Source organism: Phycisphaeraceae bacterium (assembly GCA_019636795.1).
In the GTDB taxonomy this organism is placed as follows: Bacteria; Planctomycetota; Phycisphaerae; order Phycisphaerales; family UBA1924; genus JAHBWW01.
Genome location: JAHBWW010000001.1, coordinates 288358 through 749730, shown reverse-complemented (window position 1 = coordinate 749730; position 461373 = coordinate 288358). Strand labels below are relative to the sequence as shown.

Below are 461373 nucleotides of genomic sequence, written 5' to 3'. Positions count from 1 at the left end.
CCGCGACGCAGCGATTTCATCGATGCCTTCGGGAGACGAATTGCGCCGGATTCTTGACCTGTCCGATCGCCCACTCATACTCAAGGATGCTGCGACCGACGAGTACCGCTCGCTCGACAGCAGCCGAAAGCGAGCACTCGATCGCTTTCAGGAGTTGCATGCACAGCGTCTGGGCAGCGATCTGACCAACGCACTTGCAGCCCACGATACATATATCCGCAACCGCACTTCGCTCGACGATCCATCGGACCTGATCCGCCTGCTGCGTGGTGCTGGTGTGCTCAGTTTCCGCATCACCGTGGACCCGCAGGGTTCCGGGACAACCAACACCCACCCCGAAGAATTCCGCCTTCGCGAGGAACTGCGCGAAAAAGGCCCGCTCAATGTTCGCTCGCGCGACGCACGCTGGGTCAAGATCAATCGCATCGAAGCCTGGATCGACACGATCCAGCAACTCGAGATGCTCGACCTCGACCCGGGTTCGTTCTTCCGGAATCAGCAGCTTGTCGTCGAACCCTACGACGGCGCGTACTGGGTTCTGGCGTGGGATACATCGGACCGGCGCCTGACGCAAGCCGATGATCCTGACTGGTCGGTCGCCGCGGCGTTCAACACTGCCGACTCTTCGGGCCGCCCCGCCATCGGGTTCCGCATGAACACGCGCGGGTCGCGCATGATGGGCGACCTGACAGGCAACAACCTCGGCAACAAGATGGCCGTGCTGCTTGATGACGAGGTCTACACCGCGCCCAACATTCAAGGACGTATCACACGCAACGGCCAGATCACCGGCAACTTTTCGACGCCCGAACGCGAGTACATCATCCGCGTTCTCAATGCGGGTTCGCTTCAGGCCAAGCTCTCCAGTCAGCCTCTGAGCGAAAACACCATCGCCCCCGAACTCGGGCTCGACAACCTTCGGGCGGGCCTCGTGGCCGGCCTCATCGCGCTCGTGATCGTCAGCGCGTTCATGGTCTTCTACTACTTCGGCTACGGCCTCATCGCGGTGCTTGCGCTCCTCTGCAATGCAGTGCTCATTCTCGCCGCCATGTCACTTGCCAAAGCCGCTTTCAGCCTCCCGGGCATCGCAGGCGTCATCCTCACCTTCGGCATGGCGGTCGACGCCAACGTGCTGATTTTTGAACGCATCCGCGAAGAACTCCGCGCCGGCAAGGATCTTAAAGCCGCCGTTCGACTCGGATATCAGAAAGCGCTCTCGTCAATCGTCGACGGCAACGTCACCAACCTCATCGTCTGCGTCGTGCTCGGGCAACTCGGCACCCAGGAAATCCGGGGGTTTGCCATCACTCTGGGTATCGGCGTCTGCACCACACTCTTCTCCGCACTCTTCATCAGCCGCATGCTGATGACCTTCATCACCGATGTGGCCCAACTCAAACGCATGAGCATGCTCGCGCTGGCCTTCCCGGTCATCGACCGCGTCCTTGAACCGAAAATCAACTGGGTCGGCCTCCGGCATATCTCCATTGTCATCTCGACCATCTTCGTCGGCATCGGCGTCGCCATGGTCGTCTTCCAAGGCGAAAAGATGCTCGACATGGAGTTCCGAGGCGGCGTGCAGGTCACACTCCGTTTCGGCAGCGATGAACAGGGCAATCCGATCATCATGGAGCGTGCGCAAGTCCTCGAACGGGTTCGCAACATCGGCCAGGACCGTGCCGCGCTCGATCCACTTCGCGCCTTCACCCTCGCCGAAGCCATCCCCGTCAATCCCGAGGCGGGAGGAATCTCCTCCAACACCTTCCTGATCAAAGCGTTTCTTCTCGATGATCAGGCCGTCGCCGCGCCAACTTCGCTCGGTGCCCGCGGACAGGATGAAGTCCAATCTCCGATCGACGTGATGGTCCGTGCCATCATTTCCGCATTTGAACAGGAAATTGACACCCGCTCGCCCGTTGCGTTCGTTGGCGATCGGTTCGATTCTATCGATGGCGCGCCAGTCTACTCAGTCTTATCGCCAATATTGGGCGAGAACATCCGACGCAGCGAGTACCGCGAGAACGTTACGCCGTTCATCGGTGGCGTCGCCATTGTGATCGATGTCGATGCTTCTCGAGTCGAGCGTCTTCCCACCCTTGATGGCCTGGCAGACCGCATCGACACCATGCGCTCCAAGCCCGATTTCTCCGATTCTCTGCGTCACGAGACGCGATTGATCATTCTTCGCGGCAGTCCCGACGCGGTCGAGACGTTTGTGCTTCTGGCTCGCGATTCGAATCTCAGTTTCTTCGACAACGAAGATGTCTGGCGTGTAGCGCTGGCCGAGCGCGAGTGGGATCTGGTTCGAAGCGCGCTAGGCGATGTGACAACCCTTGCCAGTGTGCAGACCTTCAGTCCCGTCATCGCCGAACGCTTCAAGCAGACCGCAATCGTCTCGGTCCTCATGAGTTTCCTGCTGATCTTGATCTATATCTGGGTGCGCTTCGGCTCGGTCCGCTACTCGCTGTCAACCGTCGTCGCCCTCACGCACGACGTCCTCGTCGTCATCGGGCTCATTGCCCTGGCCGAGATCGCCTACGACCACCCCGCTACTGCGAGCATCGCTCAGTCCATTGGTGTCGCGCCGTTCAAGATCGACCTCACTCTTGTCGCCGCCATCCTCACGATCATCGGCTACTCGCTCAATGACACCATCATCATCATGGACCGCATCCGCGAAAACCGCGGAAAACTCCCCTATGCGTCGGCTAGCGTCATCAATCTTTCCATCAATCAGACCATGAGCCGAACCGCAATCACATCAGGCACAACCCTCCTGGCAGTCATCATCCTGTACATCTGGGGGGGCGATGGCGTGCGGGCCTTCTCATACGCTCTGCTTACCGGCATCATCGTCGGAACATATTCAACCGTCGCTGTTGCTGCACCGCTCGTCTGGTCGAAGAAAACTGGAGGCCCGTCCAACCCCAGCACCTGACCCCCCGTTCGAGTCCGCTGACTGAGCGCTCGACCATCCACGGGAGCGAGCCATGGAACATCGAGGCAACAGAACCATTCTCGCACTGACGCTGCTCGTCGTCGTCTGGATTGTGACGTACTGGATCTGGCAACCCCGCTCAGAACGCGACCTCAGAGTCACCTTCCCCGAGCCTCTGACGAACACAGGTGTACAAGTTTCCCCAGATACCCCTTCGCTCACTCCGATCCAACCTTCGCCCGATCGGCCTGAGCCTGTCAACCCCGAACCTCCCAAGCCCCAAACCCCGCCACAGGATCCCGACTTCGGTCAGCCCCCGTTTCGCTGGTACACCGTGCAGAAAGACGACACAGCCGAACGCATCGCCGCTCGCGAACTCGGCTCTACTCAACACTGGCGCGCCATCGCGCGCGCCAACCCGATCAAGGACATCTCGCGCCTCATCCCTGGCGACCAGATCAAGATCCCACTCGATCCAGAAAATCCGCAGGGCCGCCCCGACAACCGCACGACGCAGACACCCGCAGCACCAAAGAATATCGAATACGTCGTTCGTTCCGGCGACACCCTCTCGGGCATCGCAAAGCAGTTCTATGGCAGCGCAAGTCCACAGTTCATCGACTTCATATTCGCTGCCAATCGCGACCGCCTCCGCAACAAGAATGATCTTCGAGTTGGGCAGACCCTGATCATTCCACCCAAGCCGACCGCTGCGGACTGATCAACCCTACCATCACGCTTCATGAGCACTTCGACCTACATTGTGACCGGAGGCGCGGGTTTCATAGGCTCAAATCTTGTCGCCGAACTCCTACGCCGCGAGCCCGGCGCCCACATCATGGTCATCGACGACTTCCGTTCCGGCTCGTTCGCGAACATCGTCGAAGCATGCCAGCGCAAGGGCATTGCTCCGTTCACCGGTGAAGTCTTCGCAGAAGCCGTTGCCGACCTCAACCTCCAGCCCGCGATCGAGGGCCTCGCGCCAAACGCCGTCTTCCACCTCGCCGCCATTACCGACACCACAGTCGCCGACGAGAAGAAGATGATCCACGACAACACCGAGTCCTTCGGCGACATGATTCAGGCCTGCGCTGCCGCACGCATTCCCCTCGTCTACGCCTCCTCCGCTGCGACCTACGGCTCGCCCCGACACAACCACAAACCCTTCCCACTCTCATTGGCCGGCTCACCCAACAACGTCTACGGCTTCAGCAAATGGCTCATGGAACTCGAGCACGCACGCATCGCCGCCGATGTCGCCGAGGAGTCCGGCTCGCAGCCGCATGTCGTCGGTCTGCGCTACTTCAACGTCTTCGGCCCCGGCGAACATCGCAAGGGTCGCATGGCCAGCATGGTTCACCAACTCGCGATTCAAGTCCTGCGCGGAGGCTCGCCAAGACTCTTCCGCGATGGCTCGCAGTCTCGCGATCAGATCTACGTCGATGATGTCGTCGATTGCACCATCGCCGCCGCTGCGCCCCGCGCCATCCCCGGCGTCTACAACCTCGGCTCCGGACGCGCCACTTCGTTTAACGACATCGCTGGCGCCATCCTCGCAACCCTCGCTGCCAGTCGCACGATCGAGTACTTCGACATGCCCACGCACATCCGCCAGTTCTATCAGGATTTCACATGCGCGGACCTGACCGAAACTTCCCGAGGCCTGCAATGGACGCCCGCACACGAGCCTCTCGCAGCCATGCGTTCCTATGTCCAATACCTCGCCGAACACCAGCACACATGGAATGATGGAGCCGCATCGTGAGTCTCAAACGCATCCTCGTGACCGGCGGCGCGGGTTTTCTCGGCTCGCACCTCTGCGACCGGCTCGTGCAGCAGGGACACGACGTCATCTGCCTCGACAACTTCTTCACAAGCCAGAAATCGAACGTTGAACACCTGCTCGATCACTCAAACTTCGAACTCATCCGCCATGACGTCACACACCCGCTCTGGCTCGAAGTCGACGAGATCTACAACCTCGCATGCCCCGCCGCACCAGGGCACTATCAATACAACCCCATCAAAACCATGAAAACCTCTGTCATGGGCGCAATCAATATCCTCGGCATGGCCAAACGCTGTCGCGCCAAAGTTCTCCAGGCATCCACCAGTGAGGTCTATGGCGATCCCGATATTCATCCCCAGCCCGAGTCCTATCGCGGCAATGTCAACCCCATCGGCCCACGCGCCTGCTACGACGAAGGAAAGCGCGCCGCCGAAACTCTCTTCTTCGACTATCACCGCGCCAACCGCGTCAACATCCGCGTCGTGCGCATCTTCAACACCTACGGCCCACGCATGCACCCGTTCGACGGCCGCGTCGTCTCAAACTTCATCCGTCAGGCACTTCACTCTTCCAAACTCACCATGTTCGGCGACGGATCACAAAGCCGTTCATTCTGCTATGTTGACGACATGATCGAAGGCCTCATCCGCATGATGAACGGCCCCGACGACTTCCCCGGACCCGTCAACATCGGCAATCCCAACGAATTCACCATCCTCCAACTCGCGCAACTCATCCTCAAACTCACCGGCCGCGAAGACCTCCCGCTCGAACACCTCGCCCTTCCCGCGGATGATCCACGCCAGCGTCAGCCCGATATCACGCTGGCGCGCTCACGCCTGAACTGGGAGCCGAAGATCCAACTCAATGAAGGGCTCGCCAGGACCATCGACTACTTCAAGTCCATTCGCTTCGACGACTTCCGCGCGCCAACGCCCAACTATTGAACATCCGACAGTGCGTTGCCCGCAGGCGCAACGCCGCAAGATCGTCATGACCTTTCTCGTCGCACCCATCACCGTCGCCGATCAGCCCGCCTGGATCCGCATGCGCCGCGCCATGGGACCCTCATGGTTCACGGATGATATCGAGTCATTCACACGCACCTACTTTGACTCTGGCACCATCCAGGGCCTGCCCCACCAGGTTCTCGTCGCACGCGAACACAACGGCAGCGAGCCCATCGGTTTTGCTGAAGTCTCGCTTCGTGACTATGCCGAAGGTTGCCATTCCTCTCCGGTCGCATATCTGGAGGGCTGGTATGTCGAGCCTGCATGGCACCACAGAGGCGTAGGCCGCGCGCTGCTCATTGAGGCCGAACGCTGGGCCGTCTCGCAAGGATGCACCGAGTTCGCCTCGGACTCGGAAATCGACAATGCCCAGAGCATCGCCGCGCACCAGGCGCTCGGCTTCACCGCCGTCTGTTCCATCACGTGCTTCCACAAACGCATCGCACCTGAAACCCAATCCTGATCCTGCTTCGAGGCTCGCATCAACCAGGTTCAGGCCCCACTGCACAATAAAACGGGCCCGGAGTGCTTCCGGGCCCGATGGCGAACTTTGGTCATATCGATCGACGGCTTACGTCAGCCCGATCAACCCGCCGATCACCGGCCCATACGCCACGATCAGCCCCGCAAACACCACCGACACAATCGAGATCAATTTGATCAGGATGTTGAGCGAAGGCCCCGAAGTGTCCTTGAACGGATCGCCCACCGTGTCACCAACAACAGTCGCCTTGTGGTCATCCGATCCCTTGCCATAGACGTACTTCGAGCCGTTACCCGCTGCCTTGTACTCGGCCGCACGCGCTGCAACCGCCCCACGCACTGCCTCGGGAATCTTCGACCTGATTTCCGCGTGCTCGAGGAACTGATCCGCCGTGATGCGCCCGTACGACTCAAGCAGCTTCTTCGCGTTATCCCACGCGCCGCCCGCGTTGGCCATGAACACCGCCACTGCAAAGCCGCTCGTCAGCCCGCCCGCAAGCAGACCCATCACCCCCGGCACGCTCAAGACCAAACCCACCGCGATCGGCACAAAGATCGCCAGCGCTGCCGGCACGATCATTTCCTTCTGCGCACCAGCTGTCGAAATCGACACGCAACGGGCATAGTCCGGATACTGCTGCCCCTCAAACTCAACCTGCTTGGGCCAGGCCTCGGGGTTCGAGATCTGCTCTTCGCTCATGCCCTTGGCCCTGAAGGCAGCACGCATCTTCCCAAACTGCCTGCGGCACTCGCCCATCATCGCATACGCCGCACGGCCCACCGCACTCATCGTCAGGGCACAGAACAGGAACGCCAGCAGCACCCCGATGAAGATTCCGCCGAGCAGCCTCGGATTGGCAATCGTCACGTCGTAAAACCTCAGCACATCCTTGATCGAACCATTTCGCGACGAGGCAAGGTGCATCGTCCATGCTTCGACTTGATCGTCCAGGTTCATCGCCGTGCCGTGGATCTGATACGCATCGCGCCCATCACGTTCGATCGGGAAGGTCTTGCCCTTCTCAAAGTTCGGCCGACGCGAAGCACCCTTGATGTCCAGTACCATCGCGCCGTCCACCTCACGCCCTGCGCCGCTCTCCGAGACCACCGCAAACTTGCCGTAGCCTTCATACACCGCGAACAAGCCGTCGGTCGCACCCGCAGGAGCCACATACGAACCCTTGTCGATGAACGCCACCGATTGCGTCGTGATCTGTGTCTGAACGATCTGGATGTACGCCGCGAACAGCGCCAAAGCCGTCAAGGCCGCAGAACCAATCGCAAAGCCCTTGCCCGTCGCTGCGGTCGTGTTGCCCAGCGAGTCGAGCATGTCCGTCCGCTCACGCACATGCGGGGGCTGACTGGTCATCTCGGCGTTCCCGCCCGCGTTGTCCGCGATCGGGCCATACGCATCCGTCGCCAGCGTGATGCCAAGCGTGCTCAGCATGCCCACCGCCGCAATGCCCACGCCATACAGACCCATCAGGAAACTCTCGTTGCCGCCCGCCAGCACGAACGCCGCGATGATCGCCGCGACCACCGTCACCAGCGATGCCCAGGTCGACTTCATCCCTTCAGCAATGCCCGCGATAATCACTGTCGCCGGCCCGGTCAGTGCCTGCTCAGCAATCCGCTGCGTCGGACGGTGCTCATAGCTCGTGTAATACTCCGTCGCCACTGCGATCACATTACCCGCAACCAGACCGACCACAATCGCCAGCCACACGCGCCACCACGTCGTAATGCCTTCGAGCGCACCACCGTCAGCCCCTGCCTTGCCCAGCACGAAGTAGAACAGCGCGCCCGCAGCCACGATGATCAGCGCCGAAGCAATCCACACGCCCTTGTGCAGACTCTTGAGCAGCTCAGCAAACGAGGCGTTCTCTTTCGCCTTCACTGTGAACACGCCAAGAATCGAGCAGAAGATCCCGACGCCCGCAAGCCCGAGCGGGGCAGCAGCAAGCGCCATTCCAAGGCCCATCGATTCCGACCCGGTAATCCCGAACAGGCTCATCGCAGCCGCAGCACCAAGTGCCATGGTCGCCAGAATCGAACCGTAATACGACTCATACAAGTCCGCACCCATGCCCGCCACGTCGCCCACGTTGTCGCCGACATTGTCCGCGATCGTCGCCGGGTTGCGCGCGTCGTCTTCCGGAATACCCGCCTCGACCTTGCCCACCAGGTCCGCCCCCACGTCCGCAGCCTTGGTATAAATGCCGCCGCCCACGCGAGCAAACAACGCCTGTGTCGAAGCCCCCATCCCGTAACTAAGCATCACGGTCGTGATGATCTCGATCCTCATCTCAGTAAAACCGTTGAGAATGAAGAACCACGCACTCACGTCCAGAATCGCAAACCCCACCACCACCAGACCCATCACCGCTCCCGATCGGAACGCAACCGTCAGCCCGTCATTGAGCGATGTCTTGGCAGCGTGCGCCGTCCGGGCACTGGCGTTGGTCGCCATCTTCATCCCGAACCACCCGCACAACCCCGAGAGCAGCCCCGCGACCGGAACGCCGATCAGCGTCAGCCCATCCTGAAGTTTCAGAGCCCACATGCCCGCCAGGAACGCGACCAGCAGCACAAACACGATCGCAACAACCCGGTACTGCCGTTTCAGGTACGCCATCGCACCGTCACGCACCGCCTGCGCAATCCGGATCATCTCGTCGTCGCCCTCGCTCCGGCCCATCACCGTCCGCGAGAACATGAATGCCATGATCAAAGCCGCAATGCCCCCCGCCGGCGCAAGCCAGAACGTCGGTGGCATGTCCGCGATCGATCCAAACGTCGGAATGAGTGAGCAAACCATCGTCATCGATCCTTCCTCTTGATTTGTCCCTTGTTTCCCGCCGACCTGCACCGGCCGGCCCCTCCCCCAACAGTCGCCAGAATATGCAGCACGAGGAGGGTCGATACAATAGCACACCAAGTGAGCACCCGCTCACTTTCCACCGCCAAATCGTCTCAATCATTTATCGGTACGTCTGCTGCAGGCGCAAGAGCCCGCGCACGCAACCGCCAAGAAGTCGGTGATCGCTCGCGCACCAGATTCAGAAGCCTACTCGTCGAAACGGATCCGACGGTTGTCGCTCTTGCGACGCGCACGCCGCTTGCGCTCCGAAGGCTTCTCGTAGTACTCTTTGCGCTTGATGTCCTTCGTCAGGCCTTCCTTCTCGCACAACTTCTTGAATCGACGCATCATCTGCTCGACGCTCTCCCCGCCCCGAGACTTGATCCGAATCGCCATGCTTCCACTTCCTCTGACCAGTCAATGCCCACCGCTCAAGAGCGACCCGCGCTCCCTCCCGATCCTCCGGGACCGGGCGTAAGTAAAGGGCACCAAAGTCCGCCGATCAACCCGCCATACGCTTTCCCGCCCCATGCTCATCATCGACGCCTACAACGTCCTCAACGTCCAAGGCGTCCTCCCGCCTCACTTGGCCGCTCCCGAACTCCTCGACCTGGTCCGACTCCTCAAGACCAGCAGGTATCGCAACGAGTCAACCGTCCTTGTCTGCGATGGCCCCCTCGCCTCGCAGACCCGCCCCAATCAAGCCATCGCCGCCTCAGGCCGCACCACCTCCATCAGCCTCGACTCTGTCCGTCTCGTCTTTTCCCGCCCCGGGCAGGAAGCCGACGACCTGATCGAAGAACTCCTCCTCCACCATCAGGGATCTTCCTCGATCACCATGGTGAGTTCAGACCGCCGCCTGATCCGATCTGCCCGAAAATGGGGGGGACGCCCGCTCCAAGCCTCCACCTTTCTAAGGCACCTCACTGCGGACCACGATCGGGCCCGTAAGCCGGAACTCCCAGCGTTTGCGCAAAGTACTCCCCTGAACAGGTCAGATTTGGCCTACTGGATGAAGCACTTCGGCCTCGGCGCACCGGTCGATCACCCACCTTCGCCGCCACCGCCACCCCCGCCCATTCCAACTCCAGAGCCCGCAAAAGTCCACAAACCCGCGCAACCTTCGCCGATGCTCGACCCTTCTCTCCCACCGCTCATCAAAGAGTCAGGACTTGACATCGATTTGGCCGAACTCGATATGCACCGATGGCTCTCCGACATACAACCATTCCCGCCGCCCTCGTCCTGATCCTGATCAGTGGCTGCACCACGCAACAGCGCCATCCCACCTACGCCTGGCATGGTCAGGAACCCGTTCTTGCCGTCTACGCGGTCGAGACGCTGCACTCCGAACTCCCACAGTCCATCCCGCCTCAATCGATTCGTGCAGCAGCCGAACGCACGCTCCGACACCGCGGCTACACCATCACCACCTCCGAAGCCACCAACGACCGCACCCGCATCGTCGCACGCCCGCCCGACTCAAGACTCTTCAAGCGCATCATTGTCGGATCATCTCTTTCACCCAATGGCACGCGCATCAGCGTGCGCATCGAACCCGGCGGCAATGAAACCACCAGCCGCGACATGCTCGAATCAATCCTGACACTGCTCGGGCGCTAAACAACCGCCCTACCTCGGCAAGACAGGCTTGGACCAGTTCCAGTCCGGGTCCTTGTGCAGCTTGCCCGCCGAGCGGTTCACGCATGTGCGACACACCTTGGCCTCTTCCAGAACCGGGCTCTGCCACATGCCCTCAGCCTTCGCTTCGAGGCACATCACGCACGTCGATTCCTCATTTGTCTCATTCCTTTGCGCAACATCACCCAGCACGATATCGGTATAGGCCACAGTCAGACATCGCCCGCAGATTAAACTGCCCCGGTGCCCCTCGACCATCGCAAACGTGCCGTCCCACGCGATCCCGCAGAAATCACAGATAAAGTCCTCGGGCTGCATGTCCGCAGGATTGGAGCCCGGCCTGTGCATTACTGAATCTCCGCTGCTGAGGCGTGCAACATCGCAATCAACTCGTCATGCACCAGCCCGTTCGACATCAGCGCTGTCGGCCGATGAATCGACCCATCTCCCGACCAGTCTGAATACCGACCGCCCGCTTCTTCGATAATCGGCTTGATGGCTGCGACATCCCACGGATGAATCAACGGCTCGACCACCGCTTCGGCCCGCCCGGTCGCCACCAGAAGCGCTGCATAGCAATCGCTCCACCCGCGATTATGCCCGAACTTCCCCGCCAGTTCGGGCAGCAGGCCCGCGATTCCCGCCTTGCGAAAGTAATCGCTCGAGGTCGTGCACATCAGCGCCTCATCAAGCGATGCAACGCTCGAAACCCGCGCTCGAGTCTCTGTCACACGTCCCACGCGATGCCAGGCGCCAAGCCCTCGGGCTGCATACACCAGCTCATCAAGCGCCGGCATGTACAACACACCGAGAACCATCTCGCCATCGCGCTCAAGCCCTACGAGCGTGCCATACAGCGGCACACCACGTACAAACGAAAATGTCCCGTCCACCGGATCCAGAATCCACCGCGTGCTCGAGTGGCCGCTCTGCCCCTGCTCTTCGCCCATGATGCTGTGCGAGGGAAACCGCGTTTCGATCAGGCTTCGCAACTGCGATTCGGCTTCGCGATCAGCGCGAGTCACGGACGTGCCGTCCGCCTTGCCCGTCACTTCCAGCGCATCGTGTCGAAAATATCGCAGCGTCACCTCGCCGGCCTGCCTGGCGGCGTCCACAGCGAAATCAAGCATCGATCTCAGATCGGTGTCGCGCATGGACAGAGGGTACGCTCAAATCTTCACCCGCACTCAGCGCCCGCTGCAGTGCCCGGGCCAGAGTGTCGATGTGGTGCGCCTCGTGCTCGCTTGTCACGCTCAACCGAAAGTACACCGGCGATGGCCCACTCGGGTACGTCACCACAGGCACAAACACGCCCTCGGCTTCGAGTACTTGCTCAATCCGCTCCATGCGCTGGGCCGACCCGATCGTGAACGCGAAAATCGGTGTCGGTTCACGCCTCACCGTGATGCCCAGCCCGCGCAGCACGCTCTCGACGTGCTCAATATTCGTCCGAAGCCGCTCATGACGGGCATCATCAACGCGCGCGATGCTCAGCGCCACGATCGCCCCGGCAATCAGCACCGGCGAGGCCGGCGTCGTGCAGACGTACGCACTGGCCCTGACCCGCGCCACATCAATCAGCGACGCCCGCGCCGCCACGAACCCCCCCGCACACCCGATTCCCTTGGCCAGCGTCGATGTCACCACCACCCGCTCGCGCAATCCCAACCCCTGATGCGCCAAAGTGCCCGCACCGCCCGGCCCCAGCACGCCAAACGCATGGCAGTCGTCCACCACCAGATAGAGCCCGCTCTCGTGAAACGCCCGCAGCATCGCCATGCGCCCATCGCTGGCAAACACGCCATCAGTCAGAATCGCAATATCCCCGGTCGTCGTGGCTTGAATCTCGCGCTGCGCTTCTTCGAACCTGTCGCCGCGAAACATCCGCACGTCCATTCCCGCGCACCGCGCTGCATCAAGCAGACTTCGGTGCGATCGCTCATCAACCAGGGCCGTCCGAACACCCACTGCAGCGAGCATCTGCATCGCAGCCAGATTGGCGGTATATCCATCAGGCACCAGCAGCGCGCGCTCAGCCCCGAGCACTGCACAGATCAGGTCTTCCATCTGTTCGTGCAGCGCTGTATTCCCGCTCGTCTCGCGCGATGCGCTTGTGCTCAGGCCAAAGTGTCCCATGGCTTCGCTTGCCGCCCGCAAGACACGCGGCTCGTGCGCCAGCCCAAGGTAGTTGCACCCCGCGAATGCGATCAACTCGCGCTGCCCGCGCCTGACCATCGTCGCACTGACCGCATCAAACGCCGGAGCACTCATCAGCCGCTTCCTCCCGCTCTCTCCTGGAGCACCCGCCACTCAGGGCGTCGGATCGCCGATGTCGTACACGCGCATCCGCGCGATGCGCGACCGCCAGCGATCAACCAACTCCACATGCAACGGATGCTCCACATACCGCGCATAATCCTCGACCGAGTCAAACCCGATATACAAACCCACGTCATAATCACTCTGCACCGTCGCCCGCCCGGTATCGAGGTGTTGTCCACTCGCATACGACCTGACCTCTTTGATATCGGTCAGATGCCGGTCGCAATCGGCAATCAATGCGCCAGCCAGCGACGGATCGCTCAGTTCGATGAGCACCACATGCGAGATCATGGCCGGTCTGGCGGGCCCCGATGACGAGCACCCACCGACAGCCAGCGCCCCGATCAGTGCCACGAGTCCGGTCCATCGCATTCGTTCGGTCTTCATCAGCGCCCCCTTTCGGCTCACGCTCACAAGTGCAGAAATTTGAGCGGGATTCTTGTCAGCACCTCACGCCCAGAACGGTATTCAATTGCTCAACCGTGCGCGTGGCGTACGCGCTCGCCGGTCGCTAGGATCGATCCGCTGGGGTTTTGCAAGCCATATGCACCGCATCGGCTTGCAACCACAATCGAACAAGGAGGATGCCTCATGATCGCACGAACGCACACCGCATGGCTGTTGACATGCCTGGCTGTCGCATTGGCATTGTTCGCGCCGCATGCCCACGCCCAGGAGAAGGTCATCCGCATTCCGATGACCACCAATGGCCCGGGCACGCTCGACCCGATCATGGGTTCCACCACCTACGAAAACCGCGCGGCTTCAGCCCTCTACGAAACTCTGCTCCAGTACAAGTACCTCAAGCGTCCTCTCGAACTCGAACCACTGCTCCTGACGCAAATGCCCGAAGTCACCGAAGGCGGTCGGCTGTGGAAGTTCGAACTCCTTCCCGGCGTTCTTTTCCACGATGACCCCTGCTTCCCTGGTGGCAAGGGCCGCGAGATGGTGGCCGACGACGTTATCTACTCATGGAAGCGACTGGCCGATCCGGCAAACACATACAAGAGCTGGTGGCTCGTCGAAGGCATGATCAAGGGGTTCGACGACTACAAGGACAAGCAGGCCGAGCGGGTCAAGAACAAGGAGCGTTTCGACTATGAGGCCAATGTCGAAGGCCTGCGCAAAACCGGCACCTACACCTTCGAAGTTGAACTCAACGAACCAAACCAGCAGTTCGTCTGGCGCCTGGCCATGTTCCAGTTCTCCATCGTCCCGCGCGAAGCGGTCGAGCGCTATGGCTCGACATTCGCCGGTCGCCCCGTCGGAACCGGACCATTCATTCTCCGCAACGAATCAGACTGGCGCCGCAATGTCAGCCTGACCATGCACCGCAACCCGAACTATCGCGAAGCCTACTACCCGAGCGAGTGGATGCCCGAGGATGAACGCTTGGGCCTGCATCAGCCCGCCGGACAACGCATCCCGTTCATCGACAAACTCGAGTTCACGTTCTTCGTCGAGAGCCAACCCATGTGGCTCGAGTTCAAGTCGGGCCTCAAGGAGTTCACAACCGTTCCCCAATCGGGCTTTGAAGAGGCCTTCAGCCGCCGCACCAAGGAACTTCGCCGCGAGTGGGATCGACAGGGCATTCGGGCTGTTCAGGTGCCGCTGCTCGACTTCATCTTCCGTTCATTCAACATGGATGACAAACTCGTCGGCGGACTGACCGATCAGAAACGCGCCCTGCGCCAGGCGATCAATCTCGCCATGGACTGGGACGAAATGAACGAGACGTTCTACTTCGGCATGGCGCTGCCCTATGACGGGCCGATCCCTCCAGGTCTCGATGGCTTCCCCAGCACCGAAGGCAACCGTGCGCCCTTCTCGACACGCGGACCCAACTACGAGCTCGCTCGCCAGAAACTGCGCGAAGCAGGGTACACCGTTGTCAATGGGAAAGTCACCGATCTTCCCGTCATCGAGTTCTACACGAGTTCAGGTGCCGAGAGCCAGCGCATAGTCGAACTCATGCAGCGAAACCTCGACCTCGTCGGCATCCGACTCAACCCGCGATATCTCAACTTCACCGACCTGATGTCAACCGTCGATCTGCGGCAGGCACCCATGTTCAGTTTCGCGTGGGGATCGGACTATCCCGACGCTGAGAACAACCTCGCGCTCTTCTACAGCCCCAACGCCTCGCCGGGCTCGAACCACTCCAACTACTCGCGCCCCGAGTACGACGCACTCTACGAACAAATCCGCACGATGCCTCCCGGCCCCGAGCGGACCAAGGTGTACGAGCAGATGCGCGATATGCTGATTCACGACGCCCCGTTCTGCGGCTCGCTCGCTCGAACTCGCGTGTACCTCATCCAACCCTGGTGCAAGAACTTCAAGCCCACCGAAGACTTCTACACCTACGTCAAATATCTCGATGTCGATATGGCGCACCCCGCCCGACGGTAAAGATCGGCAGGAAACTCGAATCAACCCCGATCGCTTCCTTCGGCTCGGAGTACATCGCGTATGTGGGCTTTTATCGTTCGCAAGATCTTGTACAACATCCCCGTCTATCTCAGCATCGTTCTGCTGCTGATGATCGGGCTGCGCTATGCACGCGATCCGGTTCGGTCGCAGTTGAGCAAGAATCCAACTCCGGCCGAGATCGACGCCATCCGCGAAAAAATGAGGCTCAATGACCCGCTGCTGGTGCAGTATGTTCGCTTCCTCGGCAAGACCTTCACGCTGAACTTCACCGAGGAAAGTTGGAGCCAGAAAGGTCGGTCCGTCGGCGACATCATCCGCAAGGCGATCCCGCCGAGTCTCTCGATCACGCTCCCGACACTTGTCGTCAGCGCGTCGGTCTCGATTGTCGTCTCACTGATATCCGCGTACTTTCGAGGGAGGTTGATCGATCGAACACTTGTCGTGATCGCCGTGCTCGGCATGAGCATCAGTTTCCTGGTGTACATCATCTTCGGGCAGTTCTTTGGTGCATATTGGCCGAACCTCGATCCTGGAGGGTTCAACACCCCGTTCGCAATCACGGGATACGCGCCATGGGTGCCCTTCCTGAGCGAAGGCGCATCACTGGGCAACTGGGTCAAGTACTGCATGCTGCCGGTCATCATTGGCGTTATTGTCTCTATGGGGTACGATGTCCGCTTCTATCGCGCCGTCATGGTCGAGGAGACGACCAAGGACTACATCGTGACCGCCGTGGCCAAGGGTGCCAGCAAACCCAAGGTGATCTTCGTTCACATGCTCAAGAACGCGATGATCCCGATCATCACGCGCATCATGGCGACACTGCCGTTCCTCATCACAGGCTCGATCCTGCTCGAAATGTACTTCAAGATCCCCGGCATGGGTGCCGAACTCATCAACGCGATCAACGCCGACGACTTCCCGGTCATTCAGGCCTTCGTCGCTGTCTTCGCCGGCATCTTCATCCTTTCGATCATCCTGACCGACGTGCTGTACGCGCTGGTCGATCCGAGAGTGAGGCTCTCATGATGGTCAAACTCTTCAAAAGCCGCGGCGCTCGAAAGTTTCGCCGCAACAAACTCGCCATGGTCGCGCTCGGGGTGATCGGTCTGTACTTCTTCGTCGCAGTTGCAGTGTTCTTCGGCGTGCTCGACCTGCGCGATTGCAACCAGCGCGTCCTGCCCGGGAGATCCTACGGCTTCCTCCAGAAACCCGATCAGGAAAAACGCTTCGACGAACTGACGTGGTACGTTCGCCAGCATCTACAACCATCGCTCAATGCGCCAGGCGGGCTTGCGCAAGCTCCCGACGCCTCGCAACGGATCGAAGCCGTGGCCCTGGCCGAACGCACCATCGTCAACGCATCACCCGCCGATGTTGACCGCCTCTGGCAGCAGCTGCGCGAGCACTTTGACACGCTCGATGACGCCTGGCTCGAGCGCGAGGACATCCGTTACGAGATCAACGACATCGAGGTCGTGCTCGACGACGAGTTAGACCCCGACGAGCGTGCCTCACTCGAAGCCGAGCTGGCCGATCTTCAACTCGAGAATGCCGAAGTCTACAAGATCATCGCCCAAGCCATGCCCCGTGTCGAGGCCGCGCTTCTCGATCTCATGCCCATGCCCACAGGCTGGGGCGGCCTTGTCTACTCATTCCGCACGTTTCTCGGCTCCGATGAATCGGGCCGCTCGGTCGCGGTCCGATCCTTCTACAGCATCAAGATTGCGTTTCAGGTCGGACTCATCGCCTCGCTGATGTCGGTCACCATCGGCACCATCCTCGGCGGCCTCGCCGGTTTCTATGGCCGATGGGTTGACCATCTGGTCATGTGGCTCGTCTCCACCCTCAGTTCTGTTCCATACCTCGTGCTCCTCGCGGTGCTCATCTACATCGTCCGAGGCAACGCACTCTTTGCCGAACTCTTCGACAACCCGACCGAACGCCCGGGCCTGGCCCTCGTGCCTGTCTATGCCGCCTTCGGGCTCACGTTCTGGATCGGGACCTGCCGCGTCATTCGAGGCGAAGTCATGAAGATCAAGCAACTCGAGTACGTGCAAGCCGCCACCGCCATCGGGCTCGGCCGCTTCCGCATTCTCATCAAGCACGTCATCCCCAACACCTCGCACATCATGTTCATCAACTTCAGCCTGATCTTCATCGGTGCGATCAAGAGCGAGGTGATCCTCTCGTTCCTCGGCCTCGGTGTCAAGGGCCAGCCCAGCTGGGGCATCCTGATCAGCCTCGGTCGCGAAGACGTCCAGAACTTCTTCTTCTGGACGGTCCTGACCGCCACTGTCCTGATGTTCGGCCTTGTCCTCGCCTTCAACATCGTTTCCGACGCACTCCAGGATGCCTTCGACCCCAAACACGTCTGATGCCCGCGACTATTGCAACCCCATCATGGTGACACCAGCCACACAACCCCCGATTCTTCAGGTCCGCAACCTGACCACAAGTTTCCGCACCGACGACGGCCTCGTGACCGCTGTTGATGACGTGTCGTTCGACGTCTTCGCCGGCGAAACACTCGGCATCGTCGGCGAATCAGGCTGCGGCAAAACCGTCACCAGCAAGTCCATCATGCGACTGCTCCCCGAACACCTCACAATCTACGGCCAAAACAGCAAAGTCCTGTACAACAACATCAACCTTGTCACAGCGCCCGAGCGCGTCATGCGCACAGTTCGCGGCGACAAGATCGCGATGATCTTCCAGGAGCCGATGACCAGCCTCAACCCGGTCTTCACCGTCGGCTGGCAACTCGACGAAGCACTCAAATATCACACCACGCTCAACCGCTCCGAGCGACGCGACCGCGCGATCGAGATGCTCCGCCTGGTCGACATCCCCAATCCCGAGCGACGGATTCACGAATACCCGCACCAGCTCTCGGGCGGCATGCGACAGCGTGTCATGATCGCCATTGCCCTGTGCTGCGAACCCGATGTGCTCATCGCCGACGAACCCACCACCGCGCTCGACGTGACAATCCAGGCACAGATTCTCGACCTCATGAACTCGCTCAAGGAGAAACTCTCGACCGCTGTCATCCTCATCACGCACAACCTCGGCGTGGTGGCGCAGGTCTGCGACCGCGTTCTGGTCATGTACGCCGGACGGGCGATCGAAATCGCAACCACGCGCGAGATCTTCCATTCGCCCCAGCATCCATACACAAAAGCGCTCCTCGAATCCATCCCCAAACGCGGCACCCGCGCTCAGCGCTCGCGCCACCTCCCCACCATTCCAGGCATCGTCCCGAGCCTGCGCAACCTGCCCAAGGGCTGCCGATTCAGCGATCGCTGCCCTTACAAACAACAGCAGTGCGTGGATGTCGAACCCTTGTTGGTTGACCACGCCGGCGTCGGTCGTCCTGTGCGATGCCACTTCCCACTGCCAAGCACCGCGCCACTCACTACCGAGGCTCAGCACTGATGTCGCTTCTCGAAGTCCACGATCTGCACAAACTCTTCCCCGTCCGTGGCGGCGTGCTCAACCGCATCCAGGGCCATGTCCACGCTGTCAATGGCGTCACATTCAACATCGAGCAGGGACAGGTTCTCGGTGTCGTCGGCGAATCCGGCTGCGGCAAAAGCACGCTCGGCAAGACAATCCTGCGACTCTACGAACCCACTCAGGGACGGATCCTGCTCTTTGGCCAGGAGATCACCACGCTCGGCCCGGCAGACATGATGCCATTCCGCCGCGCGATGCAGATCATCTTTCAGGATCCGTACTCATCGCTCAACCCCAAGATCACCATCGCAGGGCACCTGCGCGAGGCGATACGGTTTCACAGAATCGCCGATGCCGGCTCACCGACCGAAGACCTCATCGATGACCTGATGAAGAAAGTCGGCCTCCGCCCCGAAGCCAAAACCAAGTACCCGCACGAGTTCTCAGGCGGGCAGCGGCAGCGCATCGGCATCGCCCGCGCGCTCTGCGTCAAACCCCGCTTCATCGTCGCCGACGAACCCGTCAGCGCGCTCGACGTCTCGATCCAGGCACAGGTGCTCAACCTCCTGGCAGACCTCAAGGACGAGTTCGGCCTGACCATGATGTTCATCAGCCACGATCTGAAAGTCATCGCGCACTTCTGCGATCGCGTGCTGGTGATGTATCTCGGCCATGTCGTCGAAGAACTCGAATCCGAAGACCTCGACGCCCAGGCCCAGCACCCGTACACCAAAGCCCTGCTCGGCGCCAACCCGATCGACGACCCCGATGACCGCCGCCCGCTCACCGTGCTTCAGGGCGATGTGCCCAGCCCGTTCGATCCGCCGCCCGGCTGTCCGTTCGTCTCGCGCTGTCCGATCGCGGTCGAGCGTTGCAAGCGCGAGCGCCCGCCGCTCGAGATCAAGTCCAAGGGCCACCGCGTCGCGTGCTGGGAAGTGGAGTGACCTTCACCCTGCATCGGCACCGTCTGGCTTTCCCCAACTTCACAGGCTCTGCACACACCGATCAATGCGCGCCAGTGCGCCAGCGCGCCCGACCAACGCCAGTGTCTGCCCAAGCCCGGGGCTGACAGTCCCGCCCGTGATCGCCACGCGCAGCGGCTGGGCCACCTTGCCCATCCCGATGCCCTCAGCCTCCCGCGCCAGCGCCGCCTCGATCGCCGCCGGTTCGAACGGCTCAATCACCGCGATCACCGCGCGCAGGCGCGCCAGCATCGCCCGGCCCTCTTCGGTGAGCACCTTGGCCACCGCCTTGGGGTCGTACACAATCGCATCGTCGGGCGCAAGCGCAAACGCGATCGCATCCGCCGCGTCGCCCAGCGTTCGCGCACGCGGACGGGCGGCGCTGGCCGCAAGACTCCACCGGCTTCCATCGGCGCGCGCCCACACCGCCAACGTCGGTTCAAACCGATCGGCCCACGCGAGCCACTCGGCCGCGAACGCCTCGTCGCTCAGTTCGTGCTGGATCGTGTGCGCGTTGAACGAAAGCAACTTCTCACGGTCGAATTTCGCGCTCGAGCGCCCGATGCCCTCGATGTCGAAGTGTTCTTCGAGAAACCGCACGTCAAAACGCTCCAGATCCTTGCCGTCCTCGGTCTTGGTCTTCGGGTTCCAGCCGAGCAGCGCGAGATAGTTGCACAACACTCCCGGCAGGTAGCCCGCAGCGCGAAAGTCCTCGACGTCGATCTCCGGCAGCCGCAGCCCCAGCGCCCGCGCCACCGCGCCGACCTGCTCGCGCGACAACTGCCGCTGCTTGTCCTTGAGCCATGTTGCAAACGTGTTCTCGTCGAGTGCTGCCAACGACGCCCGCACTGCCTCGCCGCGCCCCGTCGAGACCTCGTTCAGCCCCGCCACCGTCGTAATACCCGCATCGCGCACCGCCTTCTTGGCCGCCTTGTCCTTGTCGCGCTTGCTCATCTTCGTGTTGTCAGGATTGAAGATCAGCGGCATGTGCGCGTACTGCGGCGTCGCGAACCCCAGCGCCCGCTGAATCGCAATGTGCCGCGGCGTGTTGTTCAGGTGCTCCTGCCCGCGCAGCACGTGCGTCACGCCCATGAGCGCATCATCGACCACAACCGCAAAGTGATATGTCGGAAAGCCGTCCTGCTTGCGGATCACTACATCGTCGAGTTCCGCCGCCGGGAACGTCACCTCGCCCAGCACGCGATCATGCACCACGATGTCCTCGCCGCTCATCGCCAGCCGCAGGACATGCGCCTCGCCGCTGCGCAGGCGCGCGACCGCCGCCTCGCGGTCATAGCCCGCCGCCGGGCGATACACAAACGTGCGCTTCGCGGCTTCGGCCTCGGCCCGCATCGCCGCGAGCTGCTCGGGCGTGTCAAAAGCCGGATACGCACGCCCCGAAGCGAGCAACTGCTCGAAGTACGTCGCGTAGATCGCGTGCCGATCGCTCTGATGAAACGGTCCGATGCTTCTCGGGTCGCCGCCGATGGTGTGGCCGCACTCGATGACAAACTCCGGCCCCTCGTCCCACGCGATGCCCAGCCACGCGAGATCTTCGAGAATGCCACGCGCCGCATCCGCGCTCGAGCGGGCCTGGTCGGTGTCTTCGATGCGGAGGATAAAGCGGCCGCCGTGCCGCCGGGCGTAGGCCAGGCAGAACAAGGCCGTGCGCGCCCCGCCGATGTGCAGGTGCCCGGTGGGCGAGGGGGCGAAGCGGGTGAGAACAGGTGGCTCGGTCATGGCCAAGCGTAGGGTCATGCAGCGCGAGTGGGGCCCTCAACGGCGACGGCGGAGAACTCCGCGAGGACCGGTCTCAGACCCTCACCCCCAGGCACACCGACACGATCGACGCAGATCGCCGCACGATCAGCGGGGATGTCACCGTTTGTGATCGCAGATTTCACGTCTCCGTGCCACCCGCCTCGCCTTGACGTACAGCGACCGGTTCAGTACTCTGAGCTAATGATCGCGACCGATCGGCATCACGGACCGTCACTTCGCCCCGCAACGCACACCGAAGTCTCAAAGCAGACTTCGGTGCCACGGGAGAAGGCAGACTTCGATGCCGCCCCGCCTGAAAGTTGCTAAGAGCAGCATGAGTTTGCTGCCCGCCCCATGACCACGGCTTTGAGAAGTTTTATTGTATTGGGTGCAAGGTTAAGGGCTGTGGCCTGTATAGTCTGTGGAGCGGGGTCGTTGGCAGGGGTGACTATCTGTTGACGGCCGGTCGGTCAGGCAGAAGGAAGACACAGGAGACAAGACATGGACAGGAGCGCGTTGGGGGACGAGTGTGCGGGAGGCTTGGGAGCGTGGCGTGCGGTGTGTGGCGGGCTTGCGGGGTTGGTGGTGGCGAGCGGACTTTGTGCTGCCGGGCCTGTGACGCAACGTGCGGGGTTTGTGTCGCTGTATGCGGGGTGGTCGGGTGGAGAGCCCATCTTCAGCACTACTTCATGGTGGGATTCGACAAGCACCGCTGAAACTGGCTCGACGGGATACCATCTGCTCGCCCACTCGCGTGTTTCAGTCGCGACGAACACGGTGGTGACCCAGACGGCGACATCAACGATGATGGTGGACGCGACGAGTTATGCCTACGACGGGAATTGGTCGGCGGGCGGGGTGGATACGAGTCTTCGCACGTTTGAGGTGGGGATCGAAAAGTGGCATGTATTCACGAATCGGCGCGAGATTCGGCTGTGGAATCTGAACGCGGCGACGACGGGGCTGGGCTCATGGGAATATGCGTTTCTTGAGACGGGAGCGTGGTCTCAGGGCGTGTTCACGCCGGATGGGGGACAGATTGATCTATTGACGCATCCGCTGGGCTTCCCCGGGGAAATCACGCTGGTGCCAGGGGCGTATCGGTACCAGAGCAAGTTTGATGCGGTGTTTGAGGCGGACGAAGGGTTCTTTTTGACGCAGACGACGAACTGGATCAACTACGCGGATATTCCTGCGCCGGGCACGATGTTTGTTGCAGTTGGCGGGTTGTTCTTGCGGCGAAGGCGTGTTGCTGGGTGAGGACGTTTGTTTTCGATCGGCGTGGTTGTAGTGGTGCCGGGTGCCATGGCCATGGCTCTGCATGGCCATGATGAACAATCGGACAATCGCTCTGATCGTGGCGGGATCCCGGCCGGATCGATGCCGGATGTCCAAGCCTCGGCTTTGCCCAGCGAGGCGGAGTGTGCTGTAGGCGGTCCGGGCCAGTGATCGTGGCCATGCAAAGCCATGGCCACGGCATCCGCGCGGTGCAACGCATCACTTGCCGTGATACACTACCGCGATGGATGTGTCTGGCCCCACCACGGTCCGCAAGCGGGTGGTTCGGACCGCCGGCAGGGTGGTTCGGTTGGAAAGGAACCAAGACACACCGACCACTCAAAGCCGTGGTCGGTGGCACGGGTTCATGCATCAATGGTTGCGGTCAGTGCCACCCGCCGGGCCCAGATGCACCAATAACGGGGGATTGCCGGCCTTGACGCTCGCGTAAACGCGGTTGGGACGGCCCGAAGGTCCCATATGGCGCGCCGAATTGTCATTGCGCCGCGCGTTGACACGACAATTCGGCGCGTCAACATCATCTATCGGCGCGTTGACACGACAATTCGGCGCGTCAACATCGTGTATCGGCGCGTTGACACGACAATTCGGCGCGCCGACACGACAATTCGGCGCGCCAACATGATCTATCGGCGCGTCAAAACCATTGATCGGCGCGTCACCATCGTCGCTCCGCGCAACACCGGGCCGGATCGGTGCCCGCGCACCGCCGCCCCAGCACCCGCTCACGGCATGGCGCGCGGCACATACTCCAGCGGGCCCGTCTCGAACGGAATCCCCAGCGGGATGCCCAGCAGCAGCCACAGCCCCAGCATCGCGCACCACGCGATCGTGAACGTGAACGTATACGGCAGCATCGTCGCGATCAGCGTGCCCATGCCCGCGCTGCGATCGTGCTTCTGCATGAACACGAGGATGATGATCAGGTACGCATTGAGCGGCGTGATGATGTTCGTCACCGAGTCGCCGATGCGGTAAGCCGCCTGCGTCAGTTCCGGGCTGATGCCGACAAGCATCAGCATCGGGATGAAGATCGGCGCGAACAGCGCATACTTGGCGCTCATCGACCCGACGAACAGGTTGAACACCGCCGTGAGCAGGATAAACGCCAGCAGCAGCAGAAACATCGGCAGCCCCAGCGTCGAGAGATATTCCCCGCCCGTGATCGCCAGCATCGCGCCCAGGTTCGAGTACTGGAAGTACGCGACGAACTGCGCCGCAAAGAACGCCAGCACGATGATCGGCGACATCGCCGCCATCGATTCGGTCATGAGGCGCGCCAGATCCTTGGTCGAACGGATCGTGCCGTTGGTCATGCCGAAGGCCAGCCCGGGGAGCAGAAACAGAATGAACAGCAGCGGCACGATCGCCTCGGCCCAGCGATCAAAGATCACGCCCTTGCCATTGAGCGGAAAGCCCGGCACCACCACGTTGACGACCACCAGCGCCAGCCCCACGACGAGCACCGCTGTCGCCCGCCCCAGCCCGCGCTTTTCCTGCGCCGTCAGCCGATGCTGGGCCAGTTCGGCCTCATCGACCGGCGACGGGCCGCCCTCGTCGGGGCTCTTGCGCGCGAAGCGCGGCTCGACGATCCACGCTGTCGTCGCCCAGCCCACCAGCGTCGCCATAATCGTCGACGCAATCATGAACAGCCAGTTGCACGCCGGATTGACGGCATACTCAGGATCCACGAACTGCGCCCCGGTCTGCGAAAGACCCGCCAGCATCGGATCGAGCCCCGTCACCACCAGGTTGGCGTTGAACCCCGCCGACACGCCCGCAAACACCGCCGCGATGCCGACGATCGGACTCCGCCCCACCGCCTTGTACAGCAGTGCCGCCAGCGGCGGGAGCACCACATACCCCGCATCCGACGCCAGCGAACTCATCACCCCGAGGAACACCATCGCGGGCGTCAGCAACTTTTCGGGCGTGATGAGCATGAAGATCTTGAGGAGCGCCGCGATCAGGCCTGTCCGCTCGGCCACGCCGATGCCCAGCATCCCCACCAGCACAATCCCCAGCGGCGGGAAGTCCATGAAGTTGCGCACCATCGTCCGCAGGGCCCAGTAGATCCCGTCGCTCGTGAGCAGATTCACCGCCCGCAACACCTCGGGCTCCTGCGACACGATCGTCTCGCCCGCGTCCGTCACCGTCGTGACCGACTTCATCGCCGGCACCAGTTCGAGCGACACGACCCCCGCCGCATCGGTCACCTGCATCGGCACCTTCTTGACGACCTCCCACCCGCCGAGGCTCGCCGCCGCCGACGCCACCATCACCAGCAGCGCGCCGATCAGAAACAGAATCGAAGGATCGGGCAGCCGATTCCCCGCGATCTCGACCACGTCAAGCAGGCGGAACTTCTTCTTGCCCTCTGTCGGTGCCGATTGGGGCGTATCGGGTGTGCTGCTCATGGATCTCTCTGCCTTATGCTGGCCATCGCGCTCAGCCGGTCACGGCCGCCCGAACACGCGAAGGAACGCATCTTACAGCATTCCGTGACGCCAGAGCACCCACGCCCAGTTGATCCCCAGCAAGACCAGCAACCCCGCCGCCAGCAGCGTCCACTCGCGCCCGCTCGCCTCAAGCCGCACCTGCCGCCCAAACCCCACGCGCAGGCCCAGCACCACCCCGACGCATGCCAGCGCCACAACAGTCAGCGGGTTGTACGCCAGCGCCCCCGAAACATCACCGCGCACCATCGCCATCACCGCGCGCGTGCTCCCACACGTCGGGCACGGCACACCCGTCAGCCGCCGCGTCGTGCACACAATCGACGACCCCCGCGACAGCACATGCAACAGCGCAATCCCGGCGCCGATCGCAACGATCACCAGCACCGGCCACATCGGAAGCACGCGCCGCGACCGTTCTGCGCCCAGTCGCATTCCGCCTCATCTTTCTGATCAGGGCGCGCCCGCCACCATCCCCGCGCCCAGTATCAGCACGAACACCACCCACAACAGCGAGAGCACCACCGAGAGTGCCAGCAGCACCGTCCCGATGATGCCGCAGATCATCCCGACCTTCGTCAGGTCGCGACCGGTCGGATCCATCTGCCCCGCATTGATCTTCGCAAGATCGCCCTTGCCCATGATCCAGGCGATAGGCCCGAGAATCTGACAAAACACAATGCTCAGAATCCCCAGCACCAGCAACATGACGCCGCGATGCGGAGCGTACCCCCCGCCCGATTGAGGCATGTCCATCGACGCTTCCTTCCTGGGCCTGCTCAGCCCGTTCTCAGGCCCCAGTGTACCACAACCGCCCCGCCCTGCAAGTTGCCTAGCGGAACCGCCTGTCCTCACGCCGGATCGCCAGCCCAGTCCATGTCTCCAGCCCCGCCGATTCCACAACCAGGCTCACGTTCTTCTTGTCCACACGATGCTTCACCGGCAAATCACCGACCGAGGAAGTAAAACTCACCTCGACATCGACCGGATCAAGCAACGGCACCCCCTTGAAGGGCCCGAACGATTCGGTCGAATCCGGCGCAATCCGCGCCGACCCCAGCGTCCGATCCCCGCTCAAAAACGCATCATGCACCACCCGCACCTCGATCGACTTGCTCGTCGCGTTGCGCACCGTGACCGATCGGCCCCCGCACCCGCTCGCCGCCAGCGCGACCGCCGTCAACGCTGCCACTCCAATGTTCTTCCTAATGTTTTGCCCAGCCTTCTGCATCGCCGATTCTCCACACTCACCCACACGCTTCAGCGGTCCAGTTCCGCCGCCACAATATTCAAACTCCCAAGCACCGCAACGATGTCCGCAAGCATGTGCCCCTCGATCAGCAACGCCATCACCTGATAGTTGATAAAACTCGGAGGCCGAGTCCGCGCACGCCACGATCGCGGCGAACCATCCGACACGATGTAGTACCCAAGCTCCCCGTTCGCAGTCTCGTTCGCCCCATACGCCTCGGCCACCGGCGGCTTCCACCCCCGGTTGCTCATGATCAACTCGAAGTGCTGAATCAACCCCTCAATCGACCCGTACACATCCTTCTTGGCCGGCTTGACCATCTTCGAATCGCTGAACACATCCATCGGACCCTGCGGGATGCGATCAATCAACTGATCGATGATCGCAATCGCCTGTTTGGCCTCTTCAAGCCGAACCTGGAACCGCGCGTACACATCGCCCTCGCTCGCCAGAGGCACGCTGAACTTCACCGCCTCGGCACCCTGCCCATCCCAGTTGTTCGCATAGCACAGATACGGCTCATCCTTACGCAGATCCCGACGCACCCCGCTCGCCCGCGCGATCGGTCCCGAAGTGCTCCACGCCAGCGCCTCATCGTGCGTCAGCACGCCAACACCCTGCGTCCGGTCGATGAAGATCCGGTTCCGACTCACCAGCCCGTCCAGATCCTTCAGCGCCGTCGACAAATCATCGTGTATGAAGTTCTTGACCAGCCTCTTGAACGTCTCTTCATCCGGCAGATCCTGACTCGCCCCGCCTACGCGCGACCAGTCCGGGTGAAACCGCTGGCCTGAAATGAAATCGCAGATGTCGTAGATCTTCTCGCGCGGATTGAACGCATACAGAAACCCCGTAAACGCCCCAAGATCCAGCGCCGCAGCCCCCAGACACAACAGATGGTCCTGAATCCGCCCCAGTTCGGCCATGATCGTCCGCACCGCCTTGCACCGAGGCGTGATCTCGATCCCGAAGAGCGTCTCCACCGCGTGGTGCCAGCAGATGTCGTTGCTGATCGGGCTCAGATAATTCATCCGGCTCACGATCGTCACGTACTGGTTGTAATCCAGATGTTCGCCCAGCTTCTCAAAGCCCGAGTGCAGATACCCGATGTGCGGCGTACACCGCGCGATGCGCTCGCCATCAAGTTCCAGCACCAGCCGCAGCGTCGTATGCGTCGCCGGGTGCTGAGGCCCGAAGTTCAGCACCCACCGATCGCCCGTATCCACGTGCTGATTGATGTAGTTGATCGTGTCGGCATCGACCGTCAGCCCGTCCTCGGGCCGCAGCGTATAGGGCATGCGTAAAACCTCCCGTCAGTCCCCGATCGTAGACGCCCGCCCACCAGACCGCCCACCAGACCGAACACACCCCACAATCTCCAGCGAACGCTTCGCCATCGCGCGAATTGACACCCGCCCCTCATCGCCCAGCCCCGTCTCCAAGGCATCGCAAAGCCGCCCGGACATGTGCCCCGGCACGCCCGACGCCCCCACCATCGCCCCCACGATCGAGCCTGCCGTCGCCCCGTTGCAATCCGTGTCCCGCCCTGCACCAACCGCGATCGACAGCACACGCATCGCATCGCTTCCCCCACGCACCAGCGCCGCCGCCACGATCACCGCATGCACAATCGCGTGCGCCGCGTCAAGCCCAGCAACGATCCTGTCCACCGCGTCTAGCGCCGCCTCATCATCAGCCGCACTGGCACACGCCCGCACCGACTCGCGCACAGCCCGCGCAAGCCTTGAATCGCCCGGCACACACGCCAGCCCCGCCTCCACCACCTCGCACGCATCACTCAGCACCAAGGCCGCCGCCACAATTCCTGCAACAAACATCGCGCCATAGATGCCGTTGCCCGTATGGCTGATGCGCGCGTCACGATAAGCCAGCCTCGCCGCCCGCTTCGGCTCTCCCGGGCACGCATACCCATATGCATCGGCCCGAATCGCCGCCCCCACCCATTCCCGATACGGGTTCTGCCGCGTGCGCACCCACGCCCAATCCACCGCCTGCCGCTCCCGCGACCAGTCTGAACCGAGATGAAACTCGCACCGCTCCACAAGATTCCTGTACGCCTGCGTCTCAGCAGTACACACCGACATGTATGGCAAGTGCCGCATCCACGCCCGCGCCACATCCCACGATTCAAACTCCGCCCCCGACTCTTCGAGCACCCTGGTCGCCAGCACTGTGTAGCGCATGTCATCGTCCGGCTCCATGCACACGACGCCCTCGCGCGTCGACCGCGGGCAGCATGAATTGCCCGTACGCGCCTCGCTCGCCGACCGCAGGCGCACAAAATCGCGAATCGGATACTCGCCCGGCCCTGTCCCTTCGACATACACCCGCACACGCTCGCGACTCGTCAATCCCCCAGCCGGATGCATGAACTCTTCCAGTGGCTTGCCCAGCGCACAACCCACGCACCGGCCAAGCCACGCCCCATGCAGGCGATCGAACAACGCCTCATCATTCAGCTCGCACCCCGGATCCACAGCACCCGCCGCCAGCGCTTCGATGCCCTCTATCTCGCTCGGCTCGCCCGGAGGATCCTCAATTCCTGCCGCCGCCATCGCATCCAACGCCGCCAGCAACGCATTCGCATCGCCCGCTTCACGCGCCCTGACCGCTTCAATCAGCCGTGACGCATCCTGCCCCGCCTCGGCACACTGCCGCAATTCGGCTTCCAGCAATTCCTCCGCCCGTGTCCATCCTGGCATGCCTCATCCTTCCCTCTCGCCCAGCGAACGTACAGTCCTTGCATGACCTTTCTCGCAGCATGGTGGCAATCCTTCTGGGCCCTGATCCACGAATCGGGCCTCTGGCTTATCGTCGGCTTCGCCATGGCCGGAGCCGTTCACGCCCTCGTCCCAAAGTCCTTCCTCACCCGCCACCTCGCCGGCTCAGGCCCCTGGCCAATCCTCAAAGCCAGCCTCCTGGGAATCCCCCTCCCCCTCTGCTCATGCAGCGTCATCCCCGTCGCCGCAAGCCTCCGCAAAGACGGCGCCTCCAAAGGCTCCGCTGCCGCATTTGCCATCTCCACCCCGCAAACCGGCGAAGAATCCATCCCGCTCACCTGGGCACTCTTCGGCCCGTTCTACGCCTTCACACGCCCCGTCATCGCCATCATCACCGCTTTCACCGCGGGCCTGCTCATCGAACTCACAAACCGAAAAAACCCCGAGCCCCGCACTATCACCATCGGAGAACAAAAGATCGAGCCAACGTCGTGTTGCCAGACACACGCCACGCCCGCGCCAAAAGCCTGCTGCCACTCCGCGCCCGCAGCCGCGCCCACTCTCGCTCAGCGCCTCCGCTCCGCATTTCGCCACGGCTTTGTCACCATGCCCATGGATCTCGCCCCGTGGCTCGCCATCGGCTTCATCGCCGCAGCCGCTGTGACCGCAGCACTTCCTCTCGGCTGGATCGAGTCCAACATCGGCACCGGCCTCGCGCCCATGCTTCTCATGCTCCTCGTCGGCATCCCCCTCTACATCTGCGCCACCAGCTCAACGCCCCTCGCCTTCACCCTCGTCGCCGCAGGCCTCAGCCCCGGTGCCGCACTCGTCCTCCTCCTCGCCGGACCCGCCACCAACGTCGCAACCATCACCTGGGCGCTCAAAGACCTCGGCCTGCGCGCGACCGCAATCTACCTCGCCGTCATCGCAACCGTCGCCGTCATCGCAGGCCTGGCATTCGACGCATTCTTTGCCCAAACCATTCGACTCGCCGACACGCTCGGCTCGCACGAACACGCCGCTCTCAGCCTCCTCTTCGCAATCGGCAGCATCCTCTTCACGATGCTGCTGGCATGGTGTCTGACCATGCGCATCTGGGATGCAACCGTCGCAGGTCGAGCCTGTCACATCGAACCCGCTCCGTCCAAATCCTGTTGTTCATCGCACGAGAAGCATGCGTCATGATCGTCCCCAGACGCCGGATCTTTGAGCGCCTCGCTCACAGATCCGGGTAGGGAAACGCCCATCACACCCCATCATCCCCCTCAAGCAACGACGCAAGCAACCGCACTCCAAACCCCGTCGGACCCGCCACGAATGGTCCCGTATCCGACTCCACAACATGCGTCCCCGCAATATCCACGTGCGCCCACGCAAACGCTTTCTCCCCGTTTTTCTGCGGATAATCAACAAAGTACCGCAAGAACGCCGCACCCTGAATCGGATGCGCCTCACGCACCGGTGCCGAGTTCACAATATCCGCCACCGGCGACTTCATCATCTTCTGATACGCCTCATCGTGCGGCAGCCTCCACACCCGATCACCACTCGCCGCACCCGCAGCCTCAACACGCGCCCGCAGCGCCTCATCCTCACACCAATACCCCGCAAACGCCTTGCCCAGCGCCACCACAACCCCGCCAGTCAGCGTCGCAATGTCCACCACATACGCCGGCTTCTCCTTCTCCATCGCCCAGCACAAACCATCAGCAAGCACCAGACGCCCCTCCGCATCAGTGTTCGTCACTTCCACCGTCACCCCATTGCGATAGGTGATAATGTCGTCGGGCCGATACGCCTCATCGCTGATCGAATTCTCAGCCGCAACCAGAATCCCCACCACAGGCCTGTTCGGCTTGATCACCGTCGCGATCGCATGCATCGCACCAAACACCGCGCACCCGCCGTCCTTGTCGCGCTTCATCCCTTTCATGCCGTTGTTGATCTTCAGGCTCAGCCCGCCTGTGTCATACGTGATCGTCTTGCCGACAAGCACCGCAGGCTTCATGCCCTTCTTCGCCCGCGCAGGCTGATACTCCATCCGAATCAGGCACGGCTCATTCTCGCTCGCCTGCCCAACCGTAATCAGCCCCGTCATGCGCTCTTCGCGCAACTTCGCCCCGGACATCACCGAAACCTTCAACCCCAGTTTCCGCCCCATCGCCTTGGCACGCCGTGCAATCTCCATCGGTGTCGCGATATTCGGCGGCGTCTGGCTCAGCGTCCGCGCAATGTTCACGCCCTCCGCAATCCCAAGCCCCCGCTTGAGCCCACGCACAAACTCCGCATCATCACTCCGCAGCGACAGTTTCTCCCGCTTGCTCGCGCTCGACGCCGAACCCCGAAACTCATCGCACACCCACCCCGCAATGCCCACCGTCTCGCCCACAATCGCGCCGGCATCCGCCGCTTTCATGCGCGCGCTCTTGATCGATGCACCAAAATCAATCTCGACATTCGCCGCCTTCACACTCGCCAACCGGCGTGCAATGCTCGCCGACACTGTCCGGAGCGCCTCAGCCCCAAATCGATCCTTCGCCCCAAGCCCGATCACAAGCACCCGCGAAACTCCCTCGCGCGGATTGCCCTCCACGATCGATCCAATCTCACCAGCAAACCCCCCGCGTTCCATCGCAGCACGCGCAGCCCCGTCCGTGTCTCGTCGCGCCGAAGCCCGATCCAACTTCTCACCCGAAAAACACCCCAGAACAAGCGTGTCCACATTCCCACGCGACCCGACGCGAACTGATTCAAACATGGCAACTCCCTGTCAATCTGTTCAATTCCTGCAAACTCTCGCGACCCTGACGCAAGCAGGGTAGACGCCCAAACCTCGCCCGGACCGATAAACACCCACTACGCACACCCACCACGCCACCTTTTCCCACGTCTCGCGCCCACGCAAAGTCAAGCCGACTCCGCATCACGCCGATCAACGCAGTACAGGAGTGTGGCACTTCGCGATGCCCTCGAATATGGCATCTCGAACCCATCCTCCCTATGGTTCGTACCTCGCAGCAAGAGGCCTGATGCCCCAAATTCCACCCGAACCCAAGGCATCCGGACACAACGCAAACACCAGGGCGCAGGAGCCCCAAAATTCAGGTCAGGCCGCCAAGGATCGGCATTTCTAATCTCGGCCCAAACCACGGGCCTCAGTCGCGGAGAAGATCAATGAGTGGAAAGTTGGCGGTCATCGGAGGCGGCGGCGGATTCATCGGCGGACACCTCGCACGACGCATGCTCGATCGCGGATTCCGCGTTCGATCTGTAGACATCAAGCCCCTCGAAGAGTGGTATCAGGTCCACCCGGAGGCTGAGAATGTCGTCGCCGACCTCAAGGACAAAGACAACTGCTACCGCGCATGCCAGGGCGCAGACGAAGTCTTCCAGCTCGCCGCCGACATGGGAGGCATGGGATTCATCGAAAACAACAAAGCACTCTGCATGCTCTCCGTCCTCACCAACACACACATGCTCATGGCTGCCAAGGACTGCAACATCTCCCGCTTCTTCTACGCCTCCTCCGCCTGCGTCTACAACGCCGACAAACAGACCAACGCCGATGTCACAGCACTCAAAGAAGCAGACGCATACCCCGCCATGCCCGAGGACGGTTACGGCTGGGAAAAACTCTTCTCCGAACGCATGTGCCGACACTTCCGCGAAGACTTCGGACTCCACACCCGCGTCGCACGCTTCCACAATGTCTACGGCCCATTCGGCACATGGGATGGCGGACGCGAAAAGGCCCCCGCAGCCGTCTGCCGCAAAGTCATTCAAGCCAAACTCACCGGCAATCACTCCATCGAAATCTGGGGCGACGGCGAGCAGACCCGCTCGTTCATGTACATCGACGACTGCCTCAAAGGCATCGACTCCATCACCCACTCCGATATCCTCGAACCGATCAACCTCGGCTCGAGCGAACTCGTCAGCATCAACCAACTCGTCGATATCGTCGAAGATTTCGCAGGCCTCAAACTCAAGCGAAACTACAACCTCGACGCACCCAAGGGCGTCCGAGGCCGCAACAGCGACAACGCCCTCATTCGCAAGTACCTCAACTGGGAGCCTTCCGTCTCCCTCCGCGAAGGCATGAAGAAAACCTACGACTGGATCCTCGGCGAATATCAGGCCACATACGGCAACAAACCCGCAACCGCAACCGTCTGAACGCCGCCCTCTCGCAGGAGAAACCAGATGCCCCATAACAGCGCGGCCGGTTCGCCAGCCGCGCTGTTTCGTTCTACAAATCAACACATGAACGCTCACCCTTCCAACCAAAACAACTCACGCGGGACCATCCTCATCATCACCCAGGTCTACGTCCCCGATCCCGCAAGCGTCGGCCAGCACATGCACGACGCCGCCGAGGAACTCGTTCACCGCGGATATCGCGTCCTCGTCTTCGCCAGCGCACGCGGCTACGACGACCCCACGATGAAATACGACCTCCGCGAGACTCGTGACGGCGTCGAAATCCGACGCATGCCCCTCTCCAGCTTCGGAAAAAAATCAATCCCCCTCCGCGTCCTGGCTCAACTCATCTTCCTCGTCCAATGCGCCGCCCGAGGCCTCTTTACACGCAACCTTCAAGGTATTCTCGTCAGCACCTCACCCCCCATGGCCTCGGTCGCCGCTCTCATCGTCCGCTTCTTCCGCCGCGTACCGCTCGTCTACTGGGTCATGGATCTCAACCCCGACCAGATGGTCGAACTCGGCAAGCTCAAACCCTCAAGCCCAATCGTCAAACTCTTCGACACCTTCAACCGCTACATCCTCCGCCGCGCCAAAGCCGTCGTCGCGCTCGATCGCTTCATGGCCGACCGACTCAACAAAAAACTCGACATCAACGCCAAACTCGACATCATGCCCCCGTGGCCGCACGACGACGCCCTCGAAGTCGTCCCGCATGAAACCAACCCATTCCGCCAGGAGCACCATCTCGGCTCCGGAGAATCCGGCAAGTTCGTCGTCATGTACTCCGGAAACCACGGGTTCTCCACTCCAGTCCTCACCGTCCTTCAAGCCGCCGTCAAAATGCAGCATAATGACCAGCTCCGCTTCTTCTTCATCGGTGGCGGCGTCGGCAAAAAAGATGTCAAGGACACCATCGCACAACACAAACCAACCAACATCACCGACCTCCCATACCAACCCTTCGATCGCATCAAATACTCCCTCTCCGCCGCCGACGTTCACCTCGTCAGTGTCGGCGACGATGTTGTCGGCGTCGTCCACCCATGCAAGGTCTACGGCGCAATGGCCGTCGCACGACCAATCCTCCTCCTCGGGCCCGACCCATGCCACGTCTCCGACCTCATCCGCGATCACCGCATCGGCTGGACCATCACTCACAACGACATCGACGGCGCCATCAAGACTATCGAAGAAATCATCGCAACCCCGCGCGAAGAACTCGTCGCTATGGGTCAGCGCGCCAAGAAAGTCATCGACGATCAACTCAGCATGAAAGCCCTCCGAGGCCGATTCTGCGATGTTGTCGAACGCGCAATCCCCGGCCGCCGGACCCAGCCCTCTCCTCAAACAAGCAACTCATGACCACCTCCGCCCCATCTCCCTCCGCCACCGGGCCGATCCTCGTCGCCTCACACGAGCGCAGCGGCACACATCTCCTCATGGATCTTCTGCGCCGGCAATTCCCCGAATGCCGGGGCCGCGCCGGACGATTCGTCAACCCCCACGACTCGCTCTACTACTCCATCGACCGCCTCAATGCCAATCATCATCGCCCAGGTTCGCCCGCCGAGTGCGACCGAGTTCTCCGCGCCATCAAGCGCCCATGCCTCAAGACTCACAACACCCCAGGCATGGAACGCACCGCGCCCCAGCACCGTGCCTACATCAACGCACTTCTCGCACAATCCACCTGGTGCTACTGCTACCGCGACGGCCGCAGCGTCCTCTGCTCACTCCAGCGCTTCCGACAGGGATTCGACACCACCGCATCCGAATCCATCAGCGCATTTATTCGCGAAGACTTCGGCGACGGCCGCTCCCGCGCACGCGCATGGGCCGATCATGTCCGAGCATGGCTCGCTACCCCCAATGTCGTTCCCATTCGTTTCGAAGACACCGTCAAGAAAACCCGCGAGCAGATTCAACAAATCGCCGCTGCCCTCTCCATGAACCCCGACTTCCTCGAACCACTCCTCCCAAAACCAACCAAGTCACGCCTCGAACACTGGTTCAGCCGACTCACCGGACGCGACGAAAGCACCAACATCAGCGGCCGCGGCAACGGACTCGAACCCGTCAAATGGAACAATGCCTTCACACGCCAGGACCGCCAGTTCTTCCATGAACAGGCCGGAGACATGCTCATCGAACTCGGATACGAAACCTCCGACGCATGGATCGGCGCGTCGGAATCGGCTGCAAGGAGCGCATCGTGACCGCTGCAACACTCGCTCAACCTTCCCCAGCGATCGACGGTAACCTCGACCCTATGCCACGAATGGATCCGCCCGGCCGCCCACTCACCAAATACGTCTTCATCCAGAACGATCCCTTCTACCTCCCCAAAGTTCTCGACAAGTATCTCCGCGAATTCGCCGACTCAACCGCCGGCATCAACATCCAGTCCGTCGCACAAGGCAAACGCACAGTCGTCCAAACCGCGATGGACCTCCTCAACATGTATGGCCCGTGGTACTTCCAGTGGAAGTTCCGTAACTACCTCTGGAAAAAACTCCAGGCCAAACTCTTCAACGACATCCTCGGCTCCACCAGCCGCTGCTACTCCGTCCGCGCTGTCGCACGCCGATACAACATCCCGGTTCACGACGCGCCCGATGTCAACAGCGAATCCTTCCTCTCCATGCTCCGCCAGAACAACGTCGAGTTCATCGTCTCCATCTCCGGCACGCAGATGTACCGCCGCCCGCTTCGCGAGCAAACGCCCTGGGGTATCGTCAACTGCCACGGCGCACTCCTCCCCAAATACCGCGGGCTCATGCCCAGTTTCTGGACCCTCGCCAACGACGAAAAACTCGGAGGCGTCAGCGTCCACTATGTCGACAAGAAGCTCGACAACGGCCCAATCCTCGTCCAGAAGTCGTACCGCATCCACCCCCACGACACCCTCGAAGATGTCATGGCACGCTCAAAAGATCTCGCCGCCGAAGCCATCATCGAGTGCGTCCGCAAGATCGAAGCCGGCAACCCTGCCCTCATTCCCAACCCCGCCTCCGAACTCTCGCACTTCTCCATGCCCACCAAGGCCGACGTCAAACGCTTCCGAGCCGCAGGACACAAGTTCTTCTGACCATGACGCCACAATCGTCAAACCTCGTGCACGCTCTCTCCTTCGACATCGAAGATTGGTTTCACATCGTCGAAGTCAAAGCCGTCGAAAACCCCGACCTCTGGCCCGACCTCCACGCCAAATCATCCCTCGTCGAACGCTACACCGATCTCATCCTCGAAATCTGCGCACGCCACAACACCCGCGCCACCTTCTTCATCCTCGGCTGGGTGGCCGAGCGCCATCCCGCAATGGTCGCACGCATCGCCGCCGCCGGACACGAAATCGGAACACACTCCTACTGGCACCGCAAGGTCTACGAACTCACGCCACAAACCTTCCGCGAAGACATGCAGCGCTCCATCGATGTCATCGAAGCCGCCTCCGGCACTCGCATCGCCGGATTCCGCGCACCTTCCTTCAGCATCACCGCCGGCACCGAATGGGCCTTTGACGTCATTGCCGACCTCGGCCTCCTCTACGACGCCAGCCTCTTCCCCGCAAAACGAGGCCATGGCGGATACGCCTGCCCGCAAGGACCACACCACCACGCCGCACCCTCAGGCCGCAGAATCCCCGAACTCCCTATGTCCATCGCGCCCGTCGGCTACGGACCTCTCAAAAAACGAATGTGTTTCTCCGGCGGTGGATACATGCGACTCCTCCCACTCTCGCTCATCGAGCAAGGCATCGCAGCCGAGGCCGCCGAATCACGCCCAACCGTCATCTACCTCCACCCACGCGACTTCGCCCCCGATTGCCCCAAAGTCTCCATGCCGCCTCATCGCTACTTCAAGTGCTACGTCGGCACCTCCACCACCGCGCGCAAACTCGATGCACTTCTCGAACGCCATCGCTTTGACACCTGCCGCACCGTCCTCGAAAACCACTTCGGCACCCTCGCCCCGCTCATCGAGGAACACGCCGCGTGACCGCCGAACCAATCATCCTCATCGGCACACACCGCTCCGGTACCACCTGGCTCGGCGAAGTCTTCTCCCAGCATCCTCGTCTCGCCTACGCCGTCGAGCCACGCCACATCTGGACCTTTGGCAACTCCTACACCCCCGACGATCTGCTCACCGAACAACACGCCACCCCGCGCGTCGTCAGCCACATCAAAAACGCGTTCGCAGACTTCGTCCGTGATCACGGCAAAGACCGACTCTGCGAAAAAACACCCTCCAACTGCCTTCGGCTCCGATTCATTCACGCAATCTATCCAAACGCCAGGATCCTCCTCGTCATCCGCGATGGCCGCAGCGTCCTCCGCTCCACCGACGAAATCCTCGCATCAGGCGTCCCCATGTCGCGCATCATCTCGCGCGCACGCCAGACTCCGCTCCGCGAGTGGCCCGCATACGCCGGCCAAACCGCAAGCACCATCTACCGCAAAGTCACCGGCCAGAAACTCAACTACTGGGGACCACGCCCGCCCGGTTGGCGCGATTGGCTCAAAACCGACCCCCCCGATGTCGTCATGGCAAAACAATGGGCCGCCACAATCTCCCGTGCACTCGACGACGCCGACTTTCTCACCGCCCAAGGCCAGCCCGTTTTCAAGTTCCGCTACGAAGATCTCATGCAAGACCCCCGCCGCATCGTCACCGAAATCTGCGCCTTCGCCCAGCTCGACAAGCCCCAGCCCGTCATCGACTTCGCCGCACACACCGCCGACCCCGCCCGCGCCGACAAATGGCGCGACGAACTCGACGACGAACTCCTCGCACTCGTACGTCCGCACATGCAACCAACCCTCACTCGCCTCGGATACGCTTGGTAACTCCCTCGACCGATCCAGGAACTCCACCCGTGACCACAGATCCCGCAACACAACCCATCGAGTCGATCGACGATCTCTCCCCCGACAAAGCGCTCACGCGCAAAACCCCATGGACACTCAAGCAGAACATCGCACGCACCATCTGGATGACCTTTGGACGCGTCGCATGGGCTTTCCTCCCGCCATTTCGCACCGCACTCATCCGCATCTTCGGCGGTAAAGTCGGTAAAAACTGCGTCTTCTCCAGCTCCGTCGAAGTCACCATCCCCTGGAACGTGACCATCGGCAACAACGTCCGCGTCCGACAAGGCTCCATCATCTACTCCCTCGGCCCCATCGCCATCGGCGACAACTGCGTCCTCGACGCACGCTCCCACCTCTGCGCAGGCACGCACGACATGTCCGATCCCTCATTCCCACTCGTCCGCATGCCCATCACTCTCGGCGACCGCTGCTTCGTCGGCATCGACTCCTACATCGCACCCGGCGTCGAACTCGGCGACGATTGCCGCGTCTGGCCACGCGCAAGCGTCTATAAAAGTTTCCCCAAAGGCACCGCAATCGCCGGAAACCCCGCACGCCCATTCGACCCCACACAACTGCGCGATCAAGAGCAACAAGCCGTCATTCACGAGATCGAGCGCCAACGCGAAATCCGTCTCGGCGTCACCGAAGGCTAATCCATGCAGATTGAAAGCCCAAACGCTCCACTCCGCCACCCACGCGCCGAACTCCCCAGCCACCGCCCAGGAGATCCATACTTCCGCGCACTCTTCTGGCGACTCCTCGGCCAATGGATCTTCCGCTTCAGTTTCCACAACTGGTACGCTCTCCGCTGCATCATCCTCCGCCTCTGCGGCGCACGCCTCCACCCTTCCGTCAAAATCCGCGCCAGCGCCCGCATCGATCGCCCATGGAACCTCACCATGGGCAAACTCTCCGCCGTCGGCGACAAAGCAACCCTCAACTGCCGCTCACGCATCAACGTCGGCGACTTCTGCACCATCAGCCAGCACAGCAAGGTCTACACGCAAGCCGACGACCCCCTCGATCCCGACTCCCGCCTCTACACCGCACCCGTCAACATCCTCAAGGATGCATGGGTCGCTGCCGATGTCATGATTATGCCCGGCGTCACCATCGGCGAAGGTGTCGTCGTCGGCGCGCGAGGCATGGTCGATCGAAACCTCCCCCCATGGACCATCTGCACCGGCCAACCTTCCGAACCTCGACGCGAACGACCCATGCTCCGCAGGCCCGAAGACGACAACACACCCCGCTGGAAAGGCGCGTTGTGAACCCCGCCGTCGACATCTCAAACAAACCAAGCCCTCACTCAACTCGCAACAAACTCGCGCGACTCCTCTGGAACCTCACTCAAGCCACAATCTTCCGTCTCATCCCGCGCCCGCTCCACTCCGTCCGCGCACGCATCCTCCGCCTCTTCGGTGCGCGCGTCTCCCTTAAAGCCCGCGTCTGCCCGCGCGTCCGCATCTGGGGCCCATGGAACCTCACCATGGGCGACTACGCAACCCTCGCCGACGATGTCGATTGCTACTGCGTCGCACCAATCTCCATCGGCGCTCACACCACCATCAGCCAGTACACCTACCTCTGCGCCGCAACCCACGACTACCAACACAAAAACTTCCCCCTTCAGCCAAAACCAATCACCATCGGCCCGCACTGCTGGATCGCCGCCGACTGCTTCGTCGGCCCAGGGCTCACCATCGGCCAAGGCACCGTCGTCGGCGCACGCTCCAGCGTCTTTACCGACCTCCCGCCATGGAAGGTCTGCGTCGGCTCACCCGCCAAACCCGTCAAAGACCGCATCATCAAGGAGGGCTGATCGTGCTCGACAGCCCGATGCCTATCCGCCGCACTTCGCCCAATGACGGGTGGCACTACTGGTTCGGCTACTACGACAAAAACCCATGGTCCGCCGACAACACCCGCCTCCTCGCCCATCGCGTTTCATACTGCGATCGCTTCCCACGCCCCGGCGAATCCGCCGAGATCGGCTGGATCGAAGACTCGCACACTGACGCCCCACGCTTCATCAAACTCGCCGAAACTCGCGCCTGGAACTGGCAGCAAGGCGCCATGCTCCAGTGGACACACTTTCCTTCCTCCGATCCCCACGCTCCCCAGCGCATCATCTTCAACGATTCCGCGCCCGACGGCTCGCTCATCACCCGCATCCTCAACCCTGATGGCTCGCCCTTCCTCACTCTCCCTCATCCACACGTCGCAGTCGCCGCTGGCCGTCTCCTTTCCCTCTCCTTCGGCCGCCTCTCACGCCTGCGCCCTGAATACGGCTACCCCATCGCCTCCGATCCAAACCCCGACAATCCATCCCCCGCCGACGACGGCATCGACCGCATCGACCCCGATGGCTCACGCACCCTCATCATCTCCATCGACCAACTCGACCAGATCACCGCCGACAACTCACCGCGCGCCGGCAGCCGCCTCCACCAGCATGTCAATCACCTGATGTTCAACCCTTCCGGCACGCGCTTCTGCTTCATGCACCGCTTCGAACGCGACGACGGCATCCTTCATTCTCGACTCTTCACCGCCGACCCGCAAGGCAACGACATCCGCCTCCTCTTCGAAGGCATGTGCAGCCACTACGACTGGAAAGACAACCACACCATCCTCGCATGGGCCGGCAAACGCTCCCTTCTCGGCTCGGCCACCGCCCGCAAAACTCCAAAACAACAACTGATGACCCTCGCCCGCCGAGGCCTCAAACCCGTGTACTACGCCCTCGGCAAGCCCCGCTTCCTCATGAACAAAATCATGAAGGACTCCTATCTCCTCATCAACGACACCGACCTCCGCTCGCCCGCCGCCCAACCGCCGCAACCATTCGCCGCCGGCCAACTCATCTGCGACGGCCACTGCACCTTCAATCGCGCCGGTCGCGACCCCGGTCGCTGGGTCCTCACCGATGGCTACCCCGACATGAAATCACGCCAGCCCCTCTTCCTCTGGGATTGCTTCAACAACACAGGCTACGAAATCGGCCGCTTCCACACGCCCCGCAGCCTCGACGGCGACATCCGCGTCGATCTCCACCCACGCTTCAACCACGACGCAACCAAAGTCTGCATCGACTCGGCCATGGACGGCTCACGCGCCATGTACATCCTCGACATCAGCGCAATCACAAACACATAACCAAAAGAGGCCCGAGCGCAAGCGAGGACTCCGCACCACGACTCTACACCCCGGCTCTCACCCGAAGCTGATCACACGCCGCCCGAAATCAAGCCGCATCGCCTTCTTCGCAAGGTGCAACGTCTCTTCCGCAGCCGCGTTCGCCTTCGCCGCGTGCTCGCGCAAAAGCGACAAAATCTTCTCATCCCCCGCCGCTCCCTCATACGCCTTGCGCCGCTCGCGCATCGGCCCGATCAACCGATCAATCGCCTCCGCAACCTCGACCTTGATATGCCCATCCCCGATGTTGTCGCCCGCCGCATACCGCCGCTCGAGTTCCGCTACGCGCTCCGCATCCGTAACAAACGCACGCACATATTGAAACAGCGCGTTGTTCACATCCCCCGGCTCATCCATCGTCTGCCGCCCGGTATACAACCCGCCCAGCTTCTTCTTGATCTGCTTGAACTCATCAGTCAAAAAGATCGCATTCCCCAGGCTCTTGCTCATCTTGTTCACGCCGTCCGTCCCGATCAGCCTCGCCACACGCCCCACCTTCGCCTTCGGAATCGGAAACAGCCCGCCCGCACTCACATACTCCTCATCATCCGTCTGCGGATCAACCCCGCAGTACACCTGATTGAACCGCCTGGCCACCTCACGGCAAGGCTCCATGTGCGCCAGCTGATCCTCGCCCACCGGCACCAGTTCAGGCCGAAAGATCAAAATATCCGCACACTGCCCCACCGAATACATCGGAAACCCGAAACTGTAATTCTCCCCCAGTCCCTTCGTCTCCAATTCAGTCTTCAGCGTCGGATTCCGCATCACCCGATTGAACGGCAGCAGCATCGCCAGAAACCACGTCAACTCCGCAATCCCCGGCACCTCCGTCTGCAAAACAAAAGTCGATCGCTCCGGATCAATCCCCGCCGCAAGCCAATCCTTCACAATCTCCAGCGTCGAAGCGCGAATCTCGTCCGGCTTGTCCGCGCGCGTCGTGAACGCATGCATGTTCGCAATCAGAAAAAAGCACTCAAACTCATCCTGCAGCGCAACCCGGTTCTCCAGGCTCCCCACCCAGTGCCCAAGATGCAACTGCCCCGTCGGCGTATCACCCGTCAGAATTCGTGATTTTGAACTCATAAGGCGTAGCGTAGTCGCCGCAACCCCACCTCGCAGATCCCCCACATCAAGTACCGGAACCTCCTCCAGATTATCCTTGACCCGAGGGGGGGGGGGGGTAGAATAGAGCCATGGGGATTCCCACCATGCCTTTGCGCCGACAGCATAAGCATCGCAGCGCGTTTTCAATTATTGAACTCATCGTCACAATTGGCATCGTGATGATCCTGATCGGCCTCCTGCTCCCCGCCATCAGCCAGGCGCGCGAACAAGCAAAGCGAACGCACAACCTCTCCTCCATCCGCGGGGCCATGATGATGCTCACGCAATACACCTCAGATCATCAGGAGTATTACCCGCTCGGATGGACTGATGTCGTGAACGCAGCCATGTACTGGCATCTACCACTGCAGATCTCCGGGCACATCGATTCATGGCAGGACTTGGGCATCATCAACCGCGATCAGAATCGCACCCTGATCGCCATGACACAAACTGCGATCCTGAACCAGAACACATTTGTTCCCGGCGCGGGCCTTCACCTGCACGAGCAACCGCTTCGATCACAGCAGACCAGCACCATCCGGTATTCATCTCATAAGGGCATTCTGTTTCAATATTACGTCGAAGCCTCTGGCAAAATACCCGCCACTGAGTGGTGCTGTGGCCGTGACGCGCCAGTCGCGCCAATCGCCTTTGCCGACGGCAGCGCACTTCTCGCCACATACAAACAGTTCGATGTCCAGCCGCTTCCCGCCCTTCACCTGCGCGTTGGAACACCCGTCGCAACCACCTGGCACGGATTGGCCGGCCGGGATGTTCTCGTTCCGTGAAATGATTCCCACCGTTACCCTCAAAGGGAGATGCCATGGTGTACACAAAAACCTCGAATCTTTTCATGGCATTGTCGATGAGCGCAGTATGCGCTACGTTCGCTCTCGCCGCTTGTTATGTTTGTGGCGAAACTAACTGCAGTTGGTCCGGATCGGCGTGTGCAGCAACGTCTGTGTTAACCATCTGTGAAAAGGCCCCGCGCGATGCCAATGTGGGAGAATCTGGAAAACCTTCACTCACAGTTCTTACCCGGGATGCTCTGTGCTGGACTATATCAAGCGGTCAATCGACCGACTGGTATCAAGGTCCATGCTCAGAACCGCCGACTGGAATCTCGTGGAACTTGCTCGGAACATGCGGACTTGAAAATGGCCAATGCTGCTGGACCAAGCTTAAATACACAGAAGGGGTTGAATCAAATGCGGGATTTCAGATCAAGGATTGTTTTGGCTTCGCTTGCGTCGGCATGGGTCCGATCAGTTAACATCGCATGACTTCAGTGCTACTTGGATTCACCCACCGTGCTTGCTCCCCTCATTTCAATTCTGATCGGACTTTCGTCCAGTGGCAGCAACCCTGGCGATCCCATTGCCGCAATTGAGCGGTCAATGCCGCCGCACGGTGTCCTGCATCTCGTCTACGAGGCTGAGGCCCTGAATGGTACCTTTGAGTTCTGGCTGGATTTTTCATCTCAATGTGTTCTTCACATCCATCGCAGCCGGGTTTTCCTCCGCGACAAGAATGGCAGATATTCACGCGGCACAGGTGCCGACACCCGAACCGGCGAATTGCGAGGCTGGGACGATGACATCGAAAGTTATGTCAATTCTTTTTTTGACATTCCGCATCCTGTTTCACAAGCACTTCTCCTTCTGGCAGAACGAGACAACCTCACCAGTATCGAGGAGACCGCGAATGGCTGGCTTGTGATCTGGAACGCGCCAGATAGCGTTGCCCTGCGTTCAAGCCCGGACGGCCCCGTTGAAGTACCAAGTGCAAGCCACAAACGCTTCGAAGTCTCGAAGGCCGGACAAATTCTTTCATGGCAACACTTCGAAACACTTCCTACCCCGCGATCCGGGGCTGTTCGATCTCATAACTTCTCTGACACTGTTGACGTTGCAGGCATAGTAATCCCTCGATATGTCGATTCATTTTTAGACCGGACGCGCCGCCCGCCACATCCGCAGATATGGCAACTCTCCTCCGCCGAACTGATCGACTCGCCGCCACCGGATTTGTTTACTCGAAACGGCGCGATCGTCCGAGCAGCCCAAGCCGCAAAGCCTTTGGTACAAGCGTTTGCAGATAGTTACTACTGGCACACCTCCCCAAGAGCCGCAGAACAGGAAGCTATGCCTCTCGTTGATCCGACATCCAAACCCCTCGGTGCCACCTGGAGTCGTGCATTTCTCGTTGGAGGATCAATTGTTATGGCTCTCGGAGTTTTTGCATGGTGGCGGTCAAAAAAATAATCGTACGCTTGGCTCAAGGCAGTGTGCTGGCTGCTGCGATCGTGCTCGTCACCGCTGCCACACTCAAAGTCCAAAACCCGGCTACCTTTCGCGACACGCTCGCCGCCCATCAGGTCTTACCGCCGCCAACATGGGATGCAGCGCCGTGGATCATCATCGCGCTTGAACTCGTAATCGGCACATGGTCTCTCTGGGCCACTACTAGAGGCTTCTGGCGGCACGCCGCACGAACTACCTCCGCCTTGTTCATTTGCTTTGCAGTCTATGCAACCGCACTTGCTCTCAAACCCCCTCCTACTCCAGTCCCCTGCGGCTGTGCGTTCAGCGCTGCCCCAGTTGACAACTGGGTGCCCATTGCACTCCAGAACGGCCTGATCGCCATAGCCTTGCTCTTTTGCTCGTTTGCATTGCCGCAATCAAACTCCCCTCAACGCCACAACCAAACTCTCCTCGCAGCGAACTAGTCCGCCTACAAACTCTGCTTCGACGCCAGCAGCACATTGGCCAGCAAAAGCCCCGTCACAATCGCCGTCGCAACCATCACCATCAGAAACGCCGTCTCCACCCCCGCCAGCACATCGTCCGCCAGAAACGACGACACGCTCCGAAACCCGATCGACCCCGGCACCAGCATCATCAACCCCGGAACCATCGTGATCGCCGTAGGCCTCCGGCTCACCCGCGAATATCCGTTCGCATACAGCCCCACCGCAATCGCACCCACAAACGCCCCGATCTCAGGCCCCGCCCACGTCGCCCCAAGCCGCGACACGTAATACCCGATCGCCGCCGCTGGCACAATCACCACAATGTCCCGAGGCCGCGCCCGAAACAACACCGTGAGCGCGAACGGCACCACCGCAATCGCCAGCGCCTGCGACCACGCCGGCATCGGCACATCCGCCTCCCCCGCCGCCGCCAGCCCCGCTGTGAGCGCCTGCCCGATCCCCACGCCAAACCCGATCGACAGAAAGATCATCAGCGCGCCCATCAGCCGCGATGTCCCCGCCACCAGGTTCCGCGTCGCCAGTTCATTGATCGCCACCGTCAGCGTCAACCCCGGCACCAGCACAATCACGCTCGCGATCGTCACCACGCTTGGCGTCAATCCCCCGTCCACCCGTGTCAGCAGGTTCGCCAGCGCCGCCGCCACAAACCCCGACGCAAAATCCGTCACCCGCGATACCTGCCGTCGCCGCGACGCGATCATCGCAAAAACGCCCACGATCAACCCGATCGCGCTCGCCGCTGCCGCATCCACCCACGCCCCGCCGAAGAACCGCGCCGCACACGCCGCCGCAATCCCGCACGACACCACCGTCATCCACCCCGCATACCGCACCGGCGCAGCCCGAATCTCCCTCACCTCCGCCAGCGCTTCCGCCGCCGTCACCCGCCGCCGAAACACCTTCCCCAGCACATCATCCACCCGATCAAGTTTCTCAAGATTCACATCGCCCGGCATCACACGCACAATGTGCGTCCGCATCGCCTCCCCCGACCCGATCGAACACAACACCGCCGTCGGCATCGAGAAAAACTCCGCCTGCACCCCCATCTTCGCCGCGCACAGCCCCATCGCCTCTTCAAGCCGATGCGAAGGCGTCCCATACGTCGACAGCGCCTGAGGCATCTCCGTGAGCAACTGCTCAACAGCGTCCTGCGATCCCCCGATCTCCGCCGCGCCATGGCTCACGCTTCGACTGTAGCATTCCACCACCCGGAGCACGCCCATGCCAAACCTCTACCACGCCCTGCCCCGCTTCGCAGCATTCCCCCGCGTCCTCTCCTCCATCATCGCAGGCCTCGACGATGCCGATCTTCGCTACACCTCGAACCCCAACGACTGGTCCATCCTCGACATCCTCTGCCACCTGCTCGACGAAGAAACCCGCGACTTCCGCCCACGCCTCGAACGCACCTTCACCGCAAAACCCTGGGATCCCATCGATCCCCAATCATGGCCCGCGCTGCATCACTACGCCGATCAAGCCGCACCCGAAACCCTCGCCCGCTTCACCGTCCAGCGCGAACACTCCGTCACCTGGCTCCTCAGTCTCACCAACCCCGACTGGGACGCAACCCACTCCCACCCATCCCTAGGCCCCATCCGCGCCGGCGATCTCATGGGCGCATGGCTCGACCACGACACCCTCCACCTCCGCCAGATCGCAAAACGCCTCCACGAACTCGCTCAGCGCGACGCCGCCCCCTACATCACCACCTACGCCGGCGCCTGGTAACCTCACCCAGCCCACGCCCGAGCCCAATTCCGCTTGAAGCCCGGGTGTTCCCAAGCCCGCTTGTCCTATGGACGCCGGAGATTTGACCGTCCTCGGGCACATCTCCGGGTGTCTTCGATCACTCAAAACAAAACCACTCTCACCACCACCCGCGCGCAATCGGCATCCGCCGCCCCGAGCCAAACGCCACCCCCGTCACCTTCAGCCCCGTCGCCGCCTGCTTCCTCTTGTACTCATTGCGATCCATCAGCCGCACCAATCGCTCCACCAACTCCGCCCCAAACCCCGTCCTCTCCACAATCTCCGCCGCATTCAGCCGCTGCTCCACATGCATCTCCACGATCGCATCAAGCACCTCATACGCCGGCAGCGAATCCGCATCCACCTGCCCCGGCGCCAGCTCCGCGCTCGGAGGCTTGTCGATCGACCGCTGCGGTATCGGCTCGCCCCCAAACCCGCACTCCCTCCACCGCTCATTCATCCACCGCGCGATCCGATAGACCATCGTCTTGGGCACATCGCTCAGCACCGCCAGCCCGCCGTTCATATCCCCATACAGCGTGCAGTACCCCACCGCCAGTTCGCTCTTGTTCCCCGTCGTCAGCACCATCGCCCCCGTCCGGTTCGACACCGTCATCAGCATCGTCCCGCGCACACGCGACTGCAGATTCTCATCCGCCACATCCGGCAGCCGCTCGCCCAGCTTCCGCTCACCAATCGCCCCAAACACCGGATCCACCGCCGCCCGCAGCGCCGCATGCCCCCCTTCGATCGCCGCCACCTCGCACCGCATCCCCAGCCGCGCCGCCAACTCCAACGCATCCTCCACCGAGTGCCCCGACGAATACACGCTCGGCATCGCCACCCCCAGCACGTTCTCCGCCCCCAGCGCCTTCACCGCAATCGCCGCCGTCACCGCCGAATCGATCCCGCCCGAAAGCCCGATCACCGCCTTCCTGAATCCCGTCTTGCGCAGGTAATCGCGCACCCCCAGCGTCAGCGCCTCAACCACATTCCCCTCAGGCCCAAGGTCCGCAGGCAGCGATGCCGCCTCCGCAACCGACCCGCCCACCTCCACCACCAGCACATCCTCATCAAACGCCTTCGCCTGCGCCACCACCGCGCCCCGCGCATCCACAACGCACGCGCGCCCATCAAAGATCAACTCGTCGTTCCCCCCCACCTGATTGACCGAGCACACGCTCAACCCATGCCGCATCGCGTGCATGCGCAGAATCGCCACATGCCGGTCATGCTTGCCCAGCACATACGGGCTCGCCGAAGGCACCACCAGCACCTCGGCCCCCGCGCGCGCCGCCTCCTCCACCGGATCGGCCGCGCCGCGATACCGCGAAGCAAACCCCGCGTCCTCGCCGCGCCACAGATCCTCGCAGATCGCCAGCCCCACCTTCACGCCCGCAATGTCCACCACCACCGCCCGATCGCCCGCTGCAAAGTACCGATCCTCATCAAACACGTCATACGTCGGCAAAAGCCGCTTGTCGTAGTAGTCCACCATCGCCCCATCGCGATACACCACCACGCTGTTGGCGATTCCCCCCGCCCGATCCCCATCGCCTTCCACAGGCAAAGGCGTTCCGATCACCGCCGCAATCCCCGCCGTACATCTCTCGCCGATCCGCTTGACCTCCGCTGCGCAAGCCGCCACAAACCCACGCTGCAACAGCAGATCCTTCGGCGGATACCCGCTCACCGCCAACTCCGGCACCACCACCACATCCGCACCCATCCCCCGCCCCGCCGCGATCGCCCCCTCGATCAACCGCCCGTTGCCCGCGATATCCCCCACCGTCGGATTGACCTGCACCAGCGCAATCTTCATCGCCGATCATATCGATCGTTCAAACACTGCGTGCATTGACCATCAGTCGAATGCAGACCCCTCAACGCAGGGTTCTCGACGCAGAGCATGCTCGCATCGGCAGCGTTGTGCACAACCTCGCCTCTCGACGCCTCCGCCAGGCAACAAGAATCACCAAACTGAGATAAGCACTCGGCGCAGGAATCACGCGGATGGTGGCGGTGGTGGTGATGAGTGACACATCCGAGTCTGTTGTGATGACCCAGTAGAATGGGTCAGCAAATGGATAGAACCAACTCAAGTGTGGGATGGATTCGTCAGTAAACGGCCGCAGGTCAATATGCAGGTGACCTGTTGTATTCGGAGTGGTTTCAATTTCAAACATGAGAATTGGAAGCGGATTGCGCTCGTCGATAATGACGCCCGGAACGCCGTATGGTTGAACCGTCATGAAATCGCGCAGCCACGACCCGTCGGGCGTGCCGCGATCCAAGATCAGAGCCAGGCCATCGCGCAACGGTAAAATGTTTGTGAAAGCACCAAGATCGCCAGAGACCTCGATGCTTCCCACGACAGAATGTATGTTGCCATCTACTTCCGGCACGCCATCCACTTCATAAGTCGCCCACATCCAGACTTGGAATGTGTCGCCGGCCATGACGGCCTGAGGGGCTTCGAACCATGCGCGAAACACCTTGTCCTGAGCAAGAGCAAGGGATGGGAGCGTGGAGGTGAGTAATGCTGCGAGGATGACGATGGGTCTCGCCATGGCTGAAGTCTCCGAAATGTGAGAATTCTTTGTATGGTTAGTCCGAATTCCGATTGCGTGCTCCGTATCCACTCAGTATGATGCATCCGCCCTGTGTCGTCAACCGAAATGCACGAGTTCAATGGCGTTTTGCGTCAGATTGTTTCGGCGGAGACTCTTGGCGACTGAATTTCGGGCAAGTGAAGCAGCAGCCTGGGCTCTATCGGCGTCGCCGCGAGAGCGAGAATACGGCGAGACCGAGGAGTGCGGCGGAGGCTGGCGCGGGGATGACGCGGATGGTGGCGGTTGAAGTCATCAGGCCAACACCTGAATCCAAGGTGTTGATCCAATCTGATGTACGGTCATCCCACCATGAGAGCCAAGGCAGATTCTGGTCTGACGCGGGCCGTAAATCAATATGTAACCAGCCTGTTGTACTGCTCCGAGTTGTTACTTCAACCATTAGAACTGGCAGGGGTACTGAATCATTGAAGGGTGACCCAGGAACAGGCGCCTGAAACACCAGAAAATCACGGAGCCAAGGCCCATCCGGGGTTCCCGGTGGAAGGCGAAACGGAAGTCCGTCCCTCACATTGCTGATCGTATCAAACGCCGCGAGGGTGCCGGATACTTCGATGCTTGCCTGGACACCGGAGTACCAACCGTCAGAAGCCGGCGTTCCATCTTCCTCGTATGTTGCCCACATCCAAACTTGGAATGTCTCGCCAGCCACGACGGTCTGGGGGGCTTCGAACCATGCGCGGAACTCGCGGGTCTGGGCGAGGGCAAGCGACGGGAGCGTGAAAGTGAGAAATGCTGCGAGGATGACGACGAGTCTCGCCATGGCTGAAGCCTCCGAAAAGTGAGAATTCTTGTACGGATTAGTCCGAATTCCGATTGCGTGCTTCGTATCTACTCAGCATGATGCATCCGCCCTGTGTCGTCAACCAGAATTGGAGGATTTTATGGCATATTTTCATCGAATGATCGGCGTGATCGCGGCTTTGTTCGGCTGGATTTTGCTGCCTGTGGGGGGGGGCGTTCGGTCAGTTGGGTGGCGGGTTCGAAAACATCGAGCCGACATTGCTTGTCAATGATCCGCTGTTCCAATCGTCCACGCTGGCACCGCACGGCCAGCACTGGCTGCACTCGACCAAGGTGACGTATGCGTGGACACTGGTCGGCTACAACACGCTCGACTACCCGTATGCGATCGACCACAACGACCCCAACACCACGATCGCGATCATCGACTCAGGCATCGATATGAATCATCCTGAGTTTGAGGGGAAGATTCATCCGGCGAGCGCGACGATTGTGTACGGAGGCGTGCGACTGTTTGATCAGAGTTGTCCTTGTGAACCATCCTCGTATGAACCTCCATCGAATGACGGGCCTACCAATGTCGAAGACGTGCTGTGGACATTCAGTCAAGGGGCGATACCACACGGAACGGTTGTGGCGGGTATTGCTGGCGCTCTCACAGAAAACGAAATCGGAATCGCTGGAGTATGCTGGGATTGCAGCATTATGACGATTCGCATAACGACAATGCAATTGTCGACTCAACAGGAATGTCAGGCGACATATGAATCGTGCCGTGCATCCGATCAATCACTTGCCGCATCGATTCGCTATGCCGCTGGCTGGAGCCCGGGTGATGATGAGGAAGATCCGGAAGAATGGGGTCCAGTGCGTGCCCGCGTAATCTGCACTGCACTCGAGGCAATTAATGGGTACAACTCCGCGGCGTTTTTCTGCGACGAAGAGAACCCTCTCAACATCGCCATCGACCAAGCCTACGAACGCGGCTGCATCATCATCGCCATTACCGGCAACAGCGCGTCGACCCCGCAAGCACCGTGCTGGACTGATGACTACCCCGACGAACCGGCATGTACAGCCGGGACTGGTGGCACGACCACAATTCACCCGCTTGCGTGGTATCCGAAAACCATCACCGTCGGCGGTGCGTGCCGGACAGGGCAGGGATGGCATTGTCATTCGCGCATCAACCCTCATATCAACGATCTCGGTTCGTGCGGCTCGGGCTACTACCCGCTGCGGCCGATCGAAAACACCGCGCCGTTGCTCACTGTCGTTGCGCCGATCGAGGATATTGTAACAACATTTGCGTATGATGAGGCAACGCAACAAGGTGCTGAGTACGGCTTCCTGGATTCGTATTCTGCCGGAACATCATGGTCCTCGCCACAGGTTGCGGGTGTTGTGGCACTGATGCTCAAAATGAATCCATCTCTGACCTTTGAACAGGTGAAGTTTATATTGGGAACGACTGCCACCGATATCGGGCCGCAGGGCTATGACAAGTGGACAGGCTATGGCCTCTTGAACGCGCAGGAAGCAGTGAAGTGTGCCATGATCCTCGCTATGCCCGCAAACTTCAACGGCGACGAGAACATCGACACGCTCGACCCCATCGACTTTCTCATCGCCTACGGCCAGGGGGACGTGACGGCTGACCTTGATCTCGATGGAGAGCACACCAAGGCGGACCTTGCGATCTTTCTGAGCAGTTATCTTGAAGAATAAATTCAACCCGCGCACCAGCCCTCACGACCCGCACCCGCAAGACACAACATCATTCACCGACCCCCCCTCACCCACCGATCCACCCGAAGCCACGCCGCCCCAAGCGCCCCGCCCGCCAGATTCACGACCGCTTCCGACGCCGTCACCAGCAGGCTGATCGTCACCACCGCCTCCACACCGCTCGCCCCGCTCAAGCCCGCCAGCGTCGCCACCCCCGCAGCCCCCGCCTCGCGCGTCCCCAGCATCCCGAACGGACTGATCATCCCGATCGCGAAGTACACGCTCGCCAGCACCATCGCGTCGCCCCAGTCCAGCTCAATCCCCAGGATCCGCGCCGCAACGCCCATCCGCACCGCCTGCACCATGATGTCGCCCACGCGCAGCACCGCGCCCGCAGCCGACGCCCGCCCGTGCGCCAGCATATCGACCCCCGCATGCACCTTCCGCCCCGCCTCGCCCCCCAGCCACCGCAGCAACCACCCAAACCCAACCGCCCGCACAAACGCAAGCAACCGCGCCCACCCGCGCTCGCCGCCAAACACACGCGCCAGCCCCACCATCACCGCCGTCGCCGCCGCCGCGCCCCCCAGCCACCCGGCCCACCACAACCCGCTCCCCCCCGGCAGCACCAGGCTCGCCCCGAACGCAGGCCCCACCGCAACCGCCGCCAAAACCGCAACCGCCCCGAACCACCCGATCACCGTCAGCAGCGGCACACGATCGCGCTTCACGTGATACACCACCCGAAACGCCAACGCCAGTTTGAACGGCGCATACGACAAAACCGTCGCCACCGAATTAACCGCCAGCACATCCAGCACCGCAAGCCTCTTCACCGGCCACAACGCCGCCAGAAACACCAGCCCATTGAGCATCAGCGTCCCCGCCGAACACGCCGCCAGCGCCACCACCAGCCCCCAGTCCGCATCGATCAACTTGCCCAACTGCTCGCGATTGGCCTCGCTCAACGCAACACGCACACACCACCCGAGCAACCCCAGCCCGATCAGAAAGCCGACCACCTGCACCGCGATGCGCCACCTGCTCCGCTCGCCCCTCATGCTCTACTCCCGCACTCGAAACAGCGCCTGCCCCGGCCACGACGCCACCATCTCGCACTCCGCCTCGAGCTGCGCCATCACCCGCTCCAGCCCAAGCGCCTCATCAAGCCACCCCGACCGTTCCAGCCTCACCAACTCCCCCGCATCGACCAGCACGAACCCGATCCCACGCTCGCGCAGCCCCGCCGCTACCGCGCGACCCGCGCCCTCGCCCGCTCGCTCATGTTCACGCATCAACCGCGCCAGCAACGACTCATCCCACGTCGTCGCCCACGTCACCTCTGCCTTGAAATACAACGGCGTCGAACCCCCCACCAGCAGCACCCCCGCCGCCTCGCCGCGCTCGCGTGCCATCTTCACTGCCCGGTTCGTCGACGCGATCGGCATCTCATCGTGCAGCATCGGTTCATACGGCTCACCGATGAACACCCCCACTCCACCCACCAGCAGCGCCCCAGGTGCCCCACCACGCTCGCCGCCAAACACCGCAACCGTCGCAACCGCGTGCCCCAGCACGATCACCGCCCCCGCCGCAACCCCCGCCGCACGACGCTGCAACGCAACCGCCACCGCGATCAGCGGCACCGCCGTCACGATCGTCGGCATCAGGAACCGCGCCTGCACATGCGTCAGCATCATCCACGCCATCACCTGCACCACCAGCCCCGCTCCCAGCGCCCCCGCGATCACGCGCCCCGCCTTCCCGATCGCCGCACGCCGCACCGCAATCGCCGCGCCAGCCGCTGCCGCCAGCGGAAACAGCAACCCCCATTGCGGATTGGTCAATCCTCGCCACCGCATCACGCCCCCCGCGCCCGCCGCACCATTCGGGTCGCTCCACAGCGCCACACGCACGCGCTCCATCATCGACCCCTCAAACTGATGCGCCGCCGCAAACCGCGACACCTGTTCCGCCGTCCAGTGCCCGCTGCCAAACACGCCGCTCAATGCCGGAAACACCGGATTCCCGCACGCCAGCGCGTTGCGCACCAGCCACGGCATCAGCATCGCCGCTCCCGCGATCGCCCCCCCCGACACCAGCACCATCCACTCCCGCTTCGGAGCCGCCGCCAGCATCATCACGCCCGCCGCAGGCCCGATCATAAAGAGCGCCGTCGGCTTGGCGCAGCACGCTCCTCCGACCAGCACGCCGACCAGCATTCCGCGCACGCCCGCCGCTGCCCCGCGCTCACACGCCGCGAGCATCGCACCAGCCCCGAAGAGCACCATCGCCATCTCGTTGTACGCCAGACTCCCCACCACCACCACCCACGGCAGCGCCAGCGTCAATCCGCCCGCCACCGCCGCCGCAAGCCCCGCCGCACGCGCGTCCGCCCCGCACTCGCGCGCCACACCGCGCGCAACGCCCGCAACAACCCACGCCGCCACCACCGCAAGCCCCGCGTGCAGCCACTGCGCCCCAAGCAATCGCCAGCCCTCGCCATCGATCATCGCGTGCGCCCCGCCAGCCCCGCTCAGCAGCGCCACATGCATGAACCCCGCCTCCACAAAGCCCGGCAGGAACGAATACACGTTGTGCTCCATCGGCCACACCCGCCCCGCCGCGATCCACTCGCCCGGCAGCGTCAGGTGATAACTCAGCGCATCAAAACCCCCGAACTCCGACCCCCAAAGCCAGCCCGGCGCGCTCGACGACGCGATGGCAAGCACCACACCCGCAGGCAGCGCCGCCAGCCACACCAGCGAGCCGCCCGCGCCCGCAGCCCCAGCCGCCCCACCGCGCACCCGCCGCACAATGTCCACCACCAGCACCGCAACGCCCAACCCCACCGTGACCGACGCCGTGCTCCGATTCAACAGTCCAAGCACGCCCAGCGCATGCGTCACGCTCAGCAGCAGCGCGAGGCCCGCCGCCGCTTCGATCTCGCGCCGCGCTTCGAGCCGCTTTCCGATCGCGCGCCCGATCAGCAATCCGTACCCCATTCCCCCCGCGATGTACAGCCCCGCCGGAACGCCCCCAAGCACCGCCGCCATCACCACCCATCCCACGCGCTCGATCGCCGTGCCGTCCGCATCGCCCACGCTCACCAGCCCGATCAGGCACATCAGCCCCGCGACCACCGCCGCCAGCGCGCGACGCAGCGCCGGCGACATCGGCCTGCCTCGGGTGCTCAATGCCACGCGTCTCATGACCCGGCAGTGTACGGCCCCCACCGCTCACAGCCACCCCTACGATCCCATCATGCCCCCGCCCGAACTTGACCACATCGAAATCATCGAGCCCCTCTGCGCCGTCTTTCGCCGCACACTCAAGGCCGAAGGTCTCAAGTACACCCCCGAACGCGCCGCAATCCTCAACGCCATCATCGAATACGACGGCATCTTCGAAGCCGAAACCCTCCTGGCACACCTCGTCGCCAGCGGCCACCGCGCCAGCAAGGCCACCGTCTACCGCACCCTGCGCCTCCTCGAAGACGCCGGCATCATCCAGGCCGTCCTCTTCGACCGCGATCAGTCGCACTTCCAACTCATCTACGGCCGCACCCCGCGCACCATCCTCATCCGCGTCGACACCGGCCAGATCGAAGCCATCGACACCCCCGAGGTCATCGCGCTGCGCGACCGACTCTGCCGCGAGCGCGGGCTCGTGCCCGAAGGCCACCGCCTCCAGATCTTCGCGCGCGCCCAGCCGCGCTCAGGCTGAAGGCTCGCCATGACTGCCCCCGCGCCCGTCATCATCATCACCGAGCCCCTCGACGCCGAACCCACCGCGTGGCTCACTCAGCGCGCCAGCGTCATCATCGCGCCGCCCACCGATCCGGCCTTCGCCGCCGCCGCGCCCGTCGCGCGTGCCCTCATCGTCCGCACGCACACCCGTGTCGATGCCGCACTACTGGCTCGCCTGCCCGCACTGGCCGTCATCGGCCGCGCCGGTGTCGGCCTCGACACCATCGACGCCGCCGCCGCCGCCGCCCGCTCCATCGCCGTCCTCAACACCCCCCAGGCCAACAGCGCCGCCGTCGCCGAGTTCGTCTTCGCCTCGCTCCTGCGCGCGCTGCGCCCCATCGAGCCCCTCACCACCGCGCTCGATCTCAACGCATGGGAGGCCCGCCGCCGCGCGTTCACCAGCCCGCTCGAACTATCCGGTCTCACCCTTTCCATCCTCGGCCTCGGGCGCATCGGCACCCGCGTCGCCAACATCGCCCGCGCCTTCGACATGAGCGTCCTCTACAACGACATCGCACCGGTCCCAGCCCCCCAAGGCTGCACCCGCGTGTCCTTCGATGAACTCCTCACCCGCGCCGACATCCTCTCGCTCCACATCGACGGCCGCGCAACCAACCACAACCTCATCGACGCCGCAGCACTCGCACTCCTCAAGCCGGACGCCATCCTCATCAACACCAGCCGCGGATCAGTCATCGACGAACCCGCACTCGCCACTCACCTCAGCACCAACCCCGCCGCGCTGGCCATCCTCGACGTACACGCCCAGGAACCCATCCCCGCCGCCAGCCCGCTGCTGCACCATCCCCGCGCAATCCTCACCGCCCACGAAGCCTCCTGCACCGCCGCCGCCCGACGCCGCATGAGCATGGTGGTAAGGCAAGTCTGGGAGTGCCTCCAGGCCAATCAAAACAAGCACTCTGACTAGTCATGGCCGCCACAGCAGTATCGCATTTCTGTGATCGGCTAGCCCGCCGAGACAATTCAGGTAGACTCTACATCATGCGACACATCCTGATTCTCGCACGTGCTGCATTGCTCCTTACACTCGTCGGGTTACAAGGCTGCGCTATTGGATGGCCGTTGATCCCATATCGCTCGTCTTTTCGAGACGCGCAAGAGGATCAACCGTGGATCGGGCCCGACCGGCGCGCAACCGCCACCATAAAAGTACGTGCCGATTTCACAAGAATTACCGAGTCCATCGAGTGGCGCGGACCCGGCGGGGCGCCCGTCGATGCCTGGTCCACCGTGCTCAAGTGCGAGGAATTTCTCACGTTGGGCGGCATGCCTCGCATTGTGTATCTCGAAGCCGAAGATGGCTCACGAATTCTGCTCAACCCGCCGCACCCGCCCGGAGAGACGCAACGCTACAACCTCACGGTATACCCCGACACACCCACCATTGTCTGCGTTCGTCCTCTCATCGTCCTTGTGTGCCCGCAGCCGCAGACATTTTCGCAGTTCCCCACTCCGTCAATTCTTGATCACTCCGGCGGCCCGCGACCTAAGAAACTCGAAAAGCAGCTGCGTTATGGCTACCACCGAGGATCGGTCGGCTCTTGCTCAGATGGACTCACATGGTACTCGCCAGACTTGAATATCCCCCCACAGCCCCTGCTCTTCGACGATCAAGGCGTCGCTCTCATCCCCACACATTGGGGGAACTTGAAGATTCAAAAAGGTGATTCCGGTGCCTGGAGCACAGCAGCCATTCGCTACATTCCTGAGCGCTGATCTCGAATCCGAATGCATTGAGTCCGCTGTCTCTGGCTCAGCACGTCATGCAATTCGCTGTGCGACACATTCTGCCCTCCAACAATCCCCCAATGCCTGACTCCATCCCCACCGACCGCAACCACATCGACGCTGCCCTGACCGCCGCCTGCGCCGCCGTCCGCCTCTCTCCCGCCCTCGAGCGCTCCGCCTCGATCGCCCAAACCTGCCGCGACGCCCACTTCGACCAGGCCGCCGCCCTCATCAGCGCCATGAGCCTCGCAGAGATCGAAAACCTCGTCCGCGTCGGCGCCGCCCGCTTCCACCTGCTCAACAAGGCCGAACAACTCGCCATCATCCGCGTCAACCGTCAGCGCCAGCGCGACGCCGCAGGCCCACGCCCCGAATCCATCGACGCCGCCTTCGCACACCTCAACAGCATCGACCACGCCAAGAGCGTCCTGAGCCGCCTGGACATCGGCCCCACCCTCACCGCTCACCCCACCGAAGCCCGCCGACGCACCGTGCTCGAAAAACAAACCGATGTCGCCCACTGCCTCCTGCGCCTCCGCGAACCCGACCTCACCGCCCGCGAACGCGCCGACACCGAGGCCAAACTCAGCCGCATCATCTCCATGCTCCTCGTCACCGACGATGTCCGCGTCAAACGCCTCAACGTCCCCGACGAAGTCCGCAGCGGCATCCACTTCCTCTCGACCACCATCTGGCAGACCGTCCCACGTCTCATGCGCGATGTCGTCTGGGCCGCGCGACAGCGCTTCGGCCCCGACGCAGCTGCCATCGTCGCCGCCGACCTCCCGCCCCTCCTCACCTACCGCACATGGATCGGTGGCGACCGCGACGGCAACCCCAACGTCACCGCCGACGTCACCGCCAGCACCATCGCCATGATGCACCAGGCCGCCACCGAACTCTGGGATGATGAACTCTCGCGCCTGCGCCACGTCCTGTCCGTCTCCACCCGCCGCGTCGATCTCGGCACCGAGATCCACGACGCCATCGACGCAAACGCCGCATGGAACGACGACGACACCAACCTCGAGCAACGCAAGCACGAGCCCATCCGCGTCCGCCTCGCCCAGATGCGCCGGCGCCTCGCACGCGACCACGCCTACACCTCGGCCAACCTGCTCGATGACCTCCTCCTCCTCCGCCGCGCCCTGCACTGCGCCGGCTTGACCGACATCGCCGAAGAAGGCGTCCTCTCCGACGCCATCGTCCGTGCCCGCGTCTTTGGCCTCTGCCTCGCCACCATCGACATCCGCCAGCACGCCGCCGTCCACACCCGCGCCGTCAGCAACCTGCTCGCCCTGGCCGGCCTCACCACCGAATACGCCACCCTCGACGAACCCGCACGCTGCGCCCTGCTCCGCCGCGAACTGGCCAGCCCCCGCCCGCTTTGCCCTGCCGACGCCCCGCTCGAAGCCCAGACCGCCGAGACTCTCGCAACCCTCCGCGTCGTCGCCGCTGCCATCGCCCGCGAACCCGCTGCCATCCGCTCCTACGTCATCAGCATGACCAGCACCGTCAGCGACATGCTCGCCCTGCTGCTCCTGTTCAAGGAAGTCGGCCTCTATCGCCCGGCCTCGGGGGCCAGCAGCGTCGTCAGCCGCCTCCACCTCGTGCCCCTCTTCGAGACCATCGACGACCTCGAGCGCGCCCCCGCCCTCATGCACGAAATCTTCAACGACCCCGCCTACCGCGCTCACCTGGCCGCCATCGCCCCCCAGCCCGAGCAGGAAATCATGCTCGGCTACTCCGACTCCAACAAAGACGGCGGCTTTCTCATGGCCAACGTCGCCCTCCACATCGCACAGCGCGACATCGCACAGGTCTTCAAAACCCACAACGTCGCCCTCCGCTACTTCCACGGCCGCGGCGGCACCATCGGTCGCGGTGGCGGACGCGCAGGACGCGCCATCCTCGCCGCACCGCCCGCCGCCCGCTCCGGCCGCCTCCGCTTCACCGAACAGGGCGAAGTCATCACCTTCCGCTACGCCCTGCCCGATATGGCCCGACGACACCTCGAACAGATCGTCCACGCCGCAATCGGCGCCGAAGCCTCACCCCCCGCAGCCACCGACGACCGCGAACTCATCGCCCTGCTCGCAGGCCTGGCCAACTCCGCCCGACAGACCTACCGCGACCTCATCGACCAAAGCGACTTCTGGCCATGGTTCGTCGCCGTCAGCCCCGTCGAACACATCGGCGCACTCCCCATCGCCTCCCGCCCCGTCAGCCGCGCCACCGGCTCGGCCCTCACCTTCCAGAGCCTCCGCGCAATCCCATGGGTCTTTGCATGGGTCCAGATGCGCGCCCTCGTCCCCGGCTTCTTCGGCCTCGGCACCGCCCTCTCCAACGCAACCAACGAACAACGCGCCGCCCTCCGCAGCGCCGCCGCATCACACCCATTCCTCTCCACCGTCCTCGAAAACGCCGCACAGGAACTCGCACGCGCCCGCATGCCAATCTTCGCCCGCTACGCTGCCGCCTCAACCGCCGGCCCCGCCGGAGCCGCAATGTTCCAGCGCATCGAACGCGAACACACCCTCGCCCGCGACGCAATCCTCGACCTCACCGGCAACACCGACCTCATGGCCCACAGCCCCGTCATCGGCCGCTCCATCGCCGACCGCAACCCATGGACGGACGTGCTCAACCTCGCCCAGATCGAACTGCTCACCCGCGCCGCCAGCGCCGATGACCAACAGCGCACCGCCCTCCGCCCCGTCATCCAGGCCAGCATCAACGCCATCGCCGCCGCCATGCAATCAACCGGCTAAACGCGCTCAGCGCCCCTTGCAGCACTCGTCATCATCACTGAACGCCCGCAAAGGCCGAGGCCCGCAGCACCCAAGCGCCCGCCCATCATCCGCCGCACGCTTCGCCTTCCGCTTCACCACCGGCTCGCCCGATCCCAGCACCGTCCCCACCACAATCACCACAAATCCCAGCAGCGGAATCATCGGCGGCACATAAATGCCCCGCGACGGCAGCACCACAAAACAAACCACCGCCACCGCCGCCAGCAGCACAAACGACACCACCAGCCGACGCAGCAACCCCCCGCTGTCGGCCGCACGCTCCTCAGCCGCCGCCAGCCGCGCACGCGCGTCATCAAGCAGCGCCGGCTCACCCTCGCACGGCTGACTGGGCAGCAACGGCATCTCATGCTCTTCGGACATGCATGATTCTAGTGCCCACCTGCACCCCAGCCCGCTGCGCCACAAAACAAACGCCCGCGCTCTCGCGCGGACGTCTGATCAATCCCTGTTGCCTTCATCCAATCCTTAGCGGCGACGACGCCCCGCAACCAGCCCGCCCAGCGCCAGCAGCACCGCCGCGCCCGGAGCCGGAACAAACACGCCGGGGTTGGCAATGTCCCCGCCGCTCGAAGCGTACGAGCCCCACACATCACCAACGAACGACCCCGACCATGAGATAACATCGTTCGCCCCGATTGCGCCCGGGTTGGCGCTGATGTTCTGCGTGCGGAACGACCCCGGAAAGTTCTGGTCTCCGTACGTCAGCCTGTCCACCAGATTCCCGCCCCCGTCATAGATATTGATCTCGTCGTTGCGTCCGAGGTTGTTGGTCAGGTCGCCCAGCACCTGCACGCTCGCCGCAAGACCCCACGCCGCACGGAACGCCGCAGCCGTGCTCTCCGTAATGACCAGGCTCTCGCCCGCCCCAAGGTTCCCCGAAAGCATGAACGACCCGGGCGTGCGGCTGTCATCGTCAAAACTCCAGCCGCTCAGGTCCACCGACGCGTTCCCCAGATTCGTGATCTCGATGAACTCGCCGTCGGCCCCCTGATACATCCATTCCGTAATGCGCACATCCGCACCCGCAACCGCCGCCGCGCCCGCAACCACAACCATCATCATTGCCTTCTTCATCGCTCTCTCTTCCTTTCTTCTCAAGTTGCTCTCTCTCAAATGCGCCTGCACGAAGCGCACTCGGCTCTCCTGCGAGCGACCAGAGATTAGATTCTGCCGCCCAATCCCGGATTGCGAACCCGTCAAGAAAGCATGAAGAAAGCGCTAAGCCTCCGTCGACCAGCCCATTTGTTAGAAACTCATGAAGAACACCCTGCTGCTGCGCGAAGAAACCGTAAAACTTCCATGAACCACACCGCGCCGGCTCCCACGAACTCTTAGTCTGACTACGCACCTGCTCCATCGCCGCAACCAAGGACCGCCGCATGCCCTCTGCACGCAACGCATTCACCCTCATCGAACTCCTCGTCGTCATCGCCATCATCGCGCTGCTCATCGGCATCCTCCTGCCATCCCTCGCCAGCGCCCGCGACACCGCACGACAGGTCGCATGCATGTCCAACCTCCGACAGATCGGCATCGGAACCAGCACCTACAGCGTCAGCAACAACGGCTTCCTCTCCTCAGGCCCCCTCGACAACCGCATCCGCAAGCACGCAAACGGCAACTCAATCGCCGCAAAGTTCACTGCCGACACCTCCGACACCCGAGGCGGCATCGAACGCATCGGATGGATCGCCGATCAGGTCAATGGCCAGTACTCAATCCCAAACGACATGCTCTGCGCCACCGCCCCCGCACGCTACAACCAGAACCTCCACACCGCACGCCTCAACGACGTCGGATTCAACACCTACACCACCGAATCCCGCGACCGCGCCATCGCCGCCGGATTCAACTCCAACTACACCCAATCCTGGTACATGGCATACACACAGTGGAAACTCACCCGCGTCGGACAGCAGTCACAACCCGCAGACCCCGTCTACGGCGTCATCGGACCACTCCGCGAAGACCGCATGGGAGCCGTAAGCCCTACCCGAGTCCCCCTCATGGCCGACGCTCGCGTCGACGCCGCATCCAACAACACCAACGACATCATCGACCTCACCACCGGCACCGAGCCCGCATGCAAATCCGTCACCGACGGTCCAACATGGCGCGTCGGACTCAACTGGGCTAATCACGACCTGGCAGACTTCGGACCCGCACACGGAGGACGCAAACGCATCGGCATGCGCGGCCACGACCGCACCATCGGAAACTTCCTCTTCGCCGACGGACACGTCAAAGCATTCACCGACATCAACGGCGACCAGACCTTCAACTACGACCCCGCCTCACCACCACGCGACGGGGGACTCGCCGTCTACCCCGACTTCGAACCCTCAGACATCTTCACCGGCGAACTCATCAGCGGACGCTACCAATAGCCAGAACCATGTCCCAATATCACATCGTGCAACCTTAGATACCACAAGAGGAGATCAACAGTGAAATTCACGCTCGCAACCATCGTCGCCGCAATCGCCGGCTCCACCGCAACCGCACAGGTCGTCATCAACGAAGTCTACGAAAACCCCCCAGGAGGCAGCGCCCAGAACGACGCCGTCCTCGAATATATCGAACTCTACGGCTTCCCCGGCATGGACCTCACCGGATACGCTGTCGTCCTCTTCAAAGGAGGCTCCGACACCAACGGCGACAACATCCCCGAAGAAACCCCCGAAATCGACGAAGCATTCAGCCTCGACGGCCTCTCCATCGGCACCAACGGCTTCCTCATCCTCTACAACGGCACACCCGCCCAGTCCCTCATCCCCCTCTTCCTTCCCAATCAGGGCGAGACCGCCGCATCCTTCTTCCAGACACACATCCCCTCCCCATTCGATATCAACGGCAACCTCGGCAACGACTTCTCCTCCACCTACTCCCTCATCCGCCGACGCCCCCACCACTCCATCGTCAACGACCAGTCCGTATACGCCCCCGGCTACGCCGTCTGGAAAGACGCCGATCAGGATGTTACATTCTCCGGCCGCTTCGACTTCGGCTTCGAAGCCCCCACCGCTTCCCGCATCGACCCCCTTCAAGTCATCGACGACATCGCATGGTCTAACGAAGGCGGAAAGGAATACGTCCGCTCCTCACAACAGGAAATCTCCGACACCCCAGGATTCAACCCCGACGGCATCTCACGCCTCGCCTTCTACGGCTCAAACCCAAACCGCGGACTCCGCATCAACTCCCAGGGCCAGACCGTCCCCACTCGCATGGCCGACGAAGAATGGATCTACGGCGACCTCATCGGGCCCTCCACCGACTTCCGCTACGACCCCATCCGCTACGGCGCACCCACCGACCCAGGCGGCGACGGATTCCAGGACATCTCCATCGGCGCCGGCTCGCAATCCTTCCGCCTCACCCCCGGCACATTCAACGACTACGCACCACTCAACATCACTCAGTTCCGCTTCATCCTCGGCGATCTCAACTTCGACGGCCTCGTCAACGCCGCAGACCTCGCACTCTTCGATGCACAACTCCTCGGAGCCGACTTCGACGCAACCCACGACTACATCCACCCCGACACCGGCAACCCGATCCCCGATCCCAACAACCCCGGACAAAACCTCCAGTCCTACATCTTCCAGTCACGCCTCGCAAACTCCTTCCTCGCCGCAACCAACCTCGACACCACCGACGGCCCCGGCGGCACCAACGCCCCATCGCCAACCCTCGCCGACCGCGCAGTCCTCGCCGCTCTCGTAGGCCCAGTCCCATGCTCGCCCGCCGACTTCTCAACTCCCTACGGCACGCTCGACTTCTTCGATGTCTCCGCATTCCTCGCCGCATTCAGCGCACAAAACCCCGCAGCCGATCTCAACAACGACGGCAACTTCGACTTCTTCGACGTCCAGATCTACCTCGCCGCATTCGCCGCAGGCTGCCCATAACACCCTCGCCCCTCAGCCGGCGACTCCTCAGTCGCCAACCAATATCACAAAGGCCCGGAGCAACTCGCCCCGGGCCTTTCCTCTTTTGTAATATCACATTCTCCCCGCACCTTACCCCAGCATCCCGCGACGCCTCAGTTCCCCCAGCATCATCCGGTTCAGGTCCGTATCACTCGGCGCCAGCACAGGCCTCATCTGCCTCGCCTTGCAATCCCGCTCAAACGATTCCCGCAAAACCCCAAGCCGCTTCCGATACGACTCAAGCAACCCCCGCGTCAGCGTCACCTCCGAAGCACGCCCCGTCTCCACATCCGTCAGCCGAAGATCCCCCACCAGCCCCCGCTCCACCGCACGCGATGGATCCAGCTCCTCCGGCGACAAAATCTGCACGCACGTCACGTCATACCCACCGCCCGCATGCGCAAGATAGTTCAGCCCCTTCGCCCACCCATCACGAAACAGAAAGTCCGACAGCACCACCACCACCCCACGCCCGCCCTGCCCCGCCGCCACCTGCCTGATCGACTGCCCGAACGACGCCTCCCCAGCGCCCCCCGCAGGCGCAGCCAAACTCCCAAGCACAAAATGCGTCAACCGCGCCATCGCCGGACGCCCACGAATCGGCCTCAACTGCTCCACCCGCCCACTCTGGTCAAACCGCGCAACCGACACCCGATTCTGCTTCACCAGCCCAACATACCCGATCGCAAGCGCCAGCCGATGCGCAAAAACCAACTTGCTCGGCGAACCCGCATCCATCGACCCCGAACAATCCAGCACAATCACCACCGACAAATCCTCATCCTGCCGGAACAACTTGATGAAAAACTTGTCCAGCCTCGCAAAAACATTCCAGTCAATGTGCCGCAGGTCATCCCCCGCGATGTAGTGCCGATAGTCGTCAAACTCCACCGAATGCCCACGCTTCTTCGAACGCCGCTCACCGGGCAACTTCCCCGCAAACACCTTCCGACTCAGCACGTCCAGACGGTCAAGCCGACTGCGCAACTCCGGGCTGAGCAGTTCATCCAGATGTGTCGGCCGAGTTGCCCGTTGCCCGATGATCATGGGAATGTGGTACAGTAGGGGACAAACAGGAGAATCCGCCATGACTCTTCACCGCTGTCTGTGGCTCGCTGCAACGCTCACCCTCTTGGCATCTCTCGCCCACGCACAAGATGCCAGCCCCGCCGAACTCCGCCGCGAGATCGAAGCACTCCGAGCCCAGATCGACCTCCTCACCGAGGAACGCGAGGAAATCCTCGCCAACTCCCGACGCCTCCAGGACGAAACCAATCACCTCCGCGACGCCCTCGCCATCAGCCAGGCACTCGTCACCTCCCTCACCGAGCAACTCAACGAAGCCCGCCGCACCGCCAGACCCGTCGAAGAATCACCCCCACCAGCCCAAACCCCCGCCCAATCTCCCGACCAATCAACCCCCCAGCCCCCGCAGGCCCAAACTCCCATTCAGCCCCTCAGTTCCCCCGAATCCATGCGCCTCGCACTCGAACGCAGCCACCGCGAAACCTTCCCCGCTCTCGACCTCTCCAGCCAAGCCGCAACCCTCGAATACCGCCGAAAACTCGACCAGTGGATCACCTCCGTCAAACGCTCCATGCGAGGCCAGACCCGCTGGCGCATCATCGTCAGCGACGTCGCCCCCAAACCCACCGACCGCACCCTCTCCGCCCGCATCCAGGTCGTCCAGTCCGACTCGCTCATCCCCATCGGCCCATCCTTCATCACCACCATCCCATCGCGCCTGGCCACCCGCTTCACCCCCGGCAACCCATCCGAACTCTGGGAACTCACCCTCGCCGTCGCCCCAGACCCAATCATCAACGAACGCCGCCTCGAACCCGGACCCTTCAACCACCCCGAATGGATCGGCCCCATGATCGAGTTCGGCTTCACCATGGACTGGATAGGCCTCCGCAAACTCAACCCCCAAAACCCCTCCGCCCCAACCCCCGAAGAACCAACCCCCTGACATCCGACCGCCCAAGTCGCCGCGAACACCAAGGACGCCGGATCTTTGGGCGCACCCCAACCACCCAAACTCACCCATCGCTCCCCCCGCCCAAAGGTCCGGGTACAAACGCCCAATCTCCCATGCAACCGGACGCCGGATCTTTGGGCGCACCCCAACCCCCAAACCCACCCATCGCTCCCCCGGCGGGTGGCACCGACCAAAACCATCGATCCTCAACCATGTCCCCGATCGGAACACAAAACCGCGGTCGGTGGCACAAAGAAGTCAATCCAAGTCGACGGCCGGTGCCACCTGCCAAGTTGATCCAAAAAACAGGAAGCGTCATGTCTCGCACATACAATAACAATAGCCGCTCATTTTCGAGACAAGATTTTTCTCACTTACATGGAAACATGAGGCCACATCAGCACTCACAGCAATTTGACGTTCAGGGACGCCCAATTACATCGCGCGAAGTAAAACCATTGCCTTCCAGATATGGCAATAAACCGAACAGTTAACTATGGGGGCTCAATGAGCTATTTTGTATTTGGGACTATTTTTTCAAAAGAAAGATTTCTTGGCGCTTGCGAGAGATCTGAAATAGAGCAGATCGCCATCAAATGTGGAGTATTCGTTGCCTTAGGCCGCGAAACCCCAAACAGTCAACATCTATATACAATTTTGCAAGACGCAGGACTTGCAAACAGTTCGATCGACCAATTGTTTCTAGTAACATCTTCTCCTGAACAGGATCAAACTCATGATCTTATCGATCCTTATGGATCAAATATGGCAGAGTCTGTCGGTAAAATATCAAGATTTTGTCGCAAAATCGTTTTTCTCGGACTTGGTTCACGGGTTGATTTATATATAGTAGATGGATATGATACAGAGTTTGTGGAGATGCCTTATGCCAATGGCATGTGGACTAGATCGTTTCTGGCAATGGTGCTTGAAGATGGAGATATTCCATCCGTGCATGTACGATTTGAATAACTTGTTGGTAACACACGGCGGGGGCCACCGACCAAAACCGTCGATCACCCGTGCCACCGACCGCGGCTCTGAGCGGTCGGTGTGCCTTCTCCGACTTCAACCCGAACTCCCAAAAATCTCCCCCCATCCCCCACCCGCGCGCAAGTTCTCGACCCAACCCCAAAGCCCAGGGATCCCAATCCCTGGGGGGCGGGTGCCACCGACCAAAACCGTCGATCCTCAACCATGTCCCCGATCGGAATACAAAGCCGCGGTCGGAAACACGAAGATGTCAATCCAAGTCGACGGCCGGTGCCACCTGCCGACCAAACCAAAGATGCTCCGGGCATCCAACTTCATGGGCCGTCCACCGCCCGAGAAACGCCTCACTACAATGCGACCCAAGTTCAGAGACTTGCCGGAGGCGGCACTTACAGTGCGGAACGAAGGATTGCATACCGGTCGCTGCTTCGTGCCGGCGTTCCTCCTCATATTGCCCGAAGGGCAATTGGCGAGGCTGACCAGTACTTCTATGGACTTGGTGTCAATTCGACCACCCCGACAAGAATGCGAGGGAACCGACCTCCATGCCGATAGACTCGCTCGATAGCCTGCGTCGTGCGGTTCGCCGCATCGTCAGCCTCGTTTCGGCACGCAACTATGCTGCCGTTGAAGAATTCACAGGAGGGCAGCGGCTGAGCGCAACCGACATCGAGCGTGTCGTTAACGAGTACGGGCGCACAATCGTGGATGCACCACCATGTGCCTTTGAACTCCACCCTTTTGTGCATGTACAAAACTCAGACCCGCCTGAATGGGTCATCGATTTTGACCTCTGGACGCAGGAGCAAGGGAGGTCCGATCTAACTCTAACGCTGCGTCTTTATGAGATGAAAGACGGCACTGTGAAAACCGAGATTGATGATCTGCATACCATGTAAAGGTGGGTGGCTCCGAAGTCCCGAGCCCCCCTCTACGTGCCACCTCTATGAAGGGCAGGTGGCACCAACCAAAACCGTCGATCCCCACCCCGTGCCACCGACCGCAGCTCCGCAGCCGATCTCCGATTGTCCTTCAACAACGTCATCAACATCAAATTCCCAACCATGCTCTAGACGCCGGATCTTTGGGCGCACCCCAACCCCCAAACCTACCCATCGCTCCCCCGCCCAAAGATCCGGGTCACGTTCACACAGGTTGTAACATCACACCAAAAGCGCAGCCGGGTTCTCAAGATACCCCTTCACCGTCCCCAGGTATCCCGCAGCCATCGCGCCATCGACGATCCGATGATCACTCGACATCGTCATCGACATCTCGTGCCCCACCACCAGTTCCGCCTCGCCATCCTCGTCATACTGCACGAAAGGCCTCTCGATCGCCTGCCCCACCGCCAGAATCGCCGCATTGGGCGGGTTGATAATCGCCGTGAAGTGATCCACGCCGAACATCCCCAGGTTCGAGATCGTGAACGTCGAATCGCTCATCTCCTCGATCGTCAGCCCCTTCTCGCGCGCCTTCTTGGCCAGCCTCTTCGTCTCAGCCGAAATCTGCCGAAGCCCCATCCGGTCCGCATCGCGCAGCGTCGCCACCACCAGCCCGCCCCCGCGCTCCTCAGGCAGCGCAATCGCCACCCCGACATTCACCCGCCCGTGCAGCGCGATCGCAGGCCCCTTCTCGACCCACGAACTGTTCACATACGGATGCTCATGCATCGCCAGCGCACACGCCCGCACCAGAAAATCATTGACGCTCAGCTTCACGCCCTGCGATTCCAACTGTTCATTGAGTTGCTCGCGCAGCGACAACAGCGCATCAAGCCGCGCCGACACGGTCACCTGATAATGCGGAATCGTCGTCTTGCTCTCGACCAATCGCTTGGCAATCGTCGCCCGCATGTTCGAGAGCGCCACGGTCTTGCTTTCAAGGCTCGCCCCCGCAGCCGGCATCGTCAGCCCCGCGCCGCGCCCGCTCGCGCTCGAACCGATCGCCGACTCCACATCCTTGCGCACAATCCGCCCGCTCGGCCCGCTACCCTTGAGCCTCGACAGATCCACGCCCTCATCCGCCGCGATCTTCCGCGCCAGCGGACTGGCAAACACCCGCCCGCCGTCGCTGTGATTCCCATTGCTCGACGCCCCAGCCGATGCCGCTTCCTTCTTATTTTCCTTCGGCGATTCCTTCGCTGTCGGCTTGTCATTGGGCGCCAATTTCGTCGCTGTGCTCGAAGAGCTTGACTCCTTCGCGCCGCCGCCTTGCGCCGACATGCTCTCCTTCTTCGCGCTGCCTGCAGCCTTGGCCACATCCTCGCCCTTCTCGGCCAGCACCGCAATCACCGAACCCACAGCCGCAGCCTCTCCTTCAGCCACCGCCAGCCGCGCAACCGTGCCGTCATCAAACGACTCGAGCTCCATCGTCGCCTTGTCGGTCTCGATGTCAGCAATCACCGAGCCCGATGTGACAGCATCGCCTTCCTTGACGTGCCACTTGATGATCGTCCCGCGCTCCATGGTGTCTGACAGGCGGGGCATGGTAATTTCGATCGACATGGGCTGGTTCTCCGACTAATAGGCAGTGATCAAAATCGATCAGGCGCGCACAACACTCCGGACGGCTGCGGCAATCCGCTCGGCGTTGGGCAGGTACGCTGCTTCGAGGTTCTTGGCGTATGGCGTCGGGACATCGACTGTGTTGACGCGGACGGGCTGATGGTCGAGATGGTCGAATGCTCGTTCGACGACCTGGGTGCAGACTTCGCTCGCCACGCCGCCGAAGGGCCAGGACTGATCGACGACGACGATGCGGTTGGTCTTTTTGAGACTTTCGATGATCGAGTCGATGTCGAGCGGGCGGATGGTGCGCATATCGAGGACGTCGCACTCGATGCCTTCGGCGGCGAGTTTCTCGGCGGCGTCCATGCAGAAGTGGACCGGACGGCCCCAACTGGCGAGGGTGACCGCGTCGCCTTCGCGGGCGAGGCGGGCTTGGCCGAAGGGAATGTAATATTCCTCTTCGGGGACGTGGGCCTTGTCGCCGAGCATGCGTTCGGATTCGAGGAAGAAGACGGGGTCGGGGTCGCGGATGGCGGTTTTGAGCAGGCCCTTGGCGTCGTAGGGGTTGGAGGGGATGGCCATCTTGAGGCCTGGGACGTTGGCGTAGAGGCCTTCGACGCACCAGGAGTGGGTGGAACCGAGCTGGCCTCCGGCGCCGTCGTTGCCGCGGAAGACGATGGGGCAGCCCCACTGCCCGCCGGACATGTAGAGCATCTTGGGGGCGTTGTTGAGGATGGGGTCGGCGGCGACGAGGCTGAACGACCACGACATGAACTCGACGATCGGGCGCAGGCCATACATCGCGGCACCGATCATGGCACCGGCGAAGCCGTTTTCGCTGATGGGGCTGTCGATGATGCGTTTTGGGCCGAACTCTTCGAGCATGCCCTGGCTGACTTTGTAGGCGCCGGAGTATTCGGCGACTTCTTCGCCGAGGAGGAAGACGCGGGGGTCGCGTCGCATTTCCTCACTCATGGCTTCGCGGAGGGCCTCGCGGTACTGGATGATGCGGTCGCCCTCGCGGCTGGGGAGGGGCTTGGTGAAGTCGGGCAGTTCCCACTCGCCGAGGGCGGGGTGAATTTCGGTTTCGATGAGGCGCATGGGGGGATTCCGGGGCCTGGAAAGGGCTGTTTTTGGCTGAACCTGGGCAAGGCGATCGCGCCGGTGCGGTCGCAAGGGGCATTCTAGGCGGGCAGGGGAGTGGGCTTGGGCTTGGGGTGCCTGCGGTTGTGGGGTGAGTTTGTGGGAGCGGGAGTTGGGGGGCGCTTTGGGCGGGAACGCCCGCGCTTGCGCTTGGGCCTCTTTTGGGGTGGGCGGCGCGGAGGACGGTGGAGGCGGCGCGGCGGATGGTTTCGAGGTCGCGCGGGGTGCGGGCGAACGAGCGGAGCATGGTGGTTTCGAGGGCTGAGAGGGCGACGAGTTGGAGTTCGGCGGCTCGGAGGGCGGCGCGGCGGTGGGCGAGACGCTCGATGCGGTCGAGATGCTGCTGAATATCAGGTTGCTCGATCCATTCGGCGAGATCGGAAACTTTCATGTTGGCCTGGTGCGCGATCTCGGGGAGGGTGAGTGCGGGATCGAAGATAAGATTGATGAGGGTGCGGTCGGATGCGGAGAGTGTGGGCGGAGCGCCCAGGGATTGGGATCCCTGGGCGTTGGGGAGGGTGGTTGGAGAACCCAGGGATTGGGATCCCTGGGCGTTGGGGTTGGGCAAGTTGGTGTTGAGCATCATGGATGTTCATGATGGGCCTTGGGCGACGGATTGCAAGGGGTTTTGGAGGTTGGGTCGGGATCTTGCGCGCGCGGGTGGGGGATGGGGGGAGATTTTTGGGTTGGTGAGGTCGTGGATGTGTGAGATGGATGTGTGAGAGCCCAGGGATTTGGATCCCTGGGCTTTGAGGTATCGGAGGGATGATTGCAAACAAGGGTGGGGTGATGGGACGGGTGGAAGAAAGGCAGCACCGATCACGCAGAGCCGTGATCGGTGGCACGGGGAGGTGAAGCACGGATTGCGATCGGTGCCACGCCGCCCCGAATCACGGTAGGTGCTGCCCCGCCTATAGCTACGGTACCCCGCCTCATTCGGGGGACGGCGTCGCCCGAGGCGCTGACAGAATTTCACTCAAACGGCGCTTTACATCGTCGTCGCGAGGCTGCCCAACAAATAAATAGGTTGAACGGTTCGTCCGCTGTAACGAGCCATTTTGCACCCATTTCTTTAACAATAAGCTCGCCTGAGTTTTGGCTGAGGGAGCGTCGCCAATCGATGCCCAGGTGCGCAGATCGCAATTAGTTATAAAACCTTTATTGAACGTCCGCGCCATAGACGCGGCAAACTCAAATAACTGCTCTTCCTCCGCAGAGGACAGCCTTTTCGAATCAACACCCTCATCTAGAATCAGCTGTGCCCACCGAGATAAATAGACGCGATCGTCTTCTGCTCTGTACCAAGTCGCGCCTCTCATATCGCTAAGCAGCTCGAGAAGCAGGTCATTGTACTCCGGACCAAAGAACTCTCTCAATTCGCCAACTGGCTTGTCTCTCCAAAGTACAAGGGAAAGGCCGACGATCGCTCTTTGCTCATCTTTATAATAATCCCTAAGACGAGTGAGAAGCTTTACAAGTTTTTCATCGGCAAAGCCGCCAAAAATGGAAAGGGACCAACGATTATTCTTGCCTGCTCGGCCAATTTTCACGTTTGGCGGCAAGTGACCATATTTTATCGACTCGCGATAAATGACCCTCTTGCCTCTGCCAAGCTCTTCTACAAATTCGCAAAGTCTAAGAAATTCCACCAGCGACCTGTTATAGGTGTAGTGTTCTGAGGAAAGCCAGCGATTGGCCAAGGCGGCCGCGCCAGCCGCACATAAATTGCTAATTATAACCCTATCCTTGTAGACTTCAACGAGAATGTCGCCACCACTGTCAAAGTAATGGGCATGTGCAACCGCATTCGCAAAAGATTCGTGCAATGCTTCGTCGTTGTAAATCTTATCGGCTACTCCGAGTATTTCTTGAGTATATAGCTGAATCTCATGGCGGAAGTCCGGAAGGAGAAGTAGTCCAAGTGGTTCGCGGCTTCGATTTTCTATGGGGTCGCCGTCCTGGTTATACTTGACCACCCGAAACTTAGTTGGACCGAAGAGGATTCGGGAAACATTGGTATCAGCAATTCTCAGACTTTGGAGCGCTTGACTCGGAGTTAGGCTTGCAAGATGGTCCATATCATCGTTGTGTGAAATAAACTTCTTTAAAAATAATGACGCAACTCCATCGTTGATATCACCTGACCACGGCTGGGCGGAGTAGTCATGTAGACCGGGCATCTCTAGCGAAATGTGCATTACATCTTCCGATGTGAGCCTCTTTGTAGTCGTGCCAATCACTCTATATGCTGAATCATTCCATTTGGTTACTACGCCAGGGCAAGAAACGGAAGCAACTACAACCCATCGCCCTTTACAAGAAACGGCTTGTATAGAAGTGCATGCCTGCGGAGGATCGAGATACTGGCCGATATGACTGGCCATCCGATGCTCGGTTTCCTTTGCCCAATTATCGGACGGACCCACGACCTCGCCTGTGTCGTTAACACCGATGACGATAAAGGCGGAGTCCGACATCCGCGCATTCGCCTGGCCGCTCAGGTCCTTCCCCACATCCTGTGACCAATTTTGCTTGAGTTCCACGTTAGGATAGCGGTGCTCGACGAGTTGGCCACCATTGAGTAGTTGCATCAGTTGGGAGAAGTCGTCGACCATCGAAAATAGCTGTCCTTCTTACCCCATGTGCTTAATGATGTCATCCCCGAATTCGGAGCACTTGCGGAGGGTGGCGCCGGGCATGAGGCGTTCGAAGTCGTAGGTTACGGTTTTGGCGGTGATGGCGCCTTCGATGCCTTTGATGATGAGGTCTGCGGCCTGGGTCCAGCCGAGGAAGCGGAGCATCATTTCGCCTGAGAGGATGACGGAGCCGGGGTTGACCTGGTCTTTGCCGGCGTATTTGGGGGCGGTGCCGTGGGTGGCTTCGAAGATGGCGTGGCCGGTGTCGTAGTTGATGTTGGCGCCGGGGGCGATGCCGATGCCTCCGACGCATGCTGCGAGGGCGTCGGAGATGTAGTCGCCGTTGAGGTTCATGGTGGCGACGACGTCGTATTCGGCGGGGCGGGTGAGGATCTGCTGGAGGAAGGCGTCGGCGATGACGTCTTTGATGATGATTTTGGATGGGTCGGCTTTGGCCTTGCCGTTGAGGGTGGGGATGTGGGTGATGGAGCGGGAAGCGGGCGGCTGGAAGCCTCCTCCCCGGAGTTGATCGGAAGTGGGTGGCTGGAAGCCTCCTCCCTGGAGTTGATCGGAAGTGGGCGGCTGGAAGCCGCCCCCCCGTTGGAAGTCGCCCCCCCGCTGGAAGCCGCCCCCTCGGAGTTGATCGTTATTCAGATCGATGACATGCCATGGGCCGCCGTCGAGTTCGGTGGCGCCGTAGTGGTCTTTGGCGACCTGATAGCCCCACTTCATGAAGGCACCTTCGGTGTACTTCATGATGTTGCCCTTGTGGACGAGGGTGACGGAGGTGCGGCCATTGGCGATGGCGTAGTCGATGGCGGCTTTGACGAGGCGCTCGGTGCCCTTCTGGCTGATGGGTTTGATGCCGAAGCCGGAGGTCTTGGGGAAGCGGAATTTTTCGTAGCGGGATTCGAAGTGCTTTTTGAAGAGTTTGCGGAATTCTTCGCAGTCGTCGGTGCCTTGTTCGAACTCGACGCCGGCGTAGATGTCTTCGGTGTTTTCGCGGAAGATGACCATGTCGGTGAGTTCGGGGTGTTTGACGGGGGATGGGACGCCGGTGAAGTAGCGGACGGGGCGGAGGCAGGTGTAGAGGTCGAGGATCTGTCGGAGTGCGACGTTGAGGGAGCGGATGCCGCCGCCGGTGGGTGTGGTGAGTGGGCCTTTGATGCCGACGAGGAAGGTGCGGAAGTCTTCGAGGGTTTGCTCGGGGAGCCATTGGCCGGTTTTGTTGAATGCTTTTTCGCCGGCGAGGGTTTCGTGCCAGGTGATTTTTCGTTCGCCGTGGTAGGCTTTTGCGACGGCTGCGTCGAAGACTTTGACGGATGCGTTCCAGATGTCGGGCCCGGTGCCGTCGCCCTCGATGAAGGGGATGATGGGGTGGTTGGGGACGTGGAGGCCGGTGTCGGAGTTGGTGATTGGGGAGGCGGCTGCGGTGGTCATGTCTCGTGCTCTCCTTGGCAGGTTGTTTGTGGAGAGGATGATAGCGGGCGGGCGGGGTGAATTGCAGGGTTGTGGTGTGGGGCGGGGGGTGTTTGCGGGTTTTGATTGGGGTTGGATGCTGAGGAGTGAAAGTTGGGGAGATCGGAACCTTGGGGGAGTGATCCACGAATCGTCCAGAGCCTGTTCGCTTGGCGGGTCAGAATGTCGTAGACTGTGGACTGTGCCGGGCGCGTGTGGACCCTTTGCGGGGTTTGGGTGAAGCGGGCTTCTGGCCGATTGGATGAAGAGTGCCGCGGTGATGCGGCGTGTTCGGCGGACGCTGTCAGAAGATGGGGCAGAACATGAACGGAATCAATGGAGTGAATCGCATGAAGACGACGGTGCTGATGGCGATTGCCGGCGCGGCGATTGGGTTGTGCGGGGTTGCGCATGGGCAGCAGGCTGGGCGCGTCGGGGGTGGCGTTGCTCCGGCGGAGGCTGTGAGGCTTGATGTGCCGCTGAACAAGGTGCGTGATTCATATCTGGTTTCGCGGGCTGATGGTGCTTCGAGTGTTGCGACGAAGGTTTTTGATGCTGCTCCGGGGATTGAGATTCCGGGGTTTGTGCTGTACAACCAGGTGGTGGTGCGGGCCGGGAGTGCGGACGAGGTGCGCAAGGCATTGGCGTCGAGGCCGGGCAGCGTTGCGACGGGTGCGACGGCGGTCGTGAGTGCGCTGGAGTTGCCGGGGTGGTTCCTGATTGACACTGGGACTGTGCGGCAGGCGGTGGAGATTGCGACGCATCTGCAGGGGCAGTTCGACTCGGTGACGGTGGAGCACAGGGCGCCGGCGGTGAACATGAACATTCCGTTCAACGATCCGCTGCTTGGTGACCAGTGGCACCTGTTCAACGATGTGAATGTTGGCCATGACCTTGGTGTTGCGTCGGTGTATGGGATGGGGATTACGGGTCGCGGCGTGACGGTGGGCGTGATCGAGGCGGGAGAGGACAACTTCCTGATCGATCACCCGGACCTTGCGGGGAACTTCAACGCGGCGCGGTCGATGGGGATGACGCTGTTCCCGGTGGATCAATCGCACGGGACTGCTGTTGCGGGGCTGATCGCGGCGGTTGCGAACAACGGCGAAGGCGGCGCGGGAGTTGCGCACGGCGCGACATTGGCAGCGATTCGCAATGGGAGCACGCTTCAGACGATGCAGGCGTTCAACTGGCAATCGCCGACGATTGCGATCAAGAATAATTCGTGGGGTTTTTCGAATTTTCCTGCTCCGCTGATCATGCACTTTACGAGCCCGGACTATGTGATGGACGCGATCGAACGCGCGGGGAAGTTTGGGCGTGGCGGGAAGGGATCGATCATCGTGTGGTCGTCGGGCAATGAAGGGCAGTATCTGAGCTTCTTTGGCGCGCGGTCGGACTACACACAGATGACGGCGTCGCGCTGGCCGATTGTGGTAGGTGCGGTGGGCGAGGATAACAATCTGGCGTCGTACAGCAATGCGGGTTCGAGCGTGTTTGTTTCGGCGTATTCGGCTGGCGATGCGGGCCGGGGGATGACGACGACCAATGCGCCGAGTTTCCTGAATCCGGGCCTGTATACGGATATGTTCGGCGGGACGAGCGCGGCGGCGCCGGTGGCATCGGGCGTGATTGCACTGATGCTTGAAGCGAACTCGGGATTGACGCTTCGGGATGTGAAGCACATTCTTGCGGACACGAGCCTGCCGGTGAATTTCGCGAACGATGGAGTGTATTTTTTCACTCCGGCATCCCCGCATCCGTTTGGGAACACGTACTGGCAGGTGAATGGCGGCTTCAAGCGTCACAGTGATGCGTATGGGTTTGGGCTGATCAATGCCGAGGCTGCGGTGAATGCGGCGATGAGTTGGGTGAGCGTGAAGAAGCCGGAGATGTTTGATACTGGGATCGTGATTGTGGGCGATTCACCGCCTGATGCGGAGTTTGTGGAGTTTCCGCCGGAGAGCGGAGAGTTCTACATCAATCATGCACTCAATGGGCCACAGAGTTCGGTGCAGAGTTTCTGCGTGCGTCCGGACGCGGTGCTTGAGGAGATTGAGGTGACGCTGACGATCGAGGGGGCCTGGACTGGCGACCTGATGATCACGCTGCAAAGCCCGTACGACACGCTTTCGACGCTGGCGGTGCCGAGGCCGGACCCTGTGGGTTCGTACACGGAGTGGACGTTTACGACGTACAAGCACTGGGGCGAATTGACGAGCGGCAACTGGACGATCACGATCACGGACTGGATTCCGGCCGAGCCGTTTGATGACAATGACGGCGAGTACACGGTGGACCTGGCGCCGTTTGGATGGGACGGGATTCCTGGGGCGGCGGAGAAGACGTGGGTGAGTTATCGCGTGCGGATGTACGGGAAGCGTGTGAGCGATGGAGAGTTCTTCCTGTGTCCGCCGCTGAATCAACGTTGTCCGGGCGATATGAATGGTGACGGGATCGTGACGGTTGAAGACCTGATGATTTTCCTTGATTTGTGGTACGCGGGCGATCCGTGGGCGGATTTGAACAATGACGGTCTGATCACGTACGCGGACTTGCAGATTTTCCTGACCAACTGGTCTCCTGGGTATTGCGATCCGGGGCCTGGGCCGGGCGGGCAGAACGGCCGTCCGATGCCTGGCGGGGGCGATGTTGGCACGCCGATCGGACCTCCCGGGTCGTAAGGTTTTCGAGAAGATGGAATGAACTCAGAGCGGCGCATGGGCGCCGCTCTTTTTATTGGAGTGCGCAGGAATTGCGCGATGAGTGTTTGCGTGGGGCGTGTGTTGAACCGGATTGCGCGGAGGGGGTCGATAGTTGTGAGATGAACACGTGTGAGATGAAATCGAGAGCTCCGACGGCTGCGGATTTTGAGACTGGGCGTGGGCTTGCGTTTGTGCTCGGTGCGTTTCGGAGCGGGACGACGCTGCTGCGGAAGATGCTTGATTCGCATTCGCGGGTGTACAGCCCGGCGGAGACGTGGTTTCTGCTGCCTCTGCTGAACATGTGGGAGGGGACTGGGGAGAGCCCGGTGTACAAGCCTGGGCAGGCGGCGGCGGCGATCAAGAGCCATTTGTCGCGGGAGCAGTTTGTTGCGTGCTGCCGTGCGTTTGCGGGGCGGTTTTATGCGGCGAACATGCCTGATGGGGCGTTGGTGTTTGTGGACAAGACTCCGCCATACCTGCCGATGGCTGGGGCGCTGCGGGTTTTGTTTCCGGAGGCGAAGTTTGTGGTGCTGGCGCGCGACCCTCGCGGGATTCTGTGGTCGCGGCATACATGGAGGCACGCAGAGGGCGCGATGCTTGAATCGCAGATCGGTGGTGTGGCGGGCGATGTGCGGCGGCTGGGGGGATTCGTGCGTGAGCAGGGCTGCTGCGTGGTGCGATATGAAGAGTTATGCACGAGCGCGGAGGACGAATTGCGGCGAGTGTGTGCGCACCTTGGGCTGGAGTTTGAGCCGGGGATGGTGGCGTATGGCGGGCGCGAGCACCACGAGGGGTATGGAGATGAGAACACGCGGAGGTTCGGACGGCCTCATGAAGGGTCGGTGCGCCGATGGGAGATACCTGAGGCGGTGGAAGCGGAGTTGATGAAGATGTGCGGGGAAGAGTCGCTGGAGTCGCTGGGGTATGGAGGCACGGTGAAGGTGTGAGGCAGAGTGGGCGCGGATCAATCTTCGGATGGGCGCGTCATGGTCATTGGATCGAGGAGGCGTGCGAGTTCGGCTTCGGGGAGAAGTTTCTGTTCGAGGGCGAGTTGACGAACGGTCTTGCCTTCGCGGTATGCCTGATAGGCGAGTGCGGCGGATTTGTCGTAGCCGATGACGGGAACGAGGCTGGTGCACATGGCGAGGCTGCCTTCGATGAGGGAAGCGCAGCGTGCCTGGTCGGGTTCGAGGCCTTCGAGCAGGTTTGAGGTGAAGACGTTTGCGGTGTTTGCGAGGAGGGAGATGGAGTCGAGGAGGTTTGCGATCATCATTGGCATTGCGACGTTGAGGTCGAGGAGTGATCCGACGCCTCCGAGGCCTCCGACCATGATTGCGGTGTCGTTGCCGATGACCTGGCAACAAGCCATGATGGCGGCTTCGCAGATGACGGGGTTGACCTTGCCGGGCATGATGGACGAGCCGGGCTGGACGGCGGGGATTTTGAGTTCTCCGATGCCGCAGCGTGGCCCGGACCCGAGCCAGCGGATGTCGTTTGCGATTTTGGTGATGCTGACGGCGATGGTGCGGAGGTTTGCGCTTGCGCCGACGATGGCGTCGCGGGTGTGTTGTGCTTCGAAGTGGTTGGTTGCTTCGCGGAAGTGAACGCCGGTGACGCGGGTGAGTTCTGCGGCGACGAGGCCTGCGAAGCGTGGGTGGGTGTTGATGCCGGTGCCGACGGCGGTGCCTCCGATTGCGAGTTCGCCGATGACGTGGAGGACGCGGTGGAGTCGTTCTTCGGCGTGTGCCATTTGTGCGGCGTAGCCTGAGAATTCCTGCCCGAGGCGGATTGGGGTTGCGTCCTGTAGGTGTGTGCGGCCGATCTTGACGATGTGATCCCACGCGGCGGCTTTGCGTTCGAGATCGTTTTTCATGCGGGTGATGGCGGGGAGGAGTTGATTCTTGATTGCGATGCCGGCGGCGAGGTTCATTGCGGTCGGGAAGGTGTCGTTGGAGGACTGACCCATGTTGACGTGATCGTTTGGGTGGACGCCGCCTGCGGTGAGGTATGCGGCGTCTTTGGAGGAGCCGATTGGTTTGTTGCGTGCGATGCAGACGAGGTTTGCGATGACCTCGTTGAGGTTCATGTTGGTGCTTGTGCCGGAACCGGTCTGGAAGATGTCGATGGGGAAGTGCATTGCGAGGCCGCCATGATCGGGGAGGGCGTTGTGGATCTGATTGCATGCCTGGGCGATGGCATTTGTGCGATCAGGATCGAGTTTGCCGAGTTTTTCGTTGGCGTGTGCGCATGCGGACTTGAGGATCGCGTATGCCTGAATGAGTTGTGGCGGAACGGGGCGGCCTGAGATTGGGAAGTTGAGGACTGCGCGTTGTGTGGATGCGCCGTAGAGGACGTCGGCGGGGACGGGCATTTCGCCCATTGAGTCTTTTTCGATGCGGGTTTTTGCGGAGATTGTCACGAAACGCTCCTTTTGTACGGCTTAACTGTAGGAGGTGCGGGTGTTGGTTCGAGGGTTGTCGAGGCGATATGCTTTTGGCACAGCGGGAACCCGAGCCATGGACCAAGCGAAGAGTTGAGCACTGCTCGCTCGGTTTGAAGGCGCTGACCGTGGCGGCTGGCCCGATGGAGACCATCGAATGAGGCGTACAAGGGTGCTTGGTGTGATGGGCGTTGTGGCGTCGATGACGATGATGGCCAGTGCGCAGGAAGTGTGGTGGGACGTTCACAGCGTTTTGACGCTGACGAGGCCGAAGGAATGGAAGTTCGCTACGCGACTTGGCGTGGGGAACTTTGACGATACAAGCCCGAGTTCGGATCGTGTGTATACCGCGACAAAGTCGTTTGACGCGATGAGCGGGAATGTTTTTTTTCCGCTTGCGCCGTCGTCGAGTCATGCGCAGGTGTTTCTGGATCATCTGGATGTGAAGTTGTTCATCAACGATCAGTTGGTGGATGATGAGCCGCGGGTTTTTGTGAATCGATCGGAGGGGGTGCCTCTGCCTGGTGGGACGTTTCTGGTGGAGATGAACTTCGGCGAGATTGCGAAGGTGCGCCAGATGACGTTGCAGATGACGACGTATGGGCGGAGTTGGCGTACGGAGTATGACGAGGCGAAGGCGCGGACAATCGGGTGGCCGACGGACTGGCCAGCGGTGTGCAAGTCGACGTTTGAGCCGGAGATGTTTATCGATTATGGTCCTGATGGGCCTTATGACCTGACGCAGGTGCGCGAGAAGGTGCAGGAATGGACGGAGGGGAACCCGCAGGCGTTGGCGCCGGCGTTGACAGCCAAGTGGCTGGCGATGAAGGTTGCGCAGTCGTATAGGGTGAGCGGGCGTGGAGTGGATGGTCCGGCGGGGCCGCTAGGTGGGCTTGGGGCTGCGACGACGGCGTTTGGCGCGTTTCATGTGGAGGGTCCTGAGCGTGCGCTGCGTGAAGGGCGTGGGTCGAAGTTTGATCTGGTGACGCTGCTGGTTGCGACGTATCGGGCTGCGGGGATTCCGGCGCGTGTGGTGATCGGGTATGACTATCGCAGGCCTTTGAACAGGCCGAGGCCGGGCGATGCGGATTCGTTGCGGGCGTGGGTGGAGTTTGCGTTGTATGACGAATCGGAGGCAGATGAGAAGCGTCGGCTGGCGTGGATTCCGGTGGACATTGTGAAGTTGCAGGCGAGTTCGGCGTGGACGCAGCAGTTTGAGCGGCCGCTGAAGTATTTTGGGACGCATGATGAGCTTGATGAGGTGATACCGATTTCGTATCACTTCACGGCGCATTGGGTTCCGGGGTTTTCGTATGGATCGTTTGTGAGCGTGCTTGATCGCAGGTCGAGGAAGTTCGGGCCTTCGTTGTGGTCGTGGAACGTGATGCCGGCGATGCCTGCGATTGCGGGGCAGTTTCTGACGTTTCAGCGTGATGCGCCGATGGCGCAGTTTGTGGATGCGATGCCTGAGGGTGTGCGCAAGCAGCAGCGGCGGCCTTGAGGCGCGGGCGGAGAGTCAGGCGCGGGTGAGCCGGGCGGTGAGTGTGAGCAGGCACTTTTGTGACTTGATGATCTTGCGTTTGAATCGCAGGGCGTGGTAGGCGAGGACGAGGGGGCCCTTCATGTAGCCTGTTGGGCCTTCGGATTCGAGGAAGGCGTACTGGCATGTGCTGTAGCCGGCGCGGGTTGCGGCGGCGGTGATCTGCCGGGGCGAGTTGCACTTGTATTGAACGGGGTAGTGGTACGACTCTTCTTCGCCTCGCTTGAGGAGGCGGAGGACGAGTTCGTCGATTTTGAGCTTGTGCATGAGCGAAGCGCTGATGGTGAAGTAGTGTCCGGCGTTGGGGGTCATGAAGATGTGGACGCCTCCGGGCTTGAGGCAGCGTGCGGAGGCGGCGAGGAATTTTTCGGGCTCAGCGACGTGCTCCATGACCATGAAGCTGTAGATGACGTCGAAGTAGGATTCGGGAAGCGTTGCGGTTTCCATGAGTGCGTGCTGGAAGTGATCGAAGAGACCTTCGCGCGGGGTGACCTGATCGTCGGGCTCGATGCCCCAGAACTCGTCGATGTATGCGCGCATGGCTTCGGTGTAGACGGTCTGTCGTCCGATGCCTCGGCCGCAGCCGATGTCGAGCACGCGGACGGGGCCTGCGGATTCGCGGCGGACGCGTTCGCATTCCTTGATGACGAGGCGTGAGAAGACGCGGCGGCGGTCGGAGGTGAGGAGGAAGTTGTACTGTTGAGCGAGTTTATCGAAGGGATCGTCGTCGTAGGGTCGCTGGGGGGCGATGGTTTGAGCAAGCTGAGCCGAGAGGGTTCGGCCGGCGGGCGTGATGATGTCGCTGGTGGCGGAGGGCGAGTGGGTTGCGTTTGTCATCGAGGAAGCCTCGCTCATGGGCGGGAGGATATGGAGTCGGGGGGACTGCGACAAGGGTAATAACCGGTTTCGACGGGCAGATACCAAACAGACAGAGGGTTGCGGGGTGTTGAGAGGAGATAAGGGGCCTGTGTCCGTTCCCCATCGGCTGGGTCTTGACCAATCGTTTACAATCGGGCATCATGTCTGAACCGGCCCGGAGTTTCGGGTCGAGCATCTTTTGCTGGGAGGCTTCACACTATGGCTGTACACAAACCCGAAGACATCCGCAATCTGTGCCTTGTGGGTCAGGCGAGCAGCGGCAAGACGACACTGGCCGAGCGGCTGCTGTTCACGAAGGGCGTGATTCAGCGGATGGGGACTGTGGAGGATGGGAACACGGTCAGTGACTTTACGGAAGAGGAGAAGCACCACAAGCATTCGTTGCGGCCTTCGATGCTGCATTTTGATCATGAAGGGCACATGGTGAACATGATTGATGCGCCGGGGATGCCTGATTTTCTGGCGCATGCGATCAGTGTGTTTCCTGCGGTGGAGACGGTGTGCGTGGTGATTGATGCGGCGCGCGGGATTGACACGGTGACCCGGCGGATGATGAGCGTTGCGGCGGAGCGGAATCTGCCGCGGATGATCATCATCAACAAGATCGACGATGGAAACGCGGATATCGAGTCGCTGGTGGAGGCGCTGCGTGAGGAGTTCGGCGCGGTGTGCCTGCCGATCAATCTGCCGACGCCGGATCGGACGGATGTGGTGGGCGTGTTTGATCCTGTGGTGAAAGGTCCGACGCTGTTTTCGAGTGCGGAGGATGCGCACCAGCAGATTGTCGAGCAGATTGTGGAGATGCAGGACGAGTTGCTGAATCAGTATCTGGAGGAGGGGGACGACGCGAACCTCGACAAGTCGAAGTTGCATGACGCGTTCGAGGCGGCACTGCGCGAGGCGCACCTGATTCCGATCTGTTTTGTGTCGGCCAAGACGGGGGCTGGTGTTGATTCGCTGTTGCACATTTTTGCATCGCTGCTGCCGAATCCGCTGGAGGGAAATCCGAGGCCTTTCATGAAGCGTGATTCGGATGAGGGCGAGGAGTACGAGTTCCATGCCGAGCCGATGATCGACAGGCCGCTGATTGCCAACATTTTCAAGATCACGACGGACCCGTTTGTGGGCAAGTTGGGTGTGTTTCGGGTGCATCAGGGTTCGATCCGGGCCAAGACTGAGGTGCTGATCGGGCATAACAAGAAGGCGGTGCGGATCGGGCATCTGCTCAAGCGGCAGGGGAAGGAATCGCATGAAGTGGAGGCGATTGGTCCTGGGGATATCGGGGCTGTGAGCAAGATTGAAGAGGTGTTTTACGATGCGGTGCTGCACACGGGGCATGAGCTTGACAGTCTGCATCTTCGGCCGCTGCCGCTGCCCAAGCCGATGTTCGGGCTTGCGATCGAACTGAAGAATCACGCGGATGAATCGAAGTTTTCGGGAGCGATGGCGAAGTTGCTTGCGGAGGATCCGAGCCTGAGGATGGAACGGATCGCGGCGACGAAGCAGACGGTGCTGCGTGGGCTGGGCGAGTTGCATCTGCGCATTGTGATTGAGCGGATGAAGGAGCACTTCGGGATTGAACTGGTGACAAGCCCGCCGAAGATTGCGTACAAGGAGACGATCACTGCCAAGGCCGACGGGCATCATCGGCATAAGAAGCAGACTGGCGGAGCGGGGCAGTTTGGGGAGGTGTATTTGCGTGTGGAGCCGCTGCCGCACGATCATGAGTCGGGGTTTGAGTTTGTGAATGCGACGGTGGGCGGCTCGATCCCGAAGCAGTACATGCCTGCGATTGAGAAGGGGATTCGTTCGACGCTTTCAGACGGTGCGGTGGCGGGGTATCCGTTCACGGGTGTGCGTGTGGAGGTGTATGACGGGAAGTATCACGCGGTGGACTCGAAGGAAATCGCGTTCATTACTGCGGGTCGCAAGGCGTTCATCGATGCGGTGCACAAGGCCAAGCCGGTGCTGCTTGAACCGATCGTGACGCTGGAGGTGACGTGTCCGAGCCAATACATGGGCGATATCGCGGGCGACCTGTCGACGAAGCGTGGGCGTGTGCAGGATACGCGGGTGCTGGCGGGGGGCATGTGCTGCGTGGTGGCACAGGCGCCGCTGGGTGAGTTGCAGAACTATTCGAATGAACTCAAGAGCATCACAGGCGGCTCGGGTTCGTACACGATGGACTACTCGCACGACGAGAACACGCCGGCGCACATTCAGCAGGAAGTGATTGCTGCGTTCGCGGGGCACAAGGACGAGGACTGAGTTTGCCAGCCGATTTTTACCACGGATAGCGTGCGACCCAGTCGGGGCTTGGAAGGAAAGAGTAGTTGTCGGTGGAGTGCGGCGGTGTTTTGCCGCCGGGGTTTGGCATGCGCACGCCGACGTTGACGTGGAGATCGAGGAAGAGCATGTTGGCGATTGCGTCCTGCCCGTCGCGCCTGCCGTACCAGTTCATCTGTCGATCGGCACCGGAGTCGAAGTTGTAGATGGGGTGGGAGCCGATGACGACGGTGCGTGTGTGGTCGAAGACGTTGGGCATGCGTCCGCCCTGTGGCGGGACGAGTGTGCGAATGTCTTCGCCGAATGGGTTGGCGTCGGGGGCGTGGTCGTTGAGTGTGTATGAGCAGCCGATGAGGCGGTACATGGATTCGGTGGAGTTGAGGCCGGGAATGGGGACGCCGGTGTCGCCTGCGCCGCGGTCTGCGGGCGATTCGAATGCTGCGAGCTCGACGGTGTTGTCGGCAGAGTCGTCGGGGACCGAGAAGTCGATGACGTATGAGTTGAGCGGGCGTCGGGAGGCGCCGATTTCGTTGATGCCATAGAAGGGGAGTTGTCCTTTGGTGCCTGCGAAGAGTGCTCCGATGATTCCTTCGCCGCCGCCGGGAATGGGGCCTCGGATTTGGGGGAGTCGATCGGGGAAGTCGGAGAGGTAGAGCCCGAGGCCGATGCCGATTTGCTGGAGGCGCGAGCCGCAGGTGACGGAGAGGGCGGCCACGCGGGCTTTTGAGAGTGCGGGGAGGAGAATCGCGATAAGCAGAGCGATGATGGCGATGACGACAAGGAGCTCGATGAGCGTGAAGGCGCGGCGCATGAGCGAAGGGTAGGAGCGCGTGCGTTCAGGTGGGCGAGCCATCGACGGGGTTGGAGAAGTGTGTTTCCTGGACGGGGACGACTTCGCCGAGGACGTGCTGGAGGACGGCTGCGGGGGAACCCATCGCATCGACTTCGCGGATGATGCTGGCGGGGTAGCAATCGAGGACGGGGCGCGTCTCGCGTTCGTAGACCTCCCAGCGGCGTCGGATGACGTCTTCTTTTGCGTCGTCGTGACGGTTTTCCTTGAGTGCGCGACGCTGAAGGCGTTCGACCATTTTTTCCTTGTCGCGGCAGACAAGATGGATGATCTGGAGCACGTTGATGTGCTGCTTCATGAGTTCGGCCTGGCGGACGCTGCGTGGGATGCCGTCGAGGATCAGGAGGTCGATGTGTGGTTTGTAGAGGCTGAGGATGGTCTGGGCTTTGATGTTCTGGGCCCACATGCGGACGGTGACATCGTCGGGGACGAGTTCGCCGCGTGAGGAGAATTCGCGGAAGATGCGTCCGAGTTCGCTGGTGATATCCATGTTGCGGAAGATTTCGCCACAGGAGAGGTGGAAGAAGCCGGGGATCTGGCCGAGGATCTTGCCCTGTGTGCCCTTGCCTGCGCCGGGGGCTCCAAAGAGCAGGACGGTCTGGTAGCGGTCGGACATTGGAGAACCTCCAGAACGGCGAAATGCCGGAACCACGGTATTCGGCCAGATCGTTGCGGGCAAACCAGAAAGCGGGGATGTGGGCGCAGAGCGGGCGGCGGGTGCTATAGATTGCGTTGATTCAACACCCCCCCACCCATGCTTCACCACCTTCCAGGATTGTTTGTGCTGCTCGCTGTCGGGGGGTTGGGCTATTTTCTGCTTCTGGTGTGGGTCATTGGGTGGAAGTTATCGCATCCTCCGAGGCGGACGTATGTGTCGGCGGTGGTGCGCAACATTGCGGGGGAGCCGGGTGAACTTTCGCCGCCACTGGGGTGGAGCGAGTGGCGGCTTGGGTCGGGGGGGCTAGAGCTGCCGGTGTGGGATATCGCGGGGCTTGAGGCACGCGGGCCTGTGGTGATTCTGACGCATGGGTGGGGTGACTCGCGGATAGGGGCGCTGGCGCGGATCGGCCACATGAGCCGGTTTGCGTCGCGGCTGATTGCGTGGGATATGCCTGGGCATGGGGAGGCACCGGGGCGGTCGCGCCTGGGCCGGCGCGAGGTGGCGGATCTGGTTGCGTTGATTGATCGCGTGGGTGCGGAGGGTGTGGTGCTGTATGGGTGGTCGTTGGGGGCGGGGGTATCGATTGCTGCGGCGGTTGAGCGGCGTTCGGTGGTTGGGGTGATTGCTGAGGCTCCGTATCGGCTGCCGATGACTCCGGCCCGCAATGTGATGCGGGCGTCGGATCTGCCGTCGGGGTTGGCGCTGCGTGCGGCGATGCTCGGGCTTGGGTTTTCGCCGAAGGTTGTGGAGCGGTTTGATCGGGCGTTGATTGCGGCGCGGGTTGAGTGTCCGTTGCTTGTGCTGCATGGAGAGGATGATCGGATCTGTCCGGAGGCTGATGGGCGGGCGATTGCGGAGGCGGCGCGGTTGGGTTGTTTTGTGTCGATTGCGCAGGGGACGCACAATGGCCTGTGGGTGAGGGCGGAGTCGGTGGAGCGGTGCGTTGCGGCGGTGGCGCGGTTTGGGCCTCTGCGGTCATACGATTCGACCGATGCCGAGTGTTCCTCCCAGCCCGACGGTTGATCCTGTTGCTGCGTCGCAGCGTGCGGCGTCGTTTGCGACGCGATCGATCAAGGCCGAGTCGAAGGCGATGGCGCTGCGGCTGGCGATCTCGATGACGGATCTGACAACGCTGGAGGGGAAGGACTCGCCCGAGAAGGTGCGTTCGCTGTGTCGCAAGGCGGTGCGGCCGTTTGAGCGTGATGAGGCGGAGCTCGGTGAGCGTGTGCCGAGTGTTGCGGCGGTGTGTGTGTATCCGAATCTGGTGCCGGTTGCGCGTGAGTTGCTTGAAGGAACGAGCGTGAAGGTGGCGAGCGTGGCGACTGGATTTCCGAGCGGGCAGTATCCGCTTGAGGTGCGGCTTCGCGACACGAAGCAGGCGATTGTTGCTGGAGCTGATGAGATTGATATGGTGATCAATCGCGGGGCGTTTCTGTCGGGGCGGTACGACGAGGTTGCGGAAGAGATTGGCGAGGTGGCGGCGTTGTGCGAAGCGGAGAGCGGCCGCAATGGGCATAGGGGCGGTGTGCATCTGAAGGTGATTCTGGAGACGGGAGAGTTGGAGACGCTCGACAACGTGCGGCGTGCGAGCGACATTGCGATTGCGTGCATTCGGGATGGGGATTTCATCAAGACGAGTACGGGCAAGGTGCAGCCTGCGGCGACGATGCCGGTGTGCCTGGTGATGCTCGAGGCGATCCGCGATGAGTATCTGCGATCGGGGCGGCTGATTGGGCTGAAGCCGGCTGGAGGCATCAGGACTGCCAAGCAGGCGTGGCACTACCTGTGCATGGTGAGTGAGACGGTTGGGCCTCTGACGGCCCCCCGCGCCTGCCCGTGGCTGAGTCCGGCGTTGTTCCGGTTCGGGGCTTCGACGCTGCTGAATGATCTGCTGCGGTCGTATGTGAAACTGCGGCGGGGTTCGTATCCGGCGGATGATGAGTTCTCGGACGCGTAAAATCAGCCTTTTATGGCTTATTTGTTGATATTAGCCATTTTTGATTGATTATGGTGTATCAGCCTATTTTGGACGATATACTTGAATCATGCACTACGCGCTGATTGCTGACCTGATTGATTCGCGCCTGGTCAAGAACCGTGCTGCGCTTGCGGAGCGGCTGGGGCAGGCCTTGGAAGAGCTGCGTGTGGGGTTTGCGTCGGAATGGACGGCGGCGCTGACGAGCACGAAGGGGATTGACGAACTCTCGGCGGCGTTGGTCAGGCCTGATCGGGCGTTTGAGATTGCGGTCGCGCTGAATGAACGGGTGTGGCCCCACCGGTTTCGGTGGGCGCTGGGGTGCGGTGCGATTGACATCGGGCTGGACTCGGGCGATGCGGGGGCGCTGGATGGGTCGGCGTTTCATCGTGCGGCGGATGCGCTGGCGCGGGCGAAGCGGGAGAAGATGCCGTTTGCGGTGATGGTGCCTGAGGCGCCAGAGTCGCTGGTGATGCTGACCGAAGCGGCGGCGGCGGCGCATGGGCGACTGATGCACGAATGGAGCGCGCGGCAGCGGGAGTTTGTGATCGCGGCGCGGGTGCATGAGACGCAACTGGGGGCGGCGGAGGCGCTGGGAGTTTCGGCGCAGACGATTTCGCGATCGCTGAGCCGAGCGGGTTTTGATTTGATGCAACGGATCGAGAATGCGGTACACTGCGGGCTGAGCGAGATGGGAAGCGCTGGGAGCGAAGGCGGATGATTGATTTCTGGACATTTGTGTTGCGTGCTTTGATCCTTGCAGCGGCGTATGCGCTGGCGATTGGGCTGAGCGGATATATGGTGCGCTATTTTGTGTTGCCGCCGGGTGTGAAGAGTTCGTGGCCACCGATGGATGGGCGTGAGATGCCTGCGGGTGGGTGGCCGAGGTTTGATCCGAGCGTGGTGATCGGGAAGTGCGAGAACATCATTACGCTGACGTTTGTGCTGACGGGGAACTATGCGGGGCTTGCGTTGATTTTTGCGGCCAAGTCGCTGGTGCGGACGGAGGCGATCAAGCAGAATCCTGGGTTTTTTCTGGGCGGGACGCTGGTGAATCTGGTGTGGGGTCTGGCGGTGGGGCTTGGGGCGCGCGGGCTGCTGATGCTGACGTGAAGCGTGGCTGATCGAAGTGCGGAACCCAAAAAACAACCCCAAAAAAACAACCCGCCGGCGCTCGATGTGCCGGCGGGTGAACGTGTGAGAACGAAGGTTTTGTGGGGCGCGGGTCAGGCGCCGGCTTCGATGACTTCCTTCTGAAGGTTGGTGGGCATGGGGGCGTACTTCATGAATTCCATGACGCTTGAGGCGCGACCCTGGCTGAGGCCTCGGAGGGTGGTGGTGTAGCCGAACATTTCGGAGAGGGGGACTTCGGCGGTGACGATCTTGACGGGTCCGCGGTCTTCGGAGTCGAGGATCATGCCGCGGCGGCTGGAGAGGTCGCCGGTGACGTTGCCGAGGTAGTCTTCGGGCGTTGTGATGACGACCTTCATGATGGGTTCGAGGAGGATGCTGCGGGCCTTGGAGACGGCATCGCGAAGGGCGAGGCGTCCGGCCTGTTCGAAGGCGATCTGGCTGGAGTCGACGTCGTGGTATGAGCCATCGACGAGTTCGACCTTGATGTTGATGAGGGGGTAACCGGCGGTGACGCCGCCGATGGCGGTCTGGCGAACACCGGCCTCGACTGAGGGGATGAATTCCTTGGGGATTGAGCCGCCGACGACTTTGTTGACGAAGGCGATGTTGTTCTTGAAGTTGACGCCGTCGGCCTTGGCCTGCTCTTCGGTGTAGGGCATGAGGTTGATGGTGACGTCGCCGAACTGACCGCGGCCGCCGGACTGCTTCTTGAAGAGGCCACGGACGTTGTTTGCGGTGCCGGAGATGGCTTCGCGGTATGAGACGCGGGGCTTGCCGACTTCGACGTTGACCTTCATGTCGCGGACGATCTTGTTCTTGATGATTTCGAGGTGGAGTTCGCCCATGCCGGAGATGATGGTCTGTCCGGTTTCGTCGTTGAACTCGGAGCGGAATGAAGGATCTTCGCGGCGGATGGTGACGAGCGCGTCGGAGAGTTTCTTTTTGTCGTCGGCGGTCTTGGGCTCGATGGACATGCTGATGACGGGCTCGGGGAAGGTCATGCGTTCGAGGACGATCGGGGTGTCGGAATCGCAGAGGGTGTCGCCGGTGATTGAGTCTTTGATGCCGACGAGGGCGACGATGTTTCCGGCGCTGACTTCATCGAGGGCCAAGCGATCCTTGGCGTGCATTTCGAAGATTCGGCTGGCGATTTCGCGGCGTCCGTTGACGGGGTTGAGGACGCGGGTGCCTTTTGCGAGTTTGCCGGAGTAGATGCGTGCGTAGGTGAGATCGCCATGGGTATCGGCGACGACCTTGAAGACGAGCGCGCTGAATGGTGCGGACTCGTCGTGAGGGCGGCTGAGTTTCTTCTCGGGATCCTTGGGGTCGAGCCCTTGAACGGGCGGGACTTCCTGAGGGTTTGGGAGGTAGTCGATGACGCCATCGAGGAGGCGCTGGACGCCGATGTTTCGGAGAGCGGCACCACAGAAGACGGGGTTGCACTCGCGAGCGATGGTTCCCTTGCGGAGAGCGGCGCGGAGTTCGTCGACGGTGATGGAGTTTTCGTCTTCGAGGTAACGTTCGAGGAGGTTGTCGTCGAGTTCGACGGCTTTTTCGATGAGGGTGTGTCGCCACTCGGCGGCTTTGTCGGCGTATTCGGCGGGGATTTCGCCTTCGGTGACGGTTGCGCCGTTGTCTTCTTTGGAGAAGAAGTAGGCCTTCATGGCGAGGAGGTCGATGATGCCCTGAAGTTCGTTGCCGTGTCCGATGGGGTACTGGACGGCGATGGGGTTGGCACCGAGGCGTTTGATGATGGAGAAGAAGGAGAACTCGAAGTCGGCTCCGAGTTTGTCCATTTTGTTGATGAAGCAGAGGCGGGGGACTTTGTAACGGTCGGCCTGGCGCCAGACGGTTTCGGACTGGGCTTCGACGCCTTCCTTGCCGTCGAAGACGGCGACGGCGCCGTCGAGGACGCGGAGGGAGCGTTCGACTTCGATGGTGAAGTCGACGTGTCCGGGGGTGTCGATGAGGTTGATTTTGTATTCTCTGCCGCTGCGTGTCCATGGGCAGGTGGTTGCGGCGGACTGGATGGTGATGCCGCGCTCCTGTTCTTCCTGGAGGAAGTCCATGGTGGCGGTACCCTCGTGAACTTCACCGAGTTTGTAGTTTTTGCCGGTGTAGAAGAGGATGCGTTCGGTGACGGTTGTTTTGCCTGCGTCGATGTGAGCGCAGATGCCGATGTTGCGGATGTTTGAGAGGTCGGAGGACATAGGTGATACTTCCTTGTGTGTGAATCGGGGTGGTGGAGTCGGCGGAATGCGCGGGCGAACTGGGCCGCACTGATCCTCCGAGTGGTATTCTGAACAATGGCGTGCGTGGGGAAGAACGAACCCGCATAAGCAAATCGGCATGCGGGCGGAGAAACTTCTGAATATCGGCGTGCGGGGTGATGTGCTGGCCGAGCGCCTGGTGATGGCGTCGGGGGAAGTTACTGCAAACGGATTTCTTCTTCCTCGTCCATGGTGCACACTCCGGCCGTGATCGAAGAGGCTGGTCGGCCCGACGCCACCAGTTTTGGGGGTGCTCTGCGTCGTGACGCATCGACAGCCTCTGCAGGAAATGGTAGGCGTGATGCGGCGCGGATCAAGTGTCGGGCTGGGAGAGCGAGGGCAAATGCGAGCGGATCGTCCGAGAATTCACGGGGTGTTTGCGCGGACGATGGCGGAGAGGTGGGCGTACTCGGTTGGCGTGAGTTGGCGGAGGGGGTCGAGGCGGAGTTTCTCGTGGTTTTGTAGGGCGATGCGGGCGTAATGGGCGGCTTGATCGGGGTTGCCGGCTCGCTGGTGGAGGCTGACGAGGCGGAGGGGGTAGGTGAGGCCGTGGGGGTCGAGGGTTGCGGCGCGTTCCATTGCTGCGATGGCGGGTGCAAGCCCGGAATCGGGGGTGAGATCGGAGCGATTGGCGAGGGCTTCGTGGATGCTGGAGAGGGTTGCCAGGGCTGCGGGGGAATGCGGGTTGAGGTTGACGGCTTCTTGAGCGTGGCGGATGGCTTCGGCGGCGTGCGATGGGGAACCGGCGAGGAGGGCGTATTGGAGGTTGAGGCGGGCGGCGGTTTGTCGCGTTGGGATGTGGTCGGGGCGGCCGGCGGCGTTGGTGAAGAGGGATGCGGCGGTGCGGAGATTATCGCGTCGGATGATGTCGAGCTGGTGGGCGAGTTCGAGGCTGGTTTTGGCGCGTGGGGTGCCGGCCCATGCGGCGATGTGGTCGATGGCGGCGGGGCCTTCGGGCGGGGGAGATTGGATGGCGGATTCGAGGTGGGCGAGGCGGCCGATTGGCTGGGCGGCGCGGTGGAGGGTTGCTTGCCACGGTGAGGAGAAGGTGATGCTGGAGGCGAGGCTGAAGGCGCAGGCGGGGATGAAGAGTGATGCGATGGTTGCGGAGCGGAGGCGCGAGTGTCGTGGTGTTGGGGCGGCGGGAGAGCATGCGAGGCCGAGGAAGATGGCGGCGAGAGGGGCTGAGGATGCCCAGGTTGCGGTGACTTCGATCTGAGCGTGGGCGAGGAGGACGAGTGCGGCTGCTGCGGAGGCGATGGGGAGGGCGCGCGGGTCGCGTGCGGCGATGCGGGCGATTGCGGCGGTGATGGTGAGAGCGAGGAGGAGGGCGGTGATGCGGGCGATGGCCATGGGGATGGTGATGAGTTGGGATTCGATGAGGGCTGAGGTTGCGATGGAGAGGCCGAGGAAGGCGAAGGCGGAGAGGGTGATGAGGCGGGTCTGGTCTGTTGATTGATGGGAGTCTTTGAGTGATGCGGGAGAGTGTGCGGGAGTGAGTGCGGAGTGAGCGATGGAGCGGCAGGCTGCGGCGAGGAGTGCGATCCATGCGAGGGCGAAGAGGCCGAGGGTTGCGAGGTATTCGAAGAAGATGGAGTGCGGGGATTGGACTTCTTCGGGGCTGAGGGGCGGTTTTGCGAGCATGTATGCGTCTTTGAAGCCTGCGGGCCCGACGCCTATGAGGGGATGATCGAGGAAGATTGCGGTGGCACCCTGGAGGTAGAACCATCGGAAGAGGAGTGAGAGTTCGGCGATGCGTTCGCCGATGAGGCCTCGAGCGATGATTGCGGCGAGTGCGGCGATAGGGACGAGTGCGATGAGGATGCGTGCGCGGGGGCCGAGGCGGAGGAAGATGAGGAAGGCGGGGAGTGCGAGGAGAAGTGCGCCGAGTGCGCCTTTGGAGCCTGCGAGATAGAGCGAGGCGAGGGCGCATGCGGCGGCGGCGAGCATGACCAAAGGCATGCGTCGGTCGTCGCGGAGGGCGAAGGCTCGCCATGCGAGGATGGCGAATGCGGCGAGATATGCGGCGGCGAAGGAGGCGTAGACGTTTGCGAGGCCGAACCAGCCGGTGGCTTCGGGCTGGTAGAGGCGTCGCTCGTAGTTGCGTGCCATCATGGAGTCGGGGGACCAGCCTCGTGATTCGAGGAAGGTTTCGCGCTGGAGTTCGTAGTCGGCGATTGTGTGTGGGTGTTCGATGAAGACCTGAACGACGCCTCGCGCGGTGAACATGACGAGGAGGGATGCAAGGGCTGCGAAGATGATGGTGCGTGCGGTGGATGCGCGTGGGAGATGGGCGATGGCGATTGCGGCGGCGGCGGCGGCGATCCACGGCATGCCGAGTTCGAAGTTGGTGTCGTGGCGCAGGCCATGGATGAAGATGGGGATGCTGCCGAGGACGAGGAGGGTGGTTGCGGCGAGTGGTCGGCCTGTGCGGGCGGTGGCGAGGATGAGGGCTGCGCCGAGGATGGTGAGGAAGTTGAGCACCATGATGGCTGCGGGACCGATGGCGGTGTGTGGCAACCAGAGGATGAAGGGATCGGTGCTCCAGTATGGCATGGGGTCGAAGGGGGCGATCGCGCGGATGAGTGTCGGGGCGATGACGAGTGCGATGCCGAGGGTGGTTGCTGCGGCGTGCAGGCGTGAGGCGGGTGCGTTGAGTGTGGAGGTGATCATGGGGAGGGGGATGAACGAGAGGCGGAGCCTTCGAGGAGGGCGAGGACGAGGAGGACGAGGAGGGTTTGTGAGCCGATGAGTGTGGCTTGCCAGGGCGCGAGGGTGGGAAGGGCGACGCCGCCGAGTGCGGTGACGACGGTGCAGCCATAGATGACGAGGACTGCTGATCGCGGTGAGAGGCCTCGCTGGACGAGGCGGTGGGAGAAGTGCTGGAGGTCGCCGATGAAGGGGTTCCTGCCTTGGCGAAGGCGGATGAAGACGACGGAGATGAAGTCATAGAGAGGTACGGCGAGGATGACGAGGGGGGTGAGGAAGGCGTGTGGCTGTGGGGAGATGAGGCCTTGGGGGATGTAGGTGGCGCGGACGGAGAGGAATGCAAGGAGGAAGCCGAGGACGAGTGAGCCGCCGTCGCCCATGAAGATGCGTGCGGGTGGGAAGTTGAGGCAGAGAAAGCCGAGTGCGCTGCCGAGGGTGAGTGCGAGAAGTGCTGCGACGAACCACTGTCCGGCGATGAGAGCGGATGCGAGGAGGCATGCGGCGGCGATTGCAGCGACGCCGGCGGCCAGGCCGTCCATGTTGTCGATGAAGTTGATTGCGTTGATGATGACGACGAACCAGAGGACGGTGAGTGCGATGGAGAGCCAGGAGCCTCCGACGTGGGAGTCGAACATGGTGAGCAGGCGTGTCTGTGTGAAGATGATGACAGCGGCTGCGACAGCGAGCATGACGGCGAGTTTGAGGATTGGGCCGAGGGGTTTTCGATCGTCGATGAGGCCGAGGATATGAAGGATGGTGAGGCCTGCGAGGACGGCGATGGCGACGGGGAGGCGTTCGATCATGCCTTCGAGGTGAACGCGTGTGGAGGGGGCGATTGAGGTGATGAAGTCGGGGGCAAGGGAGAGGGCGAGGATTGCGGCGGCGAGGGGGATGGCGAGGCCCAGGAAGATACCGATGCCGCCGGTGTTTGGGATGCGGCGTGGTGGGGCCTTGATCTGTCCTGGGCGTGGTGCGGAGTCGAGGGCGCCGAGGCGGGTGCTGACACGGCGTGCGAGCGCGGCGGCGGCCAGTGCGATGATGAAGGCAGGCAGGATGAGCGCGAGAACGATCGCGTGCATGAAGAGGCAGTGTATCGGGGATTGGCGAGGCGAGTGTAGGGGAAGGATCACTCGTGGCGATTGATCGGAGGGCGAGAGAGAGCGAGGAGTTGGGAGGCTTGGATGTGGGCGAGGGAGGGAACGACAAGGGAGGCGTGGGCGAGGCGTTGAGGATCTCCGACGCCGAGGACGGGCATGTTTGCGGCGTTGGCGGCGTCGACACCGGACTCGGCATCCTCGACGACAACGCACTGGGCGGGAGCGAGGGCGAGTTGGTGTGCGGCGAGGAGGAAGACCTGGGGATCGGGTTTGGAGCGTGTGATGTCGTTGCCATCGACGACGGTGTGCATGCGCGAGCGGAGTCCGACGCGATCGAGGATGAGTCGAGCGTTGCGGCTTGAGGACGCGACGGCGCATGGGACATTCATGGCGCAGAGTTGGTCGAGCAGGGCGAGGACGCCGGGGAGGATGGCTTGCGCGTCGAGAGTCTGGAGGGATTCGACGAAGCGGGTGTTTTTGCGGTGGGCGAGTTGTTCTTTTTCGGATTGGGTGAAGGAGCGTGATGCGGCGCTGAGGACGACTTCGAGGGAAGCCATGCGACTGACGCCTCGGAGTTGGTGGTTGGTGTGGCGTGAGAAGGGGATGCCGAGTTCGTCGGCGATTGATTTCCATGCGGCGTAGTGGAGTTCGTCGGTGGTGACGAGGACGCCATCGAGATCGAAGATGACTGCCGAGGCGCGGTGGAGCATGGAGAGTCTTTCAGGAGCGCCAGGTGTGGGTCTGGCCGGGGGTGAGGGTGTGCTGCTTGGCGTGAACGGTGACGCTGAGTGCGGGGCCTGCGAGGTGCTGGACGCTGAGTGCGGCGTGATCGAGATTGACCATGACGCGAGTGTTGCGCCATGCAAGCGGGAAGCGCAGGCGTGTCCAATGTTTGGGGAGGCGAGGGGTGAAGGTGAGGGATGTGGTTTCGATTGCGGTTTTGAGGCCTGCGAAACCGAGGACGATCATCTGCCAGATGGCGCCGGCGCCGGCGATGTGAATGCCTTCGGCGGCTCCGCCGTGTTCAACGTCGAGATCGAGCCGACTGCCCATGTTCCAGAAGTTCCATGCGTGGTCGGCCAGGCCGAGCCTTGAGGCGACGAGCATGTGTGCGCCTGCGGAGAGAGAAGAGTCGTGAGTGGTGCAGGGGAGGTACTCGTTCCATGCGGCGAGGACCTGGGCGTCGGTGAACTCGTGGGGAAGGAGGGCCATGAGCATGAGCACGTCGGCCTGCTTGAGGCAGCGTGTGCGGTAGAGTTTTTCCTGTGGGACCTGGGAGGCGAAGGTGCGGGAACGGTCGGGCCAGGAGGTGTCGAAGTGTGGCTGGGCCAGGAGGGGCCACTCGTCGCACTGGAGGATCAGATCGCCATCGGAGGGGATTGGGAGTTGGGTTGCGATTGAATGGAGGTGTTGAGCATCGAGGTCGGGCGGCGTGTGCTGGGCTGCGGCGGCTGCGGCCTGAGTGAGGGCGCGGCTGACGAGGCGATTGGTGAAGGCGTTGTTTGAAGAGATGGGGGTGTATTCGTCGGGGCCCATGACGCCCAGGAGATGGGGGCGGTTGTCTCCGGCGCGGAAGTCGACACGATCGAGAAAGTATCTCGCGATATCGAGGATCGTGTCTCGGGCGTGTGTGTTGAGGAAGTCGTCGTCGGCAGCAGCGAGGGCGTAATGCTGGAAGCCGAAGACAACATCGGCGGTGACGTGGATCTCGTGATCGGCGTACTGCCAGTTGGGGCAGCACTCGATGCCTTTGCAGTCGGATTCCCAAGCGAAGCGGGCGCCGGGTTGACCTTTGCGGGTTGCGTTGTGGCGCGCGCCGGGGAGCGTGCGGACGCGGAACATGACGAGGTCGCGTGCGTGCTGTGGCTGGGTGTAGAGGAAGAATGGAAGGAGGTACATCTCGGTATCCCAGAAGAAGCGTCCCCAGTAGGCTTCGCCGGCGTAGCCCTTGGCGTCGATGGCGGCGGCGTCGGTGTGAGGGTGGGTGCGGAGGAGATGAAAGATGGCGGCGCGTGCAGCCTGTTGGGCGTGGGGATCGCCTTCGATGTGGACATCGCAGGTGTTCCATGCTTCGGCCCAGGCTGCAGCGTGCTCGGCGAACAGGTCATCGAATGATGTATCGAGCGTGTCGCGGGCGGGCGCGGGATGGGGGGTGCTGCTGGCGTGGATGATGGTGAGTTTTTCGATGACAGCGGGTTGATCGGGCGCGACGTGGATGTTGGCGGTGATTGAACCGAGGCGGTCTGCTGCGCTGGCGCGCGTCGGTTGCGCTTGCGTGCGGAGCACGGAGGTGTAGTGAACGGATTGGCCGGAGTCGAGGGTGAGGTTGAGGGCGAGCGTGGTGGCGTTTGAGGGGTTGGTGGTGGTGGTCCAGTCGAGGGCGGAGAAGTGGTCGTAGCCGTTGGTGGTGACGCGGGCGTCGATGGTGGCGGCGAGTTGGAGGTCGATGGGGTGATCGGATTCGATGGAGAGGCGTTGGGCGATGAGGCCGGGGCGTGTGCGGCTGACGAAGCGTTCGAACGTGAGGCGGAGTTGGGTTTGGCCGATGTGCCAATGGGTATGGCGTGTGAGGAGAGCGTGGCGAAGGTCGAGCGTGCGGGTGTCGCGGGAAATGGCGGGCGAGCCGGGGTGGAGGGTGTTGTTGTTGCAGCAGATATCAAGGCCGAGGGGGCTGGGGAGGTTGACGAGTTGGGCGTTGAGGGTTGGGTGATCGGCGTAGACGGTGGGAACGTAGGTGCCGAGTTTGGTGACGTTGTGGCGGAACTTTTCGCTGGTGACGTTTGCGGCGCGTCGTTCGTAGAGGGTGTCCTGAGGGTGGTTGTGGATGAGTTGTTCGAGGGAGCCTCGGAGGTGGAGTGCTGGGGAGCCGAGGGTGAAGAGCCCTTCGTAGGCTTTGAAGGTTTCGGGGTTGAAGTTGGGTTGTTCGATGAGCCAGGATTGGTCGTGCATCATCGGCACGGTAGGAGGGCTGGGGCGGATCTTCATATGGCGGTGTGGTCGCGTAGGCTTGTGTGTGAAACACCCAGAGGGACATGTGTTCGAGTTCACGCCTGAGACCTTGTCGGCGTGGTGTGAGGAGAGGGGGATGCCCCGATTCCGTGCGGCGCAGATTCTGGACTGGGTGTATCGCAAGGGGGTGGTGGATCCGCGATTGATGAGCAATCTGGCGGCGCGGGAACGGGAGATTCTGGCGCAGGAGATGGTGTTTTTGTCGGGGGTGAGTGTTGCGCACCAGATGGCGACGGATGGAACGCAGAAGTTGCTGATCGAGTGGCCCGATGATGTGCGTGGGGCGATTCCGGCGGGTGATGCGGAGATCAAGCCGGAACTGCGCTTGCCGATCGTGGGCGGGGCGATGCCATATTCGGCGACTGCGCGGCAGACGGAGTGCGTGATGATTCCGGCGTTGCCGACGGAGAGCGATCCGTCGCCGAAGCGGAATACGGCGTGCATATCGAGCCAGGTGGGGTGCCCGGTGGGGTGCCGATTCTGTGCGAGCGGGCTTGGGGGGCTGGACGGGAATTTGTCGGCGGGGCGGATTGTGGAGCAGGTGTGGAGGCTGAATCGGCTGGAGGGTGTGGAGCGGATCAGCAATGTGGTGTTCATGGGAATGGGCGAGCCGCTGGCGAATTTTCGGCCGGTGGTAGCGGCGGTGCGGACGCTGGCGGCGGAGTGGGGCATGGGGATCGGTGCGCGGCGCATCACGATCTCGACGGTGGGAATGCACAAGGCGATCGAGAAGTTGGCGGCGGAGCTCGAGCTGCCGGTGACGCTGGCGCTGTCGTTGCATGCGCCGAACGACGAGTTGAGGCGTGAGTTGATTCCGTGGGCGGAGTTCACGACGATCGAGCAGTTGCTGACGGCGTGTCAGGCGTGGTTTGAGAAGACGGGGCGGGAGATCACGCTGGAGTACATTCTGCTTGGGGGGGTGAACGATCGGCCGGAGCATGCGGCAGAGCTGGCGGCGCTTGCGCGAAGTTTGCGGGCGAATGTGAATTTAATTCGGTACAACCAGGTCAAGGGGCTGGGGTATCGGCGACCGAGCACGGAGGATGTGCTGGCGTTTCAGGAGATTTTGAGGGCGAAACGTGTGAACACGCATATCCGGAGGAGCCGGGGCCGGGACATTGCGGCGGCGTGCGGGCAGTTGCGTCATGAACATGTTGCGTGAGCCATGCTGAGCGAAACGATACCATTGCTGGCGCAGATGGCGTGGATCGATGAGATACGGCCGCGCACGAATGCGTATCGGGTGCTGATGGTGATCTGTGCGGTAGTGATTGCGGTGGCGATCGTTGCCGGCAGGAGGCTTGCGGATAGGCCGGGGCAGCGAGTGCTGGAGCACGCGATCGGGTGGAGCACGATCGGGGTGCAGTTGTTTGCGTTGGTGTGGCGAAATCTGCCTGGGAATTTTGACATGCAGGAGGCGCTGCCGTTGCAGTTGTGCAGGGTGGTGGCGTGGGCGTGCGCGATTGCGATGATCACGCGGGCACGGTGGGCGCTGTCGCTGACGTTTTTCTGGGGGCTTGGGCTTTCGAGCATGGGGTTCATCACGCCGGTGGTGAGGACGGGTCCGGTGTCGGTGAGTTTCTGGCTGTTCTGGGCAGCGCATGTGCAGATCGTCGGGATTGCGCTGTATCAGATCATTGTGCATGGATATGGGCCTTGGCCTAGAGATTTGCGTTTTGCGGTGATTGCGAGCGTGGTGTATGTGGCGGTGGTGGTGCCGGTGAACCTGATGCTGAATGTCGACTATGGGTATCTGGGCGCGAGTGCGTATGACCGCACGACACTGGCGGGGCGGATGGGCGCGTTCCCGCTGCGTGCGGTGAAGATGGTGGCGATGGGGATGGTGTGGATGTTGTTGCTGTACCTGATCGCGCGCATGGTGGGCACGATCAAGGAGCGACGGACGGCGCAGGTGGCGTAGATGGCGATGCATGCGATGAGTGCTGATACTGGTCCCCCACTCTTGCCAGCGTGGGCGACTGAGTTTTCGTCGTTTGGGCTGCTGCACGCGCTGACGGCGGGAGCGTTGATCGGGGCGATGGTGGTGTCGATCGTACTGGGGCGGCGATGGCTTGGGACATGGCGCGAGCGGGCGCTGCGCGGCGTGTGGATCGGGTGGACGGTGGTGTGGCAGGCGTGGGCGGTGGTGTGGTATCTGCTGCCGGCGCAGTTTGATGTGGCGGAGAGCCTGCCGCTGCATTTGTGCGATCTTGCGGCGTGGGTTGCACCGCTGGCGCTGCTGACGCAGAAGCGGTTTTTGCGGACGCTGTTGTTCTTCTGGGGGCTTGGTCTTTCGACGCAGGCGTTTGTGACGCCGGTGCTGAGCGAGGGCGTGACGGATGTTCGGTTCTGGCTGTTCTGGATCGGGCACACGCAGATCGTGGGTTCGGCGGCGTATGACCTGCTGGTGTTGCGATATCGGCCGACGTGGCGGGATTATGTTTTGGTGACGATTGTGAATGTGGTCATCATCGGCGTGATGATTCCGCTGAATCTGTTGCTGGATGCGAACTACTGGTATGTGGGGAATCTGAAGCCGGAGCATCCGACGTTGATTGACCGGCTTGGGCCTTGGCCTTTGCGGGTGGTGTGGATGCTGTTGATCGGGCAGGGGGCGTTAGCGGTTTTGTGGGGCATCGGGGCGTGGGTGGGGCGCGAGGTGCAGGCTGCAGCGGCGGAGGAAGGTGTCGCAACGGAGATCGACGCACGTGATGGTGGGTGAAGTTTGGCAGAGTTGTGTCAGGCCATCGTCTGTGGTACGGTACTCAGTTATGAAGTTCCTGAAATTGATCAGGCCAGCAGAGCAGCGGCGTGTGGTGACGGTGCTGGTGCTGCTGGTACTGCTGGCGTCGGTCGTGAATGTGCCGTTTGCGGTGACGCGGCTGCCGGCTGAGGGTGAGCGTCCTCCGAACCAGACGTACCTTGACCGCGACCAATCGAGCAAACGTGGCTGGCCATCGAGCACGCCGCATGCGCAGCGGTGGCCGGCACCGACGGTGTGGATCCGCCATGGACACCTCGGTTATGCCGAACTCGATGTTCGCTCGCAGACGGAGGACGAAGAATCTATCTCCATGACTGTCAAGCACGCGGGCTGGCCGCTGCCGGTAGTTGAATGGAAGACCATGCGATGGGATGACTCGAACGCGCAGTGGCAAGGTGCCGAGAAGCTCCCGCGTCCGCGGTTGCTGCTTCGCGGGCTGATTGGCAATCCGTTGATCGTGGGCGTGTCGATCTGGCTTGTGTTTTTCGCGATTCCGCTGGTGGGGCGGCTGCGCGAGCGAGCCGAGCATGCTAGCCGGGATTCGGAGCGTGCAACATGAGCGCGTCGGTGCTGGTGCGGACTGGTGAGGTCCGACGGCTGGTGCTGGCGCTGGTGGTGACGATTCTGGTGCTGGCCTCGATTAACAACACGTATGCGCTGTGGCAGTTTCGCGTCCTGCGTGTGCCGCGACCGCCGATGATCGCGCATCTGGTCGATGATGCGGCGCGCGCACGCGGGTGGCCGGTGCGCTCGCCGCACGCTGAGCCGTGGCCCGAGCCCAACTATGCCTACATAGTCGGGACGTTCGGCTATCGCCATTATGATGTGCGCTTCGTGGTGGACAACTGGAGCATGCTGATGATGATTGTCAAGCGTTCCGGCTGGCCATTGCCGGTGATCGAAGAAGTGGAGGCCAGTTGGGCCGATGGAGTCCTGAGTATTGAGGGGGATGGTCAACACTTGCGGATTGGGTTCGTGCCTTTGGGTTTGATCCTCAATCCGCTGATGTTCGGCGTGCCGTTGTGGGCGCTGGTGTTTGTGTTGCCGATGATGCTCACGGTGCGGCGACGGCGCGTGCGGCTGGGTCGTGGGGACTGCGTGTGGTGCGGGTACGCGATGGGGCCGCTTGAGGTGTGTCCTGAGTGCGGACGCCCCAAGGCGACGGCGGGCGCGGCGGGCGGATAGTGTTCAAACATGGAGCCGTTCGAATCCATGTCGCTGCCTGATGAGGGAATGGCGGAAGCGTTTGCGTGGGCGGGCAAGCGTGTGCTGCTGGTGATCAACTGCGGTTCGGGCAAAGGTGCGCGGTGCGGCGAGGTGGCGGAGGCTCTGCGCGAGGCGCTTGAGCGGCGCGGGGCCGAGGTTTCGGGCGATGCGGGGGCGATGGGCGAGCAGATCGCGGCGATGCAGCGCGAGCCTGCGCTTGATGTGATCGTTGCGATTGGAGGCGACGGGACGGTGAGTGCTGCGGGCGCGGCGGCGGAGGCGAGCGGGGCGGCGCTGCTGGTGCTGGCGATGGGGACGATGAACCTGGTCGCGCGCGATCTGGATCTGCCCGAGCCTGACGCGCTCATCGAGAGCCTCGATCGCCTGTGCGTGCGGCGGATCGATACGGCCGAGGTTGGCGGGCATGTGTATCTGCATTCGGCGCTGATCGGGGTGGTGCCGACGATGGCTGAGCATCGCGAGGGTTTGCGGACTGAGCCGACGGCGGGCGGGCGGCTGGCGAGTCTGGTGCGCTTCGTGCGGGCGGCGTTTGATTCGCCGGCGTTGCGGCTGAAGATCGCATCGGATCGCGGGTCGGCGCGGGTGCGGACGCGGTGCCTGGCGGTGACGTGCAACCCGATGGCGGTGGGCGGCTTTGGCGAGCATCGGCGGGCAACGCTCGAGGGCGGGGTGCTGGGCGTGTATGCCTCGCGGCACGCGGGGGCGCTGGCACCGCTCGAACTGCTCACGACGCTGGCGACGGGAACCATCGCGCGCGACGGGGGCATGGATGCAGCGTGCGCGGGCCGGCTTGAGGTGCGTGCGGCGCGCCGGTCGCTGGCGGTGTCGATCGACGGCGAGGTTCGGTCGCTGGCGGTGCCGCTGCGGTTTGCGATCAGGCCGCGGGCGCTGGTGGTGCTGGTGCCGCGCGCGGTTGGCGAGGGGGCGTAGATGCGCATCGCGCACGTGTCGGACATTCACTTCGGCGCGGCCGACGAGGATCTGATCGAAGCGGTGATCGCGGCGGTGCGCGGCATCGAGCCGGATCTGGTCGTCATCAGCGGCGATCTGACCATGGCGGCCAGAGCGCGCGAGTTTCGGCGGGCGGCGGCGTTCATCGCGGCGCTGGGGGCGCCGGTGCTCTCGACCCCGGGCAATCACGATCTGCCGGTGTTTGATCTGGTTGAGCGGTTCACGGCTCCGCTGCGGCGGTATCGGCGGCACATCGAGCCGATCACGATGAGCGCGCTAACGACCGACAAGGTGGCGATCCTGTCGCTCAACTCGGCGCGGCCTTGGGACTTATCGTGGAACTGGTCGCATGGGCGGCTGAGCCGGGCGCAGATTGCCGAAGCCGATGCGTTCTTTGCGGCGGCGAGCGCGGCGCGGTTTCGCGCGCTGGTGGTGCATCATCCGTTCTATGTGCCTGAGGATCTGCCAGGGTTTCGGGTGATCGGCAATGGCGAGGCGATGATGGCGGTGCTGGCGCGGCGGCGGGTGCACGCGGTGCTCAGCGGGCACCTGCATCAGCAGGCGATGGTGAGCCGGGAGATCGAGCTCGACGAGTATGTTGAGCAGGCCGGGGCAGGGGCGGGAGCGGGGGCGCACACGGTGATGCTGCTGCAGGTCGCAAGCGCCACGACGACGCGGCGGCGGAACCAGCCCAATGCGTTCGCGGTGCTCGAGATCGGCAGCGGGGCAGGCGGGGCGATGGATGCAGGCGCGGTGGTGCGGACCGAGTGGGTGGCTGAGGGCGACAGGTTCGTCGCGGGCGAGGGCGAGGTGGTGGTGCGGCTGGATGGGTGAACGAGGTTCCGCCCGCGCGGGTGCTGGTCCAGCGCAGGACGATGGTGCCGTTGACGGCCCGATCGGTACGCAGTAATGCCGGTCCGGATATTGGTCAGGGTGCATCGTCTTTCGTCAACCGATTGCGAAGTTCGATGATATATTTTACTCCGCCCAGTGACTGATCAGCGAAGGCCGCTTCCATCAGTTCAATATCTCGAGTTGACACACCAGATTTACTGAGCAGCATCCGAACAGAGTTTCCCGTACGATCTCGAGCATCAAATGTGTTCTTCGGCGGTTTGTAATTGAATGCGGAATCGTCTTGCCGTGGAGGAAAACCGCGGTTGAACTCCATCATCAGGTTGTTCGGATTGATGATGCGTTCTTCCATGTCCTCGGCTATGGCGATCAGCGCGAGCATATAGAGCGCCAGCCGGGTCATGTCGTACGACTCGCCAGTGCCCGACTCGGGCAGCCACTCAAGTGTCGCATCCGCTCTGGCGAACGCGTGGCTTTGCACGTACTGCTCGGCCGGGCGCGACACAGCGATACGCTGAACTTCGGTCGCCGCGCGGGCGACAATGAATGCGACATCCATGTCATCGGCAATGTCGCTAGCCATCGCGAGTAGAGATGCGCGAATGAGAAGCGCCTGCGCATCGACGACGAGCCTTTGAGAGATGTCCTCCGCTGTCGGAGTCGGCAAGTCAAATCTGGACCGCTCCTCCTGCGTCATTCTTTCGGGCAGCATCCAGAAGACATACTGGAGTTGATCGACAGAAGGTCTGCCGGGTTGTCCGGACCCCACCACTGCAACCGCGAAAAGTGCAAAGAAGCCAGAAGCACAAGGCGTGAAAGTCGACATGGCATGAACTCCCGGTCTCTCGGTCTTTCGGTCGGTTCAAATCAATCTGTAGGCCGGGTGCCGCGGTCATGGCTTTGCTTGGCCACGATCAAAAGCCCTGACCGCCCACCGCACATTCCGTGACACTGCGCAATGCCGAGTTTCGGACGCCCGGCCTTGATCCGGCCGCGATCCCGTCGCGACTAGAGCGTTGGTTCATCATGGCATCAACATGGCTTCATCATGGCCATGCAAAGCCATGGCCATGGCACCCAGCCGCCCGCATCGCTGCGCGGGGAGGGAGAATAAGGAAGAGGAGAAGAAGGAGGGCCGCGAGCGATGGCACCCGTGGTGATGTGCGGCACAGGGACGGCGGCTTGGGGGGGCGATCCGAGGGGCCAACCGGGGGGCGGCGCGGGGGGCGGCGATCGGGTAGGATGCGCTGATGAGTTCAGAGCCCCAGAAGACGACCAGCGCGACACGCATGATCGACACCCGCACCAGCCCGCGCTTTGCCGGGGTGTGTACGTTCTGCCGCTATCCGCGGCTCGAGGATGTGCTCGCGGCCGAGCCCGGCGCCCCCATCGACTGGGCCCTCTACGGCGTGCCCTATGACAGCGGCGTGACCTACCGGCCCGGGGCACGCTTCGGGCCGCGGGCGATTCGCGATGCGTCGGCGTATGTCAAGCGGTATTCGATCGAGCACGGGGTCGATGTGCCCGGCGTGCTGAGCCTGGCCGATGCGGGCGATGCGCCGGTGCGGCCGTTTCATCCTGTCGAGACGCTCGAAGGGGTCGTAGCGTGGGCGGCGGCGCTGGGCGATGCGAGCACGCGGCTGCTGGCGGTCGGCGGCGATCACTCGGTGGCCTACGCGAACATCGAGGCGACGTGGAGAAAGTTCGGCGGGGGCGCCGGGGGCGGGCTGGCGCTGGTCCACTTCGACAGCCACCTCGACACCGTCGAGAGCGTGTGGGGCGAGCGGTGGAGCCACGCCTCGCCGTTCATCCGCGCGATCGAGAGCGGGCTGATCGACCCCAAGGCGATGATCTCGATCGGGATCAAGGGGCCGCTCAACAGCGCGAGCGATCTCGAGTATGCCCGCGAGCACGGCGTGACGATCATCACGCGCGGCGAGTGGGACGCACGCGGGGCGGCGGCGCTGGCTGCGTTCGTGCGCGCGGCGGCTGATCGCCCGACGTATGTGACGTTCGACATCGACGTGGTCGATCCGGCGTTCGCGCCGGGCACGGGGACGCCGAGCATCGGAGGCTTCAGTTCGAGCCAGGTGCTCTCGATTCTGCGATCGCTGGCGGGGCTCAACATCGTCGGGGCCGATGTGGTCGAGGTGCTGCCTGATCGGGATATCGCGCAGAACACGGCGCTGCTGGCGGGGCATGTGATCTTTGAGATCCTGGCCCTTGACGCTGTGCGGCGGGCGGGGCGGGCGGGGCGGGCTGGGGGCGGCGGGGGCCGCTAGGATCGGGGCGTGTATCAATCCCTGCTGACGCGACGCTACCTGACGAGCAAGATCATGCCGCTGCTGTCGCTGGTGGCGGTGATGCTCTCGACGACGACGATCCTGGTGACGTGGTCGGTGATGGGCGGGTTTCTCGAGACGCTCAAGGAATCGGGACGGACGCTGATCGGCGATGTGGCGATCTCGTGGCCCAACGTGGGCTTTGCGCACTATGAGGATCTAATCGCGCGGCTTGAGGCGCACGAGGCGGTCGCGGCGGCGGCTCCGCTGATCGAGACGTTCGGCATGGTCAAACTGCCCGACGATCAGCTGCAGGCGGTGTCGATCCGCGGGATCGATGGGCCGAGTTTCGACCGGGTGACGGGGTTTGCGGGGACGCTGTACTGGAAGCCGATCGACAGGCCGACGCCCAAGGACCGTGAGCGGCTCGACCCGAGACTGCCCGAGAAGACCGACGCGGATTTTCTGCGGCAGGTGCAGCGCAACGGGTTGAACCTGGTCAGGCCCGAACTGGGGCTCGACGAACCGGCGGTGGTGCCGGGGATCGAACTGACGGGGCTGAATCAGCGGCAGTCCTGGGGCGGGTACATCCCGATGGCGACGACGCGGCCGCTGGCCGACGGCGGGATCGCCAGCGAGAACATCTTCATGCCGCGCAACGGGTGGCTGACGATGACGCTGCTGAGCCTGGATTCGAACGGGCGGTTTGCCAAGGCGGTGACGCGACGGTTTCCGGTGGCCAACGAGTTTCAGAGCGGGATTTTCGACGCCGACAGCCAGATCGTGCTGGTGGAGTTGAGCGCGCTGCAGTCGATGCTGAACATGGCGCGGGCCGATCGCGTGGAGCCGGCGGGACCGTTTGACACAGAGGTGGACCCGGAGACCGGAGAGGTTGTGCCGGCCAAGGCCAGGGTTGTGGGGACGGATCCGGCGCGGGTGACGAGCGTGCTGGTGCGCGGGGCGGCGGGGGTGGAGTCGGACCGGCTGGCGCAGGTGGCTGAAGGGGTGTACCGGGCCTTTGCGCTGGCGCACCGCGACGAGGTGCCCAATGGCGATGTGATTCTCATCCGGACGTGGCAGCAGAAGAACTCGACGCTGATTGCGGCGGTGGAGAAGGAGACGGCGCTGGTGCTGTTCGTGTTCGGGATCGTGTGCTTCACGAACGTGTTTCTGGTGCTGTCGATCTTCTGGTCGATGGTGAGCGAGAAGACCAAGGACATCGGGATCCTGCGGGCACTGGGCGGCTCGATGCTGGGGATTGCGTGGCTGTGGCTGCGGTACGGGCTGGTGATCGGCTCGGTGGGGGCGGCGGCGGGCGTGGCGCTGGCGGCGGTGATCGTGCACAACATCAATCCGATTCATGACTGGCTGGGCGGGGCGTTCGGGATCGTGGTGTGGGACCCGCGGGTGTACTACTTCATCGAGGTGCCCAACAAGGTGGACTGGTGGCACGCGGGGGTGGTGTTCATCGCGGGGCTGGGCACGTGCGTGCTGGGCGCGGCGATCCCGGCGATGCGCGCGGCGACGATGGACCCGGTCAAGGCGTTGCGGTTCGAATAAGGGGCGAAGCGGATGACGCTGCTGGCGGCAAGGAATGTGCACAAGACGTATCGCCTCGGGCATGTGCGGGTGCCGGTGCTTCATGGGGTGAGCCTGAATGTCTCGCGCGGCGAGTCGGTGGCGGTGCTGGGCAGTTCGGGCTCGGGCAAGAGCACGCTGCTGCACCTGCTGGGAGGCCTGGACAGGCCCGATGCCGACACGGGCAGCACGATCGAATATGACGGGAAAGCGCTGCAGGAGATGAGCGCGCGGGAACTGGATCGGTACCGGAGTAGCCAGGTGGGGTTCGTGTTTCAGTTCTATCACCTGCTGCCGGAGCTGTCGGTGATCGAGAATGTGGCGATCGGGGCGATGGTGCGGCTGGGCAAGATCGGCTATCTGCGTGAGCGCGGCGTGGTGCTTGAACGGGCCAAAGCGTTGCTCGACTCTTTCGGGCTCGAACACCGGCTCAAGCATCGGCCGCGGGAGCTTTCGGGCGGTGAGCGGCAGCGGGTTGCGATTGCGCGGGCACTGATCAACGAGCCGCAGGTGCTGCTGGCCGACGAGCCGACGGGCAATCTGGATCGCGCGACGGGGCAGGGGATTCTGGATGTGCTGACCGAACTGCGCACGTCGAGCGGGCTCACGATGGTGATGGTGACGCATGATCCGACGATCGCCGAGCGTGCCGACCGGGTGGTGCATCTGCTCGACGGCGTGGTGGTGGAACGAGCAAAGAGCGGCGCGGCGGTGTCACGGGTGTGAAGAGGCTCAGCTTGAGCGAGAGGAAGTGAAGATGCGACACTCGATTCTTGCGGCCGTGCTGATGGTGTTGATGATCGCGTGCTGCGGCTGCGGGAAGACACTGCCGGATCGGACCGGGTTTCTCTCGTCGTATGAGGGGCTGACGAAACGCAACAACCTGAGCCTGGGGATGGCCACGGGCGCTGAAGGCCTGGGGCGGTATGAGCGGTTCATGGTCGATGAGGTCGAGCTGCGGCTTGAGAACACGAGGGGCCTGCCGGAGGGAGAGGGCGAGCGTCTTGCGGCGTATCTGCGCGATCAAGTGGTCAAGGAACTGGGCGAAGACTACACGATTGTTACGGGCGCGGGCCAGGGGGTGGCGCGTGTGCGCATGGCGCTGACGCAGATCACGCGTTCGACGATGATCATGAATCTTCATCCGGGGATGAAGATCACCGGCGCGGGGCTTGGCGGAGCCGCGATCGAAGCCGAGATCGTGGACAGCCTGACGGGCGTGCGCGTGTGGGCCCTGGTGGAATCGAGAAAGGGCAACCAGATGGAGTTGGACGCGTTCGATCCCTACGACGACGCGGAGGACGCGGCCGAGATGTGGGCGGCGCTGATGCGGCTGGCGGTTGACAAGGCGCGGAATGAGGCGCGGGCGACGCTGGAGGCGCAGGCGGGCTACCAGACACCTTGATCGAGCATGGCGTCTGCGACGCGGATGAAGCCTCCGACATTGGCCCCGTGGAGATAGTTCGGGCGGGCTTTGGGGAGCTGGGGCGCGGATGCGGCGTGCTGGAGGCAGGTGTCGTGGATTGAGGCCATGATTTTGTAGAGGTGTGATTCGACGGTTGCGGAGGGCCATTGGAGGCGTCCAGCGTTTTGCGCCATTTCGAGGCCCGAGCATCCGACACCGCCTGCGTTTGAGGCCTTGCCGGGCGCGAAGAGGACACCGCCGGCGTGAAGAACCTTGATGGCGTCGGGGTGAGTTGGCATGTTGGCGCCCTCGACGACGGCGAGGGTCTTGTTTTTGACGAGCGTTTCGGCTTCGGATTTCGAGATTTCGTTCTGTGTGGCGCATGGGAAGGCGAGATCGCAGGGGATGTCCCATGGCTCGGCGTGTTCGCGGTAGGTGACGCCTTTGAAGTGGTTGGCATACTCGGCGATACGGCCTCGGCGATTGTTCTTGAGATCCTTGATCCATTCGAGGCGTTCGTGCGTGATGCCTTGTTCGTCGAAGATGACGCCGCCGGAGTCGGACATCGCGAGGACTTTGGCGCCGAGGGCGATGAGTCGCTGTGCGGCGAACTGCGCGACGTTGCCTGAGCCGGAGACGACGCAGCGTTTTCCTTCGATGGAGTGTCCTGCGCTTTCGATCATGAGTCGGCAGAACTCGACGCAGCCGTAGCCGGTGGCTTCGGTGCGGATATGGCTGCCGCCCCACGGGGTGCCCTTGCCGGTGAAGACGCCGGTGTGTGCGTTGCGAAGTCGGCGGTATTGGCCGAACATGAATCCGACTTCGCGTGCTCCGACGCCGATATCGCCAGCGGGGACATCGGTGTCTTCGCCGACGTGGCGGAAGAGTTCGAGCATGAAAGCTTCGCAGAAGCGGCGGACCTCTGCGTCGGACTTGCCCTTTGGATCGAAGTCGGAGCCGCCCTTGCCGCCGCCCATCATGAGACCGGTGAGGCTGTTCTTGAAGATCTGTTCAAAGCCGAGGAACTTGAGAATGCTTTCGTTGACTGTGGGATGGAAGCGGAGGCCTCCTTTGTATGGACCGAGGGCATTGGTGAACTGCACACGCCATCCCCGGTTGACACGGAGTCGATGCTGATCGTCTTCCCATGTGACGCGGAAGCGGATGGTGCGATCGGGCTCGGTGAGTCGTTCGAGGATGGCCGCGTCGCGATAACGCGGCGTGTCGAGGACAAGGGGCATGACGGATTCGAGCACTTCGTGAACGGCTTGAAGGAACTCGGGTTGATTTGGGTTTCGTTGTTCGAGCTGTGCAAGGAAGGTGTCGACATGCGTGGACATAAGGAACCTCGACAAAGGCGCGACGACCGCTCGACCGGGAGGGGAAGGGGATGGTCGAGAGGTCGCACGCGCAGACCAAGGGAGTGTATTCGATCGGATCAGTTGGAAAAATCGCGGAGGAAGTGAAGGATATCGAAGAAGTCGAGAATCCAGTCGCCGTTGTGGTCGGCAGCGAGGTCGCGCGCCTGCCATGCGATGACGATCGCCTGGACATCGGCGACGTCGAGAGTGCCCGAGCCATCGAAGTCGGCGCGGTGGGCGGGGGTGTGGATGAGGAGGTGCTGATTTGCGGGGATGTTGGTGTAGGTGCGGATGGAGCCATCGGGATAGCGGATGCGGAGGATGTCGATAGTGGTTGCGGTCCCGAGACCGACGTGAGCGCCGATTTCGCTTTGGGAGGCGTGTGAGAAACTGCTGGTGATATGGACGGTCTGAGTGAGTCCGCCTGCGGTGATTTGAAGGACGGTGCCGATGCCGTGCGGCGGAACAGTGGCGCGCTGTCGGGTGTCGAACTTGATGTTGATCCAGTTTGCGTTAGTGGGAGTTGGGCCTCCGGGGGTGATGAGGTGATTCTCGAAAAACGCGAGAGGCTCGCCGCAACTGAAGATGACGAGGTCCTGATCGCCGTCGTTGTCGGCGTCGAAGCGGATGAGGCCGCGGCCTTGACCGTGGTGCTCGAATCCAACTTGAAGTGCGACCTCCTGGAACTGAAGTCCGCCGAGGTTTCGAAGGAGGTATGACTGCTCGCCAAGGTACTCGCCAAGCCAGCCGTTGGTTTCGACGAGGTCGGGCCTGGTGTCGTGATCAAGGTCGACGATCAGGACGCCCCAGCCCCAGCCGCCATTCTGGACGGGCGTGCCGGGTGCGATGTTGACGAAGTCGCCATGCGGGGATGCGACCATGAGGACGTTGCCGGGGCCTTGAAGGAAGTCATACCAACTGCCGGAGACGTACCAGTCGAGGCGTCCGTCGGCGTTGATGTCGCCGATTGCCGAACCCATGCCGTTGGCACTTTCGATGCCGTTGCAGAGGTGAGTGGCAACGGTGAAGGTTCCGTTTCGATTGTTGATGTAGTACTTGCTGGTGCCGGAGTCGGCGACGAGGAGGAGTTCGGGGTATCCATCGCCATTCATATCGACGAAGCCCGGGATGAAGCCGGCGATTTGTGTGTGGTGGAGGCCTGCGACGTTGGTGACATCGGTGAAGATCCAGACGCCTTGGGCGTTGAGGCCATCGTTGCGGAAGAGTCGGTTGCCGGGTTGGCCGCGTTGGTAGGAGGCGACGAAGAGGTCGAGGTCGCCATCGAGGTCGTAGTCTCCCCATGCCGAACCGGTGCCATCGACGAGACCTGGGCGCAGGAGATGGACGCCGGCAGCGAGGGCGATATCGGTAAAGGACCAGTTTCCCTCGGCGTCTGGGCCGTTGTTACGAAGGAGTTTGTGTCGTCCTGCGATTGGGTTTCCGGGGACGGGGCCGTAGGACGTGATGTAAAGATCGACGAATCCGTCGTTGTTGAAGTCGACAGCGGAGACGCCGAAGGAATGGTGGCGGAAGTTGACGCCCCACTGCTGGGCCTGGTCGGTGAAGGTGACATGGCCTTGCTGATTGATGCCGTTGTTGATGAAGAGTGCGTCGGGGTCGCCGCCGCCGCCGAGGACGAATAGGTCGATGTAGCCATCGTTGTTGAAATCGGCTGCGACACCGCCTGCACCGAGGAACCCGTAGCGTGGGCCCTGCGTATGGGTGAAGGTGAGTCCGGCGCGAACCGTCTCGTTGGTAAAGGCGAGGGTTTGTGCGGCTGCGGGTTGTGTAAAGGCGCTACAGAGGGCGAGGATTACTGCAACAAGGCAATAGACAACCCCAGCGCCTGAGCGCGTTGAACAAGTCGACATGCGACCCTCCCTATTCAATGTTCGTCGGCGAAGTACACAACCGACCGCTGTCTACAACTTGTAGAACAACGAACCTGTCATCATGACACAACGAACTTTTTGCCCACGGTCTCGAATGAGGGTGGGTGTCCTTTCCAGATGGCGAGAACTCGCCTCAGTTCTTATACCCGAAACCGCGCACCAAAAGCAAGAGTCCACAATGACAATTTTGCGATCTGCTTGATTGTGCGAACGGAAGCCTCGCCCTGGTGGCTCATTGTGGGGTGAGCGGTGTCGGCTACGCTTGGGGAATGAGCATTCCGCCACATATGAGCCCCGATGAGTTTCGTCGACTAGGCCATTTTCTGATTGACTGGATCGCAGACTATCACGCCGGGCTGGAGGGGCGTGCGGTGCAATCGTTTGGCCCGCCGGGGACGGTGCTCGCAGCCATGCCTCAACGATTGGCAGAGGAAGCGGGTACGGGAGACACTTGGAAGGAGATGCTGGCTTTTGTTGATGGAACTGTGACCAGCAACCTCTTGCACTGGCAAAGCCCGAGGTTCTTCGGGTACTTTCCGTGCAATGCGTCCTTCCCGGGAATACTCGGGGAAATTTTGGCGGCGGGGCTGAATGTCAACGGCATGCTCTGGGCGACAAGCCCGGCCGCTACGGAAGTGGAGATGAGATGCACGGACTGGATGGCCGACCTGATCGGGCTGCCAGGAGAGTTTACTTTTGAGAACCCGGGCGCGAACGGGCAGGGTGGCGGGTGCATCGCGGGAACAGCATCGGAATCGACGTTGGTGTCGCTGCTGGCTGCGAGGGGGCGACTGCGCGAAAGAGGAAGCGATGTCCATGCGATGACGGTGTATGCGTCGAGGCATGCGCACAGTTCGATCGTCAAGGCGGCGATGATTGCAGGGCTTGCCGATGGGCCTGAGGATCGCAGGCGGGTGAGGCTGATCGAGTGCGATGATGTGCACCGGATGGACGCTGATGCGCTCGGGCGGGCGATTCGGGCAGATGTGGCGGCCGGGCTGGTGCCGGGCTGGGTGTGCGCGACGATCGGGATGACGAGTTCAGAGTCGGTCGATTCGCTCGTGGAGATTAGGCGCGTGGTGCCCGAGGAGGTGTGGCTGCATGCTGATGCTGCGTTTACTGGTGCGGCGCTGGTGTGCGAGGAGCATCGGTGGATGATTGAGGGAGTGGAACGGGCGGATTCGGTGTGTTTCAATCCGCACAAGTGGCTGCTGACGAACTTTGACTGCGATTGCTTCTGGACGCGGGATCGGGCGTCGCTGGTGAGAGCGCTGTCGGTGCTGCCGGAGTATCTGAGGAACAGTGCGACCGAAGCGGGCGCGGTAGTGGATTATCGCGACTGGCAGATTCCGCTCGGGCGCCGGTTTCGAGCGCTCAAACTGATGTTTGTGCTGCGGCACTATGGTCGCGAGGGGCTGCGGGCGCATGTGCGGGCGCACATCGCAGCGGCGGCGTGGCTGGAGCAGCAGGTGCACGCGAGTGAGTATTTTGAGATGGCGTCGCCTCGGGTGACGAGTCTGGTGTGTCTGTGCTGCGCGGAGGGCGATGATGCGACGCGCCGCGTGATGGAGGCGATCAACTCGTCGGGCAGAGCGTTTGTTTCGCACACGATGCTGCCCGACGAGTCTGGGCGGGAAAGGTTCGTGATGCGCGTCGCGATCGGAGGCACTGCGACACGGCTGGAGCATGTGAAAGAGTTATGGGCGTTGATGTGCGAGTGCGCGAGGTGAGGGCGGGAGTCATGAGACGGTGAAGCGGGCGAGTGTGCGAGCGCGGGCGGCTGCGTGGTCGACGATCGGCGGCGGGTAGTCGAGAGCGGCTGCGGCGAGGCCGAGGCTTGATGGATCGTGGATGGCGTGATCGTCGAGGTGCGCGATTTCGTGGACGTATCGGCGGATGTAGTGGCCTTGGGGGTCGAAGCGCTGGCTCTGAGTGATTGGGTTGAAGATGCGGAAGTATGGCTGGGCGTCGGTGCCGGTGGAGGCGGACCACTGCCATCCACCGTTGTTGTTGGCCAGATCGCCATCGACGAGGTGCTGCATGAAGTGTTGTTCGCCGAGGCGCCAATCGAGGCCGAGGTCTTTGGTGAGGAACATAGCGGCGATCATGCGTGCCCGGTTGTGCATCCATCCTGTGGCGAGGAGTTGGCGCATGGCAGCATCGACGATTGGGTAGCCGGTGCGGCCTGCCTTCCATGCGGCGAGGTGATCGGGGTTGTGATCCCAGTTGATGTGCTGTGTGTCGAGTCGGAATGGGAGGCCTTTGCTGACTCGAGGGAAGTTAAAAAGGACGTGGGTGTAGAACTCGCGCCAGAGGAGTTCGCTCAGCCATGTTGTCGGGCCTGGTGGGCCTTTGTCGATGTCGGGTCCAATCATGTCAAGCGCAACGGCTGCACAACGTCGGATTGAAATTGCACCGATGGCGAGATACGGCGACAAGGTGCTGGTGCCGGGTTCGGCAAGCAGGTCGCGTCTGGCGTGATAGTGAGACAGAGCGTCTTGTGCGAATCGGTCGAGCCGCGCGCGGACGTGGGCTTCGCCCTCGGGCCAGAGCGCGTCGTGAGGTTGGGCGGCGGCCAGATCGTGCGGGTTTGGCACGGGATCAGGAGTTGAAACCATTTCAGCGCGTTTTTTGGGTGTGCTGCGGAGTGTTGGCAAGCCCTCGGCGAGCAAGGTATGCGCGGCTCGCTTGAACGGCGAGTAGACGGTGTAGTGTGTGCCGGACTTGGTGCGGATCTGGCCCGGCTCGAAGAGCGTGCGATCGGTGAAGGAGTGGGCTGCGAGACCTGCGTCGAGAAACGCTTTCGAAACCAGAGCATCGCGCTGTCGCTCGTTCCATTCATACTCGCGATTGAAGAACAGGGCGTCGCACTCGGTTGATCGGGCCAGATCGAGGAGTGCCTTCGGGAGCGCGGCGAAATCGGGTTGAGTGATAATGCGCAGGGCGATGTTGCGGGTTGCGAGTTGCTCCGACAGATCGCTGACGCTGCGAAGGACGAGGCTGAGTTTGGAAGCGGACCAATGGTGCAGATCCAGCCATTGGCGCGGGGTGACGGCGAAGGCGGCGACGACGCCACGGGTGGAGCGACGTGCGGCTTCGTCCAGGGCGGTGTTGTCGTTGCAGCGCAGGTCGCTGCGGAACCAGATGAGCGAGCGCATGGGGGAATCTCCCACAGTGAAGATAGGACTTCGTTCGCGGGCGGGAGAGTGTTGGATGCCGATTGGGCTCGGGGATGTTGGCAGCAGGCTTGCTATCGTCACTGTATGAAGAAAAAGGGCGGCAAGGTAGCAACGCGGCGGGCGGATGGTTCGGTGTCGCTGCGTGTGTGCAAAGAGCCTACGGGCGAGCGCAAGGCTGTCAAGGCATCGACGATGGGGTGGCGTCGGTTCTGGGTGCTGGCGGCGGTGCATGTCGTGATGATCGGACACATCGTGCAGTGGGTTGTCACAGGAAGCACGCTGAGCCCGATTGAACCTTCAGAATCGATGCACACGCTGGAACGAGGTGCGATCAACGCCGGGTTTGTGTTTTTTTCGCTGGCGATACTTTCGACGTTGGTGTTTGGACGTTTTGTGTGTGGGTGGGGTTGCCACATTATCGCGCTTCAGGATGCGTGTCGGTGGTTGATGCTGAAGGTGGGTGTTCGTCCCAAGCCGTTCCGTTCGAGGTTGCTGATCTTCGTGCCGCTGGGACTTGCGCTGTACATGTTTGTTTGGCCGAACTTCAAGCGGTGGGTCCTGTTTCCGATGCTGGACTGGATGGATGTGGCGGCCCCGGTGTGGCTCAAGCCGGTGGCGCCGTTTGGTGGGTTCGAGACTGAGTTCATTGTGGAGGATTTCTGGGCGACGTTTGCAGCGTGGCCTGTGGCGATTCCGTTCCTGCTCGTGGTTGGATTTGCCAGTGTGTACTTTCTCGGGGCGAAGGGTTTCTGCACATATGGGTGCCCGTATGGTGGGTTCTTTGCGCCCGTGGAACAGTGGAGCCCGATGCGGATTCGAGTGACGGACGCGTGCGAAGGGTGCGGGCACTGCACCGCGGCGTGTTCTTCGAACGTGCGGGTGCACGAGGAAGTGCGCGACTATGGCATGGTGATCGACCCCGGGTGCATGAAGTGTCTGGATTGCGTGAGCGTGTGTCCGAATGACGCGCTGTATGTGGGGTTTGGGCGTCCGGCGAAGTTTGCCAAGCCTCGCGATGCGGAGGCTGCGGAGCGGTGGGAGATGGTGCGCGAGCGGCGTGGCCGCATGCTCGATGCGTCGTGGGCCGAAGAGATCGTAGTGATTGTTTCGTTTGTGATGTTGTTCTGGGCCTTCCGCGGGATGATGGGGCTTGTGCCGATGCTGATGGCGGTGGGAATCGCGGGGATTGGCGCGTTTGCGGTGTTAATGGGGCTAAAGATGCTGCGCGAGCCAAACGTGCGGATTCAGCAGGTGCAGTTGAAAATCAAGGGCAAGGTGCGGCCTGGGGGGTGGGTTTTTACGGCAATGCTTGTGGCGCTGTTGGGCGCTGGGACTTGGAGTGGGATTGTGCGGGGGCACCGGTGGCATGCGGAGATGATGCACGCATCGATTCTGGTTCCATCGGGAGCACTCTTGCAGGTGGAGTTTCAGCCGGCGGCGAGTGATGTAGCGAGAGCGCAGCGAGGGCTCCGGTCGTGGGCGAAGGCGGACGCGAGGCATGCGGGGGGGTTTGGTTGGGCGCTGACGCCTGATGACCTGGTGCAACGGGCGTTTCTGGAGTTGGTCGCGGGGGAGCGTGCGACTGCGGAGGCAACGTTGAGGCTGGTGATCGAGAAGGGCAGACCTACTGATGGGCTTGTGTTCGAGGTGGTCGGAGTGATGCTTGCGCGCGGCGCGACGGATGATGAAGTCATGAACCTGCTGGATGATGCGCTCACGCGGCACCCGTCGCTTCATGTTGTGCGGCGGGAGATTGCACAACGTGCGGCTTCGGTTGCGGGAATTGAGTCTGCGCTGGAGGTGTGGGAAACGGCGCCGACGAACGTGAAAGAAAGTCCGCGTTACTGGCTTGAACGCGCGCGGTTTCATGCGATAGTCGGGCAAGGTGAAGAAGCGCGAGACGCTCTTGATCGCGCGGACGAGCATGCAGGGAAGCACAAGGATGCGTCGTTGATTCTGGATCGGATGGAGCTGGGGATGGCGCTGGGTGTTTCGCAGGCGGAGAATCTGGAAACACTCCGGAACACGCGGGTGCGCGATGCGGCTCTTTTGCTCCGGCGTGCGACGCTGGAGTTTCAGATGCAGCAGGAAGGGGCTGCGCGTGAATCGCTGGAAGCAGCACTTGAGCACCGGACCGCGACGGCTAGTGTGCTTATGAACGGCGCTCACGGGCTGTGGCAACAGGAGCCCGAACGGGCACTTGGCTACGCGAGAGAAGCGCTGCGGCGGGTACGCCACAGCCCATACGAGACGATGCAGATGGCTGGCGGATTCCTTTCGATCGCGATGGCGAGCGGGCGGCCTGAGCTTGTGCAGGAAGCGCTCGATCACGTCCGGAGTGCTGTCGAGATGAAGCCTGATGATTCGTACCTGATGACGATGGAGGCGATCATCTTTGCGACGGCTGGGCGGCTCGACGAAGCGAGCCAAGCCATGGCACGAGCAGCAACAATTGGCGACCGCAATGCTGTGCTTGCGCAGCGAGCAGCGGAGTTGTTTGCGTATATCGGCAAGGACGCCGAGTCACAGGAATGGTCGAGACGAGCCGCAGAGCGAGCGCCTTGAGGCCGGATGTTGATCCGGGGTATCGCGTGCGATCATTACTCCGGTTCAGTGATTGAGACGAGGCCAACGTCTATGAATTGCCCGCCTCGGGTCTGGCGACAGTGAACGGCGATGACGTTGTTGGTACCATAGCGAAGCAGCGAAGCATCCACAGGCCCGAAGTCTCGGTAACTGGTGGTGTAGCCTTCGACCTTGAGCAGGAGTTTGCCATTGAGGTAGACGGTGGCGTCTTCGTCGTGGTGCATGCGCACATAGAGGTTGGGAGCTGGATCGCCTGCGGGGAGCGTGAATGTGCGACGAAGCCAGATGTCGGCGAACTTCCATTCGGTGCCTATGCGCGCTCCTGGGGTGATGTGAGTGCCGAAGCCACCGATGTCCTCGCTCCACGAGTGATCGCGGAATTCGATGGCGTACCAGCCTTGTCCGGGATCGCGTGAGGCGGTTCGCCAGGGCTGCGGGTTCTTCTCGCTTGTGGGAAGAATGGTGGTCACGATCGGCGGCGGGGCGAAGGCGAGCGCGTTGATGCGACGCATGTCTTCAGGTTCGATCTTGATGACGCGACGGTCGTAGGTCATCAGGCCATTGACTTCGCCTTCGACGTCGGTGGTCTGCGTATAGACCGCTGCAGCGAGACCTTGGCCGATGAGCGGACGCATGGCTTGGATGAGAGCTTCGTACTGAGTCTTGAGTTCATCGCGCGTGGAGTATGTGCGGTATCCCCAGTTGTCTTTCTGCTGCCAGAGGTGACCTTCGACGGGCAGTCCGAGGCCTCCGAACTCGCCGAGCACACTTGCGCGGCCGGTGGAGAGCGGCGCCATGCCGGGGCCTGGGTATACGTGAACATCGAAGAAGTCGCCGGTGCCGCGATCGGTCCAGCCGCTGGGTCCGCCGACGAGACGTGTAGGGTCAAGAGACTTGGTCCAGTTGATGATTTCATTGGTCTTGAACTGCCCCCAGCCTTCGTTGAATGGAATCCACGCGACGATCGAAGGATGGTGGGCGAGATGGTCGATGATGGATTGCCACTCGGTGCGGAATGCTGTCTCAGATTCTGGCGTACGCTCGATATCGGGGTCACTCGGACCGATGTACTTGTCGCCACTGGGCATGTCCTGCCAGACGAGGACGCCGAGCTGGTCGCACCAGAAATAGAAGCGTGCGGGCTCGACCTTGACATGCTTGCGGAGCATGTTGAACCCGAGGGCCCTGGTCATCTGCACGTCGAACTTGAGTGCTTCGTCGGTGGGTGCGGTGTAGAGGCCGTCGGGCCACCAACCCTGGTCGAGAAGTCCGAGCATGAATAGTGGCTGGCCATTGAGGTGAATGCGTTCGATGCCTTCGGCGTCTGGTTTGACCTCGACCGTGCGGAAGGCGAAGTAGCTCTGGACGCGGTCGATGATCTCGCCGGCTGGGGCATGGCGCAGTGCGACTTCGACTTCGTACAAGGCTGGGGAATCGGGGGACCACTCGTCTGGGACGCCGAGGTAGAGCGTGATGGGGCGGGTCGAGACGGTTATGCCTGAGGCCACGCCACGGCCCGAACGTCGGACGCGCGCTTCGATGACGAAATCACCATCGAGGCCGGCGATGACAGGATGGATCTTGACCGTTCCATCTTCGCTGTGAGTGACCATATCGAGTCGCTCTATGCGGGTTTCAGGAACAGCTTCGAGCCAGACGGTCTGCCAGATGCCGCTGACTGCGGTGTACCAGATGCCGTGGGGATTGAGCACCTGCTTGCCGCGTGCCTGATGGCTCGTGTCGGTCGGATCGGTGACGCGAACGATGATTTCATGGACGCCTTGGCCAGAGAGCGCGTCGGTGATGTCAAACGTGAACGGGGTGTAGCCGCCCTCGTGGGTGCCGATGAGCGTTGAGTTGATCCAGACGGTGGCCGAGTGATCGACGGCTCCAAAATGGAGCAGGAAACGAGCACCCTGTGGGATTGATGTGGCGATGAGTTCGCGGCGATACCAGAGGGCTTCGTCGGGCGCGAGCGAGCGCGTAACGCCACTGAGCGTGCTCTCCAGCGGAAATGGCACGTTGATCTTGCCTTGCCATTGGGATGGCTGCGCTGATTCGGAAGCCGGAGTGATGGCGTAGTCCCACTGACCATTGAGCGGCACCCATCGGTCGCGAACGAGACTTGGACGCGGATGTTCGGCCAGAGGAAGCGCGAAATCCGGTGTCCAGCGTGTGGCGATCGGAGCCTGAGGCTGGGCTGTGGCGACGGTCGCAGCGAGAGCAACGGTGATAAGTGTTTTGAGCATAAATGAAATATAGATGGGGATCGGGAACGGTGGCGAAAGCATGATGAGAGAAGAATCCGAATACTTCGGTCGATCGGCAGCCCAGTTTTCAAAGGAACGATTCGTGATGAGCATGGCGAGAACCATGGATTGAGTGGTCGTCCCCTGGATCTCCTTTTCTGCAAACGCATAAGGCGGTGCAGGTGATCAATGTAGCGTGCTTTGGAACCATTTCGGGCCCCAAACATTGGCGAGAGTACGGTGTTTGTGCGTTGGCCGAAGGATGAGCATGAAAAAAGATTGTGATTGGCGCGCCTCGATTGTGTTTCGGTGGCGTTTCTTCTGAAACAAGGAGGCTTTCACATGCGGAAGAGTCGTTTGGTGCTCGGGTGTGTTCTGGGGACGTTGGCTCTTAGTCCGGTCGGAACGGCGCTCTCGCAGCAGGGTTCGACAGCGCAAGCCGCCGAGGTCGAATGGGACGGCTTGGTGAATGTGACGTTTGGCGGGGGCACGCTCGCCGAGTTCGTGCGTGTAATTCAAAAGTCTGCGGACCCGGTTGCGGTGAATGTGGTCCTCCGTGGAAACGCCGGGCAGGTCGAGTTGCCGTCGGTGACGCTGCGTCGTGTCACGGTGGAGGCCGCATTCGAGGCGATTTGTTCGGACTTGGTTTTCTCACTGCATGTGGTGCACTCGGGCGGCGAACCGATCATTGTGATCGAAGAAAGGCTTCAGCCTACATCGACGCCGGCCCAGGCACAGATGCGTGCGGTCGAGATGGCCGCAGCGAGGAATGGGCAGGATCAACGCGCGTTGCTTCGGGTGTATCCGGTGCGTGAACTTGTCGAAAGCGGGACTGTGACGTATCCGACGATTCTCGATGCCTTGCGGGTGGCGCTCGAAGCCGAAGGAAGCGAGCCCAAAGCAGAGATCATGCACCACGAGGCGAGCGGGGTCTTGATTGTGCGAGGGACTCCCCAGCACGAAGTGGTCACCCGACTGGTGCTCGATGCCATTCGAACAGACCTGGTCGGAGCCAGGCACTCGCAAGAGACGCTGATGAAACAGCGGGCGAGTACGGAACAGGCTCTTCGGGCTGCGGAGATTCAGGTGCGGCGCGCTGAGATCAATGAGAACGCTGCGACCAGGCGCATGATGATGGTGCAGGATGTCCAGGAGCAGGGCTTTGCGACTGATCAGGAAATCTTCGACGCGGAGTTGAGTCTGGAGCATGCACGGCTGGCACGTCTGGAGGCAGAGGGGATGCTGCGTGCAGAGCAGGTCAAGCTCGAGCGGATTCAAAGTCAGACCCAGGAGAAAGGGCACCCGATCGGCGGCGCGGGCAATCCTTCGGTCACGACCGAGTGGGAGATTCAGTTCAAGACCCGGCATCCTGACACCATCGCGGGGTTGTTTACTGCACTGAACCAGTTTCTGGCAGCTACCGGCGGGCGCGGGACTATCGACGTGATCGAGGTTAAGCGCAGTAACGATGCTGCAGGGCGTTCGGCGACGGTACGATTCCGTGGCGACGCTGGGGCAATGAAGGTGTTTCCCGAGTTGTGCAAGCATGTACGCGAACTGGACCAGTCTGGCCAATGAACACGTGACGAACGTGGCATCCGCACACCGAGATTGCCCGGGTGAGAGCGCCGAAGATGCGCGAGCGAGAGTTCTCTCGCTCGGCGTCGCGCGCGGGGAGAGAGAGCGGGTCGGAGAGTTTTATGAAGCGTGGTTCGAATGGGTCCTTGCTGCAGCTAGCCGGGCAACGACGCGCGATGAAGCTTTTTGCCTCGATGTTGTGCAGGATGTCATGTTGCGAGTCGCAGCAAAGATGCCCGCAATGTCAACCCACGCACAACTCGAACGCTGGATGTGGCGCGTGACGTTCAACGCGGCGATGGACGCATTACGAAGCGAACAACGGCGCCGGAAGCGCGAGCAGGCGCGAGCGGGCGTGACAGCGCAAGCCGTGGAGAACGATGCGGGTGCCATTGAGGAACGATGCGATTGGCTACGCAAAGAGCTGTCACGACTGGACAGCGAGGAGCATGTGCTTGTAAGAGCACGATTCGCGGGAAATATGTCACTCAAGGAAATTGGATCGGGACTAGGACGAACGACCGGGGCTGTGCACGGGAAGTTGCGCACTGCAATCGCGCGGCTGAAAAGAAGGGCTGAGGAGACAGGACATGACGAATGACAACTCAAGACTCGATGCGAGCGAGCGCAAGATGCCCAACGCGCGACGCGCTGAGATCCGCGATGTGATGCTCGCCCGGGCGGACCGGAGGCGCCGTACGCGGCGGATCCGCGAGGCTTCGATGATGGCCGCGTGTGTTGGAGCAGCGATCGGCGTGGGATGGCTCGCGCTGCGCCCGACTGCTTCTCCGGCACCGATCGAACGCCGCCTGGCCAATGATGCCCAAGTCGAACGGCACATTGTCATGGATCCACCCGCGGAAGCAGGGCCTGCCATTGTGCGCACGAGTACGGTCGTTTCGCGCGCGATCAGCGACGATGAACTTCTTGAACTGCTGCACGAAGCGGGCGAAGAAGCAGGCTTGGCAATCATCGGAGGCGAGGTGAAACTTGTTCACTGGCACTCCCGCGATGAACGTAAAGGCGAAGCCGGTTAAACTGCCGTTGGGCGCCAAAGGCAGGCGCTAGCCAAAGATTTCTCCCAATCGCAGCAACACATCGACCCCCGCAATCGCGAGTCCGCCTGCGAGGATTGCCATGACAGCACCACGCGCGCGGCGAGCGGCACAAACTGCGGGCAACTCGCGATAGATCTGTCCGATCGAGCCTGCCAGGAACTGTTGGCGTCGAGCGATCGAGCCGTGGCGGAGCGTTGGGCGTTCGACGGGCATGCCGTGCGCCTCCGCCACGCGCGCCAGGGCCGAAGCCATGGCCAGTGCGGAATGCTGCTCAATTCTGATTGTGGATGTCGGAGTGCTCTCAGCCAGATCGAGCGCCGTGACTCTGGCGGTTGCCCATGCATCGGCTTCGCGCTCGAAACGACGGCTGGCAAACGCGAGCACGCTAACCGCCGCGACGAGTGTTGCGGCCAGCCCCGCTGCGAGCAGGGCTTTCTCGATCAAAGAATCAGGTGCTGCAAGCAGAGTGAGCCACCCAAGGGGCGTTCCGACGAGCAGGACGGTGCCGATGACTCCGGTCCCAAGCCAGAGCATGTGTCGGCAACGCATGTGCGCGAGTTCATGGGCAGCGACGGATTGGATCTCGATGGGCTCGAGCGCGTCGAGCAGGCCATCGGTCAGGACAACATAGCGCAGCGGACGGATCAGGCCGATCGCAGCACCGTTGAGCATCGCGCCGCCGGTGCGCCACACGAGAATGGCGCGAAGGCCCACGCCGCTGTCTCGTGCGAGTCGCTCGAGGTCGTCGCGCAGTGGCCCGGGTCCGAGTCGGACTGTGTCCCAAACGCTGACGAGCAACGGTGGGATCAGCGTAAAAACCAGTATCACGCCAACGATTTGCATTCCGGCGCCGACAAACGAACCTGCAGCATCGCGCGGGAGGAATCGAGCAGTCGCCTCCATCCATGCGGCAAGCAACACCAGCGGGACGAGCATGAAGAACACATTGTGCCGCGCCCAGAGCCATGTGTATCGCATGCGCTGCGGGAAGGCATGGATGGGGCGACCGAGATCCAGATTGCGAATCGTCATCGCGTCACGGATCCGACGCTCCATCGGATACACAACGAATTCGGTGGCTACCAAGGCAGCAAGAAATGGAAGGGCTGTGAGCAGTTCGTCCAGCACCACAATGTCGCCGACCCGATCACGGACGGCGGTCGTCATGCCGAATAGAACCACACCGACCAGGTGCAGCCCGAGCAGAATCCAGCGCACGCTGGTCGTGGCGAACTCGAGACGATGAAGATGGCGGATGCGACCAAAACGAGATAGGCGGCGAATTTGAAGAGCCGCAAAAGCCCAGAATGCGAGTAGCAGTGCAATTGTCGTTGCGATGAATGATGCAAAGGCGACTTGCTCGAACCCTGGTATAAGGGGCGCACCGACCTCGGGAGCAAGAATGATGGCAGCGAACGCAGCAAGCACAAAGCCATGCATGTCATGAACCCGGGCGCACGATCGTGCCCATGTCGATCACCGCGCCACCGGGCTGATAGAAGTCGACGTTGAGGCGGTCGGCATTGATGCTCGTGAACACCACGCACGAGCGACCTGATGTGGCGGCATACTCAAGGTCGGCCTGACTCGGCCCGGCGTACTCGGCATTCGCAACACGCTGCACGTGCAGGTGATAATGCAACAGGGCGCGGTCGGAAGCGAGGATCATGTCCTCGCTGGCGACAAATTCCGTATCGCTCTTGCGGTCTCGAGCACGCGGGCGAAAGAGCAACGACCGGAACGTCTCTCCCTCGCCGGCTTCGATGATGCCGCCATACTCGGTGGTGCGATCGATCCGATCGATCTCGACATACTCGAACAGGCGAGCGCGCAAGGCATCGTTGGTCAAGGCTTCATCGACCACAAGCATGGCAAGAAGATCGCCCCAGACGAGATACGACTGCCAATCGCTGAGTTTTTCCTTGCGTGGCGCGTTCATGACCATTTTTTCTGCGGAGCGCCGGTAGTGTTCCCGGCCTTCGAGGCTTGCCGAAAGTTTGGCCAAAAGTTCGCTCCGTGAGAGAGCAAGCAACCCGGGGCGATGAATACCTGCCCAGCGTACCGCTTCGATATGGCGGATTTCCAGCCCGGTGCGCTGATCGTCGCGCAGACGCCCCACCGCTGATGTCGATTCGGACCACCATTTCTGGTTCTCGGCACTGCCCGACCTCAATGACTCGACCCAGCGCAGTTCGTCACCGGTGCGAGGAATGATGCCCAGATCGTTGAAGGCACGTTCCAGAGCATCGACGGCGAGTCTCGCATCGGCTGGAACCGAAGTCGAGGATGAATGCGCGATGAGCGATCGTCGCATCTGGCCGGTGTCGTCCACGCGGCTCAGAAGATTCCAGACATCGGCGCGGGTGCGCTGATTCAGGCGAAGTTCGGCGGGCGTGTCGTCATACCCGGGTTCGAGGAAGACCTCGAAAATCGTTTGGCCGATGCTATGGCCGGGGTACAACTGTTCGAGAGCGATGCGTTCGGCACGTTCGAGGTCGGGGACTTCATCGACGGGCTTCGAATAACTGCGGACCAGAGCGCTGGTCATGTCGCGCCATTGATTCTGGCCCGCACGCGACGCAATGACCGCAACAACCGAGCGCGTGCGCTCTGTGGGCAGCATGAGGCGGGCCATGGTGCGGGCGTCCTCCTGCCCGGCCGAATCGGGGTCATCGAGAAGCATGGCGATGCAGGACACGCGCACGTCGATTGGGGTGGCGGTGGACCAGGCCAGATCCTTCATCGCGCGGCGGGTCAGGTCTCGCTCGCGTTCACCGGCGAGCATTTCGGACCACAAGATCTCGGCTGCTGCGACGCGATCGCGCACGCGCAGGTCGGGGTTGCGCATATCGAGCAGGACATCGCCCGTGGGCTTGTAGCGTTGGGATGCGCAGCCCGGGAACCAGAGAGCGGGAAGGAACAGGAGCACAACAACCAGACCATGGCGTTTCATGATCGCGTACAGTAGGGTTCGCCGCGCGGACCGGGAGCCCGATATAGTCACACTCAACCATGCCCAACGAGAGTGAACATCTGGCGGATCGGTTGCATGAACGCGTGCACCGAGTGATCGAGTTGATCAGGCCTGCGGTACAGGCCGACGGCGGCGATCTGGAATTTGTCGGCATCACCACAGGTGGGGTGGTGCAGATCCGGTTTCATGGGGCGTGCGTAGGGTGCCCGTCGAGCGAAATGACCCTGCAGCTCGGAGTGGAACGCAACGTCAGGCAGCATGTTCCCGAGATCAAGAGCGTGGAGGCGGTCCCCTGAGGGCGGAGGGGCGGGGGTGTGGTCCCCGGAAGCGGGAGAAAATCGGGCCTGGAAGTGCGGATTTTTCTCTACGAGATTGGACCGGTTTCGGTATACTGGCGGCTGGTGAGGCAGTTCATTGGGAGCGAGATATGCTCGTCATCACGCGTCGTGAAGGTGAAGAGGTTGTCATCGGTGATCCGAAGAACCCGATCGGGATCGTGCGCATTGCGTCCGTAAAGGGCGAACGTGTACGCATCGCGTTCGAGTTTCCGCGCGAGGTGGAGATCCACCGCCGCGAGATTGCCAATCAGATTCTTGACGAAGGGCTGGAGATCGGGACCGATGTGATCGGTGAGATCAAGCCAGCTGTCGCGGCGGGGGTACGGTAACGCACGCCTTTTCCCCGGTTCATACACAGAGATTCAACGAAGACGCCGATCCCCTTTTTCGGGAGATCGGCGTTTCCTGTTTTATCCATTGTTCCCAAAGCCCCACCGATCACTCAGGCTTGGGGCCTGACATGTCGTAGATCCAGGATTCGATACGACGATCGAATGTGAGAACTTCGCCGGGAGCGAAGAAGAGGCCGAGCTCGCGTACTGCCGCTTCTGTGCTATCGGACCCGTGAATGAGGTTGAAACTGTTGGAGACGCCGAAGTCGCCTCGGATGGTCCCGGCTTCGGCGTTGGATCCAAACGTGGCGCCCATCATTTTGCGACAGATCGCGATGGCGTTGTTTCCTCGAACGGCCATGACGAGGACGGGGCTGGAAGTCATGAAGGCGACGAGGCCTGGGTAAAAGGGGCGGGCTTTGTGTGCTTCGTAGTGCGTCTCGGCGAGGGTACGCGAGATCTGCATGAGTTTCATACCGACGATCTGAAGGCCTTTGTCTTCGAAGCGGCCGACGATGCGTCCCATGAGTCCCCGTTGAACGGCGTCGGGTTTGAGGATGATGAGCGTGGTTTCCATGTGCATACTCCGTGTGATGATTTGGTGGGGAGAAGCATAGACCTGCGTGGTGCTTCGATTGGTCTGTGTGCCTCGAAGGGGAACTGATGAGGGAAAAAAAGCGACGTTCCCCAGATGGAGAACGTCGCGTCGGGACAAGACGACAGAGTGCAGAGAACTGTCAAAGAGCGAATCAGCGGCGACGACGGGTGGCAACCAGACCACCAAGCCCGAGGAGGGCGAGGGAGGCCGGAGCCGGGACGACCTTGCCGGTGAAGCGCATTTCGGTGAAGGTGCCATTGCCGTCAAGGTGGTCGCCAGCGCGGAAGGTACCGCCCGAGCCGACTGCTCCGCCGTTGGCGGCGATGTCGGCCGCCATTTTGAGGCGGAACTCGACGGTGCCGGTCAGGCCGGAGAGAGCGGAGAGGTTAACGATGGTGTTGACGAAGTTGGCTCCGGGAGCCATGTTGAAGGTGCTCAGTGCGGTCGAGAAGCCGTCACCGCTGTAGTAGAGGCCCATCAAGCCGGGCCCGGTGCCTGAGGAGCGAATGCCCATCCAGAGCTCGGAGAGGTCGACCGAGTACCCGCTGTCGACGGTGAAGCCGAAAGCGAAGTAGTCGTTGGCGTCGGCGAACGACCACCCTGAGGCCGAGAGGGAGTTGGCCGCTGCGGACGGGGTGAGGCCACTGCCACGGGTGAGGTTTGCACCAGTGACGTTTGAGGCCTCGGTGCCGACGGCGCTGAACGCCTGGTTGCCGGGCTGCCCGAAGTTGACCCAACTGGTGATGACTTCGTTGCTGGCGGCAGCGCTGCCAGCGGCCGCGACGAGCGCGGCAAGAACTACGGTGATCTTCATTCTGTCTCTCCTATTCCTCGATGCACGGACGATCAATACACCTGCACAGCGCTGGTGTCTGCGGAAACAATGCTTCACCGTTGCAAGCGGCCGTCTCTCCACGACCGTGGGCCTTGCGTGGCTGGGGAAAGTGTATCGAAGACGGGAGCGTCATGCCAGCCCGAGAGAGCACAATGGCTGTATCTTGTCGGTACCTTTACAGAATTGGCAAAATGGGAAGTGTTAGAGAATCGAGACGGGGAAAGCGAGAGTCGAGCGCAAGTCCTATTGTGAGGTGACGTTGGCGCCGAACCCGATCAGTGTCCTTACTTTTTGCGCCAAGGAGGGCGAGAAGTCATGGCGACAGGGCAAAAGCGAGCCGCAGGCGCGGGTCGGACCAAAAACACCGCAGAGACGATGGCTGCCAAGCAGCGCGAGATCTCGGTGTCAGAGTTCTTCGCGAAAAACCGGCACCTGCTCGGCTTCGACAATCCGCGCAAGGCGCTCCTGACAACGGTCAAGGAAGCGGTTGACAACGCGCTCGATGCCTGTGAAGAGGCCGAGATTCTTGCTGATGTCACCGTGGTCATCGAAGATCTGCAACCCGATCGCCCTGCGTCGGCCAAGAGTTCAAAGTATCGCGTGACGGTCATTGACAACGGCCCGGGTATTGTGCGCAAGCAGGTCGAACACATCTTCGGACGGTTGCTTTATGGCTCGAAGTTTCACCGCCTGAAGATGAGTCGCGGGCAGCAAGGCATCGGGATCTCGGCGGCTGGGATGTATGGCCTGATGACCACCGGCAAGCCGATGATCATTCACACCCGGCCCAAGGCGAGTCAGGACGCGCACCACATCGAACTGGCGATGAACACGAAGACCAATCGCGCCGAAGTGACGCGCGATGACGAGACCAAGGACTTTCCGCCGCGGCGTTTGTGCGAGGTCAGTGCGGGCACGCGCGAGTTGACCGCCAGCGGCGAGTTTCTGCCCGAGTCGATCTACGCGACGGGCACAAGCGTCAGCGTCGAACTCGAAGGCCGATATCAGCGCGGGCGTGGGTCGGTCGATGAGTTTCTTGAACTGACCGCCATTGCCAACCCGCACGCGCGCATTGTGTTCGTCCCCCCGAGCAGAATTGCGAGCGCTGAGGAAAACGAAAGCCCGACACTCAAGCCCGAATCCGGCGAGTCGCGGCCGGAAACGGCACAGGCACCAACGCATCTCGAAGCACTGGCGGCGGTGAACACGACCGAACACAAGGGCGTGATTATTTATCCGCGCGGAACAACGGAACTGCCGCCCGAGACCAAGGAGATTCAGCCGCACCCGAAGGGCGTCGAACTGGGCATGCTGATCCAGATGCTCAAGGACGCTGAGCACGAGCAGAAGAACCCGACGGTCGTGAGTTTCCTGAGCGATCGGTTCAGCCGCGTCTCGCCGAGCATGGCAAGCAAGTTGTGCGATGAAGCGAAAGTGAAGGTGCGGACTCGTGTGGGCGATATCGACCACGCGCAGGCTGAGAAGTTGTTTGCAGCGATGCAGGATGCGAAACTGCCCAATCCGCCGACCGACTGCCTCGCGCCGATCGGCGTCAAGCAGTTGCTGGCGGGGATGCTCAAGGGGGTGGAGGCCGAGTTCTACACGGCGTCGAGCCGGGTGGCGACGGTGTATCGAGGCAGGCCTTTTCTGATTGAGGCGGCGATTGCGTTCGGCGGGAAGCTTCCGGGTGATGACGCAGCCCGCGTGATTCGGTTCGCCAATCGCGTGCCGCTGTTATATCAGCAGAGTGCGTGCAGCGCGTTCAAGGCGATCGTGGAGACGGGCTGGCGGAACTACAACCTCTCGCAGCCGCGAGGCAGCGCGCCGCAGGGGCCGCTGGTGATCCTGATTCATATGGCCAGCGTGTGGGTGCCGTTCACGAGCGAGAGCAAGGAAGCCATTGCCGACTACGACGAAATCCGCAAGGAGATGAAACTCGCACTGCAGGAATGCGGGCGCAAACTCGGGATCTATCTGCGGCGTCGGCAGCAGATGAAGCGCGAGGCTGAGAAACGCGACGTCTTCGAGCGGTACATCGGCGAGATCGCCAAGGCGTGTGAAGCGCTGACAGGAACCGAGGCCAAACGCGTGTACGACGCGCTGCTCGAACAGGCGCGGCGGAAGACCGAGTTTGCCGATGTGGAACTCGATGAAGAAGGCAAGGTCATCAAGGAACAGAACAACGGGCGGCTGGATGATGATGAGGGCGTGGTGATCCTGCGCGGTCAGGGGCCGGCGGGGCCGGGCGGGATGAATTCGGCTCACACGTCGGCGGCTGGCGCGGACGCCGAGCAGGACACAGCGAACTCTGCTTCAAACAAACCCGCAGCGCGCGGCCCGAAGTCTTCGCGACAAGAGACATCGCGGCCGAGCAAGCCTGCTTCGCGGGGTCGAGCATCCAAGGGTGCCAAGCAACCCCCCACTTCTGTCAGCACGCCGGAGATCAAGCCCGCGTCGCCCGCGATCAAGAACAAGGGCAAGCCCAAGCCTCGCGTGAGGCTCGGGCAGTCGCAGGAGAGCGGGCTGTTCGGCTAATTCACCCGGAGAAGTGCGTGTACTTGATGTATGTCGACGAAAGCGGTGATACGGGAACTTCGGAGGCCTCACCGACGCGGTACTTTTGCCTAACGGGTCTGGTCGTTCATGAACTGCGTTGGACAGAAACCATGCGCAGCCTTCTTCAGTTTCGACATTGGCTCAAGACAGAGTATCGAGTTTATCTCGATGACGAACTGCACGCGGGTGATATGATTAACAAGCCCCGCCGATGCCCAGCGTCGCTCCAATCGCTGCGCAAGCATGAGCGGCTGGCCATCGTCCGACATCATGCCGATCAACTGGCACGCATACCTGACATACGGCTCATCAACGTCGTGTTCGACAAGCGGCAAAGCAGAGAACTGACGGCTGACGAAGTCTTCCGCAGAGCGTGGTACGCCCTGTTTCAGCGCTTTGAGAACACTATGCTGCGCCGCAATTTTCCGGGGTCGAGCAATGAACAGGAACGCGGCATCGTGTTCACTGATCAGACTGATGCTCAAGTGCTCAAACGCCATCTTGAACACATGCGGGTTCGTAATCCTCTTTTCATCCGCAAGAACAGCGGCTCATATACCACCGTTGATGAACCGATCCGGCTGCTGATTGAGGATCCCGTCAGCCGCGACTCTAAACACTCTTACTTCATCCAAGCGGTAGATTGTGCAGCTTTTTTGTTCAAGCAACACATTGAACCGAATTCGTTCATGAAAAAACACGGCGCAAATGCCTATTTCCGAACGCGGCTCAAGCCGGTCCTGTGCCTTGCTGCTTCCAGAACAAATGATCTCGGGATCGTACACTTGTAATAAAAAAAATGGGGCCCGAAGGCCCTGGGGGATCCTACTCCCCGGACTTCCCGGGTTTCAGATCCATAATAAGTATATCGACTATCCCGGTGCTTGACCACATCATCCTGCCGAATGCCGATACAACTGACTCCCCGTCGACCGATAACACCCTATTCCACAGAGACCACACATGGCCAAGAAAGCACCCGGCAAGAAAGTTTCACCCAAGCCCGATGCCCGCATCGCCTCGCCCGCGCGGCAATCGAGTGCAAGCGCCAAGAAGCGCGATCAGGTCACGGCCAAATCGCTCCAGACGCTGGCTGACGGCGTGGTCAAGGCGTCGCTGACTGGTGTCGAGCCTTCGCTGGCGGTGCCGACGCGGGCCAAGAGCAATACGAAGTGGGACAAGAAGCGCGGCATCCTGCGCATGGGCGACGCCCGAAGCGAGCGGCAGCTGTTCAACCTTGGCATGGCGCGCAGTTTCATGCAGACGCTGCTGCACGGCCAGAGCATTCAGAGCCTCATCGAGGCCGACAAGACGCTCAGCCTCCGCGGCATGTTCTATCGCAGCCTGCACACGATTCAGGGCACGAAAGAAAAGACGTTTGACGACCAGACCGAGTCGGACGGCATCCTCGAAGACCTCGAGGTCACGCTCGGGGCACTGCGCGAGGAGCTGCACATCTTCGCCAAGAAGCGCGGCACCATGGTCGGCAATATCACCGTCATCGACAGCGGCGACGAGATCAACTGCCGCAAGATGGGCACCGGCGGCTACGCCATCCCGAGCATCTGCGAGCCGGATGTGATCCAGTTCAAGAATGTCAACGCCAAGTTCGTGCTGCACGTCGAGAAGGACACGGTGTGGCAGCGGTTCAACGAAGACCGCTTCTGGGAGACGCACAACTGCATTCTGACCGAGGGCAGCGGCCAGCCGCCGCGCGGCGTGCGGAGGCTGCTGCACCGGCTCAACAAGGAGCACGGGCTGCCGATTATCTGCCTGCTCGATTGCGACCCGTGGGGGCACTACATCTACAGCGTCATCAAGCAGGGATCGATCAGTCTGGCGTTCGAGAGCGAGCGGCTGGCGATCCCCGAAGCCAAGTTCCTGGGCATTCGCGCCAAGGACTACGAAGCGTGCGAGCTCTCAGACGATGTGCAGATCGCGCTCAACGACCGCGACACGCAGCGGGCCAGGCAGATCATGGAGTATCCGTGGTTCGCCGATCACAAGGGGTGGCAGCGCGAGATTCAGAAGATGCTCGACAACGGCTTCAAGATGGAAGTCGAATCGCTGATCACCAAGGACATCAGTTATGTGACCGAGGTCTACGTGCCCCAGCGACTCAAGGCGCAGGACTGGTTGAGTTGAGCGGGTTGATGTGCTGGCGGGTCAAGCCGGCGGGTGCAGTGCCACAGGACGCCGGATCTTTGGGCAGACGCCTGCATCTCGAACACCCTTGAGCGCCGTCGCCCAAAGGTCCGGGTCGAGGGTCACGAAAGATCCGATAGCAACCCCGTCCCAGTCCGCTCGCGCGCTCGCCCTTGGGGCCACCACCCGGAGGTGTGCACCTGCGGTGCAGACCTCCGGCGTCCAAGGCATCCCCCACGAAGTGAGGGGGGTGGTACTCAGGGGTCGTTTTAGGGGAAGTTCAGAGGACTCAATGCCACAGCGGGCCGATCAGCCGCCCGGCGGAATGTCGTCGTTGCCTTCGGGACGAGCGTCACCGCCGCCACTCGATCGGCGGAAGATGATCACATCGTCGCGACCTTCTTGAGTATTTCGTACAGTCGAGGCGTGTCCGTCAGCGTAGCCGACGTTGAGAGTGTTGTTGTGTCGATCGAACTCAAACTGGGCGGTTGTGGTGTCCTGTCGCATCCAACCGTAATACTCTGAGAGTTTCCAGACACGATCTGGCGCGTGGTGCCACACCGTGTATAACTGGTCTCCCCAGGCGTTGCGTGGTTCGGAATCAACAAGGAGCATCGTCTCGCTCGGGAAGAGGGCCCGGTCAAGAGCTCCGAGCAACGGGTCATTGACAGTTCCCTGGTTTCCGCCACTGTGACCGAGCAGATATTCGTTGAACGCATACGAGATCATTTCAGGAACGGTTGAGACACCACCCCACCATGCGGAGGTATTGCCGCCGAAAATGAGAGTCGAGCCTGCGGATGACTGTTCACCGGGGCTGAAGGTCGAGTCAGACGGACAGCGGTAATACTCGGTGAGAGGGGAGTAATACGGAGTCAGTGGATTCGTCCCTGCCGCTGTGGTCATCCCGGCGCGGGTCTGCGTATCGAACTGCACACCCGAGTGACTCGCCAGTGCAAGATAGAACGGCATTGCGTAATGCCTGCGCACCCGCTCATTGTACCACTGCGGGGCTCGGTCAACAGCGGCTTTTGCCATGCGCGTGACCAACGGCGCCCCGGCAGGAATCGTTCCTTCTTTCGCGCCCGTAGCGTCGGTCAGTCCATACATCTGGCCAGCCACAGGGGCGTAGCCCTGATTGTCTGCTCGATAGATGGCGACTGATTTGTTCGTCTGATCAATCGCAGCCAGACATGCCACCCCTCGTGCTGCCTCGCGTGCCGAGCCGAGGGCCGGCAGGAGGATGCCGATGAGCAGCGCGATGATCGCGATGACGACCAGCAGTTCGATCAGGGTGAAGGCCCGTGCGGTTCGCGAGTTCCTGCGTTCAAGTCGGGTATTCATCGTGTCGGCCTCATACCTTCTGAATGTCACGGAGACTCAGCGTGTGAAAGGGACACACCAAGACATGGTGCGGCTGAGAACTCCTGATGTTGCGCCCCTGCCACAGCGGGACAATGCGTTCGAGCAACCCGGGCGCGGGGTGCTCGAATCCCGACGAATGCTACAGGAATATCGGTTCGATGCCGGTTGTGGCATGCGGCCGAAGTCCTGCGTCAATCCTCGTGCGGGGCCGATTGAGCCCCGCACGAAGGGTTGTTCCTCAGACATTCCTCGCAGCACTCACGCACGCGAGGAAAGGAAACGGATTACGGACAGCCGGCGCTGAAGATGTTCAGGTATGCCTGAACGTCGAAGAAGTCGAAGATGCCATCGTTGTTGATGTCGGCTGAGGGATTCTGAGCCGAGAAGGCAGCCAGGAAGTTCTGAACGTCGAAGAAGTCGCAGATATCGTCACCATTGCGGTCGCAGGGGCACGGGGGCGCGCCTGCGGGGCTGAACTTGTAGACCTGTCCATTGGCCCCGGCGGTGGCGCTGGGACTGCCGCCTGCGACGTAGACGTTGCCGTCTTCGTCGACTGCAGCAGTGCTGTTGCCAAAGCGGGTCGGGATCATGGTGTTGTTGAGCGTGGTGCGGAAGAGTTCGGTCGCGGTGGAGCCCTCGTCGCGGACGACGATGAACTGGGCGGTGAAGGGGTCAGAGCCGAGACCGGGGTCCTGGTTCTGCTGCTGCATGACCGCGTAGATGAGGCGTTCGCTGGCGCCGCCACGACCGACGACGTCGACGACCGTGTAGGCGGTGATTTCGCCGGCGTTGAAGAAGTCCTGCTCGGTTGCCCATGCGGCGCGGGTGTTGGTCGGCGCGGCGAACGCATCCGGGTTGTTCGGGTCCGGGATCGCGGTCGGGCGGAGAACCCACGGCTGGGTGTAGCTGCCGCCGTGGTCATCGAACGCGGTGATGACGCCTGCGCCGCCGCATGCGTAGACGCGGTTGCCCTTGACGCTTGCGCGTGCGAAGAAGTTGAGTTCGTGGATGGTTCCACGACGGCCGGGGACTGACCAGTTCTGCGCCCCGGTGGCGGCGTTGACAGCCCACATGGATGGGGTGTCGCCGTCGTTGAATGTGGTGACGTACATGGTGGTGCTGCTGTCGTTCATAGCACCGGTGCCCATCCAGTTGAAGTTGTCGGGCCCGCCGAACCAGACTTCGGTCCATGTGCCGTCGGCGTTGTCGCGGACGCACACGCCGCCGGAGACAGCCTGATTGCCGAAGTGAGCGATGTGGTAGCGACCGCCGGAGACCCACCCTGGCCCGATGAAGCCGAAGAAGGTGGTGTTGCCGAGCAACGGGTCGTATGACCAGTCGACGTCGCCAGTGACGGAGTCAACAGCGTGAATGAGGCCGCCGGGGAAGCTGCCTGCACCGCGCATATGGACATAGAGGTTGACGTTGCCGCGCTGGTTGTTGACGGTGCCGATGAGCGGCGCGCCGCGGAGGCCTGCGGTGTCGGGATTCGGGTCGAGCGCGGGATCAGTGATGGTCTGTGCGATGGAAAGGTCGGAATAGTTGAGGCGGATGATGGAACTCTCCCACGGTCCGCTCGGGTTCTGGGAGACAGCGGTCCACAGGCCGTTGACAGCGTGCGCCGGTGAGGCGTAGGTGCCGGTGTTGCCGGGGAGGAAGGGGGAGACAGCCAGAACGTTGCCGTTGGCGGGGTCGACTTTGTAGACGCGGGGCTGCTCGACGGTTGAGCGGGTCTGGAAGTAGAGCATGCCGTCGGAGCCGATGGTGATGCCGCCGGCAGCGACGGGCTGAACGCCATTGAGCGTCCACTCGAGGTTGGTCGCGGGGCCAGCAGCCGCGTCGACAGAACCTTGCATGAGTTGACCAGCCTTGTAGGAACCCCAACGTGCGTTGGAGTCGGGCTGGGCGATTGCAGAGGCAGCAAGCCCCGCAACAGCGGTGACGGAAATAGCGAGAACACGATTGGACATAACTGATCTCCCTCTGAAAAAAGGAACTGCACTCTTCCTGGCTCGCCGACGAAGCACGAGCCAACCACGACGATGGGATCAACCGAGCGTTTCGAGCGCAACGCGCAAAGGTCTCACCCACCAAGCAGGGTAACAGAAAAGAGAGATGCTGCCAAGCGCGAACACTGCCAAAATCGCAGGAATTCGGCAGTATTCTGTGTAGGATTGTTCCTCAGATTTTTCATGATGACATAACGAATGAATATGCGTTCACATCGGTTCGAGTTCGAAGGTCAACATTGCGTATCCATTGATCTCGAAGTGATGAATACGGAAGACAACGAGATCGCCGTCATTCTCGACGGTGAATGTTCCTTCGTTCGGAGTTGGGCCGTGGTGTGTCCAGTTGTCGATGATGCGTTGTTCTTCGCTGCTGCCGACTGTGGTATAAACCCTGACTCCGTCGTCACTTACTGTGCGCACTCGCCACTTGCCAGCGGGCATGCGGATGCGTCCGATGGCTTCGATGCCGAAGTAATCACCGGAGACATCGAGATCCATCAGGGTGCCTGATGTGTCGTCCATGAACTTGTCCCGAACCATGTCCTTTGGTCCGCCCCATCCGTACTTGAAGTCGATGGTGGAAGCGCCGAAGGGGCGTGAGTCGGGGCCGCGGGCGAGTTTCAGCCAACCTTCGTAGTCCTCCATCGGGTTGACCTTGTCCTTCCAACTGAAGACGCGACCGAGCCAGCGTGCGGAGATGAGTGTGCCGTTGATGGTGTGATCAAAGCCGTCGGCTGTGATGTGAACGTTGTAGGTGGTGACACCTTCGCCGCCACGAATCACGACGCGGCGTGAGTTGGGCAGCGTGCCATCGGTGACATCGACATTGAGGTTGTTACCTTCGGACTTGACCTTGAGATCGCCCTTGACACCAAGCACGTCGTAGACGGCCTGTCCACCGGCGGCGGAAACGCGGCGGAGGAGCGGGCTTTCGTGATCCCAGGGGCCCCACTCGTCCATGATGATCTTGTCGCGCCCCTGTAGGTGTGCGCGGGCGCTGTAGGCGATGCCATCCTTAAGGACGACCGGGCGGGTCTGGCCGATGACTTCGTAGACGGGGTGCGAGTAAGCCGGGACTGCGCCAGTCTCGACGACTTCGCACTCGCCCTGAATGGAGATTTTCTGGCCTGGGCCGGAGATCTCGTATGAGTTGTTGAAGATCTGGAGGTTTTTGAACTCGCCGCCGCCGTCGTTGCGGAGGTGGTAGGCAAGGCGTTTCTCGTTCTCGCCGAAGCGGTGGAAGGAGCGGGGCTCATCGTTGATGACGAAGGTGTTGTCGGCGATGATGTTGTCGACAACGCCGCGATAGTTGGTCTTTGCCCAGGGGAGAGATTCGAAGTCGCCCAGGCCATCCCACCAGTAATGGATGCCTGCACGATTGTTGATGAACTTATTGGCGACGACAACGTTGCCTGCGCCGTGCTCGATGTTGATACCACCTCGCTCGAGGCCGTAGGTCATGCCGCCGTTGCCATCAAAGAGATTCTCGTAGATGAATGTGTCCTGGCTGAATCCGCCCCAGATGCCGCAGATGGCATTCTCGACGAAGCGATTGCGGAAGACGATGTTGCCGAAACTGAAGGTCATCTCGAGCCCGTGTGCGGGGGCGTAGGAGAGATCGTTTTCGGCGAAAATGTTGTCGTTGCATCCCTTGCGGGTGCTGGCTTCGAGGATTGCTTCGGAGAAGGTGATGCGGCCATCGACGTTCTGCTCACCCGTTTCGCGGCGGAGGCGATTGCGTGCGCGGTCGCGGGCGTTTTGTCCGAGGGCATCGAGCCCGCCGAACCCGAAGATGCCGTCGCCGCCGTGGGTGACGGAGTTCTGGGCGATGATGTTCTCGTTGCACTGCTCGAACATGAGGATGCCGGCCGAGTCCTGCCCACGGTTGTAGACGCCTTCAACGTGTCCTCGAACGCAGAAATCGAGGGCGTTGCGGGTGACTGTGTTGCGGCTTGACCGCCAGAGTCCCACGCCCCATCCGGAGAGGAATGATGCGTCGTTGTCATAGATCTTCGAGTCGTTGACGTTACTCAGAAGGATGCCATTCTGTCCGCGGCGGATGTGGACATTGCGGACAGTGATATTGTCGGAGTTCTGGATGTAGAGGGCTCCGCCGTAACGCGTGATCCATTCGTTGTTGTCGTTGTTGTGCGGGCTCATCCAGTCGGACGAGTCTTCGCGTTCGGGTGTGGAGCCGAGGCGTTTGCGATAGTTGTCGGAGAGGTCGCCTCCAACGTAGTTGAGCCCATCGGCATCGGAAACCCAGACGCCGACTTTGAAACCATGAACGTTGAGACCGGTGAGCGTGACGTTCTTGTGGCCGTCGAGGCGGACGCCGACACCGACGAGTTGATCCCATGGCGTTCCCGGTGCCGCGCCGCGGAGGACAGAGCCCTCGAAGGCGACGGTGATGTTGTCGGCGGCGATATGTATGACGCCGTTGCCGTCGGTGTCAGCAATGGCGAGCCCATCAGGAATTCTGATGATGCAAGACTCGGTAATGACGACGTTGTCGCGATCAACCGTGACCTGAGGAAGTGACCCGGATTGCAGTCCGACGCTTGCAGAAATAATGAGTGTGTTGAGCATGAATGCAGTATAGTGAATCGGGGGGAGAACGCAAGAACGGACAAACTCATGAAAAGACCTTTGTACTACACGTTTGGCAACCACATGCACTGGGTGGATATGCAGTGGCTATGGGGCTACGACGTGCTGCCTGGTTCGGTCGCAGACATGCGATCGCTCGTAAAGAGCACTGGCGCTCGAGGAAATGTGAACTTTGACGCTGTCGGGTACGAGAAAATGGCAGCGGAGTGTCCGGGCGCACTGGCAGACCTTCGCGCGATGATCGAGGATGGATCGGTCGAACCGGTGGGCTGTTCGTATGGTCAGCCGTATGGTTTGTTCCTGCCCGGCGAGTCCAATTTGAGGCAACTGACCTACGGAATTCGTGCGACAACACGACTGCTCGGTGTTCGTCCACGCACGTTCTGGGAAGAAGAGTTCTATATGTTTCCGCAACTGCCGCAAGTGCTGCGACGATGCGGGTACACGGGTGCGTGTCTGTTCTTTCAGTGGACGTGGCACACTCCGGAACTTCCCCGAGAAAGCGCGAGTCTTATTCATTGGGAGGGGATTGACGGATCGAGGATTGCCACGATGCCTCGCAATGCGCTCAATGTGCATCAGTGGCCCGAAGATTTTGATGGTCTGCTTGAGCAGGGCTTGGTCCGTGAGTTGCCGCTGCCCGCGATTGCGCAGTGGATCGAGCTGATGCCGAGTCGAGATTGGATGTGTCGTTCCGAGTTGCTGTCGCCCAGGCTGAAGGAACTGCTCACCGACGAGCGGTTCGACGTTCGTCCTCGGACGTGCTCTCAACTGATTGCAGAACTGATTGAGCACACGCCGGCGGACATGGTCGTAGCCAGAGAGTACAAGCCGGATGAGATGTGGCACGGCCTGACACTGGGCAAGAACGCCGATCGGCACCCGCGCACGATGCGGCGGGTCGAGAATCGGCTTCTTGCAGCCGAAGCTCTGGCATCGCTGGCAAGCATCTTTGGTCGGCCGTACCAGTCGTGGGATGTGTATCCGACGTGGGAACTGGACGAAGCGTGGCGGGAACTGCTTGCGGCCCAGCATCACGACAACCATGAATGCGAAGGGCTTTGCGGTTTTGTGGCGTATCACCAGATGCACAAGTCGCTGAGCCATGCGTCGGAGGTGTTCGATCGGACGCTGAGCCTGCTGTCGGATCGCGCGGGGACGCCCTTGCTGCACAATGGACTGGGTTGGAGCCGATCGTTGATTCGGCTGGATCCGCTGACTGGACTCACCAACTGCGGGCGAGTGCCACCGTTCGGGTTTGTGGACCTGAGCCAGACTCGGCCTGCTCGCGCACCCCAACTGACAGAAGAGAGCGAGCGGATGGTGCTGTCGTTCGGGGACAGCAAGGCGATCATCAATACAGGCAGGCGGACGCCGACTGTGCAACTGACTTCGCCCATTTTCGTTGAAGGGGTATTGACGCCGGAATGGGCGCCGCGGCTCGAGTGCCGTGTCGAGAACGAATCAGTTGCGCTGACGCCGCGCGAGGTGTCGCTGTCGAGTGCCGGGTGCGGAATTGTGGATATCGACATTACAGCAGCAATGCGACACAGGATGAGGCCTACGACGTTGGAACTGGCGATGCGCGGCGAGGGGCTTGAAATCTCAATTAGCGATATCGGCATGCTCGCTAAGCCTGACGCGGGGCTCAATGCGGCATGGAAGTTCCCGATCGATGTGTCGTTTGCGGTGTCGTCGATTCGGGCTGACAATCCGATGTCCGTCAGCGAGGTGCGCGGGTCAGGGCGGGTCAAACGCAAGTATCCAAGTGGCGACTGGATGACGTCGTCGCAATGGTTCGAGGATCTGGAAGGCTCGATCACAGCCCATTCGTTTGTGGATCTGCTGGACAAGGACGGTTCAGGGCTGCTCATCGTGCATGACGGGAGCCAGCAGTTCTTCCGCACGCAACGAGGCGTAGAAGTGGTGATTTCGGCGTACGACTCCTGGGACGAAGGGCGCTTCGAGAAGCGTGGTGGTATAGACGCCAGAGTGTTGTTGCTCCCGCATGGTCCGATGCGCGATGTTGACCGCATCAAGATTGCGCGCGAGTTTGAACTCGAGTCGTCGATCAAGATCGAGCCGATCCGCGCGACACAGTCAGGGCTTGCGGTGGGTGGCGGGATGAGACCCGAGCAGCATCCGATCCCCACGGTCTTTGCGCCCATGGAGGTGGCTGGCGACGACACCATCCTGTGTCACGCGCTGTATCGTGAGTCACCCAAGAGCGGAGAGCACCTGCCAGATTGGGTCGGACACGAAATGGCCAGAAGGTCTGACGGTGCGTGCACGCACCCGTTTGTCGTACGACTGATCGAATGGGAAGGTGCGAGCGGGACGGCGATTCTGCGCTTCCCCGGCGCGATCGCGGCGGCGGCCAAGACAAACGTCATGGGCGAAATTGGCAAGCATGTCGGCGGCGGCGAAGAGACGTGCTGGCTCGAGCCTGTAGCATGCCCTGCGCCCGAGTGGGCCAATGGGTTTGATATTCCTGGCGGGTGGAACGAAGTCCACGTGCCACTCAAGCCACGCGAGATTGCAACGGTTATGCTCGATCTGGTCCTCGGTCGCAAAGAGTGGCGCGATCTCGACGCCAAGCGCAAGGAGTGGGCGACGATCCACCGTGTTGAAGGCGAGGATGGCCACCATGCCTGAGCCTGATGCCCGCACGGATGTCTTTGTCGTCGGTTCGCTGAATATGGATCTGGTTGTACGCACACCTCGTATGCCTCGACCGGGCGAAACCATCCTCGGCGGGCCCTTGTCGCGATTTGCGGGCGGCAAAGGAAATAATCAGGCGGTGGCGGCAGCGCGTGCAGGGGCGAAGGCGCACATGCTCGGATGCATCGGTAACGACGCGCATGGCGAGGAACTGCGCGCGACACAGAATGCCAGCGGAGTAGACACATCGCTGGTGTGGACAATCGAGAACGAGCACTCGGGTGTGGCGATCATCACGGTCGATGACGCGGGCGAGAACACGATTGTTGTTGCACCTGGTGCCAACGCGCATGTCGACGCCGCGATGGTCGAGCGAGCCAGGCCTGTGCTGGTGCGCTCGCGTGTTCTGCTTATGCAGTTGGAAGTCCCGCTCGAAACGGTCGCAGCGGCTGCGGGCATCGCACGGACGGCTGGTGTGCATGTTGTGCTCAACGCGGCACCAGCCTCGGCGCTGCCCGAAGGCTTGCTTGCGAACGTCGATACGCTGATCGTGAACGCCGGCGAGGCCGCACTGCTGGCGGGGGCAGCGGCCGAGAACTCGATCGAAGAAACCGCCCGCGTACTGACAGACCTTGGCCCGCGCACTGTCATCATTACGCTTGGTGCGATCGGTGTGCTCGCGATTGAGAACGGTCAGGTGCTGAGGCAGCCGTCATTCCGCGTCGACACGATCGACACTGTTGGTGCGGGCGACGCCTTCTGTGGTGCGTGGGCGGCTGCGACGGCGGCGGGCGCGGATCTGGCCATTGCCCTGCGCTTTGCTGCAGCGGCCGGGGCGCTGGCAACGACCGTCGCGGGCGCGATACCCTCACTCCCGATGCGGGCTGCCATCGACGCGCTGGTGCGCGAACAAAGCCCGCAGCCAACCGCCGCAGACCGCTGACGGAGACGCACATGGGCTTCATAACACACATTCCCGGCACGCAGCCGGTCGAGACACCAATCAAGCACGAGCGTGCCCTGGGGGTGGGCGTGCTGGGGCTGCACGAAGGGCGAACGCTGCTGCTCGCGCTCGAAAGCCGATGTCGCTACGCCCGTGCGGTTGCGGGCTGTGACCTTTCTGAAGAAAAGCGGCACGCCAGCGCGAGCGAATTGCCGCATCTGTTCCTGACTGCGGACTACGACAAGATGCTTGCGCGGCCGGAGGTCGACATCGTCGCCATCTATACACCCGACGCGCTTCACGCTGACCACATCGAGCAGGCGTTCGAAGCGGGCAAGGATGTGATCTGCACCAAGCCACTGATCGCGAGCCTCGATGATGCGCGGCGAATCCTGGCAGCGGGGCGCAAGACGGGGAGGAAACTGCTCGTCGGACAGAGTTCTCGCTTCTTTGAGCCATTCCGGCGGCAGCGAGCGGCGCTCGAGCGCGGCGAGTTTGGCGGGCTGGAGGGGGTCGAGTTGATCGACGCGCACTACATCCACCGGATGGACTGGTACTACCGCAAGAGCCCATGGGTTGCGAGAGATGCGGACTGGATCTTCCTGGGCATGAGCCACCCGATCGATCTGGTGCGGTGGTATCTCGGGCGGATCAAGCAGGTTTCAGCGTACGGGTTCAAGAGCGCGATGGGGCGGGAGTTCGGGGTCACGAGCAACGATGTTGTCATTGCCAACTTCGTGGCCCAGGACGGACGCATCGGGCGCGCGATGGGACATTACGGCTGTCACGAACTGCCGACGGCCCGCAACTGCATTGAACTGATGGTCTACGGCACCGATGGCACCAGTCTTGCGCAATATCACGACATGAAATATGTGCACACGGGGCTCGGAGGCTCGGGGGTGCCGGGGGCCTTCGAGGCGGGAGAGATGGAACAAGTGACCGAGGACTGCCTGTACGCGGGGCGACACTACTACTTCGGCAGCGAGGTGCACGGGATGCACTACGGCGAGTTCGCCAACTACGCCGACCACTTCGCCCGGTCGCTGATCGAAGGCAAGCCCGCGTCGCCGGGGCTTGAAGAAGGAGTCGAGACGTTCTGCGTGATGGAAGCGGTGCGGCGGTCGTCGGTCGAAGGACGGCCCGTTGAGGTCGGGCCCCTGCTGACCCAGGTGGGGATCGGGGAATAGTCCTGTGTAAAAGTCGAGGGGCGGCGGCGGGGCCACTGGTCCTCCGGGTATGAATCACGGCACGGCCGATTGGCTGGCGCGGCGGCGCGGGTGCTGCCGATACGATATGATGGGCCCGAGTCCATTCCTGCCACGAGGGGTGGGAGTGTGAAGGGGCGTTGAGACGGGCTATGGACAGCGAGCACACCGAATCCTTGGCCGAGAGCACCGAGACACTCGGCGATGCGTGCATCGCAGCAGCCGAGCCCATCATGCTCGCCCCGGGCCTGCGACTGACGCGATTGACTTTGGCGGGGTTCAAGTCGTTCGCTGACCGCACCGAGTTCACCTTTGACGACCCGATCACGGGAATCGTGGGCCCCAATGGCTGCGGCAAGAGCAATCTGGTTGATGCCATCAAATGGGTGCTCGGCGAGCGGTCGAGCAAAAGCCTGCGCGGCAAGGAGATGATCGACGTCATTTTTGCCGGCTCTGTCGGGCGCAAGCCCGGAGGCCTGGCGAGTGTGACGCTGTCGTTCGAGAACCCGCCGCTGCCTCCCGAGATTCTGGATCTGGTGCGAGCGCGCGAGATCGAACCCACCGAACCTGAGCGCGAGGGGGAGAGCGACCAGGTTGAGGGCAGCATTGATGAGAGCGAAATTGGAGCGACCGAAGCGCTCGACATTCCGGCCCAACCCTCGCTCAGCGCAGAGTCAACGAATCCGCAAGGCGTCCGGCCCGCTCTGAGCGAGCATGAGGCCGAGGCCATTGAAGAGGGCGAGAGCGAAGCCCGCGCGATTATCAGCCAGCGTGGGCGTATCGGGCGTTCGCTTCCGATTGACTCTGACACGGTGGAAGTCGAACGGCGGCTGTATCGCGACGGCAAGAGTCAATATCTCATCAACGGCCGCCTGGCGCGACTGCGCGACATCCGCGATCTGTTCCTGGACACGGGCGTCGGGGCCGACGCGTACTCGATCATCGAACAGGGCAAGGTTGACGCGATGTTGCTGGCCAGCCCACAGGAGCGTCGGACGATCTTTGAAGAAGCTGCGGGCGTGGCCAAGTACAAGCAGCGTCGCATCGAGGCCCAGCGCAAACTCGAGCGCACCGAAGCCAATCTGGTGCGCACGCGCGAGCAGCTCGACTCGACCGAACGCCGGCTGCGTTTTGTGCGTGGGCAGGCGGCCAAGGCACGGCGGTTCATGGAACTCGACAGCGAACACCGGGCTTTGCGGCTCGCGCTGGCGTTCCATCAGTACCACGAGGTGCGCGGTTCGCTGGGCGAAGTCGAGGATCGGCTCGATGAAGCCGAACGGGCACGCGCTGTCGCAGCAGAAGAACTGCGCACCGTCGAAGCAGAAAAGCAGGAGGCCGAACTCGCGCGACACGACGTGCTGAGTGAACAACGGCGCGTCGATGACCTTGTGCGGTCGAGTGAGCACGCGATCGCGTCGGCCGAACAGCGGCGTGCCATGGCCGAGCGTTCGATTGAAGAATCGCAGCGCCAAGTCGAGATCGATCAGCAGAGACTGGCCGAAGCGGCCTCGCAGTTGCACGGCATGGCCAGCGCGATCGAGACGCGGCGCGAAGATCTGGCGGCGCTGGCCGAAGCACTCTCGGATGCCGAAGGGCATCTCGATGCAGCCTCGAAGCGCCGGGCCGAGGCTTCGGCCGCTATGGCTGAAGAACGCAACGAACTGGCCGAGCAGCGCTCGCAACTGGCGGAAATGGAGCGGAATCTTGCGGGTCTGGCCGCTTCGATCGAAGCCGACGGGCGGCGTGTCGAGTCTCTGGCCGAGCAGGAACGAACGCTGAGCGCCAAGCGCGAGGCGCGGTCGCGCGAGGTTGACGCCTTGCGCGAGCAGCACAAGGGCACCAATGACAATGTTCACATGCTCGATCGAGCCATCGGTTCGCTCGAAGCGGATCTTGCGCAGGTGCGTGCAGCTGGGGAATCGCTGTCGAGCGATCGGCAGGCGCGGGCGACTTCGGTGGCTCATCTGGATCAGCAGGTTGTTCGGCTCGACAGCCGACGTGCAACACTCGACGACATGGCCAGAGGGCGCGTGGGGCTCGGGTCCGCGGTCAAGGCGGTGTTTGACGAGCGAGCGAGCGGGGCAGGATTTTCCCAGGCCATCGCGCCTTTGGCCGACTTGATCGAGACTGATCAGGATCACGCTCCGTTTGTGGAGATCGCGCTGGGCGACCTGGTGCAGGCGGTGCTGGTGCCGACGCTCACGATGCTGCCGACTGATGAAGAACTCGGGCGCTTGCCGGGGCGCGTCACGTTCCTTTCTTTGCAGGCTGAGGTTGGCGATGCGCTCACGCCGCTGGGCGATCTGATGATGGTCGCGGGCGCACGGCTGGTTGAACTGCGCCACGTTGTTCGTGTGCGTGAGAGCGTCGACGCAACGCTTGCCGGGTTCGTCAGCACCCTGCTCGATCGGCTTCTGGATTCGGCCGTGTTGGTTGAGGATGTCGATGCGGCCTTGCTGCTCGGGGCTGGCCCGATGCCGGGGCGGCGTTTTGTGACGCGCGATGGCACGCTTGTCGAGCCCGATGGCCGCGTCACCGCCGGGCCGGCGGGCTCGGTCGATGAAGGCGCAGGCATCCTGCAACGGCACAGCGAACTGCGGCAGTTGCAAACCGAACTTGAGACACTCTCGGCCTCGCTTGACGCCGAGCGGGTCGTGCTCTCTCGCCTTGACAGCGAAGTTGCAGCCATCGAACAGCAGCGATCAACGCTCGATTCCCAACTCGCCGAGACCCGGCGAACACTTGTTTCGAAGCAGACGCTCGCCGAACGCCTGCTGTCCGACCTTGATCGCGCGACGCGCGATACCGCTGCCCTAGATGACGAGCGCTCGCAGATCGCGGATCGTGCGTCGGCAGCCAGGCAGCACCAGAGCGAACTGCGCGAACGCGCCGCCAAACTTGAACGCCTGCTCGCCGAACACACCGAAACGGTCGAGAAACTCGAAGTCGCGCTCGATGCCCACGAAAAGATCGTCCATGAGGCCAGCGAAGTCATGGCGGCACAGCGGGCCGAGGTGAGCAAGCGAGGCGAGCAACTCGCGTCGACACGCCGCGAGATCAGTCGGCTCGAATCGGAGTGCGACGCGCTCGAGCGCCGCCGCGACGAGTTCGAACGCCACCTCGAACAGGCCACCGAGCGGGCCGAGCACTACCGGGTGATGATCGCCGAGGCTTCGGACACACTGGCTCAAAGCCGAGCGGAGGTTGAGAGACTGCGCGCTTCGGCCTCAACACTTGCCGAGCGGGCCACAGCCGCAACGCAGCACGTCGTAGGGCTGGCGATGCGTCTTGCGGGAGTGCGACAGACAGCTTCGACCGCCGATCAGGCGTGGCATGAGCTCGAAGCCCGCCGCCGCGAACTTGAAGTCAAGCGGGAATCGATCGAGGATCGCACACGCGAAGAGCTGACAGTCAGCGTCGCCAACGAGTATGACGACTACCGGTCACTCATGGCCGAGCCGGATGTCGAACCGATCGACACCCGCGAGTCGGCCGCCCGCGCCAATGTCCTGCGCGACGAAATCAAGCGACTTGGCAATGTCAATCTCGACTCGATCGAGGAAGAAACCCAACTGGAAGAGAAAAACGAAGAGCTGATCGCGCAAGTCGCCGACATCGACGACGCCCGTATTCGCCTGGCGACGCTCATCGAGAAACTCAACATCGCCAGCCGCGAGCAGTTCGGAGATGTGTTCGAGAAAATCCGCGAGAACTTCGGCGGGCGCGACGGGATGTTCCGCCTGCTCTTCGGCGGCGGGCGTGCAGAAGTGCGACTCATGGGCCTGACCAAAGAGGTCGATGGTCAGAAGATCCGCACCGACGACGTCGATCTGCTCGAAAGCGGCATCGAAGTCATCGCCAAGCCCCCAGGCAAGGAACCCCGCTCGATCAGCCAGCTCTCGGGTGGCGAGAAGACGCTGACAGCGGTCGCGCTGCTCATGTCGATCTTCCGCTCCAAGCCGAGCTGTTTCTGCGTGCTCGACGAAGTGGACGCGGCACTCGACGAAGCCAACGTCGGCAGGTTCTGCCAGGCGGTGCGTCAGTTTACCGACAAGAGCCGCTTCATCGTCATCACGCACAACAAGCGAACGATGCAGGTCGCAGATCGCCTCTATGGCGTCACGCAGCAGGAACGCGGCGTGTCGAAGCGCGTCGCGGTCAAGTTCGATCAGGTCGATGAGCAGGGCCGCATCAAGGCCGAAGATGAAACCCCCGCAACCAAGCCGAGCGGTTCGCTGCGCAAGGCGCTGGCAGAGATGCGTGGCGAGCAGGCCGAAGCCGCCACCTGAGATCGATTCAGCATCGCACCGCGCCCGTGAGTTCTGCAATGTTCGCCGCACCCTGCGAAGCTGCCCAGTGTTCGAGATCGCGAGCGATGCGCACCGGCCGCTTCGTATCAACAAACATGGCTGTTCCAACCCCCACAGCCGAGGCGCCTGCAAGAATGAACTCGGCTGCGTCACGCCAGGTCATCACGCCACCGAGCCCGATGATCGGCACTCCTGCATCGCGCGCAACGCCCCTGTAGACAAGGTGGACCAGACGCACCACCACAGCGTGAACCGCCGGCCCCGACAACCCCCCCGTCACGTTGCCAAGCCCAGGCTCGCGCGTCCGAACGTCAATTGCCATCGCAGGCATCGTGTTGCACAGCGTCAAGGCCCCCGCCCCGCTCTCGATTGCTGCTCGCGCAAGATCCACCACGCTCGTCGGAGCCGCAACAGCAACCGGAGGCAGTTTGACGATCAGCGGCTTACCGGCGGCGACTTTTCGCGCAGCCTGTACCAGTTCGCCAAGGGCCTTGACGTCGGCTCCGAACTCGGTCGCCCCGTGCACATTCGGACACGAAACATTGAGTTCAATCGCCGCGATGCCCGCGCACTCAGCCAAACCTTCAACCACACAGACATAGTCCGCGATCGAAAAGCCGGCAGCCGATGCGATGACCGGACAACGCACGCTCGCTGCTCGTGGTGCAAACTCCACTATGAAGCGTTCGATGCCAGGGTTCGCCAGCCCAATCGCGTTAAGCATGCCCGTGCGCTCGGGAAGGACACGCCAGAGCGCGTTCCCCTCGCGCGGCAGCGGCGTGATCGACTTGGTCACCACGGCACCAATGCGCGAAAGATCCATCACATCGGACGCCTCGTCGATCACCCCTGCCGTTCCGGCTGCAAGAACAACGGGGCTGGCCAGATTTAGCCCCGCGAGGCGAACACCCATATCGACCCTTGCCTGGCTGCGCATGGCCAGAGTCTAAGGTCGCGACAGCGGGTCGGCACGCCCGCCGCCCTATCGTTGTGTGAATCCGGAGGACGCACATGGATCTCGACGAACGCATTGCACGCTTTGAAGCACTCGTGGCCCAGGACCCGACCAACGACATGGCCTACTTCTCGCTCGGCGGAGCCTACAACCAGGGCGGTTTCTATGACAAGGCCGCTGCGGCCTACATCCGTTGCACCGAACTCAACCCATCGATGAGCAAGGCCTATCAACTCGCTGGCACCGCTCTCATGGCCGATCAAAACATCGAACAGGCAGCAACGGTGCTGACCGAAGGCTACATCGTCGCAGCCGAACGCGGCGATCTGATGCCTCAAAAAGCGATGGGAGAACTGCTCGAAAAACTTGGTCGCCCTGTGCCCGCGGCGGCCAAGAAAGTTGCCCCAACCGCAGCGACGCCCGGGTTCATCTGCCGTAAGTCCGGCAAGCCCGGCTCGCAAATGGCCACGCCCCCCTATCGCGGACCGATCGGCGAGTGGATCCGCGAGCACATCTCGCGCGAGTCCTTCCACGAAGGTTGGCTGCCGATGGGAACCAAAGTCATCAACGAGCTTCGGCTCGATCTGACACGCGACGCCGACTCGGCCGTGTATGACCACGCCATGCGAGCGTATCTCGGCATCGATTCTGCCCTCTTCACCAAGCTCACCGGGCATGAGCCACCAAAAGTCGATCAGCAGACACGCGAAATGGTGCTTCGAATGTTCGGCGACCCCGACGAAATCGCAAAGTTCAAAGGCGGGCTCAAGGAAATCGTCGAGCACGGCCACTGAAACTCGTGATTCAGCCCTGAAGCGCGCGCGAGTCCTGCACACCCAGAGTGCGGTAAATCTCCCGCGTCGCGGTCGACTTGTTGAGCGTGTACAAGTGGATGCCCGCAACGTCGTGGTCCAGTAGATCGCGGCACTGCTCGGTCGCCCAGTGCACCCCCACGCGGCGAACGTTCTCGTTCGAGCCATCGGTGCGTGCAATGGACCGAAGCAGCGGTGCCGGATAGCGCGCCCCGAGCGCAAGCTCCGCCATGCGCCCCATGCCCGCCTTGGAGGTGATCGGCATCACCCCCGCGATGATCGGGACATGAATCCCCGCAAGCGTGCATCGATCGCGAAAATCGTAGAAATCACGATTGTCGAAGAACAACTGCGTGATGATGCAATCCGCGCCCGCATCGACCTTGGCCTTGAGATAGTCGATCTCGAGCAGCCGGTTCGGCGTGGAATGATGGCCCTCAGGAAAGCCCGCGACCGCGATGCCAAACCCACGCTTGTCGGCATGCCCATGACGATCGCCAAATTCCCGAATGAAGCGCACCAGCTCTGCAGCCTGTTTGAATGTGTCCCGCTGCGGGTCGTAGTCTGCCATGCCTCGCGGCGGATCGCCCCGCAGGGCCAGAATGTTGCTGATCCCGTGCTGGGCGTAACGCTCCAGAACTTCCGTGATCTCGCCTTCCTGCTGACAGACGCATGTCAGGTGAGGCACCGGGTCGAGGGCTGTCTCCTTGCGAATTCGGACAACAAGGTTGTTCGTCAGTTCGCGGGTCGAGCCGCCAGCCCCGTAGGTCACCGAGACGAACGTCGGCCGCAACTGCTCGAGCTCGCTGATCGAAACAAACAAATCATCCGCAGCCTGCTCATCCCTTGGGGGGAAGAACTCAAACGAGAACGTGGTGCGATGCTTGGTAAAAATGTCCTTGAGGTGCATGACAGTCTGATTTCTCGGACGATCGCCGCCCTTGGCGGGCAGTATAGTCGGGTCACGGCGAACCCTCACGCTGAACGTGCGTATCGTTGCCCAATCATGACCCGACCGCAAACCCGAGCATTCACTCTGATCGAACTCCTTGTGGTCATTGCGATCATCGCGATGCTGATTGCCATCCTGCTGCCCGCCCTGGCCTCGGCCCGCGATACCGCCCGCACCACGATCTGTGCCTCGAACATGCGGCAGGTCGCACTCGGATGGCAGATGTACGCCGACTCGAACCAGGAGATCTCAGCCCCCGCGCAGCCCGGGCGATACGCCGACGAATCGCGCAATGTTTACGCACTCGGCAACGGCTTTCAATACCGCCCGCGCTGGTTTGCTGTCATCGGCGCAGCAGCAGGGTTCGACGCCTACTCCAGGCCTTCGCCGGAACGCGACGATGAACATCCGATTCAGGTCGATGGGTCCGATGTCTTCCTGTGCCCCAATGCTGTCGATTGGATCAGTTCACGAAACTATTGCTACGGCTACAACTATCAGTTCCTCGGCAACGCGCGCTTCAAGAACGACAGCGCCTTGCAAGGCTTCATCCGCTTCCCGATTCGCGCCAGCAGCATCGACGCTTCGACCACAGTCCTCGCAGCCGACAGCCTTGGCACCGCTGCCGGAAAACCAACTGCCCTCCGCACATCCAATCGTCCCGACGGCTCGCGCGACCCCGACGGCTTGGCCGAAGGCGGGCACGGATACGTCATCGACCCGCCTCGCATGATCCCCAACGGCGACTTTGCCGATCCACGCGCCAGGTTACCCGATCACCGCTCAGCCCCGCACGAACGCCACCGCGGGCGCGCCAACTTCTCGTTCTGCGATGGACACGTTGAAACCGCAACCGCCGAAGATATGGGGTATGTCAAAGCCGCGGATGGATCATTTCTCGCCTTTAGCGATCAGGCCACAAACCGGCGTTTCAGCGGCCGAGGAACGGACGAGGATCCGCCGAAACTGTTTGAATGACGGACGACCCGGTTCAAAAAGGTGTGTTCGCAGTCTCGGTTCGGTCTTGAGTAACTACAGCGCGTAGCCGCGCTGAGCATACTCGCGCACCATGCGCTCGGTCGTGAAGTGCGAGCCGTTGATCTCAATGCACGAGTACATCATGTCGATCCACGACGCACGGTCCTTGTAATACGTCGGCAGCACCGAGTGCTCGAGCTGATGATACAGATCGTCCGCGTGTCGCCGATCCATTTCCTCCGCCGGTTGCGAGCGGATGTCGTCCTGAAGCGTGCCGATGCGCCACCCGGTGACTCCTTCGATCCATCCTTCGAGCCACCAGCCATCAAGCGTGCTCAGCGATGGAATGCCATTGATCGCAGCCTTCATGCCGCTGGTTCCCGATGCTTCGAGCGGAGGCCTCGGCGTATTGAGCCAGACATCGCTGCCCGCAACAAGTTTGCGAGCCAGATCAATGCTGTAGTTTGGTAGAAAAACCGCTTTGACATCGCCGCGAAGCGATTCGATTGCCTGATGCACCTGGTGCATGATCTCGCGCCCGATCCCGTCATGCGGGTGCGCCTTGCCAGCGTACAGAATCTGGATTGGGCCATTCTTGCGGACAATCTCGCGCAGGCGATCCGGATTGTTCAGGAGCAGTTTCATGCGCTTGTATTCCGTCGCGCGCCGGGCAAAGGTGATGATGAACGCCTCCGGGTCGAGTTGCACGTCGCCATGCGTCGTGTGCGCAACATGGTTCGTCAGATCGCGCTTCGCGCTCATGTGCCCGAGCCAGAGTCGATCAGCGGGGATACGCCGGGCCAGTCGCAGCTCGGTGTTGTTCCACCGCCACTGGGGAATAAACTCGTCGAAGAGTTGTCGCATCTGCGGGCACGCCCACGTCGCCGCATGCACGCCATTGGTGATTGCACTGATGTCGTAGCCCGCAAACATCTCCCGAGAAACTTCGCCATGCTTGCGCGCAACACCATTGGCAAACTTGCTCAGGTTAAGCGCGAGCACCGTGGTGTTCAGAACGTCTCCGCCGCCGTAGAGATCTGGACGGTGAAACACCGGATGGTCGCCGATGATCGCACGCACACGGTCGATGCGGAACCGATCGTGCCCAGCAGGAATCGGCGTGTGCGTGGTAAAAACACACTTGCGACGGACATCGGCCAGCGCATCAGAATGGATCTCCTGTGTTTGTGTCCGACACAGATACTCACTGAGGAGATCGACCGTAAGAAAACACGCGTGCCCCTCATTCATGTGAAAACACCCGACATCGTGCCCGATCGCTCGAATCATCCGACGCCCGCCGATGCCAAGAATGGCCTCCTGACGCAATCGGTGATCCGTATCCCCGGCGTACAGACGGGCCGCGATTTTTCGTGCATCCGGATCGTTCTCCGGTAGGTCCGTGTCAAGGTAATACACCGGTACAACATGCCCCGTCACGCCCACAACGTTCTGTCGGAACGCACGAATCTGCACCTGACGCCCTTCGACCGGCACGCTCACACGAGGCGACATCAGCGTGAACATGCTCTCTGGATTCCACTCGGCGGGATGCTCTGTTTGCGTCCCGTTCGCGTCGAGTTCCTGCCGAAAGTACCCCTCCCGATACAGGAGAGTGACCCCGACCATGGGGAGTTCGAGGTCGGCAGCAGCCTTGATGGTGTCCCCTGCAAGGATCCCGAGGCCCCCAGAATAAGTAGGGATATCCCCTTCGAGTCCGATTTCCAGGGAAAAGTACGCGATGTCGAACGGTGTGCGCATCATGGCCGAAACTCCTTGGCCTGTCATCATCGGCTGAAACTTCCCGCGATCAAAGACCAATCGTTATTCTGGTGGGTATGAGCGCGTCGAACTTGAGGGCGTGTCATTGTTGCGGGCTTGTGCATGCGGTGCCGACGCTTTCTGCCCGGGAAGAAGCCCGCTGCGTGCGTTGCCGGTCGCGGCTGAATATGACGGGGCATCCCCGGAACAGGTCGCGGGCGGCAGCATTTGCGTGCGCCGCGCTGATTCTGTATCCACTTGGAGTCGGGCTCCCGATCATGAAGATCGAAAGGCTCGGGCACGAGCACACCACCAATATCTGGAATGGCGTGGCCGAGTTGTTTGCCGACGGCGAGTGGATCGTGGCGGTCGTGGTGTTGGTATGTTCGATCATTGCCCCCATCGCGAAACTATCGGCCATGCTGGCGCTGTCGATGCCTCGCATCATCGCCCGACCCGAGCATCGCGCACAGGTGTATCGACTCGTGGAGTGGATCGGGCGCTGGGGCATGGTGGACGTGCTGCTGGTAACGCTGCTTGTGGCTGCGGTGAAACTGGGCAGTTGGGTCGAGGTTTCGCCGGGTCCGGGGTTGATCGCGTTTGCAAGCGTGGTTGTGCTGAGCCTGATATCGACAGCTGTGTTTGACCCGCACGCCATCTGGGAGATAGAAACATGAGCCAAGACGCAATGACACCGATCATTCAGGTCCGTCGGCGGCGCGTGAGCCTTGCGTGGCTTGTTCCAATTTTTGCGCTCATCGGTGCAGGTTTGCTCGCTCATTCTGCGTGGCAGCAACGCGGGGTGCGTGTGAGCATTACCTTCGAGGACGCGGGCGGGCTGCGCCCCGGCGATGCTGTGATGTATCGCGGGATTCGCGTCGGTGACATTCGTGATGTGCGTCTGGCTGAGGATCTGCGTGCAGTGGTTGTCGAAGCCGAGTTGCGCCCGGAGGCTGGGGCCCTTGCGCGTGAACATTCACGGTTCTGGGTAGCAAAACCGGAAGTCAGCCTTGCGGGTGTCTCGGGGCTTGAGACACTGATGGGCCCGACATATCTCAATGTGCTGCCGCGAGCGGGTGATGCGGTGTTTCGTGCGAAGTTTGACGGGCTGCGCGACACGCCGAAGGGTGCTGCCGAGGTGGGCGATGGGCTTCGGGTCGTGCTGATGATGCCCAGGCGTGGGACGGTGTCTGTAGGTTCGCCGATTCTGTACCGCGATATTCCGGTGGGGCATGTGCAGGATGTTCGATTGTCACCCAATGCTCGGCAAGTGGAGGTGGAAGCGATCATCGTGGCTGAGCATGCTGCGTTGGTGCGCGAGCGCACGCGTTTTTACAAGGCCAGCGGGATCGGAGTTGACTTTGGCTGGTTCCGAGGTTTGACGGTGCGAGCCGATTCGCTCGAATCACTCGTGAGCGGGGCCATTGCGTTTGCAACACCTTCGCGCGCAGGCGCGGTGGTTGAGCCGGGGCATGTGTTCGACGTTGCTGGCGAACCTGACGCGGAATGGCTGAAGTGGGAGCCGGACTTGGCACTGGAACCAAAGCCCGGAACAGGGATGCGCTTCTTTTCGCGGTGGACTGGTGCACGTCAAGACTGAGGAACGCCGCTCGCGTGGAGTGCCTGATCGTGAACATCGGCGGGAAGCTGCTCGTCAAGATAGTGCCCTGCGCGCCACAGGTGATAGGCTACGCCGTCGAGCCATAAAAGGGCTTCAATGCGTGCAACAGCGACATCAGGATCGAGCCGCCCTGAAGCAGCAAGTTTGAGTGCAGCACGGCGCTCGGACTTTCGGCGCCCGGCGATGGCTGCTGAAAGTTGTTCAAGTGCCTGAACTTCGGCCGAGAATGAAGGGCATGGCTTGCCTTCGGTCGCGATGGATGCTGCACGTTGAGAGAGGTTGTCGCTGCATGCGATAAGCCTTGGGGTCAGTTCCTGGAGCACCGCATCGGTGAAGACAGACAGTTGTGTATGCGATTGAGGAACCTCGCGCATGTTCTCGATGAGGCGTGAGAGGTGATCGCTGGCGTGCATCAGGGCTGCATGGCGATCGGCTTCCTCTTCATTCTGGGCTGATCCGGCGAGCGTGTGAATGAATCGACGTGTTTCATCGACTCCTCGATCGGCTTCGTCGAGCAGTTCTTCAGCGCGTGGTGCAAGATTTCCACTCGCCAGAACGCGATGAAGGATGACGCCGGACTCGGAAAGAATGAGTGCAAGCGAACGACGTGCTGCCTCGAGTGCAATGGGACCGACCTGCGCAACTGCAGGCGCCAGGAAACGCGTAGGCTTTGGAGCGCGATCGGGGAGAATCCGCTCGATCGCTCTCGAGAACGGGCGCACGACAGGCAGGAGCAAGAGCACCCCAAGGGTCTTGACCGTCGTGTGAAAGAGCGCGAGGCGCGTCGGGGCATCATCGCCCCCGAACATGTGTGCTGCCCAATCGATGCCAGAGAGAATTAGAGGAAGAAAGACAAAGGCAACGCCTCCAATCAGCAGGTTAAACAACACATGCGCCATCGCAGTGCGCTTCGCGGCAACTGGGGCCCCGATTGAGGCCGCGATTGCGGTCGGTGTCGTGCCGATGTTGTGGCCGATGATCAATGCTGCAGCCTGTTCGTACCCGATCGCTCCGGAGAAGACGGCCGCTAGGGTTGTCGCCATGGACGCGCTGGATGACTGCATGATCAACGTCATGGCGAAACCGAACCCGACGAGAATGAGCCTCGACAGCATTCCTGCGCTCGAAAACCCCGGAAACTGCGCGGGATCAAAACGAGTGGCCATGTCGGACATGCCGAGTTGAAGCATGTCGATACCGATGAAGAGCAACCCGAAGCCGGCGAGCGCCTGACCGATGTGTTTTGTGCGTGTCCTGCCGAGCAGATACATGAGAACACCCACGAGAAGAATCGGCGGGGCGAATTTGCCGAGTGACACTTTGAAACCAAGTTGCGAGACGATCCACCCGGTGCTCGTGGTGCCGAGGTTGGCGCCGAAAATGACACCGACTGCTTGCGTGAAGGTCAGGAGGCCTGCACTGACGAATCCGACGGTTGCGACGGTGGTTGCGGTCGAGGATTGCACGAGAGCGGTGACAAGCGCACCCCACCCGACGCCGGAAACGGGTCCGGAGACAAATCGCGTGAGAATCTGGCGCAGAGCCCGACCGGCGAGGGCTTTGAGCCCGTCGGTCATCAGAATCATGCCCAAGAGAAACAGGCCGAGGCCGCCTGCGAGCGCCATGAACATGGTCAAGCGTAGGAATCGAACATGCGATCAGGACACTGTTGCAGGTTTGACTCCTGAGGCACTGAGTTCGGCTGCGAGCGTCGCGAGTGCTGTCTGGAGAACGCGGACGGAGCGGAGGAACTCGTCGATGTTGAGCCGTTCGTGCGGTGTGTGATCGAGGCCGGAATCTCCCGGGCCGTAGGCCGCGATCGGGCATTGCCAGACTGGCGCGACGATGTTGAGGTCGGCGGTACCCGTCTTAAGTTTGGGCCTGGGAGTTGCGCCGCTGGCGCGGATCGCGCCCGAGAGGGCACGCACGACCGGGTCATTTCGATCGGTGGCATACGCCGACTCGCGGCCAGCGCAAGTCAGGGAGACCTCATCGCCCGCGATATCGAAGAGATCGGCCTGCAACTGCGCGGGCACGACACTCGGGGGAAGCCTGAACCCGGCGCGGATCGACGCGACATCTTCGAGGCCATCCGATGATGAGGTCATATCGAGAATTGTACATTGCAGGCGGTCAAAGTCTCGAGTCGCGCCCGCACTGAGCCTCGCAGCATGATCGAGCACGCGCTGCCACCACGCAAAGAGAACGTCGGGTGGCGAGCCGGTTGGCCCTCCGCTGTGTGCGCTCGGTCGGCGCGAGGCCGCCTCGACAAGCACGCGGCCTTTATACCCGAGTGTGACGCCATCCCATCCGCTGGGTTCACCGATGATGCACGCCGACGGGCTCAACTCTCGCGTCAGGTGGCGTGCGCCGAGCGAGGCGGTCGTTTCCTCCCCCACGGCTGCGACAACGAGCAATTCTGTGTCATCGGGGATTGATGCCTGCGCACCGGCCAGGAGCATCGCGGCGAGCGGACCTTTGGCATCGACCGAGCCGCGGCCCCAGAGTTCGCGGTTCTCGATGCGAACGGGAATATGGCCTGGGACTGTATCGATGTGACCAAGCAGAACAATCTGCACGCGTGACTTGGTGACAGCGCGCCGGCGCGCGACGCCATTACCCGCTTCGTCGATCTCAAACTCCAGATCGAGCGACCGAGCAGCCTGAATGAAGCGCGAAACCGCTGGCCCTTCATGGTCAGACACGCTGGGTGTGGAGACAAGGTCATACAGAATCTCGACTGCGCGGCGGTCGTTGGGTGGCAAACCAAGCAGATCGAGTGTTGCGTCGTCGGGAATCACGCGCGAACTCCTTCAAAGAGAGTGCCTCGACCGGCCAGTGCGTCGGCCAGCGCGGTGGGGCCGTTGGCGCACCCGATGACCACACGGGCCACTCCGCCCTCGGTTGCTTCCTCGGCTGCGAGCACTTTGTTCTTCATGCGTCCCTTGGCGGCTTCGCGCACAGCGTCAAGACCGGCCTCGGCAGTCGACACGATCAGGCTCGAACGATCGGCCGGATCACGCAGCACACCGGGCACGTTGGACAGCAGCAGCAGTTCGTCGGCCCGCAGCGCGACCGCGGTCAGTGCGGCTGCGCGATCGGCATCGACGTTGATCGCCACGCCATCGGCAGTTACGGCTGGCGGAGTCAGCACCGGAGTGCGTCCAGCGCCAAGAAGCAGATCGAGCAATGCCGCATCGACCGACGTCACACGCCCCGAAAGATCGTCGCGAATGATAACGGTCGCGCCGTCTTCGACCGCGCGAATCGCCGTCTTGCGTTCACCGGTCCACAGCCCGCCGTCGATGCCCGAGAGCCCGATTGCATCGATGCCTTTGGCGCGAAGTTGCTCCACGATGCCCTTGTTGACCTTGCCGCAGTAGACCATCTCGAAGATTTCGAGCGTTGCTCGATCGGTCCTCCGGCTGGTATGCCCTGATGGACTGGTGATGGTGCGTGGTGGATGGCCCAGCTTTTCGGACAGTACGTTGGTCTCGTGCGAGCCGCCATGAACCAGTACGGCCCGAACGCCGGAACGAACGAGTGCTGCGAACTGATCGGCGAACGCGCCGAGATCGATGCCTTCTCCTCCGCCGACCTTGATGACCACTGTGCGTGTTTGTGAAACTGTCATTTCGCTTTCTCCAGACCTCTCGCGATCAGACGGGATGCACGCCTGGCGCGCCAAGCCCGAGCGATTCATCAAGCCCGAGCGCCACGTTCATAGCCTGCACCGCCGAACCCGCTGCGCCCTTCATCAGATTGTCAATGGCGCACAAGGCGATGATGCGTCCAGACCCCTCGTCAATGGCAAACCCGACATCCGCATCGTTACACCCTGCGAGAATCTTCGGGTCCGGCAGACGGAATGCCCCCGTGCGATCGCTGACGATGCGAACGAAAGGCTCCTTCGCGTACGCCTCGCGATAGAGGCTCCAGAGTTCCTTCTGCTCGACCTTGCGTGTCGGCAGAACGTGTATCGTTGCAAGCACGCCGCGCACCATTTCGATGGCGGTGATCGTCGCGTCGATGTCGATCGGGCCGAGTGCCTGCTGAACTTCGGCCAGATGGCGATGGCCGGATGGGCTGTATGTGCGTACGGCGCGCGAGCGGGTCGGATGGTGAGAGCCTGGGCCCGGTTCGGCGCCGGCTTCGGACGAACCAACCTTGACATCCGCGATCGCGCGCTCGATAAGCCCGGCACGCGCCAACGGCAGGAGTGCGAGATTCATAGCGGTGGCATTGCAGCCGACCCCACTGATGAGCGTCGCGCCCGGGAGCGCGGCACGCGACAACTCCGGCAGGCCATAGACAGCCTCGGCAAGCATCTCTGGCTTTGTGTGCGCCTGGCCGTACCAGTGTTCATACGCCTTGGCATCGCGCAGGCGAAAGTCGGACGACAGATCGACGACAATGCGAGCCATTGCGCGATAGCGTTCGATTGCGCCTGCCGCCACGCCGTGAGGCAGGCACAGGAACAACACATCGCATGGCTCCAGATCCGCTTCGAGCGAGAAACTCTGGCGCATATGCCCCCGCAGGTGCGGGTGAACCACATGCACAGGCTTGTCGGCGAGCGAGCGCGACGTGATCTGCCCGATTTCGACCTCCGGGTGCATCGTCAACAGACGCATGATCTCGCCGCCTGTATACCCGCTCGCGCCGACGATGGAGGCCCGCAGACTCACGCTGGCACCCCCGCGGGTCGGGCTGCCTCGATGATGCGCACGACATGCTCAGCAACCTTGCGTGGAATGTCGATCCCCGTCGTGTCGATGCTGTTGCGAAACTCCATCGAGTGATTGAGTTCATTGATCAGTGGCCCGCGCTTCGGGCACTCGAGCACATCGACCGCAGCGACGTCGGCTCCGACCGCCGCCGCCGAAGCCTCGCACATCGCGCGAATCTCGGGCGTGAGTTCGAACTTCGACGCGACTGCTCCACGCGCCGTGTTGGTCACCCAATGCCCGCTCGAACGCACAATCGCAGCGATTGTCTGTCCGCCCACGACAAACACACGCAGATCGCGTCCGGGCTTGTCGATGAACTCCTGCACGTAGTAGACGCTGTGATTGACCGAGCCGAGCGTGTCGCGATGTTCGACGATGGCCTCGGCTGAATCGCGATCGTTGACCCGCGCGACCAGCCTTCCCCACGAACCCACCGTGGGCTTGAGCACGCACGGGTAGCCGAGTGATTCGATTGCTTCGAGCGCCGCTTCGGGCGACGACGCAACGCGAATCTCCGGCGTCGGCACGCCCGCGACATGCAAGGCAAGCGTGGTGCGCATCTTGTCCGAACACACCTCGATCGCGTCGCCGCGGTTGATGCACCGCACGCCCATCGATTCGAGCACGCGCACTGTCGTGAGCGATGTCGTCAGACTCACCGACCGATCGACAAAGGCGTCGAACTCGGCAAATCGGCCGAGCGCCGGCGGCGCGAACACCACTGTCCGAAGGTCGATCGGAGTCACCTCGACTCCAATGGCTTCGAATGCATCGAGCAGCAGACGCTCCTCGACCCGAAGCCTTGTGTATCCAAGAGCAATCTTCATCGCACACACTCCATGGTTCGTCGATCCGCCCCGATCACTCGCCCCAGTCTTCTTCGACTTCGGGCGCGACTTCCAGCTTCAGAGGCTCGACGCTCGTCACCTCAAGTTCGACGCCACACTGGCTGCACGTCGTGACCTGCCCGGCAAGCGGGGCGCGACTGAACGTGACCTCTCCATCACACTCTGGACAACTTGTGGAGACAACCGCTTGACCCATGACTTGACTCCTTGCTTTGACTGCAACTCTGCTGTGCTGACTATCAAACGAAAAAAGCCCCCGGACACGCGTCCGAGGGCTTGAACTGGTCTGCCTGAATCGTTGATCTGGCTCAACGCGTTCCGCAGCAACCCGCACCAAGACCCGGACGCCCGAAAGCGCCTGCCGGTTTTTCGGATTTGCTTTTATGGAACTTTGCGAGCATGGTGCCTGTACAAAATCTTCGCCAGCAGCAGAAGTCAAGCCCCAGCGACCCTCGATTTGACGAATGACCCGCTCGGCCCGCTGCAACCGCGAGGCGGGCCCAAAAGCCTCAGTTGCAACCCCCTGAAAAACTTGTGAGGAATGCCTGGACATCAAAAAAGTTGAGCACTCCGTCTGGAACAAAGTCGGCCAGCAGATCGCCAGCCGCGAACGAAGACAGGAACAACTGCACATCGAAGAAGTCGAGCGCACAATCGCGGTTGATGTTGGCAGGCACATCGCAGTCGGGCGTGAACCCTCGTACCACGATTACGCCGCTGGCACCGCCAAAGGTCGAGAACAGAAAGTCGCCGGTCAGGGGATCGCGCGTTCCGCCCTCGGCTCCGCTCAACCCACTGATGAACACACGCCGCGTCGCCGCGATCGGGTCGCCATTGCTGTCGACCTCATAGGACACGACCAAGCCACTGCTGTACTCGCTGATGAGCACGCTGGCAAACGGAAACAGCGAAGCACCGGCCTCGACATACACAATTCCCTCAGGTCCCCCGCCAAGAAAGTAATCCGTCAGCGGGGCTGAGACGTCAAAAGTCCCATTGCCATCGGGCGTCAACACTGCATCATGCCACCTGCCCGAGTTGTATGGAAGCACTTTCAACCGCCCCGCACCGGGGAAACCCTGCGGCACAACCATCAACGCTCCGACTGAACTCGTAAAGCCCAGCGGCGTCAAATCGATGTTGCGGTCGGGAGCGACCGACCCGGGCTTGATCTGCCCCAGGGCGTTCATGCTGTATCGTGAGAAGAACAGCACATCATCGGGCCCATAGCACAGGCCTCCGTCGATGTTCGGAGCGGATGCAAAGACTGTCGCCGTCCCACCCCAGCCGGTGATCTGGTTCTCAGCGTCGCGCACCACTTGCACTGCATAAATGTTCGCCCCAGCCTGATTTGCCGCTCCGCCAATGAGCAGGGTGTTCGGATCATCGTGCTTGAACACCAAGCCGCCGAAATTTGCCGGGACACCAGGAACCAAGCCCAGACTCGAATAGGTGTAGGCGCAGTTGTAGTACGGATCGATCGTTTGGCCGAACGCACCGCCAGAGCACACACCAACAGCCGCAATCAACAGAAAGTGCTTCATCTCTTCTTCTCCCTCTGCCTGGAATTTTGCAGACCTTGAGCGATAATTACCCAAGGCCGGGCAACGCGAGTTTAAACTCCCAAGCCTCGGGACGCCAAGGATTTGTCTCCACAACTCAAGATTTTTGCTCGATCTTGGCCAGGAAGTGGTTATCAGTCGTCCACAGGCACAACCCGAGCAGCATGAGCGGCATTGGCGTCGATCGCATGAGGCAATGGAGCGCAGGGGACTCGAACCCCTAACTTCCAGCTTGCAAAGCTGGCACTCTACCAATTGAGTTAGCGCCCCTCCCCCTGTGGGTGTGGGGCGGTGAGGCGAACCGGACCGCCGCACCGCAGAACAGGAGCGATTATTGCCGCGCTGAGGGCTCAAGGCGCGTTGGCATTGCCAAGAGTAGACTCAGGGGTCGCCGCGCCTTCGGGTGCCTGTATTTCACCCCCAGTCAGGAGCGTGCCATGTCGATGAACTTCTCGTTCGATCACCTGCGCTCAACTCTGCGAGGCGAGCGGCCCGGCCGCCCCGAGCCCGAGCAACCTTTCCGCGTGCTGGTCATCGGCGATCTCTCGGGGCGTGCCAGTCGCGGGCAGGTCGAGCCACTGAGCGGCCGCAAAGTTCACGCACTGGACATCGACACGATGGACACGGTGATGTCGTCGCTAAATGTGCGGCTTGCGATTGGAGCGAGCACGCCTCGCGCGCTCGGCATGGGTTTCAGAGAAATCGACGACTTCCACCCCGACACCCTCCTGGTCCGTGTTGAAGTCTTCGGCGCGCTGCGGTCGCTCCGCGCCAGGTTGCTCAATCCCGCATCGAGTGCGGCTGCGGCTGCGGAGATCCGCGCGTGGGCTTCGCCTGCGAGTTCGATCATCGAGCCCAAGCCAGCCGAAGCCCCGGCCACTCCTCAATCTGAGTTTGAAGCCCTGCTCGGCACCGGCAGCCGTAGCGGTGCGACAAATCCGCAGCGCAGTCAGCTCGACGCACTGATCCGCGATCTGGTCGGACCTTCTATCGTGCCAGGAGCCGAACCGGACTTTGCCCACCTGGCTGCAACAATCGACGGTGCGATCAGCGACCTTATGCGAGGTATTCTGCACGACCCCGCGTTCCAATCGCTCGAAGCCGCGTGGCGAAGCGTCCACGAACTCATCACACGTCTGGAACTCTCCGAGGATCTGACGCTCTCTGTGCTCGATGCCTCGCGCGCTGAACTCGCTGACGATCTCGTGGCGCACCGCGGGGCGGGTCTGATGGACCTACTTGTCGAGCGACCTAGACGCACCGCCGGCGCGAATCCATGGAGCGTGATCTGCCTGCTCGAATCATTCGACGCGACGGTCGAGGATGCTCACCTTGCAGGCGGACTGGCGCTCGCGGCGCACGCTGCTGGCGCCCCGCTGCTAGCTGGTGCGTCGGCGGGGATGATCGGGTCGGCCTCGATCGCCGAACAGCCCAGACCCGAAAACTGGACACAGCAGACAAGTGCCGATGCCGGGCGCGCGTGGGATCTGGTGCAGTCGATGCCCGAAGCCGCCGCCCTGGGGCTGGCGTTGCCACGCGTCCTACTCAGGCAGCCTTACAGCCCGCGCACAAACCCGATCGATGCATTCGAGTTTGATGAGTGTCCGCCAAGCTCTCCGCACGAGTCATACCTGTGGGGTAATGCGGCGATGTGCCCAACGTTGATCCTCGCTCGAGGGTTTGCCGAACGTGGGTGGATGCTCGACGTCGAATCGGGTGGGGACATCGAAAGCCTGCCTGTAGTCGTGCGTGGCTCGGGTTCGGATGCTATCGCGCTCCCTTGCGCCGAAGCGTGGTTGACGGACACTGCATCGCAGCGGTTGCTGGAGCGAGGGGTCATTCCGATCCTGAGCGTGCAGCACCGTGATGCTGTGCGGGTGCCGCGGCTGTGCTCGATCGTGGGCGACCGACTCGCTGCTCGATGGGCATAGGTTCGATTCAGGGCTTGCGCATCATCCCCGATTCTCGCTGAATCGCAAGCCACGCCAGCAACACCGCCACACGCTCCTCGCGTTCGAGATCGAGAAAGAGTTCCGTCACGAAGCGTTCCTTCTGCTCCTGCGTCGGGTTCAGTTCAGCCGCCAGAAAGAACTCCTCAGCCCGAACGCGGATCATCTGCTCGGTCTCGGGCTTGAGCCGGGCAAGCTGAAGCAGGCGTTCGAACTCTGCCCCCTCAGCGCCCAGCGAACGCTCGATCGAGCGTTCGATCGCTCGTTCCAGTTCTTCGCCACGCAGCCGCGCCAGTGTCTCGATCGCATTAAACGCTTGACCCGCGCGGCGAGCCGCCTGCCGCTCATCCCGCATCAGTGCCTGACGGTACTCGATGACCAATCCTTCAAGTCGATTGGCGTTTTCCGCACTCAGGAACTCTCGCAACTCATTGAGCAGCGAGCCCCGCGCGACGAGTGGATAGATTTTTCCCGCGATCTCGCCAAGAAGTTTCCCAACAGCGCGGCTGTCGCCTTCGACTCGCGCACCGTCGAGCCGCTGAAGCGGGCCGATGCTGGCCAGAACGATGCGGTCAAACTCTGCCGTGCGCCTGGCGAGCACACTTTCGACAGCCGATCGCTCCGCACTGGACAGGCTCAGCAGTCCGAGGGCTGCTTCTTCGATCGACCCATCGAGCCGGACCAGCCGACCGTCATACCCCCAGCGGACCAGTGTCGGGGCAGCCGAATCAGACAGCGTGACCGTTGGCCCTGCCAGAGGTTCGACAGTTGGCGGACCTGCAGGTGGGACCGATGCGCAGGCTTGCCCAGCAACAATCAGGACTGCACCCACGACAAGACCAGTGATTCGGGCAGGCATGGCGATCCTCCATCGTTCAAGCGAATGTCGGCTCCGCAGACTCTTTGGCGGTCCGGCCTTTGTCCTTTCGCGAACTCAACCGCCCGAAGCGAGCCGGAGCGCCAACCGGACCGATCTTCGGACGATACATCGGCGTAGTGAGCGTATCGTCGATGATCTTGGCCCGGGGATCAACCCTTTTCTGTGACCCGGACCGATGAACCAGAGTACACCCGGGCCCTGGAGGCCCTAGAGGAAGCCGAACATGTGTGGAATCGTTGCGTATCTGGGCTCGAAGCAGGCAGCTCCGATCCTGATCGAAGGCCTCAAGCGAATGGAATACCGCGGCTACGACTCGGCAGGGCTTGCCATCATGGGCGAGCGCCTTACCGTGCTGCGCTCCGTCGGGCGCGTGGCCAACCTTGAGGCCAAGGTCGAAAGCAGCGGCGTCCTCATGGGTACCCTCGGCCTTGCCCACACACGATGGGCAACCCACGGCGGCGTGACCGAATCCAACGCCCACCCCCACCGCGACGATCGCCACGGCATCGCCATCGTTCACAACGGCATCATCGAGAACTATGCAGCACTGCGGCAATATCTGGCTGAACGCGGGCACACCTTCGTCAGCGAAACCGACACCGAAGTTCTGGCCATGCTCATCGGGGAGCTGTACAGCCCCGATGAAGGCATCGACCTCGAAGCGGCTGTGCAAGCGGCTTTGCGCGAAGTCACCGGGGCCTATGCCATTGCAGCAATTTGTGCACACGAACCCGACACCATCGTCTGCGCCCGCAAAGGCTCGCCACTGATCGTCGGTATCGGCAGCGGCGAGTTCGTCGTCGCGTCGGACCCCTCGGCCATTGTCGCACACACAACACAGGTGTTCTATATCAACGACTATAACGTCGTGCGCATCACACGCGACGGGTTCCGCACATCGACGCTCGACAACGTCGAAGTTCTGCCCAAGATGCAGCAACTCGAGATCGAACTCGACCAGATCGAACTCGGAACATTCGACCACTACATGAAAAAGGAGATCCACGAACAGCCTGCGTGCATCCGAACAGCCATGCGCGGGCGCGTGGATCACAAGGAATCCAAGATCGTTCTGGGCGGACTCTCGGTGCTGAGCAAGGAACTCGTGCGGGCCCGGCGCTTCATCATGACCGCGCAGGGCACCGCCCTCCATGCTGCGATGATCGGTGAATACCTGTTCGAGGATTTCGCCCGCGTGCCGACCGAATGCGAATACGCCAGCGAGTTCCGCTACCGCAATCCCATCATCGAAGAGGGCACGGTCATCATCGCGGTAAGCCAGTCGGGCGAAACTGCCGACACGCTTGCGGCATTGACCGAAGCCAAAGAGCGTGGTGCGCTGGCTCTGGGCGTCATCAATGTCGTGGGCTCGACGATCGCACGAGAAACCGATGCGGGCGTGTATCTGCGTGTGGGGCCTGAGATCGGCGTCGCGTCGACCAAAGCCTTTACTGGGCAGGTCGCGGCACTGACCATGATCTCGATCTATCTCGCGCGGCGTCGGCACATGTCCGAAGCCGCCTGCTCGGCGCTCCTGGCCGAGCTCGAGCAGATCCCCGACAAGATGGAACGAGTTCTCGAGCATGACGAACTCATCCGCACCATCGCCCAGAAGTATGCCCACCGCGAAAACTGGCTCTTCCTCGGGCGTGGGTACAACTATCCCACCGCTCTCGAAGGCGCACTCAAACTCAAGGAAATTTCGTACATCCACGCTGAAGGCATGCCCGCGGCCGAAATGAAGCACGGCCCGATCGCCCTCATCGACGATGGCATGCCCGTCGTCTTTATCGCCACACAAGGCAGCCAGTACGAAAAGGTCATGATCAACATCGAAGAGGTCCGCTCGCGTGGGGGCCACGTCATCGCTGTGGCCACCGAGGGCGACCGCAACATCCAGTCCCTGGCCGAGGATGTCGTCTTCGTTCCCCCCTGCCCCGAGCCGCTGAGCCCCTTGCTCACTGTGGTCCCATTGCAGTTATTGGCGTATCACGCGGCTGTGATTCGAGGACATGACGTCGATAAGCCGAGAAACTTGGCAAAGAGTGTCACTGTGGAGTGACCCGGAGTCCGAGTCTTTGTCCAAGAAGCGCGCGAGATCGGCCGAAGGTTGTGCTGGCCCCATAGGCCTGGGGGTGTCGCTGGTTCGCGGCCTAGACGCTGTGTCACCAACGCGCCCGATCAGCGTATTGCCAGCATGGGAGACCCCCGAAGCCGAAACTCGCGCGATCACGCTTCGGCCCCTGTGCCAGGAGGATCGCAGCGCCTATGTCGCCCTAGTCAACGCCAGCATGAATGAGCTGCGCCAGTTCCTTCCCGCCTTCTCGCTTGGCCAATCCGCTGACAGCCACTTTGAAGATGAACTCGAACGCACGATCCGCGGCGACGAGACCCGCTCGGCGTGGCGACGCGTCATCCTCTATCAGCAGCGACTTGTGGGTATGGCCAGCCTTATCAACATCTCGCGCGGGTTGACCCTCTCAGCCGACACTTCATGGTGGATCGGCACGCCATTCACCGGACGAGGTTTGGCGAAAAGCGCCCTTCGGCTCATGGTGCGACAGGCTTTCGCACCTTTGGCTGAAGGCCTCGGACTTCATCGCCTGTACGCAACCATCGCGCCCGAAAACACTGCCAGCATTCGCCTCGCCCTCGGCCTTGGGTTCGTGCGCTTCCCCGCCGAGGACCATCATCTCCACATGAGCCACGGATGGAAACGACATCAGTGCTACCTCGCCGAAGTCCATGCGACAACACTGCCCGAACTCAAACCCGGCTTACCTCGCGCCAGTGAGTTACTCTGATCGCGTGGAACTCAATCACTTTGAGATCGGGCACGCAGACCCAACATCGCTTGAAGGTGTGCCGCCCTCTCCGGGCGCAGTCGCGATGTTCGCAGCCGATGGCAGCTGCCTGCTCGTCGCCGTGACGGGCGATGCGCGCGAGTTCTGTAAGAAGAGGCTGAATCCCGAACGCGGCGGCTCGCTCGCCGAAGTTGTGCACCACATCGAATGTGCCCGCTGCGATTCGATGTTCGAAGCCCAGTGGGCGTACCTCACGCTCGCTCGCGACAGGCTCGGCGAGGCTGCCGCAGCGGTCGTCGATCGCATGCGGTGCTGGTTTCTTCGTCTCGACCACGTCGCGTGCACATGGGACATTACACAACTGGAGCAAGGGTGGGAACCAGATGAAAGGTTCACTGTTGTCGGACCGATGCCCGACAAGCACGCCGCCGAGCGACTCGGACAGATGCTCGACGCCGGCTTCGATCTGTGTCGATTCCCGAACGAAGTGCGTCGAGCACCCCACGGCCGCGCATGTGTCTACCACGAAATGGGTCGCTGCCCTGCACCGTGCGATGGATCTGAACCCTGGCTCAATTTTGCTGCACGATTCAATCACGCGTCTCTCAGCCTTCAGAGTTCCGACACTCTCTCAGCGACTCTTGAAACCCACATGAATGCCGCGGCCCGAGCCCAGGAGTTCGAGCGCGCTGGCGAAATGCAACGGCTCGTGGACGCACTTGGCACGCGTCGAGGCCGTGCGCTGGCCCATTTCGGACGCCTCGAGAATTGGGAGCGAATCGTCGTCTCACCAATCGGGAGTGCAAGGGTCCGCATCTGGTCATGGCGTGCGAGCGGCCTGACTGCACTCTGCGAGACTCCCCGGCAAGCCACGGCTGCTGAACGAATCGACCTTGCTCATCACATTGAAACTCGCACTTGTCCCCCTTGCCGCGCACTAACCCGCCAGGACATCGAACTGTTCTGGGTGATGAGCCAGCGCTTGTTTCTCGCACGGCGGGCCGAGCAGATCCTGCTCCCTGCTGAAGCCATCGACCCCAAACGTCTCAAGTCTGCCTTGTTAAAGCACGCAAAGATCACTGATGAAACCGAAGAGTTCACCCTGCTCTGATCGAGGGCCACAACGATGACCGATCCTTACCCGCTGACGTTCATTCCGATCCTCAAAGCCAAGGTCTGGGGCGGACGTCGCCTGATGCGCTATGGCAAACCAATGCCCGAGGACGCTGCGGTGCTCATCGGCGAGAGTTGGGAATTGGCGGACCTGGCGTCAACCTCTGCGAGCGGCGGCGGCGGGGACGCAGCCCACTCTGTCATTGCAAACGGACCTCTCACTGGCTCGACTATCACTAACGCCATGCGCCTCTGGGGCCCCCGCTTGCTCGGAGACGTCCCCTTTCAAGCCGAGACCCGTGCGCAGCAGACGCCCCACCCGGCGTTTCCGCTCCTCCTCAAGTTTCTCGATGCTCGCGAGCATCTTTCGGTACAGGTCCACCCGAGTCCGCACTACGCCGCTGCCCATCCGCAGGCTCATCTGAAGACTGAATCGTGGTATGTGCTCGACGCCGAGCCCGTCGATGGCAAGCCGCCAATGATCTTCCGCGATCTCAAGCCGGGAACGACGCGCGAGGACTTTGTTCGCAGCATCGAATCTGGAGAGGTTGCATCGGCGCTCGCCACTCAGCCCGCCGTGCCTGGCCAGTGTCACACGTTGCCGAGCGGCACGCTCCACGCGCTTGGCGCAGGCGTGCTGGTGGCCGAAGTCCAGACCGCCAGCGACACCACCTTTCGCGTTTATGACTGGACGAGTGAGTACAGCCGCCCTCAGCGCGCGCTGCACATCGACGCCGCGCTCGAGTGCATCGACTTCAGCCAGGATCATGACACTCTGCCGACACAGGCCTCGCCAGGATCGCTCACCTCGCGACTTGCCGCCACAGCGTTCTACACCATCGATGAAGTCGCGCCAACAGCTGCGGGCATGATTTTCCCGAGCGATGTCTGTGTCGCGATCATGGGCATTGCAGGGCGAGGCCGGATTTCGAGCGTGCGAGGACACTGGCCGGATGTCGCAATTTCAGCGGGCACGACGGTCCTGATCCCCGCTGCCGCCGCGGGCGATGCACGCTTGTGCGATGTCGAACATTGCCGTGTGCTGACCATCGGGCTTGGCCAATTCAACTGAGGCTCATCCCAGCGCCCGAGACGATTGCGCTGCTGCTACAAGAGCCTCAAAGAGACGACTGCCCAGCGCCGGCTCGCTCGTGCGCTCCGGATGCCATTGCACCCCGAGGCAAAACCTTCGCTCGGGGTCGCCAACTGCCTCGATGATGCCATCCGGAGCGCGCGCCAGCACATGCAATACACCAGCATCGCTCACCGCCTGCCGATGGCGGCTCAGCACCTTCCCCGCACAGAGTGAAGCCCCGGCTTCAGGTTGTACCGCGTGCTCCTGCTCCCAGTGGTTGGCCGCCACGGGCTCTCCGAGTCGTTGGTCAAGCATCCCGCGCGATACCAAAGCCAGCAACTGCATGCCCAGACACACACCCAGAACCGGCTTGTCTCGCACCAGAACCTGCCGCAGCAACTCGACCTCGAACCTCTGCCGATCAGGGTGCAGCAGCGTCGCGCGCGGGTCGGTCGCCACGCCAAATTCTTCCATACGTGGGTCGTCGCCACCCGTAAATACAAAGCCGTCGCATCGCTCGACAAACTCCCCGATATTGCCCTGCTCGTGCGGAAGAAGCACCGGCAACCCCCCAGCCTGCGCAACCGAACGGGCATAACTGGGGTACATTGCTGTACGCTCCCGACTCGCGACCTCGACGATGTCTGTCGTAATGGCGATCAACGGCCTCTGCACAACCATGCCCTCCAGCCCGCGACGACCGAGCCATACAGGTTAGAATCTCCGCAATGTCCGAGCGCAGCGTCATCATCAGCGTTTTGATCGCCCTTCTCTTGCTGGGCGCATACCTCCTCGTCGATCACTTCCGCAAGCCGGTCGCCGCCGACCCGATCGCCCTGATGACCTTTGACTCCGCCGCGGTCGAACGCATCGAACTCGTCGGCTCCACCGCGATCCAGCGCGAGGAAGTCCTCGGCTCGCCGCGCTGGATGGTGCACTGGACCACACCGGCGGGCGACAAGGCAACATGGCCAGCCGATGAATCGCGCGTCCGCGCCGGGCTGCGTGTGCTGATCTCGGCCCCCATCGTGCCGACCGATCTTCCGATTCAACGCAGTGCGAGCCTGCGCATCGTCCTCATGGATGGCTCATCCGAACTCATCCACTTCGATCAGCAACCGATGGCAGGACGAATCGTGATCGAAAAGGAGCCCGATGAAGGTCGCCCCGTGCGCGGCTATGTCGATGCTGCGATCTTCAGTGCATTCGTCGAAACCGGTCTCGGTGCGTGGCGATCACCCGCTGCGCTCGCCCCATTTGCCACGGGCCCTTCACTCATCGAACTCTCTTCGGGCACTGGCTCCCTCACACTGACAAGACGGGACGCACGCTGGGCACTGGCCGAGCCAATCAATGTTCCCGCTGACGCAGATGCCTCTCGCTCGCTGGCGCTCACCTTGGCAGGAGTTGAAGTCCTCGCCTTCCGCGACGATCTCACCCGCGCCGACGATCGAACGGGTCTCGATACGCCGCTCGCTACCATCATCACCGAAACCGAAGTTCGCCGAGGCGACGGTTCACTCTTGCGACAGAGCATCGTGGTCGGTGGCGCAACGAACCTCGGCGGAAAGTCGGTCTTTGCTGAACTCGCCTGGTCACTCGTCGAAGGCAACGAACGAGCCAGATTTCTAGCAGGGCCTGTCATCGCAGAACTCGCAACCGAATCGCTCAATGCCCTCTCCACCAGAGTCGAGCCCTATGTGTCAAGGCGCGGCGCGACATTCGCCAACAACACAGTCGAACGCATCATCATCCGACAGAATACTCGATCACTCGCACTCGAACGCAGCGGCCTCGGCTGGACAACGCGACAAGCCGCCCTCCTCCCCGGCGATGCTGCCATCGTCACCACCCTGCTCGAAACGCTCACAGTCACCACAGCCGATCAGGTACGTCTGACTTCAGCCTTGGCAACCGACTCCATGACCGTCTCCCTGCACATGGGCATCGGGCCTGCAGCCGCCACATTCTCCATCGTCCCCCTCACCGATCCGCCGGGAATATTGGCTCTCGACGGGCGTGTCGCGCGAGGCTACGCCACCGATGCAAATTTCCTCTCAAGCCTCAGCGACCTTCTCGCACGCGAAGGACAGAACGAACCGGGAGCAGATCCGCAAGAACCAACGCTCGACGACGAGGGCAACTCCGACTCCGATCTGCCCCGCGGAGCCTGACGTTCGCAACCCACAGTGCCAGTGCGTCAAGGCATCCCTTCTCGCAACTGCTGGAGCACCACTCGCAATTGCGCGAGTTCTGTATCCACCCGGATGATCTCGGCCAGTGTCTGGTTGCGCAACTCGATGAGTTGCTGCTTGCGTTCCGGATCGCCCGCAAGATCGGCATGACGCTCGAAGTTCACTGCTCTCTCTTCGAGCAGCGTGCGCTGGAGCATCAGCGCACGCGTCCGGTCCACGATCGCTGCAACCTCGGTAATGCGCGTGCGCTCCGGGTCGCGTTCAAAAAAACCGGCCTGCCCCATATCATGACCGCCCACGCGCAGTATCGTGCTTGACCGTGGTTGCCCCCCCAGCCCAACCATGCGCGACGCATTCTCACGCGTCATCGGCCACCGATCCTCCCCAACACCCGCAGCCTCCACACGCGCCCAGTCTTCGATCGAGATCTCAGCCCCCACCGGCATGCGTGGCGGCGGCAACGCCCGACGCTGCCATCGCTTGTAAAACGCATACGCGAGATCCGTCTGCGAAGGCCGCTGCGCATCGGGCAGATCCGCAAACGCCCCCAGCAAGACCCGCAGCGTCACCACCGAACCCCCGCGCAGCACACGCATTTCGATTTCCTGCCCCGGATCGAGCGACAGGATCGTCCACCGCAGTTCGTCCTGTGTATGCATCGTCTGCCCATTGGCAGCTTGCACCATGTCCCCGGGCACCAGGTGATTGGCAGCATCAAACCCCTCGATGGTCTGCCCGATCACCACGCCCTGAGGCCCGAACCCGCTGAACTGCACACCCAGACCCGCCAGGCGCCGCATTTCGAACAACCGCCGGGCCACCTGCCGCACACGGATCTCCTGCTCGGGCGATAGTTCCCCCGAACGCGCCAATTGTTCCAGATCTTCCAACTTGGCCGCCCGATCCTCCAGCATCCGACGCATCGCCTCATCGCGCTGCGCCCAGACCGGCGCGTCGAGCGCAGCCAGCAACTCTGCCGAAACCTGCGCGCCCGCACATGCACACAAGCCGCTCGCCAGCACAAGCCCCAATCGAACTTGGTTGACCATTGATCGATACGCCATGTCATGATTCTACCGCAAGCACCCCCGCCAGTGCGCCAGCATTTTCACAAAGCCATTGGCACTTTCTCGCGACCAGCCGAAGGCACGTCAATGCGTCCAGATGTCCGAACCGGCCGGTCTCGATGATCGGCCTGAGCCCCTCGGCAATCAGCAACTCGATCATCAGATACGGCACCAGCGGTGCATCGGCCGGCAACCCACCTCGATACCCCCGCCAGAACATCCTCACTTTCCGCTCGTCGGGTTCTAGTGGCCAGCGCAGCGGGTCCGCCCCCTGCCTCGTCATCGAAAACTGAAGCAGCCCGTTGGCCACCTCGACAATCGGCGGCGCGTACCGCGCAGAATCAAAATCGAGCACCGCAGCAACCTCGGCATCCCGAAAAATCATGTTCCCGGGGTGCCAGTCACCATGCACGATCAGGACATCACGCCGCGACAGATCGCTCCGATTCAGCTCTTCATCGGCCGCCAAAGCCGCCGCTTTGATCCGCGCCATCGCCGATGCAAAAGACTTATCCATGCGCTCCACCACCGCGCAACTTCCGATCAAGTCCATCCCGACGCGGCCCGATGCCTGGGGCATCACGCGATCCGGTCGATGATCCGCAATCAGCGCGTGCAACCGTGCCAGTTGCCGCCCCGCATCGGCAACCTCACTGTCACGCCCCGTGTACATCTCCCCATCAACATATGAAAAGAGTTCATACACGAACCCGTCACGCTGGAGCATCGAGTTGTTGTCGTCGCGGGTGCCGATAATGCGAGGCGTCGCGAATCCCCGTGCCGCCAGAAACAACTGCACCCCGTGCACAAACGCCACGCGGAATGGATCTCCCGTGCGCGGACTTCGCCGCTTGAGCAAGAACCGCCCTCGCGCCGCCTCGATCACGACTTTGGGAGACTGTGGCGAACCCCTGCGAAACTCCCGAATCGCCGTGATTTTCCCCAGTTCATACCGCGCGCATACGTCCTGTAACTCACGCGGCGAAAATCGCTCCAGTTCGACTCGAGGCGTTCGCGCAAGGTCAACAGGTTCGGGGTCCGGAGGTACACTGGCAGGTTCGACCATGAGGCTCGCTCCTTCGCGATCACTCCACGTTCTGCACCTGCTCCTTCACACGGTCGATCGCACCCTTGATTTCCACGATCAGGCGCGCCAATTCTGCGTTCGGGCTTTTGCTCGCCATCGTGTTCGCCTCGCGCAGCAACTCCTGACTCAGAAAATCCAGCGTCCGCCCCACAGGCACCTCGCTGGCAATCAGATCACGGAAATGCCGGATGTGCTCGCGCAAACGCGTCACTTCCTCATGAATATCAGTCTTCTCAGCATACACCGCAATCTCGCGGATCAGATCCGACGGATCGGTCGTCATCTCCGCATCCTGAAGCAGCACCTCGACACGCGCCTTGAGCCGCTTTTCATAATCGGCGACCACATCGGGCGCACGTTCGTGGATCTTCTCCAGTCGATCACTCATCAAGTCGAGTTGTGATTCCAGTTCGCGCGCCAGCGACATCCCCTCGCGCGCTCGACGTTCGATCAGCACCCCGCACGCTTCCTCCGTCAGCGCGACCAGCACATCGCGCGTCCGGTGCAGCCTCTCCTCCTCGTCGCTCGGAGGCTGAAGCACACCAGGCAGCGTCAGCAGCGCCGCCAGGTCCATCCTGACCTTTCCCTGAGCAAACGCCGGAGCCTTCTCAAGTTGATCCACATATTTCTGAAGCGCGTCGTGGTTGATTTCCATCGCCGCGCTGGCCGATTGATCCGAGATGCTCGCTGTCAGCGTCACCGTGCCGCGCCCGAGTCGATGCCGGAGAACAGACTCCAGCTCAGGCTCAAGCGATTGCAGCGACTCGGGCAGCCGAATGACAGCCTTGAGATACTTGTTGTTCAGCGACCGGACCTCGACAAAAAAGTGCGCGCCGTCGCGCTGGGCCGATGCGTCTCCAAATCCGGTCATGCTCCGAATCAAAGTTGCCCTTCCGACCTTCTAGAACCCATCGTCCGCCTGACTCGAGTCTTGAGAACCCTCAGAGCCCGGCGATGGTGCGCCCGACTCATCATCAACCGCACTCGGCACCGCAGGCGGCACAGGCGTGTCCTCGACCGGCGCAGGCACTTGCCCGGCAGGAGGCGCAAAGTCCTCCGGAAACCGATCGCTCGACTCAATCACAGCAGGACCCCTTGCAGGCGCCTCAGGACGAGCTGCAAACTGCAGCCCCACCGCCAGAAGCAAGTACGTCACGAAAATACCGATCGTCGCGAATGTCAGAGCATCACCCGTCTTGGTCCCGAACGCCGTTTGACCAGACCCGCCGCTCCCAGACCCGAACGCCCCACTCAGTCCGCCTCCCTGAGGCCTCTGAATCAGCACGATCAGAATCATCAGCACGCAGATCACCAGAAACAGCGCAATCAGGATCGACGCAATCCATGGACTCAAGCCCAGTGTCAAAACCATGTCAAAATACTCCCACCGACGCGAGCTCCGCGCCGCACCCATCGTAGGTCGACCCATCAACCCCGGGAATCGTGCTGCATCCTTCGCGACGCGACCGCTGCGCGCACAATTCGGACGAAATCGGCCGATACCAGCGATGCACCCCCGATCAGCCCCCCATCAACATCAGGTTGCGAAAACAACTCGGCCGCGTTCGCTGGCTTGGCAGACCCACCATAAATAATCCGAGTCTCTTGTGCCACCTGATCGTTGAAAGTCGCGCTCAGCCACGCTCTGATCTTCTCGTGCGCGTCCTGAGCATCAGCCGGAGTCGCGGTCCGCCCGGTCCCGATCGCCCAAACCGGCTCGTACGCAATCACCACCTTGCTCATCCGCTCGAAACCCAAATCAGATAATCCCGCCTCGAGTTGTCGCACATTCACCAGGTCAGTTTCACCCGCATTGCGCTGTTCGAGCGTCTCACCGATGCAAAGCACGACCTCCAACCCCGCATCAAGCCCCGCGATCAACTTCTGCCGGATCAGCCCATCGGACTCTCCGATGACATGTCGCCTTTCGCTGTGACCAACCAGCACGGACCGAACACCACAGTCGATGAGCATCTCGGCGGAAACTTCGCCCGTAAAGGCTCCGTTAGGCTGGTGGTAGACATCCTGCGAACCAAGCCGCAACCCAACCCCGCGTTCTCTGAGAATCGAGTTGACGCTCAACAGGTACGGAAACGGTGGAAAAATCGTGACATCACACGGCGGCTGATCGACAAGGTCGCCCGCAATGCCCCGTGCCAGCGCCCCGGCCGAGAGCACGCCAGTGTTCATTTTCCAGTTTCCGCCAACGTAGGGCCTTCGCGTCATGCCAATCTGCCTCTGAGACCATTGAAAGCAGACAGTAGACACCCTCGCTGCGAACCGCTCGCTTCACGGCTTGGAGAATCTCGGACATCGAGGTGGTATACCTGATAACTCGAGGGTATCCCTAAATCCAAAAATTGCTTCCAAATACGGAGCAATTGTGGTAGTGTGTGTAACGGAAATCCGGTCACATCGATTGCAAGCCGCATGACGGCAAGGGTGTGGTTGCGATTTTTCCCGCTCGCAATGATGGAGGGAGAAATGGAACTCTTAGGCTACGCGAATCAACTGAGAACAGTTGCAGCATTTCTTGTTCCTGCGACGTTTGCCAGTCTGTCTCAGGCGCAGAACACATTCGTCAACCAGGCCCTGGCCAGGGGCGTCAATTACACCGTTGGATCAAACAACTCGTTTATCGGTCAAGGCGTCGCATTGGCAGACCTCAACGGCAACGGACACCTTGACATAATCGCTCTCGGAGCAAACTCGGGCGTCGTCGGCATCTTCCAGAACAACGGCTCTGGGCAGTTCACCAACCGCTCTGCACAGAGCGGAATCCCGCCAACGACGTGGGTGACAAGCGTTACTGCAATCGATTTCGACGGGGACGGAGACCTTGACCTCCATCTTGTCCGTGCTGGCCATCCAGATCGCCTGTACCGCAACGATGGCAACTTCAGCTTCACCGATGTCTCAGTTGCCTCAGGCCTCAACAGCGGTGGCTATGGCATCGGTGCCAATTGGGCCGACTACGACGGCGACGGATGGCTCGACGTATACCTCTGCAACCGCACCGGCACCGAAGGCAACTTCATTGAGAATCAACTCTTCCGCAACAATGGCAACGGCACTTTCACCGATGTCTCTGTTCAGCTCGGCGTACAAGCGACCGGCGACCCAACTCTTCTCGCCTTGTGGTTCGACTTCGACAACGACGGCGACCCCGACCTCTACCTCGGCACTGACAAAGGATTCGATAGCCCCTTCACCAACCGTCTCTACCGTAACAACGGTGATGGCACATTCACCGAAATCACCCAGCAGGCCAACATGGAAGCAAACCTTGACTGCATGGGCTTTGCTGTTGGCGATATCTCCGGCAACGGCTTTCAGGATGTCTACATGACCAACTTGCCGCCGGGCAATCTGCTCATGCTCAACAACGGCGACGGCACATTCTCCGATGCCACCGCAGCAGCCGAACTCGAAGTCTTCGCCCTCGGCTGGGCCACCGGATTCTTCGACTACGACAACGACACCGACCTCGATCTGTTCGTCTGCAATGAGATGGCGCCCAATCGACTCTTTCGCAACAACGGCTCATTCCCATTTACCGATGTCACCCCCACGAGCGGCCTGGGCGAACTCGCAACCTCATACACCTTCGCCTACGGCGACATTGACGGTGACGGCGATCTCGACATGATCGTCTCGAATATCAACCAACCGCTACGAGTCTTCATCAATACTGTCGGACAGGACAATCACTGGATCAAACTCAACGTCGTCGGCTACGGCCCCAACACCAAGGCCATCGGCGCAGTCGTCCGACTCACCGCCAACAACATCTCTCAGATGCGAGAAGTCTTCTCAGGGGGCAACTATCTAAGCCAGAATCAGACCGTCCTTCACTTCGGACTCGGCCCATTCACACTCGCCACACAAACCATCGAAGTACGCTGGCCAAACAGCAATGTCCGCCGCACACTCACCGGGTATCCCGCGAACCACACTTGGAACATCTACCCGCCCTCACGCCTCGGAGACGTCAACAACGACGGCGTCATCTCCACCAGCGAGATCGAGCAGGCCATTCATGTCATGCAAGCACTCGGCGGCGGCGAACTTCAACCCGGTCACGAGATCTTTGATATCAACGGCGACTGCCGCGTCACCTTGATCGACATCCTCGCCATGACCAAACGCCTTCAGAGCGCCTCGGGCAGCAATTCCCCGGCAGTACGCACGCCTTGATCAGTGCGTCATTCAGACAGGATCGACGACTCGAGCTCGCACATCTCGATTGAACTGCAAATGAGGAATCTCAGCCTCTAGGCCCCGCCGCGATAATCTCCGCAGACAAGTCATACTTGCTCGCGTTCTCGCGGAAGAGTTGTGCCAGATGCCGTGCCTTGGCGTCATACGCCGTCCCGTCCGCCCACGTGTTCCGAGGGCGAAGCACGCTGTCCGGCACCCCCGCCACTCGAGTCGGAATCGACAGACCAAACACCGGGTCGGCCTCGAACGAGCCTCGAGCCAGTTCCCCGCTCAAGATTTGCGACACCATCTGCCGCGTGTACTTGAGTTCGAAACGATGCCCCTTGCCGTAGCCGCCGCCAGTCCACCCTGTGTTCAGCAGCCACACGTTCGCATTGTGCTTGCGAATCCGCTCGGCCAGCATCGCCGCATACTCCCCGGGAGGACGCGGCAGGAACGGGCCGCCAAAACACGGGCTGAAGTTCGGCACAGGCTCCGTCACGCCCGCTTCGGTTCCCGCAAGTTTCGATGTGTACCCATTGATGAAGTAGTACATCGCTTGTTCAGGCGACAAACGACTCACAGGCGGCACCACCCCAAACGCATCGGCAGTCAGAAAAATCACGTTCTTTGCGTGTCCCGCCACTGAAGGTATTTTCGCGCCCGGGATGAAGTCCACCGGATAGGTCACACGTGAGTTCTCCGTCATCGACCCATCGTCATAATCCGGCCGACGAGTTTTCGCATCGATCATCACGTTTTCGAGCACGCTCCCGAACCGAATCGCATTCCAGATCTGCGGCTCGCCCTCTTCGCTCAGACGAATGCACTTCGCGTAGCACCCGCCCTCGAAGTTGAAAATCCCGCTCGGGCCCCACCCATGCTCGTCGTCGCCGACAAGAGCCCGGTTCGGATCGGCCGAGAGCGTCGTCTTGCCCGTGCCCGAAAGTCCGAAGAACAGCGCAACATTCGAAGGATCCTTCGCATCGACATTGCACGAACAGTGCATCGGAAACACGCCGGCTTCGGGCATGTCAAAGTTCATCGCGTAGAAAATACTCTTCTTGATCTCGCCCGCGTACTGCGTCCCCAGAATCACAACAGTCTTGCGCTCGAGCGACTGGGCAATCAGCACCGGTGACGCATGACCAAGTTCCTGTTGCTCATCACGAGTCAGTTCGTGCGCTCCAGCAGCCAGAATCGTCCAGTCCTGCTTCCACGAACCGTCGCCCGCGTCGGCTGGAGAACCCGGCTCGATAAAGAGCGTTTGCGCAAACAGAGAGTGCCACGCATACCCGCTGACCACGCGAACACCCAGCCGATGCTTCGCCTCCGCGCCCGCGAACCCATCAAACACAAAAACGCGATCAAGGCTGTTGAGATACCGCGTCGCGATCTCAACCGCACGATCGAACTTCTCCGGGCTTATGGCAACGTTGACATTGCCCCACCAGATCTTGTCGTGGATGCCTGCTGTATCTTCGAGAAACTTGTCCTTCGGGCTCCGCCCGGTGCGGGCACCGGTCGAGCAGACGAGGGCACCATTAGACGCAAGCCGACCCTCGCCGGCCCGCAGTGCATATTCCACCAACTCCGCAGAAGACAGGTTCGTCAATGCCCGACCCGCTGACAGGTCCAGGCTCGGTCCATATTTCACAGGCATCGTGTCACAACTCCAGACAGCCTATTGGGTCGGGATCCTAGGCATTGCCCCCCGACGTGTCGCGTTCAGATTGACCCGGACCCTGTTACGCTCGTACTCTAGAGGTGCCCCACTCGGCCTCATTTGGCCCAGATGGTGATCGTAGCTCAGCAGGTTAGAGCACCTGGTTGTGGTCCAGGAGGCCGCGGGTTCGAGCCCCGTCGATCACCCTTCCTTTTTTGGCCTTTATGCGCCTGCCGCATCAAGCGCCTCGGCCACCGCGCCGACATACCCCCCACCAAACAAATGCACATGCACCAGCAGCGGGTATAACTGGTAGATTCGCCGCCGTCGCTCCCAGAATCCGGGCTGAATTGGAAACAGCTCTTCATAGCGCCCCCAGAACGCGCTCCCGAACGATCCCATCAAGTCCATGAACGCCAGTTCCACCTCCCGCTCGGCGTGATAGATCGCCGGATCGATGACACCCGCAAATCGCCCGCTGTGCCACAGGACATTCCCCGACCAGCAATCACCGTGGATCAGCACTGGCCCCTCTGTCGCTTCGAGTTCGTCCGCAAGCCGATCCGCCAATTCCAAACACCGCCTGTGAAGTTCGTCCGGAAGCCGAGCACTGCGTCTCGCTTCGTCCGAGAACCTCCTTAATCGATACTCCGCAAAAAAAGACGCCCATTCGTTCGAGTCCACGTTCGGCTGGGTCATCGGCCCAATCAACGTGTCGCGCCCAAACCCATACTTCTCAGTTCGCACTCGATGCAATGCAGCCATCGCATCGGCAAACTCTTCCCGCCCCCCATCGCTGACCACGCCGTCCGATTCGATGAACTCCATGAGCAGAAGGCCAGGCTCCGACACGATCACATGAGGCACACGCAGACTCGTTCGCCTCGCCAACTCCGCCAGCATCAGCCCCTCGACATCCAACCGAGGCGTTGGGCCGCGATCAACCTTCGCAACCAGTCGCTGACCATCGACAAAATCAAGCCGATGAACCTCGGCTATGCACCCCCCAGCAAGCGCGCGCGTGCCGCTCGCTCGCACACCGACAACCTCTTCAATCTGGTTCAGCACAGCCCGCTCGACACTCACGCCTTTTCTCCCGAGTCCACCGGCCTTGCCGATGCCTCTCAGGATACGGGCCGAAATGATCGGCAACTTGTGATCAGGCTGCGCACCTGCCGCACCACGGCCGACAAAGGTTGCTTCCGTCCCAGCCGATCCGCAACCTCGCCCGACATCGCGCCTAAAGACCCAAACCCCAGCGACAACGCCGTCCCACGGATCTGCTGCGCAATCTGCAGTACCCCCTCGGAACTTTGCTCGCTCAGTGCAGATTCAAGACGATCGGCATACGCCACCAGATCTTTGCTGAACAGCGCAGCCAACTCCTTCATCGCCTCCGAATCGCTCCCACTCTGCTCCCGCGCCCTGCCCGTCGGAAGCAGAAACTCCGCAATCGCGCTCATCAATCGATCCGGATCGATCGGCTTGGGCAGAAACACTTCCACCGCACTGCGCCGAATCATCTCCGCAGCCTCGGGCGTTGTGTTGCTGCTCACCATGATCACAGGGTGCATCTGTCCCTCACACCGCAGCGACGAGGTCAACACCGCTCCGTCTGTATCCGTCAGCCCATACTCCATGATGATCAGGTCGCACCCCTTCTCGATCAGCTCCCTCGCTTCGGCCGCAGTCTCGCACCCACGAATCGACAGCGACGTGTCGCGCAGAAAGTGCCTGACGATCTTGCGATCAATCTCCGACGGATCCAGATGCACCACCAGGCCCTTCAGGTCGCTCGGTTTCACGTTCTCGTACGAAAACTCCATTCCGAACGGATCTGACCGCTGAAAGTCTCTCAGGTTGATCTGCTCACCAAACCTCACGCCTACCTCGTGGATCATCCCCCGCACATGTGCGCATCGAACAATCTTGCCCTTGATCATCCTCGTTCCACCCACCGCCAGGGGCAGGTTCACCACGACGCTGGTGCCTGGATGCAGATACGCGCTGTGCAACAGGCTTATCCCTCCGATCGAAAGATTGCGGCACGCAAGGCGCAAATGCACTTCGCCGCCGTCCGCCTGACGAATCGTCGTCGCAATCGCCTGCGCACGAAATGGTGACCGCGCGTGGTTTCGCTTCGACGATCGTGTACCGGGCGCGCGGTCCAGATCATCGAGCAGGTCATTGAGGTTCTTCGCCTGGCTGCCAAGCGTATTGACCCGGCTCGTGTCAAGCCTGCTGCTGCGAGAAGGCTTTGCGTTCTTGTTCATGCGGTGGTCGCCTCGTCGATAAGTCCCCCAGAACTATCGACTTGCCAGCCGTCGCAGTTTCGCCATGTAAAGCCGATTGCCGACGGGAAAGACTGACTGCACCGCCTGATTCAACCCTCTCCATCGCATAAACAACACAACCCACCCGAACGGTACGTTCGGATGGGTCAGTTTGTGAATCGCTCCTTCGAGAGTCTCACACGTCCAGATTCTTGACCTCAAGTGCGTGATCCTCGATGAACTTCCGCCGAGGCTCGACAAGTTTGCCCATCAGGATACTGAACAGCGAATCCGCATCCCCAGCCTGTTCCCACGTCACCCGCAAGAGCGTCCGGCGCGAAACGTCCATCGTGGTTTCCCACAACTGCTCAGCGTCCATTTCACCCAGACCCTTGAACCGCTTGATCTCCATCCCACGCCGTCCGATATCGTGCAGCGTCCGCAAAATCTCGGGCAGGTTAGCCGCTTCGACGACGCGCAATGCCGTCTCCGGCTCAACAGCTGCACCTTCCGCCGATTCCTCAGAATCACGCACACTGGCCTTGGTCGCCCTGCTCGTCACCCAGGCATACTTCGTAGGCAGCTTTGCACCCGTCACCGACTCTTCCTGCACCAGTCCATAGTCCGAGATATCCAGCGAAAACTGCCCCAGTTCCGTAATCAACTTCTCAAGCTCGCGGTTTTCGTGCAGTTCACGAATGGTCGCAATCGGCTTGCCGACCTGCTCACGCTGCGCCGCATTACGCGAACGTTCCGGATCAATCTCTTCAACTTCCGACTCTGCATCGATAATCGCCGTGTCTTCCAGCGACCACCCACGTTCGTTCACAAGGCTGTTGGCGTCCTGCTCGCTCCACGCGTACAGGTTCAGAGCGCGACAACTCACCTTGTGCGTCGGCAGTCGCCCGTCCTGACGCACACTCAGCAGGTCTGCAAACCGAACCCCTCGACGCTCGGCAATCTCCACCAGTTCCTTGAGCCGCCGCAAAAGATGCACCACACGCCGCGCATCCGAACCCTCGATGCGTCTGACAACCACCGGCTCGGCGTCGTCATCCTCTCTCAGCGTGTCGCGCACAATCAAAACCGCGTCCTCAAGCCCGATCTCCGTCAGCACATCGCCCAGCAACTTGTCATTGAGCACATACCGCGACTTGCGCCCCTTGAGAATCTGATACAGCGGAGGCTGCGCGATGTACACATGCCCACGCCGAATCAAGTCGGGCATGTGCCGGAACAGAAACGTCAAGAGCAACGTGCGAATGTGGCTGCCGTCGACATCGGCGTCCGTCATGATGATGACTCTGCCATACCGCAGGCGTGAGATATCAAACTCCGGCCCGATGCCGCAGCGCAGCGCCTGAATCAACGTCCTGATTTCCTCGTGCTGCAGCATCTTGTCGATGCGCGCCTTTTCGACATTGAGCAACTTGCCCCGCAGCGGCAGAATCGCCTGCGTATCCGTATCGCGCCCCTGCGTCGCCGACCCACCCGCAGAATCGCCTTCCACCAGAAACAACTCGCTCCGATCGACATCCTTGGTTTTGCAGTCTCGCAGCTTGTGAGGCATCGAGCCCGAGTCCAGCGCCGTCTTGCGCCGTGTCAACTCGCGCGCCTTGCGCGCCGCCTCGCGCGCCTGTGCCGCCACGATCCCTTTCAGACACAGCCTCTTGGCTTCCGAAGGATGCTCCTCAAGCCACGCCTCGAGCGCCTCTCCCACCGCCGAACTCACAAAACCCTCGATCTCCGGATTGAGCAGCCTTTCCTTCGGCTGATTGTTGAACGTCGGATCCGGGAGTTTCACCGACACAATCGCCACAATCCCCTCACGCAGATCCTCGCCCGTCGGCACCGGATCCTTTTCCTTGATGATCCCGATACGCCGGGAATATCCATTGAGCGTGCGCGTCAGCGCGACCTTGAAACCCTGCGCATGCGTGCCACCATCGACATTGTTGATGTTGTTGGCAAACGAGAACAACAACTCGTTGTACCCGTCGTGATACTGCAGCGCCACCTCGCACACCTGATCGCCTTCAGCCTTGCGCAGAAACACCGGGCTCGAGACCGCGTTCTTCCCGATCATCAGGTGCTGCACATACTCCAGAAGTCCGTGATCCGCCCGATACACCTCGGCCCGAGGCTTGCCGTCGGCGCCCACGCGCTCGTCCTTCAGCCTGATCGTCACTCCCGGATTGAGATACGACAACTCCCGAAGCCGCGCCGCAAGAGTCGTGAAGTTGAACTCCACATCCGGAAAGATTGTCGAATCAGGCTTGAATGTCACCGTCGTACCGGTCCGCCGCCACGCCCCCTCGGGGATCGGGCCATCCACATGCAAAGGCGTCGTCACGCGCCCGCGTTCAAACACGATCACATACCGCTGTCCATCCCGATACACCTCGGTGTGCAGATATTCCGACAGCGCGTTGACGCAGCTCACACCCACGCCATGCAACCCGCCCGAAACCTTGTACGCGCTTCCTTCCTGCCCGAACTTCCCGCCCGCGTGCAGCTTGGTCATCACGACTTCGATCGCAGATTTACCGTTGAGATTCGGGTCTTCGTGCTTGACCGGGTCGACCGGGATACCGCGTCCATCGTCCGAAACGCTCACCGAACCATCAGCCAGAATCGACACATTGACCGCCGTCGCGTACCCCGCCATCGCTTCGTCGATCGAGTTGTCCACCGTCTCGTAGACAAGATGATGCAGCGCGTTGATGCCCGTGCCACCGATATACATCCCGGGGCGCTTGCGGACCGCTTCGAGCCCTTCAAGCACCTTGATCTGGTCCGCGCCGTACCCGTTGTGGCTCGCGCTCGGAGGAACCGGTTCAACTCTGGTCATGCGAAATTTGTCTCCACGGGCTCACGCCATACGCATGCCCGATTCAAGCATCCCCGACGCGTTGCCTGGGCTGCGGCAGAGTCAAACTCCTGCCGCAAAAAGCCCGCGCTCGAACCTCTCAAGTCGCCTGGAAACGCTGCCCCGGATTATAGCGCAACCACCGCGCGAAAACGACCCGCAGCGACCGCCCAAATTCGCTCTAACCCCCAATTTTCAAGGCACAATTCGGACGATGCTGATCCCCTCTTCGAGCATCTCATACACCATCGCAATGTCCTCAGCCCCAAGCCTCACACACCCCAGCGACGCTTCCGTCCCAATCGTCTCAGGCTCAATCGTCCCGTGCAACCCAAAGCCCACATAGCCCGCCGAATCGCCCAGCCCTTCGATCCCAACCCAGAACTTCCCGAGCGGATTCTTCGGGTCCTTCGACGCATAACGCTCCGACGGGTTGGTCGGGTTCACCCACGATGGATCCTCCACCTTCGAACCCCGCATCACTACAAAGTTCCCCACCGGCGTCCCGTCGTCTTTGCCCAGACCAACCGCAAAAGACCGGATATACACCCACGACTCCGGCGCGTTCGGCTGCCCGTGATACAAATCCAACCGAAAATCACTCTTGTCCACCACCGCGTGGAACGGCCCGCGAACCAGCTTCAACTTCTGCCCAAGTCGAATCTGATTCGGATTCGCCAGCCCATTGACCCGTTGAATCAGTTTCCAGTGAACCGCCAACTCTCGCCTCTGCGCAATGCGCGCCAGACTGTCGCCCGACTTCACTTCATACGACTCAGTCAGCGGATCGCCCGCATACACCTTCGGGCTGAACACCAGATCCGCGTTGATCGCGCCAAGTCGCCGACGCACCGCTGTCTTCTCAGCCTCCGAAATCGTGCGATCCCGCAGCAACTCGCTCATCACCTGCCTGGCCTGCACCAGCTCATTCCGCTGCACCATGCGCTCGGCATCGGCAAACCGCGTCGAGTAGTTTGGCGCAGGTGGATTCGAAATCGGCACCTGCGCTGGCGGCGGAGTACCCTTCTCTGCTTCCCTCGGCTGCCCGCCAGTGTTCGTCGCCAGCACTTCGCCCTCTGGCCTCGTTCCGTTCGTCCCTTGCTGCTCCAGACCCTCTCGCAGCAGGTTCCGCCTGGGCCTCTCGTCCGCTTGCTCGATCCCCACCGGAGGTGGAGGCGGGCTCGTCTGATCATCACTCGCCCGCGCGCCTGAACCCTGCTCGATAATTTTCGGATGCGTCCCCATCGGATCGCGGATCGCTCGAGGCAGCACCTCTTCATGATTCCCTTCCACCAGCCTCGTTTCCGAAGGCGTTCGCTCGTCGCTCGAGCCAACAACCCCAAACGCCCAGAGCAGCCCATACACCAGGAGCCCACAAAGCACCACGCCGCCCCCAATCACCATCAACCCGGTAGGGCTGCGCCGACGGCGCCTGCGCGATGAAAAACTGCGCCCGGCTGAACTCGACGTTCGTGCTGACTGCGAGGGAAGCGCCATGAATCAACTCACCTTTCCAATGCTCCGCGAACAACCGCAACACCACGTTCGGTCACGATCCGCTCGACTTTCTCGTCCCACGGGTCGCGAGGCACACAGGCCACCACCCGATTCTCGAACACCACCCCGACACGCCGGACCTCAGGCCCCAGACGTGACAAAAACCGGTCATAAAACCCCCCACCACGCCCAAGACGATATCCATCACGATCAAACCCAACCCCCGGCACAAGCACAGTCCCAATCTCAAGAATCGGCACAACCTCGCTCCCGCCTTCAGGCTCTCGCACACCATACCGCCCCGTCACCAGCGAATCCAGATTGCCCACACGCCCCGGTGCCATCTCCCCAGCACTCCAATCCACCATCGGCACACAAACACAACGCCCCCGCGACAGCAACCACTGCATCAAATCATCAATCCGAGGCTCATCACCCAGCCACAAGTACGCCAGAACCCCCTTTTCATCCTCCGAGCACACCTCGCGCAGTGACTCCACGATCGCCGCCTCTGCCTGCGCCCGATCCGCCGGAGGCTCGATGGCACGCAACGACGCCCGAACCTCAGCCTTCGTCGGTCTGTTCTGGCTCATCCTGCTGCCGCCTCTCCCTCAGTTGACGAATCTCGATCAGCCGCTGCTTCAGGATTCTCTCAGCCCCCTCTTCGGTGGGCTCAAAATATCTCTTCGCCACGCCCAGGTAATCCTGCCCCGTCACCTTCCCAGCCACTTTGTGGCTGTACTCATACTTCTCGCCCTCGCGCTTGCGCATCTTCACGCCTTTGCCCGATTCATCCGCGATCGGCGACGAGTTCGGATCCCGCAAGTGCATCGGCACCGGCAGCACCCGCCCCTCGCGCACATCCGCGATGGCTGCCTCAATTGCTACATACGACGCGTTGCTCTTGGGCGCAAGTGCCAGATACACCGCTGTCTGCCCCAGAGTGATGCGACACTCGGGCATGCCGATCCGCTCGCACAGGCTCCAGCACGCCTCGGCAATCACAATCGCCCTGGGGTCCGCATTGCCGATGTCTTCGCTCGCCAGAATCGCCAGCCGCCTCGCAATAAATCGAGGATCCTCGCCCGCCTCGAGCATGCGCGCAATCCAGTACAACGCCGCATCCGGATCCGACCCGCGAACACTCTTGATCATCGCGCTCGCAGCGTCATAGTGCCCGTCATCGCCATAGACCGCCACCTTTTCCTGGATCGACTCTTCCGCGATCTGCTTGTCAATCACGATCGCCGCATCTGAAGCCCGACCCTGCTTCTGGCAACTGAGCACCGCCACCTCAAGAGCCGTCAGCGCACGCCGTGCATCGCCTTCGCTTTTGATCGCCCAGACCTCGACCGCCTCATCCGTCACCGTCAGGTCCAACGACCCATATCCCCGCTCCCGGTCCGCAATCGCCAGCCTCACAACCCGCGCAATTTCCTCAGTACCCAGAGACTCAAGCCGAAACAGCGTGCTCCGACTGATGAGCGCGCTGTTGACCGCAAACAGGGGATTTTCCGTCGTCGCGCCGATCAGGGTAATCAGCCCCCGCTCCACATCCCCGAGCAGCACATCCTGTTGCGCTTTCGAAAATCGGTGAATTTCATCAAGGAACAGAATCGTGCGCACACCAGTCGACTCAAGCGCCCCGGTCGCTTCGTCGATCACCTCGCGCACACGCTTGACCCCCACCGAAGCCGCGTTCTCGCGCACGAAGCGCCGTCGCGTCGCCCCCGCGATCACCTCAGCCAGCGTGGTCTTCCCTGTCCCCGCAGGGCCATGCAGAATCAGCGATGTAATCGCATCGGCCTGAATCATCCGGCGCAGCAGTTTCCCCTCTCCAAGAATCTGACCCTGCCCCACAAACTCGTCAATCGTTCTAGGGCGCATCCGCACCGCAAGGGGTTCAACCCCCCGCCGAACCTTCTCACGCGATGATGCCCACAGATCGCTCATTCAACATCCCAGAGTTTGCAAACTCTTGCATTCACAAAGATGCCCGCTCGATTGGCACCCGCTAACATGCCTGACCCATGGAGCTCGTCGTCTGGGCAATTCTGGTGCTCATATCCCTGCTTTTGGTGGGTCTGCTCTCCCGTTGGATTCACGATAACCCCAGCGGCGACTTCGAGTCCGGCGTGCTCTACCGCGTGGGGCGCCTGTACGTTCGCCTCGTCCACCGCCTCAAGGTCAATGGACAAGATCATATCCCAAACACACGCGCGCCAGGCCCGTTGATCGTCATTGCCAACCACACCGCCGGCATCGACCCGATTCTGATCCAGTCCGTCTGCCCCTTCGAGATCCGTTGGATCATGGCTCACGACATGCGCGAGCCACGCCTCGAGTGGTTCTGGCGCTGGAAAAAAATCATCTTCGTCAGCCGCGGCGAGCAGCAAAGCATGGGGCTGCGTCGCGCGCTCGATCACCTCAAGCTCGGTGGCGTGCTCGGGATCTTTCCCGAAGGTGGGCTCGAACGACCGCCACAACAAATTCTCCCGTTCTATCCAGGCCTCGGGCTTCTGGTTCGTAAATCGGGCGCGCGCGTCTTGCCCGTGTTCATCGATGGCACGCCACAGGTCGATCCCGCCTGGGCCAGTCTCTGGCACCCGAGCCATTCATCGGTCACCTTCAGCCCACCAACAACGCTCTGCCACCTGCCCGCAGCCGAAATCTCAACAACCCTGCGACAGCAGTTCCTCGATCTCTCGGGCTGGCCCGCGAACGACACCCCGGCCCAAGTGGACGGCGACACCCAGAAGGTTCCCGGGTGCATGGGCAAGACCGCATCAACAAGCAAGCACCGTTCAGTCGCCTGAACCCGAAGCCGCCCGTAATGTGCGCACCTGTTCGAGCAGCCTCCTGTTGCGCTCGCGGTCAGGCTCGATGCGCGTCATCGCTTCGATATGCCGCTCCGCCGTCTCATAGTCTTTGAGCAGCAGAGCGATCCTGGCAGCCAGTTCGCGCTGATTCGGATCGAAGGGTGCAATCTGAGTCGACCGCTCAGCCTTGGCGGTCGCACGTTCCAAGTCGTCGGCTTCAAAGTACAGCCTCGCCAATTCGGCTGCGAATACTGCCGAATCCGTCGTGCGCACATCCAGAAACTCCAGGTGCTCGATCGCGCGGAAATACTCCTCGGGCTCCGACCTGCCCAAGTACCAACGTGCCAGCAACCGATGCGGCAGATCGTCGATCGGACGCAGACTCGCGTAACGCTCAAGGTGCGGCACCAGCGCTTCGGTCGGATTCCCTCCCGCCAGCTCAACCTCGGCCAGAATCAGCGATTCGAGAACATCCGGATGATCCGAGTGCTCGCGCGCCAGCGACCGCAGCGCCTCGAGTCGCTCCGCAGCCGAAGGCGGCACTTCTCGCTGCGACCACTCGGTCATCAGTTCTTCGAGCAGGTCATCCAGACTGGGCGTGCCGACGGGCTGCCTAAGCCCGACACTCGTCAGCTCCTCGCCTGCCCAATCCTTGAACCGCGCGAGAAACTGCTCATAATCAAGCCCAAGCACGCGTCGGAACGCTTCTTCCTCGGGAACGCCCGTGGCGGCTTCGTCCATCAGCGTCAAGGGCGCCTTGGGCCCCCAACCTTCGATGATGAACTCGTACATCCAGTGTCCCTGCGCATAGGCCTGCGCACGATCTGTCGGTTTGCGCGGTCGAACAAACGCGAAGTTGATCTCGCGCATATCAAAGAGCATCCCACCGTCATACGCCGATGCGAGCAACTTCCAGGTCGAAGCTGCGCGCGGCGCATCCTCAACATACACCGCCGCTGCTTCGGTCAACCAATGAGCAATGCGATTCTTGGTGCGCGAGAGCGAAACTGTGTGCGCGTACTCGTGCTGCAGCACCCGAGGCCAGTCATACGGCCCGGCCATCGAACCCACGCCACCCTTGGGCGCTTCCATTGCGATGACAGGTCCGGTCGAGGCCGCCATCGTATGAATGCTCGGCATGCCGGTGATGCGCACGCTGAACCATTCATGGTTGGGCATCAGTTCAATAACCGTCCGCCCCTCAGGCTCGTGATTCATCCCCCCCGGTCCATCACCACACACCCTTGCATGGATGCGCTCCAGAACCGGCAGCATCTCGTGAGCCAGAATCTCATCCACACCCGGGCGATAGCGCACGATGAAGTGTTCGCTCTCCACACGCCCGTACGACGCCAGTTGTTCGATGAGTTTGAGGCTGTTGGAGGCTCGCGCGTTGAACGGGTCGAGTTCCATCGCATGCTTGAGCGCTTCGAGCGCCTGCTGGTCATCACCCGATTGCATCGCCAGCAGCCCGAGTTCGATGTGCGGTGCAGACCACTTGGGCATGCGGCGAATCGCCTCAGTCAGACTCACCGAAGCCGCGCCATATTGCCGCGTCTCGGCCTGCACCCGCCCGACCTCGTAGAGTGCAAGTGGATGGCCGGGGCTCAGCAAATCGAACAGCCGGAGCAACTCGCTCGTGCGCTCGAAGTCATACACCCCCGCCGCAGCAGCGGCCGCAAGCGCAAGCCCCCGACGATGCTGCGGAAACGATCCCAGCAACTGCTCGATCGGTTCATCCGCTTCGTGCGCCTCACGCTGCCGCAGCAGAGCGCGAGCGCGAATCTCCATGGCCTGCGGCGAGATCGAATCGAACTCGCTGGCGAGTTCATCAAGCGCCTGGGCAATCTGCTCGGCAGCCTCGAAATTGAACCCGTCGACCTGCAACTGCCCGATGATCGCCAGCGCCCCCGCACAGCGCGGATTGAGGCTGAGCGCTTCGCCCGCTGCCTGGAGCGCCTGCGCTCGATTGTGCCTCGAATAGAGCAATTCGGCCTCGGCCAACCGCACCGGCCACGCCAGACGATCGAGTTCGTCTCTGGCCTTGTTCAGCAGCGAGAGAACCTGGCGATACTCGGTCCCGCCTGCACGCAACGAGCCGCGAATCTGCATCCGCAGCAGGAGGCCGCGCACGCCATCAACCAGTTCCTCAGCCCCGAGCACCTCACCGGCCATCAGCGTCACGAGACTGCCGAGCACTTCATCCGCTTCTTCGAACCTCCCCAGCCCCGCGAGCGCATCGGCTCGCAGACGCAGGCCACGCACCGAACCATCGCTCGCGAGCAGCTGAACCGCCTCCTCGAGTTCACCTCGCTCGACCATGCCTTCAGCCCGATCGAGAAACGGCGCATCTTCACCAAGCACGTCGTGACCAATCGCCCCGACCATCAATGCCGCCCGCGCACGCCGGGTCGGTGTATCAAGGTCGTCTTGCATCCACACGCCGTGATACACACGCAGGTCGCGGCGCTCTTCGGGCGTCAGATACTCGGCCTCGATGCGCTGCGTCACAGCTGGCGACAACGGCGGAAGACCCTGTGCAAGCCCAGGACTGCTGACCAGCCCCAGGAATCCCAGCACGCCAACGAGATGGATCGACCAGCGCTTCATCGACGCGTCTCGTCCATGACTTCGACGTGGTACCCCTCGCCCGCTCCGGGTGTTTCGACGCTGAACACGTCGGCCCCGATCTTCTCCCTGGTTTCATTCACATCGACTCTGAACAGTTCAAACACATCGATATCACCCAGCGGGTCGATCGACATCGACGCCCGAGGCAGCAGCGTGCGCGCGTCGTACCACACCCGGATCAACGCAAAATCCTGCACCTGCCGCAAGCCCGGCTTAGGAGTCAGCATCAGCTGCACCGTGCCTTCGAGGTTGCGCCCCAGCGCCCGCAGCATCGCATCGCGCGATTCGTCGTACGCATCGCTCAAGCCGTCGGACACTTCGCGCAGTTCGGCTGTGAAGTACACCTCCATGTCTTCGCGCTTCTGACCGACCGGGACGAAGAAAGGCCCCTCGCCGACGCGCAACGGGTCGTACGTCTCGCCCGATCGCACCATGCGGCGTTTGATGAACTGCCGCTCGGTCGGGTTCTTTTCGACGAGCCATTCCCCGTCGAACACCCACACCTGCTCCTGCTTGTCTCTGCGGCCGCCCACGATCATTTCCGTGAATCGCACAGCAACCCATCGCCGGCGTGCAGGTACCATGCCCGAATCATTTGCTGCCGCGCTCGTCTCTCGTGGCGGATCCGTCTTGAAGTACAACTTTCCGATGCGCGTTTGCACATCACCCTGAATCTCGAACAACCGTGTGTACCGAATCTCGGATGCAAAAGTGCGAATATCGCGGTCCGCGATCTCGAGCGCTGTGAGCAGCTCCGCCGCGTCCTTGAACGTTCTGGGTTCGCTCGCCCGAGGCAGCACCGTCTCGTCATCGCGTTCTGCCCCGCCCGCAGCCGGCGCAGCGCCACCGCCGCCCGAAAGCAGCCCAACGAAAAACAGCACGACCTGAATCCATATCAACACGACTCAGCCCACCCTTTCATACTCGCTCCATCACTAGCCGTCAGTACCAACGCTGTCCCTGACACGTTATTCGGCCCGCTCGCTCAGGAAACTGCGAAGAATACCCGCAGCCGCGATGGCATCCCGCCGACGCTTCTTCTGATCCCGCGTCAACCCCGAACGCGACATGCGTTCATCCGCATCGGCGGTGCTCAGTCTCTCGTCATGCACATGCACCACCCGCAGCGTCCTGCGGGCCACTCGTTCGGCAAACAATCGTATCTTCGTCGCGGCCGGGCCTTCCGATCCATCCATGTTCAGCGGCAGCCCCATCACCAGTTCGCCCGCCGAGCCTGCCGGACCAAGCTCGCGCAGCGCAGCCTTCTCGATCGCCAGGAGCAGGTCTTCGCCTCCGTTTCTTTCGAGCGGGACTTCGATCAGACCGCACGGGCTGGCGATGCCCGTCACACTGTCGCCCAGCGCGAGCCCCGTTCGCCGGTCTCCAAGATCAATCGCCAGATATCGCATGCCCCATTTGGCCTTTCGCTCACCAGCCTACACCAGATCAGTTTCGACATCCAACGCATCATCGCGCCGGCTTCGGCCCTGCTTGGCGCCCGCTGTCAGTCGCTCGCGCAGCGTGCTCCGATTCCACCAATCGCGCGAGCCCACCGCGACCACCCTTTGATCCTCCATCACAATCGCGCTCGTGGCCCATGGCATGCCCGAGCGATAGTCCGGCGCGACTATCAGCACCGCACGATGCGCCAGCACGTCCATCACCCGGTCGGCGTCGGCCCGCTCCAGTGCCGTCAGGAGCGCCATGTCAAACGCGATCAGTTGTGCCTCGCTCCTCAGGATCGGACCGATCTGCAACAGCACACGCGCCACTTCGCTCAGCCCGTTCCACGTCTCATCGTCAACAATGCCATCAAGCGCAGCACGCACTTCGCTCGCACATTCAAGCCTCTCTGCGATTTCACAGACCCACGCGTCCTGGCCCGGCTCGCCTGCCGCGAGCGTACCGTAGCGATCCCCGCGCGGGCGATAGCGCCTGCCGACAAATGCGGTTGCTCGCACCACTTGAGCCCCGCTTTCTGACGCAGCCGCCAGCGCGTCGAGCACATCGCCCGCGGTCAACCGCGACAGAGTATGCCCCGAGTAAATCTGCACCGCAGAGCCCGGCGCGATCTCAACGCGCTCGCCATCGCACTGCACGACAATCGGAAACTCGGCCCTCTTCGCAACGGCCGCGCCAGAAAGTTCCGCGCCGCGCTCGATGAACCTCATATACGCTGCCACCTGCGTGTACAACCGGTTCAGCACCGAAAACGTCGCAATGACTCCCTCAGCACGCCCCAATATCTGCACAAGCACCACGACAAACGCGATGATCTGTGCCCAGTCCATCGCGCCACTCAAAGCCCGCGACCCGAGCACCACCAGCACATATCCCAGCACAAGCGGTCGGAACGATGATGTAATCAGCACCGCGCGATCGGCGGTGAGCGACATGTCGTCATACGCGCGAAAATAGTCGGCCACCGCCGGGCTCGCGCGATACTGGCTGATGGCCGCTTCGCACAAGGTCTTGTTGGTCACGCTCGTCTGATCAACTGTATCAATCGCCGAACCGGCCGCACGCCCAAACCCGGCAGCTGCGGACTCATAAAAAAGCCTCGCCGATCGACGCACGCTCTTGTTGAACTTCCACAGCACAGGCAACGGCAGAAGCATCGCCGGCACAAGCCACAGTGTCGCTCCAAAATCTATGTACACAAGCGCGCCGAGCAACACCACAATCTGCACCAGCGGGTGAAACAGTTTGATCGCGCTCTCCGCCGACAACCCCATCAAACGCGAGCCACGCACCGCCAGTGTGCGGGGGCTTTCCAGGTCTCCACGATTCGCCCCCACCGGCATCTCGGCTACGACTCGAATCAGTCTCTCCACGCTGCGCTCTGTGCACGCACGCCCGATCGCTCGCGCACGCCGCGCCGACAGATAACTCGCACCCGTCGCGACCAGGAGCATCCCCGCAAGCACCGCGCTGACCACGATCAGCCCCGACATGCCCCGCTCGACATCGAACCACGCCCAATGGACCGAACCACCAGACTCACTCTTGCTCATCACGTTCAAAAACGACAACAGCGCGCCGATCGCCCCTGCCTGCGCCAGCGCGCCCACTAGCCCAAGCCCGATCACTGCCGCCGTATCCGCCTTGCGCATGCGCACCGCATCGAGCAGCAATACGCTGTATCGCCCGATCGCTGCCCTCGTGCCCAGGCGCGATGACCGTTCGATGACCGCGCTCTGCGCATCGCGCTTCACACCGTGTGCTCGGACGTCGCGGCCGAACCACGTTCAATCGGAACCTGCACCACAGGCCTGACCGATCGCAGGCCCGGATCGGGCACCAACGCCGGGCCGTCGGCAAAGTGCCTCTGGATCCACTCGAAACTCAACAAAGACCAGATCAGCAATCGATGGTTCTGCCGACCCTCGAAGTGCTCGCTCAACCGATCCTGCACAAACCGCGCCTCAAACCAGGGCCTCGTCGTCGTCTGCGTGTCCAGCAGAATCGACTTGATGTAATCCATCGAAGGCCCACGATACCAGTTCTCATCCGGCGGGCTGAACCCCTGCTTGCGGTTGTACACAAACTCGCGCGGCAGGTACCGCTCCATCGCCCGGCGCAGAACATGCTTGCCATCCGCCGAATCGATGAACTTCCCGCTGCTCTCGCCGCGCAGCCCATCCATCTTCAACTTCACCGCTGGCGAAATACGCCACGCAAGCTCCGCCAGCGCGTTGTCAAGGAACGGCACCCGCGTCTCAAGACTGTGCGCCATCGAAATATGATCGTCCGTCACCAGCAAACCATGAAGAAACGTTGCCGCTTCAAAGTACAGTGCTCGATGCGTCAGGTTCTCCGCCCGGCCGAACGCACCGCTCCATTGCGGCGCATCCTGCATCACGGTCTCGAAGCGCCGCCGAGGTTCATCAAGGTGCATGTGCAGATCACCGGCAAACAACCCCGCCATCTGGTCGGGAGGCAGCAGTCGATGCCACGACCGCAAGATTGCATCATCAAACTCTTGCACTCCCGCTGTGGCAAATGCTGCCCGATACCGCCACGGATATCCCGCAAACAATTCGTCTCCGCCGGTCCCCGCGAGGCAGACCTTCACAAACCGACTCGCAAGCTTCGCAACATACCAATTCTGATGGCACATCCCCACGCGAGGATCGTCCATGTGCCACGTCAATCTCTCCATCGCGGCCGGCATGTCGCCCGCGTGCAACACCACGTCATAGTGCTCGGTCTGCAACAGGTGGCTCAGTTGCTCAGCCATCCGCCGCTCGTCAAACCCCTGTTCGATCCCATTCACATTCGTCAGATCGAACCCGCCCGTAAACGTGTGCAACCGATCGATCGTTTTGCCAGCGACCGCAACAATCGAGCCCGAATCCATCCCGCCCGAGAGATACGACCCCACCGGCACATCGCTGATCAACTGCTGCTGCACCGCCCGCCCGAAGTGCTCAGCCACGAGCCCGACACAACGATCCTCGTCTTCCATTGCGCCGTCCAGCGCCGTCGCCATCGAGTGATACTGCACAAGCTTCGGCTGGCGCCCCGAGCCGGGCTCAACACGCAACATCTCCCCAGGCTGCAGAATCGAAACATTGCGCCAGATCGTCTGCCGCGTAAACGTATTCTGAAATGTCATGTACTCGACCAGCGTCGCCGGGTCTATTTCCGGCTTGAGAATGCGGCTGCCAAAGAGCGCCTTGGCTTCGCTCGCAAACAGCAGCGTGTCGCCGACCATTGCGTAATACACCGGCTTGACGCCGAAGCGATCGCGCACCAGCGTCATCGAGTTATCACGCCGATCATAAATGGCAAATGCGAACATGCCATCGAGCATCTTCACACATTCGGGGCCGTACTCTTCCCAGAGCGACAGAATGACTTCCGTGTCTGTCCCGCTGCGAAAGCGATATCCGCGCGCCTCAAGATCCGCTCTCAGTTGCGGAAAGTTGTAGACCTCCCCGTTGTGCACGATCCACAGCATGCGGTCAGACGTGCACATCGGCTGATGACCCGCCGGCGAAAGGTCCAGGATCGCAAGACGCCTGTGCCCGAACCCAACCGTAAACTCGCGCTCCGCCAGTTCGGTCCGCGAATAGTCACCGCCAAAAATCGGCAGATGCTCGTTGATGTGCCTGAACTCGGCATCCGCAAATCGCGCCCACGACGAGCCTCGCCCCGTGTCGCTGCTGCCATGATGAAAAAAAACATACCCCGCGTCATCAGGCCCGCGATGCGCAATCAGGTCGCACATCCGCTTAGGCGTATTCGGGTCAATCGGTCGGCCGCTCAGGCTCACGATCCCTGCGATGCCACACATGCGAGCGCACCCCTTATCTCAAATCAATCGTTGTCCGGCCCGTCCGTTCGATCACGACGCCAGCACGCCCCCTGAAGCACGCTGCTTGTTCGACAGCGCTTCTTCATTGTTGCGCCGCCACTCGATCAGACTCTGCATCCCGTCACGCAGATCGACCCCCCACTTGAAACCCAGGTCCGCCTCCGCAGCCTTCGGACACCCGATCCGGTTCGTCACAAAGGTCAACCCGGCCTTTTCATACTCGATCTCGAGCTCGCTGCCCGTCAGATCAAGCAACAGTTGCGTCAAGTCCTTGATGCTCGTCCCGATGCCGCGCCCGACGTTGTAGTTCTTCCCGTTCACATCCGACTGCATCGCCAGCACGTTGGCCCGCGCAACATCCGTCACATGCACAAAGTCGTACTGCTGGCTCCCGTCGCCATAGACCACCGGCGAGCGCCCGCTCTCGATCCGATCAAGAATTTTGTGCATCACCGCGATGTACGCGCCCTTGTAGTCCTGCCGCGGGCCATAGACATTCATATACCGAAGACCGGTCCAGTTGAGCCCGTATCGCTTGCCCAGACTCTTGAAAAAGTGCTCACCCGCAATCTTCGTCGCGCCATAAAACGTGTCGTTGTTGTACGGGTGATCCTCCGTCATCGGAAGTTCGACCGCATCGCCATACACCGACGCCGATGACGAGTACACCACGCGCTCGACCTTGTTGCGAATCGCTGCCATGATGACGTTGAACGTGCCGCGCACATTCACATCGAACGCTGTCTGCGGATACTCGTGGCACTGAAGAATCCACAACGCTGCAAGGTGAAACACCCCGTGGCACCCTTCCATGGCGCGGTTCAGGATGTCTTCGTGCAGAACATCCCCCCCGTGTGGCGAGATGGTCACACGCGGGTCCGTCAGCGCCTCAGCCAAGTTGTCATACGACCCCCGAAAGAAGTTGTCGTACACGACCACTTCCCCCACGTCGGTTTTGAGCAACTCATCAACCACGTGGCTGCCGATCAACCCGGCACCACCGATCACCATGACCTTTTTTCCCGAAATGTTCACAGATGAATCTCCAGTAGGAGCGTGCGCTTCAGGATCGAGGCTACGACCAAGCCGTCAAGTTGTCAATTGCGCAAGACTTCCGCGCCCACGCTGCACCGGCCCGGTAGAGTCCTCGCTCATGTGCGGCCTGGTCACCATTCTTGCCCCCTCCCCACAACCCGATCTGGGTGATCTCGCAGCCCAGATGCTCACCCGCATCGCCCACCGCGGCCCCGATGGAACCGGAATCCAGACCTTTACCCAGCACTCCCGGGTCGCCCGCGGGCAGCCCGCGACCCTTGCCCTTGCGCACGCGCGACTGGCGATCCAGGACACCACTCCATCGGGCCTCCAGCCCATGTCCACCCCCAGTGACCGCCAACATCTCTCCTTCAACGGCGAAATCTACAACTTCCACGAACTTCGCACCCAACTCAAGCACTCGGGCGTGCGCTTCCGCACCCGTACCGACACCGAAGTCGCACTCCACCAACTTACGAAACTCGGACCCGACGCGCTTAACAATTTTGATGGCATGTTCGCCCTTTTCTTTCTCGACCTCGACCGCAACTCCCTCCTGATCGCGCGCGACCAGTTTGGAATCAAGCCTCTTTATTCCTGGCGCGCCCCTGGCGGCCATCTCTGCCTCGCCAGTGAAATCAAAGCCTTTACGGCACACCCTGAATGGGTGGGCACGCTTCATGTCAATCGCAGCCTCGACTACCTTAATCGGGGACTCATTGATCACAGTTCCTCTACCCTTTTTGAGGGTGTAACCCAACTCCCCCCCGGATCGTTCGTCCAACTCGATCTGAGCCAGCCAGCCGCCCAGCCAGCCGCATGGAATGTTCGCGACTGGTACTCGCTCCCAGACCGCCCCCGCCGCAACGGCTCGGTGATCGACGAGCTGCGCACCAGTGTCGAACGACGGCTTCGCTCGGATGTACTCGTCGGCTCATGCCTCAGTGGCGGGATCGATTCGTCGGCTGTCGTCGCGCTGGCCAGCACTGCCCTGCATGCAACCGATACTTCAAACTCTCTCATCGCCGTCCACGCCCGCACCCGCAACGCGGGTCTGGACGAGAGCGCCTTTGCCACGCTTGTCAGTGAACAGTCGGGCTGTCAACTTCACGTCATCGAGCCGCAGGGCAGCGAACTTTTCGACCGACTCGACGAACTCGTCTGGGCGCAGGACGAGCCATTCGGGTCGCCATCGATCTTCGCACAGTTCAAGGTCTTCGAGCATGCACGCCGACTCGGCATCAAGGTCATGCTTGATGGTCAAGGTGCCGACGAAACATTCGGCGGGTACCACGCCTTCTTCAAAGCCGCGCTCGCTGAACATCTCCTCGCCCTTCGCCCAGTCGCAGCATGGTCGCACGCACGCGCGGTCGCACGCCTGCACAGCACCCCGATGTTCCGACAGCTTGCCCAAGCCATCGCCTCGCTCCTTCCGTCCGGCATGCGGGCTTTGGGCCGCCCGTCGCCGATTGCTCGCCTCGACCAGTGGCGCGATCCGTTCGACACTGCACCGCACGGCTGGCGCAGCGTGCGCGCGTTGTCCCTTGACCAAATCTCGCACAGCAGCCTGCCCATGCTCCTGCATTTCGAGGACCGCAACTCCATGCATTTCGGCATCGAGGCACGCGTTCCCTTTCTCGCTCCGAGTCTTGTCGAACTCGCGCTGAGCCTTGATGCCACCGACAAGATCGACGCAGGTCTGACCAAGGTCGCTCTGCGCGGCGCACTGCGTTCCATTGTGCCCGATGCCATCCTCGATCGCACAGACAAGGTGGCTTTTGCCACTCCCGAAGCGCTCTGGATGCAGCGCGACCCACGCACACCCCAACTCCTCGAACGCGGGCTCGACGCCACTCGTTCGTGGCTGAGCGATGCAACCCGCCATCGACTCCGGGCGCAAGCTTCTGGCGCACTTCCCTACGACAACGCGGTGTGGCGCGTGATCTGCTTCGGCGCGTGGCGAGAACGATTCAACGTGGGCGAGCCATGAGCCTCACTTGAGCGCGCTCGGCACATGCTCGTGCAGTTTTTTCAGATCCTGTGCCCGATCCCGCGGCATCACCAGTGTTGCGTCCGGCGTCTGGATCACAATCAGATCATCACACCCGAGCAACGAAACCGTGTGCCCGATGCGGCCTGACGTCACCACGAGATTTCCTCGACTGTCCTCAAAAATCGCATGCCCAGGCCCCGAAACGCGGTTCAGATTTTCATCCGGTTCAATCGTCTCGCCATAGGCCGGCCAACTCCCGACATCGAGCCATTGCACATCCATCCGCACGCCACAAATACTCACGCTCGAGTCGTTCGAAGCCGGCTCCATAATCGCATAGTCAACGCTGATCTTCGGCAGCGTCGGGTACACAGCCTCAAGCACCGCCCTTTGCCGATCCGTCCCCCAAGCCTCGGCGATCTTCATCAGCCCCGCATGGCTCTCGGGTCGGTGTCTGGCCAGAAGATCCAGAAATGTGCGCGCATGAAATACAAACATGCCCGCATTCCAGAAAAACCTTCCGCTCTCGACATAGCGCGTCGCGTCGGACAGCGCCGGTTTCTCGACAAACCTCGCCACGCGAAACCCGAGCCCTTGCGTTCCATTTATCGCCTCAGCCTGCTCGATGTACCCAAACCCAGTCGCTGCAAACGTCGGTTTGATGCCAAACGTCACAAGTCGCGACGCGTCCCCTTCCACCAGTTCAAAGCCAGTCTCGACCGCGCGATGAAACACTTCGATCGGCTCGATCAGATGATCGGCTGTCAGCACCGCAAACACCGCGTCCGGGTCGCGCTTGGCCAGCACCGCAGCTGTGAGACCGACCGCGTTGACCGTATCGCGCCCCATGGGTTCGCCGAGGATCTGCTCATCGCTGAATCCCGGAACCGTGGCGAGAATGGCCGTCCGATAGGCTTCGCCCGTGCAGATGAAGCGATGTTCGCGATCGACAAGCCCTTCAAGGCGTTCGGCTGCCAGTTCGAGAAGCGAGGCTGCCACGATTCGGCCCGGGCGATCAATGAACTGAATAAGTTGCTTGGGAAGTCCCTGCCGAGACACCGGCCAAAGCCTCGTGCCCGAACCGCCAGCCATGATCATCGCGTAGCGCATAGAGCCACTATACCCACCACACCCTGCACCGGCCGCACATTATCACCCCCGCGCACTGATGAACTGGGAAAGTACGCACACCTCGGAGGCGCGTGCCCAACACGCTCTCATTAGATCGCGGGCCAAACCCACGAATGCGGCGCATCTTTGTCTCGGAGGGCACACCGATGCGTCCCGACGACACCACTCAGAACCGCGTCAATCACGTTCAAGGCACCACACAACCCGACGCTCGACGTCCGTGGCTGCGTGGTCGCCCCATCGAGTCCTTCCGCGCCGATCTGCGCGCACACTTCGATCGCTGGCGCAACATCGAGCGTCAGACGTCGACAACGCCGCACACTTCCTGACGTGCCTCAATTCTTGGCGTTCTTGGGCAGACTCGCCAGAATCTGATCCACAAGCCCGTAGGACTTCATTTCGCCGTCATCAAGCCAGAGATTGCGGTCGCAGTCCGTCTCGATTTTTGAGGTCGGCTGCCCCGTCGCGTCCGAGTAAATCTTGTACAATCGGTCGCGCAGGCGCAGCATCTCGCGCGCCTCGATCTCGATGTCGGTTGCCTGCCCTTCCATCACGCCCGAGATCAGTGGCTGGTGCAGCAGGTTTCGGCTGTTCTTGAGCGCGTAGCGCTTACCCCTGGTTCCGGCCGCCGCAATGACCGAGCCCATGCTCGCCGCCTGCCCGATGATGTATGTACACACATCCGGAGCGATGTACTGCATCGTGTCGACGATCGCCAGACCCGCCGTCACCGAGCCGCCCGGCGAGTTGACATACACGTGGATGTCCGCCTCGGCATCTTCGTTCTGCAAGAACAGCAGCTGCGCCACCACCAGATTGGCCATGTCGTCCATCACCGGACCAGTGACGAACACGATGCGGTCCTTGAGCAACCGGCTGAAGATGTCGTACGCTCGCTCCCCGCGACCGGTCTGCTCCACCACGATCGGGACCAGCGTGTTTGACCTTGAATGCATGAGTGTTCCTTTGCTCCTGACTCCAACTGACTCTTGTCCGTGTCACGCACTACGACTGGGCTGCTGCCTTCGGCGGCGACGACAGCACCTCGTCCACCAGCCCGTACGCCTTGGCCTCGGTCGCACTGAAGTACTTATCGCGCTCCGAGTCCTTCGTCACCTGATCGATCGTCTGCCCCGTGTGCTCCGCGATGATCTGGTTCAGAATCTTCTTGCTCTTGATGATCTGCTCGGCCTGCAACCGAATGTCCTCGGCCTGCCCCGTCACCCCGCCATAAGGCTGATGGATCATCACCTTGGCGTGCGGCAGAATAAACCGGCGCCCCTTCTGCCCCGAAGTCAGAAGCAACGCTGCCCCCGAATACGCCCGCCCGATGCAGTATGTCGCGATATCGCTCGACAGGAACCGCATCGTGTCATAAATCGCCAGCGTGTCATCCACAGCCCCCCCAGGCGAGTTGATATACAGGCTGATCTCCTGACTGCGACGCTGATTCTCCAGGTAGAGCATCTGCATCATCACACGGGCCGCGGACGCATGGTTGATTTCCCCGATCAGGAAGACGATCCGGTTTTCGAGGAGCAACTCGTCGATCGTCATCTCGCGGGTTCGCTGATAGTTGATGTTTGCTGCTGGCATGGTCTCCCTCGTGTACCCGAGACACCCTTTTTCAGGGAGTGCCTTCCGGCGGGGTCAAAACGCTTGACGCCGGAGCCACTCCCCGGCGAAACTCTCGATCGGCTCTCCGACCCCTATGGCATGATAGGGAAACCCAAAGAAGAAAGACTGTGAGGCCGACGCGCAGGTCTCGCTCTTGAGGCGTTCGGCCCGCGTTGCCCTACCCGGTGCGGCGCACTAGCATGCACGTTCAATAAGTCGATGTGTCGCGGCCTCGCAGTTCTCGGTCCATACTTCGGGCCAAAAGGGGGATTCTGGCTTTGCCAACAGCGGTAATCAGTGACATTCATGGCAACGCCGAAGCTTTGCGCAGGGTCCTCGAAGACATCCACGACAAAGGGATCGAGCGCATCATCAACCTCGGCGATGTCGTGGGCTACGGCCCCGACCCCCTCGAAGTTGTCGATCTCGTCCGCCAACACTGCCAGTGGACCCTCATGGGCAATCACGACTTCGGGGTCCTTTACGAACCAACCAACTTCAACCCGGTCGCCGAATCCAGCGCCTTCTGGACGCGCCGACAGTTCGACGCCGAGACCAACCACGAACTTCGTGCTGCTCGCTACGACTTTCTCGGCCGATTGCGGGTGCGCGTCGTCGAAACCCCACCCGATGGAACTATTCCCGTGCTCGCGGTCCACGCCTCCCCGCGCCGACCGATCAACGAGTACATTTTTCCTGACGATGCGACCGACGCGCCTGACAAGCTCGAATCGATCTTCGAGCGTGTCGATCGCATCGCACTGGTCGGGCATACGCATGTGCCGGGCGTTTTTACGAGCGAGCCGGACTTTTACTCGCCGGATGAACTGGGCGAAAATCGCACCTACCAGTTCTCGCCCAGCGAGAAATGCGTCATCAATGTCGGATCGGTCGGGCAGCCTCGGGATCAGGATCCTCGTGCCAGTTACGCGATCCTCCACCCCGATCGGGTCGAGTTCCGGCGCGTTGAATACAACGTCAAAGTGACGGCAGACAAGATCAAGTCGGTCGCTGATCTGCATGATTGGCTGGGCGATCGCCTGTTCGAAGGCCGGTAGTTGGCCGGTCGTCAGCCAGATCCATGAGAAAGTTTCGGCGTCAAAACGCGAATCAGGGGCTATCGTTGTCCCCGGCTCCACCCGCCGGCTGGATCCACACCATGGCGAGGAAGAACAACTCACCCATTCGCATCATTCTCCCGATCGCGGTCCTCGCGCTTGGGCTGTTCATCGCCATCATCGTCACGATCGGCCGCAAACCCGCAACGCCTCAGACGCCGGCACAAGCCCAGACCGGGAGCCAGACCGGGAGCCAGGTCGAGAATCAAGGCGAAAGCCCGCTTGCAACTCGGCAGCCAGATTCTGATCAGACGACCGACGCACAGCCAACTCCCATCACGACTGTCAGGCCAACCAACGCACCGATCGAAGGCCTTGCTGCACGGGTCTTCACCCAGCCACTGGGCACTGTTGTCATCGGCAGCGACGACCCCAATACCGGGTACGCGCTCGAAGTCCGTATTTCGGAACTGGGTGTCGGCATTGAAACGCTCACGTTGAGTGAGCACCGCCAGAACTTGACCGGGCAAGAGAAGATCGTTCTTCAGAGTCTTCACGAAATCGACACGGGGGCGGTCGGCATCGCGGTGCCTTATGCCCTGACATCGCTCATCGTCAATGGCACACGAGTGGACCTGACCAGTGGCCCGGCGGGCGAACCGGTCTGGCGCTTGCGCGAGGGTGCTCCGGCTGGTTCGTTCGAAGCGTTCATTGACGATGCCGCTGGCAATCCGGTCGTGCGCGTCGAACGCACCATCGACCTCGCGCTCGGTTCGCACGATCTGGCGATCCGTCAGCGAGCATTCAACCTGACTGACAAGCCTCTGGACATTCGCTGGATTCACACCGGCCCGATCAGCATGGACTCCGAAACCGGAGGCTACGGCGGAGACAAACGCCGCGTTCGCTTCGGGTTCTGGCTCAAGCCTCAATCGCAGGCTGGCGACCTTGCGGTGCTGAGCAACAACCACACCACCGATTTCGCGTCACTTGTCGGCGTGAAGAAGTCCAACGGTTCGTTCAGCGTTCCCGTCTCTGAACAAGTCTGGCCGAACGCCCTGAGCATCAAAGATGAGCATCGCCTCGTCTGGGTCGGCATGACCGGGCGGTACTTTGGCGTCTCACTGCATCCGCTGATCGACCCGGCTTCGACGGACAAAGTCTTTCGCGTGCAGAACGTCAAGCGCATCGCGGGCCTCGTGCCCGGCATGCCTGGCGGACTCAAGAAAAACGAGATTCTGAACAACACGGTTGTGGTCCTGCTCGTCGAGAGTGAGCCCGCAGTGGTAGCCCCTGGTACGAGTGCTCCCTTTGACCTTGGTGTGTACGCCGGCCCGCTGTCTCGCGCGAGCATCAGCAAAGAGACTGTCGCGCGCGTGATGGGTCTCGACGGGATGGTGCTCTACAACTTCGGCGGGCCGTGCGCTGTATGCACATTTCAATGGCTCGCGCGGGTGCTGCTCGATGTCCTGACATTCATCCATGGTCTGACGGGCGACTGGGCACTGGCCATTATTCTGCTCGTCGTGATCGTGCGCACCTGTTTGCATCCGGTCACGCGCTGGAGCCAGATCCGCCTTCAGAAGTTCGGCGTGCAGATGCAGGGCATCGCACCCAAGCAGCAGAAACTCCGGGAGAAGTTCAAAGACGATCCGAAGCGCATGCAGGCGGAAATGGGCAAACTGTGGAAGGAAGAAGGCATCAATCCGGCCGGCATGCTCGGGTGCCTTCCGATGTTCCTTCAGACTCCCGTCTGGATCGCGCTGTACGCCACGCTGTTCTTCGCTGTCGAACTTCGCCATCAGCCTGCGTTCTTCGGCGTGTTTCAGCAGCTCGGCGGCTGGACGTTCATGGCTGACCTCTCGCGATCGGACAACGCCATTCCGCTCGGGCGAACGTTCGATTTCGGACTGATGCAGATCGACGCGATCAATCTGATGCCGTTGCTGCTTGGTCTGGTGTTTTACTTCCACCAGAAGTTCCTGACCCCGCCGACGAGTGCGACGCTTACGCCCGAGCAGGAGTCGACACAGCGCATGGTCAAGATCATGAGCGTGGTCCTGTTCCCCGTGTTCATGTATGCCGCGCCGTCGGGGCTTGCGCTGTATTTCATCACGAACTCGACGCTGGCGATCGCAGAAAGCAAGTGGATTCGTGCGCACATGAACAAGCATGGCCTGCTCGATGCCGACAAGATCCGCGAACAGGCCAAGGCAAAGAAGTCGACGGGATTGCTTGCCAAACTTCAGAAGATGGCTGAAGAGCGTCAGTCGCAACAGCAGGCGAGCCAGCGCATGATGAAGCGTGTGCGCAATGTCGCGCCCGACCGCCCCGAGCGCACAGACCCGAAGTTCAAGCGTCGGAAGTGAGCGATGTTCACCGGCGACACCATTGTCGCGCGAGCGAGTGCTGCCGGAATCGGACGGCGAGCGATCGTGCGCCTCGCGGGACCTGCGACACCAGTTGCTCTTCGCGCCATCGGGATCGACGATCCTGGCCGACGCGGGGCCTGGCGCGTGCGGGCCAGATGCGACGCCTTACCCGACCTGCCGATGCTCCTTGTTCGCTACGTCGCGCCTGCGTCGTACACCGGCGAGGAAGCAGCCGAACTCGTTCTTGTGAACAGTGACACCCTGATCGAACGTCTCATGACTGTGCTGAGCACCGTGCAAGGCGTGCGCCATGCCGAGCCTGGCGAGTTCACAGCACGGGCGTATCTTGCAGGCAGACTCACGCTCGCGCAGGCAGAGGGGGTCGCGGCCAAGGTTGCTGCGCAGACCTCGGAGCATGTTGCAGCGGCCGAGCGAGTGCTCAGCGGGCGTGCGGGCGAAGAATACCGCTTGTGGGCTGACGAAATCGCATCGCTGCTGGCGCTGGTCGAGAGCGGCATTGACTTTGCGGAGGAAGAAGACGTTGTCGCGATCGGCGCCGGCGCATTGCGTGAGCGACTCGAAGCGCTCGCGGGCACCATCGAGGTAGCGACCGGAAGCGTCGCACCCGAGCCATGGAACGGGCCCGAGCCTCTCGTGGTGATTGTGGGCAAACCCAACGCGGGAAAGTCGAGCCTGTTCAATGCTCTGCTGGGGCACACGCGCGTGGTGGCGTCGCCGATCTCCGGCACGACGCGCGATGTCATCGTCGAACGATGGGTGCTCGACGCGCAGCACGCCGTGCTGCTGGCCGATTTACCGGGCCTGGATCTTGATGCGTGCGATGACCTCTCACTCGCAGCACAAGCCGGCGCGCGGCGCGCAATCGAACACGCGGATCTCCTCATCGCGTGCGATCCCGAAGGGGCGTTCGACTGGATTGATCCGACATGGCCCGAGAGGGTGCGTGTTCGCACCAAAGTTGACTCGCATGTCATATTCTCGCCCGAAATCCTGAGTGTGTGCAGCCTCGACGGGTGGCACCTCGAACGCCTGACCCACAAGATCGCGCTTTGTGCACACGGAAGTGTGCGAGCGGCCGATTCGACCCTGATTCCGCGTCATCGCGAGGTCGCGCGACGCGCGCACAGCAGCCTGCTCGCAGCGGCCGGCGTGTTGCAAGATCAGCCGGAACATGGACTTACAAATGCTGACCTGGTTGCTTCAAGTTTGCGGCGTGCCCTCGATCTCATTGGCGAACTTGCCGGGCGCATCACTCCGGACGACGTGATTGGTCGGATCTTTGCGCAATTCTGCATAGGAAAGTAATGCAAAAGCGCTCGCATTTGCCGAATCTATCTGGTACGCTGTGAGGCGCAGGAGACGGAATTTGAGCAGCGACTCCCCGACATCAACGGTCAAGCCACCCGACATCAAGCCGGAGGTGGCTCCTCCCGCGACGAATATTCTTCCGCCTTTTCACGTCATCTTGCACAACGATGATGTCAATGACTTCGGGTATGTTGTGATGTCTCTGATCTCTGTAACGCCTGTACGTGAAAAGCATGCTGTGCAGATCACGCAGGTTGCGCACGCCCGTGGGCGTTCGCTCGTCATGACGACCCACAAGGAGCGAGCGGAACTCTACCGCGATCGGCTCCGCAGTCGGCACCTGACGGCCACGATCGAGCCAGCGCTCTGAACTGCCCCTCCGTCGTCAAGGAAGTTTTCAAATTTTCGACGACTTTCATCGCATCGGGCCATCGTGCGCGGCTCTGGTTTCCCAGTGCATGTAAACGGGCGCAATCATTGCGCGATCACGGTCGAACCTGAACCGGCCTGGCACCCACAGCCGATGACCCTTGCTGCCGACCTGCCCCGCGCCGGTCGGAACCGAAAGGGCCGATCATGACGATGCGTCTGGGTGAACTGCTGGTCGAGCAAGGCTTGCTCACCGATGAACAACGTCGCCAGATCCTGCTCGCTCAGGAAGAGCATGGCCGACCATTCGGTGTGGTGGCTGAAGAGATGTTCGGCATCGACGCCCGCAGCGTCGAACAGGCCTGGGCGGTTCAGTTCTCACAGATGGCCGAGTGGATGGATCCAACCGTCGAAGCGGCATCGCCCGACGCATTGGCAGCAATCGACCGGCGCCAGGCATGGCAGTTCCGTATCGTGCCTTTGCGCTTCGAAGGGCGCGAACTGGTGGTCGCAACCGATACCCCGGGCCTGCCGCGTGCCATGCGGTTCGTCGGGTGGCGCATCCCCCACCCCTGCCGATTCGTTTTGTCCAATCCCGAGACCCTCGACGCTGCAATCCGGATGTACTACCCGATGGGAAACCTCGATCCATCGTCACTGGCCAAATTGGCCAAGGACGCCTTCGCGTCAGGCCGAGCGATACCATTGAGCGATGCACCATGAATCCCAGACTTTGCCTCCGGCTGACAGCGAGATCCGCACGGTCTCGTTTGTGAGTCTGGGTTGCCCGAAGAACCTGATCGATTCGGAGAAGATGCTCGGCCTGCTGGCTGAGGACGGGATTTTGCCCGTCTCTGCAGACGCATCGACGGATAACGAACACGACGATCTCTCGCTGGCGGGTTCGGAACAGGACTCCAGCGCGACCACAGGCCGCATCACGCCCGCCGACGCCGTCGTCATCAACACCTGCGGCTTCCTCGAAGCCTCGAAGCAGGAATCTCTAGGCGTGATCCACGATGCGATCGCTGCCAAGGAACGCGGCGAGGTCAAGCGCGTCGTCGTGGCCGGATGTCTGGTTCAGCGGCATCGGGCCAAGATGCTCGAATGGGCGCCCGGCATTGATGCCATGATCGGGGTGTTCGATCGGGAAAAGGTGCTTGAAGCGGTGCGCGGCATGAGCGGGGCCGATGTTCGAGTCGGCTCGGAACCAACCGCCGAGACTGCACCGAAGTACTGGATCCACGCCAACGCGCTGGTCAAAGCCCGCGACCAAGGCATGGCAACCACGGGCCTGACTGTCAACGGCAAAGATGGCAAGGGCATCGGATACTTCGAGGATGATTCTGCCCGTCTGCGCCTCACGCCGAGGCACTATGCATATCTGCGCATCAGCGAAGGCTGCAACCAGAACTGCGCGTTCTGCACGATCCCGTCCATCCGAGGCAAGATGCGTTCAAAGGGCGTCGACCGCATCGTCGATGAAGCCCGCGAACTCCTGCGCGACGGAGCCTACGAACTTCTGCTCATCGGGCAGGACACGACCAGTTATGGCGACGACATCGGAGTCGGACTGGGCGGACCAGCCCGTGGGGCACTTGCTAATGCGGACCTCTTTGGTGCCGGCCTGCCTCGCGTGCTCAAAGCCTTGTCCGACACCGTTTCGCAGGAAATCGGGCGTGGTTGGCTCCGGCTCATGTACGCCTACCCGTCTAACTTCTCCGACGAGATCATCGACGCCTTTGCTGCCCTGGTCAGCGATGGGCACTTGTTGCCTTATATCGACATCCCGCTTCAGCACGCATCGGACCGCGTCCTCACCGCCATGCGGCGCAACGTGCTGGCAAGCCAGCAGCACGAACTGATGCACAAGCTGCGTGATCGCATTCCAGGCATGGCGATTCGGACAACGTTCATCACCGGGTTCCCCAGCGAAACCGAGGAAGACCACGAGCAATTACTGGCCTTCATCGAAGATGTCGGGTTCGACGCGGTCGGTTGCTTTCAGTACAGCCGCGAGGAAGGAACTGTCGCTGGCTCGATGGAAGATGACCCGGCGCTGGCGGTCCCGGCTGAGATCAAGCAGCGTCGCCACGATGAAATCATGGCCTTGCAGCAGGGCATCGCGCACGAGCAGGCAACATTTCTCGCTGAGCAGTTCGACCCCTCGCGCCCGACCGAGTCGGGGTGCCAGTTCGATGTGCTGATCGATCGATCGATCGGGCTTGACCCCGGCTCGCCGCAGGTCAGGGTGTATGCGGGGCGGACCTATTTTCAGGCCCCGCAAATCGACGCCACGACCATCGTGCGCTCGCGTGAAACCTTGTCGCCGGGCGAACTGGTCCGATGCACCATCGTCGGCTCGGACGGGTACGACCTGATCGCCCGGCCCGTGGTTGAACTCGAAAAACGCATCGGCCTGCCGCTGATCTGACGCCTGATATGCACCCCTGCTTCGACAAACTGAAGATGACTCTCGGGCCCGAAGAGTTGCCTGCACGAACTGGCGTCCGGGTGCCGATAATGTTGGCATGATCCGCCCCGGTCACATGGTGATCTTGTGCGCGCTGGCGCTGCTGGCCATCGGAGTGGTGATGGTCAACTCCGCGTCGATGCATGTGGCCAAGATCGAAATCCGCGAAGACAGCGCGACCAGGGGCATCGCGGCCAATGGCGTGACATTCAAGTCCATTCTGATGAGCCCCGCAACCATGCACATGGTGCTCGCCCTGGGGGCCCTGACCTGTGCTGCCCTGCTCCCGATCGGCGCGGTCGCAGGGGTGATCGAAGACTTCGGCCGACTGAAGCGGCCCGCGATCCTCACCGCCCTTGGCGCGGGCGTGCTGCTGGTCATTCTCTCGACGGTTTACTGGCCGGGAATCGCCAGGCCCAGGAACGGATCGCACCGCTGGATCAATCTCGGACCGCTGGATTCTTTTCAGCCCAGCGAAGTCGCCAAGTGGGCGCTCGTCTGGCTCGTCGCTGCGTATTGCGTCTGGGTCGGGCGCGAGCGTCTGCGTACGTTCTGGTTCGGATTCCTGCCCATCATCGCCTGCGTTGGCGCGGTCTCAGCTCTCGTTGTCAAGGAGGACCTCGGCACGGGAGCCTTGATGGCCATGGCTGCGGGACTGATGCTGCTCGCAGCCGGCGCACGATGGCGACACTTCGCCCTGTTTCTGGGTGTGGGGATAGCGGGCGTCGCTGCTGCCATCGTTCAGAACCCCTACCGCATTGACCGCATCGTCGCGTTCCTCGATCCGTACGCCGACCCGCAGGGCACGGGTTTCCACATGATCCAGTCACTAGCCACGGTCTCCGGCGGCGGACTCACGGGGCGTGGACTCGGGCACGGCCTCCAGAAATTCGGCTATCTGCCTGAAGACCAGACCGACTTTCTCTTCGCTGTCATCTGCGAAGAACTCGGCATCGGGGGGGCAGCACTGATCCTCGGCCTGTACGCTGTCCTTGCGTGGACCATCGTCGGGATCCTGAGCCGCGAGCCCAACGCGCTGCTTCGGCTCGGGGGGTTTGGTGTGCTGGCCACGCTCTTGATTCAGGCCACGATCAATCTCCTCGTGGTCACCGGGCTTGGTCCGACCAAGGGCATCGCCCTGCCGCTGCTCAGTGCCGGGGGCACGGGCTGGGTGCTCACCGCCGGTTGCCTCGGGCTTCTGGTCGCGATGGATCGTCGGCACGCACGAACGATGCCCGACAACGACTTGGCCGAGCCGGTGCCCTTGTGAGCGCAAAAGGCGTGATCTTCGCTGGAGGCGGAACCGGGGGACACATCTATCCCTCGATCGCCATCGCTGAGCATCTGCAGCATCATCAACCGGGAATGCACATCAGCGTCATCTGTTCGACGCGCTCGATCGACCAGCGTGTGCTCGATGGAAGCGGACTCGATTTTGACACCGTGCCCGCACAGCCATTTGGCGTTTCACCGAAGGTGCTCGTGCGCTTCGCTGCAACGTGGCCTGGCGTGGTGCGCGCGTGCAGGCGCGCTATGCGGGCCTGCTTCGATGAGTGGTCGATCGGAGCGGATGAATGCGTGCTGGTGGCTATGGGAGGGTTCGTCTCGCCGCCAGCAGTATGGGCTGCACGATCGCTCGGAGTCCGGCGTGTGCTGGTGAATCTGGACGCTGTACCTGGACGCGCGAATCGGTTTCTCGCGCCGCGCGTCGACCGGGTGTTTTCGACATACGCATTTGCAGGTGCGACGCGGGTCGGGCCCATTGTGCGAAGTGCGGCCCGGGTCGCTGCGAGCGCGGCTGAGTGTCGCGAGCGACTGGGTCTGGATCCTGCGATGCGCACGCTGCTGGTCACTGGCGCGAGCCAGGGCGCGCGCTCGATCAACGAGTTTGTGCTCGGTTTGTGTGCACAGCACCCTGAGATGTTCGAGGGCTGGCAGATTCTGCATCAGGCCGGGGAAGATCAGCATGAAGAAGTCGAAGGCCGTTATCGTGCGCTGTCTGTGAGTGCGCGGGTAGTTGGGCTTGTGGATGAGGTCGGACTCATGTGGGGTGCGTGCGATGCGGCGCTTTCGCGGGCCGGCGCGGGAAGTGTCGCAGAAGTCTGGATCAATCGCATTCCGACCATATTCATGCCTTATCCGTATCATCGCGACGCGCACCAGAAGCACAACGTGCAGCCACTGGTGGACTCCGAGGGGGCGATTCTGATCGAGGATCTCATCGACGCCGATGCGAATGTGCGCGCGCACGGGGCGATCGTGGGCCGATTGCTTTCGGATGATGCGTTGCGTCAGGGACTGCGTCAGCAGCTCGCGCAGGTCGGGGCGGGGGATGGGGCCGACGAGATTGCAATCGCCCTGCAAAACCTGTGAGCAGGAATCACGTATCACGCTTATAGAAGTGCGGGCAATTGCTCAGGGGGAAGACCCAGAGCGGCAGACACGCCGGGCGTAACCGTGGCGTAACGTGCCTACGACTACCCGCGAATCAGGGAGGCTAGACTCGATCTATGAGTTCTGTTTCGGGTGATAACCCCTACCGCCCGCATGCACGGTGTGTGCTGTGGCACCCTTCGCGTGCGGAGGTTCCTGCCGATCTGCGGCTTGCGCTTTCGCAGCGTGGCGTGTGGTTTGTTGAATGCGATACGGCAAGTTGGGCGACAGCCGAGCTGTGCAGGTTGTATCAGCATGATGCGCACACGCCGCTGATCCTGCTGCTGATGGAGCCTGGGCGCTTGCGTTCGGTTTCGGACGTGCTGGAGGTAGCCGAGCGTTATGCCCCTCAGGCGACGCACTGGGTGTATGACGCTGAGCGCGAGCCGAAACTGCGTGCGATGGCAAGTACGAACATCATGGCCTCGGCAAGCCACCGGGATCCGATGGATGAGGACGGGCTCAAGATCTCTGAGGAAGTTGTCGCTGAGGCTGAAGAGTCCGATAACGTAGAACAAAATTGTGAAGGTGGGGAAACTCAGCCCTCCATTTTGACCAGTCGAGAGCTTGCTTCTTTGAAACACCCTGATCAGGCGGGGAATTCTGAGGCATGATGTGTGTAGACATCGTACTCGATCGAGAGAAATCAGTGGACTACGCAGGCGTCACAACTGGCGGCCCCCCACTGCGCGGACTTCGTGTCCTCGTGGTAGGGAGCGATGGAAATGTGGATGAACTGCTCCGGGACCCGGCAGTGGAAGTGGCCCGTCTGCGCTCGCTGATCGAGGTGGTGGCGGTCGTCAGTTCCACCCCCCCGGTGCCGGGGGTTCCGGTGGTCGTGGCGCTTTCTGCGGGCTCGTCTCCTGTACCGGCTACGAAAGATTTTATCGAAGCGATGAGTTTCGTCGATCGGACACTGTGCATTGTGCACATTGGTCCGTGTGAGCCGACACTTCGAGACATGATCCACGGGGTGGTGACAAGCGACATGAAGCCCGACGAACTGAGATCAATCGTCGAGATGCGCCTTGGGGGCGAGTTTCTAGTTCCGGCGATCGAGGTGTTTGCCGGCCGAAGCGATGTTCCGAGCAGTGCCCGCGCAGTGGGCGATCTGGAACTGATCGAGCGGGTGCTGGGCGGCGGCGAGGTGTTGAATGTCGCGCTGAAGTTGATCCGCGAACGTCTCGAACATGATGCGGTGTCGTTCGCGGGGCATCAGGCAGAAGGCGATGGATCGATTGCGTCGGAGGTGCTGGTCGAGGGCCGACGGGTCGGATATCTGATCGCTCAGCCGCCGGCGACTCAAGCGAATCTGGATGCGCATGCGGTGTGGCTGGGCGCGTGGCTGACGCTCGAACAGCAGAATCGGTATCAGAGGCTTGAAGCGTTGACTGACCCGCTGACGGGGGCGTGGAATCGCCGATACTTCGAACGGTACCTGTCGAATGCAATTGATCAGGCCAAGCGTGCCCGGCACAGCGTGACGGTGATGGTGTTCGACCTTGACGGTTTCAAGCAGTTTAACGATCAGCACGGGCATGCCGCTGGTGACGAGATTCTGCGCGAGACGGTGCGGCTGTTGCGGAGCGTGATTCGGCCTTCGGACCGGGTGTGCCGCATCGGGGGCGATGAGTTTGCGGTGATTTTTTATGAACCGCGTGGCCCGCGTGTACCGACGAGCAAGCCGCCGGATTCGATCTACCGGATCGCGCGGCGGTTTCAGTCACAGATCTGCGGGGCAGCGTTCCCGAAACTTGGCCAGGACGCACCTGGATCGCTGACGATTTCGGGTGGACTGGCAACGTATCCGTGGGACGGGCAGGATCCGCAGTCGCTGCTGGAGCGGGCCGATCAGTTGGCGATCGAGAGCAAGAAGCAGGGGAAGAACGCGCTGAAGTTGGGTCCGGGCGCGATGCGCGAGTGCGTGGACGAAGCCGACGCCTGATCGCGGGTGAGCGCAGACAATGACAGCGGGCGCAGTCGCGTGTTGCGGCGGTGCGCCCGTTGTGGTTTGTGATGCTGCGTGCGACGTGTGAAGTCGAGCGTGTTATGGGCAACCGGCTGAGAAGTTTGCCAGGAAGATCTGGACATCGAAGAAGTCGTGCGCGCCGTCGAGGTTGAGGTCTGCGCGGGGGTGCTGGCTGGCGAAGTCGGCGAGGAATGCCTGAACATCGAAGAAGTTGACCACTCCATCGTTGTTGTAATCGGCAATACAGAGGCGTTCGAATGCGCCGATGTCGGGCTGGTACCACGGGCGAGGGTGGTGGCGTTGATCTTCGATGATTGTGTTTCCGTTGGGATCGACGCTGAAGTTGATGTTGCCGGCGTCGATGCATGGGCTGCCTGGCATGAGACGTTGGGTAAGAGTCGGTCCGCCGTGGAGTCCGAGTGGGCTGATGAGGGGGTCGATGGGCATGGCGAGTGTGCCGTTGATATCGCCGGGGCCTGCGAAACCTGCGGTGCCGTCGGCGTCGAAGTTGAAGCCGAGGGAGATGAGCGGGAGCGATGTGCCTGTGACGCCTGGGTTGATCGATCCTGGAATGTTCACGAAGATGGTGTGCGTTGAGCGAAGGGTTGCACCCCCCGAGGGCGTGCCGTTGTGGATGGTGTCGGCGGTGCCTGGGAGCATGGCGGTGTTGTAGCCGAGGGTGACATGGACGAGGTTGATATCGCCGCCGGTGAGGTTGAGGATTGCGCCTCCGAGGCCGTTGGGGGTGGTGTTGTGGCTGATTGTGGAGTTGATGATTGTGAGGTTGCGGAAGTTGTAGATAGCGCCGCCACCGAGTTCGTTGAGTTGATCGCCGTGAGCGATGTTGCCCGCGAGTGTTGAGTTGTGGATAGTGCATGAGTTGGAGTTGGTGATCGCGCCGCCACTGGTGTGGGCGAAGTTGGCTTCGAGCATGGAGTCGCGGATGGTTGCGACAGCGAGGCCTGCGACGTTGAGGGCTCCGCCGCCGGATTGGCTGGCGTTGCCGAAGAGTCGGGTGCTGGTGATGTCGAGAGTTGAGAAGGTGTTGATGGCGCCTCCGACACCGACGCTGGTATTTCCCTCGAAGTCGCAGGCATCGACGGAGGTTGGACCACGGACGTTGATGGCTCCACCGGCTGCTGAGGAATCATTACGGAAGAAGCGTGTGCTGATGATGCGGAGGTTGGGACTGGCGACGGTGGTACGGATTGCGCCTCCATCGCGATCGGCGCGATTGTGGTCGAAGTAAGCCCCGACGATGCTGCCAGTTCCCGCGAGATGGACTGCCCCGCCGAAACCGGTTGCTCGGTTGTTGTGAAACTGGTTCCAGTTGGTGAGTATGAGATCTCCAAGTGTGTCGATGGCTCCGCCGTGTGCCGTGATGCCACCGGTAGCGGAACAGCCGCTGACTTCGGTATTGCTCAATTCGATGGTGCTGCCAGCAACGGCTCGAATTGCACCGCCAGACTCGACACCGACCACACCGGGAACCGCCGTGCCGCTGTAGAGCCCAAGATCGGCGAGCGAGAGTCGAACTGCGGCACGGACGTCGAAGATGCGATCGCCGAGGACTGAAGCGTCGATGAATGTTGCGCCCAGTCCGCCCCCGCGGATGGCGATGTTGCGATGGACATCGAGATCGCCGGTCACGCCAGCGTCTTCTGCATGCCCTGTGTGGCTGAGCAGAAAGTATCCAACGGGCATCGTGATGGTGTAGTTTCCGGGCGGGAGTGTATTGATGTGCTGAATCACGGAGCGCAGTGTGCACTGGTCGCCGGGGATCGATGCATCGGCATCACACCCGAGAACAGGATTGACCGCTGGCGCGTCGAAGAAAGCGTTGACGGTAAACTGGGCTTGTGCCACGCTGCACAACATGACAAGCCCGGTGCAGGCGAGGACACGTGACATGCGAGGCAGCGAAATAATGTGACCGAGCAAGATCTGCATGGACCGGTTTGCGTTCATCGCGACGACTCCGTTGCGGCGGGGCACATGGCGAGCTTTGGGGCCGCACACCCGGCTCGTCGGCGCCAGCATCGAGATGCAGGCTCCATGAGTCTTCTGCACTTTGGAAGGAGTTTCTCTCAGGAAGGGGAGGGCGAATCGGCAGAAAATGTGCCATTTCTTACTTGTTCCGGGGTACAAAAACGACGAGCACCCCGTTTCCAGGGTGCTCGTGCAGGTGTCAGAGGGAAGTTGATTCAGCAACCGGCCGAGACGATGCCCAGATAGATCTGGACGTCGAAGAAGTCGAAGTTGCCGTCGCCGTTGAGATCAGCATCAGGATTCTGAGCGCTGAAGTCGGCGAGGAAAGCCTGGACATCGAAGAAGTCGAGCACTCCGTCGCCGTTCCAGTCGGCGGGGCATGCGGGAGCGCAAATCATTTCAGAGATGCGAAGGGCATCGATAGCGGCTTCGAGCACAGAGTTGTTGGGGTTGTCAGAGGTTACGAATCGTACACGGAACTGGTTGTTGAGCGAGACGTAGTTTGAGATCTGGAACGTGACGAGGTTCCACCCACTCACTGAACCGGTGACACTGTTGGCAACAACCCATGTTGAGCCGCCGTTGTCAGAGACTTCGATGGAGAAGGTGTCATCGTTGGTGGTGGCCAGTTGGAACCACCGTGCGACCCTGAGCGTGGGATTGATGGTCATTGAGAGGTCGAAGATAGGGCTGTTGAGAATGGTGGGTCCACCGTCGAGGTCGCTGTTGCCTGGGCGGTTGCCGGTAAGCCAGCACTGCCCGGAACCGTCATAGTCAGAGGTGGGGTCCTGACGTGAGCCGTCGCCAGCGGGAATGCCTCGCTCCCAACCGCCATCGGTGACTGCGATGTTCTGAACGGACCACCCGCCAGCGATTTCAAAGTTCAGATCGATATACGTTGCGACGGAGGTGGCGACCGGGACAGTGTTGGAGCCATTGGACGGGCTGTAGTAGGTGTTGCCGTCAGATGCCATGGCGGAGACGAAGTACTCGATGTTTCCGCCGCAAGCCGTTGCGGGGAGATTGACGGAGTATGAGTTGGGAGAGTTTTCGGTCATCGCCACAGCGGTGAAGCCGGACCCGTTGTCATAGTGCAGCATGCCAGTGCCGGGAACTGGCTGGTCAACCGCACCGACTGCATCGACAAGCAGAACGGTCGAACCGTTGGGCTGAGCGAACGCCGGGAGACCGTTGGGGAAGACGAAGGCGATGCCGGAGCATGCGGTCTGAAGGCCGCAGTTGGAGTCGTTGAGGGTGGGCATGATGCTCGCGCCGGGTCCGCCGCCGTTGTCGATGGTGAGGGGGTGGAACTCCATGCGGACGTTGGACATTCCGCCGGGGCAAGTGTGGCAGTAGGACATGATGGTGCCGTTCTGCCCGACGTTACAGTTGCCGTTGCCGCAGCCGTCGATGACGGGGGTTGCCTGGTGGGTGTGGGGCGCTCCGACGTTATGGCCGATTTCGTGGGAAACGACCATGAGGTCCCAGTTCTGCGAACTGTTGTTCTGGATTGGGTATGGGAAGAAGCCGTTCATGTTGGCGCTGAGGCCGTAGGCGAATTGTCCGCCGCAGATTCCTGGGAGCCATGCGACGCCGCCGCCGAGGCCGCGGCCGGAGATGAAGTGTCCGAGGTCGCGTTGGACGGAGCCCATGTTGGCCTGCCAGTAGTCGCGGTACTGGAAGAGCTGGTCAGTGGTGTTGCCCGAGTTCCAGGGGTCGGTTGTGGTCCAGAGGCGTGTCCAGACGACGGTGAGCGTGGTGTTGACGTCTCGGGTGTAGATTTCGGTCATTGCGCCCCAGAGTGTGGCGAGGTAGGTGTTGGCTGCGGTCTGGTTGCCGCTGAAGATGCCGAGGTATTCCTGATCGGTTTCGATCGCGAAGTCGATGTTGAAGCAGCCGCCGACGCCGCGGGGTGACTGGCCGCCTTGGGGATCGATCGGTCGCATGTTCTGATCGAGTTGGTCGGCGTTGCACTGAAACTCGGCCCAGTTGATGATGCCTTCGGGAAGAGCGGTGAGATTGAAGATCGCGATGGGCAGCTCGTCGGCGTAGGCACCGGAGGAGATGATCCAGGTCTGGCCCATGGCATCGATGAACCCTTCGACGCCGAAGGGCGAGAAGGAGAGGAAGACGGTTGAATCGGGGTCGCCGTCGATGTATCCACCGAACATGGCCATCTCGGGCTGTTCGAGGCGGACCTCGCCGTCATCGGTCATGAGGAGCAGTTCGGCACCCGGTGCGAAAACATTGCGACGTGAGAGGCGCAGTGTGGCCTCGACACCATCGGCCAGTACGAAATCAGTCATGACCACAGACTGCACCCCGAGCAATGCCTGATAACCTTCTTGATCGAGCGTGAAGGTCGTGGCGTGCGGAGTGGTCTGCTCGGCTTGAGGGATGAGAGGTGAACTGAGATCGGAGGCTGCAAAGGCCACCGAGCCCGACAGCGCGAGGCAGGCTAGAAACTTTTTCATTTTGGACTCCCCTTCAGGTCTACATGAACCACAACAGGGCCCCTTCGCCCTGTAGTCGATTAGAGCATAACAGATCCTGCGGACCGAATACAGCAGTTTTCCATTTTTTGCTATGGGGTGATGCCCCCCTGCTGGGGAAGTGGGGAAGCCTGGAATACCGTGTGGTTGCATGAACAGCGAGCAGGTGGATGTCGTGATTGTTGGTTCTGGTGCGGCAGGGTTGATGACTGCGATCGCGCTGGGCCGGGCACTTGAGGCAGAGCATCGCTCGGCCCGCGTGCTGCTTGTCGACGGCGCGCGCACGATCGGAGCGAAGATTCTGGTGGCTGGGGGAGGTCGCTGCAACGTCACGCACTATCAAGTCGATGAGCAGCAGTACGCCGGCTCGACGCCTGGGGCGATTCGCAGCGTGCTTCGGCGGCTCGACGTGCCTGAGACAGTCGCGTTCTTTGAAAGCATCGGCGTGAGACTCAAGCGCGAAGATACGGGCAAACTTTTCCCCACGACGGACCGTGCGAGAACGGTGCTCGATGCGCTGGTGCATGAATCACAGCGGGTCGGGACCAGACTCGTCCACCCTTGGCGGGTCGGCGCGATTGAGCGTGAGGGCGAAGAGTTTGTGGTGCATCGCGAGGGAGATTCGGGAGAAGTGGTGCGGGCGCGGCGTGTGGTGCTGACGCCCGGGGGCAGGGCACTACCGAAGTCAGGATCGGACGGTCTGGGGTATGAGTTCGCGAAGGCGCTGGGCCACTCGACGACATCGCGAATCTTTCCTTCGCTTGTGCCTCTGGTTGTGGGTGAGCGATCGAAGTGGATCACTGAGTTGAGCGGCATCAGTACGATCGCGCGGGTCGAAGTGCGCAGCGGGAGCGGAAAGAAACTGGCTGCCTTCACGAACAGTATTCTGTGCACACACTTCGGACTGAGCGGGCCGGGAGTGCTTGATGCGAGCCGATGGTATCTTGACGCGAGGAGGTCGGACTCCGATGCAAAGCTCATCATCAACTGGCTAGGGGAGACGAGTTTTGATGCGGCCGATGCGGCACTTCGGGCACTTGGAAAGCGCAGTGTCGGCGCGTGGCTCCGCGAGCAATTGCCCGAGCGGCTGGCGCTGCGGCTGTGCGTGCAGGCTGGCGCTGACGCAACAACTGCGGGGTCTGCCCTGACGCGCGACGTGCGGCGTGCGCTGGCGCATGCACTGGTCGAGTGTGAGGTGAAAATCGCGGGTGACCGGGGGTTCACGCATGCAGAAGTGACTGCTGGGGGCATTCCGCTGAGTGAAGTCGAGGTCAAGACGATGCGCAGCCGTGTGTGCGAAGGACTTTGGCTGGCTGGAGAGATTCTGGATGTGGACGGGCGGATCGGGGGGTTCAACTTTCAATGGGCGTGGGCGAGTGGGCATGTTGCGGGTTTGTCGATCGCGGTTGATGTCTGCGCTCAGGCGGGCGCGCAGTGAGTTGATGCTGGGCGATCTGAAGTGCGTTGAGGGCGGCCCCTTTGCGGAGTTGATCGCCACAGGCCCAGACCTGAAAGCGGCGTGTCGGTGTGTGCGGTTGCTCGGAAGCGTCGACTTTGCGCACACGACCGACGAGGACATCGTTGCCCCCTGAAGCGTCGATAGGCGTGGGGAAAATTGCGTTGGCCCAATCATCCACAACACGAAGGCCCGGGCCTGCACCGATCGCGGTACGCACGTCGGCGAGCGTTGCGGGCGTGCGAAGCGTAACGAGAATCGACTGGCTGTGCGCACGCACGACAGGAACACGCACGCAGGTGGGGATGACGCTCAGGCTGGGGTGATCCCAGATTCGCTGAGCTTCGGCGATCATCTTGACCTCTTCGCCGTTGCGGCCAGTGTCGGGATCGAGCGTGGACTCGTGCGGAAACACATTGAATGCGCACGAGTGAGGAAACACAGACGGCGGCACATGACGACCCTCGAGTGAGGCGCGGGTCTGCTCGTGCAGTTCATCGATGCCCGCGATGCCGGCACCCGAGACGGCCTGGTAGGTCGAGACGATGACTTCATCGATACCGAATCGTTTTCGCAGCGGCTCAAGGGCAAGAAGCATGATGATGGTCGAGCAGTTGGGGTTGGCAATCAACAGGGCGTCGGGGGCTATTGCGCCAGCGTTGATTTCGGGGACGACGAGAGGCACGCGCGGATCCAAGCGAAAAGCAGAAGAATTGTCGATCACGACAATGCCCCGGTCAACCAGACGTGGGGCATACTCGCGCGAGAGGGCTGCATCGGTGCAGAGGATTGCGCAGGCTGCTCGATCGAGACGGTCGAGATTGAACTCCTCGACGTGAATCTCGCTTTGGCCAAACGGAAGCAATGATCCGGCTGAACGAGCAGAGGCCACAGCGATGACACGATCGATCGGCCAATGGAGTTCTGCGAGAATGGCCAAGGCTTCGCGTCCGACGGCACCGGTGGCACCGATGATGGCGATGGTGGGTGTTTCAGGCATGCTGCACCTCACGGGCGATGAGTGCTGAGTCGACGTCGCGCTGCTGGCGACAGAGGGTGAGCACATCGGCAACGACGGCTTCGGCTGTGGGCCATCGCCCTGCTCCGCGGCCCGAGATGAACTCGCGCACTCCGTCGTCCCAGATCAGTTCGACGGCGTTACCGGAGCCATGAATAGCGGCGAGCGGGTCGCCCGCATCAATCAGAGCGAGACCGACTTGTGCAGTGATACTGCCTTCATGGTCAAGTGACAATGTTGCGAGATGGCGCACGTTGCGGGCGGGTTTTGGCGGGCCGAGGCGGCGCAAGCCATCGGCGAGCGATTCAATGGCAACAGAGTCGAGCGTGAGGTGAGCATTGACTGCTTCGTGTTGCGCGATGACGCAGAGTTTCTCGGCTGCGTCGATGCCGAGGAGATCGCGTGAAGGATCGGCTTCGGCAAACCCGAGTGCCTGGGCGGCGATGATGGCGGCCTCGATGGATTGGCCTTGTGCGAGTTGATCGAGGATAAAGTTGGTGGTGCCATTGAGGATGCCACGCAGGGCGCACAGACGATGGCCCGGGCGTGAGGCGATGCGTTCGAGGACTGGCACACTGCCACCGACCGAGGCTGAGGCGTGAAGCGAGCAGTTGTTTTCGCGAGCGAGATTCTTCAAGTGTGGTCCGTCACTGGCGATGAGGGCTTTGTTGGCGGTGACCACGGAAGCGCTGCGTTCGAGTGCTGCGTGCAGAGCAGTACGCGGGGTTTCCAGCCCGCCGATGACCTCGACGACGATGTCGGCGTCGCGCACGGCGTTGGTGATGCTGGATGCAAAATACTCGGCTGGAACGTGAATGCTGCGTTGTTTTGAGTGGTCGCGAGCCAGAACGGCGCTGATGACGACATCGTCCTCGAGGCTTTGCAGGAGATCGAACACTCCGAGACCGACTGTGCCGAGCCCGAGGATGGCTACTCGCTTGGGATGAGGTCGATCGTGTTTGTGCGAGACGCGAGTCTCGCCGGGGCCGATGCGTGTGGGGCGCGTGCCGTTGAGGCGGCCGATCTCGAAGGAGAGATTGCGGGCGGCTGCGTAGCGCAAGGCTTTGTGCTGGATGATGGAGCCATCGGTTGCGAGCGCGTCGTCGTACGTTGCGTGCTCATAGCGAAGTGGCTCGGGGCCTGGCCGTGCGGGATCGGAGACGTACAGGCCATCGACATCTTTGACGAGGCGGCAACACTCGGCCCCGAGGTTGTAAGCGAGATGAAGAGCGGTGAGATCGGACCCGCCGCGACCAAGCGTGACGGTGCGTCCGAGGTTATCGATACCGGTGAAACCCGGAACAATGATCGCGTAATCACGATCGAACCAGGCGTCAAAATAGGTGCGGTCGAGCGCGACGGGGTCGGCGTCGCGTGGGTCGCCGGTTGCGCGCAGACCAACCGCTGCGGGCGAGAGTGTTGCAGCGGGCAGGCCTGCGCGATCGAGCGCGAGCGCGAGCAGTGCTGCGCTGCGCGATTCACCGATGGCGGCAAGCCCTGCAACGGAAGCGGAAGGGGCATCGGGACATGCGCGGTGCGCGGCGTTGAGCAGCGTGTCGGTCTCGCCAGCCAGCGCTGAGACGACCGCGACGACGCGCCAGCCTTCGCGACGCCACCGGTAGATTTCATGAACAGCTCGACGGAGGGTTGTCTCGCTGGTAAGAACTGAGCCTCCGAGCTTGAGCACAATCAGCGGGCGGTGCATGCGACGCCTCCTGTGCTGATGTGTGGGGTGGCGATGTCCTGGGCGGCTTCGATCGCATGTGCGAGATCGGCGATGATGGCGTCGGGCGCTTCGAGACCGACGGAAATGCGGATTAGCCCGTCACTGATGCCGACAGCGAGACGTTCTTCGCGTGGCACGTCGGCATGAGTCATGGTGGCAGAGTGGGTGACGAGAGTCTCGACCGAGCCGACGTGTTCGACGAGTGTGCAGAGTTTGAGGCGTTCGACGCAGCGGTGTGCTGCTTCAAGGCCGCCTGCGAGTTCGAAGGAGACGACTGCGCCGTGGGCGCCGAGGTGCTGACGCGCTGCGATCGTGGCCTGCTCGTCAACCGCCAGTCCGGGGTAGCAGACGCGTTCGACCTGGGGATGATCGGCAAGAAACGACGCGATGGTAGCGGCGGTCGCGGACTGGGCGCGAAGGCGAAGCGGAAGTGTGCGCAGGCCCTGAAGCGTGAGCCACGCGTTGAGTGGCGACTGGATTGCGCCGGTGCATTTGCGAATGAAACGCAGTCGATCGAGGTGCTGGGCATGGCGCGAAACGAGCGCACCGCCGAGCGCGGCCGAGTGCCCTTCGATGAACTTGGTTGTGGAGTAGACAGAAAAATCTGCGCCCAGATTGAGCGGCTGCTGAAGCACGGGGGTGAGGAAGGTGTTGTCGACAGCAAGGAGTGCGCCGGCGCGATGCGAGAGTGCAGCAATCGCGGCGATGTCGGAGACTTCGAGTGTTGGGTTTGCGGGGGTTTCGATAAAGACGAGTCGTGTGCTGGGTGTCAGGGCGGCAGCGAGATCGTCGACGCGCGTTGAGTCGATGAATGTGCAGGTGATGCCAAGCCCGCTGAGGAGATCGCGCAGCAGTCGCGACGTTCCGCCATAGACGTGTCGGCCGCAGACGACATGATCGCCGGCCCGGAGGAATGCGAGGAAGAGCGCGGTCTCAGCGGCTAGCCCGGAACCGAAACACACAGCTGGAGGAGCGTCTTCGAGCGAGCCAATCGCCGATTCGAGGGCTGCGACTGTGGGGTTGGACACTCGCGAATAGGCATGCGGCGCGGTGCTGGTGATGCCGGCGCGAGTGAAGGTGGTGGATTGAACCAGAGGCGTGACCAGTGGGTCGCCATCGCGTGCGGTTCGGCCAGCAGTGACACAGAGGGTATCGAAACAAAGGTCGGCGCAAAAGGACATGTCGTGAAACTCCTTTTCACGACACCAACAGCGGACCAGAGTCGACGTGGAGGCAGCGAACGTCGCTGCTGTTATTTTGACGGTTCAAAGAACCGCCCGCATCGTTCCCCACGTCGGGGCTGGCCTCGGCACCGTGGCAGGTTTTCTGCTCGGTTGCCGCCCGGGACCTTTGAGAGGCTTCCCGGGACTCTTGATGCATGTGGAGCGAGTGTAACAGGCTTGGCGTCGTGGTCAAGTCGGAGGGTGCATGATTTCGACATGCTCGGTATGGCTCATTATGAGCTAAAAATATGCAGAACGAGCGAGCGGTTCGTCCAACCCGCGTGCATCGCACACATTCTCATCGTACACTTACCACTCGATGAAGAAGTATGCAGAAATGTACGCGGTGATGGCAATGGTGCGGGCGCTGGTGCTCGTTCTCGCGCTGACGGTGCCCGTGTTCTCGGCTGGCGCCCGGGCGACTCAACCAGAGGTTCTGCCCGAGCAACCGGCAATCTCGACCGAGTTCATTCAATCCCGCATCGCGCATTTCGAGCAGGCGACCGAGATTGACGAGGCGACTCGGACAGCCATTCTCGAACGGTTTCGTGATGCGCTGTTGAATCTCCAGCGTTTCGAAGATTCAACGGCGCGGATGGTCGAGTTCAATCGACTGACCGCCGAGGCTCCAGCGTTTCTTGAACAGATTCGGGCGGAACTTTCTGCCCCGCCAGCTGACCCGAGACCGAACATTCCACCCGAAGCGACGTTGTCGCAACTCGAACAAGGGCTTGAGCAGGCCCGGGCAGAGCTGGCAGCCGCACGCCAGCAGGCAGAGTACTGGCAGAACGAGTCATCGCGGCGTGTGGAACGTCGTCCTGTGGCACAGGATCTGGTCTCACAATTGCGAACACGTGTCGCGGAGTTGGATCAGGACATTCGGGGGCTTGCTACTGCCGAGCCGAGCCTGGTGATCGAGGCGCGGCGCGTGGCTGCTCAGGCGCAACGTATGGCTGCGATGCGTGAGATCGAGGCGCTCGAGGCTGAGGTGCGGTGCTATGACGCGCGGCGAGACATCACACCAGCGCGGCGAGACCGGGCCTTGCGACAGGTCGGAAACGCTGAGAAATTGATTGAGATTTTTCAGCGGCTTGTGAGCGATCGGCGACAACTCGAAGCGCAGGCTGCTGCACTCGAAGCCGAGCGATTGCGCCGCGAGGCGGCCCGCCAGCATCCGGTGCTTCAGGAATTTGCGGACAGGAACAAGGAATTGGCTGACCTGCGGGTCGGCCGCGAGGGCACCACGCAACGCATCGACCAGGATACCGAGGACCTGCGGCAGATGCGAGTGGGATTGGCAGCGATGCGCGAGGGGTATCAGTCTGTGCGGCGTCGCATCGTGGCGACCGGGCTGAACCGGGCAACGGGACTGCTTCTGCGTCGGCAATATGAGATGCTGCCCAACGTGTCGGACCTCAAGCGGTCACTTCGCACGGCGCGCCAGCAACTGGAACAGGCCCAGGTCACACTCATCGAGCGGCAGGAAGAGCGGTCGGGCGCTGGCGATATCAGCACGACCGTCGAGTCCCTCATGCAACAAGTCGGCCCGGTGGAATCGGAGACGGTGCGACTCGACATCGAAGCAGTCGCGCGTGAGCTGGCCATCAATCGCCGCGACACTCTTGACCGCCTTGTAGCAGATGCAACGACACACTTCAATCTCCTGATCGAGGTCGAAGAGACCACGCAGGAATACCTCGCCGCGGCGAGTGCGTACGAGCGATTCATCGAAGAGCGCATCCTCTGGATCCGAAGTGTGTCGGTTGATGGGCTGCCACGCTTGCAGGATTTTGCGAACTCCATCGCCTTGACGCTCGATCCATCGGCGTGGGTGCAGGCTTTAGAACTAACGTGGCGTTCGGCCATCAAGCGTGCGCACGTTTCGGTCGGGCTAGCGCTCCTCACGATTGCATCGTTTGTCGTCGCTCGCAGGTGCCGCAAGTTACTCAAGGAGACGGCAAAGAGCGTCAGCAGTTACCGGACGGATTCGTTCGAGCACACGCTGCGGGCGTTCGCGATGACGGTGGGGATGGCACTGCCACTCCCGTTGTTTCTGTGGAACCTGGGATGGATATGCGCCAGCCCGATCGATCAGGGGGCCACAGCGATCGCACTGGCGCACGGTCTGCAATCGGCAGCCTTGCTCGGTCTGCCACTGATCACGCTCTCCCGCTTGGCCCAGCCCGGGGGATTGCTCGATGCCCACTTCCGCTGGCCGACGGCTTCGGTGCGCGCGATCCGCCTTCACCTGCACTGGTTCATTACGCCGACGCTGATTGCCTTCGGGGTTTCGGAATACTTCGAGCGCCTCGGGGTCGAGTCATCGGTCGCGACTCTGGGCCGCCTGGCGTTCACGACTCAGTTGGTGCTGCTGTCATTGTGGCTTGAGCGTGTGCTTCGTCCTCGTGGCGCGGTGATCGGGGAATACTGCAAGCGCAATCCTGATGGCGCGATTGATCGACTGCGCTATGTCTGGTTCCCTCTGGTGGTGGCGCTGCCCCTGTCGTTTGCAACGGTTTCGTGGTTGGGATATCACTACACCGCGGTTCAGCTCGAGTCGCGGTTTCAGGCCACGCTGGCGCTGATCTTGTCGTTGATACTCATGAACGCCTTTCTGCAGCGATGGCTCTTTCTCGCCCGGCGCAAGGTGGCCATTGAAGACGCGCGACGCCGCCGCGAACAGGCACGTGGCGAATCGACAGGTGCCGAAGGTGGCGCGCCGATCGAGGAGGAGAAACTGGATCTCCCCGCCATCAGTGCGCAGACACAGCAACTGTTTCGCCTGGCCATTGTTGTTTCACTCGTACTGGGCTTGTACGCGACCTGGGCTTCGGTGTTGCCAGCGCTCAAGATGCTCGATCGTGTTGAAGTCTGGCCGCGCATACACATTGCACAGGGCGATCGCGAAGGCGTGGTGCCCGAACTCGAACTCGCACCGTTTGCGACCGACGCTCCAGACGCCCCCCCAGCGACAACTCCATCCGCTTCGCCCGCAAGCGGTTCGACGAGCCTCTCTCCGACCGGTTTGATATCCAGTGTTTCTTCGTCAGCTGAGTCACCAGCGACCTCGGCGGTTGTCGTAACACTCGCCGATCTGGGACTTGGTTTTATCATCCTGCTCGCCACGATTCTGGCGTTTCGCAACCTTCCGGGACTGGTCGAGATTGTCGTTCTTCAGCAACTTCCGCTTGATGCAGGCAGCCGGTACGCGCTGAGCACAGTCCTTCGATATGTCATCGCGATTGTGGGCATCACAATCGCATTCAACGCCATCGGGATCTCGTGGAGCAAGGTCCAATGGCTCGCCGCTGCACTGACGTTTGGACTCGCGTTCGGACTTCAGGAGATCTTTGCCAACTTTGTTTCCGGGCTCATTATCCTCGCGGAACGGCCGATTCGTGTTGGCGATACCGTCACGGTGGGTGGCGTATCGGGCAACGTCACACGAATCCGCATGCGGGCAACCATGATCACCGACTGGGACCGCAAGGAACTCATCATTCCCAACCGCACGTTTATCACCGATCAGGTGATCAACTGGACTCTGACCGATCCGGTGCTGCGTGTCATGATCCCTGTCGGTGTCAGTTACGGCTCGGATGTTGACAAGGTTGTAGAACTGTTGTTGCGTGTTGCGAATCAGATTCCACTCGTGCTGCGCGATCCTCCGCCTCAGGCGCTGTTTCTGGGCTTCGGCGACAGCACGCTGAACTTTGAGGTGCGCTGCCATATTGCAAGCATCAGCAACTTCGTCGCCACGCGACACCAGATGCACATGGGCATTCTCAAGACGTTCCGCGAAAACGATGTCGAGATCGCCTTCCCACAGCGTGATCTGCACCTGCGTACGGCTGACGCCCGAATCCAGATCGTTCGGGAAGACTCTTCGGGCAAGACAACGGTCGCGCCGACCAAAGTTGATTGAGGAGCAACTCTGGCCGGTTCAAGCTGGCAGAAGCGGGCGCGCCGAACTCGCCGGTCTGGGTTCGCGGATACGCTTTGCTCCATGAAGGCCATTCTGCTCGCCATTGCAGCGGGGCTGTGCTGGGGCGTCGGGGAAGTTGCGACGCGCTCGGCCCTGCATTCCAAGGAAATCGGCCCCTTTGCAGCGGTCATGTTCCGTTCCCTCGTCGCCCTGCCGTTGATCGTCATCGCGTTCTTCATTGCGAGAGATTTCAGCGCGGTCGAGGCCCAGCCGCTGCGCGGCATCTCGGGTGCGACATGGAGCAAGATCATCCTTGGCTCGGGACTCGTCGCCGGGGCGGCTGCGTTGATCTTCTTTTACGCCGCGCTGTCACTCGGCGAGATCTCGCGGATCAAACCCATTGCGTTCGCGCTCGCGCCTGCGACGGGAGTCGTGCTCGGCTGGCTGCTGCTGGGTGAGCCGATGACAGCACGCAAGGTTGCGGGGGTGGTATTGATCCTGCTCGGAGTCGTCGTGCTGACCAAGTGATCGAGCGAGCAAGCGGCGGGTTGCTTCATTCGCCTGCCTGGAGCGTGCGCGGCTGGACCTCGACACCGGATAATTCGGGCAGTGTCTTGGGGCTGCGAGCACCGCCGTCTTCAAACTTGCGCAGCGTCGGCAGCATCCGCTGGTCGATCGAACCCACGAGGCTGTTGTAGCGATCAACACTTTGGCGGATGGAATCGCCGAGTTTTCGTGCGTGTTCAAAGGTTGTGGCGGCCCGATCGTGCAGTTCGGCACCCAGGCGCAACAAGGCTTGCGCTTCTTCCGCCAGCCGATGCTCGCGCCATCCCACAGCCACAGCCCGCAGCAACCCAATCAATGTCGAGGGACTCGCCAGGATGACATTTCGCTGGGCGGCGGTTTCGAGCAGATCAGGCTGGCGGGCCAGTGCTGCATCAATGAAGTGGTCTCCGGGCACGAACATGACGACAAACTCCGGAGCGCCGTCAAACTGTGCCCAGTATCGCTTGTCCGATAGTTTTTTGGTCTGATCCTGCACATGCCCCGCGAATCGGTCAAGATGTTTCTCTCGCTCAGCCTCATCGCGGGCGTTGACCGCTTCGAGGTATGCATAGGTATTGGTCTTGGCATCAACCGCGATGACGCGCTCGTTGGGCAGGCGCACGACCATATCCGGTCGAAGCAGGTTGCCCTCGCCATCGCGCGAACTCGTCTGCTCCGTGAAGTCGCAATAGCTGACCATCCCCGCAAGTTCCGCGACGCGCCGCAATTGAATCTCGCCATACTGACCGCGCACTTCGGGCCTGCTCAGCGCGCGAGTCAGTCGCTCGGTTTCGTTCCGCAGCCCTTCGCTCGCACCCGAAACCATTTCGATGTGCTTGCCCAGCGCGGCAAAGCTCTCAGCCCGCGCCCGCTCGATCGATTCAAGCCTCTCGCGCGTCTTCTCCAGCGTTTCCCCGATAGGCCTAACGAGATTGGCGTGCTCCTGCCTGGCTGCGTCGAAGTATGGCTTGGCGTGTGCGAGAAACTCCTCGCGCGACGACGCCAGCGAAGACTTGAGCGCCTCGTTGGACAATGCTGCGAACGATTCGCGCAGCCTCTGCTCGTGGCGTTCGAGTTCCTGCCGCAGGAGTTCGGCGTTTTCGAGCCTCTCGCGCAGCATCGCGCACTCCTTGCTCAGTTCGACGATGCGGTCGCGCGCCTGCTCTTCGGTGGCGCGGGCGCGATCGAGCTCGCTGCGTGATTCGGCCAACGCGCGCTCGAGTGACTCGGCGCTCGCGCGGTCGCTAGCGTGCTGGGCGAAGAGTCTGGCCCTGCCCGACACGAGGTACGCAACAACGACAGCCAAGCCAGCTGCCACGATCAGAAAAATCCAGGCCAACATCGTCATTGATGGAGTGTATCGCACCTCCGCAGAGCGATCCCGACCGAAGTCCGAATACTGTGTCCAGAACAAACCCACGCACAGCCACGAAGCCTCAACTGGCATCGATAGCAGCCTGCCGATTTGGCACCTCGCAGGCCCGGAGCGCGTGTCATTGGCAGTATCCAGGGCCGCAATAGTTTCCTAAACGCTTGTAATACATGTCGTTATGTGAGCCTGCCTTCCGGCACACTCTTTGCCTCGTCTGTGGCATGCGGAACGTGCGCTCGCATCCCGACGACTTTGGTGGCCCCCCCACTGGGCCCGGGGGAGGCGTGCGTCTGAACCTGCTCCTTTCCTACGCCGGTCGGCACGAAAACCCGTGGGTCGAGCGTCTGCCGACGCTGCTCGAACCGATGGGCATCCGCTCGCTGCGCGCGGGCACCGGCCAGGAAGCCACCCGCGTCATCCAGTCCTGCCCGGTCCACATCGCGATCGTCGATCTCGGCCTGCCGATGGAAGCATCGTCGGCTGGATACGCAAGCGAAGGCGGGCCTCGCATTCTCGAACTCCTGCGGCGCCTCGACGCGCCGCCTCCGATTGTCGCGGTCAAGCCGACCAGCACGCACCGTGACGATGCGCGGCACATCGCGGCTGCGTTGCGGGCTGGCGTCTTTGCTGTCGTTGATCGCCCGCATGGCCAGGGCGATCTTGAACTCATGCTCGGCGTGCTTCAGCGCTGCCTCTCGCGCTTCTACCACAACCGCTGGCCGGGAGAACTGTCTTCATAGCAAACCACGCGTAGTCGCGTTTGACTTCGCGGTTCATTGAGGTGTCCGCACGGATCACTCATCAACAAGCCTCTGCACAAGGCGTTCTTAGAAAGGAATCAGACTCATGGCCGTCAAAACCAGGAAATCCGTCTCCGTCCGCCCCCTGCACAACAAGATCCTCGTCGAGCGCGACGAAGCCCAGGATCGCACCGACAGCGGCATCTACCTGCCCGAATCGAGCAAGGACCGCCCGAAGAGCGGCACCATCAAGGCCGTCGGCGATGGCTCGCTCAACACCGAGACGGGCAAGCGCATCCCGCTGACCGTCAAGGCCGGCGACCGCGTGATCTTCTCGTCCTACGCGGGCACCGAAGTCAAGATCGACGACAGCGAACTGCTCATCATGACCGAGGAAGACATCCTCGCGATCATCGACTAAGCCCGGCGGACAGAGTGATTCATGAACATCGACCAACTCCGCAAAGCACTCGGTGAACTCAAGGGCCAACGCTCGGCCACGTTTGCCTTTCATGGCATCCCCGAGCCAAACACCCAGCTCATCGTCCGCAACGCCATGCTCGTCCCCGATGAACCCGATCACCTGATCAAACTCACAGACGGGCAGAGCATTTTCATCATCGATGCCGAACGGGTCGCATATATCCGTATCGGATTGCCGCAGTAACTAACCCAGTGCCTAGTGCCCAAGGCCTAGTGCCTCAGAAGAAACAGGAGTCAGAATATGGCAGCCAAACAAATCGCTTTCAGTAACGAGGCCCGCGAGAAGATTCTTCGCGGCGTTCAGAAACTCGCACACGCCGTCAAGGTCACGCTCGGCCCCAGCGGCCGCGTCGTCGTCCTCGAAAAGTCATTCGGCGCACCGACCGTCACCAAGGACGGCGTGACCGTGGCCAAGGAGATCACGCTCGACGATCCGTACGAGAACATGGGCGCGCAGATGGTCAAGGAAGTCGCGTCAAAGGCTTCGAAGGAAGCGGGCGACGGCACCACGACCGCCACGATCTACGCCGAGGCGATTTTCGCTGAAGGGCTCAAGAACATCACCAGCGGCGCGAACCCCAACCAGATCAAGCGCGGCATCGACAAGGCCGTCACCGCCCTGATCGCCGAACTGCACAACATGTCCAAGCCCGTCGCATCGAGCAAGGAAATCGCACAGGTCGGCACATGCAGCGCCAACCAGGACGAAGCCATCGGCAAGATCATTGCCACCGCGATGGACAAGGTCGGCAAGGACGGCGTCATCACCGTCGAAGAAGGCAAGAGCCTCGACACCGAAGTCGAACTCGTCGAAGGCATGCAGTTCGACAAAGGTTACCTCAGCCCCCACTTCGTCACCAACACCGCGACGATGGAGTGCGTCCTCGAGAAGCCTTACATCCTCATCCACGAGAAGAAGCTCTCGAGTGCCAAGGACCTGCTGCCCATTCTCGGCAAGATCGCTGAAAGCGGCGACAGCCTGCTCATCATCGCCGAGGACATCGACTCCGAAGCCCTGGCCACACTCGTCGTGAACAAACTTCGCGGCGTGCTTAAGGTCGCAGCGGTCAAGGCGCCTGGCTTCGGCGACCGCCGCAAGGCCATGCTCGAAGACATCGCCACTCTCACCGGCGGCACCGCGATCATGGAAGAACTCGGCATCGACCTCGAAAAACTCACCCTCGCCGATCTCGGCCGGGCCAAGAAGGTCACGATCGACAAGGACAACACCACCGTCGTCGAAGGTGCGGGCAAGAGCGCTGATATCAAGGGCCGCATCGACATGCTCCGCCACCAGATCGAGGCCAGCAGCAGCGACTACGACCGCGAGAAACTCGAAGAGCGTCTGGCCAAACTCGCCGGCGGCGTGGCGCAGATCAACGTCGGGGCGGCGACCGAAGTCGAGATGAAGGAGAAGAAGGCTCGCGTCGAGGACGCCCTCCACGCCTGCCGCGCTGCGGTCGAAGAAGGCATCCTGCCCGGCGGCGGCGTCGCGATCCTTCGCGCCCGCAAGGTCCTCGACGCACTCCGCAAGAAGTGCGACGGCGACGAGCGCATCGGCATCGACATCGTCAGTCGGGCCGTCACCGCGCCGGTCAAGCAGATCGCCAAGAACTGCGGCCTCGACGGCTCGGTCATCGCCAGCAAGATCGAAGAAAGCAGCGAAACTAACTTCGGCTTCAACGCGCTGACGCAGGAATACGGCGACCTGGTCAAGATGGGCGTCATCGTCCCGACCAAGGTCGAACGCATCGCCCTGCAGAACGCAGCAAGCATCTCGGGCCTGCTGCTGACGACGGATGCGGCGATTGTGGAGATCAAGGAGAAGAAGGCGCCGGTGGGGGCTGGCGCTGGGATGGATGATATGGATTATTGATATACTCCGTCTCACGTCGAGAAATCGGCGTGTGACGATTTTGGAAAGGACCAGCAATGGCAAAGTCATTTGGCGAATCAGCGAAACAGCTACTCGAAATTCTGGCCCAGCACGGCGAAGAAGAGCAAGTCCGTCTACTGCAGGGGGCGGCCGTCATGCTGGGTGTCGCTGCACCCACAACCCCATCAGCTGGTTATGACAATTCGAGTGCTACGGGCGGCCGGGGCGGCAGCACCGACAGCAACACGGAAGAGCCGGCTACGTTCTTCGCCAACAAGAAGCCAACGACCAAGCAAGAGGAGTTGGCGGTCGCAGCTAGGTTCAGGGAAAATCGGGGCAACGAAACTCACACGAAGGAAGATCTTCAGGAGATTTTCAGACGTGCGAGTATCAATTTTGATTCCAATAACTTCAATCGCGATGTCGACAACGCCAGGAGGGCCGGTCTGTTTTTGAAGGGCAAGGAACTCGAACTTTCTTACAATGGAAAGCAGTTTGTCGATTTGCTTCCCGATCGCGAGAAGGCAAACGAATTCAAGAAGAAGGCTGTCGCCAAGCGCGGCGCGAAAAAGGCTGCGAAGAGGCCGAAGTCCAAGTAGTCAAGTGCGTCTATGACTGATGAGTGACTTAGCGATATATCTCGGCGGTGTTCCGGCACAGCTTCGCGAAGAGTTACTGTCTGCCTATACGGAGATAGTACACAATTACTATGAGCATCGATGGGAGCCAGCAGAGCTGAATGGCGGCAAATTCTGCGAGATTGTTTATTCAATCCTCCGAGGTCATGCGGACGGGGCGATGCCCGGCAACGCGACAAAACCCTCGAATATGGTGGACGCGTGCAGGGCTTTAGAGCGGGAGACATCTCTTCCACGCGGGTTTCGAATACTCATATCGAGGATGCTTCCAGTCTTGTATGAGATTCGGAATAACCGAGGGGTGGGGCATGTCGGCGGCGAAGTTGATGCGAATCAAATGGATGCAACCGCCGTAATAGAGATGTCATCGTGGGTTATGGCTGAGCTCATTCGGGTATTTCATGCGACAACCACGAAGGCGGCAACGGCTGCAGTATCGGCTTTGGTTGATCGGCGTGTTCCGTTGGTTTGGGCGACTGGAGATGTTCGCCGCGTGCTGAATCCAGCGATGAAAGCGAAGGACCAGACGCTTGTGTTGCTTTACTCCTCGGCGAAACCAGTGGCCCTTGACGATCTCGTGAATTGGATTGAATACTCAAATAAATCGTTGTACAAGAAAAATGTGATTCTTCAGCTGCACCAGAACAGGTTGGTTGAATTCAATGATGCCGAGTCAATGGCTGTCCTCACACCGCTCGGTGCAAAGCACGTTGAAACGACACTTCTCAAGAATTTGCAGCCGGGCGGGTAGGGGGGCGGGGCAGCACCAAATTTTCCTGCCCCATACCACACGCGTCCGTCTTTGGACTTCCGTCGTCGTTCGCCCCGCTGCAACGAGCCCAGCCCGCTTGCGAAACTGACACGCTCCCGCCGCATCACTTGGACCTGTGTTGTGTGGCAGCGCGCTCCTTCTCATCAAACCGCCGCCCGCGGCTTCCCACAGGCGGCGATCATCAGTCACTTGCCCTTTGGCGTGTTCCCGCGCCCGGGTCCAGACGGGTTGGGCGTCGTGCTCGGGTAATTCGGGTTACCCCCACCCTTGCCTCCGCCCCCAGGCTTCCCGCCCCCGCCAGACTTCCCACCACCGCCGCCCTTGCCTCCACCGCCCGAGTTCCCGCTACTTCCTTTTGCCATCCGAAACTCCTTTCAGTCTGGGTGTTGCCCGCCATCACCATAATGGCGGCCTCCCAGAATTCAGCGACCGCTAAGCCCGAGGACTCACGGAAGAAGTTTGGATTTGCAAACATCGACTTTCATCAAGCCCCAGCCTAAGCCTCGCGCGTGCGCAGCACCACTACCCTCGCCCAATACCCGCGCGAGGCCTCTGTACACATCACTTGCGGACCGACGCTTCCATCAAATCTTCGGCGGCCGCCCGCGCACCAGGCCCATGATCAGCGAGATCACGAACAGAATCAGGAACAGGAAGAAGAGGATCTTGGCAATTTCAGCCGCTCCGGCGGCGATGCCGCCAAAGCCAAAGACCGCAGCGATGATCGCGATGATGAAGAATACGACTGCATAGTACAGCATAGAGACTCCTTTTCTGTTCAGGGTCTTTGCCTGAACTGGCGTAAGTCTAGCACATACAACGGTTTACGGCAACCCAGGCCGCGCTTGGTCAAATTGTGCGAAACTCGAACCTGTCGCTCAGCGCTCGTCGATCCCGGTCCGCTCGCTCGGCGGGCTGAAGAGGTCGAACAGGTGGGCATCTTCGATCGCCTCGGCCGAGTGCCACACCTCCGACGGCAGATGCAGCACTTCGCCCGCCCGGACATCGACGACATGGTGTTCGGCTGAACCTTCCTGGCCCAAACCAAAGCGCACGACACCCGAGAGCACAACCGTGAACTGCTCGTTGACGTGATGATGCGAAGGGACTCTGAACCCGCGATGCAGAAAGATCTGCGAGATCATCATCTGCTGCCCGATGACGCGGCGCCGCTCGACCTTGGCCATGGGCGAGTCGATCGGCAAGTCATCCCAGCGATAGACCTTTGCGGTTGGCATGGCGCGCTCCTGAGCAATCGTGGGATGATTGTATGAGCAACGCACTCGAAGCGCGCTGAGGCCGATTGATCGAGCGTTGAGTGAGGCTTGAGCGATGGTTTATCGCGTCTTGCGCGGGTTTGGTGCGGGCAATCCGTCGGCGTATTCCCACACCGTGACGGCCAGACGCTGCACTCCCCACTTTCTGGCTCGCGTGTGATTCGAATACAGCACGTCCAGACGGTTGCCCTTGATCGCGCCGCCGCAGTCGAGCACAGGCACAATCTCGCCATCGGCATAGCCGGGAATCGTCAGCATCGAGCCGTACGGCAGCACGCGCGGGTCCGCTGCGACAAGCTGCATCGCATTGGTCCACACCGAGTGCAGCGTGGCGGTCTTGCCATCGGCAAACGCACCGCATGAGCGTGCATCCGGCGAATAGGCGGTCACCTTCATCCAGACCGTCCGTGCCGGGCGAACCGGGCGTCCATCGAACCAGCGGATCTCGCCGTGCTCGGGCCGCACGTCGCGCGACTTCAACTGCGTTGCGTCAACCGCCACTGGCTCGCTCTCAAACTCGGGCTCAGTGACCCATCCGGCATGCACCTCGCGCCCAGGTGACCCCGTGTTCACCCGTGCCGCGTCATGACTCGATTCGAGCCGCACCATCGGCGGGACTGACCCGCGCTCTTTCACCACGATCGCCGAACCCGCCACGAGCAAAGACAGCATTGCCCAGGCGACCGGCTCGAGGGCGTACCCAGCGTGCGCGCGCCATCGGCGGGCGTTCTTCGTCTCTTGTGCCATGCTCTTCCGAGCCTCCCTTGGGTCGCTGACCCGACACCTGCAGCAAGCATGTCCCACCACGCTCACGGCAGGTTGAACCCGTCAGAATGACAAGTCCCGCCAAGCCAACCAATACTCAGAACTTTAGCCCATCCACGCCAATCGGACAGGAATTCGCGCTCTTTTGCCCCTCTAGACGGCTGTTTGTACCGCCTGAATGGGTGGGCGGTCACAATTCTGACCCCGCAGTCATTTGTGCGCCCGATAAGCGACACGGCGGATACCTCTCCCCACGCCGCTACCATTGGCCCTTCTGGAGGCGAATGTGGAACTGCTGCACATCCTGATAGCTTCGCTCATTGGGCTTAGTGCCGGGGTGGTCGGCGGGCTTGCCGGCATCGGGGGCTCGATCATCATGCTCCCCGCGCTCGCCTTGATCTATGGCTATTCGGGCCCGGACAAGAATGAACATCATCTCTATATGGCAGCCGCGATGCTGGTTAATGTCGTGGTCGCGTACTTCTCGAGTCGTGAACATGCAAAGGCCAAGGCCGTGCGCAGGGATCTGGTCAAAGTCATCCTGCCCGTGATGGCGGTGACCATTCTGCTGGGCGTCTTTGCGTCGAACCAGTTCGAGGGGCGAATCGCCAAGGCCGGGCTCGTCATCTTTCTGCTTTGCTACTGTGCTGCGAACCTCGTTTCAGCCGCCCGACGCCGCGAAGAGCCAAAGCCCGATCAGCAGCGTGGCGGGAATTTGTTGCTCGGATGCATCGGTGCCATCACGGGATTCATGGCCGGGTTTCTCGGGATCGGTGGCGGGATCGTCATGGTTCCGTTGCTCCAGATCTTCGCTCGCATCCCAATCAGGCAGGCCATCGCTTCGAGCACCGCCATTATGTGGGTGACGGCGATCATCGGATCGGCTTTCAAACTTTCCACACTCGCAGAACACCAGCAGCACTGGATTGACGCAGTCGTGCTGGCAGCACCCATGGGACTCGGCGCGGTCTTTGGCGCTCGAATCGGCGCGATTCTCACACACAAGCTCAAACTCCCGTTCCTCAAGGTCGCCATCTCGGTGCTGCTCGGTGCGGCTGCCATCCGTATGGCACTGCCCAGCTCGCGCCCGGCAGCCAAATTCGACACCGAAACACATGATGTTCTGCCAGATCGGCACGATGAACCCGCACTCCCAGTGCCGGAACCCTGATGAACCCGGTACGCCATTTGCAAGTACACATCATGTACGCCGCGAAACTGAACCCGGCAATGTCCGAACAAGGAATCGGATACCGTATAAAACAATTCAAGCGTTAACGATCTCAGGCAAGCCATGCACGGATTCATGAACTCAGTCAAAACCGCGATTCTGCTCGGCGCTCTGATGGGCGTGTTTGTCGCTGTTGGTGGCATGCTCGGGCGCGAGTTCCTCTGGCCCGCGCTGTTCTTTGGCGTGATTGTCAACTCGATCGCGTTTTTCTTCTCGGACACGATCGCCATCAAAGCCATGCGAGGCCGCGAGCTCACACCCGAAACCGGCGGCGACGTGTACCGCATGGTCGACCGCCTCCGTCAGCAGGCCGACCTGCCCATGCCTCGCGTCTACCTCTGCCCTCATCAGGCCCCGAACGCCTTTGCCACCGGACGAAGCCCGAAGAAGGCTGCGGTCGCATTCACGCAAGGTGCGCTCGACCTGCTCAGCCCGATGGAACTGGAAGGAGTGGCAGCCCACGAACTGGCACATATCAAGAACCGCGACACTCTCACCTCCACGATCGCTGCAACAATTGCGGGTACGCTCGCGTTTGTCGCGCAGTGGGGCTTCCTGCTTATGAGTGGTCGGCGCGAGGGTGTGAATCCGCTCGTGTCGATCGTTGTTCTGATCATTGCGGCTGTGGGTGCCGCGCTGATTCAAGCGATGATCAGCCGCACGCGCGAGTACGCAGCGGATGCCGAGGGTGCGGCTATCGCGGGCTCACCCAATGGTCTGATGAGCGCTCTGACCAAACTGGAGTCGTATTCGAAGCGCGTCCCGCTTGTGCAGCCGAACCCTGCCCAGAACAACCTCTTCATCGTCGAGCCGTTCACAGGCTCGAAAGGTTTGACAAGCATGTTCGCGACGCATCCGCCGACCGCAAAGCGCCTTGCCGCGCTCGCAAAGCTCAGGTGATGCGGCTGATTCTCAGCGTTTCGTCCCGAGCACATAGAACGACTGACTCTGTCGCAAGAGATCGAGCAGCTCCGCCGGGTCGTCGGGGCCTTCTCCCGCTGCGGTGTTGATCGATACTGACACACCGAGCGCCTCGAGCCTCGCAGCAAACCAGAATGGATCCGTCACGTTGCCGGTCGGGATGCCCGAGTATGGCTGGACTGGTGCACGAGCGCATCCATCGATGAATCGACTCGAAGGCATCTGCCCGGCATGCGCATACGCGTGAATTGCACGCGACAGTTCATCCCCCCACATGTAACACGTATTGTCTGCAAGCAACTCAATCGTACGATCATCCGTGTCGGGCAGCAGCGACCGAATGAATCGACAACGCTCCTTGTACACGGGGCCGGCTGGTTTTGACTCATCGCCAGCGCCAAACTCGCGCGCCCGATACGCTGCCGCCAATCGCGCCAGCGTTGCCGGGCAATGCGGATTATTTGAATCGCACAGCACCAGTCGCCCGCCCCTGCGCAGCACGCGCGCGATTTCCGCAAGCGCCTGCTCAAAACCGCTGCGTGGCATGTTGCAGAACACCTGATTCACATACACCCAATCCATCGTCTCATCCCGTAACGGAACGACACCGCCCGGATTGGAAGCAAAACTGACACGATCAAACTCCATCTCGCGCGACCACACGTCGGCAAATGCCATCAGATCCTCGTTGAGATCTACCCCGATCACGCGCCGCGCCCCGAGCTCACTCAGCAGGCTCGTGCCGAGACCTGACCAACATCCGAGATCAAGCCCCGTAGACCCCTCGAACGAACGAATGCACGGAATCACCGCATCCTTATACAGCGTGATCCAGCCACGGATCTTGTCGTCCGTGTCGTACCCGAGCAGGTGCCCTCGAGCCGATTGCTCGCTCGGCCTGCCAACCATGCTCTCGAGCATCCTGTCCCGCGTCGCGCGCGTACGCTCGACGAGCGCTTCCACATTCACGACTGCGCCCCAGCGGGGACCAGTTTCTTCGCTGTCAACAGTGGATGCAAAACTTTGTACATCGCCTTGGCCGCCAGTCTGTGGCCCGTATGGCTCCAGGTGTTGCTCGCACGCCAATGCGTCGGAGCACCACTGTGTTCAAGATACAAGGCATACGGATCGATCAACTCCATCCCTGCAGCTTCAATCCAAGGCTGCACAACGCGCAGTGTCCGCCGATGCGCAGCCCGGTTGTCCTGCTCGGCGTCACTCCAGTAACCCGCAGCCTCGCCACACTCAACCAGCATCGCAATCGGCGTCGCGCCTGCTGCACGGACGTGATCGGCGTAATACGACAGGCATCGACCGATCACATCCACATCCTTCGTCGAAGTTCCTTTGAGTGTCGAAGGATCAGCAAGCGAAGGAGCGGAATCGGCCGCCCGAAGCCTTGAGCGACGAATCCAAGCACCGCGTGAGCGATCTACAACTACCACTGCCTCGCCATCGGTCCACAGATACCGCCCCGGCGGATGCTTGATCGCAAACCCTGTGCTCTGTGACCAGAGCGCAGGATGCGAGTTTGCCAGTTCATCAGCCCCGAGCCCGATGATGACCACATCATGCTCACGCTCGGCCAACGCACGCTCGCACCACGCGAAGTGTCGGCACAGACCCATTCCACTGAATGCCGCCTTGCGCACACGTACAGGTCTATCCAGCGCTTCGCTCAATCTCGCGCCAACCTGCCGATGGCAGTGCTCCGGAATTCCAACCTCAAGCCCATCGATGTTTCGCCCGCCAAGCAGCAGCACACGACACTCGCCATTGGCATCGGTCGGCAGCGGAATATCAAGCATTCCACGATCATCAGAGTAGTTGATTGACTGAAACTCGACCTGGCCCGCCTGCTCTCCATGAGCCGCCTGCACCGTATTCGGCTCATGCGTCTCCCAGCCCCAGTCCTTGTTGATCTGCGTCGCAACGCGATCAAGTTTCATCGGTGGAGCACCTTTGGCAACCGCCCTCGATCCGTAATACAGCGGATGCACGTTCAGGATCAGCCACACGCCGCCGGGCAGGCCCTTGATTTCCTCGATCATGCGCTCCTGATCGACAAATCGATCTTCGCTCGGATCCTTGGCCACGCGCCAGCGCTTGAGGTGCGCGTCCCACCGCCAACGATTTAGATATCGTGTCGCGCCGTATTCGATGCGAATGTCCTTGCGGCGGAAGAAGTCGTTACCTTCATATGTCAGGCCAAGTTCTCGCTCATCGAGCACACCGAGCGGAGCCCATTTCCCTTCGTGCACAACCTCATCGACAAGTTCATCGCCGGGTTCTCCTCGCGAGCCCAGCGCCAGGCCTTTGCGGTTCTTACCCTTGAAAATCGCGAAGTTCTCGATGCCATAAATCGGGGCCGAGTTGTGCGCAACGGTGCCTGTGATCTTCAGACCCTGCTCCCGCAGCCACGCGATCTCCTCGCGCACGGCCTGCGCGCCATCGAGATACATGTTCTGATACAAGTGCAGCGGATCGGTGTGCAGCGCAATCTCGTGACCCATATCCTGAATCTGTCGATACAACCGAGCCATGCATCCATTGCGACGATGCTCGCCATCGATCCACGAGCCGTAGTACGGCGCGGTATGCAGAATGTAGTAACTCGTTCGAGCGCCGTAGCGTTGCTCGATCTCGGCCTCGGCGACCGCTGCGCGAATATCCGCGTCCACGTCGTGCCGAATCGAACACACGATCTTGTCCGCAGGACACCCGTAGTCGTTCAGTTCGGTGTGAGGCACGAAGACCAGATGCGGAATCGATGCCAGTTCGCGAATCAGCTTCTCGTACTGCGCCAGCACATCGACGGTCACACGACCTCTATCCGGGTGCGGCCCCACACGCGAGTCTGGGCCATAGCACTCAAAACAACTCAGGTTGATCTGCGACAGCACATCGCTCTCACTGCGCCCGCTGTCCACCACGCAATAAGGGCGAATCTGACTCGCCGGATCGCTCGTTACCCGCGTCATCCGAACACTCCCGTCGCAGCCATGATCGACACAAGACCGATGGCCAGTGCAAACACAACAACCGCTATCGCCGCGATGCGCGGCTTGACCCCCACCGGCTGCTCGTACTGGTGCGCGCTCATCGTACCGGACGCATCGATCGCCGACGCCGCGACTGCATGGTGATCTGCGGCTCGCGATGGTGTAGCGCGATCACGCGACGGAACCTCATCCTCCGGCGGCAACTCCAGCGCGAGCTTCAGCTCCGCGCTGAACTCGCGTACCTCTTCGAGCGTAAATCGACTCGGCTCATACCCAAGCTTCGCGTTCACACGCCCGCAAAAATACTCGAACACAAACAACTCGCGGGGCGTCAACTGCAATCGCCACCGTTCCGATTCAAACTGGTGTTCCGGGTTTGCTCGCGCCTTGTCATACTGTTCCTGATAGAACTCCCGATCACGCGCAAACCCCGGCAGCGGCAGCCCCTGGTGAAGCTTGATCATGAACACCGGCCCTGCATTGCCCGCAGCCGCATGATGGTCGTGCTCCCAGAACCTCAAAGCAGAGTCGTCATACTCAAGCCCCACAAACCTCCCCACGTTACTGAGCATCCCGACCTGGTCCGCAAGTATGTCTTCATACCGCAGAAATAACCGGTCCGAACTGCCCGGATCGCACTCCATCCCTTCCATCGCAGGCGTGAGCCAATTCTTGACGCCATCGAAAAACGACTCATTAGGGTGCTTGTGCGCATAGCTCCACGCCACCCCGCGCCCATCGCGCACCAAGTCGATCGGTTTGACAACGATGTCCGGGTGGTTCAGCGCCCGCCCTGCCCCATTTGGCAGGGGGTTGTTCGTTACGATGACCCGCTTGCCCGATACCCGCGATAGGTGTACAAAGAAGTTCTTGTTGCCCAATGTCCTGTAAAACTCAGGCCAGAACGCACACTCCGCGCCATGAACCCGGCATGCCTCAGCCGCCTTCGACACATCCAGCGAAAATGGACGGTCACATGGGCCGAGCGCGAAAGCATCCTTGTGCGAACCCAGCACAAGATTCAGCCATGTGGTTCCCGTGTAACTCAGCGATTGGATCACCACAACCGTGACCGGCGGATTCATACCTTCTCCTCATTCTGTCGCGAGGTCGAGTATAGGTCGCTCTGGCCCGCACTCTATCACCGGGCCTTTCCCGCCATCGCGCCCGGCGCACACAAACCCTGTGTTTCAGTCGGTTTCCAGCACCTCAAGCCCCTATCCTTACCGATCATGCGACCGTTCTTCGTCCTGTCCAGTGCCCGGGCAGGTTCAACTTCACTTGCGCGCATTCTCGATCAAGCCTCCAATGGCTCTTGCGCGGTCGAGCCGGTTCCGAATCTCAATGTCGAGTCCCGCCTTGCCCTCGAAGGAAGACTTGCAGAACCCAAAACCATCCTCGAGCAGTCTGTTCTGCCACGCGTCAAAAGCGCCGGCAACCGAATCTATGGCGAAAAGAACGTCACGTACGCCCCCTTCGTCGGCCTCCTTCACGAACTTTGCGACGCACGCTTCGTCCTCCTGACGCGCGACGGCCGCGATGTCGTCCGCTCCCTTATCGACTGGCACGATCGCCTCTTCGGCACGGTGTACCGCGAAGCCAACGACCCCGGTGAACTCTCCGTGATTGCCCGCCGCAATGCCGCGAATTTGCTTGTCCACCTTGATTCCTCGGACTTCGCCCGGCCCCGACCTCTGCCCGGCGAGCCTCTATACGAACGCTGGCCGAGCGCAACCCGGTTCGAAATGTGCGCTTACTACTGGGCCCGCATTTACGATCTTTATCTCGATCAACTCGCGCGACTGCCCGAAGGCTCATGGATCCAGCTCGATTACACCCGCGCCGGCCCCGACGACCTCCTTCACGTCGCGGACTTCCTCGAACTCCAAGGCCTCGATCGCGCCAATGTCGCTTCCATGCTCGATGCTCGCATCAACTCGCTCAAGGATCGCTGCGACGAGGCGCCGACCTTCCCCGACTGGACACAATGGAACGGCGCACAACGCCGCGACTTCGAGACCATCGCAGGCCCAACCATGCGCCGCCTCAACTATTGGACCGACAACGCCACGCTCTGGAAGCCTCCAGCCTTTGGTGCTTGCTGGCGCGAACGCGCTGCCGATCTCGCTTGGTACGAATGGATGTACGAAGGTCGCCGACGCATGCACGACGACGCCATTTCATGGATCCGCAGCCATGACTCCACCGAACGCATCAACTCTGTCATGGACTTTGGTTGTGGCGTGGGCGTCGGCTACTCGAGCGAACTGGCCGACCGCACCTATATCGGCGTCGATCTGGCAGAAAGCAGCATTGCCTGGGCACGCCAGCATCGCACCAATCCGAAACACCAATACCTCGCCCTCGATTTCATTGCAAACCCGCCAGCACAAGCTGCCGACCTCGTCATGTCGAGCGGCACCATCGACAACGCCTACGACCCCGAACGCTACCTCGACGCCATGATCGCGGCTTCACGACGCTGGATCTATGTCACCTGTTATCGAGGCTGGTTCCCTGAACTCACCGACCACCGTTTCCTCTGGTCGAGCGAGCACGGCTGCTACTACGCCGACCTCAGCCCAAGCCGCCTGCGCGAACATCTCGAACGCCGAGGCTGCACTCACATCTCCATCGCACCTCGCCCGACCGGTCGCACCGACATCCCGCACGAAACGCTGCTCATCGCGCGCGTGCCCGACAGGAGCACCGCATGAAGCCCCCTACGCGCAACGCTCCCGAGGCTGCACATGTGCCCCCCCGAAAGCAGCAGGCCGAACTCCAACGACAACTCGTCATCGAGCGTGATCGTGCAATCCGACTGCGAGAAGACCTTGAACACGCACGCAAGGACCTCGCTGCTCTCTACGCTGCTGCCCAGCGCGCCGGCCTCACGGGCACAAGCGATTTCGATGGCCGGCGCACCATCCCCACCGCCGTGCAGGAACTCGACCTCGGGCCTTACTTCCAACAGGTCCAGGCCAACTATCTCCCCTTCGCAAACCCGTTCCATCACTATCAGCAACTGGTCACCCAACTCGAATCCAACTCGAGAGTCACGCTCGTCCCCTGCTGCGAACTCATGAGCGGAGAATCCTCCGGCGTGCGCGTCAGCCTGCGCCATGACATCGACGCCGACCCTGTTACCGCCATTCGCATGGCCCGCTTTCTCGCAAGCCGTGGCATCTGCGGCTCGTTCTACCTGCTTCACACCGCCATCTACTACGGCCGCATGTTCGGCACCCTCTTTGTCCGGCATCGCGAACTCCCGCGGTGGGTCGAAGCACTCATCGTTGCCGGAGCAGAAATCGGGCTGCACAACGACGCACTTGGCGCACACAACCTGCTTGGTGTCGATGGCCCACACGCCATGGCGCAGGAAATCACATGGCTTCGCGAACTCGGCGCGCAGATCAAAGGCACCGTCGGGCACAACAGCGCACCCGTCTACGTCGCCGAAAACTCTGAAGTCTTTTCTGGACGAATACTCTGGGACCAGTCCGATCCAATTCGTCGCAGGCTCCCCCTTGGAACCCTTTCTGAAGCCGCCCTCGGCCTTTCTTATGAAGGTACCTTTGCGTCTCCACGGCGCATCGTCGACTCTCAGGCCGCCTCGCTTTTCGCGGCCGACCTCGCACACGCCAACATTCGCGACCCCCAATGGATGCGCACTTACCTCACCAGCAATCCATGCTGTGATTGGTCGGTCGATCTGCAACTTTGGGTCGTCGGGCAGGAGCATTGGGTCGCTGGGGGGCGGTTCGGTCGCGATGCCTACTTCCGAGACCGCCTCGCCCTTGCGGATCTTCCATCCGTCATCGCCGACATGCCTGATCGATCGCGATGCGTCGTCGTCCTGCATCCGGAGTACTTCCGAGCATGACCATCGCCGAGGCTCCATCTCCAGTCATGATCGAACCAAAGCCACAGACTGGCCAAGTCGCGCCTTCCTCACATACCGACTGGCACGCATGGATCGCGGACTTCACCGCCCGCCATGGCCGACGCCCACGGATCCTTCACGTTGGCAACATCGCCAACAATGGCTACAACAACGCGAAAGTCCTCGTCGAAGCAGGATTCGAATGTCACGCGCTCTGCTACGACTACTACCACATCATGGGTTGCCCTGAATGGGAAGACGCCGACTTCACCGGCATGGTCTCCGATCACTTCGCGCCCAACTGGCGCGAGGTCAATCTCCAAGGGTTCACACGACCACGATGGTTCGCGCAGGGTCCTCGTCTCTGGGCCGTTGCGTATCTTCTCGCAGCCCTCGAAGGCCGCACCAGACGCGCCGGCCTCATCTGGCGCATCCTTGCCGTACAGCGCTATCTCATCGCGATGCGCACAACGCGCCTGTACAAGCACCTCCGCGTCATCAAACCCGTTGCACATGGCACTCAGACCTTGTTTCACACTGTCCTCGCCACTGTTGCGAGTTTGCCAGGCCGAGCCATGCTCGCTGCTCGAAATAGCCTGTGCTGGGCATTGCGTTTGCCCAGCCGCACGCTGAGTTACTCTGCTCGCCGAGGTCAGACCCTGCGCCAGCGCGTCAGCGCCAAGGCCGGTGCACTCCACGCCCGCCTCGATCGGCTCGAATCCCGCTTCTGTTCGAAGGCCAGCCGTTTCCCATGGCCGATAGGACCGCTCGCCGCCATCGCTGTGCAGACCACAAAATCACCGTTCTTCCTGGTTGCCTTCGTCGTCCTGCTTGTGTGTCTGCCGTTCGCGCTCCTCATTCGTCCCGCGCTCTATATCGCACAGCACCTGGCGCTGAAGTTGTCATCGTGGGCCGACCGCATCGCTCCCGCCCCCTCCGACGCCGCGCGCCAGCACCAGCGGCAACTCGCACGCCTCCGCCGCCGCGATTTCATCCAGCGTTTGGCCCTTCGCGTCCTCGCAGGCATCGAACTGGCAGCACTCGATACACCTGAGTTTGAAGCCGGTTTCAATGCCCGCACCAGCGAACTCATTGCCGACTTCGCACGCCGCTTCCCGACCCGCAAGGACCAACTTCAACTCATCGACATGCTCCCCTATCGCAGCGTTCTCCCGCTCTGGAAGCATCTTTTCGATCACTACGACCTCGTCGAGGCCTACGCCACCGACCCCATTCTGACCATGCTCACCGGTTCAAGCCCGTTCGTTGCCTACGAGCACGGCACCATTCGCGACATCCCATTCGCTGACAACGCAACCGCCCGCCTCACCGCGCTCGCCTACGCGCGCGCCGACGCCACCATCATCACCAATCCCGATTGCATCGCCGCTGCTCAGCGACTCGAAATTCCCCGTGTCATTCCGATTCCTCACCTCATCGACCGCAAGTACTACGACATGTCCATCGCCGACGCCGGCATCCTCCCGCCCGGCGTCTGCCCGCCCTATGTCTTCTCTCCGGCACGGCACGACTTTGACGTCAAAGGCACTCATATTCTCCTCGAAGCCTTCGCACGCATCGCCCCAGACTTTCCTGATGTTCAACTCGTCACGCCCTCGTGGGGTGCAGATCTCGATCGTTCGCGCGAGCTCATGCGCAGCCTCGGCATCGAACATCGCGTCGTCATGATCGAGCCTCTCAACATCCACAACCTCATCCGTGTCACTCGCGGCGCACGCGTTCTGGTCGATCAATTTCGCTACGGTGTCTTCGGCGGCATCGGCCCCACCGCACTGGCTGTCGGTACCCCGCTCGTCACTCACCTCGACCACGCCAAGTCCGACTGGTGCATGGAGCCCCCACCGTATTTTGAAGCCCACGACATCGACTCCTGCGCCGCCGCTCTCCGCGACGCTCTTATGTGCGACGCTGCACACATGCGCGCAACCCTGCACGCCTGGATGCGCCGCAACTACTGGCATGGCCATGTCGTCGAACGCCACGCAACCCTCTTCATGGACCTCATCTCCACTCATCCCAACACCAAAATCCGAACGCCACAAAAACAAATGGAACGCCGATGAAACGCAGCACCCTCGACTTCTTGCGCGACCCGCAAACCGGCAAGCGCCTCGAACTCCAGATCCTCGCCACGCACGGTGACGAAATCACCGAAGGCATTCTCTCCGCCGGCCAGCACTGGTACCCGATCATCGATGGCGTCCCGCGCCTCCTCTTCGGTGCTGTCCGCGATCATCACGCCGACTTCATCGCACGCCACAACCTCGCCGATCGCTTCCCCGATGAATCCGCCCCCGCTCCTCTCTCTACCCAGGCCGCCACCAACGTCACCTTTTCCGACAAATGGCGACGCTTCAAAAACTACGGCTTCGAGCAACAGCACCAGCAATTCCTCAGCGGCTGGTTCGTCAAGAAATTCGGCCTGCAATCCGCCGACCAACTCCCCGCCTTCTACCGCGCTTTCGACCGCATCCTCGAAATCGGACCCGGTTCCGGCTTCAACACGCAGTTCATGGCTCAACACTGCCCCGGCTCGGTCGTCTCCGTCGATATCTCCGAAGCCGCCGTCACAACATATCACAACGTCGGCAGCCTCCCCAACACCCACATCCTCCAGGCCGACCTCATGGCCATACCCTGCGAAGACAACGTCTTCGACTTCGCCATCGCCGATGGCGTCCTTCACCACACCCCAAACACACGCAACGCCGTTGAAGCTGTCTATAAAAAAGTAAAGCCCGGAGGCCAGTTCTTCTTTTACGTCTACCGGCAAATGGGCGCCGCACGTCGATTCTGCGATGCTCACCTCCGCACACACCTCTCTCCACTCGAGCCCGAAGCCTGCTACGAAGCCTGCGAAGGAATCACCGAACTCGGACGCGAACTGAGCAAACTCGACGCAACCATCACTCTCGAAAAAGGCATTCCGCTCCTCGGCATCCCCCCCGGAACTCACAACGTCCAACGTCTCCTCTACTACAACTTCCTCAAGTGCTTCTGGAACGACGCCTTCGACTGGGAGACCAACAACATGGTCAACTTCGACTGGTATCACCCACACGACGCCTGGCAGCACACCGACGACGAAGTCCGATCGTGGCTCGCCGACCTCGGAGTCACCCAATACTCATTCAACGACGCAAACCCCAATGGCATCTCCGTCCTCCTTCGCAAGCCCCTCTGAATCACACCCAGATGACATCGGCCATCCGCCACATGCTCATTGTTCTGGGCCTGCTCTTCGCAGTTCCTCTCGCACTTCTCGCTGCACTATTTCGCCACATCACGCGTCGCTCAACACGCCCCTCTCGCAGCCTCTGGATCACTCAACCAATTCCCACCATCCCCCTCCTGGCCGACGCCGAACGCTCGATCGGATTCACCGTCCAGACTTGGGCTTTCGAAGTCAATCGCCTCGAACAGCGCTTCGACCGCAACCTCTCGAACGCGCGCTACACCCACTTCTTGGGCCCGCTCTCGCCCTTCCTCAACCTCATCCTCGCCTGCCTCAGTTGCGACCGCCTCCATTTCTTCTGTGATCGCGGCCTCCTCCCCCTCTTTCGCGCGCGCGAGTTCAACCCCGTCGAACTCCTCCTCTACCGCATCTCACGCAAGCAACTATTTTTCTGGGCCTATGGCGCCGACGTGCGCACGCGCAACGCAACACTCGCCCTCGGCTCGCCAAACTGCTGCGAGGCCTGCCCTCACCCCGGCAAGTACTGCATCTGTGACGACACCCGCGCCGCAATCAACCAGCGCCGCATCGCACACGCCGCAACCGCCCGCTTCTCCATCGGCGACATGACTCACTACACCCCCGGCAGCAACAACACCCTCTTCTATTGGCCAATCGATCTCAACGATCCGCGTTACGCCCCAGCAATTCCCGACGCCAATCCCGAACGCCCCTTGCGCATTCTCCACGCCCCCAATCATCGACACTTCAAGGGCACCGATCACCTCATCGCAGCAGTCGAAAACCTCCGCACACGAGGCCTCTCCGTCGAACTCCAACTCGTCGAAAACCTCACACACGACCAGGCCCTCGCTCAATACCGCAACGCCGACGTCATTTTCGATCAGTGCCTCATCGGATTTCACGGCTACTTCGCCCTCGAAGCCATGGCCCTGGCCAAACCTGTCCTCTGCTTCATCCGCAATCCACAGCGCGATCTCCTCGCCCCCGACGCCTGCCCCATCATCAACATCCGCCCCGAAACAATCGAACGAGAAATCGAACGCCTATGCCTCGAACGCGAACTTCTCCCACAACTCGGCAGCCTCGGCCGAACCTATATCGAGACCTACTACAGTCTCTCCGCCTGCTCGCAACGTCTCGCACTCGCACTCTCTCATACCGGAGCCTCACTCCCATGAACGCAGTCATTATCGGTTCTACCGGGTTCATCGGCCGCTCACTCTCTCGCGAACTTGCTGCCCGCCACCTTCCCTCGTTCGGCATCGACTGCCTCGCCGACCAGCACACACCCGCTAACTTCGCACTGTGCGATATCGCACGCGACGAACCCATCCTCCCGGATGGCACCGACACTATCTTCTACCTCGCCCAGTCGCCCCACTTCCGCGATTTTCCGCTTCATGCAGACAACCTCTTTGCTGTCAACGTCGTAGGCGCGCTCCGCGCAGCCGATCTCGCACGACGCTCTGGTGTCCGCGCATTCATCTACGCCTCCACCGGCACCGTCTACGCGCACACCTTCGAGCCGATGCGCGAAGATCAGCCTTTCCGTCGCGATAACGCCTACGCCCTGAGCAAAATCCACGCTGAAGAAGCACTCGCTCTAATCCCAGAACTCAAAACCTGTTGCGTGCGGCTCTTCGGAGTCTTTGGCCCCGGTCAACAACGCATGATGGTCCCCACCATCATCTCACGCATCAAACAATCCCAGCCCGTCACTCTCGAACCGCACCCTTTCCACCCCGAAGACCACGAAGGCCTGCGCATCAGCCTCACCTATGTCGATGACGTCGCACGCACACTCGTCGACCTCGCCCAGCACATGCTCAGCCGCAACGACACCCCGCTTCGTGTCAACCTCGCCAGCGACCAACCGACCTCCATTCGCACCATGGCCCAAACCATCGCTTCACGCCTGGGCCTCTCGCCTACCTTCACGATCGCCCCCGCACCTCGCGCCACCGACTACATCGCCGACATTACACTCATGCGCACGATCTGCCCACTTCGCTTCACGCCCTTCGCCGACGCCATCAATGCAACGCTCGAACTCCATGCCTGATTCACGCGCCGCACCTCTCCGCATCCTTCACTGGCCAACCGATGTCGGAGGACATCCCACAGGCCTGTCACGCGCCGAGCGCGCTTTGGGCCTGCATTCCGATGTCGCCGTCATCACACGCAGCCCATTCAACTACGACGTCGATATCGACCTCGATCTAGCTTCCCGCTCTCGCCTGCGCCGCCTCGCAGGCCGCACCTCCATGCTCCTCCGCGCCGCACGAGACTACGACATCGTTCACCTCAACTTCGCCCAACCATTTCTCCCGCTCATGGGCGGCTTCGGCATCGACCTCCCGCTCCTCAAAGCCTCGGGCGTGCGCATCTTCACCACCTGCCAAGGCTGCGACGTTCGCATCCCCGCACGTTGCGCCGTCTGCGCAACAGGGTCGGGTCCATGCTCAATCAACGACGGCACACGCCGCGCCGGCGTCGCACGCTACATCGCACGCTGGAGCGAGCGCGTTTTCTGCCTCAACCCCGATCTCACAGACCTCGTCCCCGATTCCCTCTTCATGCCCTACGCCTCAATCGACCCACACGCCATCACCCCTGTCTTTGCCAAGGCCTACGACCGCCCGCTTCGAATCGCCCACGCCCCCACCGATCGCACCGTTAAAGGAACATCCGCTGTCATCGACGCCATCGCCGCACTCGGCTCACGCGTCGAGTTTGATCTCATCGAGCGCCTCCCGCGCGATCAAGCCATGCTCCGGTACGCGCAGGCCGACATCATCATCGACCAACTCCGTCTCGGCTGGTACGGCGGTCTCTCGGTCGAGGCCATGGCACTGGGCAAGGTCGTCATCTCACGCATCGACCCCGCACTGGTCTCCCGCGTTCCACTCGCAATGCAGCAGGAACTCCCCATTCTTTCCGCCGACCAAAGCACCATTTCCTGCACTCTCGATCGTGTCCTGGCCATGCCCGCATCTCAACGCTACGACCTCGCAGCCCGCTCGCGCCGCTTCGCCCAGCGCTGGCACAACCCACACGCCTTGGCATCCTGGATGCATCAGCACTATCGGTATCGCGCCGATGGTCCATCTGCCACTCAGGCTTTCGACCCCGATGCAACTGCCTTCGAAACCTGAGTAGCAACGCTCAGTAGCGCCAGCCGCGCACAAAAAAGCACCGCTGCGCGAACGCAGCGGTGCCAGTCAAGGATCAGTTCAACTTACCGACGACGACGCGAGGTCATCACGCCGAATCCCGCGAGCAGCATCGTTGCCGCCGCCGGGGTCGGAATCACAACAAACACGCTCGTGCCCCCAGCGCTGTCGTTCGCGCTGAGCAGGAAATCCCAATGAATCCCGATCTGCGACGCAGGACCCGTGAAGGCCGCGAAGTTCCCAGCACCAGCCGGATACTCGTCGCTCATCGCTTTTGAGTCGAATGGCGTCGCAAAGCCGAAAGGCCCCGTGAGCAGGTTCGCAAAAACCGCACCCGCGTCATAAAACGCCTCGAACATGGTCCCGCCAGCAAAATTGCCTGTCAGGTTCGCGCCGTCCCCGTTCGTGTCCGTCAGGGTGATGCCCGACGACGCACGGCCATACGGATTCGCGATCGGTCCAAGATTCACCAAACCGCTGCCCAGTGCAAAATTCGTCGCGGCATTGCCTGCCTGAACCACGAAACTGTGGCTCACAACGCCCGAAGCGCCCAGCATGATCGACCCAAACGACAGCGTTGCGATCGACATGCCCGAGTTCGTGTCCGTAATCGTCACCGGCGCGCCGAGTGACCAGAAAAACGAACCATCCGGAAGCGTCACGCCATCATCCAGCGTCACTTCGAAATACCCGCTCCCCAACGAACTGTTCGCGTCGATGCGCAGCGCGGTCGTCGGCCCAGCCAACGCGCCTGCTGACAGAACGCTTGCTACCCCCACTGCAATCAGCCACCTGCTCTCATGACCCTTCATACATGCCTCCTCCGGCACCGGGCCGGAGCTCAAACTCACACTCTCTCCTTCCGCTGTTCACGGGCCTTCCTTGCACCCGCCCGCTTTTTCCACTCTCGGAAAATCACCCCCGAAAGCGTAACAGCGACACTCTCTCAAAAACCCATCTCAAAACCTCAAAGCCCGGCTGCCGAAACTTCGACAGCCGGGACCCTGGATCTTCTTTCCTCAGCGACGACGACGTGCAGCAAGACCTGCAAGCCCGAGCAGAGCCAGACTGCTCGGAGCAGGAATCACTGTGAACACGCTCGTGCCCGATGCAATGTCAAACGACGAAACGGCGAAGGTCCAATCGGCGCTGATGTCATTGAGCGCACCGAAGATTGCCGAGTAACCGCCGCCATTGGGGCTTTCAGCCGACGCCGTCGCCGTCGAGAATGCACCCGCAACCACCGGGCCGCCCAGCAGACCCGCGAACAGGCTCCCTTGGAGGCCGTTGTAGTATGCCGAGTAGATCGACGCGCCGTCCGGGCTGAGCGTCGCGCCGTTGCCCGTCGTATCGGTGACCGAGACCGCAGCCGAAGCGCGACCCATCGCGGTCGGGAACGCAGCATTGGCCAAGCCCGACGACACCGAGAAGACGGTGTTCAGCGCGCCAGCCGCGACGTTGAAGTTCAGCGAAACTGTTTGCCCGCCAGAGCGGCCCAGATTGCCGATGATGATCGTCGCGCTCTGCAGCGTGCCGACGCCACCGATGTCCACGGTTTGATCAATGGTGTAGGTCCAACGATTGCCTTCCCACTCCCCCTGATCGAACATCACGACGAACGATCCTGTGCTCGCGCCGTTGTTCGCATCAATGCGGAACGCTTCGATGTCTGCCGCGAGCGTTGCGCTCGCTGCAACTCCCGCCGCAACTACAAACGCACTAACCTTGGTCTTGCTCATGTCTAGTCTCTCTCTCTCTCTTGCGGCCCGAGGCTGCGACACCAAGGACCTGGTTACCTGACTCTCTCGCTCGACTCGTTCTCTTCTCTACACTCTCTCTCTGCTATTCAAAGGCCTCCGGAAACTGAAGCCCTTGAATGTGAACAGAATTGCAGGAATTTGCCCCCATGTCAAGCCTTTCTCACTTCATTTACGAAAATTGGTTGGCTTTTCTCGATTTCGGTACCCGTTGGTGTCGCTGTTCTTAGGAACACTACCTCATGCCGCCATGCTCATTTATTCAAACCCCCACAAATTCTCCTGTCAACAGCCACAAAACCCTGATACACTGCTTTCGGCTCGGTGTTGCCAATCGCAGCATCAGAGGGAGAGTCAGGGATGTGGTCTTTTAAGAAGCGGGCCTTCACGGGTTTGCTTATGACGTTCGTGCTTGCTTCCGTGGCGAGTGCTCACGTTCTGCCACCGCAAGCGTCGGAAGCTGCATCTCCAATGTCCATAGATGGTTACCGCGCAGGCCGCCTCATCGTCCAGCTTACCTCAAACTCCCATGTCATCCAGGACCAAGGCCACCAGTTTGTTCTGGACACGTCCAGCGAACGCGCGACCGAATCCACCCGGGTGGCCTCTGCACTCCTGAACTCATGGCAAGTCACCAAACTCGATCGCGCCGTTCACCCCCAGAACGAGGGGGTTTCGCGTGCTCTAGGCCTTGATCGGTTCTATTTCCTTGATCTCCCTGTCACAACCGACCTTGATCTCCGAATCCGCCAACTCAGCGCGTTCTCGGACCTATTCGTCTCTGTCGAGAAGGACCGACGGGGTTCAGCCCACCTCCTCGACGAGCAAAGCGGCGGCTCACAATTCCCCTTGCCCAATGATCCGCTCTTCGAACAGCAATACGCCCTCGAAAACATTGGCCAGTCCATTCGAGGCTATGCCGGAACGGTCGATGCCGACCTCAACGCCACCGCAGCCTGGTCCGTCGTCGGCAATCGCCCCGGCGTCGTCGTCGCCGTGCTCGATTCAGGCATCAGTTTCAGCCACCCGGATCTCGCAGGCCAAATTGTTCAGGGTCGAAACTTCACCTCTGGCAATACAGAAGCTATCGACGATTCGTGGGTGTCTCATGGCACGCACGTCGCCGGCATCATCGCTGCACGCACAAACAACGGAATCGGTGTCGCAGGACTCGCACACAAGTCCTCCATTATGCCCGTCCGAATCGTCGATCGCTTCGGTTTTACGTTCGAGGGGTATCTCGCCAATGGCCTGATCTGGGCAGCCGACAATGGTGCGAAGGTCATCAACATCAGTCTGGGCTTCGAAAGCGCCAACAGCCTCCACCGAGCAGCCGTCCAGTATGCTGCAGCCCTCGATGTCGTCATGTGCGCTTCCTCGGGCAACATTTCAACTGACCCGATCGGCTTCCCGGCCGCCCTTCCAGAAACCATCGCTGTCGGTGCCACCAACAACCGCGATGAAATCGTCGGGTTTACGTCGGGCGGGCCTCAGATGGACGTCGCGGCTCCGGGCCGAGACATTTATTCCACCTGGGACACCACCGCTCTTCCTGATACCTATGAGTACCGCAGCGGTACCTCGTTCGCAAGCCCCTTTGTCGCAGCAACAGCAGCACTCGTCCGCACCCTTCGCCCCGACCTTACCGCTGAAACGATCCGGCAAGTCATCGCCGCAAGTGCCAAGGACATCGGCCCCTCTGGCTGGGATCCTTTCTCAGGCTCGGGCCGCATCGACGCCTACCAAGCCCTCCTTCTGGCTCGCGCGATACCGTTCCAAGGCACCCGCGTGTGCATCGCTGACCTCAATGGCGACGGCAGCGTCGACTTCATCGATATTCAGCTCTTTCTGCAGGCTTTTTCCGACCACCTACCTCTGGCCGATCGCAATCACGACGGCCTCTTCGACTTCTTCGATGTCCAGTCTTATCTCGCGGAATACTCCCGGGACTGCCAGAGACAGGCCGCCACACCCTAGCAATATACTATCAGATTTTTACGGGATCCTTCGTTTGAAGTGGTGCGAACTGGTTTGAAGCCGATAGACTGTTTTGAATGGTGTTGTACACCGTTCTCGGCCGTTGTGGTTCGAAAGGAATTTTTCATGTTTTCACGTCTGCTTACGATCGCCGCTGCCTTGGCCGCAGGTTCGCTCGTACTGCCCGTCGCGTCAGTCGCGCACGCGCAGGTGGGGTCCATTTCCGGGCAGTTTGAACGCGAGACGATCGTCAAACTCCTTCGCCCCATGACCGTCGAACTCACAGGCCAACGCCTTGAGGACGTTATGCGCTACATCGGCGACGTCACTGGTGCCGACATCGAAGTGCTCTGGATGGACGACACCCACGCTATCGGGCTCGACCCGGAGCACACCGTCAACCTTCGCGTACGCAATGCCTCGGCGCTCACCATGATCGAGCGCATCCTCGAGCAGTCAGCCTCCGCCTATGGCGAACCCGGCTCAAACACCTGGCAGTTCACAACCTACGGCACGTTTGAGGTCGGACCCAAAGAACGCCTCAACCGCAACCGCCGCGTCGAGCTGTACGACATCAATGACATGCTCTTCGAAGTGATGGACTTCACCGACGCGCCCACCTTCGACCTCAACAGCGTCCTTCAGGGCAGTCAAGGCGGTGGCGGCGGGCAAAGCCCCTTCCAGCAGACCGGCCAGCAGCAGCGCGGACAGGATGACCGCCCCACCCGTCAGGAAATGGCTCAAACCCTCATCGACATCATCACCGCAAACGTCGAAACCGAGCAATGGGAAGACAACGGCGGCGACGGCGCCAGCATCCGCTTCTATCAGGGCCATCTCATCATCAACGCGCCCGACTACGTTCATCGCGGGGTCAATGGATATCGCTGGTGGCCCGCACGCCTCACCCAGCGCGTCGGTGCCAAGAGCAACCGCTCCATGACGCTCACCAGCGACGAACTCGAACGCTCACGCCGCGATCGGCTCATTGTCGATCCGACACGCACGCCCGCGCGACCCGCACGCGGCAGCATTGCTCCTGCGCCCGTTGTCGAGCCCAAACGCGACTAAACCGCCATTGGTTTAGATTGCCCCCGCACACACAAGGGCTTTGAGTGGCACTGGCCATCTCAAGGCCTTTTTTCTTGCTTGCAGGCTACGCTGTCTGTATCGGAGGGATATGCCATGCGCTTCATCGCCCTGCTTCTGTGTGCGCTCCAGAGTCTCGCACTCGCACAGCCCATCATCATCGACGGCCAGCACAACGACTGGCCCAGCCAGCACGCCAGCATCACAGACCCCGCCGGCGATGCTCTCGGTGAACTTGATGTCATCGAACTCGGAGGTATGTCACGCGACAACATCCTCTACCTTCGCCTCCGCACCACGTCACCCCTCAACTTTGTCGCAGGCGCGCAGACCAACCCTGATCTGCGCATCGTTTTTCAACCCGATGGCGGTCCAATGTTCGAACTCAGCGCACGCGGCCGCCAACTCGTCCGCCGCGACACGGCTCAGATCCTGACATGGGATGCTGTCAAGTACGCCAGCGCTCCTACCTTCGCCTCGGACACCTACGAGTTTCGGCTCGACCTTTCCTCTGTAGGCGGCATCGGGCCTGCGGGCGTCACTGTGTGGCTTGAAGGATCCGACACTCTCGAATCCCCGCTCACTATCCCTGCGGAAAAGCCTGACCCGGGTGCAAATCCGCCCCGCGTCACAATCACGCCCGAATCCCCCGCAAGTGCCGCTGCGATCCAGCCTGGCACCCCGGCCCCGATTCTGGCGCGCCATATTCGCATCGCAAGCCTCAACACCTATGCCACCGGCCTGCTCGACAGCGCCCGCATCCCGGTCTTCGCCCGCCTCCTGCGCTCAACCGACGCCGACATCATCCTCATCCAGGAAGAGTACAACTCGAACGCCACGCAGGTTGCTGAGTTCTTCAACACGCACAGGCCGCGACCCGGCGGCGAAGCGTGGAACGTGCACAAGCGCGGCGACAACGCCATCATTTCGCACTATCCCGTTCACCCACTCCCGAACCACGACGCTTCGTATGCCGCTGCTGTGGTCATCACGCCGCGTGGTCCGATCGTTGTGCTTGGGATTCATCCGAAGTGCTGTGGCTATATCGGCAGCAGCGAAGACCTTCAGCGCATCAGCCAGACTCAGCGCATGGAGCAACTGGTCACCGAAGTCCGCAGCGGACAGCACAATACTGCCGTCGATCTGCGTGACGCCCCGGTCATCATCGGCGGCGACTGGAATCTTGTCGGCTCGCGCACCCCGCTCGACATGCTCACCGAGCCTCAGTTGTCACGCATGGCAGAACTTCCGATGCTCAGCGCCGGGGCGGACAGTTCGACATGGCGTGCGCTGAGCGGCCTCGGCTTTCCTCCGGGCCGGCTCGACCTGATCGTCTATGACGCTGTGGCGCTCACACCGACTTTCAGCGAGGTCTTCGATACGGCGCTGCTCACTGCCGAGCGCCTGGCCGCGCTGGGGCTCGAGGCCGCCGACTCGCGTGCCAGCGACCACCTCATGCTGATCGCGGATTTCCGGTTCGACCAGCACCCGTGAAGCCTCTGCAACCGCGGGGCTGATTTCGCGTATCGGATCGTGCAACCCACCTTGCCCCGTCCCGGTACGACAGGGCATGCGACCCGCAGCCTCCACACGACCCACCTACCGGCTGCACAACAGCGTCGCGACAACACCGCAGGCCCCCTCCTCACGCGCTCGGGCTGATCGATCGGTCAGCTGAGCGCAGATTTCCCGGGCGTGCTCTCGCATGACTGCGAGTGCACGCCTTGCCGATGCGTCGTTCATCCCGAGCGCCGAGACTTCGATCACGCCGCGGGGCTATCGATCTCGGTGACACCGTCGCGGTTCAGCGCGTGCATGATTTCGAGGACGTGGAGCGCGAGCGAGCCGCTGGCGCGGTGGCTCTTGCGTTCACCAGCGAGTGCAGCGGCCATGTCTTCGACGCCGATGCCTCGTGCGTTATCCGCGCGACCTGCGATGAGCGGGATGTCGGTCCACTCGCGCGAGCCGCAGGCTGCGGACGATGCGAAGGCACTCACAGGCCCGCCAAAGCCGTTGGGGTCGGGCACGCGGATCGACCCGCCGGTGCCCCAGAGTTCGATCGGGGGGAGTGTTGTGGCCTGAACATCGAAGGAGAAAACGACTGAGACGATCGCGCCCGAGGCGAACTCGATCAGGCCCGTTGCGTGAGTGGGCACCTCGACGGCGATGGTCTGGCCTTGCTTTGGCCTGCTGGTGATGGTGCGTGTTGTGTGGGTCATTCGCGCGAGGCTGCTCACGCGGCGTGCGGGGCCGAGGAGCGTGACGAGGGCGGTGATGTAGTATGGCCCCATGTCGAGCACGGGTCCGCCGCCTGGCGCGTAATAGAAAGCGGGGTCTGGGTGCCATGATTCGTGCCCCGGGCAGAGCATGAACGCCACGCCGCCGAGGGGCTTGCCGATGGTTCCGGCGTCGATGAGTTGCTTGCAGGTCTGGATGCCGGCGCCCAGAACAGTGTCGGGCGCGCAGCCGACGAGCACGCTGCGCGCGCGGGCAGCCTCGAGCAGGTTGCGGGCATCGTCGAGGTTGATCGTCAGCGGCTTTTCGTTGTAGACGTGCTTGCCGGCAGCGATCGCGGCGCGGGCGATCGAGGCGTGAGCGTGCGGCGTGGTGAGGTTGAGCACGAGGTTGATCTCGGGAGCTGCGAGCAGGGCGTCGGTGGACATGACTTTCGCCCCGGGCGCGAGCGCGGCGGCGGCGCGTGCTTTGGCGTCATCGAGATCGGCGACGGCTGCGACGCGGACGGACTTCGATGCCGCGAGGTTCTTGAGATAGACGCTGCTGATCGAGCCGCAGCCGATGACGCCGACGGTGAGCATGGACGAGTTCTCCTGCGTTTTTTCGTGTTCGAGTGTTCAGACTGTACGGAGTGCCGCGGGCTGCGGTCGATGAGTTGGCGATTCTCGGCACGATTCCGAGGAACCTTCCTTCCCCCGCCTGCGGATCGGCATGCAGAGTCGGCAAGGAGGCCGCGTCATGGCACCCTCTGCGAATCCATACACCCCGCCCAAGCTTCCGCGTGCTCCCTGCCGACCACGGTGGGGCTTGGTCGCGCTGCTGAGCCTCGTGCTCGCGGGCGATACGATGTGGTGGGTGATGATGCGTCCTCAAGACTCGACGCTCATTCCCGATCTCGCATCGAACCTCTTGGGGATGCGTCACTGCAACTGCGCATCGCGAAGGTCCGAAGTCTTCTTCGGCTGGTATGACGAGCAGGGCGATGCGTGGCGATTCGATTTTAACGGCTGGGTTGTTGACGATCCGCCGTGGATGCGGGTCCGGTGGTCGGGATACTTCGGCCGCAGCGGGCTCTGGGGCACATGTTCAACAGGCATGTGGTCGATGGTGGCGGTCGGCGAGACCCAGCGCCTCGACCGCGCCGAGTTCATGGACCTCTTCGACAAAGCGGCGGCGGCCGAGGTGCTCGCGTGGATCAGCGCGACGGACACCAACGACAGCGGCCGCAGCGTCGTGCTCATGCGTGAGGCGATTGAGGCTGGATCCCGACAAGGCTCGCCTGCGACCACGCTGGCCACGACGCACCATATTCAGGGCCGCACGGGCAACACCTACTATCCGACCACGATCGCCCACGACACGATCATGGGGTGTCTTGCTGCCACGTGGCTGGCGCTTGGTGTGCTCAGCGTGAGGCGTTCATCGGGCTGGCGGCGTGAGAAAATCCGGCGCCGACGCGCGTGCTGCGGGTCGTGCGGCTATGAACTGGTCGGGCTGCCCTTGCCGCTCTGTCCCGAGTGCGGGCGCGACAACGGGCGCGGCGAGGCGATCGGGCGTAGCGGGCGATACACTGGCCCTGATGCGCCCAGTTGAAGTCATGGCCTGCGTGTGGATGGTGGCGGCGGCGGTGCTCGGGGGCTGCGCCCGGCAGCATGTGCGCAGCCACGAGCCATCGGACCTGAGCGCGTCGCCGACGGCCAGTTCCTGGCACACGATCGGCCACTCGACGCAGGGGCGCGATATCGAAGCCGCGACGATCGGGCGCGGCAGCGTGCGGGTGCTGATCGTCGGGTCGATTCATGGCAACGAGACCGAGGCGCTGGCGGTGATGGACGACCTGCGGCGGCACATGCTGGTCTTCGCAGCGGATCGGGCGACGGTGCGGCTGATCCGCGACATCAACCCCGACGGCACACGGCTCGGGCGGCGGACCAACGCGCGCGGAGTCGATCTCAACCGCAACTGGCCCGCGTTCAACTTCGCGCCAGCGCCCTCGCGCGGGCTTGAGCCTGGCAGTGAGGTCGAGACGCGGCTGCTGCTGCACGAGCTGCGCGGCTTCGGGGCGCACGCGACGCTTGTGTGTCATTCGATCCCGCGCGGTCCGTTCGTGAACTTCGATGGCCCGGCCGAGGGTCTTGCTGCGGCATTTGCAACTGCGGCTGCGCGCTCCGACCCGCGCTGGCGCGTCGAGCCGACGATGGGTTATGCGACGCCCGGCTCGCTGGGTTCGTTTGTCGGCGTCGATCGCAGCGAGCCGATCCTGACGATCGAGTTTGCCCGCGGGCACGAGCCGGGGATGGCGCGCGAAGCGCTGCTCGCGGGCACACTGGCGGTGATCGAGGCGCTCGAAAGCGCTGAAAGGAACGGGCGATGAGCGACCAGCAGGCACTAGCACGCGCCGCGCTTCGAGCAGCGGGTCGCGCGCGCTCGCAGCTGGCCGGTGCGCGTTCTTCGCTTTGCCTGTGCCTGCTGGTGGCGATCGCGCTCATGGGCGGGTGCTCCGGCATCGAGTCACGGCTGCTGAGCACACCGCGTTCTACCTGGGACACGCCCGAGCGGGCGCGCGAGGTCTGGATCGATCTGGCCGACGGCGGGCGGCTGCACGGCTGGCTGTTTCTGCCGCAGTCGAGCCGGCCACTCGAGGACGCCGAGCCGGAACAAACCGCGGCGCGCCTGCCACTCCCGGCGGTGCTCTATCTGCACGGCCGGGCCGACAGCATGGCGTTGTATCGCGAGGCGGCACCGGTGTTCAGCGATGCGATCGGCGTGGCGCTGCTGATGGTCGATTACCGAGGCTGGGGCAAATCGAGCCAGGCAAACCCGCTGGGCCGGCGCAGCCTGCTCGACGATGCGCGGGCGGCGCTGGCGCACCTGCGCGCCATGCCGGAGGTCGATGACCAGCGCATCGCGCTCTGGGGCGCGAGCATGGGCGGGCACCCGGCGACGGCGCTGTTCGCCGAGGAGGCTGAACTTGCGGCCCTGGTGCTGTGGGCCAGTCCGGCCGACTCCAAGCGGCTGCTGGCCGACCATCGTCGGCGGCTGGGCTTTGCGGCGTACACGGCCGGGGCGATCGGGTTGCGCCGCTGGCGCGAGCCAAGGCACGAGATCGCGGGCGCGACGGGCCGCCCCGTCCTGATCGTGCACGGGCTGCTCGACGGAGTGGTGCCGATCGGCCACGGCGTCACGCTGCACAACACGGCGCTGGCGGCTGGCGCGCGGGCCGAGTGGTACAGCGACCTGAGCGGCCACGAAGGCCTCAGCCCGGGCGCACGCAACCGCATCGAGGAGTTCCTGCGCACGCACCTCGGGCTGAGCGGCGCGCCCGCGCTGCTGCGCGAAGCGATCGACGCCATCGCGACCCACACGCTGGGCCGCGAGCGCCACGACTGGGCGGCGGTCGAGCGCGACCTGCGGGCGGGGCTGGAACCCGGGCAGCCGCAGCGCGCGGCCCACGAGGCGATCGGGGCGGCGGTGGCGCGACTGGGTGACGCGCACGCGCGCTTCATCGCGTTGGCAGCGCCGACTCCCGACGATGTGCCCGAGCAGCTGGCCCAGGCTCCCCAGGCTGATGAGTCTCTGCCGCCGGCTGGCCCCGCCGCGCCGTCGATCCCCCTCACGCCCCGGGGCCGCGTGCTCGATGATGGCACAGCGTATCTGGTCGTTCCCGGCTGCTACGCGCCAGACACCGAGGCCCTGCGCGACTGGGCCCGCGCGGCCTGCGACGAGGTCTCTCGGCTGGCGGCGCACGCGCCGCGCGGGTGGCTGATCGATCTGCGGCTCAACGGCGGGGGCAATCTCTGGCCCATGCTCCTCGGTCTCGAGCCGCTGCTGGGCGATGGAGTGCTGATGACCATGGTCGGAGACGGCGGCGGGGATGGCGCACGCGACGGTGTCGGCACAGGCGAGGGGGTTGAAACCAGCCGCGTCCAGAGCCGCTTTGGCGTCGGAACCGAAGACGGGAGCACCGCGGCGTGGATCGAATGGGGCGGCCAGCGCATCGTGCAGCTCGACTGGGCGGGCCAGCCTCCGCCCGCGCTGGCGGTGCCGCTCGACGGGCGTGATGACTCGAATCGCGATGGCGGCAGTGGCCCGCGCGTCGCGGTGCTGCTGGGCCCATGGACGATCAGCAGCGGCGAGGCGCTGGCGCTGTGCCTGCTGTCGCGCGCGGGCACGCGATCGTTCGGCGAGCCGACAGCCGGGCTGACGACGGTGACGCAGGGCTTTGCGCTCTCGGACGGCTCGATGCTGATCCTGCCGGTGTCGCTCATGGGCGATGCCGCGGGCCGCGCGATCCACGGCCCGCTCGCACCGATGAATCTCGTGCCCTTCGCATCCTGGCCCGACGCCGACGACGAGGCCGCCCGCGCGGCCCGGGCGTGGCTGGGGCGGTAAAGTTCGCGCGGGGTGCTCGCCAACCCCTATACTTGGCCATCGCACGGGGCGCGGCGGGCCATTCGGGGTCCGGCCGCTGAGAAGCACCCGTTGAACCTGATCCGGTTCGGACCGGCGGAGGGATGGCGATGGAAGAACATGCTGCAACGGGCGGCCGCGCGCCGATGGGCGGGCCTGAACTCGGGCCGATGACCGACACCACCAACACGCGCAGCGACGTGGCCGCGATTCTGCTGGCGCACAGCCGGGCTGCCGATCGCGATCTCTTCGCCGCGTGCCGAAGCCTCACGGACAAACAACTCGACCGTGCGTTTGCGATGGGGCCAGGCTCGATCCGTGCCACGCTGGCCCACAACATCGGAGCGATGCAGGTCTGGGCCGATGCGTACGCCGGTCGCCCGCGGCGCGGGTGGCTGCCCGACGAGGGACCCAGGAGCCTTACTGAACTCGAGCGCCTGGCCGAAGAAGCCCACGAAGAATGGGCCACGATCGCCGGATCGCATCCGCTCGACACGGTGCTCGAACGCCAGCGCGATGGCAAGACGCAGCGCTTCACCCGCGCCCACATCATCGCGCACGTCACGACCCACAGCGTCCACCACCGCGCACAGATGATCAACATGCTCCGGCAGTTGGGCGTGAGCCCGCTGCCCACCGGCAGCGCGATGTCGTGGGTCACGACGTCGCTAGATCTCGCACGCTAAGAACAACCATGACACAGCCGCCGTCGCGCACGCCGCGGCGACGCTTCAAGGAATCAGACCATGACCACCACGCCCATAAAGACAAATCAAACTGACGCTGCTCGCCCAAGCCCCGCTCGCAAGGCCGCCGACCTGACAACCGCAAGGCTCCGCAGCGGCGCGACGCTGCGCGAGGCCTTCCGCGTCAGCGCCGCCGGACCCGCCTGGCCCGACGCACGCTGGCAACTGCCGACCCACGGAGCCATGAACCCCGGAGCCGAAGCCTCCGCCACCACCCCCGGCTCATTCGCGCTGGCTCCTGACATCGGTGGCCCGCTCATGTTCGCCAGCCCCGATACGCCCGGCATGCCCGCACCCAGCGACAAGACGGCCTGGGACTTCCTGCCGCAGGGTTGGAGTGTCGAGGTCCTCGACACGTCTTGCGAGCCCGCACATTCCAAGACCCAGGGATCTCAAGCCCCGGGCACGCAGTCCGTCGTCTTCACGACCGCACTCGGCCGCACACTGCGCGTCACCTGCCCCGCAGGCTTTGCACCCGTCACGCAACTCGAACACGCCCGCCTCGGGATCATCACGCCGCAGATGCGCCGCGTGGCCCAGCGCGAGCCGCACCTGAGCCCCGAGCAAGTGCGCGACGAAGTGGCCGCGGGCCGCATGGTCATCCCGGCCAACATCAATCACCTGCGCCACCGCCTCGACCCGATGTGCATCGGCCGCGCGAGCATGACCAAGGTCAACGCCAACATGGGCGCCAGCCCAGTCAGCAGCGGCACCGATGAAGAACTCGAAAAACTCGACTGGGCCATCCGGTGGGGCGCAGACACCGTCATGGATCTCTCAACCGGCGGCGACCTCGACGCCTGCCGCGAGGCCTTCTGCCGCCACTCGACCGTGCCCATCGGCACCGTGCCGATCTACTCGATGATCATCGGCAAGAAGATCGAAGATCTCGACTGGCCGACGATCCAAGCCACGTTGCGCAAGCAGGCCGAGCAGGGCGTTGATTACTTCACGATCCACGCCGGCGTGCGCCGCTCGCACCTCAAGTTCGTCAAGAACCGCCTCATCGGCATCGTCAGCCGAGGCGGATCGCTGCTGGCCAAGTGGATGCTGGTGCACAACCGCGAGAACATCATGTACGAGCGGTGGGAGGACATCTGCGCGATCCTGCGCGAGCACGACGTGACGTTCTCGATCGGCGATGGACTGCGCCCGGGCGGTCTGGCCGACGCCACCGACGCGGCGCAACTGGCCGAACTCGAAACCCTCGGCGAACTGACCGAACGTGCCTGGCGCTGCGGCGTGCAGGTCATGATCGAAGGCCCCGGGCACGTGCCATTCGATCAGATCGAGTACAACGCCAAACTCCAGCGCGCCCTCTGCCATGGCGCCCCGTTCTATGTGCTCGGGCCGCTCGTGACGGATGTGTTTCCGGGATACGACCACATTACATCGTGCATCGGCGCGACCGCGATCGCCTATCACGGCGCGAGCATGCTCTGCTACGTCACGCCCAAGGAACACCTCGGCCTGCCCAAGCGCGGCGACGTCAAGGAAGGATGCATCGCCTACAAGATCGCAGCCCACGCCGCTGATGTCGCTCTGGGCATCCCCGGCTCGCGCGACTGGGATGACGCGTTGACCAAGGCCCGCGCCGCCCTCAACTGGCAACAGCACTTCGAACTGGCCTTCGACGAAGACACCGCGCGGGCCTATCACGACGAAGACCTCGATGTGGACACCGATTTCTGCGCCATGTGCGGCCACGACTGGTGCAGCGTGCGCATCAGCAAGGAGATTCAGGAGTTCGCCAGCGGCAAGGCCGAGGGCTTCGAGCGCGTCGGAAAAGACGGCAAGGCAGGAGCACCAGTCAAAAGCGACGCGCTCTCGCTCGAGCAACAACGCATCCTCGAATCCCGCGGCTATCTCTCGCCCGAAGAGATCCACCGCCTCGCAGCCAAAGTCAAGGGCAAGGTGCCAGCCAAGGAAGAAGGCAAGGCCGCATGCCACTCGGACTTTGTCGACGACGACACCGCCCGCCGCCTCCAGCGAGAGCAGGTCGTTCAGCTCAATGCGGCACCGGCACACGGGATCGCGAAAGAGGATCGGTTGATTTAAGTTTCTAGCCCATTTGAGCGAGCGCGAACTGGGGCATGTTCAAGCCCCCGCGAGAGCAGACCCTCACGCACCGGTCCGACGACGCTGCAATAGCCACAATGGGGCGATACACACAATCGCGAGAGCGCCGGGCGCTGGGATGACGCGGATGGTGGCGGGGGTGATGATGCGGGTGGAGCCGGGGTCGGAGTCGCCTATCCAATCCAATGAAATTTCGTAGTTGAGCCACCAGGTCACAAGATGAAACCCTGAGGTTGGAAAGACATCCAGGTTGATCTCTCCAAGAACACTTGGCTCAAGCGTTATATCCACCTCGAAGAGATGTATTGGGTTGTCGAGCGAAATCCAGCCAAGGACCAAATCATTCCAGCCAATAACATCGAGAAGCGAGTTGTTGCTCGGCGTGCCATGCGATAATGCAGCCATGGCTGGAATTCGGGCCGTCGAAAACACTCCGCTCACCCCGCTAGCCATTATATTCGCGCGAAACCCATTGAACGCGCCATTGCCTTCATTGAGTATGGATCCAGAAGCTTCAGCCCACACGGAGGCCGTGAATGTGCTGCCGGCTTGTACCTCTGCTGGCGCTTCAATCCAGATGTGGAAAACCGCGTCAGCGGAGGCGGGCAGCGCCAGCGTTGTGATGCTGAGGAGGGCAATTTGTACACAACGGATTTTCATGACTTGCAACTCCTCCAGATTTGAGGTACATTCCTCCAGACAAGATACCACACATTGGCTCAGGAGGCAACCCAATGTCCGCTCTGAAAATGCCCATTTTGACCACTCTTCTACCTTTGGCCATATTTGTTGGGGGGGGCGTTCGGACAATTCGGCGGCGGGCCTGGTGGTTGGGGGCAGATCGAGCCGATTGAGCCGTATGACCCAATGTTCAATCCGGACTGGGCCAATGCGAGCACCAATCCCTTTCATCGCGGGCAGCACTGGCTGATGACGACGCGCGTGCCGCACGCGTGGACCATGGTGGGATACGACCCGAACAATCCGCCCGAGCCGAACTTGACGGATCCGAATCGGATCATCGCATTTATTGACTCTGGAATCGATCTGGACCATATTGAGTTTGGGGGGAGACCGGGGACTGGTGGGTCCCGAATTTCCGCACAGAGCGTCTCGATATTTCAAGAGAATTATCCTAGTGGAACTCAAAATGTGTGCAATTGCGATTCCGCAGTCATGACACCAGCCCCAGAGGACACAGCCCCTCTTATCATTGGTGCTACTTCTCACGGAACACTCGTGGCTGGGATCGCGGCGGCAGAGCCCAACGGCATTGGAATGGTTGGCACATGCTGGGATTGCGGCATTCTTGTGATTCGAGTCTTCGCGTACTCCCCCGACGCTCCTTGTGGGGGAGGTTCAATCGGCACATTATGTCGACAAAGTGAACTGTCGATTGCCGCCTCCATCCGTTATGCCGCCGGCTGGGATCAGTCACTCAATGGTGGATTGGGTGGATATCTTGAACAGCCTCGCGCCAGGATTATCTCGATTTCGGATCAGTCGCAAGGGGGGTTCAGCGGCATCGGTTGCACTGACAACCCTGCTGCTCGCCCCGAGATCGTTGCCGCCATTGAAGAAGCCTATGGCCAAGGATGCATCATCGTCGTCCTCGCTGGAAACGTTAATTCAGTTCAGCCGTGCTGGATGACGAGCGACCCTGTGACAGAGGATCCGGATGATACACAATGCACGCCTCTTGCGGGATGGATTCCAGAGGAGATTCAAAACGGGATCGCGATACATCCCAAGACGATCGTGGTTGGCGGAACATGCATGTGGGGAACGAACTGGTTGTGCCGGTCTCGCATCAACCCCTTGCGATCGAATGTATATATTGAGCCGTGTTGTCCTCTACAAGACGAGAACTGGTGCAATGCATACTACCCCAGTCTGCCTGAGGGAGCAGACCCGGATCGACTGCCGGTGCTTTCGGTTGTTGCACCGATGTCACACGTCTTTGGTACCTGGGGTGACGGGCTATGGGACGAACATACACCACTGAGCAACAACGATTTCGGCATTCCGCCAGCGGGCACATCGTTTGCCACACCGCAGGTCGCAGGTATTGTTGCGCTGATGCTGCGTGTAAATCCCAATCTCACCTTTGAAGATGTCAGGCATATACTCGAAGTCACCGCGACCGACATCGAAGATCCCGGCTATGACGCCAAGACCGGCCACGGCCTGGTCAACGCGCGAGCCGCGGTCGAATATGTTATCAAGATGGCGCTTCCTGCAAACTTCAACGGCGACGAAAGCATCGACACGCTCGACGCCATCGACTTTCTCATCGCCTATGGCCAAGGTGACCTGACGGCCGACCTCGATCTCGACGGCCAGCACACCGAAGCGGATCTTGCAATCTTTCTGGACAGTTATCTTACAGATTGAGTCCCGCGCAGGTCCATATCGTCTTGGGCTTTCGCCCTCATCTCAGACATGCCGGGTGGTTGCGTGGCGGGTTGCTGATGGTCGGATGCCAGGTCACTTCTGCAAAGGCACCCGTTGCACCGGCTTCGGCGCGGGTTCCACGGGCGTCGCACGCACACTGATCGCCGGGCCAATGGTCGGTGTGAATCCGCCCGGCTCGCCCGCGTGCACCACGATCTCGTCGAAGAACAGGTGGTAATCCTCGGGCGCAGGCCCGCCGCCGTAGTTGACGTTGAACCACATCCGGTCAATCTTCAATTTTTCGGTATGTCGAAAGACGACCGTGCGTTCATCCACCGCGACGCGTCCATCGACCCAGACCTGGAGGATCCCGTCGGGCCGACCTTTGCCGTCGGCCACGGTGTTGAGTCGAACGTGCTGGACAATGTGATACCAGCGGTCGCGTTCAAAGCGTGCGACGCCCTTCGTGTGCCAGTCGAAAAAAGTCGAGTTGCCGCCCTTGGCTTCCATATCCGCCAGGTACGCGAGCGTGGCAACACGAATCGGAGCCCCCTTGGGTGCCGGGTAAAACATGCTGCGCGCCGACCACCCATTGGACACATGTGGCCCCCACCCCGCCTTCTTGTACGTGCCCGCAAACCCCGGCAGTTTGCCCGACTCAACAGGATTGAACGTGTTGGCGAACCGCATCAGATAGCTGGCGGTGGCGATCTCGGGTTCGAGGTAGAGTTGGCGTTCGAAGTTGAACTCGAACTGGTGCGTGCCTTCGTGCCCGCCTTCTTTGATCGTGACACGGATCGCGTCGCCGCCGTTGCCGTTCATGGAAGGCTGGAAACCAAAGCGAGTGTCGTCCGCCCTGTGCAGTTCAACGGTCTTCTCGAACCGGTCGCCACGCCATCCGACTTTCCATGCACGCGAGGCAAACCCGCTCTCAAAGGCATCAAACTCGCCCCGGACAGGAAAGCAGCCCGCCATCGTGATGAGCAGGACCGAAAGAAGCAGGCCAACGAAGAGTTTGGGCAGTCGGATATCCGTCCGTGACATGTGGCAACCTCGTCATTCACGTTTGGGCTTACTCAACCATACACCGGTTTCCCACAATCTGCACCGTGCGATTTTCCTACTGACATTTCCTCAGAAACGGATCCGAGTGTCGGATTCGCGTTTTTTGGCGCCTGAAGCGGTAGTGAGTCCTAACTTGTGGTCAGTTCGTGGTTTACCCTTGTGCAAACTTTTCACGAAGATCCCGGTTCGGGTTGCACGGTGGGATGCAGATGTGGTACATTGTGGATCTTCGAGGGTTCGGCATCACTGGACGCTCGATGGTGTCGGGGTCGGCCCAATCGCGGGTCGGAATGTGTTACGACCTACACGCAACTGGACAGGAGCACTCGAGAACAAAAGCAGCCAGCAGGTCTCTCTCTCCTCCAGCAGGAGGATGAGGGTTAACCCTGACCGAGTCATTGGGCGAGTCAGGTTTGTATATGTCTCCGCCCGCAGCCCGTGCGCCCGCGCACGGGACTGATTCGATGTCCGCCGACCGATCGAAGCAGCAGGGAGCAGAAGGAGGATCTGCTCCGGCCGCCAGATAAGGGTCGGCGGCATCGCTTTTGTCGCGACCTGCCCCTTTTCACGACCCTGAGCCAGATTCACCACGCCAGCGTCTGCACCACGCCCTCGCGGGCATCTCCACCCATCACTCCGTGCCGAAGTGTGTACAGCCCAACCTGAGGCTTGCACCGAAACCGAACCGGCACCACTGTTTCCCTAATTCCCCGCGAAATGCAGCACAGGGTCGCGCCAAGCCGAATCACGCCCGTGGCAGACCGCGCTCCGAGGTCGCACGATGTGTGCGGGCAGAATCGCGGACTGATGCGTATTTGCCCGCCATGGGTGTGCCCCGCGAGCACGAGATCAATCCCCATCGCAGCAGCCGGGACGATCTGGGTCGGATAGTGCGCCAGCAGAATCGAAAACCCCATGTCGGCTGTCCCGCCCTGGCCATCCTGCGCCATTGCTCCGAGCAGGTCCTCGGGTTCACTTGTTCCGACGATCAGCAGATCTCCCACCCTTGTGCGCTCATTGTTGAGCCATCGCACGCGGTCGGTCACCTGGCGGACCAGTTCCGGTGTGTCGTGGTTGCCGAAGATCCCGAACGCGCCTATCCGGGCTCGCCACGACGCACTCAACGTTTCGAGAAAATCGCACGCGTCCGCCTCTGAGCCTCGGCGTTCGATGTAGTCGCCTGTCAGCACGACGAGGTCCACCTCGACCGAACCGACCAAATCCACGAGTTCCACCATTCTGGGGTCTTCACGCCAAGCGCGTTTAAGGTGAAAGTCAGAAAGATGCAGAATTGTCAACCCGTCCACCCCTTGCGAAACCCTCGGGTGCTCGATCTCGTAGCATTCAAGGCTGATGCGTGGGGCTCGGCGCGATCGCTCGGGTGATCGGTTCAAGACGGGACTCCTCGGAGACAGCGACACGGTATACTGTTCGACCCGGCTGGCAACAGCAGCCTGTCCTTTGGGAGGGTCGGCTGCGGGCTCACACGAATTATCGGAGACGGTCATGGCGAAAATGTTCTACACGCTGGAAGAAACGGCCTCCAAACTCGGCATGACCCCCAAAGAAGTCAGCCAACTGGCCTCGAGTGGACAGCTTCAGGAGTTCCGCGACCGCGACCGCCTCATGTTCAAGGTCGAACAGGTGGATCTGCTCGCTGGCGCAGGTGGCGGAGATGACGGCATCCCCCTGGCTGACAGCGGCGACCTGGAACCCATCGGCATGTCGTCCTCCGGCAGCGGATCGGTCTTCGGCGTTGAAGATATCAAGGACCAGACCGGCATCAGCATCTTCGAACCAGACTCCGGCGATGACGCCGACCCCAGCGCCCAAACACAGGTCAGCGGCGGACTCGGAGCTCCCAGTTTCGTCGCCGATTCTGGCGCGTCAGGTTCCGGCCTGCTCGACTTCACTCGCGAGCCCGACGACACCAGCCTCGGCGCCGATCTCCTCGAGGACGTCTACTCATCCTCAGGCTCGCGCAGCGGCGGGCGATCGGGCGGCAGCGCCATCGGTGGATCGGCCATCGGACAAGCAGCCTCCGAAGAACTCTTCGAACCCGCTGGCGGGCACTCGGACGTCTCTTCCGCCGGCGCAGTACCCGCCATGATGATGATGCGCGACGCATACGACGGACCATGGTCGGGCGTCGTCGGCGGCATCGCGCTGGGCATGGTCGTCCTGCTCGCCCTTGCACTCGCCGTCGCGATCTTCGGCATGACCGGAGCGGCTGGCGCCATTCTCTCGAATCTCTCATCGGGCATGATGTGGGGCATCGTCGGTGGCGGAGCAGGCATCATGGTGCTCGCAGCGATTATCGGTTGGGTCGCTCTTCGTCGTTCCTGACAGGCAGCATCAACCAAACGTATTACGCCCATAGAACACGGGCGTCGGTCAACTCGCTTCGGCCGCCTTCGATACCGAGCCGATCGAAGGCGCCCGACCGCGCGTACAGGCATCGGCCCGCATCATTGACCGCGATATGAGCGTCTCCGACTGAAATACATGTGAGGTCATTCGAACGCACCACAACTGCACCGAGTGAGCCGATCGCTTCGTCTGCAAACGTCTGCTCCAGGCCTTCGATGTGAGTCACGGTCAGCGTCGATCGCATCTGCCACAGATCAACCACGAGAGCGATCTCGCATCGCGCCAGTTTGTTCCCGGCGAGCACGCACGACTGGGCCTTCCATCGCATCTCGATGCTTCGAGGGGCCAGCACCGCCGCCGGGCGAGGAACCCCGCTGTCCGAAATTCGCACTGTCCTACCGAGACTGCTCATCGTGCCCGATCCCTAATTGATCATCCTGACTTCTTGCCTGTTCTTGAAGCCTTGGTCAAAAGCGTTGCAGCCAGTTGAAGCCCCGAACCCGTTGGGCCTGCGAACCGCTCGCTGAGTTTGGCCACGATTTCCAGAAACTCGATCATGGCGTCAAGCCGATCGGACATGCCGCTGGCGCCTTCGTCCAACCCCGTCGCACCCAGTTCATCGCGGATTTCGTGCAGCGAAACCAGCAAAGGATCGACCTCGCGCTTGCGTCGTTCGCGCACGATGGAGCGGAAGATCGACCACACATCCTGCTCGGCCAGAAAATATTCCTTGCGGTCACCACGCTTGTGCACCTTGCTCACAATGCCCCAATCGACCAGCGCCCGCAGCGACATCGACGCATTCCCGCGCGAAATCTGAAGCCGATCCATGACATCGTCGGCACACAACGGCTCAGCCATGATGTACAGAAGTGCATGCACCTCCGCCATCGTGCGACTGATGCCCCAGACGCTCCCCATGCGGCCCCAGGCTTCGATGAACTGGGTCTCAGCAGGACGCGCTGGTGAAGGACGTGACATAGTGCTTCATTATCCACCAGCACCACCCGCGGATCTACATCTCTTTCAGAATATATTGAAACTCCATCACGAACCGCAAAGCCCTCGAACCATCGCCTGTGGCTCAAAAATAGAAGCGGCGGGCTGCAAGTGCAGCACCGCCGCCTTTCCGGGGGCAATAGAAGACATTGATATCTTATTCTAGCAACTTTGGTTCGACAAAGCCATCATGAATCGACCAAGACCAGTGCCAGTGTGAGGTTAGCAGCGTTGAATGCCGCGTGGAGGCCTATCGCGGCCAGCAGACCGTGACGCTCGAAAACGTATCCACAGGCCATCCCCAAAACCAGAATTGAGGGAATTGCATGCCAAGGCACCGGTTCGATGCCGATTCTGTGGGAGAGGGCAAACAATACCGCGGTGAGAGTGATGGCCAGCCACCGATTTTTGAGTACTCGCCCCCACGCCGATTGCAGGAAACCTCGATAAACGGTTTCCTCGAATACTGGCGCGCCCAGTATCGCTCCGGCCATCAGAATTTGAGCGGCCGGACGCCAAGGTTCGTGCACGATCTGTTCGAGCGTTGCGTGTGCGATCGGGTTCGGAGGTCGGCCTGTCAGCAGAGTGTGCACAACCACTGCTGAGTCCGAGACTAGAACAAGAACCGGAATCAGAGGCGCAAGCCACAGCACACCCCGAAGCAGGTTGAGAAACCGAACAGATTTCTGTGGCTCATAGAGAAAGCGTCGTGCCCATAACCAGGCCAGAGCGGACAGCACGATCGCCCAGCCGTACACACAGGCCGCAGCCGATGCAGACCGGACGAGATGTTCCCCATCGTGTGGCGCAGGCACAAGCCCCACGGTCAAGCCCCCGAGCAGATGAGTAAGGAAGAAAAGCCCAAACCCGGTTGCGAAGAGAAGCAGGGGTGAGATCGACGGTCCGATAGCTGCCGGTGGAGATTGGGTGTTGCGGCGGCTGTGATGTCGCGCGAACACCACGAGAACGATGGCAGTCAACAGGGCAGCGGCTGGGAGTCGATAGAGAATGACGGGGTTGAGACCCGCAGAGTCGGATACGAGGATCTCGGCGTCGGCCGGGATTGACGCGATGGCATCAGCAACAATGGTCGGTATGGCAAGAAATAGCGACAACTCGAATACGCCTCCGGTGCTGCGAGACATTGTTGAGCATAAGCGGGCCGAGGTATACGAAGCCAAAGCCAGAACTTCGATGCAGGAACTCGAAGCGATGGCCATTCAGGCCGACCCCCCCCGCAACTTCTTCAGCGCCGTGACACGCCATTCGGCTGCGATGCCTACTTCTGTCATTGCTGAGATCAAACGCAAGAGTCCGTCTGCGGGTCTGATTCGCGCAGAGTATGACAGCGATCATTTCAAGCCTGAGACTATCGCTCAACGGTATTACGAGTGCGGAGCAGCTGCGATTTCGTGCTTGACCGACGAACGATTTTTTGGCGGGCATCTTTCGTTCATCGAGCGCATCAAGGAAGCAGTGCCGTTGCCGGTGCTGCGCAAGGACTTCCTGATTGATCCGTGGCAGTTGTGGGAGAGTCGTGCGGCCGGGGCCGACGCGGTACTGCTGATCGCCGAGTGTCTGACTGAATCGCAGCTGGTCGACATGATGATTCTGTCGCAGCAGTTGCAGATGACGGCTCTGATCGAGGTGCATGACATGGAAAATCTTCTCCGTGTCAGGCCTCACATCGGGTTCCCGCATCCGACCTACTGCCTGCTGGGCATCAACAACCGAAATCTGGCAACGATGGAAACCGATGTCGCGCACACGCTGCGGCTGATGGATCTGGTCGATGATGCAGGGGTCGTGGTGAGCGAATCAGGCATCACTTTGCCCGAACACCTGGAACGCCTGCGTGCTCACAAAGTCCGAATCGCGCTCGTCGGCGAGCACCTGATGCGGCAGCCCGATCCGGGGGAGGCACTCAAAATTCTGCTCCAGAAGCCGGGTCAGAAGTCGTGACGAGGCGGTTGCGCACAAACAGTGTTGCGCAAGCGTTCATCACTGATAGGATATGTGGTTGAAGTTCCTATTTGCGGGAGGTGAGATTCATGCGAGTTCGCCAATTCTTCGTCATGTGCACGGTGGCATTGCTGCCAGCTTCGGCCTGTTTGGGTCAGACTGCGAGTGATCTGCTTCAGGAGGCAGCAGCAACGCTGCGCGAGACCAAAGCCATGCAGGCTGGTCTGGTTGTTCGCGGCGAAGGTGCTGAAATGTTCCGCGCCACGCTTCCATCGGGCACCTCCAAGATGCTGCTGATGCAAGTTGCCAAGGAGCCATCCGAAGACAGTGATGAAGCGGCCGAGCCTGAGGGCATTGAATGGTTGCTGCGGCTTTCTGGGCGCGGAACATCGGGCAGCGCGCAAGAGCCTGATCCCATCGACTTCGACATGATCCGGACGACAGCGCACGATCGCTGGGTCGACCACAAGATGCGCAAGGTATTCGAGATGCCTGCGGCGCGCGCGGTTGCGACGCGCAGTTCGGCTTATATGGCCTCGCGCCTTCATGTGCCGACAGAGCTGCTCCAATCTGAACCGCTCAAGGACGAACTGGCTGCCTCCGAAGTCTCACTCGCAGCCGAAACCGTCGATGTCGAAGGCGTCAAGTGCCATGTCGTCGATGTCACCTATCAGGCGACTCAGCCTGCTCCCGGGCGCAATGCCCGCCTCAATCAGCGTGCCAAGTTCTACATCGGAGTCGATGACCAGATCATTCGGCGCATCGACCGGATCTCCGGCTCGGGCGCAATGTCCATGACGATCGTTCTTGAATTCTCGAACGTCGAGGCGAAGGTGGAACTCAAGCCCGAGGACTTCGAACTCAAACTTCCCGAAGGCTACGAACTCGCAGCCGGCTCGACCGGGCCGACCTCAACCGTGAGAACCAACACGGCGAGCGTTCGCCCGGCCAACGCAGAGTCGGCCCCGCGAGCGATCAATGCCAGGCCCGTCGTGGTCTATCCACCAGCCCCAGCCTTTGCCGTCAAAAACATACAAGGCCAGGATCTCACGCTCGAATCACTTCGTGGCTCACCCTCGGTTCTCTACTTCTGGGGCACATGGTGCATGGAATGTCGCGAGTACAACCCGTTGATCAGCGACCTTGCGGGGCAGTTTGCCGACAAGGGAGTGCGTGTCATCGGGCTTGCAGCACGCGAACGTGATCCTTCAGCCGCGACCTCTGTTGCGTCGCTGCGCGGCTATGCATTCGAGCTCGTCTCTGATGGAGGTGCTGCTGCCAGGGCTTTCAACGTCGAAGTCTTTCCGACCATTGTGGTGCTCAACAGTGAGGGTGGCGTGATCGGCACCGAGCAGGTCCGTCGCGGAGTGACGACATCGGACGTAATGTCGCGTGTTCGTGCACACTTGGCCAAAGCCATCCCCGCTGCTGCTACGCCCGATCAGGATGAAGTTCCCTGACGCTTGATGTGCCGCTGCATCGCGCGCCCGAGCACGAAATCAGTCAGTCCCGGAGCCGCGACCGAGAGTGCGAGCGCGAGGCGCACCGTGTGACTCGTCCAGACCTCGCCGCGAGGCTTGCGCAGGCATCGCACAATCGCACGGGCAACCCGCTCGGGGCTTTGCACAAACAACCCCTCGCGCGAGGGGCGTTCCATCAACAGACGCCCTCCCCCACTGCGTGCAGCCAGCATGTCGAACAGCTCGGTCGTCGTGCGGATCGGATGGACGGTCGAAACATGCACGCCTTCGCGAGCCAGTTCGTGGCGCATCGCTCGGCCGAAGAAATCCTGACACGCCTTGGTCGAGGCGTAGCACCCATACCTTGGCACACTGATCTTTGAGAGACAACTTGAGCAAAAAAGCACATGTCCAGCACCAACGCTGCGGAACACCTCACACGCCGGTCGGATGATGTTCAATGATCCGAAGAAGTTGACCTCGAACATCTCGCGAATTTCCGCGTCGGTCATGTCGAGTGCGTCCTTCTCGAGGCCATACCCGGCATTTGCAAATACAGCATGAACTGACCCAAATGCACTCACCGTCTGGTTCACGCATCGCGTGCAATCATCGGGCGACTCGACCGAGCCGACGCAGACGATGGCCTTGCCACCCTCGCTCTCGATTCGACCCTTGAGCATTTCGAGTCGATCGGCACGGCGAGCCATCAGCGCGACAGGCATGCCCGCGCGAGCGCACACCAGCGCCGTTGCCAGTCCGATACCGCTGCTCGCACCCGTGATGACGATTGGCTTTCCGACGAGGTTGATCTTCACGGGTCAATCGTTGGCAGGCGAATCCGGGTCGTCACCTACGAAGGCCGACCGAACTCCCATCGAGGCATCATTCAGGTCAGAAGCAAACCCCGAGATCGTGCCGCACCCTCCGAGGCACGCGCACACTACCAAAATCCCGACAATCGATGCTGCACGCAGATGCTTGAAGGTCATAGTTTGCTCCGCACTAGACACTCAGCGTTCATCGGCCGGGCGCGAGAGTTCCATTTACTTCCGGCTGCCATTGCGCCCAAAGAGCCACCGCAGTTCAGCGAAACGGCCCGCATATGCGCCAAGGCCAATGATCGCCACCCCAACGAATGTCAGGATCAGGAGGCGCAATCCCTGCGCGTTCCAGCCCTCGCCGGGTCCGAGCAGGTTTGACACAAGCCACACCGCAATGCCCATCGCGACCGCCAGCGCGAGCGAGCGAGCGACCGCGAGACGTGTCGCACGGTCCATGATTCGCAGCCCTGTCTTGCGCGCAAAGTACATCGGAAGCAGCAGGCTTTGCACCATCGCGCTTGCGGCTGTAGACCAGGCAAGCCCCGCTTCGCGAAGTGGCGTCAGAAATACCAGTGCCACGTTGAGCACCAGATTGAGCCCCACCATAGCAATCGCGACGCGCATCGGCGTCATCGTGTCGCCCTTGGCATAGAACGCGCGCGTCCACAGTTGATTGAGTGAGTACGCCCAGATCGCTGCGCCATACCCGATCAGGACGGCACTCGATCGCTCCACGCCCTCATGGCTGAACCCCCCGCCACCCGAATAGAGCGTCGCAATCAGAGGCGTGCGCACGAGAATCAGGCCAATCGTCGCAGGAATCGCGATGAACAGCGACAGGCGAATCCCATTGCGCAACATCACGATAAATCGCTCGTTGTCGTCGGCAGTGCGACTCAGGGCTGGAAAAATAGCCGTCGCAACCGCAATGCCGAAAACGCCCAAAGGAAACTGATAGAGCCTCTGCGTGAAGAACAGAATGCTGTTCGATGCCTGATCGAGCGGATACGGTTGCCCGGCAATGGTGGGACCAACCCAGTTTGGCCACATCGCGATAAACGTATCGAGCAGAGCGTTGACCTGTAGCGTGCCAAGCCCGATGAGTACGGGCCCGAGGCGGAGCAACATGGCCCGCGCCGGCTCGCGGGCTGCATCAAAGCCACGGGACCAGTGCACACACCCGCGCAGAGCATTCAACGACCACACGATCTGCAACACACCCGAGAGCAGCACCGCACCGCCGATGAACCACGACCACGTTGCAGCCGATGCCCCCTGTACGAAAAAGTACGGCATCGCGACGATGATGATGAACACGTTGAGAATGATCGGCATGGCCGCACCCGGGCCGAAGCGCCCATGGACCTGCAGCATGCCCGCGAGCATCGCCGCCACACACACCAGAGGCATGTACGGCAGAAGAAACATGACCAACTGAATCGAATACGTCCGCTCAGGATTCTCGGGGAGTGCAAACAGCACGACCGCCAGCACGACTTCGGCCAGTACCAGAATCAGGCTCGTCGTGACCGCCACCAGCCCGATTGTCAATGATGCAAACGCGCTCGCGCGGGCGGGGTCATCGCGCATCAGTTTCGAGTATTCAGGAATGAACGCCGCTGCCAGCGCGCCCTCGCCGAAGAGCCGCCGAAACATGTTCGGAATCGCAAATGCCGCTGCAAACGCCGAACCAACATGTCCATCACCAAAGATGCGAACAGTCACAAGATCGCGCGCCAGGCCCAGCACTCGACTGAGCAATGTCAGCGCAGACACCGTGCGAACCGCTCCGCCCAGCACACGCTCCGAGTTGTCTCGGTCGGGGGTCATCGCAGGAAGATCAGCCACACCAGCAGAAGTGACGGAGTCAGAAACAACACCGAGCGAATCACATACCCAAAGAACGATGGCATCAGCACACCCGACTGTTCGGCAATCGCCTTGACCATGAAGTTCGGCCCGTTGCCAATGTACGTCAATGCACCGAAGAACACAGCCCCAAGGGACACCGCCATCGTCAGACGAGCACCATCAACACTCAGCACAAACGCCCGCAGTCCTTCGCGACTCATCCCCTCCGCACCGTACGCCAACTGCAGGAAGTTGGCATACGTCGGCGCGTTATCGAGCATGCTGCTCAGCGAGCCTGTTGCGAAGTAAAACGCCCCGGGCGTCGAGAGCGATATCTGGTCGGCGTGCGTCGCGAGATATCCAAGTGCAGGCGTCATCGTCGCGAAGATGCCGATGAAGAGCAACCCTACTTCCTTGATCGGAAAGAACGTAAAGGCATTGGCGTCGCGAATCGACTGTGCCGAGAGCCTGTAGGTGATGACAGCAATCGCAATCTGCACGAATGGCCCAATCGGGATGCCCTCAAGTGAAGGCCATACAGACCTCAACATCGGATCGAGAAACACTGCGCCAATGATCGCCGCAAGCCCGATGAGCCCCATCATGCCGCGAATCGTTACGCCAAAGGTGGTGGACGACGGTGCCGAATCGGGCTCGTGCCGCGCCACCTGTGAGTCCACAAGAAAAAACGTCAGCAGGAGCGAACCGATGCACACCGCCCACATCGGCCAGAGATTCTCCAGGGTCCACAGGAACGGAATTCCTTTCAGGAATCCGATGTAAAGTGGCGGGTCACCAATGGGCGTCAATGCCCCGCCGCAGTTGCTCACGATGAAAATGAAGAAGATCACATGCACCGCGCGCAGGCGACCGGCGTTGAGGCGCATGAAAGGCCGGATCAGCAGCATCGACGCGCCTGTGGTCCCGACCACGTTGGCGATCAGTGCTCCGAACGCCAGCAGCAGCGTGTTCGTCAGGGGCCTCCCGCGACCTCGAACATCGATCTGAATCCCACCAGACACGATGTACAACCCCCCAACGAGCGCAATGAAACTCAGGTACTCAATCCCCGTGTGCAGCATGTGGTAAGTGCCATACGACATCCCGTGCAGATACGGCGTCCCAAACTGGATCAGGTAATATCCAATGATGATTCCGCTGAAAAAGAAGGCAAAATCAGGAAAGTGCTTGTGCCAGATTTTGCCATTGATGAAAGGCATCACCGCGATGCTCAGCAGCAGCGCAGCAAATGGTGCACACAACACCAGCGGGATCACCGGCACGACCGTCGGCTGATCTGAAGTGTGCACACTCGCGTGTGGAACGCCGATCAAGGCCTCGTCCGTACCGACGCTTTCGACCACCGAATCAGGCAAAACGTCCACATACTCCGGCGGAATCACGATCGTCAGCAAACCCCCAAAGAGCAGACCGATCGTGAGCGAGAGCATCCACGCCATCGGGCCATGAAGGTCGCCAGATCTCCGGATCGAAAGGCTTGCCAGCCCCGCCAGGATCGTGGCGCACCCGATCCCGATGACATTGGCCAGAAAGTCCTGCATCGAGACCGTTCGCTGCAGAATCGGCAAGCCTTGTGTGAGTTCATCAATCGCGGCATACACCACCGCGACACCCGCAGAGATCAGCACATTGCGAGTTGAGAAAGGCGAGCCAAAAAAACCACACAGCATCAGAAGTGCTGTCCACATGCCAAACGCCGCAACATGAATCAGAAGGTCAGGGCGAGCAATGGAGCCGCCGATTCGCAGTGCGGGCCAGTGGGTTCCTGTCACAAGGGCAAGAGCGAAAACCAAAAAAACAATGCGGCACAAGGCACGCTGTTTCACGCGGGGTTGAGACCGCCCGTGGTCGCTCACCGGTTGAGTTCCTCGCTCGGTGCGTTGCTGAGTACAACGTGAACCTCAGGCTTGCCAGGCGTGGACACCTGACTCAATTCACGGCGCTTGTCGAGCAGACGATCCCATTCCCGAAGCAGCGTATCGGCGAGCTCGGCATAGTCGGCCGCGCCCGCAGCAGCCGGGGCATAGTCAAAAATCGTCTGCCCGAAACTCGGCCCTTCCGCAAGCTTGATGTTGCGCCGGATCGCAGGCTTGAACACGCGCGCATAGCGCCACGGCGAAGCCGCATCATCGCGCGCACTGGCAAAAAAAGTGTCCATGTCCGAAACCACCTCGCGCGTGTGCGTCGCCTGCGCATCGTGCATGCACAACACCACGCCCGTCACGCGCAGTTTGGGATTAAGTTGCTGGCGGACCATCGACACCGTTTCAAGCAGCTTGCCCAGCCCTTGAAGTGCCAGAAAGTGCGCCTGCATCGGAATGATCACCTCGCGCGCGCCGACCAGCCCGTTCATCGTCAGCAGCCCCAGCGAAGGCGGGCAGTCGATAATGACAAACTCATAACGACCTTCGAGCCTTGCCAACGCCCGATCCAACCTCTCGTGACGTCGGTCCGCCTGATTCAACTCCGATTCGGCAGCCGCAAGATCCGTCTCGCTCGCCAGCAACCCCAGATTCGGGCGCGCCTCGATCACAGCCTCATGAGGATCACGATCCTCATCGAGCAGCAGGTCATAGATCGACACATCGACGTCGTCCGGATCAACACCAAGATGCAGCGTCGCATGCGCCTGAGGGTCAAGATCGACCAGCAAGGTCGGCCTGCCCTTCTGCGCAATGGCCGCAGCCAGATTCACAGCGGTTGTGGTTTTCCCGACTCCGCCCTTTTGGTTCATCAAGGCGATTCGGCGCATGATCTTCTCATCGCTCATGCCGGGAGTATACGGCCATCGCCAAACACGCCTCGCAATGCACTCTTATCACGGATTCGTGCTTGCCGGAGCGCCCGCCGACGCTGGCCCCTTGGCACCCGCCTGTCCCCCTTCGGAAGCCGGCGCCAATCGCGCGGTTCGAGCCAGTGCTTGCTCTTCCAGATGTCGCCTCCGGGCGATCTTGATTGCATACACCCCGATATAGGACGCGAACACCAGCGCCAGCGCGTAAACCACTCGCGCGCGACCCAGACTCAGCGCCACACCCAGCAAAGCAAATCCCACCCCGATTCCGTACAACGTCAGAACCGCACCCTTCACCCCGAGCGCGCGCTTGAGCATGTGGTGCAGGTGGTCGCTGTCAGGCTCGGACATCTTCTTGTTCGCCAGTTTCCGCCGCACAATAGCCAGCACCGTGTCGATGATCGGAATGCCGTAGATGATCAAACCCGCAATGACGAGATACGTTCGCCCTGCGTCGGTGCTGGTGTCGCCGAGCATCAGGATGATGACGATGGTGCAGAACCCAAGCAGCAACGACCCGCAATCCCCGAGAAAAATACTTGCCGGATTGAAGTTGTGAGGCAGGAACCCAAGACAAGCCCCGACCAGCGCCAGACACAGAATGATCCGCTGCGCATCACGCGGGCCGTCATCGACCATCGCCAGACTCAGGCAGATGAACAGCAACCCCATCGCGGCAATCGCCGTGACGCCAGTCAGCAAACCGTCGAGCCCGTCCACGAGATTCGAGGCGTTGCACCCCCCGAGCACAAAAATCGCAATCACCGCTGTGCCCGTCCAGTACATCAGGTCCAGCTCGATCGGCATCCCAAGCCCAGGAATCTCAAACATCCATGAGAGGTTGCGGTTGCCGACCAGTTCGCCAATGGTCGGGCTCAGGATGCCCTGCGCGACTTTCACGCCGATGTCGTCATACGCCAACGCAGCCGCAGCAAACAACTGCCCACCAAGTTTGACCCGAGGCATGATCCCGACCACATCGTCGATCAGTCCCACAATCATGATCACAGTCAGCCCGAGCACAATCGAAGGCCGAACCAATTGCGGCGTCTCCGTGTCGGGCGAGAGCCACTGCGTCGGCTTGTGCCAGGTGATCAGCCCCTCGATCGGCACCGCGAGGTAACTGTACAGAATGCCCCCCATGATGCCGAGAAACACCGCCACTCCGCCCAGGTATGCGATAGGTATCCGATGGACCTTGCGCGACGACGGATGATCGATGATGCCTAGCGTGATCGCCATGTGCCTCGCCAGAGGCGTGGTCAGCAGCGTGATCACAAACGCGACCACCGCAACCCCAAGATAGCCCTGCAAGATCTCGAATCGTCCCGCCTTCTCGCTCGCAATCCCAACCAGTTGCTCCAACTCCTGATGACGGCTGGCAAGCGCGGCGATATCGTCCCCAAAAGTGGAGATCCGATCCGCGATGCCCTGGGGCACTTTCAGCCCGCCACCCGAAATCATTGCGCTCGCCCTTCTACCTCGGCCGTACTCTCAAGATGCGCAGCCACGTCAATAATAGTCTGTCGTAGACTCCACTTCGGTTCAAACCCGATCGCGTCTCGAATCCGAACCAGACTTGGACGCCTTCGTTGCAAATCCTCGAAACCCCCCGAATATGCCGCTTCATACGGCAACGAGCGAATCTCGGACTTTGATCCCAATGTCTCCACAACCAGCAACGCCAGATCCCCGATCGAAATCGGCTCATCGTTGCCAAGATTCAGCACCCGCCCGCAGCATGCCGGCGACGCAATCATCCGCGTCAAAGCCCACACCACATCGCGCACGTCGCAGAAGCAGCGAGACTGAGTCCCGTCGCCATAAACCTCCAGCGCCTCGCCCAGCATCGCCGCACGCACAAACCGAGGCAGCACCATCCCATACGACCCCAGTTGCCGCGGCCCAACCGTATTGAACAGCCTGACCACCACCGTGGGCAACCCACCTCGCGCATGATGCGCCAACGCCAGATACTCATCAATCGCCTTGGTCTGCGCATACGACCACCGCAAAACGCTTGTCGGGCCGTACACCACGTCATCCTCTTCCCGAAACACCTCGCTCGTCGGCTTGCCATACACCTCGCTGCTCGACGTCAGCAGGATGCGGGTCTTGCCTGCGCGCCCGCCCGCCTGAGCCGCAAAACGCAGCATCGCCGCAGTCTGCTCGACATTGGTCTCGATGCACCCGATCGGATCATCAAGTACAAGCTGGACCCCCACCGCTGCCGCAAGGTGATAGATCTCGTCAAACTGCTCACCGCGTCCGAAGTCAGCCAGCGCCTGGCGCAGTGATGCCTCGATGAACCGCAGCCGCGGGAATGCATCGGGCAGGTTGCTGCGACGACCTGTCGAAAGATCGTCAACCACCGTCACATCATCCCCGCGTTCGAGCAGCGCATCGACCAGATGCGAGCCGATGAACCCGGCGCCGCCGCTGACAAGCACACGCCGATTGGAGAGCGTGCGTTGTTCGTCAGCGGATCTGTTCACGGCTGATTCCCTTTGCGAATCCCGCCCGACTCATTGACCCGACTTCGGATCCCGATCGATCGACGAGCCAACCTTCGCGCCAGGTGTGTGATACGCCAGTGATGTCCGGATATTCTGCTTCATATATCCACCCGTCGAAGCCCGCACCGCATTGACCAGAACACCCAGATGATTGGCGCGGCAATCGTCGAGCTCCCCGCGAAGTCTCGAAACCATACCGCGAGTCTCGCCGTTGGCACGCACCACAAGCATCGAAGCGTCCGCACGATTGGCAACCGCAAACCCATCGCCCGAAACCACCGCCGGCGCAACGTCGATCAGAATGAGGTCATACGTGGTCGACGCACGCTCGAGCAGCTCGCTCATGGGCTTGCCGCCCAGCCTCTCGTATTGACGATGCTCACTCGACCCGACGCTCAGCGCATCAAGGCGGCTCACACCCGGGACATGCTGTACCACAGCCTCGAGCGTAGCGACTCCTGCCAGAACATCCGCAACGCCCGGTCCTTCATTGATGCCGAGTATCCGATGCTGTGCAGGGCGACGGAAGTTCCCATCGATGATCAGCACCTTCATCTCGTTGCTCGCGCACGCCAGTCCGAGATTCGCCACGATCGACGATGCCCCGGAACCCGGCATGCCGCCAAGCACCACCAGCGAACGGCAGTTGAGCCTGGTCATCTGCTTGAGCAGCGATGTACGAAGTTGCCGGAACTGCTCGGCGAGCAGCCCCGTAGGCGCGTCACGGAAGATCGTGTCCACACCGGCCTTGCATGTTGTATCCTCTGAAGCGTCCGCAATCATGCCCACCACACGCGCCCGAGGAAGCAGCGCGATATCCGATGGCCCCTTGATTCGCTGGTCGAGCACCTCGCGCAGCAGGATCACACCACCGACAAGCCCCGTCAGCAGGAACATCCCGGCCGGCACCATCATCACAATGCGAGGGAACGTCGGCTGATTCGGAGTGCGCTCCTGCTGGAACACCGTCACGCGGGCCGCATTCGAAAGGCTGCCTTTGATCGTCAGTTCGGTCAACATGTTTGACGCGTCCTGCCTCGACCCGATCAGGCCTGCAATACGCCGATCAATGTCAGTGATTTCGGTCAGTGTCTTGTTCAGGTCCGCAAGCTCCACGCGGAAGCCATCGGCTTCAGTACTCAGTTGTAGCTGCTGGGCCTGAAGGTTCTGCAACTCCCGCTTGGCCGAGTCATATTCCGCGTCAAAGTTCCGCGCCAAAACCTCTTCGGTAATGTCCGAGAGCTTCTGGCGCCGGGCGTCGATCTGGGCGAGAAGCCTGCGGTAGTCCCGATGCCCGTCCTTGATGCCCATCTCACGCAGCGCCTGAAGATCCGACTCAAGTGTCTTAATCTGCTGGCGGAAATTCGCCACAATCGGGTCCTGTTCCGCAACTGCCCGCTGCGTGTCCGTGTACGTAATGCCCGTCTCGGCATTGCGCATCTGCTCCATGTTGTTCAAACGGCTGATGGTCATCGTGATGTACTGGTTCACATCGCTCAACTGCGCGATGACGATCTTCTGCCTCTGCCCGAGTGCCGTCGCCTTCTCGTCGAGCGAATCGATCGATTGCTCCTTGAGCAGACGCGCGCGACGATCGTTCAGGTCGTTCATTTCCGAATCAAGATTCCGAATCTGATTGTTGATCTGATCCTGCTGGTTGCTCACAGTCACCGCGGTCGCCTGCCGAAGCCGCGAGAGATACGTCTCGCGCACCAGCCGCGCAATGCCCGAAGCATCCGCAGGCCTGCTTGCTTTGACCGTCATCGAGATGTACGACGTACCCGTGATCGGCTTGGCGCGAACCATCTCGGCCAATTCTTCCGCCGCGCTCACGTGATTGACCCCACTTCCCTGGGCATGCTTGGCAGCCCATCCCGAGGCTTCCTGCATCAGTCGCGGACTTTGCGCCACCGCTTCGAGAATGCCGGGCGCAACAATCGCGCTTGACTGCGTCGCCATGAATCGGTCGATTTCGTCCTTGCGAACACCCTCGTTGGTGATATTCGCAACGTTCGGCTCGGCAGGCTGCGCGTCGAAGATCACCTGCGCCGTGTATTGCGGCGCAAACCGCAGAAACACAAAATGCGCGACCACACCGATCGCACCCCCGACAAAAGCGCATGCGACCAGCACCCACATGTACTTCCTCAGCAGCTTGATCGGGTCGATCGGCGTCAGATTACTTCCCGGACCTGTCGCCCCCATCGGTGGACGGCTCCCGGCCTGGGAAATGGATGTACTTGTCTGCACACTGGTCATCAGAATACTCCAGACTTATCGAAACCTACCCGAAAGAGCACCTGTCCAAACGGACTCCGGCCCCTCATCAAATTCGGCATGATTCAGCCCCCGAGTGAGCTGATTCTCCTGAGCATGTCGTCAATCTCGGGTCCGAAATCGCGCCGGAGGTCCGGCAACGTCGCAATCGAAAGCCGCAGACGCTCCAGCGACCGCTTGGCACGCGGCATCTGCCCATTCTTCATGTCAAGCTCGGCCCGTGTCACGATCAGGCTCACTTCCGCACGCTTCGTACTCACGAGCCTCGTCGCCGTCGCCAGCACTTCCTCGGCCTCCTTGAACTGATTCAGACGCACATACACACGCGCCAGCGTGTCGTACACCTCGGGCTGATCGGATGCAGAATCTGCCGCCGACTTCGCGAACGGAAGCGCTTCATGAGCCCGATCAAGTTTGGTCGCCAGGGTGAACGCGCAGTTATTGCTCAGTTCCCAGTCGCCCGGGAAAATATCCAAGCCCTTGCTCCACACCTGGAAAGCTTCCGTGAACTTCCCCTCGGCATACAGCGCTGAGCCCGCCTGCCTGTACGCCAGACGCGCAAACAGCGAATCGCTCCCGAGAGCCTGAAGCTCTGAGAGCAGAGTGTGCCCTTCTGCCCGATAACTCTCGGACTGCACCAGTGCCTGACCAAGGAAGAACTTGAGCCAGCGCGTGCTGTCCTCGCCTGCCTGTTGCGACTGAATCAGACGGTTCAGATAGGCACGCAACGATGCTGTATCGTCGCCATAGACGCCGCGTACGTTTCGCCACCAGCGTGCGACATCCTCAGCCGACGATTTTCTCTTCTCAAAAACCTGAGTCATCGCGGCTTCGCCTTCGTTCCGCTGTCCGCGCTTCATGCGGATCGCACCGTCGGCAAAGTCAACCTGCCAATCCGAAGCCGCCGGCTCGCCGAGAGAGCGAATCTGACGCAACACACGCTCGGCGTCGGCCGCCCGGGGCGGGGTCTGGCTGATCAGCGCATTGATATGCGCCAGCCCAAAACCATAATCACCGCTGAGCTCCCATCCGCGACGATACAACTCCGCCGATCGCGCCCACAGCATCCGGTCATCGAACACCCGTGCCGCACGTGCCATCAACATCAGGTCACGCGGACGCTTGGCAAGCGTCTCCTCGACAAGATCCATCGCGCGCCCTTCCTGCCCGGCAAGAATGTACTCGATCATCACCGCCTGAAGCACATCGGTCAGGTTCGGGTTCACACGCACCGCCGCAACCATGTCGCGCAACATGTCCTCGTAACGACCGACCGATCCATACACCCCCGCACGCAGCTGCAGCGTCTGCGTGTTGTTCGGCTCAAGAGTCAACGCCTGCTGAAGATCGATCAGCACATCATCGAACATCTGCGGATTGCGAAGCCTCACCTGCGCACGCCGCGTGTACGCCAGCGCACTCGTCGGATACATCGCCACCGCACGATTCAGGAGTTCATTCGCCTCCTGCGACTTGCCCGTCGCGTCAGCCAACTCCGACCTTTGCAGCAGCACTGTCAGCGATTCACGCACCTGAGGCCCAAGCTTGGCAATCTGACGTTGCGCCTCGTCAAAGTTCGACGTACGCAGCAGCATCTCGATCCACTGAATCAGGAACGACATCTGCTCATCATCCGCTCCGGCCTCGACGATGCCGCGAAGCAAAGGTTCGGCCGTCGCATACTGCCCGAGTTCCATGTGCAACATGCACAGCACCTTGTCCGCTTCAAGCTGCGATGTCTGGTGCTCGCGCGCGTCTTCCAGCGCCTGCCTCGCAATCCCGTACCGACCACGCACCGTCATGAAACGCGCCATCTCGATGTACGGCACCGCGTCTACTTCATCGCCCTGACTGATGATGTACTCGATGAATGCGCCACGCGCCCGTTCAATCCCGTCAATCATCGTGCCATCCGGCATCGCAACGCGACCCTGATCCGCAAACCAGCGAGCCTCGACCGCCGTTACATACAGATCGCTTTGCTCGGCCTTGAGGTCATCAAGAATCCCGCGCGACTTGCTCCAATACTCCGCCCTCGTCTCATTGGTCAGTCGCGATGCCGTGTCCGACGCAAAGTCGATGTACGTCGATGCCAACTCAAGCTTGTTTACGCGGTCCGATGGGTTCGTCCTGGCAATCTGCTCGCGCACGAGCATCGAGCGCGTACGTCCTGCTTCGCCACCAACTGACGATTCGAGACGCAGCCACGTGTTCATGAACTGCATGTCCGAACGCCCGAAACGCTCAGCCTCGCGCGCCACCGTCAATGCATCCTCAAGCCTATTTGAAAGACGCAACACTTCCATCAGCGATTTGACATTCGCCATGTCGTTCGGCTTGATCTGATACGCCTTGCGGAATGACTCGATCGCACGCTGAGTCAGGCCAGCCTCGAACTGCTGCGAACCGAGCAATCGCCACACCGGCGCCAGATCAGCACCCAGCTCGATCGCCTGCGTCAGCGTCGCCATCGCTTCGGCACGCTTGCCTTCGAAAATCTCCAGCCTTGCGCGATACACAAGTCCGTTGTAACTCAGCACACCGCGAGACATCGCGCTTTGATACACCTCGCGGGCCTTGGCCAGATCTCCCGCCTGAAGCGCGAGCAGGAACTGGAGATCGATCACGTTGGGCTCATCGGGCGCGAGCCGCACAGCTTCAGCCAGCATCGCCGCCGCACCTTCAGCGTTCCCAAACCTCTCGTAAATACCTCGCTTTGTAAGCGCCTTATCCAGTGCCGACGAATCTGTTGAATCCACCAGCGCCGCAAACGCACTCATCAGATCTGTCGAAACCAATGCCCTGTTTACCGACGCCAGCCGCTCATGGTCCGGATGCTTCGCTGCCGCCTGCGAGACAACCGCACGCGCGCTATCCAGATCTCCGCCTTCGAGCAGGATGCTCCCGAGTTGCAGCGCAATCCGAGGTGCCGCGTTGTTCGCCTCATATCCCTGACGCAGGATTCCAACCGCCTCATCCACGCTTCCGGGAGAATCCGAAGTTCCTCGCAGCGCCAGGTTCGCGTTGATCAGCACCTGCTCGACGGGGTCATCCGAGTCCGCCTGGCCCAACTGCACTCTGATGCGCCGAATCAAGTCCTTCAACTCTTCATTGTTCGGATTGATGGCCGCGACACGCTCGAACAACTCCAATGCCGCCACTGGATTCGACAATGACAACTCAGTTTGAGCGAGCATCGTCAGCGCGCTCATATTGTTCGGGTCGATCGCCAGAATGCCCTTGAAAGCAGCCTGCGCCCGGCCATGCTCCTCGAGCTTGCGCGACACCACGCCTTCAAGCCACAATCCGCGCGCATCCACGCTCGTCAACTGCTGGTTGTACTGCTGCACCTTGATCAGCGCGTTGCGAATATCTCCCGATGCGTCCGCCAGCATCGCATCCAGAAACAGCAACTGCGTGTCCGTACTCGGCACACGCTTGGCAAACTCCGCCCGAAGCGCCACCGCCTGCTTGAGCAGATCGTCGCGACCGGCCGTATCGTTATCCGGCTTCGACTCCCGAATGCGCAAAGCCGTATCCGCCCGAATGAAGTACGCCTGTGTCTGCTGAAAACGCTGGAGCATCCCCTGCAGACTCACCGGCAGAGGCGGCAGTTCACTCACCGCCTTGAGCACATCCGATGCTTCCTCATACTCGCGACGGTCCAGATGCAGGCCCGCAAGCATCATCAACGCCCGCGAGTTACGCGGGTTGTTGTCAATCGCCTGCTTGAGCAGTTCGATCGTCATCGATCCATTCGAACGAGGCACAACCGCCCTCTCAAGCATCCAGAATCGCTGAATCACATTCCGAACCGACAACTGGTCTGCAACCATCAACCTGCCCGACAGATCCTCGACACGATCTGCAAAACTCGTCATCGTCGTCGCAGTCACACGTGCCAGTTCCGTACCCACCAGTCCGCGCGTTCTCTCCTCCAGCGTCGCATCGATCGTCAGCGCCAGACGGTTGACCATCACTTCCGGATTGGTCGGGTCGCGGAGCAAATGGTCATCGAGCACCTTCATTGCCTGCGTCCGCCACTGAGCAAACTGATCCCGACGCCCCGCAACCGCTGCCTCACGCGCACGCGCGTCGAACATCCTCATCAGCCCGACGCTGACTTCCCCATCGGTCGGCGAAACGTCCAGCACCGCTTTGAGATCCTCTTCAGCCATCGTCCGCTGGTCATTCGTCACCACACGCGATTCCATCAGCAGGTTCGAGTACACAAGCCCGCGGAAACGACGCAGCCTAAGCCGATCGCTGTTCTCCGGGTTGGCGCTCTGCATCAGCGAGAGCAGCACCTCGGTTTCCGACTCGATCTGATCGATCGCCGCACGCGGGAACCCGCTCATCGACGAACGCTCATACAGCAGACCCAGGTATTCGAGTGCGGGCTCTAGCTTCGTCGGCTGCGAAATCGCAAGCCCACGCAGCATCGGCATGAACGCCATCCCGAACTCGTTGTCAAACTCCGTTTCGCTCGCAGGCTTCCACGCCTCGATCGCCGCACGCCACTTCTCGAGCCATTCGACGTTGTTCGGGACTTTGTTCACCGCCCGGCTGTACATCCGCTTGGCGAGCCCATACTCCCCGTTCACCATCGCTTCGTCGCCCGCTTGGACGTTGTCCTCCGGCGTCTTGTTGAGCACCAGCGCATACAGCCCGATCGCGCCGCCTCCAACCGCCGCCAGACCAACCACCAGCGCCACCACCAGTTTCATATTCACTCGAGACGCCATGCTGACTCCTCTGCCATGCCGCTTCCGCAGCCGCTCTTCATCCCGCGCTCCGGTCGCGACGCGGGTTATCTTCCGGATACAGCCCCATTTCGACCTGTGCCCAATCAGGCACACATCGCATCAACTCTGCCATCAACTCACCCAGCAGCGACGACGACACTTCCACCATCGCCGACGCCGAATCAAAACCTCGCCCACTCACCTGCACCTTCAGGTAATACGCGTAATCGTTTCTCAGATCGAACGCCAGCGTGCGCACGCCCTCCGCGCTCGCCGCTGTTCCGCCATTGGCAATGAAAAAATACCCCGCATACAAACTCGTTCTCGAATCTGGCGACATGAACTCCGTCACGCGGATCCGAGGCTGCGACGTCGGACTCACCCCTCGAGGCAATCGAAAACGAGTCCCCGGCGCATCCGAAAACGGCGGAGGAAGCGTCCGCACCGTGAACAACGGCCCGCCCTCAAAACCCGCCGGCAACGAGTCGTCTTCAATCCACGAACTTGTATCCATCACCAGTCGATGAATCTCAGCGCCCTTGCCCTGAATCCACCCGCCCGCAACCATGCAACGCTCGGGCACATGCGGCACCGTGTCAATCCCGCCCGTGTAGTACGCAACATGCAACTCGATCATCTGCGGGCTCTTGCCCTCCGGCAGATCCTTCTGCACATACACCCGCGACACATAGTTCTTCGTCCCGAGTGTCTTGACCGTGTCCTCGTCGAGCATCTCGTCCGTCCCGACCTGCCTCCAACTCGGTGTCTCACGCGGAATCGACCCTACCTGCCGGTTGCCATACGGATAAATCTCCTTCTTCTGAAGGTGAATCCCGTACGCCTGAATCGCGGCGCTCATCCCGATCGCCGCGAGCGACAGCATCGCGAACGACACCATAAACGCCGGATTGAGTAATGCGCGCCAACTCAAGCCTTGGCCTCCTGCTTCTCGTGCACCAACTTGTCCAGCACCCACACCAGCCCGAGGAACAACAGCAGCGAAGGGATCAGGAGCAGCGTCCCGATCACCATGTGCGCATCACCCGATGCAAGATCCGGATCAATCAGCGACACCAGCCCCAGCACCACGACCCGCAGCAGATTCATCCCCACCGCCACAGGCCCCGCAAGCAGCATCAGCGCAATACGCTGCCACCACCGCTTCGTACTCAGCACCGCCACCGCACCTGCAAGCGCATAGAACGCGATCACCATCCGCATCCCGCTGCACGCATCGGCCACGTTCAGCGGTATGTACTCACCCGTCGCCTTATAAATGTGCAGCGTATTGCCGCTCAGATCCACTGTGTAATCAAACACAGGCCCCAGGACCGTCAGAATGATCCACGATCCGAACGACGCCACCTCTTTCAACTTCCCCGTGATGTCGTCCATGATTCGCTCGGAGATCGTCACCATGAACACCAGGAACGCAATCGGGATGAACGCCACCTGCATCACCCGAGGCCCCAGCATCAGGAGCGCCACCCCGAACAGCGCAAGAATCATCGAGAACCCTTGCACCATGTGATTCTGAATCGTCACAATCCCCGCAAAGTACGTCGCAATGCCCAGTGACAACGGCACAATGCCCGGCCAGAACACCTCCGCGCTCAGACGCTTGAGCTCCTCCCGGTTCCGCCACAGCAGATACACACTGATCGCCGGGATCACAAACGCATGCCCCCAGTCCTCGATCTGATTGACGCTCTTGCGGCCTTGAGTGAAGAACCACCTGTAAAACAGCCCAAGAAACGCAACCCCCAGCAGGCCGGCCATAACCACACCGGCCGAAACGATCGACTCCGACCGCACACCCGCCGCGCTTGATGCCGGGAGGGTCCCCACCCCGACCGCCTTGTCTTGTGCGCTGCTCATATCGACAGTTGCGTCCCAAAACGCGCGACAATGCTCGCGCTGAGCGAAGAAAAACCCACCCTGCACGCGGCCGCACCTCCCGTGCACCGCTGCTACGAACTCCCACCAATCAGTGTTCGCGCTCCCGCGACACCCCGACCGCCGCCTCCAGCGTCAGAATCCTGCCCGGTTTGTCGGAGGAGCACCGAACACGTCATTACCAAAGTTCCTGTCCAACAGGAACCCGAATCCATAAGAAGTGCGGAATCCGTTCCTCAGCACCGCAAGCGGGAACGCCCAGAAGTTCGTTCCCACATTGATCCGGTCATCGGCCTTCAGGTACACATCCGGCTGAGTGCCCTGCGAAATCGCCCGCAGGTTCAGCATGATCGTCGATTGCTGGTTCTCACCCACCACGCGCGTCAGGTCCACTCGCTCCGGAATCGCAAGACCGCCCAGACCACCCGCAGCCGTAATCGCACGCGTCAGCGTCAGACGCCCCACACCAGGAAGATTGAACACGCCCGGACGATTCACCTGCCCATCGATGTACACCACCCCGGACTCTGGCAACGGCACCCGAATTATGTCTCCGGGCCTGACCACAATGTTGTACCTCGCATCACCCGAAAGCAAAGGCTTGAGCGGCACACGAATCACCCGCTGAGTCATCAGCGTCCCCGCGACCTCCAGGTATTGATCGCTCGTCACCCCACCAGCACCACGCGACGTGGCAACGCGCGCCACACCCGTCGTCATCACCCATTCACCATTGAGAAAAACCCATCGCGAGCCACTCACGCCCACAGGTGAACCACTGTCGATCTCCACCAGCGGTGCGCGTCGATCTGTCGCCGGATCGAGCAGATCCACAACCGGAGCCCGCCCGCCTCCGTCCTGTGCAGGCTGAGTCAGCCCCGGCAACGTCTCTGCCGAGCGCGTCGGCAGCGTGCCCCGACCGCCCGAAAGGTCGTCGATCATGTCCAGCAGATCTTCGCCCCTCGGAGGCGGGGTCGTAGACGGAGTCGTGCGCGTCGGCGAATCTGGCCGCGTCGCCTTCGTCAAAGGCACCTGCCTGATGACGTGCACATACCGCACCGTCTCGCCGATCCCCCCCGCAGCGATCAGCGCTTCGAGCAATCGATAGTCCGACGCAGGGATCATGTACGGCCCGGGAGTGCGCACATTTCCATACAGATGAAACGCCTGCATCCGCCGCTGCTGAACCGAAACGGACACCAACGGATCATCCACAAACTCGCGCGTTCGATCCTCAAGCACCCGCCGAAACTCGTCTTCCGTCAAGCCGATCACATAAAACCGACCCAATTGCGGATACTCGATGTACCCGGTCTGATCAATAACCCTCAGTTCTGTCATCGGCGCGCCCTGCGTCACAAGGTCGTACACCGTGATCGCCAGCGAGTCGCCAGGCGCCAGCTTGTAGTCATCAGGCTCCGGCATCAGATCGCCCGGTGCAATCGGGCTGAAACTCACCGGCTGATCCGCCTCGTCCTCGATCATCGCGATCCGCTCAAGGATCGGCACCGAAGACGGTGTGTTTTCCCAATACCCAACGACGCTTGGGTTCAAGTACGAGTCCCAGTGCGTACATCCACCAAGGGCCGCAACCGCCCCGGCCGCAAGTACCACCTTCATGATCCGCTGACCCAATGCACAACCCTTGAATCGGGGGTAGTTTGAAACGCGGGTTTGCATCGAAACTCCTTCACCCTGTCGAAGCCGGATCTCGGAACACTGACGCACAGGTTCCACTACTGGAAACGATGGGATCGGCAAACTCCTCCCCCAAACGTGAGAACGCGCGTACGTTAGCACGCCCTTCCAAACTGTCAATAACGAATCACCATCATTGGGGGTTCGTTTCCCCAAGACTGTATCTCTCTTCTCCATCGACTTCACAGCAACTTTCCTTGATCTCTTCGCAATCGAGCACTCTACCCCACCCGCATGCCGGGGCGCAAAAGACGCGCATGGCACCCACTCCTGTCCGGCCCCGAGCCGCACCGACCTACAGTTTCCCGATGTCCGGCCCAGACCCGAGGATCATTCCGACCGACGCCGCGCTCACCCGCACGCTCGCACGTCACCCCAAACCTTTGGGCGGGCACCCGATCCGGGGGGCCAAAGCGGTTTACAGCCTGAGCGACATGATTCTCAACAACGTCGAGGCCCAGCAACTCGCGATCAAGAAGAAACCACCATGGCTCAAGGCCAAGGTGCCGGGCGGAGAGGCGTTCAAAGCCACCAAAGCCAACATCGACGCCCATCGGCTCCACACCGTCTGCCAGGAGGCGTCCTGCCCCAACATGGGCGAATGCTGGGCGCGGGGCGTCGCCACTATCATGATCCTCGGCGACACCTGTACGCGAGCGTGTGGCTTTTGCAACGTCAAAACCGGCAAGCCCGCTACAACAGACTACGACGAACCCCGCCGCGTCGCCGACGCCTTGCGAGGCTCGAATCTCAAGCACATCGTCATCACCAGCGTTGACCGCGACGATCTGGCCGATGGAGGCGCGTCGATCTGGGCCGAAACGATCCTGCGTGTCCGCGACGCGTGCCCGGATCTTTCGATCGAAGTGCTCATCGGCGATTTCAAGGGCGATGAAGCCGCGCTCCAGATGGTCATCGATGCCACCCCGAATATCATCGCCCACAACCTCGAAACAGTGCGACGATGCCATCCATCTGTACGACCAAGCGCGCGGTATGAGCGCACGCTCGAACTCCTGCGTCGCGTCAAGGCGGCGGGTCGAATCGCAAAGACCGGCCTCATGGTCGGCATCGGTGAAAAACGCGAAGAAGTGTTCGACTGCCTCAGAGACATTCAGGACAAGACGCGGGCGACGACTGCCGGACGCGAGGCTGCCTGCGACATCATCACGATCGGGCAGTATCTGCAACCGACGCTTAACCACCTGCCGATTGACCGCTGGGTGCATCCCGACGAGTTCGCGGAGTATGAACGCGTCGGCATCGAAGCGGGGTTCAAGGTCGTCTTCAGCGGCCCGCTGGTGCGGTCGAGTTACCTGGCTGACAAGCAGGCTGAGGGTTTGGACCTCGGATTTTGAACACAAGTGCGCGACGGCTTGACGCACCGCACCGATGATTGGTCAGCGGGTCAACATGGCATGCTGAAGTTTGCGATGGTGCCGGCTCCCGGGAAGCGACCGGAAACCCTGACCTTCGGGCGTTGGTGGGCATGGAAGTCTGGCAGCAACAGTGCGCCCGAAGATCCGGCGTCTGAAAGTCTGCGTCAGTCGTTCTGTGTCTGCGGTTCCGGGTTCGCAGTTCTACGTCCGGAGTTCAGCGCTGGGGGCGTTCGATGCGTTCGATGTCGCGGCCCTGGTCGATGAGGATGATGTCGGCTTCAGTGAGAAACAGGCCGTGATCGATGACGCCGGGGATGTCGTTGAGCTGGCCGCAGAGGGTTTCGAGGTCTTCGTCGCCGGTGAGTTGGACGTCGAGGACGAGGTTGCCGTTGTCGGTGATGAAGAACTCGCCGTTGATGCCGCGGCGGCAGACGCCGTTGAGTCCGAGGCCTCGGATGGCTTTGCGGATGCTGGTGAGGCCGAACGCCATGACAGCGATCGGAAGCGTCGCGTGTTTACCGATCTGCTGGGAGACTTTTCCGGCTTCGACCATGTAGATGCACTGTCGGCTGGCCCATGCGATCATGCGTTCGCGGGTCATGGCGCCGCGACTTCCCTTCATGACGCGCATGTGCCGATCGACTTCGTCGGCACCGTCGATGAGGAAGTCGAGTTCCTCGACCATGGCGAACTCGACGAGTTCGAGCCCCTGCTCACGCGCAAAGACTTCGGTGGCGTCACTTGCCGCGACGCACCTGATATCGAGGTCTTCGGCCTGTGCTCGCTCGGCCAAAGCGCGGATGCCGCGTGCAGCGGTGCGTCCTGCGCCGAGCCCGACGAGCATTCCACTGGCAATAGGCGCAATCGCGGCCTGCGCGAGCGCGTCGGCAACGTGCTGTTCACTCAAAGCGGATCCCCTGCGCCAAAGCAAACGTCTCTCCAAAGTTGATGGTGCACGTCTGGCGTCGCATGTACGCCTTCCATGCATCCGACCCAGATTCTCGACCGCCTCCGGTATCCTTCTCGCCTCCGAAGGCCCCACCGATTTCTGCGCCGCTCGTTCCGAGGTTGACATAGGCAAGGCCACAGTCACTCCCCGAACCGGCGGGCGACAGGAATCGCTCTGCCGACCGCACCGAGCCGGTGAAGATCGCTGAACTCAGCCCCTGATCGACGCTGTTATGCATCTCGAGTGCCTCGTCGAGCGTCGTGTACGCAAAGACGTACAGGATCGGTGCGAACGTTTCTTCCATCGCGATCGGGAGCGTCTGCCCCTTCACACGAATGATGGTAGGCTGAACATAGTGCCCGCCGCGCAGATCCGAGGCGAGTGAATCCGGAGTCACACGCGAGCCGCCCGCGAGCACTTCGCCGCCCTGCGAACGTGCGATGGCGACGGCTTTCTCGAACGCACTCACGGCCTCGGCGTTGATGAGCGGGCCGACGAGCGTGTTCTCGATCAAGGGGTCGCCGATGCGGATCGTCGCGTAGGCCTTGACCAGTCGCTCGGTCAGCGGGCCGACGATCGACTCGTGAGCGATGAGGCGGCGCGTGCTGGTGCAGCGCTGCCCGCATGTGCCTACAGCTCCGAAGACGATGCTGCGGACCGCAAGATCAAGGTCGGCATCAGGTTCGACGATGATCGCGTTGTTGCCGCCCAGCTCGAGCAGTGTGCGCCCGAGGCGACCCGCCACAACCTGCCCGACATGACGCCCCATGCGACACGAACCGGTCGCGGAAATCAGCGGGTAGCGACGATCGGCAATCAACCGCTCGCCAACCACATCGTCACGCCCGATGAGCAGGCGAAAAATACCGTGATGACCCATCGATTCGCTCACGCGCTCAGCAATCGCGTTGGTCGCGATGGCGGTGAGCGGCGCAAGCAGGCTCGGCTTCCAGACAGTCACGTCGCCACACACAGCGGCGAGCATGGCGTTCCATCCCCAGACGGCGTTTGGGAAGTTGAATGCGGTGATGACGCCGATGGGTCCCAGCGGGAGCCATTGCTCGTACATGCGGTGCTCGGGGCGCTCGCTGGGCATGGTGATGCCGGTGAGTTGCCGCGAGAGACCCACCGCGAAATCCGCGATGTCGATAGTCTCCTGGACTTCTCCGATGCCCTCAGCACGGATCTTGCCGACTTCGAGGGCGACCAGTTCGCCCAGCGGTTCGAGATATTCTCGCAGTGCTTCGCCGATAGCGCGGACGACCTGGCCTCGCTTTGGTGCGGGGACATCGCGCCACTGACGAAACGATTCGACCGCCTCGGCCGTGGTCCGTTCATACGACGCTGCGTCGTCCAGCCGCACGCCGGCGATGGGTTTGCCGTTTGCGGGCGAATAAGACACAATGGCGTCGGCAGCGTCGGGCGTGATGGTGCCTACCTCGTGAATCAGCCGAGGATGCGAGGCGATACCAAGACGCTTGAGAAGTGAGTGAGGCATGGATCAACTCTACGCGCCGAAGGGTGCCTGTCGCTACTCGGTCTCTGGCAATGGAAGGGCTTCGAGAAACGCCGCGACCCGTTCGGCTGTCGGGCTGGCTGCCTCGCGAACATACAGCCCGCTGGTAGCACACGCAATCGCCAGGCACTCGGGCAGATCCAGGTTCAAGACCTGCCCAAGCGCGAAACCGCCATTGAAGTGGTCACCCGCGCCGGTCGAAAGGACCGGGTTGCGCGTGAACGGGCCATCAAACCACAGGGCACTCCCGCAGCGCGACGCAGCAGCTGCTCCGTCACGGCGATGCACAACCACGCATTCGATGCTGAGCGCGGCGCGAATCGCGATCGCGCGACCAATGGCATCGTCATCGGCAAACGAACCCGCAGCCAGCTCGTTTCGTTCGAGACCCAGCACTTGCGCAACACGCTGCGCCTCAGCCAGATTCAGCCCAAGTGTGACACGCCCGAAACCCGCCATACTGGCCAGCACACCAAGCCCGCGACCCAGGTCTTCATCCGACCGCTTGGCAGGATCCGAGAGATCAATGAAGATGCGTTGATCGCTGCCGGGCTTGAGCACTTCGTTGCACAACCCGCTCCAGATGCCTTCGACGCCACCCACCATGGTCCAGTTGACGATGCCGATCAGCGATGCCTCAGCGGCCAACGTGCGCAGGCGATCAAGGCCGACGGTCTCCTTGATTCGTTCCCAGTCAATGAAGGTCGCGTTGCGCGCGTGCCCAAGCATCAGTTTGCCATCGTCAAACTCGAGGGCTTCGGTCACGCTCGGAGGCGCGACTGGCACAACCTCGCGGCACCGTGCGGCAAAGGGCTCGTAGATTGGATGAAGCATGCACGGTTCGTCATCGCGTCCCACTGCCCCGACATACGCAACCGATAGGCCGAGTCGCCCAAGCGCCCCGGCAAGCAGAGGCCCATTGCCGCCGAAGCGTTGTTCGAGCGTGACAAGTTCGAGATTTGCGCTTTTGCCGGCGGCGGCTGCGATGCGGCGGGCAAAGGCGTCGATGGTGCGGATTGATTCGTAGTCGTCGTAGGCCATCGACCGGCGACGATCGACAACGCGAATGATGACATCGATGAACCCATCGAAGCCGACCATCGCGTGCCTGGTTCCTAAAGTGCCCAAGGCATCGCGCACCGCAGCGGCGGCTGATCGGGCAATCTGTTCGCGCGAGCGCATTGCTTTGTCCATCGAGGGTGAGAATAGTCCGGTGTGACCATGCACGAAATTGTGATCGCCACTCAGAACCCGGGCAAGGTCGCGGAATTGCGTGCGCTGCTGGCCGATCTGCCGGTGCGGGTGCTGGGGCTTGGGGATGTGGGCGGCACCCTGCCCGAGCCGGAAGAGACGGGGCGGACGTTCGAGGACAACGCGGCGATCAAGGCGCTGACCTATGCGTCGTGGACAGGGATGGCGTGTCTGGCGGATGATTCGGGGCTGGAGGTTGATGCGCTGGGCGGCGCTCCTGGCGTGGACAGCGCGTGGTATGCGTATGCGAGTGAGGCCGAGGCCAAGTCACTGTCGCGTGAAGTGCGTGATGCGGCGAACAACGAGAGGCTGCTGCGGGAGCTTGAGGGTGTGCCGCTGGACAGGCGCGGGGCGAGGTTTGTCTGTTGCATGGTGGTTGCGGGGTTTGCGGTTGGAAACACACCACAAGTTGACCAGGGGGGGCGGCTTCCAGCCGTCCAGCGCGTGGACGTGGCAGGTTCCTCGCATGGCACCGCGTCGGGGCCGAAGCGGACGGGCGATCTGCCGCACTGGGAACTGCCGAACCAGACGTATCACGTGACATTCCGACTTCGCGCGGGAACTTTGACGCCTGCTGAGCGGCAGGTGGTGCTCGATGCATGTTTGCATTGGCAGGGTGTGCGGGCGCTTGTTCATGCGTTGGTTGTCATGCCGGATCATGTGCACATGATTGTGCGCCTGATCGGCCCCTACACCCTGCCAGCGTTGATGCACAGCATCAAGTCGTATTCGTCACAAGAGATTCAGAAGATGCGTGGCCAGTCTGGGTCGCTGTGGCAGAGAGAATATTACGATCGCATCATCCGTGGCCAAGAGCAGCAGGAGAGGACGTACAGGTATATTGAAGAGAATCCAGTCAAGGAGGGGCTGGTGGAGAAGCCTGGGGAGTATCTGTTTCTTTGGAGGCAAGTGTGTGGGCGGCTGGAAGCCGCCCCTCCTGATGGTGCCCCCATTGTTCTGGCTGTGAGTCGGGGGACTTTTGATGGTCGGATTGGTGAACAGCCTCGGGTGCCGGCGGGGGTGAACGGGTTCGGGTATGACCCGTTGTTTCTGGTGGGGCCGGAGTGTGGTGTGACGAGTGCGGAATTGCCTCCGGCGCGCAAGAACCAACTGAGCCATCGGGCTGCAGCGGCGCGCGAGATCGCCCGGCAGATCCGCACGCTCGTTGCACGCTGATCGCCGGCGCACCTCGCGCACGGAAAAGCCCGGGGATCAGCACCCCCGGGCTTTGCTTCCAGTCACGAGCGATCTGATCGCTGTGAACACCTTACTGCTTGTCATCGTCCTTGACTTCGAACTCGGCATCGATCACATCGTCGTTGGCACTCTCGCCGGCCGAACCTGCTGCTCCGCCAGCACCGGCTGCCGCCTGCTCGTACACGACCTTTCCGAGTTCCATCGAAGCACTCTCGAGTTCTTTGAGTGCCGCCTCGATCGAGACCTTCTCATCTCCCTTGAGCTTGTCCTCGAGGTTGCTGATTGCCGATTCGATGCGGCTGCGCACGTCACCCGACACTTTCGCGCCGTGCTCTTCCAGAGCCTTGCGGGTCTGCCCGATCATCGCATCGCCGCGATTCTTCAGATCGACCACCTCGCGACGACGGCGATCTTCCTCAGCATGCGCCTCCGCATCGGCCTTCATACGCTCGATCTCGTCCGAGCTCAGCCCGCCCGAGTTTTCGATCCGAATGTCGGCCTTCTTGCTCGTTCCCTTGTCGGTCGCGGTGACCTGAAGGATGCCGTTGGCGTCAAGTGCAAACTCGACTTCGATCTGAGGCACGCCGCGTGGTGCGGGTGCGATTCCCTGGAGTTCGAACATGCCCAGCGTGCGGTTGTCCTTTGCAAACTCGCGTTCACCCTGAAGAACGTGGATCTGCACGCTTGTCTGGCTGTCTGACGCGGTCGAGAATGTTTCCTTTTTCGATGTCGGAATCGTGGTGTTCTTCTCGATGAGTTTGGTCATCACCCCGCCATAGGTTTCGACTCCGAGGCTCAGAGGCGTCACATCGAGCAGCAGGACGTCCTTGACGCTGCCTTGCAGCACGCCGCCCTGAATCGCCGCGCCGATCGCCACGACCTCGTCCGGATTGACGCTCTTGTTGGGATCCTTGCCGAACAATTCGCGACAGACCGCCTGCACACGCGGAATCCGCGTCGAACCACCGACCAGAATCACTTCGTCAATGCGGTTGGCTTCAAGCTTTGCATCACGCAGCGCCTGAAGGCATGGCTCACGCAGCCGCTTGAACAAATCCTCACACAAACTCTCGAACTTCGCCCGCGTGATAGTCTCCTGAAGGTGCTTAGGACCTTCATGCGTGGCCGTAATGAAGGGCAGATTGACCGTCGTCTCCTGCGAGTTGGACAGCTCGATCTTCGCCTTTTCAGCTGCTTCCTTCAAGCGCTGCATGGCCATTGCATCGCCCGACAAGTCAACACCCTCGCGGCGTTTGAACTCGGTGAGCAGGTGATTGATGAGTTTCTGGTCCCAGTCATCGCCGCCGAGGTGGGTGTCGCCGTTGGTGCTGAGCACCTCGAAGACTCCATCGCCGACGTCCAGAATCGAGATATCGAACGTACCGCCACCGAGGTCGAAGACAGCGATCTTCTCGTTCTTCTTGCGATCCAGGCCATACGCCAGTGCCGCAGCGGTCGGTTCGGGGAGAATGCGTTCGACCTTGAGGCCTGCGATCTCGCCCGCATCCTTGGTCGCCTGCCGCTGCGAGTCGTTGAAATACGCCGGCACCGTGATGACGGCGCGCTCGACTTTCTCGCCGAGATACTCCTCTGCGGTGCGCTTGAGCTCCTGCAGAATGAACGCGGAAACCTGCTGAGGCGTGTATTCCTTGTCGCGCACCTTCACCGTCACAAAATCTTCGCGCCCGCCGACCACCTCGTACGGCACATGCTTTTCTTCCTCTGCCACTTCACCGTGCCGACGACCCATGAACCGCTTGATCGAGTACACCGTGTTCTTGGGGTTCGTCACCTGCTGATGCTTGGCTTGCTGCCCGACCAGACGCTCGCCCTTGTCAGTGAATCCCACGACCGACGGGGTGGTGCGGTTGCCGGTGCTGTTGATCAGAACCTTCGGCGTGTCGCCTTCCATAATCGCGACGACCGAGTTCGTTGTTCCAAGGTCAATACCAATGATCTTCGACATGAGAGCCTCCTTACCCCGCGGCTAGCCTGCACACTGGGCGATGAACTGATTGCAACACCAATGCCAAACCGACGACACGGTTATTTGGTGTATGTTTGCGTTTCTTGCCCCGCCCCATTCAGGCAGCAGCACCGTAAGCCGCACAGGCGACAGGCACGGCGGCAGCAGCCTGCCACATCGGCAGACTCTCTCTACGAGCCCGGGGGCCTGACGTGAAGCCTCGACCCGACCCGGTACGCACTGACCAGGCCGAACACGACATAGATCAGGTCGCCCCACCGCTTGAACACGCGCAGCGTCGACTGCATCGCCCCCGCCGCCGCCTCGTCCGCAGGCCAGCGGTGCGAGTACGCCGCCAGGGTCACAGGATAGATCGATGGCAGAATGATCAGTCCCAGACACGCTGCCGAAACCAGCCCAAGCGTTGTCGAGCCTCGCCCAGCCGTTCTGATCGCGACCAACCCGAGCACAATGCCGAACACCCAGATAAAAAGTTCGTTGCGATCTCGGAACACGCTCGCGATGCCGACCCAGAGCAATGCGAGGGCAAAGGCAGCAACGATTGTCGCGACGATGGCCAGTGCTGTGCGGTCACGCCGAGGCTCGTGCTCCATCACGACAGGCTCGACTGCTGGCTTGTCATGCCCGAAACGCGTAGCCAACTGCTGCAAGGCAGGCTCAAGGGCCTCAACGTCCGCAGCCGCGCCGTGTCGCGGCTTGTAGTCACGCACCGCGCCAAGATAGCGACGAAACCCACGCTCGGCCTCGGATGTCCAGTCATACCCGAGTTGTGCATAGGCGCTCTTGAGTTGCCCCAGCGGGTCGGCGATCAGATCCTCGAACCGGATCTCGCAAACGCGGCTCGCACCGAGTCGGGCTGCGGACTCGACGTAGCGCATCTCTGTGCGCACAAACTCCTCCATCACGCGCTCACGCACCACCTCGGGCGATGGCATCGGCTCGAGGCTGTAAGGCTCAAGGCGCTCGGCCATTCTCACGTTCGACTTCACCACCGCCCCCGGCTCGCGACTGATATGGATCACGCGCAAATTGCGGCCGAACATCGCCTCGAGTTCGCCAAGCCTGGCGGTATGGCTTGGGGTCTTGAGCAGAAGACGCTTCCCGGGTCGCAGGGCCATGAGTTTCCAGCAGAAGGCTGCCTGCGCCCGACGCCAGTGCGCCAGTTCGCGGTTCGACAAGCGATTGAGGTCGTGAAACCGCTCATAGAAAGCATGCTCACCGGGCACAATAAACCGCCCGGGCAAACTCGACGCCAGACACCAATTGTTGAGCGCGAAGTCATCCTCGCTTGGCCACTCGGGTCCAAACGCCACATCATCCTGCGGACGGCTGTTCGATATAAACGGAATCATCAACCAGCGGATCAGAACCCAACTCAGCGCGAAACCCTGGGGTGCAGCCACATGCACCCACTTGGGCGTCGTCATCGCGGGGTCGCAACTGAGCAGATAGTGCAGATGCGTCGTGCCAGTGCGGTAATACCCGGTCACGATCAACACGCCCGGTTCATGCTCGATGCGAGGGCGCGAACGCCCGAAACGCACAAAGAGATACGGCGCCAGCAGCAGCCGCTCGGGCAGCGTGACGATCGTGCCGACGAACGAAGTCGCCAGACCCAGCACAATGCGGGCAAGATATCGAGGCCCGGGGACGCGCCGAAGTCGCACCAGAAGGCGAACCCAGACATCAAGCGGCGCCATGGCCATGAAGTGCGGAAGCGGGAGCCAGGATGCACGCGGGTTCTCGGACATACTTGGGGGTCAGGAGTGTACGACGGGCCGGCCTGACCAATCGCGGGCTGCGGTCGCGAGCAAACTTTCACTATTTATTGAAAGTACGTTGTCCCGGCCCCTATCATGCCCCCATGACCGCCACCGCGACCTTCACAGGCTTGGCCACCATCGAGCGGAAGATCGACGCGGGCGAGCGTCTTTCGATCGATGACGGCCGGGCCCTCTATGCCACGCGCGACATCTGGACCGTTTGCGAACTGGCCGACCGTGTGCGAAGGCGCCTGCACAAGGATATCGCGTACTTCAACATCAACCGCCACATGAATTACTCGAATGTGTGCGCGCTGAGCTGCAAGTTCTGCGAGTTTTATCGAAAGCAGGGGCAGGCGGGCGAATACACCCGCGACCTCGACTACATCAGGGCTGAGGGACTCAAGGCTGTTGAACTCGGCGCGACCGAGATGCACATTGTCGGGGGGCTCAATCCGTACTTGCCGTTCGAGTACTACACCGACATGCTGCGCACGCTCAGGGAGGTTGCGCCGCGGGTGCATCTGAAGGCGTTTACAGCGGTGGAGATTGTGCATCTGGCGCGGATTGCGAAGGTGTACAAGCGTGACGATCGGCGTGCGTCGATGCAGTGGGTGCTGGAGCGGTTGATCGAGGCGGGCCTGGGCTCACTGCCTGGGGGCGGGGCTGAGGTGTTTGATGAGCGGGTCCACAAGGAAGCCTTCCGCGGCAAGATCGGTGCGGATGAATGGCTCGATGTACACATGGTCGCCCATGAACTGGGGCTCAACAGCAATGCGACGATGCTGTACGGGCACGTTGACAGCCGCGAGGAGCGGTTGCGGCATATGCACATTCTGCGGCGGATGCAGGATCGTGCGCTGGCGCGGCTTGGGTATGAGGGGGAAGAGTCGCCAGCTGATGATGTGACGGATGCGCCGGCGATCACGCTGACGCGCGAGGGTGTGCGGCTTCCGACGCCTGCGCTTGGACAGGGGTATTACCAGACGATTATTCCGCTGCCGTTTTTTCCGGATGGGTCGGAGCTTGAGCACCTGCCGGGGCCGACGGGGCTTGAGAATCTGCGGACGCTGGCGGTGGCGCGGCTCATGCTTGACAATTTTCCGCATGCCAAGGCGTTCTGGATCATGCAGACGCTGGGGATGGCGCAGACGATGCTGCAATGCGGGGCTGATGACATCGATGGCACGGTTGTGTGGTACGACATCACCAAAGTCGGCGGCTCGACCACGCACCAGGAGACGACGGTGTGGGATCTTCAGCGGGCGATCCGCGAGGCGGGATTTGAGCCGGTGGAACGCGACACGCTGTATCGGCGTGTGGAGCGCGAGGGGAAGGAATGGCGGGTGCTGGCGTAAAGCAACGGCGGCGGGCAAACTTGGGGCGTTTGCTGTCGTAGGCTCAGGCCCACGCCTTGTATTTTCGGAACCCCGCTTGGGGACTTCGCATGAACGAACGTGATTTTGTGATTGCAGGTGGAACCTCGAGCCGTCGGCACGCATTTGAATGAGTGTGGGAACGATCGGGGCCATGTTGGATCAGGCATTTGCAATCGGTGAAGAGCGGTTGGCAGAGAAGCCATCGGACCTGATTGAGCGGGCGCGGCGCGATCCGGCGGCGTTCGGGGAACTGTATCGAGAGCATTACGTTGCGATTGCACAGTACATCGTGCGGCGTGTTGGTGATGTGCATCTGGCTGAGGATCTTGCGGCGGAGACGTTTATTGATGCGTGGCGGGGGATGCTGCGGTATCGGAATGAGGGGATTGCGTTTCGGCACTGGCTGCTGCGGATCGCGACGAATCGTGTGAACCGCTGGGCGCGACGGAAGCGGCGTGAGCATGTGGTGGCGTGTGTGCCCGAGGTGGTTGTTGAGGCTGGGACTGGCGCGGGGCGTGAGGTCGTCGAGGTGCTTTTGACGCTGCGGAGCGAGCATCAGGCGGTGCTGTGCCTGCACCATGTTGAGGGCTTGAGCGTGGAGAGCGTGGCGCTGGTGCTTGGGGTTTCGGTGGGGACGGTCAAGTCGCGGTTGCACCGGGCGCGGCGGGCGATGCGAAAGGCTTTGGAGATCAAGGAGGTCGACTCATGAAACACGATGTCGACGCACAACTTGCCCGGCTGCGCGCGGTGCGCTGGACCGGGCCGGACCGCAACCTGAGGGTCGAGCAGTTTCTCAAGGAGCAGTCGAACATGAACGAACAGAAGAAGCACAAGGGACTGGCGATCGGGTTGATCGTTGCACTCACGCTGGGAGGTGGTGCGCTGGCAGCGGGTGTGACGCACCGGATGATGTCGCAGCGTGCGATTGTGCAGCTCGATGATGGGCGGACGATGGAGTTTGACATTGTCGATGAGGGCGGAGGCAGACTCACCGGGGTTTTCGTTGATGAAGGTGGACGCACGTTCCATCTGGAGGCGGTGGTCGATCCTGGGACGAAGGCTGAGCAAGGGCAGGGGGCGTCGCCGGTGCTGATGCCGATGCGTCGGGCGGATTGAGGAGTGTGACAGCCCGGCGGGGTGATTCGACCCTTCTCGTCGGGATCGCGGTCCGCCCGAGGGGATGAGGTCCTCTCGGGCGGATTTTTTCGTTTCAGGGAGTATCTATGAACACGTGTTCGACCCGGACCTTCGGGCGACTGCGTGCAAGGAAGATTGATGGCATGGGAGCGCCCGAAGATCCGGCGTCCTTGCGACCATAGTTTTGGGAGTGACGGCGAGCGGGGCTTACTGCCCGTCGGCGATCTGCAGGCCGGCCAGCGCTGTGAGCGTGTCGGGTTCGAACTTGAAGACGCGGTCCAGCCCCGTCACCATCAGCACCGACCAGACTTCATCGCTCACGCCACAGATCCGCATCTGCTTGCTGGCCTCGTCGAGGATCTTGCGCAAGCGGAGCATCTGAGCGATGTTCGAACTGTTGATGTAACTGACCTGCCCGAAGTCGAGAACCACATGCGGCACCTGCCCGGCTTCACGCCCCGCAATCCGGTCGCCCAGGTTCGACAGCTCCTCCGAAAGCGCAGGCTCGTCGGTCAGGTTTGCCAGCACGATGTTGTCGGACCAGTCGGTTGCCATGGTGCATCCAGTGTATCAGGTCAATCGTCCGCGTCGGGAGTTGCCTCGCTCGATTCACTGCTGACTGCAGCGTCGACACTGTCCATCACGCGGGCAGCCGAAACGACCGAATCGCCCTCGTTGAGCGACACAACCTTGACGCCTTGCGCTCCACGACCTGTTTCGCGGATGGTGTCGGCGGCTGTACGGACAAGCTGCCCTCCGCGGGTGATGACGACAATGTCGTCGCCCTGTTCGACGCTCAGCGCCACGATGGCCGGGCCATTGCGGTCGCTGATGCGAATGTCGCTTCGGCCCTTTCCGCCACGACTTTGGCTGCGCATCTTGCCAACCTCGGGCGCGACGCGATATTCATCAACCGGTGTGCGCTTGCCATATCCATTTTGCGTGATGGTCAAAAGGCACCGATTCCGCGCCATCGACTCGGCCGCAGTCATCAGATCTCCATCCTTGTCTGGCTCCATCGGCACACGCACCGCCCCAATGACCTGATTGCCGTCCTCGAGGTCGATCCCCTTGACCCCCGCAGCCGACCGCCCCATGTCGCGCACATCGTCCTCGCTAAAACGAATGGCCATGCCTTCCGCCGTCACGAGAATCAGGTCGTCCGAACCCGTTGTCAACATGACATTGAGCAGCGCGTCGCCCTCCTTGAGCCCCACCGCAATCAGCCCCGATCGGTTGACGTTGCTGTACGCCTTGAGCGGAGTCCTCTTGACGATCCCGCCACGCGAAACGAATGTCAGATAGTGACTGCTCGCTTCAAAATTCTTGATCGCCAGATAGGTGCACGCGCGCTCGCCCTCGCGCAACTCAATGTAGTTGATGATCGGGCGGCCCTTGCTCGTGCGGCTCAGCTCGGGCAGTTCATACACCTTGAGTTTGAACACCCGACCCGTATCCGTGAAACACAACAAATCGTCATGCGTGCTCGCGACGAACAGATGTTCGACAAAGTCCCCGTCGCGGCTGTCCGAAGCGCGAATGCCCTTGCCACCACGCCCCTGGGCCTGATACGTCGAAGCGGGCAGCCGCTTGGCATAGCCCAGGTGGCTGATCGTCACAACAACATCCTCGACCTGAATCAGCGATTCAATCGAGATGTCTCCCTCCGCCTCTTCGATCGCGGTCAGACGCGGTGAGCCGTAGCGGGCCTTCATCTCGGCGCAGTCGGCCTTGATGATCTCGCGGACTCGCTGCGGATCGGCCAGGATGCGCTCGTAATCCTCGATCTCCACGGTCAGTTCGTTGTACTCACGAACCAGTCGCTCGATCTCCAGCCCTACGAGCTGGATCAGGCGCATGCTGCCGATCGTCTCGGCCTGTACGCGGCTGAGCTTCACACCGCCGAATTCCTCCGCCTTTCGCACCGCCTCGATCAACCTCGCGGGCAGCATCGCTGCTGCCGGGTGCCCGGGCGGGATGCGATAGCGTCGCGCCATCAACTTGGTGATGGCTTCTTCGCGCGTCTGGCTGGATTTGATCAGGGCGATGATCTCGTCGATGTCGATGACCGCGTAGATCATTCCTTCGAGAATGTGAGCCTTCTTCTTGGCTTCGCGCAGCAGATGCGCCGTCCGCCGACGGATCACTTCCGTGCGATGCTCGATATAGCACTCGATGAGCTGCTTGAGCCCCATCGTGCGAGGCTGGCGATTCACAAGCGCAACGTTGATGATGCTGAACGTCTGCTGCAACTGCGTGTGCTGAAAGATCTGGTTCTCGACGACGCGCGCGTCGGCCCCGCGCTTGAGTTCGAGCACGATGCGCGTCTGGGCGTTGCGCCCCGATTCATTGCGCACGTCCGAGATGTCCTTGAGGCGTTCTTCCTTGACCGCGTTGACAATCTCCTCGACAAGATTGTCCTGCACCACGCCGAACGGGATCTCGTCGATAACGATCTGTTCGCGGCCATGTGCCATTTCTTCGATATGGCATGTGCCGCGCACCGTCACACGACCGCGACCACTGTCGTACGCCTCAAGGATACCGCGCCGGCCGAGCATGGTGCCCCCCGTCGGAAAGTCGGGCCCCTTGACGCCCTGACGCACGATGACCCCGTCGCTGCCGACCTCGTCGGTCATCAGTTCGAGCAGCGAGATCTGCGGGTTATCGACAACACGCACAATCGCGTCGAAGATCTCGCTCGGGTTATGAGGCGGCAGACTCGTCGCCATGCCCACCGCGATACCCATTCCGCCGTTGATCAGCAGATTCGGAAACTTGCCGGGCAGGACCGTTGGCTCGGTGAGGCGATCGTCGTAGTTGGGCTGGAAATCGACGGTGTCGAGCTTCAGATCGGCCAGCAGATCGACCGCTGCGTGGTGCATGCGCGCTTCGGTATACCGCTGCGCAGCCGGCGGGTCGCCGTCGATCGAGCCGAAGTTTCCCTGCGGATCGATGAGCGGCACGCGCATCTTCCACCTTTGCGCCATCCCGACGAGCGTCGGATAAATAACCATGTCGCCGTGCGGGTGATAGTTGCCTGACGTATCGCCGGTGATCTTGGCGCACTTGATCTGCTTCTTGCCGGGGCGCAGGTTCAGGTCGTTCATCGCGACCAGAATGCGACGCTGGCTCGGCTTGAGCCCGTCACGAACATCGGGCAGCGCCCGGTCCATGATCGTGCTCATCGCGTACGTCAGGTATGAGTCCTGAAGCTCGCGTTCGATGTCGTGGTCGACGATGTGCCCGCCACCACCCGCGCCGCTGCTGCCGGCGCTCGTTCCGTTGCCATCGATGTCGCCCGGCGGCGGAGTGTCCGCAGCCTGGGGATCAGTCACGTCGTGTTCAGCCATATGCCCTGGCTCCGCGCCCGGAATCGGTCGAGTTTTGTCGCTCACAACACCCTTCGACCGGGTTCAAAATAATAGGCGTGCAGCATCACTTTTTCGACTCGGCTTGCCCCTTCACGGACCCTGTTTTCCCGCATCATTTCTTGCTGCCAAGGCGTCGGCCGCCCGCACCAGTCGGCAGATTCCATCGAGTGCAACAGCCGTCGCCTCGGGGGGCATGCGCTGGTCCCACAACGCCGCACGCACGCCATGCATGGCCCGGTCGGGACGGGCATACATGTGCCCTGCTTCAGGCCCCGCAGCCAACTGGGCGGCAAACCTGGCCAGCCCCAAAGTCCGCTGAAGTTCCGCAGCCGCCTCGCCTTCAATCAACGTCCCACTCGTCAACTGCGCATGCCCGAGCATCGTCGCCAGCCACGCCAACGGCCGAATACTGTGCCAGCTCGGAAGCGCCGCCTGCCCGCCAAGCACCACAAGACTCCCGACAAAATCCCAATCCGTCGGCTCAAGCGTTTCAAACGTCAACTGGTTCTTCCACGTCTGCCGACGCAGTTCGATCAGCGCGGCTGCCGAAGCAGGCGCCTCCCCAGCCTCAGTCAGTTCAAGTTCGGCCCAGGCAAGATATGGCATCTGAAGCAGCAGTTGATCGGCCGATGTATTGCGATACGCCGCACGCACGCAGGCCGACGCCGACGCACGCGAGATCGCCCCGCTCTGGTCCTTTGAGAGTCGCACATAGGCAAGCGCAACCATGCCGTACGCCGATCGCGGCACATCGGACGCAAACTGCCCGCCCGACACGTCGAACGCCAATGCAAGCCGCGCTGCGCACTTGTTTCGCAGTTGATGCAGTTCGACATCGAGATCCTGACTCTCCGCCATCACATCGCTCAGCGCAATCACACAGGCCGCCGCATCCCCAGCCGACTCCCAAGGCCCGCGCTCGCTCTCCGCTACATGCGCCAGACTGCGCAGGAGCGATCGCGCTGCATCACCCGCCGCCTTTGCCCGGTCGGCCTGCACGCGCTCCAGCGTCGCATACGACCACAACGCCGAAACCACAAGGGCCTGCGACATCGGATCGGCATACGACGAATCCGCTGTTCCGTGGACCGGGTTCAGCGTCCCCATCATGCCATATGGCTCGGTCCCCGGCCACTGCCGCCGAAGCAGATGACTCGCCATGCCATCGGCCAGACGCATCAGGCTCGCCGTATTGATCTCAGGCTGCGCGATAATCCTCCCGCCGCGATGCAAAAACACAGGCCCGAGCAAAGGGTCAACCTGGGCCATGTGCGTTGTGCGAAATCGATAGAACACATACCCCGCTTCGAGCAGTTCCTCGATCGTCGCTAAACCGCGCACCGGATCTCCCGAAATCTCTGACACCAGCGCACGCGCCGCCCGCAGCCCATCCTCGCCGCTCGGGAGCATCTGGCTCGGAAACCGCATCCTCACTTGCTCTCCGAGCCTCACACCCACCCCGTCGATCCCCGGCGAAAACGCAGCCGCAAGGTCCGACTCCGTGCGCACAGCGATCGGTACCAGTGGCCCGGCCAACTCCACACTCACCGCAATGCTCGCGACCTGCTCCTCCCACACCGCATCGCGGTCCGTCGGAAGCCTGCGCCCCGCCCGCAAAAGCGCCGTGCGAGTTGCCAGCGACAGGTTCCTCGTCCGATCATGCGTCGCGGTGGCCTGAGCAATCACCTGCCCATGCAGGCGAAGAATGATCGCAACGCCATCGCATTCAGGCGCATCGTCGGTCACTTGCCATTCTCGGACCCATCGCACCACCGTCTCGCTGCAGGCAATCGCGTCCTGAGGCGAAGGAACCCGCGGCACCTGCCCAACCGCAACCCCAGCCACGCAACTCCACGCCACAAACCACGTTGCCAGAATGCAAAGCCTGTTGCACACCGGCAACAGGCACCGGGCCACCTTGAGTCCGAAAATCGGCCGCAAACCGCATTCTTGGCCCCGAAAGCCGCGATGCACCTTTCGGAACTTCCCTTGGCACACCAGTTGAATGACTCTGAAAAACCAAGATCCGGAGTGTGCCATGAAATCTCTCTTCAGTCTGTCGTTCGTCGGTCGTCGGGTTGCAGTGCTCTCGCTGCTGACCTTTATCGCGATGTGCTGACCAACGAGTTCTCGGGTCAGTCGATTCGCATCAATCAGGTTCGTCGCCGGGTGGGTTCCGGTTCATCGCTCAGCTTGGGGGGTTGTCGTGCTCGTCCACGATATCCCGCCAGCCGAGCCCAAGTCATTTTATCCATACACACTCCTTTGTCGCGCCTTGCACCAATGCGCGCACAAAAGCGCCCCGAGAACTTCTCGGGGCGCTGCAATTATGTACCGCACATTCTCGAACCACTACCCGCGGTTCAGAACTTGATCTTGTCCGTACCCATCGCGTCGTGATCGTCCATCCCGCCGCGCGAGGGCAGGTCCGGCCGGCCACCGAAGTCCGCGTCGCCTTCCGTGCCGCCCGTGTCGCCCCACTGGGCCCGCTTGAGGCTCAGCCCGATCTTGCGATCGGAGATATCCACCCGGAGAATCTTGACGTCGATCTCTTCGCCGCTCTTGACCACATCCTGCGGGTTTTCGACCTTGTGGTCGGCCAACTCCGAAATGTGGAGCAGACCTTCCAGATCGTCTTCGAGCTCAACAAACACGCCGAAGTTCGTGATCTTCGTCACATGCCCGCGCACAACCATGCCGGGCTTGTAGGCGTCCGGGATCGCGTGGATCCACGGATCCTCCGTCAACTGCTTGACGCCAAGGCTCACGCGCTGCTTGTCCTGCTCGACTTCCAGCACCACACACCGCACCATGTCGCCCTTCTTGTAGAGTTCGTTCGGGTGCGTGACCTTCTTGGTCCACGACATGTCAGAAATGTGCAGCAGGCCATCGATGCCCGGCTCGATCTCGATGAACGCGCCGTAGTTGGCAAGGTTGCGCACCGCACCCTCGATGATCGTCCCCGGGGGATAGCGCTCGCTGACGAGTTCCCACGGGTTGACATCCACCTGCTTCATCCCGAGGCTGATTTCCTGCTTGTGCTTGTCGATATCAAGTATCACGACTTCGACCGTGTCGCCGGGGTTGACCACTTCCGACGGGTGATTGATCCGCCGCGTCCAGCTCATTTCAGAGATGTGCACCAGGCCTTCGATCCCGTCCTCAAGCCGCACGAACGCGCCGTACGACATGATGTTGACGATCTCGCCGTTGATGCGCGACCCGACCGGATACCTCGCCTCGATCTGCTCCCACGGGCTGTCTTCCTTCTGCTTGAGCCCCAGCGCGATCTTCTCCTTGTCGCGATCCACATTGAGCACCTTGACTTCGATCTTCTGATCGACCCGCAGCAGATCGCTCGGGTGGTTGATGCGGCCCCACGACATGTCCGTGATGTGCAGCAGGCCGTCGATTCCGCCCAGATCAATGAACGCACCGAAATCGGCAATGTTCTTGACCGTTCCCGTGACCATCTGCCCTTCGCTCAGCGTCCCGAGCAGACGACGCTTGGCCCCGTCACGCTCTTCCTCGATGAGTTTGCGCCGGCTGATGACGATGTTGCGGCGTTCAGTGTCAATCTTCAGAATCCGCGCCCGCACCTTGCGCCCGATGAAATCCCCGATCTCGTGAGGCCTGCGCACGTCAACCTGCGATGCCGGCAGAAACACCGGCACCCCGATATCGACCAGCAGCCCGCCCTTGATCTTCCGCATGACCGTGCCTTCGACATCATCGCCTTCCTTGGTCGATTCGACAATGCGCTGCCACGCGATCTGGCGGTCCGCCTTGCGCTTCGAGAGTTGGATCAACCCGCCGTCACCCTCGACCGATTCGAGCAGCACATCAACATTGTCGCCAATGCGCAGGTCGGTCAGGTTTGAGAACTCTTCACGCGGGATCAGACCTTCGCTCTTGAGCCCGACCTCCACAACGACATCGTCGCCGCTGAACCCGATGACACGCCCCTTGATGAGCTTGCCCGCCTGCAAGTCACTGACCTGCTTGCCGAGCAGAGCCTCCATGTCCGCGCCCGAGCCGCCAAACGCTGCATTGAGCATCGCCTGCGCTTCGTCATCCAACAGTCCAAGAGAAGCAATAAGGGTTTCGTCGATCATGTACCTGTATTCCTGACGGCTCACATTCACGATCAGACCCCAGGCCGATGCGGGTCGTCGAGAACATCGCCTTCACCGCGCATCCGATTGATGCACCGTGAGCCCTAAAGGGCGCTAACAAACACAACTTCTGGTCCGCCGCTGCACACGCAACGCACGGAACGGCCTCCCAAAGACAGGATGAGAGGATAGAACACCTCCCAAGCAAATGCAAAGCCAGCCCACGCCGCATTCGCTGGCCTCAACCCCCCCGCACGCCTTCAGCCCGCAGACTCCCCCAACAAGGTGGGTAGCCGCGTGGCGAAGGCCCCTCGTGGCAGAACCAGGTCGATGCCGCGATCCTTGGCTTCCTGCAAACGCTCGGTTATCACATGAGGCCCCCACGCCACCGTTCGGGCACTCGCAGCCCCCTCGATCGCCCCCGCTCCACGCAACGCATCAATGATCACATCGGCGTCTTCGGACTCCAGATCGATCAGAATCAGGGCCTCCGCATCGGTCAAAAGCACTTCCCGCAGGCGATCCACCGAAGTCACCCGGCGACTGGAAAGCCCCTTGGCATCGGCCTCGGCCTTGATCCGTGATGCCCAAACCAGATCGCTCGCCACATATCCGATCACCGCAAACCCCTTCCCGAGTTCTCGGTCCTGACCCCGATTCCTCTACAAATCTGCCCGTCCAACTGGAGTCTTGTCCACTTGGTGGCGAAGAATAGGGGATCCCTTCGTTCTGACAAGGGGTGCCCCCCAGGAGGGTGGGGTCGCATTTCCGTTTCGTCTCGGCCCTGCGTGTTGTTCCGTGTCGTGGGTGAACGGTTCGACGGGTCGAGCGTAGTTCCATCGGTTTCATCCACCTCTTCAACAGTTCTCAGAAAGCAGCGAACATGACAACGGTCACCAGCGCGAATGCAAACGTCGCCCCCAGCACCCGCAACCCAATCTTCGATGAACTCGGGTTCCCCACCGACCCGGACAATCTGTATTTGCAGACCGTCGAGGTCATGCTCAAGGCTGCCGACCTGATCGACCTCAAGCACCGCGTCAAGATCATCCTTGCTCAGCCCAAGAACGAGATCATGGTCCACTTCCCCGTCCGCATGGATGACGGGCACCACAAACTCTTCAAGGGCTATCGCATCCAACACAACAACGCCCTCGGGCCATACAAAGGCGGATTCCGCTTCCACCCCGACGTGCACCTCGACGACGTCAAGAGTCTGGCCCTCCTCATGACCATGAAGTCCGCGCTCGTTCGCATCCCTTACGGCGGCGGCAAGGGCGGCGTCAAATGCAACCCGCGCGAACTCAGCGCCGGTGAGATCGAACGCGTGACCCGTCGCTACGCCTCGGCCATCGCAAACGAAATCGGACCCGACTACGACATCCCCGCTCCCGACGTCGGCACCAACGCCCAGATCATGGCATGGTTCGCCGACACCTACATGATGAGCAAGGAAGGCAAGGACGCTTCCGACGCCATCCGCGTCGTCACCGGCAAGCCCGTCGAGTTCGGCGGATCGGTCGGACGCGAAAAAGCCACCGGACAGGGCGTCGCCGACGTTCTGGCCGAAATGCTCCCCGGCATCGGTATTCCGGTCCAGGGCATGAAGGTCAGTCTCCTCGGCTTCGGCAACGTCAACAGCTGGGGCGGACGCATCCTTCAGGACATGGGCGCCATCATCGTCGCGGTCGGCGACCACACCGGGTTCATCCGCGAAGACAAGGGAATCGACTGTTTCGAACTCGCAACCCATTGCGAAAAGCACGGCGGCGTCAAAGGCTTCACCAGCGCCACCGCAGTCACCGAAGAACAGTTCTACCGCACGCCCGTCGATGTCTTTGTTCCTGGTGCCCTCGAACAGATGATCACCCCCGAAAAGGCCGAATGGCTCGATTGCAAAGTCATGGCTGAGGGCGCAAACGCCCCCTCCACACCCGGAGGCGACCGCGTTCTGGTCAGCAAGGGCGTCGAGATCATCCCCGCAATTCTCGCCAACGCCGGCGGCGTCACGGTCTCATACTTCGAATGGCTCCAGAACAAGTCATCCGTCGTCTGGAGCGCCGAGCAGGTCGATCGCGAACTCAACCGGCACATGGTGCTCGCTGCACGTCGCACACTCGCATACCGCGAACAATACAAGTGCGACCTGCGGACCGCTTCCTTCGCCGCAGCCCTCGATCACATCGGCAGTGTCTACCGCGTCCGCGGAATCTTCCCGTAAAGAAATCCGCTCGGCACATACGTAAAAGTCTGCATGTCACCCAAGCCCAGGCATTCCATGCCTGGGCTTTTATAATTCAGTTCACCAATCTGCACGGCTCTACCCCTACCCTTTGTGCATGAGCATCCGCACCATCGTCTGGAATGAGTTCATCCACGAGCGCGAGCACGCCGACATCGCTGCCATCTACCCCGAAGGCATGCACGCCTGCATCGCTGCTGCGCTGAGCCGCGAGCCCGATATCGCCGCCTCGACCGCAACACTCGATCAGCCCGACCATGGCCTGCCCCAGTCACGTCTCGACGACACCGACGTCCTCATCTGGTGGGGGCACATGGCCCACGATCGCGTGTCCGATGCGATCGTCGATCGTGTGCAGAAACGCGTCCTCGAAGGCATGGGCCTCGTCGTGTTGCACTCGGGGCACCACTCCAAGGTCTTCAAACGCCTCATGGGCACAACCTGCTCGCTCTCATGGCGCGAAGCCGGCGAGCGCGAACGCATCTGGGTCGTCAACCCAAGCCATCCTATCGCAGCAGGCATCGACGGCTCCTTCGTCATCGAGCATGAAGAAATGTACGGCGAACCTTTCGGTATTCCCGAGCCCGAGCAGACCGTCTTCATCAGCTGGTTCAAAGGCGGCGAAGTCTTCCGCTCCGGCGTCTGCTACGAACGAGGCGCAGGACGCATCTTCTACTTCCGCCCCGGACACGAAACCTATCCGACCTACCACCACCCGCAGGTTCAGCGCGTCATCGCAAACGCCGTCCGCTGGGCCAGACCACGCGCCGAACGCTGGATCGACCAGTGCCCAAACGTCAAACAAATGCCCGAATCCTAAAGAGGCCCAAGCGCAAGCGCGGGCGCAAGTTCTTAGTCCCAACCCGCGCCACAACCGCACTCACTTCGCGCCCGTCGCTCCACCTCTTCGCTCGCTCGTCATCCTCCCGCCAACGATCGTCGTCGGCGCAATCAACCCCAGAAACGCCGCGTGATACCACACCGGCATGAGCGACCACACGCTGGCCTGCACAGCGATCCCAACGAGGAGCAACAGCGCAGCAAGCACCAAGATTGCCTTGCTCGATCGGGCGATGCTCCCTGCAGCCGCACCCGCCGACAGCGAGCACACCACGCTCACACCCAGAATCGTCAGCAACCCTGCGACATCGCGAAGCGGACCTTCAGGCGGAAATCGCTCGGGCATCGCTGCTGAGAGCCCCGCGTACCCGCCGACCCAGATGATGCTCCATACGACAAACCCGAGAGAAACCCCAAGTATTGCGCGCACCATATTAATGTCCTCCTATCTGCTCGTGCGCCGCACCGTTGCGAGCCCCGCGCACCGGCCACCGTTCACTCAGACACTTCTTTGGCGTCATCGGCCCCATCACCGCGAACAGCACATAGAGCATCCGGATCCCCATCGGTGGCTTGCCCGTTTCCATCACCGCCTTGAGCGTCTTGACGATCATCGACCCGCCCTGCACCATCTGCTTGGCGGTCTTCGTGCCCACAGGCAAATCCAGAATCGTCAACGTGAACTCCACGCCCTCGGCTGTTTCCTTGAGGTCATACGCCACTGTGCAAGGCGGATCGTCATACGCTGTGAACCGAAACGTGTGCACAAATCGCCGAGGCGGATCAAACTCCAGAATCTCGCCCACGACGCCGGTGTACTTGCCATTGGGCGTGCGCATCGCAATCGTCGCCCCCGGCACGAGCCCGCCAGCATCCATCCGCGAGTTGAAGAACGCCAGGATCGGCGCGTCGGTCCGCGTGATTTCATGCCACACGTCTTCGACCGATGCGCGAATCACAACCCGAAACACGTTCTGCACCTCAGGCACGACGAATCCCCTTCTTCTGCGCGCGCTCTTCAACGCGGCTTTTCATGTCCACCATCCGCGACGCCCAGAACGCTGTGTACGCCGTCGTCCAGCGGTCATAGATCACCTGAATCGGCACCGGGTTGAAATAGAGCCTGCGCTCCCGACCCGCCTTCTGCGAGACCACAAGCCCCGCACCTTCGAGCATCGCCAGGTGTTTGAGCACCATGATCCGCGAGATTTCAAAATGCGACGCCAGCGCCCGCACTGTCATCCCCGGCCCCTCCATCAACAAATCGAGCATCCGCCGCCGCGCCCGGTGCGACAGGGCTGAAAAAACCTGATCCATCTGCTCAGCATCCATAGGTAACTAAAAGGTTACCATATCCCGCCGCTGCTGTCAACCCCCATTCTTCCGCTTCCCAAAATTCCTCCTCACATGCCGCCGCGCCCGAGTTTTTTGTTCCCCTCTTCTCCCGCGCTCTACCATGCCGATCTATGGGAGTGATGAAACAGACTTCTCTCATGATGGTCGTCCTTGCCGCCCTGCTCCTGATGGCTTGCGAAGCAAGCAACGAGCCATTCGTCCCCTATCGCCACAGCGACCCGGTTGCCACCACGCCGCGCCCGCCGTCCGAACCCGCGCCACGCGCCACGCCTCGCGCCCCCGCAGGTCCCATGAAAGGCCTCTGGATCACCCGCTGGGACTTCCGCACCCCGCGCGACGTCACCGAAGCCATCGAACGCGCCGCTTCCCTCGGCGTCACCGACATCTTCTGGCAAGTCCGAGGCCAGGGCGACGCCTTCTACGCCAGCCCCTTCGAGCCTTGGGGCGAAGAACTCCTCGCCGATCTCCCCCCCGGCTCCACCGAACCCGGGTTCGACCCCCTCGCCCTGGCCATCATCCAATCCAAAAGCCGAGGCATGCGCATCCACGCATGGGTCAATGTCATGCCCCTCTGGCGAGGCACCACACCCCCAAAGTCCTCACGCCACCTCTACCACACCCAACCCGAGTGGCGCCTCACCGACCGCAACGGCAAACAACAGGCCCTCAACGAGCACTACGTCATCGTCAACCCCGTCCTGCCCGAAGTTCAAAACCACATCGTCCGCATCATCGCAGACATCGTCGATCGCTACGCCATCGATGGCATCCACCTCGACTACATCCGCTTCGTCTCCGAATCCGTCGACAAAACCAGCATCTACCCCTCCGACCCCCGTTCCCTCGGCCTCTTCGCCAAAGACAGCGGCCGCCGCGAACTCAAAACCGACGACGATCTCCGCGCCTTCCGCGCATGGAAACGAAACAAAATCACCGAACTCGTCCGCCGCATCAAGACCGACGCCCTCTCACGCAAGCCCGGCCTCATCTACTCCGCCGCTGTCTGGCGCGACCCGACGATCGCTCAGGTCGAGTATCTTCAAGACGCCGCACTCTGGCTCCGCGAAGGCACCATCGACATCGCCATGCCCATGATCTACTCCACCAACGACCAGCAGTTCCGCGAAGACATGAACGCATGGCGCCAGGCGGTCGGTTCGGCAGCGCTCATCCCAGGCCTCGGTGCCTACATGCACGATGACCCGCAGCAGACCATCCGTCAGATCCGCATCGCCGCCAGCCCCGCGGGCTACGCCATCTTCGCCTACGCCTCACTCTTCGACAGCGCCAACCCGCTCGAATACATGACCCCCGAAGCACGCGCAAAGCGACAGGTCCGACGCCAGGCGCTCGGCCAATTCATGCGGCAGGACGCCGCAAGGCCTTGAACGTGCCCGCCCTCGGTATCGACATCGGTGGCTCTTCCATCAAACTCGCGCTCATCGATCACCACGCACCCATCACCATCGCTGCCAGCGACCACTACAACCAGCCCTCCCCCGACCAACTCACAGCCCACCTCGCCCGCGCAGCAACTCGGCTCCCCATCCCCCCCGACATCACCGCCATCGGCATCTGCCTCCCCGGCATCATGGCGCCCGACGGCATCCGCATCGAGCGCTCCGTCAACCTCCCCGCCCTGCAGGGTACCAACCTGCCCGATCTCATCGCACACGTGACCACATCGCCCGCACCCCGCCGCATCTTCACCGACGCCCACGCCGCCGCCTTCGGCTACTGGTCCGAACACCCACTCCCCGACCGACTCTTCGCCCTCTCGCTCGGCACCGGCGTCGGAGCCTGCGTCCTCGACAACGGCCAACAACTCCTCGTCACCGCTCGCTCCTCCGGCCACTTCGGGCAAATCGACGTCGGTCCCTGCGACGACCCTCAACCCATCGGGCCCGACGGCGGGCACAACTCCCTCGAAGCCTACATCGGCCTCCCCGCGCTGCACGCCCGCTATGGCTCGGCCCTCGCTGGTCACCTCACGACGCTCACCGCTGCCGATCCGCCCCTCCGCGCCCTTGTCCGCGCGCTGCGCATCGCGCACGCCATCTACCGCCCGCAGCACATCGCCCTTCTCGGAGGCCTCGGCCTGCAACTCGCGCCGCATCGCGACGCCATCAAAGCCGCGGTCGATGAGCACCTCACCTGCATCGCCGACCCTGCCTGGTCGCTCCACACCGCCGAATCCTCGCACCACGCCGCCATCGGTGCCGCGCGACTCGCATCAGCCTGAACTCCGCCCACCCGACGCCGGATCTTCGGGCGCACCCTTGCTGCCAAACTTCCTTGCACATCAACGCCCGAAGGTCCGGGTCGCCTGCCAACCATGGGCCGAGTCTGATATCCTCGCTCCATGCCCACCGGACTTGCTGCTGCTGACTGGATTGTCCTGGCGCTCTACGGGCTGCTCCTCATCGTTTCGAGCCTCTGGTTCAGCCGCAGACGCCCCACCGATACCGAAGGCTACTTCCTCGGCAGCCGCCGCATGCCCGTCTGGACCGTCTCCCTCTCCGTCGTCGCGACCTCGCTCTCAGCAGCATCCTTCATCGGCGTGCCACAAAGCAGCTACAACGGCAATCTGACCTACCTCGCCACCAACCTCGGCATGATCATCGCCGCGATCATTGTCGCTGTCTTCTTTATCCCACGCTTCTACGCTGCCCGCGTTCAGACCATCTACGAACTCATCGGCACGCGCTTCGGCTCATCGGCAGGAAGTGCCTCGAGCGCCATGTTCCTCGTCGGCCGCGCCATGTCCGCCGGTGCACGCATCTATATCGGTGCCATTCCCGCCTCCATCGTCCTCTTCGGCGACCTCGAACCACACCACCTCGTCGCTGCGATCGCAGTCCTCGGCGTCGTCGGAATCACCTACACACTGGTCGGCGGCGTCGCCAGCGTCATCTGGACCGACGCCATTCAACTCGTTGTCCTCGTCGGCGCGTGCGTCGCTGCCATCTTCATCATCGCCGGGCACATCAACGCCCCTTTGGCTGAAGTCTGGAGTGCGCTGGCTACAGGAGGCGAAGGCGGCTCAAGCAAACTCCGCCTGCTCGATCCCGCCATCACCTCCACCGGATTCGACTTCGCATCGCAGTTCAGCCTCCCCGCCTGCATCATCGGGTTCGCCCTGCTCGGGATCGGTTCCTATGGCGTCGATCACGATCTTGTGCAGCGCATGCTCACCTGCCGCAGCGCACGCAAAGGAGCCGCCTCTGCCATCGCCGGCATCCTGCTCGTCATCCCATCGGTTGCGATCTTCCTTGTCGTCGGGCTGTTGCTATGGGTCTTCTACAACCGTCCGGATCTGACCGGACTCGCGCACGACGCACCACAGGACACCCGTCGCGTGTTTCTCTCGTTCATCATTGAGTACATGCCGCCGGGTCTGAGCGGGCTCATGCTCGCGGGCCTCTTCGCTGCCGGGCTTTCGAGCCTCAACAGCGCCATCAACGCCATGAGTTCAGCCTTCGTCAACGACCATTACCGCAAACTTGTGCGCGATCGCAGCGAAAGACACTATTTGTTCATCGGCCGTCTCGGGGTTGTGGCCTGGGGGGTTCTGCTCTCTGCGTTCGCATGCTTTTGCGTGTACTGGCAGCACAGCGCCGAACTGGCGGGCAAACAGACGGGCCTGCTTGACTTTGCCCTGCGGGTCATGACGTTTGCCTATGCGGGTCTGATCGCGGTGTTCATCACTGCGTTGTTCACCCGTCGGGGGAACTCGTCGAGCGTGATCGCGGCGCTGGCGGTGGGGTTTCTTGCTGTGCTGGCGATGGAGCGGATGGACCTTGCGTTTGTGTGGAAACTGGTGATCGCGACTGGCGCGGCGCTGGTGGTGTGTAGTGTTCCACGTGGAACACGACCACAAGCGCGCGCACAAACGGGTACACTCGTGTCATGAGCACGATCGACCAACGTCTTGCTGACTATTGCAGCGCTCACCATCTGACAGGTGTCATTCTGCGACGGCGCAGCAATATGGCCTGGGCCAGTGGTGGCGCGGACTTTCACTGTGACACGTCATCGACGTTCGGCGTTGCGACACTGGTGTGGACGCCGACGCGCAAGGTGTGTCTGACCGACACGATCGAGGCTCCGCGACTGCGGGCGGAGGAGCCGCTGATTGCACATGGCTGGGAGATTGAAGCGATTGACTGGTGGGAGGCCGACAGGCGCATCGAAGACTACCTGTGCAACGGGGCGTTCGAGAGTGATGTGCCGGAGGATCGGCTGCAAGGGGTGCGTGCGAGCCTGATGCCAGTTGAGATCGAGCGTGTGCGTGCGCTGGGGCGCGACGCTGCGGAGGTTGTCGAGCGGTTGATGCGCGACGATGTCAAGCCGGGGATGACGGAGTATCACCTGGGCGGTGCTGTGGCGGGTTGGTTGCGTGATCGAGGGATTTTTGGTCACGTTGTGCTGGTGGCGGCGGACGAGCGGATCGCGCGGTATCGGCATCCGATTCCGACGGGAAAGGCGATCGAGCGGTGCGCGATGGTGGCGGTGTGCGCACAGCGGCATGGGTTGATTGTGTCGCTGACGCGGCTGGTGCATTTCGGGGCGATGAGCGATGATCTGCGGCGGCGGCACGAGGCGGTGATCGAGGTGGATCGGGCACTGCACGAGGCGACGCTGCCCGGCGCGGCGTGGAACGTGGTGCTGGCGAGCGGCATTGCGGCGTATGAACGCACGGGGTTCGGCGAAGAGTGGCGTTTGCACCATCAGGGCGGGCCGATGGGGTATGAGGCGCGCGACTTCAAGGCGACGCCGACGGAGACGAGGCAGGTGCAAGTGGATCAACTGGTGGGGTGGAACCCGTCGATTACAGGGACGAAGAGCGAAGACACCCTGCTGGTGCGTGCACACGGGCAGGAGGTGGTGACGCGGACGGGCAATTGGCCGGAGGAAAACGGTCGTCCGGCGATACTGGTGCGATAAGTCGTGGGTACGAGCAAGTTCAGGGCAACAGATGCGCGGTTCACGCCTGAGGGAGTGCGAACTGGCTGCGGCGCTGGTAGTCCATCCACTCGGGCTTTGACGAACCGACGAAGCGCCATGTTTTCGGATCCCACTGCACGGCTGTGTTATGACGGTAGACGACGTTGACGAGTTGGCACATCGCGGCGGTGCGCGCACCGACCTCGACATCGCAGATGGGTTTTTCGCGTGAATAGATGCAGTCGATCCAGTTCTCGCCGTGGTTGACGTGGCGAGGGAGGCGCGAGGCGTCATCTTCGAGGGGTTTGTCGAAGAGATCGCCCGGGACGCTGTGGAGTCGGCCCCGATCGACGTGGATGAGGCCATTGGTGCCGATGAAGGTTGTGCCGCTGGGTCCGCCGTGGGTAACGGTGACGCCGGTGGCGTATTTGAGTGCGACGCCTCGCATACGGTCGCCGTCGATTGCGGGCACGGCTTCGATGGGTCCGGTGGCGTCGGCATCCATGCCCCACTGAGCGATGTCATAGTGGTGTGTGCCCATGTCGGCGAGGTATCCGCCACAATAATCCCAGTACGCGCGCCATGCGGGGTAGAAGTTATTGATGCCTCGCGGGCTGAGGACGGAGTGATAGGGGCGGCTGGGCGCTGGCCCGAGCCAGAGGTCCCAATCGAGGCCGGATTCCATTTCTTCTTCGGGCAGATCGCAGGCTTTGGGCGGGTCGCCCACGCCGACGCTGACGTTGAGAAGTTTGCCGATGCGGCCGTTGCGAACGTAGTCGCAAGCCTGAACGAAGCGATGGTCGTATTCGGTGCGCTGCTGACTGCCGGTCTGGAAAACGCGGCTGTGCTTGCGGACGCACTCGATGAGGCGGCGGTTTTCTTCGAGGGTGTGTGTGAGCGGCTTTTCGCAGTAGATGTCCTTGCCTGCGGCGGCGGCGTGCATGCACTGGGTTGCGTGCCAGTGATCGGGGGTCATGATGACGACCGCGTCGATGTCGGGACGTGCGAGGAGTTCGCGGTAATCGATGTAGGCTGCGCAGCCTTGGTCGTCGTAGGTTTTGTTGACTTCGGCGCGGGTGTGTTCGCGGCGTGTGGTGTCGACGTCGCAGAGCGCGACGACGCGTGTGCGTGCGTTTTTGAGGAAGTAGCGGCTGGTGGTGTAGCGGCCCTGGATGCCGAGGCCGATGACACCGATCGCGATTTTTTCGTTTGCGCGTGTGCTTCGTGCGACGGCCTTGCCGCTGGTGAGAATTGTTGGGGCGATGGCGCCGGCTGCGGTGGCGAGGCCGGCGGATTTGACGAACTCTCGGCGCGTGATGGGCATGGATGGGTCTCCTGAGGAGATCATCATACCAAAATCGGGAGAGGGAGAGAAGAAAGTCCCCTCGCTTGCGCTCGGGCCTCTTTTGGTCAGACGAGTTGGCGGGCTTCGTTGAGTTTCTTGCGGATGACGGTGTGGAGGATGCCGCCGTTGCGGGAGTATTCGATCTCGACGGGGGTATCGAGGCGGAGCATGCACTCGAAGGAGAAGGCGGAGCCATCGGTTCGGGTTGCATGGACAGCAACCATCTGACGCGGCGAGACATTCTGGGGCACGTCGATGCTGAAGGTTTCGTCGCCCTTGATGCCCAGCGAGGAGGCGGATTGGCCGTCCTTGAAGACCAGCGGCAAAACGCCCATGAAGACGAGGTTGGAACGATGGATTCGTTCAAAACTTTCGGCGATGACGGCTTTGACGCCCAGGAGGTATGCGCCCTTGGCTGCCCAGTCGCGGCTTGAGCCCATGCCGTAGTCCTTGCCGGCGATGACGACGAGCGGCACGCCAGCGGCGCGGTAGTTTTCGCTGGCGTCGAAGATGTAGGCGACGGGCGCGTCGGCGAGGGTGCGTCCGCGTGTGAAGTCGCGTGTCCAGCCGCCTTCGAGAATTTTGCCGGTTGCGTCGGTGGCGAGGCGATTGCGGACGCGAACGTTGGCGAAGGTGCCGCGCGTCATGACGCGATCGTTGCCGCGGCGACTGCCGTAACTGTTGAAGTCGTGCTTGGTGACGCCGCTGCGGAGGAGGTACTGGCCGGCGGGTGTTTCGGGCTCGATGCGACCTGCGGGCGAGATGTGGTCGGTGGTGACGCTGTCGCCGAGGATGGCCAGAACGCGTGCGCCGCGCACGGAGGTGATGCCTGGCGTGGTTTCGGTCATGCCTTCAAAGAACGGCGGATTCTGGATGTAGGTCGAGGATTCATCCCAGGGGTACAACTCGCTCTGTGAGACGGGGATCTGGTTCCAGGATTCGCTTTCTTCGTAGACGCGGCTGTACTTGCGCTCGAACTGTTCGGGCGAGAGGCTGGACTCGACGACAGCGCGGATCTCGGCGTTGGTGGGCCAGATGTCTTTGAGGAAGACTTCGCGGCCGCCGGGCGCGATTGCGATGGGTTCGTTCTGAAGGTCAATATCGACCGTGCCGGCAATGGCGTATGCGACGACGAGCGGCGGGCTGGCGAGGTAGTTGGCCTTGACGGCGGGATGCACGCGGCCTTCGAAGTTGCGGTTGCCGCTGAGGACGCTGGCGCAGACGAGGTCTGACTGTTTGATGGCGGCTTCGATCTCGGGCGGGAGGGGGCCGGAGTTTCCGATGCATGTGGTGCAGCCGTAGCCGACGGTCGCGAAGCCGAGGGCATCGAGGTCTTCGGTGAGTCCGGCTTTGTCGAAGTATTCGGTGACGACTTTGGAGCCGGGCGCGAGGCTGGTTTTGACCCATGGCTGACGCTTGAGACCGAGGGCGCGGGCCTTGCGTGCGACGAGGCCGGCTGCGATCATGACATCGGGGTTGCTGGTGTTGGTGCAGCTGGTGATGGCGGCGATGACGACCGAGCCGTGGCGGAGCGTGATCTTCTGGTTGGGCGTGTGAGGGTGGCTGGCGTCGGTGAGCGTGACTTCGACTTGTCCCTGCTCTGCCGGTGCGACGCATACGTCGGTGTTGACGGCTGCGCCGGCACCGTTGCCGCCTTCTGCTGCCCAGGTGCCGACTTTGTTCTTTTCACTCGCAGCGGGCTTGCCGAAAGAATCGACAAGATCCTTGCGCCAGTTTGGTTTCATGGAGGACAGGGCGATGCGGTCCTGAGGGCGCTTGGGGCCGGCGAGGGATGGAACGACTTCGGCGAGATTGAGTTCGAGGACAGAAGAGAACTCGGGCTCGGGGGTGGAACGATCCCACCAGAGGTGGTTGGCCTTGGCGTAGGCTTCGGCGAGTTCGGCTTCGGCGGGAGATTTTGCGGTGAAGCGCAGGAAGTCGATGGTCTTGATATCGATGGGAAAGAAGCCACAGGTTGCGCCGTATTCGGGCGCCATGTTGGCGATGGTGGCGCGATCGGGGATGCTCAGTTCGGCCATGCCGTCGCCGAAGAACTCGACGAATTTTTCGACGACGCCGTGGGCACGCAACATCTGCGTGACGGTGAGAACGAGGTCGGTTGCGGTGACGCCCTCGCGCAGGCGGCCCTTGAGGCGGAAGCCGACGACTTCGGGGGTGAGCATGTAGACGGCTTGGCCGAGCATGACGGCTTCGGCTTCGATGCCTCCGACGCCCCAGCCGAGGACGCCGAGGGCGTTGATCATGGTGGTGTGGCTGTCGGTGCCGACGAGCGAGTCGGGGTAGACGACGTTCTGGCCATCGATGTTTTTGACGAGGCACCCGCGTGCGAGATATTCGAGGTTGACCTGGTGAACGATGCCGGTGGCGGGCGGGACGACGCGGAAGTTGTCGAGGCTCTGCTGGCCCCACTTGAGGAAGCGGTATCGTTCGTTGTTGCGCTCGAACTCGCGCTCGGCATTGATGGTGAGGGCGACGCGTGTGGCGAAATCGTCCACTTGAACGGAGTGGTCGATCACGAGGTCGCAAGGCACGGCGGGGTTGATGGCGGCGGGATCGCCTCCGAGGTTTTTCATGGCGTCGCGCATGGCTGCGAGATCGACGACACATGGAACGCCGGTGAAGTCTTGAAGCACAACGCGCCCGGGCATGAAGGGAATTTCGGTGGCGTCGATGGTGGTGGCGTTGTAGTTGGCGAGGCCTGCGACGTCGTCCTGAGTGACGGAGAATCCGTCGATGTTGCGGAGCATGGATTCGAGGAGGACTCGAATGGAGAATGGGAGCTTGGCGATGCCGACGCCGATGCCTGCGCGGTCGAGGGCGGCGAGGTCGTAATAGGTGTATTCGCCGAATGAGGTGCGAAGGGTTGTGCGGGCGCTATACGGGTTGGCGCGGGCCATGGGATCTCCTTGATACTGATGCGATGATTCATCGTACGCAGAGAGGCTTAAAGGACAAAGTGTGCGTGGGTGTGCGCCGGGAGCGCAAGTTTGGTGTGGGCGGGGTCTACGCGCGCGAGCGGCCCAAGCCTGAGAGTGATGCGGTGATGATGGCGTCGGCGGTTGAGAGGGTCTGGTCGCGAGCGGCGGCGTCGGCGAGGGCACGTTCCACGAGGCGCGAGGCTTCGACGGGGGACTGGCCGAGAGCGACGAGGGCGGCGGCGGCTTCGTCGGCGGCGCGGGAACGCGAGGGGCGGGGCTTGGTCTCGACCTCGTGGCCCGAAAAGATCACAAATCGCTGGACTTTTTCGGCCAGTTCGAGGGCGATGGTTTCCGCGAGTTTTTTTCCGATTTCGGGGAGGGTTTGCAACGTGCGGAGGTCGCGGCTGGCGATGGCGATGGCGATTTCGGCGGGGGGCTTGGCGAGTGCGCGAAGTGCTCGGCGGGGTCCGAGGCCTTTGACTGTGGTGAACAGTTCGAAGAAAGCCCGTTCATCGTGCGAACCAAAACCGATCAGGCGGGGGATGAGGATTGCACCCTGTGATTGGGCTTCGAAGTAATGCCGCAGATCGAGGCGGATGGTCTGTCCGATCTGGGAGGAGAGGCGTTCGATGATGTAGACAGGCAGGAGGATTTCATAGGTCAGCCCCGAACCGGCGGGCCTGAGGGTGGCGACGCTGTCGCGGACATGGAGGAGTTCGCCTTCGATCGCGCAGATCATGCCGACACTGTACCGCACCTGCCCGTGACTTGCCGACCGGGGCGGCGATGGACCGATACCCGCTTCGTGACCAAGAACACTTCAGAACGATGCCTGCTTGTCGGGACTCCTGCCAGCGTGGCTTTGGCCCGGCGGCAGCTGGACCTGCTGGATTGTCCACCTGTGGTCATTGGTGCGGTGCATGTGAATCCGGCAGAGGATGAGGGCTGTGAGCCGGTGGTGTTGAATCTGGGAGATGAGGCTGAGATTGCGGAGATCTGTCGTGCGCACGCGATTGATCTTGCGGTGGTGTCGCTGCCTGGGGCTCTGGCGGGGGTGGAGTCGCGTGTGAGGCAGAGGCTTGGGCGGGCGGGCGTGCGGGTGCGGGTGGTGCCGATGCTGACCGAACTGATGGCCCGCGAGCCGATGCTGGTGCGGGCTCGGCTCGGGCAGGCGATCGATCTGGCGTCGCTGGTGTCGCGCGAGCCTCACCGGGTCGAGCGTGAGCAGTTGTCGAGGCTCCTGCGCAATGCGCGGGTGCTAATCACTGGAGCGGGAGGGTCGATCGGGTCGGAAATTGCGCGTCTGTGCGCTTCGTTTGACCTGGCCCAGCTGGTGCTGGTCGATCGATCCGAGAATGCGCTGTTCGAGATTGACCGATCGCTGGGGCGCGGGCGTGCGAAAGTTTCGCGGCTGGCGATCATGCATGATGTCGTGGATGAGGCGGCAACGCTTCGGCTGGTGGGCGAGACCAGGCCCGATCTGATCTTTCACGCAGCGGCCCATAAGCACGTGCCTCTGATGGAAGATCATCCAGCCCACGCACTGATCAACAACTTTTTCGGGACACGCTCGATCGCGGATGCGGCGGTGGCACACGGGGTTGAGCGGTTCGTGCTGATCTCATCCGATAAGGCGGTGAATCCGTCTTCGGTGATGGGCGCGACCAAGCGCCTCGCGGAGATGTACATTCAGGGGCTGGCGCATGGCGGCTCGATGCGGACGCGGTTGAGCATGGTCCGCTTTGGAAATGTGCTCGGTTCGGCGTGCAGCGTGCTTCCGATCTGGGAGTCGCAGATCGCTGAGGGTGGTCCTGTGACGGTGACGGACGAGCGCATGACGCGGTATTTCATGACGATCCCGGAGGCAGCGGGGCTGGTGGTGCACGCGGCGAGTCTTGGAAGGGCTGATGAGGCGGAGGTCTTTGTTCTGGACATGGGCAAACCGATCCCGATTGTCGATCTCGCGCAGCGGTTCATTGCGGCACACGGGTTCAGGCCTGTCGTACAAACGGACGCGAATTCGGATCGAGCGTGGGACGAGATCGCAATCACGTTCACGGGTGCCCGTCCAGGCGAGAAGATTCATGAGGAATTGTCATACCACGAAGAGGGGCTTCGGCGGACCAGTCATACCGGTATTTTCGCGCTAGCGGACGCTCGGGCTCCGGACCCGGCGATGCTGGCGGCGATGGTCGAACACCTTGGGCGGGCGAGGCGGTCGGGTGACAGTCGCGAGGTGGTGACTGCAATTGCGCGGTTCATCCCGCACCTGACGAGGACGCGTGCTGCGGCATAATCGGCGTGATTGTCGGAATCGTCGGCCTGAGAGTCCGAAATAGTGCGTATGGCGGCAATAGGGGCTTTCCTGTTGTCACAACAAGAGTTACGGCTGTACACTTCATACGGATTTGGTCGCCCGTGTCGATCAAACGGCCTGGCGAACTTGATTCGGTGACAACCATCGTGAGAATCAGGAATGCACGAGGCGAGTGCCCAGTGCTCGACCAAGCCCCCCTGCTCGTCCGACCACAATGCGTGGAGGACGAGTGCATGACCATGACACAGAGATCAAAGATGATGGTCGAAACCCAGACCCAGCGTGACCGGGCCCTGAAACTGCTCGACGCCCTGCGCCAGGCCAAGACGCGGTCTGAAGAGAACCTGACTCGTCTGAACCAGACGGACCTGCTCAAGAAGGTCACGGGCGCCAGTTCGATGGATAACGCCATTGCGAGCACGCAGAGGCTGATTGACTCGTTCAACCGGGTGCTGGATCAGTTGCGCGACGAACTGGATGAAGAAGATCTGGCGATGCTGGGCGACATTGAGCGTCCGGCGCCTTCGGTCTCATAAGATTCGGGCGCATGCCCGACACCACACAACTTCGCGTACGCCGTCTTGACCCTCGCTCGACCCTGCCACGCGCTCATTCGGCGCTGGCGGCGGGACTGGATCTGGTCGCGTGCCTGCCGCGAGGTGAACATGATGCCGATTGTGTCACCATTGCGCCGGGCGAGATCGTGAAGATTCCGCTTGGGTTTTCAGTGGCGATTGCGGCGGGTTATGAGGGGCAGGTTCGGCCTCGGTCGGGCCTGGCGACCAAGCACGGGATCACCCTGCCCAACGCTCCTGGGACGGTTGATGCTGACTACCGCGGCGAGATGTTTGTGGCTTTGATCAATCTCGGACGTGAGTCTTACACGGTGCATCACGGCGACCGTATCGCGCAACTGGTCATCGCGCCCGTTGTGAGCGTGACGATTGTTGAAGTTGAGGAACTCGATGCGACCGATCGCGGCTCGGGCGGGTTCGGCTCGACGGGATTGCGGTAGGGGTAGCGGCTTGGCAGCGGTTGGGCTCGACCGGCGCGAGCGATCAAGCCGATACACGTACATGGGCATTCCGCGCACTGTTCCGCGCACCATTGCGACCAAGCCTCGTTTGACTGCGTTCGTTGCTTTGTACACGCTCGGGCTGGGGATTGTCGCGGGTTGGCAAGGCAATCTCGAGTTCGTGTTCTATACGATCGTGATGGGCGTGTTCATCGGGTTCATACTTTTTGTTGACTCGCGTGTGCGCTTCACGCGGCTGACGCTCTGGCTGCTTGCGACCTGGGGCCTGTTGCATATGGCTGGGGGCACGGTCAAGATTCCCGACGCGCTCACTGACGGCGACAAGAACGTGCTCTATGCCCTGAGGCTGGTGTCTTGGGTGCCGAGGTACGACCAGTTCGTGCATGTTTTCGGGTTTTTCGTTGCGGCGCTGGCGTGCGCGGAATCGCTGGCGGCGGCTTTTGGGCGCGGCAAACGTGCGGTACTTTCCGCTGGCGTGTGCTTCGGTGTCGCGCTGATGAGCATGGGGCTGGGCGCGGTGAATGAGGTGCTGGAGTTTGCGGTGACTCTCTTCGTCGAAGATCACGGCGTCGGGGGATATGTCAACACCGGATGGGATCTTGTGTGCAATGGCATTGGTGCGGTGCTCGGGGGCATGGCAGCGTATAGCCGCAATCCGGCGCGCGACAGTGGACTTGCGCCTTAAAAAAATCGGGGTTGCCGGCGCGCTTGGCCTCAGGCCAATGCTTCGTAGGTCACGAGCCTTGCGTCGGTGCGATTGATGATGTCGCTGACGCCCTTCTGGTTGAAGCCTTTGTATCCATCGTTGCGTTCGAGGTTTTCGAGGTGCGAGCCGACGGCACCATTGGCGCGGAAGCGATCGGCATCTGCGGACGTGATCTGTCCCGCGTCGAGCAGTCGCTTGATGCGGCGTTCGCTGACGGGCCAACGTTCGCCCTCGGTGAAGGCTTGACGCAGGTAGGTCATGTTGGTGAAGGGATCCATGACCTTGAGCCCGCCGGACTGGAGCTGGGTTGTGAGGGCGTCGTAGTCGAACTGACATTCGAGGTGGTGCATGCCGGCCTGGAGCACGCTCTCGCCATGGAGCGCGGTCCAGAGGCCGATGGTGCCCAGTTCGGCGCGTGGAGAGAGGGGCGTGTGTGCAAAGTCGCCAGCGAGTTCATCGGGCGAGAGATCGACATCGGCAAAGACGACGAAGCCGGTGACGGGTTGTTCGAGCACTTGTGCGCCCCACCCGGCTTCGTGGCCGGCGTAGAACCGTTCGCGGCACTTGAACCCGAGTTTTTCGAGCAGCGCGATGAGGCTCGTGAAGTGTGCGCGCGAGCAGCGGAAGGTGTGGTGGTCGTGGTTAGCCCAGCCCAGACCGAGGTGATCCTGTCGGGCTTTCTGCCAGCGTGCGGCGGTGTTGCGGCGTTCCCAGAAATCGCGTTCGGCCCGGAAGAACAGATCGCACACAAAGTCGACGCCAGTGTGTCCGCCGGTGCTCAGTTCGTCGATGGCGGCATCGACCAGAGCGTGCACATGGGTGAAGCCCTGATCATCGTTAGGCCAGTCGCGGCGACGCCTGCGGAAAGTCTCCATGTGGCGCAGGGCTGCGACTGATCGCCGCGGGTCGGCCTGTTTTTCGATCAGGCCGATGGAACCGTGGCGTTCGACGACGACGAGTTCGGTGTTGTCGCCGCGGAAGGCGACGGCCCGGCGCAGTTCGGTGAGAGGTTCGCCGGTGATCGGCGAATCGTTCGGCACGCCCCAGGCTGCGAGGAAGTCGCTGACCCAATCGACTTTGATGCCGATGCGCATGAGTTGGCCGTCGCCGAGGACGATGGCGGGGAACACGCCGCCGGTATGGATGTAGCGCTGGCTCGCGCCGGGGGCGGGATGATGTGAAAAGCCGACTGAGGTGAGTTGCTCGATCATCTCTTCGGTCTCGGGGACGCGAATGAAGTCGATCCAGTCGATGAAGCGGGTTGCGGTCTGGCTGTGCATGCGCTCGGCCAGCGTGCGCGAGCGTGAACAGCGCGAGAGGAACTCGGCGACGAGCTGCTTGACGAGGGCGAACGCGCGGGGCTGAGGCTCCCAGTGAAACAACTCGGACATCGGCGGGTCTCCCAAAAACTGCACAGGATGAGGCAGGTCGATATGGTAGAGGGGCAACGGCTCGCGCGGAAGGCCGCTCGCGACGCGAATTCTGCCATTTCATGGCCGCCGGAGCGTTTCAGGACTCGGGAAGAACGATGGCTTCAACGGGTGTCGTTGCGGCCTGGCTGGCGGGTGTCGGCCCCCTGACAGCACCAGCCTGGGCGGACTCCTCGAGCAGAGGTTGCGCCACAAGCATCAGCGCCACGACGGAGGCTGCCGAGATTGCCGCGACGATGGGCCGTGTGATGATGCCGGCCGATTCGACTTTCTGCCGATCGTTTGTGTTTGGCTTTTCGAGGTAGGGCGTCACAATCAGCCTCAGGTAGTAGCAGGCAGCGATGGCCGAGTTGATGCCCAGCACCACCACGAGCGCGATTTCGCCAGCACTGATCGCGGACGTGAACAAGCCAAGTTTGCCCACGAACCCGAGCAGCGGTGGCATGCCCAGCAGGCTCAGGCTGCACAAGACCATGCTCCAGCCGAGCACAGGATGAGTCCAGCACAACCCGCGAATGTCGTCGATGTCGTCGGCTTCGCGGCCATCGGCACGGCGGATCGACGCGAGCACCGCGAAGGTGCCCACGTTCATGAAGCCGTAGCACAGCAGGTAGAACAGGACAGCGGCGAGGCCATTGGTCGTGAAGACGCCCGATTCGCTGCCCGGCCCGGCGATGATGCCGACGAGCATGTATCCCGAGTGCGCGATGGATGAATACGCCAGGATGCGTTTGATCGATCGCTGCCGCAGGGCGAGGGTGTTGCCGACGGTCATGGTGAGTGCAGCCATGATCCAGAGGAGGTCGCGGATGGGTTCGGGCAGTGCGCTGCCGCGGTCGCCAAAGTTCCAGCCGATGGCGGCACACAGCATCATGATGGCGACGAACCCGGCCATCTTGGGCACGAAGGCCAGCATGGCCGACACCGAGGAGGATGCGCCCTGATACACGTCAGGCGTGTAGAAATGCATCGGCACTGCGGCAATCTTGAATGCGATGCCGACGATCGAGATCAGAACGCCAAGTGTGAGTGTCGGATTCATGCCATCGCGTGCGACGACGTGCGCGATGTCGATGAAGTGCGTCGCGCCCGACCCGCCGAAGATGAGCGCGAAGCCGTAGAGGAAGAATGCGGCCCCCAGCGCGCCGAGGAAGAAGTATTTGACTCCAGCCTCGTGACTGCGTGTGCCGCGTGTCGAAATGGTCACCATTACGTATGTCGGGAGGCTCGTCAGCTCGAGCGCCAGAAACAGCCAGATCAGGCTTTCGGCACTCGTGCACAGCATCAGCCCCGTCAGGCTGAACATGAAGAATGAGTAGAACTCTGCCCGATTCGATCTCAGCGGGTTGAACTTCTCGGCTCCCGTCTTGATCGACGCCTCGTAGTCGCGATCGACTGTGCCTGCCAACAGCAGCAGGAGCAGCAGCCCCACCGCTGCGATGACCACCTTGGCGAACGGCATCAGGTTGGGAAGGACGGCGTATGGATCGCTGGGCGCGTTGGCCGCGAGCCCTGCTGCCACGATCAGCCCCACCGCGCACACGAACGAACACATGCGGCGCACTTCGGCTGCCGGGCTGAGCCCGAGCACCATCACGACGCACGTTGTCAGGAACAGCGACAGTTCAGGCCAAAGAAGCGCGAGTCTGTCGATCACGGCTTCACCTCCGCCAACTGTTCGGTCCGCGAGACCACGCCAGCGTCAATCATTGACCGGGGACTCGCGTCGAACTGGTAGTTCTGGATCGAGATGTTCACCGGCTGCTCGATCGCACTCAGCAGTGGCTTGGGATACAACCCGAACACGAGACACCCCAACGCCAGCGGCAGCAGCGCCACGATCTCGCGCGGGCACAAGTCACGAGGCAGCGGGCCGTGGCCGTCATGATGATCCGCAGGTTCGATCAATGGCCCAAAGACAACCCGCCCGACCATGTAGAGCAGATAGATGGCACCGACGACCATGCCAAACCCGGCTGCGACTGCAAACCAAGGCCCGAGCGAACCGCTCGTCGCGCCCGGTTCGGTCGCTGCGAGCGCCGACGATGACTGGAACGTCCCGATCAGACAGAGGAACTCGCTGACGAACCCGTTCAAGCCCGGCAAGCCGACCGAAGCCATGACGAAGAACACCATGAACGTCGACCATACCGGCATCTTGGCAGCAAGCCCGCCGATCTGGCCCATGTCGCGCGTGTGATAGCGTTCATACATGAATCCGATCAGGAGGAAGAGCGCCCCCGTGCTCAGGCCGTGGCTGATCATGTACAGCACGCTTCCTGAAACGCCCATGGCATTCACCGCCACGAGCCCGAGGACACAGAACCCGAGGTGACTGACCGATGAATACGCAACGAGTTTCTTGACGTCGGTCTGCACCCAGCAGATCAGTCCCGCGTAGATGATGCCGACAATGCTCAGCATCGCGAGCATCGGGGCGTACTCCATGACCGCCAGAGGCACGAATCCGAGCACGAAACGATAGATTCCGTACGTCCCGAGTTTGAGCAGCACGCCCGCCAGGATGACTGACCCGGCGGTCGGCGCTTCGGTGTGCGCCAGGGGAAGCCAAGTGTGAACCGGGAAGAGTGGAACCTTGACCGCAAACCCCGCCAGCATCGCCGCCAGCACCCACCCTTGTGCCCGCGGGCTCATGGTCTGTGCAGCAACCGCCAGTTCGCCGATGTCAAGCGTCCAGACGCCGTAGTGCTGCGAGGCATGAAACGCAACATAGACAAGACCTGCAAGGGCAATCAGCGAACCGGTAAAGGTGTACAGAAAGAACTTGATCGACGCGACCTTGCGATTGGTCGAGCCGAACACACCGATCAGAATGAACATCGGCAGCAGCGTGAACTCGAAACAGATGTAGAAGACAACCAGGTCGCGGGCGCAGAACACCCCGATCATGGCTGTCTGAAGCACCAGAAGCCAGACATAGAACATGCGCTGGCGTTCGACGATTGCTGTCCACGACCCGAGCACACACAAAGGCCCGAGCAAAGCAGTGAGGGCGATGAGCAGGAGAGAAATCGAATCGACCCCGACCGAGAGCGACAGCCCGAAGGCCGGCAGCCAATCCACGCGCCCGGCGAACTGGAAGGATGCTGCACTGGCATAGTTGAACGAAAAGAGCATCATGAGGACCGGCACGACGGCGACCAGCGTGCCCAGGAGCGCAGTGCTGCGGGCTTTGGCAGCGGGCATCCACGCGACCATCGCTGCGAAGATCAGGGGCACAAGCAGCGCAGCAGGAATCAGCACGCTGTTCATGCCCACACCCCCGCACCTAACCCAGAATGATTCAGTGGTCGCGCCATTTATCCCTGCCTGCTCACGATCAAGAGGACAATCACGACGAACAGCGCCAGCCCGCCCGCCATGCTCCCGGCATAACTCTGCAACACGCCCGTCTGCCCGCGGCGCAGCCTGCCGCCCAAAGCCGAAGGCAACCATCCGGCCACATTCACCAGGCCATCGACCAGCAACATGTCAACGTACCTGAAGATCTGCGAGAACAGCAGCAGAGGTCTGCGGACGATGAGGTCATAGAACTCATCGACGTACCACTTGTTCTCAGCCCAGACCTGCACTCTGCCCACGGCCTTCTTTGCGGTCTCGGCCCCGGGCGCAAAGCCCGCCGAAGTGCGCCCGCGCAAGTGAAGCAGATAGGCAATCGCAATCCCGATCAGCCCGATGCCTGCCGAGATGAAGTACATCGCCTTGTGCGGATCAAGCCCGAGCAGTGCTGCCGACCCGTGCGCGTGATCGCCCTCATGCCCGAGATCAACGTGCGCGGTCGAATCGTGAATCATGCCCGAGACCCAGCCATGATCGCCGATGAAGTACAGCCCCGCAGCCACGATCGAAAGCCCCGCCAGCGTCGCCAGCACGAGGTTGATCGCCCAACCCGGCGCGTGTGGGTGGAACTGGCCGTGATGATCTTGATCGCCGGCCTCTGCGTGCCCTGCGTGCGCGACATGTGCAGCGGTATGCGAACCGTGGTCGCCGTGTCCGTCGTGTCCGTCATGCCCATGATCGTCGTGAGCGTGCACTTCATCGCCCGGCTCATATTCAACCGGGCCAAGAAACACACGGAAAAACACGCGGAAGGTGTAGTACGCCGTGAGCCCCGCTGTCAGCAGCAGGATCCAGCCCAAGAGCCCGAACCCCGGCGTGACGAAGCTTTCTGCCAGGATCATGTCCTTGCTGAAGAACCCGGCTGTAAGCGGGAAGCCAGAGAGATTCAGGCACCCGATGAGCATGCCGATCGAGACGATTCCCCAACCTTTCATCTTCGACACGCCGCTGAGTTTGCGCAAGTCGAGTTGGCCCGCAAACCCGTGCATCACCGCACCGCACGCCAGGAAGAGCAGGGCCTTGAAAAATGCGTGAGTCAGCACATGGAACGCTGCCCCGACGCTGGACATGACGCCGAGGCCTGCGAACATGTACCCGAGTTGCGACACGGTCGAATACGCCATGATGCGTTTGATGTCGAACTGCGCCATGCCGATGGTCGCTGCGAGCAAGGCTGTCAGAGCACCGACCCACGCCACGATCGGCAGCGCGAACTCGCTGGCCACGAACAGCGGATACGCCCGTGCGATCAGATACACGCCCGCCGTGACCATCGTGGCTGCGTGAATGAGGGCCGACACCGGCGTCGGGCCTTCCATCGCGTCGGGCAACCAGACATACAGCGGCAGCTGGGCACTCTTACCAAATGCGCCGACCATGAGCAGCAGGGCGATCCACTGCGCGGTCATCGGAATCTGATCGAAGTTGCCCTCGCGCGCCAGAGCCAGATAGTGCGCCAGTTTGTCGCTGGCAAAGAGGTTCGCGTACTCGATTGTTCCAAAGTGCACGAAAGTCAGATACAGCCCGAGCGCCAGCCCGAGGTCGCCCACGCGATTGACGATGAACGCCTTCTTGGCAGCCGCCACTGCGGAGGGTTTTTTGTAGAAGTACCCGATCAGCAGGTATGAACACAGCCCGACGCCCTCCCACCCGAGGTAGAGCATGACGAGGTTTGCACCCATCACGAGGCACGCCATCGAGAACACGAACAGGTTGAACGCTGCGAAGAATCGGCAGTACCCAGCGCCCACATCGTGGCTCATGTATTCGCTGGCGTACAAGGCGATCAACGTCGCAAGCCCCGTCACGAACAGCATCCACAGGATCGTCAACTTGTCGACGTAGAACCCGAACGACGACGTGAACTGCTGCCCGGGCTCATTGCCCCAGGCGATGCTGATCCAGTCCCACGCGTGCACGACCGTCGGCCCGTGTCCCTCGTGCCCGGCGAACATGGCCACCGTCAGCACAAACGACACCGCGAGACACGCGACCGTCGCAAACGCCGGGAGCTTTGACCGCACCCCCATGATCGCCATGAGCGTGCAGAGGATGACGCCGAGCATCGGCATTGCGGGGATCAGCATCACCCACGCCGGCGCACTGCCTGCTGCTGCAACATCCGCAGCCCCGAGAGTCATCGCCATGTCATTGAATCCTGGCACCCATCACTCCCGCACAGCATTCAGCCGTGAAGTTCACTCCACTCATCCGCGTTCAGCGATTCACGCTTCCTGAACAGCAGCACCACCAGAGCCAGCGCCATCGCGGCCTCTGCTGCAGCCACGGTCAGCACAAAGATCACGAACGTCTGCCCGTCAAAGTTCAGGTGGTATCGGCCGTAGGCGATCAGTGCCAGGCCGGCCGCCTGAAACATCAGTTCGGTACACAGGAACATGATGATCATGTTCCGCCGCGTGATAAACCCGATGACTCCGATCACGAACATCGCCGCCGACAGCAAGACGTAGTGCGCCAGCGTGATCTCGTCCATCTGGGCCGGATATCCGGCTTGCGCGAAGAGCTCAAGCATCATCACGCCCCTCTCCCAGCGCCAGTCTGCGGGCCTGCCGGGCCTTGGCTTCCTCTTCCAGATCCACCTGCTTGCGCGCCAGCACGGTCGCGCCCAGCATTGCCATCAGCAGGATCACGCCCGCGATCTCAAGCGTCATCGGATGGTCGGCCAGAAGATTGAACCCGAGTTGTTCGATGTTCGACGCCCGCAGGTCTTCGGGCACCTGCCTGGGCCCTGCCGATGTCATCACCTGCCCGCTCGCCGGATCAAACTGGGCGCGCCCGCCTTCGACCACCAGCGTCTGCCCCTTCTCGATCACGCCGGCTTCGCGCAGGTTGCGCTCGAGCTTTCGCGGCATGTCCGCGATCAGGGCACGATCCGCACCCGCAAGTCGAGGCGCGGGAAGTTGATCCACGCCTCGGAACAGCATCGTCGTGAGCGCCGCCAGAAGGACGAACCCGACCGCAGCCGCCCAGATCGGTTCGCGCGCCACTGCGTCGTACCCCTCGAGACGATCCGTGTCACCCTCGGTCGGGGCCTGTGTCGCCAGCATGATGACGAACAGGTATGTGATCAGAATCGCACCCGCGTAGATGATGATGAGTGCAAAAGCCATGAACTCGGCCGACAGAAGGACAAAGAGCCCTGCCGAGGCGATCACGGTCAGAATGAAATACAACGCCGAATAGACCGGCCTCGGATGCGTGATCATCCGCACCGCACTGCCCACACTCAGCAGCGCGAAGACATAGAAAAAAAGATTCGGCAGTCGAACCACGTCCCCGGCTGCCAGGAACAACATCAACAGCCCGAGCCCGCCGCCACCCAGCGCGACCAGCGCACCGATCAGCGAAAGCCCCGGCTGACGACGCGGCAACGCGAGCGCCACCCCCACAGCCCCGGCGGCACACGCCCCATACAGCAGAATCGGGAGCAAAAACTCGTTCACAGTCGGATCCGGTCCTCGAAAGTCGTGTCAGGCGGGAGTGTATCGGATCCTCTCGCCGAACACCGGGCAGAACACTTCTGCACAGTGGGGCGAGAGGATAGAGCCACTCGCGCCATCCTTCAACCGCGCCTAGCCCAACGCGCCCTGCCCTGTGCCACTTTGCTAGCATCCGCACGCAATGCCCGACCCTGCGACAACCCGCCTGCCCGCGTGGAAGACCCACCTCCCCAACGCGCTCACCCTTGTGCGCGTCGCGCTCGCAGCCGCCCTCTTTGCGATCATCACCCTCGCCATCGGCCCCCCCGACGCATTGGCGGGACTCACGCACGACGCCCGATGGCTGTTTCTGGCCACCGGTATCTTCTCTATAGCCGCCCTCACCGATGCGCTTGATGGCTACTTCGCACGCCGATGGCATGTCGTCTCGCCTCTGGGCCGAGTCATGGACCCATTTGCCGACAAGATCCTCATCCTCGGCTCGTTCATCTGCCTTGCCGGACATGATTTTCACACCGCCCAAGGCGTCACCATTTCCGGTGTTACGCCGTGGATCGCCATTGTCATTCTCGCCCGTGAACTTCTCGTCACCACGATCAGGGGGGTATATGAGGCGGCGGGTGTCGATTTTTCCGCAAACAGGGCGGGAAAATGGAAAATGATCCTCCAGTGTGCCGCGATCCCGGCGATCTTCCTCATCCTCGCGTTCTTCCCCGCTCTCCCCGGCTCGACAGCGCGAACCTTCATTCTTGGCTTGGTCTGGATTACTCTTGCGGTGACTGTGTGGTCAGGCATTCCATATGTAAGCCGCGCGATCCGATCGTCTGGCAAATTGGGAAACAAAGTCCCATGAACAAGTATCCAGGTTTGTCGTGGCGCCTTATCACTACTTTCGGGCTGGGTCACATGCGACCCGCGAGCGGGACGTGGGGATCTCTTCCCCCGGTTGTGGTGGCTGGCGCGCTCATCGCGCTCGGGGCGGGCCCGGGTGCGATGCCGATTGTGTATTTTGGGTTGCTTTCCCTCATTTTGGTGGTGTTCAGTGCGGCGTGCATCATTCGTGGGGACGAGGCTGAAGCGCGATGGGGGAGTGATCCGTCGGAAGTTGTGGCGGACGAAACCGCTGGCCAGTGCCTGCCTCTGATGCTTATCTCGGCCCACGCGCAGAGCCCGCAAGCGGTGCTGTTTTTGCTCGGCGTGTCGTTCTTCGCGTTTCGACTCTTTGACATCGCCAAAGTTGAACCAGCCAACTCACTTCAGAGGCTTCCTTCAGGCTGGGGCGTGCTGCTTGATGACATCGCGGCTGGCGCGTATGCGATGGTTGTGGTGTGGCTCGCGGGATTGATCGTTGTTTCGGGGTGATTGCCTTGACGTGTGCGTGATGCCGGGCACGAGATTGAGGCCATAATCCGGGCATGACAACAACTTCGCTCGCTGGACTCTGGGAACTCAAGCCTGACGCCGACCTGCCTGCGCGCAGTGCGCCTGTTCCTGATGCGTGGCAATGGGTCTATCCGGATACCCCGGGCGTGGACGTCGTGACCTATCGGAAGAGTGTTGACACCGAGCCGCTGCAACCAGGTGAGCGGCTTTGGCTGCGGTTCGAGGCTGTCGCTACTTCTGTCAGCGTGCGCGTCAATGGCCAGGACGTCGGTTCGCACGTCGGGGACTGGATTCCGTTTCAGTTCGAGATCACAAGTCAGGCGGCATCGAGGCTGGAGATCGAGGTGACGGTGGATCGCCTCCGCCCGGGGCCTGTGCGCGAAGTCAACGGGCACCCTCAGCAGTCGGGCCACATCACCAAGGGGTTTCACGATGTGCTCAGTGCTCAGCACGCGGGTCTCTGGCAGGATGTCTCGCTCGTGCGCACCCGTTCGATGTGCGTGAGACCCAACGGCGCGTGGATCTCGACCGATGGCGATATGGTGAGCATTCACTGCGAACTTGCGACCACTGACCACACGGGTGGGACGCTCAGCGTGACGCTGCTCGACCCGCACGGCAACCCCATCGGCAATGGTGATGCGCCCATCACTGCGGGCACAAACACAGCGTCAGTCGTGATAAAGGTCGAGAATCCACAGAAGTGGTCGCCCGACACGCCGACGCTGTATGCAGCCGTCGTCTCGTTGATGGACAGCGCTCCCTCACACACGATCCGCGAGCGCTTCGGATTTCGGCGTGTGCATGTCTCGGATGATGGCAAGCAGATTCTGCTCAACGACTCGCCGATCTTCATCAGCGGAATTCTCGACTGGGGGCATGAGCCGCACCGGATCTCGCCAGCCCCGACCGAAGCCGAACTTCGCGAGCGTTTTGGCGCTCTGCGCAGCATGGGATTCAACTGCATCTGCATCTGCATGTGGTATCCGCCGCGGGCGTTTTATGACCTTGCTGACGAGATGGGCATCCTGATCTGGCAGGAACACCCCGTCTGGAAAAGCGACATGAGCGATGAGCGCATCGAGGAGTACAAGGAACAGTTTGAAGAGTTCTTCAGAATGGACCGCAACCATCCTTCGGTGGCGATCGTCAGCGGCGCGTGCGAGCACGAAGCGTTCAATCCGAAACTTGCGACATGGTGGTGGGCTGAAGCACAGCGACAATTGTCGGATCGACTCATTCAGATTCAGACCGCGTTCCTCGCGTGGACCGACCTGGAGAAGACGGATCTGTATGACGAGCACACGTACGAAGGGTCGGGGCGCTGGGCGTTTTATCTGCGCGACCTCGATGCCGCGCTCGAGGCGCGCCCCGCCAAGCCGATCGTCATGGGCGAGAGTGTGCTTGGGGTGGGATGGCCCGATGTTGCGCGATATGACGCGATCGGCGACTCGCCGTGGTGGATGCCCCCGGCGCTCGACAAGGCCCGCGCCCTCGAGCAGCGCGTCAACGCGCTCGATGGCGAAGGCGCAGCGCGAGGCCTGGTCGCGGTGAGCGATCGCAGCAACCTGGCCTTGCGCAAATTCCAGACCGAACTCTTCCGCATGAACCCGCAGCACTCCGGGATGGTGGCCAACAGCATCCGCGATGTGGCGATCTGTCCTTGCGGGTTTCTCGACGACTTTGGCAGGTGGCGATTCGACTTCGACGATGTGCGCGCGTTCATGGGCGATGCGGTGCTGCTGATTTTGGCGCCCGAGTATCGCTCTGGGTTTGCGGGAGGTTCAAGCGTGCATGCCGAGATCGGCCTGTCGAACTTCTCGACTGCGACGATCGAAGGCGACATTGTGGTGCGCACGCTCACAACACAAGAGGCCGAGCAGTCGCTCCGGGTTTGTGCGGCACCTGGCCAAAGCCCGTTTTTCGCACTGTCGATCGAACTGCCTGTTGTTGATCGTCCGACGCCGGTGCCGATCCAGGCGTCGATCGGTGGTGTGCGCAACACCTGGACGCTCTGGGCACTTCCTCGTGTGGCGGCGTTGCCACACGTTTCGATTCTGCGCGGTGTGCCGTTCGAGGATGAAGAAATCGCGTTCGGGTTTGAAGAGCGCAAGTACTCTTCGGGGTGGGGGCTGCCCGTCGCCACTTGGTCGCCGCGCCAGCCGGACCCGCAGGCGCTACTGCCACATGCGCCGGGGTTTGACTTGGCATCAACTGAGGTTGCAGCCGAAGCGCTGATCGTGACGCATCGATTGACGCCGGAGATTCTTGAAGCGCTCGAGGCGGGGGCGCGCGTACTGCATCTTCCTTCCAAGGCACGAGGGAGCCTTCCGACGACGACGGTCACGGGGTTTGGGCAGGTGCCCTGGATCCGCCCGGTTGGGCCGCTGGCGCGTTTCGGCCGCGAGTGGATCGAGGATCTGCTCGAGTACGATCTGATGCGTCTTTGGACTCGCGGCGTGTGTGTGAGCGACCTGGGGCTTGTGGACGCCTTCGAGCCTTTCATCAGGCTTCTCTACACGCACGACATGGCCGACAAGATCCGCGAGATCGACATGCTCAGCGCGACGCGCGTGGGGCAAGGAGTGCTGGCGATCTGCTCGTGCGACCTGCACGATGATCCGGGGCGTGTGCTGCTGGCCGAGGTGCTCAACTGGCTCGATACGCGAACCGGCCAAAGCATGTCTCATCAACTGGACATCGAAACGCTCAAAGGGCATCTGCTGGCCGATGCGAGCGTGCATCCGGCGACTGCGTAGCGTTTCGATGCTCCCTAGAGTGGTCCTATGAGTGCGATTGCGACAACACCGGTCAAGCCGACGAAGGGTGGCGAGCATCCCGTTGCGGAGTTGCGCAATGTTCGCAAGACATACTACAAGCCTGACGGCACGATCATGGTCGAGGCGCTGCGAGGCCTGGACATCGTGATCGGTTCGGGCGAATACGTCGCGATCATGGGCTCATCGGGCTCGGGCAAGTCAACGCTGATGAACATTCTCGGGTGTCTTGACCGCCCATCGGAGGGCACGTATCTGCTCGATGGCGTGCCCGCGTCGGAACTGTCCGACGAGGATCTTTCGCGTTTTCGTGGCGTGAAAATTGGATTCGTGTTTCAGGCGTTCAACCTGATTCCACAGTTGACGGTCGAAGAGAATGTTTCGGTGCCGTTGTTTTATCAGGATGTTCCCAAGCGCGAGAGGCTTGCGAGAGCGATTGAATCGCTCGACGCGGTCGGTCTGGGCGATCGGCTCGGGCACAAGCCGCGCGAACTTTCGGGCGGACAGCAGCAGCGCGTGGCCATCGCGCGGGCACTTGTGACTCGCCCGGTTGTGCTGATGGCCGACGAACCCACAGGAAACCTCGACTCGAAGACCGGCGAAGCGATTCTGCAACTCTTCGAACGCCTGCACGACGAAGGCATGACCATTCTCATGGTCACGCACGACGACGATGTGGCGGAACGGTGCAAGCGCGTCATTCGTCTGCGTGACGGGCTTGTCGAGTATGACCGCCTCGTCAGCAAGGGCTGAAGCATCACTCTTCGGGCTTGGGTGAAGGAGCGGGGCGCGGCGCGGCGCGAGGCTTGATGAATAGGCCTTGGAAGATGATGCCGATGATGGCGGCTGCACCCCACGCGATGACCCACTCTCGTGGCCCGAAACCCGCGACAACGTCGGTCCATGGCATTGGCGATTGTGTGCCCAACCATGCGAGGCTGTAGAGCGAGACGCCGGACCCGAGCGACGCTGTCACGACGGCGCTGGCGCGCTGATGCGCGATAAGCCCGATGAGCAGGCCGAGTGTGAGCCCGCCGAAGGTCATCGCTGCGACGCGAAGTCGCCCGCCTTCGTCGAGCGCGTCCCATCGCTGCCTGACATCACCCATGCTCGCGCTCACAAAGGTGGTGGCTCGCTCGGTTGCGGTAATGAGGCTTGACTCGGTGGGCGGAACCGCCTGGTCCGAAGTCGTGTTTTGCACGATGGTCGTGTCAACGACTGGTACTGCTGGCGGAAGCTCTGCGGCAGATGGTTCGCCGGCCGGCCCGAGTGTTGCCAAACCTGTAATCAATCCGGCCACAGCAAAGACCAACCCGGACCCGAGGGTGATTGCGGTGCGATAGAGCGCTCCGGCCAAGAGTGCGCCGAGAATCGCGCCGAGCACGAGCCCGATCAGCGACGCTGGATAGCCGGCGATGGTGGTGATTTCGAGATGTTGAGGCGCGATGATGCCAGCAGCGGCACCAATCGCCCCGCCAAGGATGAAGACGACCGGGCCAAGAACTTTGTGCCCGAACAGCCACAGAATGACCCCGCACGCCAGCCCGAGAACGATCAGGCCGAGGACGGGCACCTGACTCGTTGCGGGGTCGAACGAGGAGATCTGCTGGAGAAATCCTGAGGGATCGGGGTTCATACGATAATCTTTCGGAAGCGTGGGGGTCGGATTGCTCGATGAAATGTGGCCCAGGGCAACGATGAGCCTCTAACGATAGCAGACGAATCCCGGAACAGGTGTGTTCGACGACGGACACCAAGGAACCAGAGCATGGCCCGTAAACCGACACCCCGATCAAAGTCGCCGAACCACCTGGACAAGGTCGAGGTGCCCGGGGGGAGTTTGTCGGCTTCGGAAACCCCCGACCAGACCCGAGCGCTCAACGACCTTCGTCAGCGTATCGACCAACTTGATGCGAAACTGGTTGCGCTGCTCAATGAGCGTGCTGGTCTGGTTGTGGAAGTCGGCAAAGCCAAGCAGCGTTCGGGGACGCCGATCTACGCCCCCCACCGCGAAGCGGAGGTACTTCAGCGTGCTCTCGATGCCAATGCGGGCCCGCTTTCGGATCGGACGATTGAGGGGGTGTTTCGTGAACTCATGAGCGGGTCGTTTGCGCTGGAGCATCCGCTGCGCATCGGGTACCTTGGGCCTCCGGGGTCGTACTCGCACATTGCTGCGATCAAGCAGTTTGGCTCAACGGTCTCGCCCGAAGATCTGCACACGATCGCGGGTGTGGTGACGGAGGTGCGGCGTGGGCATGTGAACTATGGGCTGGTGCCGATTGAGAACTCGACCGGCGGAGGCATTACGGAAACGATGACCGCTCTGCAGGAGCATGCGGGGCATGTTTATGTGTACGCGGAAGTGCAGATCGCGATTCACCATGCGTTGCTGGCCAACTGTGAGCCGAGCCAGATTCGCAGGATTCACTCCAAGCCGGAAGTGCTGGAACAGTGCCGGATGTGGCTGGCGACGCAGTTTCCGGCTGCTGAACTGATCGCGGCTCCGAGTTCGAGCCGTGCGGCGCAAACGGCGGTGGACGAGAATCGAAGTGATGCGATCATGGGGGCCCCCCCGGGTTCGGCGGCGGTGGGCTCGACTCTGGCGGGGCAGTTGTATGGGCTCAACGTGCTTTTTGAAGAGATCGAGGACAATCCGAACAACATTACGCGGTTCTATATCCTGAGCCAGCAGCGGGCCAAACGTTCGGGCGATGACAAAACGAGCGTCATGTTCAACACCATCGACAAGCCTGGGGCGCTGGTGTCGGTACTGAGCGTGTTTGACCGTGCAAAGATCAACCTGACCCATATTGACAAGCGTCCGAGCGGTCGTGACAACTGGCAGTACACGTTCTTTGTGGATGCGCAGGGGCATCAGGACGACCCGGTGGTGGCCGAGGCCCTGGCGGAGGCGAGCCAGCACTGCCGCGAACTGATCGTGCTTGGCAGTTTCCCCCGTTCCAAGCGGATTCTCTGATTGGCGGGTTCCATCCCGGGCGGGGGGCTGGCGGGTTTTATACGAACACTTTGTGAACCGTCATGAACTTGCGCGAGCGTGCGACGAGGTGTCGCACAATTTGAAAAAAACTCTTTGTGTTTGGGGAACCTCCGAGTAGACTCCGGTTCTGGAAGCGAGGATCACTCGATCCTTTGGTGAAGACACACACAGGAAGAATGGGGTACAAATATGTCTACGTGGAGTCGTCGTTTTGGGAAGTGGGGCCCGGGGGCGAGTGCGGCCCTCGTCGCACTTGCGTGCGGAGCACCAGTTGCCTGTGGGCAGGGTGAATGGGTCTACCGGGACGCGCTGGGCAATCGGGTGGAGCGCAGCTCGAATCACAGCACCGCCCGCATGTGGAACGAGGCGTTGCTGTATGCGATCGAGCGTGACTTTGCCCGCCCGACGATTCACGCGCGCAACCTGTTCCATACGTCGGTGGCGATGTATGACGTGTGGGCTGCGTACGACACAATCGCCGATCAGTTCAAGCATCACGAACGCGCCACCGCGGCCGATGTTGGGGCTGCCCGGAGTGAAGCGATCAGTTACGCGATGTATCGCCTGCTGCGGCATCGTTTTGCGACGTCGCCGGGGGGCAATGCGTCCCGGGCGTATTTCGACAACCTGATGAACACTCTCGGGTACGACATCGATTTCACTTCGACCGAAGGTGATACGCCAGCTGCGCTGGGCAACCGCGTGGCAGCGACGATCATCGCATGGGGATTGACGGACGGGTCGAACGAAGGTGCGGGGTACGCCAATCAGTACTATGCCCCGATCAATCCGCCGCTGGTGGTGGCGCTCGAGGGCAACCCGGATCTCGTGGACATGAATCGGTGGCAGCCTCTGGCACTCGATTTCTTCGTGGACCAGGGCGGGAACGTGATCATCGGCGGCTTCCCGCCGTTCCTGAGCCCCGAGTGGGGCAATGTTGATGCGTTTGCGCTGCACGAGTCGGACATGGTCCTGGCGCAGCGCGATGGGCACGATTGGCCATTGTTCCATGATCCTGGCACACCACCTCAGTACGGTGGCGCCAATGACCACGTGTACCGTTGGGGTTTTGAGATGGTGTCGACATGGAGCAGCCATCTCGATCCGAACGACGGCGTGATGTGGGATGTGTCTCCGGGCAGAATCGGCGACGCGATCTATCCCGCAGACCTTCTGGATTTCACGCTGTATCCGTCGTGGTACGACATGTACACCGGTGAAGAAGGAAGCGTTAACGGCCATGCCCTGAACCCGGCGACGGGGCTGCCTTACGAGCCTCAGATTGTCCCTCGTGGCGACTACACGCGTGTGCTGGCGGAGTTCTGGGCCGACGGTCCACAGTCGCATACTCCTCCGGGGCACTGGTACGACATCTTCAACTATGTGGTGGACCATCCGCAGCACGAGCGTCGGTTTGGTGGCACCGGGCCGATCATGGATGCGCTGGAATATGACGTGAAGTCATACATGGCGCTGGGTGGGACGGTGCATGACGTCGCGGTGTCGGCATGGGGGCTTAAGGGGTACTACGACTACATCAGGCCGATCTCTGCGATTCGGGCCTTGGCGGATCGCGGCCAGTGCTCCGATCCGAATCAGGCTTCATTCCACCCGGATGGCATCACGCTGCACCCCGGCTTTGTTGAGGTCATCACGTCCGAAACGACCGCGTTTGGAGAGAAGCACGAACACCTCTTCGGCGAAGAGGGCAAGATTGCAATCCTTGCATGGCGTGGACCTCCTTACCTGTCCGATCCGACGACCGACGCAGCAGGCGTGGGCTGGATTCTGGCCGGGAACTGGTGGTCGTATCAGCGTGCGACATTCGTGACGCCGCCGTTCGCGGGTTACGTTTCGGGCCACAGCACGTTCAGCCGTGCGAGTGCTGAAACGATGACGTTGATCACGGGCAATGAGTTCTTCCCTGGCGGGATGGGCGAGTTCCACTATGAGGCCAACGGTTCGCTGATTCACGAGTTCGGTCCCAGCGTTGATGTGACGCTGCAATGGGCCAAGTATCGCGATGCGTCGGACCAGTGCTCGCTGTCGCGAATCTGGGGCGGCATTCACCCGGCGATCGATGACTTGCCGGGCCGGTGGATGGGAAGCCGCATCGGGCCTCGCGCCTTTAACTATGCGAACATGCTGTTCAATGGTCGCGTGTCATGCCCGGCCGACTTCGCGGCTCCATACCGCAGGCTCGATTTCTTCGATCTTCAGTCGTTCCTCAGGGCGTTCAGCCAGCAAAGCGCTGAAGCCGACATCGCTGCACCATTTGGCGTGCATGATATCGCCGACGTGCAGGCATTCCTGACGGCCTACAGCAAGGGCTGTCCGTAAGAATCAATGGGATTTTTCCGCTTTGCTTGACTCGGGAACGGTTCGAAAGGACCGTTCCCTTTTTTATGCTTGCCCGCTGCGAGCGAATCGTCGTGGGTCCGTGTACGCTTGGGGCATGTCGATCCTGCTCGTTGCTGCTGGCGCGATGCTCGCCTCAGCGCAGATCCAGTTTGTCGATGCCACCGAACGACTCGGGCTTGGCGCGATCGCCGCGACGCGCGTGGTGCTGGCCGACGTGAACGGCGATCGGAGGCCCGACCTGATTGTCGGCGGGAGAACGATTTTTCTGAACCTTGCAGATGAAGACGGCACGCCGACATTCGTGCGCGTTGCAGAGACGGGGTTGCCGGAAATCGGCCCCGGCGATTGTGTCGTTTTTGCGGATCTGGACGGAGATGGACTGGCAGACGCGCTCGTGACTCGGCATGTCACGCGAACGACGGACCTGATGTTGCCGATGTCGTGGTCGAAGGGTCGCGGCGATGGTTCGTTCGAGCCGCCCAGAACGATTGAGGCAGAGTTACGCACAACGAGCGCGGTGGCGGTTGGCGACTTCAATGCCGATGGCTTGCTCGATGTGTACTTGGGCAACTGGTATTCGGCTTACGGCGAAAACGTCGAGGCGTTTGCCAATGATCTGTTGATCCAGCGTCCACGACGCGGAGAGGACATCACCTTCGAGCGGGTCGCGCTCCCAGAGGATGAGGCCCGGTTCAACGAAGAGGATGATGCGGCCGGGCGGCCAACATATGGTGTGATGATGCTGCGCTCGCTTGCGCACGATCGGCCTCAGCCTGCTCTGCTGGAACTCAACTATGGGAGGCGAGCCAATCGACTCTGGACCGTCATCGACGAGCGATTCGTTGATGCGGCGGCGGCAACCGAACTTGCGGGCGATGCGATCACGCATGGCCGATACCCGCTGTGGCTCAAGGAACGCGCGAAAACCGATGCGAGGTTCGATCGCCCGGATGAAAAATTCTTTCGGTCGCACGGCAACACATTCGACGCAGCGATCGGGGACGTCAATGCGGATGGATCGTTCGACTTTTTTCTTGCCGAGATCACACACGGCTGGGCGGGCGAGAGTTCGGATCGTTCGCGGTTTGTGCTGACATCCCCCGGGCGCGAAGGGCCGACTTTTTGGACGGACCGTAACTTGAATGCCGATCGCGTGCCGAAAGATATCGGCGTGCTCAACTGGAATCAGGGCGACTTGTTCTGCGAACTCGCGGACTTTGATCACGACGGGCGGCTGGACCTGCTGATTTCGTCGGGCGATTATCCTGACAATCAGAGGCTGCGTGCCTTCAGGCAGCAACATGACGGCTCGTTCGTGGATGTGACGGATTGGTCGGGGATCGATCACGACGGCAGCCAGCAGATCGCGATCGGTGATCTCGATCTGGACGGAGACCTCGATATCGTGGTTGGGCAGTCGTTCAATCGGTATCCGGAGGCCAAGAAGGCGGGGCGTGAGCCGAGGCTGAAGGTCTACTTGAATCAGGCCATCGAGCGCAACAGCGGAAACTCGCTGATGCTGACGCTGGAGGGTCATTCGGATCTGGCGATTGCTGGTGATGCGCTCGGCGCGATGGTGAGTGTCGAGGCGGATCCTGATGGATCGGGGACTGTTGTGAGGCAGGTGCGTCAACTCATCGGCATAGGCGGACATGCCGGCAAACAGCACGCCTTCGAGTTGCATTTTGGGATTGGTCGCGCGACTCGTGCCGAGCGGGTGGTCATCGAATGGAACACGCTGCCGCCGCTCCGGACGGTGCTGAGCGACGTGACGATGGGGCGGCATCACATCCGCGCGATCGAACACCATGGAACCAATGCGGAGGAGAACCCGTGATGAAATTTGCCCTTGCGATGCTGGGAGTGGTTGTCTTGCTGATGCAGGGGTGCGCGGGGCCGCGGGCGGGTGTGGTCTTTGTTCTTGACGCTGATGCGTACGAGAGCGCGATTGGCGCTTCGCGAAGTGTTCTGCGTGATGCGGGGTTCGAGATTGATCGCGTCGATGCCGAGGCCGGAATCATCACAACGCTTCTCAAGCCCACTGCCGGTTTCGCGACACCCTGGGACGGCGAGCAATCAACGCTGGGGCAGGAAACGTCGGACCTGCTCAATCAGCAGCATCGATCGGTGACGATCACGTTCGCCAGCGATAATCCGGATGCGGATCTTCGCCTTACAACTGAGCCCATTGCAGCTCGGGTGGATGTCGTGATTTACCGGATTCGTACTTCGGGGTGGAAGATTGAAACGGAGACGATCAGCCGGAGTTCATTCTCGCGCGATCCGATCGCGCAATCGCAAGGCTCGCCGGGACGTTTCGCTCAGCCTGTCAAACGCGATGACAAGCTCGCCGAGCGGCTTTCGGCCCGCATTCAGGCGGCGATGGGGCGTGACATCAGTACGCCGATGGTGCAGCAAGGGACTCCATGATCGGCCGGCCTGTATCACTTGATGTATTGCCAGATGAAAGTACTGTCGAACAACATGGAGATCATGACCAGCAGCACTGCGGGCACCATCAGCACGAACCAGTGAAACACGGGTTGGGCCACATTGAAACATCGCCTGAGCACCATCCACCACCAGATGCCGATCCAAACTGCGACCAGCAGAATGATGAAGGGGTAGTAGTCCGCGATGAACTCGTAGATCCGGTACGGCCACGAGACCGTCGCAGCACCAACGAGAGCCTCGGTCGCCATGGCCAGATGGATGATCGGGATGCACACGATCCACGCATGCCCATAGACCGTCGCGCGGACGATATGAATGGGACGAACCTTGGCGCGTCGTCGGGTCTCGGGCAGCACCAGCAAGAGCACAGGAAAGAGGAGTGACTGGCTCATGAGACCCAGCAATCCCGGGCTCCAGTCGGTGACCCAGAAATCCAGACTCAGGCGTGATTGACCCGCGAGTCGCTGCCCGTAGCAGTCGGCGACCGGATGGATGAATGCGTTGATGATCTCCGCCTTGAGCGCGACTCCGCTGAGCATGCCTTGTGATGCCCAGACCAGAGCCGTGGCCAGACGCACCGCACACACCAGTGCCCAGAGCGTAATGAACCAGACTGGGAGCCACCAGAGCATTTTCAACCGGGGCTCGTGGTGCATCTTGACCTTCGACCAGAACCATCCGGGCCACAGCGTCCAGAGCAGAGTTCGAAAGGCAGCAACCCAGGAGCCCCACTTGCCCGAAGCATGTTCGAAAAACCCCCTCAGGATGCGGCGTTTCGGATTCATCACGTCGGACCATGCAAAGGTGTAGCCGCATTCGCTGCACAGGCCTTGAAGCGGGCACGTGTCAGCCCATGTGGCGATCAGGCCACTCTGGTCGTAGTTGCAGCGCGGGCATGCGTGGCTGGCGGAGTCTGGCAAACGTGAGTGCTTCTTCAGCATGACCCGCCTCTGTGCGATGGTGCACAACCGAATGTACCCGATTTCAACGCGTGCGGTTGCGTCTCGATCCACTCGTGACAGGGTGAGGAACCGCTTGTGTTACGCAAGGGCCGAGCGTATCTGAGCGGCCTGGCGGATGATCGCGATTGCGGCATCGATCGGCAGTTGTGTTGCGCCGTCACTCGCAGCCTGGCTCGGTTCGGGATGAGCCTCAAGGAAGAGTGCGTGCACTCCCGCAGCGACAGCGGCTCTGGCCAGCAAGGGTGCTCGCTCGGGTCTACCGCCGGTTTGTTCGCCCGAGCCCGGCAACTGAGTCGAGTGTGTGACATCAAAGCACACCGGAGGCTGGCTTGAACGCCCGAATGCGGAACAGTCGAGTTCCATCAGATCGCCGACGCCAAGAAAATCGTTGATGAGGCGGTGATACCCGAAGAAGGTGCCACGCTCGGTGAGCATGACGTTGTCGCACCCGGCTTCGTGAAGTTTGCGAACGGGTCCGGCCATTTCGCGCGGCGAAAGGAACTGGCCTTTCTTGACGTTGACAGCACGAGCGTGTCGAGCAGCCGCCTCGCCAGCCGCAGCCAGCAAGTCGGTCTGGCGGCAGAGGAAGGCAGGGATCTGCAACAGGTCCACCACTGATGCCACGACATCAGCCTGTTCGGGCGCGTGCAAATCGGTTGTGATGGGCACGCCGAGGTTTTCGCGGATTGCGGCGAGGCTCTCAAGGCCCTCCTTGATCCCGGGCCCTCGTTTCGAAGTGATGCTTGTGCGGTTGGCCTTGTCGAAGGACGCCTTGAAGATGTATGGCAGGCCTGCCTGGGCACATGCGTCGCGGATCGCGCGACCGACTTCGAGCCCGAGCTCGAGTGATTCGAGCGTGCAAGGGCCCGCAATGATCGCCAGAGGCCGGCCTGCCCCGATCCGAATGTCGCCCACCATGCATGTACCGCTCATGGCTCAAGCGTATGCCAAAGACACTGGCGGACAGTGTTCAGTCCAGATGCTGGAGATGTCTGTACGGGCTGCAAAAGTAGTCCGATAATGGTTGTTCGAGCATGGTTTGCTCATTTTTCTCCGGAACGACTGGCACATCGGCGATCCGGTTGTAGGTTTCAATGTGCCGGACGTGGGGTCAGGTTTAAACCATTTGGAGGTGCGAATATGCGGAAATTAGTGATGTCCTGTGTGATGGTGTTGGCTGCGGGTGGCGCTGTTGCCCAACTCCAGAATGCCGACTTCGAGAACAACACGACCAATATGTTTGGGAGGCCGGACTTCTGGACCCCCAATGGAGGGTGGGCCGACCACGCTTCGTTTGCTCGCCCGGGCAACGCCAGCCTCGGGCTGTACTTCGCCTTCTACTCTGGTGGAGCCGCGGAAACCATGGGGCAGGTCTCGAACCTGATTTATCAGGCTGGGAACACCTACACGTTTTCAAGCTGGGCAACTGGTGGCGGTAACGACACCGGCGTCGTCAGCTATGAGATCGGGTACGACGACGGCCTGGGTAACTTCATCCGCCTCGCGGTCGAGACATACGAACTGACTGGGCTGGGCATGTGGATCCAGACCGCGGGCGTCTCACACACTGTTGATGACGGCAGCGACGAAATTGGTCGCAATGTCTGGGTCCGCTTCGGAAACGCGAACTCTGGCAGCAGCAGTGACTTATGGCTTGACAACGTCACCCTCATTCCTGCCCCGGGAGCTCTTGCCGTTCTCGGGCTGGGCCTTGCCGGGCTGGCACGTCGGCGCCGCGCCTGATCGGGCAGGGGATTCGAGCGTCCACCAATGAAACAACGGGTCGGCCTCTGAAGGTCGACCCGTTTCATGTTTTGTCAGTTCCAGTTCACGCTGCCCGAGGGCCTTCGTCGTCCGAATCGAATCGCTCAAAGGGCAGGGTGTCCATCATGGCGTCGAGCCGATCGAGACATTGCTGGACTCGTTCGACTGCCGACTCGGCCTGGTGGGGGGTTCGATCCCTCCCGGCTGCCCCTCGACCCGGAGCAGATCGTGGGAACCGATATGTGGCTGGTGCGTCCGTTTCGTTGCCTGTTTCTGTCAGCCTCGGATAACGCATGGTCGGCCTCCCGCGGTAAGAGATCATCTCTCTTGTCGTCCCGACACGGTGCGTTGCTCACTCGGGTATCCGATCGGAGATGCCGATGCGGTCCGATTGTGCGGTCTTTGGCGTCCGTGCCGGATATGAACAAGTCGTCGAGGTGGATATCGGCGGTTGCGAAGGTCCGATTGAATTGCTGTGTGTGTGCGCGCGCGGACCGGCGAAAGGTGCGCTCATGGGGTTTTGGAACGTCCGAGGCGGGGTTCTGTGCCGGCCATGACGCGGGCCAGGTTGGTCCGGTGGCGCCAGATAACGAGGGCTGCCAGTGCGACCCCGGTCGCGATGAATGGCCACCCGTCGCGAACCCAGCTGGCGATAAACCCTTGTCGCTGGGCGACTGAGAACTCGAACCAGACCCAAAGGGGAATGGAGGCGGCAGCAGCGCAGGAGGCTGCACTGACCATGCGCCAGAGGGCGAGGACCAGAATGAACACGATCAAACCCCCTACTGCGGGGATTGTCATTGCCGGGAAAACAGCCATAAGGGAGCCGACAGCTGTGGCGACTCCTTTGCCGCCCTTGAACCCGGCAAAGGGGGAGTACATGTGCCCGAGCACTGGGGCAGCCGCGACGGCCATGAGTCCAATCGCCTGGGCGTTGGGCATGAGGAGTGAACCGAGGAGACCCGAGAGCATCCCAAAGGCGAGCGTGGGCACAAATCCTTTGGACATGTCGAGGAGGAAGCAGACGATGAAGCCTTTGAGCCCGAAAACGCGGCCGACGTTGGTCGCCCCGATATTGCCCGAGCCGTGTGCGCGCAGGTCGATACCCTTCGAGCGTGCGATGATGAGCCCGAACGGGATGGACCCGCACATGAAGCCGACAGCGATGCCGAGCAGGAAGATCATGGTGAGGTTGCTCCGAGCCTGTCTGCAAACAGATGCAGGAGGCTGGACCAGACTATTTCTTCGGCGGGCGAGGCATCGATGACGGCGTATTGATCGGGATGGTTGCGAGCTTCGGTGAGGTAGCCTTGGCGGACGAGCGCGTGGAACGCTCGGCCCTTTGCTTCCATGCGGTCGAGAAGCGGATTGAGCCTTGTCGCAGCCGTATCTTCGTCGACATCGAAGATGACGACCAGATTGGGGGTCAGGCCTCCGGTTGCGATGGCGGCTGCCTGATGGATTTCCGAAATTGGCAGGCCTCCGGCGTAGCCCTGATAGGCGATGGTGGAGCTGACGAAGCGATCGGCGAGGACGAGATGACCTGCAGCGAGAGCGGGGGCGATGCGACGTTCAACGAGTTGGGCACGGCTGGCCATGTAGAGGAGCATCTCGCAACGGGTGCTCATGGGTTCGTCGTGGTGGCTGAGCAGAACCTGGCGGATGTGTTCGCCGATGGTTGTGCCGCCTGGCTCGCGTACTTCGCACAGTTGGAGGCCGGCCTTGCGGACCTCGCTGACGAGACGACGAAACTGCGTTGTTTTGCCCGAACCGTCGGGGCCGTCGAGGACAATGAAACGCCCGCGTAAATGCGGAATGAGAGACGCGATGGTGGGCGTGTGAAACGTCACGGCTTGCCAGTGTAGCCGGGTGTGGAAGTGCGGATCGCGTCGAGCCGGTTCTTCCACGGAGGGCCGCCGAGTTGGGGATCGATCAGCGTGAGGCGGTAGAGGTGTGCCTGGATGAGGTCGGCTTGGGCTCCGGCTGTGCGCTCGTCGAGGGTTTCAAGCAGGAGCGTCCACGACTCCCACCATTCGGGTGAGCGGGTGGGCGCGAGGCGTGTGAGGTGGTCGAGGTGTTCGAGGGCTTCGTCGGCACGATCGGTCATGAGGCAGGCCCGGGCGAGGAGCAGGAGGTGGGTGGGATGGGCCAGATCGAGCCGGCGTGCGTGAGCGAGGGCGGTTGAGTCGTGAGCAGCGAGCATCGCCTTGACGAGGCGCACGCGCAGTGGTAACGCGTGCTCGCTCTCGAATCGTTCGGCGAGTCGAAGGGCACGATCGAGCGCAGCAGCGTCATCTTCGGTTTGCACAATTTTTAGGGCCAGTTCCATCGCGACCGGCGCGACGGGAGAGCGTGGAGCGATTGTTTCGAGCAGAGGCCAGGCTTCGGGCGGGTTGACGAGGGCTGCGCATCGTGTGCGCCAGACATCGGCGAGTGGATCAGTCGGCAGGTGATTGAGGGCTGCTCGCAGTCGACGTGCGAGGACGGCATCGTTGCCTTCGGAGGTCCACGCGACAGCGGCCCGAAGCGCTGGCGCTGTGCGCTCATCATCGGCACAAGCCTGGGTGAAGCGTTCGAGAACATCGGCAGCCAACGCGCGATCGATCGACTGGAGCAGGACCGAGGCTTCCCAGAACGCATCGCACGAACGGCCCGAACCTGGCTCGCGCTCGGCCAGCATGAGCAGGAGTTCGACGGCGTCCTCAGGCACATGGCTGGCTCGGAGCATCGCCCGAGCGAACAAGACCTCGCTGGAGAGTCGATCGCTTGGAACATTGGTGGTTGCGGCATCGACACGAGCCCAGATGTCGCGCTGATGGGCTGGTTCCTGGGTAGCAAAGGCGAGCAGGGACTCGAAAGCGTCGCTTTGCCCAAGAGACCAGACGTGGGCGGCGCGGGCTTCGATGAGCAGAGACCGCCACGCGGCGCCGGGTCGCAGGGACAAGGACAGGCCGAAGCGAGCGCACGCCAGCGCGAGTTCGCCCGCGAGTCGATCGGGAAGCGAGAGCAAGGCGATATCCGATTCGAGCGATGCGGCGATGTGTTGTGCGTCGTCGAAGCGTCCGCTACGAGCCAGTGCGATCAGGAGCGCAATGCGCCGGGCTGCATCGGCGTCGGCATCAACGAGAAAGAGTTCGTCGAGCAGGGCAGTGGCGCGATCATTCATCACGCTGTCATCTTCGATCAGTGCACGAAGCGAGGCGACGCGCGCCCGCAGCGGAGCATCGGGTGTCATGAGATCGCCGATTCGCGGGCCAAGCAGGCGTTCGGCATCGCGCACGGCTTCGGCGACGCGCTCGCGCTCGATCTGAAGGGGAAGGCCACAAGCAAGGTGCCGCGCGTCGGTTTCGACCGCGACGAGGATCGCTCGCACGTCGCGCAAGGCTGCATCGAGGCGCGAGTCGCGTTCGGCCGCGATGGCGTCGTCCTGTGCGCCCTGATCGGCCAGATCGTCGATGGTCAGGACGCGGAAGGAACCCAGGCCGTCGCCGTGAACGTCGGCAATGGCCTGCATGAGGCCTGTGGGGTCGTCGTCGAGGAACTGGATGGTCTTGATGACGACGGGCCGCTGGCCAGTGCGGCGACTGCGCGGGTTCAGGCGGTCGAGTTCGGCGAGCACGGTCTCGAGGCTCCAGGCCGAATCGGCGTTTGCTCGAATGAATCCGCGTGAGAGGAAGAAAACCAGGTCGGGCGCGGGTTCGAGTGCGAGGGCGGCTTTGAGCCCTTCGAGAGGGTCGGACTTTCCGCCGACGATGAGGCTCTTGAGCCACGAGATTGCGGCGTTGCGATTGGCGGGCAAGGCGCGCACGAGATCGTCGCGAGAAGGTTCAGGATGCTGGAAACGTACGACGGTTTCGGTCGAAGCCTGCTGGCGGGTGATGAGAATCTGGAAGTGCTGAGTGGGACTGAGACCTGCGATCGAATGGGCGAGCTTGGCGCGGATGAATGCGAAACTGGAGACCATTCCTCCGGAGGCGTCAACGACGTAGACGACGCGCTGGGCTGCCTTGCCAGAAAGACCTGCGAAGGAAACCGCGTGTTGAGGCTGATCGACCGAGGCATCGAGCAAGGCTCGCGATGCGGATGGCACCAAAGGCGCGGGCGCATTGGAAAGATCGGCAGCGTGAGCGAAGCTCGCAAGCGGCTCGGTTGGCAGGGCGAGCGTAGAGGCACCGGCTGTCGGGACAGCGTTGCGAGGTTGGGGCTCGACGCTGGTGTCGGGGAGAGCGGCTGGGGGCGGTGCGGCAGCGATCACGACATCTGTCAGGGTGGGTCGCGGGTTTTCACGCCTTGTGACGGTGATGGTGGCGGCGAGGATGATGGCGAGCAGGAGGGCGTGAACAACGATCGACGCGGCCGACGGCACGAACAAGCGTGACATGAACGACCGCGACGTGTTCAAGTGGTGGACTCCTTGGTCTCACGCGACTTGGATCGAGTGGCGCGTGAAGGCCCGCCGAAGACAAGTCGATCGAGGCTGAGCGTGCCAGCACCGAGGAACATCAATGCGGCCGATATGCAGAGCAGCGAGAATTGCCACAGGAGGGTGAACCAGACAGACATGCCAGCGGCATCGAGATCGAACGCCCCGCGGTTGGGGAGGAAGCCAAGGAGTGCGTCTCCAGTTTGTATTGCGGGCCCGATTTGCGTGAGCCAGATGGCGACTGCCATGACGCCGAGAGTGACCAAGCTGCTGAAGCGTGTGAACAAGCCGATGAGGATCAGGAATCCGGCAATGAGTTCGGAGAGCGAGGCAGTGAGTGCGAGAGTATTGGGCCAATGACCTTGGGCGAGTTGGGCGGGCCAGATTGGGCGAAGTTCATCGCCATTGGAATCAAAGCCGGGATTGGCAGCGTGAGTGATGAGGCCGGCGATGGCGTGGTATGCCTTTTGGGTTGTGGGACTCGCTTCGGTCGGCGCAGTGCTGTTGCTCGTGCCGGCGTCGGGGGTTTCGCCGTTCGGGGTATTTTGTACCTGCGCGGGGGGCGGTGGGGAAACGGGGATTTCCATCAGGAACTTGCCTGCACCAGCCCAGATGAACGTGATGGCGAGGATGAGGCGAAGAAAGACCGGGCCGAGGCTGAGACCGAGAGCATCGCGTTTGCGCATAAGCACCTCCAACAGTGATGGTATCGGCGAAGCGAGGCTTCGCTGCCCAAACTACGCGGAATCGGCCGCATAAAGTTCGGTGTCAGGATGCGGGTGTGGCGGAACTGGCAGACGCGCGGGATTTAGGTTCCCGTGGCCGAAAGGCTTTGCAGGTTCGATTCCTGTCACCCGCACTCAGACATCGCCACGCCCGGGAGGGATGGCGATGTCTTCGTTCCAGAGGTCCGGATGATCGGCGATGAACCGCTCCATGAGGGCGATGCAGCGGGGATCGTTCAGGCGGATCAGTTGTGTTCCGGCCTGTTCGAGCCAGTCTTCGCGCCCGACGAATGTTTTGCTTTCGCCGATGACGATGCGTGGGATGCGGTGAAGGACGGCACATCCGGAACACATGGCGCACGGGCTGAGGGTGGTTGCCATGGTCAGGGTGTGCCAGTCGCGGCGTCGGCCGGCGCTACGGATGCAGACCATTTCGGCGTGTGCGGTGGGGTCGCTGTGCTGGACGCGCTGGTTGTGGCCCAGGGCGAGGACGGTCCCGTGCGGATCGAGCAGAGCGGCTCCGATGGGGATGCCGCCTTCATCGCGGGATTTGAGGGCCTGGGCAAGGGCGGCTTCGAGTGCGAGGCGGTCGAGGGTCGGCTGATCCAGGGCAGGCATGATTCGTCTCCGTACGCGGGGAGCGCCAGTGTATTAGAATCGAGGGCATGGCGGCACACAATCCTGTCTTTCCCAACCTTATTGTCTTCGAGCACCCGCTGATTCAGCACAAGCTGACGTGGATGCGCGACAAGACCACCAGTTTTCGAGCCTTCCGGGCGTTGCTCGCTCAGATTGCCGGGCTGATGGTCTATGAGGTGACACGGTCGTTTGAAGTGGTGGACGTCGTCGTTGAGACGCCGATGCAGCAGACAACGGGGCGGCGGCTGGCGCAGACGATCACGGTTGTGCCGGTGCTGCGGGCGGGGCTTGGGATGGCGCACGGTGTGCTGGAGGTGATGCCTGAAGCGAGGGTCGGGCATCTGGGGCTGGCTCGCGATGAGCGAACGCTCGAACCCAAGGCCTATCTGAACAAGTTGCCCAGCGATCTGGACGCGGGGCCGGTGGTGCTGGTCGATCCGATGCTGGCGACGGGCGGATCGGCAGCGTCGGCGATCGAGATGCTGCGCAAGGCTGGGGCGCGCGATCTGCGGATGATTTGTCTGGTTGCGGCGCCCGAAGGCGTGGCGCGGCTGCTGGCGATCGATCCGGATGTGCGGATCTATACCGCGGCTCTGGATGAAAGGCTCGACGAGCGCGGGTTCATTCTGCCGGGACTGGGAGATGCGGGCGATCGGTTGTATGGGACGGGGTGAAGAGGGGTTGGCGCGAAGGTCTTAGCGGTTGATGTCGCGCCCGAGGACGCCGTTGATGGTGTGCATGCCGAAGACACCTTGGCCGAGGTAGATGCCGTCGTAGATTCCCTCACCGCTGGTCACGCCGGGAATGAGGTCTTCTCGCTTCCACCGGCCGACCGAGCCATCGACTGCGGCCATGCCGACAGGTGGCATGCCCTCCGTTTGCCTATGCGACTGGTATGGCATGTCATGGACAGGATGAATCTCGACCAGAATGGCCTTGGCGGCGGGAAATTGGACCTTGGGCAGTCGCTGTGGTGCCCACTGATTCGGCCCGGTACGGGTGGTCAGATCCCAGTACGCAGGCTCTGCGAGCGTTGAGGTCGAGAGCATGTAGTTATTGAAACCATCGCCTCGGTACGCAGGATGGTGGAACACAGCCCCTGTGCATGCTCCATCGTAATAGGCATCGGCCAATGGAATAGGCCATACAACGGCGGCCCCGAAATACGACGAGTATCCCCAGCCGCCACATCCACGTATGATCGAAGTCGTTGCGTCCGGGCGCGTGATATACGGAAAGTAATCCTGCCAGTCCCCTGCATATGCCATGAAAATTTGCGCGTGAGTTCGAAGATTGGAAACGGAGACAACATCCTGAGCGGCAAGCCGAGCCCTTGCGAGGACCGGCAGCACAAGCAATGCGAGGATCGCGGTTACAGCAATAACGACGATCATTTCAAGCAGTGACACCCCAGCGCGAGATGTGGAGCCCACACACTGCGGGAGGCCCGGGCCGCTGGCGACGATTACAGCCACTGCCACAGCGAAGGAGCATTCCCAAAGTAAGTATGAATACAAGAAGGCCGTTGCGTACAACCACCCAGGCAGCATCGTTTTGCATCTGTGCGTATGCTCGGATCCGACCGAAGCAAGCACACTGTGGGGGACGACCCTGCAACCACAACCAGCAAAATGCCGCTGTCAGCACGACAAGCAACCCAAGGCCCAGGAACTCTTGAAGGTGCCTTCGCACGCCAGCCAGCCAGAGAACTGCCAAGGCGACCTCAAAGGGAGGAAGGCTTGTCGCGATAATGACACGCGCCCAAATGGGAAATCCCCAATGCTCGCGAAGGGTGACCTCAAATTGTTCGAGATCCAAAATTTTGAGAATTCCTGCGGCACCGATGGTCATCATGCCGACCGCACAACATGCAAATCCAAGCGCTGACTGCCAGTGCTTGCCCGGCGCCTCCGCCATGCTCAATTGCCGCCGCCCGGAGGTGATGGGCAGCCTCCGTTACCACCCTGAGTGCCTGTAGTCTGCCAAAAGAACGGATTTGCCACAGTACACTCATTTTCCCCATCACGGGTGTAGTAGGTCCCAGAGCACTCGGCGTAATGTACAACCGGCTCCTTGAAGCCCATAGAAGCCGGGTCGGCCCGATACAATTGCATCGAGATGTTATACGTCACATCACACAATCCCGACGGCCACTGCCAAAAGTTGCAGGCTTCCGTCCCCGTATTGACTGTCCCCCAGCAGGGAAGCATCTGTGCTGATGCAACGGTCACTAACATCCCTGCCAGCGCCAAGGTTACACAATTCCGCTCAAGCATGGTTTACTCCTCGAGAACTGCCTTTTTTTCGGACTTTGAGGATCAGTGCCACGATCGCACCAAGAACAACGACAACTAGACTATTCTGAACGAGAGATACCCACCGGCTTTGGCCCGCCGATGGCGAGAGCCGAAGTACCTCGTTGGGAAGCACCAATCCATCGGTGACTGAATTCACCGTCCCGGAGTTGTGATCGATGATTCCCGTCAGTTGATTCAAACTACGAACTGAATCCCCGGCTTCGAGACTCGGGGTGCGCAAATGTGTCGTGATCGATTCTTCGGGGTGTAAGTCTCGCAACTCGATTAACTCGATCGTGGCGGGCGACACATGTTCAACCTGACCAGAAATACGCAACCCTTTTGATGGCCGAATACCCTCGATCAATCTGGGAAGGAGACGATCGCTATCCGGCACGAAGGAATAGGTGTAGCCAATCCACTTCGCATCTGAGTGCTTAAGCGTCACAACGGTTTCAACAACGAGTTCGCCTTCTTCAATGCGGCCCGTCAACTCTGAAATCTCCGTTCTGGATTGATTTGCCAATCGAGCAACCCATCGGTCGCCATCGCGGCGTACATCGTCTACAGCGCGATCTGGGGAGCCGCCAATGCCACATGTCAGCAGAATTCGTACATATGTTTCGATGGGGCCTGCGGGGTTGCTTTGGGGCGGCAATGTATTGCTCCCCGCACGACCAACGGTCAGGGTTTGCGGAACTAACCGCCATGCGTCGCGCCCTCGCAACACCGTATCAACCCAAGGCGAAGTGCTTCTCCACCCTTCGTCCTGTGATACACGCCAATGGTCCTTGTTGAAAAACCAGTAAAGACTATCGGTGGTGTCGGGACCTTTGGAAAGTGTGCGCTCAAGTGTGTTGAGTTCCTGCCAGAGGGGATGCTCGGGCTTACCGGCCACTTCGGCCCTCAACCTGCGAAGCGTTTGTTCATTGCCTTTGGCACCAACGGTCCTTCGTAAACTTATGAATGTCCCATCGTTGAACGGTCGTTCGATTTGCATCGCTTGCTTCCGAGCGCGTTCAAACCACTCGCGAGACCCGACATCCTCGCCGTTCGCCGTCTGCGCAGAGAGCCCAAGTGTCAGAAAACACACCCCGAGTAGAATGCGGTGCCGCATGGCCATGTTTGAAAGTCTAACGAGTCATACGCCCCCCTGCAACCAAGAAGAAGAAGAAGAAAATTTTAGTAATACCCCCTCTTTGGGTGTCTCGTGTGGCCGTCACTCTTCCAGCGACTTCTTCCGTCTGAGAATGTGGTGGTAGTGCTGGGCGAAGCGGTGGGCTTCGTCGCGGATCTGCTGGCACAACCTCAGGCCCGGGTTGTTGCGGCCGAGGCGGATCGGGGCGGAGCGCTGCTGTGTGTAAATCAGTTCTTCTTTCTTGGCGAGGCTGATGACCATCGGCGGTGGGATTTGCAATGTTGCAAACGCTTCGAGTGCGGCGTGCAACTGACCGAGGCCGCCGTCGATGAGAATGAGATCGGGGTAGAGTTCGTGGCCTGCGCCGGCTTCGCGATAGCGGCGGCTGACGACCTCGCGGATGCTGGCGTAGTCGTCGTTGCCGCCTTCGACGCTGCGGATGCGATAGCGGCGGTACTGATCGCGGAACGGGCGGGCGTCGATGAAACATACTTTGCTTCCGACGGTTTCGCCGCCCTGCAGGTGGGCGATGTCGATGCCCTCGATGCAGCGGATGGGGCGATCGAGGGCGAGGGTTTTGGCGAGGCTTCGGAGTGCCTTTTCGGGCTCGATGTAGCCGATTTCGGCTTCGGGCTGCCATTGATCGTTGAGACTGGCGCGTTGATCGAGTTTTTCGATTGCCGAGATCTGATCGCGCAAGGTGGCGGCCTTTTCATAGTTCATTGTCGCGGCTGCATCGGTCATTTCCTGTCGCAACTCGCGGAGCATGACGCTGCGTCGCGAGCCGAGGAAGCGGATGAAGCGGTCGATGTCTGCGCCATAGGCATCGGGCGATATTGAATCGTTGCATGGCGCTGTACACTGCCCGATGGCGTGCAGCAGGCAAGGGCGAAAGAAGTGGTTCTTTGGGTCGCCCGCCTTGATGTCGAGCGAGCATGTACGAAATTTGAAGACCTGCTGCAAGTAATGAATGGCCTCGCGCAAGGCCTGAGAATTTGTAAATGGACCAAAGACGCGCGCTCCCTTGAACTCGGGCAGTTGCGCGCCGGTTTTGTCGTCGATGCCGGCGGGGTTGCGCGTGATGAAGACTCGCGGAAAATCCTCTCGTTGCGTGACGACGAGATACGGGAATGTCTTATCGTCGGTCTGCCGTTCGTTGAACTTCGGTTTGACGTCTTTGATCAGGCGACTTTCGGCGAGCAGGGCTTCCCACTCGGTTTCGCAGATGAGAGTATCGAACGAGTGAACCGTGTCGAGCATGGGGTTTTTGCGCGGGCCGAGCTCGGTCGATTGAAGAAAGTAACTCGAAACGCGATCGCAGAGGCGTGTTGCTTTGCCGATGTAAATGACAACGCCCGTAGCGTCCTTCATCAGATACACGCCCGGCGCTGGCGGGAGGTTGCGTGCGGCACGGTTGAGCCGGAGCAGTCGCTCATCGCGGGATTCCGTGCCCCAGGGCGGCGGCGCGTCGGCGGGGAGAAACCCCTCCGCGTCCAGGTCGCCGGGTCGATACGGATCTGGATCATCAGGCACGCATGATCTTATTCCGTGGGGTGCACAGGCGCAGCGACAGGCCTGGATGTGTGCGTGCCATGACCGGCAATCGCACCAATGACCACGCCTGCGACTGTCCAGCCTCCGATGACATCGATCATCTGGAAGATGGTGTAAGGAGTGGGGAATCGGAACCAGTTCCATTGAAGTCCATGTGTTGCGAAGGAGGCTGCAAGACCGAAGAACAAGACCATCGCGAAACGCCGCACAAACCCAGCAGCACCGCTGATCGCGATCAGGCAGGCGACGAAGAACGCGCTGGCGATATTGATGAGAAACCCTCCGAGGAACTGGCCCGGTTGCTGAGGCTCGGAGCCTGCGCGACGGTAGACGATCATCCCGATGGGGCCTTCCTGATGGCGGACCCTCCACTCTTCATCCAGGCGCTTTTTATCCTCTTCTGAGACCGCCTTGCCGTGGTCTTCAAATCCGGGGAAGAAGTACACGCCGTCGGCCGGCATGTTTTCGTTGAGCGAGGCAGTGATGGCGCGCTCGCGATCGACGCTCATTGAACTGATGGCCGAGAAATTCGGAGAGATGACGACCCAATAGACAAACCCCCACATGAAGAGCGCGATGCCGCCGAGAATCGCTGCCAGGACGATGCGCATGATGTCTTCCTTTCGACGCTGCGGGCGTGATGGCCCATCGCTCACATCATGACAGATCGGCGGGCGGTTAGCAAGTCGCCGGATCTGGTGCAAGCGCGAGGCGGCACATCATCTCGATGGCTGTCGGCAGGGTGTCGTCGTTGAAGTCAAACCCGGGCTGGTGCAGTTGAGGGATGAGCCGTGGGTCAGACCCCGGCGGGCACAGGCCCAGGAGATAGAAGCACGCTGGGACTTCGAGGCCATAGAACGAGAAGTCTTCTCCGCCCATCGAAGGCTCGTGCACAACCTGAACGCGATCGACGCCGAACGCCTCGCGTGCGACGGCCAGCACGTGATCGGCAAGCACAGGGTCATTGCGTGTCACCGGGTAGCCTTCTTCCCACCGAACGTCGGCTTTGCAGTTGTGGGCCTTGGCGGTGTGCTCGATGATCTCGAAGAGTCGCTTCTTTGCGAAGATGCGTGTCTCGGGCTTGAGCGTGCGGACTGTGCCGACGAGGCGAACGCGCGCGGGAATCACGTTGTTGGCGGTGCCCGCGTGGAAAATGCCGACTGTGACGACAACCGAATCGAGCGGCGAGACATTGCGCGACGCGATCATCTGCAGCGCGGTCACGATATGCGAGGCTGCCAGAATCGGATCGGCCCCAAGGTGCGGATACGCGCCGTGGGCCTGAACGCCCTCGACGATCACGGTGAACTCGTCAGTTGACGCGAGCAGAGGCCCTGGCTTGGTGGCAATGACACCCGCTGGCATCTGTGGCCAACCGTGCAAACCGAACATGCGACCGACAGGGACGCCGAGCCCGCCGCCGCTAGATCCTTTGAGGCAGCCATCTTTGCACATCTTGTCGCCGCCCGCGCCGCCCTCTTCTGCAGGCTGAAAGACGAAGGTGACGGGATTCGGGCGTGTAGTGAGGCGGCTGAGAACGCGGGCAGTACCGAGGAGAATTGCTGTATGTCCGTCGTGCCCGCAGGCGTGCATGACACCGGGGCGAGTCGAGGAGTGCGGCAGGCCGGTTTCTTCTTCGATGGGCAGGGCGTCCATATCGGCGCGAAGCCCGACGGATCGCTGCGTGCTGCTGCTGGAAGGCGGCAGATACGCCAGCACACCTGTTCCACCCGCGAGGCCGGCCTTGTGCTCGATGCCGAGGGCAGCGAGTTGGTCAGCGACCGCACGGCTTGTGCGATGCTCATCGAAGCCGAGTTCCGGATGCGCGTGCAGGTCGCGGCGAAAGGCCACGAGCCCGGCAAGTTCCTGATTGATGATCGAACGAATCAGCCCAAGATCCACTTTGTCGGTCGCACAGGTGCTCATAGCGACGATTCTAGGACAACGAGATTCACCCCCCGATCAGCACTTCTTCGCAGATTGCCAAGGCTTGAGGCACGAGCGTTGCTGCCTGATCCAGGTCAAGATCCGGAGCCTGCGGCACCATCAGTTCGGCAAACTCGGCTGCCAGGCTCGGGTGAACGGGAATGTTGCGAGACGCGCTCTCGGCCATCAGCCGCTCGACGCGCGGACTGAGCAGAAAATCGATCAGTCGGCGACCGGCATCGGGATTCGGCCCGCCGCGCACGAGCGCGATCGTATTGGGCATGACGACGGACCCAGTGGACTTGAGCGCTCCCTGTCCGACGCCGATGGGTTCGTAGATCAGTTCGATGTTCCAGCCGTTTTCCTGACCGACCCAGACGTCGTCGGTGTCGGTCATGCAGATATCGATTTCGCCCTGCCGGATCGCGCGGATGACTGACGCGTTGCCATCGTAGAGGCGCACGCCATTGACCTGCAACGCAACGAGCCAGGTGCGCAAGCCTTCTTCGCCCCAGTGATCGAGCAGCACGCCCATATGCCCGCGTGTGGTGCCGAACTGCGGGCGAGCGATGCCGACGCGCCCCTTGAATTGCGGATCGACCAGTTCGAGCGGCGTGGCCGGGATGTTTTGAACACGGTCCGGCGCGTACGCGATGACGCGCGCACGCGGGGCAAAGCCATACCACGATTCGGTACGCAACGATGTCGGCCATCCACCATCGATCGAGGCTTCGGCACTTTGGCTTGTGTAGGGTTCGAGCAATCCTTCGCGGTCGAGTTGAATTGTGCCGAAGGGTTCGCTCGACCACCACACATCAGCACGCGGCTGGGCGCGCTCTGCGATGATGCGCTGGACCAGACCCGTGGTCTTGGTGGCTTCGGTGTCGCCCACCAGTCGCAGGCGAACGCCGGTTTCCTTCCGATACAGATCAACGATTTCGTTGAGCAGAAAGTCGTCGACACTGCTGTAGAGCACGACTTCGCGCGACTGCGATGCACCGTCCTGACTGTTGTCGGGCGACTGCGGAGACTTGGAACAGCCGCCAAGCCAGGCAGCCAACATCATCGCGAGTATGAAATGCTTCATCACGTGGAGTATATCGGAACACTGTGCAGCGATCGAACATTGCACACAAGTCGTCAACGGATCACTTTGACTCGGGTTCTTTGGTCTCGGCTGGCTGTGCACGTTGTGTGCGAGCGACGGCTTCGAGACGTCCGAAGTAGTGCTGGATTGCCGTCTCGTATTGCTTGGGAACGGCCTTGGACTCGATCGCTTCTGAACTCTGAGCCCGCGCCTGCGCGACGGTCTCCTGGAATGAAGCCTTCGATTCGCCGCGAACCTGAGCGCCGTAGATGATCGTTTCTCCGATGATCGGTCCGCCCTGATTGGCGACCTGCACTTTTTCGCGCTGAAGCATGAAGTCAGTTCGTTCCTCATCCATGCTGCCGCCCTGTCCCTGCCCAGGCCCGCCCGAGCCGGAGCCTTGCGAAAGCGAGGAATCGCCAGCCGCCCATTGGCCTTGCGTGCCTGCGCCGTCGCCGAAGCACTGACCTGATGAGCCATCGCTCATGCACTCACCGAGTTTCTGCATCTGTGAGTTGCACTCAGCCATCGCATTCTGAAGGTTCTGCATCTCCTGCTGAGCCATCTCCATCTGGCTGAGTTGCTGGCTCATGGAATCCATCGCTTCGGACATGGCACCCGAACTGTTCGATTCGCTCATGGCTTGGGCCATCTGACCTATCGCGCCCGCCATGCCCTGGCACGCTTCGCCAGCTTCGCATTGCGCCTGCGCCATGTCCATCAACTGCTGCTTCTGCTGCTCGCTCAGATTCTGCAACTGTTCGAGCGCGTCCTTCATCGCCTGCGGATCGGACGCTGCCTGTGCCAGTTTCGAAGCCTGCTCCGCCGTCATGCCCGCCTGTCGCAACGCCTGTTCGATCTTGTCGGTGTTCTGCGCCAACTGATCGAGTTGTTCCTTGAGATTGGCAAGTTGCTCCTGAGCAGCTTCCTTTTCTGCTTCGTTCATCTGCCCGGTTGCAAGCTTCTCAGCCATCTCGTCCAGTTTGGCCTGCGCGTCGGCATAGTTGCCGCGGGCCAGGCTTCGGGCGAACTCTGTCATCGGGCCCGGACCCGGGGCTTTGAGTTGTTCGAGGTTGCGTTCGATCGCTGCAAGCGTTCGGGCCTGTTCGCCGTCCTGCTTGGCCTGAATCTGCTCGCTCATTTTGGTCAGATTGCGAAGGGCCTCGCGGCGAATCTCATCGACGCTCCTGGGCTCGGGTCGCTGCGGCTCGGCCTGTGGGGCCTCGTCGCCTGTGCCATCCTCGATACCGGCCTTGCGCAGCAGTTCGTCGAGCTTCTCCTGATCGACCTGCACCTCCGACATCACCTGGCGGATCTCGTCACGGATCGCTTCTTCCTGTTCCTTCTTGGCCAGATAACCAGTCAGATCATGCCGACCCACGAACCACATGCTGGCCAGCGCCAGGGCTGCCACAATCGGAACCTGCCACAGCCGAGGCGCCTGGATCGGCACCGCGTCGCGAACCACAACGCGCCTGGCGCGATCGCGAGCTGTCTCGACCACCGCCTTCGACCACGGGTCATCAGCCCGCGCGACACACAGCGCGGTGCTCAGCGACTCACGCAATCCCGCACGCTCATCGACCACACGCGCAAGGTCTACGCCTCGCGCACGACGCGCATACGCCCACACCAGCGCCCCCACCACTGTGAACGCTGCGGCTCCAATAAACAACTGAGCCCAGGGGAAATCGATCGGCGTGAGCTTCTCGACAACCTTGATCAGGAACAGCGCCGCGAGCGAAACACTCAGCAGCACCGTCCCTGTGCGCAGCACCTCAACGACCATCAGTCGCAGCGACGCAGCATTGAGAACTTTTTGAACTTCGTGCATCATCTGCCTCCGCCTGTACGTCTCGGCCCGTCATGCAAACACCCGATCAACCTACAAGGTTACGAAATCTCTAACCCCAAGTCACCCCAAAATGTTCGTAATCCGAACAAGATACGATCCAGTGACACCCGAGTTCCGAGCATTCGTACACGTTCTTTCTCGGCTTGATACCTTCTCCATTCCGCACAGGTTGACCCCGAACGCCAGATAGAGTCAAAAAAGCGTGAGCCAATCGAATCATATTCCCGCCCATAACCCTATCACCCGTCTGGCGACGTTCTTCAGCGGACCTTGGATCGGTCGCAGCAATATCGACCGGTTGTTCGACGAACAGCGCGAGAGTGCACCCCGGCGATTGCGTATTCACGCCTTGATCGCAGCTGTCTGCGTTGCGGGCATCGCCGGGCCGATGAGCATTGTCGAAATCTCCTTCTGGGTTCTCCTCGGGTATTTCGTGCTTCGGCTGATGTGGACGCGCCGCATGGTGATTCATTCGGTGGGACAGCCGGTGTTTCTGATGCTTCTGGCGTGGGCAGCGTGGCTGGCGATTTCACTCGCGTGGTCGCCTGATCCCCAGACGGGGCTGCTCGAACTCTCGGATCTTCGCTTCGCGTTGCTGATCCCGGCCCTGTGGCCGATCATCGAATCGCGACGGCTCCTGATTGCAGCTTTGTGTACCGGCTTTCTGCTGGGCAACCTCATGCAGTTCGTCGAAGTGATTTTCCAGGGAAGCGCGTGGCTGCCATTTACCCACATGCCCAATCGCTTTCCGGGATGGTGGGGAGCCGCCACCGCTGGCTCGCTGCTGACCGCTGCGCTCGGGCTTCACCTCCCCGCTGCCTTTCTCGGGCGCGGGCGCACACGCCTGATCGGATGCTCGCTCGCGCTGCTGACCGCCCTGGGCCTACTCGCGACCGGCTCGCGCGGCGGATGGATCGCATCGGCCTTGCTCATCATCATCACCCTCGCGCTTGCTCTGGGTTCAGAGCTGCGCACTCAACCTCGACGCATCATCGGCGTGTGTGTGTTCCTCGGCCTGCTCGCCCTTGTCGCAGGCCTTGCGCTGCGTGGCCCGATCACCAGCCGCGTCATCGAAGCCCGCGACGAGATTCGCGGAGCCCTTGATCGCGACGAGTTCACTTCGCCCACCGGGGCACGCATCGCGATGGGAGTCTGGGGACTGCGTGCCTTCGCTGCGCATCCGATCGAAGGCGTCGGCGCGGGTGGCTATCGCACATGGGTCATGAACGAAATCGAACACCAAGGCCTCGATCCAGACAAGTATTCCATCCACGACTCGGCCCACTCGACCCCGATCCATGTCGCAGCCACCGGCGGGCTTGTCGCCATCACGCTTGCCCTGCTCCTTGTCGCGTGCATCGGCTGGGCAGCGTGGCATTCTGTCCCGCCCGAATCGCGCGGCACATACGCTGCCGGGCCGGCATGCGCGCTGCTCGGGCTTGTGCTCGTCTGTGCATTCGACACCATTCATCTCAGTTCGCGCACAGGCGCGTTGCTGGGCGTCCTGCTTGCCCTCTGCCCGGCCTACATGCCGCCGCGAGCGCGCGCGTGAACATCACACTGGTCATTGAATACGCTGGACGAATCCGCTGGCAACAGCCCGGCCCATGGGCGCACATCATCACGCAGGCCCTGCGCGATCGTGGACACCACGTCCGCATCGTGGCCGACTGTCTGGCCGACGCCGATCTCGTCGGGGCCGATGATGCCACTGTCCGCGCTCCGCACCGCAAACGTCTCGAACGTCACCCGATGCGCTTTCAACGCTGGGCGCTCAAGCATGTCGCACAGCCCTCCATCTCGCTCAGTTCGCTCGTGCCCGGCACGGTGTGGTGTCCGCTTGACAGTTCGTGGCGCGACGAAATCGTCTGGCTCACGAATCTGCGCAATCCGGCCACGCTCGCCATGGAAATTCTTCACCGCCTGTGGGTGCCGCCACTCGCGCTCGCGCAACACAAGGCCCGCACCATCGGCAAGCAGACCCACGCGCGCCTCGCCCGCCTCGGATGCCTCGCAGACCCCATCGCGCACCCTCTCGGATTCACCAGCGCCCTCGATCCCAAGTCGATCGCGCCCGACGCCCGTGCACACATCCGCAGCACTCTGGGCATCGCACCAAACGCCCTGGTCGTCGCGATCAGCTGCACCCACACCGACCGCCCGGGGTTGCACGCCTTTCTCGATGGCTGGCGCCACTTCACTCACGCCCACCCCGGCGTGCTGCTCATCGTCGGACGCAAAGCCGCCCTGATCGACCGCACACTGCGCGCCCGAGGCGTGGCCGATACCGTCCGCATGCTCGGGCAGACCGAACGACCCGAACTCTTCTTTGCAGCTGCCGATGTCGCCGCAGCATGGTCCACGCATCGCAGCGAATCATCGACCGGGCGGTTCATCGCCGACGCTCTGGCCATGCACACACCGATCCTCACGACCCACGCAGCCGGAGGTGCCGAGCTTGTTCGTCGCTATCCCGGCGTGGGCATCGTGCTCAACGAGCCGACCATCGAAGCCTGGAGCCGCACGCTCACGCAATCCTCAAGCCAAAGCTGGCAGCAGGAAGCCCGCACGCAGGCCCAAAGCATGGCCTACGAACTCGACCCCGCCCGCCTCGGGCTTGCGCTCGAAAAACTGTTGCTTGGCTGACCGCTGTTCAATCGACCGAGTCAATCGGCCGAGATCGAAGGCGGCCCCTCTTTGCCCGCAACACGCTCCATATACCCGTCGCCGCGCTTCTCATACTTCGTGAATCCGAGTTGCTCAAGGTTCTTGTTGCTCAGCATGCTCTTGGACTTCATGTCCGACCACTTGCCCGCAATATTGAACGCCTGAGGCACACGACGGACAGGCTGCCCGCTCTCGGGGTGCTTGGTCAGCGCATCATCGGTGATCGGCTGAACGACTTCGAAGAACTCGCCCGTTCCGTCGCCCTTCTTGTCGAGAACTTCGTACACATACGTCGGCATGGAGAATGGTACGCTGCCTACTCCTGCTCTGCGATCGCGTCGATAATGGCGGCTGCGTCGAGGAAGTCGATCACGTCGTCGTCGTTGACATCGACCGGATCGAGCAGCCAGAGTTCGAGAGCGCCGGTGTCGTGCATCAGGTTGAAATTCAGGTCCATTGCGGTCGGGATGACGAAGCCGTAGCCGTTGCTGTATGGCAGCGAGGTGCAGGTGTGCGTCGTGCCCGTTCGCGTGCCGGCCCAGTTCGAGTGCCACGCGACCTGCGGATTGCCCGGCACCTTGTCGCAGAGCAACGCTTCGGGCACGAACTGATACACATACCCGCGATGGAAGGTATTGGCGTCGCTCTCGATGGTGACCTCGCGGCCCGAGACGCTGATGAGAAATCCGTCCGTCACGTCCGTCCAGATCGCAGTGTTGCACACCGGGATGTCGCGATGATGCGTGTACGTGCAGCACGGCAGTTGCACCGGCGACTGGTACACCCGCACCGGGTACGTGTCCGGATCCTCATCGTCATCTTCAATGATGGGGCCGTAGTGGTGGATGATGACTGTTTCGGGCTCGGGTCCGGTGACCACTGAGTTATGATGCGGAAGGCTGTCGATCGGGTGGAAGTCGAACGGCACCAGCCCGATCGCACCGCCGCCGAACTGCACAGACGTTCGATTATATTTCGGAGCCAGATCAGGTTGAGATTCCTGAGGACTGAGCGTGAGCAGTTCCTCTTCGATCGGATCCCATATTTTGACCTCGCCCACCCACATCTCACGGTCGGGGTCCGACACAGCGTTTGAGTTGATGATGATCTGGCCGGCAAACTCACGCTCTTCATCGGGGTGGCTGACATAGATGAGACCATCCAGTTGTCCACCGATTAAAATCGTCCCATCAACCGGAAGCCTGGTAAGCCAAATAGCAGAACCATCCGGGACATCGCCAGGTATGGAAATTTCCCCTTCAAGGAACCAGTTGATGGCAACATCGCCACTCAGATCCCCTTCGCCAATGAAGAATCCGGGCTCATTGACGCCGATGCCGGAAGTATGCACGCCGATCGACACGACACTGAAGGTGCCGTCAAATGTCCCGGACATTTCAAATCGACGCAGCGACAACCCGCCAAACAGTTCGCCGAAGAAGTTCGTGCATTAGACATTACCGATGACACCTGCAGGATACGCCAGCGAGAGATTAACGGGGCTCATGGCAGAGCCGATGTCGCCAACCACTTCGATCGCGCCGATTCTCGCCACCGCGTTCACCACCGCGATTGATCCGGTGAGATCGCCTTCGATGCGGATCAGGTCAACGTATTCAATGATGAACCCCTGAGCGTAACTTGTGCCCGATGACATCACATGCAAATGACCCGTCAGGTCCCCGCCGATGCGCAGTGAACCGATGCCGTGGCATTCAATGTCGCCGACCGAGCCGAAGACCCACATTTCATCGATGATGATGCGGCGGTCGGGCCCACACGGAACCTCGCAGTCCTCGAACACAGGCGGATCAAAGGTCATGGATCCCAGCGAGTGCAGGTTGTCCAGTTCGTTGGTAGGCCCCAGAATATTGACCGTCACGGTCAGTTGATCGACTGCGGTATCCGGTTCGATGTCGAAGGTGAGATGACGAATTGACGGACGGTTGCCACTGGCCTTGTTGACCAGGATGTCAACGTTCGCCTGTGAGCCGGAGTGTCGCACCACGATGTCCAGATCCCAGGTGTCACCGCTGACATGTGTTGCGGTGGGCGTGATGGTGTCGGCGTTTCCCGTCACGTCGAAGGGGCTCGTCTGAGCCGAAGCAGTCACGCAGAGCACGGCCGCGACAAAGAGCAATGACATCATGACTCTAAGCATTCATGGCTCCTTTCCTGCAAACACGCTACCGATCCATTCATCGCCGACGACGGCGATGAATCGTCAACATCCCCACGACCACCCCGATCGTGCTCCCAGGTGACGGAATGATGCCAGCCAATCGCAGCCCGGGAAAAGAAGAAGTCGGACCGAGACCATTGAACCGATCGATCAGATCAAATGGCTGTCCGAGGTTTGCGCCCGTGCCCTTGACAAACCGCCATCCGCTTTCGGTTGCGACCGTCTCGTTCCATTCAGACACGCCCCCTGATCCATCGAGCAGTCCCCACGGGCTTGTCACATGCGGGTAGGAGCCCACGTCATACATCATGCCTGTCTGTGTGTTCGTGTCGCCGCTGCCAGGCGGGCCTGCGATGGGCATGTCATCGCTCGACGTCGGATAGCGCCAGTACCCGCCCTCGCCATCATCCTTGTTCGGATCCCAGTGCATCGCCTTGATCCATTCATCAAAGCTCGGGATCCAGAACTTCGCGCCGGCGTTGCGTTCGCGTTGTTCAGTGTAGTTGCCATTGTCGTCGCGACCGAAGGTGCTCGCGTCGTAGGCCCCGTTCTCGAAAGCCCACTGCTCGCCGACTTTGCCGTTGTGCAGCCAGTTGCAGAAGCGGGCCGCGTAGCGCCAGCCCATGTTGGCCGCGAAGTTCTCGGCCCCCGCGATAGCGCGGTAGCGGCCAAGCCCCGCGTCGTAGACGATCCAGTTGCTCGTAAACTCGCTCCAGTTCGTCGGGCCGTCGTAGTACGGCCGATAGGCGTTGACAAACTCGAGCCACTGCCCGACGGTGACCTCGGTGCGCGACATGCGGTACTTGTAGTTGACGGTGCCGACCCTGAAATCCTCAGGCGCAAACGGCGGATAGAACCGTCGGCCCTCGTCGAAGTTGACGTGCCGATTGCCCGGATCGCCGATGACGACGAAATCGATCCCGTAATCCGGCGTCGGACCGGCTGCTGCGGGTGAGGCCGACAGCGCGAGCACACCGATAGCCGCGACCGATGCCGCAACCGCGACACGCCCGAAGAATCCACTGTTTCGCTCAAACCTAAATCGCATATCCACCTCCCGAATGCCGAACGGGTCGGCTACGAAGGTGAAGGTACATCACGAGAACGGTCTGACCAGCAAAACCGGGGGATTTACGACTTTACCAGCCTTGTATGAGAAAAATGAAAATTAGACTTGATAAATCACAAGACTTGTTGTACAATGTGAAAGTGTTGTTGAAAGAATCGAAAGTGAACCAGCCCCCCAATCCACCACAACTGCCCCTCCTGAACCTCCCGCCCGAGGACCTTGCACTGGTGCAGGAACTGGTCTTGCAGTCCGGGTCGCTCAAGGGGTTGGCGGAGGTCTATAGCGTCAGTTACCCCACGATCCGGGCAAGGCTCGACAAGGTGATTGAGCGTTTGAGGGGGCTCATCGCGGGTCGCAAGCCCGATCCGCTGCGCGAGTATCTGGCGGAACTGATCGACCGAGGCGGAATCTCGGTCGAGTCGGCGCGGCGCGTGCTCGACCTGTCCGAGCGAGCCGGCAGCGCCATGGACAATGGAGGTGTGTCATGATCGAACCGTGGTTGACGCAACAGGAAGCCGGGATGATCGGCGGCATTCTCGGAGCGGTGCTCGGGAGCGGATTCGGCGGCATCGGAGGCGGGCTCGGCGGCCCGCTGGCGCAGCGCGGCAAAGCCAAAGGTTTCGTGCTGGGCATGTTCTACACCGGCATCGGGATAGGAGTCGCCTTGCTCATTTTTGGCATCGTGGCCATCGTCATGGGCCAGCCTATGTATGTCGTGTACCCGTTCATGCTTATTGGTTTCATCCTGACGGTTGTCATGGGATGTCTTCTTCCCGTCGTCAAGCGCGCGTATGCCGCGGCTGCATCGCGAAAACTGGCAGCCAGCGAGTTCCGCGCCGGAGCGTGAAGACCATGATCGAACGGAAAGACCCGTTCACCCGCACGAATGCACGGTTGAGGACGTTTGCTCTAGCGATCAATCGCTTCAACGACGATCGGCACCATCGGGCTTGGTGTCCAGGTTGATGTGGGGCTGTCCCACCAGACCGCGCCATCGAGTGACATGAGCGGGACCGGCTCGGTCGATTCTTCGAGGCGGACCAGCAGGCCCTGCCCGCGCAACGCGTGCAGGACGGACGCTATCGCGGTTGCATCCTGATTGACGCGCACTGCCCACGATGCGTGCAGATGGGGCATGGGGATCTCGACCTGTTGCTGGGTCCGGCTGTTCATCGCAAAGACAGGCCCTGAGGTGCTGGGCCGCGCGAGTGCCTGTTCGATGTCTGTGGACACCCGGCCCGCCAGAGTCCAGGCTTTACTCTCACTTGGCACGTCCTTGTCAAGAGCGTCTGATGCGGCCGAGGCAACGCCGGGCGAGCTGGCCAGGGCTCGAATGACAAGCCTCCCCTGAGCCATCAACCTGACAGCTTCTGCAAGAGAAGGCTCGGGTCGTGTGTTCGATTCGAGCCAATGCTGCTCGACCATCGCGACCAGCTGCATCGCGCCATCCGAGTGCGTGTCGTTGTGCGCGAATGCGGGAATGTCGATCAAGTCGGGCTCGGTCGGAGGCGCGGAAGCGTGCGTGCCATCGGCCAGCGGATAGAGCGAACTTTTCGGAAATGGGCGATTCGTGTATGCAATGGCGATGACACCTGCCAGGATTGCCAGTGCGGCGGCGGCGGCAAGCGCGCGCCCCTGAGCAGGCGTCCACTGCCACGCGCGCGCAGACCGAGGCGGTGCATCCATACGACGAAGTTGCAACGTCTCGCCCACAGACTCATAGCGACGCACCACTTCGGCCCCAACCCAATCAGGGGCCAAGGCAACACTTTGCGAACCTAACTGAACCCGATCGGCCCGCATGGCGTCGATTTCATGCTGAACGGCAGGAAACCGCTGCAGCAAGGCTTCGGCTCGCGCCTGGTCAACCGGGCCGCCCTCGATCATTGCCAACAGCACTTCTTCGTCGGCAGGTGAGAAAATTTCTTGGGGCAAATCGCTCATGAGTTCTCATCGCCTGTAGCTTGGCCGATTTCAAAAGCGTGTCGCAACGCGCGCCGGGCACGAAAGAGGCGGCTCCGGACGGTTCCGAGGGGTATTTCCAGCACTTCCGACAACTGTTCGTACTCCAAGCCGCGAACATCGCGGAGAACGAGAATCGCCCGATGTTCGTCGGGAAGCGAAAGCAGGGCGCGCATCAAGGTCGCGGTCTGCTCGGTTTGTTCGATGCCAACGGCTGACGAAAGTTCCCGTCCAGAGGTGGTGGTGTCGTGCAGTGGTCCGGTCTGTACTGGGGAACGGCGCTCCCGCCTGAGGTGCGAGAGGCAGGTATTGGTCGTGACGCGGTAGATCCATGTGCTGAGTTCACTGAGGCCCGAGAACCCCTCGATGTGGGTGAGAATGCGAAGCAGGGCGTCCTGAGTCAAATCGGCAGCCCGCGCGGGCCCGACCAGATTCATACAGATACCGAACACTCGATGCTGATATCGTTTGACAAGTTCGGCGGCTGCATCGCGCTGGCCGAGTGCGACCGCGCGGGCGAGTGCTTCATCGGACATCCTCGATGGCTCGGACGAGTCCATGCGAATGGATGGTACCTGCCGATCACACGTGCTGCGAACTGAGTAGCATCTGATCATGCCGGCACTGTTGCGATGGATTCTGACACTCGGGCCGACCAATCCGATCACGGTACGACTCGTGCAGAACGGATCGCGGCGCAAGAAGCACATGTATGTGCGAGCGGCGTATCTGGCGGTGCTGATTCTTGTGTTGTTGTGGCTGCTCCTGCTCCAGACCAGTTCGGGCACGCTCAACTACCGGGAACTGGCGCGTGCGGGGGCCAGCAGTTTTACATGGATCGCGTACCTTCAGATCGGGCTGATCTGCGTGATTGCGCCGGTGTTCATGGCGGGCGCGATCGCACAGGAATCGGACTCGCGTACGTGGGACATCATGCTCACCACGCCGTTGAGTCAGTTGCAGGTTGTGCTGGGTAACTTGTTCGGTCGCTTGTTCTTTGTGCTCGCGCTTCTGATGGCGTCGCTGCCGTTGTTCGCGATGACGCAGTACTTTGGGGGGGTGCCGGGGCGATCGATTTTCATCAGTTATCTGATCGCGGGCTGTGCGTCGCTGCTGGTGGGGACGTCGGCGATCGGTCTTTCGGTCAGTCGACTGGTAGGCAAGCGTGCGGTTTTCACGTTTTATATCGCGGTCGTGAGTTATATCGCGACAACGGCGGCCATCGACCTTTGGCTGCGTGGTGCGGGTCTTGGTGCGGGGGCAAGTGGTCGCGGCGTGACCTGGATGACTGCGTTCAATCCGTTTCTGGCGTTGCACGCGGTGCTCAATCCATCGAGTTACCCGAGTGCCGAGGCCGGTTCGCTCACGGGGTTGACCGCTTTTGTGCTGGAAAGACCTGTTGTGGCGTGGTGTACTTTCAGTGGCGGGCTGAGTGTGTTGCTGATTGCTGCGAGCACCGTCACAGTGCGGCTGGGCGGACTGGGGCAGTTGACCTCGTCGCGTGCGGGGATTCCGTGGTATCGCAAGGTGATGGGGCTGGGGGGCAAACACGCTGAGCATCGTCCGCCGCGCACGGTGTGGCACAATCCGATCGCGTGGCGCGAGGCGCTGGCTCGCAATGCGACCTTCGGTCGCATTCTGGCGCGATGGTCGTTTCTGGCTCTGGGCGGCGTGTTCGGCATGCTGTTGATTGTGCTGTTTCACACCGGATCATTGACGCAAACGACCTTTCAATTGGCGCTGATCTCGACGATCTGGGGCGAGGTCGCGGTGGTCACGCTGGTGGGCATCAACATGGCAGCAACGGCCATCACACGCGAGCGCGAGGATGGCACACTTGATCTTCTGCTCACGACGCCCATCACGCCTCGCGACTACCTGCGCGGCAAACTACGAGGCCTGATTGCCTATCTGCTGCCCATGCTTCTGGTTCCGATCGGAACGCTGCTGCTCGCGGGGCTGTATGTGCTGTTCGACGGGTTTGGACGCAGCGGAGGCGTGGATATCCCGATCGTTGGTCGGCCGGGCGCGGGGCTCACTGCGCCGGTGCTGTTGCCCGAGGCCGGTCTTATCGCTGCCCCGATCATGCTCACATTTACCGCGTTCTGTGTGATGGTTGGGCTTCAATGGTCGCTGCGCAGCAAGGGGACCATATCGAGCGTCATCGCAACCGTGGGCATCGTTGGCGTGGTGGGCGGCACCCTTGGGCTGTGTGGGTGGCAATCCGGGACATCGATCATCTTCGTCGGGCCCGCACTGGCCGCGATCACACCACTGACGCTGGTCTACGCGCTGCTCAATCCGGCGGAGGCGCTTGCAGAAACTGTAACTTCGAGTGGCGGGCTGACCAACGCTCGCATCGGGTTGTTCATTGGATCGATTGCGGGTTCGGGGATCTATGTGGCAATCGTGGCTGGCATCATGGCCAACATGGTGCGCAACTTTGACTTCACAGTGCGCAAACTTTCGGGAACGAAGTGATTGAATTACGACGTTGGCGGTTCCGGCGTTTTGTCGGCGATGATCTGTTGATGCGAATCGCCTTCGACTTCGACGCCATCGATGTGGAGGAAGGGTGTGTCGACACAGGTCGAACAGCAACTCAGGCACCCGCAGGCGCGGATGTCGAGATCGGGTCTCGAGGCTGCGAGGGTGTAGAACCAGTCCAAGGTTGCTCGATCCACATTTCGCAGACAAAAGACTACCGTTGTGACGCGGTCGTCAGGCACGATGCATTATCTTTGCAACTTGTGAGGAATGGTGCAAGTGTTGAGTGTCAAGGACTTTCCGATTCGTGAAAAACCGGAATTGCGGATACGGATGGGGCATTCGAGAAGAATGGGCGGATTCAAGCGGGTCGACGAACTCAAAGTGTGTGATGGTCTCAGGTTGGGGCGCGAGTGAGCTTGCGGGCTAGACTCTGAGCGATGCCGAGGCCGGAGCGCCCCGCCCTCGACCCGCGTCAAAATTGGACTCAAAATTCCTGGAAGATGGCGAGACCTCATTGTGGAATGTTTGCCATCTTCTGATGACCATTGGCGCGATAACGAGTGCAAGGGGGTTGCCGTGACTGCACGAGTCGGGTTGATCATGGGGTCGCGATCGGATTGGCAGACGATGTCCGAAGCCGCGGCGATGCTTGATCGTCTCGGAGTGCCTTATGAGGCTCGCGTTGTCAGTGCTCACCGCACGCCGGATGCGATGTTTGAGTATGCCGCGTCGGCTGAAGCGCGCGGTTTGATGGTCATCATCGCTGGCGCGGGCGGGGCGGCGCACTTGCCGGGCATGGTTGCAGCGAAGACGACGCTGCCAGTGCTCGGGGTACCGGTCGAGAGTGCGGTACTCAAGGGCCTGGATTCGTTGTTATCGATTGTGCAGATGCCTGCGGGGGTGCCGGTCGGGACGCTGGCGATCGGAAAGGCCGGGGCTGCGAACGCGGGGATTCTGGCAGCGAAGATCGTGGCTCTGTCGCAGCCTGAAGTTCGAGCGCGGATCGAGGCGTTTCGCGCCGAGCAGACGCAACGCGTGCTCGACGCAAGCAACCCACAGGAGCAGCCATGAGTCAGATGGTGCTCGGGGTACTCGGTGGCGGGCAGTTAGGGCGCATGCTGGCACTTGCAGCGGCAAGGCTGGGCGTGCGCACGCGGCTGTTCGACCCTGACCCCGAAGCATGCGGCGGGCAGGTGGCTGAGCTTGTCACAGGCTCATTCGACGACACGGAGGCGCTTGCTCGCTTCTGTGATGGACTTACGGCTGCGACGATCGAGTTTGAGAATGTGCCCATCGCCGCGATGCAGTTTGTGAGCAGATCGGTGCCGATGAATCCGAACCCCGGAGCCGTCGTCGCGTGTCAGGACCGGGCGATGGAACGTGATGTGCTTTGTGCTGCGGGATTTGAGGTGCCCGAATCGCGACTGATCGCCTCACGTGCCGAACTGGAAGGGGCTTGTGCGGAATTGGGCTTGCCGAGCGTTCTCAAGGCCCGGCGTCTGGGGTACGACGGAAAAGGGCAGTTCTGGATCCGTCATGCTCGCGACATCGAGGGTGCGTGGGAAGCGCTCGGTGCGGTGCCGGTGATCCTGGATCGAGGCGTGAGTTTCAATCGCGAGATTTCGCTTCTTGCTGTAAGGGACGGAAGCGGGCGTGCAGTGCACTATCCCCCGACGGAAAATGTGCATCAGAACGGAATTCTGCTGACGAGTTGCGTGCCAGCGATCGGTATCAACAGCCGGGAGCTCGATCGTGCACAGTCTGCGTTGTGCGCGATGCTCGATCGGAGCAACTACATTGGAGTGCTGGCGGTAGAACTGTTTGAGGTGAATGGCAAACTGATCGCGAACGAGATGGCCCCGCGCGTGCACAACTCGGGACACTGGACAATGAACAGCCTGGGCGCATGTCAGTTTGAGAATCATGTACGGGCGGTGCTCGGGCTGCCTGTCGGCGAGCCATTGCCTCTGACTGGATCGATGTCTGCGGCGTGCATGGTCAATCTCATTGGCTCGGTGCCGCCGCTTGAGCAGCTGCTCGGTGCTCAGGGGTGGCACACACATTTGTATGGCAAGTCGCCCCGGGCGGGTCGGAAGCTCGGTCATGTCAACTGGTGCGGGCCGCGAGAACAGATGGAGTCTGCGAGAGGAGAACTGCTCAAACTCGTGAAATCGCACCGGGGTCTGGATGGATGCCATGTCTGACCACTCAAAAACCCAGGCACAGGAAACGACCGCGACACAACCGACCTCTGAACCGTCGGTGCCGCTGGTTGCGCCGATGCCGCAGCGCATCGGCCGCTATGCGCTTGAAGAGCGGATTGCTGCGGGCGGAATGGGTGTGGTCTATCGCGCGAGGCATATTGAGACAACGGGCGTTGTCGCGTTGAAACTGCTCAGGCACGATCTCGCAAGCGAGAGCGGGCTTGCGCGCTTTCGGCGTGAATCGCAGTTGCTCAGCCAGTTGCGTCACCCGACCATTGCGACGGTCTATGACGCGGGGACTGAATCTATCGGCGGCACCGATGTGCCGTACATCGCGATGGAGTACGTGCCCGAAGCCGAGACGATCACGAGTTACGCTCGCAAGAACAATCTGAGCACGCGCGAGCGAATCGAACTGTTTGCGAAGGTCTGCCGTGGCGTGCACCATGCGCACGAACACAGGATCATCCATCGCGATCTCAAGCCGAGCAACATTCTCATCGACCCGGAGGGCAACCCGAAGATTATTGATTTCGGCGTTGCCAAGACATTCAACCCGGAATCGACGATTGAAGCGGGGCACACGCTAAGCGGGCAGGTGATCGGAACGATCAAGTACATGTCGCCCGAACAGTCGCGCGACTCGGCGTCGATCGATCATCGCTCAGACATCTATTCGCTCGGGGTCGTGCTGTATGAGCTGGTGTGCGGGCGCATGCCGTATCGCATCGATGGCGTGACACCGATCGAGGCGTTGCAGATCATTCAGGATCGAGATCCGGCTCAGCCTTCAACCCACACCGGGTCACTCTCTCGGGATCTTGAGACAATCATTCTGCGGATGCTGTCGAAGGAACGGTCCAGACGATTCCCGACAGCGCTCAAAGTCGCGGAGGATCTGGAGAATTACCTGGCGGGGCGCCCGATCTGGGCGCGCGGCGACAGCGTGCTGTACGTCTGGAAGAAAGAGCTCGCGCTGGCTCGCGAGCGTGGCCCGTGGCTGACTGCGGTAGGAATCTGGGTGCTGGCGATTATCATCGCCATGATTTTTGGCCCGTCGATCTGGTATCACAAGTCGGGGCTTGCTGGTCGGTACACGGGATTCATCACGCGCGTCGCCGGGGAAGACTCGCATGTGCCGCGTCATGTCGCCGTCATCGGGCTGCGTGATATCGAGGCGCTGGCGCGCGAAGCACCGGCGCTGGGTCTGGCACCGATCAATCCCGCAGCAATCCAGAGCGTCAGACCTGCGCACGCCGCTCTGCTTGATCGTCTGGCGGAGTGCTCGGTGCGCAGTGTTGCGATAGATTTTGTCTTTCTCAATTGCGCCCCGGAATACGACGCCCCACTGCTCAGCTCGATCGAGCGACTCTCGGCCCAAGGGATCAGCACGGTGGTCGGGAAGCGCAGTTTCCATCCTGGAACGGCGGAGAATCCGGGATTTTGCGCGGAGTATGCCCGTGTGGCGCGAGCAGGCGCGATCGTTGTTTCGCCGGGAAGGCAGTCGTCCGGGTTTGCGGTTCGGCTGGGGGTCTATTCGCAGGAGACGAAGGACACGTACATCAGTTTCGGCGTCGCGGCGTTTGCAGCCACGCGGCACCCGGGACTCGACTACGAGGCAACGCTCGATGACGGGTTTGTGAGGCTGAACTATCGCGAAGACGCGGGAGGCGTCGGACGCCGACAACTCGCAGGCGGTTTTGACCTCCTGCCCGCAACCGAGATTGGTCCGATCCCGATCTTTGACCCGATCTTCGGCATCAAGGCGGGTGACCCGGTTGCATCATCGGCCTTCAGCATGCCCGCGGCAGCATTCGATGAGTCCGAGCCCTTTACGACTGATATGGTGGACGCCTTGCGCATGCCGATCGAGGATCTTCGCCGGCGCGTTCGCGATAAGGCGGTTGTCGTCATTGACCTGCGGCCGGGGATGGACGAAGACGTGGACCCGGCCGGGCGCACGTTTCACAAGGGGTACCTGTGGGCGTGCTGGCTGGATCAAGCGCTGGGCGGCACAACCGTGCGCGGTCCGGGCGAGCGCTGGGCCATGCAGCAAGTCCTGATCGGCGCAGCGCTTGGCGCGATTGTGCTCCCGATCCCGTTCTTCCGCAAACGCGTTATCTCGGTTGGTTTTCTGTGCTTCTTGACAGCCGCAACCATACTTTTGAGTGTTGTGTTGCTACGGATGGAGTCCATGCTGTTCGTGCCGCTGCTGGGGTTGTTTGCAATGTGGATTGCAGGACTGTTTGCAGTTTTGATCCCCCCGAGACTCGAAACCTGACTCGACCGACCTAACAATCGTCTTCATTCTTGTGCTACTGCCGGGTATTGGGAGACTCTTCATGTTGCTCTGGCTTCTGATCGCTGGTGTGCTCGCCGGTCCCGCTTCGACAGACATCTCCGAAACGGTTCAAGCCGACGCTGCAATTGCGACCGTCTGCACAGTCGCCACACAAGCGCCGATCGCGTGGACGCCTGCTATCGGCAACAAACCCCTTCCTTCGACTTCAACAAGCAGCGACTTTCGCCAGCGTGTGAACTACACCACCGCGACTTCCAAGGCTCGCGACTTCGAAATTCTCTATGGCTCGGCAGGTCAGGCGAGCCAGGTCGAACTGACCACACGCAACACTGTCGACAGCACTCCGAGCATTCAGTATCCGGATGCCCCCGGGCTGAGCGTCAACAGCGGATGGGCATTTGTCACGTTTCACTGGCCTCTGATCTGGATGGAGTCCGTGCAGGCGGGGTCGATCGGCACAACCTCTGTCATGCAGACCACTCAGAACCGCGTCGACCTCTACCTCATTACAAACTCCAAGGACCGCGCGAATCCTGACCCGATTACCAGGCCCGGCTCATGCCCCGAGGCAGCGCGCTTGCTCATTCGTGTTGTTGGTATAGAAGGAAGTGTGTGCCTGCAGGTGCCAAAGGATGCCAAGGCCGTACTGCGCTCCTATACCCTCGAGCGGGACGAGCACGGTCATGTGACGCAAACCACGCCGGTGTCGTTTACGGTTGACGGCAAGTCCACTCAGGAACTGCCCCTGACCATCGTCCGCAAGGACGGATCCATCATCGTCGGAACCAATCACAGCGAACAAGAGCGTTTCCTAGGTAAAGTGCTCAACTGTGCATACCTGCAAGGCTTGTATGATGTTCCCTGATGCGAGCGCGTGAATATCGGCGTATGCCGTATCGGGCACAACTAGCGTGGAGTATCCATGTCAGACCACACTCAACGAAGGACCATCAGCACTCATCGCACAACCGCTGTTGTGGTTGCATGCACCGCGGTCACGCTTCCGGGATGCAGTGCTACGCCGCTGAATCTGACCAGTGCTGGTGACCTGACACAACCACAGGTTGTGACGTTCAACAAGTTTGCGTCTTCGCCCGACAAGTCACTGACATATCAATCCAGTCAATCGGGGCTTTCCTACTCACACGTCAACGTGGTGTACCAGCTTACGGCTGGGAGTGGCGCTCCAACACAGGATTTTCACATGCTTGTCGGGCTTGAAGATGCCGGCTCGACAACCATCAAGCTCGTCAAGCACAGTTTCGTACCTGTGCCGCAGCCTATCGAAACCGGTGGCTCTCCTGCGCCTCTTCCTCCTTCAGGTGGCGCCGAGCCGGCCAGCGATCCGGATCTCAATGGCCCGGCGTTGACTGTCAACTCCGGATGGGCATTCATCACCTTTCGCTGGCCTCTGATCTGGGTGCGCAACATCGAAGCCGGCTCAATCGGAACGACGGCCATCACGCGCTGGGATGGCGACATCATGTACCTCTACCTCGTGCGCAACGGCATCGCGGAATACGACCCGACCAACACGACGCCCACGCTCGTGACCGATGTGGACTCGGGTCTCGAGATCAATGCAAAGCCGCCCTTCGCGACCCCCAAGCGCGAATACGCTACTTTCAAAGATCGCCCCGAGGTGCACATTGTCAGGCGGAGTTTTTCGCGCGTGACACAAGGTGCCAGCAGCGGGAATCTGCAAACTCAGAGCACGACAGTCGGCGGCGTCTGGACGGCACTGGAAAAAACTTTCATGGTCAGTACCACAACGGCTGGCGACATCGTTGTGACGGGAGCGGGCGTAGCGGGCGAGGCCGAGTTTCTTGAGCAGGTGCTCAGCGCGGCCCGCGTGCGGTCGCTCTATCAGCTGCCGCTCGATTGATCCTGCGAGGCCTCACACCATCAGATCGATCGACCCCAGCACGCCAAGTACGCAACTGACAATACCGTTGATCGTGAAGAATGCCATTTCCAGACCCGCCTTCCCGCGTCGATGCAGCACCACATGCTCGGCGATGAGCAGCACTCCAATCAACGCTACTGCGGCTGCAGTGAGCAACTCCAATCTGTCGTCGGCCTGCCACGCCATGACGAGACATGCGAAGGCGAGTGCGTGCAGCCCGCGACTGATCCATGCTGCTCCGCTGACGCCAAACCGCGCTGGCACGCTGTGCAGTTTCGCGCTGCGATCGAAGTCAAGATCCTGGAGTGCGTAGATGACATCGAATCCGGCGACCCAGAACGCCACCATGCCCGCGAACCACCAGACCGCAGCTATTTCCACGAGCGATTCTGGCCTGACCGCAAGAGCCGCTGCAATCGGCGAGGCTGCCAGCGCCCCCCCGAGGAAGAGATGACAGAGAATCGTGAATCTCTTGGTGAATGAGTAGAGGGCAACCCAGCCCAGCACGGGCATGGCGAGCATCGCGGGCCACCAGTTTGAGAACAGCACGCCAAACCCCGCTGCACCTGCAACGAACAGCGCCCCGCAGATCAGGAGCGCGACGACGCCATCGCGCTTCGAGAGCACCCCGACCGCGAACGCACGACGGGCTGTACGCGGATTGGCTGCATCCCATCGAATGTCCGCAACGCGATTGACGACCATCGCGAAGGTTCTGGCAGCAATCATGCACCAGACCACCAGCACCAGTTGCATGGCAAACTTGCTGGTTGGATCTTCGGCATCGCGCGCCAGAAACGCCGACAACACCGCAAAGGGGAGTGCAAAAACCGAATGCGCCAGTTTGATGTCGCGCAGGACCATCATGACGCGCGAGGACGGCGCTCGTGTTGCAACCTCATTCATCGGCCAAAGATTACGCACTCGGCGCGCAACGCGCCGGACACTGGCTCAGGGGCAGCCGAGCGAGAACAGGTTGAGGTAGGCCAGCAGGTCGAAGAAGTTGACGATCTCGTCTCCAGTAAAGTCGGCTACCGGATCCTGTGTGTGGTACGCGTTGAGGAATGCCTGCACGTCGTGGATGGTCAGAGTGCCGTCGCCAGTGAGGTCGGGCCGGCATTCGCTGGCCCATTGCGTCCCGTATGCCTTGACGCGCGCATCGATCCATGTCGATTGGATGTTCTCTCGCTGGTCGGAGATGCGAATGGTCCATGTTCCCGCAGACGATTCATCCCACGACCGTAGCGTTGTGAACACGTGATCGACCAGGTCGCTCGTCGGATCGTTGCGCGAGGTCGCAAAGACGCTCAGCGTGCCCGACGGGCTGAGCAGTTCGATGTGCAGATCGCCGATGCGTGTCGAATCGATGTTCAGAATCAGTTCGACCGATTCGATGCGAATGAGCCGATCGAGAACGACATCGATGGAAAGCCCCGTGAAATTCAGGTCGGGGATCGCCTGATTGACTGTCGCGATCCCGCTGTCCGAAACGACTTCGGGGCCGACGCTCTGCCATTGCTCGGCTGCCAGGACTGCTGCGTGAGCATCGATTGCGCCGTAGCCGTAGTTTTCGCTGACCCATCGCCCCGCGCCATTGCGGATCCAGGTTTCATCCGGCTCGTCGATGCGCCGTGCGGTGTTGATGATGATGTGCTGCACATCACGCCACGAAAGCATGGGATTGGCTTCGAGCATCAGGGCGATCGCGCCCGCTGCGAGCGGTGCCGAGGCGCTCGTGCCGCCAAACGTCGTCGTATAGCCGAACGAACTTGTCGTCGAGAACACATTGCGCACATTGCCGCTTGAATGCGCAACGGCGAGCATCGATGAGCCGAGTTCGTTATAGTTGGCTCGCAGATTCTGATCGCCAATGGCCCCGATGGCCAGCGTAAACCTGCTCGACGCATAGGGGTCGTAATCCACGCGATCGCTCAGGCCGCCATTGCCCGCAGCCCAGACCATGACTTCGCCGAGTCCGCCGCGCCCGGTTCTGGCGGCTTCTTGCAGCGCTGCGGCCTCGATCGCAGCGATCTTGTGGATGCGCCCGTTGTCGAGCGGGCCCCACGAGTTGTTCTTGATGTCGTTGAGGTCGTTTCGGAACAGAAACGCGTCGGCGTTCTGCGACGCCAAGCCATAGATCAAACGGGACAATCCCGCGTTGTACGCGATGCCGACGCCCCCGATTCCGTTGTCATCGGCTGCGATGATTCCCGCAACACTCGTGGCATGCGCCGTCACGACACTCGGTGGCATCGATGCCGCAGCGACAAAATTTGCTGCCAGATCGGTGTGATCCGTCTGCCAACTGAGTTCGATCACTCCCACCACAACCCCGGCTCCGGTGTATCCCGCATCCCAAGCCCCCACCGCACGGACATCGGCCAGCGGATTGGCAAGGTTGCGTAAGTTCCACTGCCCGGGAAAGAACGGGTCCGTCGGCAGGCGCTCTGCTCGAGGCTGCTCAACGTCTAACTCGACCGACCCAAGACGTGGATGATTCATCAGCCGGCCTGCGAGCGCGACCGCCTCCGCGACTGTCCGAGTTTCGACATACACAAAACCTGGTGTTGGCGCAGGTACAACCTTCGCGCCGCGCCCGGCTGCACGAGCAACTTCGGCAAGGTCTCCATCAACGATCACCCGGGCTGCGATATCAAAGGATGCCGACGCATCAACCCCTGGCACCCCAGGATTGACGACCATCGCCCTGGAACGCGACATTTGGGGGTTTTCAACCATTACCCGTCCGATGCGGCCCGGGATGGGCACCGTCGAGAATATCTCGGCCTGTGCCACCTGGGTCGAAGGTTGCTCGCGCGTCGGTCCGCTCGACACCGCTGCCGCCAGGCCGCAGAGAACCAAAAATCCGGTCAGACGTCCGATACGGCGGGAACGGATGGAGCGAAATCCCGTAAACAGGGTGGTGTACATGGTCATGCCCGCTTTTCAATCGGCAGACGAGGTGTTCCGCTCCACAAGGCGACACGGCCACTCGGGCAATCCCCTCCGAAATGCCCGAGCGACCGGTTTGTGTCGCCTCGCTCACTCATCGTGGTCGATACAGAAGCTACACCCTGCCGAGGCAAGGTCACGAACAATCAAATTCCTGACAACCCGGCAAGGATCGAAACGATCCGTGAAGTATGCCGACATGGCGTTATCGCCGGACAACACGCGATACGCATCTGAGGTAAATCGGTTCCCGGTCCTTGTTATTTCGTTCGGCGGAATCTGATTTGCTGGCGAAGATTCGAGAATGTGGAGGGAGCCGTCGGTCATTTCGCTATCATGTCGCCGTGAGCGAACCTCCCCATAGCCCGACGGGTGATCTTGCCCGGCTCCGATCGCTGTTCAAGTCGGGCCATCCTGCGATCTCGATCATCACATCGGAAGAGTGCGACGCCCGCGAACTCGTGCTCGAGCACGCTCGCGCCACGGGGGAGTACGTCTGGGAATGGACACTTCTCAAGGGCGTCCACAATCCGCTCGCGCCCGACGAACAGCCGATCCCCGAGACGACCAATCCGAGCGCCGCGATGTTCTGGCTGAGCAAGCGGGACCTGCCGTGCATTGTCGTGCTTTTCGATATGGCTGGGCATCTGTCGGACCCGCACGCGCTGCGTGCGCTGCGCGATCTGATCGCGGCTGCGGGCCGAACGAATGCGCACATCGTCTTGATCGATCATCACGACGGATTCCCTGATGTGATCAACGCTCATGTCACCCCGTTCGAGTTGCGTCTGCCCTCGGCTGAAGACATCGAAGCGACAATCCGACAAACGCTCAAGACGCTCCATCGGCGCAACCCGATCAAGATCGAACTGACAACACGTCAGTACCAGACCATCGTGAAGAATCTGTGCGGCTTGACGCGTAGGCATGTTGAGCAGATCGTGCGCGATGTCGTGAGTGAGGATCGGCGCTTCGACGCTGCGGATCTGAACCAGATTCTGGCAAGCAAGAGGAGGCTGATGTCGCGTGGGGGGCTGCTCGAGTTTGTCGAATCGCCCGCGTCGCTCGACGAAGTCGGCGGGCTTGATGTGCTCAAACAATGGCTGCGCGAGCGTGAAAACTCGTTCTCGGAGGATGCAGCGGAGTTTGGACTGACTCCGCCGCGCGGCGTGCTGATGCTCGGGGTGCAGGGCGCGGGCAAGAGTCTGTGCGCCAAGGCGATCGCGACGGCATGGCACAGGCCGCTCCTGCGCATGGACCCCGGCTCGCTTTATGACCGCTATGTTGGTGAATCGGAGCGCAGGCTTCGGGCGGCACTTCAGCAGGCCGAGGCTGTGGCGCCAGTCGTGCTCTGGATCGATGAGATCGAGAAAGCGTTTGCATCGGCAGCAGCCCATTCGACCGATGGCGGGCTGAGCCAGCGCATGTTTGGCACGCTGCTGACATGGATGCAGGATCACATCGCACCGGTGTTCGTGGTCGCAACTGCAAACAACATCGATGCGCTCCCGCCAGAACTGTTGCGCAAAGGAAGATTTGACGAAATCTTTTTTGTGGACCTGCCAATGCATGCGGCACGCGAGCGCATTTTCGCGGTGCACCTCAATCGCCGCGGACGCAAGGCTGAGCAGTACGATCTCGATTTTCTGGCTCGCGCGACCGAGGGCTACAGCGGCGCAGAAATCGAACAAGCAGTCATCAGCGCGATGCACAGTTCATTTGCAAACAAGGTCGAACTGACGACAGAACTGCTTGCCGCATCGGCTGCCAAAAGTCCGCCTCTGTCCGTAACCATGGCAGAGAAAGTAACCAAGCTCCGAGCGTGGGCCCGCGACCGGTGCGTACACGCGGGATAACTGCCGCCAGTTGAGGCCGCGGGCTGTCTGGCGGGCTCACTGCGAGAGAATATCGAGAAAAATCTGCACGTCGGCGATATCGAACTTGCCGTCGCTGTTGAGGTCGGCGATTGGAAGGTGCGCGCTGAATGCTTGCAGGAAGGCCTGCACATCAAAGAACGAGACGACGCCATCGCCGTCGAAGTCGCCAATAGCGTCCACCGTCCGCAGCGTGGGGCTGGGCATAAGCACGACTGGCCGAACGCCGTCGTCGGCCGTAATGCGAAATCGATCGCGTCCCGCTGTATCGCCCGCAGCAAGGGTGACGCAGTATACGCCATCGCCGACGGCCACGACTGCGCCGATCTCGCTGACCCCCGCAGAGTCCGGCTCGTGTGCAACGGTGATCGATACACCATTGTTCGTCACGCGGGCTCCGGTCCAATCAAGGAGCGTGATCGTCATCGTGACGGTTCGCGTACTGCCGATGGGCACAGCGAGGACATTGAGCACCGCGTGGGACTCGATTGCGTCAGGTCGGCCGATCAGGTCTGCTCGCCACAGGTCGAAGCGGTCCTGCAGTTGATCGACCGGATCGGGATCGGTGCGCCGTGCGTTGGGGACGTTAAAGTGCATGAAGTAGTTGCCGCCCGCAGCACCGAGGTCCTCTGCGAAGCGCCCATCGAAGTTGTCGGCGATGACTACAGCACGCGAGTTGAACCCGCCGGAAACAACTTCGGGCAGACCGTCACCATTCATATCGACAGCGACAGCATGGCGTGTGGACCGCGTGACGTATCTGGGATCTTCGAGTGTGTATGTCGTGTTGTCGTGGTTGCGAATGATGAAGAGCGTAGCAAATCCGTGCGAGATGACAGCCGGATCTACAAAACCATCGCCATCGAAATCAGCCATCATCGCCGCACGCCCAGGCACTTCAAGGGCAAAATCCTGCCGCGTGAACCCACCTTGCCCGTCATCGATCAGCAAGGCTGCCGACCTGTTGGTGTCGGCGACTACAAGCAGGTCCGTCCGACCATCCGCATTGACATCTCCAGCTGAAATCGCGATCAAGTTCCACCCGATCGAGAGCGTCTGTTCGATAGTGAGGGTGCCCTTGTCGCGGCGCACCTGATGCACCTGCCCCGCAGAAGTCGCAACAAATGCCCTTGCGTCATCGCCGGGGTCAGGCGCTACGCGCACGGCACCCGGTCCTACGGCAAGCGAAGCGTCGAGCGACCACCCGTGAGCCGGATCAAGTACGCCGAGCGTGGTGTTGGTCAGCATGAGCACGCCTCCCAACCCAACCTTGATATCGACACCAGTCCCGGTGATTCCGGTTGGCGCATCCTGACTGAACGCGAAGCCGCCGCCCGGCAGCCCTACGAACACACGCACGGCACCAAGCAAGCCTGCGCCCGCGAGCAGATCGTCGAGACCATCGCCATCAACATCGTGGAGCGCAAGCCCGATGGGCTGGGCTGGTCCGTTGAGAGTGCCGGCTGGCGCAAGTGTTGTGAAGGGCGAGCCTGCCGCGGTGGTGTTCTGGAAAAGATGAATGACGCCATCGAAGCGGGTCGCGATGACATCGGGCTTGCCGTCGTGGTCGAAGTCTGAGACGGTGATCGCTACGGGCTCGCCGCCGATTCCATAGACGCCATTTGATGCGTTGAAGTCGCCTGCGCGGGCGATGATCATGTAGCCGATGTCGGCACTCTTGAATGGGGCAGGCGGGGGTGAGCCGCACCCGGTGGGGTTGTTGCTGACGCATGAGCAGCGTCCGTCGCCGCCCATTGCGCGTGCGGCCTGCATCGAGGCCATGAGTTTGTCGGGCAGGTCACCGGAAGTGGTGATGATGGCGTGTTCTGCTTCCATGACGACGGGGCTTCCGGTCAGGACATTGCCTTGTACGGCGTAGACATAGTCGCCTATTTTGCCGGTCACGCCGCCGGCCCAGGCTCCCGCGCCGGTGCCACTGAAGGTTGCCACGCCGCCGTTCACATCGATCAGGCCGTACTGCCGGGTCTGGTGTCCGGAGTCGAACGCGTCGAGCAATGGCAGAATGTCGGCAGGCGCGACGCCTTCGAGCAAGCGATCGCGGATGAAGGTGCGGTTCTGGCCGGTTGTGTCGCCAAAGGACTGCGCGGTCGCGCCTCCGACGCCCCCGAGCATGACAGGTGTGAGTTGCAGGAGATCGGTGTTGGTAAGGCATGTGGCGGAGGCAAGACCGATTTCACCGGTTCGGGTGTCGACGATGAGGATGGACCATGTCGCGGAGGCATGGCCCGCCGTGAGCACAATCGACGCTCCGAGACATACTCGCCTGAACATGTACACGCTCCATGATGAGACTTCGTTGCAACAACTGTACCGGATTTGGGGTGCTGCTCAAAGGACTATCATCAGGAATTCGCGGAGACAGTGAGCGATGGTGGTTTTGGGTCGCTCGCCAGCGGCGCAGCGCCAGGGGCCAAAAGTCCGATACACTCTGAGCAATGGGTACTTCTGATCGCCAGTCTGGACTGATGCGCAACCTGGGGAGGTTCTTCGGGCACATCGTGGCTGGAGCCCGTTCGGATCCCAGCCGGCGCGAAGTCTCGCGAGAGGTCGAGGAAAGTCAAATCAAAACATCCGCAGGCCCCGTCACGCTGCGTCGAACCACCATCGAGGAAATCGAGATTCCCAAGGACGCTTACTTCGCAGGAGACCATGAGCCATGACCATTCAGACGTTGCGCTTCGCTGTTTCTCTCGGGCTCTTGTGCATGCTGATACCGATCGGTTGCGGCAGGCGCACCACCACCAATGTCAGCATCATGAACAGTTCAACCACTGAACTGCGTGTCAATGCGTGGCTGGCGTCGGATGTTGATCCGGGCGCGTCCTCGATCGAATGGGCCAAGAGCGAGCGCATCGTTGCAGCTGGTGGTGATACTACATTCGCCTTCAATCGCAAGGAACCCGGCAAGGACGGCGCGGTGGTGATTCGCATTGTGCCCGCGATAGGCGACTCGGACGACCCGTACTGGATTCAACTTGAGCCGCCCGCACCGTTCATCCTGCGTGTGCGGGGCTCGGGCTCAAACCTGATGATGAGCCGCGAGGACATCAACCTCGATGAAGAAGCTCGCGGACAGGGCGGGATTCCGCAGGCACCCGGGGAGCGGCGGTATCGCGGCAGCCTGCCTCCATGGGTCGCTCGATGAGCGTGACGCCGACGAGCAACCCGCACCTTTCGAGCCGGCAGATCCTCGATCGTTACCCGTTTTGCTGGCGGACTGGGATAGAGCGCGTGCGCCAGATCTGGCGCGTAGCGCTACATCCAAAGTTCAGGCCTGAAATTCAGTTTCTTCGTCCGTTTCTTGCGCCCGGGTGTGGGTGTCTGGACATCGGAGCCAATCACGGGCGCTTTGCGATCGAGCTTGCGCACAGGGGCCATCGCGTGCTGGCCTTTGAGCCCTTGAGATTCAACCTCACGATCATCCGACCCGCGACTGCGCTGCATAGGCACGTCCGGGTGATCCCATCGGCTCTTGGCGAGTCTGCGGGAAGTGCGCTGCTGTATGTCCCGATTCGTTCAGACTCGAGGCCTGAGCATGGATCTGGCTTTGTCGCGGCGGATGACATCGAGGCTGCCCATCGCATGCCCGATCGACGTCTAGTGCGAGAGAGCATCGCCATCACGCGCCTTGATGATGTCGATCTTGGGTGGGTCGATCCGATCGGATTGATCAAGATGGATGTGGAAGGACACGAAGCCGCGGTGCTTCGCGGCGGATCGAAGGTTATCGAGCAATTCCGCCCCACGGTTCTGATGGAAAGCCAGCGAGATGGGCGAGGGCTTGACACTTTGAGCGAACTTGCGGCTCGCGGGTACACGATGTACGACCTTGATCGACGAGAGGCGGGATTCTGGTCGCGCGATCCAAAGGCGATTCATGCCGAAATCGCGGCCGGACCCAAGTCGCACGATGTGCTCGCATGGCACACGGGGAATGGAAAAACACCGGACTTCGGAGCCTCATTTGAGACCACGCGCTTCGGACGATGATCGATCCGACAACGCCCGCGCTCGGCCCTACCATCCCCTCCCGGAGAGGCCCGAATATGCCCAAGAAGACCTATCAGAACACCCTCGAATCGCACATCCTCTGCAAGCGCATCCCCACCCCCCCCTTTGGCCAGGTGAAGGATCGGCACATCGTCTCGTATGACGAATACGTCAAGACGGGGGGGTATGTCGGGCTTCGCAAAGCCTTGACCATGAAGCCTGAGGATGTCACCGAAGTGGTCAAGAAATCCATGCTGCGCGGCCGCGGAGGTGCGGGCTTCCCGACCGGGCTCAAATGGACCTTTCTACCAAAGATCGAACCCGGGCAACCCATCGAGAACCGCTACCTGGCGGTCAACGCCGACGAATCCGAGCCGGGCACCTTCAAGGACCGCCTGTTGATGGACTTCGACCCGCACCTGATGCTCGAAGGCATTGCCATCTGCATGTATGCGTGCCGATTGACCAAGGCGTATGTCTTCATCCGCGGCGAATACCACCACCAGACCCACGTCGTCGAGAACGCGCTGCGCGAAGCCTATGAACACGGGATCTTCGGCCCCAAAGGCCTGATCAACTCTGAAGCCAACACTGGTGGCGATCGCTTTCAGGCCGATTGCTATGTCCATCGCGGCGCGGGCGCGTACATCTGCGGCGAAGAAACCGGCCTGCTCGAAGCCATCGAGGGTAATCGAGGATGGCCGCGAATCAAGCCGCCTTTCCCTGCGATCAAGGGTCTGTTTGGCCGCCCGACGATCATCAACAATGTCGAAACTCTCGCGCATCTGCCGAGCATCATCGACCACGGGCCTGAGTGGTTCGCTGAGCAAGGCGTAGAGAGTTCGGTCGGCGGGCCTCCGAGTTTCGGCACAAAACTCATGGGTGTCAGCGGGCACGTCGAACGCCCCGGTGTGTATGAGTTCGAGCTCGGCATCCCGCTGCGCACAATCGTCGAGAAGTACTGCGGTGGGATGCGCGGCGGCAAGAAATTCAAAGCGGCTATTCCTGGCGGCGTTTCGATGGGGATTCTCGGCACCGATCAGTTCGATGCTGAACTCGACTTCGACATCGGGCGCAAGCACAACGTCCTCGGCCTGGGAACCGCCTGCCCCACCGTCTTTGACGAAGACACCGACATGGTCGCGGTCGCGCGCAACATCTCACGCTTTTTCAAGCACGAGTCATGTGGGCAATGCACGCCATGTCGCGAAGGCTCGGGGTGGCTGTATCAGTTGCTCAGCCGCATCGAAACCGGTGACGCCAAGACCAGGGACCTCGACCTCGCACTCGAAATCGCGACCAGCATGGGCTCGATGCCCGGCACAACCATCTGCGGCCTGGCGGACGGCAACAACTGGGCAGTCCGAACCATCATGAACAAGTTCCACGATGAGTTCACCGCCCGGGTGCAGCCGACGTATGTGCCTGTGAAGATGACGGTTGGGGCGAGTTCCGGGGGGTAACTCCCGAGCCAACTTGGCTCACGTTCAGGCCCTTTACGGCTGAATCTCTCGCCAAGAGAAGTGCCCCCTTGTTTGGGGCATTTTCAGAATTATCTCTCCATTTTGCTATAAACAGACTTTGTTATCTGTTATTTTGGACAGTAGATCTGCAAAGAGAGGAGGCTTTCATGTCAAAGCTGTCATGTATTGTGATCATGGTAGTGGCAATGGCCGCCTATGCGGACACGATCACTGTCCCGCAGAATCAACCGACGATTCAGGCTGCTATCAACGCTGCGAGCGACGGTGACATCATCGAACTCAACAGCAATGTGTTTCGAGGCGATGGTAATCGCGATCTGAACTTTCAGAACAAGTCGCTGACCATCAGGCCGTCACCGGGGCGAACCGGTGTGCGCATCGACCCTCAAGGCGCCTCAGCCTTTGCTCGTCGAGCGGGCTCGTTCGTCGGGCACACCAAGCCGATCACGTTTGTCGATTTAGTTTTTGAGAAGGGTTTTGCGGGCATGAACACCAGTGTCGTACCCGCGGGAGAAGGTGGTGCCTTCCTGATCCAGAACAGCACGGGGATTGTTTTTCGAGACTGTGTCTTTCGCGAGAACACGACACGACGCGAGAATGGCGGAGCAGTCAACTGCCTGAACTCCCAGGTCCTTTTCGAGAACTGTCAGTTCTACGACAACGCTCTCGTTTCTTTCGACCTGGGATACGGAGTTCATCTCTACGCGCGAGGAGGAGCGATCCAACTCATCGATTCGGTCTTTTATCGCGGAGGGCACTCGTCTTCCACATCCGTGACTTCGACGATTCGAGGCAAGGGTGCTGCATTTGTCGGCGGGACACATCTTGTTGATAGATGCATTTTTCGCGACATGAGTGGTTTAGCCCAAGGTGCGGGCATGTACACCAACGCCAATACCACCGTGCAGAATACGTTGTTTCAAAATAACCGTGCGTTTCTTGATTTTGATGATCTGAGCGGTGGCGGTGGTGGTGCAGTGAACGCGGGCGGAGGGCATGCAAGCTTCACGAACTGCCTGTTCCTCAACAACAGTAGTTCCGGCGGCGAAGAAGATGAAAAGAATGAAGACTTTTTTGGCGTTGGTGGCGCAATGAGTGTCAGGTCGGGTGCCACTGTCGATGTGATCAATTCCACCTTCACCGGAAATACTGTTCGGTATGAAAATGGCCTCCCAAGCGATTGGGGAATATTTTTTGTGCGAGGGGCGGGAACGACGCTCAACATTCGCAACAGCATCATCCACAACAACACGGGCCAGATTGTGCGCATCCATATGGACGGCGAGGTCAATGTGTCGTACACGATCATCGAGGGCGGTGCACCGGGTGCTGGCAATCTGGATGCCGATCCCCTGCTTGATGCAGCCTATGCACCAATGACTGGCTCTCCGGCGATCGACGCTGGCAACAACTTGGTCTTTCCGTTGGGCATCACGATTGACCTCGCTGGTCAACCCAGGTTTGTCGATGACCCCGCAACTCCTGATACAGGGATCGGAGAACCCCCGATCATCGACATGGGAGCCTTTGAGTACCATCCGGCACCGTGGGAATGCCCGCCGGACCTGAACGACGATGGAGTGCTCGACGTGTTCGATGTGGAGGTGATGCTCGGGCTGTACTCGGCCCATGATCTTGGAGCCGACTTCAATGGTGATGGGATTCTGGACTTTTTCGACATTCTGCGGTATCTGCAGATGTTCAGCGATGGGTGCCCGTAGTCCGATTCCGGGCGGAATTGCCCGACAGCGACACTCCCCGTGCGAGAATTGACCTCCCTAGCCCTTGAGGCCGATGTTCCTCCAGATTGCCCTTGGCTCTTGGCCCGGGACTCGATAGAGTACACACAGGCGGAATCAATCCGTTTGTTTGGGAGTAGTACGGAAAGCCATGGACGAATCTTCTGACGAGCCTCCTCAGCGAATGTGCCGATCCGGGGTCATTGAGTTTTTGGACCCGGATCGGTTGCTCGATGACCAGGCCTCACACTGGATCAGGCAGTCGGCCTCGCTGGCCGAGAAGGCCATGTCGCTGTATGGCGAGGTTCGCGTGCGCCTGCTCGATGACGCCGCGATGGCCCAGGCCCATCTGCGCTATCTGGATGAACCCGGGCCGACCGATGTGCTGACCTTTGACATGACCGAACCTGGCATGGGTCTGGATGTCGACATTCTTGTGTGTGTCGATGAAGCCAGGCGACAGGCTGCGGTGCTTGGGCACGAGACTGCGCAGGAGATCCTGCTGTATGTGATTCATGGCGTGTTGCATTGTCTTGGGTATGACGATCATGACGAAGCGTCGGCCCGAGCGATGCACGCAGAGGAAGACCGAGTGCTGGAAGCGATCGGCGTAGGCGCGGTGTATGCGCCCGGGTCGACGACTGCGGACTCGATCGAAAGGGACTCGATTTGAGCGGTCAAGTTGCCCTGTGGATCGCGCTGGCCTCACTGGCGCTGTCCGGGCTGTTCTCGTCGCTGGTGTACGCACTCTCGCGGGCGAGTCGGTCAGGTGTCGAGCAGTCAGCGGCGCGCCTGGGAAAGGCGCGCGTGGTCAGGCGTGTGGCATTGATTCTGAATGATGAGGACTATCACCTCGCGGCACTGGCTTTTCCCCGTGCGGTGCTGAATCTGACAGTCGTCGTGTTTCTGGTGCTCTGGATCTCGACGACGCGCGCGATGGACGCGCCGACCACGCTCGATCGCATCGTCGGAATCATCATCGGCGGATTCGCTGTCTGGATCGTGAGCGTCGTGATTCCTCTCGCGGTTGCAGAGCATGCTGCCGAACGCTCGATCGTCGCGTGGTCGTGGCTGGTGCGCGGTTGCGGAGTGATGTTCCTGCCCGTGCGGCCACTGCTCACGTTTATCATGGAAGTGGTGCGGCGGCTCTCGGGGCAGGAGCGGCAGACAGGTGTCGAAGAACTTGAAGCCGAACTGATGTCCGTGGTCGAGGAAGGCGAGCGCGAAGGCAAGATCGACGAATCTGCACGCGACATGATCGAAGCGGTCGTCGAGTTCGGCTCGACCACCGTCGAACAGATCATGACCCCTCGCACCGAGATGACCGCACTTCAGTACACCGACGAACTTGAGTCTGTGAAACAACTGGCAAAGAAGGCAGGGCACAGCCGCGTGCCGGTGTATGAAGACAATCTCGACCACATCGTCGGAGTGTTGTACATCAAGGATCTGCTGCGATGGATCGTCGAGAACGGATCTGACAATGATGAACGCTTCACGCTGCGCGAGATTCTGCGTCCTGCCACGTTTGTGCCCGAAACCAAAACGCTGCGCGATCTGCTGGCGGACTTGATGAGCAACAAGGTGCACATCGCGATCGTGGCTGATGAATACGGCGGCACGAGCGGGCTGGTGACGTTTGAAGATATTGTCGAAGAGATCTTCGGCGACATCAAGGACGAATACGAGCCTCAAGACGACGGCCCAGCGCTCGTTGAAGTTGACCTCGCGTCGCGACAGGCGGAGATCGACGCGCGCATGGATATCGATGACGCCAACGACGAACTCGAAGCGCTGGGCCTCGAGCTGCCCGAACACGACGACTACGACACAGTCGGCGGTTTCGTGGTGGTAACGCTCGGGCGCATCCCGGAAATTGGCGAGTCGTTCTCGCACGGCACGATGCTCGTCAGCGTGCTCGACGCCGAGCCGACGCGGGTCAAGCGTATCCGGATCGTCTCGACCGGCCCCGAGAACGCAACCTCGGAAAGCCTGGGAGATGCGCCACAAGAGCAACCAGTGAAATGATCAGGCTTCGGCGATGCGCGTGCGCATGTTGTCGAGCACGTTCATGAAATTGATGTACGCGTCGTAGGGCGAGTCGTACGGACTGAAGTATTTGTGCACATCGCCATCGGCCCAGAATTTCGTGCACATGTAGTAGAAGTGGTCGCTGGTGGTGAGTTTGCGCCAGTCGTTCTCGATGTGCGACGCGTTTTCGATCGCAGCGGCATCGCCGGATTCACGCGCGCGAGCCGAGGCGGACTTGACTTCCCGTTCGAGGCGATAGGTCTCTTCAAGGGCGTTCCATTGCATGGCGTTGCCACGCCAGGCGGTCAGGTCGCGCTCGGTGTCGGCCCACGAGATGTAGTCATGCACGTCGTACACGCCGACATGTTCGAAGCGTTCGAGTGCTTCGCTGGGCGTATTGAAGTGGTTCTCGCCGGGCTTGATGTCGAAGATGGCGCGCGGGAGGTGTTCGAGAAACTGGAAAATGCCTGTGTCGGCCCACTGATGCTCACCAAAGGTCTCGTAGTCCATGAACAGGTTGCAAAGGTATCCGTTCCCATTGATCTGATGAACCCACTTGGCGAACTTCTCAGCAGTCAGGGGCCACTCTGCCCATCCACGATTGCTGAAGCGGAAGGCGATATCGTCGCTGAGGCGATAGTTCTTCAGCAGCAGGCCGAAGGGGCGCGACCGCGGCCCGAGTGTTGGGCCCGAATCTCCGCCCGGAGGTGCGTACACATAATTCGGCGAGCGGAAGCCGAGCAGGTGGTCTGTGCCTTCGCAGATCGCCCCGAGCCAGCGGGGCTTGCCGTGCTTGTCGCGCATGGCTGCCAGCGCGGCCGAGAGCTCATTCGAGTAAATCAGTTCCGTGTTGCGAAAAACGCGAGGCGTTTGGCCAAAGAGCGCTTCAATGCGCTCGGTGTGCATCTCGACCTGCTTCTGAAACTCGGGAAAGGAATAGAGAAACGAGAGCGAGTGAAAGTACGTCTCGCCGAGAAACTCGCAGCAGCCTGTGCGGGCGAGTTCCTGAAAGGTCTTGATGACATCGGGCGCGAAGCGTTCGAGCTGATCGAGCACTGTGCCGGTGATCGAGTAACTGACCCGAAAGTTGCCCTTGTGCCGCCGAACGAGATCGAGTATGAGATTCGTCGTTGGGCGGTAGCACTTGTCGGCTACTTTGCGGCAGATCTCGCCGTTGGCCTTGTCGTCAAAATAGAACGGATCGACATCGAAGATTGAGTACCGTCGCAGACGGTGCGGCTGATGGACCTGAAAGTAGAAGACGACTGAAGCCATAGGACCTCCTGGACCCAGCGAGGATCATGTCCGTACGGTAGACATCACCGCGATGGAAGCGGGGAGCAGAATCATGACAGGGACAAAGACGCCAAGGACAGGGGGGATACCGGGGATGGCGGCCGACGCCCCGAGAACCCCCCCGACAAGTGCCGAGATCGAGATGGGTGCACACTTGAGCGATTGTTGGATCATGCTTCGGGGTTCGCGCGTCAGGAAGAACGGCAACGCGATCGAAAGCGTCAGCAGGTTTGAGATCCAGACCGACACCCGCCCCCAGCGGACACGCTGAAGGTCGCCGGCCGCACGCTCGTCGAGCATGTCCTTGCGTTCGAGCAACTTGCCTGCCTGCTGAAAACTCATCGCATGCCGATAGGCACCGTAACGCATCAAACGAATCTGCTCGGGGCTGAGACCGGTCGTCAGGCGTTCGATCGGTTGTGGCGGGGCTTGCATGCGTCGCGGCTCCACAGTCCCACTTTCGAGAATCCACGCCTGACCATCCCACACAGCGTGCGTTGCCCGGATCGCACGCTCGGGCTGGCCTTGCGCGTTGTACTCGAGCACGAACAGATCGTGAAGCTCGCCGCGATCGACATCGAACGCACGGGCCTGAAACAGACGCCCGCTCCCATCGGGTGTCAGCGGGAGACTCGTTGTGCCCACTTCGCGTGCACCCGCAGCCTTGTGATCGCGGCTCAGCAAAGGCGCGATGCGCGGGATGACCAGTTCCTGATTGAGCGCCTGCACCACTGTGAAACAGAGTGCGACAATGACCACAGGCCTGGCGACTCGCATGAGGCTCTGTCCCGCAGCAAGCATCGCGACAAACTCGCGGTGACGCACGAACTGCGTGCATGTGAAACCCATGGCACCAACCATCACCATGCCGATCAGAAAGTTGTACAGTTGCAACAGGCGAGGCCACCAGAGATCAGCAATGATCCACAGCGTCGTACCCAGGCGCGTAAGCGAGCCGGCATCGCCCTGGCCTCGGCTTTCGAGCAGGACATCTGCAACCTTGCTGAACTTTGTCACATTCATCGAGGCATCGATCGCAACAATGAAACAAAACAGGATCAGCAGCAACGTGATGACGTTGATGAAAAACTGTCGTGCGATGTAGCGATCAAGCAGGCTCATGCATCCACCCCGAGGCGCTTGAAAATCGCGGCTCGCACTTCCGAAGCGTCGGCCTGCCCGCTCGAACGCTTCATGACTTCGCCGATCAGCCTTCCGACAGCCTGGGTCTTGCCCGCGCGAATCTGATCGACAGCGGCTGCCTGTTCGACAAGAACCTCCTCGATCCAGCGAGCCATCGCCGCGTCATCGCGCACAATCAGCAACCCCTGCGTATTGGCAGCCTCGCGCACACTCGCGAGTCTCGCGTCTGTCGCGGCACACTGTTCGAACAACGTGTTTGCCGCGGCAGCACTGATCTCGCCTTGTGTTCGCATCTTCACAATCTCAGCAACCTGCGACGTTGCTACGCCAAGTTGATCGAGCCGCACCGATCGATCGTTGGCCAGACGCGCACCAACCTGAAGCACCAGATTCGCCACGCCTCGAGCTGCGCGCACCCTGTCGAGCCCCGCCTCAACCGCGTCATCGACCGCCCGCTCGAAGTACTCGCACGTTTGACGCTCCTCGATCAGTGCGAGCGATTCCTTTGGTGTCAGTTCGAACGACCGCACGAAGCGCGTAAACCGCTCGGACGGCGCTTCGCATAAACGGGCAGCCACACGAAGCTGCCACTCCCGATCAACCTCCACCGGCACGAGATCGGGGTCCGGGAAGTAACGGTAATCGTGAGCGTCTTCCTTCTCGCGCTGAGGCACAGTCACACCTCGCGCATCGTCCCATCCACGTGTCGATTTTGTGCCTTGTCCATGCTCACGACCATCGGCCAGCCAGCGCCGTGGCTGCTCGATCGCCTCGTGCTCGATCGCTCCGCGCACCGCACGAAACGAGTTGAGATTCTTGACCTCGACAATCGGTGACGAAACGATGCGCCCATCTTCGAGTGTCAATCGCATATTAATGTTTGGTTCGAAGCGAATCTGCCCGCGCTGCATCACGCACTCGCTCACGCCAAGGTAGCGACACATCATGCGCAGTTGTCGCGCAAACCCGACGGCTTCGTCCGCCGAGCGAAAATCGGGGCGCGTAACAACCTCGAGCAGAGGTGTGCCGGCGCGGTTGAGATCGACGATCGAGAAGTCAATGCGCCCGCCGCCGGGGGCCTCGTGCAGGAGTTTGCCCGCGTCTTCTTCGAGATGTGCGCGTTCGATGCCGATGCGGCGCGTGCCGCGCTCGAGATCCCACACGCCGCGCTCGTCCTCGGGCACGACATCGACGCTGCCATCGAAACAGAGCGGCAGCGGATACTGGCTGATCTGATACCCCTTGGGCAGGTCGGGATAGGTGTACGACTTGCGATCCCATCGGCTATGTGTCGCGATCGAACACCGCAGCGCAAGCCCGACAAGCATCGCCAAATCCACGGCTTGACGATTCATCACCGGAAGCGCGCCAGGCAGAGCAAGCACGAGCGGGTCGATAAGCGTGTTGGGCTGGGCGTCAGCAAAGTCCTCGTGCGCCGGGTTGCCCGCGCGAGCGAACATTTTGGTGCGCGTGGCGAGCTCAATGTGGATTTCCATCCCCACGATCAGTTCCGCATGCATGATGGAAGCCTGCTGAGCCATCGACATGGTTCATCGTATCCGCGATCTCGCCTTGGACAGAGCAAGCCTCACCGCAGACCGCTCAAGGCGGGCTGCGTGCATGACGGGAGTTCCGAGTTGCACCGCAATCTGGGCCAGTGTTCGCGGGCGCTGGCCTCCAAGCCCGAAACGTCGGCAGAGGATCTGGGCACCGTCAAACGTGCCATTGACAGCCTCAACTGCCACGCGTGGATCAGCTTCGAGCATTGCCTGCCACGGATCCACGAGACGGCTGCCGATTGAATCGGTATCGCGCGCAATTAGGGTGCGTCGCGCTCGCCCTTCGATCGCTTTCCCAGGGTGCTGCGCCCGCAAGTAGGCAGCAGCTTCCCGGTCCATCAGCATGCCCGTGCGAGCCGCCAGCCGACCGCCATGAAATGGATCAAACCCGTCGATCGCGCCGCACAACGCGACGAACATCGCATCAACGAGACATTGAATCTTCTTTTCCGGCAAAGTCTGAATCGGGCCTTCGACTCGGCGTTCGGCCGTCGCCAGGAGCAACCCAAGCTGCGATGCTGCCAGTACCGACTTGATCTGTGAAACTTCTCGCAGCATTGTCTCCGCTTCGTCTATCTTTCCCGCCTGCGCGTTACTCATGGCTGCAAGTTTGCCGATCAATCTCCGGGCACGCCATCGCAAAAAGTGCATGCCCGCCGCTTGTGCGTGCTCGGCCGCTCGTTCAAGCGTCACCGAAGCCCGGCACGCTTCGATGAAACGAGGGAGATCAATCGGAATCAAGGGTACCGCAACGGTGTCCGATCGGTCGCGCGGCATAAAGATCTGATCGGCATCTTCGCGCTCGAACTGCGCACTCATCGGCCCGTCAAGGTTCCACTGAGCAAGCGCTCGCGCCCTGTGCTGGTTGGCAGCCCGAACAATCGCAGTGCGCGGGCGGCCCAGACGCTGCGCAATCAACCCCGGTTCGATGCCACGGCGAAGGGCGCGAAAGGCGAACTCCTGCTCACGCGCCGACGGAGGGCCTGCCTGACCAAAGATTTCCGCACACTCGCGCTGAAGCAGTCGCCGCACCCCTTCGTGGCTGAAGTTGAATCGCGGCGCGAGTCGCGCAGCCACCTGATTGAGCGAGAGACCGAGTCGAGCGTGGTACTGCCCGGCACGCCGGATCATCGCCTTCCGCTCGGTCGGGCTCATCCGGTGTGCGGTCGGTCGCGGCCCGGGTTTTTCCCGCTGGGCAAAAGCAGCACAGGCTTGTGGCGTGAAGATCAGCGTGCGCGTTCCACGCTCGCCAACGACCCGACGTGCGACAAGGCCGCGCCTTCGCGCGCGATCCAGTGTTGCCCGGCTCATGCCCCACAGTTGACACATCTGCTCTGGACCGAGCGAGCCATGCGGCACTTCGCTCTCGCCGAGCGTCGCTGTCTCGCACAGGCATTCGACAAACGCCGAAAGGCTTGACAATATGTCCCTGCCTCGCGGCATCTGGCCCGATGTGTCGTGCGGACGAAAACCGGTTACGCGAAACACAATCCACTCGCGCGGATAGATCTGGTCACTCTCAAGTACGCCCGCGAGTTGTTCCGCACGCTCGATATGCCGAAGCAGAGCCTGCCGCGGCGCGAACCGCAACTCTTGCGCCAAATCGCGCAGTACCGGTTCATGAATGGTCGGCAGGCGAGGCATGGCCGGAATCCTTGGTTAGGCCCGTCATCGCAGCGAAGCGTCAGGATTCAATCCCAATCTCGGCATCGAACCACTCCGGACTGCACGCAGGAACCAACCCCAGCTGCGTAGCCTCATCGAGAAAGCGGACTATGGCTTCACGCTCGCGCGGACCGCACGAAAACCGCAGGCGTTCACCGAGGTACCGTCGCGCAAGGTCATCGGGCCACCCCTTTTCGGCTGCCCGCGTCGAGACGATCCAGTCCAGCCTTTGCTCGTTGCGCAAGCGCTGACGCTCGAGCAGGGCTGCTGCGGTGCGCACGGCAGGCGTCCCTGCGATCGATGACGGGCACATCCAGATCGCGTAGACGAACGGCAGCCCGGTCAGTTCTTTCCAGGCTTCCCCCAGGTCGATCTGATATGGGTAGCGTACCGCAGGCGGGCTGTCAGTCACGACCTTGTCGCCAATCAGCAGCATGGTCTCGGGCCAAAGCTCGCCTGTGTCTGACCCGTGGGTCATGCGCTCGCGCGCGTCGAACTCGACAGTTCTCGGACGCAACCCGTACTGATGCCAGAGGATGATCTGTGCCAGCGCGGCAGAGGTGTGGCTGTCGGTGTCCATCGCCAGTGTTGTGATCTTCTCCGGCGGACACATGGAAAAGACCCGTACAGTCAGCGTCGGACCATCACACCCGATAATCCCTTTCGGAATGAGTGTCAAGGGCGTCAGAGAGCGGGCAACGTCGATGGTGGAGACCAGCCCAATCTGGACTTTGTTCTCCTGTACCATGCCTGCAATGTGCGCTGGCACCGCAGCGATGAGCTCGATATTTTCGGCTGCATCAAGGCCCTCGATCAGAGGGGCTGTGTTCAAATACCGAACGACGCCGATACGAAGTGGAGCCATATCCGGACTTTAGCCTCGATGCAGGATTGCCTCTCTTCACTTTCGGACCATTTGACCGATGAAAAGTCAGACGGTGTTTCAAGATTCATGGCATCTTTCTGAATTTGGCGTATCTTTCAATCCAGAACAGGCCTTTGGTCTGGGACATCCACGAATCTGCTCCTCTGGGGTGAGCGGTTCGCGGACACGACATTTCGGGGTAGTTGGCGAATCACCGGTCACGGGATGCCCTTACGGGGCATCGGCCCGGGGGCAAGTCTGAGCAGGGACCAACCGTCCCGCGTCGGGCACAGAGCCCTCAGGGTTTATCGCAAGCCACCTACCCACCCGGCGTCGGGCTGCGCCACGGCCCGGCGTCGATTTTTTGTCGACACCGGTTTTTACCCGTGCTGCAACCCCAGCAACAGCCAACCGTTACAGCAGTTCAAGCGAACGTGAGTACCCGGACTCACGCGCACCGCGCCATCGAGTACAGTATCTTTTGAACCCATCAATCAGATTGGGTTGCTCGATCGAGCGGAAGGAGCGCGGCGTGTCAGATCATCTCGGGTCAAGCGGGATCGAATCGGTGTTGCAAGAGCACAGGGTGTTTCAACCGCCAGCCCCGGGAGATGTCGGCACGCCCCGTTGGCTGATTTCTTCGATGGACGAGTACCGCACACTGCACCAGCGTTCTCTGGATGACCCGGATGGGTTCTGGAGCGACGCAGCCCGGAGTTTGCACTGGTTCAAGGACTGGCACACAACGGTCGAGTGGAACGTGCCTGACGCGCGATGGTTTGTCGGCGGCAAGACCAACATCTGCTACAACTGCGTCGATCGGCATATTGAGGCTGGGTTTGGCGATGAGATCGGCATCATCTGGGAAGGCGAGCCTTGGCGCGACGGCGACCCGGAGGTTCGCCACCTGACCTATGCCGAGCTTCAGCGTGAAGTCTCGCGCGCAGCCAATGCCCTGCGATCGCTGGGGGTGAAGAAGGGCGATGTGGTGACGATCTATATGGGGATGGTCCCTGAGCTGGCCATCACCTGTCTGGCGTGCGCGCGCATTGGTGCGCCGCATTCGGTGATCTTTGGCGGATTCAGTTCTCAGGCCATCGTGGACCGGGTTCAGGATGCTTCGAGCAAGGTCATCGTCACATGCGACGGGGCGCATCGGCGCGGAACGCTGGTGCCCTTGAAGGACAACGTCGATGCTGCGTGCGCCAAACTTGAGTCGGGCGAGCATCGTGTCGAGCATGTGCTGGTGTTGCGGCGTTGCGAGAACGCGGTGCAATGGACCGCCCGCGACCACTGGTGGCATGAGATCGTCGCTTCGCAACCTGATGCGTGCCCATGCGAGCACATGGACTCGGAGGACGCTCTGTTTCTGCTGTACACCTCTGGCTCGACAGGCAAACCCAAGGGAATCGAGCACACAACCGGCGGGTACATGGTCTACACCGCTCTGACGAGCAAGTATGTTTTCAATCTGATCCCGGGCCTTGAGACACCCAAGCGCGAGTCGGGCTCAAACGGACAGGTCTTCTGGTGTACGGCCGACATCGGTTGGGTGACTGGTCACAGTTACATTGTCTATGGCATCATGCCCAATCGAGTGCCCACTCTGATGTACGAGGGCGCGCCGAACTTCCCGGCTGAGGACCGGTTCTGGGGTCTGGTCGAGAGGCACCGAGTCACGCAGTTCTACACCGCGCCGACGGCTATTCGCGCGTTCATGAAATGGGGCGAAGAACATCCAGGCAAGCACGATCTGAGTTCGCTTCAGGTGCTCGGGACTGTGGGCGAGCCGATCAACCCGGAAGCCTGGATGTGGTATCGGCGCGTGATCGGGCGTGAGAAGTGCCCGATCGTTGACACATGGTGGCAGACCGAGACGGGCGGACATCTCATCACGCCCCTGCCCGGCGTGACACCGACTAAGCCCGGGTCGTGCACGTTGCCTTTCTTTGGCATCGATGCGGCGATTCTGGACGAAGTCGGACATGAGCAGCCTCTAGGCTCGGGAGGGTTGCTGGCGATCCGCAGGCCCTGGCCGAGCATGTTGCGCGGGGTCTTCGGCGACCGCGAGCGATACATCCAGACGTATTGGTCGAAGTTTGAACTGGACGGGGTGCACCCTGAGCGCTGCGCTTCACCGTACTACTTCCCTGGCGACGGAGCGCACCGCGACAAGGACGGATATTTCTGGATCCTCGGGCGCGTCGATGATGTCATCAATGTTTCGGGACACCGGCTCGGCACAATGGAAGTCGAATCGGCGCTGGTCAGCCATCCGGCGGTAGTGGAAGCGGCGGTCGTCGGCATGCCTCACGAGATCAAGGGAACGGGCATTGCGGCGTTTGTGACGCTTGGCGGTGGACAGACGCCCAGTGATGCGCTGCGGGCGGAACTGCGCGAGCATGTGGCACAGGAAATCGGCGCGATCGCGAAGCCCGACCAGATTCGTTTCGCGGCAGCCTTGCCCAAGACGCGCAGTGGAAAGATCATGCGGCGTCTGCTGCGATCGGTCGCGGCCGGTCAGTCGACGATGTCGCAGGACACGACGACGCTGGAGGACTTTGGCGTGATCGCCACGCTGCAACAGGAGGACTGAGGCCATGGCGCGGTGCGCCACGTTGCACTTTCTGGGCTCGTGTTACTCGCTTGATCGGTTGAGTTGATCCTGAATGCGAAAGCGCCGCCGCTCGAAGAACTCGCGCCACTGCGGATCGGACTCCATGAGTGTGGCGCGCTTGATTCGTTCGAGTGATTCGAGCGAGGCGTAGTTGAGGTGCTCCTCGGCCAGAGCCCAGCCTCGCAGCGCGTCGAGGAAGGCCGGGTCGCGCTGGAGCGAGCGTTCGTAGTACTCGAGCGCGTCCTGTGCCCATCCGATGTTCTGATAGACAAGCCCGACGTTGGCCAGTGGCCTCGGGTCGCGCGGCGAAAGATCGGCAGCAACCTTGAACGCAGCAACCGCATCGATGTTGTTGCCCAGGTTCATCAGCTCGACACCAAGGTTGTTCCACGCGATGTACCGGTCGGGCGCGATTGAGAGAGCCTCACGATACAAGGAAGCTGCGCCTTCGGAGTTACCGCGAGCGGCCAGAACGTCGGCGCGAGCAATCATGGCGTCGGCTTCCGGCCCGCGCGAGGGCGGCACTTGCGACGTGTTGGCTGCTCGCTTGGGTGAACTGCCGCACCCGGCGGGCACAAGCATGGCGCAAACAACCAGAACGAACGCGGACGAAAGACGAGCCAAACGAACAATACTCATGAAGACTCCCGTTCCCATCGGGCAAAGGTGACATCAACGGTCCAGCCCTGCGTACTGGCGGGCTTGAGCGTGATGCTGTTGACGAACATGCCGGGCACCTGCTCACACGAAATCTCGACCCAGGCGAGCAAGGCACTGATTGAAGGGTCGGTGATGTTTGAATAGGTGTAACTCAGTCGACGAGCGCCTTCGCTGCGATCAACGCGCGTCGTGGGGATGCTCAGACTGCGTGTCAGGCCGGCATCACGCGCAAAGCCTTCCATGCGACTGAGCAGGTTCGGAACGGGCTCGTAGGCACCGCCGCTGGCCTGACTCTGCGCCCCTTGCAGATCGCGAAGATCGGCCACCCCCTGCACCAGACGCTTGTAACGGGCCTGCTCCTGCCCGACGCGGATGCGCGATGACTCGTGTGTGTAGAGCGCGACCACGATCGCAATAGCAGCCGCGAGAAAGAGCAACAATGGCAGCAGCAGCAGGTGGCGAGGGCGGTTGCGGCGTTCGAAGGTCGTCGCAGCCATTGCCGACTCGAAACGCTCGTCATCGGTCATGGATCGAAGGTCGGGCATCACGTTCCTCCTTCGCGTGGCGGCCAGGTGCCGGTGAACGTGCACTCGACACGCGTGCCGCGCTGCACCAGATTCGTGCGCCAATCAGTGATCGATGAACCCGCAACCGATCGAATGGCTTGAGAGAGTTCTTCGAACGTGCGCGTATCGGCAACGTCGGCTTTGATTGAAACGGACACACTTGTGACGCTCAGTTCGCGCAGAGTGATGTCGTTGCTGGCCAGGACGAACGACAAGGCTTCGAGTTCCTGCAAAACTGGCCTGGGGGGTTGAATCACACTTGACAGATCAACCCGCGATTGCTTCAACTTCGAGAGTTGAAGTTCAAGGTCGATCAGCGCGGTGCGAAGCGGCAGGTTCGTATCCTTCACAAGATCAAGATACTGGCCCTCGATGCTGCGGGCTTCCTGTGATCGGTCGGAAGCCATGCTCCAGATCTTCCATGCGCCGACTGCAAGAAGTGCGGCTGCCCCGAGCAGTGCCGCTGTGCTCCAGACATACATCGCGCGGTGCGAGCGCCCGGGGCGATTAGTCAGTTCCTCGATGCCGGGCGACTGGGCTGATTCACGATCGGCCAGTTTCGAGAGCGTCGCGCCGAGCGGGTCAGACTCCCGCACAAAGTCGATTGCGGCATCGGGGATGGTGCGCAGGAGCGCTTGTGCGATGCCTTGTGCATTCAGGCCCGCCGGGTCAACAGCCGGATCGCCGACGATGATCGTGCGCGCCGGCAGACACCCGATCTGGACCGACCACGCGAGCCAGTCGGTCCCGAGGCGCCCGATGTCGGCGGTTGTTACCAATGGCCGCTGTGCAGAAGTCGCTTGGCCGGAATCGGTCGGTAGTTCGTCGGGCTTGCGTGTCTGCAATCGCAATGATCCGCCGGCGAGCCAGGTGCCCGCGTGCGACCACGACCAGACCAGCCGTCCTGCAGGATCGAGCACAACAACAGCGACGATGGGTTGCGTCTCGGCGATGACGCGTTGTGCGTTTTCGCCGCCGAGGCCGACCGACATCGAAGGATCCCACGCCTGCGCGATGGCCTGCCAGAGCGCTTCGACTGCGTGCACGCGGATGCCGAGCCGATCGAGATGATCGATCAGCAATCGCGCGGGCACGACCGGTAGAGCGGCGACTGGAGTTCTTTGCGGTTCGCTTTGCGATTTTTTGGTCGGTTTTCTTGCTGACTCCCGCTCATGCAGCGGCTGGAGCGCTGTCTCGCCCTGAAGATCCGGAAATCGACTCGCCTGCGTGGATTCGCCCTCGTCGAAGCGAGGCTCAATCAGGGCGCGAAGGACCTGGTCACTGGTGTCGTTGGTCGTGACCCATGAGCACACACCGCCATCGACGTCGACGACGAGTCGCGATATGGCCTTCCCATTGCGGCTCAGACGATCGGCGAGCCACTCGGCAGCCGCGCGCGCGTCGGATTCGACTGCAGGCATCTGATCGACCGGGCAATGCCAAGTCGCCTGATCGTGACGGTCCATGACACGAAGCCCGACCATTCGGCCGCCGCGATCGCATCGAGCAAGATAACAGACAGGTGCGGTCAATCGAGCCTACTCCTTAGAATCTCCAGTTCCACTCGCGGGCGAGTGGACAATCAGTTGCGCTGGTTTTGCATACGGTCCGGATCGATGTTCAGCCGCTGCTCGCCGTCGCGACGGTTCGAGTCGATCATGCGTTGTCGGCGTTCCATGGCCTCTTGCCTGCGACGTTCGATTTCCTCCTCCTGAGACCGTGCCGCTGCGGCGGCCTGATTTTCGGGAGTTCTTGCGGTTGGTGCTCGACCTTCGATCTTGGTCACGACTTGCCCGGCGCGCTGGCTCTTGTGATAGGTCTCGCGTACGCCCTGGCGCTCGAGCACCAGTTCGTCGCCGTCGATGCTCACAACGCTCACTCTGACCGGCGCCGAGCCTTCGAGCGTGAACGATGCTGTCGCGCCCTGAGCCACGAACCGCTGTTGCCCGTTGACCGAAAGAAGCGCCACGCGGCGGGTCGGCTCGGAGATGAAACCGAGAAACTTGATCTCGGCCTTTTCCGGCTCATCACTGACATAAGTCGGAATCTCCTCGACTGGTTCAGTCTGCGGCTCGACCGCTTTGGGCACATCGTGCAGGACCATCAGCCGCGTGGCGATGCTCGACATCGCGACCCGCGGATGCTCGCGCTCTTCATCAACAACCTTGAGGCTGTCAACACGCTGGCGTTCGGCTGCCCGCTCGGCCATCACCTGCTCGATCGACACTGGTGCAACCTCGGGCGATGAACTCGAAGGGAGCCCGACCGCAGCGACAACCACCGCGCCGCCGAGCAGCACAGCCGCACCGGCCTGCGCGAGCAAGGTGTTCCGCTTGGCTTGTGATCGAGAAAGTCTTGTGGTCATGGCAAATTCCCTCCGGGATCGATGTACTCTACGCCGAGGTCTTCCCACGTGAGAAACACGCCGGGCTGTTCCCAGGCACTGCTGCCAGTCGCGCCGGTGTTTGCTCGAATCGGGACCAGACCCCCATATCGTGCGGTCACGCGCTGGCTTGAAACCCCGCTGCCCCCGCGCAGTTCGATCGTGACGTACCACAGTTCAGGCTGCACCGACAGAATGCTGTTGATCCGATTGCGCACCTCATTGGGCAGACCCATCTCGGCACCGATGGCGGTCAGGTCGGTCCGTTGCAGCCGCCCCGAAGTCTGCTGACGCTTGTCAAGAATCTTTGCCACAAACTCCGGTGCAGCGTTCGTCCCGACCAGAAACTCGGCGACGGCCGTAAGGACGACCTGCGGCGCTGAGTTCACGCTGATGGCAAATGGACCGAGCGGACGCACGTAATCCTTGATCTCTAGCTTGTCGATCCGGCAGAGCAAATCCAGCCTCTGCTTGAGGGCCTGAGCATCGGCAAGCGCTGCCGATTCGGCAGCCTGAGGCTCGAGCATCGAGCCTTGGCCGTCGCGCAGAAAGACCGAGACGACGCTGCGATCGGGCAGTGTGATATCCATGGCGTGCCCGTTCTCGCCGAGCGAATCGGCGACGGACCGCGCATTTTGAGTGCTGATCCAGGCGGATATGGCTTCCTGCAAGCCCTTGGCTGCGTGATGCGAACGGTACGACTCGATCTGCCGCTGCACATTTCTCGACTTGGCCGCGTTGCGCTCGACGACCATGGCCAGCGAGAATGCGACAACCATCGACAAAAGGAAAACCAATGGCAGGGCGTACCCGCGTTGCGAACGGCACCTACTCATCCCCCACCTCCCGGGCGTGTGGGCCTCGAACCTTGCTGCGGTTGAGTATCGCCCGGTCGCGTGCCGGGGCGTTGCGGTGCTGCATCGGGTCGAGTCCCGCCGCGGCCTCCGGTGTTCTGTCCGCCGCCACCAGGTCCGCCGCCGGGCGCGTTCTGATTGTTGCCAGCGTTGTTTCCCTGACCCGGAGCGTTCGCGGTGTTCGTCTCATTCTCAGCGGGAGGCGGCGCGGTCGGGTCGGGACCATTGAGCCAGCCAACCTCGAACATCCAGTTCACGTTCAACCCTGAGTAGGTTTCGATTTCGATCTCAACATACGCAGGCAGGTCGGTCGCTGTGCGGGCGGCGAATGTCGCCTTGCGATACCCATTGTCGAACGCGATGAAACGGGCGCGTTTGACCCCGCGGATGATCGGATAGGCTTCGGCTGCGGCACGGAGCATGTCATCGGACGTCTGAGGCTCGCCGAGCCCTTCACGGATCACTTCCTCCGGAAACACAGGCCTGAACCACAAGGTCCAGCCCGGTTCGAGCTCGCGTCCCACGCGCTCGCCGTCGGCCGGCGTCATACCCGCATCACGAAGCATGAGTTCGCGTGAACCGTTCGGGCGCAATTCAAAAACACACCGGATCGAGCCGCTGATGCCATAAACCTCGAGTTCCTGCTCGACATTTATTCCCTGCACAAGCCAGCTCTGCGTGGGCAAACGGATCGAAGCCGGCACGGGCGTCCGCGGGAGAACCAGTTCCATGCGCTGAGGCACGCCCATCGGGTCGCCAAACCCGGGCTGTACAAACGTCGATGCGAACGTGAGTTCAGCAGACCGATCCGCTTCGATGATGACGCGAGGGCGTTCGCCGGTGCCGTCCCATGGCGGAAGGTCCGACTCGACGAGTTGTCCGCTGCCGACGATTTCGCCACCCTGCGATGCCGGAGGGCTCAAGGCTGTCGTGTTGTCGCCGGACATCAGCATCGTGTTGAACGAGCGTCGAAGCACGATCTGAAGCGTGCCAAGCTGGCGCGACTGCGTGTACTGCCGATCGAGCACCGCATCGGTTCGGTTCAGAAGCGCGAACAACCCGACCGTTGAGAGGATGACCATCCCGCCGATCGTCACAGCGAGCACGGTTTCGAGCAAGGTGAACGCTCGTTGCCCAGCGGGAGTGCGCATCATTGGCCCCCCTGCTGGAATGTCGAGAAGCGGTTAAGCAGATCCGCACGTCCATCATCGCTATTGAGCAGGCGCGTGATCGAATCCGGATTGCGAATCGCGACCGGGTCCATAATGCGCACGAGCGAGAAGTCGGAGGGTGCGCCCGTGATCGCCGGATTGATGTTGGGCTGCTGCTCATACCAGACATTCACGGTGATTAACTGAAGGCGATCAAGCCGCAAACCGCTCGTGCGCGAAGACTCGGATGCCTGCCCGCGGCTGCTGATGCGGAGTTCGATCTTCTGCTCCTCGACACGCCAGTAGAAGCGATCCTGGCCGTAAGCGATGGCGAGCGAACTGCTCGGCAACGTCTTCTTGTCATCGAGAAACTGGAGCATGATGCGATTAGCGACTTCGGCGGCTCCGAGTTGCTGGACCTGCCGCTGATGACTCGCGTGCGCATACCCGAGACCGCTGACAAGCGTCGAGGCAACCATCGCGACCAGAACGGTGGCGAGCACCGTTTCGAGCAGCGTGACGCCGCGTCGTTGCGGAGCCGAGCGCCGAGATTGTCGCACAATGCCGTCCATGCTGGCGTCCCTTGGGCTCAATCCGAAGTCAGGTCCATCGTCCAGAGGTCAATGTCGTCAAGAGTTCCCATCTGCCGATCGGGACCAGAGCTCATGAGTGTGTAACGCTGCCCAGAAGCGGTGCCTTGCGCGTTGAAGTAGAACGGTTGCTTCCAGGCATCGGTGAGCATGCTCGGCTTGACATACTTCGGGACAAGCACGTTCAAGTCGCTCGGAGGCGTGCCATTGCCCTCGGCGATGTAACTGTCAATCTGCCCGCTGAGCGTATTCATCGTGGTCTTGGTGATGCGAATCTTGGCCGATTCGCTGCGCCCGAGCAGCGCGACCGCAGCACCGGCGGTCAGCAGCCCGATAAGCACCACCACGAGCGAAATCTCGAGCAGCGAAAAACCGCGACGCGATACCGCCATGTGCGGCCTGAATGTTCCACTGGTCATGTCTGATACCTTTCCCAAGGAAAACCTTGCCCTGCTACGCCACCTGCCCCGTCAACTGGATCATCGGCAACATCACCGACATCACGATCGATCCGATAAAGATGAACATGAACACAATCAGCAATGGCTCGAGCGCACTGAGCATGCGCTCCGTCTTGCGATCAAGCGCATCGGCCATGTCGTCAGCCAGGCTGTCGAACGCCTTTTCAAGGTCGCCCGCGCGATCGGCCGCGATCAGGAGTCTGCGCGTCGAAAGCGGAAGAGTCTCGACCTTCTCGATCAGCGTCCGCAGCACGCCGCCTTCGATGAGTTTGGAGCGCAGGTGCGAAAGGTCGCCGCGTAATTTGGGGTGCGAAATCGCTTCGACCGCGATGCCCAGAGCATCAGAAAGCGGGATGCCCGATCGCGTCATGGCAGCCATCACTGTAAAAAACCGCGAGAGTTCCTGCGTCAGCACGACTTCGCGAATGCCGGGCAGAACACGCATGAGTTTGGCAATGACACCCAGAATCGCCGACCGCGCCAGATACGCCAGCACCGCCAGGACGGCCAGAAGGGCGAGAACTATCAGTGCGTTGTCGCGCAGCAGGAGCCCGAGGAACAGCACGACCCGGGTATATGTCGGAAGTTCGATATTGGCTTCGAGGAGCGCAGTCCCGATCTTGGGCACGATGAACGTGAGCATGAACGTGCCCGCAAGCACGCTGATGGCCATGACAATCGCGGGATAGATCATGAGCGTTCCGGCTTTGCCCGCGACGCGCAACTGCCGGCGAATGTTCGTTGCCAACTGTTCAGCTGCGCCCGCAAGATCGCCGCTCCGCTCGGCTGCTCGATACACTGAAATTGTGACACGGTCGAATGCCCCAACCTTGCGGCAGGCATCCGCGAAACTTGAACCCGCAGCCACTTCGTCGCGCATGCGCTCGACCATCGGCCTGGTCGATGTCGAAACCACAGTCGATGCAACCTCAAGGGCCTCGATCAGAGGCACACCCCGGCTGAGCAACTGGGACAACTGCGTGTTGAACTCGGCGTGATCCTTGGCCTTCATGCGAGGCTTGGGGCTCATGAACCCCGGCATCTGCCACGTGTGCAAAAGCACCAGCTTGTCGCGCCGCAGTGTCTCGGCCAGTGCACGCTCATTGCGGGCTTGACGCAACCCGAACGTACGGCCCCCTGTCGGCTTGGCCGCCAGAAACACGAACGAACTCAGGCTGGTTGCAGCGCGTGACATCGTCTCAACAGTGTACGATCGGCACGCCCGCGAGATTGCATGGACTTGCTTCTACGTGACCATTCCGTTACCCCCCGGTTCGGGAATCGCCCCGCCCACCATCAACCACTTCATATCCAAGCATTGAAATCAAGCCCCGCGCCGGGCACAATCTCCTCCCTGGAACAAGGATTCACAAGGAACCGCGCCAATGCCCACGTCGTCCGCTGCCACCATGAAGGCACTTTTCAAGCACCACGCTGGGGAAGGGCTCGAGTTTGACCCGAATCGCCCGAAGCCCAAAGTCGGACCTCGTGACGTCCTGATTCGGGTGCGCAAAGCTGGAATCTGTGGCACGGATCGACATATCTGGCAATGGGACGAATGGGCCGCCAGCCGCATCCCCGTCGGTATCGTGACCGGGCACGAGTTTGTCGGCGTGATCGAGGAAGTTGGATCATCCGTGACCCGCTTCAAGGTCGGACTTCGCGTCTCGGCCGAGGGGCACATCTATTCGGGAACGGACTACAACGCTCGAACCGGAAACGCCCACATCGCCAGCGACACGCAGATTATCGGTATCGACCGCGACGGGTGCTTTGCGGAGTATGTCTGCGTGCCGGAGGAAAACGTCTGGCCGGTGCACCCTGAGATCGAGGACCGGATTGCGGCTGCGTTCGACCCGCTGGGCAACGCGGTGCACACTGTCATGGAGGCCGGGGTGAGTGCCAAGTCGGTGCTGATTTCGGGCGTTGGCATTATCGGACTGATGGCGGTGACCGTTGCCAAAGCTGCCGGAGCAGCGAGGATTTTCTGCACGGATGTCAATCCGCCGAGGCTCGCGCTGGCCAAGAAACTTGGTGCGGCCGAGGCGTACGACGCGCGCGATGCGGGATGGATCGACGATATCAAGAGCCAGACCCGAGGCGAAGGGGCCGATGTGCTTCTCGAAATGTCGGGCGCGGACGCGGCATTTGACCAGGGCTTCCGGGCGTTGCGCAATGGCGGCCGGGCGGCGCTGCTGGGCTTGCCCGCCAAGCACGTCAACTTTGACTTCAATCAGAACATCATCTTCAAGGGGTGCACGGTGCTGGGGATCAACGGCCGTCGCGTCTGGGAGACGTGGTACCAGATGGAAAAACTGCTCCTGTCGGGGCGACTCGAACTCGACGAAATCATCACGCACGAGTTCGCGCTCGAAGACTACAAGAAGGCTTTCGCGACAATGATCTCGGGTGAAGGCATCAAGGTGCTGATGAACATCGGCACTTGAGCCGCCCGGCGGTTATTCGGCAGGGCCTTGCGTGAGATCACGAAGCACTGGTGCATCTTTACCCAGCGCGTCACGCACCGTTTTCGCGCCCAGCAGACGCAAGAGGGAATCCTGATTGTCCGCTCCGGCTGCGATGAGTTGATTAAGTCTTTCACCCAATCCCCGGCGGCGGGCTTCAGAACGCAGAGCTGCCAGAATTGCCTGTTCCTGATTTGCCTCTCGCCATCGCGCGATGCGTCGGCCAGGGGCTTGAACTGGTTCCTCGATCGTGAGCATGCTCGCAAACTTTGAGCCTCCGATGACGGTCACAGCTGCGGCAGGGACTACACGTTGCTCGACGACGCCAGTGGTGAATCGCGCGCGGACGATGTATTCGCGTTCCGGATCGACGCCTCCGAAGTGAAGTTGCAAGGGGCCAGCGCCGCTGACACCTCGGGACGAAGTCACATCCCGCCGGGCGATGACACTCTCCGTTTTTGGGTCGATGAGCAGGACCTGACTGCCGATGGCTGCAACGTTGGTTGCGCGATCACCCGCTCCGACGAGCCGAACGGAAAGTCCGCGTCCATCATCAAGATCGTTGCGCCACAGCGCACACTCAAAGAATCCTGAGATGACGATATCGAGATCGCCGTCGTTATCGATATCAACGAAACGAGCATCGACTGGATATTGGACTGTCTCGGGGATCGTCACGCGAGGCGTGAAAGTGCCATCGCCATTGTTGAGATACAGCCGGACCTTGTGGTCATAGAACGACCAGACGAGCAGATCGAGGTGCCCGTTGTTGGTCACGTCGCCCCAGTCTGCGCCGACCCATTGGTACTCTGTGATACGCGGCAGAGATGCAATGGCGTTGGTAAACCGCCCCTCGGATTGGCGAAGCAGGCCGACCGATTTGGCGTTTGGATCAAGGGAGTAGAAGATGTCTAGTTCGCCGTTGTTGGTGTAATCGCCGACAGACGCATTGGCGAGAATCCAATCCTCTTTCGTGACACCATTGACAAGTTTGGTGGCGGAATAGCCGGAATCACTGGATTCGTAATACCAAAGCCCGCGCTGATTGGAGGCGTGGAGCAGATCGGGAGTTCCGTCACCATTCATGTCGATGTCCGCGAAGTTGCCGGCGTATGCGGGACGTGGCACGCGCACAAAGAGTTTATCGAGGCCTGAAGCGTCAAACTCCACCGGTTCGACGGTTGAGGCTCGACCGAGACTCCGGGCGGTGATGAGTTTCGAGCCCCAGGTCATGGCCAGGTCTGGCCAGCCGTCGCCATCGAAGTCGGCGGGTGCGAGGCTGAAGGCACTCACCGTCGGAGCGCTTGGGTAGCCTCGTGCGCGAAACTTGCGCCCGCCGAGGTTCTCGATCAGACCCGACTGGCCCGACCAGAGATCAAGATCCCCGTCGTTGTCCATATCGACGAGCGCGTGCTGGTTGAACATGAACGTATCAAGTTGCACCATCTCGAACGTGTTGTTGCTGTTGTTGAAGAAGATGTGTGGCTCAATGCCGCCAAAGACAAGGTCCTGATGCCCATCGCCATCGAGGTCGGCGACGATCAGACCGATCTGCCCGAGGCCACTGATCGACCCGAGACCGGCCGAATCGGAAATATCGGTGAAAGTGACGGGTGCAGGCGAACCGAGATACGCGAATGAATCGGGCGGGACAACGGTCCAGTTGGAGTCGCCCGGCCCGCGCCATTCGAGCAGCAGCCCGACGGTGCCGCCACGTTCATAGATGCGCACGTCGAGAGCATGTGTCCCTTGCTTCAGTTCAATAGTCGCTGCAACAGCGCGCCAGCCGTGGTCGCCATCGTTATCGATGATGACCTTGTCGTTGATGCGAAGCACGGACCCATCATCACTGCTCAGTCGGAACTGCCAGTTGCCCGTTCGCGGCACGACCAATCCGCCATAGGTCCGCCAGGCGATGTCGTCGGCTCCAAGCGACGGATGCACGATTCCCGAAGTTGGCAGCCACGCGATTTGCCGCTCGCGGGTGACGAAGTCAGCAGAAGACTCTGTTGCAAAATCCGCTTTTTGTGTTCGTGGAAATTTCCCGAACCACTCGACATGCAAGCCGCCCTGAGGCTCGGCATACGCGTCGGCAGAAACGACGCGCACGTTGTCGATGCCCCACGATTCGGCTGCGTTATCCGCGAACAGGTTGGCGTAGAACTTGAGGACCGAGATTGTGTCAGTCGCGCGGAATGGCACGCGGACATCGCGCATCCAAAGGTCGCGCGTGCCCGAGTAGCCGAGGTTTTCGTACGTCGCGAGCCACATGCTCTGCTGATCAAAGGTCTGCGCGTTGGTGCCGGTCGAGAACTGGTGGCTAAACACGCGTGCATCGTTGACCTCGACACGCATCTGATCGACATCTGCACCACGAGCGGTGCCTTCCCAGTGATCGAAGATCAACAGGTCAAAGAGAAGGATGTAGTCTCGACCCGTTTGTGTCGCGACGCGCAGCGATGCCGACTGATCGTTGATGAATGGGCCAAGAAACTTGCCGGTCCGCGCGAGCGAGGAGACTGAGTTTTCACTCCAGAACTCTTCGACTTCGCCTTCGAAATCGATGCTGTAGGGCACAGTTGCGGTCGGGTCGGGGGCCTGGCCGGCGCCGGGGTTGTTGTTGTTCTTCTTAGCCATGTTGTCATGGGCCCTCTGATTGGCCTGCGGCGGCAACCCGCCAGCTGGTTGCGCAATCGCGCACGACGCCATCAATGCCGTTATGCCAATCGCAAGCAAGCCGGATTTCACGTTCTTCATGCCCGAACCTCCAAGCAGAATGCTGCTGGCGCAAGCATCGGATTCTCGGGCGAACCCCCGCAGCCACACTCGACCTTCTGCGGTTAGGGGGTGCCGAATATGCGAATCGGGCAGAATGTGGATGAGTTTTCGGACGAACTGGCGGGCGGTGCTATTTTCGCAGCCACGCGAGACGTTCGAGCTCTTCGACCAGTGGCTGAAGGTCTGCCGCATCATTAGGCCCGAAACTCGCCTGCCGACGCACGCCGTGGCGAGCGTACCACGCCCGAAACGCCTCTGACTCGACATCCTCACGGCCGCGCTCGAGATCCAGAAGTCCGCTTTCGAGCGCAAGATTCCAGATACGTGCGAACTCGCTGTGCGTAAGCACGCGCGCAGGGGCTGGGTAGATCGGCTCAGCCACCCCCTCACCAACCGCGACGCGCAATGTCCGATCCGGCTCGACGATGTACACCGCCGGTTTGAACTGGTTCGGTTCGATTGCGATCTGCAAGACGATCAAGGAGAACGCAAAGTCCTCTGCCGGTTTACCCATCTCCAGCACAACAGGGCGAGCAGCACACCCGCCCAGCAGCACAACCCCCAGCATCAGCGCGAACCATCGCATGGGTGCAGTGTATCGTCGCGCGCCCGACCTATCCTTTGGGCCTATGAACATCAGTCTCAAATGGCTCAACCGATATCTCTCCCCGAGCGATGTTTCGCCAGGCGAAGCCGATCGATTGCTGACGCAGGCGGGCTTTCCAATCGAGAGCCGAACCGAGCTTCAGTCGGGCGACACTGTGCTCGATGTCGAGGTCACCAGCAACCGTGGCGACTGCCTGAGTCATATCGGCTGCGCGCGAGAGATCGCCGCGATGCGCGGCTCGCAGAAGAAGCACACTCTCGCCTTGCCGCAGGTTCACCACATCGAACACCGAGGGAGCATCCGCGACGTCCTGACTCTCGACAACCGAGAGCACGAGCATTGCCCGCTGTTCACCGCTCGGGTGATTCGCGGGTGCCGTGTGGGACCAAGCCCGGACTGGCTTGTCGAAGCACTCGAAGCCATCGGGCAGCGCGCGATCAACAACCTCGTGGACATCACGAACTTCATCACGTTCGAGTTCGGCAACCCATGTCATGTGTTTGATCTGGCCAAACTCAAAGGAAGCACACTCTCGATCCGCTTTGCCAAGGCTGGTGAAAAACTCGTGACGCTCGATGGCAAGGATCGCACGTTGCTGGCTTCGGATCTTGTCGTCGCGGATGCCCAGGGCGCAACATCACTGGCCGGCGTCATGGGCGGAAAAGCCTCGGAAGTTGACGCCGCCACGACCGATGTCGTGTTTGAGATGGCCACATGGAATCCGGTCACCATACGCACCACTGCGCGCAGGCTCGGCATCCGCACGGACGCGGGATATCGATTCGAGCGCGGCGTGCACCCTGCAACAATCGAATCGGCAGCCCAGCGCGCGCTCGCGCTCATTTGCGAACTCACAGGGGGTATTGCGTGTCAGGGCGTGCTCAGTGCGGGCACGCCGCTGCCAGAACCGACCATAGTGGCAATGCGCCCCTCGCGTGTCGATCTGATCCTGGGCTCGACGATTCCCGTCGGCGACATGATCTCCATTCTGCGCGATCTGGATGTTGTCGTCACGCAGGAGAGCAATGACGAACTTGCATGCGAGATTCCTCCGCATCGTCTGGATCTGACGCGAGAGATCGATCTCGTGGAGGAAATCGCGCGAGCTCGCGGTCTCGAAGCGGTGGACACCCTTGAACGACTGAAGATCAGGCCTCGATCACTTCAGAACTCCGAACGCGCGATGCGCGAAATCGGGTCGATTCTCTGTGGGTTTGGGTTCTATGAGACCATCACATTCTCGTTCGTTCGACCCGACGAGGCCGAACTGTTCCTCCCGGGTGGACTCAAGCGGGTCGAGGTTGATGACGAGCGACGCAAGGCCGAACCGGCGCTTCGGCCCAGCGTGCTCTCGGGCCTGCTCACATCCCGGCGCGCCAATCGTGATGGAGGAGTCGAGCAACCCGGCGGCGTCAGGCTCTTCGAAATTGCCTCAACCTTCGCACAGACACCCGCACTCGAGTCCATCGAGAAACGCACACTCACGCTGCTGCTGGATTGTCCCAAAGCCAAACGCAAGCACTCGGATGATGAGCTGCGCCAGGGCGTGCGCCTGATGCGTGGCACGATCGACAGCGTGATCGCGGCCATGCTCGGCACCTCGTACGACATCGTCGTTGAGCCGGTGGATCCGCATTGCCCCGGTTGGCGCAGCGGCGCGTTCGCACGCATCAGCACCCGCACAACAACCGGCGAGTCGATCCAGCTCGGACACTTCGGGTTGCTCAGCGACCAGGCGCAGTCGCTCTACGACCTTGAGGTTTCCCAGGTCGGTGCCGAACTGTTCATAGAGCCTCTGATCGCACGATTCCCGCCTACAAGACTCGCTGAGCGGTTGCCCCAGTTCCCCAGCATCGCACGCGACCTGTCGCTGGTGCTCGATGAGGGCGTCCGGTGGTCGCAGGTCGAACAGCTTGTGGGCGAGGCGAAACTTGATCGCCTGATTGGTACGGAGTTTGTCGGCACCTTTCGAGGCGATCAGATCGGCAAAGGACGCAAGTCGCTCACGTTACGACTGGCCTTCCGCGACCCGAACCGCACCATGCGGCACGAAGAAGTTGACACCGAAATCGAACGTCTTGTAGAGCAGGCTCGTATATCACTGGGTGCCGAGATTCGGGCATGAACGCGCCCGACAGCCCCGAGCGACCCTAGGATCGGGCAGTCAAAAGGGAGGCTGCAAGTATGACCCAGACCAGTGCCTCGACCGCCGCAAAAGCCGTCCATACCGCGACCGATCGCCCCCTCATCTGGGTGAACGGGCGTATCGTGCCGCGCAGCCAGGCAAATGTGAATGTGTTTGATCACGGCCTGCTCTATGGCGACGGCGTCTTTGAGGGCATCCGCGTCTACCGGGGCAAGATCTTCAAGGCTCAGCAACACGTCGACCGCCTTTATGAATGCGCGCGTCAGATCTTCCTGGAAATCCCCATTTCCAAGAAGGAAATGATCGAGATCCAACGGCAGTGCATCGAGGCCAACAACCTCGTGGATGGGTACATTCGCCTTCTCGTCACGCGCGGCGAGGGCACGCTTGGCCTCAACCCATACCTCTGCCCCACTCCAGGCATCATCTGCATCGCCGATCAGATCGCGCTGTTCAAGCCCGAGATGTACGAGAAGGGCATGCGCGTCGTCGTTGCCAACCGACCACGCATTCCGATCGAGTGCCTCGACCCGCGTATCAAGAGCCTCAACTACCTCAACAACATCCTCGCCAAGTGCGAAGCCATCCATATCGGGCGTGATCTTGGCATCACCAACCCCGAGGACATGCTCCTCGAAGTCATCATGCTCAACATCGACGGGCAGGTCACCGAAGGTAGCGGCGACAATATCTTCATTGTCAAGGGCGGCACCGTCATCACGCCTCCGACCACGGCGGGGATCCTCGAAGGCATTACACGCCGATTCGTCATGACTCAGTTGTGCCCGGACTGCAAGATTCCTGTGCGCGAGCAGAACTTCACCCTCAAGGAACTCCTCGACGCTGACGAAGTCTTCCTGACCGGGTCCGCAGCCGAGATCATCGCAGTCCGCGAAGTCCTCGAACACACCGATGGCAAGGTCACCGCCGCCCACACCATCTCCCGCGGCGAGGGACCGATCACCGCCAAACTGCGATCACGCTTCCGCCAGATCGTGACCTCCGATCACGTGCCCGAGGACTGAGAGTTTCGCTTCGTGCCTTTATGAATGAGCACATGCCGCACACTCCGCACCGCTGCGAGCGGATAGGCAAGAGCGCCCCATGTCGACGCATCGCATGAGTGTCCAGAGTGCCGCCAAGATCGGCACCCTCGCGCTCGGGCCGCTGCTCGCGCTGCTTGTATTCATCGTATTGCCCGAGAGCGAGACGCTCACATACGGCGCACGAGCCACCGCCGCGATGGTTGTATGGATGGCAGTCTGGTGGATCACCGAGGCGATTCCGCTCCCGGCAACTTCGCTCATTCCGATCGTCGTCCTGCCCGCAGCGGGCATCATGTCAACGAGCAAGGCTGCCGCCCCATACGCAAACGAACTCATTTTCCTGTTCCTCGGCGGGTTTGTGCTGGGCATCGCACTGGAGAAATGGAACGCTCACAAACGCATCGCGCTCTCCATCATCCTTCTGGTCGGCACAAGCCCACGCGCGATCATCGGTGGCTTCATGCTCGCCACCGCAATCCTGAGTATGGCAGTTTCCAACACCGCGACTGTCATCATGCTCCTCCCAATCGGGGTCAGTGTCATCGCGCTGGTCAATCGCGCCAAGGCTTCAACGGACGATCGCCACTCGCGCAACTTCGCAATCGCCATGATGCTCGGCATTGCCTACGCAGCCAGCATCGGAGGCGTGGCCACGATCAACGGCACACCACCCAACGGCATCCTGATCGCCTTTCTCAAGGACGCGACGGGAGTCGAGATCTCTTACTTCCAATGGCTTCGCTTCGGACTGCCTCTGGTCTGCATCATGCTCCCGCTGACGTGGCTCGTGCTCACGAGACTGATCTTCCCCGTCGGGCGCGAATCCATCGCGCATGCGGGACAACAGATCCGAAACGAACTCAAAGCCTTGGGACCAATGTCGCGTGGCGAGATCACAGTGCTCGTCGTCTTCTCCCTCACCGCAGCCGCATGGATCACGCGCGGCTGGCTCGCCCCCCGCATCGGATTCGGCCCTGGCTCCGGGCGCGAAATCACCGACGCCGGCATCGCGCTCGTCGGCGCTTTGGCACTGTTCGTCATACCGATCAATCTGCGCCAACGCTCGTTCGCCATGGATTGGGAGAGCGCAGTACGCCTGCCGTGGGGAGTTCTTCTCCTGTTCGGAGGCGGGCTGAGCCTCGCTGGTGCGGTACGCGAAACGGGTCTGGACGCCGCGATCGGCTCGACAATGGCAAGTCTCGGCCAGCCTCCCATACTCGTTCTCATTCTGACCGTCGCAATCCTGACCATCTTCATGACCGAGTTGACCAGCAACACCGCTGTCACCAGCGCGTTCCTTCCCGTACTGGCCGCCGCTTCGACCGACATGGGCATTTCCGCCGTGGCGTTGTGCATTCCTGCTGCGGTCTGCGCCTCGATGGCCTTCATGCTTCCGGTCGCGACCCCGCCCAATGCCATCGTCTTCAGTTCCGGGCACGTTACCATTCGTCAGATGGTCAAGGCTGGCTTCTGGCTGAATATCATCGGGGCTGTCGTCATCACCCTGTTCGTCATCTTTCTGGGCCCAATACTGCTCGGAGCTCTGACGCTCACGCCATAATCACACTTGCGTTTCAGCCGGAGACCTCAAGCATGGATCAGAGTCCCCTCGCTGCGGAAATCGGCAAGAAAGAACCCTTCGAGCATGCGGAGCAAGAGGCATTCCTCAATCTCATGCGCACCGTCAGCATCCTCGAAGCCGACTTCAAATCTCTCTTTCGCAAACACGGACTCAGTTCAACCACCTACAACTTGCTGCGTATCCTCCGCGGCCACAAGCCGCACGGGCTGCGCTGCACGCAAATCAAGTGTGAACTTGTCTCTCGCGTCCCCGACATTACTCGGTTGGTCGATCGCCTCGAAGAATCCGGGCTCGTCCGTCGGGCGGCCGACCCGAAGGACGCGCGCGCCGTCGTCATTCACATCACACCAAAGGGCTATCGCGTTCTCGAAAAGCTCGACGAACCTGTCACAAACTTGCACCGCCGCCAACTGGGCCACCTTTCGCCGCAAGAACTCGCAGCACTCAATGACCTGCTCGCCAAGGCGCGGCACCCCGCCTGACGCCACAGAATCGAAGCAGCTATGTCCGACCTCTGGTTCAAAGCCAGCGACCTGCGCCAAATCGACATCCTGGCTGTTGAGCGCTTCAGCATGCCTTCGATTGTGCTCATGGAGCACGCCGCCATCGCGCTGCGCGACGCTTCGCTCGGCCTCATCGCACACCACGGGCTGACGGGCGCACTCATCCTCTGCGGCCCCGGCAACAACGGCGGAGACGGCTTCGCGCTCGCAAGACTGCTTGCCAACGCCAATGTCCCGACACGCATCATCGCGACACGCGACCCCACCTCGCTGACTGGCGACGCACGCACGAACGCCCACATCGCTGCTGCGATGAAAATTCCTGTCGCCGTCGCCACAACCTGCGATGAAGCCGCGCATGAGCACTCACTCCTCGGCCCAGGAACGGTGTTGATCGTCGACGCACTGCTGGGCACCGGTCTGACCACGCCAGCCACGGGCCTCGTCGCAGACCTCATCGAGTGGATCAACCGTCAATCACGAGATTGCGTGCTCGCGGTTGATCTCCCGTCCGGCTTTCATGCCGATCTAGGCCCGACGCTCGAGCCATGCGTCCGCGCCGACTCCACAGTAACCTTTGTCGGCTTGAAATGGGGTTTCGCACATCCACGGGCAGCCGAATATCTCGGGCATGTCAGTGTCGCCGAAATCGGTGCTCCCGAATCGCTCGTGCGCGAGTTCTCAACCCCTCGCCCCGGCTCTACCTAGGTCGTACGCAACGAAGCCCCGTTTCGGACGTATCCTTGGATAGCCCCAGGAGCCCGCACGATGGCTGTCCAAATGGAACTGGCCCGAATTCTCATCCGCGAACTGGCGGACTATCAGATCATCGAACTGCGCGAGATCCTGCCCGCGCCCGAGACGCCGCTCGACGAGGCGGCACAGTTCGACAGGCTCCAGTCCGCACGCAAGTTTCCGATCGTCATCGGCCTGCCCGAGGCCCAGGCCATCGAACGCCGACTCAAGAACATCCCCGTAAAACGCCCCCAAACACACGACCTGCTCGCAAATGTCATCACGGCACTCGGCGGCACGCTCGAATCGATCTGCATCACCGATCTTGACGATCACACGTTCTTCGCAAGCCTCAACGTCGCACGATCTGATGGCAATCCAGTCGCTATCGATGCTCGACCCAGCGACGCCATAGCGCTTGGCATCGCACAGCAAGTTCCGATCTACGTCGAAGAACATGTGCTCGAAGGTGCTCTAAAAGAGGAGTCCTGATCAAAGTCATGGCTGATGCGCCGCACACGCTCGATTCGAAGCCGATCAACGCTCCCGATCTTCTGCTCACTCAGAATGTTCCCGGCACCGGGGGGACGATTCGTCAGCGCGACTCGGACTTTTTCGTCGAAGAGATTCCTCTCTACACACCTGGCGGTCAGGGCGAACACATCTACCTCTTCATCGAGAAGCGAGGCCTCACAACACAGGAAACGATCGAGATCGTCGCACGCCACTTCGGCGTCGCGCGCTCGGCGATTGGATTCGCCGGCCTCAAGGACAAACACGCTGTCACTCGCCAGACCCTCAGCGTGCACGCCCCAGGCCGCAACGCAGACAGTTTCCCGATGCTCCAGCACCCCGACCTGACGGTGCTTTGGGTCGATCAACACAGCAACAAACTTCGCCGCGGACACCTCGTAGGCAATCGCTTCTCCATCAAGATCAGAAGTGTTGATCTCAGCGCCGCTGTGCGTGCACGCCGATGTCTGGATCAACTCATGCGCCAAGGGCTCCCAAATCGCTTTGGGCCTCAGCGCTTCGGGGTCTTCGGCCGCAATCATCTGATCGGTCGCGCACTCTTCCTCAATGACTGCGACCTGGCAACACGCATCATGCTCGGTCTGGATTGCCCGCTCTCGCCCATCGACGCGATATTCCAAGCCGCCCGCGAGCATTTTGCCAACTCACGATTCTCTGACGCACGCGACGCCACACCTGTTCACTTCCGAACCGAACGGCTTGTGCTCGCTGCCATGGCACGCGGAGGCTCGGCCCGGGATGCGTGGGGCATGATCGACCCGCGGGACCGAGGGTTCTACTACTCCGCTTTTCAGTCGGCTGTTTTCAATCGCGTGCTTGTCGAGCGACTGCGGTCGGGCACGCTCGCGACGCTCATCCAGGGCGACCTCGCCATGCCACCAACCACTCGCAAGACCTTTCTTGTCACGTCCGACAATCTCGCGGAACTGCAACCACTCGTCGATCGCTTCGAACTCAACCCGAGCGGCCCGCTCTGGGGAACATCCATGAAACGCGCCGCAGGCAGCGTCGACCAGGCGGAAGCTGAAGCCCTCGATGCCTTCAGCCTTTCCCCAGAGATCCTGAGTCTGTGTCAGGACACACGCTCCGAAATGGTCGGAGGTTCGCGCCGCGCCCTGCGCGTGCCGATCACCGATATCGAGGTCGAAGGCGGCACCGACGAGCACGGCCCCTTCCTGCGCTGCGCATTCGACCTGCCCCGAGGCGCATTCGCCACAACCGTGCTCGAGGAAATCATGAAAATCGACCTTGCTCAGAACTCAGAGGAGCCACTCGATGACGAGTGACCTGCGCGTCGTGTGCTTCGATTGGGGAGGGGTTATTCTGCGCATCTGCCGCAGTTGGCGTGAAGGATGCGCACGCGCCGGCCTGCCTCTACACGAACGCGTGATGGACCCCGAAATCATGGCCCGCCGCCGCCGATATGCCCAGGACTATCAGATCGGCGCGCTCACATGCGATGAGTTCTTTCAAAGCGTCGCCGACCTTACTGATGGCTTGTATTCGCCGGCCGATGTGCAGCAGATTCACGCTGCATGGCTCATCGAGGAATACCCCGGCATCAGCAAGGTGATCGGCTCTCTCAGCACACGACCCGACGTCCACACCGCCCTGTTGAGCAACACAAACGCTGCGCACTGGTCGCGCCAGCACAGCGGGCCGAACGGTTTCCCGGCCGCTGCGCAACTACGCTCGCGCCTCGCGAGCCATGAACTGCGCATCGCCAAGCCTGATCGGTCCATCTACACGACCGCAGCTGAGCACTTCGGTGTCGAGCCGAGACACATCGTGTTCTTTGACGATCTGGCCGAGAATGTCGAAGCCGCCCGCGCTTGCGGCTGGAACGCGCACCAGATCGATCACGAAGGCGATACGGCTTCCCAGATCATTGCTCATCTCGCCCAGCACGGCATCACGCTTGATTGAGTCAGTCCCGCTCGATCACACGCACGTTCCGCCTCTGATCGAGCACGCCGTTCGGATCGCCGGCCCGGCGAAAAAGTGACCGAATTGACACATACAACCAGAGCGACCCAAGCAAAAATACCCCGAACAGCATGATCGGAATCAGAACCACAAGCGCCACACCAAACACCAGCGCCGCAACCAGGAACATGCACACCCGCGCCAGAAAACTCGGCCGCCGCCCAATCGAAACGAAAACGCGGCGAGCGCTATCGCCCGCCGCGTTCGAGAACACCGTGTACGTTTCAGTCAGGCGAGGCATGAAGAATCATACCCGTCCACTGCCCGGCGATTCACTTGCGACGACGTGTCGCGATCAGAGGCAGAGCCGCGAGACTGAGCAACATCGAGCCCGGTGCAGGAACCATGGTCATGAAGTCCTGGTGTGCACTGTTCGTATAGGCCTCGAACTTCCCGAGTTTCATCGAGTCGAACGAGATCGAACCGAAGAGCTGGTTCACAATCGAGCTGACACCAGAAGACAATGACGAGTTGCTCGTTCCCTGAGCCTTGAAGGCACCGCCCGAAAGACTCAGCGAAGAGAGCCCGATTTCTGCATCAAGGTCCATCACAACCTCCCACACCGCGATCTGAAACGCGGATGCCAGGTTCTTGTCCGCAGTCTCGGTCCAGATGTCCGGGCCAGCAGCGTGCGCCATCTCCGCGATGGCCCAGGCCTTGGCCAGTGCACCGCCGCGATGCGAGAGTGCATCGGCCAGCGATTCACGCTGAAACTCGGCTGTACCTTTCTGCGCATACTGATCGGGATCGATGCAGAACGTCACTGTCCGTTGCCCATCAATGTTGTGAATCACACTTCCCGAAAAGACATTCTGATAACTCCCTCCATTCACAGCAATACCCACGTTGTTGCCTCGCGACACGCCCGCGAACTGAAAGGAAACTACGTCGGCCGAGGCAACGGAACCGACGACGGCAACAGCGATCAACGAACACACAGTCTTCATGATGTCACTCCTTCGGGTTTGATTTGTTCAGCAGCCACCGGCCGCCACCGATCAAGGTGCAATTCGCCACACCTCACGACAACCCGCTGGAACAATCGAGTGACATTCCGCGCCCTTCTATACAGATCAGGAAGTTTGGGCGTATGCCCCCAATGTCCGAAACACCCTGCCCCGCCTGCCTCAGTCGCTTTTCATCAGCCGGTGCGGTGGAAAGCCTGTCGCAAACCACACAAAGTACGGATGCCCGCTATAATCGAAGTCTCTTCAAACACCACACAACAGGTAGTATGTCGTGCTCAAAGGTCCACAAGAAACAGTGCCGGCCTCAGACCTCAGCCCGGGCTTCATCCATCTCCATCTCCACAGCGAATACTCACTGCTCGATGGTGGAAATCGCGTTGATAAACTCGTCGATCGCGTCAAGCAACTCGGGATGGACGCAGTCGCCATCACCGACCACGGCAACCTGCACGCCGCCGCCATTTTCTACGACAGGGCAAAAACCGCTGGCATCAAACCCATCCTCGGCGTCGAGGCCTACATCGCCCCAGGACCACGCACCGACCGCACACACACCGGTGTCGCCGACGGCGGATACCACCTCGTCCTTCTGGCTGAAAACGAAACCGGTTGGCAGAACCTCATGCTCCTCTGCTCCGAAGCCTACCTCACCGGGTTCTACTACAAACCCCGCATGGATCGCGAACTCCTCGAACGTCACAACGAGGGCCTCATCGCAATCAACGGCCACCTCGGCAGCGAACTCGCCTTCCACCTGACGCGCTACGAAAGCTCCGGCGATCAAACGCACTGGGACAAAGCGCTCGAAGTAGCACGCTGGTACAGCAACATCTTCGCGCCCTCCGCTGCCGGCCCCCGCTTCTTCATCGAACTTCAGCACCATGTGCCCGAGCAGAACGCCATCAACCCGCACTTGATTCGCCTGGCCCGCGAGCTCGACCTGCCCCTCGTCTGCGACAACGACAGCCACTTCCTCCGTGCAGAGGACCACGACGCCCACGACACACTCATCTGCATCTCGATGGCCAAGAACAAGTGGGATCAGGATCGCCTGCGCTACACCCCCGAGCTCTACGTCAAGAGCCCGCGCGAAATGCAGGACATTTTCGCCAGCGACAACTACAACAATCAGGCATTCGGCAACGCCGGGCTGGAGGCTCTCGCCAACACCGTCCGCATCGCCCGCCGCTGCAATGTCGAACTCCCCGTCGGCGCAAGCCATGCCCCGGTCGTCGTTGTCAAGGCCCCACCAAAATCGCAATTACCCAAACACTCGGACGCAAGGTTCGCGGGCGATCTTTCCGCCTGGTACGCGGACTACTGCTCTCGCTTCATACTCGAACCCGCCACCGACCCCGGTCAGAATCAGGAGCACCTCAAGAAAGAATGCGACACTGCTCTGCGCATGCTCAGCGAAGCCGGCATGGTCTGGCGCTATGGCAGCCAGGTTCTCGACACGAAACACGAACACGTCGAAGGCACTCCCCAGGCTGCTGAAGCACGCCAGAAACTCCCCGACCGCGACGACCTCGCGCAGCGTTTCGACGCATGGGCTCGCCTCAATCGCGAACTCCAGATCCTCGCCGACAAGAGCATCAGTGCCTACTTCCTCATCGTGTGGGATTTCGTCAACTGGGGCCGCCAGCACGGCATCCCCGCCAGCGCCCGCGGCTCGGGTGTCGGAACTATGGTCGGCTACGTGCTCGGCCTGTCCAACGCCTGCCCCGTGCGCTACGGCCTGCTCTTCGAACGATTCACCGACCCCGACCGCTCCGAGTATCCCGATATCGATATCGACCTGTGTCAAGATGGCCGAGGCGCAGTCATCGACTACGTTCGCGAGAAATACGGCCATGTCGCGCAGATCATCACCTTCGGAACGATGAAAGCCCGCGCTGCTGTCCGCGATGTCGCGCGCGTTCTGGCCATCTCGCTCCCCGTTGCCGATCGTGTCGCCAAACTTATCCCCGAACAACTCAATATCACGATCGACTCTGCCATCGAAACCGATCCGGACTTCGCTGCCCTCGTCCGCGGCGAAGCCCGCGCTCTCGAAGCCATCAACAAGGATATCGGCCCCGACCAGCAGGTCTCGCGCGAACGCATCACACAGCTGATCGACAACGCCCGCACGCTCGAAGGCCAGGCCCGACACTGCTCGGTCCACGCTGCGGGCGTCATCGTCGCCACGCGCCCCCTCCACGAAATCGTCCCTCTCTACAAACAGTCCGGCGCAGCCTCCCACGAAATCGTCACGCAATGGGACGGCCCCACATGCGAGAAAATGGGCCTCCTCAAGATGGACTTCCTCGGCCTGCGCACGCTCTCCGTCATCGAGCGCGCCAAGAAAATCATCCGCGAAACACTCTCCGAAGAAACCATCTGGCAAGCGGTCGGGCAATCTCTTCCCACCCAGAGCACGCCCGTCGCACCTTCGCAGTCGCTCATTCACCCCCTCGACCTCGACCGCCTCACGTACGACGACCCGCGCGTCTTCGAACTCTTTCAGCGTGGCGACACCACCGGAGTGTTCCAGTTCGAATCCGGCGGTATGCGACGCCTCCTCGTCGAAATGAAACCCGACCGTCTCGAAGATCTCATCGCCGCCAACGCCCTCTTTCGCCCAGGGCCTATGGATCTCATTCCTGACTACAACCGCCGCAAGCACGGCGAAGTACCGGTTCCCCAGATCCACCCGATCGTCGATCGATTCACCGCCGAGACCTATGGCGTCATGGTCTATCAGGAACAGGTCATGCAGATCGTGCATGAACTCGGCGGCATTCCACTGCGCTCGGCCTACTCGCTCATCAAGGCCATCAGCAAGAAAAAAGCCAAGATCATCGACGCCAACCGCCCCAAGTTCATCGAGGGCGCGGGCCAAAAAGGCCTCCCAAAGGCAAACGCCGACGAACTCTTCGAACTCATCCTCAAGTTCGCCGGCTACGGCTTCAACAAAAGCCACTCCACCGGCTACGCCATCGTCGCCTATCAGACCGCATACCTCAAGACCTACTTCCCCGCACAATACATGGCCGCATTCCTGAGCTACGAAAGCCAGGCCCAGAAAATCAGCGATTGGATCCCCTATCTCGAAGACTGCCGTCGCACACGCCGCCCCAATGGCCGCGTCGGCATCGAGGTCCGCCCGCCCGACATCAACATTTCCAAAGCCGAGTTCACCGTGGCGTTCGATGACGATGAGCCACACGATCCTTTGCATGGGCACATTCGCTTCGGGCTCAAAGCCATCAAGGGTGCCGGCGAAAAGGCCATCGAAGCCATCATCGCCGAGCGAGACGAAACACCACCCCAGAACCTCATCGACACGCCCCCCCCACGCACTCCAAAGCCTTACACATCGCTCTTCGACTTCTGCGAACGCGTCTCGCCCGCAGCTGTCAACAAAGCCACCATCGAAAGCCTCATCAAAAGCGGCGCGTTCGACGCCCTCCACGCTCGCCCGCAGCGAGCCGCCATGATCGCAACCATCGATCAGGCGGTCAGCGCCGGTCAGCAGGCCGCCGCTGATCGCGCCAGTGGCCAGGGCTCTCTCTTCGGCATGCCCGAAGCTACCCCCACCACAACCACTACAGCAGCAGCATCGCTCGCCAAGGCAACCCCTTGGCCCGAAGCCGATGCACTGCGATTTGAGAAGGAAACCCTCGGCTTCTACGTTTCAAGCCATCCGCTCGATCGCTGGGGTTCGTGGATCCGCGCCTTCGCCTCGACCGATCTCTCAGGCCTGCGCGATCATCCACAGGATCGCCGCATTCTCGTCGGCGTCATCGCTCAAAGTGTGCGCACCATTGTCAGCCGAAACGGCAAAAACGCCGGACGAAAAATGGCAATCGTCACCATCGAAGACGTCGCCACCACCGCCGAAGCCGTTCTCTTCCCCGATACTTACGACCAGTTTGCACACATTCTCGAAACCGAAGAGCCTTTCTTCGTCTCGGGCCGGCTCGATCACTCGCGCGGCGACCCGCAGATCATCGTCGATCGCCTCGTCCCGATCGATGGCACTCCCAAGGAACGCGGCAAAGTCCTCGTTGTCATTCGCGATGGCATCGTCAATGGCAACGCTTCTCGCATCCTCCCCCAGGTGCGCGATGCACTCGACCGCCACGCGCAACTCAATGAATCACCAACTGCCGACCGTGTCGCACCTTCACCCCTCGAGTTTGCCGTTGAAACCGAGCAAAGCGTTATTGTCCTTGAGCCACGCCGCAACGCACGCGTGCCATTTTCGCCCAGCCTTGTGACGGAACTGTCCTTATTACTCGGCGAAGGCAGCGTGGTCTATGCCGGCGGTGTCGCTGTCGAAATAACCAAAGACGACCGTCGTGCTAAGTACCGCAAAGGGTGATCAGGCCTCACTCCTTCGACTCCCATCGCGTGTTGAGCCTGTGCTCGACGCCGAGTAGATCGAGCACCTTGCCAGCAACAAAGTCCACGATGTCCGCCACACTCTGAGGCTGCAGATACAAACCCGGATTCGTCGGGCAGATGATCGCGCCCGCCAGCGTCAGCGTTCGCATGTTCTCGATATCAATCAGATTCAGCGGCGACTCGCGGTGACACACGATCAAAGGCCGGCGCTCCTTAAGCGTCACCATCGCCGCCCGCGTGAGCAGATTGCTCCCTGAGCCAGTCGCTAGCGCCCCAAGGCTCGTCGAACTGCACGGCACCACCACCATCCCGCTGTGCAGAAAACTCCCCGACGCGATCACCGCCCCCACGTCCTTGTTCGGGTGAATCACCAGCCGCGACGACCACTCTGCTGCATCGAACGGCTCCAGCCGACGCCGCAGCCCCACGGGCACCGGGCCGTCACCCGAAAGATGCGAAAGCAGCGCGTCGAGTTCCAGCCGCGTAACCCTCGCTTCATCCGCCAGCAGCCGCCTTCCATACTCTGTCACAACAAGGTGAACTTCTCGCCCGGCGTCGAGCAGCAGTTCCACCACCCGCAGCGCATACGCCGCCCCCGAAGCCCCGCTGACCCCGACTACTACCCGTTTGGATGGGGGAATACTGCTCATGCCGATGGACAATCCTAAGTCGCCGCCGCCTCGAACGTCGGCGTACAGTCTTGTGGTCCTTCTACCTGGGAGTCTCAACCGTGGGTTCGATCCGCACATCATTCTGGATGCTTTGCGTCATTTCCGCTTGCGCAGTGGTGTCGGGATGCGTCAGTTATTCGACCTATCCAGAGGTCAAGGGCCTCGCGCCAAGCAACCCGAACTTCATCCACGTCAAGCCCATCGTGCGCGAGTCAATCAAGGAAATCATCACCCAGTTCCACCAGGACGAGTTTGGCACATTCGCCGTCAACCTGCCCAAGGGCATGACCCTCGAAGCCCAGTACTCCATTCTCGATGCGCTTGATGACCGCGCACGCCTGCTGACGAGTCAGACTCTTGATCGGCCCATTTACCACGTCGGACGCATCTGGGTTCGCGGCACGCATGCCAAAGTTGACATCGTCCGCCCCATTCTCGAACTCGGACCAAGCCCCTCCGACGTTGTCACTTACCAAGGCATGACCGTCTGGCTCGAAGGTGGTGTCTATCCGTGGGGCGTCACACGCGTTCAGCCTTGGTCCATCGGCGTCGTCTCGCCACCCGAACTCAACCTCCTCGACGAGGAGACCCCTGGTTGACCTCAACCTCCGTCCATCGTCCCGGCGCAACCGGCACGACATCCTCCGGGCCGCGACATCTCATTTCCATCCGAAGCACGCCCCTCGAACGTCTGCGCCACATCCTCGCCGAAGCCCGTACCTTCACCCCCGACCAGAGCCTGCGGGGCCGAACCTTCGCCACGCTCTTCTTCGAAGATTCCACGCGCACGCGCACCAGTTTCATCGTCGCCGCCCAGCAGCGCAGCGCCACCGTCATCGAGCTCTCAACCGCTTCCAGTTCGCTCAACAAGGGCGAAACGATGATCGATACTGCTGCAACGCTCGCCGCCTTGGGCGTCGAAGCTGTCGCCGTTCGCGCCAGACAAGCCGGAGCAGCAGCACTCATTGCCCGCTGCATTCCACACCTGTGCGTCATCAACGCTGGCGACGGACGCCATGAGCACCCGACTCAGGCCCTGGCCGACGCACTCACCATCGCCGAGGCCCTCGATCGACCCACCTTCGACTTCCATAACCTGCGCGTCGCAATCGTCGGCGACATCGGAGCCTCGCGCGTCGCTCGCTCCAACATCGCGCTCCTTGGCTCGCTCGGCGCTCAAGTCACCTGCGCCGGCCCACGCACCCTTGTGCCCGAGTCGCTCGCATCACTCGGGTGCAAAATCTCCTGGTCCATGGACGAGACAATCGCCGACGCCGACGTCATCATCATGCTTCGCATTCAGTTTGAACGCTACGCCACAGCCAGCAGCACCATCTCCTCGCCGCGCGAATACCGCGCCCACTTCGGCCTCACCGAGTCCCGCGCACGCCAACTCAACCCCGATGCCATCATCATGCACCCCGGACCCACCAACCGAGGCCTCGAAATCGACCCGGCCGTCGCCGATGGCACTCTGCCCGGTGTGCCGCGCTCCGTCATTCGCGACCAAGTCTCCAACGGCGTGCGCGTGCGAGCAGCACTCCTGAACGACTGCCTCACCGGTTCATGAAGCACGCACACCCAACTTCGCGCACACCTGCTCCACTTCAACCCCCCGAATCAGGATCGTCTTTTCAGGCGAAGTCTGCCCATGCGCAATCTCGAGCGCCGACCGACGAATCCCCAGTGCTCGCGCCAAAAGCGCGATGATCGCCGCGTTCGCGCGCCCGTCCTCAGGCGGCGCAGCGACCCGCACCTTCAGACGATCACCCAGCAAACCCGTAATCGCGTCTGCCCGAGCACCCGGCACCGCCTTGACCCGCACAACCACTCCTTGCGGGGAGGACTCGATCCATCCCATGCATGCAACCGTAGACGTCCGAGAACCGAATTGCTTGGGTAAAGCGCCCTTCGCGTGGTACACTCTTTATGCATCTCGGGTCGATGGAGGGGGAATCATGAAGCAGTTTGTCTTACTCGGATTCGCAGCGATCTGTGCGCTTTGTGCGCACGCTCACGCACAACTCCGCCCCGACCAGGTTCTCGTCGTTTACGACAGCCGCCGAGCCGTCTCTCGCGATGTCGCCGAGTTCTATGCCGGTTCGCACCTCGTTCCAGGTGGGGCCGGTGGCTTCCCGGGTGTCTACGCCGGCTTGCGCGTTTTGAACCTCCAAGCCACCGGCGCACCAGTCTCCGCGCCCGGAAACACGACCTACAGCGACTACCTCGTCCAACTACGCAACCCCATCCGCGCCCATCTTTCCGCAAATGGCCTCACTCATAAGATCCGCTGCATCGTCCTCACCAAAGGGCTCCCGCACCGCATCTTCGACACCGACAATCCTTCCGTCGGCGATCAGCCCGGCAACATCGGCACCGAATTCCTCTCCGGCGACGCCACCTGCGCCAGCGTCGATAACGAACTCACACTCCTCTGGCAAGACCTCGAAGTTGGCGAAAACGGCGGAGCAGGCGACAGCAAATCCGACGGCATGATTCCAAACCCATACCGCAACAAAAGAGTCCCCATCGGAACCTTCACCAACATCAACATCGACAAACCCAAATCGTTCATCCCCTCGGGAGGCATCGGCGTCTACTGGATCAACAACCCCAACGCCCCATACGAAAACCAGTTCACCGCTGGCGACTTCCTCCTCGTCGTGCGCCTTGACGCGCACACCGTTCAGGACGTCATCGACATGGTCAATCGCGCACAGAACCTCATTTACGACACCGACATTGCCGGATTCGTCATCGACGAATCCAACTCCGACGGCATCCTCAACCCAAACCCCAATTCCGAACTCGACAATCAGGGCGGCCAACTCTACATGGGTGACGACTACGAAACCGCACGCGACCGAATCCTCTTCGACGGACGTTTCAACCCCGCGAACATGCACTACAACGCACTGAGCGGCACCAACAACTTCATCGTCGGCCCCAACGTCGATTACAACGGTAACGGCCTGCTCGTCACCACGCCACTCATCCTCCTCGCACACTACGGCTCAAACCACGGCAATGCCCCCAACAACGGCGCAGGCGTCAGCGCCAACGACACCTTCGCCGAGAGTTTCAACTACCTCCCCGGAGCCATCTTCAACACGCTCGAAAGTTTCAACGCTCGCGCCTTCGGCCCCCTCGGCACGCGATTCAATCAGGAACAAATCGCCGACTTCATCGCCGCAGGCGGAACCTTCGGCCTTGGCCACTGCTGGGAGCCCTTCGCCTTCGGTGCCACCAAGACCCACCCGCTCGTGACTAATTTCATTCTCGGCCGCCTCACCTGGGCCGAAGCCGCCTACACCGCAATCCCCGCTCTCAGTTGGCACTACATCGTCGTCGGCGACCCGCTTGCCCGCGCACATCTCAAGTCCGACGATGTCAACAACGACGGACGCGTCGACATCGAAGATATCTACCACTGGCTCAAGAACCCAACCGACATCAACCGCGACGGCGTCGCCAACGCTCTCGACCTGCAACTCATCGAAAACAGTGTTCGTGGCAGCGTCTTCGAGGACCAAGGCGGCATCGGGCGCTAACTCCGGCCTTCAGAACAGAAAGCGAAAGCCCAGCGTCACCATCAAATCCGTGCGCGGCCTCTTATCCACATCTTGCACAATCGGTAGCCCCACCGCCGCCTCCAATGCAAACCGCCGCGCCTCGTAGAGCAACCCCGGGCCTGCCAGTATCTCATTGTCCCCATTCGTCTCATAGAGCCCATTGAGTTCCAGCGTCAGATACGTCGCAGCAGTCGTGTCGGCACTGTACTCTGCCGGCGAGAGTCGAAAGAGATACGCCGAGTCATACCGCAGTGCGTCAGCACGCCCATCGCCGCGCCTCACCGAGTACCGCTCGCCGCCTGTGTTCACCTTGTAGATCAAACTCTGATTGAACCCATGCCGCCCGAGAATCGCCGTAAACACCGCCCCGGCAAACGGATCAAAAGAATCACTCGAAGCCGACCCATCTCCACTCGGCACCTCAATCCCACCGAGCACCGCAAACCGAACCGAATCGACCGGGTTCAGGTCGCGCTGGAATGGTCGATACTTGAGTGTCAGCGCGATATCTCCAAGAGCCAGATCCCGCTCCGTCACGCTCGCCGACTCCTCGCTCGAAAACACGAGTGGCACATCGATACTCAACGACACATCTCGCCGTAGCCCATATGTCAGCGACGTGTTCATCACAACCTTGTCGATGTCCCGGTCCTCGGACGAAGGATCACCACTCATGTGCAGAAACTGAACTTTCTGCCTCAGGTACCACTTCCCCTGCGCAGGCTGTGTCGCAGCCGGAGTGTTCGTCGCTTCCTGCGCAGCACACCATGCCCACCCCGGCAGCACAACAACCGCGATCGCGACAGTCCTATTGAGCATGGATTATCCCTTTGCCGCACAACACCACACGCCGCGTCAGTGCGCCGCAATCCTGACCAGCGAAAATCCGCTCCGATCGACCGCGTCCTTGAGTTGCTGATGCGAAACAGCTACCGATGGATCGAGCGCGAGCGTCGCCTCGCCAGTGCTCATGTCCAGCTCGACACTGCGTACGCCCGGCACATCCATCAGGGCGCCATCGACGTTGCTCGCGCAGAGCGGGCAACTCATGCCATGAATGGTGAGCACGACACGCTCGCCCTGAATAAACGCAGGCTCGCTCGCAACATCCAATCGCTCCGTCTGCCTCGTCTCCGAGCCACACCCCACCATCACCCCAGCCACAAGACCCAGCAACGCGCACCCCGTCAATGTCTCGTGCTTGATGTTCATTTTCTTCCTTTCAAGCGATGACCATTCGCCGCACCGACCTCACTCAGCGTCCGAGTTTCGCAACCAGGCCGAGCAGTTCCTCAACCATCGCGTCGCGCTCAGCACCTTTATGCTCCATCGCCCTTGTTGCACAGTGCTTCAGGTGATTGCGCATAAGATTGCGCCCGACTGCCGACAGCGATTCTCGCACAGCCGAAACCTGAGTAATGATGTCAGCGCAATACCGATCGTCCTCGATCATGCGCATGATGCCTCGCACCTGCCCCTCAATGCGGGCCAGGTGCTTGAGATTCGCTGCCTTGATTTCCGCATCAACGCCGGCTGCCTTGCGCCCGCTCGAAGTGCCTTTCACCCCTGGACACGCTCCGCATCCGCATTCGGAGCCCTCTGCATTCGTACGAACTGCCCGAGCCGCACGGGCTACCTTGGCCGCGCGGGCAGACCCCATGCCAACCTTCTGTGCAACTTTCGCTCCAGCCATTGGCCCCTCCGCTCATTGGGCACATGTGATGTGTACAGAAAAGTATACCCCATGGGGGTATCTGAATCAACGTGACGCGCGCACCCATATCCCCAGCCCTCAAAGCAGTAAAAAGACAAACACCACCGCCTTGTTCAAGTTTCTTGCTGCGTCACCCGATAGGAGATCGCGCTTCCGAATCGTCGGTCGGGCGTTGTGCCCCCGCGATACCCGCTGTCTCGCGCGTGATCCCGAGTTTCGCAAGATGATCGTGCCACGCTTCGGTGTGCACCTGCCAGAAGTGTTCGAACGAATGCACCAGGCTGAACCGCTGCATGCGCTCATACGCCGCAGCCCCCATGCGCCGCCGCAGCCGCTCATCAGAAATCAGCGTCACCATCCGGTCCGCCCACTCATCAGCCGCCTTCGGAGAGAGCACAAATCCGGTCAGTTCATGGTCTACCACTTCCTTTGGCCCACCCACATCCGTCACCAGCACCGGCAGCGCCGAACCCTGACTCTCCATCACCACCTGCCCCAGCGTGTCCGTCGTCGATGGAAACACGAACATGTCGCTCGAAGCGTACAGCGTCGACAACTCCTCCCCGTGCCTGAACCCGAGGAAGTGCACGTTCTGACCCGACAATTTCCGCGCCATCGTCTCCCGGTAAGGCCCATCACCCACCACAATCAGTTCCGCATCCAGTCCCCGCGCACGACATGTATTCTGCACCATCGTCCAGATGTCAACCATCAAGGGCAGGTTCTTCTCCACACTCACACGCCCGACATACAACACCTTGACCGACTCGGCCCGCACGCCAAACCGCTTCCAGATCGTTCGGTCCGCAAAACCCGGATTGAACTCTCTCGTGTCGAACCCAGGCATCAGGCTCACAATGCGCTCGCGATCCAGCCCGAGGCCCGCCAGCGACTGCACATAATCCTCGCTGCGCGTGAAGATCGCCGTGAAGGGCTTGTAGAACCCGCGCATGAACGACTCGCTCAGCCTCGTCAATCCGCTGTCATCAAACAGCCTGTCGATGTACGCCGGGAAGTCCGTGTGATACACCCCGAGCACCGGAATGCGCAGCATCTTGGCTGCCAGAAATCCCACACACCCCACCGGCCCGGGCGTCGAAATGTGGATCACATCCGGCTGATGCTTGTCAATGTGCCTCAGAATCCGCATCAGAGGCGGCAGACACAGATCAAGATTCTCGTACTTGGGCAGCTTCGTCGCAAACACCGGATCAAAGTTGTAGATGTTCGGCAGATCCGGACACCGCAACTTCGTCGATGCGATCACCTGAAGATCGCGCCCGCTGCTGTGCGCACGCTCCGCGACATTGTGGATGAACCGACACACGCCATTGACATCCGCGATCGTGTCCGTAAACAGGCTCACACGCATCGGCCGCTCGACCACGCTCACGCCCGAGCCAGGCTGCGTAGTTTCATGCTCGAACTTCTCGATGAAGTTGCGCTCCTTGTTCTGATGAAACAAACTGATCAGGTACGGCAGCTGCGCCAGATACAGCACCGCATAACTCACCAGATGCTCGCTGATGCGCGCCGGATCGCGCTTGCGGAAACTGCGCACCAGCCCCGAACCCATGCTTCGGCTCAGCGCTTCGGTCAGATCCTGCGTGAACTCCGCCATGCGATCATGCTGACTCACCGCTGCGCCTTCGACCCACAACGTAGGGTTGAGCCTCTGTCCGATATCCGGGTACTTCTCGAGCAATGGCCTGATCTGCGATCGCAAAGCCTTTGAAACCGGCAGACTCCGTGCCTTGCGAGGCTGCCACATGCGCTTCGTTGCCTTGTAGGCCGCGACCCGGATCTTGCCGGGGCTTTCCGCCTTGATTCCCGCAAAACGCAAGAGTCGGCTACCCAGATATCGCCCCGACGGAGACTGCTGCGCGTGCAGTCGCTTGGCATAGTAGTTAGAACCCACCGTCGCCAACTGATGCGCAAGCAGCGCCGAGTGCCCCCCCACTCCGCCCGATTGCGACTTGCCCTGCATCACCCGGCGCAGGAACTCGCGCGGATCCGAAACTCGATCGGCCGCATCAATCGAAAGTGACGTCCATGTGCGCCCAACGTTGAGCAGTGCGTGATCATCCGAACCGCCCGTGCACCCCTTCTCCCAGACCCGAGGCCACAACGGCTCGATCCCGTGCGCCTGCACCAGACGATGCACAAGCCCCGGTGTCAACTGATCCACAAATCGCTCGATGGCCCGATTCTGCGTATCCGCGTGCGCGCCGTTGCGCGTCTCGAAGCATTTGAACAACAATGTCGCGCGCTCGATGTGCCACCGCTCCAGCCTCGCGTTTTGTACATACAACGGATGAGCGCACGAATGCGCCAGATTGTTCTCACGAATCCACGCTGCGAGCTTGTACACATCTTCGCGCAGCCCCAACTTGCCGATCTGCTCGTGCTGCTTGGGTGTGTGCCCCCACACCAGCACATGGAGCAGGCAGTGATCTTCCGGAAAGTATGTCGAAACTTCTTCGCCGATGATGAATCGCTGAAACCCGCGATCAACCAGTTCCATCGCGCCCTTGATCGAATCGTGATCCGTGATCGTCACGAAGTCCATGCCGCGCGCGATGGCCTGATCGAAAACCCGCTCCGGCGGGGAATAGCACTCCACGCACCCGATCAACCCCGCAGCCTTGTTCAAAGGCTTGTCCGATGCGTGCGAATGACAGTGCATGTCCATGCGCACAAACCCTGACCAATCCTTGTCAAACGGATGTGCCCCGCTTGTCGCGTCGGTACCTGGCTGGGATTGGGGTTGAGTCATCATGCTGATCCCGAGTCGTGCGGGTCGTCCCGCTCAATCGTATTGTAAGGGCGAAGCTCGTCGGAACTTGCCACAGGCTCCGATTTCGAAATTCGCACGATCTTTGCAATCAACACCGAATCATCTTGCACTTCTTGGAGTTTGCTCTCATGTAGTTGCAGGTCAGTGAAATCTGCTCATCGTTAGCCACTCCATGACTGCAGCGACGTACGCTTCAAGATTCATTCCCGTTGCAAAGGAGCACACCATGCCCAGACTCACCGTTGTCGAACCCGCCCAGTCGGCCGGCCGCATCAAGGACATCTTCGAAGGCCCGCTCAAAGGCAAGCATCTCAACATCTTCAAGGGCATGGCCAATTCGGCAACACTGCTCGATTCCTACCTCGGGCTTTCCTCTGCCCTCTCCAAAGCCAAACTGACCCAGCGCGAGCAGGAAGTGGTGCAACTCGCTGTGGTCGAGTCTGCCTCGTGCGATTACTGCACCGCTGCCCACACTGCCATCGGCAAAAAAGCAGGCCTGAGCGAAGCGCAGACTCTGGGCGCACGCCGCGGGCATGTAGAAGATGACCCGAAGCTCGATGCGCTCGCTCGCTTCGCCTCAACCCTGTACGAAAAACGGGGCAACGTCTCGGACAGCGAACTCGCTGCATTCCGTGCTGCAGGCTTCGGCGACGAGGAAATCTGCGAGGTCGTCGCTGTGTACGCTCAGGCAACCCTCACCTCGACCTTCAACCACATCAACCAGACCCCTGTCGACTTCCCCAAGCCTCCAGCACTCTGACTTATGGATTCGCATGCGCAAAAAGTCGACCCCGCGTCGGTGAGGCGACCGACACGGGGCCGCGCAGGGGGTCAAGCGTACAGGCCTTCGTCTATCACACCATCGCATATGCATTAAGTGGAAGCCACCAAAATGAAGGGTCAAAAGGGCCTCTGGTTCGGGTGAGCGCGAAGATTTGTTGTGTGAGGCCGAGAATCGCTGAAATAACTCCCGAAGCACGCGGGTTCCTCGAAAGGCCGATCCTTAGTACCCCCAGAATGGGATCGGTCACTTGTCTTCTTTCCAGTCCCCGCGCGAAGCCCCCGCTTCGTGCGGGGTTTTTTTTCGCCCGCCTGCGGAATGCCCACATGTCTCTCTACGATGGTGGCTATGGATATTCGCGTCATCAGCATTGGGGCTATGGCCTACAACGAGTTATGGGGCGAGAAGCAACCCGTTCGCACCGGCCACTCGACCACCACCCTTATTCAAAGCGGGTCAGTTCGCATCCTGATCGATCCTGGCCTGCCCGCCCAAGCCCTCTCAGCCCGCCTTGGCGAACGTGCCAACCTCAAACCCAGCGACATCACTCACGTCTTTTTGACGTCGTTTCATCCCGACGCCCGCCGCGGGCTCGAACTCTTCCCAAACGCCGAGTGGCTCATTTCCTCAACCGAACGCGAGACCGTGGGCTTCCCGCTTGCCTCCGATCTGCGAACACTGGCTGAGAGCGGCGCGTTCACAGATGAAGCCGACGAGGAGACCCGCGATCTGGCCGAGGCGCTGCGGCGGGAGGTTGCGATTCTTCAGCGGTGTCAGGCAGCCCCGGATCGCCTCGCGCCGGGGGTCGATCTCTTCCCCCTGCCAGGCGTCACCGCTGGGATGACGGGGCTACTCATTCCGTCGGCCAGGGGCGATGTGCTGATCTGTGGCGATGCAGTGCCGACCGCCGACCACCTCGCGCAAGGCCGAGCTCCGATGCGATGCGACGACCTCGCCGCTGCCAAGGTCTCCCTGAGCGAAGTTGTTGAGATCGCTGATGTCATCATCCCAGGCCGTGACAACCTCGCAATCAACCCGGCCCGGCGGTTGATGACTGGCATATAACCAACTACCCGATGCGAAAAGCCAGCCCAAGTCCGGCGCGCGTTCGTGATGAAAGCATGAAAAAGGGGACCGGCCGCAAGACCGATCCCCTGTTATGCCTCATGATGTGGCTACCGACTCAGGTTGACGATGACTGTGCTTCCTGTGGCTTACTGCCCGAGTCGCTTGCTTCACCCGATTGTGCCGGCTCGGTGCGAGACGCCTCGAAGAACAGCGCATCGACGCCCTCCTTGCGCCCGATGAGCAGGTGGTTCATGCCATGGAGTTCGCCGGAGAGCAGTTGCTCGCTCAGCGGATCTTCGATGTACGTCCCGATCGCGCGACGCAACGGACGGGCGCCAAAGTCCGGGTTGTACCCCTTCTCGATCAGGAACTCCTTGGCTGCCGGATCGAGCTCGATGGTGTAGCCCTGCTCCTTGAGCCGGATGGCAACCTTGCCAACCTCGAACTCGACGATGCCGACGAGATCTTCGCGGGTCAAAGGCCTGAAGACAATCACATCGTCGAGTCGGTTGATGAACTCGGGCCTGAAGAAGCGCTCGATCTCCTTCATCAGGATGCCCTTGATGTTTTCGTAGTCAACCTCACTGGATCGCTTCTGGAAGCCGAAGCCCGCACCACCCTTGATCAGATCAGCGCCGATGTTGCTCGTCATGATCAGGATGGTGTTCTTGAAATCGACATGGCGCCCGAACGAATCGGTCAGACGCCCTTCTTCCATGATCTGAAGGAGCATGTTGAACACATCCGGGTGGGCCTTCTCGACTTCATCGAGCAGCACGACGGCATAGGGTCGACGGCGGATCTGCTCGGTGAGCTGCCCGCCCTCTTCGTACCCGACGTATCCGGGAGGCGCGCCGACCAGGCGCGAAACGTTGTGCTTCTCCATGTACTCGCTCATGTCGAGGTGAATGAGCGCATCAGCGTCGCCGAACATGAACTCGGCCAGTGCCTTGGACAGCAGCGTCTTGCCCACACCAGACGGGCCGACGAAGATGAACGAACCCATCGGGCGTTTTGGATCCTTGAGCCCGGCGCGAGCGCGGCGAATGGCCTTGGCCATGGCCTTGATCGCTTCGTCCTGGCTGACGACCTTCTTGTGCAGTTCGACTTCGAGGCTGAGCAGGCGCTGCGCCTCTTCCTTCTCGAGCCGCGTCAGCGGAACGCCCGTCATCTTGCTGACGACTTCAGCAATGACGTCCTCGTCGACCACGCCGTCGATCTCGAGGCTGCGGGCGCGCCACTCATCCTGAATTTCTTCCTTCTTCTTGCGGAGTTTCTCAGCCCGATCGCGCAGATCGGCAGCCTTCTCATAGTCGGCACCGCGCACGGCTTCATCCTTTTCGACGCTGAGGCGCTCGATGTCGGCCTCGATCTCGGCAAGGTCTGGTGGCTTGGTCATGCTCTTGATGCGCACTCGCGCACCGGCCTCATCGATCACGTCGATCGACTTGTCCGGCTGGACACGTCCGGTGATGTACCGGCCCGAGAGTTCAACCGCAGCCTTGACCGCTTCATCGGTGATGCGCACGCGGTGATGCTCTTCATACCGATCGCGCAGGCCCTTGATGATCTCGACCGTCTGCGCGTCGGTGGGCGGATCGACCGGAATCGACTGGAACCGCCGCGCCAGCGCCGCGTCCTTCTCGATGTACTTGCGGTACTCGTCGAAGGTCGTCGCTCCGATGCACTGAATCTCGCCACGCGCCAGCGCCGGCTTGAGCACGTTGGACGCATCGATCGCGCCCTCGGCCCCACCGGCACCGACGAGCGTGTGCAGTTCGTCGATGAACAGAATCACGTTCTTGGCCCGGCGGACCTCGTTCATGACCGCCTTGATGCGCTCCTCGAACTGTCCGCGGTACTTCGTACCGGCAACCATCATCGCAAGATCGAGCACGACCAGCCTCTTGTCGTGCAGAATGTCCGGCACGTCCTGCGCCACAATGCGCTGCGCAAGCCCTTCGACGATCGCGGTCTTGCCCACGCCAGCTTCACCGAGGAGGACAGGGTTATTCTTCGTGCGTCGGCAGAGCACCTGCGTGAGTCGCTCGATCTCGGTGGCGCGCCCGATGACCGGGTCAAGCTGCGACTCGCGCGCCAGTTCGGTCAGGTCGCGCCCGAAGGAATCGAGCGCCGGAGTCTGACTCTTGCGGCGTGCTCCGCGGGCCTCGCCGCCATTGCCCGGGGCTGCGCCCGGAATCGCGGTCTCGCCTGCCGATGTATCGGTCTCGGCACCAGCGCCGAGGAGGTTCAGAACTTCTTCGCGCACCTCTTCGAGTTTGAGGTTCAGGTTCATCAGAACCTGGGCTGCGACTCCGTCGTGCTCACGCAGCAGGCCGAGCAGCAAGTGTTCGGTGCCGACGTAGTTGTGGTTGAGGTTGCGAGCCTCTTCAATCGCGTACTCGATGACCTTTTTGGCCCGCGGGGTCTGGGGGAGTTTTCCCATCGTGACCATTTCCGGACCGGCCTTGACGAGTTTCTCGACTTCGAGGCGGACCTTGCGCAGGTCAACATCCAGATTCTTCAGGACATTGGCACCCACCCCCGAGCCTTCCTTGACAAGGCCGAGAAGGATGTGCTCCGTCCCAATGTATTCGTGGTTGAAGCGCTGCGCTTCCTGATTGGCCAGGGCCATGACTTTGCGCGCGCGGTCGGTAAATCGTTCAAACATATGTCCTCCCGTCTGACGAACTGTTCGTCAGGACTTCAACTGCGGGTTCATCTGCCTGATGAACCCTCGTAGAGATCGGACCATTCCGTGTCCGACTCCGGTCGTCAGCTGCCGGTCAGCGAGATTCATCACCGGCCGGCTCTTCAATCCTATGAGGCCGGGCAGACGGACTTCGTCTGGGTCGGCCAGAACCACACAGAACATGTACAGAAGTGAGAGGATGCATAGAGCGTGCCAAGGTGCCTATAGGGCCTAGAGATGACTTGCGGGGCAGAAAGTCCCGTTCGCGTGTGCGCTTGAATGACGATTTGTGTCTGTGGGTTGTGCCACCCATGCCAAACTGGCATGGAACCATGCCCCCTGTTCAGGGGTGGTCTGCGAGAATGGCGCTGGCGTCGGCGACGATGGTCAGAGGCACCACGGCCTGGGCAAGGCTGTTGTCCGCCCTGTCGCGCATCGTGATCTTCACCTCGTACTGCCCGACAGTGAGGGTCTGGGGCAGATCGATCGCGGTGACGACGTAGTAATCGCGGAATCGATTTCGTGACACGCGCCGGTCGGCCAGTACTGGGGTGGCCATGGCCAGGACGTTGTCGGCCTTGTGATAGATCTCGACACGCTGCGTCAGTTCCACCGCGTAATGGGCCGCACCAGTGCCATACACGCTTGACGAAGGTGTGACTTCCGTGTGGCGGAAGCGGTCGACTTCGACATAGACGATCACACGGTTGCGACGGCCGGCGATGAAGACCGAAGGCTCGAATGTCGCGAACTGCCCATAGCCATCGACGCGCGAGCAGAGTTCGGCGCGGACGATGCGCAGAGGGCGAGTCTCGGAAAGATCCAGCGCGATCTGCTGAGCGGTGTCGGCTGGTGCGTCGTCATCGCCATCAGCCGAAGCGCGCACAGATTCGAGAAAGGCGCGGGCAGCGTCAAGATGCCGACGCTCTTCGGGAGACAGGAGATGCACTTCCAGAGCTGCATCGATCGCGCCCGGTGCAAGCCCATCAAGCCCGAGCAGGGCCAGGGCGTCGATCAGAGGCTGGGTCGAGGTGAAGAGCTGGTTCGTCAGGGCCTGTGCCAACTGACGCGCGATATCACGGGTCGAGAGTGAAGCCGAGGTGTGTGTGATGCTCGGCATGACGGCTGAAGAGTCGCTCATGAGCGCACCAAGCCCGGCACTGTCCTCGTCGTACACCGGAGCGCTTGCAATCACTGTCTCGGGGGGATCCATGACGACAATCTCGTCGCGCGGGGTCTCTGTGCGGGCGAGAATTTCAGCGAATGCCTGCTGCGAAGCGCGGACAAGGTCGTCGAGGCTGGAGGTCGTGCCCTCGGCTGCGAGGAGACTCGATACGCGATCCTCCGGGAACTCGGGCGAAACCGAACCGCTGCGAAGGGCGGCCAGGCCTGCGCTGTACTCATCGATGATGGTCCCCTGAGCATTCTGGCGGGCGGACTGGCAGGCACCAAGGGAAAGCAGAACTGCGGCAGCGGCGGCGGTCGAGGCGTACTTGGTCACTCGCGACATGATCAAAACTCCCGTGCGGGGACGTGCTGCGTCCCTCGGGAGTGGTATCGGATCGTTGAACCTGACTCTTGCCATCCGCATTGCGATGCGCAGGTGTCGGCAATTTCTGCGCGTCAGGACTTGCGGGTCGTGCAGGCAAACTCGACCGCGAGCATCTCGATCAACCGATCGGGCCGACCCACCCCCGATTTGGAGTGTGCATCGGCACGAACGCACGCTGTGAGCAACGGTGCGGTCTGCTCGGGAGCAAGCGAAGCAGCGGCACGATATGGTTTTTCGATCGCCCACGTCCCACGCGACATCGTTTGCTTGGCAAACTCGGCGATTGGCATGCGCAAACGATGCGCGACAGCAGCGGCATGGAGACTCTGGGCGGTCGACGAACATGCGTATAAAAGTGGAATCTCCGCACCTCGGGGCGACGTTTCGATCGTCTTGCGCATGGAGTCGATCGCGTTCTCGGCGCTCCCCGAAAGCAGGTACTCACCTACCACCCAAGGTTTGATCTCCTTGGTCAGGACCACAAATTCCTCCACCAGTTCGAGGGTGATGGATTTGGAGCACGAGGCTACGGCGGCAAGGGCGAGCTTGGCCAGATCAATGTCAAGTTGGGCAAGATTGGGACCAATGCGTTCGACGAGTTCGTCTGCTGCCTTGCGATCGATGGGCACGTTGTGATTGTCTTTGGCGCGGCGGACAACCCAGGCGTGTACTTCGGGTTTGTCGAGTTCGCTGCACTTGATGACGAGGCCGACCTTGGCGATCTGCTTGTCGAGATTGCCGGGGCGCCAGGCGGCGCTTCGAATGAGGAGCGTTGCTCCGGGAGAGGGGTTGTCGGCGTATCGCTCGAAGAGGGGACGAATATCGTCGCCCTTGATGAGTTGTTCGGCTTCATCGAGAATGACGAGTTTGTGCGCAGCGATCAGACCGAAACTGCGGCACTCGTCCAGAACTGTGGCGGCGTCTGCATCGGCACCGGCGAAGCGGAGGACATCGACCTCGCCGTGGGCGGATTCGAGGACTTTTTTGAGGGCGGCGGTGTGTTCTGTGCGGAGCAGAAGATCGGGGCCATGGAGGAGAACGATGCGGTTCTCGGGTGTGAAGCCGCCGGTAGCCTTGGCGGAATTGGGATCGGAACTTGAGGATCGTTTGGCCATGTCTGGGGGAGGGTAGCACCGCAGGGGGTGACGGCTCGTATGGTTGGGGGCATGCTTGTGCTTTCGGTCATAGCGGGCCCCGACACGGGGCGGAAGTTCGAACTCCCGCGCGATGAGCCTCAACTCATCGGACGGTCGAGCGAGGCGCTGCCTTTGACGGACAACACCGTCAGTCGGCGGCACGCGGAGCTGACCCCAGATGATGGGTTGTGGTGGGTGCGCGATCTCCAGAGCCAGAACGGGACCTACATCAATGGTGTGCGCATCGCGGAGCGCACGAGGCTGCACGCGGGCGATCAGATTCGTGTGGGCGCAACGGTCTTCGTGTTTGGCGAGGTCAACAGCCAGGACGCATCGATTGTGCGTGTGATGGACCCTCGCGATCTCTCGACGGAGGTCGATTACCGCATACAGAGCAACGAAGACTCGGTGATTTTGGCTGAGCCTGAGCCTCGTGCGGCTGCGGTCGATCACCTGAGGGTGATTTACCGTCTGACGACATTGACGACGCAGGTCGCGAATCAGGCAGAACTCCTGCGTCAGGTGATGGAGCTTGTGTTTACGGAGTTCAAGCCCGAGCGCGGGGTGATCATGGTTGCGCCATCGGGGGCTGAGGGCGAACTCGAGCCCGCGGTTGTGAAGTATCGCTCGCGGCCGAAGGATGACGAGGACCGAGAGATCAGGGTGAGCCGAACGATTTTGACAGCGGCTGTGCGCCAGGGTGAGGGGGTGCTGAGTTCCAACGCGATGAACGACCCGAGGTTCGAATCGGGCGACAGCGTGCAACGGTACAACATCCGCTCGGCGATCTGCTCGCCGATCCGGTTTCGTGATACGACGTTTGGCGCGATCTATATCGACAGTTCGATGGCCAACTACACGTTCACACGCGAGCAGTTGGCGTTGATGAACGCAATCGGGCAGCATACGGGCCTGGCGCTGGCCAATGCTGAACACACGCGGCGGCAGTTGCACGCTGAGCGTCTGGCCGCGATGGGAGAGACGGTCGCGGGCCTGAGCCACTCGATCAAGAATATTTTGCAAGGGCTGCGTGGCGGGGCAGATGTGGTGGAGATGGGGCTCAAGAAGGATGACTTGAAGATTGCGCGTGGCGGGTGGGACATTCTCAAGCGCAATCTCGATCGGATTGTGAGCCTGACGCTGAACATGCTGGCGTTCAGTCGGCAGAGGCAGGTGGAGTTGGAGTTGACGCGTGTTGGGCCTCTGGTCGAAGATTGCGTGCAACTGCTTGAGGCGCGGTGTGAGGACAAGAGAATCGCGATGATTGTGGACGCGGACCCGGAAATGCCTCCGATTCCGCTGGATTCAAATCTGATTCATCAGGCGTTGATGAACCTGCTGGGGAACGCGATCGAAGCGGTGGAGCCAGTGCGCGGGGTGGTGACGGTGCGGGTGCTGTTTCATGAAGCGGGCCCGACAAGGCCAACGCCGTATGCCGAGATCACGATTATTGATAACGGGATAGGCATCCCGTCGAACAAGTTGGCGTGGATCTTTGAGCCTTTCAACACGACCAAGGGCTTGCGCGGCACGGGGCTGGGTCTTGCGGTGACCAAGCGAATCATTCATGAGCACCGAGGGCGGATCATCGTCGAGAGTGCCGAAGGGCGCGGTGCGACGTTCAGGGTGCTGCTGCCTGCGGATCTGGATACGGCCTTCGACCCGTCGGCGACGGCGGAGAACAAGGTGACGGCTGCGGACTTGATGCGGGGGCTGTAAAAAAAACGCGTGGTGTTGCGCACCACGCGTGGACTGAACACTCTGCATGACCATGTTGATCAGGGAATTCGCGCTGAGAAGTTGCGATGATCGACCATTGAGAACATCATGTCGTCTCCAGACCGCAACTTCCATCCCTCGATCCAGCCGATTTCGCGCGTTGCCTTCGGAGGTAAGTCAATCGAGGTCTGGAAAGACTGTTTCAAGGTACGGTTCGAAAAGTGTGCTTTGACAACGACGTGCTTCGATGTCTTGTTTTTGATCTGGGCCACGTATCCCTCGCCAACATAGGACTCACGATACAACACCTCAATGGGCACAACGGGCTTGGCGACAGAGACCACAATCGCCGCGATCAATGCAACCATCACGAGCGCAACACCACCTGCCCCACTGAGCCCGAGGACAATAAGAGTGCCTTTTTTCATCGCATTTGCCTTTCGTCAGAGTTCTCTTGAAGCTTGGTTACTTTGCATCCGCCGAAATCGCGCCACGCTGCCCGAGTGTCGGCTGAATGGTGTCTCTTCGCAATATCAAGCGTGCAACTTAGTGATCACTCACTCCGCGATTTGTAGCATTTCCAAGGCTCATGAGGTTTGCAGAGTGCATTGCCATTGCCGATAGCCATTTGCGGGAGGACGAAGAAATGAGGCTGGTCTGGACGTTGCAGCATCCTCGCCCGGTCCGGGCCGTATAGTTTGAGAGCGGGAGGCCCCAGCGTGCGGGGCGGGTCTGTGTCATCGGACCATCTCTCGTGGTGTTATCGGACATTTGCTCCCGCCGGTGTCTTGGCGGGACGGAACACAACGATCGGGTCGGGAGCAGGAGCCGAGCATGTCGAGGGTTCAGGAACAATCGCGCGGATTCAGTCTGGTGGAGTTGCTGACGGTCATTGCGATCATCGCGCTGGTGATTTCGATCATCATTCCGGTGCTTGGCGGGGCGCGGGACGCGGGTCGGCGTGTGTCGACGCAGGGGCTTTTGAGCGACATTGCCAATGCGGCGAGCAAGTTCAAACTGGACAACAACGGGCGCAATCCGGGATACTTCTCGGAGCGCGAGATGGGAAGTGCGGACAACGCGACGCGTGGCATGTCGGGGATGGAGAACGCGATGCTCGATCTGGGGGGGCAGAAGGCGATCGTCGCGAGTGCGGGGGCGGGGATTGTCTCGGTGGGACCGATCGCGAATCAGGCCATTTTCGTGAATCCGAACCTGGTGGGTGCTGATGAAGGGGCGTATTTCAAGCCTTCGCGTGAGTACTTCGTGGCGCAGACGAGCCCGGGCCAGCAGGTTGGGGTTTCGGGCCATACGTCGAGTTCGGAGAACGATCCGCAGTTGCTCGATGTGGTGGATTCGTTTGGTCAGCCGGTGCTGTTCTGGAGCGCCGACACGCACACGGTGCCTCAGGCCAGGTCGGCGGCGAATTTTGCGTCGATTGCGACAGGCGCGGCGCAGCCTGCGATGTTCTACTGGAACTCGAACGCGGCGTTTCTTCAGGCCAACAACCTCGGGCGCAAGGGTGAGGACATGACGCTGTCGCCTACACCCGGGCAAAAGGCAAGCCTGATTGGTTCTGGCGCGGGTACGACGGACCGCGAAAGCACGCTTCGAGCACTGCTTGGAAGTGCGTCGGCTCCGGCGACAGGGTCTGGTTCGACGGTGGACCAGGTGCTGTCGAGCCCATCGATGGCGGCGATTCAGGGGCTGTTCCCGGCGCGCGGGCGCGGGGCGTTCGTGGTGCACGCAGCGGGCCGGGATGGGATTTATCTGAGTGCCAAGGATCGCGGGTTCGGGTCGACGAATCTTTCGGGAAACCGACTCGACTATGGCATGAACTTCTTCCAGAGTGCCAACGCGCGGCTTTTGGATGACGAGAACAAGCCGAGCAGCCGCGATGTGGCCAGTGAGTTCGACGACATCATCGTGTCGGGAAATTGAGCGGCCGGTCCTGCGGACCTGACCTGACGTTGGCAAATTCGGTACGCTGGCGGGCACTATGTCGGCCGTGTTCGATGATGCGCCATCACTTGATCTCGTGCAGGAGGAGCCAGTCCCGGCTCGAAGGCGGGTGTGGCTGTGCGTGCTGGCAATCGGAGCGGCTGCGACCGTTGCAACTCGGATCGAGACAACGATGCTTGCGTGGTGGGCGGCTGCGGGCGTAGCGGCGGTGGCTGCGGTGTTTGTGCGTGGGCGCGGGCAACGAGTGCTCCTGCTGCTCACGGTCGGATCGGTGGCGGGCGGTTGGTTCGTGCTCCGGACGGAGACGATCCGATGGGACTCGATCGAGCGCGTAGCTGTGGGCGATGGGCGCACGCTTCTTGCGGTCGAAGGCCTTGTGCTGTCAAAGCCCGAGCCGCGGCGTGAGGCGATTGATCGCCTGTCGCGCTATCGGTTTGGACAGGCTGGCGCGTCGTTTGATCTGCGGGTCGAGAAGGCTCACCTGGGCGATGGAATGAGGCGTGCGAGCGGATCGGTACGTGTGTATGTCGATGACCAGGCTGAGGATTCGCTTGCGCACATTGAGCCTGGCGCGAAGGTGCGGCTGGTGGGCTGGTACCTGCCGCCAGTTGCGTCTATGAATCCGGGGGATAGTGATCGGCTGCGGTGGGCCAGACTGAGCGGAAGAGCAGGATCGGTCTCGACATCGTCAGGGGCGTTGATCGAACGAATTGATGAGGGTTCGCCGGGATGGCGGGCGGGCGCGGTGCGGATGACGAACGCTCTGCGCGCGCGTGCGTCGGGGCTGCTCGATGGCGAGCCGACAGCGGGACGGGCCATCCTCCGTGCGATTCTGCTCGGCGAAGATGATCCGGCGCTGCGCGAGTCACGCAGCGCCTTCGCTGCGACAGGTACATCGCACCTGCTTGCGATCTCGGGGTTTCATCTTGCGGTGTTGTGCGCGATTGCAGCGATGGGGCTTCGATTGAGTGGGGAGCACGGCGGGCTCGAATCGCTCGTGCTCGCGGCACTGGTGTTGCTTGTGCTGGTGCTGGTTCCGGCGCGGGTGCCGATTGTGCGGGCCGGGGTGATGGTGCTGGTGCTTCTGCTGAGCGATGCGTTGGGGCGTCGGTATGACAGGCTGACCATGCTCGGGTGGGTCGCGGTGGGTTTGTTCGTGTGGAGACCGATGGACGTGTTCTCGATGGGTGCGCAGTTGAGTGTCGGGATCACGGCGCTGCTTCTTTGGCCTGGATTGGCGAAACATCGGTGGCTCGTCGAGCCTCGCATCCTGGGAATCAAGAAAGGTCGCGTGTCGAATGCGACTCGGCTGATGAGGAGAATGCGTGGATATCTTGGCGTGTGCGTGGTCTGCTGGCTGTTCTCGCTGCCGATCGTGATGTGTCACACCGGGCAGGTGAATCTGACGGGCGCGCTGACGACAGCGTTCATGACACCACTGATCGTGGTGCTGCTGGGAGTGGGATATGTTGCGTTGTTCATGCATCTGATCTGGCCCGGGAGCGCTGCGATGCTGGTCCTGCTCATGATCGAGGCTGCGGATTGGGGAGGCGGATGGATAGCGCGTGTGGCGGCGATCGAATCGCTTGCACCGACTGTGGCGCCTTCGAGCGCGCTGTGGGCGTGCGTTGCGATGGTGACGTTGTGGATCTATCTGCGCGCGGCGCGAGTTTGGAACTGGCCTCTGATCGCAGCGATGGGGCTGCTCGTAGCGAGCGTTGCGCTGTTTCAGACGGGGAATCGGCCGCTTCGGTCGGGGGTCGTGTTGCGCATCGATACGCTGG

At 61.4% G+C, this 461373-nt stretch carries 376 protein-coding genes, 3 tRNA genes, 2 pseudogenes and 2 riboswitches (2 of these 383 cut by a window edge); of the genes and pseudogenes, 188 read left to right on the top strand and 193 right to left on the bottom strand.

The features are described 5' to 3' along the window. The 5 genes in view from secD to KF757_03115 are tightly spaced (at most 52 nt apart) and all read left to right on the top strand, a layout consistent with a single transcriptional unit that may run on beyond the window. Positions 1 to 2938, top strand: the 3' portion of a protein-coding gene (gene secD, locus KF757_03135) for a protein translocase subunit SecD (protein ID MBX3321966.1). Its footprint begins 590 nt before the window's first position; the window shows 2938 of its 3528 coding nt (coding positions 591–3528); the start codon falls outside the window, past its left edge; its stop codon occupies positions 2936 to 2938. Positions 2939 to 2990: 52 nt separating this feature from the next. Then, positions 2991 to 3659: a LysM peptidoglycan-binding domain-containing protein gene (locus KF757_03130; protein MBX3321965.1), complete on the top strand. Its 669-nt coding sequence runs from the start codon at positions 2991 to 2993 to the stop codon at positions 3657 to 3659. A 21-nt stretch (positions 3660 to 3680) separates the two neighbouring features. Continuing rightward, complete coding sequence (gene rfaD, locus KF757_03125; protein MBX3321964.1) at positions 3681 to 4703, top strand: ADP-glyceromanno-heptose 6-epimerase; 1023 nt, start codon at positions 3681 to 3683, stop codon at positions 4701 to 4703. Next, complete coding sequence (locus tag KF757_03120; GenBank protein ID MBX3321963.1) at positions 4697 to 5674, top strand: SDR family oxidoreductase; 978 nt, start codon at positions 4697 to 4699, stop codon at positions 5672 to 5674. The genes rfaD and KF757_03120 overlap by 7 nt, the downstream gene beginning before the upstream one ends. 46 nt (positions 5675 to 5720) lie before the next feature. After that, the gene (locus tag KF757_03115) at positions 5721 to 6200 is read left to right on the top strand and encodes a GNAT family N-acetyltransferase (protein ID MBX3321962.1); all 480 of its coding nucleotides are present in this window, start codon (positions 5721 to 5723) and stop codon (positions 6198 to 6200) included. A gap of 108 nt (positions 6201 to 6308) precedes the next feature. Here the strand turns inward: KF757_03115 and KF757_03110 are convergent, their stop codons facing one another. Continuing rightward, complete coding sequence (locus KF757_03110; protein ID MBX3321961.1) at positions 6309 to 9038, bottom strand: sodium-translocating pyrophosphatase; 2730 nt, start codon at positions 9036 to 9038, stop codon at positions 6309 to 6311. Between the two features lie 249 nt (positions 9039 to 9287). Then, positions 9288 to 9476 (bottom strand): 30S ribosomal protein S21, encoded by a 189-nt coding sequence (gene rpsU / locus KF757_03105; protein MBX3321960.1) that lies wholly within the window; start codon positions 9474 to 9476, stop codon positions 9288 to 9290. Between the two features lie 133 nt (positions 9477 to 9609). On the opposite strand from rpsU, the gene KF757_03100 reads away from it, so the two are divergent. Together KF757_03100 and KF757_03095 are read left to right on the top strand one after the other, a co-directional pair. Continuing rightward, positions 9610 to 10329, top strand: a complete 720-nt coding sequence (locus tag KF757_03100) for an NYN domain-containing protein (protein ID MBX3321959.1) — start codon at positions 9610 to 9612, stop codon at positions 10327 to 10329. Beyond that, on the top strand, positions 10287 to 10703 hold the full coding sequence (locus KF757_03095) for a DUF3568 family protein (GenBank protein MBX3321958.1): 417 nt from the start codon (positions 10287 to 10289) through the stop codon (positions 10701 to 10703). The genes KF757_03100 and KF757_03095 overlap by 43 nt, the downstream gene beginning before the upstream one ends. Positions 10704 to 10712: 9 nt before the next feature. On the opposite strand, the gene KF757_03090 is transcribed toward KF757_03095, so the two are convergent. The 4 genes from KF757_03090 to KF757_03075 are packed head-to-tail and all read right to left on the bottom strand — an operon-like array spanning position 10713 to position 13430. After that, positions 10713 to 11069 (bottom strand): hypothetical protein, encoded by a 357-nt coding sequence (locus KF757_03090; GenBank protein ID MBX3321957.1) that lies wholly within the window; start codon positions 11067 to 11069, stop codon positions 10713 to 10715. Beyond that, positions 11069 to 11851 (bottom strand): hypothetical protein, encoded by a 783-nt coding sequence (locus KF757_03085; protein ID MBX3321956.1) that lies wholly within the window; start codon positions 11849 to 11851, stop codon positions 11069 to 11071. The genes KF757_03090 and KF757_03085 overlap by 1 nt, the downstream gene beginning before the upstream one ends. Continuing rightward, a complete protein-coding gene (locus tag KF757_03080; protein ID MBX3321955.1) occupies positions 11844 to 12992 on the bottom strand; it encodes a pyridoxal phosphate-dependent aminotransferase family protein in 1149 nt (382 codons plus the stop codon). The genes KF757_03085 and KF757_03080 overlap by 8 nt, the downstream gene beginning before the upstream one ends. Before the next feature lie 39 nt (positions 12993 to 13031). Next, positions 13032 to 13430 (bottom strand): Dabb family protein, encoded by a 399-nt coding sequence (locus tag KF757_03075; GenBank protein ID MBX3321954.1) that lies wholly within the window; start codon positions 13428 to 13430, stop codon positions 13032 to 13034. Positions 13431 to 13634: 204 nt separating this feature from the next. Here KF757_03075 and KF757_03070 point away from each other — a divergent pair, with 204 nt between their 5' ends. From KF757_03070 to KF757_03050, 5 genes are read left to right on the top strand one after another with little or no spacing between them, the layout of a single operon-like run. Further along, entirely contained in the window at positions 13635 to 15455 is a 1821-nt protein-coding gene (locus tag KF757_03070; GenBank protein ID MBX3321953.1) for a hypothetical protein, read from the top strand. 60 nt (positions 15456 to 15515) lie between these two features. After that, positions 15516 to 16505 carry an ABC transporter permease gene (locus tag KF757_03065; GenBank protein MBX3321952.1) on the top strand — a complete coding sequence of 330 codons (990 nt, stop codon included), beginning with the start codon at positions 15516 to 15518 and terminating at the stop codon, positions 16503 to 16505. Then, positions 16502 to 17854 carry an ABC transporter permease gene (locus KF757_03060; protein ID MBX3321951.1) on the top strand — a complete coding sequence of 451 codons (1353 nt, stop codon included), beginning with the start codon at positions 16502 to 16504 and terminating at the stop codon, positions 17852 to 17854. Before KF757_03065 ends, KF757_03060 begins: the two co-directional genes overlap by 4 nt. A 25-nt stretch (positions 17855 to 17879) precedes the next feature. Then, on the top strand, positions 17880 to 18914 hold the full coding sequence (locus tag KF757_03055) for an ABC transporter ATP-binding protein (protein MBX3321950.1): 1035 nt from the start codon (positions 17880 to 17882) through the stop codon (positions 18912 to 18914). Then, complete coding sequence (locus tag KF757_03050; protein MBX3321949.1) at positions 18914 to 19879, top strand: ATP-binding cassette domain-containing protein; 966 nt, start codon at positions 18914 to 18916, stop codon at positions 19877 to 19879. The genes KF757_03055 and KF757_03050 overlap by 1 nt, the downstream gene beginning before the upstream one ends. A 39-nt stretch (positions 19880 to 19918) precedes the next feature. Here KF757_03050 and gltX read toward each other — a convergent pair whose 3' ends face one another. Beyond that, on the bottom strand, positions 19919 to 21637 hold the full coding sequence (gene gltX, locus KF757_03045; GenBank protein MBX3321948.1) for a glutamate--tRNA ligase: 1719 nt from the start codon (positions 21635 to 21637) through the stop codon (positions 19919 to 19921). A 522-nt stretch (positions 21638 to 22159) separates the two neighbouring features. Here gltX and KF757_03040 point away from each other — a divergent pair. Beyond that, positions 22160 to 22918, top strand: a complete 759-nt coding sequence (locus KF757_03040; GenBank protein MBX3321947.1) for a hypothetical protein — start codon at positions 22160 to 22162, stop codon at positions 22916 to 22918. Between the two features lie 764 nt (positions 22919 to 23682). Here KF757_03040 and KF757_03035 read toward each other — a convergent pair. From KF757_03035 to KF757_03010, 6 genes are all read right to left on the bottom strand, one after another. Continuing rightward, positions 23683 to 25374: an AbgT family transporter gene (locus tag KF757_03035; GenBank protein ID MBX3321946.1), complete on the bottom strand. Its 1692-nt coding sequence runs from the start codon at positions 25372 to 25374 to the stop codon at positions 23683 to 23685. A gap of 72 nt (positions 25375 to 25446) precedes the next feature. Beyond that, entirely contained in the window at positions 25447 to 25848 is a 402-nt protein-coding gene (locus KF757_03030; GenBank protein ID MBX3321945.1) for a DUF2752 domain-containing protein, read from the bottom strand. 18 nt (positions 25849 to 25866) lie between these two features. Next, the gene (locus KF757_03025; GenBank protein MBX3321944.1) at positions 25867 to 26169 is read right to left on the bottom strand and encodes a hypothetical protein; all 303 of its coding nucleotides are present in this window, start codon (positions 26167 to 26169) and stop codon (positions 25867 to 25869) included. Positions 26170 to 26245: 76 nt separating this feature from the next. Continuing rightward, on the bottom strand, positions 26246 to 26605 hold the full coding sequence (locus KF757_03020; GenBank protein ID MBX3321943.1) for a hypothetical protein: 360 nt from the start codon (positions 26603 to 26605) through the stop codon (positions 26246 to 26248). Between the two features lie 68 nt (positions 26606 to 26673). Continuing rightward, entirely contained in the window at positions 26674 to 27963 is a 1290-nt protein-coding gene (locus tag KF757_03015; protein MBX3321942.1) for an NADH-quinone oxidoreductase subunit D, read from the bottom strand. A 15-nt stretch (positions 27964 to 27978) separates the two neighbouring features. After that, positions 27979 to 29388 carry an ADP-ribosylglycohydrolase family protein gene (locus tag KF757_03010; GenBank protein ID MBX3321941.1) on the bottom strand — a complete coding sequence of 470 codons (1410 nt, stop codon included), beginning with the start codon at positions 29386 to 29388 and terminating at the stop codon, positions 27979 to 27981. Positions 29389 to 29430: 42 nt separating this feature from the next. On the opposite strand from KF757_03010, the gene KF757_03005 reads away from it, so the two are divergent. After that, positions 29431 to 30591, top strand: coding sequence for an SO_0444 family Cu/Zn efflux transporter (locus tag KF757_03005; protein ID MBX3321940.1), 1161 nt, complete (start codon positions 29431 to 29433; stop codon positions 30589 to 30591). A gap of 61 nt (positions 30592 to 30652) precedes the next feature. Here KF757_03005 and KF757_03000 read toward each other — a convergent pair whose 3' ends face one another. Next, complete coding sequence (locus KF757_03000; GenBank protein ID MBX3321939.1) at positions 30653 to 32164, bottom strand: leucyl aminopeptidase family protein; 1512 nt, start codon at positions 32162 to 32164, stop codon at positions 30653 to 30655. Between the two features lie 416 nt (positions 32165 to 32580). Here KF757_03000 and KF757_02995 point away from each other — a divergent pair, with 416 nt between their 5' ends. Genes KF757_02995 through KF757_02950 form a run of 10 tightly spaced genes read left to right on the top strand, consistent with a single transcriptional unit; the run spans position 32581 to position 41645 of the window. Further along, positions 32581 to 33582 (top strand): NAD-dependent epimerase/dehydratase family protein, encoded by a 1002-nt coding sequence (locus KF757_02995; GenBank protein MBX3321938.1) that lies wholly within the window; start codon positions 32581 to 32583, stop codon positions 33580 to 33582. Positions 33583 to 33609: 27 nt separating this feature from the next. Then, positions 33610 to 34971: a glycosyltransferase family 4 protein gene (locus KF757_02990; GenBank protein ID MBX3321937.1), complete on the top strand. Its 1362-nt coding sequence runs from the start codon at positions 33610 to 33612 to the stop codon at positions 34969 to 34971. Continuing rightward, positions 34968 to 35825 carry a sulfotransferase domain-containing protein gene (locus tag KF757_02985; GenBank protein MBX3321936.1) on the top strand — a complete coding sequence of 286 codons (858 nt, stop codon included), beginning with the start codon at positions 34968 to 34970 and terminating at the stop codon, positions 35823 to 35825. Before KF757_02990 ends, KF757_02985 begins: the two co-directional genes overlap by 4 nt. Further along, positions 35822 to 36697: a hypothetical protein gene (locus KF757_02980; protein ID MBX3321935.1), complete on the top strand. Its 876-nt coding sequence runs from the start codon at positions 35822 to 35824 to the stop codon at positions 36695 to 36697. The genes KF757_02985 and KF757_02980 overlap by 4 nt, the downstream gene beginning before the upstream one ends. Before the next feature lie 2 nt (positions 36698 to 36699). Further along, positions 36700 to 37608: a polysaccharide deacetylase family protein gene (locus KF757_02975; GenBank protein MBX3321934.1), complete on the top strand. Its 909-nt coding sequence runs from the start codon at positions 36700 to 36702 to the stop codon at positions 37606 to 37608. Then, positions 37605 to 38459: a sulfotransferase gene (locus KF757_02970; GenBank protein MBX3321933.1), complete on the top strand. Its 855-nt coding sequence runs from the start codon at positions 37605 to 37607 to the stop codon at positions 38457 to 38459. The genes KF757_02975 and KF757_02970 overlap by 4 nt, the downstream gene beginning before the upstream one ends. Positions 38460 to 38488: 29 nt before the next feature. Further along, on the top strand, positions 38489 to 39139 hold the full coding sequence (locus tag KF757_02965) for a hypothetical protein (GenBank protein ID MBX3321932.1): 651 nt from the start codon (positions 38489 to 38491) through the stop codon (positions 39137 to 39139). Positions 39140 to 39142: 3 nt separating this feature from the next. Then, positions 39143 to 39757, top strand: a complete 615-nt coding sequence (locus KF757_02960) for a hypothetical protein (protein ID MBX3321931.1) — start codon at positions 39143 to 39145, stop codon at positions 39755 to 39757. Next, positions 39754 to 40308, top strand: a complete 555-nt coding sequence (locus KF757_02955) for a WcaF family extracellular polysaccharide biosynthesis acetyltransferase (GenBank protein MBX3321930.1) — start codon at positions 39754 to 39756, stop codon at positions 40306 to 40308. Before KF757_02960 ends, KF757_02955 begins: the two co-directional genes overlap by 4 nt. A 2-nt stretch (positions 40309 to 40310) precedes the next feature. Next, positions 40311 to 41645 (top strand): hypothetical protein, encoded by a 1335-nt coding sequence (locus KF757_02950; GenBank protein ID MBX3321929.1) that lies wholly within the window; start codon positions 40311 to 40313, stop codon positions 41643 to 41645. Between the two features lie 57 nt (positions 41646 to 41702). On the opposite strand, the gene trpS is transcribed toward KF757_02950, so the two are convergent. Further along, entirely contained in the window at positions 41703 to 42770 is a 1068-nt protein-coding gene (gene trpS, locus KF757_02945) for a tryptophan--tRNA ligase (protein MBX3321928.1), read from the bottom strand. Positions 42771 to 42895: 125 nt separating this feature from the next. On the opposite strand from trpS, the gene KF757_02940 reads away from it, so the two are divergent. Beyond that, positions 42896 to 43582, top strand: coding sequence for a type II secretion system protein (locus KF757_02940; protein ID MBX3321927.1), 687 nt, complete (start codon positions 42896 to 42898; stop codon positions 43580 to 43582). Positions 43583 to 44104: 522 nt separating this feature from the next. Further along, positions 44105 to 45058 (top strand): hypothetical protein, encoded by a 954-nt coding sequence (locus KF757_02935; protein MBX3321926.1) that lies wholly within the window; start codon positions 44105 to 44107, stop codon positions 45056 to 45058. A 469-nt stretch (positions 45059 to 45527) separates the two neighbouring features. On the opposite strand, the gene KF757_02930 is transcribed toward KF757_02935, so the two are convergent. Beyond that, positions 45528 to 46793, bottom strand: coding sequence for a threonine/serine exporter family protein (locus KF757_02930; GenBank protein ID MBX3321925.1), 1266 nt, complete (start codon positions 46791 to 46793; stop codon positions 45528 to 45530). Between KF757_02930 and KF757_02925 the strand changes: the two genes are divergently transcribed. Then, positions 46792 to 47301 carry a DinB family protein gene (locus KF757_02925; protein ID MBX3321924.1) on the top strand — a complete coding sequence of 170 codons (510 nt, stop codon included), beginning with the start codon at positions 46792 to 46794 and terminating at the stop codon, positions 47299 to 47301. The genes KF757_02930 and KF757_02925 overlap by 2 nt on opposite strands. A 139-nt stretch (positions 47302 to 47440) precedes the next feature. Here the strand turns inward: KF757_02925 and KF757_02920 are convergent, their stop codons facing one another. From KF757_02920 to KF757_02910, 3 genes are all read right to left on the bottom strand, one after another. Further along, on the bottom strand, positions 47441 to 49144 hold the full coding sequence (locus KF757_02920; protein MBX3321923.1) for an NAD+ synthase: 1704 nt from the start codon (positions 49142 to 49144) through the stop codon (positions 47441 to 47443). 61 nt (positions 49145 to 49205) lie between these two features. Then, positions 49206 to 49892: a hypothetical protein gene (locus tag KF757_02915; GenBank protein MBX3321922.1), complete on the bottom strand. Its 687-nt coding sequence runs from the start codon at positions 49890 to 49892 to the stop codon at positions 49206 to 49208. Positions 49893 to 50091: 199 nt separating this feature from the next. Continuing rightward, positions 50092 to 50715 (bottom strand): hypothetical protein, encoded by a 624-nt coding sequence (locus KF757_02910; GenBank protein MBX3321921.1) that lies wholly within the window; start codon positions 50713 to 50715, stop codon positions 50092 to 50094. Positions 50716 to 50954: 239 nt separating this feature from the next. Here KF757_02910 and KF757_02905 point away from each other — a divergent pair, with 239 nt between their 5' ends. Beyond that, entirely contained in the window at positions 50955 to 52424 is a 1470-nt protein-coding gene (locus KF757_02905) for a S8 family serine peptidase (protein ID MBX3321920.1), read from the top strand. A 53-nt stretch (positions 52425 to 52477) separates the two neighbouring features. On the opposite strand, the gene KF757_02900 is transcribed toward KF757_02905, so the two are convergent. Together KF757_02900 and KF757_02895 are read right to left on the bottom strand one after the other, a co-directional pair. Beyond that, positions 52478 to 53485 (bottom strand): flippase-like domain-containing protein, encoded by a 1008-nt coding sequence (locus tag KF757_02900; GenBank protein MBX3321919.1) that lies wholly within the window; start codon positions 53483 to 53485, stop codon positions 52478 to 52480. A 3-nt stretch (positions 53486 to 53488) separates the two neighbouring features. Continuing rightward, positions 53489 to 55636 carry a hypothetical protein gene (locus KF757_02895; GenBank protein MBX3321918.1) on the bottom strand — a complete coding sequence of 716 codons (2148 nt, stop codon included), beginning with the start codon at positions 55634 to 55636 and terminating at the stop codon, positions 53489 to 53491. Between the two features lie 52 nt (positions 55637 to 55688). Here KF757_02895 and KF757_02890 point away from each other — a divergent pair, with 52 nt between their 5' ends. The 4 genes from KF757_02890 (at position 55689) to KF757_02875 (ending at position 60693) form a co-directional block, all read left to right on the top strand. Further along, the gene (locus KF757_02890) at positions 55689 to 56150 is read left to right on the top strand and encodes a transcriptional repressor (GenBank protein MBX3321917.1); all 462 of its coding nucleotides are present in this window, start codon (positions 55689 to 55691) and stop codon (positions 56148 to 56150) included. A gap of 9 nt (positions 56151 to 56159) precedes the next feature. Beyond that, positions 56160 to 57101, top strand: coding sequence for a hypothetical protein (locus KF757_02885; protein ID MBX3321916.1), 942 nt, complete (start codon positions 56160 to 56162; stop codon positions 57099 to 57101). A gap of 359 nt (positions 57102 to 57460) precedes the next feature. Then, positions 57461 to 57910 carry a hypothetical protein gene (locus KF757_02880; protein MBX3321915.1) on the top strand — a complete coding sequence of 150 codons (450 nt, stop codon included), beginning with the start codon at positions 57461 to 57463 and terminating at the stop codon, positions 57908 to 57910. A gap of 92 nt (positions 57911 to 58002) precedes the next feature. Then, positions 58003 to 60693, top strand: a complete 2691-nt coding sequence (locus KF757_02875) for a phosphoenolpyruvate carboxylase (GenBank protein MBX3321914.1) — start codon at positions 58003 to 58005, stop codon at positions 60691 to 60693. Between the two features lie 6 nt (positions 60694 to 60699). On the opposite strand, the gene KF757_02870 is transcribed toward KF757_02875, so the two are convergent. Then, a complete protein-coding gene (locus KF757_02870) occupies positions 60700 to 61095 on the bottom strand; it encodes a hypothetical protein (GenBank protein ID MBX3321913.1) in 396 nt (131 codons plus the stop codon). A 105-nt stretch (positions 61096 to 61200) separates the two neighbouring features. Beyond that, positions 61201 to 61809 (bottom strand): lamin tail domain-containing protein, encoded by a 609-nt coding sequence (locus tag KF757_02865; GenBank protein MBX3321912.1) that lies wholly within the window; start codon positions 61807 to 61809, stop codon positions 61201 to 61203. A 305-nt stretch (positions 61810 to 62114) separates the two neighbouring features. Between KF757_02865 and KF757_02860 the strand changes: the two genes are divergently transcribed. Continuing rightward, positions 62115 to 63122: a DUF1559 domain-containing protein gene (locus tag KF757_02860; protein ID MBX3321911.1), complete on the top strand. Its 1008-nt coding sequence runs from the start codon at positions 62115 to 62117 to the stop codon at positions 63120 to 63122. A gap of 60 nt (positions 63123 to 63182) precedes the next feature. Further along, positions 63183 to 64646, top strand: coding sequence for a hypothetical protein (locus KF757_02855; GenBank protein MBX3321910.1), 1464 nt, complete (start codon positions 63183 to 63185; stop codon positions 64644 to 64646). A gap of 111 nt (positions 64647 to 64757) precedes the next feature. On the opposite strand, the gene KF757_02850 is transcribed toward KF757_02855, so the two are convergent. After that, complete coding sequence (locus tag KF757_02850; protein ID MBX3321909.1) at positions 64758 to 65714, bottom strand: DUF58 domain-containing protein; 957 nt, start codon at positions 65712 to 65714, stop codon at positions 64758 to 64760. Between the two features lie 40 nt (positions 65715 to 65754). On the opposite strand from KF757_02850, the gene KF757_02845 reads away from it, so the two are divergent. The 3 genes from KF757_02845 (at position 65755) to KF757_02835 (ending at position 68540) form a co-directional block, all read left to right on the top strand. Beyond that, positions 65755 to 66639: a hypothetical protein gene (locus KF757_02845; GenBank protein MBX3321908.1), complete on the top strand. Its 885-nt coding sequence runs from the start codon at positions 65755 to 65757 to the stop codon at positions 66637 to 66639. 516 nt (positions 66640 to 67155) lie between these two features. Continuing rightward, positions 67156 to 67620, top strand: coding sequence for a hypothetical protein (locus tag KF757_02840; GenBank protein ID MBX3321907.1), 465 nt, complete (start codon positions 67156 to 67158; stop codon positions 67618 to 67620). 566 nt (positions 67621 to 68186) lie between these two features. Beyond that, positions 68187 to 68540 carry a hypothetical protein gene (locus tag KF757_02835; GenBank protein MBX3321906.1) on the top strand — a complete coding sequence of 118 codons (354 nt, stop codon included), beginning with the start codon at positions 68187 to 68189 and terminating at the stop codon, positions 68538 to 68540. A 264-nt stretch (positions 68541 to 68804) separates the two neighbouring features. Here KF757_02835 and KF757_02830 read toward each other — a convergent pair whose 3' ends face one another. From KF757_02830 to icd, 4 genes are all read right to left on the bottom strand, one after another. After that, positions 68805 to 70148 carry a 2-oxo acid dehydrogenase subunit E2 gene (locus KF757_02830; GenBank protein ID MBX3321905.1) on the bottom strand — a complete coding sequence of 448 codons (1344 nt, stop codon included), beginning with the start codon at positions 70146 to 70148 and terminating at the stop codon, positions 68805 to 68807. A 39-nt stretch (positions 70149 to 70187) separates the two neighbouring features. After that, positions 70188 to 71252: an alpha-ketoacid dehydrogenase subunit beta gene (locus KF757_02825; protein ID MBX3321904.1), complete on the bottom strand. Its 1065-nt coding sequence runs from the start codon at positions 71250 to 71252 to the stop codon at positions 70188 to 70190. Between the two features lie 974 nt (positions 71253 to 72226). Beyond that, the gene (locus KF757_02820; GenBank protein MBX3321903.1) at positions 72227 to 73909 is read right to left on the bottom strand and encodes a hypothetical protein; all 1683 of its coding nucleotides are present in this window, start codon (positions 73907 to 73909) and stop codon (positions 72227 to 72229) included. A gap of 18 nt (positions 73910 to 73927) precedes the next feature. After that, a complete protein-coding gene (gene icd, locus KF757_02815; GenBank protein MBX3321902.1) occupies positions 73928 to 75370 on the bottom strand; it encodes an NADP-dependent isocitrate dehydrogenase in 1443 nt (480 codons plus the stop codon). 368 nt (positions 75371 to 75738) lie between these two features. On the opposite strand from icd, the gene KF757_02810 reads away from it, so the two are divergent. Continuing rightward, positions 75739 to 78072: a S8 family serine peptidase gene (locus KF757_02810; GenBank protein MBX3321901.1), complete on the top strand. Its 2334-nt coding sequence runs from the start codon at positions 75739 to 75741 to the stop codon at positions 78070 to 78072. A gap of 155 nt (positions 78073 to 78227) precedes the next feature. Beyond that, positions 78228 to 79040 carry a sulfotransferase gene (locus KF757_02805; protein MBX3321900.1) on the top strand — a complete coding sequence of 271 codons (813 nt, stop codon included), beginning with the start codon at positions 78228 to 78230 and terminating at the stop codon, positions 79038 to 79040. 17 nt (positions 79041 to 79057) lie between these two features. Here the strand turns inward: KF757_02805 and KF757_02800 are convergent, their stop codons facing one another. Continuing rightward, positions 79058 to 80473: a class II fumarate hydratase gene (locus KF757_02800; protein MBX3321899.1), complete on the bottom strand. Its 1416-nt coding sequence runs from the start codon at positions 80471 to 80473 to the stop codon at positions 79058 to 79060. Positions 80474 to 80690: 217 nt separating this feature from the next. On the opposite strand from KF757_02800, the gene KF757_02795 reads away from it, so the two are divergent. Further along, entirely contained in the window at positions 80691 to 82034 is a 1344-nt protein-coding gene (locus KF757_02795) for a transglutaminase domain-containing protein (protein ID MBX3321898.1), read from the top strand. A gap of 15 nt (positions 82035 to 82049) precedes the next feature. Here the strand turns inward: KF757_02795 and KF757_02790 are convergent, their stop codons facing one another. Continuing rightward, complete coding sequence (locus KF757_02790; GenBank protein MBX3321897.1) at positions 82050 to 82910, bottom strand: class I SAM-dependent methyltransferase; 861 nt, start codon at positions 82908 to 82910, stop codon at positions 82050 to 82052. 240 nt (positions 82911 to 83150) lie between these two features. Here KF757_02790 and KF757_02785 point away from each other — a divergent pair, with 240 nt between their 5' ends. Next, positions 83151 to 85220, top strand: coding sequence for an elongation factor G (locus tag KF757_02785; GenBank protein ID MBX3321896.1), 2070 nt, complete (start codon positions 83151 to 83153; stop codon positions 85218 to 85220). A gap of 733 nt (positions 85221 to 85953) precedes the next feature. Here KF757_02785 and KF757_02780 read toward each other — a convergent pair. Continuing rightward, positions 85954 to 86049: pseudogene (locus KF757_02780) on the bottom strand (prepilin-type N-terminal cleavage/methylation domain-containing protein). A gap of 25 nt (positions 86050 to 86074) precedes the next feature. Next, positions 86075 to 86704 (bottom strand): nucleoside monophosphate kinase, encoded by a 630-nt coding sequence (locus KF757_02775; GenBank protein MBX3321895.1) that lies wholly within the window; start codon positions 86702 to 86704, stop codon positions 86075 to 86077. A gap of 138 nt (positions 86705 to 86842) precedes the next feature. Here KF757_02775 and KF757_02770 point away from each other — a divergent pair, with 138 nt between their 5' ends. The 4 genes from KF757_02770 (at position 86843) to KF757_02755 (ending at position 89837) form a co-directional block, all read left to right on the top strand. Then, entirely contained in the window at positions 86843 to 87772 is a 930-nt protein-coding gene (locus tag KF757_02770; GenBank protein ID MBX3321894.1) for an alpha/beta hydrolase, read from the top strand. Beyond that, positions 87741 to 88706, top strand: coding sequence for a deoxyribose-phosphate aldolase (deoC, locus tag KF757_02765; protein MBX3321893.1), 966 nt, complete (start codon positions 87741 to 87743; stop codon positions 88704 to 88706). The genes KF757_02770 and deoC overlap by 32 nt, the downstream gene beginning before the upstream one ends. Positions 88707 to 88794: 88 nt before the next feature. Continuing rightward, entirely contained in the window at positions 88795 to 89445 is a 651-nt protein-coding gene (locus KF757_02760; protein MBX3321892.1) for a hypothetical protein, read from the top strand. Continuing rightward, positions 89442 to 89837: a hypothetical protein gene (locus KF757_02755; GenBank protein ID MBX3321891.1), complete on the top strand. Its 396-nt coding sequence runs from the start codon at positions 89442 to 89444 to the stop codon at positions 89835 to 89837. Before KF757_02760 ends, KF757_02755 begins: the two co-directional genes overlap by 4 nt. A gap of 113 nt (positions 89838 to 89950) precedes the next feature. Here the strand turns inward: KF757_02755 and fusA are convergent, their stop codons facing one another. From fusA to KF757_02730, 5 genes are all read right to left on the bottom strand, one after another. After that, positions 89951 to 92068, bottom strand: a complete 2118-nt coding sequence (fusA, locus tag KF757_02750) for an elongation factor G (protein MBX3321890.1) — start codon at positions 92066 to 92068, stop codon at positions 89951 to 89953. A gap of 426 nt (positions 92069 to 92494) precedes the next feature. After that, positions 92495 to 94801: an O-antigen ligase family protein gene (locus tag KF757_02745; protein MBX3321889.1), complete on the bottom strand. Its 2307-nt coding sequence runs from the start codon at positions 94799 to 94801 to the stop codon at positions 92495 to 92497. Continuing rightward, positions 94798 to 95916: an undecaprenyl/decaprenyl-phosphate alpha-N-acetylglucosaminyl 1-phosphate transferase gene (locus KF757_02740; GenBank protein ID MBX3321888.1), complete on the bottom strand. Its 1119-nt coding sequence runs from the start codon at positions 95914 to 95916 to the stop codon at positions 94798 to 94800. The genes KF757_02745 and KF757_02740 overlap by 4 nt, the downstream gene beginning before the upstream one ends. A 47-nt stretch (positions 95917 to 95963) precedes the next feature. Next, positions 95964 to 96644: a beta-phosphoglucomutase gene (gene pgmB, locus KF757_02735; GenBank protein MBX3321887.1), complete on the bottom strand. Its 681-nt coding sequence runs from the start codon at positions 96642 to 96644 to the stop codon at positions 95964 to 95966. A gap of 10 nt (positions 96645 to 96654) precedes the next feature. Then, positions 96655 to 98919, bottom strand: coding sequence for a glycoside hydrolase family 65 protein (locus tag KF757_02730; protein ID MBX3321886.1), 2265 nt, complete (start codon positions 98917 to 98919; stop codon positions 96655 to 96657). A gap of 28 nt (positions 98920 to 98947) precedes the next feature. On the opposite strand from KF757_02730, the gene rlmN reads away from it, so the two are divergent. The 7 genes from rlmN to KF757_02695 are packed head-to-tail and all read left to right on the top strand — an operon-like array spanning position 98948 to position 104719. Beyond that, on the top strand, positions 98948 to 100105 hold the full coding sequence (rlmN, locus tag KF757_02725) for a 23S rRNA (adenine(2503)-C(2))-methyltransferase RlmN (GenBank protein MBX3321885.1): 1158 nt from the start codon (positions 98948 to 98950) through the stop codon (positions 100103 to 100105). A gap of 3 nt (positions 100106 to 100108) precedes the next feature. Then, complete coding sequence (locus tag KF757_02720) at positions 100109 to 100864, top strand: TIGR02206 family membrane protein (GenBank protein MBX3321884.1); 756 nt, start codon at positions 100109 to 100111, stop codon at positions 100862 to 100864. Further along, entirely contained in the window at positions 100865 to 101665 is an 801-nt protein-coding gene (locus tag KF757_02715; protein MBX3321883.1) for a TIGR02206 family membrane protein, read from the top strand. It begins immediately after the preceding gene. A gap of 49 nt (positions 101666 to 101714) precedes the next feature. Next, a complete protein-coding gene (locus tag KF757_02710; protein ID MBX3321882.1) occupies positions 101715 to 102266 on the top strand; it encodes a hypothetical protein in 552 nt (183 codons plus the stop codon). Then, positions 102263 to 102892, top strand: coding sequence for a hypothetical protein (locus KF757_02705; GenBank protein ID MBX3321881.1), 630 nt, complete (start codon positions 102263 to 102265; stop codon positions 102890 to 102892). Before KF757_02710 ends, KF757_02705 begins: the two co-directional genes overlap by 4 nt. 27 nt (positions 102893 to 102919) lie before the next feature. Further along, positions 102920 to 103864: a hypothetical protein gene (locus tag KF757_02700; GenBank protein MBX3321880.1), complete on the top strand. Its 945-nt coding sequence runs from the start codon at positions 102920 to 102922 to the stop codon at positions 103862 to 103864. Beyond that, a complete protein-coding gene (locus KF757_02695) occupies positions 103865 to 104719 on the top strand; it encodes a metallophosphoesterase (GenBank protein MBX3321879.1) in 855 nt (284 codons plus the stop codon). Between the two features lie 94 nt (positions 104720 to 104813). Here KF757_02695 and KF757_02690 read toward each other — a convergent pair whose 3' ends face one another. Beyond that, positions 104814 to 105452: a hypothetical protein gene (locus KF757_02690; protein MBX3321878.1), complete on the bottom strand. Its 639-nt coding sequence runs from the start codon at positions 105450 to 105452 to the stop codon at positions 104814 to 104816. Between the two features lie 538 nt (positions 105453 to 105990). On the opposite strand from KF757_02690, the gene speB reads away from it, so the two are divergent. The 4 genes from speB to KF757_02670 are packed head-to-tail and all read left to right on the top strand — an operon-like array spanning position 105991 to position 110005. Next, on the top strand, positions 105991 to 107022 hold the full coding sequence (gene speB / locus KF757_02685; protein ID MBX3321877.1) for an agmatinase: 1032 nt from the start codon (positions 105991 to 105993) through the stop codon (positions 107020 to 107022). Between the two features lie 9 nt (positions 107023 to 107031). Continuing rightward, entirely contained in the window at positions 107032 to 108582 is a 1551-nt protein-coding gene (locus KF757_02680; GenBank protein MBX3321876.1) for an ABC transporter permease, read from the top strand. A 12-nt stretch (positions 108583 to 108594) separates the two neighbouring features. Continuing rightward, entirely contained in the window at positions 108595 to 109326 is a 732-nt protein-coding gene (locus KF757_02675) for an ABC transporter ATP-binding protein (protein ID MBX3321875.1), read from the top strand. 31 nt (positions 109327 to 109357) lie between these two features. Continuing rightward, positions 109358 to 110005 (top strand): DUF3313 domain-containing protein, encoded by a 648-nt coding sequence (locus tag KF757_02670; GenBank protein MBX3321874.1) that lies wholly within the window; start codon positions 109358 to 109360, stop codon positions 110003 to 110005. On the opposite strand, the gene gdhA is transcribed toward KF757_02670, so the two are convergent. Both gdhA and KF757_02660 read right to left on the bottom strand, forming a co-directional pair. Then, complete coding sequence (gdhA, locus tag KF757_02665; GenBank protein MBX3321873.1) at positions 109990 to 111345, bottom strand: NADP-specific glutamate dehydrogenase; 1356 nt, start codon at positions 111343 to 111345, stop codon at positions 109990 to 109992. The two genes, KF757_02670 and gdhA, sit on opposite strands and share 16 nt — an antisense overlap. 98 nt (positions 111346 to 111443) lie before the next feature. After that, a complete protein-coding gene (locus KF757_02660; protein MBX3321872.1) occupies positions 111444 to 113237 on the bottom strand; it encodes a CRTAC1 family protein in 1794 nt (597 codons plus the stop codon). Between the two features lie 290 nt (positions 113238 to 113527). Between KF757_02660 and KF757_02655 the strand changes: the two genes are divergently transcribed. Continuing rightward, complete coding sequence (locus KF757_02655) at positions 113528 to 114988, top strand: hypothetical protein (protein ID MBX3321871.1); 1461 nt, start codon at positions 113528 to 113530, stop codon at positions 114986 to 114988. Between the two features lie 9 nt (positions 114989 to 114997). Here the strand turns inward: KF757_02655 and phrB are convergent, their stop codons facing one another. Further along, positions 114998 to 116416 (bottom strand): deoxyribodipyrimidine photo-lyase, encoded by a 1419-nt coding sequence (phrB, locus tag KF757_02650; GenBank protein ID MBX3321870.1) that lies wholly within the window; start codon positions 116414 to 116416, stop codon positions 114998 to 115000. A gap of 105 nt (positions 116417 to 116521) precedes the next feature. On the opposite strand from phrB, the gene KF757_02645 reads away from it, so the two are divergent. Continuing rightward, the gene (locus tag KF757_02645) at positions 116522 to 119002 is read left to right on the top strand and encodes a hypothetical protein (protein ID MBX3321869.1); all 2481 of its coding nucleotides are present in this window, start codon (positions 116522 to 116524) and stop codon (positions 119000 to 119002) included. Between the two features lie 35 nt (positions 119003 to 119037). Here the strand turns inward: KF757_02645 and KF757_02640 are convergent, their stop codons facing one another. Beyond that, on the bottom strand, positions 119038 to 121386 hold the full coding sequence (locus KF757_02640; GenBank protein ID MBX3321868.1) for a hypothetical protein: 2349 nt from the start codon (positions 121384 to 121386) through the stop codon (positions 119038 to 119040). A 228-nt stretch (positions 121387 to 121614) separates the two neighbouring features. On the opposite strand from KF757_02640, the gene KF757_02635 reads away from it, so the two are divergent. Genes KF757_02635 through KF757_02625 form a run of 3 tightly spaced genes read left to right on the top strand, consistent with a single transcriptional unit; the run spans position 121615 to position 123887 of the window. Next, on the top strand, positions 121615 to 122850 hold the full coding sequence (locus KF757_02635) for a hypothetical protein (GenBank protein MBX3321867.1): 1236 nt from the start codon (positions 121615 to 121617) through the stop codon (positions 122848 to 122850). Continuing rightward, positions 122819 to 123451: a sigma-70 family RNA polymerase sigma factor gene (locus tag KF757_02630; GenBank protein MBX3321866.1), complete on the top strand. Its 633-nt coding sequence runs from the start codon at positions 122819 to 122821 to the stop codon at positions 123449 to 123451. The genes KF757_02635 and KF757_02630 overlap by 32 nt, the downstream gene beginning before the upstream one ends. Then, on the top strand, positions 123441 to 123887 hold the full coding sequence (locus tag KF757_02625) for a hypothetical protein (GenBank protein ID MBX3321865.1): 447 nt from the start codon (positions 123441 to 123443) through the stop codon (positions 123885 to 123887). Before KF757_02630 ends, KF757_02625 begins: the two co-directional genes overlap by 11 nt. Before the next feature lie 27 nt (positions 123888 to 123914). On the opposite strand, the gene KF757_02620 is transcribed toward KF757_02625, so the two are convergent. Both KF757_02620 and KF757_02615 read right to left on the bottom strand, forming a co-directional pair. Next, positions 123915 to 125348 carry a M48 family metalloprotease gene (locus tag KF757_02620; GenBank protein MBX3321864.1) on the bottom strand — a complete coding sequence of 478 codons (1434 nt, stop codon included), beginning with the start codon at positions 125346 to 125348 and terminating at the stop codon, positions 123915 to 123917. A 1-nt stretch (position 125349) separates the two neighbouring features. Then, positions 125350 to 126861 carry a hypothetical protein gene (locus tag KF757_02615; GenBank protein ID MBX3321863.1) on the bottom strand — a complete coding sequence of 504 codons (1512 nt, stop codon included), beginning with the start codon at positions 126859 to 126861 and terminating at the stop codon, positions 125350 to 125352. A 59-nt stretch (positions 126862 to 126920) separates the two neighbouring features. Between KF757_02615 and KF757_02610 the strand changes: the two genes are divergently transcribed. Together KF757_02610 and KF757_02605 are read left to right on the top strand one after the other, a co-directional pair. Next, complete coding sequence (locus KF757_02610) at positions 126921 to 127178, top strand: NifU family protein (GenBank protein ID MBX3321862.1); 258 nt, start codon at positions 126921 to 126923, stop codon at positions 127176 to 127178. Between the two features lie 131 nt (positions 127179 to 127309). Next, positions 127310 to 127549 carry a carbon storage regulator gene (locus tag KF757_02605; protein MBX3321861.1) on the top strand — a complete coding sequence of 80 codons (240 nt, stop codon included), beginning with the start codon at positions 127310 to 127312 and terminating at the stop codon, positions 127547 to 127549. A 109-nt stretch (positions 127550 to 127658) separates the two neighbouring features. On the opposite strand, the gene ndk is transcribed toward KF757_02605, so the two are convergent. Next, positions 127659 to 128135 (bottom strand): nucleoside-diphosphate kinase, encoded by a 477-nt coding sequence (ndk, locus tag KF757_02600; GenBank protein ID MBX3321860.1) that lies wholly within the window; start codon positions 128133 to 128135, stop codon positions 127659 to 127661. Positions 128136 to 128301: 166 nt separating this feature from the next. After that, positions 128302 to 128964, bottom strand: coding sequence for a PEP-CTERM sorting domain-containing protein (locus tag KF757_02595; protein MBX3321859.1), 663 nt, complete (start codon positions 128962 to 128964; stop codon positions 128302 to 128304). Positions 128965 to 129300: 336 nt separating this feature from the next. Here KF757_02595 and KF757_02590 point away from each other — a divergent pair, with 336 nt between their 5' ends. From KF757_02590 to KF757_02580, 3 genes are all read left to right on the top strand, one after another. Beyond that, positions 129301 to 131520: a DNA topoisomerase VI subunit B gene (locus tag KF757_02590; GenBank protein MBX3321858.1), complete on the top strand. Its 2220-nt coding sequence runs from the start codon at positions 129301 to 129303 to the stop codon at positions 131518 to 131520. A gap of 23 nt (positions 131521 to 131543) precedes the next feature. Then, positions 131544 to 132332 carry a DUF3800 domain-containing protein gene (locus KF757_02585; protein ID MBX3321857.1) on the top strand — a complete coding sequence of 263 codons (789 nt, stop codon included), beginning with the start codon at positions 131544 to 131546 and terminating at the stop codon, positions 132330 to 132332. A 172-nt stretch (positions 132333 to 132504) separates the two neighbouring features. Beyond that, positions 132505 to 133686 carry a DNA topoisomerase IV subunit A gene (locus KF757_02580; GenBank protein ID MBX3321856.1) on the top strand — a complete coding sequence of 394 codons (1182 nt, stop codon included), beginning with the start codon at positions 132505 to 132507 and terminating at the stop codon, positions 133684 to 133686. 309 nt (positions 133687 to 133995) lie between these two features. Here the strand turns inward: KF757_02580 and KF757_02575 are convergent, their stop codons facing one another. The 3 genes from KF757_02575 to KF757_02565 all read right to left on the bottom strand — a co-directional run bounded on the left by KF757_02575 (position 133996) and on the right by KF757_02565 (position 139652). Then, complete coding sequence (locus KF757_02575) at positions 133996 to 135030, bottom strand: prepilin-type N-terminal cleavage/methylation domain-containing protein (GenBank protein ID MBX3321855.1); 1035 nt, start codon at positions 135028 to 135030, stop codon at positions 133996 to 133998. 305 nt (positions 135031 to 135335) lie between these two features. Next, positions 135336 to 137021, bottom strand: a complete 1686-nt coding sequence (locus KF757_02570; GenBank protein ID MBX3321854.1) for a hypothetical protein — start codon at positions 137019 to 137021, stop codon at positions 135336 to 135338. Positions 137022 to 137270: 249 nt separating this feature from the next. After that, positions 137271 to 139652, bottom strand: coding sequence for a right-handed parallel beta-helix repeat-containing protein (locus KF757_02565; GenBank protein MBX3321853.1), 2382 nt, complete (start codon positions 139650 to 139652; stop codon positions 137271 to 137273). A 48-nt stretch (positions 139653 to 139700) separates the two neighbouring features. On the opposite strand from KF757_02565, the gene KF757_02560 reads away from it, so the two are divergent. The 4 genes from KF757_02560 to smc all read left to right on the top strand — a co-directional run bounded on the left by KF757_02560 (position 139701) and on the right by smc (position 148774). After that, a complete protein-coding gene (locus tag KF757_02560) occupies positions 139701 to 142328 on the top strand; it encodes a hypothetical protein (GenBank protein ID MBX3321852.1) in 2628 nt (875 codons plus the stop codon). Beyond that, positions 142321 to 143277: a ribokinase gene (rbsK, locus tag KF757_02555; protein ID MBX3321851.1), complete on the top strand. Its 957-nt coding sequence runs from the start codon at positions 142321 to 142323 to the stop codon at positions 143275 to 143277. Before KF757_02560 ends, rbsK begins: the two co-directional genes overlap by 8 nt. A gap of 11 nt (positions 143278 to 143288) precedes the next feature. After that, entirely contained in the window at positions 143289 to 144467 is a 1179-nt protein-coding gene (locus tag KF757_02550) for a Gfo/Idh/MocA family oxidoreductase (protein MBX3321850.1), read from the top strand. Between the two features lie 170 nt (positions 144468 to 144637). Then, complete coding sequence (gene smc / locus KF757_02545; GenBank protein ID MBX3321849.1) at positions 144638 to 148774, top strand: chromosome segregation protein SMC; 4137 nt, start codon at positions 144638 to 144640, stop codon at positions 148772 to 148774. Between the two features lie 7 nt (positions 148775 to 148781). Here the strand turns inward: smc and KF757_02540 are convergent, their stop codons facing one another. Further along, entirely contained in the window at positions 148782 to 149732 is a 951-nt protein-coding gene (locus KF757_02540) for a dihydroorotate dehydrogenase (protein MBX3321848.1), read from the bottom strand. A gap of 74 nt (positions 149733 to 149806) precedes the next feature. On the opposite strand from KF757_02540, the gene KF757_02535 reads away from it, so the two are divergent. After that, entirely contained in the window at positions 149807 to 150544 is a 738-nt protein-coding gene (locus KF757_02535; GenBank protein ID MBX3321847.1) for a Fe(2+)-trafficking protein, read from the top strand. A gap of 10 nt (positions 150545 to 150554) precedes the next feature. Here the strand turns inward: KF757_02535 and metF are convergent, their stop codons facing one another. Next, on the bottom strand, positions 150555 to 151472 hold the full coding sequence (gene metF, locus KF757_02530; GenBank protein MBX3321846.1) for a methylenetetrahydrofolate reductase [NAD(P)H]: 918 nt from the start codon (positions 151470 to 151472) through the stop codon (positions 150555 to 150557). Positions 151473 to 151568: 96 nt separating this feature from the next. Here metF and KF757_02525 point away from each other — a divergent pair. Continuing rightward, positions 151569 to 151688: pseudogene (locus tag KF757_02525) on the top strand (prepilin-type N-terminal cleavage/methylation domain-containing protein). An 858-nt stretch (positions 151689 to 152546) separates the two neighbouring features. Here the strand turns inward: KF757_02525 and glgP are convergent. Then, positions 152547 to 154256: an alpha-glucan family phosphorylase gene (gene glgP, locus KF757_02520; GenBank protein MBX3321845.1), complete on the bottom strand. Its 1710-nt coding sequence runs from the start codon at positions 154254 to 154256 to the stop codon at positions 152547 to 152549. Between the two features lie 185 nt (positions 154257 to 154441). On the opposite strand from glgP, the gene KF757_02515 reads away from it, so the two are divergent. Then, on the top strand, positions 154442 to 154930 hold the full coding sequence (locus KF757_02515; protein ID MBX3321844.1) for a paraquat-inducible protein A: 489 nt from the start codon (positions 154442 to 154444) through the stop codon (positions 154928 to 154930). After that, a complete protein-coding gene (locus tag KF757_02510) occupies positions 154927 to 155853 on the top strand; it encodes an MCE family protein (GenBank protein MBX3321843.1) in 927 nt (308 codons plus the stop codon). Before KF757_02515 ends, KF757_02510 begins: the two co-directional genes overlap by 4 nt. Here KF757_02510 and KF757_02505 read toward each other — a convergent pair. The 8 genes from KF757_02505 to KF757_02470 all read right to left on the bottom strand — a co-directional run bounded on the left by KF757_02505 (position 155844) and on the right by KF757_02470 (position 163284). Beyond that, complete coding sequence (locus KF757_02505; protein MBX3321842.1) at positions 155844 to 157511, bottom strand: Na/Pi cotransporter family protein; 1668 nt, start codon at positions 157509 to 157511, stop codon at positions 155844 to 155846. The two genes, KF757_02510 and KF757_02505, sit on opposite strands and share 10 nt — an antisense overlap. 21 nt (positions 157512 to 157532) lie before the next feature. Next, entirely contained in the window at positions 157533 to 158675 is a 1143-nt protein-coding gene (locus KF757_02500) for a [LysW]-lysine hydrolase (protein MBX3321841.1), read from the bottom strand. After that, on the bottom strand, positions 158672 to 159508 hold the full coding sequence (locus KF757_02495) for a [LysW]-aminoadipate kinase (protein MBX3321840.1): 837 nt from the start codon (positions 159506 to 159508) through the stop codon (positions 158672 to 158674). The genes KF757_02500 and KF757_02495 overlap by 4 nt, the downstream gene beginning before the upstream one ends. Before the next feature lie 25 nt (positions 159509 to 159533). After that, entirely contained in the window at positions 159534 to 160562 is a 1029-nt protein-coding gene (gene argC / locus KF757_02490) for an N-acetyl-gamma-glutamyl-phosphate reductase (protein MBX3321839.1), read from the bottom strand. Next, the gene (lysX, locus tag KF757_02485; protein MBX3321838.1) at positions 160559 to 161431 is read right to left on the bottom strand and encodes a lysine biosynthesis protein LysX; all 873 of its coding nucleotides are present in this window, start codon (positions 161429 to 161431) and stop codon (positions 160559 to 160561) included. Before lysX ends, argC begins: the two co-directional genes overlap by 4 nt. Positions 161432 to 161465: 34 nt before the next feature. Continuing rightward, the gene (gene lysW / locus KF757_02480) at positions 161466 to 161648 is read right to left on the bottom strand and encodes a lysine biosynthesis protein LysW (GenBank protein ID MBX3321837.1); all 183 of its coding nucleotides are present in this window, start codon (positions 161646 to 161648) and stop codon (positions 161466 to 161468) included. Between the two features lie 313 nt (positions 161649 to 161961). Continuing rightward, positions 161962 to 162996, bottom strand: a complete 1035-nt coding sequence (locus KF757_02475) for a hypothetical protein (GenBank protein ID MBX3321836.1) — start codon at positions 162994 to 162996, stop codon at positions 161962 to 161964. Positions 162997 to 163211: 215 nt separating this feature from the next. After that, positions 163212 to 163284, bottom strand: a tRNA-Ala gene (locus KF757_02470). A 167-nt stretch (positions 163285 to 163451) separates the two neighbouring features. On the opposite strand from KF757_02470, the gene KF757_02465 reads away from it, so the two are divergent. After that, complete coding sequence (locus KF757_02465; protein MBX3321835.1) at positions 163452 to 164945, top strand: type VI secretion system contractile sheath large subunit; 1494 nt, start codon at positions 163452 to 163454, stop codon at positions 164943 to 164945. Positions 164946 to 164952: 7 nt separating this feature from the next. Here KF757_02465 and KF757_02460 read toward each other — a convergent pair whose 3' ends face one another. Then, complete coding sequence (locus KF757_02460; protein ID MBX3321834.1) at positions 164953 to 165822, bottom strand: hypothetical protein; 870 nt, start codon at positions 165820 to 165822, stop codon at positions 164953 to 164955. A gap of 244 nt (positions 165823 to 166066) precedes the next feature. Between KF757_02460 and glmS the strand changes: the two genes are divergently transcribed. From glmS to KF757_02440, 4 genes are read left to right on the top strand one after another with little or no spacing between them, the layout of a single operon-like run. Next, positions 166067 to 167905 (top strand): glutamine--fructose-6-phosphate transaminase (isomerizing), encoded by a 1839-nt coding sequence (glmS, locus tag KF757_02455; GenBank protein ID MBX3321833.1) that lies wholly within the window; start codon positions 166067 to 166069, stop codon positions 167903 to 167905. A gap of 16 nt (positions 167906 to 167921) precedes the next feature. After that, on the top strand, positions 167922 to 168647 hold the full coding sequence (locus KF757_02450; protein ID MBX3321832.1) for a GNAT family N-acetyltransferase: 726 nt from the start codon (positions 167922 to 167924) through the stop codon (positions 168645 to 168647). Continuing rightward, positions 168589 to 169758 carry a hypothetical protein gene (locus tag KF757_02445; protein ID MBX3321831.1) on the top strand — a complete coding sequence of 390 codons (1170 nt, stop codon included), beginning with the start codon at positions 168589 to 168591 and terminating at the stop codon, positions 169756 to 169758. The genes KF757_02450 and KF757_02445 overlap by 59 nt, the downstream gene beginning before the upstream one ends. A gap of 15 nt (positions 169759 to 169773) precedes the next feature. Then, complete coding sequence (locus tag KF757_02440) at positions 169774 to 170832, top strand: class I mannose-6-phosphate isomerase (protein ID MBX3321830.1); 1059 nt, start codon at positions 169774 to 169776, stop codon at positions 170830 to 170832. 3 nt (positions 170833 to 170835) lie between these two features. Here the strand turns inward: KF757_02440 and KF757_02435 are convergent, their stop codons facing one another. Further along, positions 170836 to 171516, bottom strand: coding sequence for a gamma-glutamyl-gamma-aminobutyrate hydrolase family protein (locus KF757_02435; protein MBX3321829.1), 681 nt, complete (start codon positions 171514 to 171516; stop codon positions 170836 to 170838). 47 nt (positions 171517 to 171563) lie between these two features. On the opposite strand from KF757_02435, the gene KF757_02430 reads away from it, so the two are divergent. After that, positions 171564 to 173009 carry a DUF4340 domain-containing protein gene (locus tag KF757_02430; GenBank protein MBX3321828.1) on the top strand — a complete coding sequence of 482 codons (1446 nt, stop codon included), beginning with the start codon at positions 171564 to 171566 and terminating at the stop codon, positions 173007 to 173009. Between the two features lie 26 nt (positions 173010 to 173035). Here KF757_02430 and KF757_02425 read toward each other — a convergent pair whose 3' ends face one another. Genes KF757_02425 through tpiA form a run of 5 tightly spaced genes read right to left on the bottom strand, consistent with a single transcriptional unit; the run spans position 173036 to position 177410 of the window. Continuing rightward, positions 173036 to 174094, bottom strand: a complete 1059-nt coding sequence (locus KF757_02425; protein ID MBX3321827.1) for a PDZ domain-containing protein — start codon at positions 174092 to 174094, stop codon at positions 173036 to 173038. 1 nt (position 174095) lies between these two features. Then, complete coding sequence (locus tag KF757_02420) at positions 174096 to 175163, bottom strand: phosphotransferase (GenBank protein MBX3321826.1); 1068 nt, start codon at positions 175161 to 175163, stop codon at positions 174096 to 174098. A 19-nt stretch (positions 175164 to 175182) separates the two neighbouring features. Continuing rightward, complete coding sequence (locus KF757_02415; GenBank protein MBX3321825.1) at positions 175183 to 176055, bottom strand: YicC family protein; 873 nt, start codon at positions 176053 to 176055, stop codon at positions 175183 to 175185. Positions 176056 to 176085: 30 nt separating this feature from the next. Beyond that, positions 176086 to 176556, bottom strand: coding sequence for a preprotein translocase subunit SecG (secG, locus tag KF757_02410; GenBank protein ID MBX3321824.1), 471 nt, complete (start codon positions 176554 to 176556; stop codon positions 176086 to 176088). A gap of 56 nt (positions 176557 to 176612) precedes the next feature. Continuing rightward, on the bottom strand, positions 176613 to 177410 hold the full coding sequence (gene tpiA / locus KF757_02405; protein ID MBX3321823.1) for a triose-phosphate isomerase: 798 nt from the start codon (positions 177408 to 177410) through the stop codon (positions 176613 to 176615). 258 nt (positions 177411 to 177668) lie between these two features. Here tpiA and KF757_02400 point away from each other — a divergent pair, with 258 nt between their 5' ends. Further along, positions 177669 to 179381, top strand: coding sequence for a VCBS repeat-containing protein (locus KF757_02400; GenBank protein MBX3321822.1), 1713 nt, complete (start codon positions 177669 to 177671; stop codon positions 179379 to 179381). 70 nt (positions 179382 to 179451) lie between these two features. Here KF757_02400 and pckA read toward each other — a convergent pair whose 3' ends face one another. Next, positions 179452 to 181047 (bottom strand): phosphoenolpyruvate carboxykinase (ATP), encoded by a 1596-nt coding sequence (gene pckA / locus KF757_02395; GenBank protein MBX3321821.1) that lies wholly within the window; start codon positions 181045 to 181047, stop codon positions 179452 to 179454. Positions 181048 to 181182: 135 nt separating this feature from the next. Here pckA and KF757_02390 point away from each other — a divergent pair. Next, positions 181183 to 181256: transfer RNA gene (locus KF757_02390), tRNA-His, on the top strand. A 16-nt stretch (positions 181257 to 181272) separates the two neighbouring features. Here KF757_02390 and KF757_02385 read toward each other — a convergent pair. From KF757_02385 to KF757_02360, 6 genes are all read right to left on the bottom strand, one after another. After that, the gene (locus tag KF757_02385) at positions 181273 to 182136 is read right to left on the bottom strand and encodes a fructosamine kinase family protein (protein MBX3321820.1); all 864 of its coding nucleotides are present in this window, start codon (positions 182134 to 182136) and stop codon (positions 181273 to 181275) included. 38 nt (positions 182137 to 182174) lie between these two features. After that, positions 182175 to 183323: a response regulator gene (locus tag KF757_02380; GenBank protein ID MBX3321819.1), complete on the bottom strand. Its 1149-nt coding sequence runs from the start codon at positions 183321 to 183323 to the stop codon at positions 182175 to 182177. 196 nt (positions 183324 to 183519) lie between these two features. After that, positions 183520 to 186174, bottom strand: a complete 2655-nt coding sequence (locus KF757_02375) for a DNA gyrase subunit B (GenBank protein MBX3321818.1) — start codon at positions 186172 to 186174, stop codon at positions 183520 to 183522. A 213-nt stretch (positions 186175 to 186387) separates the two neighbouring features. Further along, a complete protein-coding gene (locus tag KF757_02370; GenBank protein ID MBX3321817.1) occupies positions 186388 to 187689 on the bottom strand; it encodes a LysM peptidoglycan-binding domain-containing protein in 1302 nt (433 codons plus the stop codon). 8 nt (positions 187690 to 187697) lie between these two features. Then, positions 187698 to 188282: a 5-formyltetrahydrofolate cyclo-ligase gene (locus KF757_02365; GenBank protein MBX3321816.1), complete on the bottom strand. Its 585-nt coding sequence runs from the start codon at positions 188280 to 188282 to the stop codon at positions 187698 to 187700. Then, positions 188254 to 189642 carry a replication-associated recombination protein A gene (locus tag KF757_02360; GenBank protein ID MBX3321815.1) on the bottom strand — a complete coding sequence of 463 codons (1389 nt, stop codon included), beginning with the start codon at positions 189640 to 189642 and terminating at the stop codon, positions 188254 to 188256. Before KF757_02360 ends, KF757_02365 begins: the two co-directional genes overlap by 29 nt. A 77-nt stretch (positions 189643 to 189719) precedes the next feature. Between KF757_02360 and KF757_02355 the strand changes: the two genes are divergently transcribed. Then, positions 189720 to 190505: a 1-acyl-sn-glycerol-3-phosphate acyltransferase gene (locus KF757_02355; GenBank protein ID MBX3321814.1), complete on the top strand. Its 786-nt coding sequence runs from the start codon at positions 189720 to 189722 to the stop codon at positions 190503 to 190505. On the opposite strand, the gene KF757_02350 is transcribed toward KF757_02355, so the two are convergent. From KF757_02350 to KF757_02325, 6 genes are all read right to left on the bottom strand, one after another. Beyond that, on the bottom strand, positions 190494 to 193118 hold the full coding sequence (locus KF757_02350; GenBank protein MBX3321813.1) for a hypothetical protein: 2625 nt from the start codon (positions 193116 to 193118) through the stop codon (positions 190494 to 190496). The two genes, KF757_02355 and KF757_02350, sit on opposite strands and share 12 nt — an antisense overlap. Then, positions 193115 to 194020: a hypothetical protein gene (locus KF757_02345; GenBank protein ID MBX3321812.1), complete on the bottom strand. Its 906-nt coding sequence runs from the start codon at positions 194018 to 194020 to the stop codon at positions 193115 to 193117. The genes KF757_02350 and KF757_02345 overlap by 4 nt, the downstream gene beginning before the upstream one ends. Positions 194021 to 194107: 87 nt before the next feature. Then, entirely contained in the window at positions 194108 to 194548 is a 441-nt protein-coding gene (ruvX, locus tag KF757_02340; protein MBX3321811.1) for a Holliday junction resolvase RuvX, read from the bottom strand. A gap of 27 nt (positions 194549 to 194575) precedes the next feature. After that, the gene (locus KF757_02335; protein MBX3321810.1) at positions 194576 to 196354 is read right to left on the bottom strand and encodes a hypothetical protein; all 1779 of its coding nucleotides are present in this window, start codon (positions 196352 to 196354) and stop codon (positions 194576 to 194578) included. Then, entirely contained in the window at positions 196351 to 198438 is a 2088-nt protein-coding gene (gene asnB / locus KF757_02330; protein ID MBX3321809.1) for an asparagine synthase (glutamine-hydrolyzing), read from the bottom strand. Before asnB (KF757_02330) ends, KF757_02335 begins: the two co-directional genes overlap by 4 nt. A 51-nt stretch (positions 198439 to 198489) precedes the next feature. After that, the gene (locus KF757_02325; GenBank protein ID MBX3321808.1) at positions 198490 to 199494 is read right to left on the bottom strand and encodes an NAD-dependent epimerase/dehydratase family protein; all 1005 of its coding nucleotides are present in this window, start codon (positions 199492 to 199494) and stop codon (positions 198490 to 198492) included. 118 nt (positions 199495 to 199612) lie between these two features. Here KF757_02325 and asnB (KF757_02320) point away from each other — a divergent pair, with 118 nt between their 5' ends. Beyond that, entirely contained in the window at positions 199613 to 201484 is a 1872-nt protein-coding gene (gene asnB / locus KF757_02320) for an asparagine synthase (glutamine-hydrolyzing) (GenBank protein ID MBX3321807.1), read from the top strand. Between the two features lie 3 nt (positions 201485 to 201487). Here the strand turns inward: asnB (KF757_02320) and KF757_02315 are convergent, their stop codons facing one another. Then, on the bottom strand, positions 201488 to 202585 hold the full coding sequence (locus tag KF757_02315; GenBank protein MBX3321806.1) for a hypothetical protein: 1098 nt from the start codon (positions 202583 to 202585) through the stop codon (positions 201488 to 201490). 179 nt (positions 202586 to 202764) lie between these two features. Between KF757_02315 and KF757_02310 the strand changes: the two genes are divergently transcribed. Beyond that, positions 202765 to 202947, top strand: coding sequence for a hypothetical protein (locus KF757_02310; protein MBX3321805.1), 183 nt, complete (start codon positions 202765 to 202767; stop codon positions 202945 to 202947). Positions 202948 to 202953: 6 nt separating this feature from the next. Here KF757_02310 and KF757_02305 read toward each other — a convergent pair whose 3' ends face one another. Next, entirely contained in the window at positions 202954 to 203574 is a 621-nt protein-coding gene (locus KF757_02305; GenBank protein MBX3321804.1) for an ATP-dependent Clp protease proteolytic subunit, read from the bottom strand. A gap of 49 nt (positions 203575 to 203623) precedes the next feature. Beyond that, entirely contained in the window at positions 203624 to 204214 is a 591-nt protein-coding gene (locus KF757_02300; protein MBX3321803.1) for an ATP-dependent Clp protease proteolytic subunit, read from the bottom strand. 299 nt (positions 204215 to 204513) lie between these two features. Between KF757_02300 and KF757_02295 the strand changes: the two genes are divergently transcribed. From KF757_02295 to KF757_02250, 10 genes are all read left to right on the top strand, one after another. Further along, entirely contained in the window at positions 204514 to 205293 is a 780-nt protein-coding gene (locus tag KF757_02295; protein MBX3321802.1) for a metallophosphoesterase family protein, read from the top strand. Between the two features lie 101 nt (positions 205294 to 205394). Next, on the top strand, positions 205395 to 207662 hold the full coding sequence (gene yidC, locus KF757_02290; protein MBX3321801.1) for a membrane protein insertase YidC: 2268 nt from the start codon (positions 205395 to 205397) through the stop codon (positions 207660 to 207662). Positions 207663 to 207665: 3 nt separating this feature from the next. Beyond that, positions 207666 to 208991, top strand: a complete 1326-nt coding sequence (locus KF757_02285; GenBank protein ID MBX3321800.1) for a 50S ribosome-binding GTPase — start codon at positions 207666 to 207668, stop codon at positions 208989 to 208991. A gap of 61 nt (positions 208992 to 209052) precedes the next feature. Then, entirely contained in the window at positions 209053 to 209364 is a 312-nt protein-coding gene (locus tag KF757_02280; protein ID MBX3321799.1) for an ATP-dependent Clp protease adaptor ClpS, read from the top strand. A 206-nt stretch (positions 209365 to 209570) separates the two neighbouring features. Then, complete coding sequence (locus tag KF757_02275) at positions 209571 to 210086, top strand: hypothetical protein (GenBank protein MBX3321798.1); 516 nt, start codon at positions 209571 to 209573, stop codon at positions 210084 to 210086. Beyond that, on the top strand, positions 210076 to 211797 hold the full coding sequence (gene rimO, locus KF757_02270; GenBank protein ID MBX3321797.1) for a 30S ribosomal protein S12 methylthiotransferase RimO: 1722 nt from the start codon (positions 210076 to 210078) through the stop codon (positions 211795 to 211797). Before KF757_02275 ends, rimO begins: the two co-directional genes overlap by 11 nt. A gap of 97 nt (positions 211798 to 211894) precedes the next feature. Continuing rightward, positions 211895 to 213106, top strand: a complete 1212-nt coding sequence (locus KF757_02265; protein ID MBX3321796.1) for an FtsW/RodA/SpoVE family cell cycle protein — start codon at positions 211895 to 211897, stop codon at positions 213104 to 213106. After that, positions 213103 to 214209, top strand: a complete 1107-nt coding sequence (locus KF757_02260; protein MBX3321795.1) for a glycosyltransferase — start codon at positions 213103 to 213105, stop codon at positions 214207 to 214209. Before KF757_02265 ends, KF757_02260 begins: the two co-directional genes overlap by 4 nt. Positions 214210 to 214346: 137 nt before the next feature. Further along, a complete protein-coding gene (locus tag KF757_02255; GenBank protein ID MBX3321794.1) occupies positions 214347 to 214883 on the top strand; it encodes a hypothetical protein in 537 nt (178 codons plus the stop codon). Further along, entirely contained in the window at positions 214880 to 216214 is a 1335-nt protein-coding gene (locus tag KF757_02250; protein ID MBX3321793.1) for a GGDEF domain-containing protein, read from the top strand. Before KF757_02255 ends, KF757_02250 begins: the two co-directional genes overlap by 4 nt. A 102-nt stretch (positions 216215 to 216316) precedes the next feature. Here the strand turns inward: KF757_02250 and KF757_02245 are convergent, their stop codons facing one another. Next, complete coding sequence (locus KF757_02245; GenBank protein MBX3321792.1) at positions 216317 to 218206, bottom strand: hypothetical protein; 1890 nt, start codon at positions 218204 to 218206, stop codon at positions 216317 to 216319. Between the two features lie 236 nt (positions 218207 to 218442). Then, a complete protein-coding gene (locus tag KF757_02240) occupies positions 218443 to 220701 on the bottom strand; it encodes a hypothetical protein (GenBank protein ID MBX3321791.1) in 2259 nt (752 codons plus the stop codon). Positions 220702 to 220870: 169 nt separating this feature from the next. Here KF757_02240 and KF757_02235 point away from each other — a divergent pair, with 169 nt between their 5' ends. Continuing rightward, complete coding sequence (locus KF757_02235; protein ID MBX3321790.1) at positions 220871 to 222157, top strand: aminoacetone oxidase family FAD-binding enzyme; 1287 nt, start codon at positions 220871 to 220873, stop codon at positions 222155 to 222157. On the opposite strand, the gene KF757_02230 is transcribed toward KF757_02235, so the two are convergent. Genes KF757_02230 through KF757_02220 form a run of 3 tightly spaced genes read right to left on the bottom strand, consistent with a single transcriptional unit; the run spans position 222072 to position 226100 of the window. Beyond that, on the bottom strand, positions 222072 to 223175 hold the full coding sequence (locus tag KF757_02230) for an aspartate-semialdehyde dehydrogenase (protein MBX3321789.1): 1104 nt from the start codon (positions 223173 to 223175) through the stop codon (positions 222072 to 222074). The two genes, KF757_02235 and KF757_02230, sit on opposite strands and share 86 nt — an antisense overlap. Next, complete coding sequence (locus KF757_02225) at positions 223168 to 224898, bottom strand: homoserine dehydrogenase (GenBank protein ID MBX3321788.1); 1731 nt, start codon at positions 224896 to 224898, stop codon at positions 223168 to 223170. Before KF757_02225 ends, KF757_02230 begins: the two co-directional genes overlap by 8 nt. Then, positions 224883 to 226100 carry an aminotransferase class I/II-fold pyridoxal phosphate-dependent enzyme gene (locus KF757_02220; GenBank protein ID MBX3321787.1) on the bottom strand — a complete coding sequence of 406 codons (1218 nt, stop codon included), beginning with the start codon at positions 226098 to 226100 and terminating at the stop codon, positions 224883 to 224885. The genes KF757_02225 and KF757_02220 overlap by 16 nt, the downstream gene beginning before the upstream one ends. Positions 226101 to 226162: 62 nt before the next feature. Beyond that, a riboswitch (SAM riboswitch) is annotated at positions 226163 to 226302 on the bottom strand. 159 nt (positions 226303 to 226461) lie between these two features. Here KF757_02220 and KF757_02215 point away from each other — a divergent pair. Both KF757_02215 and KF757_02210 read left to right on the top strand, forming a co-directional pair. Further along, complete coding sequence (locus tag KF757_02215; protein ID MBX3321786.1) at positions 226462 to 230067, top strand: mechanosensitive ion channel; 3606 nt, start codon at positions 226462 to 226464, stop codon at positions 230065 to 230067. 81 nt (positions 230068 to 230148) lie between these two features. Next, on the top strand, positions 230149 to 230595 hold the full coding sequence (locus KF757_02210; GenBank protein ID MBX3321785.1) for an EamA family transporter: 447 nt from the start codon (positions 230149 to 230151) through the stop codon (positions 230593 to 230595). A 25-nt stretch (positions 230596 to 230620) separates the two neighbouring features. On the opposite strand, the gene rmuC is transcribed toward KF757_02210, so the two are convergent. Further along, complete coding sequence (gene rmuC, locus KF757_02205; protein MBX3321784.1) at positions 230621 to 232060, bottom strand: DNA recombination protein RmuC; 1440 nt, start codon at positions 232058 to 232060, stop codon at positions 230621 to 230623. Positions 232061 to 232206: 146 nt separating this feature from the next. On the opposite strand from rmuC, the gene KF757_02200 reads away from it, so the two are divergent. From KF757_02200 to KF757_02175, 6 genes are all read left to right on the top strand, one after another. After that, on the top strand, positions 232207 to 232725 hold the full coding sequence (locus KF757_02200; GenBank protein ID MBX3321783.1) for a hypothetical protein: 519 nt from the start codon (positions 232207 to 232209) through the stop codon (positions 232723 to 232725). 106 nt (positions 232726 to 232831) lie between these two features. Continuing rightward, positions 232832 to 233146 (top strand): co-chaperone GroES, encoded by a 315-nt coding sequence (locus tag KF757_02195; GenBank protein ID MBX3321782.1) that lies wholly within the window; start codon positions 232832 to 232834, stop codon positions 233144 to 233146. A 21-nt stretch (positions 233147 to 233167) separates the two neighbouring features. Next, entirely contained in the window at positions 233168 to 233392 is a 225-nt protein-coding gene (locus tag KF757_02190; GenBank protein ID MBX3321781.1) for a hypothetical protein, read from the top strand. A gap of 57 nt (positions 233393 to 233449) precedes the next feature. Next, entirely contained in the window at positions 233450 to 235084 is a 1635-nt protein-coding gene (gene groL / locus KF757_02185) for a chaperonin GroEL (protein MBX3321780.1), read from the top strand. A gap of 56 nt (positions 235085 to 235140) precedes the next feature. Continuing rightward, complete coding sequence (locus KF757_02180) at positions 235141 to 235683, top strand: hypothetical protein (protein ID MBX3321779.1); 543 nt, start codon at positions 235141 to 235143, stop codon at positions 235681 to 235683. Positions 235684 to 235702: 19 nt separating this feature from the next. Beyond that, the gene (locus KF757_02175) at positions 235703 to 236473 is read left to right on the top strand and encodes a hypothetical protein (protein ID MBX3321778.1); all 771 of its coding nucleotides are present in this window, start codon (positions 235703 to 235705) and stop codon (positions 236471 to 236473) included. A 206-nt stretch (positions 236474 to 236679) separates the two neighbouring features. On the opposite strand, the gene KF757_02170 is transcribed toward KF757_02175, so the two are convergent. The 4 genes from KF757_02170 to KF757_02155 all read right to left on the bottom strand — a co-directional run bounded on the left by KF757_02170 (position 236680) and on the right by KF757_02155 (position 238518). Then, positions 236680 to 236856 carry a hypothetical protein gene (locus KF757_02170; GenBank protein MBX3321777.1) on the bottom strand — a complete coding sequence of 59 codons (177 nt, stop codon included), beginning with the start codon at positions 236854 to 236856 and terminating at the stop codon, positions 236680 to 236682. A 222-nt stretch (positions 236857 to 237078) separates the two neighbouring features. Next, positions 237079 to 237255, bottom strand: a complete 177-nt coding sequence (locus tag KF757_02165) for a DUF1328 domain-containing protein (protein MBX3321776.1) — start codon at positions 237253 to 237255, stop codon at positions 237079 to 237081. A gap of 117 nt (positions 237256 to 237372) precedes the next feature. Beyond that, complete coding sequence (locus KF757_02160; GenBank protein MBX3321775.1) at positions 237373 to 237732, bottom strand: cupin domain-containing protein; 360 nt, start codon at positions 237730 to 237732, stop codon at positions 237373 to 237375. A gap of 99 nt (positions 237733 to 237831) precedes the next feature. Beyond that, on the bottom strand, positions 237832 to 238518 hold the full coding sequence (locus tag KF757_02155; GenBank protein ID MBX3321774.1) for a 3D domain-containing protein: 687 nt from the start codon (positions 238516 to 238518) through the stop codon (positions 237832 to 237834). Between the two features lie 304 nt (positions 238519 to 238822). Here KF757_02155 and KF757_02150 point away from each other — a divergent pair, with 304 nt between their 5' ends. Next, a complete protein-coding gene (locus KF757_02150; protein ID MBX3321773.1) occupies positions 238823 to 239707 on the top strand; it encodes a sulfite exporter TauE/SafE family protein in 885 nt (294 codons plus the stop codon). A gap of 135 nt (positions 239708 to 239842) precedes the next feature. Then, positions 239843 to 240667 carry a M48 family metalloprotease gene (locus tag KF757_02145; protein ID MBX3321772.1) on the top strand — a complete coding sequence of 275 codons (825 nt, stop codon included), beginning with the start codon at positions 239843 to 239845 and terminating at the stop codon, positions 240665 to 240667. Positions 240668 to 240679: 12 nt separating this feature from the next. Here KF757_02145 and KF757_02140 read toward each other — a convergent pair whose 3' ends face one another. The 3 genes from KF757_02140 to KF757_02130 are packed head-to-tail and all read right to left on the bottom strand — an operon-like array spanning position 240680 to position 244775. Beyond that, complete coding sequence (locus KF757_02140; protein MBX3321771.1) at positions 240680 to 241657, bottom strand: class I SAM-dependent methyltransferase; 978 nt, start codon at positions 241655 to 241657, stop codon at positions 240680 to 240682. Next, entirely contained in the window at positions 241654 to 243669 is a 2016-nt protein-coding gene (locus tag KF757_02135; GenBank protein ID MBX3321770.1) for a hypothetical protein, read from the bottom strand. Before KF757_02135 ends, KF757_02140 begins: the two co-directional genes overlap by 4 nt. Then, the gene (locus tag KF757_02130) at positions 243666 to 244775 is read right to left on the bottom strand and encodes a sulfotransferase domain-containing protein (GenBank protein MBX3321769.1); all 1110 of its coding nucleotides are present in this window, start codon (positions 244773 to 244775) and stop codon (positions 243666 to 243668) included. The genes KF757_02135 and KF757_02130 overlap by 4 nt, the downstream gene beginning before the upstream one ends. A gap of 147 nt (positions 244776 to 244922) precedes the next feature. On the opposite strand from KF757_02130, the gene KF757_02125 reads away from it, so the two are divergent. The 7 genes from KF757_02125 to KF757_02095 are packed head-to-tail and all read left to right on the top strand — an operon-like array spanning position 244923 to position 253948. Continuing rightward, positions 244923 to 246407, top strand: coding sequence for a class I SAM-dependent methyltransferase (locus KF757_02125; protein ID MBX3321768.1), 1485 nt, complete (start codon positions 244923 to 244925; stop codon positions 246405 to 246407). Further along, complete coding sequence (locus KF757_02120; protein MBX3321767.1) at positions 246404 to 247573, top strand: hypothetical protein; 1170 nt, start codon at positions 246404 to 246406, stop codon at positions 247571 to 247573. The genes KF757_02125 and KF757_02120 overlap by 4 nt, the downstream gene beginning before the upstream one ends. Beyond that, the gene (locus tag KF757_02115) at positions 247534 to 249657 is read left to right on the top strand and encodes a glycosyltransferase (protein MBX3321766.1); all 2124 of its coding nucleotides are present in this window, start codon (positions 247534 to 247536) and stop codon (positions 249655 to 249657) included. The genes KF757_02120 and KF757_02115 overlap by 40 nt, the downstream gene beginning before the upstream one ends. Then, a complete protein-coding gene (locus KF757_02110) occupies positions 249654 to 250778 on the top strand; it encodes a class I SAM-dependent methyltransferase (protein MBX3321765.1) in 1125 nt (374 codons plus the stop codon). The genes KF757_02115 and KF757_02110 overlap by 4 nt, the downstream gene beginning before the upstream one ends. A gap of 11 nt (positions 250779 to 250789) precedes the next feature. Beyond that, positions 250790 to 251971, top strand: a complete 1182-nt coding sequence (locus KF757_02105; GenBank protein MBX3321764.1) for a hypothetical protein — start codon at positions 250790 to 250792, stop codon at positions 251969 to 251971. Continuing rightward, a complete protein-coding gene (locus KF757_02100; protein ID MBX3321763.1) occupies positions 251968 to 252855 on the top strand; it encodes an NAD(P)-dependent oxidoreductase in 888 nt (295 codons plus the stop codon). The genes KF757_02105 and KF757_02100 overlap by 4 nt, the downstream gene beginning before the upstream one ends. Then, positions 252848 to 253948 (top strand): hypothetical protein, encoded by a 1101-nt coding sequence (locus KF757_02095; protein MBX3321762.1) that lies wholly within the window; start codon positions 252848 to 252850, stop codon positions 253946 to 253948. The genes KF757_02100 and KF757_02095 overlap by 8 nt, the downstream gene beginning before the upstream one ends. A gap of 83 nt (positions 253949 to 254031) precedes the next feature. Here the strand turns inward: KF757_02095 and KF757_02090 are convergent, their stop codons facing one another. Then, entirely contained in the window at positions 254032 to 254778 is a 747-nt protein-coding gene (locus KF757_02090) for a hypothetical protein (GenBank protein ID MBX3321761.1), read from the bottom strand. Between the two features lie 207 nt (positions 254779 to 254985). Then, positions 254986 to 255705 (bottom strand): hypothetical protein, encoded by a 720-nt coding sequence (locus KF757_02085; protein MBX3321760.1) that lies wholly within the window; start codon positions 255703 to 255705, stop codon positions 254986 to 254988. A gap of 489 nt (positions 255706 to 256194) precedes the next feature. On the opposite strand from KF757_02085, the gene KF757_02080 reads away from it, so the two are divergent. The 3 genes from KF757_02080 to KF757_02070 all read left to right on the top strand — a co-directional run bounded on the left by KF757_02080 (position 256195) and on the right by KF757_02070 (position 260283). Beyond that, the gene (locus KF757_02080) at positions 256195 to 257700 is read left to right on the top strand and encodes a S8 family serine peptidase (protein ID MBX3321759.1); all 1506 of its coding nucleotides are present in this window, start codon (positions 256195 to 256197) and stop codon (positions 257698 to 257700) included. Positions 257701 to 257826: 126 nt separating this feature from the next. Then, positions 257827 to 258771 carry a hypothetical protein gene (locus KF757_02075; protein MBX3321758.1) on the top strand — a complete coding sequence of 315 codons (945 nt, stop codon included), beginning with the start codon at positions 257827 to 257829 and terminating at the stop codon, positions 258769 to 258771. Positions 258772 to 258885: 114 nt separating this feature from the next. Further along, positions 258886 to 260283 carry an endonuclease/exonuclease/phosphatase family protein gene (locus tag KF757_02070; protein ID MBX3321757.1) on the top strand — a complete coding sequence of 466 codons (1398 nt, stop codon included), beginning with the start codon at positions 258886 to 258888 and terminating at the stop codon, positions 260281 to 260283. Positions 260284 to 260552: 269 nt separating this feature from the next. On the opposite strand, the gene KF757_02065 is transcribed toward KF757_02070, so the two are convergent. Beyond that, the gene (locus KF757_02065; protein ID MBX3321756.1) at positions 260553 to 261605 is read right to left on the bottom strand and encodes a Gfo/Idh/MocA family oxidoreductase; all 1053 of its coding nucleotides are present in this window, start codon (positions 261603 to 261605) and stop codon (positions 260553 to 260555) included. 157 nt (positions 261606 to 261762) lie between these two features. Between KF757_02065 and KF757_02060 the strand changes: the two genes are divergently transcribed. The 5 genes from KF757_02060 to thiC all read left to right on the top strand — a co-directional run bounded on the left by KF757_02060 (position 261763) and on the right by thiC (position 268238). Continuing rightward, on the top strand, positions 261763 to 262617 hold the full coding sequence (locus KF757_02060; GenBank protein ID MBX3321755.1) for a hypothetical protein: 855 nt from the start codon (positions 261763 to 261765) through the stop codon (positions 262615 to 262617). Further along, the gene (locus KF757_02055; GenBank protein ID MBX3321754.1) at positions 262604 to 263398 is read left to right on the top strand and encodes a DUF2817 domain-containing protein; all 795 of its coding nucleotides are present in this window, start codon (positions 262604 to 262606) and stop codon (positions 263396 to 263398) included. The genes KF757_02060 and KF757_02055 overlap by 14 nt, the downstream gene beginning before the upstream one ends. After that, entirely contained in the window at positions 263395 to 265416 is a 2022-nt protein-coding gene (locus KF757_02050; GenBank protein ID MBX3321753.1) for an alpha/beta fold hydrolase, read from the top strand. Before KF757_02055 ends, KF757_02050 begins: the two co-directional genes overlap by 4 nt. Positions 265417 to 265450: 34 nt before the next feature. Beyond that, a riboswitch (TPP riboswitch) is annotated at positions 265451 to 265557 on the top strand. Then, positions 265545 to 266120 carry a DinB family protein gene (locus KF757_02045; GenBank protein ID MBX3321752.1) on the top strand — a complete coding sequence of 192 codons (576 nt, stop codon included), beginning with the start codon at positions 265545 to 265547 and terminating at the stop codon, positions 266118 to 266120. (Overlaps the previous riboswitch by 13 nt.) 345 nt (positions 266121 to 266465) lie before the next feature. Beyond that, a complete protein-coding gene (thiC, locus tag KF757_02040; GenBank protein MBX3321751.1) occupies positions 266466 to 268238 on the top strand; it encodes a phosphomethylpyrimidine synthase ThiC in 1773 nt (590 codons plus the stop codon). Between the two features lie 63 nt (positions 268239 to 268301). On the opposite strand, the gene KF757_02035 is transcribed toward thiC, so the two are convergent. Further along, the gene (locus tag KF757_02035; protein ID MBX3321750.1) at positions 268302 to 268919 is read right to left on the bottom strand and encodes a hypothetical protein; all 618 of its coding nucleotides are present in this window, start codon (positions 268917 to 268919) and stop codon (positions 268302 to 268304) included. Positions 268920 to 269048: 129 nt separating this feature from the next. On the opposite strand from KF757_02035, the gene KF757_02030 reads away from it, so the two are divergent. Then, the gene (locus KF757_02030) at positions 269049 to 270653 is read left to right on the top strand and encodes a S8 family serine peptidase (GenBank protein MBX3321749.1); all 1605 of its coding nucleotides are present in this window, start codon (positions 269049 to 269051) and stop codon (positions 270651 to 270653) included. A gap of 93 nt (positions 270654 to 270746) precedes the next feature. Here the strand turns inward: KF757_02030 and KF757_02025 are convergent, their stop codons facing one another. Then, the gene (locus KF757_02025; protein ID MBX3321748.1) at positions 270747 to 271697 is read right to left on the bottom strand and encodes a hypothetical protein; all 951 of its coding nucleotides are present in this window, start codon (positions 271695 to 271697) and stop codon (positions 270747 to 270749) included. Between the two features lie 605 nt (positions 271698 to 272302). Next, positions 272303 to 273112, bottom strand: a complete 810-nt coding sequence (locus tag KF757_02020) for a metallophosphoesterase (protein MBX3321747.1) — start codon at positions 273110 to 273112, stop codon at positions 272303 to 272305. A gap of 112 nt (positions 273113 to 273224) precedes the next feature. Here KF757_02020 and KF757_02015 point away from each other — a divergent pair, with 112 nt between their 5' ends. Beyond that, positions 273225 to 274064 (top strand): hypothetical protein, encoded by an 840-nt coding sequence (locus KF757_02015; protein ID MBX3321746.1) that lies wholly within the window; start codon positions 273225 to 273227, stop codon positions 274062 to 274064. Between the two features lie 22 nt (positions 274065 to 274086). Here the strand turns inward: KF757_02015 and KF757_02010 are convergent, their stop codons facing one another. The 3 genes from KF757_02010 to KF757_02000 form a co-directional block, all read right to left on the bottom strand. Continuing rightward, a complete protein-coding gene (locus KF757_02010) occupies positions 274087 to 274500 on the bottom strand; it encodes a hypothetical protein (protein MBX3321745.1) in 414 nt (137 codons plus the stop codon). A gap of 20 nt (positions 274501 to 274520) precedes the next feature. Continuing rightward, positions 274521 to 275069, bottom strand: coding sequence for an ArsR family transcriptional regulator (locus KF757_02005; protein ID MBX3321744.1), 549 nt, complete (start codon positions 275067 to 275069; stop codon positions 274521 to 274523). Between the two features lie 206 nt (positions 275070 to 275275). After that, positions 275276 to 276202 carry a CPBP family intramembrane metalloprotease gene (locus tag KF757_02000; protein MBX3321743.1) on the bottom strand — a complete coding sequence of 309 codons (927 nt, stop codon included), beginning with the start codon at positions 276200 to 276202 and terminating at the stop codon, positions 275276 to 275278. Here KF757_02000 and KF757_01995 point away from each other — a divergent pair. Both KF757_01995 and KF757_01990 read left to right on the top strand, forming a co-directional pair. After that, complete coding sequence (locus KF757_01995; protein ID MBX3321742.1) at positions 276183 to 277049, top strand: indole-3-glycerol-phosphate synthase; 867 nt, start codon at positions 276183 to 276185, stop codon at positions 277047 to 277049. The genes KF757_02000 and KF757_01995 overlap by 20 nt on opposite strands. An 89-nt stretch (positions 277050 to 277138) precedes the next feature. Then, positions 277139 to 278509: a TlpA family protein disulfide reductase gene (locus tag KF757_01990; GenBank protein ID MBX3321741.1), complete on the top strand. Its 1371-nt coding sequence runs from the start codon at positions 277139 to 277141 to the stop codon at positions 278507 to 278509. On the opposite strand, the gene KF757_01985 is transcribed toward KF757_01990, so the two are convergent. The 12 genes from KF757_01985 to KF757_01930 form a co-directional block, all read right to left on the bottom strand. After that, on the bottom strand, positions 278491 to 279327 hold the full coding sequence (locus KF757_01985) for an SDR family oxidoreductase (protein MBX3321740.1): 837 nt from the start codon (positions 279325 to 279327) through the stop codon (positions 278491 to 278493). The genes KF757_01990 and KF757_01985 overlap by 19 nt on opposite strands. A 3-nt stretch (positions 279328 to 279330) precedes the next feature. Beyond that, positions 279331 to 279501, bottom strand: coding sequence for a hypothetical protein (locus tag KF757_01980; protein MBX3321739.1), 171 nt, complete (start codon positions 279499 to 279501; stop codon positions 279331 to 279333). Positions 279502 to 279555: 54 nt separating this feature from the next. Further along, positions 279556 to 281163, bottom strand: a complete 1608-nt coding sequence (gene murJ / locus KF757_01975) for a murein biosynthesis integral membrane protein MurJ (GenBank protein ID MBX3321738.1) — start codon at positions 281161 to 281163, stop codon at positions 279556 to 279558. After that, complete coding sequence (locus KF757_01970; protein ID MBX3321737.1) at positions 281160 to 282893, bottom strand: sodium:proton antiporter; 1734 nt, start codon at positions 282891 to 282893, stop codon at positions 281160 to 281162. Before KF757_01970 ends, murJ begins: the two co-directional genes overlap by 4 nt. 164 nt (positions 282894 to 283057) lie before the next feature. Next, the gene (locus KF757_01965) at positions 283058 to 283975 is read right to left on the bottom strand and encodes a ParA family protein (GenBank protein MBX3321736.1); all 918 of its coding nucleotides are present in this window, start codon (positions 283973 to 283975) and stop codon (positions 283058 to 283060) included. A 48-nt stretch (positions 283976 to 284023) separates the two neighbouring features. Next, the gene (locus KF757_01960) at positions 284024 to 285463 is read right to left on the bottom strand and encodes an undecaprenyl/decaprenyl-phosphate alpha-N-acetylglucosaminyl 1-phosphate transferase (protein MBX3321735.1); all 1440 of its coding nucleotides are present in this window, start codon (positions 285461 to 285463) and stop codon (positions 284024 to 284026) included. Then, on the bottom strand, positions 285460 to 286494 hold the full coding sequence (locus KF757_01955; GenBank protein ID MBX3321734.1) for an NAD-dependent epimerase/dehydratase family protein: 1035 nt from the start codon (positions 286492 to 286494) through the stop codon (positions 285460 to 285462). The genes KF757_01960 and KF757_01955 overlap by 4 nt, the downstream gene beginning before the upstream one ends. Positions 286495 to 286524: 30 nt before the next feature. Next, entirely contained in the window at positions 286525 to 288774 is a 2250-nt protein-coding gene (locus tag KF757_01950; GenBank protein ID MBX3321733.1) for a hypothetical protein, read from the bottom strand. 83 nt (positions 288775 to 288857) lie between these two features. Then, entirely contained in the window at positions 288858 to 293537 is a 4680-nt protein-coding gene (locus KF757_01945; protein MBX3321732.1) for a tetratricopeptide repeat protein, read from the bottom strand. Between the two features lie 37 nt (positions 293538 to 293574). Continuing rightward, a complete protein-coding gene (locus tag KF757_01940) occupies positions 293575 to 294468 on the bottom strand; it encodes an exosortase-associated EpsI family protein (GenBank protein MBX3321731.1) in 894 nt (297 codons plus the stop codon). After that, complete coding sequence (locus KF757_01935) at positions 294465 to 295415, bottom strand: exosortase/archaeosortase family protein (protein ID MBX3321730.1); 951 nt, start codon at positions 295413 to 295415, stop codon at positions 294465 to 294467. Before KF757_01935 ends, KF757_01940 begins: the two co-directional genes overlap by 4 nt. A gap of 153 nt (positions 295416 to 295568) precedes the next feature. After that, a complete protein-coding gene (locus KF757_01930) occupies positions 295569 to 297053 on the bottom strand; it encodes a polysaccharide biosynthesis/export family protein (protein ID MBX3321729.1) in 1485 nt (494 codons plus the stop codon). 386 nt (positions 297054 to 297439) lie between these two features. Between KF757_01930 and lipA the strand changes: the two genes are divergently transcribed. Continuing rightward, entirely contained in the window at positions 297440 to 298489 is a 1050-nt protein-coding gene (gene lipA, locus KF757_01925) for a lipoyl synthase (protein ID MBX3321728.1), read from the top strand. Between the two features lie 235 nt (positions 298490 to 298724). Here the strand turns inward: lipA and rpiA are convergent, their stop codons facing one another. The 3 genes from rpiA to KF757_01910 are packed head-to-tail and all read right to left on the bottom strand — an operon-like array spanning position 298725 to position 302157. Further along, positions 298725 to 299417 carry a ribose 5-phosphate isomerase A gene (gene rpiA, locus KF757_01920; GenBank protein MBX3321727.1) on the bottom strand — a complete coding sequence of 231 codons (693 nt, stop codon included), beginning with the start codon at positions 299415 to 299417 and terminating at the stop codon, positions 298725 to 298727. After that, entirely contained in the window at positions 299410 to 300957 is a 1548-nt protein-coding gene (locus KF757_01915) for an aldehyde dehydrogenase family protein (GenBank protein ID MBX3321726.1), read from the bottom strand. Before KF757_01915 ends, rpiA begins: the two co-directional genes overlap by 8 nt. Positions 300958 to 300990: 33 nt before the next feature. Next, positions 300991 to 302157, bottom strand: a complete 1167-nt coding sequence (locus tag KF757_01910; GenBank protein MBX3321725.1) for a carbohydrate kinase family protein — start codon at positions 302155 to 302157, stop codon at positions 300991 to 300993. Between the two features lie 33 nt (positions 302158 to 302190). Here KF757_01910 and KF757_01905 point away from each other — a divergent pair, with 33 nt between their 5' ends. Beyond that, positions 302191 to 303402 carry a transposase gene (locus KF757_01905; protein ID MBX3321724.1) on the top strand — a complete coding sequence of 404 codons (1212 nt, stop codon included), beginning with the start codon at positions 302191 to 302193 and terminating at the stop codon, positions 303400 to 303402. 91 nt (positions 303403 to 303493) lie between these two features. Here the strand turns inward: KF757_01905 and dnaK are convergent, their stop codons facing one another. Together dnaK and KF757_01895 are read right to left on the bottom strand one after the other, a co-directional pair. After that, positions 303494 to 305389 carry a molecular chaperone DnaK gene (gene dnaK, locus KF757_01900; protein MBX3321723.1) on the bottom strand — a complete coding sequence of 632 codons (1896 nt, stop codon included), beginning with the start codon at positions 305387 to 305389 and terminating at the stop codon, positions 303494 to 303496. Positions 305390 to 305580: 191 nt separating this feature from the next. Next, positions 305581 to 307116: a sulfotransferase gene (locus KF757_01895; protein MBX3321722.1), complete on the bottom strand. Its 1536-nt coding sequence runs from the start codon at positions 307114 to 307116 to the stop codon at positions 305581 to 305583. A 158-nt stretch (positions 307117 to 307274) separates the two neighbouring features. Here KF757_01895 and KF757_01890 point away from each other — a divergent pair, with 158 nt between their 5' ends. The 3 genes from KF757_01890 (at position 307275) to KF757_01880 (ending at position 309668) form a co-directional block, all read left to right on the top strand. Then, a complete protein-coding gene (locus tag KF757_01890) occupies positions 307275 to 308531 on the top strand; it encodes a radical SAM protein (GenBank protein ID MBX3321721.1) in 1257 nt (418 codons plus the stop codon). A gap of 172 nt (positions 308532 to 308703) precedes the next feature. Then, positions 308704 to 309261: a sigma-70 family RNA polymerase sigma factor gene (locus KF757_01885; GenBank protein ID MBX3321720.1), complete on the top strand. Its 558-nt coding sequence runs from the start codon at positions 308704 to 308706 to the stop codon at positions 309259 to 309261. Further along, positions 309258 to 309668: a hypothetical protein gene (locus KF757_01880; protein ID MBX3321719.1), complete on the top strand. Its 411-nt coding sequence runs from the start codon at positions 309258 to 309260 to the stop codon at positions 309666 to 309668. The genes KF757_01885 and KF757_01880 overlap by 4 nt, the downstream gene beginning before the upstream one ends. A gap of 228 nt (positions 309669 to 309896) precedes the next feature. Here KF757_01880 and KF757_01875 read toward each other — a convergent pair whose 3' ends face one another. The 5 genes from KF757_01875 to KF757_01855 all read right to left on the bottom strand — a co-directional run bounded on the left by KF757_01875 (position 309897) and on the right by KF757_01855 (position 317798). Further along, on the bottom strand, positions 309897 to 310244 hold the full coding sequence (locus KF757_01875; protein MBX3321718.1) for an STAS domain-containing protein: 348 nt from the start codon (positions 310242 to 310244) through the stop codon (positions 309897 to 309899). A 20-nt stretch (positions 310245 to 310264) separates the two neighbouring features. Next, a complete protein-coding gene (gyrA, locus tag KF757_01870; protein MBX3321717.1) occupies positions 310265 to 313042 on the bottom strand; it encodes a DNA gyrase subunit A in 2778 nt (925 codons plus the stop codon). A 111-nt stretch (positions 313043 to 313153) separates the two neighbouring features. Further along, positions 313154 to 315004: a hypothetical protein gene (locus tag KF757_01865; protein ID MBX3321716.1), complete on the bottom strand. Its 1851-nt coding sequence runs from the start codon at positions 315002 to 315004 to the stop codon at positions 313154 to 313156. A 422-nt stretch (positions 315005 to 315426) separates the two neighbouring features. Further along, complete coding sequence (locus tag KF757_01860; protein MBX3321715.1) at positions 315427 to 317178, bottom strand: 30S ribosomal protein S1; 1752 nt, start codon at positions 317176 to 317178, stop codon at positions 315427 to 315429. Between the two features lie 260 nt (positions 317179 to 317438). Continuing rightward, positions 317439 to 317798: a hypothetical protein gene (locus tag KF757_01855; GenBank protein MBX3321714.1), complete on the bottom strand. Its 360-nt coding sequence runs from the start codon at positions 317796 to 317798 to the stop codon at positions 317439 to 317441. Positions 317799 to 318061: 263 nt separating this feature from the next. On the opposite strand from KF757_01855, the gene KF757_01850 reads away from it, so the two are divergent. Further along, a complete protein-coding gene (locus tag KF757_01850) occupies positions 318062 to 319399 on the top strand; it encodes a Glu/Leu/Phe/Val dehydrogenase (GenBank protein ID MBX3321713.1) in 1338 nt (445 codons plus the stop codon). Positions 319400 to 319517: 118 nt separating this feature from the next. Then, positions 319518 to 320240, top strand: coding sequence for a ThuA domain-containing protein (locus tag KF757_01845; GenBank protein MBX3321712.1), 723 nt, complete (start codon positions 319518 to 319520; stop codon positions 320238 to 320240). A gap of 60 nt (positions 320241 to 320300) precedes the next feature. On the opposite strand, the gene KF757_01840 is transcribed toward KF757_01845, so the two are convergent. The 3 genes from KF757_01840 to KF757_01830 are packed head-to-tail and all read right to left on the bottom strand — an operon-like array spanning position 320301 to position 321577. Further along, positions 320301 to 320693 carry a hypothetical protein gene (locus KF757_01840; GenBank protein ID MBX3321711.1) on the bottom strand — a complete coding sequence of 131 codons (393 nt, stop codon included), beginning with the start codon at positions 320691 to 320693 and terminating at the stop codon, positions 320301 to 320303. A gap of 1 nt (position 320694) precedes the next feature. Further along, positions 320695 to 321249: an SRPBCC domain-containing protein gene (locus KF757_01835; protein MBX3321710.1), complete on the bottom strand. Its 555-nt coding sequence runs from the start codon at positions 321247 to 321249 to the stop codon at positions 320695 to 320697. Further along, entirely contained in the window at positions 321242 to 321577 is a 336-nt protein-coding gene (locus tag KF757_01830; protein ID MBX3321709.1) for a winged helix-turn-helix transcriptional regulator, read from the bottom strand. The genes KF757_01835 and KF757_01830 overlap by 8 nt, the downstream gene beginning before the upstream one ends. 158 nt (positions 321578 to 321735) lie before the next feature. Between KF757_01830 and KF757_01825 the strand changes: the two genes are divergently transcribed. From KF757_01825 to KF757_01810, 4 genes are all read left to right on the top strand, one after another. Beyond that, entirely contained in the window at positions 321736 to 323004 is a 1269-nt protein-coding gene (locus tag KF757_01825; GenBank protein ID MBX3321708.1) for a family 10 glycosylhydrolase, read from the top strand. A 2-nt stretch (positions 323005 to 323006) separates the two neighbouring features. Continuing rightward, positions 323007 to 323858 (top strand): ROK family protein, encoded by an 852-nt coding sequence (locus KF757_01820; protein ID MBX3321707.1) that lies wholly within the window; start codon positions 323007 to 323009, stop codon positions 323856 to 323858. Positions 323859 to 323978: 120 nt separating this feature from the next. Further along, positions 323979 to 325529, top strand: coding sequence for a sodium:solute symporter (locus KF757_01815; GenBank protein MBX3321706.1), 1551 nt, complete (start codon positions 323979 to 323981; stop codon positions 325527 to 325529). Then, positions 325526 to 326563 carry a M24 family metallopeptidase gene (locus KF757_01810; GenBank protein MBX3321705.1) on the top strand — a complete coding sequence of 346 codons (1038 nt, stop codon included), beginning with the start codon at positions 325526 to 325528 and terminating at the stop codon, positions 326561 to 326563. The genes KF757_01815 and KF757_01810 overlap by 4 nt, the downstream gene beginning before the upstream one ends. Before the next feature lie 40 nt (positions 326564 to 326603). Here KF757_01810 and KF757_01805 read toward each other — a convergent pair whose 3' ends face one another. From KF757_01805 to KF757_01795, 3 genes are all read right to left on the bottom strand, one after another. Further along, a complete protein-coding gene (locus tag KF757_01805) occupies positions 326604 to 327887 on the bottom strand; it encodes a Gfo/Idh/MocA family oxidoreductase (protein MBX3321704.1) in 1284 nt (427 codons plus the stop codon). An 86-nt stretch (positions 327888 to 327973) separates the two neighbouring features. Beyond that, positions 327974 to 330826 (bottom strand): aconitate hydratase AcnA, encoded by a 2853-nt coding sequence (acnA, locus tag KF757_01800; GenBank protein MBX3321703.1) that lies wholly within the window; start codon positions 330824 to 330826, stop codon positions 327974 to 327976. Positions 330827 to 330932: 106 nt separating this feature from the next. Continuing rightward, the gene (locus tag KF757_01795; GenBank protein ID MBX3321702.1) at positions 330933 to 331586 is read right to left on the bottom strand and encodes a hypothetical protein; all 654 of its coding nucleotides are present in this window, start codon (positions 331584 to 331586) and stop codon (positions 330933 to 330935) included. A gap of 66 nt (positions 331587 to 331652) precedes the next feature. Here KF757_01795 and KF757_01790 point away from each other — a divergent pair, with 66 nt between their 5' ends. The 4 genes from KF757_01790 to KF757_01775 all read left to right on the top strand — a co-directional run bounded on the left by KF757_01790 (position 331653) and on the right by KF757_01775 (position 334885). Further along, the gene (locus KF757_01790) at positions 331653 to 333143 is read left to right on the top strand and encodes a polysaccharide biosynthesis protein (protein ID MBX3321701.1); all 1491 of its coding nucleotides are present in this window, start codon (positions 331653 to 331655) and stop codon (positions 333141 to 333143) included. Positions 333144 to 333403: 260 nt separating this feature from the next. Then, positions 333404 to 333700: a hypothetical protein gene (locus KF757_01785; protein ID MBX3321700.1), complete on the top strand. Its 297-nt coding sequence runs from the start codon at positions 333404 to 333406 to the stop codon at positions 333698 to 333700. Between the two features lie 11 nt (positions 333701 to 333711). Further along, positions 333712 to 334179, top strand: coding sequence for a dUTP diphosphatase (gene dut / locus KF757_01780; GenBank protein ID MBX3321699.1), 468 nt, complete (start codon positions 333712 to 333714; stop codon positions 334177 to 334179). Between the two features lie 61 nt (positions 334180 to 334240). Then, complete coding sequence (locus KF757_01775) at positions 334241 to 334885, top strand: DUF2238 domain-containing protein (GenBank protein ID MBX3321698.1); 645 nt, start codon at positions 334241 to 334243, stop codon at positions 334883 to 334885. 29 nt (positions 334886 to 334914) lie between these two features. Here KF757_01775 and KF757_01770 read toward each other — a convergent pair whose 3' ends face one another. From KF757_01770 to KF757_01745, 6 genes are all read right to left on the bottom strand, one after another. Next, positions 334915 to 336297: a hypothetical protein gene (locus KF757_01770; GenBank protein MBX3321697.1), complete on the bottom strand. Its 1383-nt coding sequence runs from the start codon at positions 336295 to 336297 to the stop codon at positions 334915 to 334917. 118 nt (positions 336298 to 336415) lie between these two features. Further along, positions 336416 to 337993 carry an NADH-quinone oxidoreductase subunit N gene (locus tag KF757_01765; GenBank protein ID MBX3321696.1) on the bottom strand — a complete coding sequence of 526 codons (1578 nt, stop codon included), beginning with the start codon at positions 337991 to 337993 and terminating at the stop codon, positions 336416 to 336418. Further along, positions 337990 to 339609 (bottom strand): NADH-quinone oxidoreductase subunit M, encoded by a 1620-nt coding sequence (locus KF757_01760; GenBank protein ID MBX3321695.1) that lies wholly within the window; start codon positions 339607 to 339609, stop codon positions 337990 to 337992. Before KF757_01760 ends, KF757_01765 begins: the two co-directional genes overlap by 4 nt. 47 nt (positions 339610 to 339656) lie before the next feature. After that, positions 339657 to 341843 (bottom strand): NADH-quinone oxidoreductase subunit L, encoded by a 2187-nt coding sequence (gene nuoL, locus KF757_01755; protein ID MBX3321694.1) that lies wholly within the window; start codon positions 341841 to 341843, stop codon positions 339657 to 339659. Positions 341844 to 341881: 38 nt separating this feature from the next. Beyond that, positions 341882 to 342190 carry an NADH-quinone oxidoreductase subunit NuoK gene (gene nuoK, locus KF757_01750; GenBank protein MBX3321693.1) on the bottom strand — a complete coding sequence of 103 codons (309 nt, stop codon included), beginning with the start codon at positions 342188 to 342190 and terminating at the stop codon, positions 341882 to 341884. Between the two features lie 31 nt (positions 342191 to 342221). After that, positions 342222 to 343160: an NADH-quinone oxidoreductase subunit J gene (locus KF757_01745; GenBank protein MBX3321692.1), complete on the bottom strand. Its 939-nt coding sequence runs from the start codon at positions 343158 to 343160 to the stop codon at positions 342222 to 342224. 178 nt (positions 343161 to 343338) lie between these two features. Between KF757_01745 and pgsA the strand changes: the two genes are divergently transcribed. The 4 genes from pgsA to KF757_01725 all read left to right on the top strand — a co-directional run bounded on the left by pgsA (position 343339) and on the right by KF757_01725 (position 348070). Then, the gene (pgsA, locus tag KF757_01740) at positions 343339 to 344010 is read left to right on the top strand and encodes a CDP-diacylglycerol--glycerol-3-phosphate 3-phosphatidyltransferase (GenBank protein MBX3321691.1); all 672 of its coding nucleotides are present in this window, start codon (positions 343339 to 343341) and stop codon (positions 344008 to 344010) included. After that, entirely contained in the window at positions 344007 to 344519 is a 513-nt protein-coding gene (locus tag KF757_01735; protein MBX3321690.1) for a phosphatidylglycerophosphatase A, read from the top strand. Before pgsA ends, KF757_01735 begins: the two co-directional genes overlap by 4 nt. Before the next feature lie 53 nt (positions 344520 to 344572). Beyond that, a complete protein-coding gene (locus KF757_01730; protein ID MBX3321689.1) occupies positions 344573 to 347299 on the top strand; it encodes a hypothetical protein in 2727 nt (908 codons plus the stop codon). Between the two features lie 135 nt (positions 347300 to 347434). Further along, on the top strand, positions 347435 to 348070 hold the full coding sequence (locus tag KF757_01725; GenBank protein ID MBX3321688.1) for an ABC transporter ATP-binding protein: 636 nt from the start codon (positions 347435 to 347437) through the stop codon (positions 348068 to 348070). A 4-nt stretch (positions 348071 to 348074) separates the two neighbouring features. Here the strand turns inward: KF757_01725 and KF757_01720 are convergent, their stop codons facing one another. Then, positions 348075 to 348953, bottom strand: a complete 879-nt coding sequence (locus KF757_01720) for a hypothetical protein (protein MBX3321687.1) — start codon at positions 348951 to 348953, stop codon at positions 348075 to 348077. Positions 348954 to 349085: 132 nt separating this feature from the next. Here KF757_01720 and pheA point away from each other — a divergent pair, with 132 nt between their 5' ends. From pheA to KF757_01700, 4 genes are all read left to right on the top strand, one after another. Further along, a complete protein-coding gene (gene pheA, locus KF757_01715) occupies positions 349086 to 350294 on the top strand; it encodes a prephenate dehydratase (protein ID MBX3321686.1) in 1209 nt (402 codons plus the stop codon). A 210-nt stretch (positions 350295 to 350504) separates the two neighbouring features. Next, complete coding sequence (locus KF757_01710; GenBank protein ID MBX3321685.1) at positions 350505 to 352655, top strand: vanadium-dependent haloperoxidase; 2151 nt, start codon at positions 350505 to 350507, stop codon at positions 352653 to 352655. 115 nt (positions 352656 to 352770) lie between these two features. Continuing rightward, complete coding sequence (locus tag KF757_01705; GenBank protein MBX3321684.1) at positions 352771 to 354513, top strand: CRTAC1 family protein; 1743 nt, start codon at positions 352771 to 352773, stop codon at positions 354511 to 354513. Then, complete coding sequence (locus KF757_01700) at positions 354513 to 355106, top strand: hypothetical protein (GenBank protein ID MBX3321683.1); 594 nt, start codon at positions 354513 to 354515, stop codon at positions 355104 to 355106. The genes KF757_01705 and KF757_01700 overlap by 1 nt, the downstream gene beginning before the upstream one ends. A gap of 14 nt (positions 355107 to 355120) precedes the next feature. Here the strand turns inward: KF757_01700 and KF757_01695 are convergent, their stop codons facing one another. Both KF757_01695 and kdsA read right to left on the bottom strand, forming a co-directional pair. Continuing rightward, positions 355121 to 356071 carry a hypothetical protein gene (locus KF757_01695; protein MBX3321682.1) on the bottom strand — a complete coding sequence of 317 codons (951 nt, stop codon included), beginning with the start codon at positions 356069 to 356071 and terminating at the stop codon, positions 355121 to 355123. Positions 356072 to 356170: 99 nt separating this feature from the next. Continuing rightward, complete coding sequence (gene kdsA / locus KF757_01690; protein ID MBX3321681.1) at positions 356171 to 357025, bottom strand: 3-deoxy-8-phosphooctulonate synthase; 855 nt, start codon at positions 357023 to 357025, stop codon at positions 356171 to 356173. Positions 357026 to 357232: 207 nt separating this feature from the next. Here kdsA and KF757_01685 point away from each other — a divergent pair, with 207 nt between their 5' ends. Beyond that, positions 357233 to 357835, top strand: a complete 603-nt coding sequence (locus tag KF757_01685) for a hypothetical protein (GenBank protein ID MBX3321680.1) — start codon at positions 357233 to 357235, stop codon at positions 357833 to 357835. A 531-nt stretch (positions 357836 to 358366) separates the two neighbouring features. On the opposite strand, the gene plsY is transcribed toward KF757_01685, so the two are convergent. From plsY to KF757_01665, 4 genes are read right to left on the bottom strand one after another with little or no spacing between them, the layout of a single operon-like run. Next, on the bottom strand, positions 358367 to 359041 hold the full coding sequence (plsY, locus tag KF757_01680; protein MBX3321679.1) for a glycerol-3-phosphate 1-O-acyltransferase PlsY: 675 nt from the start codon (positions 359039 to 359041) through the stop codon (positions 358367 to 358369). Beyond that, complete coding sequence (tmk, locus tag KF757_01675) at positions 359038 to 359706, bottom strand: dTMP kinase (protein MBX3321678.1); 669 nt, start codon at positions 359704 to 359706, stop codon at positions 359038 to 359040. Before tmk ends, plsY begins: the two co-directional genes overlap by 4 nt. Next, complete coding sequence (locus KF757_01670) at positions 359703 to 362258, bottom strand: hypothetical protein (protein ID MBX3321677.1); 2556 nt, start codon at positions 362256 to 362258, stop codon at positions 359703 to 359705. The genes tmk and KF757_01670 overlap by 4 nt, the downstream gene beginning before the upstream one ends. After that, on the bottom strand, positions 362255 to 362965 hold the full coding sequence (locus KF757_01665) for a DoxX family protein (protein ID MBX3321676.1): 711 nt from the start codon (positions 362963 to 362965) through the stop codon (positions 362255 to 362257). Before KF757_01665 ends, KF757_01670 begins: the two co-directional genes overlap by 4 nt. Before the next feature lie 89 nt (positions 362966 to 363054). Here KF757_01665 and KF757_01660 point away from each other — a divergent pair. After that, positions 363055 to 363138 (top strand) — tRNA-Leu (locus KF757_01660). 1 nt (position 363139) lies between these two features. Here the strand turns inward: KF757_01660 and KF757_01655 are convergent. Further along, a complete protein-coding gene (locus tag KF757_01655) occupies positions 363140 to 363613 on the bottom strand; it encodes a nucleoside deaminase (GenBank protein ID MBX3321675.1) in 474 nt (157 codons plus the stop codon). 56 nt (positions 363614 to 363669) lie between these two features. Here KF757_01655 and upp point away from each other — a divergent pair, with 56 nt between their 5' ends. Next, complete coding sequence (upp, locus tag KF757_01650) at positions 363670 to 364317, top strand: uracil phosphoribosyltransferase (GenBank protein ID MBX3321674.1); 648 nt, start codon at positions 363670 to 363672, stop codon at positions 364315 to 364317. Between the two features lie 21 nt (positions 364318 to 364338). Here the strand turns inward: upp and KF757_01645 are convergent, their stop codons facing one another. From KF757_01645 to KF757_01610, 8 genes are all read right to left on the bottom strand, one after another. Further along, the gene (locus KF757_01645; protein MBX3321673.1) at positions 364339 to 364911 is read right to left on the bottom strand and encodes a hypothetical protein; all 573 of its coding nucleotides are present in this window, start codon (positions 364909 to 364911) and stop codon (positions 364339 to 364341) included. Between the two features lie 127 nt (positions 364912 to 365038). Beyond that, positions 365039 to 365497, bottom strand: coding sequence for a hypothetical protein (locus KF757_01640; protein MBX3321672.1), 459 nt, complete (start codon positions 365495 to 365497; stop codon positions 365039 to 365041). 414 nt (positions 365498 to 365911) lie between these two features. After that, positions 365912 to 366838 (bottom strand): hypothetical protein, encoded by a 927-nt coding sequence (locus KF757_01635; GenBank protein MBX3321671.1) that lies wholly within the window; start codon positions 366836 to 366838, stop codon positions 365912 to 365914. A gap of 321 nt (positions 366839 to 367159) precedes the next feature. After that, positions 367160 to 368449 carry a UvrB/UvrC motif-containing protein gene (locus KF757_01630; GenBank protein MBX3321670.1) on the bottom strand — a complete coding sequence of 430 codons (1290 nt, stop codon included), beginning with the start codon at positions 368447 to 368449 and terminating at the stop codon, positions 367160 to 367162. Between the two features lie 170 nt (positions 368450 to 368619). Continuing rightward, the gene (locus tag KF757_01625; protein ID MBX3321669.1) at positions 368620 to 369243 is read right to left on the bottom strand and encodes a hypothetical protein; all 624 of its coding nucleotides are present in this window, start codon (positions 369241 to 369243) and stop codon (positions 368620 to 368622) included. A gap of 67 nt (positions 369244 to 369310) precedes the next feature. Continuing rightward, positions 369311 to 370558: an amidohydrolase gene (locus KF757_01620; GenBank protein MBX3321668.1), complete on the bottom strand. Its 1248-nt coding sequence runs from the start codon at positions 370556 to 370558 to the stop codon at positions 369311 to 369313. A 25-nt stretch (positions 370559 to 370583) separates the two neighbouring features. After that, a complete protein-coding gene (locus KF757_01615; GenBank protein MBX3321667.1) occupies positions 370584 to 371648 on the bottom strand; it encodes an extracellular solute-binding protein in 1065 nt (354 codons plus the stop codon). Positions 371649 to 371706: 58 nt separating this feature from the next. Beyond that, positions 371707 to 373482, bottom strand: a complete 1776-nt coding sequence (locus KF757_01610; protein ID MBX3321666.1) for a hypothetical protein — start codon at positions 373480 to 373482, stop codon at positions 371707 to 371709. Between the two features lie 220 nt (positions 373483 to 373702). On the opposite strand from KF757_01610, the gene KF757_01605 reads away from it, so the two are divergent. Then, positions 373703 to 375052, top strand: a complete 1350-nt coding sequence (locus tag KF757_01605; protein ID MBX3321665.1) for an O-antigen ligase family protein — start codon at positions 373703 to 373705, stop codon at positions 375050 to 375052. After that, the gene (locus tag KF757_01600; protein MBX3321664.1) at positions 375049 to 376146 is read left to right on the top strand and encodes a glycosyltransferase; all 1098 of its coding nucleotides are present in this window, start codon (positions 375049 to 375051) and stop codon (positions 376144 to 376146) included. The genes KF757_01605 and KF757_01600 overlap by 4 nt, the downstream gene beginning before the upstream one ends. 20 nt (positions 376147 to 376166) lie before the next feature. Here the strand turns inward: KF757_01600 and KF757_01595 are convergent, their stop codons facing one another. Genes KF757_01595 through KF757_01580 form a run of 4 tightly spaced genes read right to left on the bottom strand, consistent with a single transcriptional unit; the run spans position 376167 to position 379397 of the window. Continuing rightward, positions 376167 to 376466: a hypothetical protein gene (locus KF757_01595; protein MBX3321663.1), complete on the bottom strand. Its 300-nt coding sequence runs from the start codon at positions 376464 to 376466 to the stop codon at positions 376167 to 376169. A 17-nt stretch (positions 376467 to 376483) separates the two neighbouring features. After that, positions 376484 to 377563, bottom strand: a complete 1080-nt coding sequence (locus tag KF757_01590; protein MBX3321662.1) for a hypothetical protein — start codon at positions 377561 to 377563, stop codon at positions 376484 to 376486. A gap of 54 nt (positions 377564 to 377617) precedes the next feature. Continuing rightward, positions 377618 to 378328, bottom strand: coding sequence for a hypothetical protein (locus KF757_01585; GenBank protein ID MBX3321661.1), 711 nt, complete (start codon positions 378326 to 378328; stop codon positions 377618 to 377620). Between the two features lie 37 nt (positions 378329 to 378365). Then, positions 378366 to 379397 (bottom strand): SUMF1/EgtB/PvdO family nonheme iron enzyme, encoded by a 1032-nt coding sequence (locus tag KF757_01580; GenBank protein ID MBX3321660.1) that lies wholly within the window; start codon positions 379395 to 379397, stop codon positions 378366 to 378368. Positions 379398 to 379579: 182 nt separating this feature from the next. Here KF757_01580 and KF757_01575 point away from each other — a divergent pair, with 182 nt between their 5' ends. Further along, positions 379580 to 379906, top strand: coding sequence for a DUF2089 family protein (locus KF757_01575; protein MBX3321659.1), 327 nt, complete (start codon positions 379580 to 379582; stop codon positions 379904 to 379906). Then, complete coding sequence (locus KF757_01570) at positions 379903 to 380265, top strand: hypothetical protein (protein MBX3321658.1); 363 nt, start codon at positions 379903 to 379905, stop codon at positions 380263 to 380265. Before KF757_01575 ends, KF757_01570 begins: the two co-directional genes overlap by 4 nt. Positions 380266 to 380327: 62 nt before the next feature. Here KF757_01570 and KF757_01565 read toward each other — a convergent pair whose 3' ends face one another. Then, positions 380328 to 381362, bottom strand: a complete 1035-nt coding sequence (locus tag KF757_01565) for a hypothetical protein (protein ID MBX3321657.1) — start codon at positions 381360 to 381362, stop codon at positions 380328 to 380330. Beyond that, entirely contained in the window at positions 381359 to 381916 is a 558-nt protein-coding gene (locus KF757_01560; GenBank protein MBX3321656.1) for a sigma-70 family RNA polymerase sigma factor, read from the bottom strand. Before KF757_01560 ends, KF757_01565 begins: the two co-directional genes overlap by 4 nt. Before the next feature lie 79 nt (positions 381917 to 381995). Here KF757_01560 and KF757_01555 point away from each other — a divergent pair, with 79 nt between their 5' ends. Continuing rightward, a complete protein-coding gene (locus KF757_01555) occupies positions 381996 to 383861 on the top strand; it encodes an ABC transporter permease subunit (GenBank protein ID MBX3321655.1) in 1866 nt (621 codons plus the stop codon). Positions 383862 to 383866: 5 nt separating this feature from the next. Here the strand turns inward: KF757_01555 and KF757_01550 are convergent, their stop codons facing one another. Then, on the bottom strand, positions 383867 to 384049 hold the full coding sequence (locus tag KF757_01550; protein ID MBX3321654.1) for a DUF1450 domain-containing protein: 183 nt from the start codon (positions 384047 to 384049) through the stop codon (positions 383867 to 383869). A gap of 421 nt (positions 384050 to 384470) precedes the next feature. Between KF757_01550 and purE the strand changes: the two genes are divergently transcribed. The 5 genes from purE to KF757_01525 all read left to right on the top strand — a co-directional run bounded on the left by purE (position 384471) and on the right by KF757_01525 (position 390261). Then, the gene (gene purE / locus KF757_01545) at positions 384471 to 384941 is read left to right on the top strand and encodes a 5-(carboxyamino)imidazole ribonucleotide mutase (protein ID MBX3321653.1); all 471 of its coding nucleotides are present in this window, start codon (positions 384471 to 384473) and stop codon (positions 384939 to 384941) included. Continuing rightward, a complete protein-coding gene (locus tag KF757_01540; protein ID MBX3321652.1) occupies positions 384938 to 386074 on the top strand; it encodes a 5-(carboxyamino)imidazole ribonucleotide synthase in 1137 nt (378 codons plus the stop codon). The genes purE and KF757_01540 overlap by 4 nt, the downstream gene beginning before the upstream one ends. Then, on the top strand, positions 386067 to 388355 hold the full coding sequence (locus tag KF757_01535) for a serine/threonine protein kinase (protein ID MBX3321651.1): 2289 nt from the start codon (positions 386067 to 386069) through the stop codon (positions 388353 to 388355). The genes KF757_01540 and KF757_01535 overlap by 8 nt, the downstream gene beginning before the upstream one ends. 61 nt (positions 388356 to 388416) lie before the next feature. Then, positions 388417 to 389241: a hypothetical protein gene (locus KF757_01530; GenBank protein ID MBX3321650.1), complete on the top strand. Its 825-nt coding sequence runs from the start codon at positions 388417 to 388419 to the stop codon at positions 389239 to 389241. A 57-nt stretch (positions 389242 to 389298) separates the two neighbouring features. Beyond that, entirely contained in the window at positions 389299 to 390261 is a 963-nt protein-coding gene (locus tag KF757_01525) for a hypothetical protein (protein MBX3321649.1), read from the top strand. A 12-nt stretch (positions 390262 to 390273) separates the two neighbouring features. Here KF757_01525 and ubiA read toward each other — a convergent pair whose 3' ends face one another. Together ubiA and KF757_01515 are read right to left on the bottom strand one after the other, a co-directional pair. Then, positions 390274 to 391188 carry a putative 4-hydroxybenzoate polyprenyltransferase gene (ubiA, locus tag KF757_01520; protein ID MBX3321648.1) on the bottom strand — a complete coding sequence of 305 codons (915 nt, stop codon included), beginning with the start codon at positions 391186 to 391188 and terminating at the stop codon, positions 390274 to 390276. A 45-nt stretch (positions 391189 to 391233) separates the two neighbouring features. After that, complete coding sequence (locus KF757_01515) at positions 391234 to 393219, bottom strand: S8 family serine peptidase (protein MBX3321647.1); 1986 nt, start codon at positions 393217 to 393219, stop codon at positions 391234 to 391236. Positions 393220 to 393578: 359 nt separating this feature from the next. Here KF757_01515 and KF757_01510 point away from each other — a divergent pair, with 359 nt between their 5' ends. Continuing rightward, positions 393579 to 395090 carry an AAA family ATPase gene (locus tag KF757_01510; protein ID MBX3321646.1) on the top strand — a complete coding sequence of 504 codons (1512 nt, stop codon included), beginning with the start codon at positions 393579 to 393581 and terminating at the stop codon, positions 395088 to 395090. Positions 395091 to 395126: 36 nt separating this feature from the next. Here the strand turns inward: KF757_01510 and KF757_01505 are convergent, their stop codons facing one another. After that, on the bottom strand, positions 395127 to 397400 hold the full coding sequence (locus tag KF757_01505; protein MBX3321645.1) for a DUF1028 domain-containing protein: 2274 nt from the start codon (positions 397398 to 397400) through the stop codon (positions 395127 to 395129). A 164-nt stretch (positions 397401 to 397564) separates the two neighbouring features. Between KF757_01505 and KF757_01500 the strand changes: the two genes are divergently transcribed. From KF757_01500 to KF757_01470, 7 genes are all read left to right on the top strand, one after another. Beyond that, complete coding sequence (locus KF757_01500) at positions 397565 to 397789, top strand: hypothetical protein (GenBank protein ID MBX3321644.1); 225 nt, start codon at positions 397565 to 397567, stop codon at positions 397787 to 397789. Further along, a complete protein-coding gene (locus KF757_01495; GenBank protein MBX3321643.1) occupies positions 397786 to 398274 on the top strand; it encodes a hypothetical protein in 489 nt (162 codons plus the stop codon). The genes KF757_01500 and KF757_01495 overlap by 4 nt, the downstream gene beginning before the upstream one ends. Further along, on the top strand, positions 398271 to 399119 hold the full coding sequence (locus tag KF757_01490) for an FkbM family methyltransferase (GenBank protein ID MBX3321642.1): 849 nt from the start codon (positions 398271 to 398273) through the stop codon (positions 399117 to 399119). The genes KF757_01495 and KF757_01490 overlap by 4 nt, the downstream gene beginning before the upstream one ends. 56 nt (positions 399120 to 399175) lie before the next feature. Then, a complete protein-coding gene (gene nuoF, locus KF757_01485; protein ID MBX3321641.1) occupies positions 399176 to 400582 on the top strand; it encodes an NADH-quinone oxidoreductase subunit NuoF in 1407 nt (468 codons plus the stop codon). A 167-nt stretch (positions 400583 to 400749) separates the two neighbouring features. Then, positions 400750 to 402324, top strand: a complete 1575-nt coding sequence (locus KF757_01480) for a hypothetical protein (protein ID MBX3321640.1) — start codon at positions 400750 to 400752, stop codon at positions 402322 to 402324. A gap of 169 nt (positions 402325 to 402493) precedes the next feature. After that, the gene (ybeY, locus tag KF757_01475) at positions 402494 to 403015 is read left to right on the top strand and encodes an rRNA maturation RNase YbeY (GenBank protein ID MBX3321639.1); all 522 of its coding nucleotides are present in this window, start codon (positions 402494 to 402496) and stop codon (positions 403013 to 403015) included. Further along, complete coding sequence (locus tag KF757_01470; protein ID MBX3321638.1) at positions 403012 to 404370, top strand: HlyC/CorC family transporter; 1359 nt, start codon at positions 403012 to 403014, stop codon at positions 404368 to 404370. The genes ybeY and KF757_01470 overlap by 4 nt, the downstream gene beginning before the upstream one ends. On the opposite strand, the gene KF757_01465 is transcribed toward KF757_01470, so the two are convergent. From KF757_01465 to KF757_01445, 5 genes are read right to left on the bottom strand one after another with little or no spacing between them, the layout of a single operon-like run. Next, positions 404371 to 405648, bottom strand: coding sequence for a glycoside hydrolase family 57 protein (locus tag KF757_01465; protein MBX3321637.1), 1278 nt, complete (start codon positions 405646 to 405648; stop codon positions 404371 to 404373). Positions 405649 to 405672: 24 nt separating this feature from the next. Further along, complete coding sequence (locus tag KF757_01460) at positions 405673 to 406791, bottom strand: LptF/LptG family permease (GenBank protein MBX3321636.1); 1119 nt, start codon at positions 406789 to 406791, stop codon at positions 405673 to 405675. Then, the gene (gene gatB, locus KF757_01455) at positions 406788 to 408359 is read right to left on the bottom strand and encodes an Asp-tRNA(Asn)/Glu-tRNA(Gln) amidotransferase subunit GatB (protein MBX3321635.1); all 1572 of its coding nucleotides are present in this window, start codon (positions 408357 to 408359) and stop codon (positions 406788 to 406790) included. Before gatB ends, KF757_01460 begins: the two co-directional genes overlap by 4 nt. A 3-nt stretch (positions 408360 to 408362) precedes the next feature. Then, a complete protein-coding gene (locus KF757_01450; GenBank protein ID MBX3321634.1) occupies positions 408363 to 410015 on the bottom strand; it encodes a hypothetical protein in 1653 nt (550 codons plus the stop codon). Positions 410016 to 410055: 40 nt separating this feature from the next. Then, positions 410056 to 410901 carry a menaquinone biosynthesis protein gene (locus tag KF757_01445; GenBank protein ID MBX3321633.1) on the bottom strand — a complete coding sequence of 282 codons (846 nt, stop codon included), beginning with the start codon at positions 410899 to 410901 and terminating at the stop codon, positions 410056 to 410058. Between the two features lie 532 nt (positions 410902 to 411433). Between KF757_01445 and acs the strand changes: the two genes are divergently transcribed. Further along, positions 411434 to 413497 (top strand): acetate--CoA ligase, encoded by a 2064-nt coding sequence (gene acs / locus KF757_01440; protein MBX3321632.1) that lies wholly within the window; start codon positions 411434 to 411436, stop codon positions 413495 to 413497. Positions 413498 to 413539: 42 nt separating this feature from the next. Here the strand turns inward: acs and KF757_01435 are convergent, their stop codons facing one another. Genes KF757_01435 through KF757_01395 form a run of 9 tightly spaced genes read right to left on the bottom strand, consistent with a single transcriptional unit; the run spans position 413540 to position 421378 of the window. Continuing rightward, positions 413540 to 414157 (bottom strand): tetratricopeptide repeat protein, encoded by a 618-nt coding sequence (locus tag KF757_01435; protein MBX3321631.1) that lies wholly within the window; start codon positions 414155 to 414157, stop codon positions 413540 to 413542. Further along, positions 414154 to 414723, bottom strand: a complete 570-nt coding sequence (locus KF757_01430) for a hypothetical protein (GenBank protein ID MBX3321630.1) — start codon at positions 414721 to 414723, stop codon at positions 414154 to 414156. Before KF757_01430 ends, KF757_01435 begins: the two co-directional genes overlap by 4 nt. Then, entirely contained in the window at positions 414723 to 416276 is a 1554-nt protein-coding gene (locus KF757_01425; protein MBX3321629.1) for a hypothetical protein, read from the bottom strand. Before KF757_01425 ends, KF757_01430 begins: the two co-directional genes overlap by 1 nt. Positions 416277 to 416326: 50 nt before the next feature. Beyond that, positions 416327 to 417109 (bottom strand): hypothetical protein, encoded by a 783-nt coding sequence (locus tag KF757_01420; protein MBX3321628.1) that lies wholly within the window; start codon positions 417107 to 417109, stop codon positions 416327 to 416329. Further along, entirely contained in the window at positions 417106 to 417963 is an 858-nt protein-coding gene (locus KF757_01415; protein ID MBX3321627.1) for a hypothetical protein, read from the bottom strand. Before KF757_01415 ends, KF757_01420 begins: the two co-directional genes overlap by 4 nt. Beyond that, the gene (locus tag KF757_01410; GenBank protein MBX3321626.1) at positions 417960 to 419135 is read right to left on the bottom strand and encodes a hypothetical protein; all 1176 of its coding nucleotides are present in this window, start codon (positions 419133 to 419135) and stop codon (positions 417960 to 417962) included. Before KF757_01410 ends, KF757_01415 begins: the two co-directional genes overlap by 4 nt. Beyond that, positions 419132 to 419704 carry a hypothetical protein gene (locus KF757_01405; GenBank protein ID MBX3321625.1) on the bottom strand — a complete coding sequence of 191 codons (573 nt, stop codon included), beginning with the start codon at positions 419702 to 419704 and terminating at the stop codon, positions 419132 to 419134. Before KF757_01405 ends, KF757_01410 begins: the two co-directional genes overlap by 4 nt. A gap of 17 nt (positions 419705 to 419721) precedes the next feature. After that, on the bottom strand, positions 419722 to 420141 hold the full coding sequence (locus KF757_01400; protein MBX3321624.1) for a type II secretion system protein GspG: 420 nt from the start codon (positions 420139 to 420141) through the stop codon (positions 419722 to 419724). A 34-nt stretch (positions 420142 to 420175) separates the two neighbouring features. Further along, positions 420176 to 421378, bottom strand: a complete 1203-nt coding sequence (locus KF757_01395) for a type II secretion system F family protein (GenBank protein ID MBX3321623.1) — start codon at positions 421376 to 421378, stop codon at positions 420176 to 420178. A gap of 190 nt (positions 421379 to 421568) precedes the next feature. Here KF757_01395 and tdh point away from each other — a divergent pair, with 190 nt between their 5' ends. After that, positions 421569 to 422630, top strand: coding sequence for an L-threonine 3-dehydrogenase (gene tdh / locus KF757_01390; protein ID MBX3321622.1), 1062 nt, complete (start codon positions 421569 to 421571; stop codon positions 422628 to 422630). A gap of 12 nt (positions 422631 to 422642) precedes the next feature. Here tdh and KF757_01385 read toward each other — a convergent pair whose 3' ends face one another. Both KF757_01385 and KF757_01380 read right to left on the bottom strand, forming a co-directional pair. Next, on the bottom strand, positions 422643 to 425405 hold the full coding sequence (locus KF757_01385; GenBank protein MBX3321621.1) for a VCBS repeat-containing protein: 2763 nt from the start codon (positions 425403 to 425405) through the stop codon (positions 422643 to 422645). Positions 425406 to 425556: 151 nt separating this feature from the next. Continuing rightward, positions 425557 to 426012 (bottom strand): hypothetical protein, encoded by a 456-nt coding sequence (locus KF757_01380; protein ID MBX3321620.1) that lies wholly within the window; start codon positions 426010 to 426012, stop codon positions 425557 to 425559. Between KF757_01380 and pheT the strand changes: the two genes are divergently transcribed. The 8 genes from pheT to KF757_01340 all read left to right on the top strand — a co-directional run bounded on the left by pheT (position 426011) and on the right by KF757_01340 (position 434505). Next, on the top strand, positions 426011 to 428158 hold the full coding sequence (gene pheT, locus KF757_01375) for a phenylalanine--tRNA ligase subunit beta (GenBank protein MBX3321619.1): 2148 nt from the start codon (positions 426011 to 426013) through the stop codon (positions 428156 to 428158). The two genes, KF757_01380 and pheT, sit on opposite strands and share 2 nt — an antisense overlap. 122 nt (positions 428159 to 428280) lie before the next feature. After that, positions 428281 to 429204, top strand: a complete 924-nt coding sequence (gene ilvE / locus KF757_01370; protein ID MBX3321618.1) for a branched-chain-amino-acid transaminase — start codon at positions 428281 to 428283, stop codon at positions 429202 to 429204. A gap of 79 nt (positions 429205 to 429283) precedes the next feature. Continuing rightward, complete coding sequence (locus KF757_01365; protein MBX3321617.1) at positions 429284 to 430786, top strand: DASS family sodium-coupled anion symporter; 1503 nt, start codon at positions 429284 to 429286, stop codon at positions 430784 to 430786. A gap of 32 nt (positions 430787 to 430818) precedes the next feature. Further along, entirely contained in the window at positions 430819 to 431289 is a 471-nt protein-coding gene (locus tag KF757_01360; protein ID MBX3321616.1) for a MarR family transcriptional regulator, read from the top strand. 21 nt (positions 431290 to 431310) lie between these two features. Further along, on the top strand, positions 431311 to 432018 hold the full coding sequence (locus tag KF757_01355; protein MBX3321615.1) for an NAD(P)H-hydrate epimerase: 708 nt from the start codon (positions 431311 to 431313) through the stop codon (positions 432016 to 432018). 60 nt (positions 432019 to 432078) lie between these two features. Beyond that, complete coding sequence (locus tag KF757_01350; GenBank protein ID MBX3321614.1) at positions 432079 to 432537, top strand: bifunctional nuclease family protein; 459 nt, start codon at positions 432079 to 432081, stop codon at positions 432535 to 432537. An 8-nt stretch (positions 432538 to 432545) separates the two neighbouring features. Further along, on the top strand, positions 432546 to 433865 hold the full coding sequence (gene truD, locus KF757_01345; protein MBX3321613.1) for a tRNA pseudouridine(13) synthase TruD: 1320 nt from the start codon (positions 432546 to 432548) through the stop codon (positions 433863 to 433865). Beyond that, positions 433855 to 434505 (top strand): HAD-IA family hydrolase, encoded by a 651-nt coding sequence (locus tag KF757_01340; protein MBX3321612.1) that lies wholly within the window; start codon positions 433855 to 433857, stop codon positions 434503 to 434505. Before truD ends, KF757_01340 begins: the two co-directional genes overlap by 11 nt. Before the next feature lies 1 nt (position 434506). On the opposite strand, the gene KF757_01335 is transcribed toward KF757_01340, so the two are convergent. Both KF757_01335 and KF757_01330 read right to left on the bottom strand, forming a co-directional pair. Further along, the gene (locus KF757_01335; protein ID MBX3321611.1) at positions 434507 to 434806 is read right to left on the bottom strand and encodes a hypothetical protein; all 300 of its coding nucleotides are present in this window, start codon (positions 434804 to 434806) and stop codon (positions 434507 to 434509) included. 31 nt (positions 434807 to 434837) lie between these two features. Beyond that, a complete protein-coding gene (locus tag KF757_01330; GenBank protein ID MBX3321610.1) occupies positions 434838 to 435512 on the bottom strand; it encodes a hypothetical protein in 675 nt (224 codons plus the stop codon). Positions 435513 to 435828: 316 nt separating this feature from the next. On the opposite strand from KF757_01330, the gene dnaE reads away from it, so the two are divergent. After that, a complete protein-coding gene (gene dnaE, locus KF757_01325; protein ID MBX3321609.1) occupies positions 435829 to 439902 on the top strand; it encodes a DNA polymerase III subunit alpha in 4074 nt (1357 codons plus the stop codon). A 7-nt stretch (positions 439903 to 439909) separates the two neighbouring features. Here the strand turns inward: dnaE and KF757_01320 are convergent, their stop codons facing one another. After that, positions 439910 to 440575: a UbiX family flavin prenyltransferase gene (locus tag KF757_01320; GenBank protein ID MBX3321608.1), complete on the bottom strand. Its 666-nt coding sequence runs from the start codon at positions 440573 to 440575 to the stop codon at positions 439910 to 439912. A gap of 80 nt (positions 440576 to 440655) precedes the next feature. Here KF757_01320 and KF757_01315 point away from each other — a divergent pair, with 80 nt between their 5' ends. Together KF757_01315 and KF757_01310 are read left to right on the top strand one after the other, a co-directional pair. After that, positions 440656 to 441195: a hypothetical protein gene (locus tag KF757_01315; GenBank protein ID MBX3321607.1), complete on the top strand. Its 540-nt coding sequence runs from the start codon at positions 440656 to 440658 to the stop codon at positions 441193 to 441195. Beyond that, a complete protein-coding gene (locus KF757_01310; GenBank protein ID MBX3321606.1) occupies positions 441192 to 442166 on the top strand; it encodes an aspartate carbamoyltransferase catalytic subunit in 975 nt (324 codons plus the stop codon). Before KF757_01315 ends, KF757_01310 begins: the two co-directional genes overlap by 4 nt. Here KF757_01310 and KF757_01305 read toward each other — a convergent pair. Continuing rightward, positions 442161 to 442457 (bottom strand): DUF167 domain-containing protein, encoded by a 297-nt coding sequence (locus KF757_01305; GenBank protein MBX3321605.1) that lies wholly within the window; start codon positions 442455 to 442457, stop codon positions 442161 to 442163. The two genes, KF757_01310 and KF757_01305, sit on opposite strands and share 6 nt — an antisense overlap. 97 nt (positions 442458 to 442554) lie before the next feature. On the opposite strand from KF757_01305, the gene KF757_01300 reads away from it, so the two are divergent. Then, a complete protein-coding gene (locus tag KF757_01300; protein ID MBX3321604.1) occupies positions 442555 to 444147 on the top strand; it encodes a hypothetical protein in 1593 nt (530 codons plus the stop codon). A gap of 9 nt (positions 444148 to 444156) precedes the next feature. Here KF757_01300 and KF757_01295 read toward each other — a convergent pair whose 3' ends face one another. The 4 genes from KF757_01295 to KF757_01280 all read right to left on the bottom strand — a co-directional run bounded on the left by KF757_01295 (position 444157) and on the right by KF757_01280 (position 448661). Continuing rightward, a complete protein-coding gene (locus KF757_01295; protein ID MBX3321603.1) occupies positions 444157 to 444987 on the bottom strand; it encodes a hypothetical protein in 831 nt (276 codons plus the stop codon). A 36-nt stretch (positions 444988 to 445023) separates the two neighbouring features. Beyond that, a complete protein-coding gene (locus tag KF757_01290; protein ID MBX3321602.1) occupies positions 445024 to 445380 on the bottom strand; it encodes a heavy-metal-associated domain-containing protein in 357 nt (118 codons plus the stop codon). Positions 445381 to 445423: 43 nt separating this feature from the next. After that, positions 445424 to 445828 carry a metal-sensitive transcriptional regulator gene (locus tag KF757_01285; protein MBX3321601.1) on the bottom strand — a complete coding sequence of 135 codons (405 nt, stop codon included), beginning with the start codon at positions 445826 to 445828 and terminating at the stop codon, positions 445424 to 445426. 184 nt (positions 445829 to 446012) lie between these two features. After that, positions 446013 to 448661, bottom strand: coding sequence for a glycosyltransferase (locus KF757_01280; GenBank protein ID MBX3321600.1), 2649 nt, complete (start codon positions 448659 to 448661; stop codon positions 446013 to 446015). Positions 448662 to 448905: 244 nt separating this feature from the next. On the opposite strand from KF757_01280, the gene KF757_01275 reads away from it, so the two are divergent. Both KF757_01275 and KF757_01270 read left to right on the top strand, forming a co-directional pair. Next, the gene (locus KF757_01275; GenBank protein ID MBX3321599.1) at positions 448906 to 449439 is read left to right on the top strand and encodes a carboxymuconolactone decarboxylase family protein; all 534 of its coding nucleotides are present in this window, start codon (positions 448906 to 448908) and stop codon (positions 449437 to 449439) included. 369 nt (positions 449440 to 449808) lie between these two features. Beyond that, the gene (locus KF757_01270) at positions 449809 to 450525 is read left to right on the top strand and encodes an MBL fold metallo-hydrolase (protein MBX3321598.1); all 717 of its coding nucleotides are present in this window, start codon (positions 449809 to 449811) and stop codon (positions 450523 to 450525) included. Between the two features lie 118 nt (positions 450526 to 450643). On the opposite strand, the gene KF757_01265 is transcribed toward KF757_01270, so the two are convergent. From KF757_01265 to holA, 3 genes are all read right to left on the bottom strand, one after another. Next, positions 450644 to 453199 (bottom strand): ATP-dependent Clp protease ATP-binding subunit, encoded by a 2556-nt coding sequence (locus tag KF757_01265; GenBank protein MBX3321597.1) that lies wholly within the window; start codon positions 453197 to 453199, stop codon positions 450644 to 450646. Between the two features lie 364 nt (positions 453200 to 453563). Continuing rightward, a complete protein-coding gene (locus KF757_01260) occupies positions 453564 to 454730 on the bottom strand; it encodes a hypothetical protein (GenBank protein ID MBX3321596.1) in 1167 nt (388 codons plus the stop codon). A gap of 113 nt (positions 454731 to 454843) precedes the next feature. After that, positions 454844 to 455887 carry a DNA polymerase III subunit delta gene (gene holA, locus KF757_01255; protein ID MBX3321595.1) on the bottom strand — a complete coding sequence of 348 codons (1044 nt, stop codon included), beginning with the start codon at positions 455885 to 455887 and terminating at the stop codon, positions 454844 to 454846. 51 nt (positions 455888 to 455938) lie between these two features. On the opposite strand from holA, the gene KF757_01250 reads away from it, so the two are divergent. Next, complete coding sequence (locus KF757_01250) at positions 455939 to 457627, top strand: FHA domain-containing protein (protein MBX3321594.1); 1689 nt, start codon at positions 455939 to 455941, stop codon at positions 457625 to 457627. Positions 457628 to 457686: 59 nt separating this feature from the next. Here KF757_01250 and KF757_01245 read toward each other — a convergent pair whose 3' ends face one another. Then, a complete protein-coding gene (locus tag KF757_01245) occupies positions 457687 to 458055 on the bottom strand; it encodes a hypothetical protein (GenBank protein MBX3321593.1) in 369 nt (122 codons plus the stop codon). 406 nt (positions 458056 to 458461) lie between these two features. Here KF757_01245 and KF757_01240 point away from each other — a divergent pair, with 406 nt between their 5' ends. Both KF757_01240 and KF757_01235 read left to right on the top strand, forming a co-directional pair. Next, positions 458462 to 459568 carry a prepilin-type N-terminal cleavage/methylation domain-containing protein gene (locus tag KF757_01240; GenBank protein MBX3321592.1) on the top strand — a complete coding sequence of 369 codons (1107 nt, stop codon included), beginning with the start codon at positions 458462 to 458464 and terminating at the stop codon, positions 459566 to 459568. Positions 459569 to 459626: 58 nt separating this feature from the next. Beyond that, positions 459627 to 461373, top strand: partial view of a ComEC/Rec2 family competence protein gene (locus KF757_01235; GenBank protein MBX3321591.1) — the 5' portion only. It continues 770 nt past the right edge of the window; 1747 of the gene's 2517 nt are visible here — the first part of the coding sequence; it begins with the start codon at positions 459627 to 459629; the stop codon falls past the right edge of the window.

Excerpts from the sequence above, each read along its gene's own strand:
- KF757_03130 (MBX3321965.1), top strand. The coding sequence starts at position 2,991 with ATGGAACATCGAGGCAACAGAACCATTCTCGCACTGACGCTGCTCGTC.
- rfaD (MBX3321964.1), top strand. The coding sequence starts at position 3,681 with ATGAGCACTTCGACCTACATTGTGACCGGAGGCGCGGGTTTCATAGGC.
- KF757_03115 (MBX3321962.1), top strand. The coding sequence starts at position 5,721 with ATGACCTTTCTCGTCGCACCCATCACCGTCGCCGATCAGCCCGCCTGG.
- KF757_03110 (MBX3321961.1), bottom strand. The coding sequence starts at position 9,038 with ATGGTTTGCTCACTCATTCCGACGTTTGGATCGATCGCGGACATGCCA.
- rpsU (MBX3321960.1), bottom strand. The coding sequence starts at position 9,476 with ATGGCGATTCGGATCAAGTCTCGGGGCGGGGAGAGCGTCGAGCAGATG.
- KF757_03100 (MBX3321959.1), top strand. The coding sequence starts at position 9,610 with ATGCTCATCATCGACGCCTACAACGTCCTCAACGTCCAAGGCGTCCTC.
- KF757_03095 (MBX3321958.1), top strand. The coding sequence starts at position 10,287 with ATGGCTCTCCGACATACAACCATTCCCGCCGCCCTCGTCCTGATCCTG.
- KF757_03090 (MBX3321957.1), bottom strand. The coding sequence starts at position 11,069 with ATGCACAGGCCGGGCTCCAATCCTGCGGACATGCAGCCCGAGGACTTT.
- KF757_03085 (MBX3321956.1), bottom strand. The coding sequence starts at position 11,851 with ATGCTTGATTTCGCTGTGGACGCCGCCAGGCAGGCCGGCGAGGTGACG.
- KF757_03080 (MBX3321955.1), bottom strand. The coding sequence starts at position 12,992 with ATGAGTGCTCCGGCGTTTGATGCGGTCAGTGCGACGATGGTCAGGCGC.
- KF757_03075 (MBX3321954.1), bottom strand. The coding sequence starts at position 13,430 with ATGAAGACCGAACGAATGCGATGGACCGGACTCGTGGCACTGATCGGG.
- KF757_03070 (MBX3321953.1), top strand. The coding sequence starts at position 13,635 with ATGATCGCACGAACGCACACCGCATGGCTGTTGACATGCCTGGCTGTC.
- KF757_03065 (MBX3321952.1), top strand. The coding sequence starts at position 15,516 with ATGTGGGCTTTTATCGTTCGCAAGATCTTGTACAACATCCCCGTCTAT.
- KF757_03060 (MBX3321951.1), top strand. The coding sequence starts at position 16,502 with ATGATGGTCAAACTCTTCAAAAGCCGCGGCGCTCGAAAGTTTCGCCGC.
- KF757_03055 (MBX3321950.1), top strand. The coding sequence starts at position 17,880 with ATGGTGACACCAGCCACACAACCCCCGATTCTTCAGGTCCGCAACCTG.
- KF757_03050 (MBX3321949.1), top strand. The coding sequence starts at position 18,914 with ATGTCGCTTCTCGAAGTCCACGATCTGCACAAACTCTTCCCCGTCCGT.
- gltX (MBX3321948.1), bottom strand. The coding sequence starts at position 21,637 with ATGACCGAGCCACCTGTTCTCACCCGCTTCGCCCCCTCGCCCACCGGG.
- KF757_03040 (MBX3321947.1), top strand. The coding sequence starts at position 22,160 with ATGGACAGGAGCGCGTTGGGGGACGAGTGTGCGGGAGGCTTGGGAGCG.
- KF757_03035 (MBX3321946.1), bottom strand. The coding sequence starts at position 25,374 with ATGAGCAGCACACCCGATACGCCCCAATCGGCACCGACAGAGGGCAAG.
- KF757_03030 (MBX3321945.1), bottom strand. The coding sequence starts at position 25,848 with ATGCGACTGGGCGCAGAACGGTCGCGGCGCGTGCTTCCGATGTGGCCG.
- KF757_03025 (MBX3321944.1), bottom strand. The coding sequence starts at position 26,169 with ATGGACATGCCTCAATCGGGCGGGGGGTACGCTCCGCATCGCGGCGTC.
- KF757_03015 (MBX3321942.1), bottom strand. The coding sequence starts at position 27,963 with ATGCCCTATACGCTGCGGCCCGAGGACGGGCTGACGGTCGATGCCGAC.
- KF757_03010 (MBX3321941.1), bottom strand. The coding sequence starts at position 29,388 with ATGCCAGGATGGACACGGGCGGAGGAATTGCTGGAAGCCGAATTGCGG.
- KF757_03005 (MBX3321940.1), top strand. The coding sequence starts at position 29,431 with ATGACCTTTCTCGCAGCATGGTGGCAATCCTTCTGGGCCCTGATCCAC.
- KF757_03000 (MBX3321939.1), bottom strand. The coding sequence starts at position 32,164 with ATGTTTGAATCAGTTCGCGTCGGGTCGCGTGGGAATGTGGACACGCTT.
- KF757_02995 (MBX3321938.1), top strand. The coding sequence starts at position 32,581 with ATGAGTGGAAAGTTGGCGGTCATCGGAGGCGGCGGCGGATTCATCGGC.
- KF757_02990 (MBX3321937.1), top strand. The coding sequence starts at position 33,610 with ATGCCCCATAACAGCGCGGCCGGTTCGCCAGCCGCGCTGTTTCGTTCT.
- KF757_02985 (MBX3321936.1), top strand. The coding sequence starts at position 34,968 with ATGACCACCTCCGCCCCATCTCCCTCCGCCACCGGGCCGATCCTCGTC.
- KF757_02975 (MBX3321934.1), top strand. The coding sequence starts at position 36,700 with ATGACGCCACAATCGTCAAACCTCGTGCACGCTCTCTCCTTCGACATC.
- KF757_02960 (MBX3321931.1), top strand. The coding sequence starts at position 39,143 with ATGCAGATTGAAAGCCCAAACGCTCCACTCCGCCACCCACGCGCCGAA.
- trpS (MBX3321928.1), bottom strand. The coding sequence starts at position 42,770 with ATGAGTTCAAAATCACGAATTCTGACGGGTGATACGCCGACGGGGCAG.
- KF757_02940 (MBX3321927.1), top strand. The coding sequence starts at position 42,896 with ATGCCTTTGCGCCGACAGCATAAGCATCGCAGCGCGTTTTCAATTATT.
- KF757_02925 (MBX3321924.1), top strand. The coding sequence starts at position 46,792 with ATGCCAAACCTCTACCACGCCCTGCCCCGCTTCGCAGCATTCCCCCGC.
- KF757_02930 (MBX3321925.1), bottom strand. The coding sequence starts at position 46,793 with ATGGGCGTGCTCCGGGTGGTGGAATGCTACAGTCGAAGCGTGAGCCAT.
- KF757_02920 (MBX3321923.1), bottom strand. The coding sequence starts at position 49,144 with ATGAAGATTGCGCTGGTGCAGGTCAATCCGACGGTGGGGGATATCGCG.
- KF757_02915 (MBX3321922.1), bottom strand. The coding sequence starts at position 49,892 with ATGGCGAGACCCATCGTCATCCTCGCAGCATTACTCACCTCCACGCTC.
- KF757_02910 (MBX3321921.1), bottom strand. The coding sequence starts at position 50,715 with ATGGCGAGACTCGTCGTCATCCTCGCAGCATTTCTCACTTTCACGCTC.
- KF757_02900 (MBX3321919.1), bottom strand. The coding sequence starts at position 53,485 with ATGAGGGGCGAGCGGAGCAGGTGGCGCATCGCGGTGCAGGTGGTCGGC.
- KF757_02895 (MBX3321918.1), bottom strand. The coding sequence starts at position 55,636 with ATGAGACGCGTGGCATTGAGCACCCGAGGCAGGCCGATGTCGCCGGCG.
- KF757_02890 (MBX3321917.1), top strand. The coding sequence starts at position 55,689 with ATGCCCCCGCCCGAACTTGACCACATCGAAATCATCGAGCCCCTCTGC.
- KF757_02885 (MBX3321916.1), top strand. The coding sequence starts at position 56,160 with ATGACTGCCCCCGCGCCCGTCATCATCATCACCGAGCCCCTCGACGCC.
- KF757_02880 (MBX3321915.1), top strand. The coding sequence starts at position 57,461 with ATGCCTCGCATTGTGTATCTCGAAGCCGAAGATGGCTCACGAATTCTG.
- KF757_02875 (MBX3321914.1), top strand. The coding sequence starts at position 58,003 with ATGCCTGACTCCATCCCCACCGACCGCAACCACATCGACGCTGCCCTG.
- KF757_02870 (MBX3321913.1), bottom strand. The coding sequence starts at position 61,095 with ATGTCCGAAGAGCATGAGATGCCGTTGCTGCCCAGTCAGCCGTGCGAG.
- KF757_02865 (MBX3321912.1), bottom strand. The coding sequence starts at position 61,809 with ATGAAGAAGGCAATGATGATGGTTGTGGTTGCGGGCGCGGCGGCGGTT.
- KF757_02860 (MBX3321911.1), top strand. The coding sequence starts at position 62,115 with ATGCCCTCTGCACGCAACGCATTCACCCTCATCGAACTCCTCGTCGTC.
- KF757_02850 (MBX3321909.1), bottom strand. The coding sequence starts at position 65,714 with ATGATCATCGGGCAACGGGCAACTCGGCCGACACATCTGGATGAACTG.
- KF757_02845 (MBX3321908.1), top strand. The coding sequence starts at position 65,755 with ATGACTCTTCACCGCTGTCTGTGGCTCGCTGCAACGCTCACCCTCTTG.
- KF757_02840 (MBX3321907.1), top strand. The coding sequence starts at position 67,156 with ATGAGCTATTTTGTATTTGGGACTATTTTTTCAAAAGAAAGATTTCTT.
- KF757_02835 (MBX3321906.1), top strand. The coding sequence starts at position 68,187 with ATGCCGATAGACTCGCTCGATAGCCTGCGTCGTGCGGTTCGCCGCATC.
- KF757_02830 (MBX3321905.1), bottom strand. The coding sequence starts at position 70,148 with ATGTCGATCGAAATTACCATGCCCCGCCTGTCAGACACCATGGAGCGC.
- KF757_02825 (MBX3321904.1), bottom strand. The coding sequence starts at position 71,252 with ATGCGCCTCATCGAAACCGAAATTCACCCCGCCCTCGGCGAGTGGGAA.
- KF757_02820 (MBX3321903.1), bottom strand. The coding sequence starts at position 73,909 with ATGGTCGACGACTTCTCCCAACTGATGCAACTACTCAATGGTGGCCAA.
- icd (MBX3321902.1), bottom strand. The coding sequence starts at position 75,370 with ATGACCACCGCAGCCGCCTCCCCAATCACCAACTCCGACACCGGCCTC.
- KF757_02810 (MBX3321901.1), top strand. The coding sequence starts at position 75,739 with ATGAAGACGACGGTGCTGATGGCGATTGCCGGCGCGGCGATTGGGTTG.
- KF757_02805 (MBX3321900.1), top strand. The coding sequence starts at position 78,228 with ATGAAATCGAGAGCTCCGACGGCTGCGGATTTTGAGACTGGGCGTGGG.
- KF757_02800 (MBX3321899.1), bottom strand. The coding sequence starts at position 80,473 with ATGGGCGAAATGCCCGTCCCCGCCGACGTCCTCTACGGCGCATCCACA.
- KF757_02795 (MBX3321898.1), top strand. The coding sequence starts at position 80,691 with ATGAGGCGTACAAGGGTGCTTGGTGTGATGGGCGTTGTGGCGTCGATG.
- KF757_02790 (MBX3321897.1), bottom strand. The coding sequence starts at position 82,910 with ATGACAAACGCAACCCACTCGCCCTCCGCCACCAGCGACATCATCACG.
- KF757_02785 (MBX3321896.1), top strand. The coding sequence starts at position 83,151 with ATGGCTGTACACAAACCCGAAGACATCCGCAATCTGTGCCTTGTGGGT.
- KF757_02775 (MBX3321895.1), bottom strand. The coding sequence starts at position 86,704 with ATGTCCGACCGCTACCAGACCGTCCTGCTCTTTGGAGCCCCCGGCGCA.
- KF757_02770 (MBX3321894.1), top strand. The coding sequence starts at position 86,843 with ATGCTTCACCACCTTCCAGGATTGTTTGTGCTGCTCGCTGTCGGGGGG.
- deoC (MBX3321893.1), top strand. The coding sequence starts at position 87,741 with ATGCCGAGTGTTCCTCCCAGCCCGACGGTTGATCCTGTTGCTGCGTCG.
- KF757_02760 (MBX3321892.1), top strand. The coding sequence starts at position 88,795 with ATGCACTACGCGCTGATTGCTGACCTGATTGATTCGCGCCTGGTCAAG.
- KF757_02755 (MBX3321891.1), top strand. The coding sequence starts at position 89,442 with ATGATTGATTTCTGGACATTTGTGTTGCGTGCTTTGATCCTTGCAGCG.
- fusA (MBX3321890.1), bottom strand. The coding sequence starts at position 92,068 with ATGTCCTCCGACCTCTCAAACATCCGCAACATCGGCATCTGCGCTCAC.
- KF757_02745 (MBX3321889.1), bottom strand. The coding sequence starts at position 94,801 with ATGATCACCTCCACACTCAACGCACCCGCCTCACGCCTGCACGCCGCA.
- KF757_02740 (MBX3321888.1), bottom strand. The coding sequence starts at position 95,916 with ATGCACGCGATCGTTCTCGCGCTCATCCTGCCTGCCTTCATCATCGCA.
- pgmB (MBX3321887.1), bottom strand. The coding sequence starts at position 96,644 with ATGCTCCACCGCGCCTCGGCAGTCATCTTCGATCTCGATGGCGTCCTC.
- KF757_02730 (MBX3321886.1), bottom strand. The coding sequence starts at position 98,919 with ATGAAGATCCGCCCCAGCCCTCCTACCGTGCCGATGATGCACGACCAA.
- KF757_02720 (MBX3321884.1), top strand. The coding sequence starts at position 100,109 with ATGCTGAGCGAAACGATACCATTGCTGGCGCAGATGGCGTGGATCGAT.
- KF757_02715 (MBX3321883.1), top strand. The coding sequence starts at position 100,865 with ATGGCGATGCATGCGATGAGTGCTGATACTGGTCCCCCACTCTTGCCA.
- KF757_02710 (MBX3321882.1), top strand. The coding sequence starts at position 101,715 with ATGAAGTTCCTGAAATTGATCAGGCCAGCAGAGCAGCGGCGTGTGGTG.
- KF757_02705 (MBX3321881.1), top strand. The coding sequence starts at position 102,263 with ATGAGCGCGTCGGTGCTGGTGCGGACTGGTGAGGTCCGACGGCTGGTG.
- KF757_02700 (MBX3321880.1), top strand. The coding sequence starts at position 102,920 with ATGTCGCTGCCTGATGAGGGAATGGCGGAAGCGTTTGCGTGGGCGGGC.
- KF757_02695 (MBX3321879.1), top strand. The coding sequence starts at position 103,865 with ATGCGCATCGCGCACGTGTCGGACATTCACTTCGGCGCGGCCGACGAG.
- KF757_02690 (MBX3321878.1), bottom strand. The coding sequence starts at position 105,452 with ATGCTGCCCGAAAGAATGACGCAGGAGGAGCGGTCCAGATTTGACTTG.
- speB (MBX3321877.1), top strand. The coding sequence starts at position 105,991 with ATGAGTTCAGAGCCCCAGAAGACGACCAGCGCGACACGCATGATCGAC.
- KF757_02675 (MBX3321875.1), top strand. The coding sequence starts at position 108,595 with ATGACGCTGCTGGCGGCAAGGAATGTGCACAAGACGTATCGCCTCGGG.
- KF757_02670 (MBX3321874.1), top strand. The coding sequence starts at position 109,358 with ATGCGACACTCGATTCTTGCGGCCGTGCTGATGGTGTTGATGATCGCG.
- gdhA (MBX3321873.1), bottom strand. The coding sequence starts at position 111,345 with ATGTCCACGCATGTCGACACCTTCCTTGCACAGCTCGAACAACGAAAC.
- KF757_02660 (MBX3321872.1), bottom strand. The coding sequence starts at position 113,237 with ATGTCGACTTGTTCAACGCGCTCAGGCGCTGGGGTTGTCTATTGCCTT.
- KF757_02655 (MBX3321871.1), top strand. The coding sequence starts at position 113,528 with ATGAGCATTCCGCCACATATGAGCCCCGATGAGTTTCGTCGACTAGGC.
- phrB (MBX3321870.1), bottom strand. The coding sequence starts at position 116,416 with ATGCGCTCGCTCATCTGGTTCCGCAGCGACCTGCGCTGCAACGACAAC.
- KF757_02645 (MBX3321869.1), top strand. The coding sequence starts at position 116,522 with ATGAAGAAAAAGGGCGGCAAGGTAGCAACGCGGCGGGCGGATGGTTCG.
- KF757_02640 (MBX3321868.1), bottom strand. The coding sequence starts at position 121,386 with ATGCTCATCACGAATCGTTCCTTTGAAAACTGGGCTGCCGATCGACCG.
- KF757_02635 (MBX3321867.1), top strand. The coding sequence starts at position 121,615 with ATGCGGAAGAGTCGTTTGGTGCTCGGGTGTGTTCTGGGGACGTTGGCT.
- KF757_02630 (MBX3321866.1), top strand. The coding sequence starts at position 122,819 with ATGTACGCGAACTGGACCAGTCTGGCCAATGAACACGTGACGAACGTG.
- KF757_02625 (MBX3321865.1), top strand. The coding sequence starts at position 123,441 with ATGACGAATGACAACTCAAGACTCGATGCGAGCGAGCGCAAGATGCCC.
- KF757_02620 (MBX3321864.1), bottom strand. The coding sequence starts at position 125,348 with ATGCATGGCTTTGTGCTTGCTGCGTTCGCTGCCATCATTCTTGCTCCC.
- KF757_02615 (MBX3321863.1), bottom strand. The coding sequence starts at position 126,861 with ATGAAACGCCATGGTCTGGTTGTTGTGCTCCTGTTCCTTCCCGCTCTC.
- KF757_02610 (MBX3321862.1), top strand. The coding sequence starts at position 126,921 with ATGCCCAACGAGAGTGAACATCTGGCGGATCGGTTGCATGAACGCGTG.
- KF757_02605 (MBX3321861.1), top strand. The coding sequence starts at position 127,310 with ATGCTCGTCATCACGCGTCGTGAAGGTGAAGAGGTTGTCATCGGTGAT.
- ndk (MBX3321860.1), bottom strand. The coding sequence starts at position 128,135 with ATGCACATGGAAACCACGCTCATCATCCTCAAACCCGACGCCGTTCAA.
- KF757_02595 (MBX3321859.1), bottom strand. The coding sequence starts at position 128,964 with ATGAAGATCACCGTAGTTCTTGCCGCGCTCGTCGCGGCCGCTGGCAGC.
- KF757_02590 (MBX3321858.1), top strand. The coding sequence starts at position 129,301 with ATGGCGACAGGGCAAAAGCGAGCCGCAGGCGCGGGTCGGACCAAAAAC.
- KF757_02580 (MBX3321856.1), top strand. The coding sequence starts at position 132,505 with ATGGCCAAGAAAGCACCCGGCAAGAAAGTTTCACCCAAGCCCGATGCC.
- KF757_02575 (MBX3321855.1), bottom strand. The coding sequence starts at position 135,030 with ATGAATACCCGACTTGAACGCAGGAACTCGCGAACCGCACGGGCCTTC.
- KF757_02570 (MBX3321854.1), bottom strand. The coding sequence starts at position 137,021 with ATGTCCAATCGTGTTCTCGCTATTTCCGTCACCGCTGTTGCGGGGCTT.
- KF757_02565 (MBX3321853.1), bottom strand. The coding sequence starts at position 139,652 with ATGCTCAACACACTCATTATTTCTGCAAGCGTCGGACTGCAATCCGGG.
- KF757_02560 (MBX3321852.1), top strand. The coding sequence starts at position 139,701 with ATGAAAAGACCTTTGTACTACACGTTTGGCAACCACATGCACTGGGTG.
- rbsK (MBX3321851.1), top strand. The coding sequence starts at position 142,321 with ATGCCTGAGCCTGATGCCCGCACGGATGTCTTTGTCGTCGGTTCGCTG.
- KF757_02550 (MBX3321850.1), top strand. The coding sequence starts at position 143,289 with ATGGGCTTCATAACACACATTCCCGGCACGCAGCCGGTCGAGACACCA.
- smc (MBX3321849.1), top strand. The coding sequence starts at position 144,638 with ATGGACAGCGAGCACACCGAATCCTTGGCCGAGAGCACCGAGACACTC.
- KF757_02540 (MBX3321848.1), bottom strand. The coding sequence starts at position 149,732 with ATGCGCAGCCAGGCAAGGGTCGATATGGGTGTTCGCCTCGCGGGGCTA.
- KF757_02535 (MBX3321847.1), top strand. The coding sequence starts at position 149,807 with ATGGATCTCGACGAACGCATTGCACGCTTTGAAGCACTCGTGGCCCAG.
- metF (MBX3321846.1), bottom strand. The coding sequence starts at position 151,472 with ATGCACCTCAAGGACATTTTTACCAAGCATCGCACCACGTTCTCGTTT.
- glgP (MBX3321845.1), bottom strand. The coding sequence starts at position 154,256 with ATGATGCGCACACCGTTCGACATCGCGTACTTTTCCCTGGAAATCGGA.
- KF757_02515 (MBX3321844.1), top strand. The coding sequence starts at position 154,442 with ATGACGGGGCATCCCCGGAACAGGTCGCGGGCGGCAGCATTTGCGTGC.
- KF757_02510 (MBX3321843.1), top strand. The coding sequence starts at position 154,927 with ATGAGCCAAGACGCAATGACACCGATCATTCAGGTCCGTCGGCGGCGC.
- KF757_02495 (MBX3321840.1), bottom strand. The coding sequence starts at position 159,508 with ATGACAGTTTCACAAACACGCACAGTGGTCATCAAGGTCGGCGGAGGA.
- lysX (MBX3321838.1), bottom strand. The coding sequence starts at position 161,431 with ATGAAGATTGCTCTTGGATACACAAGGCTTCGGGTCGAGGAGCGTCTG.
- lysW (MBX3321837.1), bottom strand. The coding sequence starts at position 161,648 with ATGGGTCAAGCGGTTGTCTCCACAAGTTGTCCAGAGTGTGATGGAGAG.
- KF757_02475 (MBX3321836.1), bottom strand. The coding sequence starts at position 162,996 with ATGAAGCACTTTCTGTTGATTGCGGCTGTTGGTGTGTGCTCTGGCGGT.
- KF757_02465 (MBX3321835.1), top strand. The coding sequence starts at position 163,452 with ATGTCGATGAACTTCTCGTTCGATCACCTGCGCTCAACTCTGCGAGGC.
- KF757_02460 (MBX3321834.1), bottom strand. The coding sequence starts at position 165,822 with ATGCCTGCCCGAATCACTGGTCTTGTCGTGGGTGCAGTCCTGATTGTT.
- glmS (MBX3321833.1), top strand. The coding sequence starts at position 166,067 with ATGTGTGGAATCGTTGCGTATCTGGGCTCGAAGCAGGCAGCTCCGATC.
- KF757_02445 (MBX3321831.1), top strand. The coding sequence starts at position 168,589 with ATGCGACAACACTGCCCGAACTCAAACCCGGCTTACCTCGCGCCAGTG.
- KF757_02440 (MBX3321830.1), top strand. The coding sequence starts at position 169,774 with ATGACCGATCCTTACCCGCTGACGTTCATTCCGATCCTCAAAGCCAAG.
- KF757_02435 (MBX3321829.1), bottom strand. The coding sequence starts at position 171,516 with ATGGTTGTGCAGAGGCCGTTGATCGCCATTACGACAGACATCGTCGAG.
- KF757_02430 (MBX3321828.1), top strand. The coding sequence starts at position 171,564 with ATGTCCGAGCGCAGCGTCATCATCAGCGTTTTGATCGCCCTTCTCTTG.
- KF757_02425 (MBX3321827.1), bottom strand. The coding sequence starts at position 174,094 with ATGGCGTATCGATCAATGGTCAACCAAGTTCGATTGGGGCTTGTGCTG.
- KF757_02420 (MBX3321826.1), bottom strand. The coding sequence starts at position 175,163 with ATGGTCGAACCTGCCAGTGTACCTCCGGACCCCGAACCTGTTGACCTT.
- KF757_02415 (MBX3321825.1), bottom strand. The coding sequence starts at position 176,055 with ATGACCGGATTTGGAGACGCATCGGCCCAGCGCGACGGCGCGCACTTT.
- secG (MBX3321824.1), bottom strand. The coding sequence starts at position 176,556 with ATGGTTTTGACACTGGGCTTGAGTCCATGGATTGCGTCGATCCTGATT.
- tpiA (MBX3321823.1), bottom strand. The coding sequence starts at position 177,410 with ATGACGCGAAGGCCCTACGTTGGCGGAAACTGGAAAATGAACACTGGC.
- KF757_02400 (MBX3321822.1), top strand. The coding sequence starts at position 177,669 with ATGGAACTCTTAGGCTACGCGAATCAACTGAGAACAGTTGCAGCATTT.
- pckA (MBX3321821.1), bottom strand. The coding sequence starts at position 181,047 with ATGCCTGTGAAATATGGACCGAGCCTGGACCTGTCAGCGGGTCGGGCA.
- KF757_02380 (MBX3321819.1), bottom strand. The coding sequence starts at position 183,323 with ATGAACAAGAACGCAAAGCCTTCTCGCAGCAGCAGGCTTGACACGAGC.
- KF757_02375 (MBX3321818.1), bottom strand. The coding sequence starts at position 186,174 with ATGACCAGAGTTGAACCGGTTCCTCCGAGCGCGAGCCACAACGGGTAC.
- KF757_02370 (MBX3321817.1), bottom strand. The coding sequence starts at position 187,689 with ATGGCGCTTCCCTCGCAGTCAGCACGAACGTCGAGTTCAGCCGGGCGC.
- KF757_02365 (MBX3321816.1), bottom strand. The coding sequence starts at position 188,282 with ATGAGCCAGAACAGACCGACGAAGGCTGAGGTTCGGGCGTCGTTGCGT.
- KF757_02360 (MBX3321815.1), bottom strand. The coding sequence starts at position 189,642 with ATGAGCGATCTGTGGGCATCATCGCGTGAGAAGGTTCGGCGGGGGGTT.
- KF757_02355 (MBX3321814.1), top strand. The coding sequence starts at position 189,720 with ATGGAGCTCGTCGTCTGGGCAATTCTGGTGCTCATATCCCTGCTTTTG.
- KF757_02350 (MBX3321813.1), bottom strand. The coding sequence starts at position 193,118 with ATGAAGCGCTGGTCGATCCATCTCGTTGGCGTGCTGGGATTCCTGGGG.
- ruvX (MBX3321811.1), bottom strand. The coding sequence starts at position 194,548 with ATGCGATATCTGGCGATTGATCTTGGAGACCGGCGAACGGGGCTCGCG.
- asnB (MBX3321809.1), bottom strand. The coding sequence starts at position 198,438 with ATGTGTGGCATCGCAGGGATCGTGAGCCTGAGCGGCCGACCGATTGAC.
- asnB (MBX3321807.1), top strand. The coding sequence starts at position 199,613 with ATGTGCGGCCTGGTCACCATTCTTGCCCCCTCCCCACAACCCGATCTG.
- KF757_02315 (MBX3321806.1), bottom strand. The coding sequence starts at position 202,585 with ATGATCATGGCTGGCGGTTCGGGCACGAGGCTTTGGCCGGTGTCTCGG.
- KF757_02310 (MBX3321805.1), top strand. The coding sequence starts at position 202,765 with ATGCGTCCCGACGACACCACTCAGAACCGCGTCAATCACGTTCAAGGC.
- KF757_02305 (MBX3321804.1), bottom strand. The coding sequence starts at position 203,574 with ATGCATTCAAGGTCAAACACGCTGGTCCCGATCGTGGTGGAGCAGACC.
- KF757_02300 (MBX3321803.1), bottom strand. The coding sequence starts at position 204,214 with ATGCCAGCAGCAAACATCAACTATCAGCGAACCCGCGAGATGACGATC.
- yidC (MBX3321801.1), top strand. The coding sequence starts at position 205,395 with ATGGCGAGGAAGAACAACTCACCCATTCGCATCATTCTCCCGATCGCG.
- KF757_02285 (MBX3321800.1), top strand. The coding sequence starts at position 207,666 with ATGTTCACCGGCGACACCATTGTCGCGCGAGCGAGTGCTGCCGGAATC.
- KF757_02275 (MBX3321798.1), top strand. The coding sequence starts at position 209,571 with ATGACGATGCGTCTGGGTGAACTGCTGGTCGAGCAAGGCTTGCTCACC.
- rimO (MBX3321797.1), top strand. The coding sequence starts at position 210,076 with ATGCACCATGAATCCCAGACTTTGCCTCCGGCTGACAGCGAGATCCGC.
- KF757_02265 (MBX3321796.1), top strand. The coding sequence starts at position 211,895 with ATGATCCGCCCCGGTCACATGGTGATCTTGTGCGCGCTGGCGCTGCTG.
- KF757_02255 (MBX3321794.1), top strand. The coding sequence starts at position 214,347 with ATGAGTTCTGTTTCGGGTGATAACCCCTACCGCCCGCATGCACGGTGT.
- KF757_02250 (MBX3321793.1), top strand. The coding sequence starts at position 214,880 with ATGATGTGTGTAGACATCGTACTCGATCGAGAGAAATCAGTGGACTAC.
- KF757_02245 (MBX3321792.1), bottom strand. The coding sequence starts at position 218,206 with ATGAACGCAAACCGGTCCATGCAGATCTTGCTCGGTCACATTATTTCG.
- KF757_02240 (MBX3321791.1), bottom strand. The coding sequence starts at position 220,701 with ATGAAAAAGTTTCTAGCCTGCCTCGCGCTGTCGGGCTCGGTGGCCTTT.
- KF757_02235 (MBX3321790.1), top strand. The coding sequence starts at position 220,871 with ATGAACAGCGAGCAGGTGGATGTCGTGATTGTTGGTTCTGGTGCGGCA.
- KF757_02230 (MBX3321789.1), bottom strand. The coding sequence starts at position 223,175 with ATGCCTGAAACACCCACCATCGCCATCATCGGTGCCACCGGTGCCGTC.
- KF757_02225 (MBX3321788.1), bottom strand. The coding sequence starts at position 224,898 with ATGCACCGCCCGCTGATTGTGCTCAAGCTCGGAGGCTCAGTTCTTACC.
- KF757_02220 (MBX3321787.1), bottom strand. The coding sequence starts at position 226,100 with ATGTCCTTTTGCGCCGACCTTTGTTTCGATACCCTCTGTGTCACTGCT.
- KF757_02215 (MBX3321786.1), top strand. The coding sequence starts at position 226,462 with ATGAAGAAGTATGCAGAAATGTACGCGGTGATGGCAATGGTGCGGGCG.
- KF757_02210 (MBX3321785.1), top strand. The coding sequence starts at position 230,149 with ATGAAGGCCATTCTGCTCGCCATTGCAGCGGGGCTGTGCTGGGGCGTC.
- rmuC (MBX3321784.1), bottom strand. The coding sequence starts at position 232,060 with ATGCCAGTTGAGGCTTCGTGGCTGTGCGTGGGTTTGTTCTGGACACAG.
- KF757_02200 (MBX3321783.1), top strand. The coding sequence starts at position 232,207 with ATGCGGAACGTGCGCTCGCATCCCGACGACTTTGGTGGCCCCCCCACT.
- KF757_02195 (MBX3321782.1), top strand. The coding sequence starts at position 232,832 with ATGGCCGTCAAAACCAGGAAATCCGTCTCCGTCCGCCCCCTGCACAAC.
- KF757_02190 (MBX3321781.1), top strand. The coding sequence starts at position 233,168 with ATGAACATCGACCAACTCCGCAAAGCACTCGGTGAACTCAAGGGCCAA.
- groL (MBX3321780.1), top strand. The coding sequence starts at position 233,450 with ATGGCAGCCAAACAAATCGCTTTCAGTAACGAGGCCCGCGAGAAGATT.
- KF757_02180 (MBX3321779.1), top strand. The coding sequence starts at position 235,141 with ATGGCAAAGTCATTTGGCGAATCAGCGAAACAGCTACTCGAAATTCTG.
- KF757_02175 (MBX3321778.1), top strand. The coding sequence starts at position 235,703 with ATGAGTGACTTAGCGATATATCTCGGCGGTGTTCCGGCACAGCTTCGC.
- KF757_02170 (MBX3321777.1), bottom strand. The coding sequence starts at position 236,856 with ATGGCAAAAGGAAGTAGCGGGAACTCGGGCGGTGGAGGCAAGGGCGGC.
- KF757_02165 (MBX3321776.1), bottom strand. The coding sequence starts at position 237,255 with ATGCTGTACTATGCAGTCGTATTCTTCATCATCGCGATCATCGCTGCG.
- KF757_02160 (MBX3321775.1), bottom strand. The coding sequence starts at position 237,732 with ATGCCAACCGCAAAGGTCTATCGCTGGGATGACTTGCCGATCGACTCG.
- KF757_02155 (MBX3321774.1), bottom strand. The coding sequence starts at position 238,518 with ATGGCACAAGAGACGAAGAACGCCCGCCGATGGCGCGCGCACGCTGGG.
- KF757_02145 (MBX3321772.1), top strand. The coding sequence starts at position 239,843 with ATGAACTCAGTCAAAACCGCGATTCTGCTCGGCGCTCTGATGGGCGTG.
- KF757_02135 (MBX3321770.1), bottom strand. The coding sequence starts at position 243,669 with ATGACGCGGGTAACGAGCGATCCGGCGAGTCAGATTCGCCCTTATTGC.
- KF757_02130 (MBX3321769.1), bottom strand. The coding sequence starts at position 244,775 with ATGAATCCGCCGGTCACGGTTGTGGTGATCCAATCGCTGAGTTACACG.
- KF757_02125 (MBX3321768.1), top strand. The coding sequence starts at position 244,923 with ATGCGACCGTTCTTCGTCCTGTCCAGTGCCCGGGCAGGTTCAACTTCA.
- KF757_02120 (MBX3321767.1), top strand. The coding sequence starts at position 246,404 with ATGAAGCCCCCTACGCGCAACGCTCCCGAGGCTGCACATGTGCCCCCC.
- KF757_02115 (MBX3321766.1), top strand. The coding sequence starts at position 247,534 with ATGCGTCGTCGTCCTGCATCCGGAGTACTTCCGAGCATGACCATCGCC.
- KF757_02110 (MBX3321765.1), top strand. The coding sequence starts at position 249,654 with ATGAAACGCAGCACCCTCGACTTCTTGCGCGACCCGCAAACCGGCAAG.
- KF757_02105 (MBX3321764.1), top strand. The coding sequence starts at position 250,790 with ATGACATCGGCCATCCGCCACATGCTCATTGTTCTGGGCCTGCTCTTC.
- KF757_02100 (MBX3321763.1), top strand. The coding sequence starts at position 251,968 with ATGAACGCAGTCATTATCGGTTCTACCGGGTTCATCGGCCGCTCACTC.
- KF757_02095 (MBX3321762.1), top strand. The coding sequence starts at position 252,848 with ATGCCTGATTCACGCGCCGCACCTCTCCGCATCCTTCACTGGCCAACC.
- KF757_02090 (MBX3321761.1), bottom strand. The coding sequence starts at position 254,778 with ATGAAGGGTCATGAGAGCAGGTGGCTGATTGCAGTGGGGGTAGCAAGC.
- KF757_02085 (MBX3321760.1), bottom strand. The coding sequence starts at position 255,705 with ATGAGCAAGACCAAGGTTAGTGCGTTTGTAGTTGCGGCGGGAGTTGCA.
- KF757_02080 (MBX3321759.1), top strand. The coding sequence starts at position 256,195 with ATGTCCATAGATGGTTACCGCGCAGGCCGCCTCATCGTCCAGCTTACC.
- KF757_02075 (MBX3321758.1), top strand. The coding sequence starts at position 257,827 with ATGTTTTCACGTCTGCTTACGATCGCCGCTGCCTTGGCCGCAGGTTCG.
- KF757_02070 (MBX3321757.1), top strand. The coding sequence starts at position 258,886 with ATGCGCTTCATCGCCCTGCTTCTGTGTGCGCTCCAGAGTCTCGCACTC.
- KF757_02065 (MBX3321756.1), bottom strand. The coding sequence starts at position 261,605 with ATGCTCACCGTCGGCGTCATCGGCTGCGGCTCGATCAGCAGCGTCTAT.
- KF757_02060 (MBX3321755.1), top strand. The coding sequence starts at position 261,763 with ATGGCACCCTCTGCGAATCCATACACCCCGCCCAAGCTTCCGCGTGCT.
- KF757_02055 (MBX3321754.1), top strand. The coding sequence starts at position 262,604 with ATGCGCCCAGTTGAAGTCATGGCCTGCGTGTGGATGGTGGCGGCGGCG.
- KF757_02050 (MBX3321753.1), top strand. The coding sequence starts at position 263,395 with ATGAGCGACCAGCAGGCACTAGCACGCGCCGCGCTTCGAGCAGCGGGT.
- KF757_02045 (MBX3321752.1), top strand. The coding sequence starts at position 265,545 with ATGGAAGAACATGCTGCAACGGGCGGCCGCGCGCCGATGGGCGGGCCT.
- thiC (MBX3321751.1), top strand. The coding sequence starts at position 266,466 with ATGCCCGCACCCAGCGACAAGACGGCCTGGGACTTCCTGCCGCAGGGT.
- KF757_02035 (MBX3321750.1), bottom strand. The coding sequence starts at position 268,919 with ATGAAAATCCGTTGTGTACAAATTGCCCTCCTCAGCATCACAACGCTG.
- KF757_02025 (MBX3321748.1), bottom strand. The coding sequence starts at position 271,697 with ATGTCACGGACGGATATCCGACTGCCCAAACTCTTCGTTGGCCTGCTT.
- KF757_02015 (MBX3321746.1), top strand. The coding sequence starts at position 273,225 with ATGGCGAAAATGTTCTACACGCTGGAAGAAACGGCCTCCAAACTCGGC.
- KF757_02010 (MBX3321745.1), bottom strand. The coding sequence starts at position 274,500 with ATGAGCAGTCTCGGTAGGACAGTGCGAATTTCGGACAGCGGGGTTCCT.
- KF757_02005 (MBX3321744.1), bottom strand. The coding sequence starts at position 275,069 with ATGTCACGTCCTTCACCAGCGCGTCCTGCTGAGACCCAGTTCATCGAA.
- KF757_01995 (MBX3321742.1), top strand. The coding sequence starts at position 276,183 with ATGGCAAGAAATAGCGACAACTCGAATACGCCTCCGGTGCTGCGAGAC.
- KF757_01990 (MBX3321741.1), top strand. The coding sequence starts at position 277,139 with ATGCGAGTTCGCCAATTCTTCGTCATGTGCACGGTGGCATTGCTGCCA.
- KF757_01980 (MBX3321739.1), bottom strand. The coding sequence starts at position 279,501 with ATGACCTTCAAGCATCTGCGTGCAGCATCGATTGTCGGGATTTTGGTA.
- murJ (MBX3321738.1), bottom strand. The coding sequence starts at position 281,163 with ATGACCCCCGACCGAGACAACTCGGAGCGTGTGCTGGGCGGAGCGGTT.
- KF757_01970 (MBX3321737.1), bottom strand. The coding sequence starts at position 282,893 with ATGTGGACAGCACTTCTGATGCTGTGTGGTTTTTTTGGCTCGCCTTTC.
- KF757_01965 (MBX3321736.1), bottom strand. The coding sequence starts at position 283,975 with ATGAGCGATGAGAAGATCATGCGCCGAATCGCCTTGATGAACCAAAAG.
- KF757_01960 (MBX3321735.1), bottom strand. The coding sequence starts at position 285,463 with ATGATTTCGGGTGGCGGGCTGAAAGTGCCCCAGGGCATCGCGGATCGG.
- KF757_01950 (MBX3321733.1), bottom strand. The coding sequence starts at position 288,774 with ATGACCAGTGTGCAGACAAGTACATCCATTTCCCAGGCCGGGAGCCGT.
- KF757_01945 (MBX3321732.1), bottom strand. The coding sequence starts at position 293,537 with ATGGCGTCTCGAGTGAATATGAAACTGGTGGTGGCGCTGGTGGTTGGT.
- KF757_01935 (MBX3321730.1), bottom strand. The coding sequence starts at position 295,415 with ATGAGCAGCGCACAAGACAAGGCGGTCGGGGTGGGGACCCTCCCGGCA.
- KF757_01930 (MBX3321729.1), bottom strand. The coding sequence starts at position 297,053 with ATGAAGGTGGTACTTGCGGCCGGGGCGGTTGCGGCCCTTGGTGGATGT.
- lipA (MBX3321728.1), top strand. The coding sequence starts at position 297,440 with ATGTCCGGCCCAGACCCGAGGATCATTCCGACCGACGCCGCGCTCACC.
- KF757_01915 (MBX3321726.1), bottom strand. The coding sequence starts at position 300,957 with ATGCCTCACTCACTTCTCAAGCGTCTTGGTATCGCCTCGCATCCTCGG.
- KF757_01910 (MBX3321725.1), bottom strand. The coding sequence starts at position 302,157 with ATGCGCTCGCGCGAACAGATTGCCCGATCAGCCGCCGCTGCGGTGCGC.
- dnaK (MBX3321723.1), bottom strand. The coding sequence starts at position 305,389 with ATGTCGAAGATCATTGGTATTGACCTTGGAACAACGAACTCGGTCGTC.
- KF757_01895 (MBX3321722.1), bottom strand. The coding sequence starts at position 307,116 with ATGGCCATGGCGCCGCTTGATGTCTGGGTTCGCCTTCTGGTGCGACTT.
- KF757_01890 (MBX3321721.1), top strand. The coding sequence starts at position 307,275 with ATGACCGCCACCGCGACCTTCACAGGCTTGGCCACCATCGAGCGGAAG.
- KF757_01885 (MBX3321720.1), top strand. The coding sequence starts at position 308,704 with ATGTTGGATCAGGCATTTGCAATCGGTGAAGAGCGGTTGGCAGAGAAG.
- KF757_01880 (MBX3321719.1), top strand. The coding sequence starts at position 309,258 with ATGAAACACGATGTCGACGCACAACTTGCCCGGCTGCGCGCGGTGCGC.
- KF757_01875 (MBX3321718.1), bottom strand. The coding sequence starts at position 310,244 with ATGGCAACCGACTGGTCCGACAACATCGTGCTGGCAAACCTGACCGAC.
- gyrA (MBX3321717.1), bottom strand. The coding sequence starts at position 313,042 with ATGGCTGAACACGACGTGACTGATCCCCAGGCTGCGGACACTCCGCCG.
- KF757_01860 (MBX3321715.1), bottom strand. The coding sequence starts at position 317,178 with ATGATCGACGAAACCCTTATTGCTTCTCTTGGACTGTTGGATGACGAA.
- KF757_01850 (MBX3321713.1), top strand. The coding sequence starts at position 318,062 with ATGACAACGGTCACCAGCGCGAATGCAAACGTCGCCCCCAGCACCCGC.
- KF757_01845 (MBX3321712.1), top strand. The coding sequence starts at position 319,518 with ATGAGCATCCGCACCATCGTCTGGAATGAGTTCATCCACGAGCGCGAG.
- KF757_01840 (MBX3321711.1), bottom strand. The coding sequence starts at position 320,693 with ATGGTGCGCGCAATACTTGGGGTTTCTCTCGGGTTTGTCGTATGGAGC.
- KF757_01830 (MBX3321709.1), bottom strand. The coding sequence starts at position 321,577 with ATGGATCAGGTTTTTTCAGCCCTGTCGCACCGGGCGCGGCGGCGGATG.
- KF757_01825 (MBX3321708.1), top strand. The coding sequence starts at position 321,736 with ATGAAACAGACTTCTCTCATGATGGTCGTCCTTGCCGCCCTGCTCCTG.
- KF757_01815 (MBX3321706.1), top strand. The coding sequence starts at position 323,979 with ATGCCCACCGGACTTGCTGCTGCTGACTGGATTGTCCTGGCGCTCTAC.
- KF757_01810 (MBX3321705.1), top strand. The coding sequence starts at position 325,526 with ATGAGCACGATCGACCAACGTCTTGCTGACTATTGCAGCGCTCACCAT.
- KF757_01805 (MBX3321704.1), bottom strand. The coding sequence starts at position 327,887 with ATGCCCATCACGCGCCGAGAGTTCGTCAAATCCGCCGGCCTCGCCACC.
- acnA (MBX3321703.1), bottom strand. The coding sequence starts at position 330,826 with ATGGCCCGCGCCAACCCGTATAGCGCCCGCACAACCCTTCGCACCTCA.
- KF757_01795 (MBX3321702.1), bottom strand. The coding sequence starts at position 331,586 with ATGATCTGCGCGATCGAAGGCGAACTCCTCCATGTCCGCGACAGCGTC.
- KF757_01785 (MBX3321700.1), top strand. The coding sequence starts at position 333,404 with ATGACACAGAGATCAAAGATGATGGTCGAAACCCAGACCCAGCGTGAC.
- dut (MBX3321699.1), top strand. The coding sequence starts at position 333,712 with ATGCCCGACACCACACAACTTCGCGTACGCCGTCTTGACCCTCGCTCG.
- KF757_01775 (MBX3321698.1), top strand. The coding sequence starts at position 334,241 with ATGGGCATTCCGCGCACTGTTCCGCGCACCATTGCGACCAAGCCTCGT.
- KF757_01770 (MBX3321697.1), bottom strand. The coding sequence starts at position 336,297 with ATGTCCGAGTTGTTTCACTGGGAGCCTCAGCCCCGCGCGTTCGCCCTC.
- KF757_01760 (MBX3321695.1), bottom strand. The coding sequence starts at position 339,609 with ATGAACAGCGTGCTGATTCCTGCTGCGCTGCTTGTGCCCCTGATCTTC.
- nuoL (MBX3321694.1), bottom strand. The coding sequence starts at position 341,843 with ATGGCGATGACTCTCGGGGCTGCGGATGTTGCAGCAGCAGGCAGTGCG.
- nuoK (MBX3321693.1), bottom strand. The coding sequence starts at position 342,190 with ATGGACGAGATCACGCTGGCGCACTACGTCTTGCTGTCGGCGGCGATG.
- pgsA (MBX3321691.1), top strand. The coding sequence starts at position 343,339 with ATGCCCGACCCTGCGACAACCCGCCTGCCCGCGTGGAAGACCCACCTC.
- KF757_01735 (MBX3321690.1), top strand. The coding sequence starts at position 344,007 with ATGAACAAGTATCCAGGTTTGTCGTGGCGCCTTATCACTACTTTCGGG.
- KF757_01730 (MBX3321689.1), top strand. The coding sequence starts at position 344,573 with ATGACAACAACTTCGCTCGCTGGACTCTGGGAACTCAAGCCTGACGCC.
- KF757_01725 (MBX3321688.1), top strand. The coding sequence starts at position 347,435 with ATGGTCGAGGCGCTGCGAGGCCTGGACATCGTGATCGGTTCGGGCGAA.
- KF757_01720 (MBX3321687.1), bottom strand. The coding sequence starts at position 348,953 with ATGAACCCCGATCCCTCAGGATTTCTCCAGCAGATCTCCTCGTTCGAC.
- pheA (MBX3321686.1), top strand. The coding sequence starts at position 349,086 with ATGGCCCGTAAACCGACACCCCGATCAAAGTCGCCGAACCACCTGGAC.
- KF757_01710 (MBX3321685.1), top strand. The coding sequence starts at position 350,505 with ATGTCTACGTGGAGTCGTCGTTTTGGGAAGTGGGGCCCGGGGGCGAGT.
- KF757_01705 (MBX3321684.1), top strand. The coding sequence starts at position 352,771 with ATGTCGATCCTGCTCGTTGCTGCTGGCGCGATGCTCGCCTCAGCGCAG.
- KF757_01700 (MBX3321683.1), top strand. The coding sequence starts at position 354,513 with ATGAAATTTGCCCTTGCGATGCTGGGAGTGGTTGTCTTGCTGATGCAG.
- KF757_01695 (MBX3321682.1), bottom strand. The coding sequence starts at position 356,071 with ATGCTGAAGAAGCACTCACGTTTGCCAGACTCCGCCAGCCACGCATGC.
- kdsA (MBX3321681.1), bottom strand. The coding sequence starts at position 357,025 with ATGAGCGGTACATGCATGGTGGGCGACATTCGGATCGGGGCAGGCCGG.
- KF757_01685 (MBX3321680.1), top strand. The coding sequence starts at position 357,233 with ATGCGGAAATTAGTGATGTCCTGTGTGATGGTGTTGGCTGCGGGTGGC.
- plsY (MBX3321679.1), bottom strand. The coding sequence starts at position 359,041 with ATGATCTTCCTGCTCGGCATCGCTGTCGGCTTCATGTGCGGGTCCATC.
- KF757_01665 (MBX3321676.1), bottom strand. The coding sequence starts at position 362,965 with ATGCGCAAACGCGATGCTCTCGGTCTCAGCCTCGGCCCGGTCTTTCTT.
- upp (MBX3321674.1), top strand. The coding sequence starts at position 363,670 with ATGGCGGCACACAATCCTGTCTTTCCCAACCTTATTGTCTTCGAGCAC.
- KF757_01645 (MBX3321673.1), bottom strand. The coding sequence starts at position 364,911 with ATGGCATATGCAGGGGACTGGCAGGATTACTTTCCGTATATCACGCGC.
- KF757_01640 (MBX3321672.1), bottom strand. The coding sequence starts at position 365,497 with ATGATGACCATCGGTGCCGCAGGAATTCTCAAAATTTTGGATCTCGAA.
- KF757_01630 (MBX3321670.1), bottom strand. The coding sequence starts at position 368,449 with ATGAAGGACGCTACGGGCGTTGTCATTTACATCGGCAAAGCAACACGC.
- KF757_01625 (MBX3321669.1), bottom strand. The coding sequence starts at position 369,243 with ATGCGCATCGTCCTGGCAGCGATTCTCGGCGGCATCGCGCTCTTCATG.
- KF757_01620 (MBX3321668.1), bottom strand. The coding sequence starts at position 370,558 with ATGAGCACCTGTGCGACCGACAAAGTGGATCTTGGGCTGATTCGTTCG.
- KF757_01610 (MBX3321666.1), bottom strand. The coding sequence starts at position 373,482 with ATGATGCACGAAGTTCAAAAAGTTCTCAATGCTGCGTCGCTGCGACTG.
- KF757_01595 (MBX3321663.1), bottom strand. The coding sequence starts at position 376,466 with ATGCCGACGTATGTGTACGAAGTTCTCGACAAGAAGGGCGACGGAACG.
- KF757_01590 (MBX3321662.1), bottom strand. The coding sequence starts at position 377,563 with ATGTCCGGGACATTTGACGGCACCTTCAGTGTCGTGTCGATCGGCGTG.
- KF757_01585 (MBX3321661.1), bottom strand. The coding sequence starts at position 378,328 with ATGCTTAGAGTCATGATGTCATTGCTCTTTGTCGCGGCCGTGCTCTGC.
- KF757_01580 (MBX3321660.1), bottom strand. The coding sequence starts at position 379,397 with ATGCGATTTAGGTTTGAGCGAAACAGTGGATTCTTCGGGCGTGTCGCG.
- KF757_01570 (MBX3321658.1), top strand. The coding sequence starts at position 379,903 with ATGATCGAACCGTGGTTGACGCAACAGGAAGCCGGGATGATCGGCGGC.
- KF757_01565 (MBX3321657.1), bottom strand. The coding sequence starts at position 381,362 with ATGAGCGATTTGCCCCAAGAAATTTTCTCACCTGCCGACGAAGAAGTG.
- KF757_01560 (MBX3321656.1), bottom strand. The coding sequence starts at position 381,916 with ATGTCCGATGAAGCACTCGCCCGCGCGGTCGCACTCGGCCAGCGCGAT.
- KF757_01555 (MBX3321655.1), top strand. The coding sequence starts at position 381,996 with ATGCCGGCACTGTTGCGATGGATTCTGACACTCGGGCCGACCAATCCG.
- purE (MBX3321653.1), top strand. The coding sequence starts at position 384,471 with ATGGGGTCGCGATCGGATTGGCAGACGATGTCCGAAGCCGCGGCGATG.
- KF757_01540 (MBX3321652.1), top strand. The coding sequence starts at position 384,938 with ATGAGTCAGATGGTGCTCGGGGTACTCGGTGGCGGGCAGTTAGGGCGC.
- KF757_01535 (MBX3321651.1), top strand. The coding sequence starts at position 386,067 with ATGTCTGACCACTCAAAAACCCAGGCACAGGAAACGACCGCGACACAA.
- KF757_01530 (MBX3321650.1), top strand. The coding sequence starts at position 388,417 with ATGTTGCTCTGGCTTCTGATCGCTGGTGTGCTCGCCGGTCCCGCTTCG.
- KF757_01525 (MBX3321649.1), top strand. The coding sequence starts at position 389,299 with ATGTCAGACCACACTCAACGAAGGACCATCAGCACTCATCGCACAACC.
- ubiA (MBX3321648.1), bottom strand. The coding sequence starts at position 391,188 with ATGAATGAGGTTGCAACACGAGCGCCGTCCTCGCGCGTCATGATGGTC.
- KF757_01515 (MBX3321647.1), bottom strand. The coding sequence starts at position 393,219 with ATGACCATGTACACCACCCTGTTTACGGGATTTCGCTCCATCCGTTCC.
- KF757_01505 (MBX3321645.1), bottom strand. The coding sequence starts at position 397,400 with ATGTTCAGGCGAGTATGTCTCGGAGCGTCGATTGTGCTCACGGCGGGC.
- KF757_01500 (MBX3321644.1), top strand. The coding sequence starts at position 397,565 with ATGGGTACTTCTGATCGCCAGTCTGGACTGATGCGCAACCTGGGGAGG.
- KF757_01495 (MBX3321643.1), top strand. The coding sequence starts at position 397,786 with ATGACCATTCAGACGTTGCGCTTCGCTGTTTCTCTCGGGCTCTTGTGC.
- KF757_01490 (MBX3321642.1), top strand. The coding sequence starts at position 398,271 with ATGAGCGTGACGCCGACGAGCAACCCGCACCTTTCGAGCCGGCAGATC.
- nuoF (MBX3321641.1), top strand. The coding sequence starts at position 399,176 with ATGCCCAAGAAGACCTATCAGAACACCCTCGAATCGCACATCCTCTGC.
- KF757_01480 (MBX3321640.1), top strand. The coding sequence starts at position 400,750 with ATGTCAAAGCTGTCATGTATTGTGATCATGGTAGTGGCAATGGCCGCC.
- ybeY (MBX3321639.1), top strand. The coding sequence starts at position 402,494 with ATGGACGAATCTTCTGACGAGCCTCCTCAGCGAATGTGCCGATCCGGG.
- KF757_01465 (MBX3321637.1), bottom strand. The coding sequence starts at position 405,648 with ATGGCTTCAGTCGTCTTCTACTTTCAGGTCCATCAGCCGCACCGTCTG.
- KF757_01460 (MBX3321636.1), bottom strand. The coding sequence starts at position 406,791 with ATGAGCCTGCTTGATCGCTACATCGCACGACAGTTTTTCATCAACGTC.
- gatB (MBX3321635.1), bottom strand. The coding sequence starts at position 408,359 with ATGTCGATGGCTCAGCAGGCTTCCATCATGCATGCGGAACTGATCGTG.
- KF757_01450 (MBX3321634.1), bottom strand. The coding sequence starts at position 410,015 with ATGCCTCGCCTGCCGACCATTCATGAACCGGTACTGCGCGATTTGGCG.
- KF757_01445 (MBX3321633.1), bottom strand. The coding sequence starts at position 410,901 with ATGGCTCCACTTCGTATCGGCGTCGTTCGGTATTTGAACACAGCCCCT.
- KF757_01435 (MBX3321631.1), bottom strand. The coding sequence starts at position 414,157 with ATGAGTATTGTTCGTTTGGCTCGTCTTTCGTCCGCGTTCGTTCTGGTT.
- KF757_01430 (MBX3321630.1), bottom strand. The coding sequence starts at position 414,723 with ATGCCCGACCTTCGATCCATGACCGATGACGAGCGTTTCGAGTCGGCA.
- KF757_01420 (MBX3321628.1), bottom strand. The coding sequence starts at position 417,109 with ATGACCACAAGACTTTCTCGATCACAAGCCAAGCGGAACACCTTGCTC.
- KF757_01415 (MBX3321627.1), bottom strand. The coding sequence starts at position 417,963 with ATGAGTAGGTGCCGTTCGCAACGCGGGTACGCCCTGCCATTGGTTTTC.
- KF757_01410 (MBX3321626.1), bottom strand. The coding sequence starts at position 419,135 with ATGATGCGCACTCCCGCTGGGCAACGAGCGTTCACCTTGCTCGAAACC.
- KF757_01405 (MBX3321625.1), bottom strand. The coding sequence starts at position 419,704 with ATGGACGGCATTGTGCGACAATCTCGGCGCTCGGCTCCGCAACGACGC.
- KF757_01400 (MBX3321624.1), bottom strand. The coding sequence starts at position 420,141 with ATGACCAGTGGAACATTCAGGCCGCACATGGCGGTATCGCGTCGCGGT.
- KF757_01395 (MBX3321623.1), bottom strand. The coding sequence starts at position 421,378 with ATGTCACGCGCTGCAACCAGCCTGAGTTCGTTCGTGTTTCTGGCGGCC.
- tdh (MBX3321622.1), top strand. The coding sequence starts at position 421,569 with ATGCCCACGTCGTCCGCTGCCACCATGAAGGCACTTTTCAAGCACCAC.
- KF757_01385 (MBX3321621.1), bottom strand. The coding sequence starts at position 425,405 with ATGAAGAACGTGAAATCCGGCTTGCTTGCGATTGGCATAACGGCATTG.
- pheT (MBX3321619.1), top strand. The coding sequence starts at position 426,011 with ATGGGTGCAGTGTATCGTCGCGCGCCCGACCTATCCTTTGGGCCTATG.
- KF757_01380 (MBX3321620.1), bottom strand. The coding sequence starts at position 426,012 with ATGCGATGGTTCGCGCTGATGCTGGGGGTTGTGCTGCTGGGCGGGTGT.
- KF757_01365 (MBX3321617.1), top strand. The coding sequence starts at position 429,284 with ATGTCGACGCATCGCATGAGTGTCCAGAGTGCCGCCAAGATCGGCACC.
- KF757_01360 (MBX3321616.1), top strand. The coding sequence starts at position 430,819 with ATGGATCAGAGTCCCCTCGCTGCGGAAATCGGCAAGAAAGAACCCTTC.
- KF757_01355 (MBX3321615.1), top strand. The coding sequence starts at position 431,311 with ATGTCCGACCTCTGGTTCAAAGCCAGCGACCTGCGCCAAATCGACATC.
- KF757_01350 (MBX3321614.1), top strand. The coding sequence starts at position 432,079 with ATGGCTGTCCAAATGGAACTGGCCCGAATTCTCATCCGCGAACTGGCG.
- truD (MBX3321613.1), top strand. The coding sequence starts at position 432,546 with ATGGCTGATGCGCCGCACACGCTCGATTCGAAGCCGATCAACGCTCCC.
- KF757_01340 (MBX3321612.1), top strand. The coding sequence starts at position 433,855 with ATGACGAGTGACCTGCGCGTCGTGTGCTTCGATTGGGGAGGGGTTATT.
- KF757_01335 (MBX3321611.1), bottom strand. The coding sequence starts at position 434,806 with ATGCCTCGCCTGACTGAAACGTACACGGTGTTCTCGAACGCGGCGGGC.
- KF757_01330 (MBX3321610.1), bottom strand. The coding sequence starts at position 435,512 with ATGAAGACTGTGTGTTCGTTGATCGCTGTTGCCGTCGTCGGTTCCGTT.
- KF757_01320 (MBX3321608.1), bottom strand. The coding sequence starts at position 440,575 with ATGAGCAGTATTCCCCCATCCAAACGGGTAGTAGTCGGGGTCAGCGGG.
- KF757_01305 (MBX3321605.1), bottom strand. The coding sequence starts at position 442,457 with ATGGGATGGATCGAGTCCTCCCCGCAAGGAGTGGTTGTGCGGGTCAAG.
- KF757_01300 (MBX3321604.1), top strand. The coding sequence starts at position 442,555 with ATGAAGCAGTTTGTCTTACTCGGATTCGCAGCGATCTGTGCGCTTTGT.
- KF757_01295 (MBX3321603.1), bottom strand. The coding sequence starts at position 444,987 with ATGCTCAATAGGACTGTCGCGATCGCGGTTGTTGTGCTGCCGGGGTGG.
- KF757_01290 (MBX3321602.1), bottom strand. The coding sequence starts at position 445,380 with ATGAACATCAAGCACGAGACATTGACGGGGTGCGCGTTGCTGGGTCTT.
- KF757_01285 (MBX3321601.1), bottom strand. The coding sequence starts at position 445,828 with ATGGGGTCTGCCCGCGCGGCCAAGGTAGCCCGTGCGGCTCGGGCAGTT.
- KF757_01280 (MBX3321600.1), bottom strand. The coding sequence starts at position 448,661 with ATGATGACTCAACCCCAATCCCAGCCAGGTACCGACGCGACAAGCGGG.
- KF757_01275 (MBX3321599.1), top strand. The coding sequence starts at position 448,906 with ATGCCCAGACTCACCGTTGTCGAACCCGCCCAGTCGGCCGGCCGCATC.
- KF757_01270 (MBX3321598.1), top strand. The coding sequence starts at position 449,809 with ATGGATATTCGCGTCATCAGCATTGGGGCTATGGCCTACAACGAGTTA.
- KF757_01265 (MBX3321597.1), bottom strand. The coding sequence starts at position 453,199 with ATGTTTGAACGATTTACCGACCGCGCGCGCAAAGTCATGGCCCTGGCC.
- KF757_01260 (MBX3321596.1), bottom strand. The coding sequence starts at position 454,730 with ATGTCGCGAGTGACCAAGTACGCCTCGACCGCCGCCGCTGCCGCAGTT.
- holA (MBX3321595.1), bottom strand. The coding sequence starts at position 455,887 with ATGGCCAAACGATCCTCAAGTTCCGATCCCAATTCCGCCAAGGCTACC.
- KF757_01250 (MBX3321594.1), top strand. The coding sequence starts at position 455,939 with ATGCTTGTGCTTTCGGTCATAGCGGGCCCCGACACGGGGCGGAAGTTC.
- KF757_01245 (MBX3321593.1), bottom strand. The coding sequence starts at position 458,055 with ATGAAAAAAGGCACTCTTATTGTCCTCGGGCTCAGTGGGGCAGGTGGT.
- KF757_01240 (MBX3321592.1), top strand. The coding sequence starts at position 458,462 with ATGTCGAGGGTTCAGGAACAATCGCGCGGATTCAGTCTGGTGGAGTTG.